Origin of the sequence: Rhizobium vallis, from assembly GCF_003985155.1 — a bacterium.
Classification (GTDB): Bacteria; Pseudomonadota; Alphaproteobacteria; order Rhizobiales; family Rhizobiaceae; genus Rhizobium; species Rhizobium vallis.
The window spans coordinates 56672-492889 of sequence record NZ_ML133689.1 but is presented as its reverse complement, the minus strand read 5'-3'; the positions used below and the strand labels follow the sequence as shown (position 1 = coordinate 492889).

The 436218-nt window shown below is 61.3% G+C and carries 406 protein-coding genes, 4 tRNA genes, 5 pseudogenes and 2 riboswitches (1 of these 417 running past the window's edge); of the genes and pseudogenes, 177 read left to right on the top strand and 238 right to left on the bottom strand.

From position 1 onward, the window contains the following. Together EFQ99_RS35350 and EFQ99_RS15505 are read left to right on the top strand one after the other, a co-directional pair. A partial coding sequence (locus EFQ99_RS35350) for a hypothetical protein (RefSeq protein ID WP_208722764.1) occupies nucleotides 1–396 on the top strand: 396 nt, incomplete at its 5' end. A 101-nt stretch (nucleotides 397–497) separates the two neighbouring features. Next, complete coding sequence (locus EFQ99_RS15505; protein ID WP_126921883.1) at nucleotides 498–2438, top strand: M23 family metallopeptidase; 1941 nt, start codon at nucleotides 498–500, stop codon at nucleotides 2436–2438. 59 nt (nucleotides 2439–2497) lie between these two features. Here the strand turns inward: EFQ99_RS15505 and clpB are convergent, their stop codons facing one another. From clpB to EFQ99_RS15475, 6 genes are all read right to left on the bottom strand, one after another. After that, nucleotides 2498–5098 carry an ATP-dependent chaperone ClpB gene (clpB, locus tag EFQ99_RS15500; RefSeq protein WP_126921882.1) on the bottom strand — a complete coding sequence of 867 codons (2601 nt, stop codon included), beginning with the start codon at nucleotides 5096–5098 and terminating at the stop codon, nucleotides 2498–2500. Nucleotides 5099–5349: 251 nt separating this feature from the next. Next, entirely contained in the window at nucleotides 5350–6084 is a 735-nt protein-coding gene (locus EFQ99_RS15495) for a DUF4167 domain-containing protein (RefSeq protein WP_126921881.1), read from the bottom strand. A gap of 343 nt (nucleotides 6085–6427) precedes the next feature. After that, nucleotides 6428–7288 (bottom strand): peptide chain release factor N(5)-glutamine methyltransferase, encoded by an 861-nt coding sequence (prmC, locus tag EFQ99_RS15490; RefSeq protein ID WP_126921880.1) that lies wholly within the window; start codon nucleotides 7286–7288, stop codon nucleotides 6428–6430. Next, a complete protein-coding gene (gene prfA, locus EFQ99_RS15485; protein ID WP_126921879.1) occupies nucleotides 7285–8364 on the bottom strand; it encodes a peptide chain release factor 1 in 1080 nt (359 codons plus the stop codon). Before prfA ends, prmC begins: the two co-directional genes overlap by 4 nt. A gap of 28 nt (nucleotides 8365–8392) precedes the next feature. After that, nucleotides 8393–10660 (bottom strand): phosphoenolpyruvate--protein phosphotransferase, encoded by a 2268-nt coding sequence (ptsP, locus tag EFQ99_RS15480; protein WP_126921878.1) that lies wholly within the window; start codon nucleotides 10658–10660, stop codon nucleotides 8393–8395. A gap of 89 nt (nucleotides 10661–10749) precedes the next feature. Next, a complete protein-coding gene (locus EFQ99_RS15475; RefSeq protein WP_126921877.1) occupies nucleotides 10750–12024 on the bottom strand; it encodes an aspartate kinase in 1275 nt (424 codons plus the stop codon). A 296-nt stretch (nucleotides 12025–12320) separates the two neighbouring features. Between EFQ99_RS15475 and ubiG the strand changes: the two genes are divergently transcribed. Beyond that, nucleotides 12321–13067, top strand: a complete 747-nt coding sequence (gene ubiG, locus EFQ99_RS15470; protein WP_126921876.1) for a bifunctional 2-polyprenyl-6-hydroxyphenol methylase/3-demethylubiquinol 3-O-methyltransferase UbiG — start codon at nucleotides 12321–12323, stop codon at nucleotides 13065–13067. 26 nt (nucleotides 13068–13093) lie between these two features. On the opposite strand, the pseudogene EFQ99_RS35495 reads toward ubiG, so the two are convergent. The 5 genes and pseudogenes from EFQ99_RS35495 to EFQ99_RS15445 all read right to left on the bottom strand — a co-directional run. Beyond that, nucleotides 13094–13270: pseudogene (locus tag EFQ99_RS35495) on the bottom strand (DUF3291 domain-containing protein); the annotation flags it as partial. Nucleotide 13271: 1 nt separating this feature from the next. Then, nucleotides 13272–13700, bottom strand: coding sequence for a DUF1178 family protein (locus EFQ99_RS15460; protein ID WP_126921875.1), 429 nt, complete (start codon nucleotides 13698–13700; stop codon nucleotides 13272–13274). Continuing rightward, the gene (locus tag EFQ99_RS15455; RefSeq protein ID WP_126921874.1) at nucleotides 13697–14554 is read right to left on the bottom strand and encodes a carbon-nitrogen hydrolase family protein; all 858 of its coding nucleotides are present in this window, start codon (nucleotides 14552–14554) and stop codon (nucleotides 13697–13699) included. The genes EFQ99_RS15460 and EFQ99_RS15455 overlap by 4 nt, the downstream gene beginning before the upstream one ends. A gap of 10 nt (nucleotides 14555–14564) precedes the next feature. Next, nucleotides 14565–14822: a glutaredoxin 3 gene (gene grxC, locus EFQ99_RS15450; protein WP_126921873.1), complete on the bottom strand. Its 258-nt coding sequence runs from the start codon at nucleotides 14820–14822 to the stop codon at nucleotides 14565–14567. Between the two features lie 32 nt (nucleotides 14823–14854). Beyond that, the gene (locus EFQ99_RS15445; RefSeq protein WP_126921872.1) at nucleotides 14855–15631 is read right to left on the bottom strand and encodes a ComF family protein; all 777 of its coding nucleotides are present in this window, start codon (nucleotides 15629–15631) and stop codon (nucleotides 14855–14857) included. A gap of 77 nt (nucleotides 15632–15708) precedes the next feature. Here EFQ99_RS15445 and EFQ99_RS15440 point away from each other — a divergent pair, with 77 nt between their 5' ends. Continuing rightward, nucleotides 15709–16593 carry a methyltransferase domain-containing protein gene (locus EFQ99_RS15440; RefSeq protein WP_126921871.1) on the top strand — a complete coding sequence of 295 codons (885 nt, stop codon included), beginning with the start codon at nucleotides 15709–15711 and terminating at the stop codon, nucleotides 16591–16593. A 6-nt stretch (nucleotides 16594–16599) separates the two neighbouring features. On the opposite strand, the gene EFQ99_RS15435 is transcribed toward EFQ99_RS15440, so the two are convergent. The 6 genes from EFQ99_RS15435 to EFQ99_RS15410 form a co-directional block, all read right to left on the bottom strand. Then, nucleotides 16600–16767, bottom strand: a complete 168-nt coding sequence (locus EFQ99_RS15435) for a Flp family type IVb pilin (RefSeq protein ID WP_126921870.1) — start codon at nucleotides 16765–16767, stop codon at nucleotides 16600–16602. 69 nt (nucleotides 16768–16836) lie between these two features. Beyond that, nucleotides 16837–17154 carry a hypothetical protein gene (locus EFQ99_RS15430; protein ID WP_126921869.1) on the bottom strand — a complete coding sequence of 106 codons (318 nt, stop codon included), beginning with the start codon at nucleotides 17152–17154 and terminating at the stop codon, nucleotides 16837–16839. 230 nt (nucleotides 17155–17384) lie between these two features. Then, nucleotides 17385–17798 (bottom strand): 8-oxo-dGTP diphosphatase MutT, encoded by a 414-nt coding sequence (gene mutT / locus EFQ99_RS15425; RefSeq protein WP_126921868.1) that lies wholly within the window; start codon nucleotides 17796–17798, stop codon nucleotides 17385–17387. Continuing rightward, nucleotides 17795–18613, bottom strand: coding sequence for a GNAT family N-acetyltransferase (locus EFQ99_RS15420; RefSeq protein WP_126921867.1), 819 nt, complete (start codon nucleotides 18611–18613; stop codon nucleotides 17795–17797). The genes mutT and EFQ99_RS15420 overlap by 4 nt, the downstream gene beginning before the upstream one ends. Then, a complete protein-coding gene (argJ, locus tag EFQ99_RS15415) occupies nucleotides 18582–19823 on the bottom strand; it encodes a bifunctional glutamate N-acetyltransferase/amino-acid acetyltransferase ArgJ (protein WP_126921866.1) in 1242 nt (413 codons plus the stop codon). Before argJ ends, EFQ99_RS15420 begins: the two co-directional genes overlap by 32 nt. A gap of 117 nt (nucleotides 19824–19940) precedes the next feature. Further along, nucleotides 19941–20822 carry a peptidylprolyl isomerase gene (locus tag EFQ99_RS15410; RefSeq protein ID WP_126921865.1) on the bottom strand — a complete coding sequence of 294 codons (882 nt, stop codon included), beginning with the start codon at nucleotides 20820–20822 and terminating at the stop codon, nucleotides 19941–19943. Nucleotides 20823–21069: 247 nt separating this feature from the next. On the opposite strand from EFQ99_RS15410, the gene secA reads away from it, so the two are divergent. From secA to EFQ99_RS15395, 3 genes are all read left to right on the top strand, one after another. Then, nucleotides 21070–23784 (top strand): preprotein translocase subunit SecA, encoded by a 2715-nt coding sequence (secA, locus tag EFQ99_RS15405; protein WP_126921864.1) that lies wholly within the window; start codon nucleotides 21070–21072, stop codon nucleotides 23782–23784. A 178-nt stretch (nucleotides 23785–23962) separates the two neighbouring features. Continuing rightward, nucleotides 23963–25378 carry a lipopolysaccharide biosynthesis protein gene (locus EFQ99_RS15400; protein ID WP_126921863.1) on the top strand — a complete coding sequence of 472 codons (1416 nt, stop codon included), beginning with the start codon at nucleotides 23963–23965 and terminating at the stop codon, nucleotides 25376–25378. After that, nucleotides 25379–26656, top strand: a complete 1278-nt coding sequence (locus EFQ99_RS15395; RefSeq protein ID WP_126921862.1) for a GNAT family N-acetyltransferase — start codon at nucleotides 25379–25381, stop codon at nucleotides 26654–26656. Here EFQ99_RS15395 and EFQ99_RS15390 read toward each other — a convergent pair. Continuing rightward, complete coding sequence (locus tag EFQ99_RS15390; RefSeq protein ID WP_126921861.1) at nucleotides 26653–28284, bottom strand: AMP-binding protein; 1632 nt, start codon at nucleotides 28282–28284, stop codon at nucleotides 26653–26655. The two genes, EFQ99_RS15395 and EFQ99_RS15390, sit on opposite strands and share 4 nt — an antisense overlap. A 209-nt stretch (nucleotides 28285–28493) precedes the next feature. On the opposite strand from EFQ99_RS15390, the gene EFQ99_RS15385 reads away from it, so the two are divergent. Continuing rightward, a complete protein-coding gene (locus tag EFQ99_RS15385) occupies nucleotides 28494–29474 on the top strand; it encodes an aldo/keto reductase (protein WP_126921860.1) in 981 nt (326 codons plus the stop codon). A gap of 50 nt (nucleotides 29475–29524) precedes the next feature. Here the strand turns inward: EFQ99_RS15385 and EFQ99_RS15380 are convergent, their stop codons facing one another. Next, the gene (locus tag EFQ99_RS15380; protein WP_126921859.1) at nucleotides 29525–30103 is read right to left on the bottom strand and encodes a TetR/AcrR family transcriptional regulator; all 579 of its coding nucleotides are present in this window, start codon (nucleotides 30101–30103) and stop codon (nucleotides 29525–29527) included. A 129-nt stretch (nucleotides 30104–30232) separates the two neighbouring features. Here EFQ99_RS15380 and EFQ99_RS15375 point away from each other — a divergent pair, with 129 nt between their 5' ends. Both EFQ99_RS15375 and EFQ99_RS15370 read left to right on the top strand, forming a co-directional pair. After that, a complete protein-coding gene (locus tag EFQ99_RS15375; RefSeq protein WP_126921858.1) occupies nucleotides 30233–31528 on the top strand; it encodes an MFS transporter in 1296 nt (431 codons plus the stop codon). A gap of 124 nt (nucleotides 31529–31652) precedes the next feature. Beyond that, nucleotides 31653–31737, top strand: a tRNA-Leu gene (locus EFQ99_RS15370). 97 nt (nucleotides 31738–31834) lie between these two features. Here EFQ99_RS15370 and EFQ99_RS15365 read toward each other — a convergent pair. Together EFQ99_RS15365 and EFQ99_RS15360 are read right to left on the bottom strand one after the other, a co-directional pair. Next, on the bottom strand, nucleotides 31835–32122 hold the full coding sequence (locus tag EFQ99_RS15365) for a hypothetical protein (protein WP_126921857.1): 288 nt from the start codon (nucleotides 32120–32122) through the stop codon (nucleotides 31835–31837). Between the two features lie 167 nt (nucleotides 32123–32289). Then, nucleotides 32290–32574, bottom strand: coding sequence for a hypothetical protein (locus EFQ99_RS15360; protein ID WP_126921856.1), 285 nt, complete (start codon nucleotides 32572–32574; stop codon nucleotides 32290–32292). A gap of 214 nt (nucleotides 32575–32788) precedes the next feature. On the opposite strand from EFQ99_RS15360, the gene EFQ99_RS15355 reads away from it, so the two are divergent. Continuing rightward, nucleotides 32789–34537, top strand: coding sequence for a cation:proton antiporter domain-containing protein (locus EFQ99_RS15355; RefSeq protein WP_126921855.1), 1749 nt, complete (start codon nucleotides 32789–32791; stop codon nucleotides 34535–34537). Nucleotides 34538–34545: 8 nt separating this feature from the next. Here EFQ99_RS15355 and EFQ99_RS15350 read toward each other — a convergent pair whose 3' ends face one another. Further along, nucleotides 34546–34854, bottom strand: coding sequence for a hypothetical protein (locus EFQ99_RS15350; RefSeq protein ID WP_126921854.1), 309 nt, complete (start codon nucleotides 34852–34854; stop codon nucleotides 34546–34548). Between the two features lie 200 nt (nucleotides 34855–35054). Between EFQ99_RS15350 and EFQ99_RS15345 the strand changes: the two genes are divergently transcribed. Continuing rightward, nucleotides 35055–35645 (top strand): YqaA family protein, encoded by a 591-nt coding sequence (locus EFQ99_RS15345; protein WP_126921853.1) that lies wholly within the window; start codon nucleotides 35055–35057, stop codon nucleotides 35643–35645. A 22-nt stretch (nucleotides 35646–35667) separates the two neighbouring features. Continuing rightward, a complete protein-coding gene (locus EFQ99_RS15340) occupies nucleotides 35668–36183 on the top strand; it encodes a disulfide bond formation protein B (protein WP_126921852.1) in 516 nt (171 codons plus the stop codon). Nucleotides 36184–36192: 9 nt separating this feature from the next. On the opposite strand, the gene EFQ99_RS15335 is transcribed toward EFQ99_RS15340, so the two are convergent. Then, the gene (locus EFQ99_RS15335) at nucleotides 36193–36750 is read right to left on the bottom strand and encodes an HNH endonuclease (protein WP_004671754.1); all 558 of its coding nucleotides are present in this window, start codon (nucleotides 36748–36750) and stop codon (nucleotides 36193–36195) included. 111 nt (nucleotides 36751–36861) lie between these two features. Next, on the bottom strand, nucleotides 36862–37554 hold the full coding sequence (locus EFQ99_RS15330; protein WP_126921851.1) for a DNA-3-methyladenine glycosylase family protein: 693 nt from the start codon (nucleotides 37552–37554) through the stop codon (nucleotides 36862–36864). On the opposite strand from EFQ99_RS15330, the gene gluQRS reads away from it, so the two are divergent. Beyond that, nucleotides 37553–38434 (top strand): tRNA glutamyl-Q(34) synthetase GluQRS, encoded by an 882-nt coding sequence (gene gluQRS, locus EFQ99_RS15325; protein ID WP_126921850.1) that lies wholly within the window; start codon nucleotides 37553–37555, stop codon nucleotides 38432–38434. The two genes, EFQ99_RS15330 and gluQRS, sit on opposite strands and share 2 nt — an antisense overlap. On the opposite strand, the gene EFQ99_RS15320 is transcribed toward gluQRS, so the two are convergent. Beyond that, on the bottom strand, nucleotides 38399–39322 hold the full coding sequence (locus EFQ99_RS15320; protein WP_126921849.1) for a YihY/virulence factor BrkB family protein: 924 nt from the start codon (nucleotides 39320–39322) through the stop codon (nucleotides 38399–38401). The genes gluQRS and EFQ99_RS15320 overlap by 36 nt on opposite strands. Before the next feature lie 76 nt (nucleotides 39323–39398). Here EFQ99_RS15320 and EFQ99_RS15315 point away from each other — a divergent pair, with 76 nt between their 5' ends. The 7 genes from EFQ99_RS15315 (at nucleotide 39399) to EFQ99_RS15285 (ending at nucleotide 44788) form a co-directional block, all read left to right on the top strand. After that, nucleotides 39399–40232 carry an SDR family oxidoreductase gene (locus EFQ99_RS15315; RefSeq protein ID WP_126921848.1) on the top strand — a complete coding sequence of 278 codons (834 nt, stop codon included), beginning with the start codon at nucleotides 39399–39401 and terminating at the stop codon, nucleotides 40230–40232. Between the two features lie 18 nt (nucleotides 40233–40250). Continuing rightward, nucleotides 40251–40454 (top strand): twin transmembrane helix small protein, encoded by a 204-nt coding sequence (locus tag EFQ99_RS15310; RefSeq protein WP_126921847.1) that lies wholly within the window; start codon nucleotides 40251–40253, stop codon nucleotides 40452–40454. 21 nt (nucleotides 40455–40475) lie between these two features. Continuing rightward, nucleotides 40476–41054, top strand: coding sequence for a cob(I)yrinic acid a,c-diamide adenosyltransferase (locus EFQ99_RS15305; RefSeq protein WP_126921846.1), 579 nt, complete (start codon nucleotides 40476–40478; stop codon nucleotides 41052–41054). Nucleotides 41055–41085: 31 nt separating this feature from the next. Next, nucleotides 41086–41883, top strand: a complete 798-nt coding sequence (locus tag EFQ99_RS15300; RefSeq protein WP_126921845.1) for a rhomboid family intramembrane serine protease — start codon at nucleotides 41086–41088, stop codon at nucleotides 41881–41883. A 171-nt stretch (nucleotides 41884–42054) separates the two neighbouring features. Further along, nucleotides 42055–42804, top strand: a complete 750-nt coding sequence (locus tag EFQ99_RS15295) for an electron transfer flavoprotein subunit beta/FixA family protein (protein ID WP_126921844.1) — start codon at nucleotides 42055–42057, stop codon at nucleotides 42802–42804. Nucleotides 42805–42830: 26 nt separating this feature from the next. Then, entirely contained in the window at nucleotides 42831–43760 is a 930-nt protein-coding gene (locus tag EFQ99_RS15290) for an electron transfer flavoprotein subunit alpha/FixB family protein (RefSeq protein ID WP_126921843.1), read from the top strand. Nucleotides 43761–43906: 146 nt separating this feature from the next. Further along, nucleotides 43907–44788, top strand: a complete 882-nt coding sequence (locus tag EFQ99_RS15285) for a 3-hydroxybutyryl-CoA dehydrogenase (RefSeq protein ID WP_126921842.1) — start codon at nucleotides 43907–43909, stop codon at nucleotides 44786–44788. A gap of 305 nt (nucleotides 44789–45093) precedes the next feature. Here the strand turns inward: EFQ99_RS15285 and tlpA are convergent, their stop codons facing one another. Continuing rightward, nucleotides 45094–45756 carry a thiol:disulfide interchange protein TlpA gene (tlpA, locus tag EFQ99_RS15280; protein ID WP_126921841.1) on the bottom strand — a complete coding sequence of 221 codons (663 nt, stop codon included), beginning with the start codon at nucleotides 45754–45756 and terminating at the stop codon, nucleotides 45094–45096. Nucleotides 45757–45782: 26 nt separating this feature from the next. On the opposite strand from tlpA, the gene argH reads away from it, so the two are divergent. The 4 genes from argH to EFQ99_RS15260 all read left to right on the top strand — a co-directional run bounded on the left by argH (nucleotide 45783) and on the right by EFQ99_RS15260 (nucleotide 51628). Continuing rightward, nucleotides 45783–47186, top strand: coding sequence for an argininosuccinate lyase (argH, locus tag EFQ99_RS15275; protein WP_126921840.1), 1404 nt, complete (start codon nucleotides 45783–45785; stop codon nucleotides 47184–47186). A gap of 155 nt (nucleotides 47187–47341) precedes the next feature. Then, entirely contained in the window at nucleotides 47342–47536 is a 195-nt protein-coding gene (gene lptM / locus EFQ99_RS15270; protein WP_003582619.1) for an LPS translocon maturation chaperone LptM, read from the top strand. Between the two features lie 12 nt (nucleotides 47537–47548). Next, nucleotides 47549–48817, top strand: coding sequence for a diaminopimelate decarboxylase (gene lysA / locus EFQ99_RS15265; RefSeq protein ID WP_126921839.1), 1269 nt, complete (start codon nucleotides 47549–47551; stop codon nucleotides 48815–48817). Nucleotides 48818–48982: 165 nt separating this feature from the next. Further along, a complete protein-coding gene (locus tag EFQ99_RS15260) occupies nucleotides 48983–51628 on the top strand; it encodes a TIGR02302 family protein (protein WP_126921838.1) in 2646 nt (881 codons plus the stop codon). Between the two features lie 38 nt (nucleotides 51629–51666). Here EFQ99_RS15260 and EFQ99_RS15255 read toward each other — a convergent pair whose 3' ends face one another. From EFQ99_RS15255 to EFQ99_RS15245, 3 genes are all read right to left on the bottom strand, one after another. Further along, complete coding sequence (locus EFQ99_RS15255) at nucleotides 51667–52026, bottom strand: response regulator (RefSeq protein WP_126921837.1); 360 nt, start codon at nucleotides 52024–52026, stop codon at nucleotides 51667–51669. Nucleotides 52027–52152: 126 nt separating this feature from the next. Then, entirely contained in the window at nucleotides 52153–52695 is a 543-nt protein-coding gene (hpt, locus tag EFQ99_RS15250) for a hypoxanthine phosphoribosyltransferase (RefSeq protein ID WP_126921836.1), read from the bottom strand. Between the two features lie 132 nt (nucleotides 52696–52827). Beyond that, on the bottom strand, nucleotides 52828–53478 hold the full coding sequence (locus tag EFQ99_RS15245) for a hypothetical protein (protein WP_126921835.1): 651 nt from the start codon (nucleotides 53476–53478) through the stop codon (nucleotides 52828–52830). Nucleotides 53479–53684: 206 nt separating this feature from the next. Between EFQ99_RS15245 and ftsE the strand changes: the two genes are divergently transcribed. The 4 genes from ftsE to EFQ99_RS15225 all read left to right on the top strand — a co-directional run bounded on the left by ftsE (nucleotide 53685) and on the right by EFQ99_RS15225 (nucleotide 57023). Beyond that, the gene (gene ftsE / locus EFQ99_RS15240) at nucleotides 53685–54344 is read left to right on the top strand and encodes a cell division ATP-binding protein FtsE (protein WP_008527718.1); all 660 of its coding nucleotides are present in this window, start codon (nucleotides 53685–53687) and stop codon (nucleotides 54342–54344) included. Beyond that, nucleotides 54337–55350, top strand: coding sequence for a cell division protein FtsX (locus EFQ99_RS15235; protein WP_126921834.1), 1014 nt, complete (start codon nucleotides 54337–54339; stop codon nucleotides 55348–55350). Before ftsE ends, EFQ99_RS15235 begins: the two co-directional genes overlap by 8 nt. A gap of 67 nt (nucleotides 55351–55417) precedes the next feature. After that, the gene (locus EFQ99_RS15230) at nucleotides 55418–56134 is read left to right on the top strand and encodes a YdcF family protein (protein WP_208722763.1); all 717 of its coding nucleotides are present in this window, start codon (nucleotides 55418–55420) and stop codon (nucleotides 56132–56134) included. 88 nt (nucleotides 56135–56222) lie between these two features. Then, entirely contained in the window at nucleotides 56223–57023 is an 801-nt protein-coding gene (locus EFQ99_RS15225) for a lysophospholipid acyltransferase family protein (RefSeq protein WP_126921832.1), read from the top strand. 2 nt (nucleotides 57024–57025) lie between these two features. On the opposite strand, the gene EFQ99_RS15220 is transcribed toward EFQ99_RS15225, so the two are convergent. After that, on the bottom strand, nucleotides 57026–57556 hold the full coding sequence (locus EFQ99_RS15220; RefSeq protein ID WP_126921831.1) for a gamma-glutamylcyclotransferase: 531 nt from the start codon (nucleotides 57554–57556) through the stop codon (nucleotides 57026–57028). Nucleotides 57557–57606: 50 nt separating this feature from the next. Here EFQ99_RS15220 and EFQ99_RS15215 point away from each other — a divergent pair, with 50 nt between their 5' ends. Next, complete coding sequence (locus EFQ99_RS15215; RefSeq protein WP_126921830.1) at nucleotides 57607–58623, top strand: DUF2125 domain-containing protein; 1017 nt, start codon at nucleotides 57607–57609, stop codon at nucleotides 58621–58623. Between the two features lie 27 nt (nucleotides 58624–58650). Here the strand turns inward: EFQ99_RS15215 and EFQ99_RS15210 are convergent, their stop codons facing one another. From EFQ99_RS15210 to EFQ99_RS15200, 3 genes are all read right to left on the bottom strand, one after another. Beyond that, on the bottom strand, nucleotides 58651–59577 hold the full coding sequence (locus EFQ99_RS15210) for a prephenate/arogenate dehydrogenase family protein (protein WP_126921829.1): 927 nt from the start codon (nucleotides 59575–59577) through the stop codon (nucleotides 58651–58653). Next, on the bottom strand, nucleotides 59574–60671 hold the full coding sequence (gene hisC, locus EFQ99_RS15205; RefSeq protein WP_208722762.1) for a histidinol-phosphate transaminase: 1098 nt from the start codon (nucleotides 60669–60671) through the stop codon (nucleotides 59574–59576). The genes EFQ99_RS15210 and hisC (EFQ99_RS15205) overlap by 4 nt, the downstream gene beginning before the upstream one ends. Before the next feature lie 93 nt (nucleotides 60672–60764). Further along, complete coding sequence (locus EFQ99_RS15200) at nucleotides 60765–61541, bottom strand: class I SAM-dependent methyltransferase (RefSeq protein ID WP_126921827.1); 777 nt, start codon at nucleotides 61539–61541, stop codon at nucleotides 60765–60767. Between the two features lie 53 nt (nucleotides 61542–61594). Between EFQ99_RS15200 and gloB the strand changes: the two genes are divergently transcribed. Together gloB and EFQ99_RS15190 are read left to right on the top strand one after the other, a co-directional pair. Next, complete coding sequence (gene gloB / locus EFQ99_RS15195) at nucleotides 61595–62365, top strand: hydroxyacylglutathione hydrolase (protein ID WP_126921826.1); 771 nt, start codon at nucleotides 61595–61597, stop codon at nucleotides 62363–62365. Continuing rightward, on the top strand, nucleotides 62365–62787 hold the full coding sequence (locus EFQ99_RS15190; RefSeq protein ID WP_126921825.1) for a cupin domain-containing protein: 423 nt from the start codon (nucleotides 62365–62367) through the stop codon (nucleotides 62785–62787). Before gloB ends, EFQ99_RS15190 begins: the two co-directional genes overlap by 1 nt. 3 nt (nucleotides 62788–62790) lie before the next feature. On the opposite strand, the gene yddG is transcribed toward EFQ99_RS15190, so the two are convergent. Then, nucleotides 62791–63681 (bottom strand): aromatic amino acid exporter YddG, encoded by an 891-nt coding sequence (gene yddG / locus EFQ99_RS15185; RefSeq protein WP_126921824.1) that lies wholly within the window; start codon nucleotides 63679–63681, stop codon nucleotides 62791–62793. Nucleotides 63682–63711: 30 nt separating this feature from the next. Next, nucleotides 63712–64491 (bottom strand): DUF3108 domain-containing protein, encoded by a 780-nt coding sequence (locus EFQ99_RS15180; protein WP_126921823.1) that lies wholly within the window; start codon nucleotides 64489–64491, stop codon nucleotides 63712–63714. Nucleotides 64492–64732: 241 nt separating this feature from the next. Between EFQ99_RS15180 and rpmB the strand changes: the two genes are divergently transcribed. Both rpmB and EFQ99_RS15170 read left to right on the top strand, forming a co-directional pair. After that, a complete protein-coding gene (gene rpmB / locus EFQ99_RS15175; protein ID WP_003567078.1) occupies nucleotides 64733–65032 on the top strand; it encodes a 50S ribosomal protein L28 in 300 nt (99 codons plus the stop codon). Nucleotides 65033–65143: 111 nt separating this feature from the next. Beyond that, complete coding sequence (locus EFQ99_RS15170; protein WP_126921822.1) at nucleotides 65144–65779, top strand: VUT family protein; 636 nt, start codon at nucleotides 65144–65146, stop codon at nucleotides 65777–65779. A gap of 14 nt (nucleotides 65780–65793) precedes the next feature. Here the strand turns inward: EFQ99_RS15170 and EFQ99_RS15165 are convergent, their stop codons facing one another. From EFQ99_RS15165 to EFQ99_RS15145, 5 genes are all read right to left on the bottom strand, one after another. Next, the gene (locus EFQ99_RS15165) at nucleotides 65794–66360 is read right to left on the bottom strand and encodes an ATP-binding protein (RefSeq protein WP_126921821.1); all 567 of its coding nucleotides are present in this window, start codon (nucleotides 66358–66360) and stop codon (nucleotides 65794–65796) included. Nucleotides 66361–66463: 103 nt separating this feature from the next. Beyond that, nucleotides 66464–67462, bottom strand: a complete 999-nt coding sequence (locus tag EFQ99_RS15160) for an esterase-like activity of phytase family protein (RefSeq protein ID WP_126921820.1) — start codon at nucleotides 67460–67462, stop codon at nucleotides 66464–66466. Nucleotides 67463–67486: 24 nt separating this feature from the next. Further along, nucleotides 67487–69388 carry a cobaltochelatase subunit CobT gene (cobT, locus tag EFQ99_RS15155; protein WP_126921819.1) on the bottom strand — a complete coding sequence of 634 codons (1902 nt, stop codon included), beginning with the start codon at nucleotides 69386–69388 and terminating at the stop codon, nucleotides 67487–67489. A 13-nt stretch (nucleotides 69389–69401) separates the two neighbouring features. Next, nucleotides 69402–70394: a cobaltochelatase subunit CobS gene (cobS, locus tag EFQ99_RS15150; protein ID WP_126921818.1), complete on the bottom strand. Its 993-nt coding sequence runs from the start codon at nucleotides 70392–70394 to the stop codon at nucleotides 69402–69404. A 310-nt stretch (nucleotides 70395–70704) separates the two neighbouring features. After that, nucleotides 70705–71322 carry a J domain-containing protein gene (locus EFQ99_RS15145; protein ID WP_088682896.1) on the bottom strand — a complete coding sequence of 206 codons (618 nt, stop codon included), beginning with the start codon at nucleotides 71320–71322 and terminating at the stop codon, nucleotides 70705–70707. A 102-nt stretch (nucleotides 71323–71424) separates the two neighbouring features. Here EFQ99_RS15145 and EFQ99_RS15140 point away from each other — a divergent pair, with 102 nt between their 5' ends. Beyond that, entirely contained in the window at nucleotides 71425–71709 is a 285-nt protein-coding gene (locus EFQ99_RS15140; RefSeq protein WP_208722761.1) for a BolA family protein, read from the top strand. A gap of 45 nt (nucleotides 71710–71754) precedes the next feature. On the opposite strand, the gene EFQ99_RS15135 is transcribed toward EFQ99_RS15140, so the two are convergent. The 3 genes from EFQ99_RS15135 to EFQ99_RS15125 are packed head-to-tail and all read right to left on the bottom strand — an operon-like array spanning nucleotide 71755 to nucleotide 74782. After that, nucleotides 71755–73068 carry an HlyC/CorC family transporter gene (locus EFQ99_RS15135; RefSeq protein WP_126921817.1) on the bottom strand — a complete coding sequence of 438 codons (1314 nt, stop codon included), beginning with the start codon at nucleotides 73066–73068 and terminating at the stop codon, nucleotides 71755–71757. Then, on the bottom strand, nucleotides 73065–74195 hold the full coding sequence (gene aroB / locus EFQ99_RS15130; RefSeq protein WP_126921816.1) for a 3-dehydroquinate synthase: 1131 nt from the start codon (nucleotides 74193–74195) through the stop codon (nucleotides 73065–73067). The genes EFQ99_RS15135 and aroB overlap by 4 nt, the downstream gene beginning before the upstream one ends. Beyond that, nucleotides 74192–74782 (bottom strand): shikimate kinase, encoded by a 591-nt coding sequence (locus tag EFQ99_RS15125; RefSeq protein ID WP_126921815.1) that lies wholly within the window; start codon nucleotides 74780–74782, stop codon nucleotides 74192–74194. The genes aroB and EFQ99_RS15125 overlap by 4 nt, the downstream gene beginning before the upstream one ends. Before the next feature lie 148 nt (nucleotides 74783–74930). Between EFQ99_RS15125 and EFQ99_RS35045 the strand changes: the two genes are divergently transcribed. The 5 genes from EFQ99_RS35045 to EFQ99_RS15105 all read left to right on the top strand — a co-directional run bounded on the left by EFQ99_RS35045 (nucleotide 74931) and on the right by EFQ99_RS15105 (nucleotide 78736). Then, nucleotides 74931–75107: a hypothetical protein gene (locus tag EFQ99_RS35045; protein WP_164736378.1), complete on the top strand. Its 177-nt coding sequence runs from the start codon at nucleotides 74931–74933 to the stop codon at nucleotides 75105–75107. 5 nt (nucleotides 75108–75112) lie between these two features. Further along, the gene (gene xerD, locus EFQ99_RS15120) at nucleotides 75113–76066 is read left to right on the top strand and encodes a site-specific tyrosine recombinase XerD (protein ID WP_126921814.1); all 954 of its coding nucleotides are present in this window, start codon (nucleotides 75113–75115) and stop codon (nucleotides 76064–76066) included. Nucleotides 76067–76128: 62 nt separating this feature from the next. After that, entirely contained in the window at nucleotides 76129–77082 is a 954-nt protein-coding gene (locus tag EFQ99_RS15115; RefSeq protein ID WP_064707917.1) for an acetyl-CoA carboxylase carboxyltransferase subunit alpha, read from the top strand. 197 nt (nucleotides 77083–77279) lie between these two features. Continuing rightward, nucleotides 77280–78506, top strand: a complete 1227-nt coding sequence (locus EFQ99_RS15110) for a L,D-transpeptidase family protein (RefSeq protein ID WP_126921813.1) — start codon at nucleotides 77280–77282, stop codon at nucleotides 78504–78506. Nucleotides 78507–78511: 5 nt separating this feature from the next. After that, nucleotides 78512–78736, top strand: a complete 225-nt coding sequence (locus EFQ99_RS15105) for a sulfurtransferase TusA family protein (RefSeq protein WP_126921812.1) — start codon at nucleotides 78512–78514, stop codon at nucleotides 78734–78736. Between the two features lie 104 nt (nucleotides 78737–78840). Here EFQ99_RS15105 and EFQ99_RS15095 read toward each other — a convergent pair whose 3' ends face one another. Together EFQ99_RS15095 and EFQ99_RS15090 are read right to left on the bottom strand one after the other, a co-directional pair. Next, a complete protein-coding gene (locus EFQ99_RS15095) occupies nucleotides 78841–80013 on the bottom strand; it encodes a CobW family GTP-binding protein (protein WP_126921811.1) in 1173 nt (390 codons plus the stop codon). A 24-nt stretch (nucleotides 80014–80037) separates the two neighbouring features. Next, on the bottom strand, nucleotides 80038–81171 hold the full coding sequence (locus EFQ99_RS15090; protein WP_126921810.1) for a D-alanyl-D-alanine carboxypeptidase family protein: 1134 nt from the start codon (nucleotides 81169–81171) through the stop codon (nucleotides 80038–80040). A gap of 156 nt (nucleotides 81172–81327) precedes the next feature. On the opposite strand from EFQ99_RS15090, the gene EFQ99_RS15085 reads away from it, so the two are divergent. The 3 genes from EFQ99_RS15085 to EFQ99_RS15075 all read left to right on the top strand — a co-directional run bounded on the left by EFQ99_RS15085 (nucleotide 81328) and on the right by EFQ99_RS15075 (nucleotide 83140). Continuing rightward, nucleotides 81328–82491, top strand: a complete 1164-nt coding sequence (locus tag EFQ99_RS15085; RefSeq protein ID WP_126921809.1) for a M20 aminoacylase family protein — start codon at nucleotides 81328–81330, stop codon at nucleotides 82489–82491. A gap of 54 nt (nucleotides 82492–82545) precedes the next feature. After that, nucleotides 82546–82622: transfer RNA gene (locus EFQ99_RS15080), tRNA-Arg, on the top strand. Nucleotides 82623–82876: 254 nt separating this feature from the next. Then, nucleotides 82877–83140, top strand: a complete 264-nt coding sequence (locus EFQ99_RS15075; RefSeq protein ID WP_126921808.1) for a DUF982 domain-containing protein — start codon at nucleotides 82877–82879, stop codon at nucleotides 83138–83140. A 172-nt stretch (nucleotides 83141–83312) separates the two neighbouring features. Here the strand turns inward: EFQ99_RS15075 and EFQ99_RS15070 are convergent, their stop codons facing one another. Beyond that, nucleotides 83313–83831, bottom strand: a complete 519-nt coding sequence (locus EFQ99_RS15070; protein WP_126921807.1) for a DUF2937 family protein — start codon at nucleotides 83829–83831, stop codon at nucleotides 83313–83315. Between the two features lie 147 nt (nucleotides 83832–83978). Between EFQ99_RS15070 and EFQ99_RS15065 the strand changes: the two genes are divergently transcribed. After that, nucleotides 83979–84239, top strand: a complete 261-nt coding sequence (locus EFQ99_RS15065; RefSeq protein ID WP_126921806.1) for a hypothetical protein — start codon at nucleotides 83979–83981, stop codon at nucleotides 84237–84239. Between the two features lie 116 nt (nucleotides 84240–84355). Further along, a complete protein-coding gene (locus EFQ99_RS35040) occupies nucleotides 84356–84508 on the top strand; it encodes a hypothetical protein (RefSeq protein ID WP_164736377.1) in 153 nt (50 codons plus the stop codon). Nucleotides 84509–84525: 17 nt separating this feature from the next. Here EFQ99_RS35040 and EFQ99_RS15060 read toward each other — a convergent pair whose 3' ends face one another. Together EFQ99_RS15060 and EFQ99_RS15055 are read right to left on the bottom strand one after the other, a co-directional pair. Then, complete coding sequence (locus tag EFQ99_RS15060) at nucleotides 84526–84816, bottom strand: BON domain-containing protein (RefSeq protein ID WP_126921805.1); 291 nt, start codon at nucleotides 84814–84816, stop codon at nucleotides 84526–84528. Nucleotides 84817–84879: 63 nt separating this feature from the next. Continuing rightward, a complete protein-coding gene (locus EFQ99_RS15055) occupies nucleotides 84880–85530 on the bottom strand; it encodes a hypothetical protein (RefSeq protein WP_126921804.1) in 651 nt (216 codons plus the stop codon). Between the two features lie 351 nt (nucleotides 85531–85881). On the opposite strand from EFQ99_RS15055, the gene dxr reads away from it, so the two are divergent. Then, nucleotides 85882–87072 carry a 1-deoxy-D-xylulose-5-phosphate reductoisomerase gene (gene dxr / locus EFQ99_RS15050; protein WP_126921803.1) on the top strand — a complete coding sequence of 397 codons (1191 nt, stop codon included), beginning with the start codon at nucleotides 85882–85884 and terminating at the stop codon, nucleotides 87070–87072. A 21-nt stretch (nucleotides 87073–87093) separates the two neighbouring features. Here the strand turns inward: dxr and EFQ99_RS15045 are convergent, their stop codons facing one another. From EFQ99_RS15045 to hemA, 7 genes are all read right to left on the bottom strand, one after another. Beyond that, the gene (locus EFQ99_RS15045) at nucleotides 87094–88179 is read right to left on the bottom strand and encodes an ABC transporter ATP-binding protein (RefSeq protein WP_126921802.1); all 1086 of its coding nucleotides are present in this window, start codon (nucleotides 88177–88179) and stop codon (nucleotides 87094–87096) included. A gap of 11 nt (nucleotides 88180–88190) precedes the next feature. After that, a complete protein-coding gene (locus tag EFQ99_RS15040) occupies nucleotides 88191–90113 on the bottom strand; it encodes a glycoside hydrolase family 127 protein (RefSeq protein WP_126921801.1) in 1923 nt (640 codons plus the stop codon). Between the two features lie 20 nt (nucleotides 90114–90133). After that, nucleotides 90134–90997 (bottom strand): carbohydrate ABC transporter permease, encoded by an 864-nt coding sequence (locus tag EFQ99_RS15035; protein WP_126921800.1) that lies wholly within the window; start codon nucleotides 90995–90997, stop codon nucleotides 90134–90136. After that, the gene (locus tag EFQ99_RS15030) at nucleotides 90994–91911 is read right to left on the bottom strand and encodes a carbohydrate ABC transporter permease (RefSeq protein ID WP_126921799.1); all 918 of its coding nucleotides are present in this window, start codon (nucleotides 91909–91911) and stop codon (nucleotides 90994–90996) included. Before EFQ99_RS15030 ends, EFQ99_RS15035 begins: the two co-directional genes overlap by 4 nt. A gap of 74 nt (nucleotides 91912–91985) precedes the next feature. After that, on the bottom strand, nucleotides 91986–93224 hold the full coding sequence (locus EFQ99_RS15025) for an ABC transporter substrate-binding protein (protein ID WP_126921798.1): 1239 nt from the start codon (nucleotides 93222–93224) through the stop codon (nucleotides 91986–91988). A 48-nt stretch (nucleotides 93225–93272) separates the two neighbouring features. Beyond that, nucleotides 93273–94313 (bottom strand): LacI family DNA-binding transcriptional regulator, encoded by a 1041-nt coding sequence (locus EFQ99_RS15020; protein WP_126921797.1) that lies wholly within the window; start codon nucleotides 94311–94313, stop codon nucleotides 93273–93275. A gap of 307 nt (nucleotides 94314–94620) precedes the next feature. Then, on the bottom strand, nucleotides 94621–95835 hold the full coding sequence (gene hemA / locus EFQ99_RS15015; RefSeq protein WP_126921897.1) for a 5-aminolevulinate synthase: 1215 nt from the start codon (nucleotides 95833–95835) through the stop codon (nucleotides 94621–94623). 324 nt (nucleotides 95836–96159) lie between these two features. Between hemA and EFQ99_RS15010 the strand changes: the two genes are divergently transcribed. The 3 genes from EFQ99_RS15010 (at nucleotide 96160) to EFQ99_RS15000 (ending at nucleotide 105005) form a co-directional block, all read left to right on the top strand. Then, nucleotides 96160–96417, top strand: a complete 258-nt coding sequence (locus EFQ99_RS15010; RefSeq protein ID WP_003582726.1) for a YMGG-like glycine zipper-containing protein — start codon at nucleotides 96160–96162, stop codon at nucleotides 96415–96417. A 170-nt stretch (nucleotides 96418–96587) separates the two neighbouring features. Beyond that, nucleotides 96588–98516 carry an autotransporter assembly complex protein TamA gene (locus EFQ99_RS15005; protein ID WP_208722760.1) on the top strand — a complete coding sequence of 643 codons (1929 nt, stop codon included), beginning with the start codon at nucleotides 96588–96590 and terminating at the stop codon, nucleotides 98514–98516. A 66-nt stretch (nucleotides 98517–98582) separates the two neighbouring features. Further along, a complete protein-coding gene (locus tag EFQ99_RS15000) occupies nucleotides 98583–105005 on the top strand; it encodes a translocation/assembly module TamB domain-containing protein (RefSeq protein WP_126921895.1) in 6423 nt (2140 codons plus the stop codon). A gap of 109 nt (nucleotides 105006–105114) precedes the next feature. On the opposite strand, the gene EFQ99_RS14995 is transcribed toward EFQ99_RS15000, so the two are convergent. Next, nucleotides 105115–105552, bottom strand: coding sequence for an Lrp/AsnC family transcriptional regulator (locus EFQ99_RS14995; protein WP_208722759.1), 438 nt, complete (start codon nucleotides 105550–105552; stop codon nucleotides 105115–105117). Between the two features lie 123 nt (nucleotides 105553–105675). Here EFQ99_RS14995 and rocF point away from each other — a divergent pair, with 123 nt between their 5' ends. The 4 genes from rocF to EFQ99_RS14975 all read left to right on the top strand — a co-directional run bounded on the left by rocF (nucleotide 105676) and on the right by EFQ99_RS14975 (nucleotide 110556). After that, nucleotides 105676–106611 (top strand): arginase, encoded by a 936-nt coding sequence (gene rocF / locus EFQ99_RS14990; protein ID WP_126921795.1) that lies wholly within the window; start codon nucleotides 105676–105678, stop codon nucleotides 106609–106611. Nucleotides 106612–106630: 19 nt separating this feature from the next. Next, a complete protein-coding gene (rocD, locus tag EFQ99_RS14985) occupies nucleotides 106631–107830 on the top strand; it encodes an ornithine--oxo-acid transaminase (RefSeq protein ID WP_126921794.1) in 1200 nt (399 codons plus the stop codon). A gap of 197 nt (nucleotides 107831–108027) precedes the next feature. Then, nucleotides 108028–108504 carry a chemotaxis protein CheW gene (locus EFQ99_RS14980; RefSeq protein WP_007632607.1) on the top strand — a complete coding sequence of 159 codons (477 nt, stop codon included), beginning with the start codon at nucleotides 108028–108030 and terminating at the stop codon, nucleotides 108502–108504. 300 nt (nucleotides 108505–108804) lie between these two features. Next, nucleotides 108805–110556 carry a methyl-accepting chemotaxis protein gene (locus EFQ99_RS14975; protein ID WP_126921793.1) on the top strand — a complete coding sequence of 584 codons (1752 nt, stop codon included), beginning with the start codon at nucleotides 108805–108807 and terminating at the stop codon, nucleotides 110554–110556. Between the two features lie 149 nt (nucleotides 110557–110705). Here the strand turns inward: EFQ99_RS14975 and EFQ99_RS14970 are convergent, their stop codons facing one another. The 9 genes from EFQ99_RS14970 to soxR all read right to left on the bottom strand — a co-directional run bounded on the left by EFQ99_RS14970 (nucleotide 110706) and on the right by soxR (nucleotide 119640). After that, a complete protein-coding gene (locus EFQ99_RS14970) occupies nucleotides 110706–110951 on the bottom strand; it encodes a formate dehydrogenase subunit delta (protein ID WP_126921792.1) in 246 nt (81 codons plus the stop codon). After that, a complete protein-coding gene (gene fdhD, locus EFQ99_RS14965; RefSeq protein WP_126921791.1) occupies nucleotides 110941–111765 on the bottom strand; it encodes a formate dehydrogenase accessory sulfurtransferase FdhD in 825 nt (274 codons plus the stop codon). Before fdhD ends, EFQ99_RS14970 begins: the two co-directional genes overlap by 11 nt. 37 nt (nucleotides 111766–111802) lie before the next feature. Next, complete coding sequence (gene fdhF / locus EFQ99_RS14960) at nucleotides 111803–114682, bottom strand: formate dehydrogenase subunit alpha (protein WP_126921790.1); 2880 nt, start codon at nucleotides 114680–114682, stop codon at nucleotides 111803–111805. Nucleotides 114683–114733: 51 nt separating this feature from the next. Then, nucleotides 114734–116290 carry a formate dehydrogenase beta subunit gene (locus EFQ99_RS14955; RefSeq protein ID WP_126921789.1) on the bottom strand — a complete coding sequence of 519 codons (1557 nt, stop codon included), beginning with the start codon at nucleotides 116288–116290 and terminating at the stop codon, nucleotides 114734–114736. Next, entirely contained in the window at nucleotides 116287–116766 is a 480-nt protein-coding gene (locus EFQ99_RS14950) for a formate dehydrogenase subunit gamma (RefSeq protein ID WP_126921788.1), read from the bottom strand. Before EFQ99_RS14950 ends, EFQ99_RS14955 begins: the two co-directional genes overlap by 4 nt. 135 nt (nucleotides 116767–116901) lie before the next feature. Continuing rightward, nucleotides 116902–117795: a LysR family transcriptional regulator gene (locus tag EFQ99_RS14945; RefSeq protein ID WP_126921787.1), complete on the bottom strand. Its 894-nt coding sequence runs from the start codon at nucleotides 117793–117795 to the stop codon at nucleotides 116902–116904. A 44-nt stretch (nucleotides 117796–117839) separates the two neighbouring features. Further along, on the bottom strand, nucleotides 117840–118181 hold the full coding sequence (locus EFQ99_RS14940) for an ArsR/SmtB family transcription factor (protein WP_126921786.1): 342 nt from the start codon (nucleotides 118179–118181) through the stop codon (nucleotides 117840–117842). A gap of 103 nt (nucleotides 118182–118284) precedes the next feature. Next, the gene (locus EFQ99_RS14935) at nucleotides 118285–119055 is read right to left on the bottom strand and encodes an SDR family NAD(P)-dependent oxidoreductase (protein ID WP_126921785.1); all 771 of its coding nucleotides are present in this window, start codon (nucleotides 119053–119055) and stop codon (nucleotides 118285–118287) included. Nucleotides 119056–119175: 120 nt separating this feature from the next. After that, nucleotides 119176–119640: a redox-sensitive transcriptional activator SoxR gene (gene soxR, locus EFQ99_RS14930; RefSeq protein WP_126921784.1), complete on the bottom strand. Its 465-nt coding sequence runs from the start codon at nucleotides 119638–119640 to the stop codon at nucleotides 119176–119178. A 334-nt stretch (nucleotides 119641–119974) separates the two neighbouring features. After that, nucleotides 119975–120088: riboswitch (TPP riboswitch) on the top strand. On the opposite strand from soxR, the gene EFQ99_RS14925 reads away from it, so the two are divergent. The 6 genes from EFQ99_RS14925 (at nucleotide 120079) to EFQ99_RS14900 (ending at nucleotide 125687) form a co-directional block, all read left to right on the top strand. Then, the gene (locus tag EFQ99_RS14925; protein ID WP_126921783.1) at nucleotides 120079–120687 is read left to right on the top strand and encodes a YkoF family thiamine/hydroxymethylpyrimidine-binding protein; all 609 of its coding nucleotides are present in this window, start codon (nucleotides 120079–120081) and stop codon (nucleotides 120685–120687) included. It overlaps the preceding riboswitch by 10 nt. A gap of 11 nt (nucleotides 120688–120698) precedes the next feature. Continuing rightward, nucleotides 120699–121505 (top strand): ABC transporter permease, encoded by an 807-nt coding sequence (locus EFQ99_RS14920; protein WP_126921782.1) that lies wholly within the window; start codon nucleotides 120699–120701, stop codon nucleotides 121503–121505. Then, nucleotides 121502–122314 (top strand): ABC transporter ATP-binding protein, encoded by an 813-nt coding sequence (locus EFQ99_RS14915; RefSeq protein ID WP_126921781.1) that lies wholly within the window; start codon nucleotides 121502–121504, stop codon nucleotides 122312–122314. The genes EFQ99_RS14920 and EFQ99_RS14915 overlap by 4 nt, the downstream gene beginning before the upstream one ends. A gap of 68 nt (nucleotides 122315–122382) precedes the next feature. Beyond that, nucleotides 122383–123393: an ABC transporter substrate-binding protein gene (locus EFQ99_RS14910; RefSeq protein WP_126921780.1), complete on the top strand. Its 1011-nt coding sequence runs from the start codon at nucleotides 122383–122385 to the stop codon at nucleotides 123391–123393. Between the two features lie 169 nt (nucleotides 123394–123562). Then, complete coding sequence (locus tag EFQ99_RS14905) at nucleotides 123563–124783, top strand: acyltransferase family protein (protein WP_126921779.1); 1221 nt, start codon at nucleotides 123563–123565, stop codon at nucleotides 124781–124783. Between the two features lie 166 nt (nucleotides 124784–124949). Next, complete coding sequence (locus tag EFQ99_RS14900; RefSeq protein WP_126921778.1) at nucleotides 124950–125687, top strand: sugar transferase; 738 nt, start codon at nucleotides 124950–124952, stop codon at nucleotides 125685–125687. Nucleotides 125688–125840: 153 nt separating this feature from the next. On the opposite strand, the gene EFQ99_RS14895 is transcribed toward EFQ99_RS14900, so the two are convergent. The 8 genes from EFQ99_RS14895 to EFQ99_RS14860 form a co-directional block, all read right to left on the bottom strand. Continuing rightward, on the bottom strand, nucleotides 125841–126248 hold the full coding sequence (locus EFQ99_RS14895; RefSeq protein WP_126921777.1) for a F0F1 ATP synthase subunit epsilon: 408 nt from the start codon (nucleotides 126246–126248) through the stop codon (nucleotides 125841–125843). Further along, nucleotides 126248–126487 carry a hypothetical protein gene (locus EFQ99_RS14890; RefSeq protein WP_126921776.1) on the bottom strand — a complete coding sequence of 80 codons (240 nt, stop codon included), beginning with the start codon at nucleotides 126485–126487 and terminating at the stop codon, nucleotides 126248–126250. Before EFQ99_RS14890 ends, EFQ99_RS14895 begins: the two co-directional genes overlap by 1 nt. Then, nucleotides 126487–127914: a F0F1 ATP synthase subunit beta gene (gene atpD, locus EFQ99_RS14885; protein ID WP_126921775.1), complete on the bottom strand. Its 1428-nt coding sequence runs from the start codon at nucleotides 127912–127914 to the stop codon at nucleotides 126487–126489. The genes EFQ99_RS14890 and atpD overlap by 1 nt, the downstream gene beginning before the upstream one ends. A 22-nt stretch (nucleotides 127915–127936) precedes the next feature. Further along, nucleotides 127937–128821: a F0F1 ATP synthase subunit gamma gene (locus EFQ99_RS14880; RefSeq protein WP_126921774.1), complete on the bottom strand. Its 885-nt coding sequence runs from the start codon at nucleotides 128819–128821 to the stop codon at nucleotides 127937–127939. A gap of 28 nt (nucleotides 128822–128849) precedes the next feature. Further along, nucleotides 128850–130379, bottom strand: a complete 1530-nt coding sequence (atpA, locus tag EFQ99_RS14875; protein ID WP_126921773.1) for a F0F1 ATP synthase subunit alpha — start codon at nucleotides 130377–130379, stop codon at nucleotides 128850–128852. Next, complete coding sequence (locus EFQ99_RS14870; protein WP_126921894.1) at nucleotides 130379–130945, bottom strand: F0F1 ATP synthase subunit delta; 567 nt, start codon at nucleotides 130943–130945, stop codon at nucleotides 130379–130381. Before EFQ99_RS14870 ends, atpA begins: the two co-directional genes overlap by 1 nt. Nucleotides 130946–131200: 255 nt before the next feature. Beyond that, the gene (locus tag EFQ99_RS14865) at nucleotides 131201–131590 is read right to left on the bottom strand and encodes an AGROH133_08824 family phage infection protein (RefSeq protein WP_126921772.1); all 390 of its coding nucleotides are present in this window, start codon (nucleotides 131588–131590) and stop codon (nucleotides 131201–131203) included. A 143-nt stretch (nucleotides 131591–131733) separates the two neighbouring features. After that, nucleotides 131734–133950: a primosomal protein N' gene (locus EFQ99_RS14860; protein WP_126921771.1), complete on the bottom strand. Its 2217-nt coding sequence runs from the start codon at nucleotides 133948–133950 to the stop codon at nucleotides 131734–131736. A gap of 188 nt (nucleotides 133951–134138) precedes the next feature. Here EFQ99_RS14860 and EFQ99_RS14855 point away from each other — a divergent pair, with 188 nt between their 5' ends. Both EFQ99_RS14855 and EFQ99_RS14850 read left to right on the top strand, forming a co-directional pair. Further along, the gene (locus EFQ99_RS14855; protein ID WP_126921770.1) at nucleotides 134139–135071 is read left to right on the top strand and encodes a dihydrodipicolinate synthase family protein; all 933 of its coding nucleotides are present in this window, start codon (nucleotides 134139–134141) and stop codon (nucleotides 135069–135071) included. After that, nucleotides 135068–136693: a GMC family oxidoreductase gene (locus tag EFQ99_RS14850; RefSeq protein ID WP_126921769.1), complete on the top strand. Its 1626-nt coding sequence runs from the start codon at nucleotides 135068–135070 to the stop codon at nucleotides 136691–136693. The genes EFQ99_RS14855 and EFQ99_RS14850 overlap by 4 nt, the downstream gene beginning before the upstream one ends. A 28-nt stretch (nucleotides 136694–136721) precedes the next feature. On the opposite strand, the pseudogene EFQ99_RS35490 reads toward EFQ99_RS14850, so the two are convergent. Continuing rightward, nucleotides 136722–136874: pseudogene (locus EFQ99_RS35490) on the bottom strand (GNAT family N-acetyltransferase); the annotation flags it as partial. Between EFQ99_RS35490 and EFQ99_RS14840 the strand changes: the two are divergent. Next, nucleotides 136819–137055 carry a hypothetical protein gene (locus EFQ99_RS14840; protein ID WP_126921768.1) on the top strand — a complete coding sequence of 79 codons (237 nt, stop codon included), beginning with the start codon at nucleotides 136819–136821 and terminating at the stop codon, nucleotides 137053–137055. The pseudogene EFQ99_RS35490 and the gene EFQ99_RS14840 overlap by 56 nt on opposite strands. 682 nt (nucleotides 137056–137737) lie before the next feature. Here EFQ99_RS14840 and EFQ99_RS14835 read toward each other — a convergent pair. Further along, nucleotides 137738–138691 carry a GNAT family N-acetyltransferase gene (locus EFQ99_RS14835; RefSeq protein ID WP_126921767.1) on the bottom strand — a complete coding sequence of 318 codons (954 nt, stop codon included), beginning with the start codon at nucleotides 138689–138691 and terminating at the stop codon, nucleotides 137738–137740. A gap of 138 nt (nucleotides 138692–138829) precedes the next feature. Here EFQ99_RS14835 and EFQ99_RS14830 point away from each other — a divergent pair, with 138 nt between their 5' ends. The 3 genes from EFQ99_RS14830 to EFQ99_RS14820 all read left to right on the top strand — a co-directional run bounded on the left by EFQ99_RS14830 (nucleotide 138830) and on the right by EFQ99_RS14820 (nucleotide 142145). Beyond that, nucleotides 138830–139765: a tyrosine recombinase XerC gene (locus tag EFQ99_RS14830; protein ID WP_126921766.1), complete on the top strand. Its 936-nt coding sequence runs from the start codon at nucleotides 138830–138832 to the stop codon at nucleotides 139763–139765. A gap of 140 nt (nucleotides 139766–139905) precedes the next feature. Then, nucleotides 139906–140982 (top strand): TraB/GumN family protein, encoded by a 1077-nt coding sequence (locus EFQ99_RS14825; RefSeq protein ID WP_126921765.1) that lies wholly within the window; start codon nucleotides 139906–139908, stop codon nucleotides 140980–140982. A gap of 107 nt (nucleotides 140983–141089) precedes the next feature. Then, nucleotides 141090–142145: a TraB/GumN family protein gene (locus EFQ99_RS14820; protein ID WP_126921764.1), complete on the top strand. Its 1056-nt coding sequence runs from the start codon at nucleotides 141090–141092 to the stop codon at nucleotides 142143–142145. Between the two features lie 12 nt (nucleotides 142146–142157). Here the strand turns inward: EFQ99_RS14820 and EFQ99_RS14815 are convergent, their stop codons facing one another. The 19 genes from EFQ99_RS14815 to sdhC all read right to left on the bottom strand — a co-directional run bounded on the left by EFQ99_RS14815 (nucleotide 142158) and on the right by sdhC (nucleotide 160999). Then, nucleotides 142158–142658 carry a cytochrome b gene (locus EFQ99_RS14815; RefSeq protein WP_126921763.1) on the bottom strand — a complete coding sequence of 167 codons (501 nt, stop codon included), beginning with the start codon at nucleotides 142656–142658 and terminating at the stop codon, nucleotides 142158–142160. Nucleotides 142659–142762: 104 nt separating this feature from the next. Next, nucleotides 142763–144169 carry a dihydrolipoyl dehydrogenase gene (gene lpdA / locus EFQ99_RS14810; protein ID WP_126921762.1) on the bottom strand — a complete coding sequence of 469 codons (1407 nt, stop codon included), beginning with the start codon at nucleotides 144167–144169 and terminating at the stop codon, nucleotides 142763–142765. A 26-nt stretch (nucleotides 144170–144195) separates the two neighbouring features. Then, entirely contained in the window at nucleotides 144196–144834 is a 639-nt protein-coding gene (locus EFQ99_RS14805) for a LysE family translocator (RefSeq protein ID WP_126921761.1), read from the bottom strand. Between the two features lie 20 nt (nucleotides 144835–144854). Then, on the bottom strand, nucleotides 144855–145607 hold the full coding sequence (locus tag EFQ99_RS14800) for an SDR family oxidoreductase (protein ID WP_126921760.1): 753 nt from the start codon (nucleotides 145605–145607) through the stop codon (nucleotides 144855–144857). After that, complete coding sequence (locus tag EFQ99_RS14795; protein WP_126921759.1) at nucleotides 145604–146134, bottom strand: hypothetical protein; 531 nt, start codon at nucleotides 146132–146134, stop codon at nucleotides 145604–145606. The genes EFQ99_RS14800 and EFQ99_RS14795 overlap by 4 nt, the downstream gene beginning before the upstream one ends. Beyond that, entirely contained in the window at nucleotides 146131–146880 is a 750-nt protein-coding gene (locus tag EFQ99_RS14790) for a DUF4241 domain-containing protein (protein ID WP_126921758.1), read from the bottom strand. The genes EFQ99_RS14795 and EFQ99_RS14790 overlap by 4 nt, the downstream gene beginning before the upstream one ends. Nucleotides 146881–146892: 12 nt before the next feature. Next, nucleotides 146893–148140 (bottom strand): 2-oxoglutarate dehydrogenase complex dihydrolipoyllysine-residue succinyltransferase, encoded by a 1248-nt coding sequence (odhB, locus tag EFQ99_RS14785; protein ID WP_126921757.1) that lies wholly within the window; start codon nucleotides 148138–148140, stop codon nucleotides 146893–146895. A 39-nt stretch (nucleotides 148141–148179) separates the two neighbouring features. Further along, on the bottom strand, nucleotides 148180–148488 hold the full coding sequence (locus EFQ99_RS14780) for a YciI family protein (protein WP_126921756.1): 309 nt from the start codon (nucleotides 148486–148488) through the stop codon (nucleotides 148180–148182). A gap of 17 nt (nucleotides 148489–148505) precedes the next feature. Beyond that, a complete protein-coding gene (locus EFQ99_RS14775) occupies nucleotides 148506–151490 on the bottom strand; it encodes a 2-oxoglutarate dehydrogenase E1 component (protein WP_126921755.1) in 2985 nt (994 codons plus the stop codon). A gap of 168 nt (nucleotides 151491–151658) precedes the next feature. Further along, nucleotides 151659–152561, bottom strand: a complete 903-nt coding sequence (sucD, locus tag EFQ99_RS14770) for a succinate--CoA ligase subunit alpha (RefSeq protein ID WP_016736377.1) — start codon at nucleotides 152559–152561, stop codon at nucleotides 151659–151661. A gap of 13 nt (nucleotides 152562–152574) precedes the next feature. Next, nucleotides 152575–153066, bottom strand: coding sequence for a DUF1579 family protein (locus tag EFQ99_RS14765; protein ID WP_126921754.1), 492 nt, complete (start codon nucleotides 153064–153066; stop codon nucleotides 152575–152577). Nucleotides 153067–153074: 8 nt separating this feature from the next. Beyond that, a complete protein-coding gene (sucC, locus tag EFQ99_RS14760) occupies nucleotides 153075–154268 on the bottom strand; it encodes an ADP-forming succinate--CoA ligase subunit beta (RefSeq protein WP_126921753.1) in 1194 nt (397 codons plus the stop codon). A gap of 33 nt (nucleotides 154269–154301) precedes the next feature. Then, nucleotides 154302–155264 (bottom strand): malate dehydrogenase, encoded by a 963-nt coding sequence (gene mdh / locus EFQ99_RS14755; RefSeq protein ID WP_126921752.1) that lies wholly within the window; start codon nucleotides 155262–155264, stop codon nucleotides 154302–154304. A 174-nt stretch (nucleotides 155265–155438) separates the two neighbouring features. Beyond that, nucleotides 155439–156602 (bottom strand): cell division protein ZapE, encoded by a 1164-nt coding sequence (gene zapE, locus EFQ99_RS14750; protein ID WP_126921751.1) that lies wholly within the window; start codon nucleotides 156600–156602, stop codon nucleotides 155439–155441. Nucleotides 156603–156667: 65 nt separating this feature from the next. Beyond that, the gene (locus EFQ99_RS14745) at nucleotides 156668–157183 is read right to left on the bottom strand and encodes a protease inhibitor Inh/omp19 family protein (RefSeq protein WP_126921750.1); all 516 of its coding nucleotides are present in this window, start codon (nucleotides 157181–157183) and stop codon (nucleotides 156668–156670) included. A 382-nt stretch (nucleotides 157184–157565) separates the two neighbouring features. Then, entirely contained in the window at nucleotides 157566–158345 is a 780-nt protein-coding gene (locus EFQ99_RS14735; RefSeq protein WP_003567268.1) for a succinate dehydrogenase iron-sulfur subunit, read from the bottom strand. 18 nt (nucleotides 158346–158363) lie between these two features. Then, on the bottom strand, nucleotides 158364–160205 hold the full coding sequence (sdhA, locus tag EFQ99_RS14730; protein ID WP_126921749.1) for a succinate dehydrogenase flavoprotein subunit: 1842 nt from the start codon (nucleotides 160203–160205) through the stop codon (nucleotides 158364–158366). Nucleotides 160206–160212: 7 nt separating this feature from the next. Further along, nucleotides 160213–160593, bottom strand: a complete 381-nt coding sequence (sdhD, locus tag EFQ99_RS14725; RefSeq protein ID WP_047615588.1) for a succinate dehydrogenase, hydrophobic membrane anchor protein — start codon at nucleotides 160591–160593, stop codon at nucleotides 160213–160215. Between the two features lie 10 nt (nucleotides 160594–160603). Beyond that, nucleotides 160604–160999, bottom strand: a complete 396-nt coding sequence (gene sdhC, locus EFQ99_RS14720; RefSeq protein WP_126921748.1) for a succinate dehydrogenase, cytochrome b556 subunit — start codon at nucleotides 160997–160999, stop codon at nucleotides 160604–160606. Between the two features lie 314 nt (nucleotides 161000–161313). On the opposite strand from sdhC, the gene EFQ99_RS14715 reads away from it, so the two are divergent. Then, nucleotides 161314–161802, top strand: coding sequence for a hypothetical protein (locus tag EFQ99_RS14715; RefSeq protein ID WP_126921747.1), 489 nt, complete (start codon nucleotides 161314–161316; stop codon nucleotides 161800–161802). Here the strand turns inward: EFQ99_RS14715 and EFQ99_RS14710 are convergent. Genes EFQ99_RS14710 through tsaD form a run of 5 tightly spaced genes read right to left on the bottom strand, consistent with a single transcriptional unit; the run spans nucleotide 161799 to nucleotide 165255 of the window. Further along, nucleotides 161799–162443, bottom strand: coding sequence for a class I SAM-dependent methyltransferase (locus EFQ99_RS14710; protein ID WP_126921746.1), 645 nt, complete (start codon nucleotides 162441–162443; stop codon nucleotides 161799–161801). The two genes, EFQ99_RS14715 and EFQ99_RS14710, sit on opposite strands and share 4 nt — an antisense overlap. After that, entirely contained in the window at nucleotides 162440–162871 is a 432-nt protein-coding gene (locus EFQ99_RS14705; RefSeq protein ID WP_126921745.1) for an EVE domain-containing protein, read from the bottom strand. Before EFQ99_RS14705 ends, EFQ99_RS14710 begins: the two co-directional genes overlap by 4 nt. A gap of 2 nt (nucleotides 162872–162873) precedes the next feature. Beyond that, nucleotides 162874–163167, bottom strand: coding sequence for a YciI-like protein (locus EFQ99_RS14700; RefSeq protein ID WP_126921744.1), 294 nt, complete (start codon nucleotides 163165–163167; stop codon nucleotides 162874–162876). A 10-nt stretch (nucleotides 163168–163177) separates the two neighbouring features. Next, complete coding sequence (locus EFQ99_RS14695) at nucleotides 163178–164161, bottom strand: NAD(P)H-dependent glycerol-3-phosphate dehydrogenase (protein WP_126921743.1); 984 nt, start codon at nucleotides 164159–164161, stop codon at nucleotides 163178–163180. Next, complete coding sequence (gene tsaD, locus EFQ99_RS14690) at nucleotides 164158–165255, bottom strand: tRNA (adenosine(37)-N6)-threonylcarbamoyltransferase complex transferase subunit TsaD (RefSeq protein WP_126921742.1); 1098 nt, start codon at nucleotides 165253–165255, stop codon at nucleotides 164158–164160. Before tsaD ends, EFQ99_RS14695 begins: the two co-directional genes overlap by 4 nt. Nucleotides 165256–165327: 72 nt before the next feature. Here tsaD and hemC point away from each other — a divergent pair, with 72 nt between their 5' ends. The 6 genes from hemC to EFQ99_RS14660 all read left to right on the top strand — a co-directional run bounded on the left by hemC (nucleotide 165328) and on the right by EFQ99_RS14660 (nucleotide 171181). After that, nucleotides 165328–166257: a hydroxymethylbilane synthase gene (gene hemC / locus EFQ99_RS14685; RefSeq protein ID WP_126921741.1), complete on the top strand. Its 930-nt coding sequence runs from the start codon at nucleotides 165328–165330 to the stop codon at nucleotides 166255–166257. 7 nt (nucleotides 166258–166264) lie between these two features. Then, on the top strand, nucleotides 166265–166972 hold the full coding sequence (locus EFQ99_RS14680) for a uroporphyrinogen-III synthase (protein WP_126921740.1): 708 nt from the start codon (nucleotides 166265–166267) through the stop codon (nucleotides 166970–166972). Nucleotides 166973–167040: 68 nt separating this feature from the next. Next, nucleotides 167041–168318 carry a COG4223 family protein gene (locus tag EFQ99_RS14675; protein ID WP_208722758.1) on the top strand — a complete coding sequence of 426 codons (1278 nt, stop codon included), beginning with the start codon at nucleotides 167041–167043 and terminating at the stop codon, nucleotides 168316–168318. 1 nt (nucleotide 168319) lies between these two features. Then, nucleotides 168320–169936, top strand: a complete 1617-nt coding sequence (locus tag EFQ99_RS14670) for a heme biosynthesis protein HemY (protein WP_208722767.1) — start codon at nucleotides 168320–168322, stop codon at nucleotides 169934–169936. A gap of 17 nt (nucleotides 169937–169953) precedes the next feature. Further along, nucleotides 169954–170439 (top strand): tellurite resistance TerB family protein, encoded by a 486-nt coding sequence (locus tag EFQ99_RS14665; protein WP_126921737.1) that lies wholly within the window; start codon nucleotides 169954–169956, stop codon nucleotides 170437–170439. Further along, complete coding sequence (locus tag EFQ99_RS14660; protein WP_126921736.1) at nucleotides 170408–171181, top strand: glutamine amidotransferase; 774 nt, start codon at nucleotides 170408–170410, stop codon at nucleotides 171179–171181. The genes EFQ99_RS14665 and EFQ99_RS14660 overlap by 32 nt, the downstream gene beginning before the upstream one ends. A gap of 27 nt (nucleotides 171182–171208) precedes the next feature. On the opposite strand, the gene EFQ99_RS14655 is transcribed toward EFQ99_RS14660, so the two are convergent. Then, a complete protein-coding gene (locus tag EFQ99_RS14655) occupies nucleotides 171209–172459 on the bottom strand; it encodes an MFS transporter (RefSeq protein ID WP_126921735.1) in 1251 nt (416 codons plus the stop codon). A 64-nt stretch (nucleotides 172460–172523) separates the two neighbouring features. Here EFQ99_RS14655 and EFQ99_RS14650 point away from each other — a divergent pair, with 64 nt between their 5' ends. Continuing rightward, the gene (locus tag EFQ99_RS14650) at nucleotides 172524–172913 is read left to right on the top strand and encodes a YggT family protein (protein WP_126921734.1); all 390 of its coding nucleotides are present in this window, start codon (nucleotides 172524–172526) and stop codon (nucleotides 172911–172913) included. After that, nucleotides 172910–173221 (top strand): DUF167 domain-containing protein, encoded by a 312-nt coding sequence (locus EFQ99_RS14645; RefSeq protein ID WP_126921733.1) that lies wholly within the window; start codon nucleotides 172910–172912, stop codon nucleotides 173219–173221. Before EFQ99_RS14650 ends, EFQ99_RS14645 begins: the two co-directional genes overlap by 4 nt. A gap of 4 nt (nucleotides 173222–173225) precedes the next feature. Here EFQ99_RS14645 and ppa read toward each other — a convergent pair whose 3' ends face one another. The 4 genes from ppa to EFQ99_RS14625 form a co-directional block, all read right to left on the bottom strand. Beyond that, nucleotides 173226–173762: an inorganic diphosphatase gene (gene ppa, locus EFQ99_RS14640; protein WP_126921732.1), complete on the bottom strand. Its 537-nt coding sequence runs from the start codon at nucleotides 173760–173762 to the stop codon at nucleotides 173226–173228. 149 nt (nucleotides 173763–173911) lie between these two features. Further along, nucleotides 173912–174418 (bottom strand): GNAT family N-acetyltransferase, encoded by a 507-nt coding sequence (locus EFQ99_RS14635; protein ID WP_126921731.1) that lies wholly within the window; start codon nucleotides 174416–174418, stop codon nucleotides 173912–173914. A gap of 207 nt (nucleotides 174419–174625) precedes the next feature. Next, a complete protein-coding gene (gene typA, locus EFQ99_RS14630; protein ID WP_126921730.1) occupies nucleotides 174626–176446 on the bottom strand; it encodes a translational GTPase TypA in 1821 nt (606 codons plus the stop codon). Nucleotides 176447–176605: 159 nt separating this feature from the next. Next, a complete protein-coding gene (locus EFQ99_RS14625; protein WP_126921729.1) occupies nucleotides 176606–178693 on the bottom strand; it encodes a M3 family metallopeptidase in 2088 nt (695 codons plus the stop codon). Between the two features lie 228 nt (nucleotides 178694–178921). On the opposite strand from EFQ99_RS14625, the gene EFQ99_RS14620 reads away from it, so the two are divergent. Further along, complete coding sequence (locus EFQ99_RS14620; protein ID WP_126921728.1) at nucleotides 178922–179353, top strand: hypothetical protein; 432 nt, start codon at nucleotides 178922–178924, stop codon at nucleotides 179351–179353. A gap of 4 nt (nucleotides 179354–179357) precedes the next feature. Here EFQ99_RS14620 and EFQ99_RS14615 read toward each other — a convergent pair whose 3' ends face one another. After that, nucleotides 179358–179999 (bottom strand): LysE family translocator, encoded by a 642-nt coding sequence (locus EFQ99_RS14615; protein WP_126921727.1) that lies wholly within the window; start codon nucleotides 179997–179999, stop codon nucleotides 179358–179360. 279 nt (nucleotides 180000–180278) lie between these two features. Here EFQ99_RS14615 and EFQ99_RS14610 point away from each other — a divergent pair, with 279 nt between their 5' ends. Next, a complete protein-coding gene (locus tag EFQ99_RS14610) occupies nucleotides 180279–181685 on the top strand; it encodes an adenylate/guanylate cyclase domain-containing protein (RefSeq protein WP_126921726.1) in 1407 nt (468 codons plus the stop codon). Between the two features lie 138 nt (nucleotides 181686–181823). Here the strand turns inward: EFQ99_RS14610 and EFQ99_RS14605 are convergent, their stop codons facing one another. From EFQ99_RS14605 to EFQ99_RS14595, 3 genes are all read right to left on the bottom strand, one after another. Next, nucleotides 181824–183047, bottom strand: a complete 1224-nt coding sequence (locus EFQ99_RS14605) for an argininosuccinate synthase (protein ID WP_126827669.1) — start codon at nucleotides 183045–183047, stop codon at nucleotides 181824–181826. Nucleotides 183048–183151: 104 nt separating this feature from the next. Continuing rightward, nucleotides 183152–183442: a type II toxin-antitoxin system RelE/ParE family toxin gene (locus EFQ99_RS14600; RefSeq protein ID WP_126921725.1), complete on the bottom strand. Its 291-nt coding sequence runs from the start codon at nucleotides 183440–183442 to the stop codon at nucleotides 183152–183154. Continuing rightward, nucleotides 183439–183684 carry a type II toxin-antitoxin system ParD family antitoxin gene (locus tag EFQ99_RS14595; protein WP_126921724.1) on the bottom strand — a complete coding sequence of 82 codons (246 nt, stop codon included), beginning with the start codon at nucleotides 183682–183684 and terminating at the stop codon, nucleotides 183439–183441. The genes EFQ99_RS14600 and EFQ99_RS14595 overlap by 4 nt, the downstream gene beginning before the upstream one ends. An 85-nt stretch (nucleotides 183685–183769) precedes the next feature. Between EFQ99_RS14595 and EFQ99_RS14590 the strand changes: the two genes are divergently transcribed. Next, a complete protein-coding gene (locus EFQ99_RS14590) occupies nucleotides 183770–184621 on the top strand; it encodes an SDR family NAD(P)-dependent oxidoreductase (protein ID WP_126921723.1) in 852 nt (283 codons plus the stop codon). 84 nt (nucleotides 184622–184705) lie between these two features. Then, entirely contained in the window at nucleotides 184706–185347 is a 642-nt protein-coding gene (locus EFQ99_RS14585) for a LysE family translocator (RefSeq protein ID WP_126921722.1), read from the top strand. Nucleotides 185348–185381: 34 nt separating this feature from the next. Here the strand turns inward: EFQ99_RS14585 and EFQ99_RS14580 are convergent, their stop codons facing one another. From EFQ99_RS14580 to EFQ99_RS14560, 5 genes are all read right to left on the bottom strand, one after another. Further along, nucleotides 185382–186176 carry an ABC transporter ATP-binding protein gene (locus EFQ99_RS14580; RefSeq protein WP_126921721.1) on the bottom strand — a complete coding sequence of 265 codons (795 nt, stop codon included), beginning with the start codon at nucleotides 186174–186176 and terminating at the stop codon, nucleotides 185382–185384. After that, nucleotides 186173–187051, bottom strand: a complete 879-nt coding sequence (locus tag EFQ99_RS14575; protein WP_126921720.1) for an ABC transporter permease — start codon at nucleotides 187049–187051, stop codon at nucleotides 186173–186175. The genes EFQ99_RS14580 and EFQ99_RS14575 overlap by 4 nt, the downstream gene beginning before the upstream one ends. Nucleotides 187052–187173: 122 nt before the next feature. Then, nucleotides 187174–188127 (bottom strand): ABC transporter substrate-binding protein, encoded by a 954-nt coding sequence (locus EFQ99_RS14570; RefSeq protein ID WP_126921719.1) that lies wholly within the window; start codon nucleotides 188125–188127, stop codon nucleotides 187174–187176. A 94-nt stretch (nucleotides 188128–188221) separates the two neighbouring features. Then, complete coding sequence (gene rlmN, locus EFQ99_RS14565; protein WP_126921718.1) at nucleotides 188222–189451, bottom strand: dual-specificity RNA methyltransferase RlmN; 1230 nt, start codon at nucleotides 189449–189451, stop codon at nucleotides 188222–188224. Between the two features lie 248 nt (nucleotides 189452–189699). Next, nucleotides 189700–190221 carry an invasion associated locus B family protein gene (locus tag EFQ99_RS14560; RefSeq protein ID WP_126921717.1) on the bottom strand — a complete coding sequence of 174 codons (522 nt, stop codon included), beginning with the start codon at nucleotides 190219–190221 and terminating at the stop codon, nucleotides 189700–189702. Between the two features lie 335 nt (nucleotides 190222–190556). Here EFQ99_RS14560 and EFQ99_RS14550 point away from each other — a divergent pair, with 335 nt between their 5' ends. After that, entirely contained in the window at nucleotides 190557–191117 is a 561-nt protein-coding gene (locus tag EFQ99_RS14550) for a sigma-70 family RNA polymerase sigma factor (RefSeq protein ID WP_126921715.1), read from the top strand. Between the two features lie 45 nt (nucleotides 191118–191162). Here the strand turns inward: EFQ99_RS14550 and EFQ99_RS14545 are convergent, their stop codons facing one another. Next, complete coding sequence (locus tag EFQ99_RS14545; protein WP_126921714.1) at nucleotides 191163–191555, bottom strand: YkvA family protein; 393 nt, start codon at nucleotides 191553–191555, stop codon at nucleotides 191163–191165. A 65-nt stretch (nucleotides 191556–191620) separates the two neighbouring features. Then, on the bottom strand, nucleotides 191621–191926 hold the full coding sequence (locus EFQ99_RS14540; protein ID WP_126921713.1) for a 4a-hydroxytetrahydrobiopterin dehydratase: 306 nt from the start codon (nucleotides 191924–191926) through the stop codon (nucleotides 191621–191623). 35 nt (nucleotides 191927–191961) lie between these two features. Here EFQ99_RS14540 and EFQ99_RS14535 point away from each other — a divergent pair, with 35 nt between their 5' ends. Further along, entirely contained in the window at nucleotides 191962–192462 is a 501-nt protein-coding gene (locus tag EFQ99_RS14535; RefSeq protein ID WP_126921712.1) for a low molecular weight protein-tyrosine-phosphatase, read from the top strand. Here EFQ99_RS14535 and thpR read toward each other — a convergent pair. Both thpR and EFQ99_RS14525 read right to left on the bottom strand, forming a co-directional pair. Continuing rightward, complete coding sequence (gene thpR, locus EFQ99_RS14530) at nucleotides 192369–192962, bottom strand: RNA 2',3'-cyclic phosphodiesterase (protein WP_126921711.1); 594 nt, start codon at nucleotides 192960–192962, stop codon at nucleotides 192369–192371. The genes EFQ99_RS14535 and thpR overlap by 94 nt on opposite strands. Before the next feature lie 68 nt (nucleotides 192963–193030). Further along, nucleotides 193031–193675: an arylesterase gene (locus EFQ99_RS14525; protein ID WP_126921710.1), complete on the bottom strand. Its 645-nt coding sequence runs from the start codon at nucleotides 193673–193675 to the stop codon at nucleotides 193031–193033. Between the two features lie 72 nt (nucleotides 193676–193747). Here EFQ99_RS14525 and EFQ99_RS14520 point away from each other — a divergent pair, with 72 nt between their 5' ends. The 4 genes from EFQ99_RS14520 (at nucleotide 193748) to EFQ99_RS14505 (ending at nucleotide 198571) form a co-directional block, all read left to right on the top strand. Next, the gene (locus EFQ99_RS14520) at nucleotides 193748–194455 is read left to right on the top strand and encodes an ABC transporter ATP-binding protein (protein WP_126921709.1); all 708 of its coding nucleotides are present in this window, start codon (nucleotides 193748–193750) and stop codon (nucleotides 194453–194455) included. Next, nucleotides 194452–196995, top strand: coding sequence for an ABC transporter permease (locus tag EFQ99_RS14515; protein ID WP_126921708.1), 2544 nt, complete (start codon nucleotides 194452–194454; stop codon nucleotides 196993–196995). Before EFQ99_RS14520 ends, EFQ99_RS14515 begins: the two co-directional genes overlap by 4 nt. A 180-nt stretch (nucleotides 196996–197175) precedes the next feature. Beyond that, nucleotides 197176–197904, top strand: a complete 729-nt coding sequence (locus EFQ99_RS14510) for a Bax inhibitor-1/YccA family protein (RefSeq protein WP_126921707.1) — start codon at nucleotides 197176–197178, stop codon at nucleotides 197902–197904. Between the two features lie 109 nt (nucleotides 197905–198013). Next, nucleotides 198014–198571 (top strand): GNAT family N-acetyltransferase, encoded by a 558-nt coding sequence (locus EFQ99_RS14505; RefSeq protein ID WP_126921706.1) that lies wholly within the window; start codon nucleotides 198014–198016, stop codon nucleotides 198569–198571. A 4-nt stretch (nucleotides 198572–198575) separates the two neighbouring features. Here EFQ99_RS14505 and EFQ99_RS14500 read toward each other — a convergent pair whose 3' ends face one another. The 3 genes from EFQ99_RS14500 to acnA all read right to left on the bottom strand — a co-directional run bounded on the left by EFQ99_RS14500 (nucleotide 198576) and on the right by acnA (nucleotide 203011). Next, nucleotides 198576–198977: a DUF2794 domain-containing protein gene (locus EFQ99_RS14500; protein ID WP_126921705.1), complete on the bottom strand. Its 402-nt coding sequence runs from the start codon at nucleotides 198975–198977 to the stop codon at nucleotides 198576–198578. A 368-nt stretch (nucleotides 198978–199345) separates the two neighbouring features. Then, complete coding sequence (locus tag EFQ99_RS14495; RefSeq protein ID WP_126921704.1) at nucleotides 199346–200086, bottom strand: DUF1223 domain-containing protein; 741 nt, start codon at nucleotides 200084–200086, stop codon at nucleotides 199346–199348. Nucleotides 200087–200320: 234 nt separating this feature from the next. Further along, nucleotides 200321–203011: an aconitate hydratase AcnA gene (acnA, locus tag EFQ99_RS14490; protein WP_126921703.1), complete on the bottom strand. Its 2691-nt coding sequence runs from the start codon at nucleotides 203009–203011 to the stop codon at nucleotides 200321–200323. A 262-nt stretch (nucleotides 203012–203273) separates the two neighbouring features. Here acnA and ccmA point away from each other — a divergent pair, with 262 nt between their 5' ends. From ccmA to EFQ99_RS14460, 5 genes are all read left to right on the top strand, one after another. Further along, a complete protein-coding gene (ccmA, locus tag EFQ99_RS14485; RefSeq protein ID WP_126921702.1) occupies nucleotides 203274–203918 on the top strand; it encodes a heme ABC exporter ATP-binding protein CcmA in 645 nt (214 codons plus the stop codon). A 238-nt stretch (nucleotides 203919–204156) separates the two neighbouring features. Next, nucleotides 204157–204816 (top strand): heme exporter protein CcmB, encoded by a 660-nt coding sequence (ccmB, locus tag EFQ99_RS14475; RefSeq protein ID WP_126921701.1) that lies wholly within the window; start codon nucleotides 204157–204159, stop codon nucleotides 204814–204816. A gap of 47 nt (nucleotides 204817–204863) precedes the next feature. After that, nucleotides 204864–205625: a heme ABC transporter permease gene (locus tag EFQ99_RS14470; RefSeq protein ID WP_126921700.1), complete on the top strand. Its 762-nt coding sequence runs from the start codon at nucleotides 204864–204866 to the stop codon at nucleotides 205623–205625. 3 nt (nucleotides 205626–205628) lie between these two features. After that, nucleotides 205629–205796, top strand: coding sequence for a heme exporter protein CcmD (ccmD, locus tag EFQ99_RS14465; protein ID WP_126921699.1), 168 nt, complete (start codon nucleotides 205629–205631; stop codon nucleotides 205794–205796). Beyond that, nucleotides 205793–206401 (top strand): DsbE family thiol:disulfide interchange protein, encoded by a 609-nt coding sequence (locus EFQ99_RS14460; RefSeq protein ID WP_126921698.1) that lies wholly within the window; start codon nucleotides 205793–205795, stop codon nucleotides 206399–206401. The genes ccmD and EFQ99_RS14460 overlap by 4 nt, the downstream gene beginning before the upstream one ends. Nucleotides 206402–206593: 192 nt before the next feature. Here EFQ99_RS14460 and EFQ99_RS14455 read toward each other — a convergent pair whose 3' ends face one another. From EFQ99_RS14455 to EFQ99_RS14430, 6 genes are all read right to left on the bottom strand, one after another. Further along, on the bottom strand, nucleotides 206594–207181 hold the full coding sequence (locus EFQ99_RS14455; RefSeq protein ID WP_126921697.1) for a DUF2585 domain-containing protein: 588 nt from the start codon (nucleotides 207179–207181) through the stop codon (nucleotides 206594–206596). Continuing rightward, nucleotides 207178–207822 (bottom strand): septation protein A, encoded by a 645-nt coding sequence (locus EFQ99_RS14450; protein ID WP_126921696.1) that lies wholly within the window; start codon nucleotides 207820–207822, stop codon nucleotides 207178–207180. Before EFQ99_RS14450 ends, EFQ99_RS14455 begins: the two co-directional genes overlap by 4 nt. Nucleotides 207823–207898: 76 nt before the next feature. Beyond that, complete coding sequence (gene ftsY, locus EFQ99_RS14445) at nucleotides 207899–209461, bottom strand: signal recognition particle-docking protein FtsY (RefSeq protein ID WP_126921695.1); 1563 nt, start codon at nucleotides 209459–209461, stop codon at nucleotides 207899–207901. A 16-nt stretch (nucleotides 209462–209477) separates the two neighbouring features. After that, complete coding sequence (gene mtaB / locus EFQ99_RS14440) at nucleotides 209478–210752, bottom strand: tRNA (N(6)-L-threonylcarbamoyladenosine(37)-C(2))-methylthiotransferase MtaB (protein WP_126921694.1); 1275 nt, start codon at nucleotides 210750–210752, stop codon at nucleotides 209478–209480. Beyond that, nucleotides 210749–211654 (bottom strand): diaminopimelate epimerase, encoded by a 906-nt coding sequence (gene dapF, locus EFQ99_RS14435; RefSeq protein WP_126921693.1) that lies wholly within the window; start codon nucleotides 211652–211654, stop codon nucleotides 210749–210751. Before dapF ends, mtaB begins: the two co-directional genes overlap by 4 nt. Nucleotides 211655–211767: 113 nt before the next feature. Next, nucleotides 211768–211992, bottom strand: coding sequence for a hypothetical protein (locus EFQ99_RS14430; protein ID WP_183608571.1), 225 nt, complete (start codon nucleotides 211990–211992; stop codon nucleotides 211768–211770). A 401-nt stretch (nucleotides 211993–212393) separates the two neighbouring features. On the opposite strand from EFQ99_RS14430, the gene ffh reads away from it, so the two are divergent. The 11 genes from ffh (at nucleotide 212394) to EFQ99_RS14370 (ending at nucleotide 221047) form a co-directional block, all read left to right on the top strand. Next, entirely contained in the window at nucleotides 212394–213968 is a 1575-nt protein-coding gene (gene ffh, locus EFQ99_RS14420; protein WP_126921692.1) for a signal recognition particle protein, read from the top strand. 16 nt (nucleotides 213969–213984) lie between these two features. Continuing rightward, complete coding sequence (locus tag EFQ99_RS14415; RefSeq protein WP_126921691.1) at nucleotides 213985–214305, top strand: chorismate mutase; 321 nt, start codon at nucleotides 213985–213987, stop codon at nucleotides 214303–214305. 48 nt (nucleotides 214306–214353) lie between these two features. Beyond that, a complete protein-coding gene (gene rpsP, locus EFQ99_RS14410) occupies nucleotides 214354–214725 on the top strand; it encodes a 30S ribosomal protein S16 (protein WP_126921690.1) in 372 nt (123 codons plus the stop codon). Between the two features lie 115 nt (nucleotides 214726–214840). Beyond that, a complete protein-coding gene (gene rimM, locus EFQ99_RS14405) occupies nucleotides 214841–215410 on the top strand; it encodes a ribosome maturation factor RimM (RefSeq protein ID WP_126921689.1) in 570 nt (189 codons plus the stop codon). A gap of 4 nt (nucleotides 215411–215414) precedes the next feature. After that, nucleotides 215415–216116: a tRNA (guanosine(37)-N1)-methyltransferase TrmD gene (trmD, locus tag EFQ99_RS14400; RefSeq protein WP_126921688.1), complete on the top strand. Its 702-nt coding sequence runs from the start codon at nucleotides 215415–215417 to the stop codon at nucleotides 216114–216116. A 212-nt stretch (nucleotides 216117–216328) separates the two neighbouring features. Beyond that, nucleotides 216329–216886 (top strand): 50S ribosomal protein L19, encoded by a 558-nt coding sequence (rplS, locus tag EFQ99_RS14395; RefSeq protein WP_126921687.1) that lies wholly within the window; start codon nucleotides 216329–216331, stop codon nucleotides 216884–216886. 164 nt (nucleotides 216887–217050) lie between these two features. Then, nucleotides 217051–217848 carry a basic amino acid ABC transporter substrate-binding protein gene (locus EFQ99_RS14390; protein WP_126921686.1) on the top strand — a complete coding sequence of 266 codons (798 nt, stop codon included), beginning with the start codon at nucleotides 217051–217053 and terminating at the stop codon, nucleotides 217846–217848. A 16-nt stretch (nucleotides 217849–217864) separates the two neighbouring features. After that, nucleotides 217865–218677: an amino acid ABC transporter permease gene (locus tag EFQ99_RS14385; protein ID WP_126921685.1), complete on the top strand. Its 813-nt coding sequence runs from the start codon at nucleotides 217865–217867 to the stop codon at nucleotides 218675–218677. After that, a complete protein-coding gene (locus EFQ99_RS35035; RefSeq protein ID WP_164736372.1) occupies nucleotides 218659–218859 on the top strand; it encodes a hypothetical protein in 201 nt (66 codons plus the stop codon). Before EFQ99_RS14385 ends, EFQ99_RS35035 begins: the two co-directional genes overlap by 19 nt. Before the next feature lie 74 nt (nucleotides 218860–218933). Further along, a complete protein-coding gene (leuC, locus tag EFQ99_RS14375; RefSeq protein WP_126921684.1) occupies nucleotides 218934–220343 on the top strand; it encodes a 3-isopropylmalate dehydratase large subunit in 1410 nt (469 codons plus the stop codon). A 356-nt stretch (nucleotides 220344–220699) separates the two neighbouring features. Then, complete coding sequence (locus tag EFQ99_RS14370; RefSeq protein ID WP_126921683.1) at nucleotides 220700–221047, top strand: cell surface protein; 348 nt, start codon at nucleotides 220700–220702, stop codon at nucleotides 221045–221047. Nucleotides 221048–221130: 83 nt separating this feature from the next. Here the strand turns inward: EFQ99_RS14370 and EFQ99_RS14365 are convergent, their stop codons facing one another. Then, on the bottom strand, nucleotides 221131–221961 hold the full coding sequence (locus EFQ99_RS14365) for an aldo/keto reductase (RefSeq protein ID WP_126921682.1): 831 nt from the start codon (nucleotides 221959–221961) through the stop codon (nucleotides 221131–221133). Between the two features lie 133 nt (nucleotides 221962–222094). Next, nucleotides 222095–222613, bottom strand: a complete 519-nt coding sequence (locus EFQ99_RS14360) for a L,D-transpeptidase family protein (RefSeq protein WP_126921681.1) — start codon at nucleotides 222611–222613, stop codon at nucleotides 222095–222097. A gap of 166 nt (nucleotides 222614–222779) precedes the next feature. Here EFQ99_RS14360 and EFQ99_RS14355 point away from each other — a divergent pair, with 166 nt between their 5' ends. Further along, nucleotides 222780–223463: a response regulator transcription factor gene (locus tag EFQ99_RS14355; protein WP_011653914.1), complete on the top strand. Its 684-nt coding sequence runs from the start codon at nucleotides 222780–222782 to the stop codon at nucleotides 223461–223463. 64 nt (nucleotides 223464–223527) lie between these two features. Beyond that, nucleotides 223528–223983 (top strand): cyclic nucleotide-binding domain-containing protein, encoded by a 456-nt coding sequence (locus EFQ99_RS14350; protein WP_126921680.1) that lies wholly within the window; start codon nucleotides 223528–223530, stop codon nucleotides 223981–223983. Between the two features lie 6 nt (nucleotides 223984–223989). Here EFQ99_RS14350 and EFQ99_RS14345 read toward each other — a convergent pair whose 3' ends face one another. From EFQ99_RS14345 to tesB, 6 genes are all read right to left on the bottom strand, one after another. Continuing rightward, on the bottom strand, nucleotides 223990–224793 hold the full coding sequence (locus EFQ99_RS14345) for an exodeoxyribonuclease III (protein ID WP_126921679.1): 804 nt from the start codon (nucleotides 224791–224793) through the stop codon (nucleotides 223990–223992). Between the two features lie 141 nt (nucleotides 224794–224934). Continuing rightward, a complete protein-coding gene (locus tag EFQ99_RS14340; RefSeq protein WP_126921678.1) occupies nucleotides 224935–225603 on the bottom strand; it encodes an outer membrane lipoprotein carrier protein LolA in 669 nt (222 codons plus the stop codon). A gap of 140 nt (nucleotides 225604–225743) precedes the next feature. Further along, the gene (locus EFQ99_RS14335; RefSeq protein ID WP_126921677.1) at nucleotides 225744–228413 is read right to left on the bottom strand and encodes an FtsK/SpoIIIE family DNA translocase; all 2670 of its coding nucleotides are present in this window, start codon (nucleotides 228411–228413) and stop codon (nucleotides 225744–225746) included. 241 nt (nucleotides 228414–228654) lie between these two features. Continuing rightward, nucleotides 228655–230079 carry an ammonium transporter gene (locus tag EFQ99_RS14330; RefSeq protein WP_126921676.1) on the bottom strand — a complete coding sequence of 475 codons (1425 nt, stop codon included), beginning with the start codon at nucleotides 230077–230079 and terminating at the stop codon, nucleotides 228655–228657. A gap of 28 nt (nucleotides 230080–230107) precedes the next feature. Next, nucleotides 230108–230458, bottom strand: coding sequence for a P-II family nitrogen regulator (locus EFQ99_RS14325; protein ID WP_003543684.1), 351 nt, complete (start codon nucleotides 230456–230458; stop codon nucleotides 230108–230110). A 211-nt stretch (nucleotides 230459–230669) separates the two neighbouring features. After that, complete coding sequence (gene tesB, locus EFQ99_RS14320) at nucleotides 230670–231554, bottom strand: acyl-CoA thioesterase II (protein WP_126921675.1); 885 nt, start codon at nucleotides 231552–231554, stop codon at nucleotides 230670–230672. 84 nt (nucleotides 231555–231638) lie between these two features. On the opposite strand from tesB, the gene EFQ99_RS14315 reads away from it, so the two are divergent. Continuing rightward, the gene (locus tag EFQ99_RS14315) at nucleotides 231639–232853 is read left to right on the top strand and encodes a ubiquinone biosynthesis hydroxylase (protein WP_126921674.1); all 1215 of its coding nucleotides are present in this window, start codon (nucleotides 231639–231641) and stop codon (nucleotides 232851–232853) included. 18 nt (nucleotides 232854–232871) lie between these two features. On the opposite strand, the gene EFQ99_RS14310 is transcribed toward EFQ99_RS14315, so the two are convergent. The 4 genes from EFQ99_RS14310 to EFQ99_RS14295 all read right to left on the bottom strand — a co-directional run bounded on the left by EFQ99_RS14310 (nucleotide 232872) and on the right by EFQ99_RS14295 (nucleotide 235668). Further along, a complete protein-coding gene (locus tag EFQ99_RS14310; protein ID WP_003567459.1) occupies nucleotides 232872–233060 on the bottom strand; it encodes a Trm112 family protein in 189 nt (62 codons plus the stop codon). 9 nt (nucleotides 233061–233069) lie between these two features. Then, complete coding sequence (locus tag EFQ99_RS14305; protein WP_208722766.1) at nucleotides 233070–233756, bottom strand: LON peptidase substrate-binding domain-containing protein; 687 nt, start codon at nucleotides 233754–233756, stop codon at nucleotides 233070–233072. A gap of 267 nt (nucleotides 233757–234023) precedes the next feature. Next, nucleotides 234024–234998, bottom strand: coding sequence for a thioredoxin (gene trxA, locus EFQ99_RS14300; protein WP_126921672.1), 975 nt, complete (start codon nucleotides 234996–234998; stop codon nucleotides 234024–234026). Between the two features lie 160 nt (nucleotides 234999–235158). Further along, a complete protein-coding gene (locus tag EFQ99_RS14295) occupies nucleotides 235159–235668 on the bottom strand; it encodes a prolyl-tRNA synthetase associated domain-containing protein (RefSeq protein ID WP_126921671.1) in 510 nt (169 codons plus the stop codon). Nucleotides 235669–235926: 258 nt separating this feature from the next. On the opposite strand from EFQ99_RS14295, the gene EFQ99_RS14290 reads away from it, so the two are divergent. The 5 genes and pseudogenes from EFQ99_RS14290 to EFQ99_RS14270 all read left to right on the top strand — a co-directional run bounded on the left by EFQ99_RS14290 (nucleotide 235927) and on the right by EFQ99_RS14270 (nucleotide 242022). Next, nucleotides 235927–236001, top strand: a tRNA-Gly gene (locus EFQ99_RS14290). 147 nt (nucleotides 236002–236148) lie between these two features. Continuing rightward, nucleotides 236149–236937, top strand: coding sequence for a hypothetical protein (locus EFQ99_RS14285; protein WP_126921670.1), 789 nt, complete (start codon nucleotides 236149–236151; stop codon nucleotides 236935–236937). A gap of 361 nt (nucleotides 236938–237298) precedes the next feature. After that, nucleotides 237299–237970: a CBS domain-containing protein gene (locus tag EFQ99_RS14280; protein ID WP_126921669.1), complete on the top strand. Its 672-nt coding sequence runs from the start codon at nucleotides 237299–237301 to the stop codon at nucleotides 237968–237970. Nucleotides 237971–238057: 87 nt separating this feature from the next. Beyond that, complete coding sequence (locus EFQ99_RS14275) at nucleotides 238058–240520, top strand: phosphoketolase family protein (protein WP_126921668.1); 2463 nt, start codon at nucleotides 238058–238060, stop codon at nucleotides 240518–240520. 184 nt (nucleotides 240521–240704) lie between these two features. Then, nucleotides 240705–242022 (top strand): annotated as a pseudogene (locus tag EFQ99_RS14270) (glucoamylase family protein). An 82-nt stretch (nucleotides 242023–242104) separates the two neighbouring features. On the opposite strand, the gene EFQ99_RS14265 reads toward EFQ99_RS14270, so the two are convergent. Then, entirely contained in the window at nucleotides 242105–243814 is a 1710-nt protein-coding gene (locus EFQ99_RS14265) for an ABC transporter ATP-binding protein/permease (protein ID WP_126921667.1), read from the bottom strand. Between the two features lie 302 nt (nucleotides 243815–244116). On the opposite strand from EFQ99_RS14265, the gene EFQ99_RS14260 reads away from it, so the two are divergent. Next, nucleotides 244117–245559, top strand: a complete 1443-nt coding sequence (locus EFQ99_RS14260) for a M81 family metallopeptidase (protein WP_126921666.1) — start codon at nucleotides 244117–244119, stop codon at nucleotides 245557–245559. A gap of 247 nt (nucleotides 245560–245806) precedes the next feature. Beyond that, entirely contained in the window at nucleotides 245807–247141 is a 1335-nt protein-coding gene (locus EFQ99_RS14255; RefSeq protein WP_126921665.1) for a glucoamylase family protein, read from the top strand. 2 nt (nucleotides 247142–247143) lie between these two features. Here the strand turns inward: EFQ99_RS14255 and EFQ99_RS14250 are convergent, their stop codons facing one another. The 6 genes from EFQ99_RS14250 to hglS form a co-directional block, all read right to left on the bottom strand. Continuing rightward, nucleotides 247144–248181 carry an ABC transporter ATP-binding protein gene (locus tag EFQ99_RS14250; RefSeq protein WP_126921664.1) on the bottom strand — a complete coding sequence of 346 codons (1038 nt, stop codon included), beginning with the start codon at nucleotides 248179–248181 and terminating at the stop codon, nucleotides 247144–247146. After that, nucleotides 248178–249845, bottom strand: coding sequence for an ABC transporter permease (locus tag EFQ99_RS14245; protein WP_126921663.1), 1668 nt, complete (start codon nucleotides 249843–249845; stop codon nucleotides 248178–248180). Before EFQ99_RS14245 ends, EFQ99_RS14250 begins: the two co-directional genes overlap by 4 nt. 62 nt (nucleotides 249846–249907) lie before the next feature. Next, complete coding sequence (locus EFQ99_RS14240; RefSeq protein ID WP_126921662.1) at nucleotides 249908–250933, bottom strand: iron ABC transporter substrate-binding protein; 1026 nt, start codon at nucleotides 250931–250933, stop codon at nucleotides 249908–249910. 202 nt (nucleotides 250934–251135) lie between these two features. Next, nucleotides 251136–252674 carry an L-piperidine-6-carboxylate dehydrogenase gene (amaB, locus tag EFQ99_RS14235; RefSeq protein ID WP_126921661.1) on the bottom strand — a complete coding sequence of 513 codons (1539 nt, stop codon included), beginning with the start codon at nucleotides 252672–252674 and terminating at the stop codon, nucleotides 251136–251138. Between the two features lie 65 nt (nucleotides 252675–252739). After that, nucleotides 252740–254023 carry an NAD(P)/FAD-dependent oxidoreductase gene (locus tag EFQ99_RS14230; protein ID WP_126921660.1) on the bottom strand — a complete coding sequence of 428 codons (1284 nt, stop codon included), beginning with the start codon at nucleotides 254021–254023 and terminating at the stop codon, nucleotides 252740–252742. 64 nt (nucleotides 254024–254087) lie between these two features. Beyond that, the gene (hglS, locus tag EFQ99_RS14225) at nucleotides 254088–255518 is read right to left on the bottom strand and encodes a 2-oxoadipate dioxygenase/decarboxylase HglS (RefSeq protein WP_126921659.1); all 1431 of its coding nucleotides are present in this window, start codon (nucleotides 255516–255518) and stop codon (nucleotides 254088–254090) included. 84 nt (nucleotides 255519–255602) lie between these two features. On the opposite strand from hglS, the gene EFQ99_RS14220 reads away from it, so the two are divergent. The 3 genes from EFQ99_RS14220 to EFQ99_RS14210 all read left to right on the top strand — a co-directional run bounded on the left by EFQ99_RS14220 (nucleotide 255603) and on the right by EFQ99_RS14210 (nucleotide 258130). Then, the gene (locus EFQ99_RS14220; protein WP_126921658.1) at nucleotides 255603–256511 is read left to right on the top strand and encodes a LysR family transcriptional regulator; all 909 of its coding nucleotides are present in this window, start codon (nucleotides 255603–255605) and stop codon (nucleotides 256509–256511) included. Between the two features lie 68 nt (nucleotides 256512–256579). Continuing rightward, the gene (locus EFQ99_RS14215) at nucleotides 256580–256816 is read left to right on the top strand and encodes an Lrp/AsnC ligand binding domain-containing protein (RefSeq protein ID WP_008528286.1); all 237 of its coding nucleotides are present in this window, start codon (nucleotides 256580–256582) and stop codon (nucleotides 256814–256816) included. Nucleotides 256817–256951: 135 nt separating this feature from the next. Then, nucleotides 256952–258130, top strand: coding sequence for a glycosyltransferase family 4 protein (locus tag EFQ99_RS14210; RefSeq protein ID WP_126921657.1), 1179 nt, complete (start codon nucleotides 256952–256954; stop codon nucleotides 258128–258130). 22 nt (nucleotides 258131–258152) lie between these two features. On the opposite strand, the gene EFQ99_RS14205 is transcribed toward EFQ99_RS14210, so the two are convergent. The 9 genes from EFQ99_RS14205 to epmA form a co-directional block, all read right to left on the bottom strand. Further along, complete coding sequence (locus tag EFQ99_RS14205) at nucleotides 258153–261464, bottom strand: alpha/beta fold hydrolase (RefSeq protein ID WP_126921656.1); 3312 nt, start codon at nucleotides 261462–261464, stop codon at nucleotides 258153–258155. Between the two features lie 88 nt (nucleotides 261465–261552). Continuing rightward, nucleotides 261553–262731 (bottom strand): glycosyltransferase family 4 protein, encoded by a 1179-nt coding sequence (locus EFQ99_RS14200; protein ID WP_126921655.1) that lies wholly within the window; start codon nucleotides 262729–262731, stop codon nucleotides 261553–261555. A 48-nt stretch (nucleotides 262732–262779) separates the two neighbouring features. Further along, nucleotides 262780–265260 carry a glycoside hydrolase family 2 protein gene (locus EFQ99_RS14195; protein WP_126921654.1) on the bottom strand — a complete coding sequence of 827 codons (2481 nt, stop codon included), beginning with the start codon at nucleotides 265258–265260 and terminating at the stop codon, nucleotides 262780–262782. Between the two features lie 16 nt (nucleotides 265261–265276). Beyond that, nucleotides 265277–266257: a DUF1839 family protein gene (locus EFQ99_RS14190; protein ID WP_208722757.1), complete on the bottom strand. Its 981-nt coding sequence runs from the start codon at nucleotides 266255–266257 to the stop codon at nucleotides 265277–265279. After that, a complete protein-coding gene (locus tag EFQ99_RS14185) occupies nucleotides 266248–267156 on the bottom strand; it encodes an amino acid--[acyl-carrier-protein] ligase (protein ID WP_126921653.1) in 909 nt (302 codons plus the stop codon). The genes EFQ99_RS14190 and EFQ99_RS14185 overlap by 10 nt, the downstream gene beginning before the upstream one ends. Nucleotides 267157–267160: 4 nt before the next feature. After that, nucleotides 267161–268342 (bottom strand): acyl-CoA dehydrogenase family protein, encoded by a 1182-nt coding sequence (locus EFQ99_RS14180; RefSeq protein ID WP_126921652.1) that lies wholly within the window; start codon nucleotides 268340–268342, stop codon nucleotides 267161–267163. Continuing rightward, nucleotides 268342–268593, bottom strand: coding sequence for an acyl carrier protein (locus tag EFQ99_RS14175; RefSeq protein ID WP_008528313.1), 252 nt, complete (start codon nucleotides 268591–268593; stop codon nucleotides 268342–268344). Before EFQ99_RS14175 ends, EFQ99_RS14180 begins: the two co-directional genes overlap by 1 nt. Before the next feature lie 263 nt (nucleotides 268594–268856). Next, complete coding sequence (locus tag EFQ99_RS14170) at nucleotides 268857–269909, bottom strand: lysine-2,3-aminomutase-like protein (protein WP_126921651.1); 1053 nt, start codon at nucleotides 269907–269909, stop codon at nucleotides 268857–268859. Beyond that, complete coding sequence (gene epmA / locus EFQ99_RS14165; RefSeq protein ID WP_126921650.1) at nucleotides 269906–270967, bottom strand: EF-P lysine aminoacylase EpmA; 1062 nt, start codon at nucleotides 270965–270967, stop codon at nucleotides 269906–269908. Before epmA ends, EFQ99_RS14170 begins: the two co-directional genes overlap by 4 nt. A 148-nt stretch (nucleotides 270968–271115) precedes the next feature. Here epmA and efp point away from each other — a divergent pair, with 148 nt between their 5' ends. Further along, nucleotides 271116–271685 carry an elongation factor P gene (gene efp / locus EFQ99_RS14160; RefSeq protein ID WP_126921649.1) on the top strand — a complete coding sequence of 190 codons (570 nt, stop codon included), beginning with the start codon at nucleotides 271116–271118 and terminating at the stop codon, nucleotides 271683–271685. A 199-nt stretch (nucleotides 271686–271884) separates the two neighbouring features. On the opposite strand, the gene EFQ99_RS14155 is transcribed toward efp, so the two are convergent. Further along, nucleotides 271885–272559, bottom strand: coding sequence for a GntR family transcriptional regulator (locus tag EFQ99_RS14155; protein ID WP_126921648.1), 675 nt, complete (start codon nucleotides 272557–272559; stop codon nucleotides 271885–271887). Nucleotides 272560–272708: 149 nt separating this feature from the next. Between EFQ99_RS14155 and EFQ99_RS14150 the strand changes: the two genes are divergently transcribed. The 4 genes from EFQ99_RS14150 (at nucleotide 272709) to EFQ99_RS14135 (ending at nucleotide 276505) form a co-directional block, all read left to right on the top strand. Next, nucleotides 272709–273635 (top strand): substrate-binding periplasmic protein, encoded by a 927-nt coding sequence (locus EFQ99_RS14150; RefSeq protein ID WP_126921647.1) that lies wholly within the window; start codon nucleotides 272709–272711, stop codon nucleotides 273633–273635. A gap of 9 nt (nucleotides 273636–273644) precedes the next feature. Continuing rightward, complete coding sequence (locus EFQ99_RS14145; RefSeq protein ID WP_126921646.1) at nucleotides 273645–274388, top strand: amino acid ABC transporter permease; 744 nt, start codon at nucleotides 273645–273647, stop codon at nucleotides 274386–274388. 3 nt (nucleotides 274389–274391) lie between these two features. Next, complete coding sequence (locus EFQ99_RS14140) at nucleotides 274392–275192, top strand: amino acid ABC transporter ATP-binding protein (protein ID WP_126921645.1); 801 nt, start codon at nucleotides 274392–274394, stop codon at nucleotides 275190–275192. 116 nt (nucleotides 275193–275308) lie between these two features. Next, nucleotides 275309–276505: an NAD(P)/FAD-dependent oxidoreductase gene (locus EFQ99_RS14135; RefSeq protein WP_126921644.1), complete on the top strand. Its 1197-nt coding sequence runs from the start codon at nucleotides 275309–275311 to the stop codon at nucleotides 276503–276505. Between the two features lie 59 nt (nucleotides 276506–276564). Here the strand turns inward: EFQ99_RS14135 and EFQ99_RS14130 are convergent, their stop codons facing one another. From EFQ99_RS14130 to metA, 6 genes are all read right to left on the bottom strand, one after another. After that, nucleotides 276565–277293, bottom strand: a complete 729-nt coding sequence (locus EFQ99_RS14130) for an SIS domain-containing protein (protein WP_126921643.1) — start codon at nucleotides 277291–277293, stop codon at nucleotides 276565–276567. A gap of 17 nt (nucleotides 277294–277310) precedes the next feature. Continuing rightward, on the bottom strand, nucleotides 277311–278462 hold the full coding sequence (gene nagA / locus EFQ99_RS14125; RefSeq protein ID WP_126921642.1) for an N-acetylglucosamine-6-phosphate deacetylase: 1152 nt from the start codon (nucleotides 278460–278462) through the stop codon (nucleotides 277311–277313). Beyond that, entirely contained in the window at nucleotides 278462–279493 is a 1032-nt protein-coding gene (locus EFQ99_RS14120; protein ID WP_126921641.1) for an SIS domain-containing protein, read from the bottom strand. Before EFQ99_RS14120 ends, nagA begins: the two co-directional genes overlap by 1 nt. Beyond that, entirely contained in the window at nucleotides 279490–280263 is a 774-nt protein-coding gene (locus EFQ99_RS14115) for a GntR family transcriptional regulator (protein WP_126921640.1), read from the bottom strand. Before EFQ99_RS14115 ends, EFQ99_RS14120 begins: the two co-directional genes overlap by 4 nt. Before the next feature lie 216 nt (nucleotides 280264–280479). Continuing rightward, nucleotides 280480–281502, bottom strand: coding sequence for an aldose epimerase family protein (locus EFQ99_RS14110; protein WP_126921639.1), 1023 nt, complete (start codon nucleotides 281500–281502; stop codon nucleotides 280480–280482). A 118-nt stretch (nucleotides 281503–281620) separates the two neighbouring features. Beyond that, nucleotides 281621–282544: a homoserine O-acetyltransferase MetA gene (gene metA, locus EFQ99_RS14105; RefSeq protein WP_126921638.1), complete on the bottom strand. Its 924-nt coding sequence runs from the start codon at nucleotides 282542–282544 to the stop codon at nucleotides 281621–281623. Between the two features lie 49 nt (nucleotides 282545–282593). Beyond that, nucleotides 282594–282671: riboswitch (SAM riboswitch) on the bottom strand. 153 nt (nucleotides 282672–282824) lie between these two features. Between metA and EFQ99_RS14100 the strand changes: the two genes are divergently transcribed. Then, nucleotides 282825–284678, top strand: a complete 1854-nt coding sequence (locus tag EFQ99_RS14100) for an ABC transporter ATP-binding protein/permease (RefSeq protein ID WP_126921637.1) — start codon at nucleotides 282825–282827, stop codon at nucleotides 284676–284678. A 9-nt stretch (nucleotides 284679–284687) separates the two neighbouring features. On the opposite strand, the gene EFQ99_RS14095 is transcribed toward EFQ99_RS14100, so the two are convergent. The 4 genes from EFQ99_RS14095 to EFQ99_RS14080 form a co-directional block, all read right to left on the bottom strand. Continuing rightward, nucleotides 284688–285317: a hypothetical protein gene (locus EFQ99_RS14095; RefSeq protein WP_126921636.1), complete on the bottom strand. Its 630-nt coding sequence runs from the start codon at nucleotides 285315–285317 to the stop codon at nucleotides 284688–284690. 114 nt (nucleotides 285318–285431) lie between these two features. Next, on the bottom strand, nucleotides 285432–287252 hold the full coding sequence (locus tag EFQ99_RS14090; protein ID WP_126921635.1) for an ABC-F family ATP-binding cassette domain-containing protein: 1821 nt from the start codon (nucleotides 287250–287252) through the stop codon (nucleotides 285432–285434). 3 nt (nucleotides 287253–287255) lie between these two features. After that, nucleotides 287256–287912: a thiamine diphosphokinase gene (locus EFQ99_RS14085; protein ID WP_208722756.1), complete on the bottom strand. Its 657-nt coding sequence runs from the start codon at nucleotides 287910–287912 to the stop codon at nucleotides 287256–287258. 57 nt (nucleotides 287913–287969) lie between these two features. Beyond that, the gene (locus EFQ99_RS14080) at nucleotides 287970–288497 is read right to left on the bottom strand and encodes a MarR family winged helix-turn-helix transcriptional regulator (RefSeq protein WP_126921633.1); all 528 of its coding nucleotides are present in this window, start codon (nucleotides 288495–288497) and stop codon (nucleotides 287970–287972) included. A gap of 115 nt (nucleotides 288498–288612) precedes the next feature. Between EFQ99_RS14080 and EFQ99_RS14075 the strand changes: the two genes are divergently transcribed. After that, entirely contained in the window at nucleotides 288613–290151 is a 1539-nt protein-coding gene (locus EFQ99_RS14075) for an MDR family MFS transporter (RefSeq protein ID WP_126921632.1), read from the top strand. Between the two features lie 382 nt (nucleotides 290152–290533). Then, the gene (locus tag EFQ99_RS14070) at nucleotides 290534–292078 is read left to right on the top strand and encodes a M48 family metalloprotease (RefSeq protein ID WP_126921631.1); all 1545 of its coding nucleotides are present in this window, start codon (nucleotides 290534–290536) and stop codon (nucleotides 292076–292078) included. A 66-nt stretch (nucleotides 292079–292144) separates the two neighbouring features. On the opposite strand, the gene EFQ99_RS14065 is transcribed toward EFQ99_RS14070, so the two are convergent. The 5 genes from EFQ99_RS14065 to EFQ99_RS14045 form a co-directional block, all read right to left on the bottom strand. Continuing rightward, on the bottom strand, nucleotides 292145–293008 hold the full coding sequence (locus tag EFQ99_RS14065) for an RNA polymerase factor sigma-32 (RefSeq protein WP_018244054.1): 864 nt from the start codon (nucleotides 293006–293008) through the stop codon (nucleotides 292145–292147). 376 nt (nucleotides 293009–293384) lie between these two features. After that, the gene (locus tag EFQ99_RS14060) at nucleotides 293385–293957 is read right to left on the bottom strand and encodes a CarD family transcriptional regulator (RefSeq protein WP_003543775.1); all 573 of its coding nucleotides are present in this window, start codon (nucleotides 293955–293957) and stop codon (nucleotides 293385–293387) included. 394 nt (nucleotides 293958–294351) lie between these two features. Next, nucleotides 294352–294690 carry a ferredoxin FdxA gene (fdxA, locus tag EFQ99_RS14055; protein WP_126921630.1) on the bottom strand — a complete coding sequence of 113 codons (339 nt, stop codon included), beginning with the start codon at nucleotides 294688–294690 and terminating at the stop codon, nucleotides 294352–294354. A 191-nt stretch (nucleotides 294691–294881) separates the two neighbouring features. Continuing rightward, complete coding sequence (locus EFQ99_RS14050) at nucleotides 294882–295286, bottom strand: RNA-binding S4 domain-containing protein (protein WP_126921629.1); 405 nt, start codon at nucleotides 295284–295286, stop codon at nucleotides 294882–294884. Between the two features lie 2 nt (nucleotides 295287–295288). After that, nucleotides 295289–298462, bottom strand: coding sequence for a helicase-related protein (locus tag EFQ99_RS14045; protein ID WP_126921628.1), 3174 nt, complete (start codon nucleotides 298460–298462; stop codon nucleotides 295289–295291). 797 nt (nucleotides 298463–299259) lie between these two features. Here EFQ99_RS14045 and EFQ99_RS14040 point away from each other — a divergent pair. From EFQ99_RS14040 to EFQ99_RS35030, 3 genes are all read left to right on the top strand, one after another. Continuing rightward, the gene (locus tag EFQ99_RS14040; protein WP_017962528.1) at nucleotides 299260–299415 is read left to right on the top strand and encodes a DUF3309 family protein; all 156 of its coding nucleotides are present in this window, start codon (nucleotides 299260–299262) and stop codon (nucleotides 299413–299415) included. A 27-nt stretch (nucleotides 299416–299442) separates the two neighbouring features. Next, complete coding sequence (locus EFQ99_RS14035; protein ID WP_126921627.1) at nucleotides 299443–299697, top strand: YMGG-like glycine zipper-containing protein; 255 nt, start codon at nucleotides 299443–299445, stop codon at nucleotides 299695–299697. Between the two features lie 210 nt (nucleotides 299698–299907). Beyond that, complete coding sequence (locus EFQ99_RS35030; protein ID WP_164736375.1) at nucleotides 299908–300066, top strand: hypothetical protein; 159 nt, start codon at nucleotides 299908–299910, stop codon at nucleotides 300064–300066. 285 nt (nucleotides 300067–300351) lie between these two features. Here the strand turns inward: EFQ99_RS35030 and phbB are convergent, their stop codons facing one another. Both phbB and EFQ99_RS14025 read right to left on the bottom strand, forming a co-directional pair. Then, nucleotides 300352–301077: a beta-ketoacyl-ACP reductase gene (phbB, locus tag EFQ99_RS14030; RefSeq protein ID WP_126921626.1), complete on the bottom strand. Its 726-nt coding sequence runs from the start codon at nucleotides 301075–301077 to the stop codon at nucleotides 300352–300354. A 71-nt stretch (nucleotides 301078–301148) separates the two neighbouring features. Then, entirely contained in the window at nucleotides 301149–302330 is a 1182-nt protein-coding gene (locus tag EFQ99_RS14025; protein WP_126921625.1) for an acetyl-CoA C-acetyltransferase, read from the bottom strand. 237 nt (nucleotides 302331–302567) lie between these two features. On the opposite strand from EFQ99_RS14025, the gene phaR reads away from it, so the two are divergent. Next, complete coding sequence (phaR, locus tag EFQ99_RS14020; protein WP_008528469.1) at nucleotides 302568–303140, top strand: polyhydroxyalkanoate synthesis repressor PhaR; 573 nt, start codon at nucleotides 302568–302570, stop codon at nucleotides 303138–303140. Here the strand turns inward: phaR and EFQ99_RS14015 are convergent. The 5 genes from EFQ99_RS14015 to mtgA form a co-directional block, all read right to left on the bottom strand. Further along, nucleotides 303135–303542: a hypothetical protein gene (locus EFQ99_RS14015; RefSeq protein WP_125845956.1), complete on the bottom strand. Its 408-nt coding sequence runs from the start codon at nucleotides 303540–303542 to the stop codon at nucleotides 303135–303137. The genes phaR and EFQ99_RS14015 overlap by 6 nt on opposite strands. Nucleotides 303543–303740: 198 nt before the next feature. Next, nucleotides 303741–303926: a 50S ribosomal protein L32 gene (gene rpmF, locus EFQ99_RS14010; RefSeq protein WP_003543812.1), complete on the bottom strand. Its 186-nt coding sequence runs from the start codon at nucleotides 303924–303926 to the stop codon at nucleotides 303741–303743. 156 nt (nucleotides 303927–304082) lie between these two features. After that, nucleotides 304083–304730, bottom strand: coding sequence for a glutathione S-transferase family protein (locus tag EFQ99_RS14005; RefSeq protein ID WP_126921624.1), 648 nt, complete (start codon nucleotides 304728–304730; stop codon nucleotides 304083–304085). A 13-nt stretch (nucleotides 304731–304743) separates the two neighbouring features. Further along, on the bottom strand, nucleotides 304744–305466 hold the full coding sequence (locus EFQ99_RS14000) for a DUF1868 domain-containing protein (RefSeq protein WP_126921623.1): 723 nt from the start codon (nucleotides 305464–305466) through the stop codon (nucleotides 304744–304746). Nucleotides 305467–305561: 95 nt separating this feature from the next. Continuing rightward, nucleotides 305562–306299, bottom strand: a complete 738-nt coding sequence (mtgA, locus tag EFQ99_RS13995; RefSeq protein WP_126921622.1) for a monofunctional biosynthetic peptidoglycan transglycosylase — start codon at nucleotides 306297–306299, stop codon at nucleotides 305562–305564. Between the two features lie 134 nt (nucleotides 306300–306433). Here mtgA and EFQ99_RS13990 point away from each other — a divergent pair, with 134 nt between their 5' ends. Then, entirely contained in the window at nucleotides 306434–307348 is a 915-nt protein-coding gene (locus EFQ99_RS13990; protein WP_126921621.1) for a polyprenyl synthetase family protein, read from the top strand. Between the two features lie 9 nt (nucleotides 307349–307357). On the opposite strand, the gene hisC (EFQ99_RS13985) is transcribed toward EFQ99_RS13990, so the two are convergent. The 4 genes from hisC (EFQ99_RS13985) to EFQ99_RS13970 all read right to left on the bottom strand — a co-directional run bounded on the left by hisC (EFQ99_RS13985) (nucleotide 307358) and on the right by EFQ99_RS13970 (nucleotide 311815). Beyond that, a complete protein-coding gene (gene hisC / locus EFQ99_RS13985; protein WP_126921620.1) occupies nucleotides 307358–308419 on the bottom strand; it encodes a histidinol-phosphate transaminase in 1062 nt (353 codons plus the stop codon). A 16-nt stretch (nucleotides 308420–308435) separates the two neighbouring features. After that, entirely contained in the window at nucleotides 308436–309686 is a 1251-nt protein-coding gene (ispG, locus tag EFQ99_RS13980; protein ID WP_126921619.1) for a flavodoxin-dependent (E)-4-hydroxy-3-methylbut-2-enyl-diphosphate synthase, read from the bottom strand. Nucleotides 309687–309782: 96 nt separating this feature from the next. Beyond that, nucleotides 309783–310973 (bottom strand): MFS transporter, encoded by a 1191-nt coding sequence (locus EFQ99_RS13975; protein WP_126921618.1) that lies wholly within the window; start codon nucleotides 310971–310973, stop codon nucleotides 309783–309785. A 65-nt stretch (nucleotides 310974–311038) separates the two neighbouring features. After that, complete coding sequence (locus tag EFQ99_RS13970) at nucleotides 311039–311815, bottom strand: DeoR/GlpR family DNA-binding transcription regulator (protein ID WP_126921617.1); 777 nt, start codon at nucleotides 311813–311815, stop codon at nucleotides 311039–311041. A gap of 130 nt (nucleotides 311816–311945) precedes the next feature. On the opposite strand from EFQ99_RS13970, the gene EFQ99_RS13965 reads away from it, so the two are divergent. From EFQ99_RS13965 to EFQ99_RS13945, 4 genes are all read left to right on the top strand, one after another. After that, on the top strand, nucleotides 311946–312896 hold the full coding sequence (locus tag EFQ99_RS13965) for a DMT family transporter (protein ID WP_208722755.1): 951 nt from the start codon (nucleotides 311946–311948) through the stop codon (nucleotides 312894–312896). A gap of 151 nt (nucleotides 312897–313047) precedes the next feature. Next, nucleotides 313048–313821 (top strand): amino acid ABC transporter substrate-binding protein, encoded by a 774-nt coding sequence (locus tag EFQ99_RS13960; RefSeq protein WP_126921615.1) that lies wholly within the window; start codon nucleotides 313048–313050, stop codon nucleotides 313819–313821. A 199-nt stretch (nucleotides 313822–314020) separates the two neighbouring features. Further along, the gene (locus EFQ99_RS13950) at nucleotides 314021–314701 is read left to right on the top strand and encodes an amino acid ABC transporter permease (protein ID WP_126921614.1); all 681 of its coding nucleotides are present in this window, start codon (nucleotides 314021–314023) and stop codon (nucleotides 314699–314701) included. Next, a complete protein-coding gene (locus tag EFQ99_RS13945) occupies nucleotides 314698–315459 on the top strand; it encodes an amino acid ABC transporter ATP-binding protein (RefSeq protein ID WP_126921613.1) in 762 nt (253 codons plus the stop codon). Before EFQ99_RS13950 ends, EFQ99_RS13945 begins: the two co-directional genes overlap by 4 nt. Before the next feature lie 72 nt (nucleotides 315460–315531). Here EFQ99_RS13945 and EFQ99_RS13940 read toward each other — a convergent pair whose 3' ends face one another. From EFQ99_RS13940 to EFQ99_RS13930, 3 genes are all read right to left on the bottom strand, one after another. Next, nucleotides 315532–316104, bottom strand: coding sequence for an NADPH-dependent FMN reductase (locus EFQ99_RS13940; RefSeq protein ID WP_126921612.1), 573 nt, complete (start codon nucleotides 316102–316104; stop codon nucleotides 315532–315534). A 237-nt stretch (nucleotides 316105–316341) separates the two neighbouring features. Beyond that, nucleotides 316342–319806, bottom strand: a complete 3465-nt coding sequence (gene pyc, locus EFQ99_RS13935) for a pyruvate carboxylase (RefSeq protein ID WP_126921611.1) — start codon at nucleotides 319804–319806, stop codon at nucleotides 316342–316344. A gap of 173 nt (nucleotides 319807–319979) precedes the next feature. Further along, entirely contained in the window at nucleotides 319980–320720 is a 741-nt protein-coding gene (locus EFQ99_RS13930) for a helix-turn-helix transcriptional regulator (RefSeq protein ID WP_126921610.1), read from the bottom strand. A gap of 325 nt (nucleotides 320721–321045) precedes the next feature. Between EFQ99_RS13930 and EFQ99_RS13925 the strand changes: the two genes are divergently transcribed. After that, nucleotides 321046–322809 carry a glucan ABC transporter ATP-binding protein/ permease gene (locus EFQ99_RS13925; RefSeq protein WP_126921609.1) on the top strand — a complete coding sequence of 588 codons (1764 nt, stop codon included), beginning with the start codon at nucleotides 321046–321048 and terminating at the stop codon, nucleotides 322807–322809. Nucleotides 322810–323266: 457 nt separating this feature from the next. Then, on the top strand, nucleotides 323267–323620 hold the full coding sequence (locus EFQ99_RS13920) for a VOC family protein (protein WP_126921608.1): 354 nt from the start codon (nucleotides 323267–323269) through the stop codon (nucleotides 323618–323620). Between the two features lie 55 nt (nucleotides 323621–323675). Here the strand turns inward: EFQ99_RS13920 and EFQ99_RS13915 are convergent, their stop codons facing one another. From EFQ99_RS13915 to EFQ99_RS13860, 13 genes are all read right to left on the bottom strand, one after another. Beyond that, nucleotides 323676–324914, bottom strand: coding sequence for an OpgC family protein (locus EFQ99_RS13915; RefSeq protein ID WP_126921607.1), 1239 nt, complete (start codon nucleotides 324912–324914; stop codon nucleotides 323676–323678). A 99-nt stretch (nucleotides 324915–325013) separates the two neighbouring features. Beyond that, on the bottom strand, nucleotides 325014–333533 hold the full coding sequence (locus tag EFQ99_RS13910; protein ID WP_126921606.1) for a glycoside hydrolase family 94 protein: 8520 nt from the start codon (nucleotides 333531–333533) through the stop codon (nucleotides 325014–325016). A gap of 796 nt (nucleotides 333534–334329) precedes the next feature. Then, nucleotides 334330–334494, bottom strand: coding sequence for a hypothetical protein (locus EFQ99_RS35025; protein WP_164736374.1), 165 nt, complete (start codon nucleotides 334492–334494; stop codon nucleotides 334330–334332). 127 nt (nucleotides 334495–334621) lie between these two features. Then, on the bottom strand, nucleotides 334622–334810 hold the full coding sequence (locus tag EFQ99_RS13905) for a hypothetical protein (protein ID WP_126921605.1): 189 nt from the start codon (nucleotides 334808–334810) through the stop codon (nucleotides 334622–334624). 162 nt (nucleotides 334811–334972) lie between these two features. Then, nucleotides 334973–335722: an ABC transporter ATP-binding protein gene (locus tag EFQ99_RS13900; protein WP_126921604.1), complete on the bottom strand. Its 750-nt coding sequence runs from the start codon at nucleotides 335720–335722 to the stop codon at nucleotides 334973–334975. Further along, nucleotides 335719–336552 (bottom strand): ABC transporter ATP-binding protein, encoded by an 834-nt coding sequence (locus tag EFQ99_RS13895; protein WP_126921603.1) that lies wholly within the window; start codon nucleotides 336550–336552, stop codon nucleotides 335719–335721. Before EFQ99_RS13895 ends, EFQ99_RS13900 begins: the two co-directional genes overlap by 4 nt. Next, the gene (locus EFQ99_RS13890; RefSeq protein ID WP_126921602.1) at nucleotides 336549–337484 is read right to left on the bottom strand and encodes an ABC transporter permease; all 936 of its coding nucleotides are present in this window, start codon (nucleotides 337482–337484) and stop codon (nucleotides 336549–336551) included. Before EFQ99_RS13890 ends, EFQ99_RS13895 begins: the two co-directional genes overlap by 4 nt. Next, entirely contained in the window at nucleotides 337481–338548 is a 1068-nt protein-coding gene (locus EFQ99_RS13885; RefSeq protein WP_126921601.1) for an ABC transporter permease, read from the bottom strand. The genes EFQ99_RS13890 and EFQ99_RS13885 overlap by 4 nt, the downstream gene beginning before the upstream one ends. A gap of 22 nt (nucleotides 338549–338570) precedes the next feature. Further along, a complete protein-coding gene (locus tag EFQ99_RS13880; RefSeq protein WP_126921600.1) occupies nucleotides 338571–340211 on the bottom strand; it encodes an ABC transporter substrate-binding protein in 1641 nt (546 codons plus the stop codon). A gap of 49 nt (nucleotides 340212–340260) precedes the next feature. Beyond that, nucleotides 340261–341319 carry a dipeptidase gene (locus tag EFQ99_RS13875; protein WP_126921599.1) on the bottom strand — a complete coding sequence of 353 codons (1059 nt, stop codon included), beginning with the start codon at nucleotides 341317–341319 and terminating at the stop codon, nucleotides 340261–340263. A gap of 269 nt (nucleotides 341320–341588) precedes the next feature. Then, nucleotides 341589–342614, bottom strand: a complete 1026-nt coding sequence (locus EFQ99_RS13870; protein WP_126921598.1) for an ABC transporter permease — start codon at nucleotides 342612–342614, stop codon at nucleotides 341589–341591. Nucleotides 342615–342648: 34 nt separating this feature from the next. Further along, complete coding sequence (locus EFQ99_RS13865; protein WP_126921597.1) at nucleotides 342649–344190, bottom strand: sugar ABC transporter ATP-binding protein; 1542 nt, start codon at nucleotides 344188–344190, stop codon at nucleotides 342649–342651. A 69-nt stretch (nucleotides 344191–344259) separates the two neighbouring features. Next, nucleotides 344260–345189: a sugar ABC transporter substrate-binding protein gene (locus EFQ99_RS13860; protein WP_126921596.1), complete on the bottom strand. Its 930-nt coding sequence runs from the start codon at nucleotides 345187–345189 to the stop codon at nucleotides 344260–344262. 377 nt (nucleotides 345190–345566) lie between these two features. Here EFQ99_RS13860 and EFQ99_RS13855 point away from each other — a divergent pair, with 377 nt between their 5' ends. Then, entirely contained in the window at nucleotides 345567–346064 is a 498-nt protein-coding gene (locus EFQ99_RS13855) for a DUF1993 domain-containing protein (RefSeq protein WP_126921595.1), read from the top strand. Between the two features lie 111 nt (nucleotides 346065–346175). Here EFQ99_RS13855 and EFQ99_RS13850 read toward each other — a convergent pair whose 3' ends face one another. Both EFQ99_RS13850 and galE read right to left on the bottom strand, forming a co-directional pair. Beyond that, nucleotides 346176–347735, bottom strand: coding sequence for an alkaline phosphatase family protein (locus EFQ99_RS13850; RefSeq protein ID WP_126921594.1), 1560 nt, complete (start codon nucleotides 347733–347735; stop codon nucleotides 346176–346178). Then, entirely contained in the window at nucleotides 347713–348696 is a 984-nt protein-coding gene (gene galE / locus EFQ99_RS13845) for a UDP-glucose 4-epimerase GalE (protein WP_126921593.1), read from the bottom strand. The genes EFQ99_RS13850 and galE overlap by 23 nt, the downstream gene beginning before the upstream one ends. A 232-nt stretch (nucleotides 348697–348928) precedes the next feature. On the opposite strand from galE, the gene EFQ99_RS13840 reads away from it, so the two are divergent. Continuing rightward, nucleotides 348929–349573 carry a ThuA domain-containing protein gene (locus EFQ99_RS13840; RefSeq protein WP_126921592.1) on the top strand — a complete coding sequence of 215 codons (645 nt, stop codon included), beginning with the start codon at nucleotides 348929–348931 and terminating at the stop codon, nucleotides 349571–349573. Nucleotides 349574–349635: 62 nt separating this feature from the next. After that, nucleotides 349636–350205, top strand: a complete 570-nt coding sequence (locus tag EFQ99_RS13835; protein ID WP_126921891.1) for a GNAT family N-acetyltransferase — start codon at nucleotides 349636–349638, stop codon at nucleotides 350203–350205. A gap of 86 nt (nucleotides 350206–350291) precedes the next feature. Here the strand turns inward: EFQ99_RS13835 and EFQ99_RS13830 are convergent, their stop codons facing one another. Then, a complete protein-coding gene (locus EFQ99_RS13830; RefSeq protein ID WP_126921591.1) occupies nucleotides 350292–350546 on the bottom strand; it encodes a DUF2934 domain-containing protein in 255 nt (84 codons plus the stop codon). A gap of 198 nt (nucleotides 350547–350744) precedes the next feature. Between EFQ99_RS13830 and EFQ99_RS13825 the strand changes: the two are divergent. Then, nucleotides 350745–352182, top strand: a pseudogene (locus tag EFQ99_RS13825) (DUF6880 family protein). A gap of 89 nt (nucleotides 352183–352271) precedes the next feature. On the opposite strand, the gene EFQ99_RS13820 reads toward EFQ99_RS13825, so the two are convergent. Further along, the gene (locus tag EFQ99_RS13820; RefSeq protein WP_126921890.1) at nucleotides 352272–353876 is read right to left on the bottom strand and encodes an ArnT family glycosyltransferase; all 1605 of its coding nucleotides are present in this window, start codon (nucleotides 353874–353876) and stop codon (nucleotides 352272–352274) included. Nucleotides 353877–354208: 332 nt separating this feature from the next. After that, nucleotides 354209–354298: transfer RNA gene (locus EFQ99_RS13810), tRNA-Ser, on the bottom strand. Nucleotides 354299–354602: 304 nt separating this feature from the next. Here EFQ99_RS13810 and rplU point away from each other — a divergent pair. The 4 genes from rplU (at nucleotide 354603) to EFQ99_RS13790 (ending at nucleotide 356588) form a co-directional block, all read left to right on the top strand. Further along, entirely contained in the window at nucleotides 354603–354920 is a 318-nt protein-coding gene (gene rplU, locus EFQ99_RS13805) for a 50S ribosomal protein L21 (RefSeq protein WP_003543907.1), read from the top strand. Between the two features lie 32 nt (nucleotides 354921–354952). Further along, on the top strand, nucleotides 354953–355222 hold the full coding sequence (gene rpmA, locus EFQ99_RS13800; RefSeq protein ID WP_126921590.1) for a 50S ribosomal protein L27: 270 nt from the start codon (nucleotides 354953–354955) through the stop codon (nucleotides 355220–355222). 125 nt (nucleotides 355223–355347) lie between these two features. Beyond that, complete coding sequence (locus EFQ99_RS13795; protein ID WP_126921589.1) at nucleotides 355348–356004, top strand: GNAT family N-acetyltransferase; 657 nt, start codon at nucleotides 355348–355350, stop codon at nucleotides 356002–356004. Then, entirely contained in the window at nucleotides 356001–356588 is a 588-nt protein-coding gene (locus EFQ99_RS13790) for a GNAT family N-acetyltransferase (protein WP_126921588.1), read from the top strand. The genes EFQ99_RS13795 and EFQ99_RS13790 overlap by 4 nt, the downstream gene beginning before the upstream one ends. Before the next feature lie 37 nt (nucleotides 356589–356625). On the opposite strand, the gene EFQ99_RS13785 is transcribed toward EFQ99_RS13790, so the two are convergent. Beyond that, on the bottom strand, nucleotides 356626–357492 hold the full coding sequence (locus EFQ99_RS13785; protein ID WP_126921587.1) for an endonuclease/exonuclease/phosphatase family protein: 867 nt from the start codon (nucleotides 357490–357492) through the stop codon (nucleotides 356626–356628). Nucleotides 357493–357576: 84 nt separating this feature from the next. Here EFQ99_RS13785 and obgE point away from each other — a divergent pair, with 84 nt between their 5' ends. The 8 genes from obgE to modC all read left to right on the top strand — a co-directional run bounded on the left by obgE (nucleotide 357577) and on the right by modC (nucleotide 364866). Further along, a complete protein-coding gene (obgE, locus tag EFQ99_RS13780) occupies nucleotides 357577–358659 on the top strand; it encodes a GTPase ObgE (RefSeq protein WP_126921586.1) in 1083 nt (360 codons plus the stop codon). Further along, nucleotides 358646–359809 (top strand): glutamate 5-kinase, encoded by a 1164-nt coding sequence (gene proB / locus EFQ99_RS13775; RefSeq protein WP_126921585.1) that lies wholly within the window; start codon nucleotides 358646–358648, stop codon nucleotides 359807–359809. Before obgE ends, proB begins: the two co-directional genes overlap by 14 nt. Beyond that, nucleotides 359802–361085, top strand: coding sequence for a glutamate-5-semialdehyde dehydrogenase (locus EFQ99_RS13770; protein ID WP_126921584.1), 1284 nt, complete (start codon nucleotides 359802–359804; stop codon nucleotides 361083–361085). Before proB ends, EFQ99_RS13770 begins: the two co-directional genes overlap by 8 nt. Nucleotides 361086–361122: 37 nt before the next feature. Beyond that, the gene (locus EFQ99_RS13765) at nucleotides 361123–361722 is read left to right on the top strand and encodes a nicotinate-nucleotide adenylyltransferase (RefSeq protein WP_245441501.1); all 600 of its coding nucleotides are present in this window, start codon (nucleotides 361123–361125) and stop codon (nucleotides 361720–361722) included. Between the two features lie 138 nt (nucleotides 361723–361860). Next, nucleotides 361861–362031, top strand: coding sequence for a hypothetical protein (locus EFQ99_RS35020; RefSeq protein ID WP_164736373.1), 171 nt, complete (start codon nucleotides 361861–361863; stop codon nucleotides 362029–362031). A 184-nt stretch (nucleotides 362032–362215) separates the two neighbouring features. Then, the gene (gene modA / locus EFQ99_RS13760) at nucleotides 362216–363007 is read left to right on the top strand and encodes a molybdate ABC transporter substrate-binding protein (RefSeq protein ID WP_126921582.1); all 792 of its coding nucleotides are present in this window, start codon (nucleotides 362216–362218) and stop codon (nucleotides 363005–363007) included. 93 nt (nucleotides 363008–363100) lie between these two features. Further along, the gene (modB, locus tag EFQ99_RS13755; RefSeq protein ID WP_126921581.1) at nucleotides 363101–363802 is read left to right on the top strand and encodes a molybdate ABC transporter permease subunit; all 702 of its coding nucleotides are present in this window, start codon (nucleotides 363101–363103) and stop codon (nucleotides 363800–363802) included. Further along, nucleotides 363799–364866, top strand: a complete 1068-nt coding sequence (gene modC / locus EFQ99_RS13750) for a molybdenum ABC transporter ATP-binding protein (protein WP_126921580.1) — start codon at nucleotides 363799–363801, stop codon at nucleotides 364864–364866. The genes modB and modC overlap by 4 nt, the downstream gene beginning before the upstream one ends. Here modC and EFQ99_RS13745 read toward each other — a convergent pair whose 3' ends face one another. Continuing rightward, nucleotides 364867–365238, bottom strand: coding sequence for a winged helix-turn-helix domain-containing protein (locus EFQ99_RS13745; RefSeq protein WP_126921579.1), 372 nt, complete (start codon nucleotides 365236–365238; stop codon nucleotides 364867–364869). A 210-nt stretch (nucleotides 365239–365448) separates the two neighbouring features. Between EFQ99_RS13745 and rsfS the strand changes: the two genes are divergently transcribed. From rsfS to EFQ99_RS13715, 6 genes are all read left to right on the top strand, one after another. Then, nucleotides 365449–365889: a ribosome silencing factor gene (gene rsfS / locus EFQ99_RS13740; RefSeq protein WP_126921889.1), complete on the top strand. Its 441-nt coding sequence runs from the start codon at nucleotides 365449–365451 to the stop codon at nucleotides 365887–365889. Nucleotides 365890–366008: 119 nt separating this feature from the next. Beyond that, nucleotides 366009–366491: a 23S rRNA (pseudouridine(1915)-N(3))-methyltransferase RlmH gene (gene rlmH / locus EFQ99_RS13735; protein WP_126921578.1), complete on the top strand. Its 483-nt coding sequence runs from the start codon at nucleotides 366009–366011 to the stop codon at nucleotides 366489–366491. A gap of 178 nt (nucleotides 366492–366669) precedes the next feature. Continuing rightward, nucleotides 366670–368085: a murein hydrolase activator EnvC family protein gene (locus EFQ99_RS13730; RefSeq protein ID WP_126921888.1), complete on the top strand. Its 1416-nt coding sequence runs from the start codon at nucleotides 366670–366672 to the stop codon at nucleotides 368083–368085. Next, nucleotides 368075–369397, top strand: a complete 1323-nt coding sequence (locus tag EFQ99_RS13725) for a S41 family peptidase (protein ID WP_126921577.1) — start codon at nucleotides 368075–368077, stop codon at nucleotides 369395–369397. The genes EFQ99_RS13730 and EFQ99_RS13725 overlap by 11 nt, the downstream gene beginning before the upstream one ends. Before the next feature lie 77 nt (nucleotides 369398–369474). Next, entirely contained in the window at nucleotides 369475–370674 is a 1200-nt protein-coding gene (locus EFQ99_RS13720) for a divergent polysaccharide deacetylase family protein (protein ID WP_126921576.1), read from the top strand. Nucleotides 370675–370700: 26 nt separating this feature from the next. Next, nucleotides 370701–371234, top strand: a complete 534-nt coding sequence (locus EFQ99_RS13715) for an RNA pyrophosphohydrolase (RefSeq protein WP_126921575.1) — start codon at nucleotides 370701–370703, stop codon at nucleotides 371232–371234. Between the two features lie 153 nt (nucleotides 371235–371387). Here the strand turns inward: EFQ99_RS13715 and bfr are convergent, their stop codons facing one another. The 5 genes and pseudogenes from bfr to EFQ99_RS35485 all read right to left on the bottom strand — a co-directional run bounded on the left by bfr (nucleotide 371388) and on the right by EFQ99_RS35485 (nucleotide 378240). Further along, nucleotides 371388–371873, bottom strand: coding sequence for a bacterioferritin (bfr, locus tag EFQ99_RS13710; protein ID WP_126921574.1), 486 nt, complete (start codon nucleotides 371871–371873; stop codon nucleotides 371388–371390). Next, nucleotides 371839–372238 (bottom strand): annotated as a pseudogene (locus EFQ99_RS13705) ((2Fe-2S)-binding protein). Before EFQ99_RS13705 ends, bfr begins: the two are co-directional and overlap by 35 nt. A 128-nt stretch (nucleotides 372239–372366) precedes the next feature. Further along, nucleotides 372367–375828, bottom strand: coding sequence for an error-prone DNA polymerase (locus tag EFQ99_RS13700; RefSeq protein ID WP_126921573.1), 3462 nt, complete (start codon nucleotides 375826–375828; stop codon nucleotides 372367–372369). Then, nucleotides 375825–377273 (bottom strand): Y-family DNA polymerase, encoded by a 1449-nt coding sequence (locus EFQ99_RS13695; RefSeq protein ID WP_281024232.1) that lies wholly within the window; start codon nucleotides 377271–377273, stop codon nucleotides 375825–375827. The genes EFQ99_RS13700 and EFQ99_RS13695 overlap by 4 nt, the downstream gene beginning before the upstream one ends. A gap of 10 nt (nucleotides 377274–377283) precedes the next feature. Continuing rightward, nucleotides 377284–378240, bottom strand: coding sequence for an ImuA family protein (locus tag EFQ99_RS35485; RefSeq protein ID WP_245441495.1), 957 nt, complete (start codon nucleotides 378238–378240; stop codon nucleotides 377284–377286). A 162-nt stretch (nucleotides 378241–378402) separates the two neighbouring features. Between EFQ99_RS35485 and EFQ99_RS13690 the strand changes: the two genes are divergently transcribed. Further along, nucleotides 378403–378840 (top strand): metallopeptidase family protein, encoded by a 438-nt coding sequence (locus EFQ99_RS13690; RefSeq protein WP_126921571.1) that lies wholly within the window; start codon nucleotides 378403–378405, stop codon nucleotides 378838–378840. 44 nt (nucleotides 378841–378884) lie between these two features. Here EFQ99_RS13690 and EFQ99_RS13685 read toward each other — a convergent pair whose 3' ends face one another. Then, complete coding sequence (locus tag EFQ99_RS13685) at nucleotides 378885–379091, bottom strand: DUF1737 domain-containing protein (protein ID WP_126921570.1); 207 nt, start codon at nucleotides 379089–379091, stop codon at nucleotides 378885–378887. Then, entirely contained in the window at nucleotides 379091–379996 is a 906-nt protein-coding gene (locus EFQ99_RS13680) for an HpcH/HpaI aldolase/citrate lyase family protein (RefSeq protein WP_126921569.1), read from the bottom strand. The genes EFQ99_RS13685 and EFQ99_RS13680 overlap by 1 nt, the downstream gene beginning before the upstream one ends. 113 nt (nucleotides 379997–380109) lie before the next feature. On the opposite strand from EFQ99_RS13680, the gene EFQ99_RS13675 reads away from it, so the two are divergent. The 3 genes from EFQ99_RS13675 (at nucleotide 380110) to leuD (ending at nucleotide 381619) form a co-directional block, all read left to right on the top strand. After that, a complete protein-coding gene (locus EFQ99_RS13675) occupies nucleotides 380110–380343 on the top strand; it encodes a hypothetical protein (protein WP_064696422.1) in 234 nt (77 codons plus the stop codon). Between the two features lie 110 nt (nucleotides 380344–380453). Further along, nucleotides 380454–380876 carry a VOC family protein gene (locus EFQ99_RS13670; RefSeq protein WP_126921568.1) on the top strand — a complete coding sequence of 141 codons (423 nt, stop codon included), beginning with the start codon at nucleotides 380454–380456 and terminating at the stop codon, nucleotides 380874–380876. Nucleotides 380877–381010: 134 nt separating this feature from the next. Then, a complete protein-coding gene (gene leuD, locus EFQ99_RS13665; protein WP_126921567.1) occupies nucleotides 381011–381619 on the top strand; it encodes a 3-isopropylmalate dehydratase small subunit in 609 nt (202 codons plus the stop codon). A gap of 62 nt (nucleotides 381620–381681) precedes the next feature. Here the strand turns inward: leuD and EFQ99_RS13660 are convergent, their stop codons facing one another. Next, nucleotides 381682–382614, bottom strand: a complete 933-nt coding sequence (locus EFQ99_RS13660; RefSeq protein ID WP_126921566.1) for a pyridoxal-phosphate dependent enzyme — start codon at nucleotides 382612–382614, stop codon at nucleotides 381682–381684. Between the two features lie 189 nt (nucleotides 382615–382803). Between EFQ99_RS13660 and leuB the strand changes: the two genes are divergently transcribed. Together leuB and lpxE are read left to right on the top strand one after the other, a co-directional pair. Continuing rightward, on the top strand, nucleotides 382804–383916 hold the full coding sequence (leuB, locus tag EFQ99_RS13655) for a 3-isopropylmalate dehydrogenase (protein WP_126921565.1): 1113 nt from the start codon (nucleotides 382804–382806) through the stop codon (nucleotides 383914–383916). A 178-nt stretch (nucleotides 383917–384094) separates the two neighbouring features. Further along, nucleotides 384095–384847 carry a phosphatase PAP2 family protein gene (gene lpxE, locus EFQ99_RS13650; protein ID WP_208722753.1) on the top strand — a complete coding sequence of 251 codons (753 nt, stop codon included), beginning with the start codon at nucleotides 384095–384097 and terminating at the stop codon, nucleotides 384845–384847. A 34-nt stretch (nucleotides 384848–384881) separates the two neighbouring features. On the opposite strand, the gene EFQ99_RS13645 is transcribed toward lpxE, so the two are convergent. From EFQ99_RS13645 to EFQ99_RS13625, 5 genes are all read right to left on the bottom strand, one after another. Beyond that, the gene (locus EFQ99_RS13645) at nucleotides 384882–386768 is read right to left on the bottom strand and encodes an MFS transporter (protein WP_126921563.1); all 1887 of its coding nucleotides are present in this window, start codon (nucleotides 386766–386768) and stop codon (nucleotides 384882–384884) included. A 210-nt stretch (nucleotides 386769–386978) separates the two neighbouring features. Then, nucleotides 386979–388238, bottom strand: coding sequence for an ABC transporter permease (locus EFQ99_RS13640; protein ID WP_126921562.1), 1260 nt, complete (start codon nucleotides 388236–388238; stop codon nucleotides 386979–386981). Next, nucleotides 388235–388927, bottom strand: coding sequence for an ABC transporter ATP-binding protein (locus EFQ99_RS13635; protein WP_126921561.1), 693 nt, complete (start codon nucleotides 388925–388927; stop codon nucleotides 388235–388237). The genes EFQ99_RS13640 and EFQ99_RS13635 overlap by 4 nt, the downstream gene beginning before the upstream one ends. 6 nt (nucleotides 388928–388933) lie before the next feature. Next, complete coding sequence (locus EFQ99_RS13630; protein WP_126921560.1) at nucleotides 388934–389395, bottom strand: hypothetical protein; 462 nt, start codon at nucleotides 389393–389395, stop codon at nucleotides 388934–388936. A 93-nt stretch (nucleotides 389396–389488) separates the two neighbouring features. Next, the gene (locus tag EFQ99_RS13625) at nucleotides 389489–391243 is read right to left on the bottom strand and encodes an alkaline phosphatase (protein ID WP_126921559.1); all 1755 of its coding nucleotides are present in this window, start codon (nucleotides 391241–391243) and stop codon (nucleotides 389489–389491) included. 97 nt (nucleotides 391244–391340) lie between these two features. On the opposite strand from EFQ99_RS13625, the gene EFQ99_RS13620 reads away from it, so the two are divergent. The 3 genes from EFQ99_RS13620 to EFQ99_RS13610 all read left to right on the top strand — a co-directional run bounded on the left by EFQ99_RS13620 (nucleotide 391341) and on the right by EFQ99_RS13610 (nucleotide 393779). Continuing rightward, nucleotides 391341–391544, top strand: a complete 204-nt coding sequence (locus EFQ99_RS13620; RefSeq protein ID WP_126921558.1) for a hypothetical protein — start codon at nucleotides 391341–391343, stop codon at nucleotides 391542–391544. Between the two features lie 112 nt (nucleotides 391545–391656). Then, complete coding sequence (locus EFQ99_RS13615; protein WP_126921557.1) at nucleotides 391657–392691, top strand: aspartate-semialdehyde dehydrogenase; 1035 nt, start codon at nucleotides 391657–391659, stop codon at nucleotides 392689–392691. A 266-nt stretch (nucleotides 392692–392957) separates the two neighbouring features. Beyond that, the gene (locus tag EFQ99_RS13610) at nucleotides 392958–393779 is read left to right on the top strand and encodes a lytic murein transglycosylase (RefSeq protein ID WP_126921556.1); all 822 of its coding nucleotides are present in this window, start codon (nucleotides 392958–392960) and stop codon (nucleotides 393777–393779) included. A 51-nt stretch (nucleotides 393780–393830) separates the two neighbouring features. Here EFQ99_RS13610 and EFQ99_RS13605 read toward each other — a convergent pair whose 3' ends face one another. From EFQ99_RS13605 to pdxY, 3 genes are all read right to left on the bottom strand, one after another. Further along, on the bottom strand, nucleotides 393831–395450 hold the full coding sequence (locus EFQ99_RS13605) for a GGDEF domain-containing protein (protein ID WP_126921555.1): 1620 nt from the start codon (nucleotides 395448–395450) through the stop codon (nucleotides 393831–393833). 96 nt (nucleotides 395451–395546) lie between these two features. Next, entirely contained in the window at nucleotides 395547–396188 is a 642-nt protein-coding gene (locus tag EFQ99_RS13600; RefSeq protein WP_126921554.1) for a carbonic anhydrase, read from the bottom strand. A gap of 72 nt (nucleotides 396189–396260) precedes the next feature. Beyond that, entirely contained in the window at nucleotides 396261–397136 is an 876-nt protein-coding gene (gene pdxY / locus EFQ99_RS13595) for a pyridoxal kinase PdxY (protein WP_126921553.1), read from the bottom strand. Between the two features lie 275 nt (nucleotides 397137–397411). Here pdxY and EFQ99_RS13585 point away from each other — a divergent pair, with 275 nt between their 5' ends. After that, nucleotides 397412–402187, top strand: coding sequence for an NAD-glutamate dehydrogenase (locus EFQ99_RS13585; protein ID WP_126921552.1), 4776 nt, complete (start codon nucleotides 397412–397414; stop codon nucleotides 402185–402187). A 23-nt stretch (nucleotides 402188–402210) separates the two neighbouring features. Then, a complete protein-coding gene (locus EFQ99_RS13580; RefSeq protein ID WP_126921551.1) occupies nucleotides 402211–403599 on the top strand; it encodes an MFS transporter in 1389 nt (462 codons plus the stop codon). A 42-nt stretch (nucleotides 403600–403641) separates the two neighbouring features. Here EFQ99_RS13580 and purH read toward each other — a convergent pair whose 3' ends face one another. The 4 genes from purH to htpX form a co-directional block, all read right to left on the bottom strand. Continuing rightward, nucleotides 403642–405258: a bifunctional phosphoribosylaminoimidazolecarboxamide formyltransferase/IMP cyclohydrolase gene (purH, locus tag EFQ99_RS13575; RefSeq protein WP_126921550.1), complete on the bottom strand. Its 1617-nt coding sequence runs from the start codon at nucleotides 405256–405258 to the stop codon at nucleotides 403642–403644. A 108-nt stretch (nucleotides 405259–405366) separates the two neighbouring features. Further along, on the bottom strand, nucleotides 405367–407040 hold the full coding sequence (locus EFQ99_RS13570) for a heparinase II/III family protein (RefSeq protein ID WP_126921549.1): 1674 nt from the start codon (nucleotides 407038–407040) through the stop codon (nucleotides 405367–405369). A gap of 213 nt (nucleotides 407041–407253) precedes the next feature. Further along, on the bottom strand, nucleotides 407254–408642 hold the full coding sequence (locus EFQ99_RS13565; protein WP_126921548.1) for an RsmB/NOP family class I SAM-dependent RNA methyltransferase: 1389 nt from the start codon (nucleotides 408640–408642) through the stop codon (nucleotides 407254–407256). Then, a complete protein-coding gene (htpX, locus tag EFQ99_RS13560) occupies nucleotides 408633–409589 on the bottom strand; it encodes a zinc metalloprotease HtpX (protein ID WP_126921547.1) in 957 nt (318 codons plus the stop codon). Before htpX ends, EFQ99_RS13565 begins: the two co-directional genes overlap by 10 nt. A gap of 111 nt (nucleotides 409590–409700) precedes the next feature. On the opposite strand from htpX, the gene EFQ99_RS13555 reads away from it, so the two are divergent. Both EFQ99_RS13555 and EFQ99_RS13550 read left to right on the top strand, forming a co-directional pair. Beyond that, entirely contained in the window at nucleotides 409701–409919 is a 219-nt protein-coding gene (locus tag EFQ99_RS13555; RefSeq protein WP_126921546.1) for a DUF1674 domain-containing protein, read from the top strand. Nucleotides 409920–410003: 84 nt separating this feature from the next. After that, on the top strand, nucleotides 410004–410378 hold the full coding sequence (locus tag EFQ99_RS13550; protein ID WP_126921545.1) for a hypothetical protein: 375 nt from the start codon (nucleotides 410004–410006) through the stop codon (nucleotides 410376–410378). A 146-nt stretch (nucleotides 410379–410524) separates the two neighbouring features. Here the strand turns inward: EFQ99_RS13550 and acs are convergent, their stop codons facing one another. Beyond that, a complete protein-coding gene (gene acs / locus EFQ99_RS13545; protein ID WP_126921544.1) occupies nucleotides 410525–412480 on the bottom strand; it encodes an acetate--CoA ligase in 1956 nt (651 codons plus the stop codon). 229 nt (nucleotides 412481–412709) lie between these two features. Here acs and EFQ99_RS13540 point away from each other — a divergent pair, with 229 nt between their 5' ends. After that, nucleotides 412710–413417 carry a DUF1013 domain-containing protein gene (locus EFQ99_RS13540; RefSeq protein WP_126921543.1) on the top strand — a complete coding sequence of 236 codons (708 nt, stop codon included), beginning with the start codon at nucleotides 412710–412712 and terminating at the stop codon, nucleotides 413415–413417. A gap of 66 nt (nucleotides 413418–413483) precedes the next feature. Here the strand turns inward: EFQ99_RS13540 and EFQ99_RS13535 are convergent, their stop codons facing one another. From EFQ99_RS13535 to EFQ99_RS13525, 3 genes are all read right to left on the bottom strand, one after another. Next, complete coding sequence (locus EFQ99_RS13535) at nucleotides 413484–414419, bottom strand: flagellin N-terminal helical domain-containing protein (protein ID WP_126829898.1); 936 nt, start codon at nucleotides 414417–414419, stop codon at nucleotides 413484–413486. A 153-nt stretch (nucleotides 414420–414572) separates the two neighbouring features. Further along, nucleotides 414573–416483 carry a propionyl-CoA synthetase gene (locus tag EFQ99_RS13530; RefSeq protein WP_126921542.1) on the bottom strand — a complete coding sequence of 637 codons (1911 nt, stop codon included), beginning with the start codon at nucleotides 416481–416483 and terminating at the stop codon, nucleotides 414573–414575. A gap of 80 nt (nucleotides 416484–416563) precedes the next feature. Next, a complete protein-coding gene (locus tag EFQ99_RS13525; RefSeq protein ID WP_126921541.1) occupies nucleotides 416564–417223 on the bottom strand; it encodes a YggS family pyridoxal phosphate-dependent enzyme in 660 nt (219 codons plus the stop codon). Nucleotides 417224–417423: 200 nt separating this feature from the next. On the opposite strand from EFQ99_RS13525, the gene leuS reads away from it, so the two are divergent. From leuS to holA, 3 genes are read left to right on the top strand one after another with little or no spacing between them, the layout of a single operon-like run. Beyond that, complete coding sequence (leuS, locus tag EFQ99_RS13520) at nucleotides 417424–420054, top strand: leucine--tRNA ligase (protein WP_126921540.1); 2631 nt, start codon at nucleotides 417424–417426, stop codon at nucleotides 420052–420054. Beyond that, nucleotides 420044–420565 (top strand): LPS assembly lipoprotein LptE, encoded by a 522-nt coding sequence (locus tag EFQ99_RS13515; protein WP_126921539.1) that lies wholly within the window; start codon nucleotides 420044–420046, stop codon nucleotides 420563–420565. The genes leuS and EFQ99_RS13515 overlap by 11 nt, the downstream gene beginning before the upstream one ends. 10 nt (nucleotides 420566–420575) lie before the next feature. After that, the gene (holA, locus tag EFQ99_RS13510; RefSeq protein ID WP_126921538.1) at nucleotides 420576–421616 is read left to right on the top strand and encodes a DNA polymerase III subunit delta; all 1041 of its coding nucleotides are present in this window, start codon (nucleotides 420576–420578) and stop codon (nucleotides 421614–421616) included. On the opposite strand, the gene EFQ99_RS13505 is transcribed toward holA, so the two are convergent. From EFQ99_RS13505 to hemE, 8 genes are all read right to left on the bottom strand, one after another. Further along, nucleotides 421617–422498, bottom strand: a complete 882-nt coding sequence (locus tag EFQ99_RS13505; protein ID WP_126921537.1) for a ParB/RepB/Spo0J family partition protein — start codon at nucleotides 422496–422498, stop codon at nucleotides 421617–421619. A gap of 29 nt (nucleotides 422499–422527) precedes the next feature. Further along, nucleotides 422528–423322, bottom strand: a complete 795-nt coding sequence (locus tag EFQ99_RS13500) for a ParA family protein (RefSeq protein ID WP_126921536.1) — start codon at nucleotides 423320–423322, stop codon at nucleotides 422528–422530. Nucleotides 423323–423341: 19 nt separating this feature from the next. Beyond that, nucleotides 423342–423959 (bottom strand): 16S rRNA (guanine(527)-N(7))-methyltransferase RsmG, encoded by a 618-nt coding sequence (rsmG, locus tag EFQ99_RS13495; RefSeq protein ID WP_126921535.1) that lies wholly within the window; start codon nucleotides 423957–423959, stop codon nucleotides 423342–423344. Between the two features lie 24 nt (nucleotides 423960–423983). Then, nucleotides 423984–425861: a tRNA uridine-5-carboxymethylaminomethyl(34) synthesis enzyme MnmG gene (gene mnmG, locus EFQ99_RS13490; RefSeq protein ID WP_126921534.1), complete on the bottom strand. Its 1878-nt coding sequence runs from the start codon at nucleotides 425859–425861 to the stop codon at nucleotides 423984–423986. Between the two features lie 72 nt (nucleotides 425862–425933). Then, nucleotides 425934–427247: a tRNA uridine-5-carboxymethylaminomethyl(34) synthesis GTPase MnmE gene (mnmE, locus tag EFQ99_RS13485; RefSeq protein WP_126921533.1), complete on the bottom strand. Its 1314-nt coding sequence runs from the start codon at nucleotides 427245–427247 to the stop codon at nucleotides 425934–425936. 109 nt (nucleotides 427248–427356) lie between these two features. Further along, nucleotides 427357–428622, bottom strand: coding sequence for a transcription termination factor Rho (gene rho / locus EFQ99_RS13480; RefSeq protein WP_003571435.1), 1266 nt, complete (start codon nucleotides 428620–428622; stop codon nucleotides 427357–427359). A gap of 201 nt (nucleotides 428623–428823) precedes the next feature. Then, complete coding sequence (gene hemJ, locus EFQ99_RS13475; protein ID WP_126921532.1) at nucleotides 428824–429360, bottom strand: protoporphyrinogen oxidase HemJ; 537 nt, start codon at nucleotides 429358–429360, stop codon at nucleotides 428824–428826. A gap of 2 nt (nucleotides 429361–429362) precedes the next feature. Next, nucleotides 429363–430394 carry a uroporphyrinogen decarboxylase gene (gene hemE, locus EFQ99_RS13470; protein WP_126921531.1) on the bottom strand — a complete coding sequence of 344 codons (1032 nt, stop codon included), beginning with the start codon at nucleotides 430392–430394 and terminating at the stop codon, nucleotides 429363–429365. 400 nt (nucleotides 430395–430794) lie between these two features. On the opposite strand from hemE, the gene EFQ99_RS13460 reads away from it, so the two are divergent. The 5 genes from EFQ99_RS13460 to dnaQ are packed head-to-tail and all read left to right on the top strand — an operon-like array spanning nucleotide 430795 to nucleotide 434426. Beyond that, on the top strand, nucleotides 430795–431616 hold the full coding sequence (locus EFQ99_RS13460; protein ID WP_126921530.1) for a pyruvate, water dikinase regulatory protein: 822 nt from the start codon (nucleotides 430795–430797) through the stop codon (nucleotides 431614–431616). A gap of 32 nt (nucleotides 431617–431648) precedes the next feature. Further along, complete coding sequence (locus EFQ99_RS13455) at nucleotides 431649–432248, top strand: Maf-like protein (RefSeq protein WP_126921529.1); 600 nt, start codon at nucleotides 431649–431651, stop codon at nucleotides 432246–432248. Then, complete coding sequence (locus EFQ99_RS13450; RefSeq protein ID WP_126921528.1) at nucleotides 432241–433098, top strand: shikimate dehydrogenase; 858 nt, start codon at nucleotides 432241–432243, stop codon at nucleotides 433096–433098. Before EFQ99_RS13455 ends, EFQ99_RS13450 begins: the two co-directional genes overlap by 8 nt. 1 nt (nucleotide 433099) lies before the next feature. Next, the gene (coaE, locus tag EFQ99_RS13445) at nucleotides 433100–433711 is read left to right on the top strand and encodes a dephospho-CoA kinase (protein ID WP_126921527.1); all 612 of its coding nucleotides are present in this window, start codon (nucleotides 433100–433102) and stop codon (nucleotides 433709–433711) included. Continuing rightward, nucleotides 433704–434426, top strand: a complete 723-nt coding sequence (gene dnaQ / locus EFQ99_RS13440; RefSeq protein ID WP_126921526.1) for a DNA polymerase III subunit epsilon — start codon at nucleotides 433704–433706, stop codon at nucleotides 434424–434426. Before coaE ends, dnaQ begins: the two co-directional genes overlap by 8 nt. A 65-nt stretch (nucleotides 434427–434491) precedes the next feature. Here the strand turns inward: dnaQ and secB are convergent, their stop codons facing one another. Beyond that, nucleotides 434492–434974, bottom strand: a complete 483-nt coding sequence (secB, locus tag EFQ99_RS13435) for a protein-export chaperone SecB (protein ID WP_126921525.1) — start codon at nucleotides 434972–434974, stop codon at nucleotides 434492–434494. Nucleotides 434975–435075: 101 nt separating this feature from the next. Then, nucleotides 435076–435582, bottom strand: a complete 507-nt coding sequence (locus tag EFQ99_RS13430) for an FxsA family protein (RefSeq protein ID WP_126921524.1) — start codon at nucleotides 435580–435582, stop codon at nucleotides 435076–435078. A 134-nt stretch (nucleotides 435583–435716) separates the two neighbouring features. On the opposite strand from EFQ99_RS13430, the gene EFQ99_RS13425 reads away from it, so the two are divergent. Then, nucleotides 435717–436218 carry the 5' portion of a Tim44/TimA family putative adaptor protein gene (locus EFQ99_RS13425; protein WP_126921523.1) on the top strand. The gene runs 203 nt beyond the window's last position, so 502 of the gene's 705 nt are visible here — the first part of the coding sequence; its start codon is at nucleotides 435717–435719; its stop codon lies off the right edge, out of view.

Below are 436218 nucleotides of genomic sequence, written 5' to 3'. Positions count from 1 at the left end.
CGCTCCAAACTTCCGCCCAGAGCAACAAACCAGCAATCGCCAATCCGCTTGATTTCTTTAGAACGAGAAACTTCGTCGCCAGCAGCGCCGCCGCCCTCGTTCAGTGAGTGGGCTTATAGAACTAACCAATCAGATCAGTCAACAGCGCTTTTCGAAAAAAATGAAATTTCTTTCAGGCTATTGTTTTTACAGGAGAAATTAAGAACGGCGCTCAAATGTGATCGTTTCCCGGATTCCGAGCGGCCTAATACGGCTGGGAAAAATGAACGTCCTTCGACTTTTCGTGGAAAGAACGCTCTTTTGTCTCCCGCGCCCCGACATCATCACAATCTGCTGGTCTTAAAGAGACACACGATTCACACAGGCAAACGTAAGCAAACTGCCTTTCTGGGGTGATTTGACTTCCATGCCCAAAATATGCACATCTTTCGCCCCAGCCAGGATGGCCAAACAATGCTCCCTCAGACGTCGAATGTAAGGACGCGGACCAGACTGCCATGATGACGGAGAAAATGATGATCCGCTCGTTGGGCAACGAGCCTCCGCTTCTGGCAGACGGCAGGCGCGCACCCGATCGGCGCGAGGTTTCTCTGCGCTGGCTCTCGGGCACGTTCCTCACCGGGATTACATCGTCCGTCCTGATGGGTGTCGCTCTTTTTGCCGCCCTTGACGGCCGTCAGCAACTGGCGATCCCCGCCGAAGCTTACGCGAGCGCCGCGGCAGATGCGCATGAGGATACGGCAGTGGTCCGTGGCGGCCGGCTGATTGCGCCTGCAATTGCCGCGAAACCTTCCGACCGCGCCATCATGGAAGTTTCGACCGTCGTCCACGACGGTGAGAAGGAAGTCGTGCGCCGCCAGCCTTTCGCACATGTGAAGATGACGCTGGCCGCCAACCATGTGGCAACCGAGGACTATCCCGACTTCGATCCCCTGGCGATCTTTTCCGCCGACGAGCCGCAGCCCGCGCCGCAAAGCCGCACCGGTGCCATTTACGGTTCCGACGTCGAATCCGAAGTCAGCCTGAAGACCATCCCCTTCCCCACAGGCAAGTCCAACCTGCAGATGGCGTCTGGCCTGTCGCTCGAAGAGATCGAAGAAAACGTGCGCTCCAACGGTTCAGTGCTGACCGATGGCAACACCCAGCTCGCGGCCCTCTATTACGTCGACCCGCGCCGTTTCTCCAACGAGGATGCCGATGTCGATCTGACTGCGGGTCTCTCCGCCCGCGTGCTCGAACAGAATATGACGGTCTCCGCGCCGGAATCGATCACGCCGCAGACCGAGGAATTCGCCGACGACATCCTGCCCGTGCGCGCCGACACGACGATCGCCAAGGCGCTGACCGATTCGGGCTATCCGCAGCAATATGCCGATGGCATCGCCGGCTATATCTCGCAGCAGCTCGGCGCCGGCAGCCTGGAGAAGGGCGACGTGCTGCGCATTGGTATTATCCAGAAGGGCGAGCAGGCAAAGATCATCCGGGCCAGCGTCTATCGCGGCACGCGCCATCTCGTCACGGTCGCTGTCGACGACAAGGGCAGATACGTGCGGGGCAACGAGCCGCCGATGCTAGATGCAATCGCCACGGCCTTCGACGACAATTCCTTCGCCCCGCCGCCCGGCCAGAACCTGCCGCGCGTCTATGACGGCATCTATCGCGCCGCCCTTTCCTACGGCATGACCAAGGATATGACGGCGCTGATCATCAAGCTGCTTGCCAGCAATGTCGATTTCCAGGCGCAGCTGCGGCCGACCGATGCTCTTGAGGCCTTCTTCTCCGTCGCTGACAGCGCCGGCCAGGCGACCGAAGATTCCGAATTGCTTTACGTCAACGCCCGTTTCGGCGATACGCAGACACGCTTCTACCGCTTCCAGGATCCCGAAGACGGCACGGTCGATTATTTCGACGAAAGCGGCAAGAGCATTCGCCAGTTCCTGCTGCGCAATCCGGTTCCGAACGGCATCTTCAAATCAGGCTTCGGCATGCGCCGTCACCCGATCCTCGGTTTCGCCCGCATGCATACCGGCGTCGATTGGGCGGCACCCCGCGGTACGGCCATCATCGCCGCCGGCAACGGCACGGTCGAAAAGGCCGGCTGGGATTCCGGCGGCTACGGCAACCAGACGATCATCCGCCATGCCAATGGCTATGAATCCTCCTATAATCACCAGAGCGCCATCGCCAAGGGCGTCGTGCCCGGCGCCAAGATCCGCCAGGGCCAGGTCATCGGCTGGGTCGGCACGACGGGTGAATCCACCGGCCCGCACCTGCACTACGAATTGATCGTCAACGGCACCAAGGTCGATCCGCTGCGCATCCGCCTGCCGGGCGGCAAATCCCTGCAGGGCGAAGCGCTGGCTAAGTTCGAGGACGAGCGCAAGCGCATCGATACGTTGCTCAACAACCAGACGCCGGATCAGGTAGCGAGCAAGTAACTTCCCACACACAAAAATGGCGGCCGAAGCCGCCATTCCTCATTGCCTGGAAAACCGGATCACGCCGCTTCGCTTACCGTCTGCCGTGTCCTGAACTGCAGCCGGTCCGAGCCGCTCGTCACCTTCACCGTCGACCCGTCGGGCACCTGGCCGGACAAGATCTGCTCGGCCAGCGGATCCTGCACGAATTTCTGGATCACCCGCTTCAGCGGCCTTGCGCCATAGATCGGATCGTAACCCTTGTTCGCCAGCCAGTGGCGCGCTTCCTCGTCGAGATCGATGACGATCTTACGCTCGGACAACAGAGCCACCAGCCGTTTCAGCTGGATATCGACGATCGCGCCCATCTCCTCGCGCTTGAGGCGATGGAAGAGGATGATCTCGTCGATGCGGTTCAGGAATTCCGGCCGGAAATGCCCGCGCACGACATCCATCACCTGTTCGCGAACCGTATCGCTATCGTCGCCGTCCCTGAGCTGTGTCAGGTATTCGGCGCCGAGGTTCGAGGTCATGATGATCATCGTATTGCGGAAATCGACCGTCCGACCCTGACCATCCGTCAGGCGTCCGTCATCCAGCACCTGCAACAGGATGTTGAAGACGTCGGGATGGGCCTTTTCGATCTCGTCGAACAGCACGACCTGATAGGGCCTGCGGCGTACGGCTTCCGTCAATGCTCCACCTTCGTCATAGCCGACATAGCCGGGAGGCGCGCCGATCAGCCGGGCAACGGAGTGTTTCTCCATATATTCCGACATGTCCATGCGCACCATCGCCGTCTCGTCGTCGAAGAGAAAACGGGCGAGCGCCTTGGTAAGCTCAGTCTTGCCGACGCCGGTCGGGCCGAGGAAGATGAACGAGCCGATAGGCCGGTTCGGATCCTGTAGCCCGGCGCGCGCACGCCGCACCGCCCGCGACACAGCCTGAACCGCGTCGCCCTGACCGATCACCGATTTCGCCAGCTCGTCTTCCATCCGCAGCAGCTTGTCGCGTTCGCCTTCCAGCATCTTGTCGACGGGAATACCGGTCCAGCGGGAAACGACATGGGCGATATTGTCGGGAGTGACGACCTCCTGCACCATCGCGCCGCGATCGCCATCCTGCTTCTCGGCTTCAACGAGCTGCTTTTCGAGATCCGGAATGACACCGTAGGTTAGCTCACCGGCGCGCTGGAATTCACCCTTGCGCTGGGCAATCGCCAGTTCGTTGCGGGCGTCGTCAAGCTGCTTCTTGAGATCGGCGGCAAGCCCGAGCTTTTGCTTCTCCGACTGCCAGCGGGCCGTCAGCGCATCGGCCTCTTCTTCGAGGTCGGTGAGTTCGGTCTCCAACCGCTTCAGCCGGTCGGCGGAAGCGACGTCGGTTTCCTTTTTCAGCGCCTCGCGCTCGATTTTCAGCTGGATGATGCGGCGGTCGAGCTCATCGAGCTCTTCCGGCTTGGAATCCACCTGCATGCGCAGGCGCGCAGCCGCCTCATCCATCAGATCGATCGCCTTATCCGGCAGGAAGCGGTCGGTGATATAGCGGTTGGAAAGGGTCGCCGCTGCCACCAGCGCTGCATCGGCGATGCGCACCTTGTGATGCTGCTCGTATTTCTCCTTCAGGCCGCGCAGGATCGAGATCGTGTCCTCGACCGTCGGTTCGTCGACAACGACGGGCTGGAAACGGCGGGCAAGGGCCGGGTCCTTCTCGACATGTTTGCGATATTCGTCGAGCGTGGTCGCGCCGACGCAATGCAGCTCGCCGCGGGCAAGGGCGGGCTTCAGGAGATTGGAGGCGTCCATCGCCCCGTCCGCCTTGCCGGCGCCGACCAGCGTGTGCATTTCGTCGATGAACAGGATGATCTCGCCGTTCTCCGCCTGCACTTCGTTGAGCACGGCCTTCAGCCGCTCCTCGAATTCGCCGCGGTACTTCGCACCTGCGATCAGCGCGCCCATGTCGAGCGCCATCAGCTTCTTGTCCTTGAGCGATTCCGGCACGTCGCCATTGACGATGCGCAGCGCCAGGCCTTCGACGATCGCCGTCTTGCCGACGCCGGGTTCGCCGATCAGCACCGGATTGTTCTTGGTGCGGCGGGACAGGACCTGGATGGTGCGGCGGATTTCGTCATCGCGGCCGATCACCGGGTCGAGCTTGCCCTCGCGAGCCTCGGCGGTGAGGTCACGGGCGAACTTTTTCAACGAATCGAAACCTTGCTCAGCATTGGAAGAATCCGCCGTCCGCCCCTTGCGGATGTCGTTGATGACCTGGTTGAGGCCCTGGGCCGTCACGCCCGCATTCTTCAGCGTCGAAAAGGTCGAGGCGGAGGATTCGATCGCCAATGCCTGCAGCAGGCGCTCGACGGTGACGAAACTGTCACCTGCCTTCTTGGCCGCCTCCTCGGCAGTCGAAAGGACCTTTGCGAGCGGCTGCGCCAGATAGATGTTGCCGCCGCCGCCTGATATTTTCGGCAACTTGGCAAGGGCCGCGTCATTGGCAAGGCGAGCAGCCTTGGCATCGCCGCCGGCACGCTCGATCAGCGAGGCGGCCATGCCCTGGTCGTCGTCGAGCAGGACCTTGAGCACATGTTCGGGCGTGAATTGCTGATGACCCTGGGCCAAAGCGTAGGTCTGGGCCGACTGGATGAAACCGCGCACCCGCTCGGAATATTTCTCGATATTCATATTCTACCTCCATGGATCGCCCTGCCCTCATAAGGCGCAGACCGATGATTGAGATCGACCCCCTGAAAAGGCGGGCCGCGCTTGGCTCGTCTGGGATTTGAGCGAAGCAGTCGAGGAGAATATGGTACCCTGTTTCGGGAGTTTAAAGAGCCCGCGAAATGAAAATCCCCGGCACAAGGCCGGGGATTTTCAAGGAATTCGATCGGATGACATGACACCCGGCTCTCTACCAACCGAGAGAGCTAAATCCTTCATTCCGATGCTGCGTCGGCCAGAACAGGCGCTTCGGCAGAAGCATCCTCGCCTTCGGCGGCTGCATCGCCTTCCGCACCGCGACGCGGGCGGCGCGGGCGGCTGCCGGCGCTGCGGCGGCGGGGCTGGCGTTCGCGCGGCTGGCCGGCGGAACCGTCCTCGTCCATGGCGACCTCGGCCGGAATGCCTTCGATCTCCGGCTGCGGGCCGGTTCCATCGATGACCTCAGGCTGCGATGCCACCGGTGCTGGAGCGGGGGCCGGCTGCGGCTGCGACTGAGGTTTAGGCTGCGGCTGGTGCTGCCTGTTCTGCGGCGGCTGGACGATAACGACATCGTCGCCGTCATTGTCGTTGTTATCGATGTCTTCGCCGTCACGGTCCGCACCGTCGCGATCATTGTATTCGCCGCGATCGTCGCGCTGGAAGCGTTCCTGCATCTGCGCCTGGGCGCTGGCAATGATACGATTGTAGTGTTCGGCGTGCTGGAGATAGTTCTCAGCAATGACGCGGTCGCCGGAGCTCTGGGCGTCGCGGGCGAGCTGCGCGTATTTTTCGGCGATATGCTGGGCAGTACCGCGAATCTTCACATCGGGGCCGGAGCTGTCATAGGTCCGGGTCAGCGGATTGCCGCCCTTGCGGTTGAAATTGTTGTTATTGTTATTTCCACCGCCGCCATTGTTATTGTTGTTGTTACCACGCCCTCGACCGCGCTTGTTCTGCTGTCCTGGCCTCATAGATCGTTCACCTGAATTCTCTGTTTGTGATGGATACATGGCACCAACCGCCATGACCGGAAAACCGGGTCAGGACCTTTGTGCCGCGAGCATACTGCGCCTTTGCGCCGACCTGCCGCTTGGTTCTCAAGTCAGTTTGACTGATTCACGCGTTGGGTCGTGTTCAACCGTTGAAACTCTCGTTTAAAAGAGCGGACCCCCGAGGCAAACCAAGTACCGAACGAATCTCGTTCATTCCTATCTGCCCAACACGTGACCGCAACCTATATTGCTTCCCCCGGAAATCCAAGCCTTTTCTTCGCAATAGCAATAATGTTCTGTTCAATGCCGGCATTATCGCCCGTCACGCGAGCGCGAACACGAGCACCCTGTCGTTCTGACCATAATCTTTAACGGATTTGAGGCACCTGAAGCCTTCCGCTTCGAAGATCGCCATCACATCGTTTCGCTGATCGTAGCCGATTTCCAGTCCGACGACCCCGTTGGGTCTGATGAACCTTGCCGCATCCTTGGCTATGGCTTTATAGGCGTCAAGCCCATCCGGGCCGCCATCCAGCGCTACAACCGGATCAAATTTCGTCACTTCGGGAGCGAGATCGTGAATGACATTGGAAGCAATATAGGGCGGATTTGAGACAATCGCGTGAAACGAGCCCCGAATGTTCTCGAACCATTTCGACTGCACGGCCTGAAAGCGATCCTGCAACCCATTTCTTTCCGCGTTTGACTTCGCCGTCCGAAGTGCATCCGACGATATGTCGCTGCCGATACCTGACGCATCGGGACATTCGCTCAAAAGCGCAAGGCATATTGCCCCGGTCCCGGTTCCGATATCAAGGATATGGAGACGGCCCTCAGCCTTTGCAAGGTCCTTGAGATAGACAAGCACCGTATCGACCAGGATTTCCGTATCCGGGCGCGGTTCCAGCGTTTCCGCCGAGAGCCCCAGCGGCAGGCCGTAGAATTCCCGCTCACCGAGAATACGGTGCACCGGCTCATGGGCAAGCCGCCGCTCCAGCGCCTTCGAAATCTCTCCGGCCTGCTCTGGAGAAAGACCCTCGGCCGATCGCGTCAAGAGTTCGGTCGATGATAGTTTCAGCAGGCCTGCGACAAGCAGCCGCGCGTCGGTCGCCGGATCGGCGATACCGCCTTCTGTGAAGCGGCGCCGCGCTTCGGCAAGCATCTCGGCGACCGTCGGGCTCACGGCTGTTCGCCGAGCTGCGCCAGCTGGCTTGCCTGGTAATCCGCCATCAGCGCGTCGACGACTTCCTCGATCTCGCCTTCCATCATCCGGTCCAGCTTGTAGAGCGTCAGATTGATGCGGTGGTCCGTCACGCGACCCTGCGGAAAATTATAGGTGCGGATGCGCTCGGAGCGGTCGCCGGAGCCGACCTGGCTCTTGCGGTCGGCCGAACGCTCGCTGTCAGCCCGCTGCCGCTCGGCGTCATAAAGCCGGGAGCGCAGCACCTGCATCGCCTTGGCGCGGTTCTGGTGTTGTGATTTTTCCGAGCTGGTGACGACGATGCCGGTCGGCAGGTGGGTGATGCGCACGGCCGAATCCGTCGTGTTGACGTGCTGGCCGCCGGCGCCCGAAGAGCGCATCGTGTCGATGCGGATATCTTCCGACCGGATCTCGATGTCGATCTCCTCGGCCTCCGGCAGCACCGCCACTGTCGCAGCCGACGTATGGATGCGCCCGCCCGCCTCGGTTTCCGGAACGCGCTGAACGCGGTGCACGCCGGATTCGAATTTCAGCTTGGCGAACACGCCCCGGCCGGTGATCGTCGCGATGATTTCCTTGTAACCGCCCGCTTCGCCCTCGCTTGCCGAGAGAACCTCCACCTTCCAGCCCTTCTCGGCCGCGAAACGCTCGTACATGCGAAAGAGATCGCCGGCGAATAGTGCGGCTTCCGAGCCGCCCGTGCCGGCGCGAATTTCGAGGATCGCGCTCTTTTCATCAGCCGCATCCTTCGGCAGAAGCAGGATCTGCATCTCCTGCTCCAGCACCTCGATCCGTTCCTTCACCTCGGGCAACTCGAGTTCGGCGAGATCGCGCATTTCACGGTCGACCGATTTGTCTTCGAGCAGCGCGTCGAGATCGGCAAGCTCCGCGACCACCTTTTCATAGGCGCGGATCTTCGTGACGACAGGCTGCAGCTCGGAATATTCGGATGCCAGCTTCACATAGACGTCGGCGGCGGGACCGGCCGACATGCGCGCCTCGATCTCGCCGAAACGGCGTTCCAGATCGCGCATCTTTTCAACGGGAAGCTTCGCCACCCTTCACTCCGATTCTTCTTATATCCGTCTAAAGGGGAATATTGTGGCTCTCGGCGAAGCGGGCAAGCACCTCGCGCATCGGCGCCGTCGCGTGGGTATCGTCCAGCACCTCGTCCATCGCCTTCGTCAGCGCGCCGACATCGAGCCCGAGCAGCATGGCCTTGACGGGTCCGATCGAGGCCGGCGACATCGAAATCGAGCGGAAGCCGATGCCGAGCAGCGCCATCGCCGAGATCGGCTTGCCGGCAAGCTCGCCGCAGAGGGTCACCGGTGTCTTGTTCCGGTCCGCCCCACGCACGATATCGCGAAGAATGCGCAAAAACGGCTTGCCGAGCGGATCGAACCGGTCCGAAACCCGTGCATTGCCGCGATCGACGGCCATCGAGAACTGGAAGAGGTCGTTCGAACCGACCGAGACGAAATCGACCGCTTCCATCAGCTCGTCGAGCTGCCACAGCAGTGCGGGCACCTCAAGCATCGCCCCAAATTGCAGCTTGCGCGGCAGCCCGTGGCCGAAACGGGAGAGGTGCTGCACTTCCTTCTGCAAGAGCTCGCGCACCATCTTCAGCTCGGAAACCTCGGTCACCATCGGCACCATCAGTTTCAGCTCGGTGTCGGCGGATGCCTTCAGCAGCGCACGCAGCTGGGTTCGCAGCAGCCCCGGCCGGTCGAGCGACAGCCGGATGGCGCGCCAGCCGAGCGCGGGGTTTTCTTCCTCGTGGCCGCGGAAATAGGGCACGACCTTGTCGCCGCCGATATCGAGCGTACGGAAGGTGACGACACGACCCGCCGCCTGTTTGATCACATTGCGGTAGAACTGCTCCTGCTCCTCCGCCTTCGGCATGGTGGAGGCGATCATGAACTGCAGCTCGGTGCGAAAGAGGCCGATGCCCTCCGCACCCGATTCCGAAAGCTGCGGCAGATCGACCAGCAGGCCTGCATTCATCATAAGCGAGATGCGCTGCCCGTCCTTGGTGACCGGCTCGAGGGCGCGCAGCGCCCGGAACTGCTCCTGCCTTCTGGCGCGGAACCGGACCTTTTCCTCGTAGGACCGCCGATGATCGGCCATCGGGCGAAGATGCACATGCCCCTCGTCGGCGTCGATGATGACAGCATCGCCGTTCTCGGCGAGCGCCACCACACCCGCCGCCTGGCCGATGACGGGAATGCCCATGGCGCGCGCGACGATCACCACGTGGCTCGTCACCGCGCCTTCTTCCAACACCAACCCGCGCACATTTGAGCGGGGATAATCGAGCAGTTCGGCCGCTCCCATGGCGCGCGCCAGGATGATCGCGTCGCTGGGGAAACCTTCACCGGTCGTGCGTCCGGTATAACCCGTCAGCTGCCTGAGCAGCCGGTTTGCCAGATCCTCGAAATCATGCATGCGCTCGCGCAGATAAGGGTCGGTCAACCGCATCATCCGCGCCTTGGTGTCGCTCTGTACCTTCTCGACCGCCGCTTCCGCCGTCAGGCCGTTGCGGATCGCCTCCTCGAGCTTGCGCACCCAACCTTGGTCATGCGCGAACATGCGATAGGTTTCGAGCACCTCGCGATGCTCGCCTTCCATCGAAACGTCGCGGCGCGACAGCATGTCGTCGATCGAGATCCTCAGCGATCCCAAGGCTTCCGCCAGCCGCCGGATTTCCTTGTCGGCATCCTCGTTGAGCAGATTGGTCACCACGATGCGCGGCTCGTGCAGCACGACGTAACCGAGGCCAATGCCGTCATTATAGGTATCGCCGTCGATCGTCACCGAGCGTGTCAGGTCGAGTTCGAGGCCCGGCTTGGTGATCTTCTTGAGCTCGCCGGTGGCGATCATCTCGGCAAGCACCATCGCCGTCGTTTCGAGTGCTTCGAGCTCCTCCTCGCGGTAGTTGCGGCTTGCCTTGTTCTGCACGACGAGAACGCCGAGCGAACGCCCGGTTCTCAGAATCGGCACACCCAGGAAGGAATGGTAGATTTCTTCGCCGGTCTCCGGCAGGTAGCGGAAGGCCGGATGCGACTGCGCGTCGGAAAGGTTCAGCGGCTGGGCCGAAGCAGCGATCGTGCCGACGAGGCCCTGGCCCATCTTCAGTTGCGCCAGATGGACGGCCTCGCGGTTGAGGCCCTCGGTCGCGTAGAGTTCGAGCACGCCGTCGGCGCGCAACACATAGACCGAGCAGACCTCGGCCACCATGTTGCCGGCGATCTGTCGGACGATCCGGTCAAGACGATCCTGCGGCTCCAGCGGCTCTGCCATCAACTCGCGCAGCCGCCTGAGCAGCACGCGCGGACCGCCGGAAAGGTCTCTCATGACGTCTCAAGCTCCCGAAACAACGCTCTCAGTCCCGGCGGGCCCGCCTCCGTCTCCTCAACCTGAAGGGGCAGGCCGCCCGCTGGGAATCAATTCTTATCCAGACCGTAGCAGGAATGCAAAGTCCTGACAGCGAGTTCTGCATAGGGACCATCGATCAGGATGGAAATCTTGATCTCGGAGGTGGTGATCGCCTTGATGTTGATGCCTTTTTCGGCAAGTGCACGAAACGCGGTCGCAGCGACGCCCGCATGGCTGCGCATGCCGATACCGATGACCGATACTTTCACCAGCCCCGATTCGTTTTGCACGACATCGTAGCCGATCTTCTCTTTATGGTCGCCGAGCACCTTGATCGCCTTCTCGACGTCGCCCGACGGCACGGTGAAGGTCATGTCGGTCTTCGATCCGTCCTCGGAAATATTCTGGACGATCATGTCGACATTGATATGGGATTCGGCAAGCGGCCCGAAGATCGCGGCGGAGACGCCCGGCCGGTCGGCAAGACGGCGAAGCGAGATCTGAGCCTCATCCTTGGCATAGGCGATGCCGGTGACTACTTCCTGTTCCACGATTTCATCCTCGTCACAAATCAGCGTTCCGGGCGGGTTCAACAGATCGCCCATGCCCGGAGCATCGGGATCTTCGAAAGACGAGCGCACAAAGGTACGCACCTTGTGCACCATGGCAAGCTCGACCGAACGCACCTGCAGCACCTTGGCGCCGAGCGAGGCCATTTCCAGCATTTCCTCGAAGGCGATCTTCTTCAGCCTGCGCGCCTGCGGCACGATCCGCGGATCGGTCGTATAGACACCGTCGACATCGGTATAGATATCGCAGCGATCCGCCTTGACAGCTGCCGCGATGGCCACAGCCGATGTATCCGATCCGCCGCGCCCGAGCGTCGCAAGGCGATTGTCGGGGCCAAGGCCCTGGAAGCCGGCGATGACGGCAACCTGGCCCTCGCCCATCCGCTTGATGATGTCGGAACCGTCGATCTCGAGGATGCGCGCGGCACCATGGGCGTTGTCGGTCCGGATCGGGATCTGCCATCCCTGCCAGGAGCGCGCATTGATATCCATCGCCTGCAATGCGATCGCAAGCAGTCCCGAGGTCACCTGCTCGCCGGAGGCAACCACGGCATCATATTCGCGCGCATCGAAAAAGGGGGAATTGGCGCCGATCACCTTCGGCATGCCCTGCACCCAGCCGACCAGCTCATTGGTCTTGCCGGACATTGCCGAGACGACCACCGCCACCTCGTGGCCGGCATCGACTTCGCGTTTCACGTGGCGGGCAACGTTCTTGATGCGGTCCAGGTCAGCGACGGACGTGCCGCCGAATTTCATTACGATGCGTGCCATATGCCTCTACCACGACTGGCGCCGGAGTGCGGAAACCCGGACCCGGCATCACGAAAGCTCTGGGGCGGACCGCTTGGCAAAAGAGCCGGATTGCCAATTTCTGGAACCGCTCTCAAAGCCCAGGCCCTGAAGGCCCCAAGTTGCGGGGTCTCTTAGCGAGTTTGGCCCGGGGAGGCAAGCGCGCGATAAAAGCAATCGTCGGGCGTCGGCGCGCACGTCAGTCCGCCGATACCGGCGCCCCTTGACTTATGCCCCCGATCGTCCGACTTCACATCTCACGAACGAAGGAGAGGACGATGACGGAAACCGCCAGAAGCACGATCGACCAGGGCGAAGTGGACCGCTTCTCGGCGATGGCGGCGGAATGGTGGAGCCCGACCGGCAAGTTCAAGCCGCTGCACAAGTTCAATCCCGTCCGTCTCGCCTATATAAGAGACAAGGCCTGCGAGAATTTCGGCCGAGATCCGAAAAGCGCCCGTCCGCTCGAGGGGCTGCGCCTGCTCGATATCGGCTGCGGCGGCGGTCTCCTGTCCGAGCCTGTCGCCCGCATGGGTGCCTCCGTCGTCGGCGCTGATCCGTCCGAGAAGAATATCGGCATCGCCTCGACCCACGCGAAGGCCTCCGGCGTTTCGGTCGACTATCGCGCCGTCACCGCCGAGGAGCTTGCCGAGGCCGGCGAGACCTTCGATATCGTCTTGAACATGGAAGTGGTCGAACACGTCGCCGACGTCGAGTTCTTCATGACGACCTGCGCGAAAATGGTCCGCCCCGGCGGCCTGATCTTTGTCGCCACCATCAACCGCACGATGAAGGCTGCGGCGCTCGCCATCTTTGCCGCCGAAAACATTTTACGCTGGCTGCCGCGCGGCACGCATCAGTACGAAAAGCTGGTACGTCCCGAAGAACTGGAAAAGCCGCTCGCGGCAAGCGGCCTCGATATCACCGACCGCACCGGCGTCTTCTTCAACCCGTTGTCGAACCAATGGAACCTGTCCAGCGATATGGACGTGAACTATATGCTGCTGGCGATGCGACCGGCGTAAATTCGCCATCGATTAGCCGACTACAATCCCCAGCTCCTTGCGCCGGGATAACCAGCATAACCAGAGCGTCCGATCAAACCGCAGGCGCGCGCGGCGGCTTCGAAATTCGCGGGCTCGCGGAGAACGAAGCCTTTGACCGCTTCACTTTCGGCGGGGGCGACGTGCAGACCGAAATTGTAAAAGGCCAGACGCGCGGACGGCATCTCAGTTCACGTCTTCCGGCAAAACAGGGATAGCAGCGATTTCGATGCCCTCTTCCACGAGCGCCTGTGCCTCGTCGACCGTTGCCTGGCCGATGATTCCGCGGGCGTCCGCCTCACCATAGTGGATCTTGCGCGCTTCCTCGGGGAACTTCGCGCCGACATCCTCGGAATTGGCCTTGACCGCCGCGACGGCCTCTTTCAGCTTTTGCACGGCCTCCCGGCGCATCGCATCCATCGCCAGTGTCTGCCTCTCGTCCTTCTTGCGCGCGGTCGATACCGAGGGCGCCATCAGGAGCTTGGAAATGGCGGCGGAATGGCAGACGGGACACGTCAGGAAACCGGTCTCGACCTGACGGTCGAAATCAGCGCTTTCCGAAAACCAGCCTTCGAATTCATGGGCATTGTCACAGGTGAGGGAATAGCGGATCAAGCGGCGACGCCTCCTGCGACTGCCCCCGCGATCTTCTCGACCGAGAATTCCCGACCGTTCCTGAGATTCGGGATCTTGTCATGGGCGGCCTTGACCGCGCCGCGATCGATTTCGGCGATGATAACAGCCTCGCCAGTGGCGCCGGCCGAGGCCAGCACCGTGCCCCAGGGATCGATGATCATCGAATGACCGAAGGTTTCGCGCCCGTCCTCGTGCCGGCCGGCCTGCGCGGCGGCGATGACGAAGACACCATTCTCGATTGCCCGTGCCCTCAGCAGGATTTCCCAATGCGCCTCGCCGGTCTGCCTGGTGAAGGCGGCGGGAACCGTCATTACCTCGGCGCCGGCGACGGCCTGGGCGCGAAAGAGCGCCGGGAACCGAACATCGTAGCAAATGGCAAAACCCATTTCCGCAAAGGGCAGCGATACGACGCGCGCTTCCGAGCCGGCCGTATAGGCGGAACTTTCGCGCCAGCTCTCACCATTGTCGAGGTCGACGTCGAACATGTGGATCTTGTCGTAGCGATTGAGAATCCGGCCGTCGGGACCAAACAGGAAACCGCGATTGGCGATCTTGCCGTCGGCGAGTGCAATCGCCGTCGAGCCGACATGCATGTAGATGCCGAGTTCCCCAGCGAGTTCGGAGCCGGTCTTGATGATGATATCATGCGTCTCGTCGGCAAGCACGGCGCGCGCCGCTGCGCGGTCGCGCTGCAGCATGCCGGTCATTTCGGGCGTCTGCACATAGGTCGCGCCCTGGGCGGCCGCCTCGCGCACCAGCCGCGCCATGGCGGCGGCGTTCCGCACCGGATCAACCCCGGAGCACATCTGAACGGCGGCGGCCTTGAAGTTCATCGGTTTTTCCTTAAGCCACTAGCATCGGATCGAGCTTGCCGGCCCGATCGAGCGCAAAAAGATCGTCACAGCCGCCGACATGATCGGCGCCGATGAAGATCTGCGGGAAGGTGGTGCGCCCATTCGCCTTGCCGATCATCTCCTGGCGAAGATCCGGCGAGAAAGTCGCGTCGTGCTCGACATATTCGACGCCCTTTTCTTCGAGAAGGGACTTGGCGCGGGAGCAATAGCCGCAGAACTGCCGTGTATAGATCGTGACGGGTACCATGATATCTCCAGACGGATGCCGGGTATTTTCTGTCATATAGGCTCGGAAAGAGCCCTTGCAAAGGTCAAAACCGTGATATCCGCCGCCCCCGCCTTGCGTAGCGTCCGGCTTGCTGCGGCGACCGTAGCCCCTGTCGTATAGACGTCGTCGATGAGCACGATGCGCTTGCCGAAGACATCGTTTTCGCAACCCTTGGCAATCGCGAAAGCGCCCCTGACATTGTCTTCGCGCGCCTTCGCACCAAGACCGACCTGCTGGCTGGTGCGCTTGACGCGGATGAGGCTGCCGGCAGACAGCGGCTTGCCCGAAAGCTTTGCCATATGGCGGGCTAGCTCGGCCGCCTGGTTGAACTTGCGTGCCAGCATGCGGGTGCGATGCAACGGCACCGGGATCAGCGCATCGCAGCTTTCGACTGTCCCATCGGAGGCGCGCAGCATCCAGGCTGCCATCATCGGCGCAAGATCGGTCCGGTCGCGATATTTGAGCCCATGGACGAGATCGCGGACCGCATGGTCGTGGGTCGCCGCCGATCGGAGCCGGTCGAAGGGCGGCGGATTGGCGATTGCCTCGGCACTCAAGATGCCGGCGCCGAGATCGTGCGAGAAAGGAATGCCGAGCACCTCGCAATAGGGCCGTTCGATGAATCGGATGCCGGACCAGCATTTCGCGCAGAGGCCGCGATGGCCGCCTGTGGAAACGCCGCAGACGGAACAGGCTGGCGGATAGAGGAAATCCGCAAGGGCCGAAAACGGCCGCAGGATATGCGCGCGCAGAAACTCTGCCGGCTGGCCAAAATCGATCGATTTCATGCCGTCGAGACTAGCCTGTTCTCCCCGAAAGGAAAATCGCCTTGCCGCTTCAGCGAGGCGGGACTATGGAAATCGCCATGGAAACGATCTTCGATAGAGCCCTGATCGCCGCACATCGCCATCGCGCGCTTGCTCATAACGATCCGAAAGCCGCCTTCCTGCTCGACATCGCCGCGGAGGAAATGGCCGAAAGGCTTGGCGTCGTCGAGCGCCACTTCGACGCAGCCGTCGAGCTGCACGGCGCGACCGGCGCTGCGGCCCGCGCTGCAATGGCGACCGGCAAGATCGGCACGATGTTCCGCGTGGAAAGCGAGAAGGCCTATGCCGGACCCGGCGAGACCCTGATCGTGGCGCCGCTCGAGGACGTGCCGCTCGAGCCGCAATCGACCAACCTCATCCTTGCGCCGCTCAGCCTGCATCTGACCAATGATACGCCGGGTGTTTTCATCCAGATCCGGCGCGCCCTGAAGCCGGATGGCCTGTTCCTGGCGGCGATACCCGGCGCCGGCACGCTGCAGGAACTGCGCGATGTATTGCTGGCCGCCGAGGCCGAGATGACCGGCGGCGCAAGCCCGCGCGTCATTCCCTTCGCCGACGTGCGTGATGTCGGCAGCCTCATGCAGCGCGCCGGCTTCACGCTGCCGGTGATCGACGCGGAGAACTACACGGTACGCTATGATTCGCTCTTTCCGCTGATGCGGGATCTGAGAGCGATGGGCATGAGCAACCCACTAGCAGCCCGTGGCCGCATGCCGCTGACGCGCGCCTTTTTCGTGCGCGCTGCGGAGATTTATGCCGAACGTTATTCCGATCCGGACGGACGCATCCGCGCGACCTTCTCGATCATCTATGTCTCGGGATGGGCTCCGCACGAGAGCCAGCAAAAGCCGCTCCAGCCGGGTTCGGCCAAAGCACGCCTTGCCGATGCGCTGAAGGTGGACGAGCACAAGCTCAGGCAGTAGCCGCCATCAATTGGCGGGCAGATTGTTGCTGATCATGCCGAAGACGTTCTGCAGGGAATTGCTGAAAAGACCCAGACCGGAGATGAGCGCGGTGCAAATGAGGGCGGCGATCAGGCCATATTCGACCGCCGTGGCACCTCTGTCATCTGCAAGAAATGCTTTCAAAAGGCGCATTACCCCATCCCCCTGCGTAAGCCGACCGCAATAACGAACTCCACGGCCATCGGGCGATGGCCGGCATTTTCAGCAACCGGCGCCGACGCCGTACCCCTGGACGACGCAGACCGAACCGGGCGTTTCCTGAAGGACGCTGCGGCGGATCGTATAGCGCTTGCCGCCCTCGTCCTTGGGGATCGATCCCGTCGTGATCGTATCAAAATCCACCGGCGCGCTGGCAAAGACGCTCTTCTTCGAGGAATCCGCAAGCATAGGCGTCAGAATAAGCGTCAGCGCGACCACCGCCGTGCCGAACAGAAGGGCGATATTGAGCGCACCCGTCCTGCGCGAGGCAGACGAAGCCCGTTCCTTTTCCCGGACAGCTTTCCAGAAATCATCGTCCATGACGTCAAGCCTTTTAATACACGCACGCCAGATGCTTGATTGAGGCCGATATTTGGCAGAAGGTGTTAAACGATCCATTAATATCCACAGGCGAAAACGGCACTGCGCGATAATAATCAGGTAACGCTAATGCAGGTCGCCTGGAAGTGTGCAGCGGTTCCAGGATAACGACATGCAATAGAATAAAAATTTAAAGCGCATTGAACGAATCAAGTTCAACGAGATGCGCTTTAAAGTAAATCCTGCAACATCGGGATGAGCGGCTCATCGGCCGGCGGCATCGGGTAGTCGCGCAACGCCTGCGGACGCACCCATTTCAGCGCCTGGCCCTCGCGCCCCTCGGCAATGCCCTCATAACGCCGGCAGATATAAAGCGGCATCAGAAGGTGGAAATTCTCGTAGGAATGGCTGGCGAAGGTGAGCGGCGCGAGGCACGCGATCTTGGTCCTGATGCCAAGCTCTTCCTCGAGCTCTCGCACCAGCGTTTCCTCCGGCGTCTCGCCAGGCTCGACCTTGCCGCCCGGAAATTCCCAGAGCCCGGCAAGCGACTTCCCCTCGGGGCGCTGTGCCAACAGGATACGCCCGTCGGCATCGATCAGCGCGCAGGCGGCGACCAGCAATATCTTCCGGCCTGCTTCGCTCATCGCGGCGCCTGCTGCCAGTAGCAATAATGATAGGCGTCGCGAAAGCCGAGGCGCTCATAAAGGGCGATAGCCGGGCGATTGGAAAGCTTCACCTGCAGCCAGGCCGAGCGAGCGCTGCGCATGCGCGCCCAGCGCAACGCCGATGTCAGGATTTCCATGCCGAGCCCCTCGCGCCGCCGCGTCTCGGAAACGGAAAGCGACATGATCCCGGCAAGGTCGTTGTCCTGGACGCAGAGCACGGTTGCCAGCGGGCCTTCCACCGCATTCTCGATCAAAAACAGGCCGGATGGCGGCTTGATCGCCGAAATGATTTCAGCAAGCGCCGGCTTCAGCGTAGGCGGCGCCCGGTCGACGGCAAGGTTGGCGTCGACGAAACGGCCAACATCGTGGGTCGGCAGGTGATCGAGCGTATCCGGCAGCTCCGCCTCGGCAAGATCGCACGTCATCACCACCGTCTCGTCGAATTGCGTCCAGTTCTGCGCGCGGAGAAGATCGATCAGCACAGGCGAGGCAAGCGGCGTCTGACGGATCACGGCAGCGCGGCCATAGGCCTCGAATTTCCGGCTTACCTTCTCCAGGCGGATTTCGACGTCGCGATGATCCGAGGGATCGAGCGGCACGATGGAATTCAGCCGGTTGGAGGGATGGCCGGCCGTCAGCCGCACCTGCCAGCTGCCGTCATACTGCACCGATGCCGCCGGCCAGGCACGGAAGCCGACGGCCTCCAGCCTGCGAACCAGTGGGAGATTCTGTTGGGAAATGGATGCCTGCGCCAATGAACGATCAGCTCCGATAGTCGCCGTTGATCGCAACATATTCCTTCGTGAGGTCACAGGTCCAGACCGTAGCCGTGCCAGCGCCGAGACCGATATCGACTTTGACGGGGATATCCTGCGCCTTCATGACATCAGAGGCGGCCACTTCGGAATAGTCAGGATCGCGCTCGCCGTTGACGGCGACCCTGACGTCACCGAACCAGATGGCAAGCCGGTCGCGGTCGGCCACCTCGCCCGATTTGCCGACAGCCATGACGATGCGGCCCCAATTGGCATCTTCGCCGGCGGCCGCCGTCTTGACCAGCGGCGAATTGGCGATCGAAAGTGCGATGCTCTTGGCGGCAGCGTCGCTCTCGGCACCGGTCACGGTGATTTCGAGCATCTTCGTGGCACCCTCACCGTCACGCACCACCTGCAGCGACAGATCTTTCAGCACGTCGTTAAGTGCTGCCCGGAAGGCGCCAAGGCGCGGATCGTCGGCGCGCTCGATGCGGGCCTGGCCGTCCTCGGCAGCCGCACCCGTAGCAAACAGCATCAGCGTATCGGAGGTGGACGTGTCGCTGTCGACGGTCATGGAATTGAAGGTCGGGCCGACGCCGTCGGACAGAAGCGCCTGCAGCGCGGCAGGGGCGATATCGGCATCGGTGACGACGAAGGAAAGCATCGTCGCCATGTCGGGCGCGATCATGCCGGCGCCCTTGGCGATGCCGTTGATCGTCACCGCAACGCCGCCGATTTCCGCGCTGCGCGTCGAAACCTTCGGGTAGGTGTCGGTCGTCATGATCGCCTTGGCGGCCTCGAACCAGAAATCGCCGGTGGCTTCGACCTGCATCCGGTCCAGAACGCCGGCAAATTTGGTGGCATCGAGCGGCTCGCCGATGACGCCGGTCGAGGCCAGATAGACCTCATTTTCGGCGCAGCCAACGGCTGACGCAGCCGACTTCGCCGTCAGCGCGGTCGCCTCGCGGCCCTTGAGGCCGGTGAAGGCATTGGCATTGCCTGAGTTGACGACGACGGCCCGCGCAGAGCCATGGGGAAGGTTCGCGCGGCAGAAATCGACCGGCGCAGACGGGCACTTCGAGCGGGTAAAGACGCCCGCCACGGCCGCCGGCTTGTCGAAGACCATCATCAATACGTCGGTACGGTTCTTGTATTTAATGCCGGCTGAAGCCGTCGCCATGCGCACGCCGCGCAGCGAGGGCATGGAGACGAACGATTTCGGAGCGAGCGGGGAGACGGAACCGGACATGATACGACACCTGCCAAAGAGCATTTCGAGGCGAAATCGGAACCGGTTCGCCGTCCCGGAAATGCGACAACAACGATAATAGTGAAGGGCCCGGAAAAACCGGGCCCTGATACGATATTACTTCTGCGGCGCCGGCGCGACGGGCTCGCTGCCCGGCTCCGGCTGCTTGTTGGCCTCGTCGTAGCCCTTGCGCAGCGTTTCGTCCATGATCTCGACCTTGGCGGACGTCTTCGCCTGGGCCAGAAGCGCAAGATACTTGTCGCGCATGACGAGCTGACGAACCTGATCCTGCACCTGCTCGAAAGCCGGCGGAGCGGCGTCGCGCTTGTCCTCGACCTTGATGACGTGATAGCCGAAATCGGTCTTCACCGGCGTCTTGGAATAGGTGCCCTTTTCAAGCGCGAAGGCCGCGTCCTCGAATTCCTTGACCATGCGGCCGCGGGTGAAATAGCCGAGATCGCCGCCTTCCGACTTGTTCGGATCGGTGGACTTTTCCTTGGCGAGTTCGGCGAAATCCTTGCCGGCGTCGAGCTGCTTGATAATGTCCTTGGCTTCGTCCTCGGTCTTGACGAGGATGTGACGGGCGTGGACTTCCTCCTGCTTCGGCAGGGCCGCGACTTCCTTGTCGTAGCGCGCCTTGACTTCGTCAGGCGTCACGGTGTCGACGACATGCTTCTTGAAATAGGCATTGTGCAGCTCGCGATCGGCGAGATACTGCATGCGCTTCTTGAATTCGTCGGTCTGATCGAGCTTCTCGGCGATGGCATCGGCTGCGAGCAGCTTCACGTCGATGGCGGCCGACAGGGCTGCGACCTTCTTCTGCTCATCGGGAAGCTGCGCCAGCTGCGGGTCGAGGTTGGCGACGGCGAGATCGAGTTCCGACTGGTGGATCTCCAGATTGCCGACCTTGGCGACGACAGCGTCGTCAGCAAAAGCGGGCGCCTGGAACGCAACAAAAGTGACAAATGCCAGCGCGGCGAATTTGTTGGTGCTCAACATGAAATACCCTTCAGAGTTACATCACCGGCTTCAGCATCCCCTGAATCCAGCTCAAAATAGCCATCAACACCGGAATGTGGCCTTTCTGTATCCGCCAAATCCGTTGACATCATTCGACCCCCCTCTTATCTGTCACGCAACCTCGCGTCCAGAACAGTTTCCGGGCGTTTTAAGCTGCGCGCCTGATTTTCGGCTGGGCCGCAAACAAGAAACGCCGGGGATGAAATATTGAGAAAGGGCCAGTCACATGGTCAGCTTTGGCGGTATAGCCCGCAAGTTATTTGGATCGTCCAATGATCGCCGCGTGCGGTCCTATCAGCCGAACGTCGCTGCAATCAACTCTATCGAAGAGAAGACGAAGGCGCTGACGGACGAGCAGCTCGCGGCAAAGACGGTGGAATTCCGTGCGCTTCTCGCCGAGGGCAAGACGCTCGACGACATCCTGGTTCCCGCCTTTGCCGTGGTACGCGAGGCCTCGCGCCGCGTTCTCGGCCTGCGACCTTTTGACGTACAGCTCGTCGGCGGCATGATCCTGCATTCGAATGCGATCTCCGAGATGAAAACCGGCGAAGGCAAGACCCTCGTCGCCACTCTGCCGGTCTATCTGAACGCGCTTTCCGGCAAGGGTGTGCACGTCGTCACCGTCAACGATTATCTCGCCCAGCGCGACGCCGCGACCATGGGCCGTGTCTACGGCTTCCTCGGCATGACCACAGGCGTCATCGTTCACGGCCTTTCCGACGAGGAGCGCCGCGCGGCCTATGCCTGCGACATCACCTACGCCACCAACAACGAGCTCGGCTTCGATTATCTGCGCGATAACATGAAGTACGAGAAGAACCAGATGGTCCAGCGCGGCCACAATTTCGCGATCGTCGACGAAGTGGACTCGATCCTCGTCGACGAGGCGCGCACGCCGCTGATCATCTCCGGTCCGCTCGACGACCGCTCCGAACTCTACAATACGATCGACGCCTTCATTCCGCTGCTGGCGCCCAGTGATTACGAAATCGACGAGAAGCAGCGCTCCGCCAACTTCTCCGAGGAAGGCACCGAAAAGCTCGAAAACCTGCTCCGCCAGGCCGGCCTGCTCAAAGGCAACGCGCTCTACGACATCGAGAACGTCGCGATCGTCCACCACATCAACAATGCCCTGAAGGCTCACAAGCTCTTCCAGCGCGACAAGGACTATATCGTCCGCAACGACGAAGTGGTCATCATCGACGAGTTCACCGGCCGCATGATGCCGGGCAGGCGCTATTCGGAAGGCCAGCACCAGGCGCTCGAAGCCAAGGAAAAGGTGCAGATCCAGCCGGAAAACCAGACGCTGGCCTCGATCACCTTCCAGAATTACTTCCGCATGTACGGCAAGCTCGCCGGCATGACCGGCACAGCGCAGACGGAAGCGGAAGAATTCGCCAACATCTACAATCTCGACGTCATCGAGGTCCCGACCAACCTGCCGATCAAGCGCCTTGACGAGGATGACGAAGTCTACCGGACCTTCGACGAGAAGTTCAAGGCGATCATCGAAGAGATCCTCGACGCCCATAAGCGCGGCCAGCCGGTGCTCGTCGGCACCACCTCAATCGAAAAGTCGGAACTGCTTGCCGAGCGCCTGCGCAAGCAGGGCTTCGACAACTTCAAGGTACTGAACGCCCGCTACCACGAGCAGGAAGCCTATATCGTCGCCCAGGCCGGCGTGCCGGGTGCCATCACGATCGCCACCAACATGGCCGGCCGCGGTACCGACATTCAGCTCGGCGGCAACCTCGACATGCGCATCGAGAGCGAACTCGGCGAATTCGAAGCGGGTCCGGAGCGCGACGCCCGAATCCAGGCGATCGTCGAGGAGATCAAGGAACTCAAGCAGAAGGCGCTCGCCGCCGGCGGTCTCTACGTCATCGCCACCGAACGCCATGAAAGCCGCCGCATCGACAACCAGCTGCGCGGCCGCTCCGGCCGCCAGGGCGACCCCGGTCGTTCGAAGTTTTATCTGTCGCTTCAGGATGACCTGATGCGCATCTTCGGCTCCGACCGAATGGACAGCATGCTGACCAAGCTCGGCCTCAAGGAGGGCGAGGCGATCGTCCATCCCTGGATCAACAAGGCGCTCGAGCGCGCCCAGAAGAAGGTCGAAGCCCGCAACTTCGATATCCGCAAGAACCTTCTGAAGTATGACGACGTTCTCAACGATCAGCGCAAGGTGATCTTCGAACAGCGCCTTGAACTGATGGAATCGACCAATATTTCCGAGACCGTCTCCGACATGCGCCGCGAAGTGATCGAGGATCTGGTCGACAAGCATATCCCGGAACGCGCCTATGCCGAACAATGGGATGCCGTCGGTCTGAAGACCGCCGCCACCAACATCCTCAACGTCGAACTGCCGATCGAGGACTGGGTGAAGGAGGAAGGCATCGGCGAAGACGATATCCGCGAGCGCCTGACGCAGGCCTCCAATGCCGCCTTCACGGAAAAGGCCGAGCGTTTCGGCGACGACATCATGCATTATGTCGAGCGCTCGATCGTCATGCAGACGCTCGACCACCTCTGGCGCGAGCACATTGTCAACCTCGACCATCTGCGCTCGGTCATCGGCTTCCGCGGCTATGCCCAGCGCGATCCGCTGCAGGAATACAAGTCGGAAGCCTTCGAACTCTTCACCGCCCTGCTCAACAATCTGCGCGAGGCGGTCACCGCCCAGCTGATGCGCGTCGAGCTGGTGCAGCAGGCGCCTGCCGAGCCCGAGCCGCCGCTGATGCAGGCCCATCACCTGGATCCGACGACCGGCGAGGACGATTTCGCCCCGATCTACCAGGCTTCTGAAGTCCTCATCTCGCCTGAGAACCGCAATCCTGATGACCCCGCCACCTGGGGCAAGGTCGGCCGCAACGAGGCCTGCCCTTGCGGCTCCGGCAAGAAATACAAGCATTGCCACGGCGCCTTCGAACAGGTCTGAGGCAAATCGCAACGATCCTGAAATGCCGCCTTCGGGCGGCATTTTCTTTTCTGCGGCAAGACAGGAAAACCAGCATTTCGGCTTTGGCGTCGAGGCTGATCCGGAACCGTTTCTTAACCCTGATCTGTCAAGACTTCGCCGACGATTTGCCTGACCTTCAGAGTTTTGCGTGTTCATCATGGCAGTCATAGAAACAGCAGAGAAGATGCTGCCCGCGGGCCTGCGCCCGATCGGCGGACGTACGCTGCGCATGGTTGCGGCGGTGCTCACCGAACGCGGCGAAAAGGCGGCCGCCCAGCGCATGGCGCTGACGGCCTTTTCGATCCGTATCCTCAGCGCCGCTCTCGCCTTCCTGTCCCAGATCGTGCTCGCCCGGCTGATGGGCGAATATGAATACGGCATCTTTGTCTTCGTCTGGGTGCTGGTCGTCGTCTTCGGCGATCTCTCCTGCCTCGGCTTTCAGACCGCGATCATCCGCTTCCTGCCGCAATACAGGGCGGCGGGCGCTTTAGAGGAAATCCGCGGCCTCACCGGCACGGCGCGCATCTTCGCGCTGCTTTCCGGCACGGTGGTGCTCGCCGCCGGCATGCTCGGGCTGCATTTTTTCGGCGATATGATCGAGACCTATTACCTCGTCCCGATCTTTCTCGGCCTGCTTGCCATGCCGATGATCGCGCTTGGCGACATTCTGGAAGGCACTTCACGGGCAAACCACTGGCCGGTGATGGCGCTGAGCCCGGTCTATATCGTCCGCCCGATCCTCATCATCGCCTTCATGCTGATCGCGATTGCGATCGGCGCTCCGCATACGGCGGTCACCGCCATGCAAGCAGCGCTCGCCGCCACCTTCGTCACCGCCGTCGGCCAATACTGCGCCACACTTTATCGTCTTCGCCGGCATTACGAAAATGGCCCGCGCAAGGTCGATTTCCTCGCCTGGTTCAGCGTGGCCTTCCCGATCTTCCTGATCGAAGGCGTGAGCTTCCTGCTCACCAATTCAGATGTCGTCGTCGTCGGCATTTTCCTTGAGCCGCATGATGTCGCGATTTATTTCGCCGCGGCCAAGACGATGGCTCTGGTGCATTTCATCAATTTCTCCGTCAAGGCGGCCGCCGGCCCGCGCTTTTCCTCGATCATCGCCGAGGGCGACCACGCCCAGCTGGCGATCGCCGCCGCCGACGCCGCCCGTTGGACCTTCTGGCCGGCGCTCGGGGTCGGCCTTGTGGTGCTTGCCGCGGGCCATCTGTTGCTATCGCTCTTCGGCGGCGCCTTCACCGCGGGTTATCTTGTCATGGCGATCCTGCTTGCCGGAATCCTCGCCAAATCGCTGGTCGGCCCAGCCGAAACATTGCTGATGATGGCAGGCAGGCAGAACCTCTGCGTTGCGCTCTATGCCGGCGCATTGACCGTCAATATCGGGCTGAACCTCGCTTTGATCCCGCATTACGGCATCGAAGGCACCGCTGTTGCCACCGCTTCGGCCATGGCGGTCGAGGCGATCCTTTTGCATGTCGCCGTGCGCCGCACGCTCGGCATCATCCTCTTCGCCTTCTCCAGCCCCTCCGCCGCAACGCCAGAAATGAGAGTTCGATAGATGGTGCGCCTGCCTCCCGTCACCGAAAGCACCGACAGCATCACCAACCGGATGGTGCATGATCTTGCCGCACTGAATTTCGAAGCGCCGCAGGCCGAGGCCCGCGCCGAAATCGGCCGGCCGGGGCGCGAGCTCTGCCTCTATCCCGGCAAGCTCGGCTACGAACTGCAGGAGGAGCTCGACTTCCTCTCCAATCGGGCGATGGAACCGAACGTCTTCTTCTCCGGCCGCTTCCTTGCGCCCGCCATGCCACGGCTCGAAGACCGGCAGGTGAACTTCGCCCTCATCCGCGATCACAGCGCCGGCCGCAGCCGCATGCGCTTCCTCATGCCGTTTTCTGTCGACAAGCCGGGCTTTGCCGTCGGTCCGTCGATCATTCGCGGCTGGTCGAACAGTTTCGGCCCGCTCGGCACGCCTCTCGTCGATGGCGAGGATGCCGCCGAAACCCTCGACAATTTATTCGAGGGACTGACCGCTCCGGATCTCAACCTGCCCGGCACGCTCGTTCTGCCGGATCTGAGGCTGAACGGCATCTTCGTGCGCATGGCCAAGGCCGTAGCGCTCAGCCGCAACCTGCCGCTCACCGTGACCAATCCTTACCTGCGCCCGATGCTGCACAGCGAGGAAGAGGCACCCGCCTACCTCGGCAAAACAGTCTCCTCCTCGCACATGCGCGAAATGCGCCGTCAATGGCGCCTGCTGGAGGAACAGGGAACGGCGGTCTATGCCGTGGCGCGCCAGCCGCGCGAAATCCACACCCGCTTCGAGGAATTCCTGGCGATGGAGGCCGGCGGCTGGAAGGGCAAGCGGCGAAGCGCGCTCGTCACCGATCGCTACCACACCGCCTTCGCCCGCGAGGCCGTATCGAACCTTGCCGCCGTCGATGCCGTGCGCATCCATACGATCGACCTGAATGGCAGGGCGATCGCCGCCATCGTCGTTCTGATGATGGGCGGCGAGGCCTATACCTGGAAGACCGCTTATGACGAGAATTATGCCCGTTTTTCGCCCGGCAAGCTTTTGATGAGCGAACTCACCGAATGGCATCTCGACGACGCCAATATCGTGCGCTCCGATTCCTGCGCCGTCTCCGATCATCCGATCATGAGCCGCTTCTGGCAGGAGCGCGAGGAAATGGGGACATTGGTGATTGGGCTCACGCAGAACGGCGACCGCGACATGCGCCAGGTCGCCGCTCAGCTCCATATGTATCGCAGCACCCGCAACATGGCGAAGATGCTGCGCGAGAAGATTATGTCGCTTGCGGGGCGAAGCTAACCCTCGGCCCCCGCTCTTTCGCGCAGCAGCCGGCGGATCACCTTGCCGGTGGTCGTCAACGGCAGAGAGTCGATGAATTCCACCTCGCGCGGATATTCATGCATCGAAAGCCGCATCTTCACCCAGTCCCTGATATCGGCGGCCAGCGCCTCGCTTGGAGTATGGCCGGGTGACAGCACGATATAGGCCTTGACGATCTCGGTGCGCACGGCATCGGGTTTGCCGACGGCGGCGGCAAGCTGCACGGCAGGGTGGCCGAGCAGACAGTCCTCGATTTCGGCCGGGCCGATACGATATCCCGACGAGGTAATGACGTCGTCGTCGCGGCCTTCGAAGGTGACGTAGCCGTCTTCGTCCTGCCGGCCGATATCCCCGGTGAGCAGCCAGCCCTTGACGAATTTCTTCTCCGTCGCCGCAGCATCGTTCCAATAGCCGAGGAACATGACGGGATCGGGAGTGGCGATGGCGATCTGGCCCGGTTCGCCCGCCGGCAATTCCTCGCCCGCTTCATCGACGATTGCGACGCGGTGTCCCGGCACCGTCCGGCCTATGGCGCCGGCCTTGGTGACGCCATAGGCGGCGCTCGACGACAGCACGAAATTGCATTCCGTCTGGCCGTAGAATTCGTTGACGGTGATGCCGAGCGCGCGACGCGCCCACTCATAGGTCTCGCGGCCAAGCGCCTCTCCGGCCGAGCCGATGGTGCGCAGCACCAGATCATATTTCGAACGAGGATCGGCAACGGACCGCATCAGCCGCAGCGCCGTCGGGGGAATGAAGGCGTTGCGCACCTTCATCTCCGCCATGATGCGATAGGCCATGCCGGCATCGAATTTCTGCGCCGGCGACGAGACGACGGGAACGCCGAGCAGAAGGCTCGGCAGCAGCGCGTTGAGCAGCCCGCCCGCCCAGGCCCAGTCGGACGGCGTCCAGACCTTGTCGCCCAGTTTCGGAAAGCCCTCATGGGCAAACTGCATACCCGGGATATGGCCGGGCAGGACACGGTGGCCATGCAGCGCGCCCTTTGGCGGCCCCGTCGTTCCCGAGGTGAAGATCATCAGCGCCGGATCGTCCGGGCCGGTCTTGGCGACATCGAAAACGGAGGGATGAGTATCCACGAGTTCGGCAAAAGCGAGCGTGTCGTCATTTTTCCCGTCGACGCTGACGACATGTTTCAGCATCGGCAGGCGATCGCGGATCTGCCGGATGCGCTCTAGACCGAAGCCGTTGGTGATGATGGCGGCCGTACCCGCGGCCTTCAGCCGATATTCCAGCGCTTCGACACCGAAAAGCAGCGCCAGCGGCAGCGCGATCGCACCCATTTTATAGATCGCCACATGCGCGATCACCGTCGCAAAGGATTGCGGCAGGAGCAGCGCGACACGATCGCCGCGTTCGATTCCGAGCGAAACGAGTGCATTTGCGAAGGCCGAGGAACGATCTGCGAGCGCACGATAGGTCATCGCGCCATGATGGCCGTCCGGGCTGAAATGTTCGAGACAGACGCGCTCCGGCGCCCGATCCGCCCAGTCGTCGCTGACCGCGCGGCCGATATTGAAATCAGTGGGAATCCGCCAGGAAAAATCGCGATAGAGATCGTCATAACGATCGTGGGATGGCAGTTGCATGGTCGGATTCCGGTGAAATGCTGCAGCAGCTAACACCTTGCGGCGCGGATGTGCAAGCCGAAGCCGGAAGCGGCCGCCTCAGAGCGATCCCGCATCGTTGCGCTCACGCCAGCGCAGATTCTTCATTCCGCTCCCTGCGACTTTGGCAGTTCCGCACTAGATCATGGAAAGCCGCGGGGTTGTCATCGAATTCATCACGGAGTCGTTTCATGGAATACGCAAAATTCGGCAAGACCGGGCTCGAGGTCTCGAAAATCTGCCTCGGCTGCATGACCTTCGGCGATCCCGGCCGCGGCAACCATGCCTGGAGCCTCAGGGAAGAGGAAAGCCGGACGATCATCAGACAGGCGATCGACCTCGGCATCAATTTCCTCGACACGGCCAACACCTATTCCAACGGTTCCTCCGAGGAGATCGTCGGCCGTGCCATAAAAGACTTCGCCAAGCGCGAGGATATCGTGCTGGCGACCAAGGTGTTCAATCGCATGCGGCCGGGCCCGAACGGCGCCGGCCTGTCGCGCAAGGCGATCTTCGACGAGATCGACAACAGCTTGCGGCGGCTCGGCACCGATTATGTCGACCTCTACCAGATCCACCGTTTCGACTACACAACGCCGATCGAGGAAACGCTGGAAGCGCTCCACGACGTCGTCAAATCGGGCAAGGCGCGCTATATCGGCGCCTCCTCCATGTATGCGTGGCAGTTCGCCAAGGCGCTCTACGTTTCCAGGCTGAATGGCTGGACCGAATTCGTCAGCATGCAGGATCATCTGAACCTGCTCTACCGCGAGGAAGAGCGCGAAATGCTGCCGCTCTGCGAAGATCAGAAAATCGCGGTCATTCCCTGGAGCCCGCTCGCCCGCGGCCGCCTGACCCGCGACTGGGACGAGACGACGGCGCGCAGCGAAACCGACGAATTCGGCAAGACGCTCTATACGCAATCCATTGACGCCGACCGCAGGATTGTCGAAGCGGTGGCGCAGATCGCCAAGGCTCTCAGCATCTCCCGCGCCCAGGTCGCGACCGCCTGGATCCTGCAGAAGAGCGCAGTCACCGCTCCGATTATCGGCGCTTCGAAACCAACTCATTTGACAGACGCCGTTGCCTCGCTCTCGGTCAAGCTCAGCGCCGAGGAAGTCGCGGCGCTGGAGGCACCCTACATCCCGCACGCTGTCGCCGGCTTCAAATAGCCGCCATCCCGCGCGGGGAGGGAAATCAAAATGTGCTTTCCTGACTTAGATTATGCCCCGCTGCCCGGATCGAGTTGCCGGCGCATCGTCACCAGAAACTGCTCGGCAAGCGCCCTGTCCTCGACCGCGCGGGCAAGAATGACGGCGCCCATCATTGACGAGAGCGTCGTGGCGGCATTGGCGCGGCGTTCCTCTTCGCTCTCGCCGGGAACGATATCGGCGAGCGTGTTGACCAGCACGGAAAGCCCGTCGCTGAAAACCTCTCGAACCGCCCCGTGGCTGCGGCTCACCTCCTGGATCAGTGTCGCGAAAACACAGCTGCCGCCGGGATCGTCGACCGTGCGCCAATGGATATAGTGATCGAGAAGCGCTTGCAGCGGCCGCTCCGGCGAACTCGCGATATGCTCCTTCCAGCGCTCTTCCACCCTGTCGATCAGCTTGCGGCTGACCTCGAGCGCCAAGTCGTCTTTCGAGCTGAAGTGGCCGTAAAAGCCGCCATGCGTCAGTCCAGCCGCCTTCATGATGTCGGCGACGCCGACACCGTCGAAACCGTTCTCGCGAAAAAGCACGCCGGCAACGCTTAGGATCTTCTCGCGGTTTTCGGCAAATTTCTCGCGGCTGACCCGCATTGTCGTCTCCAGAAAATAGTCGCTTGACAAAATATATGATGTCCATCATCAATAAGCAAGAAATATGATGACCATCATGTAAATCGCTCCTCTATCTTCCCAAACCTCAATTCGAACGGAATCTTGCCTATGGTTTCCGCAGCTCTTGCCTCCTCCCTTGCCCGGCGCAACATCCATTACGGCTGGGTCGTCGTTGCCGCCACCTTCCTCACCATGCTGGTGACGGCGGGCGCCATGGGCGCCCCTGGCGTGCTCATCAAGCCGCTGCAGGACGAGTTCGGCTGGGAAACGTCGCAGATTTCATCCGCGCTTGCGATCCGTCTGATTCTCTTCGGTTTCATGGGCCCGTTCGCCGCCGCCTTCATGAATTATTTCGGCGTACGAAAGGTCATCGTCTTCGCGCTGGCGTTGATCGGAGCAGGCTTCATCGGCTCTCTGTTCATGACCAAGCTTTGGCATCTGCTAGCGCTGTGGGGCATCGTTGTCGGCTTCGGCACGGGGCTGACGGCCATGGTGTTGGCGGCAACGGTCTCCACGCGCTGGTTCGTCAAGCATCGCGGCCTTGTTGTCGGCATGCTTTCGGCAAGCTCGGCGACCGGCCAGCTCGTCTTCCTGCCGCTCATGGCGGAACTCACCGAACGCTACGGCTGGCGCGCCACCGTATTCTTCGTCTGCGCCATGATCATGGTTGCCGCCCTGCTGGTCCTTCTCTTCATGCGTGACCGACCTTCGGACGTGAACCTGCCGTCGCTTGGGGAAACCCAGGTTGCACCTGCGCCGGCCGCCACCACGCTCAGCGCGGCCTTGATGACGCCGATCACCACCCTCAAGGAAATATCGGCGACCTCGACCTTCTGGATACTCTTCGCCACCTTCTTCATCTGCGGCCTCAGCACCAACGGTCTGATCCAGACCCATTTCGTCACCCTTTGCGGCGATTTCGGTATCGTCCCCGTGGCCGCCGCCAGCGTTCTCGCCGTCATGGGCATTTTCGATTTCTTTGGCACTATCGGCTCCGGCTGGCTGTCCGACCGGTTCGACAATCGCTGGCTACTGTTCTGGTACTACGGCCTGCGCGGCCTCTCGCTGCTCTATCTGCCCTTCAGCGATTTCAGCTTTTACGGCCTCTCCATCTTCGCGGTCTTCTACGGCCTCGACTGGATCGCCACCGTGCCGCCGACCGTCAAGATCGCGGCCGACCGCTTCGGCCGCGAAAAGGCGGGCCTCGTCTTCGGCTGGGTCTTTGCAGGGCATCAGTTGGGAGCCGCAACCGCCGCCTATGGCGCCGGCCTCTCGCGCACGGAGCTTTCGAGCTACCTGCCCGCCTTCTTCGTCGCCGGCGCCTTCTGCCTGCTGGCATCGATCCTGGCGATCACGCTGAAGAAGTCAGGCCTGACCAATCCCGTGCCGGCCGCCGCCCATTGATATCAAACACGATCCGGCCTCGAAACGAGGCCGGATCTCTCCACGGATCGCCGCGATAACTTCGCTTGCCCGTCTTGCGCGCCGGCGCGCTCGCATGTTAGACAGCCGCCCGTCCGTATCCGTTGCCCCATTGGCGGAATTGGTAGACGCGCTCGACTCAAAATCGAGTTTCGAAAGAAGTGCTGGTTCGACCCCGGCATGGGGCACCAGCCTTCGCTCTGCAGGCCGAAGAGAGCAGCTAAGCGAAGGCGGAGTGGTTCGACAACGCTCCGGCTAGCTGCGCATCATCTTCGCAACCAAGTGAAACTACTTGTTCTTCAACAGCCACATTTTGCCGGCCATGGTGATGCCGTAGACGTCTTTTGAGACATCGTCATCCAGATGCCGCCTCTCGAGGAATCCCGGCTCCTTCAACTCGCCCAACGTCTTGGCGGTGACCGATTTCACTTTCTGGGGACGTTCTTTCCACCGGTCGGATTTTGCATAGGTCACGGTCGCGTTCTGGTGCGTCCATTTGTTGGCCGGTTGAGGATAAAGATCTCCATCCCGGGCGAGTTTGAGTGCGGCGATCTGGGATGGTGTTAGTTCAATCATGCTGAAAAATCCTGTGCGGGAGGTATTCGCGCTGGGAACGCGCTTCTACCAAAGGCGTGCTCATAACACCGACAAACGATTTTCACCACCACATCGAGGTCGCCGTGCCGAAAAGGCGAAAACCCGGCTCCCACGGAACCGGGCTTCGTCATTGTCGACTGTATCCATTAATAGCAGCGACGGACCGTCTTGGTGACTTCGCCTTCGTCGGTCTGACGGGTGACGCTTCTGGTTTCGCAGCCGTCATCACGATAGCGGCGATGTTCGCGTTCGCGCACGGCGCCGAAGGTAATGCCGCGTTCGCTGATGGTGACGCCGGGCCGGACCCGCTCAGGGCGATAGCCGTCGTCATAGGAACGCTCCCTGACATAGACGCTGTCGGCCAGAGCAGGCGCGGCAAACGAGCAGGCGGCAAGAGCCGCAACGGTACAGTTCAGGATGATCTTTCGCATATCGTTTCTCCTTCTCCTGATGAAAAGGCAACGAGACAGGGCGCAAGTGGTTCCAACATCGGCAAGGGGCTAGTCGCGCCTAGGCGGAGCAAGACCGTAATCTGCTCACGACCGGCGGGGCCTCTAAGACAGCCGTCCCATTGCCCAAATCAACTGTTTAATTTTGCTTGCGCTTCGTACAAAGTGGCCGCCGTCATCGAAGGAAGAGGCAGACGTGCATCAGGAAGTCGGACTCATCGCAACGGTCGCCGTCAGTTTCGTTTTCGCGGCAATCCTCGGTTACGGCGCCGACAGGCTGCGGCTGCCGCCGCTCGTCGGCTATCTGATGGCCGGTATCCTGATGGGGCCGTTCACGCCGGGCTTTGTCGCCGATACTGCTCTTGCCGGTCAGCTGGCGGAAATGGGCGTTATCCTGCTGATGTTCGGCGTTGGCCTGCATTTTTCCGCCTCCGATCTGCTCGCCGTGCGGGGGATCGCCGTGCCTGGCGCGATCGGGCGGATTGTCATTGCCACCTTGCTGGGCATCGGCCTCTGCAAACTCTGGGGATGGAGCCTCGGCGCCGGCATCGTCTTCGGCCTCAGCCTGTCGGTGGCGAGTACCGTGGTTCTGCTGAAGGCATTGGAGGAGCGCAATCTCGTCAACGCGCCGAGCGGACGCGTCGCCGTCGGCTGGCTGATCGTCGAGGATCTGGCGATGGTGCTGGCGCTGGTCCTGCTGCCGGCGCTTGCGGAACTTTTGGGTGGCCACGCGGTAGATACGACGAACCACGGCCTCGGAGACCTGCCGTTGGCGCTGACGATCGCCCTGACGCTGCTGAAGGTCGCGGGCTTTGCCGCAATGGCGATCTTCCTCGGTCCTCGCATCGTGCCCTGGCTGCTGACGACGATCGCTCGCACAGGTTCGCGCGAGCTTTTCACGCTGACAGTGCTGGCGATCGCACTCGGCATTGCCTTCGGTTCGGCGGCGATCTTCGGCGTCTCCTTCGCGCTCGGCGCCTTTTTCGCCGGCGTCGTCATGAGCGAATCCCAGCTCAGCCACAGGGCGGCCGCCGATTCGCTGCCATTGCAGAACGCCTTCTCCGTGCTGTTTTTCGTCTCCGTCGGCATGCTCTTCGACCCCTCGATCCTGGTGCGCGAGCCGCTGGCCGTGATCGGCGCGCTGGCGCTCATCATCCTCGGCAAAGGCGTCATTACCCTCCTTATCGTCATGCTGCTCAGATATCCGATCGGCATGGGACTGACACTGGCCGGCGGCCTTGCCCAGATTGGCGAGTTTTCCTTCATCCTCGCCGGCCTCGGCGTCTCGCTCGGGCTGCTGCCGCACGAGGGTCAGGATCTAATCCTTGCCGCTGCGATCCTGTCGATCACTCTCAACCCGATCGTGATCTTTTCGACCGACAGGCTGAAAAAATATGTCCATTCGACATGGCCGGCCCTCTGGGAAACCTATGGCAGGAAGCGCCAGAAGGTCCTCGGCAGAGAACTGGAAAAGATCAGGGCGCAGGGCGAGGAGCGTGAACGCCAGCATCAGCTGAAGATGCAGCAGTTGATCGAAACCTTCCCGTTGTTTGCCCAGGTCGACGAGGATGCGCAGGAAGAGCTGCTGCTGCTCTTCAAGGCGAAATCCGCGCCGCCCGGCGAACGCGTCATCCGCCGCGGCGACCGTGGCGACGGCATGTTTTTCATCTCTTCCGGCGCCGTGGAAGTGCGGCTTGCCAGCGGCGCAATCCGCCTGGAGCCGGGCTCATTCTTCGGCGAAATGGCGCTTCTGACCGGCGGACGGCGCAGCGCCGACGTCATCGCCGTCGATTTCTGCCAGTTCGAGGTGCTCGAGCGGCGCGATTTCAACATGTTCATGTCGCGCCATCCCAATCTGCGCGCCATCGTCAGCGAAATGGCTGAGAAGCGCACGGAAATGAACGTCCTGCGCCAGCAATGGGAAAAGTCGATGGACCTGTCCTGAAACGGCGATCACACCGCCCTGATTGCCTCGGGAGGCGCCGGCCAGTAGGCGTCGGAGCGAAAATCCACCGGGATGGGATCGAGCCGCGACAGCGCCTCGGCGACGAAGTTGATCTGCAGCGACAAATATCTGAGCGCTCCCGGCATTGGCGCGCCAGTCGCAAACTCCCGGACGCGGGAAAGATGGTAGCCGCTTTCGCTGAGCCGCCGGGCGGCCTCCCGCCGCACGTCGTCGGGACTCGGCCCGCGGCCCGCCTCAGGGCGCTCATCCGCCAATACGGCCTGCCCTCGGCCGCCCTCGATCACCTTGAATATCATTTCACGCCACCCTGCATGCTGACCCGAAAAGAGCTTGCCGCAGAATGGCCGATTCGCAATCCCGTGAAATCTTGCGAGGGACACCAAGGCACCGGATCACGAAAATTTTTAAACGGTGGTGACGAGAAGGCCACGGCGAGCATTTACAGCGCCGTGCACGGCCCCTAAAGCTTTTTGCACCGCAACAGGAAGGAAACGGAATGCTCCGCAGACTTTACGACTGGACCATGTCTTTGGCCTCGCGCAAATCCGCCGAAGTCTGGCTCGCCGTCATCGCCTTCGTCGAAAGCTCCATCTTTCTCGTTCCCGCCGACGTGCTGTTCCTGCCGATGGCGCTTGCCAAGCCGGAACGCTCCTATCGCTATGCATTGATAGCGACCGTCGCCTCGGTGCTCGGCGGCATCGCCGGCTGGGCGCTCGGTTTTTACGCCTATGAGACGGTGGCGCGGCCCATTCTCGAATTCTACGGCAAGCTCGACGCCTTCGAGCAGATGAAAGCCTATGTCACCTACGAGACGATCCTGCTGCTACTCGTCACGTCAGGTCTCGCACATCTGCCGCCGATCAAAATCGTGACCATCCTGTCCGGCGTCATCCACGTCAATCTGGGTCTTTTCATTGTTTCGGCAATCGTTGCGCGCGGCGCGCGTTTCCTGTTCCTTGCCTGGCTGCTGCGCCGCTACGGCGAGCCGATCCGGGATTTCATCGAGAAGCGGCTCGGCCAGATCGTCGGCATCGGTGCCGGTGCGGTGATCGTGCTATACGTCGGCTACCGCTCTTTCGCTCACTAGACTCACCTTGCGGAGTTCCGCCATGACTGCCACTTCCTCGCCGTTCGCCCGTCCAGGCTTTACCTATTCCCTGCTGCTCGCCGTCGCCATGGCGGCGGTTGTGGGAACGGCGCTCGGCTTCCAATATATCGGCGGCTATATTCCCTGCGCGCTCTGCCTCTTGCAGCGCCAGCCCTATTACTATGCCATCCCGATCGCGATACTCGGCGCGATCTCGTCGCTCGTCGGCCTGCCGAACTGGATCACCCGGGCGCTGATCCTCGCGGCCGGCATCCTGATGCTGGTGACGGCTGGCATGGGTGTCTATCACGCGGGCGTTGAATGGCACTTCTGGCCGGGGCCGGCCACCTGCTCGACGACGGCAAGCAGCATGACGAACAATGCCGGTGATCTCCTCACCGAACTCAATACCATCAAGGGACCGTCCTGCACCGATGCGGCGCTTCGGGTGCTTGGCCTGTCTTTTGCGGGCTGGAATGTGATCGCGGGGCTCCTGCTCGCGGCCTTCGCCTTTACAGGCGTTCGCAAGGCCGCGTAAGCAATTCGATCAGGGCTGCAGCTCTGTATCCCAGTAGAGGTAGTCGAGCCAGCTGTCGTGCAGATAGTTCGGCGGAAACAGCCGGCCGTTATTGTGCAGATCCTGCACCGTCGGCTGGTAGGGCTTCTGCGCCGGGAACATTCCTGCCTGCTTGGGAAGCTTGCTGCCCTTGCGCAGATTGCAAGGCGAGCAGGCTGCCACGACATTCTCCCAGGTCGTCTCGCCGCCATGGGCGCGCGGGATGACGTGGTCGAAGGTCAGATCGTCATGGGCGCCGCAATACTGGCACTCGAACCGGTCGCGCAAGAACACGTTGAACCGGGTGAAAGCGGGATTGCGGGACGGCTGAACATACGTCTTGAGGCACACGACACTCGGAAGCCGCATCGAAAAGCTCGGCGAGGAAACCGAATGTTCATACTCTGCGATGATGTTCACACGGTCGAGAAATACCGCCTTGATCGCGTCCTGCCAGGACCATAGCGACAAGGGGTAATAACTCAGCGGCCGGTAGTCAGCGTTCAGAACGAGCGCCGGCAGGGCCTGTGGGGAGACTGCAATCGTCAAGGGACTCTCCTGATCGATTCGGCATCTGCACCTGTATATTAGGCCGGTTGTTACAGGATTGTGAAGTCCAATAAATTCAGAGGATAAAGGCAATTTGAAGAGTGTTGCCGATCAGCCGACCGGCACCATGTCGCGGCGCATTTTCGCGGCGTAATAAGCCCAGAAAAGCCGGGCCGCGACCGAACGCCACGGCGACCAGATTTCCGCCAGGACAGCAAGCGCCTTTGCCTGCGGCCGGGCCGCAAGGCCGAAGGCCGCACCAACGGCGTTCTGCAGCGCGACGTCGCCGGCCGGGAAACCATCGGCATGGCCGCCGCAGAACATCAGATAAACCTCGGCCGTCCACGGGCCGACGCCCTTCAGCGCGGTGAGTTCGCCGAGCGCCTCGCCCGGCGGCCTTAGGCAGAGGCCAGAGAGATCGAGGCGACCGGAGGCCACGGCTTCGGCGATCCGCGCGAGCGTCTCGGCCTTGGCGCGCGACAGGCCGAATTCCCGCCATGCCTCGGGGTGAAGCAACGCGTAGCCTTCCGCCGTCAGCAGACCGTCCGCCGGCAGCATGCGCCGCCAGATCGCCTCGGCGCTGGCGCGCGACACCATCTGCGAGACAATGATATGGGCAAGACCGGCGAAACCGGGCTCGCGCAGCCTCAGCGGAATGGGGCCGGCGTCCGCCGCAATCGGCGCAAGGCGCGGGTCGAGGCGAAGCAGCGCTTCCAGCCCCTGCCTGACGTCGTCTTCGTTGCGAATGATCTGCACTTTGCCTCGCAGTGGCTCGAAACCTAAATCCGTGGCAGAAGAAAGCATGACCACGAGCGAGCGTCAAAAACCTGTCTTTCGTTTTGCGCCGAGCCCCAACGGACCGTTGCACCTCGGCCATGCCCTCTCCGCCCTCTTGAACCAAGATATGGCGCAGGCCCAACATGGCCGTCTTCTGCTGCGCATCGAGGATATCGACCTGACGCGCTGCACGCCGGAATTCGAGGCCGTCATTCTGCGCGATCTCGACTGGCTCGGCATCGGCTGGGAAAGCCCGGTGCGGCGCCAGTCGGAACATTTCCCCGAATATCAGGCGGCGCTGCATGCGCTGATCGAGCGTGGCCTGGTCTATCCGGCTTTTCTCACCCGCGGCGAGGTGAAGGCGCGGGTCGCTGCCTACGAGACGACGGGTGAACTCTGGCCGCGCGATCCAGACGGCACCCCGCATTATCCGGCAATTGATCGCGAGCGCCCGGAGCACGAATGGCGAGAAATTCTCGCCTCGGGAAAAAAACATGCCTGGCGGCTCGATATGCGCAAGACGCTCGACCTGATCGGCGAACTGCTGTTTTGGACGGAAACCGGCGACACCAGATCAGGCGAGATCGCCGCCGAGCCTGAAGTCTGGGGCGACGTCATCCTGTCGCGATCGGACGCCCCGTCGAGCTATCATCTCTCCGTGGTGGTCGACGATGCGCTGCAGGGCGTCACTCATGTCGTGCGCGGGCTCGACCTCTTCCACGCGACATCGGTGCACCGGCTGCTGCAGGTGCTGCTCGGCCTGCCTCAGCCGATCTATCACCATCATCGCCTCGTTCTCGACGCGGATGGCCGCAAGCTTTCGAAAAGTGAAGGCGACAGCGGGCTTGGCGAATTGCGCGCCCAGGGCCTGTCAGGGGCCGATGTTCGCCGCCTTGTCGGCCTCTGATTTCCTTGCGACGCGCTGCCGGCCGACGATTGAAAGCGTATGGGAGAACATCCGGAAGACGCGGAACTTGATCAGCGCCGCATTGATCTCCGCCCCGATGATGAAGATGACGCTAACCATATAGAGGAAGATCAGCACGATCATGACGGAGGCGAGGCCGGCATAGGTTGCCGTATAGTTGGCGAATGTCGCGAGATAATAGGCGAAGACCAGCGCGCCGGCGAGCCAGAGCAGCAGCGTCAGCAGCACGCCGGGAATGACGTCGAAGACCCGGCGCTTGCCGGCCGGCAGCCAGAGATGCACGACGAGCAGGGCGATCGTCAGCACCACCAGCGTGCCATAGATGCGCCAGCTGAAGACGATATCGAGCGTATCGGCAAACAGCGGGAACCAGCCGCGCGCATAATCGAGTGCCAGCGGCAGGGCGACCAGCAATATGCTGATCGCCGCAAAGATGATGACGGCAATCAGGACATAGCCGAGACTGGCGAGGCGGGTGAAATACCACGGCCGCGTCTCCTGCACGCGATAGGCGCGGTTGAGCGAGATGCGCAGCGCCTCGACGCCGTTCGAGGCGAAATAGGCGGCCGCCAGAACCGAAATCGTCAGCAGTCCGCCGCGCGGAATGGTCAGCACCTGCAGCACCTGGTCAGCGAGCGGCTTGGCGATCGCCTCGGGCCAAGTATCGAAGATCAGGTGGATGGCGGTCGAGGAAAATTGGTCGGCGCCGAGGAAGCTTGCGAGCGCGGTGCCGAAGATCAGGAAAGGGAAAACCGCAAGCAGGCTCGATAGCGCCACATGGCTTGCCATGGCGAAGCCGTCATCCTCGATCAGGTGGCAGATCGCATCATAGACCACGTCGTAGATCGTGCGCAGCACTTTCGGCATTCCGTCTCCGGCTTTCCAGATTGTATCCTTTGGCCGAATATGGGAAACGAGTCCCATTTTGTACAGGAATCATTCCATGGCGGGAGAGCGCACCATCGTCGTGACCGGATGCTCGTCCGGTATCGGCGCTCATTGCGCGCGAGCGCTGAAAGCCGACGGCTGGCGTGTCTTCGCGACGGTGCGCAAAACGGCAGACTTGGCAGGACTGGAAGCCGACGGCATCGAAGCCTTCCTGATGGATTACACCAGAACCGAGACGATTTCCGAGCTGGTCAGCGCGGTTCTGGAGCGCAGCGGCGGCCGCATTGATGCGCTGTTCAACAACGGCGCCTACGGCCAGCCCGGCGCCGTAGAGGATCTTTCCACGGCGGCGCTGCGCGCGCAGTTCGAGGCGAACTTCTTCGGCTGGCACGAATTGACACGTCAGGTCATTCCTCCGATGCGCAAACGAGGCCAGGGGCGGATCGTGCAGTGCTCGTCCATCCTCGGCATGGTCCCCTACCGCTATCGCGGCGCCTACACCGCCTCGAAATTTGCCCTGGAAGGCCTCAGCATCACGCTGCGCATGGAGCTGCAAGGCAGCGGCATTCATGTGAGCCTGATCGAGCCGGGACCGATCGCGACACGTTTCACCGCCAATGCGCTCGTAAAGATCAAGGAGAATATCGACCTCGAGAATTCCCCGCACGCGGTCGATTATATGAGACAGCTGGCAAGGCTCGACGGATCGGGACCACCCAATCGCCACAAGCTTGGCCCCGAGGCGGTCTATTCGGTATTGAAGCACGCATTGAACTCGAAAAATCCGAGGCCACATTATCCTGTAACGACTCCGGCTAAACAGGGCATGCTCCTGAAGCGGCTGCTTCCGGCAGACCTCTTCTACCGCCTGATGCGCCGGACGGACTGACCAAGAAAGTCGAATACCATGTCCACGGTCACCTATATCCTTGCGATCATCGTCATGGGCGTCGTCGCCCTCGTCCTGATCCGCGGCCTCTTCAACATGATGAAGGGCGGCGATGCCAACGTTTCCAACAAGCTGATGCAGCTTCGCGTCCTGCTGCAGGCGATTGCGGTCATTCTGATCATGCTGACGCTCTGGCTGACCGGCGGCGGCCGGCCGACCTGACTGGGTTCGTAGGGGGAGATCGTGGTCAAACTCAACAAGATCTATACGAAAACAGGCGATGACGGCACGACCGGGCTGGTGTCCGGCCCGCGCCGGACAAAGGACGACCTGCGCGTCGAGGCCTACGGCACGATCGACGAGGCAAATTCCGCGATCGGCCTGGCGCGCCTGCATACATCAGGCCTGCCTGATCTCGACGCCATGCTGATGCTGATCCAGAACGACCTCTTCGATCTCGGCGCCGATCTCGCCACGCCCGATACCGGCGAGCCGCCGGCCTATGAGCCGCTGCGGATCGTCGAGACGCAGGTCGATCGCATCGAGCGGGACATCGACCAACTGAACGCCGGCCTGGAGCCGCTCAAATCCTTTATCCTGCCCGGTGGCAGCCCGGCTGCCGCCTATCTGCATCTCGCCCGCACGGTCGCGCGACGCGCCGAACGTCTGATCGTGGCGCTTGCCCGCACCGAGGGCGAAATCGTCGGGGAGGCAGCGATGAAATATGTCAATCGCCTCTCTGATTTCCTCTTCGTCGCGGCGCGTCATGCAAACGACCAGGGCCAGGCGGATGTGCTTTGGGTTCCGGGAAAAAACAGATAGCCTGCCGCGATCGCAATCGCCGGGGGGCCTTATGTTCATACCACTCCATGATGCCAATACGCTGAAACATATCAAGGTTCAGTGGGTGACGCTCGCCCTGATCGCGTTGAATGTCGCGATCTGGCTTTTGACCAGCCTGGAGAGCGAACAGGCTGCCCAGGCGACGACGGTCGCGCTCGGCTACATCCCGGCGATTGCTTTCGGCCATGCGGTGCTGGCGCAGGGCCTCGAAATCGTGCCGGAACCGCTGACCTACCTCACCTATGCCTTCGTTCATACCGGCTTCTGGCATCTGGCTTCCAACATGATCTTCCTTTGGGTCTTCGGCGACAATGTCGAGGATGCGATGGGGCATCTGCGCTTCCTGGTGTTCTACTTTGCCTGCGCCGCCGCCGGCGCGATTTGCCATGGCCTGCTGGGCATGACCTCGGAAGCGCCGCTGGTCGGCGCGTCGGGTGCGATCTCCGGCGTCATTGCCGCCTATGTCCTGCTGCATCCGCGCGTCCGGGTCTGGGTGCTTGTGTTCTTCCGTGTGCCGTTGCCGCTGCCGGCCTTCGTGCCGCTGCTTTTGTGGATCGGCCAACAATTCCTCATGCTGGCGATCGCTCCTGATGGCGACGTTTCCTGGGGCGCTCATGTCGGCGGCATCCTTGCCGGCGCTCTTCTGATCCTCGTTTTGCGCCGGTCCGATGTGCCGCTCTTCGATCGGGAAATCGTGACACCCCGCGCCGTTAAAAGCGAGGTCGGCAGCGGTCCGGCCATCGCCGCCGGGACCGACGGACAAACGGCGCGGCGCCTTCGCTGGGGCAGAGGCCGACAGCAATATTGACGTGAACGTAAACGTAATATATTGGCGACGCGAATCGCCTGTCAGCGTCATGGAAGCGTTGTGTTTGGAGGAAAAACGCGTATCCATGTCGCCATTCGACAATCGGAGCGGCGCCTAAGCGCGCATTTTCCTAAAAACGCTGAAGCCAGTTTCTCTCGAAGGAAGGACCCCATGAAGATTCTCGTGCCCGTCAAAAGGGTTGTCGACTACAACGTGAAGATCCGGGTGCGCCCGGAGGGCACGGGTGTCGAGCTTGCCAATGTGAAGATGTCGATGAACCCGTTCGACGAGATCTCGGTGGAAGAGGCGCTGCGGCTGAAAGAAGCCGGCAAGGCCGAAGAAGTGGTGGTGGTGTCGATCGGCCCTGGTAAGGCCGAGGAGACGCTGAGGACGGCACTCGCCATGGGCGCCGACCGGGCAATCCTGGTTGAGACCGACGATCAGGTCGAGCCGCTGGCCGTCGCCAAGATCCTCAAGGGTGTGGCCGAGGCCGAACAGCCGGGGCTCGTCATCGTCGGCAAGCAGGCGATCGACGACGACAGCAACCAGACCGGCCAGATGCTGGCGGCCCTGCTGGGTTCGGCCCAGGCGACCTTCGCCTCGAAGATCGAGATCGGCGATGGAAAAGCGACTGTCACCCGCGAAGTCGACGGCGGCCTGCAGACGATCGAGGTCAAGCTGCCGGCGGTGGTCACATCGGATCTGCGCCTGAACGAGCCGCGTTATGCCTCGCTGCCGAACATCATGAAGGCGAAGAAGAAGCCGCTCGACAAGAAGGCGCCTGCCGACTTCGGCGTCGATACGACGCCGCGGCTGAAGGTGCTGAAGACCGAGGAGCCGAGTGGCCGCAAGGCCGGCGTCAAGGTCAAGTCGGTCGCCGAGCTGGTCGACAAGCTCAAGAACGAAGCCGGCGTGCTCTAATCGGGTTGGAACAGGAGTAAATTACCATGACCATTCTTCTTCTGGCCGACCACGACAATGTGAGCCTCTCCGATCAGACCGCCAAGGCGCTGACGGCGGCAACCCAGATCGGCGGCGATGTCCATGTGCTGGTCGCCGGCAAGGGCGCTAAGGCCGCGGCCGATGCGGCGGCAAAGCTTGCCGGCGTCTCCAAGGTGCTGCTCGCCGAAAGCGACGAGCTTGCCAACAATCTCGCCGAGCCGCTTTCCGACCTGATCGTCTCGCTCGCCGGTTCCTATGACACGATCGTCTCGGCGGCGACCTCGGTCGGCAAGAACGTGCTGCCGCGCGTGGCTGCCCTGCTCGATGTCGCCCAGGTCTCCGAGATCATCGAGGTGATCTCCGCCGATACCTTCAAGCGTCCGATCTATGCCGGCAATGCCATCCAGACGGTACAGTCGACGGATGCCAAGAAGGTCATCACCGTGCGCACCGCCTCCTTCGCCTCCGCCCCGACAAACGGTTCCGCGGCGGTCGTGGCGATCCCGGCGATCTCGGATCCGGGCCTGTCGCGCTTCGTCTCCGATGCGCTCTCGGCTTCCGACCGTCCGGAACTTACCTCGGCGAAGATCATCATCTCGGGCGGCCGAGCGCTCGGCTCGGCGGAGAAGTTCAAGGAAGTCATCCTGCCGGTTGCCGACAAGCTCGGGGCTGCCGTCGGCGCAAGCCGTGCGGCCGTCGATGCCGGTTATGCCCCGAACGACTGGCAGGTCGGCCAGACTGGCAAGGTGGTGGCGCCGCAGCTCTATATCGCCTGCGGCATATCAGGCGCCATCCAGCATCTGGCCGGCATGAAGGATTCCAAGGTGATCGTCGCCATCAACAAGGACGAGGAGGCACCGATCTTCCAGGTCGCCGACTACGGCCTCGTCGCCGATCTCTTCGACATCCTGCCCGAACTCGAAAAGGCGCTCTGAGCGGGCCAAATGCTTTTCTTCGCACTTGCGAATGACTGGAAATTTGTCTCTTATCGGGCTACTACTGCTGCCGGGCGATCCTTCGCCCGGCAGTATTGCTAAATAATGCGGCAGCGCGGGGGCGAATGCCGAGCGGGGGTTTGGAGATGAGTGCGGTGTTGAAGAATATTGGGATTATCGGTGCGGGCCAGATGGGCTGCGGCATCGCGCATGTTTCGGCCGCCGCAGGTTACAGAGTTCACATCTACGATCTGGCGCAAGACCGCATCGAATCCGGCCTTGCCACCATCAACGGCAACCTCGCCCGGCTGGTGACGAACGGCAAGATGACCGATGAGGAACGTAAATCGACCTTGTCGCTCATTACAGGCTCCGCCGACGTCAACGATCTCGCTCCGTCCGATCTCGTCATCGAGGCCGCGACCGAGGACGAGAGCGTCAAGCGCAAGATCTATACGCAGGTCTGTCCGGTGCTGAAGCCGGAGGCGCTGCTTGCCACCAACACCTCTTCCCTTTCCATCACCCGGCTGGCCGCCGCCACCGACCGCCCCGAACGCTTCATGGGCATACATTTCATGAACCCGGTGCCGGTGATGAAGCTGGTCGAACTGGTGCGCGGCATCGCGACCGACGAGAAGACCTTCTCCGCCGCCAAGGAATTCGTCGGCACGCTGGAAAAGACCGTCACCGTCGCCGAGGATTTCCCGGCCTTTATCGTCAACCGCATCCTGCTGCCGATGATCAACGAGGCGATCTATACGCTCTACGAAGGCGTCGGCACGGTCGATGCCATCGATACGGCGATGAAGCTCGGCGCCAACCATCCGATGGGGCCGCTCCAGCTTGCCGATTTCATCGGTCTCGACACCTGCCTCTCGATCATGCAGGTGCTGCATGACGGTCTGGCCGATTCCAAGTATCGTCCTTGCCCGTTGCTGGTGAAATATGTCGAAGCCGGTTGGCTCGGACGTAAATCCGGCCGCGGCTTCTACGACTACCGCGGCGAAGTACCGATCCCGACGCGGTAAAGCATGTCGCGCAAAAGTGTGCAGCGGTTTTGCCAGGCAAAGCGTGAAACGCTTTTGCCGAGACATGCGCAAAACCAAGGACCTAAAGCGCGGCAAGCGAATCTGAAAGATCGCGACGCGCTTTAGGCAGGCCATCCCTAGAAAGGGCGAGTGGAACAAACGCTCGCGAAATGCTTTCCTTGCCGTGAAGGGGAGGAAATGCCATGTCGACCGAAACGCCCATGTTCCTGCTACAATGCTGCGTCCTTATCGGACTTGCGGGTGTCTTTCTCATCAAGGGGGACGGAGACTCCTGACCGAGGTCCTTACGACCCGATCGCACCCTTGATCAGCGCCCTGGCATCCTCGCTGTCCCACGCGGCCGGGCCGTTCATGGCGGAGATCAGGCAGCCCTTGTCGTCAAGCAGCAACGTGACTGGAAGGCCGAATGCGAGGCCCTCCTTCTTCAGGCTGTTGAAGACGCCGATCGTATTGTCGCGGTAAAGCTGCAGCGCATCAACGCCGATTTCGCTGAGGAAGGCCTTGGGCTTCTCATCGTCGCCGGTGTCGATATTGACCGGCACGACCTGGAACTTGTCGCTTCCCATATTCTTTTCCAGCGCGTTCAGGGCCGGCATCTCCTCGCGGCAGGGCACGCACCAAGTGGCCCAGAGATTGAGAAGCACGGTCTTGCCGGCGAAATGATCGAGCGTCACCGGCTTGCCGTCCGGGCCATTGAAGGAAACCGCGGTCAGCTTGCGCGGCTCGTTCGCGGCAACCATGGCGGCAACCTGCCCCTTCATGAGCGGGGTCAGATTGGTGGCACGCTCCTTCGTCAACGGGCATTCGGCCGAGGCGCTGCCGCCGATGCCATTGCCAATGCCCGTCTCCTTCACGTATACCGCTGCCGCACCGGCAACAATGCCTGCAACGGCGGCGATTGCGATCAGTTTTACGGACGGCAGGCCGAAGGGTTTTTTCGTCGTCATTTCATTCTCCAGGACGGGCATCTTCCATGGCCGAGAGCAACACGGACACCAAATCCTCCAACCAGATGTGGGGTGGGCGCTTCGCCTCCGGCCCGGACGCGATCATGGAGGAGATAAATGCCTCGATCGGTTTCGACAAGAAGCTATTCGCGCAGGATATCCGCGGTTCGGTCGCCCATGCGACGATGCTCGCCCATCAGGGGATCATTTCAGCCGAGGATAAGGACAAGATCGTTCACGGGCTAAACACGATCCTGTCAGAAATCGAAGGCGGCAATTTCGAATTCTCGCGCCGGCTGGAAGACATCCACATGAATATCGAGGCGCGGCTGGCGACGCTGATCGGGCCTGCGGCCGGCCGGCTGCACACCGCCCGCTCGCGCAACGACCAGGTGGCGCTCGATTTCCGCCTCTGGGTGAAGGAAGAGCTTGAGAAAACCGAACGGATGCTGACGAGCCTGATCGCGGCCTTCCTCGACCGCGCCGAGGAACATGCCGAAAGTGTCATGCCCGGCTTCACTCATCTGCAGACCGCCCAACCCGTCACCTTCGGCCATCATTGCATGGCCTATGTCGAAATGTTCGGCCGCGACCGCTCGCGCGTGCGCCATGCCATCGAACATCTCGACGAAAGCCCGATCGGCGCTGCCGCCCTTGCCGGCACCGGCTATCCGATCGACCGCCACATGACGGCCAAGGCGCTCGGCTTCCGCGAGCCGACCCGCAATTCGATCGATACGGTTTCCGACCGCGACTTCGCCATCGAGTTTCTGTCGATCGCGGCGATCGCGGGCATGCACCTCTCGCGCCTTGCGGAAGAGATCGTCATCTGGTCGACTCCGCAATTCGGTTTCGTGCGCCTCTCCGACGCGTTTTCGACCGGTTCGTCGATCATGCCGCAGAAGAAGAACCCCGATGCCGCCGAACTGGTGCGCGCCAAGACCGGTCGCATCAACGGCTCGCTGGTGGCGCTGCTGACGATCATGAAGGGCCTGCCGCTCGCCTATTCCAAGGATATGCAGGAAGACAAAGAACAGGTCTTCGACGCCGCCGAGAGCCTGGAACTGGCGATCGCCGCCATGACCGGCATGGTGCGCGACATGACCGTCAACACCGCACGCATGAAGGCGGCGGCCGGATCCGGTTATTCGACGGCGACCGATCTTGCCGACTGGCTGGTGCGCGAGGCGGGCCTTCCCTTCCGTGACGCCCATCACGTCACCGGCCGCGCCGTCGCACTTGCCGAAAGCAAGGGCTGCGATCTCGCCGAACTCGCGCTTTCCGACCTGCAGGCGATCCATTCTGATATCACTGACAAAGTCTACGACGTGCTGACCGTGGAGGCGTCCGTCGCCAGTCGCAAGAGCTTCGGCGGCACGGCGCCCTCCGAAGTGCGCAAGCAGATCGCCTTCTGGCGCGCCCGCAATTGACAGATATCGGGCGGGTGAAAACCCGCCTCGCCCTTCCCGCCGGCGCGGAAAGACCGCCCAACAATCAGGGTGCACAAGGCAGTTAAACTTCGCTATGAAGATGTCCATCGTTCGATATGAATGATCTCAGTCATATGCCGCATAAGAGGATCTCCATGCAGAAGAGCTTGCCGCACCTCATCCGCCTGACGGCGGTGCTCGCCGTCATCGGCCTTGCCGTTGCCGGATGCGGACGCAAGGGCGATCTCGATCCGCCGAGCGCTGCGGCAACTAAGGAAGGCGACGTTTCCAAACCGACGAAACAGCCGGGTACCGTCGATAAGCCCTTCCTCCTCGATCCCCTTCTTTAAGGCGCGCACCCTGTGAACCACTTCGAATATCGCGACGGCATCCTTCACGCCGAAAATGTTCCCGTTCCCGAGATCGCCAAGGCGGTCGGCACGCCCTTCTACGTCTACTCCACCGCGACGCTGGAGCGCCACTACCGCGTCTTTTCCGAAGCCTTCGCCGATGTCGACTCCATGGTCTGCTACGCCATGAAGGCGAATTCGAACCAGGCGGTGCTGAAGACGCTGGGCCGCCTCGGCGCCGGCATCGACGTCGTCTCGGAAGGCGAGCTGCGCCGCGCGCTTGCCGCCGGCATTCCGGCGAGCCGCATCATGTTTTCGGGCGTCGGCAAGACGCCCCTCGAAATGGATTTCGCCCTCGAGGCCGGCATCTACTGCTTCAACGTCGAATCCGAGCCGGAACTTGAAATCCTCAACCAGCGCGCCGTCAACGCCGGCAAGAAGGCCCCGGTCTCCTTCCGCATCAACCCGGATGTCGATGCGAAGACGCACGCGAAGATTTCGACCGGCAAGAAGGAAAACAAGTTCGGCATCTCCTGGGAGCGCGCCCGCGCCATCTACGCCCATGCCGCCAAGCTTCCGGGCATCGAAGTCACGGGCATCGACATGCATATCGGCAGCCAGATCACCGAGCTGCAGCCCTTCGACGACGCCTTCAAGCTGCTGCGCGACCTTGTCGCGACGCTGCGTGCCGATGGCCACACCATTCATCACGTCGATATCGGCGGCGGGCTCGGCGTCCCCTACAAGGATGACAACAATCCGCCGCCGCTGCCCGATGCCTATGCGGCGATCGTCAAGAACCAGCTGCGCGGCCTGAACTGCAGGATCGTCACCGAGCCGGGCCGCCTCATCGTCGGCAATGCCGGCATCCTGGTGACCGAGGTCCTCTATGTGAAGGACGGCGGCGAAAAGACCTTCGTCATCGTCGATGCCGCAATGAACGATCTCATCCGCCCGACGCTCTACGAGGCCTATCACGAGGTCCGCCCGGTGACGATTTCGGCGGCGAACGCGCCGCGCATCCGCGCCGACGTTGTCGGCCCCGTCTGCGAGACCGGCGATTATCTGGCGCTCGACCGCGAAATGGCGATGCCGAAGCCCGGCGACCTCATGGCCGTCAGCACCGCCGGCGCCTATGGCGCGGTTCAGGCAGGCACCTATAACAGCCGTCTGCTGGTGCCCGAGGTTCTGGTCAAGGACAGTGATTTCCATGTCATTCGCCCCCGCAGAACCTATGCCGAACTGATCAGCCTCGACTCGGTTCCGGCCTGGCTCGACTGACGAGATCATCACTTTTTGGCGAATAAACGTGAAAAGCCGGTATTGCCGGCCGCTCGCCCTCGCCTTCGCCACAAACAGTGTTATCCTTTCGTTCATGAGCGTATTGCCCCGCAATCGCCGGAAGCGCCCTCTGTACCAGAACGCCAGATCGCGGAGACCGGACCGATGACAAGCCCCTCAAGGCAGAAGAAAGGTGCATTTGCGCTCCGCCCTTCGCTCGCCCGGCTGGTGACGACGAAACGCATACTGGCGCGCATGGTGCTCTTCTTCGAGCAGTTGCTGCCGCCTCTGATGCCAGTCCTGTCGGTCATCGCGTTCTATCTCTGCGCTTCCTGGTTCGGCCTCTTCCGCAGCGTGCCTGACTGGCTGCGCATCCTGCTGCTGATCGCCTTCGCCGCCGCTTTCCTTGTCTCGCTCCTCCCCTTCCGCAAGCTGCGCTGGCCTGATGTCGCCGACGCCGACCGCATGCTGGAAGAGCGCAACGGCCTGCCGCACCAGCCGATCACCGTCCAGGAAGACGAGCCGGCCTTCGATTCGCGCTTCGCGTATGCCCTTTGGCGCGAACACCAGACGCGCATGGCCGAAAAGATCGCCGCCCTCGATGCCGGCATGCCGAGACCTGATATTGCCGCGCATGACCGCTTCGCGCTTCGCGCCGTGCCGGCGCTGCTGCTCGTCACCGCCTTCGGCTATTCGCTGTCGATCAACGGCGGCTCGGTGAGTGACGCATTTCAGGCCGCACCCGAGCAGGTGACGGTCGATCCGGCGGTGCGCATCGACGCCTGGGTGACGCCGCCCTCTTATACCGGCCGCGCGCCGGTCTATCTCACAGCTGACGGCAGCGAGCAGGCGCCGATCGGCATCCCACAGTTTTCGGGCCTCACCGTGCGCGTCAGCGGGGGAAAAACGGCCGAGAAGGTCGTGTTCCGCAAGGCGAATGGCGAAGCGCAGGATATATCAGTGGAGGCGGACACAAAGCCGCAGCAACCGGCGGCAAATGCCGGAACGCAGCCGGACGGCGCACCCGCCAACCAGGCTCTTATCGCCCAGACACATGTGATGAAGCTCGAGGAAAACGGCGCGCTGGAGGTCAACGGCCGCCGCTGGAGTTTCGACGTCCTCCCCGACAAGGCGCCTGAGATCGCCTTCGATGGCATACCGAAGCCGAGCGTCAACGGCGCGCTCGAAATCGGCTTCACCGTCAAGGATGATTATGGCGTCCAGGAAGCCCACGCCGAGATCGTTCCTCTGGAAAACGATCAGGCGGCCACACCCCTCTATCCGCTGCCGGAATACCGGCTGGATATCCCCCGCCGCAACGCCCGCGACGCCAAGGGCGTGACCAGCCGGAACCTGACGGAACATCCGCTTTCCGGCAAGCGCGTGCGCATTACCCTCGTCGCCAAGGATGGCGCCGGCCAGACCGGCCGCAGCCCGCCTTATGAGATGACGCTGCCGTCGCGGCCCTTCAACGAGCCGCTTGCGGCCGCCGTCGCCGAGGAACGACAGGTTTTCGCACTCGATACCCGCAAGATGCCGCAAGCGATCGCGCTGAACGAAGCGCTGACCATCCGGCCTGAGGAGACGATCCCCAAACTCACCAACTACCTGCTGCTGGAATCCGCCCTGGCGCGGATGAAGCTCGCAAAGGGCGAAGATGCGCTGAAGGATACCGCCCAGTATCTCTGGGAGATTGCGCTCGGCATGGAGGACGGCGATCTCTCGCTTGCCGAGCGCAAGCTGCGTGAAGCCCAGCAGAAGCTTGCCGATGCGTTGAACCGCAACGCATCCGACGAGGAGATCAAGAAGCTGATGGATGAGCTGCGCAAGGCGATGCAGGACTACCTGACCGAACTTGCACAGCGCATGCAGAACGCACCAATGCAGCCGAACCAGAATGCCCAGAACATCCTGCGCCAGCAGGATCTCGAACGGATGATGGACCAGATCGAGAATCTTGCCCGCTCCGGCAATCGTGACGCGGCCCAGCAAATGCTGTCGGATTTGCAGCGCATGATGAACAACCTGCAGGCGGGCCGCCCGCAGCGGGGCCAGCAGAGCCAGGAAAACAGCGAAGCCCGCAAGCAGATCGACAAGCTCGGCGAGATCCTGCGCGACCAGCAGAAGCTGATGGAGCAGACCTTCCGCCTCGATCAGCAGCTCAAGGACCGCATGCAGCGCGGCGAGCCCGAGATGGGCGAAAACGACCCGCTGCTCGACGAGATGAATCCGGGAGAGAGTGACGAGCCGCAGGACCAGCAGCAAGGCCAGCAGGGCCAGCAGCCCTCCGACCAGATGACTTCCGAGCAGCTCAAGGAGGCGCTGAAACAGTTGCGTGCCCAGCAGGACGCACTCGGCAAGCAGCTCGGCGAATTGCAGAAAAAACTGGGCGATATGGGCATGAAGCCCGGTCCCGGCTTCGGCCAGGCCCAACGCGAGATGGAAGGCGCAGGCCGCGAACTTGGCCAGGGCCGCGGCGATACGGCCGTCGAGAATCAGGGCCGCGCCCTGGAAGCGCTTCGCCAGGGTGCCCGCGACATGATGAATCAGATGATGCAGGCGCAGCAGGGCCAGCAGGGACAGGGACCGAATGGCCAGGTAGGCCAGGGCGAGCAGAACGGCCGCGACCCGCTCGGACGGCTGCGGCGTACCGAGGGACCGGATCTCGGCGACAACAAGGTGAAGGTCCCTGACGAAATCGACGTCCAGCGAGCACGCGAAATCCTCGACGCGATCCGCGAGAAGCTCAGCAACAATCCGCCGCAGGAGATGGAACGGCGGTATCTCGAACGGCTTCTTGACATCCAGTAAGCCTCACACCGCCGTGCAATGGTCGAGAGGCGCTCGCTTTAGGCCACGAGCGCCCGGGCGACAGCCTTGCGGATATCGGGAAGCGCGAATGGCTTGGAGACGACGTCGATGATCTTTTCGGCAAGGTCGTCGGCCCGCTCGCGCTGCTCGGCGTAGCCTGTCATCAGCAGGATCTTCAGGCTGGGAAAAGCGTCTTTTGCCTGATGGGCAAGCTCGATACCATCCATCACGGGCATGCGGATATCCGAAAGCAAGAGATCGTAGACCCCGTCCTTCAGCTTCTCCAGCCCCTCGGCGCCGTCGGCCGCCTCATCGGTCTCATGACCGTCGAGCCGCAAGGCCCGGGCTACGAAAGACCGCAGGGAGTCCTCGTCTTCCGTAATCAGAATTCTTGCCATATGTGCATTGCTCCGTCTTCAGCCCCGCGACGGAAATCACCAGACTTTCCTTTTCGATCGGTAAAGATGACGAAGCGATGGACGGGATGGTTAACAACCCGTCTTGATCGCCAAAGCATGAGATGCTCAGGCATCCCCGGTGACGACACCGACGAAGGGCAGTTCGCGGAAGGCATAAGCGACATCCATGCCGTAGCCGACGACGAAATAGTCGGGGCATTCGAAGCCGACATAGTCGGCTTCCAGCTTTTCCTTGCGCTTGACCCGCTTGTCGAGCAGCACCGCGATCGTAACGTTGCGGGCGCCGCGTTCGAAAAGCAGTTCCTTCGCAAAGAGCAGCGTTCGGCCGGATTCGAGGATATCGTCGATCAGCAGCACATCGCGGCCATGCACGTCACTGTCGATATCCTTGACGATACGCACACCCTGCGAAACCGTGCCGCTACCGTAGCTCGACAGGGTAATGAATTCGACTTCCGGGGCAAGCCCGCTGTCATGCAGGGCACGAATCAGGTCGGCGGCGAAAATGAACGACCCCTTGAGCACAGCAATGACGAGCAGGTCCTTGGTCGGGCCGTTGGCGATCTCGCGCGCCATCGAATGATTGCGCTCGGCGATCTGCTCGGCAGTGAAGAGCGGCTCGATGTTTTTTCCGCGCACGACAGGCATAGGGGCTTGCTCCATGAAAAGAAGGGTAAGCCGTTAGCACATATGCGGGCTTGAAACAGCCTCGCGGCCCATGAAAATAGCGCGATTGGCGCGACCTGTGGCGGGAAAGTCCTCCGTCACGCCTCCACTGCGCTATGGCAGGAACGAAAGCCGGACCTCCGGCATCTTGCCGCCGGCATGCTGGACGCGCGCCGAAAAGCCCCGGCTCTGGCCGCCATAGATGACGTCGACAGGTGGATCGATGACGATGCTGGCGGTCAGCCGTTCGTCGCTTACGAGATCGGCGCGGATCGGATGCACCGTCTGCGTCGTGCCGCTCTCGTTTTCGACGATGCCGTTGATGACCAGCACGCGCATGCCGTTCGCATCGCGCGGCGTCACCGTCACGTGGGTGAAGTGCAGCGGCGCTCCCGAAGAGGCTCGCTCGCCGGAAAGACCGGAAAAGCCGCCCGCGAGCCCGAAGACGAGCACGGCGAGCGCCAGCACCAGCACTGCGAAACCGCGCATCGAGGTGCGCTGCAGCCAGGATTCGGCGACCTGCAGGCTCGAAGCGGCTGCCGCCAGCATGAATGGCGGCTGTGCGACGCTTGCAGGGGCCATGCGCCTGCGATTGTCGTGATGGGTCCTGGCATTAAATTCCTGCCGGACTTTGCCGAGAGTGACGAATTCGGCGTCGGAAATGTCGGCAGGACGCGGCCTGCGGTACTGGCGGTGTGCTGGTTCCGGTGGCAGGAAATCATAGGCCTGGCCCGGCGTCCGGCGGCTGAAGGAGGATGCTTCCATGATGGCTGCCTCGCAGATGTCCACATGGTTTCGATGCCAGGGGAAATCTTGGCATTGAAACGAATCCTGCTCAGTCGTAAATTTTAATGGTTAATGCTTCGCAAAGATTGCCATCAAACGGGCGTCTTTCCGGCAAAATTTACCGGCTGTTAACGGTGTTGGTTAACAAGTCATGCGGTGAAACCAAGAACAGACTGAGCTGCCCGTTGATCCACTTCGAGAATGTCGGTTTGCGCTATGGCATGGGCCCGGAAATCCTCCGGGACCTGACCTTCGACATTCCGAAAAAATCCTTTCAATTCCTGACGGGCCCATCGGGCGCGGGCAAGACGTCGCTGCTGCGGCTGCTCTTCATGTCCCTGCAGCCGACGCGCGGCCTGATCCGCATGTTCGGGCGCGATATTTCCGAAATTCCCCGTCCCGAACTGCCGCTGCTTCGCCGCCGCGTCGGCATCGTCTTCCAGGATTTCCGCCTCCTCGACCATCTCACGACCTATGAGAATGTCGCCCTGCCGCTGCGCGTGCGCGGCAAGGAGGAGAGTTCCTACAAGACCGATGTCCTGGAGCTCCTGAAATGGGTCGGCCTCGGCGAGCGCATCAATGTCCTGCCGCCCGTGCTTTCCGGCGGTGAGAAGCAGCGCGCCGCAATCGCCCGTGCGCTGATGGACCGGCCGGAAGTTCTGCTGGCCGACGAGCCGACGGGCAATGTCGACCCGCCGATGGCCAGGCGCCTGCTCAATCTTTTCCTCGAGCTGAACCGGCTCGGCACCGCCGTCGTGATCGCGACGCATGATCTGGCGCTGATGGAACAAGTGGAAGCCCGCCGGATGATCCTTTCGGGGGGGCATCTCGATATCTATGACTGAGCCCCCATCCAGAAGCCGTGAGAAGGCGCCGGCCCAGGCCCAGCAGAAGCGGCCGGAAATGCGCGTGCGCCCGACCGCGCCGATCCTGCCGCCGTCCAACATCCAGGGCAATGCCCTGATGGTGGTCATCGCCATCATGGCCTTTCTCGCCTGCCTGACGCTCGGCGGCGTCAGCATGGTGCGTTCGACGGCGGCAAGCTGGGAGAGCCAGATCTCCCGCGAGATCACCATCCAGATCAAGCCCGACGACAATCTCGACATGGAAAAGGCGCTGACGCAGGCACGCGACCTGGCCATGACCTTCGTCGGCACCAAGAGCGGCCAGATCGTCGACGAGGCGGCGACCGCCCGCCTGCTCGAACCGTGGCTCGGCCCCGGCCTCGATCTCAAGGACCTGCCTGTTCCCCGCCTCGTGGTCATCACCATCGACGAGAGCAGTCCGCCGGATTTCGACGCGATGCGGTCGCTCCTGAAGGACAGCATCCCGCAGGCGAGCCTTGACGACCACCGCACCTGGGTCGACCGGCTGGTGTCCATGGCGCACACGACCGTGATGATCGGCACCGGCATCCTGCTCCTGGTCTTCACCGCAATGGTTCTCACCGTCGTCTTCGCCACGCGCGGGGCCCTGTCGGGCAACCGCCACGTCGTCGAGGTGCTGCATTTCGTCGGCGCCGAAAGCTCCTTCGTCGCCACCGAATTCCAGAAGCACTTCCTGAAGATCAGCCTCAAGGGCTCGGCGATCGGCAGCGCGCTCGCCGCGCTCTTCTTCGCCACCGCCGGCTTCTGGCAGAGCCGCACCCTGGCCACCCCGGAAACGGATCAGGCGACCGCACTCTTCGGCACCTTCTCCGTCGGCGTGCTCGGTTATGCCGGCATCTTCGCAACGATGATCGTGATCGCGCTGCTGACGACAATCACGGCACGGCTGACCGTCATGCGGACGATCTACGAAATCGATACATTGCGTTCGGATCCGACGCGCACCGACGGCATTGCAAGTTGATCGTGACCATGCCGTTTTGCCATGAAAGCGTCTGTTCTGCGCCGCAATCAGCGTATAATCACGATTCATGACCATGGGCCATACGACACGCAACCCGATTCGGCAGGGCCCGGAGCTTCATCGCCCGGCGGGTCTGCCGCCGCGGCGCGGGCTGATCCGTCGCCTGCTGCGCTGGGGGGGCTTTGCCTGCGTGCTGGCGATCGCCCTGTTGTTCGGCGGCTTCCTGCGTTTCGCCGATTCCGTGACGACGCTGAAGCCCCCGGCCGAACCGAAGGCGGATGCGATCGTGGTGCTGACCGGCGGTTACCAGCGCATCGACCAGGCCGTGGAACTGCTGCAGAAGGGCGCTGGCAAGCGGCTGCTGATCTCGGGCGTCCATCCGACAACGACGCCGAGGCAGATCCGCAAGATGACGCAGGGTTCGGCCGATCTCTTCTCCTGCTGCGTCGATATCGGCCACGATGCCATAGACACGATCGGCAACGCCGAGGAGGCCTCAAACTGGATCCATGCCAACGGATACAGGAGCGTCATCGTCGTCACCAACAACTACCATATGCCGCGCAGCCTCGCCGAGCTTTCCTACGTCGATCCCGACATCGAGTTCATTCCCTATCCGGTGGTCAATTCGGATTTGAAGACCCGCAACTGGTTTACCGATCCGAATGCGATGCGCGTCATGCTCGCCGAATATGTGAAGGTGCTGCTGGCCGGCGCCCGCAACGTCACCGGCTTCGGTCGCCACACCGGGCTGCGCTCGACAAGCCTTTCCGCCTCGGACTGAGGCTTTTGGGCCAAGGCGTCATCAAACGCTTTTTATGGCGGGCAATATCGTGTAGGCCGGTCGCGTGAGCATGCCTCGGGAAAGTTTCATGATCGCCCTGCGTTCTATTCTCTTCAACACGATCTTCTACGCCAACCTCATCATCCGGATGATCGTGCTCTCGCCCTATTATTTCGTGGTTCCGCGCCTGACGGCCTATGCGATCCCGAAGAACTGGGCACGCTCCAACCACTGGCTGATGCGCGTCATCGTCGGCACGACCTTCGAGGTCGAAGGTCTGGAAAACCTGCCTGGCGGCAGCTTCATCCTGGCACCGAAGCACCAGTCTTTCTGGGATACCTATGCGCTGCTGCCCAGACTGAAGGATCCGGTCTACATTCTGAAGCGCGAGCTGATGTGGATTCCGCTCTTCGGCTGGTATGCCAAGAAGCAGCGCATGATCCCGGTCGACCGCGGCGCCCGCGGCAAGGTGATGGTGGAAGTGCTGAAACGCACGAAAGAGGAGCTTTCGACCGGCCGCCAGCTCATCATCTATCCCGAGGGCACCCGCCGCCCGCCGGGCGCCGAGCCGGTCTATAAATACGGCATCGCCCGCATGTATCGCGATCTCGGCATCCCCGTCGTGCCGATTGCCATGCATCCCGGTCTCTTCTGGCCGCGGCGGAGCTTCCGGCGTTATCCCGGCCATTTCAAGGTGAAGATCCTGCCGCCGATCATGCCGGGGATGGACCCGGATGCCTTCTTCGCCCAGCTGATCGAGGTGACGGAGCGGGCAAGCGACGAGCTCCTCATCGATACCGTCGAGCGCAATCCACATCTGCCATTGCCGCCGACGGCGGTCGAAAGGCTCGCGGAACTGCGCAAGCTGAAGACGGCGGCGACGGCTTGAGATCAGGCGGCGCGCAGCCGCTCCACTTCGCCGACGACCTGCTCCAGCCAATGGTCGCGAATGCCCATCTGCTTCAGATGCGCCAGCGTATTGAAGACATAGGCATCGTTCGGGCCGGACTGGCCCGTGGCGACGTTGACCACCTGCGCCGCCTCCAGCGCATCGAGGCTGCCTGCATATTGCTCATGGTCGCGATCGACGATGTAGGAGACCGCTTCTGTCCTGCGGCCGCCGGTAAACTGCAGCCGCACCCGGCGCTCCAGATAGACGTTGGTGACGAGTTCGCGGGCGCGGAGATAATCGATCACCTCATCCCATTTTTTCGGCGAAATACGGAACGCCATGCCGCGACAGGCTCCGCCTCTATCGAGGCCGAGAACAAGGCCCGGATTGTCGCGGGTGCCGCGATGGACGAAGGAGCGAACGCAGAGCGAACGCCTGTAGCCATGCACCAGAGCCTCTGCGCGTTCCAAAAACTCGAAGCCCGGATTCCACATCAGTGAGCCGTAGCCAAATACCCAAAATTCGTCCATATCGCACGCCAGACCGGAATCACATTTGCGACTCACCATTGGAGAACATCATGGCAGCGTCAAGCCGATCCGGCAGCGGCGAATCCAGCAGCGGCAAGAAATTCTGGTTGTTGGGCGGCGGCATCCTCCTGGTAATCGCACTTTACACCGGCGGCTGGTTCTATGCGGCGTCGGCGTTGAAAACCACGGTGCTGAAAGCAATCGCGCCAGGCAATCAGGCGGGCGTCAGCGGCGAATGCTCCGATATCGAATTCCGCGGCTATCCCTTCCGCATCGGCCTATTCTGCTCCAAGATCGATGTCGACGACAACGTCAACGGCGTCTCGGCCAGCTTCGGGGCGCTGCGCTCGGCAGCCCAGGTCTATGCGCCCGGCCATATCGTCTGGGAGCTCGATTCGCCGGCAGAAATCCGCACCAGCAACGGCCTTTCGATCTCGGCCCAATGGGCAAACCTGCAATCGAGCCTTGCAACCAGGCTCAAGGGCATCGACCGCAGCTCGACCGTCATCGACGGCCTGAAAGCCACGGCGGTCTCCTCGTTCACCGGCCAGACCATCAGCTTCGATGCCGCCCACACCGAAATTCATCTCCGCCAGAATGGAGCCGACCTCGACGGCGCGATCTCCGTGCAGGATGCAAACACGGCGATCAAGGACTGGCCGCAGATCTTCCCGAAACTCTCCGCCAGCATCGACCTGACCGTCGCCGGCAAGGCCGGCCTGATCGACGGCAGTGATCCGAACGGCCTCAATGGTGCCAACGGCGAACTGCGCCGTATCGTCGCCGATATCGGCGACGGAAAGGTCATGACCCTGACCGGTCCCTTCTCCTTCGACGAACAGGGCTTCCTGTCGGGAAAATTCAAACTGGAGATCGAACAGCTCGGCCCCTGGGGCCATAGCCTGAAACAAGCCTTCCCGGATATCGCCTCCACGGTGAACACGGCGACGAAGCTCCTGAAGGCGCTAGCCAACGGCAGCGACAAGGTCTCGGTCGATCTCGTCGTCGATCACGGCAACGCCACTGTCAGCGGCTTCATCCCGCTTGGCCGGATTCCGCCGATCTAGCCGATCCGGCCTGTCAAGCGTTGGCCGCTACTTCTTATCCAGCGGATGGGGGCGGCCGAAATCCGGTGCGTCGACATCCTGGCCGGCCTGGATGATCGAGCGGCGGATGGCGCGTGTGCGGGTGAAAAGTTCGAAAATCTTGTCACCCTCGCCCCAGCGGATCGCCCGCTGCAGATAGGCGAGATCTTCCGAGAAACGCGCCAGCATTTCCAGAATCGCATCGCGGTTGTGCAGGCAGACGTCGCGCCACATCGTCGGGTCGGAAGCGGCCAGGCGGGTAAAATCGCGAAAGCCCGACGCCGAATATTTGATGACCTCGGACTCGGTCACCGTCTCCAGATCGTCGGCGGTGCCGACGATGTTATAGGCGATGATATGCGGCAGGTGGGAGACGATCGCCAGCACCTTGTCATGATGCTCTGCATCCATTTCGTCGACCTTCGAGCCAAGCGCCTCCCAGAAATTGCGCAGCCGCTTCAGCGCCGCTTCGTCAGTGCCTGCGACTGGTGTGAAGATGCACCAGCGGCCTTCGAAGAGACCGGGAAAACCGGCATCCGGGCCGGATTTCTCCGTGCCGGCCAGCGGATGGCCAGGGATGAAATGCACGTTATCAGGCATATGCGGCTGCATCTGCGCGATGACGGAAGCCTTGGTGGAGCCGACGTCGGTGACGATAGCCCCCGGCTTCAGACTTCCCGCGATCTCTTTCGCCACGCTTTCCGAAGCGCCGACCGGAACCGAAACGATGATGAGGTCGGCATCCCTGACGGCATCCGCCGAAGACGTCGTGTAGCGGTCGCCGAGGCCGAGTTCTTCGGCGCGCTTCAGCGTATCGGCGCTGCGTGTCGCAACGACGATCTCCTTCGTCAGGCCGAGCCGCCTGATGTCATAGGCTAGCGAAGAGCCGATGAGGCCGATGCCGATCAGCGCGATGCGGTCGAACTGCACGCTCATGCCTGACGTCCCATGAATTCGCCGAGCGCGGCAATGACGCCGCGATTGGCCTCTTCGGGGCCGACGCTCATGCGCAGCGCATTGGAAAAGCCGTAGCCGCGCATGGCGCGCAGGATGTAACCGCGGCTGGTGAGGAACCCGTCGGCATCCGCCGCGCGCTTACCGTCGATGTCAGGGAAATGGATGAGGACGAAATTGGCGACGGAGGGCGTCACTTTCAGCCCGATCGCTTCGAGGGCCTCCGTCAGCGTCTCCACCCACATCTGGTTGAATGAGACGGCCTGCTGGACGAAGGCCTGGTCGCGGATGGCCGCGGCACCGGCGGCAATCGCCGCCGCATTCAGGTTGAACGGAGCGCGCACGCGGTTCACCGCATCGACAATATCGGCGGGCGCATACATCCAGCCGACGCGCAGCGCCGCAAGACCGTAGGCCTTCGAGAAGGTGCGGGTCATCACCACATTGGCGTTGGAAGACACAACCTCGATACCGGCTTCGTAATCGTTGCGGCGCACATATTCTGCGTAAGCCGCATCGAGCACGAGCACGACATGTTTCGGCAGGCCTGCCTGCAGGCGGCGGATTTCGCTGACGGGAACATAGGTGCCGGTGGGATTGCCGGGATTGGCGATGAAGACGATCTTCGTCCTTTCGGTTACCGCGGCGAGAATCGCGTCGACATCGACGGTATGGTTCTTTTCCCTAACAACGACGGGGGTCGCACCCACGCCCAGGATCTGGATCTTGTAGACGAGGAAACCATGCTCGGTGATGATGCCCTCGTCGCCGGCACCGAGATAGACGTGGCAGAGCAGGCCGAGCAGTTCGTCGGAACCGTTGCCGCAGAGGATGTTTGCCGGATTGAGGCCATGCACGGCGGCGATCGCCTCGCGCAGTTCGATTGCCTGCCCGTCGGGATAACGCCCCAGATTGTCGGCGGCCGCCTTGAAGGCTTCGATCGCTTTCGGGCTCGCCCCGAGCGGCGTTTCGTTGGACGAAAGCTTGTAGACGCGGGCAACGCCCGGCGCATGTTCCTTGCCCGGCACATAGGCGGCGATATCGAGAATACCGGGACGCGGAACGGGCTTGCTCATCTCAACGCTCATGGGTCGACCTTGGATTTTTCCGGAAAATGACCAAGTGGCATTAAAGCGGAATGCCGTTCTTGTCGAGAGCCGGGAACGGCATCACCGGCTGCGCGTCGTCGGCACGCCATGGGGTGCAAGAACCGGCACGAAGACGCGGCGCGAGGCGCGCGCGGCGACCGGCAGGCCTTGATAGAGCCGCTTCTGCGCCTCGACGATGATGACGCCCGAGAAGGCCGGCCACAGCGTTCGGCCGATCCGCTCGAAGGCGCGGCGAAGGCGCAGGATGGTCCTGAGCTTGGAAGGCGGAAAGAACAGCGCCTCGGCCGTCGCCCCCGGCGTGAAATTCGTTTCGCGCAGCAGATGCGTCAGCTGGCCGCGCGAATAGGGCCGGCCCGAGCCGAAGGGCGTATGCTCCATGCGTGCCCAGACCCCTCTCCGGTTCGGTACGACGATGATGAGCCGTCCGCCCGGCGCCAGCACCCGCCAGAGCTCCTTCAGCGTCTCGCGCGGGCTCTCGGCAAATTCCAGCGAATGCACCATCAGCACCCGGTCGATCGACGAATCCGGCAGCGGCAGTTCCTCGTCGAAGACAAGCGTCGTCGACGAAAGCGAGCCCATCGGCCAGTTCACCGCGCCCTGCCCGGCGGGCATGAAGGCGAAAGTGCGTTCGGTATCGGCCTGGAAGCGGTCGAGGAAAGGCACGGCATAACCGAGGCCGACCAGACGCTCCTGCGGCAGCCGCACCCAGAGCGAGGACAGCGCCATGGCAATCGACTGCTCGGCGAGGCGTCCGAGTTCGGAATGATAGAACTGACGTAGGTCGACAATATCGGCGTGCATTGCGATAAATGTTATCAGCGGGCTGTTGGACTTCAAGGCCGGACTCTCTACATTCCCGCGAGAGTCGTGGGACAAGGGATTATTTGACGATGAAACCTTTGGAATTAGACGTTTTTCTCTGCCGCACCGACAATTTCGGCGTTCTGGTGCACGACGTGGAGACAGGGTTTACCGCGGCGATCGACGCGCCAGAGGAGGCGCCGATTCTGGAAGCCGCGACGCGGCGCGGCTGGAAGATCACCCATATCTTCACCACCCACCACCACACCGACCATGTCGCCGCCAATCTGGCGCTGAAGGAGCGGTTCGGCTGCGAAATCATCGGCCCGATCAACGAGGCCATCGCCATTCCCGGCCTCGACCGGACGATGGCCGATGGCGACAGCTTCCATTTCGGCGATCACATGGTCAACGTCATCGAAACACCGGGCCACACCGCCGGCCATATCTGCTATCACTTCGTCGACGACAAGCTGCTCTTTGCCGCCGACACGCTGTTTGCACTCGGCTGCGGCCGGCTGTTCGAACGCCCTGCCGCCGACATGTGGCACTCGCTGCAGAAGCTCGCCGTTCTGCCGGATGAAACATCAGTCTATTTCGGCCACGAATACACATTGTCCAACGCCCGTTTCGCACTGACGGTCGATCCCGGCAATGAGCGCCTGAAGAGCCGCGCCGCCGAGATCGAAGCCCTGCGCGCCGAAGGCAAATTCACCATTCCGACGACGCTGGGCCTGGAAAAGGAAACCAACCCGTTCCTGCGCGCCGCCGATCCGGTGATCCGCCGCAATCTGGTCATGGAAGGCAAGACGAACGAGGAAGTCTTTGCCGAGATCCGCAAGCGTAAGGACAATTTCTGATGTCGCCGGAGGAGATCATCCGCGAACTCGGCATGCAGCCGCATCCCGAAGGTGGCTGGTATGTGCAGACATTCCGCGATACGGCGGGCGGAGAGCGCGGCCACTCGACGGCAATCTATTATCTCCTGACCAGGGGACAGCGCTCGCACTGGCACCGCGTTCACGACGCGGCCGAGGTCTGGCATCATTACGCCGGCGCGCCGCTGGCGCTGCACCGTTCGGAAGACGGAAAAGTTAGCGAGCCCCTGACACTCGGAACCAATCTTTCCGCCGGCGAGCGGCCGCAGGTGGTCGTTCCCGCCAACTGGTGGCAATCGGCGGAAACCCTCGGGGATTTCACCTTGGTCGGCTGCACCGTCTCACCTGGCTTCGAATTTTCGAGCTTCGAGATGGCCCCGCCGGATTGGAAGCCCGGCAGTTGACGCCTACTCCGCTGCCGCAGACTGCGCCGGGATTTTGCGGCGGAACATTTCCTGGGCAGCCAGCACCGCCCCACCAGTGACGAGCAGGCAGGCGAGAGCAATGCGCCAGCTCGGCTCGGCAAATCCGAACAGCATCAGGATCAGCGTCGAAAGCAGCGGCGCGGCATAACTTGCCGCACCGAGGATCTGGATATCGCCATTCTTGACGCCGTAATCCCAGGCATAGAAGGCGGCCCCCACCGGAAAGAGGCCGAGCCCGATGACGGCGACCCATTCGAAGCTGCTTCCCGGCCAGACGGTCGTCTCCAGGCCGAGATGGCAGAAGAACGACAGGATGGAGGTCGCAAGGCAGAAGCCAGTGACCACATCCGTGGAGACGGCCTCGAAACGCCGTGTCAGCAGGGAATAGCCCGACCATGTGAAGGCGCAGAGGAATGCGGCGCCGTAACCGACCGCGTAAGCCCCATCGAAATCGATGCCGTTGCGGCCGACGATCAGGAAGGTGCCGCTAAGCCCGGCAAGCGCGCCCGCCACGTGATACCAGCGCAGCCGCTCTCCTGGCAGAAGCGCCGAACCGACAACAATCAGAAGCGGCCAGAGATAGGAGATCAGCCCCGCCTCCACCGCCGGCGCGTTCCTGAGTGCGGTGAAATAAAGGAAGTGATAGCCGAAAAGACCGGCAATACCGGTGATCCAAACCCGGACAGGCTGCTTCAGCAGTGCCAGCCGCGCGGGGTTGAGGATAAGCACAACGAGGCCGGGAATACTGCCGATCGCAAAGCAGATTGCCGAAAGCTGGAACGGCGGCATCTTGCCGGAAGAGGCCGTCAGGAGCGCCAGGAACGACCACATCAGAATGGCCGCAAAACCGATCGCCGTCGCGCGAAGCTTCACCTGTCCCCCTTTACGGAGGCGAAAGCTCCGTCAGCCAACGCTGCCGTATTTGACGGCAGTGATCGTCACCATTCCATATTCTGTGGGAATGCGCACATAGACCGGAGCATATACATTGGCCGCCTCCGACTTGGCAAACCAGATTTCCATCCGGTCGCTCTTGCTGAGATAATCGATGTCCTTGCGGCCCTTCTTGTAGCCGGACCGCGGCACGAAGCGCACGCTACAGACAACAGCCTTGCCCTTGAAGCCGTCGGTCGAGAAATCCTCGTCGCCCTTCGGCGACAGCACCAGATCCATGCGCGTCTCGCCATCGAAGATCGGCAGCGTCTGCGAGCAGACCTTGGTATCCCCGGTGAAGACAAGGCCGGAGATCGGATCGAGCACCGAGCGCATGTCACGCGGCGTGACATCGATCCAGTTCTTCGGACGCTTCGGCGGTGGTGTCGTCGTCGCCGAAATGATGTTGCCGTCGCGGTAGCTGACCTCGTAGACGCGGGCCTTCTTGCCGCTCTTGTAGTAGAGCGAATACTTCTGCGCCTGCAGCCTGTCGTCTCGCACGACGCCGGTGACGCTGGTCTTGGCCGAAATCGTCGTGACGAGATCGGCAAGACCGGCGGAATTGATGTCGCCGGCGATCTTGTAGCTGTGATCGTCCTCGATCTGCGTCAGGAATGCGGCGCGCGCGATCGGCAGGCCGGCGAGCGCCACCCGATATACCGTCCGATGCTGGATTTCGGCCGCCGATGCCGGTATGGCAAGAAGCGCGGCGATGGCCGAAATGAAAATCCGTCTGCCCGAATGAGCCATAAGTGAAGCCTTGTTTTGCCGGGCGCAGGCAGCCCTTGCTGAGCGCTCTATACTCCCGCCGTGAAGGGAAGAAAACAGCAGCTTTTTGACAGAATTGCGGGAAAGGCCAAGGTTTGGCTTGACGCGGGCAACCTGTCTGACTATAGAACCGCAACTTTCCAATCATGCCTGTTGGATTGCGAGCCCGATTTTGTCGGGAATGGCAATTCGATGGCCCGAGAAAAACAAGAATAGGTGTTCCATGTCCCGCGTGTGCGAATTGACCGGCAAGGCCGTCCTGACTGGTAACAATGTCAGCCATGCCAACAACAAGACCAAGCGCCGGTTCCTGCCGAACCTGTGCCAGGTAACGCTGATCTCAGACGCTCTCAACCAGCGTTATCGTCTTCGCGTTTCGGCTGCTGCTCTTCGTTCCGTCGAGCACCGTGGCGGCCTCGATGCCTTCCTGATCAAGGCAAGCGAAAACGAACTCTCGATGCGCGCGCGCCTGCTGCGTCGTCAGATCGTCAAGAAGACCGCCGAAGCCGCTGTAGCAGCGTAAGCTTCCGCCCTTCTTTCATACGGCTTCAAAAGGCTTGACGGATAATACCGGACAAGCCTTTTGCTTTGCCGGTTTGCTTCTCCAACTGGTGGCATCACCCAGGATAAAAAAATGCTGAAGACCCGCTATACCATTGCCTATGTCGCCCTGATGACGCTCGTGGTCGTCGCCTCCAACTTCCTCGTCCAGTTTCCGCTGAACGCCGAAGTCGCCGGCATCAATCTCGCCGACATCCTGACCTGGGGCGCCTTCTCTTATCCGGTCGCCTTCCTGATCACCGACCTGACCAACCGCCAGTTCGGCCCGCAGGCAGCCCGCAAGGTTGTCTTTGCCGGCTTCGTCGTCGGCGTTAGCCTCTCCTTCTTCACCTCTGTACCGCGTATCGCGATCGCCTCCGGCTCGGCCTATCTCGCCGGCCAACTGCTCGATATCGCCGTCTTCAACCGCCTGCGCCGCCAAGCTTGGTGGCGCGCACCGCTCGTCGGCTCGCTGATCGGCTCGGCGCTCGATACGGTGATGTTCTTCTCGCTTTCCTTTGCCGCGTTTTTCGTCTTCCTCGGCCCAAACGAGCCGTTCGCGCTCGAATCGGCTCCGATCCTCGGCGTGTTCGCCGCTGCGGCCCCGCGCTGGATTTCCTGGGCGCTCGGCGATTTCGCCGTGAAGATGATCGTCGGCCTCGTCATGCTGCTGCCTTACGGCGCGCTGATGAACGTGCTGCGGCCGATGCAGCCCGCACGCGCCAGCTGAGAACCTCCCCGAAATTATCGCCGCCGCCGGACCGCACCGGCGGCGATCGCGGGATGCAAGAGAACCTCAGCGACGAGATCATCGATGTCTCGCGATGAATCGAGCCGCAATACCGGCGCCGTCTGCGTTTCCAGCCATTGCTCATGCGCGGCGAGACTGCGGCGTTCGGGACCTGATGTATCGTAACTTGCCGCCCATTCCATAAATTCCCCGCTCTTGACTTCCATGTCGCCGCCAGGCCCGATCCTGTTTCCATATCGGGCGATCTCCCGCGCACGAATGCGCGCCATTCGAAGCTCCGGTTCGATCCTGAGGAACACGATCAGATCGTAGAACGGCTCGATCTGCCTCCCCCATTTCAGCGCCGAGCCGGAGAGTATCCAGCCGTCATGCCGCCCCGCCTCATCGAGGAGCAGCCGGATGCGCTCGACGGCATCCCTCGGCGTCGTGAACGGCGGGTCGGTCGGCAGCCAGAAGAAATCGTCAGTATCGAGATGGGCGATATCGAGCCTTTCGGCGAGCGCAAGACCGAGCGATGTCGTGCCGGAACCGGACGCGCCCATGACATGGATATGCACCATGACTTTCCCTCCGAATGCTGCTTCCCGATGCCGCGATCAGCCGATTGCGGCCCACTCCGATAGCCAAGCCATATGACATCCATCTGACGCCCCGACACAAAGCCTATTCGGAGAGGCGGAATTCCAGCATCAGATTGCGCTGCAGGATCGAATGATTGTCGTCCGACACCAGAATGATATGGGTCGTGCCGTCGGCGGCCTGGAAAGCATCGAGGCCCTCCATATTGTCGATCTGCGAGTTGAAATTGCCTTCGAGCAACAGCTCGCCGCCAACCACGGCGCCGGGCCGGATGTCGGCGCCCTCAATGCGCCGAAGGCGCATGCCGATGCCTTCGGCCATGTTGAAGCGGCGCTCCAACAGCAGCAGATCGCCATTCGGCAGGAAGGCGCCGTCGGTGACATCGAAGGCACCATCCCGCTCGACCGCAAAACGCCCTTTCAGCGGCCCGCTGAGGATGGCCGCCATCCGGTTGCCGTCACTGTCGAGACCGCGCTCGGAGACGATGACCACGCCCCCTTGCAGCGGGCTGGATGCGGGCGCCACGGCAATGGTCTCGATGCCGCGATTGTCGCTCAGCATCTTGCGCGGGATGAGCATCGGCAGGGAGGCGATCGCTCCCGACTCGGCAAAACCGGGATCGGGATAGACGTCGACGCGATGATCCTGCTCGAAGGAGACCAGCACCCGGTCGCCATCGAGCGCCAGACCCTCTGCATCCATATGCCCCTTGCCCTCGAAGCTTCGCCCCGAGCGGTTCTTCATCGGGGTGATTTCGACATCCGATAGACCCGAAAGCCTGCCCTTGACATCGCGCTCGATGCCGCCGGTCAGCCACTGTCCGGTATCGAGCACGACGACAAAATGTTTCTGGTCCGGCCGAAAACGGATGGAAGAGAGCGAGCCGAACAGCGCCTTGCTGGAAACCATTTCCAACCCGCCGAGAAATTCCAGCGTGCCGAATTTCGTCTCCGACGAGCCGATCCTGAAGTCAGAAATTTGCCGGCTAATGACCGGCACCTCAGGGCCGGCCCATGCCGGGAAGGCGCCGGCTGCGATGCAGAGGGCGATAACCGCCGCGCGGCTGAGGCGCTTGAGCGTCATCCCCGGCGTTTCCCTGGAACGGCGTCAGCCGGCACGGCGTAGCCGGCCGCCGCGCGGCTGGGCGGATTGATCTTCGAACAGCGAGGCAAGCTGCTCGGTCATCGCGCCGGCAAGCTCGTCCGCATCGACGATCGTCACGGCGCGGCGATAATAGCGCGTCACGTCATGCCCGATGCCGATCGCCAGCAATTCCACAGGCGAGCGCGTCTCGATCTGCTCGATGACGGCGCGCAGATGCCGTTCCAGATAATTGCCCGGATTGACCGACAGCGTCGAATCGTCGACCGGCGCACCGTCCGAGATCATCATCAGGATACGGCGCTGCTCGCGGCGCGCGAGCAGGCGATTGTGCGCCCAGATCAGCGCCTCGCCGTCGATGTTTTCCTTGAGCAGGCCCTCGCGCATCATCAGCCCGAGATTGGAGCGTGCCCGCCGCCACGGCGCATCGGCCGATTTGTAGATGATGTGGCGCAGATCGTTCAGCCGGCCCGGCGTCTGCGGCTTGCCGCCGGCAAGCCAGCTTTCGCGCGCCTGCCCGCCCTTCCAGGCCTTGGTGGTGAAGCCGAGGATCTCGACCTTGACACCGCAGCGCTCCAGCGTGCGGGCGAGAATATCGGCGCAGGTGGCGGCAACCGTGATCGGCCGGCCGCGCATCGAGCCGGAATTGTCGATGAGCAGGGTGACGACAGTATCGCGGAACTGCGTGTCGCGCTCCATCTTGAAGGACAGCGCCTGCATCGGATCAATGATGATACGCTGCAGCCTGGCCGGATCGAGATAGCCCTCTTCCAGGTCGAAATCCCACGAGCGGTTCTGCTGCGCCATCAGGCGGCGCTGCAGCCGGTTGGCGAGACGCCCGACCGCGCCTTGCAGATGCGCCAGCTGCTTGTCGAGGAAGGCGCGCAGGCGCTCCAGCTCGGCGGCATCGCAGAGTTCCTCGGCGGTGATGATCTCGTCAAACTCTTCGGTAAAGACGTGATAATCGACCTTCTCGTTGAAATCGGCAAAAGGCGTGTTCGGACGGCGGGTCTCGCCCGGTGTTTCCGAATCGTCCTCACCCTCTTCCATCATGTCGTCGTCGGAGATTTCGGCGCCTTCGGTCTCGCCGTCCTCCATCTGCTCGTCGGCGACCTCGCTGTCCTCGACGGGCGCGGCATCGGTGCCGGCATCCTCGTCGACTTCGTCCTGGTCCTGCTCGTCGCCGCTCGGCTGATCCTCCTGCTCCGACTGGTCGTCATCATCGGCCTGGCTGTCATCGTCGCCATATTCCTCGGCCATTTCCATGGCCGACAGCATGTTGCGGATGACCTTGGCGAAGGCCTGCTGGTCGTTGATCGCGTTCGAAAGGTTGTCGAGTTCCGAGCCCGCCTTGTCCTCGATGAAGCCCCGCCAGAGATCGAGCACCTTGCCGGCGGAGTCAGGCGGGCGCTGGCCGGTCAGCTTCTCGCGCACCATCATCGCGACGGCTTCACCGATCGGCGCGTCTTCCTGACGCTCTATGCCGGTGAAATTGGCCTTGGAATATTTCTCCTCGGTCATCGAGCGCAGATTCGCAGCCATGCCCTCCATGCGCAGCGCGCCGATCGACTCGACGCGCGCCTGCTCGACGGCATCGAAGATCGCCCGGGCGTCCGAGCCCTGCGGCGCCATGGTCGTATGCACCTTCTCGTCATGGCAGGCGAGGCGCAGTGCCATGGAATCGCCGAGCCCGCGGGTGACCGCCAGCTCATGTGCCGTCGGCCGCTTGGAAAGCTCCGGCAACCGGATGCGCTCGCCGGTCATGCCCGGCCGTTCGTTGGCGAAGGTCACCTCGACATCGCCATCGCCGGCGATCGAGCGGACGCAGCCGGTTATTGCCCGGCGCAACGGCTCGACGTCGACGGGCGCACCGGGCTTTGCTTTCGAATTGTCACCGCGAGCTGCCATGATCGGTCGGGCCTCAGGCTCCGAGAACGATGTTGGCGGCACTTTCCTTCAGCTCGACGCCAAAGGCGCGCTGATAGTGCTCGGCGACCAGCGGGCGTTCCAGCTCGTCGCACTTGTTGAGGAAGGTGACGCGGAAGGCGAAGGCGAGATCGCCGAAAATCTCGGCATTTTCAGCCCAGGTGATGACCGTGCGCGGGCTCATGACGGTGGAGAGATCGCCGTTCATGAAGGCGGCGCGCGTCAGGTCGGCGACACGCACCATCTTCGACACGGTCTCGCGGCCGTTCTTGTCCTTGCCGAAGCTCTTCACCTTGGCGGCGACGATATTCACTTCGTGGTCATGCGGCAGGTAGTTCAGCGTGGTCACGATCGACCAGCGGTCCATCTGCGCCTGGTTGATCTGCTGCGTGCCGTGATAGAGGCCGGTCGTGTCGCCGAGGCCGATCGTATTGGCGGTCGCAAACAGGCGGAAAGCCGGGTGCGGCCGAATGACGCGGCTCTGGTCGAGCAGCGTCAAGCGGCCGGAAGATTCCAGCACGCGCTGGATGACGAACATCACGTCGGGCCGGCCGGCATCATATTCGTCGAAGACGAGCGCGACATTGTGCTGATAGGCCCAGGGCAGAATGCCGTCCTTGAATTCGGTGACCTGCAGGCCATCCTTGACGACGATCGCATCCTTGCCGACGAGATCGATACGGCTGACATGGCTGTCGAGGTTGATACGCACGCAAGGCCAGTTGAGGCGCGCCGCCACCTGCTCGATATGCGAGGACTTGCCCGTGCCGTGATAGCCGGAGATCATCACGCGGCGGTTATGCGCGAAGCCTGCGAGAATGGCGAGCGTCGTGTCACGGTCGAACAGGTAATCGGGGTCGAGATCAGGCACATAGGCGTCGCCCTTGCTGTAGGCGGGAACGCGGATGTCGGAATCGATGCCGAAGGCCTCGCGGACCGAAACGGTGGTATCGGGCAGTTCTGATATATCCAGGTCGATCTTGCTCATCATGTCTCCAAGGCGGGTGATGCCACCCGGCCAAACTGTCTCAGGCCATGTCGCAACCGTGACGCCGCGATTTTCATTCCGCGCCCGTCCAGGTCGGAACGTCGGCGATACTTCTCCGGGACTGAAACGAAACCTCGGCGGGATAATGACCGCGTGCGAGCATTCTTGAAAGAGTCCCGGACAAGAAACGCCGCGTCCGGAAGGTCGGCGGAGGCGATGTCGGGAAAACGCACAAATGTGAGCCGCGTTTGCCTGCAGCCTCAGCCGATTTGGACCATACCCGATTGAAGCCCAAGAGCAAGGACGGGAATTAACAAAAACCGTTCTGCTTCAACAATTGATAGGCCTGGATGACGGCGCGGAAACGCTCCTCCGAGCCCCGGTCGCCGCCATTGGCATCCGGATGATGTTTCTTGACCAGTTCCTTGTAGCGGCTCTTGATCTCCGCTGACGTCGCATTGGCATGAAGGCCCATCGTGTCGAAGGCCTTGCTTTCGAGCGATTTCAGCTTGCGCGCCTGGGGAAAGCGCGGGCCGCTGCCCTTGCCGCCTTCCTTGACGAAGCCGAAGGGATCGCGAACGCGCGAATAGGCGCCGGAGCGGACCTCGGAATGCAGCGGGCTGTCCTTCGCCGACTTGTTGACGCCGACCGTCCATGTCGGCCGGTGGCCGGTGATCGCCTCTTTCTGGTAGCGCGCGATCTCACCGTCCGAGAGACCGGAGAAATAATTGTAGCCCTTATTGTATTCCTTGACGTGCTCGAAGCAGAACAAAAAGAACTGCCCCTCCGCATTGCGACCCACGGGAGCGCGATGAGAGCCCTTCTTGTCGCAGCCGTCCCACTGACAGGTAGGCGGCGCCTGCTCTGTCTCCTGCTCGCGTTTGCGGCGTGTTCGGATGCGGTCGAAATATTTTGAATCAAGTCTCATGACGGCGCTAATTATGGGACTGCCGCGAAGCGACAACAAGAATTGACAAATGGGAATGTTACTGGCTTGGTGGGAACCTTTTTCGCGAAGCAGCAAGACCGGATGATGACCCTGCGGACCCGCATCGAAGAAAAACTTGTCGAAGCCTTCGCGCCCGAACGCCTGAGCGTCATCGACGAGAGCCATCTGCATGCCGGCCATCAGCCCGACATGACGGGCACCGGCGAAACCCATATGCGGGTGAGGATCGTTTCGGCAAAATTTGCCGGCATGTCGCGGCTGGCGCGCCACCGGGCCATCACCGACCTGTTGAAATCGGAACTCGATGCCGGATTGCACGCGCTCGCCGTCGAACCGGCGGCACCCGATGAACCGACCCGCTGGTAGCCGCACAGCCTAAATGGATATTGGCCGCCCGCAATCCAAGCGGGATCAGCCCGGTTTCGTGTCGTCTTCCTGCGCGGGACGGATGCGCAGCTTGGTGATGCGGTTCTTCTCCCGCTTCATGACGATGAAACGCTTGCCGTAAAAGGTGAAAGCCTGGCGCTCTTCCGGGATGGTCATGGATTCGTGAATAACCAGGCCGGCGATCGTCGTCGCCTCCTCGTCCGGCAGGTTCCAATCGAGCGCACGGTTCAGGTCGCGGATCGGCACGCCGCCGTCGACGACGACGGAACCGTCCGCCTCCTGGCGCACGCCCTGCATCTCGATATCGTGTTCGTCGGAAATGTCGCCGACGATTTCCTCGAGAATATCCTCCAGCGTGACGATGCCCTGCACCTCGCCATATTCGTCGACGACGACGGCGAAATGCTGCTTGCGGCGCAAGAAAGCATTGAGCTGATCTTCGAGGTTGGTACTGTCAGGCACGAACCAGGGCTTCTGGGCGATCTTCACGATGTCGAGGTTCTGCGGCTCCATGTTCGGCTCGGCAAGCGCCCGCAAGAGATCCTTGGCGTGAACGACGCCGATGATGTTGTCGATTGTGCCGCGCCACAGCGGCATGCGCGTGTAAGGGCTTTCGAGAATGGCGCGCACCACCGCTTCCGGCGAATCGTCGGCGTTGATCGCCCGCATCGCGGTGCGATGGACCATGATGTCGGACAATTCCAGCTCGCCGAGGTCGAGCACACCGCCAAGGCGATCCCGGTCGGCCTTCACCACCGATCCCTCGCGATGCAGGAAATCGACGGCGCCGCGCAACTCCTCATGCGCCGTCAGCATCGATACCTCCCGCGAGAGATTGATGCCAAATAGCGAAAGAATCCGCCGCACGATTGCATTGACGAAGGAGGAAACCGGGCCGACGACGGCAACGAAGAGCCTGGCCGGAAATGCCACGGCAAGCGCAAAGCGGTCAGGCGTCGAAATCGCCCAGCTCTTCGGCAGCACTTCGGCGAAGATGACCAGAATGACGGTCATTGCCAGCGTCGCCAGCGCCACGCCGGAATTGCCGAACAGCCCAAGGAAAACGCTGGTGGCGATCGAAGAGGAGAGAATATTGGCGAGATTGTTGCCGATGAGCAGCGCGCCGATCAGCCGGTCGCGCCGTTCGATCAGTTGCCGCACCAGCCCGGCGCGTTCGTCCCCGTTCGCCTCCAGCGTATGGATACGGCTGCGCGAAACAGCAGTCAGCGCGGTTTCCGAGCCTGAAAAGAAGGCGGACATCAGCACGAGCGCCATGATCGAAAGGATTTCCGGCCAGTATGTCTCAAGAAATGCCAGAGCGCCTTCGATCGTTATCAAGGATGTTTTTCCCGGAGAAAGCTGATCACTTCGGAGGCGGGAACATCGTCGGCGACGAAGGACTGGCCGATGCCGCGCGTCAGGATGAAGGTGAGCTTGCCGTTCTTGACCTTCTTGTCCTGGGCAATCGCGTCCATCAGCGTTTCGGCCGGCGGCAGCTCGCCCGGAATCTCTGACATGCGAGTCGGCAGGCCGACCTCCTTCAGATGTTTTTCGACGCGCCGCGCATCGTCGGGGCTTGCAAGGTTCATCCGAGCGGAGAATTCATGCGCCAGCACCATGCCGATCGAAACGCCCTCGCCGTGCACGAGGCGGCGGCTGTCATAGGCCGTTGCCGCTTCCAGCGCATGGCCGAAAGTATGGCCGAGATTGAGCAGCGCCCGCTGGCCGTTCTCGCGCTCGTCTGCGACGACAACGTCGGCCTTCGCCTGGCAACTCGTGGCAATCGCCTCGATGCGCGCGGAGCCGCCGGCAAAAACCGCCTTCCAGTTGGCTTCCAGCCAGGCGAAAAAGTCAGGTTTGTCGATCAGTCCGTATTTCGCGACCTCGGCGTATCCGGCGCGGAACTCGCGCTCGCTCAGCGTATTCAGCACATCCGCATCGGCCAGAACCAGGTCCGGCTGATGGAAGACGCCGATCAGGTTCTTGCCGTGCCGGGAATTGATGCCGGTCTTGCCGCCGACGGAGGAATCGACCTGCGCCAGCAGCGAGGTCGGCACCTGCACGAAGCGCACGCCGCGACGCACGATGCCGGCCGCAAATCCGGTGAGGTCGCCGATGACGCCGCCGCCGAGCGCGATGACGCAGTCGTTGCGTTCGACGCGGGCCTCGAGCACCTTGTCGCAGACCGTGATAAGATGTTCGAAGCTCTTGGTCTTCTCGCCGGCCGGCAGGACCACCTTGGCCGCGGCGATGCCCGCCGCATCGAGGCTCGCCAGCAGCGCTTCGAGATAGAGCGGCGCCACATGCTCGTCGGTGACAATAGCAGCCCTCCGGCCCTTGAGGCGGGAGGCGATCTCGGCGCCTGCCCGTGCGATCAGTCCCGGCCCGATCAGGATATCGTAGGCGCGCTCGCCGAGCGGCACGTGCACCGTCTGGACGGCGGGGGCGGAAGGTATCGCATTCATGATGCTGCACTTTCTTTCTGAGCTTCGATCACGGCCTTCAGCACCTCGTCCGCCATGATTTCCTTGCGCACGTCGCGCGAGAGCACGGTGAGGTCTGCCTGCGCATAGATCGGATAACGCGCGTTCATCAGGTTTTCGAGCGTCTGCTTCGGATTTTCAGTCTTGAGCAGCGGCCGCGTGTCGCGCTTGTTGACCCGCTCCCAAAGCACATCGAGATCCGCCTTCAGCCAGACGGAAAGGCCGCCCTTCCTGATATGCCTGCGCGTCCGCTCGTTGACGAAGGCGCCACCGCCTGTGGAGACGACGCGTGGCCCGCTCTTCAGGAGCCGTTTCACGACCCGCGCTTCCAGCGCCCGGAATTCTTCCTCGCCATAGGCCGCGAAAAGTTCGGTGATGGTCATGCGCGAAACGCGCTCGATTTCGTGATCGCTGTCGATGAAGGGAATGCCGAGCTGACTGGCAACGATGCGTCCGACCGCGGATTTTCCAGCACCCATCAGGCCGACGAGGATCAGATTGCGTGAACCGAGCGCGGCACGAGCTCTGTCTTTCAGGCTGTCAGCAACGGTCAGCAGTGGGTCACTCATCGGTCCATTCACACTTTGTTTGCAAACCGTATCGACAAATGCAGGTGGAGCGTCAAGTCGCGGACAAGGGAATCATGGCTTGAATACCGCTTCTTGCACTTGCGAGTACGCTTCTTATAACAGAACCAGAGCATGAAGGAGTTGCCGGATGCCGACCCTGTTCCGTTTCCTGTTCTTCTGCGCGATCCTCGCCGGAACGGTCTACGGAGCGATGTGGGCGCTTGTGACCTTCGTCGAGCCGCGGCAGCGTGACGTCACGATCCGCATTCCGTCCGAGCGGGTCAATCCGCCTGCGACTGGCACGATCGACTCGACCAGGAAGTGAGAGACATGAGGGATCTCGGCCGCGTCCATGTGGAATCTTTCCTGGAAATGATGAGCGCCGAACGCGGCGCGGCCACCAATACGCTGCAATCCTATGAGCGCGACCTCGAAGACGTCCTCTCCTTCCTGAACGGCCGCAGCATAAGGCTTATCGAAGCCGCCTCCGCCGACCTTGCCGCGTATCTCTCCTCGCTCGCCGGCCAGGGCTTCAAACCCTCCTCGCAGGCGCGCCGGCTTGCAGCCATGCGCCAGTTCTACAAGTTCCTCTACGCCGAAGGCATTCGCACCGACGATCCTACAGGTATTCTCGACGCACCGAAGAAGGGACGTCCCCTGCCGAAGACGATGGGCGTCGAGGAGGTCGGCAGGCTGCTTTCCCAAGCTGAGGCAGAGGCGGGGGATGCAGCACCTGGCCAGTTGCAGCGCCTGCGCATGCTGGCGCTGCTGGAGCTGCTCTATGCCACCGGCATGCGCGTCAGCGAGCTCGTCTCGCTTCCGGCCCGCGTGCTCGATCAGGAAGGCCGCTTCCTGATGATCCGTGGCAAGGGCAACAAGGAGCGGCTGGTGCCGCTGTCGCAATCAGCAATATCGGCACTCAAATCCTACGGACGCCTGCTGGCGGCCGAAAACGCCGCCGCCAAGGAGCCGCAGGAAAGCCCCTGGCTGTTTCCGTCCGCCTCGAAGGAGGGCTACCTGCCGCGCCAGGTTTTCGCCCGCGACCTCAAGAATCTCGCGATCCGCGCCGGCCTGACGCCGTCGATGATCTCGCCGCACGTCATGCGCCACGCCTTTGCAAGCCACCTGCTTGCCAACGGCGCCGATCTGCGCGTCGTGCAGGAACTCCTCGGCCATTCGGACATTTCGACCACGCAGATCTACACACATGTCCTCGAAGAGAGGCTCCAACAGCTCGTCCAGACGCATCACCCCCTTGCCAAACAGGCGAAAAAGCACGAATAGGACCGGCGACATGGGGCGGAGCCAGGAAAACGCCCCAGGCACAAGGAACGGAAACGCACCTCATGCACAATTATCTCGACTTCGAAAAGCCGATCTCCGACCTCGAAGGCAAGATCATCGAGCTGAAGAAGCTCGCAACGGAAGACGAGAGCATCGACACCACCGATGAAATCGGCAGGCTGGAAGTTCGCGTCCGTGAGGCGATCGTCGAAATCTATTCCAAGCTCAATCCCTGGCAGAAGACGCAGGTCGCCCGCCATCCGCAGCGCCCGCATTTCGTCGACTATGCCAAGACGCTGTTCCAGGAATTTACCCCGCTTGCCGGCGACCGCAAGTTTTCCGAGGATGCCGCGATCCAGGCGGGCCTTGCCCGCTTCCGTGGCCAGCCCGTCGCCGTCATCGGCCAGGAAAAGGGCAACGATACCAAGACCCGCCTGAAGCACAATTTCGGCAGCCCCCGTCCGGAAGGCTACCGCAAGGCAATCCGCATCCTTGAAATGGCCGATCGTTTCGGCCTGCCGGTGATTTCGCTGGTGGATACGGCAGGCGCCTATCCCGGCGTCGGCGCCGAAGAGCGCGGCCAGGCCGAAGCGATCGCCCGTTCGACGGAAATGTGCCTCGGCGTCAAGGTTCCCCTCGTTTCCGTCGTCATCGGCGAAGGCGGCTCGGGCGGCGCGATTGCGATCGCCACCGGCAACCGGGTCTATATGCTTGAGCATTCGATCTACAGCGTCATCTCACCGGAAGGGGCAGCCTCCATCCTCTGGCGCGATTCCACCCGCGCCCGGGAGGCGGCGACCAACATGAAGATCACCGCCGAGGACCTGAAATCGCTCGGCGTCATCGATGGCATCATCTCCGAGCCGCTCGGTGGCGCCCATCGTGATCCCGACAGCGTGATAGCCGCAACCGGCGATGTGATCGCCAATGCGCTCGGCGAAATGGCGTCGCGTTCCGGCGAACAGCTGCGCAACGAGCGGCGGCAGAAATTCCTGAATATGGGCCGCAATCTCTAGGGTAAGACCTCGATCTTTGGGGATTGAGGCCAAACCTTGGCCACATTAATGTTATCTGTGACATTTGCGCTTGCGGGGGTGTTCCGGGCAAGTCATAGGCTGTTAAGAATTTGTGAAGTATAAGCCACTTATGATTCCGTTTCGTGCCCGGACTCCATAGGCGGATCGGGTCGCATCATCTTTATGGGCTAGTTTGAATGCGCATACGTCATTTTGCCTATGTTTCCCTCATGGCGCTGGCTCTGGCCGGCTGCAATGATGCGTTGGAAACCGCGCAGGTCGATCTTTCCACGGTCAAGAACAAGGTCGAGCAGCCGCTTCCCGCGCATATCCTCAACGCCATGGCCGCCAAGGGCATGGACCGCAATTCGCCGATCATGATCCGCATCTTCAAGGAAGAAGGTGCCATGGAGATCTGGAAGGCGAAGACCGACAACCGTTTCGAGAAGATCGCCGATTACAAGATCTGCGCCTGGTCGGGCCGTCTCGGTCCGAAGGTCAAGACCGGCGACCGGCAGGCGCCGGAAGGCTTCTACGAGCTGACGCGCGCCAACCTGAACCCCAATTCGAAATATTATCTGGCGATCAACACCGGCTTCCCGAACCGCTACGACGCGGTGAACGGACGCACCGGCTCCGACCTGATGATCCATGGCGCCTGCTCGTCGTCGGGCTGCTATTCGATGACCGACCAGCAGGTGCTGGAGATCTATGCCTTCGCCCGCGACGCCTTCAAGGGCGGCCAGTCGACGGTGCAACTGCAGGCCTTCCCCTTCCGCATGACGGCGGAAAACATGGTCAAGCATCGCCTCGACTCGAGCTATGACTTCTGGAAGATGCTGAAGGTCGGCTACGACAATTTCGAAGTGACGAAGCGCCCGCCCGAGGTCAACGTCTGCGAGAAGAAATACGTCTTCAACCAGCAGGCAACGGATGGCGGCGCCTTCAACGCCGCCGGAAAGTGCCCCGCCATGTCGACGCCGCCGGCGCTGACGGCTGCCCTTGCCTCCTACGGCAAGACCTATGATGCCGATTACGCCAAGGCGATGAGCAAATTTGACGGCATGGCCTGGTACGATCCGTCCGAGGCCGAGCGCAAGGCCGTGGTCGCCAAGACGCGCAAGGGCCGCGAACTCGCCTTCGCGCCGACCGGCACCTCGCTGGAAGCCGGCCGCATGGTCAAAGTCGCCGAACTCGAAGACCTGATGGCCAAGCGTACCGCCCAGAGCCTCACCGCCAAGACCGCAACGGGCGCCACGCCCGTAACGCCCGCTCAGCCGCAGGCAACCGCAGTCGCCGCAGCAGCGCCCGCGGTCGTGCCGGTGCCGCAGCAGAACCCGCTGGCCTTTGCGGCGCCCGAGCCGCAGGAAACGGCAGAAGCTGCCACGAAGAAGCCGTTCTGGAAGTTCTGGGCGAGGAACTGAACGGCTTGAACCCCGTTCTTTACGATCTTCGCGGCCTGAAATGCCCACTCCCTGTCATGAAGACACGCAGGAAGCTCGCCGCCATGCCGGCCGGCGCGCTCATTCAGGTCGACACGACAGACCCGCTTGCTGTGATCGACATGCCGCATTTCTGCAATGAGGACGGCCACGAACTGGTCGAGACGGCAAAGACCGAAAGCGGCCACCGCTTCCTGATCCGGAAACGCTGACTAGAGCATGTCGCGCAAAAGTTTGCAGCGGTTTTGCGACAACGACATGCGTCAAAACAAAGACCTAAAGCGCTAGAAGCGAATCTGAAAGATCGCGACGCGCTTTAAATTCGTAATCCCGGAATAGCGAGCGGATTGTCCGACAGCGCCGCACGGTCCGGCATGTCGATGCGCGGCTTGCCAAGGAAGGCGTCGAAGAGATCCTTGACGAAGGCTTCCGGCAAATCCCTGGTGATCAGCACCATGCGCGTGCGCCGGTCCTTCGGATCTGGCCAGGCCGGCAGCCGCACCGGCGGATGGAAGATGCTCTGGACGCCGTGCAGGACCAGCGGCCGTTCCGGCCGGTCGGAGACGGAAACGATCGCCTTCATCCTCAGCAGCTTCTCGCCATGGGCCGAACGCAGGAGATCGATGAACATGTCGAGCGCCATCGGATCGATCGGCTTCTCCTCGACGATGGAAAAGGACCTGATCGAAGCATCGTGACGGTTGACGTCGTGCGGGTCCTGATGCCCATGATCGTGATGATGGTGGTGATCATGATGGCCATGATCGTGATCGTGGTGTCCATCACGACCGTGGTCGTGATTGTGATGCGCCTCATGTGCATCTTCGTCCTGCAGCCAGCGGCCGACATCGGCGATCTTCGTGGCGGGATCGTAAAGCCCGTTCACCAGCACCGTCGCGCTGCCCGCCTCTGCGCTGTCGGCATCCATCATCACGGCGCGCGGATTGAGCGCCCTGAGGCGCCTTTCCAAGGCATCCGTCTGCTCGGCCATCGACCTTTTCGAGATGATCAGCCGGTCGGCCACCGCCGCCTGCTTGCGCGCTTCCTCGTGGTTGTCGAGCGTCTGCAGCCCGTTCACCGCATCGATAACCGTGACGACGCCGTCGAGCTCGAAATTTTGGGCGATGATCGGATTTCCCATGATCGCCTGCATGACGGGCGCGGGATCGGCAAGGCCCGTCGTCTCGATGACGACGCGCTTCACCGGCTTGACGCGGCCCGTCTGCACGGCATCCATCAGGTTTGCCAGCGTATCCACAAGTTCGCCGCGTACGGTGCAGCAGAGGCAGCCATCCGACAGCTCGATGATCGAATCACCCGAGCTTTCCACAAGCAGATGATCGATGCCAACATCGCCGAATTCATTGATGATGACGGCCGCGTCCTTCATGACTGGATCTTTGAGGATGCGGTTGAGCAGCGTCGATTTGCCGGCGCCGAGAAAGCCGGTCAGGATGGCGACCGGAATCCTGTCGTTAAGCGCGCTCATATGGTTTTACCTTAAAAGCTCATCTCAAAAAGATGTCGGGCGGGGCATCGGCACCGGCACATTGGCGATCCCACCCGCCGTATCGCCGCCCGCCACTTTTTCCGGCTGCGGAGCCGGCTGTGGATCCTGGCCCGGAATGAGGCCGGCAAAGACGAATTGCGGCTCGTGGTCCATTTCCTGGATGTAGGGCGACTGCACCTTCATGCGGCCGACCTCGTCGCGCGTTTCGCTGCGTATCTTGGCGCCCTTGGCGCTGCAGATATCGGCGGTAATGTCGGCGACCTGGTCTCGACCCTGCCCGTAAGGCTTCAGCGAAGCCAGCGTATCACTGACCGGAAACGGCGTGGTGAAGCCCTTTTGCAATAGGTTCGCGGTCGCATCGGCGCGCGCCGCAAGGCTGTCGGTGCCGAGCACGACCGAGACGAGCGTGTGGCCGTTGCGCGTCGCCGAACCGATCTGGTTGAAGCCCGAGGCGCAGATGAAACCGGTCTTCATGCCATCGGCGCCGGCGAACCGGCCGATCAGCATGTTGAGGCTCGGCACGTTCTGCTGGCCTGTCGTGAAGCCCTCAAGCGAGAAATAGCCCGCATATTGCGGAAAATCGCGGCGCAGCGCCACTGTCAGCACCGCCAGGTCGCGGGCCGTCGTATATTGCCCCTTGCCGGGCAGGCCGTTCGGATTGATGAAATGCGAATCCGTCATGCCGAGCTTCAGCGCCTCGCCGTTCATCCGCGTCACGAAAGCTTCCTGCGTGCCGCCGACGGCTTCGGCGACCGCAACCGCGATGTCGTTGGCCGACTTCACCATCAGGATCTTCAGCGCGCTATCGAGCGTCAGCTTCTGGCCCGGCTTGAAATACATCTTGGCGGCCGGCTGCGCGGCGGCGCGCTTGCTCATAACGATCGGCGTGTCGAGGCTGATCTGGCCGGCGCGGATCGCATCGAACACCGTATAGACGGTCATCAGCTTGGTGAGCGAGGCCGGATACCACTTGCGGAAGGCTTCTTCGTGTTCCAGCACGCGGCCGGTCTGCACGTCGACGAGAATATGCGGATTGGCCTGGGCGAGCGGAACGGAGGCAAGAAAACCGGCAGTCGCGGCGACTATGAAGCTAAGCTGCCGCGAAGCGGCAAATAAACCAAAGTGGCTCGTCGACACGGCTCATCCTTCAGATATCAGGAAATCTCGAAAGCTTCATCTATCTAGCCTATATGGCTATGACATGGCAAAGGTCATTGACGAAGTAATTTGCACAGTCTCACGCCCTTGTGAAGCGATGAACGATTGCCGGGATTTCATAACAGGAACGCCAATATGCCGATTTTGAACAGAGCCGCCGAACTGCAGGACGAAGTCGCCGAATGGCGCCGCCATATACACGCGCGGCCCGAACTCCTCTTCGCGGTGGAAAACACGGCCACTTTCGTCGCTGAGAAACTCAAGGAATTCGGCGTCGACGAGATCGTCACCGGAATCGGCCGCACCGGCGTCGTCGGCCTGATCAGGGGCAAGGGCGAAGGCGGCCGCACCGTCGGCCTGCGCGCCGACATGGACGCCTTGCCGCTGACGGAGATCACCGGCAAGCCCTGGGCCTCGAAAACACCAGGCAAGATGCACGCCTGCGGCCATGACGGCCATACCGCCATGCTGCTCGGCGCGGCGAAATACCTGGCCGAGACCCGCAATTTCAACGGCAATGTCGCCGTCATCTTCCAGCCCGCCGAAGAAGGCGGTGGTGGTGGCAACCTGATGGTCAAGGACGGCATGATGGAGCGCTTCGGCATCGAAGAGGTCTACGGCATGCACAACCTGCCGGGCCTGCCCGTCGGCCAGTTCGCCATCCGTAAGGGTGCGATCATGGCGGCAACCGATGAATTCACCGTCACCATCAAGGGCCGCGGCGGCCACGCCGCCCAGCCGCACCGCACGATCGACCCAATCGCCATCGGCGCGCAGATCGTCGCCAACCTGCAGATGATCGCCTCGCGTAGCGCCGATCCGCTGCGCTCGGTCGTCGTCTCGGTCACCAAGTTCAATGCCGGTTTCGCCCATAACGTCATCCCGAATGACGCGACCTTCGCCGGCACGGTCCGCACCCTCGATCCAGAGGTGCGCACGCTCGCCGAGACCCGGTTCCGGCAGATCGTCGAGGGACTGGTTGCAGCCCACGGCGCCGAGGTCGAGATCAGCTTCCACCGCAATTATCCCGTCACCGTCAATCACCCCGACGAGACCGAGCATGCTGTGGCCACCGCCAGCGCCATCGCCGGCGAGGCAAACGTCAATCCGGAGATCGATCCGATGATGGGCGGTGAGGATTTCTCCTACATGCTGAACGCCCGCCCCGGCGCCTTCATCTTCATCGGCAACGGCGATAGCGCCGGCCTCCATAACCCGGCCTACGACTTCAACGACGAAGCTATCGCCCATGGCATCTCCTACTGGGTCCGCCTCGCCGAACAGCGCCTCGGCCTCTGACAACAATTAAGGCTTGGCTTCGCGCCAAGCCTTTTGTATGCATGGCATGCAAGTGGTCCCGTAGCTCAGCAGGATAGAGCACCAGATTCCTAATCTGGGGGTCACGCGTTCGAATCGCGTCGGGATCACCATTTTTTGAAAAACTTAGTTGATATAAATTCGCGTTCCACGGCGCAAATATGCTGCATGTGCTTCCCTTGATTTCCAGACGTTTCAACGGGGTAGCGTCCGCCAGGATGCCCGCGGACTGCTTCAGGTCGCTGGCGCCTCACAGATCGAGAGATAAGCCAATCCGCCAGGCATTGCGGCGAATGTAACCCATCGCGTGCATTGGCACGCCTCTTGCATCGTTAAGAGTACGCTATCCCATCTGGAGTGTTATGTAATGGAATGGGACACCTCGATCGAGTTTGCTCCCGTGATCCTTCTGTTTAAGGATCCCGACAGACTATTTTCCGTCAGGACGGCCATCGGGGCTGCCAACACGCTCATAAAGGAATTCCCTTCCGATGACGGAGAGGCGTTTCTTGCGGCGATCGAAATCTGTCTTGATGTAGTGAAGGGCAACACCGACCCGGAGCAACTCAGAGCAGCGATTATTCGCGCTGCAGACGAGGCTGGCGTTACGGCTATCACTGTTCTGCACTGACGGCTTTTGCTCACCTGCGGCAGCACTCTCTACCTTTAGGTACGGACCTCTGCTGTCCCCCTCAAATCCGAGGGTTAGACGCTCGGCTGCCACCGGGTTCGCCTTCTCCATCGAATACCGAATGCAATCATCTATGCGCCCCTGCCGAACCAGCCTGCGTTCGCGGCTTGGCTCACGACATCAGACGGTACACCTGCCATCTCCGCACCACCCGCCGCGCCCCCAATCCCAACAGCGCCGTCACAACCCAGCCACCGACAAAACCGATCGCGCCCCAGACGAGACCGGCGAAGTTGACGGGCACACCCGGTACAAAATCGCGCCAGGTATTGGCGAAAACGACATCATCGGCATTCCCCAGCAACACGAAAGGCTTGGCGACGGGCGCGGCGGTGCCGAGTTCCACTTGCTGGGAGAGCAACGTTTCGTAGCGCGCGATGGTACTCTGCATAGAGACGCCGCGGTCGCGCAGGAAATCGTCGGCGGATTGCGCATAGGCGTTCAGCGCCTGCTGGCGATCGAGATGATGCTCGGCCGCCTGGGTATTGAAATCCTCGACGATGACACGCAGTTCGTCGATCGCCCCGCCGATCCGCTGGCGGTACTGCTGCGCAAATTCGGGCGCCTGCGAAAAAACCGTGCCGCCGGCAAGACCGGCAACGATGGCGACTATTCTTGCAATTGGTCCCATGATCGATGCCTCCGGCTGTCCACCTGCGCTAACGAGCCGGGTGGGCCAAAGGTTTCCGCCTTCGACACAATCGGTAACGCTATGTGATTGAACGACAAGGCTTCGGTCGAGTTGAGACTATGACCAACTCAGAAAGAGAGAGCCGTCATGAAACACTTTATCCTCGCCTGCACGCTCGCCGCAGCGTCCGTCTTTTCCGCCATGCCGTCCCAGGCGGCGAGCGTCACCATCACCACGGATAACGCGCGTCCCTATTACGGCGATTCGGAAAGTCCCTATTACCGCCACCGCCCCTATTACCGTCATCACATGATGTCGCGCCGCGTCTCGGAGGATTGTTTCACCAAGACGGAAAGGATCCGCCGTCACGGCCATACGTTCGTCAAGGAAACCCGGATCTGCCGATAAGGCAATGCACATATGAAACGCTCGGCCGATCCTCCCCGGCCGGGCTTTCCGTCTGATTTCGCCATGAGGAACTTCGCAATATCGACCGCGTTTAGTGCGAAACAGGAGTATTCATCATGCGTATCAAGATGACTCTTTTGGCGATCACCTATGTCGCGGTCAGCGCCCTGTTGCTTGCCATTGCCCATCAGCCGCAGGGGCCTGTCGCCAGCGGGAAGACGGATCGCCTGGCAGGCTCATCCTTCCTGGTCGAGCGCTTCGCCGGTTGATGAGCGAGCTCCAGAGGTCAAAACGCGTCGTTAACCCCGGGTCCGCCAAGCAGAATCCGGTTCTGCACCGATTGCACGCCTTCGACGGCCTTGGCGACAGCGGTTGCCCGTTCGATTTCGCCGACCGTGCCGACGATGCCGGTCAGCACGATTTGGCCCTCGTCCATCGTCACCTCGACATCTGATGCATCGATACCGCCGGCGATCGCCAGCGCATTGGCGACGGCAGCTTCGACCGATGCTCTGTTGGCGATTTCCGCATCTATTTCAGGCTCGAGCCCATGAAATGTCTGCTCTTTGAAAACCATGATCCGTTCCTCCGTGGCATCTGCTTAGCAAACGCCTTTGGATAGAGTTTGGTTTCAGTGCCGCTACCACTGCACGCGATAGCGGAGCTTGACGCTGCCGGCCTCGCCTCCCGAAAACGGATTGTTCACCGAGGCATCGAGATTGAGGTTCGGCAGGATGGCCTGACTGACCGCCACCGTAGTCGAGAAGTCGCCGCCGGCATTGCTGACGCCTGTCCCCGCCGAAAGCGACGTTCCCGTCCAGGGATGGATCAGCTTCAGCGCCTGCGACGCCGTCACCGAAGCCTGCCGCACCTCGACCGTGTCATATTGGACACTGATGGACCGGCCCGACTGCATGTCGAGCGAATCCGACAGGATCCAGCTGCGCGAGCGGCTGAGGGTCAGCGCGCCGCTGCCGCGCAGCGTATCGACGCTGACCTTTGCCCCCTGCTGCGATTGGCCAGCCGGCGTAACGCTCGTCTTGCTGATCCTGCCCCAGAGCATGGCCTGTCCGGAATCGGGCAGCGGCGCTCCGCCCTTGGTCGAGGCTAGGCCCACATCGGCGCCGGCGCTCGTTTCCCACTCCGCCGGCAGACGAAAACCCATCGTCGCCTTGTAGGATCTTTCGGAAAGCCTGGCCGGCGACCAGATCAACAGGTCGTCCGCCCTTGCGGCCGCCGTCAGCGAAGGCATGATGGTGAAAAGAATGCATGCTATTTTGAATATCGTCATGAGATCCGATCGTTCTGACCTGACACGAACTGCCCCGAACCGGAGCGACGGCCTTAGGAAAGCGCTCGTAGCGCACACGGGCGGGATTGCGGCCAAGCCGTCCATCCCGGTTTCATCCTCGATTTATTGTTTGGCCGGCGGCCTGCACACTGACGTGCCCCGATACCCTTGCAGCCGTGAATAGCCGCTTGCGGAATCTCGATTCCCTCAGGAATGGTACAAGGATCACATCCGGCCGGCGCTCTGTAAACCCCTTAGGGGTGGAAATCTGCTGCACCGCACACTTGCCGCTCCCTCCAAACCCTTGTAGAGCCTGAGCCGACGAGAGAGAAATATTTCGCGAAATTCCACATGATGACCGGCAACACCGCGCCGCGGCGCCTCAGCATCTTCGGCTCGACCGGCTCGATCGGCCGCAACACCCTCAATGTCGTCGAACATCTGGGCGGACGGGAGAGTTTCGAAATCTCCGTGTTGACTGGCAACGGCAACGTCGAGCTGCTCGCCCGTCAAGCCAAATCCTTTGGCGCGCGGCTGGCGGTGACGGCGAACGATCGGCATTACGAATCGCTGAAGAGCGAACTTTCCGGCAGCGGCATCGCCGTCGCATCGGGAAAATCCGGCCTGATGGAAGCGGCTGACCGCGAAGCCGATTGGGTGATGGCGGCAATCGTCGGCACGGCGGGCCTGGCGCCGACGCTCGTCGCCGCGCGGCGCGGCGCGGATATCGCCCTTGCCAACAAGGAATGCCTGGTCTCGGCAGGCGATCTCTTCATCAAGGCGATCCGCGAAGGCGGTGGCAGGCTGCTTCCCGTCGACAGCGAGCACAATGCGATTTTCCAGGTACTGGAGGAAAACCAGCGTCACGCCGTCGAGCGTGTCATCCTGACGGCATCAGGCGGTCCCTTCCGCACCGCGTCTCTGGAGGAAATGGCCGGCGTGACGGTGGAAACCGCGCGCGCCCATCCGAACTGGTCGATGGGATTGAAGATCTCGATCGACAGCGCCTCGATGTTCAACAAGGCGCTGGAGATGATCGAAGCGCGGCATCTTTTCGGGCTGAAGCCCGAACAGATCGAGGTCATCTTCCATCCGCAATCGATCATCCATTCCATGGTCGGCTATACCGACGGCTCGGTTCTGGCACAGCTCGGCGCGCCGGATATGCGCACCGCCATCGGTTACGCGCTGTCCTTTCCGCGCCGGCCGAACCTGCCGGTCGAGCGGCTGGATTTCGCCAAGCTCGCGCGGCTCGATTTCGAGGCCCCGGACGAGCGGCGTTTTCCAGCCCTGCGGCTGGCACGGCTTGCAATGACGCGCGGCGGCGTTCAGGGCGCGGTGCTGAACGGCGCCAAGGAAGTGGCGCTCGAGGCCTTCATCGAGAGGCGGCTATCTTTCCTCGCCATGGCCGACATCACCGAAAGGGTCATGGACGATCTGGCCCACCTGCCGCCGGCTGAGGGCATGGACGATGTCTTTTCAGCCGACAGGCAAGCCCGGCAAAGGGCTGCCGAGCTGATGAGGCTGGATGCCGCCGGCTGAAGACCTGGGAGCGAACGGCGACTATCGCAACCGCTTGCCGCCTTCATCGAACAATCTGCAATCCGAAGGATCGAACAGCAGGCTGACCTCTTCGCCCGCCGCGATGCTGATCGGCGAACGATGCTCGACGGTCAGCGACTGACCGTCGGCAAGCTGGCAATAGAGATATTGCGTTCCCCCGAGATACTCGGAAAAATCGACGGTCGCCGTCAGGCTGCCCGGCTGATCGGATGCCACTTTCAGATGTTCCGGCCGTAACCCAAGCGTCACCGCGGCTCCGGCCGGCCGGTCTGCCGGCGACAGGCCGCTTGCGATCCGGGCGCCGGCGAGCTCGACCAGGCCTTTCTCGCCCCAGCCGGCATTCAAGAGGTTCATTCGGGGCGAGCCGATGAAGCCCGCCACGAAAGTATTGGCAGGATCCTCGTAGATTTCCCGCGGCGTTCCCGCCTGCTCGACACGGCCGTCGCGCAGCACGACGATCTTGTCGGCAAGCGTCATCGCCTCCGTCTGGTCGTGCGTGACATAGATCATCGTGTTGCCGAGTTCGCGGTGAAGGCGGGCGATCTCGATGCGCATCGAAACACGCAGTTCCGCATCGAGATTGGAGAGCGGCTCGTCAAAAAGGAAGACGTCGGGTTTGCGCACGATCGCCCGGCCGATCGCTACGCGCTGGCGTTGACCGCCGGAAAGCTGTCCGGGCCGCCGCTCGAGAAGATGGTCAATCTTCAGGATCGCCGAAGCGGCCTTGACGCGTGTTTCTATGTCGGCGGCATTGTTGCGCGCCATCTTCAACCCGAAGGCCAGATTGTCGCGCACGCTCATATGCGGATAGAGCGCGTAGGACTGGAAGACCATGGCGATGCCGCGTTCCGACGGATCGAGATCGGTGACGAGCCGTCCCTTGATCTCGATCTCCCCGTCGGTCACGTCCTCCAGGCCCGCGATCATGCGAAGCAGCGTCGATTTTCCGCAGCCGGACGGGCCGACGAAAACGACGAACTCACCTTCCGCAATCGTCAGGTCGATGCCGTGGACCACCTGCAGACTGCCATAGCTTTTTCGCACGTCCTGGAGCACGACGCTCTTGTTGCCCATATCGTTCGTCATCCCCAAACGATCTACTTGTCCGACTGGACCCAGACGAGCATTTCTCCGGGCGCGCGGTTGTCCCAGAGATGATAGGGCACGAAACGCGCGGTGGCGACCTGCCTCTCGGCCGGCGCCTTGCGATAGAGGGGCGTGCCCCAATTAGATGTTTCCTCGCGCTCGACCTTGAGATCGAGGGCGACGGCATCGTTGAGGTCCTTCAGCACGACGGTTTCAGCAGCCGAGAGCTCGCGGGGCAGAACGATGGCGTTGAGGTCTGCGCCATTGTCTGTCGTTTCGACACAATAGACGAGCGGGCCCCGCATCAAGGCAACGCGGCCGGCATCCTGGCGCACTTTCGGGTTGGCATATTGCGGGCGAAGCGAAAGCGGCAGGTAAAGGGCGACGCGGTCGCCGTCCGCCCACTCGCGATCAATCCTCGCATATCCCCTGCGAACATGTGCACTGAGGTCGAGCATCTCCCCGTTGACGCTGAGGGTCGCACCCTCGGCCCAGTCCGGAATGCGCAGCGACAGCGCGAATTTCGCCGGCCTCTCCAGCCTGGTGGTAAAGGCGACCGCGCCGTCCCACGGATAGTTGGTGGCCTGCTCCAGCACGACCTCGGCGCCGTTGGCAAGCTTCAGGCGGACGGTGCTTTCGCCGTAGAGATGCACGGCAATCTCGTCGTCGGCAACGGCATACATATATGAGCCGATCGACGTCACCAGCCGGGCGATATTGGGTGGGCAGCAGGGGCAATGATGCCATTTCCAGCGGTGGTGCTTGCCGGCACTTTCGAGCGGGTTGTCATAGAAGAACGTCTTGCCGTCGGTGGAAAGGCCGGGCAGCGCGCCGTTATAGAGCGCCTGTTCCATGATATCGGCATAACGGCGATCCGGACCGCGTCCGAGCATGCGGCTCGCCCAGAAGACCAGGCCGACGGAAGCGCAGGTCTCCGCGTAAGCAGTGGCGTTGGGCAGGTCGTAATAATCGGTGAAGCCTTCATTGGAGGCCGCCGGGCCGATGCCGCCGGTGATATACATCTGCTTGGTCGTTAGATCCTCCCAGAGCGTTTCCAGCGCCGCCGTCAGGCTGTCATCCTTGTATTCGGTGGCGATGTCGGCCATCCCCGAATAGAGATACATGGCACGAACGGCGTGGCCGACGACCTTCCTCTGCTCGCGCACTGGCTGATGCGCCTGGCCATATTCATAGGTCTTCTGATGGAATTCGGCAGCGCTCCGACTGTCGCGAGCAGCCTCCGCCGTGAAGAAGTGCGGCTCGGTGCCGCGTTCGTCGATGAAGTATTTCGAAAGCTCGAGATATTTTTTCTCGCCGGTGACGCGGGCAAGCTTGACCAACGCAAGCTCGACTTCCTCGTGGCCGCAATAGCCTGATATCTGGCCTTCGCCGTGGCCGAAAATCTTGATCATGTAATCGGCATAGCGGCACATGATGTCGAGCAGCTTGCGTTTGCCGGTCGCCTGATAATAGGCGACGGCGGCTTCCATGAGATGACCGGCGCAGTACAGTTCGTGATGGTCTCGCAGGTTGGTCCAGCGGCGGCTCGGCTCCACGCGCTGGAACCAGGCGTTCAGGTAGCCGTCCTTGTCCTGCATCCTCTCATACATGTCGATGATCTCGTCGGCCCGCGCCTCCAGCTTCGGATTTGGCCGGCGATAGAGCGAATAGGCGATCGTCTCGATCGACTTGCCGAGATCGGAATCCCAGAACATCTGCGTCGTCCCGCCCCAAGGCTGAACGGGAATGACGACGCCGGGGCTCGGCTGGCTGACGTCGATCGCCTTGAGCATGCCGGCCTCGACGCAGCGGTCGAGCAGGGTTTCGGCGGTGGAATTGCAGACGGCGTCCTGCCATTTGCCCCAGAAGCCGCCGAGCTCCACATCGGGAACGGCGATGGGGCGGAATTGGCGGTCATTGCTTGGCTTGGTCATGGGCTCCACTTTCTCTCGGATCATTTCACCGCGCCGGCCATCAGCCCGCGCATGTAGTAGCGTTGCAGCAGCAGGAAGACGATCAGGCAGGGGATCGTCATGACGACGACACCGGCCTGCACCGCTCCCCAGTTGATGGCGCCGAGCCGTCCGGCGCGAACCGCCGTCATCAGCACCGGCAGGGTGTATTTCTCATTGCTGGAGAGCAGCACGAGTGCTGCGAGGAACTCGTTCCAGGCATTGAGGAAGGCAAAGATCGCGACCGTCGCCACACCGGGAAGCACCAGCGGCAGGAGGACGCGCGCCAAGAGCCTCAGATCGCGCGCGCCGTCGATGCGGGCGGCCTCCTCGATCTCCTTCGGCACGGCATCGAAGGCGTTGCGCATCATGAACACGGAGAAGGGCAATTGCAGCGTCACATAGACGAGCGTCAGCCCGAGCAGCGAATTGTTGAGGCCGAGCTTGGCTAGGATAATGAAGAGCGGCGTCAGGATCGACTGGAACGGGATCATCAGCGTCGCGATGATCAGCACGAAGAGCGCATTCTTCATCGGGAACCGGTACCGCGAGAAGCCGTAGCCGGCGAGCAGGCTGACGGTGACGGTCAGCGCCACCGTGGCGACTGAGACGAGCAGCGAATTGATCATGTGCCGCCAGATGCCGGCACCGAACGTATCGAGCAGCGCATAGGAATCGATGCTGACGCCCGAGGTCGGCCAGGGCGGCAAAGGCGGCAGGCTGGCCTCCGTGCCGTGGCGGAAGGAAGACAGCAGCGTGATCACGAAGGGGGCGAGAAAGAAGATCGAGATGGCGATGCCGGTCAGGTGATAAACCGATTTCGTCCGAATGGCCTTGCGCGCGCGGCGTTCCCTTGAGGTGGTCATGAACGCTCCTCCCCGACGCGAAGCAGCCAGAGCTGCACGATGCTGATGGCCACAAGGATGGCGAGGAGCGCAATCGACAGCGCTGCGCCATAACCGAGATTGAAGGACACGAAGGACTGGTTGAAGATGTAGTAGACCACCGAGATCATTTTGTTCTGCGGGCCGCCCGACGTCATGATGTAGAACTGGTCGAAGGCGAGGATCGAGCCGGTGACGGAGACGATCAGCGCCAGCGCGATCGTCTTGCGCATCAGCGGCAGCGTCAGGTGCCGGAAACGCTGCCAGCGGCCGGCGCCGTCAATGCGGGCAGCCTCTGTCAATTCGGACGGAATGGCCTGCAGCCCGGTCAGAAGAATGATCATCGTGAAGCCGGCGATCTTCCAGACCACCATCACCACAACAGTCAGAAAGGCGGTGTCGAAGGTCGCAAGCAGATTGGGGCTCTTTTCGACAAGGCCAAGCGCTTTCAAGGCCGGGCCGATGAAGCCGCTGTCGACATTGGCAAGCCAGACCCAGAGCAGCGAGGCTGTGGCAAGGCCGACCACGACGGGCAGGAAGATGATCGTCCGGTAGGCGCTGACGAACTGCCGTTCCTTTTCGACGAAGATTGCCAGCGGAAAGGCGACCGCGAAGATCGCGATGGTGACGATCAGGGTATAATAGGCCGTGAAATTCAGTGCCGCCATGAAGCGGGTGTCGTTGAACATACGAAAATAATTGTTGAAGCCGATCCAGCGCGATGCCCCCATCAGCGGCCAGTTATGAAGGCTCATCCATCCTGTGAAGAGAACCGGCATGACGAAGAAGACGATCACCAACGCCATGGCAGGCGCGATGTAGAGAGGGCCGCGCCAGTTCGATCTGCGCCGTCGCTTGCGTCGAGGCAATAGGGTCGTCGAACCGGAACCGGTCATCGAAACGCTCCGCATCTGTCAATTGAAATTGGCCGGGAAGCTGCCACCGCTCCCCGGCCGCGGCCTTGGGAGAGTTATTGGCCGCTATCGATGATCGATTGCATTTCCGACTGGGCGCTCGAAAACGCACCGTCGACATCGTCGCCGAAGATCGAGGCGTTGGTGAAGCTTGCCCAGGGGCCGTTGGCGCTGTTGATCAGATCGTTGAACTGCAGCGTGTAGGGTGTCTTGGCGACACTGATCGCCTTGAGGCCGACCTGCATGCGCGGGTCGAGACCGTCCAGCACCTTGTCGGCGATATCGCCGCGCGTCGGCAGGCTACCGTATTTTGCCATGATCTTCTGGCCGTCCATCGAATAGATATATTCGAGGAACTCCTTCACCGCGTCGATCTTCTTCGTGCCCTTGGTGATGACGAAATTGTCGCCGCCGGCAAAGGACGAAGGCTTGCCGTCGACACCGGGGATCAGGGTTACGCCGAAATTGATGTCGGGATGCTGGGTCACCAGCGTTCCGATGGCAAAGGCGCCGAGGCTTTGCTGGCCGATCTTGCCATTGGTGAAGCTCAGGAAGTTCGCACCGGTGTCGCTGGCCGCACCCGCCGGCACGAGGTCCTTCTTGACCATGTTGCGGTAGATGTCGACGGCCTTGCGCATCTGTGGCGTATCGAGCGTCGCCGTCTTGCTGTCGGCCGACAGGATGTCGGCGCCCCCACCCCAGACGAGCGGCGTGAAGGTGAAGATCATGCAGCCGCCGCAGCCACCGCCGGAGAAATAGAAGCCGTAAGTGTCATCACCCAATGCGCGGATCTTCTCCGCATTGGCGGTAATTTCGTCCCAGCTTGCCGGCGCCTTCTCCGGATCGAGACCGGCTTTCTTGTAGAGATCCTTGTTCCAGGCAAAGACTGAGGTTTCGACAGAGAGCGGCAGACCGTAGACCCGGTCCTGATAGGTGCCGAGGCGGACATGCGACGGCGAAAGCGAGTTGAAATAGGGCAGCGACTTCGCCCAGTCCGTCAGGTCTTCCAGCTGGCCTGCCGCGGCAAAGGCCGGGTTGTAGATCAGGTCCATCGACAGGGCGTCAGGCGCCTGCCCGCCGGCAATTGCCGTCGCATATTTCTGCACGAGCTCGGAGAACGGCACCTCGGTCACCACGACCTTGTTGTCATGGCCGGAATTATAGGCCTCGACCACCTTCTTGAAGGAGTCGCCAATCCCCGTGCGAACCCACATTTCGACATTCTCGGCGGCTGACGCAGCCGAAAACAGGCATAAGGTAGCGATGCTGGTCGCCGCCAATAGACGCTTGATCATGACACTCCTCCCGATATGGCGCATCTCCCTGCGCCTTTGCTCATTCCCTTATTCGCATTCCGTGGAGGGCTTACCCCCGCATGACTGCCGGACGATCAGCCGGCAGGGCAATTTCCTCACGCCCGGCTCGACCGGCCGGCCTTCCGCGAGCGCCAGCACCGTCAATCCGGCCTGCCGCCCGAGCTCCTTCAGCTCCATATCCACCGTCGTCAGCGGCGGCCGCGTCTGCGCCGCGACAATCTCCCAATTGTCGAAGCCGATGACCGAGACGTCCTGCGGCACCTTGACGCCGCGCTCGCGCAGCGCATCCGCCGCACCGCGGGCAATCTGGTCGTTGCCGCAGAAGATCGCGTCCGGTTTTTCTCCGGGCCGCTTCCAAAGCTCTTCGATTGCCTCATGGCCCCAGCTTTCCGACCAGACGCCGTAAAGCACCGGCTCACGGTGACCGGCCACCTGATGATAGGCGCCGGCACGCTCCCGCACCGAAAAGAAGTCCTCCGGCCCGGTGATGTGCGCAATCCGTCGCCGCCCGATCTTCATCAGCCATTCGACGGCCAGTCTCGCACCCTGTTCGTCGTCAGACCGGAAAGTGACGCTGTTCTGGGTTCCTTCCGTGAAGGCGTAAACGACAGGCACATGCAAATTCGACAGATCGACGGGTAAACGCCTGTCCAGGCGCTTGCCTGTTGCGATGATGCCGTCGACCTGCTTGTCCAGCATCGCATCGACATGGATCTGGGCGAGCGCCGGATCGTCTTCGATGGCGCACAGGAAAACCGAAACCCCGTGGTCGACGAGGGCATCTGAAATACCCGCCATCACAGGCAGCGTGAAACGTCCGTAGGTGTCATTCGTCAGCAGCCCGATCGTGAAGCTGCGCTTGCTGAGAAGACCCCTCGCCAGCGCATTCGGCCGATACCCGATTTCGCCGGCGATCCGCTTCACCCGCTCGCGCGTTTCCGCACCCATCCGGCCGGTGTCGTTGAGCGCCTTCGACGCCGTCGAAATGCTCACCCCGGCAGCCGACGCCACCTCATGGATGGTGATCCTGCCTCTCTTTCCTCCCGATATGTTCAGATCTTCCTCCATCCGAAGTGGCTTGAGAAAAGCTTTTACCAACCTTCGTGTCAAGTGAGAAAAGGTTTTCTCATGCAATTCGGGAATCGATGGAGGAGGTGCGGACGACAGCGAAGAAGGCGTGGGAAAAGACCGATGCGACTCGGTCGGAGCCGATGCCATCGTCATCGATCCCTCGAACCGGCGCGGATGATCATACGTCAGCGCGGGACGATCTTGTCAGGGCAAGGGAGATTTGCGCGAGCAAAACAGAACCGCCGTCAGAGCGTGTGACGGCGGTTCTGATTCACGGGTTCGAACCCAATCGAATATCGAAAGATCAGGCGACGTGCCTTGCGAGCGCGCAGCGCGACCAGAGCGAATGCAGGGCCTCGACCAGATGGGCGATATCGGCATCGGAATGCAGCGGCGTCGGCGTGATGCGCAGCCGCTCGGTCTTCTTTGGCACGGTGGGATAGTTGATCGGCTGAACGTAGACGCCGCAATTGTCGAGCAGCAGGTCGGAGATCCATTTGCACTTGGCGGCATCGCCGACCAGCACCGGCACGATATGGCTCGGATTGGGCATATGCGGAATGCCGTTCTGGTCGAGCAGCGCCCTGAGCTTGCGGACCCGGTCCTGGTGGCGGGCGCGCTCGAACTGGCTGACCTTCAGATGCTGGATCGAGGCGACCGCACCTGCGGCCAGCGCCGGCGGCAGTGCGGTGGTGAAGATGAAGCCGGAGGCGAACGAACGGATGAAATCGCAAAGCGCTGACGAAGCAGCGATATAGCCGCCCATCACCCCGAAAGCCTTGCCGAGCGTGCCTTCGATGATCGTCAGCCGGTCCATCAGCCCTTCGCGCTCGGCAATGCCGCCGCCGCGCGGGCCGTACATGCCGACGCCATGCACCTCGTCGAGATAGGTCATCGCGCCGTATTTGTCGGCGAGATCGCAGATCTCCTTGATCGGGGCGATATCGCCATCCATCGAATAGACGCTCTCGAAAGCAATCAGCTTCGGCGCCTTCGGATCGGCGGCCTTGAGCTTGGCTTCGAGATCGGCGACGTCATTGTGCTTCCAGATCACCTTGTCGCACTTGGCATAACGGATGCCCTCGATCATCGAGGCATGGTTCAGCGCATCGGAGAAGATGATGAGGCCGGGAATTCTGGCGCCGAGCGTGCCGAGTGCGGCCCAGTTGGACACATAGCCCGACGTGAAGATCAGCGCTGATTCCTTGCCATGCAGATCGGCGAGTTCACGCTCGAGCATGACGTGATGGTGGTTGGTGCCAGAAATATTCCGGGTGCCTCCCGCACCCGCGCCACAGTGATCGATGGCGTTCTTCATCGCCTCGATCACCTTCGGGTTCTGACCCATGCCGAGATAGTCGTTGGAGCACCAGACCGTGACTTCCTTTTCGCCATCGGCCGTATGGCGCGTCGCGCGCGGGAAGTTGCCGCGGTGACGTTCGAGATCGGCAAAAACGCGGTAACGGCCCTCGACACGAAGCCCGTCCAGCTCGTTTTTGAAAAATGCTTCGAAATCCATCATATGCTCCAGTATCACGCGGTCGTTCTTGCTGATCGAACATCCGCGCGTCAATGCTTACCCTTTGCTTTAACATCAACTGCGGCAAAAGGCCCAGATTTTTGAATGATTCCAGATAAAAAATATGCGCGCCGCGATCAATGAAACTGATCCGGCAGAATGCGGCGGAATTTGCCCAGCATGCGAAAGGCGACGACAGCCGTATCGCAAAAAATCAGCATAACGGATGGACAACCCTTTCTTCCGACATAGTTTTCGAGCTAGCCTGACAAAAAAACAAAGGGACGGCCTATGCCCATTGGGCGACAACCCAGGAGAAATGAAATGAAGAAAGCTGTCATACTCGCGTTGATCGGCCTGTCGATCGCAAGCTGTACGCCGACCCAGCAGGGTGCCGGCATCGGCGCAGCATCCGGCGCCGTGATCGGCGGAGCGGTCACCGGCAACGTTCGTGGCGCGGCGGTTGGCGCCGCTATCGGCGGCGTGTCCGGCGCCCTCATCGGCAGCGTCGCCGAACAGCCCGGCCAGTGCTACTATCGCGACCGCTACGGCCGCCGCTACATCGACACCTGCCCGCGCTGAGGGTGGTTGTAAACAGGCAAAATCATGAAATCCCGGACACAGGTCCGGGATTTTTTGTGCTAAATTAGCGCGTTGGCAATTTAAAATGGTACACCCCGCGCGTTTTTGCCGCTAAGCTGTTCACGGCTGGGCAACGAAGCTTCAATGTAGGCGTAAACCAAAAGCGGCGGATGCGGATCAGAGGGACAAGCCCGAAAACAGGTACTGCGTATCGGCGAACAGGCACCATGATGGTGGTCGCAGCGGCGGCTGCGTTCTCACCGGTCCTGATCGGCGATGCTTACGCCTTCAAGCTTTTCGGCATCACCATCTTCGGCAAAGACAAAGATGAAGGCGAACAGGTCCCCGATCCTGTGCGCTATCAGGTCGATCTTAAGACCGATACGGCCGATCCCGACCTCAAGGAAGCGCTGGAAAACAGTTCCCGTCTCGTCAGCGACCAGAAGCAGCCGGTCTCCGGTGATCTCGGCATTGTCGTCAAGGCGCGCGACGACCGTGAGCGGTTGATCGCCGCCTTGTATGAAAAGGCCCGCTATGGCGGCGTGGTCACGATCACCATCGACGGCAAGAACATCGACGACCTGCCGCCCAATCCGACGTTCGACCGGTCCGGACCGATTCCCGTCACCGTGACCGTCGCGCCCGGTCCGGTCTTCAAGGTCAACGAAGTGCAGTTCGGCGGCGACGCTGCAAACCACAATCCCGCCGATTACGATCTTGCCCCAGGCGCCGACGCCGGTTCGCTCGCCATCATCAAGGCCGGCGATAAAATAGTCGAGCAATTGAAGAGCGAAGGCCGTCCCTTCGCCAGACTGACCGAGCGCAAGGTCGTCGCCGATCACAAGAGCGATACCGTCGATATCGTGCTTGCTGCCGAGGGCGGACCCATCGCCCCGATCGGAGAAGTCGGCGTCACCGGCGAAAAGACCGTCAAACCTGGTTTCGTCAAGCGCTATTCCCGGCTGAACAAGGGCGAGGCCTACTCTCCGGAAGCGCTGAAGAAAGCCGGCGAGCGGCTTCGCGCCCTCGGCGTCTTTTCGAGCGTTACCATTCATCAGGGCGATGCGCTGGCGCCTGACGGCACCTTGCCGATGACGATCGAGGTTTCCGAAGGCAAGAGACGCTACTTCGGCGTCGGCGCGCAATATTCCACCACCGACGGCCTCGGCATCCAGGGCTATTGGGGCCACCGCAACCTGTTCGGCGAAGCCGAGACGCTGAGGATCGAGGGATCGGTCTCGCGGCTTGGCGAAACGACCGACGTCGGCAGCCTCGATTATTCGGCCGGCATTCTCTTCACCAAGCCCGGCGCCTTCTTCCCCGCCGCCACGCTGAAGGCCGGCATCGTCGCCAAGACCGAAAACCCGGATGCCTATAATGCGACGCTCATCACCGCCTCGCTCGGCCTTTCCTACGAACTGACCGACCAAGACACGGTCTCTGCGAGTGGCGAGGTCAGCTGGGAACGCGACGACGACGCCTTCGGCGAAAACGACTACCTCACAGTCACCCTGCCGATCCTATATGACCGCGACGCGCGCGACGACAAGTTCAACCCGACGGAAGGTTATCACGCGACCCTCTCGGCAAAGCCCGGCTACGAGATTTTCAACGCCACGCCCTATGCCGCTTTCCAGGGCTCGATCTCCGGCTATCTGCCGTTCGGCCAGGAAGACGGCGTGGTGCTGGCCGGCAAGGTTGCCGCCGGCGTCCTGATCGGCGGCGATGGCATCGACAGCATTCCCGCCACGCAGCGCTTCTTTGCCGGTGGCGGCGGCTCGGTGCGCGGTTACAGCTATCAGGAAATCTCTCCCTATAACGACAATGGCGATGCCACCGGCGGCCGCTCCTATATGACCGCTTCGCTGGAGGCGCGCATCAAGATCACCGATACGATCGGCATCGTGCCCTTCATCGATGTCGGCACGGTCTCGGACAGCACCTTTCCGGAATTTTCCGATATTCGTGCGGGCGCAGGTGCGGGAATACGGTATGCGACGCCTTTCGGCCCGCTGCGGCTTGATTTTGCCGTGCCGCTGAACAAGTACGAGAATGGCACAGATTATGGAATCTACGCCGGCATCGGCCAATCCTTCTAGGGTTGCCGATTCCGCTTTGTTTTCCGATCTGTGGGCCGTCATGAAAACGGGGTAATGTCCGCGCCGATGCAAACGCTGGCAAAAATCGTCAACTGGATCATACGGCTCACCGGCTATGCCGTGGGCGTCACTTTGATTCTCGCTGTCGCGGCACTTGCGATCTTCGGCTTCACCAGTTTTGGCGCCCGTATCGTCACGGAGAAGATCGCCTCCACGCTTTCCAATCGCGACATGACGATCACTGTGCACGAACCGGAAGGCCTGCTGACCGGCGGGCTTCGCGCCGCCGAAATCTCGCTTTCCGATACGAGGGGCGTCTTCGCCGAAATTCACGGCATTGCGATCGACTGGAACCCGCTTGCGCTGCTGACGGGGACCTTCCACGCTAAACGCTTCGAGATCGCTGCGATTGACGTTCTGCGCAAGCCGGTGCGCACTCTGCCCTCGCGGCCCGGAGCCGAAAATTCCGGCGGTTTCAGCCTTCCTATCAAGGTCGATGTAGACCGCATCGAGCTGCCCGACATCGAACTTGCCGCACCCTTTGCCGGGCGCGCCTTTACGCTGGCCGCCCAAGGAAACCTGTCGGCAAACAGCGACGGCGGCGAAGCTGTCGTCAATGTCAGCCGTCACGCGGTTCCCGATGCCCGGCTTGCCGCCGACATCGCCTATAGGCCCGCTGAAAACCGGCTGCGGCTGAAGGCTGACCTGTCTGAGCCGAAGGGCGGGCTGCTTGCCGGCTTTCTCGGCCTGCCCGACAGTCCCGCCGTCAATATCGATCTCGATGGAGAAGGGCCGATCTCCGACTGGAAAGGTAAGTTGCAGGCCGCCCTCGACGGGCAGCAGCGCGCCGCAATCGAAGGCCGGCATGCAATCACTGCGGACGGGCTCCACCATCTCGACCTCAAGGGCGGCGGCGACCTGAGTTCACTCCTTCCATCGGCATTCCGGCCGCTTTTTGCCGGCCAGACCAATATCGATCTCGCCGCCACCTTCGACAACCGTGGCAAGATTGATATCCAGACCGGCAATCTTGCCACCGGCAGCGTCGTGATCGCGGCTTCCGGCACGCTCGATCCGGCTGGTAACAATAGCCTGAACGCCAATCTGCTCGGCACGTCGGGCCCCGTCGATTTCCGCTGGCCTCTCGCCGAAGGCGAAGCGCGCTTCCTGATATCGGGGCTCAACCTGGCGCTAACAGGCGATGCGCACGCGGCCCGGCTGAACGTCAGCGGCTCACTCGACACCGCAACCCTTCCGCAGGCCGAGATCGGCAATGTCAAGCTGACGGCAAAGAGCGACGCCTTCAATCTCGCCGCCCGTTCCGGCAGCGTCCAACTGCGCCTCGTGGCCGGCGATATGACCTTTGCCGACCCGAATCTCAATCGCGCGGTCCAGGGTCCGGTCACGATCGCCGCACCACTGCAGATCTCGGCTGATGGCATCGGCTTCAACGGCACCACCATCGAAAGCGCCAATATCAGCGGCGGCCTCAATGGCTCCTATCGTTTGACGGACGCGGCGCTGACCGGCAACGTCAAGCTTGCCGTCCAGCCGGCAGCCCTGCCGGCCGCGGTGACGGACAAGTTCGATGGGCCGATCTCGCTCGAAAGCCAGGTCGTCGGCACCATCCCGTCGAAATTCGCACTTTCCAATATCGTCGTGAAATCAGCCACGCTCGAAGCCGCCGGCAATGTCGCGCTCGACGGCTCGGCGTTGAATGCCGATCTCTCCGGCCGGCTGCCCGATATCGGCAAACTCGTCGCGGGCACCAGTGGCGGCGCAGGCTACGCATTGAGGATCGGCGGAGAACTCCCGGCAATCTCGGTGACGGCCAATCTCAAGGCCGCCAGCCTCGAGATGGCCGACCGCGTGCTTACCAATCTCAATATCGACCTGTCGGGCCTCGCCGATCCCAAGGCGCCGCAGGGCAAGATCGCCGCCACCGGCACGATCGATGGCCAACCGATCGGCATCAACGGCGATATCCGATCCGAGAACGGCAAAACGAGCATTCCGGCGCTGAGCGCCGATATCGGCGGCAACCGGATGAGCGGCAATCTGGAACTCTCGCCGTCGCTGGAGCCGACAGGCGCGTTGACCTTCGATTTCCCCAATATCGGCCTGCTCGCCGCACTTGGCGGCCAGAAAGCTGAAGGCGATCTGAAAGGATCGCTCGGCGTCAGCAGCGACAGCGGTAAAATCGCGTTGAAGCTGCTTGCATCAGGCGGCGCGATCCGCCGCGACACGATTGCGATCGTCAAGCCGGATATCGATGTTACCGTCAGCGATCTTGGTGCGCTCGCGGCAAACGGCACGATCAAGGCGGAGGAGCTGAATGCCGGAACGAACAGACTGGCCGGCCTTTCGATCGGTTTTGCCAAGCAGCAGAACAATACCCGCTTCGATCTCGATGCCGCCTATGACGGCAATCCTGTGCTGGCAGCCGGCAATGTCGAAGCTGCAGGCGGCACAATCGACCTGAACCTCGATCGTTTCTCGGCAAGTCCCCGCGACATCCCGATCGAACTTGCCGCACCAACACGGGTCACGATCGGCGGAGGGAGCGCCAATCTGGACGGACTGACGCTGAAAACCGGTTCCGGTTCGGCAAGTGTCACCGGCTCGGCCGGCGAGACGCTGAAGCTCAATGCCGAGATCAAGGAGCTGCCGGCGGCACTCGCCAACGGTTTCGTCCCGAACCTGTCGGCAGGCGGCGCGATTTCGGGAACGGTTGTAGTCACGGGTACGCCCGCCGCCCCGGTGGCCGACTTCAAACTCGATTGGAAGGATGCGACGACGGGCCAGACCAAGGGCGCAGGCCTCGCGCCGCTCGGCATCACCGCAGGCGGCAAATTCGCCGACAACAGGCTCGATTTCGACACTGCGGTCAGCAGCGGTGATGGCCTCTCGCTCAAAGCAGCCGGCAATGTCGGGCTTGCCGATCCGAAGGCACCGATTGTTGATGTCAGGGCCGAGATCCTCAACCTGCCCGCCCGTATCGCCAATGGCTTTGTCCCCGACCTCGCCGCTGAAGGCACGGTAACGGGAAGAGTGGCGGCCGCCGGCTCCCTCGACGCGCTAACCGCTGATTTTGATCTCGATTGGAAGGGCGCCGCGACAAGCCACACCCGGCGCGCCGGCCTTGCCGATCTCGCCGTAAAGACCTCGGGAAGGTTCGCCGACAGCAAGCTTAATTTCGACGCGGGAATCGCCGGCGCCGATAATCTCTCATTAAAGGCAAACGGCAACGTCGCCGTGACGGGAACGACGATCGGCAACGTCAAGGTCGATGCAGCGCTGGTAAACATCCCGGCAAGCATCGCAAACAGCTTCGTTCCCGATCTCGCCGCCGAGGGTGTTATCTCGGGAAAGGTGTCGGCCAGCGGTTCTCTTTCCGCCCCAACCGCTGATTTCGATCTCGATTGGAAGAATGCTGGAACAAGCCATACAAGGCGCGTCGGTCTCGCCGATATCGCCGTGAAGGCCTCGGGAAAATTCGCCGATAACAAGCTCGATTTCGACACGGCCATATCAGGCGCACGCGACCTTTCGCTGAAAGCAACCGGCGACGTCGCCGTAACAGGCACGACGATCGGCAATGTCAAGGTCGACGCGGCGCTGACCAATGTTCCGGCAAGCATCGCAAACAGTTTCGTTCCGGATCTCGCCGCCGAAGGCGTGATCTCAGGGAAGCTCTCGGCCATGGGCACGCTTTCCGAGCCTGCTGCCAATTTCGACCTTAATTGGGAAAACGCTGCGGTAAGCCACACGAAGCGCGCCGGCCTTGCCGGCCTCGGCGTGAGCGCGTCAGGAAAATTCGCCGACTTCAAGCTGGATTTCAACGTCGCAGCCGGCGGCGACAAGGGGCTCTCGCTAAAGACCACGGGCAATGTCGCGCTTGCCGGCACGGCTATCGACGACATGAAGGTCGATGCCGAGATCGCCAATTTTCCGGCCAGCCTCGCAAACGCCTTCGTTCCGGATCTTGCCGCCGGCGGCACGATATCGGGCACCCTGTCCGCGGCTGGAAAACCCGCCGCACCGACAGCCGACTTCAAGCTCGACTGGAAGGATGCCGCAACCAGCCACACCAGAAGCGCTCACCTCTCGGGCCTCGCGCTTGCCGCATCGGGACGTTTCGCCGATAACCGGCTCGATTTCGATACCAATCTCGGGGGCGAGGGTGGCCTCGCGCTGAAAGCCGCCGGCAATGTCGTGATCGAGGGCACGTCGGTCCGCAATCTCGACGTCAAGGCCGATCTTGCCAATCTCCCCGCTGGTCTCGCCAACGGCTTCGTGCCGGGCCTCGCCGCGGAAGGCACGGTGTCGGGAACGGCATCCGCCTCCGGAGCGCTTCCGAAACCGGCCGTCAATTTCAAGCTCGACTGGAAGAACGCCGCAACCGCCCAGACGAGAAGCAGCGGCCTATCGGGCCTCAGCGCCGCAGCATCCGGCAAGTTTGCCAATGACAGGGTCGATTTCGACGCAAACCTTGCCGGCAAAGATGGTGTGCTGGCTAAGGCGACGGGCGGCGTAACGATTGCGGGAACCGCCATCCGTGATCTTTCGATCAATGCGGATATCCCGGCGCTGCCGGCAAATATTGCCAATGCCTTCGTTCCCGGCCTCGGTGCGGAAGGCATGCTTTCGGCAAACGCCGTCACCTCTGGCACGCCAACCAATCCGATCGTCGATTTCAAGCTCGACTGGAAGGACGCCGCGACCAGCCATACCAAGGCCGCCGGCATCCCCCGCCTCGCACTGGCGGCGACAGGAAAATATGCCGGCGACAGGCTGGATTTCGATGCCAACCTCACTGGCGGCGGCGGTATCGACCTGAAAGCCGCCGGCAATCTTGCCATCGCGGGCACGTCGATCCGCTCGGTCGACGTCACGGCGAACGCCACCAATGTTCCGGCTGGCATCGCCAATGGCTTTGTTCCCGGCCTTGGCGCCGAGGGCGCAGTTTCAGCGACCGTAAAGGCCACCGGCGCGCTGTCGGCGCCCTCCGTCGATTTCAAGGTCGACTGGAAGAACGCGGCGACGAGCCAAACGAAAGGCGCCGGTCTCGCGCCGTTCAGCATCGGCGCATCCGGCAAGCTTGCCGAAAACAGACTGACGGTCGATACCAACCTTGCCGGGGACGCCGGCATGTCGCTGAAAGGCGGGGGCAGCGTCGTGATCTCAGGCAATCGCGCCATCGACATGCACTTCAACGGCAATCTTCCCTTCGCCGTTCTCGGCGCACCGCTGGCGGAACAAGGCCTTGTCGCCGATGGTGTCGCCACCGTCGATCTGCGGATCGGAGGGACCGCTGCCGCCCCCGTCATCAATGGCACGGTTGCAACAAATGGCGCAAAGCTTGTCGATGTCCGGCGCAATCTTGCCGTCAACAATCTGGCGGCGATGGTGACCTTCAACGGCAGCCAGGCCGTGATCTCCCGCCTTAGCGGCAATATTGGCGGCGGCGGCACGATTTCGGCAAGCGGCACGGTCGGCATTCAGCCGGCCGGCGGTTTCCCCGCCGATATTTCGATCAAGCTCGACAAGGCGGTCTATGTCGACGGAACCCTCGTCGTCTCGACGGTGAGCGGAATGCTCGGCCTGCGCGGACCGATCATGAGTGCAACGCTGAACGGCAAGCTTCAGCTGGAAAAGACCTCGATCACGGTCCCGGAAAAACTGCCAACCTCGCTACGGGAAATCGACATCAGACATAAGAATGCGCCGCGGGCGGTGCTTGCGCAGTTGCGCGATGAGGGCGAGCGGAAGCCGGGCGAGAAATCCTCGGTGATGACTCTCGATCTCGAAATCGATGCACCCTCCCATATCTTCGTGCGCGGCCGCGGCATCGATGCCGAACTCGGAGGCCGCGTGACGATCCGTGGAACGGCGGCAGTCCCTGTTGTGACCGGCGGTTTCACCATGCGCCGCGGCCGGCTGACGATTCTCAACCGTCGCCTGGATTTCTCCGACAAGAGCAGGATCACCTTTGCCGGCGACCTGACGCCGGCACTCGACATGGAAGCGACGTCGGCTTCCGGCACGACGACGCTGACCGTCGATGTCGCGGGCCTTGCCACCGACCCATCGATCACCTTTTCTTCCTCGCCCCAGCTGCCGCAGGACGAGGTGCTGGCGCAATTGATCTTCGGCCAGTCGATGTCAAAACTCTCGCCGGTGCAGATCGCCCAGCTCGCCGACGCCGTCAGCCAGCTGGCCGGAAACCGCTCTACCTCGCTTTTCGAAGGCCTGCGCAACCAGCTCGGCGTTGACGACTTCGACGTCAGCACCGATTCCAAGGGCCAGACGAGCGTCAGCGTCGGTCGCTATCTCAACGACCGCACCTATTTCGAACTGCAGCAGGGTGGATCGGCGGGCGCTAAGGCCATCATCAATCTCGATGTCGGCCGCGGCGTCAAATTGCGGGGAGCAGCCGGCGGCAACGGAGCCGGCGAAGCGGGCATCATCTACGAGCGCGAGTATTGAACCGGGTTAACACATGTCGCCCGGAAGTATGCAGCGGTTCCGAGACAACGGCTTGTGTAAAACAAAGAGCTAAAGCGCGTCGCATAAATCAGGTTTGACGCGACGCGCTTTAGAACCCGGTCTTGCTCGTCTTCAGAAGAATGTTGGTTTCGGTCGAATTGATGCCGTTGATCAGCCGGATGCGGCGCAGCGTCTCGTCGAAGGAAGCGAGGTCGCGGTCCTCGAGTTCAGCGACGAAGTCCCATTTGCCGTTGGTGCTGTGGAGCGCGCGCACCTGCGGCAACCCCCGCAACTGATCGGCCACTCTGTCGGCGAGCTTGCCGAGCACTTCGATCATGACGATGGCGCGCACGCCGGCGGAGCGCGTCTCGTGACTGGTGCGGATGGTGAAGCCGACAATCGTGCCGCTGGCGACGAGCCGGTCGATACGGGCGGCAACCGTCGCCCGCGATGCGCCCGTCATCACCGCAAGCGAGGAGATGGAAATCCGGGCATTGTGGCGAAGCGCGCTCAGAAGTTCGGTGTCGAGATCGTCCACGCTGATCACTTTGTCAAAATAGCCTTATCAATCTGCGCAATCATAATCCATTTCTGGCACTTTTCCATCTTTTTGCCGCCAGAGCTTTATCCCACTATCGGCCGAAACAGGCCTCAACACGGAGCCCTCGACATGAATGCCCACTCGCGATCCGTCACCCTTATCGGCGCACCGTTGGAAGAAGGCTCCGGCCGCAGAGGCGCGGCCATGGGTCCTGCAGCGCTCCGTATTGCCGGCGTCGACCAGACTCTGATCGAGCTCGGCCATGACGTTGCCGATAACGGCGATCTCAGCATCGTGCCGGCCATGGACCTGCCCGTTCATTCGAAAGCCCACAATCTGAGGATCGTAGGCGCCTTCACGCGCGCGCTCGAAAGCAGTGTCTACGATGTCGCCGCTTCCGGCCGCTTCCCGCTGATTCTCGGCGGCGACCACAGCCTTTCCATGGGCAGCGTCTCCGGCATGGCCCGCTATGCCGCCAGCACAGGCCGCCCGCTCTTCGTGCTCTGGCTCGATGCCCATGCCGATTTCAACTCTCCTGCCACGTCGCCCTCCGGCAATATACACGGTATGCCCGTCGCCTTTTTCTGCGGCGAGGCCGAATTCGCCGAGATCCTGCCGAAGGACCGTCCGTTCGTCGACCCGAAGAATGTCTTCCAGGTTGGCATCCGTTCGGTCGATATACGCGAGCGCGAGGAAATCCACGAACACGGCGTCAATGTCTTCGATATGCGCGCGATCGACGAGCAGGGCATCGGCGCGATCATGCGCCATATCCTCGATGTCGTCGCCAAGGCGAACGGCCTGCTCCATGTCAGCCTCGACCTCGACTTCCTCGACCCCGAGATCGCCCCCGGCGTCGGCACGACGGTGCCCGGCGGGGCGACCTTCCGCGAGGCGCATCTGGTCATGGAAATGCTTTCCGACAGCGGCCTCGTTTCGTCGCTCGACCTGGTCGAGCTCAATCCGTTTCTCGACGATCGCGGCAAGAGCGCCCGCATCCTGGTGGAGCTGACGGCGAGCCTCTTCGGCCGCCGCATCTTCGATCGCCCGACACGCGCCGCATAGAGATAGAGGGGAGAAGGTCATGAACACTTCGGAAAAACTGATCGCCACCGAACAGCGGCTCGGCGCCCACAACTACAAGCCGCTCGACGTGGTGCTGACGCGTGGCGAAGGTGTTTATGTCTGGGATACGGACGGCAATCGTTATCTCGATTGCCTCTCGGCCTATTCCGCGGTCAATCAGGGCCATTGCCATCCAAAGATCCTCGCCGCCATGGTCGAGCAGGCGGGGAGATTGACGCTTACCTCCCGCGCCTTCCGCAACGATCAGCTCGCCTATCTCTACGAGGAGCTCGCGGCGCTTACCGGCTCGCACAAGATCCTGCCGATGAACTCCGGCGCCGAGGCCGTCGAGACCGCCATCAAGGCGGTCCGCAAATGGGGCTACGAGGTCAAGGGGGTGCCGGAAGGCAAGGCGGAGATCATCGTCTGCGCCGATAATTTCCACGGCCGCACGCTGAGCATCGTCAGCTTCTCCACAGATCCCGATGCCCGCACCGGCTTCGGCCCCTATACGCCGGGCTTCCGCACCGTTCCTTTCGGCGATGCCGAGGCATTCGAGGCTGCGATCAACGGCAATACGGTGGCCGCCCTGATCGAGCCGATCCAGGGGGAAGCCGGCGTTATCATCCCGCCGCCCGGTTATTTCACCCGAATCCGCGAACTCTGCACTGATAACAACGTCACGCTCATCCTCGACGAGATCCAGACAGGCCTCGGCCGCACCGGCAAGCTTCTGGCGGAAGAACATGAAGGCATCGAGGCCGATGTGACGCTAATCGGCAAGGCACTGTCCGGCGGCTTCTATCCCGTATCGGCGGTGCTTTCGAATTCCGAGGTTCTGGGCGTGCTGAAGCCCGGCCAGCACGGCTCCACCTTCGGCGGCAATCCGCTCGCCTGCGCGGTGGCGCGCACGGCGCTCAAGGTGCTCGTGGAAGAAGGGATGATCGAGAACGCCGCTGTCATGGGCGATTACTTTCTCGAAGGCCTGAGGTCGATCCGCTCGAATATCGTCCGGGATGTACGCGGCCGCGGCCTGATGATGGCGATCGAACTGGAGCCCGAAGCCGGTGGCGCGCGGCAATATTGCCATGCGCTGAAGGAGCGCGGCCTTCTCGCCAAGGATACCCACGACCACACGATTCGCCTCGCTCCGCCATTGGTCATAACAAGACAGCAGGTCGATTGGGCGGTCTCCGAGATCGAGAAGACAATCAGCTGAATAAATCGGGGCCGAAAACCTTCGCAATCCCGTTCCCGATTTAGATTTGGGCAACACTCTTCCGCTAATGTCGTCGCTAACCGTAACGATGCTTCGCCAAGCGCAAAGCCATCGCGTGGTATGAAGGCAAAGCTTGTCGGCGCCAATGGTGGCGCACCCGCTTCTGCCCTGGCTTACGACAGTTGGGAAGAATTCTAATGGCCACGATCAATTCCACTAGCTTCAGCGGCGATACGCTCGAGATCATTGCCTTCCGCCTGCATGACCAGGAATTCTGCGTCAAGACCACGACCATCCGCGAAATCCGCGGCTGGGCGCCGTCGACGCCAATCCCGCATGCCCCGGCCGATGTCATCGGTGTCATGAACCTGCGCGGCTCGGTCATCCCGATCATCGATCTCGCCTACAAGCTCGGCATGAAGAGCACCGTCGCCAACGAGCGCAGCGCCATCGTCGTTGCCGAAGTTCACAGCATGGTCATCGGCATGCTCGTCGATCGCGTCTCGGACATTCTGACCATCTCCTCCAGCCAGGTCCAGCCCGTGCCTGAGGTGACCGCCTCCTTCGACCGCGCTTATTGCGAAGGCATCATCGCTTCGGAAAATGGCATGATCTGCTTCCTGAATCTTGCCAAGATGTTCAAGGAAAACGAGACGGACGAACTGGCGGCCTGATCCGATACTGGTTTGAATTTCGAAAAACCGCCTTCGGGCGGTTTTTTATTGTCGCGTTACACGCCTCTTACTTGCCAATCTTCACTTTTTTCAACAATCGCGAATATAAGCGATGTCTTTTATATAAAAAATTAACCACCAGCCTATCAACATGATTGCGAAGCATGAGGGTGACACGCCTTCTGGTAGGCAGGATATGACAAACGATTGACGGTTTGTATCCGAGCGCCGACGTTCCTCGCCCGAATTGCTTCGAGAAGACCGAAGCAGCGAACGCTCAACATTTCAGAGGGACAGGAAATGTTTAGTCTATCTTCCAATTCGAAATACATTCTTGACGCCATCTCCAGATCGCAGGCGATCATCGAATTCGATCTCAAGGGAAACATCCTGACGGCGAACGAGAATTTCTGCAAAGCGCTTGGTTACAACCTGAGCGAGATCATCGGCAAGCATCACAGTATGTTTTGCGAGCCGGCCTATACGGCGACCGGGGAATATCGTGAATTCTGGGCGCGCCTCGGACGCGGCGAATATGACGCCGGCTCCTATAAGCGCTTTGCCAAGGGCAGCAGGGAAATATGGATCCAGGCGTCCTACAATCCGGTATTCAAGGGCGGAAAAGCGTTCAAGGTCGTCAAATTTGCGGCCGACATTACCGCCGCGAAAAAGAAGGCGGTCGAGGATTCCGGCAAGCTGGAGGCGATCTCGCGCTCGCAGGCGGTCATCGAATTTTCCCCAACAGGCGAGATCCTGACTGCAAACGAGAATTTCTGCGGTGCCATGGGATATTCACTCGCCGAGATCACCGGCAGGCACCACAGCATGTTCTGCGATCCTGCCTACGCCAAGACCGAGGACTACGCCAACTTCTGGAAGCGGCTGGCGCGAGGAGAATTCATCGCCAACGAATTTGTCCGGTTCGGCAAGGGCGGCCGGCAAATCTGGATCCAGGCGGCCTATAACCCGATCCTCGATGCCGACGGCAAGGTTTACAAGGTCGTGAAATTTGCAACGGATGTGACGGAGCGCATGAGCGCCATTTCGATGCTCGGCACGGCGCTCCGCCTTCTCTCCGAAGGCGATCTGACAAGGACGGTGGATACGCCCTTTGTCCCGTCGATGGAACAGCTGCGTCACGATTTCAATACCGCCGTCAACGGCCTTGCCGAGACGATGAGGACGATCGGCGAGAACGCCGGCGCGATCGCCACCGGCTCGAACGAGATCGGCGCGTCGGCAGATTCCTTCTCCAAGCGGACGGAACAGCAGGCCGCGTCGATTGAAGAGACGGCAGCCGCACTGGAAGAGATCACCACGACGGTCAACGATTCCAGCCGCCGGGCCGGCGAAGCGGGCCGCCTTGTCGCCAAAACCAAGCAGGGCGCAGAGCATTCCGGCACCGTGGTCCGCAATGCGGTCGCCGCCATGGATCAGATCGAACAGTCCTCGCGTGAAATCAACAACATCATCGGCGTCATCGACGACATCGCCTTCCAGACCAACCTCCTGGCGCTGAATGCCGGCGTCGAGGCGGCGCGCGCCGGCGAGGCCGGCAAGGGCTTTGCGGTCGTCGCCCAGGAGGTTCGCGAACTCGCGCAACGCTCCGCCAAGGCCGCCAAGGAGATCAAGGCGCTGATCAACACGTCGAGCGATCTCGTCAAGAACGGCGTCGGCCTCGTCGGCGAAACCGGCAGGGCGCTCGAGGAGATCGTTGCGCAGGTCGGCGATATCAACGTCAATGTCGAGGCGATTGTCGAAGCGTCGAAAGAACAGGCAACCGGGCTCAAGGAAATCAATCAGGCGGTCAACACGCTTGATCAGGCAACCCAGCAGAATGCTGCGATGGTCGAGGAGAGTACGGCCGCCAGCCACAGCCTTGCCAGAGAAGCCGAAACGCTGCGTGTGCTGCTGGCGAGGTTCCGCCTGCCGGGCGCAGCTGCCGCCCCGGTGAGGCAGCAGGCAAGCTCGCCGGCGCTGCATCTCGTTTCGCGGGTCGCAGGCGCGCGGGGTGCTGCTGCGGCCAATACCGAGAGCTGGCAAGAATTCTGATTTACCTCTCCCCAGCTATACCTACCGTTCAAAGCGCGCCGCGTGAAACCACACGGCGCGCTTTGATCGCTTCTTCGAGCAGCGCCAAGGTTGTCGTATGTGCACGCAGCGCGGCGCTGCCCGCCCTCCCGCATGACGCCTATGGTTGGTTAGCGGAGCTGGCTTGCCTCCGCTTCCGGTTTGCGGATCAGGGGAGCCGCCTGAAGCACGAGCGCATCCAGGCCGTTTTCGTCTTTTTCCAGAATTTCGAACAATTGCCGCCGCATGCGCGGCTCCCAGAATTTGTTGATGTGGGTGGCAACGCCTTCTACAGCCTCGCTGGCCGGCTGGCTCTTGAAGAAGGTGGCGATCTGGTTCGCCATATAGACGAGCTTGGTCTTGGTATCATGCGACATCGGCGATGCTTCCGGGCGAGATGCGATGTGGGTGGGTGAAAATCTCGAAATCCTCGCCGCGCACCAGCGCGACGAGCGTCATGCCGGCCTGTTCGGCCGTACGGATGGCGAGTGCGGTCGGCGCTGAAATGGCGATGAGCACGGGGGTGCCGAGAATTGCCGCCTTCTGCACCATTTCGACGGAAAGCCTGCTCGTCACGACGACGGCGCCATCCCCGCCTTTCCAGCCGGAGCGAATGACCGCGCCGCAGAGCTTATCCAATGCATTATGCCGGCCGACATCTTCGCGCACGGCGACAAGCCCCGTGGCTGGAAGATAGAACCCGGCGCCATGAACCGCTCGGGTCTCCCGATGCAACGGCTGCGCCTCGTTCAGAAGCGAAACAGCCCGCACAATATCCGCATGCGACAGCATCAGCGGCGATAGCGAGACATCAGGTACCGGCCGCACCGCCTGCTCGATCGATTCGATGCCGCAGAGCCCGCAGCCGACGGGCCCCGCCATGCTGCGGCGCCGTGCCCGCAGCCGATCGGCGACATCATCGACGAGGCTCACCTGCACATCGATACCCTGTTCACCCTCGACAATCCCGATATCGGCGATCTCCGCCGGCGCGCTGATGATCCCCTCGGTCAGGCTGAAGCCAATGGCGAAATCTTCAAGATCCGCAGGCGTCGCCATCATCACCGCATGCGAACTCCCGCCATAGGAAAAGGCGATTGGCACTTCCTCGGGCACGATGCGCGAACCGGCCTGCAGGATGCCATTGCGGCGGGCGGTTTCGGCAGCGCGGGCGGTGATCGTGAAGGTCATGATCCATGCTCTCCCCTGCCAGGCCGCCCCAGCATTGTCACTCCGCCGCCTCCAGCTTGCCGGCGATGCGACGCGATTGCCGCGCCTGCTCGTCATATTCGCGCTGCCAGCCGGTCGGCCCGTTAGAGGGCGAGACCTGCACCGCCGTCACCTTATACTCAGGGCAGTTCGTCGCCCAGTCGGAGTAGTCGGTGGTGATGACGTTCGCCTGCGTGCTTGGATGATGGAAAGTCGTATAGACGACGCCAGGCGCGACGCGATCGGTGATCAGAGCCCGGAGCGTGGTGTCGCCGGAGCGGCTGACGAGCTTCACCCAGTCGCCGTCGCGAATGCCGCGCTGCTCGGCATCGTGCGCATGGATTTCCAGCCGGTCTTCCGGATGCCAGGCGACATTCTCGGTCCGTCGCGTCTGTGCCCCGACATTGTAGTGGCTGAGGATGCGCCCGGTGGTGAGAAGCAGCGGGAAGCGCGGACCGGTGCGCTCGTCGGTCGCCACATATTCGGTGCGGATGAACTTGCCCTTGCCGCGCACGAAGCCGTTCACATGCATGATCGGCGAGCCGAGCGGATTCTTTTCGTTACAGGGCCACTGCACCGATCCCATCTTTTCGAGATAGTCGTAGGAAACAAGCGCGAAACTCGGTGTCGTCGCGGCGATCTCGTCCATGATCTCGGAGGGGTGCGCATAATTCCAGTCGAGCCCCATCGCCTGGGCGAGCTTCTGAGTCACCTCCCAGTCGCCATAGCCGTTGCGCGGCGACATCACCTTGCGCACGCGGTTGATACGCCGCTCGGCATTGGTGAAGGTGCCGTCCTTCTCGAGGAAGGTCGAGCCCGGCAGGAAGACATGGGCGTAATTGGCGGTCTCGTTGAGGAAGAGGTCCTGCACGACGACGCATTCCATGGCCGCAAGACCGGCTGCGACGTGTTTGGTATCAGGATCTGACTGGAGGATATCTTCCCCCTGGATGTAGAGGCCTTTGAACGAGCCGTCGACGGCCGCATCCAGCATGTTCGGAATGCGCAGGCCCGGCTCGTTGTTGAGCTTCACGCCCCAGAGCTTTTCGAAGATATCACGTGTCGCATCGTCGGAAATGTGCCGGTAACCCGGCAGTTCGTGCGGGAACGAGCCCATGTCGCAGGAGCCCTGCACGTTGTTCTGGCCGCGCAGCGGGTTCACGCCCACACCCGGGCGGCCGATATTGCCGGTCGCCATCGCGAGGTTGGCAATCGCCATGACGGTGGTCGAGCCCTGACTGTGTTCGGTGACCCCGAGGCCGTAATAGATCGCGCCATTGCCGCCCTTGGCGTAGAGCCTCGCCGCACCGCGCAGATCCGCCGCCGGTACGCCGGTGAACATCTCGGTCTGCTCGGGGCTGTGCTGAGGCTCGGCGACGAAGGCCGCCCAGTCCTCGAACTCCGACCAGTCGCAGCGCTCGCGGATGAACTTCTCGTCGAAAAGTCCTTCGGTGACGATGACATGCGCCAGCGCCGTCATGACGGCGACATTGGTGCCCGGCTTCAGCGGCAGGTGGTAGGAGGCCTCGACATGTGGCGAGCGGACGATGTCGGTGCGGCGCGGATCGATGACGATGAGCTTGGCGCCCTGGCGCAGCCGCTTCTTCAGCCGCGAGCCGAACACCGGATGCCCGTCCGTCGGATTGGCGCCGATGATGACGACGACATCTGAATGCTCGACGCTGTCGAAATCCTGCGTGCCCGCCGACGTGCCGAACGCCTGGCCGAGGCCGTAACCGGTCGGTGAATGGCAGACGCGGGCGCAGGTATCGACATTGTTGTTGCCGAAACCGGCACGGACCAGCTTTTGTACCAGATAGGTTTCCTCATTGGTGCAGCGTGAGGAGGTGATGCCGCCGACGGCCTCACGGCCGTATTGATACTGGATGCGGCGGAATTCCGATGCCACATGCGCAAAGGCTTCGTCCCAGCTCACCTCCCGCCAGGGATCGCTGACCTTTTCGCGGATCATCGGATTGAGAATGCGGTCCTTATGGGTGGAATAGCCATAGGCGAAACGGCCCTTGACGCAGGAATGCCCGCGATTGGCCTGGCCGTCCTTCCACGGCACCATGCGCACCAGTTCCTCGCCGCGCATCTCTGCCTTGAAGGAGCAGCCGACGCCGCAATAGGCGCAGGTGGTGACGGCAGAATGCTCCGGCTGGCCGATCTGGATGACCGACTTCTCCGTCAGTGTCGCCGTCGGGCAGGCCTGCACGCAGGCGCCGCAGGAAACGCATTCGGAATCGATGAACTGCTCGTGCATGCCTGATGAAACGCGCGAGCCGAAGCCTCGTCCCTCGATCGTCAGCGCGAATGTGCCCTGCACTTCCTCGCAGGCGCGCACGCAGAGCGAACAGACGATGCACTTGGAGGGATCATAGGTGAAATAGGGATTGGACTCGTCCTTTGGCATCCATTTCAGATTGATGTCGCCGCTATTGCGGGCCTTGACGTGATTGTCGCCCTCATAGCCGTAGCGCACGTCGCGCAGGCCGACGGCGCCCGCCATGTCCTGCAATTGGCAATCGCCGTTGGCAGCACAGGTGAGACAGTCGAGCGGATGGTCGGAGATATAAAGCTCCATCACGCCGCGGCGGATATCCTTGAGCCGCCCCGTCTGCGTGTGCACCACCATGTTTGCCGCCACCGGCGTCGTGCAGGAGGCAGGCGTGCCGGCGCGGCCCTCGATCTCGACGAGACAGAGCCGGCAGGAGCCGAAGGCATCGACCATGTCGGTAGCGCAGAGCTTCGGCACCTCAATGCCGGCCTCCATCGAGGCGCGCATGATGGAGGTTCCCTCCGGCACACTGATCTGCTGCCCGTCGATGGTGAGCGTCACCATGGTCTCGGATTTCGAAGCGGGAGTACCGTAGTCGATTTCATGGATGAGAGACATGGTCGGCCTCCTGTATGGAAATGGAATTGAGCAAGTCAGACCAGAAGGATGTCATTCGGCGGCCTCCACGATCGGCGCCGGAGAAAAATCCTCCGGGAAATGCGTCATGGCGCTCACAACGGGATAGGGCGTGAAACCGCCCAGCGCGCAGAGCGAGCCGAACTTCATCGTGTTGCAGAGATCGGCAAGCAGCACTCGGTTCTTCTCCGGCTCGATGCCTTGGGCAATCTTGTCCACCGTCTCCACCCCGCGCGTCGATCCGATACGGCAGGGAGTACACTTGCCACAGCTTTCGACGGCGCAGAATTCCATGGCGAAGCGCGCCTGCTTCAGCATGTCGGCGGTGTCATCGAAGACGACGAGGCCGGCATGACCGATGAGCCCGTCTTTGGCGGCGAAAGCCTCGTAGTCGAATGGCGTGTCAAACAGCGCCCGCGGGAAATAGGCGCCGAGCGGCCCGCCGACCTGCACGGCCTTGACCGGCCGGCCTGTCGCCGTGCCGCCGCCGATCCTGTCGACGATATCGCCGAGCGAAAGACCGAAAGCGGTTTCATAAAGCCCGCCGTAGCGGACATTGCCGGCAATCTGCAGCGGGATCGTGCCGCGCGAGCGGCCCATGCCGAAATCACGGTAGAAGGCGGCGCCCTTTTCCATGATGACGGGGACGGAGGCGAGCGAGATCACGTTATTGATGACGGTCGGACAGTCAAACAGTCCCTTATGCGCCGGCAAGGGAGGCTTGGCGCGCACGATGCCGCGCTTGCCTTCGAGGCTATTCAGCAGCGCCGTCTCTTCGCCGCACACATAGGCCCCGGCGCCGGTGCGGACCTCCATATCGAAGGCGCGGCCCGAGCCGAGTACCGATAGGCCGAGAATACCGGCCTGCCGGGCGATGCCGATCGCCGCCGTCATCGCCGCGATCGCATGCGGATATTCCGAACGTGTATAGACGAAGCCCTTGGTCGCTCCGGTCGCGAGCCCTGCGATCGCCATGCCCTCGATCAGTACGAAGGGATCGCCTTCCATGATCATTCTGTCGGCAAAGGTGCCGCTGTCGCCCTCATCGGCATTGCAGACGATATATTTGCGGTCACCGGCAGCATCGAGAACGGTTTTCCATTTGATGCCCGTCGGGAAGCCTGCGCCACCGCGTCCGCGCAGGCCGGAATCGGTGACTTCCTTGACGACTTCGGCTGGCGTCATCGAAACCGCCCGGCGAAGGCCGGCAAGGCCGCCATGCGCCTCATAGTCCACGAGCGATAGCGGATCGGTGACGCCGCAGCGGGCGAAGGTCAGGCGGGTCTGCTCCTTCAGGAACGGGAGGTCTTCAACCTCCCCGAGACAGAGTGGATGGCCGCCGCCGCTCATCATCCCGGCATCGAACAAGGCGGGCACGTCCCCGGCCTTCACCGGACCGTAGCCGATGCGCTTGCCGGCAACCTCGACTTCAACAAGCGGCTCCAGCCAGAACATTCCGCGCGAGCCGTTGCGCACGATCTGAGCATCGAAGCCGCGGGCGGCGATCTCCTGGGCAATCGCCTTTGCCACCTTTTCGGCTCCGAGCGCCAGCGCAGCGGCGTCGCGCGGAACATAAATCTTGATCGTCATCGGCGTGCCTCCGCGACGAGTTCTGCTGCAAGCTGATCATCGACCCGGCCATAAACCTCGCCGTCTAGCATCGCCGACGGGGCGCAGGCGCAAAGCCCGAGACAGTAGACCGGCTCCAGCGTCACGCTGCCGTCGAGCGACGTTTGATGAAAATCGATGCCGAGCAGCTTCTTGACGCGCTCGGCAACCGCATCGCCACCCATCGACTGGCAGGCCTCGGCGCGACAGAGCTTCAGCACATGGCGCCCGGCGGGATGGTCGCGATAATCGTGATAGAAAGTCATCACGCCATGCACTTCGGCACGCGAAAGGTTCAATTCCTCTGCGATCACCGGCAGGGCTTCCTGCGGCACATAGCCGAATTCTTCCTGAACCCCGTGCAAAATGGGAAGCAGCGGCCCTTCAAGGAAGCGCAGATCGGCCACAATGGCACGAGTGCGCGTTGCAATATCGCCTTCGGCGATATGAATGGTCATAAGGCAGCCCTCCCGACGGCTTGCACGTTGCGGAATGGCGGACCTCCCCAGCCGAGTGCTATTCCTCGAGGAAGCATCGCAAGGAAGCCGCCGACGATCAATAAAGCTGTTCTGTTGGTCGATAGTTTTTTTCTATCAAAGCTCCTCGTCCTTTACGAGCACCCTCGCTTCATGCAGCAGCGCCGAAACAAGCGGCGTGAAAGGTTCGCGATAGGACGCGACAAGGCCGACCAGATGATGCGCCTCCGGCTCAACGATCGGGATCATCCGGATTTCCACGGGAAATCCAAAGGACTTGGCGACGTTGCGCGGCATGATGCTCGCCCAGCGCCCTGTCCTGACATGCGAGAATAGCACGATCATCGAGTTGGATTCCAGCGTCGGATGCACGGTGGCGCCGGCTTCCGTCAGGTGCCGGTTGATGATGCGCCGGTTCTGCATATCGGCAGTCAATAGACAAAGCCGAAGATCGCCGACCTCCCGCCAGGTCACGTTCTCGCGATCGGAAAGCGGGCTGCCTGCGGCCGTGATCAGATGGTAGCGCTCCGCATAGAGGGGAACGGTTGTGACGCGGCCGAGCGGCTCGTTTTCGAGATAGGTGATACCGGCATCGATTTCGAGGTTCTCGAGCATGCTCAGCACCTGCAGCGAATTTCGCGACACGATCGAGAAGGTGACGCCGGGATGCCGTTCCTGGAAGGGCGTGGTGATGCGCGACAGCATCGCTAACGCCGTCGGAATGGCGGCGAGGCGGATGTGGCCGGAAAGGCCGCGCCGCGCCGCGCGCATCTCCTCGCGCATGGTGCGGGCGTCGCCGACGATGCGCCGGGCCCATTCGAGCACGCGCTGCCCTTCCGGCGTCAACCCCTGGAACCTGGAACCACGCTGCACCAGCATGACGCCCAGTTGATCCTCGAGCTGGCGGATGGCAGCCGAAAGCGTCGGCTGCGAGATCCCACACTCCTCCGCGGCGCGGCCGAAATGCTTTTCATTGGCAAGGGCGATAAAGAATTCCAGCTTGTCGATCATCCCCTTATCTTCGACATAGCAGCCGCGCTCCGCAAGGGCGGGTACTAACTGTTTTCCGCAGCCGGAAAAAGATCGAACAGCGATTCGAGGAAAGCAAGCACACTGACATTGCCGACCCTGTAATAGACCAGCCTGCCCTCGCGGCGCGTATTGACCAGCCCTTCGAGCCTCAGACGCGCGAGCTGCTGGGAGACCATCGCCTGCTGGATGCCGAGAATATTCTCGATTTCGCTCACCGTCCGCTCCCCACCCGCCAATATGCAGAGGATCAGAAGTCGGGTCTGGTGCGCCAGCGCTTTCAGAAGATCGCTCGCTTCGTGGGCTTTTCCAGCGAGCTTATGCAATTCCTGGCCGGTCATCCCCGGCTCCGGTTTAGGCAACGGCATTCGATATCTCGGAAGGGAGGCGATGAGGTAGATCAGCACAGTAGCATATTCGCAGAAGCGAATTGGTCAAAAGTGATGAAATGCCAAAAAAGGTCCAAACAAATCAGCAGATAAGCTGGCCGCCATTGATCTCGATCACCTGGCCGGTAATGTATCCCGAAAGCGACGGAGCGGCCAGGAACAGATAAGCCGGCGCACAATCTTCCGCCGTGCCGAGCCGCTGCAGGGGGATGGATTTTCTGGTCTGCTCCAGCTTTTCGCGGGAAGAATAACGCTCATGGAAATCGGTTTCGATCGTTCCCGGCGAAACGCAATTGACGCGGATTGCGTCCGGCGCAAGCTCGCGGGCAAGCGCCTTGGAATAGGTCGCGACGAAGGCTTTCGAGGCTGAATAGACCGAAGAACCCGGACTACCGCCGGTCAACGCCGAAATCGAAACCGTATTGACGATGGCAGCCCCTTGAGCCGCCTTCAATGCCGGCAGCAGTGCCCGCGTCAGCGCCACCACCGATGTCTGATTGAGCCGCACGATCGCCTCGTAATCCGCATCGGTCAGTACGTCGGCGGGAAAACGGCCGAGCATGGTGCCGGCATTGTTGACGAGCACATGCACCTTGTCGAAGAAGGCCAGTGCGTCTTCCGCAAATCCGGCCGCCCCGCCGGAAGCGGAAAAATCGGCATGCAGCAGCAGCGCACGCCTTTCGGATTCCGCCGTCAGCAGGAAATCCGGCAGGTCGCGTCCAGGCTTGCGCCCGGTATGGACGATCACCTTCGCGCCGCAGTCCAGAAACTGCCGGGCCACTTCGAGGCCGATGCCGCGGCCAGCGCCGGTCACCACGACATTGCGATTCTCAAACAGTCTGGGATGAAACACGAAGCCGTCCTCCTCGCGGACTAGGCCGCCGGTTGCGTCATGCCCCTAACATATGAGCATGCCGACCGAAAGAAAGGCGCGCATCGATCTTTCCCAGGAGATTTAGTTCCCTCGGGCGAACTAGTTTTCGGCCTGGAGGAGCCGCGCCCCCGGCCCTTCCTTGCCAAGCCGGTCGCCGGGATTGCGCAGCGGACAGCTTTCCACCGATAGGCAACCGCAGCCGATGCAGCCGGTCAGGCGATCGCGCAGCAGGCTAAGCTGCCTGATTCGCTCGTCGAGATCGTCCTTCCAAAGTGCTGACAGCGTCTGCCAGTCGCCAGCCGTCGGCGTGCGTCCCTGCGGCAGGGATTCGAACGCCGCCTGGATTTCCGAAAGCGGAATGCCGACCCGCTGCGCCACCTTGATGATGCCGAGCCGGCGAAGCACGTCGCGCCCGTAGCGACGCTGGTTGCCGCGGGTGCGAATGCTGGAGATCAGCCCCTTGGTTTCGTAAAAGTGCAGGGCCGAGACGGCAAGGCCGCTGCGCTCCGCCACCTCGCCGACCGTCAGGAGCTTGCCAAGCGCAGTTGCGGGAATGCTATCCATCGCCTCTTGACCTCAATATTAGTTGAGGTTTTATAAGGCTTGCTCCCGCAATCGTAAAGCCCGGCTGCAAGAAGGAGCGACGGATGAAAACGCCTCTGAATGACGACGAGGCCGGGCCGCCGGCGCGCACCATCCCTCGCGTCAATCGCCTCTATCCCGATATCCCCGCCTGAGGCGGAAGGCTCCGGTTCCGTTCCCGGCAGGTACGGAACCCTGGGAACACCTGGGCAGGACCTCCGCCCAGGTGTTTTCCCACTTATCAGCTTCAGCCCGACAACGCGGAAGGGTTTCAATTTTGCGGTTGCAGGACGAAAACCGCGGTGATAATTTCCGCGCCGATTAACAGGGGAGCTCCGTATCGCCGGGGCTGAGATGCGAGGCGCAAGCTTCCGGACCCTCCAAAGCTGATCTGGGTAATGCCAGCGGAGCGAGATAAAAATGTTTTCCGGCGCACAAGTGTCACTCTACCCGATGTCCGGCAATTTCGCCGGCATCATCCTCGATGCCGTCAAGGCGCTCGATCCCTATCGCGATCGGCTGCGCATCGAGACCGACGACATCTCCACCCTGCTGGTCGGCCCGCCCGATCTGCTCTTTGCCGCCATGCGCGATCTTTTCGTCACCGCTGCCCGGACCGGCGAGCATTGCGTGCTATCCGCCGCCGTCTCGCGCGGCTGCCCGGGCGAGCCCGACGACGCCATCTGCGGCATCAATCCTTCGGCCGGCCAGGCCGAGCCGCTTGCCGATCGTATATCGGCCGCGCTTGCCGCCGTCGACGCCACCTCCGAAACCGGACAGCTGACCGCTGCGCAATTCTCGCTCTACGTCATGGGAACCGGCGCCCATATGGAGGAGATCTACGGCTGCATCAACTTCCTGAAGCGTTCCGGCACCTTCGACCGCTCCAAGAATTTCTGCACCAGGCTTTCCGGCGATGCCGGTGCCGTCTTCGCGACCATCCGCGAAGCCTTCTATCGCTTTGGCGACCCCGAGGGGCATGTGACCCTCGATATCACGGTGTCCGCCAATAGCCCGACGAAAGCGTGAATCGAACGCTGATGACGCTGCCACCATCATCGGACTCGCGCCTTGCCGCGCTCCGCACCGCTCTCTACCGGGGGATACCCGCCTTCGTCGCCGGCTGCGCCTTTTTGGCGGCATGGGAGCTCTATGTCGATCTTTCCGGCATCAAATCCTCCGTGCTGCCGGCGCCGTCGCGCATCGCCATCCAGGGCTGGCTGAACCGCGAGGCGCTGATGTCAAACACCTGGCCGACGCTCGGCGCCACGCTCGGCGGCTTCGCCCTGTCGCTCGCCTTCGCCTTCGCCTCGTCGATCCTCATGGATTTCGTGCCCTTCATGCGCCGGGCATTGCTGCCGATCTTCATCGCCAGCCAGACCCTGCCGCTGGTGGCGATCGCGCCCCTCGTCGTCCTCTGGTTCGGGTTCGGCCTGTTGCCGAAGGTTCTGCTGGTGGCCCTCGTCACCTTCTTCCCGCTGCTCGTCGCCCTTCTGCAGGGCTATGAATCGACCGATCGAGATATTGCGGAACTGCTGAACTCGATGAAGGCGAGCCGCTGGCGCATTTTCCGCCTGGCCCGGCTTCCCTCTTCGCTGCCTTACTTCTTCGCCGGCCTCAGGATTTCGATCACCTATGCAGTCGTCGGCGCGATCTTTGCCGAATATGCCGGCGCGGCAAGTGGCCTCGGCATCTATATTCTCAACGCGAAGAACAATTTCCGCCCCGATCTCGTGCTCGCCGCCGTCGTCGTCAGCGCCGTGCTTACGCTCTGCCTCTTCGGCCTGACGCTATTGATCCAGCGCCTCGTCATGCCCTGGCAATCAACCCCGGAGAGGCGCCGATGAGCAGTGGAATGGTTGAACTGCGCGATATCGCGAAGTCCTTCGACGGCATGAGGGTGCTGGGCGATATTTCGCTCACCATCGCAGACGGCGAGTTCGTTTCGATCGTCGGCCCGTCCGGCTCCGGAAAATCCACGGTGCTGCGGCTGCTGACACAGGCACTGCGCCCCGATTCCGGCACCATGCTTTTCAAGGGCGAGCCGCTGGAGCAGGCGCCGCATTCCTTCGCCTTCATGCCGCAGCGCGATGCGCTGATGCCCTGGCGCCGGATCATCGACAATGCGGCGCTCGGTCTCGAGGTGAAAGGCATGAGCCGCCGCGCGGCCCGCGCCGCCGTTGCGCCGCTGTTCGAGAGCTTCGGCCTTGCCGGCTTCGAACACCACTATCCCTCCGAACTCTCAGGCGGCATGCGCCAGCGCGCGGCGCTGCTGCGCACCGTCGTGCAGATGCAGGACATGCTGCTGCTCGACGAGCCCTTCGGCGCGCTCGACGCGCTGACGCGCACGCAGATCCAGGAATGGCTGCAGGGCATGTGGACCGAGCACCGCTGGACGGCGCTGCTGATCACCCACGACGTTCGCGAGGCCGTGTTCCTCTCCGACCGGATCTATGTGCTTTCAGCCCGTCCGGCGCGTATCATCCGCGAGTTCCGCGTTCCCCTGCCCCGTCCAAGGAGTATCGCCGACCTCGGCTCGCCGACGGCCCAGGCGATCGAAACCGAAATCCTGCAAACCCTGCTTCATCCGCTAGAACAGGATGATTTTAGGCCGGTCGGCCTAAAATCTGAATCCTGTTCTAATTTAAAGAGTTAGAGCATGATGTCGTCCGAAAACCGCTCACACTTTTCGGCATCATGCTCAAGAGACCTGAGGAGGTCACCATGCTGCTTCTCACCCGCCGCCAGACGATCGTCGCCGCAATCGCGGCAAGCCTAGTCGGTCGCACCGCCCTCGCCCAATCGGCGCCCGCAAAGGTTCGCTTCGCGCTCGACTGGACGCCCAACACCAACCATATCGGCGTCTACGTCGCCAAGGCGAAGGGCTTCTATGCCGATGCCGGGCTCGATGTCGAGATTCTTCCCTTCACCGACACCAGCGCCGGAACGCTGGTATCCAACGGCGTTGCCGATTTCGGCATCAGCAGCGAGATCGAGACCCTCACGCAGCGTGCTGGCGGGGGTGATGTGAAGATGGTCTACGGCGTCGTCCAGACGGAAACTGCACGGTTGATCTTCAAGGGCGGGCGCGACGACATCAAGAGCCCTAGGGATCTCGACGGCAAGGCCTATGGCGGCTTTGGCGGCACTTGGGAGAGCGCGCTGATCTCCGCGATGATCCGCAATGACGGCGGCAAAGGCGACGTCAAGACCGTCACCCTCGGCACCTCGGCCTACGAGGCACTGGACAATGGCTCGATCGATTTCACCCTGGAGATCTACACCTGGGAAGGCATTGCCGCCGAACTGGAAAAACGGAAGATCGGCCGCTTCCACTATTCCGATTATGGCATTCCCGACGAGCAGACGACGGTCATCGTCTCCAGCGACGCCTATCTCTCGGCAAACCGGGAACACGCCCGCGCCTTCATCCAGGCCACGCGCCAGGGTTACGACTACTCCGTCGAGCACCCCGACGAAGCCTGCGACCTGCTGATCTCTGGAAGCAACGGCGCACTGATGAATACCGAACTGGTAAAGGCCTCCCAGAAGGCATTGATCGAGGGGCACTTCCTGAAATCCGAGGCCGGCGTAATCGGTAAGCTCGACCCGGCAAAGGCCGAGGCCCTCGGCGGCTTCCTGATCGAGAATGGCATTCTGGCCGATGCGAATGGCGCCGCACTCAAGGAAAAGCCGGACTTTTCCACCTATTATACCAACGAACTTCTCGACTGAGTCCGCCCTGACGCAGGTCGCGCAGAACTGTGCAGCGGTTTTGCGATCACGGCATGTGCAAGAACAAGACCTGAGGCGCGGTAAGTGATTCTGAGGGATCGCGCCGCGCTTTAGCCTTGCCCGCTGCGGCTTTCCGCTACAAGATCGCTCGGGCAAGGCGGGAGGCAAGATGCGACAAGACGAGAGACTGGCGGGAGCCGACTTCCTGCGCGCGATGGCCTGTCTTTTGGTGCTTGCCCACCATCTCGTGCTCCGGCTGGATATGCGCAGGATCCCCGACGATCTGGCGCCGGCCGCGCATATTATCCGCTTCGGCAATTTCGGCGTTGCCATCTTCTTCGTGCTGAGCGGCTTCCTCCTCGCCCATCCCTTCTGGCGCGCGCTCGACACGGGCGTCGGCATGCCGAGCCTGCGGCATTATGCGATCCGCCGGGCCGCGCGCATCGCTCCGGGTTTCTGGTGCGCCGCCACCGTCAGCTTCCTCCTCAGCCTGACGCTGCTTGGCTTGCCGCTGACGCCGGAGCTTATGCTCCGTTACCTCTCCGGACTGTTGTTCATGAGCCAGTGGCACTGGCGCACGTTCTTTCCTGTCGAAGCCGGCGGGCCGCTCTGGTCCATTCCCTTTGAAGTCACCAGCTATGTGCTCCTGCCAGCCTGCTTTCTCCTGCTGTTTCGCTTACCCGCACTCAACCGGCATCCGGTGCTTGCCCGCTTCGCCTGGCTTTGCATCATCGGCGGCGTGCTCGTCGCCCACGTGCTGATCCTGACCTTCTTTGCGCTCGACGATATCGGGCGCGGCTGGGAGTACGGACTGCAGGGCGGAGCGAAGGAATGGATGCCCAGATTTAATCCGATCGGTTTCTTCGCGGTCTTCGCGATTGGCGCGCTTGCCGCCGGCATCGAGGTCATGCTGCGCGCAAGGCGCTCCTCCTGGTTCGACGCCGCGGCACTTCTGGCCCTCGTCATCGCCGGCTACCGCCTCGTCATTTCGCCTGGCGGCTCCCCCGAATCTTACGGCTGGCTCGATGTACCCTATGGCTTTCCCATCTTTCCGCTGGCGGTCGCGACTGCGCTCGTTTCGCTTAGCCATTCGCAGCACCTCGGCCGGCTGCTGGACAACGCTCCGGTCCGCTACACCGCAAAGATCTCCTTCGGTATCTATATCTGGCAGGAGATCATCCTGATATCGATGCAGAAACTCGATCCCGGCTCGTTCGGCGTTTCCTCGGAGAATGTCGTCACCGGCTGGCTTCAGTCTTGCGGACTGGCGGCCACCCTCATCGTTCTCGTCGCAAGCCTCAGCTATTACCTGCTGGAAAAACCGGCGATCGGCTTCGGAAACCAGCTGACGAGCGACCTATCCAATCGGGCTACTCCTTTCAAAGTATAAACTTCTCGACAACTCAACTACAGGCATTAAGGTTAACAGGAAATACTCCCATTTTTGGCGTCTTAATGATTACCAATTTATTATGTATACGGATGACAAATCATATTCGAGCATGTATTTGTCTCGGCGTGGTTCAGTCTCAGGCATAACTTGTGGACCTTGCGTAATGAATGCTTTTACTTCGAAGAGGAATTCGCGCTTCGATGCGTCTCAACGTCAGAACAAAAACAAGGCACTGATTGTAGCGAACTCCAACATCCGCCAGCCGGATGGTTTTTCAGGCGTGGAAAGAAAAATGGCCCTGCGATTGGTCGTGAAGCGGATGATCGACATCGTCGGCTCGGCCAGCGCCCTTGTCGTGCTGGCTCCGCTTTTTCTAGCGATCGCCCTTTTCATCAAACTGGATGATGGCGGCCCTGTGTTCTTCCGCCAGATCCGCTGGGGGCTGAATGGCCGGAAGATTACGGTCTTCAAGTTCCGGTCGATGCGCGCGGAAGCGTGCGATCCCTCGGGCATCCAACAGACGGTCAAGGGCGACAGCCGGGTGACGGGCATCGGCGCGGTGCTCCGCAAGACCAATATCGACGAGTTGCCGCAGTTGCTGAACGTCCTCAGAGGCGACATGTCACTGGTCGGCCCGCGCTGTCACGCCATCAACATGCGGGCTGCAGGCAGGCTCTACGAGGAGCTCGTTCCGGGATACCACCACCGCCACATCATGCGCCCCGGCATCACCGGTCTTGCCCAGACACGCGGCTGGCGCGGTCCGACGGCACGGCCATTGCAGGCCCGCGCCCGCATTGCCAGCGATATCTATTACGTCAGAAATTTCAGCCTGCTGCTCGACATGAAGATTCTGCTCAATACGCTGGTCATCGAGCTGCGCGGCGGCACGGGCTTCTGAGGCGATCCGCGATCGCGGCGCCACGGCAAACGGCCTTGACGGGCCGTTTTTTCATTTCAACCCATATGTGCTGGAATCATTTCCGGAATGCATGCAGCCGGAAATAAAAAAAGCGGCCGTCGAGGCCGCTTTTTATTGAGGCTGTCGCCGCAATCAGTCCTGACCGACCATGCCCTGCAGATGGGTCATTTCCATGATGAAGTGCTCAAGCTTGGACTTGTGCTCGTGATGCACGACATCCTCAAGTTCCCTCTTCGCAGCTTCGATGCGGCGAGTGAGTTCGTCCTTGTTGAGCTCTTCGACTGGCACGGCGGATTCGGCAAGCAGCGTGCAGCCGGTCGGCAGGATATCGGCAAAGCCGCCGAACACGACGTAGTCCTGCTTCGAGCCGGAAGAGGAGCGAACGCTTACGATGCCCGGCTTGACGGTCGTCATCGTCGGGGCATGGTGCGCCATAACAGTCATCTCGCCTTCGGTGGCGGGAATGACGACCTCGGTCACCATTTCCGACAGCAGCAGGCGCTCCGGCGAAACGAGCTCAAAGTTGAAATTGTCAGCCATCAGTGACTTACCTTCTCGGCTAAGGCTTTTGCATCTTGCAGTTTGGTCCCGCAGAACGGGCAGTGCATTACCGCCTGGTCGAGATATCCGAGGCCTTCCTCGGTCTGAACCAGCCCGACAACCATCATCAGCAGGCCGTTATCGGCCCGGTAGATAGTCGGCACTGCCGGTTCGGGAAGCTCTGCCACGGCTCCCTTAAGGGAGTCGCAGCAGAATATCTCGTCTTGAGCGTCGCTCATCAAGCAGCTGCGAGCTTCTTGGCCTTCTCGATTGCTTCTTCCATCGAGCCGACCATGTAGAAGGCAGCTTCCGGCAGGTGATCGAATTCGCCGTTGACGAGGCCCTTGAAGCCCTTGATCGTGTCTTCGAGCGCAACCAGCTTGCCCGGCGAACCGGTGAAGACTTCGGCGACGAAGAACGGCTGCGACAGGAAGCGCTCGATCTTGCGAGCGCGAGCAACAGCGATCTTGTCCTCTTCTGACAGTTCGTCCATGCCGAGGATGGCGATGATGTCCTGCAGGGCCTTGTAACGCTGCAACGTCGACTGGACCTTACGGGCCACTTCGTAATGCTCTTCGCCGACAACCATCGGGTCGAGCATGCGCGAGGTGGAGTCGAGCGGATCGACGGCCGGGTAGATGCCCTTTTCGGCGATCGAACGCGACAGAACCGTCGTTGCGTCAAGGTGGGCGAACGAGGTTGCCGGCGCCGGGTCGGTCAAGTCGTCGGCCGGAACGTAAATGGCCTGGACCGAGGTGATCGAGCCGGTTGTCGTCGTGGTGATGCGCTCCTGCATCTGGCCCATGTCGGTTGCGAGCGTCGGCTGATAGCCGACCGCCGACGGGATACGGCCGAGCAGAGCCGACACTTCGGAACCGGCCTGCGTGAAGCGGAAGATGTTGTCGACGAAGAACAAAACGTCCTGGCCTTGGTCGCGGAAGTGTTCGGCGACCGTCAGGCCGGTCAGGGCGACGCGGGCGCGCGCACCCGGCGGCTCGTTCATCTGACCGTAAACGAGCGCGGCCTTCGAGCCTTCGCCACCGCCATGCTTGTTGACGTTCGATTCGATCATTTCATGGTAAAGGTCGTTGCCTTCGCGGGTGCGTTCACCGACGCCTGCGAAAACCGAGTAACCACCATGCGCCTTGGCGACGTTGTTGATCAGTTCCATGATCAGAACGGTCTTGCCGACGCCGGCGCCGCCGAAGAGGCCGATCTTGCCGCCGCGTGCATACGGGGCGAGAAGGTCGACGACCTTGATGCCGGTAACGAGGATCTGCGCTTCCGTCGACTGGTCGACATAGGCAGGCGCATCCTGGTGGATGGCGCGCTTGTGAGTGGTGACCAGCGGACCTGCTTCGTCGACCGGCTCGCCGATGACGTTCATGATACGGCCGAGCGTCTCGTTGCCGACGGGAACCATGATCGGAGCGCCGGTATCGGTAACCAGCTGGCCGCGAACAAGACCTTCGCTCGAGTCCATGGCGATCGTACGAACTTCGTTTTCACCCAGATGCTGGGCGACTTCGAGAACCAGACGGTTGCCGTTGTTGTCGGTTTCGAGCGCGTTCAAGATCGCCGGCAGTTCGCCTTCGAAAGCAACGTCGACGACGGCGCCGATAACCTGGGTGACTTTGCCGACAGAGCGGGTAGCTGCCTCAGCCATTTTCTTACCCTCTTTTCCTAACTCAGAGCGCTTCCGCGCCCGAAATGATTTCAATCAGTTCCTTGGTGATCTGAGCCTGACGCTGACGGTTGTAGCTCAGCGTCAGCTTGTTGATCATCTCACCAGCATTACGCGTCGCATTGTCCATCGCGCTCATCTTGGCGCCCATTTCACCCGCGACATTCTCAAGGAGAGCGCGGAAGATCTGGACCGAGATATTGCGCGGGATCAGTTCGTCGAGGATCGACGCCGGATCCGGCTCGTATTCGTAGACGGCGCCAGCATGGTCTGCATCCTCGGCGGAGGCTTCCGGAGCCTTGGCCGGAATCAGCTGCTGCGCGGTCGGCACCTGGCTGATCACCGACTTGAACTCCGAATAGAACAGCGTGCAGACGTCGAACTCGTCGGCTTCGAACATCTCGATGATGCGCTTGCCGATCTGGTCGGCATTTTCGAAACCGATCTTCTTGACTTCGCGCAGTTCTTTGCGCTCGACGATCAGGGACGCATATTCGCGGCGCAGGATGTCGTAGCCCTTCTTGCCGACGGTGAAGATCTTCACCGTCTTGCCTTCGGCGACCAGCTTGCGGACATGGTCGCGGGCAAAACGGGCGATCTGCGAGTTGAAGCCGCCGCACAGGCCGCGTTCGGCCGTGCAGACAACGAGCAGATGCACCTGATCCTTGCCGGTACCGGTCATGAGAACCGGCGCACCGTCCGCATCGGTGACGGCCTTGGCGATGTTCGCCAGAACCGCACCCATGCGCTGCGAATAGGGCCGGGCGGCCTCGGCCGCCTCCTGCGCACGCCGAAGCTTCGCCGCGGCGACCATCTTCATCGCCTTGGTGATCTTCTGCGTCGCCTTGACGGAGGCGATCCGGTTTTTCAGATCCTTAAGTGAAGGCATCCGTGATCCGTCCTAACTTAGGGCCTGATTACGAGAAAGACTTTGCGAAGCTATCGAGAGCAGCGGTGAGCTGGCCCCTGGTCGCGTCGCTGATTGCCTTTTCCGTGCGGATCGCGTCGAGGATGGCGGAGCCTTCCGAACGCAGATACGAGAGGAAGCCCTGCTCGAACTTGCCGACCGAAGCAACCGGCAGCTTGTCGAGATAGCCGTTGACGCCTGCAAAAATCACAGCGACCTGCTCTTCCGTCTTCAGCGGCGAGAACTGCGGCTGCTTCAGGAGTTCGGTCAGGCGCGCGCCACGGTTCAGCAGGCGCTGCGTCGCAGCGTCAAGGTCCGAACCGAACTGGGCGAAGGCGGCCATTTCGCGATACTGGGCGAGTTCGCCCTTGATCGAGCCGGCAACCTGCTTCATGGCCTTGATCTGAGCCGAGGAACCGACGCGGGAGACCGAGAGACCGACGTTCACGGCCGGGCGGATGCCCTGATAGAACAGGTCGGTTTCAAGGAAGATCTGGCCGTCGGTGATCGAGATGACGTTGGTCGGAATGAAGGCCGACACGTCGTTGCCCTGCGTTTCGATGACCGGAAGAGCGGTCAGCGAGCCGGCGCCCTGGTCGTCGTTCATCTTCGCAGCGCGCTCGAGGAGACGCGAGTGCAGGTAGAAAACGTCGCCCGGATAGGCTTCGCGGCCCGGCGGGCGGCGCAGCAGCAGCGACATCTGGCGGTAGGAAACGGCCTGCTTGGAAAGGTCGTCGTAACCGATCAGCGCGTGCATGCCGTTGTCGCGGAAATATTCGCCCATGGCGCAGCCGGCAAACGGTGCCAGATACTGCATCGGAGCCGGATCGGAAGCGGTGGCGGCAACGATGATCGAATACTTCAGCGCGCCGCGCTCTTCGAGCACCTTGACGAACTGTGCGACGGTCGAGCGCTTTTGGCCGATGGCGACGTAGACGCAGTAAAGCTTTTCGCCTTCCGGACCGTTCTCGTGAATGGCCTTCTGGTTGAGGAAGGCGTCGAGCAGGATCGCGGTCTTGCCGGTCTGGCGGTCGCCGATGACGAGTTCGCGCTGGCCGCGGCCGACCGGGATCAGAGCGTCGATGGCCTTGAGGCCCGTCGACATCGGCTCATGAACCGACTTGCGCGGAATGATGCCGGGAGCCTTGATGTCGACGCGCGAACGGCGCGTCGCATTGATCGGGCCCTTGCCGTCGATCGGATTGCCGAGCGCGTCGACGACGCGGCCGAGCAATTCCGGACCGACCGGAACGTCAACGATGGCGCCGGTCCGCTTGACGGTGTCGCCTTCCTTGATGTCGCGGTCGGAGCCGAAAATAACGACACCGACGTTGTCGGCTTCAAGGTTCAGAGCCATGCCGCGGATGCCGCCGGGGAACTCGACCATTTCACCGGCCTGGACATTGTCCAGACCGTAAACGCGAGCGATACCGTCACCGACGGAGAGAACCTGGCCGACTTCCGAGACTTCTGCCTCTTTGCCGAAATTTTTGATCTGGTCTTTGAGAATTGCGGAAATTTCCGCGGCGCGGATATCCATCAGCCAACCTCTTTCAATGCGAGCTTAAGGGTAGAGAGTTTGGTACGAAGAGACGTATCAATCTGACGGGACCCGACCTTTACGATCAGACCACCAAGAATTGACGGATCAACCGTGACGGCAATCGTCACGTCTTTGCCGGTAACGCTCTTGAGTGCCACCTTCAATTCGGTTTCCTGCTCTGCGGTGAGAGCATGCGCCGAGGTGACCTCGGCGGAGATTTCACCGCGATGGTTCGCGGCGATGATGCGGAAGGCCTTGATCATGCCCGGCAGGGCAAACAGGCGACGGTTGCGCGCCACGACCTTCAGGAAATTGGCGAAGAAACCGCTGATGCCGGCCTTCTCGCTGATGGCGACGATCGCCTTCAACTGGTCTTCAGCGGAGAAAACCGGGCTTGCGACGAAGCGCTTCAGATCAGCGCTCTCATCCAGCATCGCCTGGAAACGGTCAAGATCTGCAGTTACGCTGTCAACGGCGCCCTGTTCGAGCGCCAGCTCGAAAAGCGACGAGGCATAGCGCTCTGCAACACCAGAAGTAAGCTGGGACGTGTCTGCCACTGGCACAAATTTCCCTGATTTCAACCCAAAATCCGGCTCTCGGCGGGCGCCGAACCTATGATCTTGAATTCGTTTTGATTTCCCCCAGAAATCACAAGAGAAGCCTCTTGCTTCTTCCGAAATTCGGGGTCCGTCTAACATAGGATGTTCGGACTCGCAACACGCGTAATGCCCGAATAAGCCTTTCACATGAATTTCTGTCCGCAAAATTGCGGAATGACCTGCAGCCATGCATGAGAAGCCGCCCGCCGGCAGCAAAACTCACGTCTGGATGAAGCCGAAAACATAAAGCAGCGGCAGTGCCGCCAAAGCAATCTGCACAACCAAAAGTAAATAGTTGACGAGATTGCTCCCCTTATCGGACAGGATCGAGATCACGCGGGCAAAGGCGGCCATCACAAAAGAAGCGCCAAGCGCCATGTAGATCCAGTCCTGGGCGAGCATGATTGCCGACAGCCCGAAGCCGAGATAAAAACCGCCCATCGAGCGCGCTTCGCCGAAGCCCTCCGGCCGTCCCTCCCGCGCCTCGAGACCGAGAAGACGCAGGGCATAGCCCGGCGCGAACATCATGACGAAACCCGCCAGCGCGGTGAAGGCTGCGGAGCAGAATGCAAGCCGCTCGCCAAGCTCGGTCGGAAAATAGAATTCCATGCATCGGCCCCAAATCACTTGTGAATCGCTGTTTTATGACATGGGCCGGAAAGGGAGGAAATGGCAGCAAGGCCGAAAAACGGCCCGCGTTTTCGGCAGGTACGGAGAAATCGGAAATGCTCGTCGAATAATTGAAGCGGTAGCTACAGAAAACTCTGCGGGTCGATATCGAGCTGCACCTGCACCGATCCGCGCTCCTTGGGCGATTGCGACAGCATCGCGCGCAGGAAACTCTGCATGTCCGAATTCCGCCGCCCATGCACCAGAAGGCGGAAACGGTGGCGGCCGCGCACCAGCGCGAGCGGCGCCTCCGCCGGGCCGAGCACCGAGATGCCGGAGACCTGCGGCGCTGCGTTGCGCATCCCGCGCGCATGGTTTTCGGCATCATGGCGGGTTTCGGCCGAAACGATGATCGAGGCGAGCCTGCCGAAGGGCGGCAGGGCGGCGCGTTCGCGCTCGGTGATCTCACGCTCGTAAAATGCACCGGAATCCCCGGAAACGATCGCCTGCATGACGGGATGCTGCGGCTGGTAGGTCTGCAGCAGCCCATGGCTCTTGAGGCCGGTGCGACCGGCCCGGCCGGTCACCTGCGACAGAAGCTGGAAAGTGCGCTCCGCCGCGCGCGGATCGCCGTTGGCAAGGCCGAGATCGGCATCGACGATGCCGACCAGGGTCATCAGCGGAAAATTATGCCCCTTGGCGACGAGCTGAGTGCCGATGACGATATCCGCCTCGCCCTTGGCGATCGCTTCCAGCTCCAGCCGCAGCCGCTTCACCCCGCCCATGATATCCGAGGAGAGAACGATCGTCCGCGCCTCGGGGAAGTGCCGCTCCACCTCTTCGGCAATTCGTTCCACGCCTGGCCCGCAGGCGACGAGATGGTCGAGCGTGCCGCATTCCGGGCAGGCCTCGGGCGTGCGCTCGGCATGGCCGCATTGGTGGCATTGTAGCTGCTTGCGGAAACGATGCTCCACCAGCCAGCTCGAACATTGCGGACATTGGAAGCGGTGGCCGCACACCCGGCAGAGCGTCAGCGGCGCATAACCGCGCCGGTTGAGGAAAAGCAGCGCCTGTTCACGCCTTTCCACTGTCTTGCCGATCGCCCGGATCAAGACCGGCGAGAGGAAGCCGCCCCGCTCCGGCGCGTGCCTGCGCATATCGACGAGATGCAGATCCGGCAGCGCCGCATCGCCGAAACGCGTCGGCAGGTGGACGGTGCTGTAGCGTCCGCTTTGCCCGTTGACCTGGCTTTCGACCGATGGCGTCGCCGACACGAGGATGACGGGAAAATCACCGATACGGCCGCGCACCACGGCCATATCGCGGGCATTGTAGAAAACACGGTCCTCCTGCTTGTAGGCGGGATCGTGCTCCTCGTCGACGATGATGAGGCCAAGATCCTCGAAGGGCAAGAAAAGTGCCGAGCGTGCGCCGGCCACAACCCTGACTTCGCCGGTCACCGCCTGGCGCCACACCTTTTCACGCATGCGCGAGGCGAGATCGGAATGCCATTCGGCAGGCTTTGCCCCGAAGCGATCCTGGAAACGCTCCAGGAAACTTGCCGTCAGCGCGATCTCCGGCAGCAGGATCAGCACTTGTTTGCCGCGTTTCAGCGTTTCGGCGATTGCCTCGAAATAGACCTCCGTCTTGCCCGATCCCGTCACCCCGTCGATCAGCGAGACCGAGAATTCTTGCCTGCGGATCTCGGAGACGATCTCGTCGGCCGCCTCTTTCTGAGGCCCTTCCAGGCGCGCGGCGGCAAAATCCGGATCCGGTATCGCGACAACCGGTGGCGGCGGCAGGAACACTGTCTCGAAAATGCCGAGCGTGATCAGCCCATTGACGACGCTCGTTGAGACCCCGGCCGCATGCGCCAGACCGCTGCGCGTCCACGAAAAACCGTCCGATGCCGTATCGAGCACCCGGGCGCGCGCCGGCGTCATCCGCTCCGGCTCGCCGCCGACGAGCTTCAGCCCTTCGACCATCGGTTCCGGCTCGAAGGCGTTCGGCGCCCGCAGCGCCATGCGGGCGACGAGGCCGGGCGGGGAGAGCGTATAGGTCGCCACCCAGTCGATGAAATCCCGCATCTCCTTGGAGAGCGGCGGGCAGTCGAAGACATGGCTGATCGGCCGGAGCTTCTTTGGATCGACGCCATCCTCGCCGCCGTCCCAGACGACGCCGATCACCTGCCGCGGCCCGAGCGGCACCTGCACGACCGAGCCGGGCTCGATCGCCATGCCCTCCGGCACCGAATAGGAATAGGGTTTCGGCGCCGGCATCGGCACCAGCACCGGAACCGTTCGGTTCGCGGGCGGTGCCTCGAAAAGCGCGCCAAAGAGATCGGACGAATCTGTGCTCATCGCGCGAGACCATGCCCGCAAATGACTGGAATTGGAACCGCAAAGACGAAGCGGCGCATCTGGCGAAAATGCGGACTGCAAAGGCCTGCCAAGATTACCCGCGCCTTTACGAAAAGGTTGCTGGCCACGTGAACAGCCGCATAGATTGCCGGAAGATCTTGTTCAACGACGGAATTGGAGAGGACCGAATGGCCAGACTGACCGAGGACGCCAAAGGCGTCTATGTAATCGCCGTAACCCCTTTCACCGATGACGGCGCACTCGATCTTGCCAGCATCGACAGCATGGTCGATTTCTACGAGGGCGCCGGTGTCACCGGCCTGACGGTGCTCGGCCAGCTTGGCGAAGCCCCGAAGCTGACAGCGCAGGAATCGCGGACCGTGGTCGAGCGGGTGTTGAAGCGCCTCGACGGCCGCCTTCCCGTCGTTGTCGGCGTGTCGGCGCCGGGACTGGCGCCTATGCGCGAACTTGCCGAAGCCGTCATGGGCGAGGGGGCTGCCGGCGTCATGGTCGCGCCGCCCTGGACCGTCAAGACTGACGACCAGGCCTTCGCCTTCTACCAGTCGGTCGGCGAAGCGCTTGATGATACGCCCTTCGTGCTGCAGGACTATCCCCTCACTACAAATGTGACGATCGCGCCTAAAGTCATCGAGCGTATCGTCAGGGACGTGCCCAATTGCGTCATGCTCAAGCATGAGGATTGGCCGGGTCTTGCGAAAATATCAGCACTTCGCGCCGCCAGCGACAGCGGCGCCATGCGGCGCATTTCGATCCTTTGCGGCAATGGCGGCCTTTTCCTACCCGAGGAGATGGGGCGCGGCGCCGATGGCGCCATGACCGGCTTCTGCTATCCGGAGATGATGGTCGGGGTCGTCAAAGCCTACGCCGCCGGAAATTCCGATCGCGCCCATGAGATCTTCGACGCCTATCTGCCGCTCGCTCGATACGAACAGCAGCAGGGCATCGGGCTTGCCTGCCGCAAATACGTGCTTGCCAAACGCGGCGTCATCAAGTCCGCCGCTCTGCGCAAGCCGGGCGCCAGGCTCTCTGCGCCCGATATTGCCGACGTCGAACGGCTGCTGGCGCGCCAGACCATCCGCCTCAAGGAGATCGGTGCATGACGGTCGGCAAAAGCTACGATTTCATCATCGCCGGCGGCGGATCCGCCGCATGCGTTGCGGCCATGCGCCTGGTGCGCGACTTTGGCTTTTCGGTGCTCATCATCGAGCGCGGACCCCGCGATACGGCACGGCTCATGTCCTTTCCAGCCGGCTATATGAAATATCTTGCCCGCGACGATTTTCTCGAAATGCATCATACGGTGCCGCAGCCCCAGCTCGGCGGACGGGGACCGATCGTGCCGGTCGCAAAAGCCCTCGGCGGCGGCAGCGCCGTCAATGCCATGGTCTATATGCGCGGCCAGAAAGAGGACTACGACGGCTGGGCCGCCCATCTCGGCAACGGAAGCGAATGGTCCTACGAGGACATGCTCCCGCACTTCAAAGGCATCGAAGCCAATGGTCGCTTCAACGACCGGTATCACGGCATTTCGGGCAACCTAAAGGTTTCCGAGCCGCGCCACATCTCCGATACGACGGAGGATTTCATCCTCTCGGCGCAAGGGCTCGGCCATCCCTATAATCCGGATTTCAACGGCGTCCGGCAGAACGGCGTTGGCATCATGCAGCATACCTTCGCGCAATGGGGTCGCCGGATCGAGCGATCGGACGCCAAAAAGGCATTTCTCGATCCCCTTGCCGGCGATACCAGGCTGGAGATCGTCACCCAGGCGAGGGTCGATCGTGTTCTCGTGGAAGACGGCCGCGCCGTCGGCGTCGTCTATACCAGCAACGGCGAGACCCACAGGGCGTTGGCCAACCGCGAGGTGCTCGTCGCCGCCGGCACCTATAACAGCGCCAAGCTGATGATGCTCTCCGGCATCGGCCCGGCCGACCATCTTCGCGAACATGGCATCGGCGTTGCCGTAGATCTTCCCGGCGTCGGCGCCAATCTCCAGGATCATCACGAGGTGCCGGTCATCGCGTCGACGAAATCGAAATCCGGGTATTTCGGTCAGGACCGCGGCTGGCCGATGATCCGCAACGGCCTGCAATATCTCTTGTTCAATTCCGGCCCGGTCACCACGACGGGCATCGAAGCCTGCCTGTTCTACGATCCAGATGGCGGCGAGCGCCCGACGATCCAGCTCTACTGCGCGCCGATCGTCTATCTCGACCGCGACGTCTCCTCGGCAAAGCCGACCTATGGGGTTACCTTCACCTCCTGCCTGCTGAGACCAAAGGCGCGCGGCAGCGTCAAGCTGCGCTCGGCAAACCCCGATGACCAACCCTTGGTCGACTGCAATTTCTTCGGCGATCCGGACGATCTGCGCCTGACGCTAGCCTCGCTGAAGACGGCGCGCCGGCTTCTGGAAACCGAACCCTTCAAAGCCAAGATCGCAGAGGAGATCCTTCCGGGGCGATCGCTGCAGGACGAGCAGTCACTGGCGAAATTCGCCTGGCAGACGGTCAAGACGAATTATCATCCTTCCGGCAGCCTCAGAATGGGACCGGAAAGCCATCCGATGTCAGTCGTCGACGGCAGGCTGCGTGTCCGTGGCATCGATGGGCTGAGAGTGATCGATTGCTCCATCATCCCCTTCATCCCGTCGGGCAACACCAACGCTCCGGCGATGGCAATAGGCTCCAAAGCCGCAAGCATGATTGCGGAGGACCATCGATGATGCCGTCTACGCGTCGAGGCCCTGCCTCCTACAGCTCAAGAGCATGGGTATGGCCGTCCCACCCGCCGGGCTGAAACCCGAGCGATTCCCAGAATTTTGCCGCGCCGTCGTTTCCCGCATGAACGGTGACGAGGCTGCAGAACGATCGCGCATGGTCGAGCAGTACCAGCGCGAGCATCCGGCGACCCGGTGCGGGTCTGGATCAGATCACGCTTGAGGAGCTCGAGGCCATCACCTACGACGAAAATGCCCGCGCCTGCTGTTCCCACTGCGATGAACCACGGGATGACGACACGCCGGCCACCCGCTTCAATCTGCTCCTGGCCGAGGTGATCGAATTGCAAGGAAAGATCGCCCCATGAACCGATGCCGACCAACGGAGTGAAAGCCTTGCCTCGAAGGCGGGTCGAATCATGCCCTTTTCAGCAGCGATGTCACGTCGTGAAATGTGCTGATACCCCTTTGACTTTCTTTTCGGGTAAATTCAGCGTGGATCAGCTCGAATGTCCCTTGCATGCACATTTTCGTGCATTGCCAGCAAGCGGACACCAAGGGTTAAATCCAAGCGCCACCAGACTAGAAAGGAGCCGCTCTTGGCTATTATCTGGAAATATTGTGTGGCGGCAGCGTTCGCGACGATTGCCATTCACTATGTGTCCGAAAGCGTCGCGACTGTAAGAGAGGCCGTCTTGGGTAAACACCAAGACGGCCCTCACGATACGAAGAAGTAGCTGTCGTTGCCTTGGGGAAGGATGTGCCTGGTAAGCGCCTTCCCCACTTCTTCGTTTAGAACGTTCTCGCACATCACCGCATTAGTCAAATGAAAGCTCCGGTGCGATGTTGTGAGCAGACATCATTTCGGCGGCTCGCGGTATCCCGATATTTTACGATTGCGCTGGATCAGCCGCGGCTAGCCCTGCGCCGGGCCGCAGCGAGCCGATACTCACGCAGTTCCTTGTTCGCATGCGAGCCGATCGGGCTTCATCCCTCGCCATGCGATCGCGGATCACGCGGATGTCGATCATCATGGCGATGCCGACGTGTCTAGACGGCAGGAACCGGAATTTCGCGGCCGCGCACAGCTGCAACCGGCGGGCCGACCGACGCGAATATCGCGTCGCCGTCCCCCGCCAGATCATGCACCGTATGTTTCTCCAGAGCCTTCGTCACCTCGTTGAGATCGCCGTCCAGCTGTTCGGCAGGAATGAGATTGCCGATCACGAAATCGAAGCGGTCGCCGCGTTTATTCAGCAGCTCATGAAAAACCGTCATGTCGCGAAGTTCCGTCGACCATTTCGCCAGCCAGTAGAATAGGCCGGAATTGCGCGCCGTCATGTGGACGGGCAGGATCGGCAGATTGTATTTGCGCGCCAACCCGACGGCCGAGGTCTTCCATGGGCGTTCGTTCAGCCGGCCGTTCGCCCAGTAGGCAATGCGGCCCGAGGGAAAGAGCACCGTCGCCTTGCCTTCCCTCACCGCACGGTTGGTCAATTGCAGCGTCTCGCGCGCCTTGAGCTTGCTCTTGTGCTCCTCCCGCCATTCGACAGGAATGATCATTTCGGCAAAGCGCGGATTGACGCGGATCGCATCGCGATTGGCGAAGAACATCATATCGGGCCGGCGTGCCTTCAGGAGATCGAACACCGCGACGCCATCGGCAATGCCTGTGGGATGGTTGCTGACGAGGATGAAGCCGCCGGACGCAGGAATGCGTTCGCCATTGGCGATACCGATTTCGAGTTTCAGCACGTCGCTCAAATATTCGAACGACTGGAAGCCCGGCATCTTGGCGACGGCATTGGCGAATTCGATCGCCTTGTTATAGCGCAGCAACGTGTAGAGGAACGGCCGCATGACGGGCCAGAGCGGATTTTTCACGATCCTCTGGCCGCGTTCGGCAATCAGCGTATCGACGATATGACCGGGCTTTCCCTGTGAGACGAGAGCAATCGCTTCCGCGAGTTGTCCGAAAGCCGTCATGGAATCGCGCCGGGCCATGAAAGATCCTGTCTATGGGGAATAAACTATCGCAGTACAATATGATCTAGGGATGACAAGGCTTGGCCGGCATTAGCAATTCGATAACCGTTCCTGCTTCAAATTGGCGAACTTGAAGGCAAATTCAAGGCCAGTGACGTGAATGAACTATTGATCATCGCCGACCCGCGCCTGATGGCGGAACGGGCAGCATGGCTCGAAAACCTCGCCCGCGAGCGCCGTCTTTCCGAGCACACGCTCGACGCCTACGAGCGTGACACCCGCCAGTTCCTGACCTTCCTGACCGGCCATCTCGCCGGCCCGGCGACACTCGGCGATATCAGGGAATTGCGCCCGGCCGATTTCCGCGCCTTCCTCGCGGCGAGGCGCAAACTGGGCTCCGGCGCCCGTTCGCTCGGCCGCAATCTCGCGGGTATTCGCTCACTGCTGCGCCATCTTGAGAAGAAGGGTCTGGTCAACGCCGCCGGTGCGGGCGCGATACGCTCGCCGAAGCAACCGAAATCGCTGCCCAAGCCGCTTTCGGATACGCAGGCGATCACCGTCGTCAGCGACGAAGCCCAGCTCCATGACGAACCCTGGATCGCCGCGCGCGATGCGGCCGTCATGACGCTGCTCTACGGCTGCGGACTGCGCATCTCCGAGGCGTTGGATCTTACGCCCGCCGACCTGCCGAATGGCGCAACAACGCTGCGCATCACCGGCAAGGGCAACAAGACGCGGCTGGTGCCGCTGCTCTCAGTGGTTTTCGAGGCCGTCGGGAAATATCGCGCGCTTTGCCCATACCATCTTGAAAGCGGCGAGCCGTTGTTTCGCGGCGCCCGCGGCGGCAAGCTTCAGCCGGCGATCATCCAGCGGGCGATGCAGAAGCTGCGCAGCGCCTTCGGCCTGCCGGAGACAGCAACACCCCATGCGCTGCGCCACTCCTTCGCCACGCACCTGCTTGCAGGCGGCGGCGATCTGCGCACCATTCAGGAACTGCTCGGCCATGCCAGCCTTTCCACAACGCAGGTCTATACCGGCGTCGATGCGTCGCGGCTGCTCGAGGTGTATGATCGGGCCCATCCGCGCGCCTAGTGCATGTCGCCAAAACGTGCGCAGCGGTTTTGGGATAACGACATGCACAAACTTTAAGTTTCGTTAAGGCATTCTCTTAAAGGAATATGCGCAAGCCGGGCGTAGAGCATGACATGCTAAGGCATGTGGGGAACACCATCATGACGACATCAATCGGCCGCCGGACATTTCAGCTCGCAGCGCCGGGCAATCTGCTGCTTTGGCTGATGGCAGCCTTTCACATGCTGCTTCTCGCGGCCCTGCTTGCCGCGCTCCTGACTGCGCGACCGGCAACGGCCGCCGACGAGACCTGCACCGGTCGCAATCTGATGGTCGAACTGCAGCAGAACGATCCCGCCCGCTACGCCGAAGCGCAGAAGGAAGCCGACGCGACACCGAACGGGAAGGGCATCTTCTGGAAGATCGAGAAGCCGGGGCTTCAGCCTTCCTGGCTGCTCGGCAGCATGCATGTCACCGATCCGCGCGTGCTTGCCCTGCCGCCGCGCGCCCAGGCCGCCCACGACGCCGCCGCCACGATCATCATCGAATCCGACGAAATTCTCGATGAGCGCAAAGCGACCGCCGCCCTGCTCGCAAAGCCGGAGCTGACGATGTTCACCGACGGCACGACGATCGACAAGCTGCTCTCGCCGGAAGATTACAAGCGCCTCGAAGCCGGCCTCAAGCAGCGCGGAATCCCGCTCAGCGCCGTCTCTCGCATGCGGCCCTGGATGATATCAAGCGCCGTCGCCCTGCCGGCATGCGAACTTGCCCGCAAGGCCAAGGGCGTGCAGTTCCTCGACCAGAAGATCGCCACCGACGCCGTTGCCGAAGGCAAAGAGGTCAAGGGGCTGGAGACCCTTGCCGAGCAGATTCAGGCTATGGCCGACCTGCCGGTCGAATTCCATGTGAAGTCGTTGATCGAGACGCTGGAGCTCGGCGACAAGATGAACGATGTCGTCGAAACGATGACGGATCTCTATCTCTCCGGCGATATCGGCATGACCATGCCGATGCTGAAGACCGTGACGCCGCAGGACAAAGAGGAAAGCAGCGACTACGCCGCCTTCGAACAGCGTGTCATCCTCGACCGCAACAAGGTGATGGCTGAGCGCGCCGCGCCCATTCTCGACAGCGGCAATGTCTTCATGGCCGTGGGTGCCCTGCACCTGCCCGGCAAGGACGGCGTCATCGAACTGCTGCGCCAGCGGGGCTTCACCGTAACAGCTGTAAATTAGGTCCAAGCTCGATAATTTGCTGTGGCGGCAGCGCGCAGAGATTGACAACTCCAGTTTGCACACGCCACATGACGGCATTTCCAGCCCTTGCTCCCAAAGAGTTTTCAATGCTCAGCCTCAATATGGTTTTCACGTCGAGAGCAGTCTCGAAAGGCTTTTTCACGCTCAGCAACAATGCAGCGCTTATGTTGGCGGCGGCACTGACGATCTTTTCCTTTTCGCCTGCTTTGGCAGATGACGAACTGGCTTGCCCGGGCCAGAACCTTTTGGCCCAACTGGAAAAGGAAGATCCCGTCCGTTTCAGGGGGGCTGTCGAGAAAGCCGAGGCGATGCCGAACGGCAATGCGATCTTCTGGAAAATCGAAAAGCCAGGTCTTGAGCCTTCCTGGGTGCTCGGCACGATGCATGTGAGCGATCCCCGGGTATTGGATAAGCCGGAAGGATTTTACGGGGCATACGACACCATCGACACTCTGGCCGTCGAATTAGCAGAGGTCGCAGAGCCGGAAAAACTCATGCTGGAATTCTTCAAGCATCCCGAACTGACCACGCTTCAGGGCGACAAAACGCTCGATCATATCTTGCCCCCTGATGCAACCAGCGAAGTCGCTGCCAGCTTGAAGAAGAAGGGCATCAACATGAACCTGATGGCAAAGATGCGGCCATGGTTCATCTACATGGGTCTCCAGACACGTGGTTGCGACATCAAGCGCAGAGCAAGAGGTCTCAAGGTACTGGACGAGTCTCTCGCACTCAAGGCGCTTCATGATGGCGTGGATCTGGTTGGCCTGGAAACACCGGTCGAGCAAATTAAATCCCTGTCGGATGTCCCGGATGACCTCATGCTGCAAAATCTGCGGGAGTTGCTGGCGCTTCCCAACGGCATGGACGACATAACCGAGACGATGATCGATCTGTACGATCAGGGCAAGATCGGGATGATCTTCTCGCTGATGGAGGCCGCTTCGACGGATCAGGTTGCAGCAAAAGCCTTCGAGAATCGAATGATCACTGATCGAAACAAGGTCATGGCGGAACGGGCGAAGCCCTACCTCGACAAGGGGCGCACCATGATCGCCGTCGGAGCGGCGCACTTACCCGGCGACGACGGTTTGGTTGAACTGCTGCGCAAGCAGGGCTTCACCGTCACCGCAGTGAACTGAACCTGCCGGCGGTCAGCCGAGCGTCATGCGGCGCAGAACATTGTTTTTCCAATAGAAGTGTTGGACGAGCGCGCCCGCGACATGCGCCGCGATCAGCGCCCAGAAAATGATCTTCAGGACATCCGCGTGGAACGAACCGGCAGGATCGATGCCGAAGTAGTAAGCGGCGATGCCCGTGAGCGGCATGGCGAAGATCAGGATATAGAGGCCGGCATGGGCAAGCCTCGCCGCAAGGCGGAAGATCGCCGGTTCCTCTGTGGCCTCGGCCGGCACGCCCTTGAAAAAACGCAGCCCGAGCCTGGCGGCGGCAAGCAGAAGGATGGCGATGCCGACATAGGCATGGATATTCGCCGACGAAATCTGCTCAGGCGTCGGCACCTGACCCCTGCGAATGAGCCGATGCCAGATATTCATGCCATCGGGAAACAGCAGGTTGAAGAAGATCAGCAGCGCTATCGCCCAGTGAAGAAAACGCTGGCTCAGGCTGTAACCCGGAACGGATGGCTGCTGCATTTTCTCAATCTTTGGCAAATGGTCGAACTCTGCAATACCAAACAATTAAAACAGCCGCCTGCCTCACGGCAAGCGGCTGCACGCTTCCTTACGAAGATGTAAGCTTACATATGGATCGGCTTGAAGAAGGTCGCGAGCGCTGCCTCCTTGACCGCTTCGGACATCGTCGGATGCGCGTGGCAGGTGCGGCCAAGATCTTCCGACGAACCGCCGAACTCCATCAGCACGGCGATCTCGTGGATCATTTCGCCGGCGCCGAAGCCGACGATATGGCCGCCGAGCACGCGGTCGGTTTCCTTGTCGGCGAGGATCTTGACGAAACCGTCGGTCGCCAGCATCGCGCGGGCGCGGCCGTTCGCCGTGAACGGGAATTTGCCGACCTTGTAGGCGACGCCTGCCGCCTTCAGCTCTTCCTCGGTCTTGCCGACCGAGGCGATTTCCGGCTGCGTATAGACGACGCTTGGAATGACCTCGTAATTGACATGACCATGCTGGCCGGCGAGGATTTCGGCAAGCGCCACGCCCTCGTCTTCCGCCTTGTGCGCCAGCATCGGGCCTTTCACCACGTCGCCGATCGCATAAATGCCGGCGACATTGGTCTTGAAGTGGCCGTCGATCTCGACGCGGCCGCGATTGTCGAGCGCCACACCGGCCTCTTCCAGGCCGAGACCCGATGTGTAGGGCTTGCGGCCGGTGGCGATCAGCACGACTTCGGCATCGAGCGTCACCTTGTCGCCACCCTTGACCGGCTCGAACGTGACCTTGGCGCCCTTGTCACCCTTTTCGACGCCGGTGACCTTGGCGCTGAGATTGAAATCGATGCCCTGCTTGGCGAGCATGCGCTGGAACTGCTTGGAGACTTCGCCGTCCATGCCGCCGAGGATGGTGTCGAGATATTCGACCACCGTGACCTTGGCACCGAGGCGCGACCAGACCGAGCCGAGTTCGAGGCCGATGACGCCGCCGCCGACGACGATCAGCGTTTCCGGCACCTTCTCCAGGGCAATGCCGCCGGTGGAGGAAATGATCGTCTTTTCATCGATCTCGACCTGCACGCCGGGAATGCCGGCGACATCGGAGCCGGTCGCGATAACGATGTTCTTGGCCTCGATCTCCTGCACCTTGCCGTCTTCGGCGGTGACGGAAACCTTGCCGGCCGAAACGATCTTGCCGATGCCTTGAAAGGCGTCGATCTTGTTCTTCTTGAAGAGGAAGGCGACGCCGTCGACATTCGACTTCACCGTCGCATCCTTGTGCGCCATCATATTGGTAAGATTGAGCGTCGGCGCCGACACGTCGATGCCGAGCGCGCTCATGCCGTGGCCGGCCTGATGGAACATTTCGGAAGCATGCAGCAGCGCCTTCGACGGAATGCAGCCGACGTTCAGGCAGGTGCCGCCATAGGTCGCCCGCTTTTCGACGACGGCAACCTTGAGGCCGAGCTGCGCCGCCTTGACGGCGCAGACATAGCCGCCCGGGCCGGTTCCGATAATGATCACATCGTAAGACATTGTTTCTTTCCCTTTGGATTTTTCGTTCAGTCGGCCGCACGCGCCAGCGCGAGGCGGAAGCCGAAGCCGACGAGCGCCGCTCCGGTGATGCGGTTGAACCATTTGCCGCTGGCAATGAAGCGGTCACGGATCGCTTTGACCGTGAAGAAATAGGAGACGCCGGCAAACCAGGCGACCAGCGCCGTCGCCATGCCGATGCCATAGGAGAACTGGATCAATACAGGCGTGTCGTGATGCACCAGCGTCGAAAACAGGGACAGGAAGAACAGCACCGGCTTCGGGTTCAGCGCATTGGTGATGAAGCCCATGCCGAGGCACTGCAGTATCGAGACCGGCTTGCGGTCCTCTCGCGTCACCTCGATATCTTGCACCTTGAAGCCCGGCTCACGGAACGACTTGATGCCGAGATAAATGAGATAGGCGACACCTGCCCATTTGATCATCGCAAACAGCATCAGCGATTTCGACACGATGAGCCCGAGACCGAGAACCGTGTAGCTGATATGGAAGAGCAGCGAAAAGCCCATGCCAAGCCCGGTCATGATGGCGGCGCGGCGCCCATGCACGATGCTCTGGCGCAGGATGACGGCGAAATCGGCGCCCGGCACGACGATGAAGATCGAGAAGACGGCCATCAGCCCGAGAAATTCGAAGATATATGGCATGCTATTTTCGCCCTGTCCTTCTAGCGGCCGCCGCTCACATTGAGAATCGCGCCCGTTACATAAGAAGCCGAAGGAGACAGGAGATAGAGGATCGCTTCCGCCACCTCTTCGGCCGTCCCCGCGCGCTGCATCGGGATCGACGACGCCATTTCGCGCACCCGGTCCGGAAGCCCGCCGGAGGCATGCAGATCGGTTTCGATGATACCGGGCCTGATGGCATTCACGCGGACACCCTCGGCGGCGACTTCACGCGCGAGCCCGATTGTGAACGTATCGATGGCCGCCTTCGAGGCGGCATAATCGACGTACTGCGTCGCTGAACCGAGAACCGCTGCCATCGAAGAGACATTGACGATCGCCCCGCCTTGACCGCCATGCCGGCTCGACATGCGTCGCACGGCTTCTCCCGCACAAAGGATGGAGCCGGTCACATTGATGCGCAGCATTCGTTCGACCCGCTCCGCCGACATTTCGTCGACCCGCTGCGGATAGTCGACGACGCCGGCATTGTTGACCAGCCCGTCCAGCCGGCCGAAATGACGATCGACAGCGGCAAACATCGAGACGATATCGGCAGCCTTGCCGACGTCTCCCTCGATCGCAACCGCCTCGCCGCCAGCCTCGGTGATCGCCGCAACGACGGCCTCCGCCGCCTCGCGGCTGGAGGCATAATTCACCGCGACGCGCCAGCCCCGGTGCGCGCCGAGCCGAGAAACGGCGGCGCCGATGCCTCGGCTTCCGCCGGTCACGAAAAGAACAGGTGCATCACTCATGTCGCGCACTCCTTGAAAGTCAGGACGTCCCAGGGCGCCACGGAAGCCTTGCCCTCGCCCCAGGCGCTCGATTCCCGGATGGCGGGACCGAGGCCGGGAAGCACGAGCTTTTCGGCGGCCTCGGCGCCTTCCGGCTGCAGATTGTCCATCTCGCCCTTGGCATCCACGCCGTAGACGGCGCCCTGCCAGACCGTGCAGGCATCGAGATCGGCGCCGGTCGCGTCGCCCTCGGGGCAGTTGAACATCAGGATGCCGATCGCGCGCACCGGATCTGCCGATGGCATGACGTAGCCTTCCATCACGACTGGCGTCTTGAGCGCGCTGATCTTGAACTGGTTGCTGGCGGCAGCCGACACAGAATTCAGCGGCGCAAAGCGCAGTTCATAGGCGCCGTCACGATCGACGTAGACGGCACGTTCCTGCTTGCACTCGGCGCCGGATGTGGCGGCAGGCACGGAGAAAAACGCGGCGACCGCGATGGCAGCCACGCCTTTCCGTCCCGTCATGATGCCGATCCCCGCGCTCATTGTCCCGTCGGCTCTCTCCGCCCGTCGGCATTCTCGATCACGCCGAAATCCGTCAGCAGCACCAGCGGCCGGCCATCTTTGTCGAGCCCCCAGAAGACCGGATAGAAACCGTCACCCCAGCCGCTCCAGAATATCGCGACATTGCCTTTGTTGCCGGCAATCGGTCGGTGCAGCCCGTATTTACCCTTGTTGGCATCGAGATCCGACGCCAGCACGTCGTCATAATAATTGACGTCGGCATCCGGCTTCTGCGCCTGGACCTGCGCTTCACGCTCGCCGATCAGCGCCAGCGTATCCGCATCCATGTAGCAGCCGAGGCCGGCATCGACGGGGTAGCCGAAGATCTCGCCCTCTTTCAACGTTGCCGGATCCTGCCCGGGCACGACGGCAAGCTCCCAGTGATCCGGCTTGCCCTCGGCAAAGCGCATGCCGGCGGCGGCGATGCGCCCGGAGGCCTGATAGAGCGTGACCGGATATTCCCCCGGTGCGACCGTCTTTGCTAGCGCTGGACGATCCGGCTGGGCGAGCGGATCGGCCGCAACGATGCGACCCGAAGTCAGTTCGACATTGCCCATATGGATCACGCTGATCGACCGCCCGGTGAGTTCGGCGTCACTGAGCGCCACCAGCTCGAAATTGCTGCTGGCCTTGCTGACATCCCAGCCGGCGGCCGATGCGGAGACCGGGGCATGCGCGGCGGCAGCGCAAAGAAAAAGGCGCGCCGCTCGCAAGATCCCGTTCCGCATCGAAGCGCTCCCTTAGAGATCGAGAACCAGGCGTTCCGGATCTTCGAGGCTCTCCTTGACGCGCACGAGGAACGTGACCGCTTCCTTGCCGTCGACGATGCGGTGATCGTAGGAAAGCGCCAGATACATCATCGGACGGATGACCACCTGGCCGCCGATCGCGACCGGCCGCTCCTGGATCTTGTGCATGCCGAGAATGCCGGACTGCGGCGCGTTGAGGATCGGCGAGGACATCAGCGAACCGTAGACGCCACCATTCGAGATCGTAAAGGTGCCGCCCTGCATGTCGGCCATCGACAGCTGGCCGTCGCGGGCTGCCTTGCCGAGACGGCCGATTTCCTTTTCGATCTCGGCAATCGACATCTGGTCGGCGTCACGCACGATCGGAACCACGAGACCCTTATCGGTGCCGACGGCAACGCCGACATGGCAGTAGTTCTTGTAGATGAGGTCGGTGCCGTCGATCTCGGCATTAACAGCCGGCAGTTCCTTCAACGCATGCGTCACCGCCTTGGTGAAGAAGCCCATGAAGCCGAGCTTGACGCCGTGCTTCTTCTCGAAAATGTCCTTGTACTTGTTGCGCAGATCCATGACCGCCTTCATGTCCACCTCATTATAGGTGGTCAGCATGGCGGCAGTGTTCTGTGCATCCTTGAGGCGCTTGGCGATCGTCTGACGCAGGCGCGTCATCTTCACGCGCTCTTCACGCGAGGCATCCTCGACCGTCGACGGGCCGCGCGCAGCCGCAGGCGCTGCTGCCGGTGCTGCCGCCGGAGCGGAAATGCCCCTGGCGACGGCGGCGATGACGTCGCCCTTCAGCACCTGGCCGCGCTTGCCGCTGCCGTCGATCTGATCGGCGGAAAGGCTGTTTTCGGCCAACATTTTCGAAGCCGCCGGGGCCGGCGGCATGGTGGAGACGGAGGCGCTCGACGACGCTGCGGCGGCGGCAACCGGGGCAGCCGCCGGGGCCGGCTGAACAGGCGCGGCGGCCGGGGCAGCGGCAGCCGGTGCGGCAGCAGCTGCGCCTTCGGCGATCTGGCCGAGCAGCGCGCCGAGGCCGACGGTCTCGCCGGCTGCGGCGACGATTTCCGAAAGCGTACCGGAGGCGGGTGCGGGAACTTCGATGGTCACCTTATCGGTTTCAAGCTCCAGAATCGGCTCGTCGGCCTTGATGGCGTCGCCGACCTTCTTGAACCAGGTGCCGACGGTTGCCTCGCTGACGGATTCACCGAGAGTTGGAACGCGGATTTCTGTGGCCATTGTTCAAATCCTGATTTCGTGTGTTTTCGTTTAAACGTTTCAGACGGCGGGCGGCCGCAAAATGATCGAGGGCATCGGCAGGATATCGAAGCGGAAACCGAAGCCGGAAGCGATGATCGGATCGGCGTCGGTAAGAGCCTGTGCCGCCGCGAGATCCTCGACTTCGACGACCGCCATGCCCCAGGCGCCTTCACCCTCGAACACGGGACCGACTGTTATTGCCGATCCCGCAAGGGCGTTCCGATGCCAGTATTCGACATGGCGTTTCATCGCCGCCATTTCCTCCCCGGTCCCGTCATGCGGGAAAGTGGGGCGCGGCGGCAGCAGTCTCAGAAAGAAATAAGCCATTGCGCCCTCCCCTTGTTTTAGCCGCCCAATGCATCCTCGAGGAATGCCGAAAGCTGCGACAGATGCTTGGACATCAGGCCCGTCGCCGGCGAGGCGGCGGCCGGACGGCCGGTATAGCGGACGCGCTGGTACTTGGCGTCGATATGGGCAAGCACCCATTCGAGGAAGGGGTCGATGAACGACCATGCGCCCATGTTCTTCGGCTCTTCCTGGCACCAGACCATCTCGGCATTGCGGAAGCGCGACAGCTCGTTGATGAGCGCCTTTGCCGGGAACGGATAGAGCTGCTCGACACGCAGGAGATAGATGTCATCGATGCCGCGCTTTTCGCGCTCTTCCAGCAGATCGTAATAGACCTTGCCGGAACACATCACGACGCGGCGGATCTTGTTGTCCTTCTGCAGCTTGATCGGGCCGTCCTTGATCACCTCGGCATCGTCCCAGAGCAGGCGATGGAAGGCGGATTCGCCGGCCAGTTCGGCAAGCGTGGAGACTGCCCGCTTGTGGCGCAGCAGCGACTTCGGCGTCATCAGGATCAGCGGCTTGCGGAAGTCGCGCTTCAGCTGCCGGCGCAGGATGTGGAAGTAGTTCGCCGGCGTCGTGATGTTGGCGACCTGCATGTTGTCTTCGGCGCACAGCTGCAGGAAACGTTCCAGGCGAGCCGAGGAGTGTTCCGGACCCTGGCCCTCATAACCGTGCGGCAGCAGGCAGACGAGGCCCGACATGCGCAGCCACTTGCGTTCGCCCGACGAGATGAACTGGTCGAAGACCACCTGCGCGCCGTTGGCGAAATCGCCGAACTGTGCTTCCCAGAGCGTCAGCGCATTCGGGCGGGCGAGCGAATAGCCATATTCGAAACCAAGCACGGCCTCTTCCGAGAGCATCGAGTTGATGACTTCGTAACGGGCCTGCGTCGGCGACAGGTTGGCGAGCGGAATATAGCGTTCCTCGCTCTCCTGATCGTAGAGAACCGAGTGGCGCTGCGAGAAGGTGCCGCGTTCGCAATCCTGGCCCGAAAGACGGATCTTATGACCTTCGAGGCAGAGCGAGCCAAAAGACAGCGCCTCTGCCATCGCCCAGTCGAGGCCTTCGCCGGTGGCGATCATGTTGGCGCGGTTTTCCATGAAGCGCTGGATCGTGCGATGCGCGTTGAATCCAGCCGGAATCTCCGACAGCTTGCGGCCGATCTCCTTCAACGTCTTCATCGGCACGGCGGTCTTGCCGCGGCGCTGTTCGTCGGCATTGTCAGCCGTGCGCAGACCGGACCATTCGCCGTCCAGCCAGTCGGCCTTATTGGGCTTGTACTGCTGGCCGGCTTCGAACTCCTGCTCGAGGTGGAGGCGCCAATCGGCCTTCATCTTCTCGACTTCACCTTCTGTGAGCAGGCCCTCTGCGACGAGACGGGCCGCATAAAGCTGCAGCACGGTCTTGTGGGCGCGGATCACCTTGTACATCTTCGGCTGCGTGAAGGACGGTTCGTCGCCCTCATTGTGGCCGTAGCGGCGATAGCAGAACATGTCGAGCACCACAGGCTTGTGGAACTTCATGCGGAATTCGGTGGCGATCTTGGCGCCATAAACGACCGCTTCCGGATCGTCGCCGTTGACGTGCAGGATCGGCGCTTCGATCATCTTGGCGACGTCGGACGGATAGGGCGACGAGCGCGAGAAGGCCGGATTGGTGGTGAAGCCGATCTGGTTGTTGATGATGACGTGCATCGTGCCGGCGACGCGGTGACCACGCAGCCCGGACAGGCCGAGAATTTCGGCAATCACGCCCTGGCCGGCAAAAGCCGCGTCGCCGTGGATCAGCAGCGGCAGAACCTTGGCGCGTTCGGAAAGCGGGATGATGTCGCCGTCCCAGACCGTCGCATTCATGTCCTGCTTGGCGCGGGCCTTGCCCATAACGACCGGATCGACGATTTCGAGATGCGAGGGGTTCGCCGTCAACGAGACGTGGATCTTGTTGCCGTCGAATTCACGGTCGGAAGAGGCGCCAAGATGGTACTTGACGTCGCCCGAGCCTTCGACCTCGTCGGGAGCGGCCGAGCCGCCCTTGAACTCGTGGAAGATCGCGCGATGCGGCTTGCCCATGACCTGGGAGAGCACGTTCAGGCGGCCGCGATGGGCCATGCCGAACACGGCTTCCTTGAGGCCGAGATGACCGCCGCGCTTCAGGATCTGCTCGAGCGCCGGGATCAGCGATTCGCCGCCGTCGAGACCGAAACGCTTCGTACCCTTGAACTTGACGTCGAGGAACTGTTCGTAACCTTCGGCTTCGATGAGCTTGGCAAGGATTGCCTTCTTGCCCTCGGACGTGAAAGCCACGCCCTTGTCGGGACCCTCGATGCGCTCCTGGATCCAGGCCTTCTCCTCAGGATTGGAGATATGCATGAATTCGACGCCGAGCGTCGAGCAGTAGGTGCGCTCGAGAATCTCGATCATCTCGCGAATGGTCGCGTATTCCAGGCCGAGCACGTTGTCGATGAAGATCTTGCGGTCGTAGTCGGCGGCCGTGAAGCCGTAATTTTCCGGCGAAAGCTCACGATAGTCGTCAACGGGAGCGGCAATGCCGAGCGGATCGAGCTTGGCATGCAGGTGGCCGCGCATGCGGTAGGCGCGGATCATCATGATGGCGCGCACGGAATCGCGCGTTGCCTGTAGCACGTCGATGCCGTCAGCGGGCTTGCCCTCGGCTGCGGCCTTGGCCTTCACCTTGGTCTCGATGACCTTCTCGACGATACCCCAGTCGCCGTCGAGGGCCGACACCAGATCGCCGCTTGCCTGCAGCGGCCAGTTCTTCTTGCGCCAGGAAGCTCCCTTGGCTGCCTTCTTCACATCGGCAGGGTCCTCTTCCAGCGCCTTGAAGAAAGTGCGCCACTGATCGTCGACAGACGCCGGATCCTCTTCGTAGCGCGCATAGAGCTGCTCGATATAGGCTGCGTTGGCGCCATCCAGAAACGAGGTAACCTGAAACTGCTCGTTGGCTTCTTGCCGTGCCATGGTGATATGCGGACGCTTCCGTCCGCCTCCTGACTTTGATGAATTTGCCGGCTTGACCGCCGGCTGCCGCATTTCGATCGCCGCCTGTCCGCGACGCATCTGCTGGTCCAGTTGTGAGGCCGGGCGGAAGGCGCAGATGCCGTTCCTCCGCCCGGTCTATAGGTGGCTTCAGCCCTTCAGGACTTCAACCAGCGTCTTGCCGAGGCGGGCCGGAGACGGCGACACCTTGATGCCTGCCGATTCCATTGCAGCGATCTTCGATTCCGCATCGCCCTTGCCGCCGGAAACCACCGCGCCGGCATGGCCCATGGTGCGGCCCTTCGGCGCCGTACGGCCGGCGATGAAGCCCGCCATCGGCTTCTTGCGGCCCTTCTTGGCTTCATCCTTCAGGAACTGGGCTGCGTCTTCTTCAGCCGAGCCGCCGATTTCGCCGATCATGATGATCGAGGTCGTGGCGTCGTCCGCCAGGAACATTTCGAGCACGTCGATGAACTCGGTGCCCTTGACCGGATCGCCGCCGATACCGACGGCCGTCGTCTGGCCGAGGCCTTCATTGGAGGTCTGGAAGACGGCTTCGTAGGTGAGCGTGCCCGAGCGGGAAACGATACCGACCGAACCCTTGCGGAAGATCGAGCCCGGCATGATGCCGATCTTGCATTCTTCCGGCGTCAGGATGCCCGGGCAGTTGGGGCCGAGCAGGCGCGACTTGGAGCGGTCGAGGCGAGCCTTGACGCGCACCATGTCCATGACCGGGATGCCTTCGGTGATGCAGGTGATGAACGGGATCTCGGCGTCGATCGCCTCGATGATCGCATCGGCTGCACCCGCCGGCGGGACATAGATCACGGTCGCATCGGCGCCGGTCTTTTCCTTGCCTTCGGCAACGGTTGCAAAGATCGGCAGGCTTTCACCCTTCGCGCCGGTCCAGGTTTCGCCGCCCTTCTTCGGGTGGATACCGCCGACCATCTGGGTGCCGTAGTAAGCGAGCGCCTGTTCGGTGTGGAAGGTCCCGGTCTTGCCGGTCAGGCCCTGAACGAGAACCTTGGTGTCTTTGTTGACGAGAATGGACATGCGAGGCCTTTGTTTAGGAGAGGTTGGAAGACGTGAGGGACGAGCGACGATAGGTGCCGCTGACGACCTCCTGCCAGGTATCGCTGCCTGCAGGCGAAAAGCTGACGCCCATCCGGTAGCAGTCTTCATTTTCGAATGCGAATACGGTGCGCTGTCTGCCGCGCGGTGAAGCCTTCATCAGCACAAGCTCATTGCCGTTCCAGTGGCCGGAAGCCGGCGAGGGCGGCGCAAAACCGGCACTGTCGAACTGGTAGAGCTTGTAAGCCTGGTCCGAACCATCGAAGCCGAAAACATTGCGGGCTTCGAACGAAACTTCCCCGTCGCGGATCTGGCGGTAGCGCTGCTCAAGGAAAAATCCGTCGAACAGCGTCTCGCCCGAAAGCTCGGCGCTGGCCTTGCCTTCCCTCGTCCACGCCGAAGCCGCAATATGCTCCTCCCCTTCCCAGACGCCGGCAAAGACGTTGAGGCGGAAATGAGCAGCCGATGGCGTGGACTGGAAAGCCATGACCGTCCTCAGCCGTCGATCGCCGCGACGATCTTCTTGGCCGCATCGTCGAGATCGTCAGCCGCCGTGATCGCCAGACCCGATTCGTTCAAGATCTTCTTGCCGAGCTCGACATTGGTGCCTTCGAGGCGCACGACGAGCGGAACCTTCAGACCGACTTCCTGCACGGCCGCGACAACGCCTTCGGCGATGACATCGCACTTCATGATGCCGCCGAAGATGTTGACGAGAATGCCTTCGACCTTGGGATCAGCGGTGATGATCTTGAAGGCCGCAGCGACCTTGTCCTTGCCGGCGCCACCGCCGACGTCGCAGAAGTTCGCCGGCTCCTTGCCGTAGAGCTTGATGATATCCATCGTCGCCATGGCAAGGCCTGCGCCGTTGACCATGCAGCCGATATTTCCGTCGAGCGCGACGTAGGCGAGGTCCCACTTGGAGGCCTCGATTTCCTTGGCGTCTTCTTCGGTCTCGTCACGCAGCGTCTTGACGTCGTCGTGACGGAAGAGCGCATTGCCATCGAAGGACATCTTGGCGTCGAGAACGCGCAGGTGGCCATCCTTCATGACGATCAGCGGATTGACCTCGAGCAGCGCCATGTCCTTCTCGTTGAAGGCCTTGTAGAGCGCCGGGAAGAGCGACTTCGCATCTTCGGCAGCAGCACCGTCAAGCTGAAGGGCCTTGGAGATGGCGGCAACGTCGGCAGCCGTGACACCGGCTTCCGGATCGATGGCGATCGTCTGGATCTTCTCGGGTGTATCATGAGCAACAGCCTCGATGTCCATGCCGCCTTCGGTCGATACGACGAAGGCAACACGTCCGACCGAGCGGTCGACCAGCAGCGAGCAATAGAGTTCGCGGGCGATGTCGGCGCCGTCTTCGATATAGAGGCGGTTGACCTGCTTGCCGGCTTCGCCGGTCTGCGCGGTCACCAGCGTATGCCCAAGCATTTCCTTGGCGTGGGAAACGACTTCGTCGATCGACTTGGCAAGACGAACGCCGCCCTTGGCATCAGGGCCGAGTTCCTTGAACTTGCCCTTGCCGCGGCCACCGGCGTGGATCTGGCTCTTGACCACGTAAAGCGGGCCAGGAAGTGACTTGGCGGCAGCCTCGGCTTCCTCGACCTTGAGAATAGCCACGCCCTCGGCAACCGGCGCGCCATAGCCCTTCAGCAGAGCCTTGGCCTGATATTCATGAATGTTCATGGGTCTATCCCTGTTTGATTACTTCAGCGCCAATTACTTGAGGGCAGGCGCGATGTTGATGCAGGCTTCGCAAAGGCCGGCGACAGCGGCCACCGACTTGTCGAAGGCCTCCTTCTCGGTCTTGTTGAGATCGATCTCGATCACGCGCTCGACGCCGCCGGCGCCGATGACTGTGGGGACGCCGACATACATGTCCTTGACGCCGTACTGGCCGGTGAGCTGGGCAGCGCAAGGCAGGACGCGCTTCTTGTCCTTGAGGTAGGATTCGGCCATTTCGATCGCCGAAGCAGCCGGCGCGTAATAGGCCGAGCCTGTCTTCAAGAGACCAACGATTTCGGCGCCGCCGTCACGGGTGCGCTGAATGATCTCTTCGAGGCGCTCCTTGGTGACCCAGCCCATGGTGATGAGATCGGTCAGCGGAATGCCGCCGACTGTGGAATAACGGGCGAGCGGCACCATCGTGTCGCCGTGACCGCCAAGAACGAAGGCCGTCACGTCCTGGACGGAAACGTTGAATTCCTTGGCGAGGAAGAGGCGGAAACGCGAGGAGTCGAGAACGCCAGCCATGCCGACGACCTTGTTGGCCGGAAGGCCGGAGAACTTCTGCAGCGCCCAGACCATGGCGTCGAGCGGATTGGTGATGCAGATCACGAAAGCATTCGGGGCATATTTCTTGATGCCGGCGCCGACCTGCTCCATGACCTTGAGGTTGATGCCGAGAAGGTCGTCGCGGCTCATGCCCGGCTTGCGCGGAACACCGGCGGTGACGATGCAGACGTCGGCACCTTCGATCGCGGAATAGTCGCTGGCGCCGGTCAGATTGGCGTCGAAGCCTTCGACCGGGGAGGACTGCGCGATGTCGAGGCCCTTGCCCTGGGGAATGCCATCCGCAATGTCGAAGAGGACGATGTCGCCCAGCTCCTTCAGGCCGGCGAGATGCGCCAGCGTGCCACCAATCATGCCAGAACCAATGAGTGCGATCTTGTTACGCGCCATTTCGCCGTTTCCTTTGCGATCAAATTCGTCGAACGACGCCAAGGCACCGCCCAATGACGCAATCGCATAGACCCAAAGCCTAAAAATGGCAATCCATTAATTTTGATGCAGCGTTTTCAATCGTTTAGATACTAAAATTCTTACGTAAACGTAAGATGTTCTGTCATCAGATTGTTACTCTGCAGCGCGCTTGTCATGGTGCAGCGCAAGATATTCGGCGCTGCGCATCTCGAACAGGCGCGATGCCGTACGGTCGAATTCGAAGCCCTCGGTGCCTCGGCGATGGAGAAGTAATTCCTCCGGCATCGCCGCCGCGGAGATATAGAGCCGCACGGCGTGATCGTAGAGCGTATCGACCAGAATGATGAACCGCTTGATCTGGTTCCGTTTTTCCGGGCCAAGCAAGGGGACGTGGTCGAGGAAGACCGTATCGAAGCGTTCGGCGATGGCGAGGAAATCGGTCGCGCCGAGCGGCTTGTCGCAAAGATCGGCGAAGGAGAACCGTGCCATGCGGTCGGCGGCGAGCGGCACGTGGATATGGCGCCCCTTCATCGGAATATCCAGCGGCTGCGCCTTGCGCCCGTGCAGCGCCTGCGTCCAGGACGCCTCCATCGCCATATCGTTATGTTCGCTGATGGGCACGAGATAGACCGGCTGGCTGGTCAACTTCTCCATCCGGTAGTCAGTCGGCGAATCCAGGGTGACGACATCGACATGCTGCTTGAGCAGCGCGACAAAAGGCAGGAAGAGGCCGCGATTGAGGCCGTCCCTGTAGAGATTGTCCGGTTCGACGTTCGAGGTCGCCACCAGCACGCATCCCCGCGCGAAGAGTTCGGAGAACAGCCGCGACAGGATCATCGCATCGGCAATGTCGGTGACCGTGAACTCGTCGAAACAGAGCAGCTCCGCTTCCTCGTAAAGCGCTGCGGCGACCGGCGGCATTGGATCGGCCTGCTTGGTTTCACCGTTCTTAAGTTTCAACCGGTGTGCCGCGATGCGGTTGTGCACATCAGCCATGAATTCGTGGAAATGCGCCCGCCGTTTCTTCCTGGAGGGCGCCATCGCGAAGAACATGTCCATCAGCATGGTCTTGCCGCGCCCGACGCTGCCGTGGATGTAGAGCCCCTTGATGCCGCCCTCGGCCTTCTTCTTCGAGGCAAACAGCCAACCGAGCGCGCTCGATTTGGCCGCCGGGCGTTGCTGCTTCAGCCCGGCAAGCACCCGGTCCAGGCTTTTCGCCACGTCCATCTGGGCGGAATCTACCTGCAGCGCACCGGAAACCGTCAGCGATTTGAGCTGTTCGCAAACGCTGAGCGCATAATCTGGCATTGGCTGCATGAGGGCCTATCCGCCTGTCAGTCATCGGCGGGGGAGCCGCCGGATCGTTTACCGCGCCGGTTCGTTTACCGGCTGAGGCTGATCGACTGGCCCGTGCTCGTCTGTCCGTCGAAGCGGTTGTCGGCCGTCTTGTAGACGCTGCCGATCTGGTTGCCCGAGCGGTCCTTGAGCAGCACCTGCTTGCCGGCAACTTCCCAGGAGCCCATCGCCGTCAGTTCGCCGACGCAGCCGCGCGTGCCGCCGCGGGAACCGCTGCCGAGGTTGGTGAGCGTCAGGAACATGTCGCAAGAGCCGTTAACACGCCAGCTTCCGACCATCGATTCCTTGGTGACATCAAGCGCATTCGCGGCAACCGCGCCCGGCTGCGCACCCGGCATTGGCGACGTCGACGCCGGCGCCGCCGGAAACTGCGAGCTGCCGGTCGGCGGCGGAAGCTGCCCGCCCTGCACCGAGGGAACCGGCTGCGCCGTCAACGGCGCCGGCCCGGCGTTCGAGTTGGAGCTGTAGTCATATGCCGTACGCTGACAACCGGCTAGCGCGAGGGTCACCACCAGACCTGTCATCGCATATCGCAACTGCATCATCATACTCCTGGATTCGGCATCGGCCGTAGAGAAAAGGGCGTGAGACAAGGTCGATTATCGTAATTCGCTTTGGTTAATCAAGTCAGGCGACATAAATTGCCCACGACAACCACTAACCGAAAAACGATACAGTTCAACTGTCCCGTTGCAGAACTTCCTGCACATAGAATTTGTCAGCAAGGTGTTGGGCGCGTTCGTCTCTGCCTGGATCCCAGTCAAAGTCTCGTATCGTCTTGGAATAGTATGTGAACGACATTGCAGGAAGGATTACAGCGGCTCGACGCGAACGCCCTGCTCGCGCACCGAGGCGAGCCACGACCTGATCTCTTTGACGGCTTCGGAATCGAAGCCGTCTATTCCGCCATCGTCTTGCTGCGGATCAGACCCGGCGCTCGACCATCATCTTCTTGATTTCGGCGATCGCCTTGGCCGGGTTCAGGCCCTTCGGGCATGTCTGCGCACAGTTCATGATCGTGTGGCAGCGATAGAGACGGAACGGATCCTCGAGATTGTCCAGGCGTTCGCCGGTCGCTTCGTCTCTGGAGTCGATCAGCCAGCGATAGGCCTGCAGCAGAACGGCAGGACCGAGATAGCGGTCGCCATTCCACCAATAACTCGGACAGGAGGTCGAGCAGCAGGCGCACAGGATGCATTCATAGAGGCCGTCGAGCTTCTGCCGATCCTCGTGGCTCTGCTTCCATTCCTTGGCCGGCGCCGGCGATACCGTCTTCAGCCACGGTTCGATCGAACGATGCTGGGCATAGAAGTTGGTAAGGTCGGGAACCAGATCCTTGACGACGGGCAGATGCGGCAGCGGATAGATCTTCACCGCGCCCTTGATATCGTCGAGGCCCTTGGTGCAGGCGAGCGTGTTCGTGCCGTCGATATTCATCGCGCAGGACCCGCAGATACCCTCGCGACAGGAACGGCGTAAGGTCAGGGTCGGGTCGATCTTGTTCTTGATATAGAGCAGGCCGTCGAGCACCATCGGCCCGCAATCGTCGACATCGATGTAGAAAGTGTCGATCGACGGGTTCTGCCCGTCGTCCGGGCTCCAGCGATAGACGCGGAATTCGCGGGTGTTCTTGGCTCCCGCCGGCTTCGGCCAGACCTTGCCTTCGCGCATCTGAGAATTCTTGGGGAGAGCGAGTTCAACCATATCAGGTTCCTCTTGAGATCAGTAGACGCGGGCCTTGGGCTCGATCTTGTGCGGATCGATGCCTTCCGCGATCAGCTCGGTATGAACCGGCCGGTAATCGAGCTTGACGTCGCCTGCCTCGTTCACCCAGGAAAGCGTGTGCTTGCGCCAGTTGACATCGTCGCGGCCGGCGAACGCGCCCTCTGTATAGTCCTCGCGTGCATGCGAGCCGCGGCTTTCCTTGCGGGCCTCGGCGCCGTAGATCGTCGTGATGGCATTGGCCATCAGGTTCTGCAGCTCCAGCGTTTCCACGAGGTCGGAGTTCCAGATCATCGAACGGTCGGTAACCTTGATGTCCTTCATTTCGCCCCAGATGGCCGAGATGCGCTGGCAGCCGGATTCTAGCGATTCCTGCGTGCGGAAGACGGCCGCGTCTTCCTGCATGGCGCGCTGCATCTTCTCGCGCAGATCAGCCGTCGGCGTGCCGCCGCTGGCGTGACGCAGGCCGTCGAAGCGGTCCATAATCCTGTCGCAGGCTGCGACGTTGAGATGCGGGATCGGCGCTGCGCGGTCGATAACCTCGCCGGCGCGGATCGCAGCAGCGCGGCCGAAGACCACGAGATCGATCAGCGAGTTGGAGCCGAGGCGGTTGGCGCCGTGCACCGAGGCGCAGCCGGCTTCGCCGACAGCCATCAGGCCGGGGATGATCCGTTCCGGATTGGCGCTGTCGGCATTCAGCACTTCGCCCCAATAGTTCGTGGGAATGCCGCCCATGTTGTAGTGAACGGTCGGCAGGACCGGGATCGGCTCGCGCGTGACGTCGACGCCTGCGAAAATTTTTGCGCTCTCGGAAATCCCCGGCAGGCGTTCATGCAGAACGGCCGGGTCGAGGTGGTCGAGATGCAGGAAGATGTGGTCCTTGTTCTTGCCGACGCCGCGGCCTTCGCGGATCTCAAGCGTCATGCAGCGCGAAACGACGTCGCGCGAGGCAAGGTCCTTGGCCGAAGGCGCATAACGCTCCATGAAGCGCTCGCCTTCGGAGTTGACGAGATAGCCGCCTTCGCCGCGGGCACCCTCGGTGATCAGACAGCCCGAGCCGTAGATGCCGGTCGGGTGGAACTGAACGAATTCCATGTCCTGCAGCGGCAGTCCGGCACGCGCCACCATGCCGCCGCCGTCGCCGGTGCAGGTATGGGCAGAGGTTGCCGAGAAATAGGCGCGGCCGTAGCCGCCGGTCGCCAGCACCACCATCTTGGCGGCGAAGCGATGGATCGTGCCGTCATCGAGGCACCAGGCGACGACGCCGGTGCAGCGACTGCCGTCCTCCGACATGATCAGGTCGAGCGCGAAATACTCGATGAAGAATTCCGCGTTGTTGCGTAGCGACTGGCCGTAGAGCGTATGCAAGATGGCGTGGCCGGTCCGGTCGGCAACGGCGCAGGTGCGCTGTACCGGCGGGCCTTCGCCGTAATTCTGCATGTGGCCGCCGAACGGGCGCTGATAGATCTTGCCTTCCTCGTTGCGCGAGAACGGCACGCCGTAATGCTCGAGCTCATAGACTGCCTTCGGCGCTTCCATGGTGAGATACTGCATGGCGTCGACGTCGCCGAGCCAGTCGGAACCCTTCACGGTGTCGTAAAGGTGCCACTGCCAGCTGTCGGGCGTCATGTTGCGCAGCGAGGCGGCGATGCCGCCCTGGGCTGCGACCGTATGGGAGCGGGTCGGAAAAACCTTGGTGATGCAGGCGGTGCGGAAACCCTGCTCGGCCATCCCAAGCGTGGCGCGCAGGCCGGCGCCGCCGGCGCCGACGACGATCACGTCATAGGAGTGATCGACATATTTGTAGGCCTTGCCGTTCTGGGCGGGGGGGGTCGGTGCCATGTCGAACTTATCCTACGAATGCGATTTTCAGAATGGCGAAGAGACAGAGGCCGGCGATCAGGATCGCAAAGAACGTGTTCAGCATCAGCAAAGCGATCTTGCCGAATTCGCCGTGCACGTAATCCTCGATGATGACCTGCATGCCTAGCTTCATGTGGATGACGCCGGAGATCACCATCAGTCCCATGACGACGGCGACGAAGGGGTTCGACAGGGCGCGAACCACATCCGCGTAAGGCGCGCCGGCGTAGACGAGCATGAAGATCAGGAAGAAGAGGATGAGCGGAACATTGGCGACGGCCGTCAGCCGCTGGCGCCAGAAATGGTCCGTGCCGTCCTTGGCGGAGCCGAGCCCGCGAACCTTGCCGAGGGGGGTGCGCATATCCATGAGAGGACCTTCAGAAGCGAATGAGGAAGCCGATCACCCAGACCAGCACGGTCAGACAGAGCGACCCGATGATGTTGGCAATGGCGAGCTTGGTCGAAAATTCCTTCTCGAAGCCGTAACCAAGGTCCCACATGAAGTGGCGGAAGCCGCCGAGCATGTGGTGCAGCAGTGCCCAGGTATAGCCGAGGAGCACGAGTTTGCCGATAAGGCTGCCGAGGACCCAGTTGGCCCAATCATAGGAGCCCTGGCCGCTTGCCGCCGCGATCAGCCACCAGGCGACCAGCAGCGTGCCGACATAGAGCGCGCCCCCGGTGATGCGGTGGACGATGGACATAATCATGGTGGGAATAGGTTTGTAAATTTGCAAATGCGGCGACAGGGGCCGGTTATTTGTCACGTTCGCCATCAGAACCTCGCGGCGGCTTCTCTGCGCTTCCGGATTTCGGAGCATGCTCAGTCAACCACACCAATGACAAAATTCTCTGTGTGCGTTGCATCAATTGCGACGTTTAATCACCGAAAGGCCAGACGACAAGCACAATTGCTATCTGCTTTTAATTTAATCGATTCGGATTACCGGGAAGTTTGCGCCCCAATCAAACTGGCCTTTTGCGCTCAATATTTAAGCCGTTCTTCCCGCGCGAATGGACAAGCTGCCGCTTTTGGCGCAATCTGCCGTTAACGATTTGTTAACGATCGGAATTCCGGAGGCCGGCATCCATGTTTCGCAGTCTGTCCGCAGTCACCCTGCTTGCGCTCGCAGCCCTTGCCGCACTCCCCGCGACGGCGGGCGAGCGCCGTCATAATGATCGCTTCCCCGGTCATCGCCACGCGTTCCACGGCGGATTGCTCCTCGGCGAACGCTTGAGTTGGCGCCACCGCGGCATAGGTTTCGACAATTTCTATGGCCACCGAGGCCGGAACAGGATGCCGATGCTGACGCAATTTTCGTCGGCGGCAACAAACCGCGCAGCGCACAGCAATCTCGTCATCATCGCGCCCCAGGCGCCGGGTTGGGACGGCGGTGGAAGCTATTCCGGCTCTTCCTACGTCTATCAAGTCGATGGCGGAACCTATGTCGGCGGCAATGGCTACGGCTTCTATCCTCCGCGGGTTGAGCCGCTGGCGCCGAAGGCGAAGGTCATCGACGTCGCCGTCCAGGACGACCCTTGCTCCTACGAGGCCAATGTCTGCGTCATCCGGCCTTAGGTGAAGCGCCAAACCGTCGTCTTCTTGATTTCGCTGTCCTCCAGCGCCCGCGTCACCGGCACTTGATAGACCGCGCGGAATTCCAGCCGGTCCCGAGGCAGATAGCTCCGCCCGGGATCGCCGACCAGAACCGTTTTGCCCTCCGTCGCCAGCCGCGCGAACCACGGAATGAGCGCATCGGCGAAAGCGCGGTCGTAAAACACGTCGCCCGCAAGCACGATATCCGCATCGACGGCCTGTCCGATCAGATTGGCGCCGGTAAATCCGAGCGAAACGCCATTGGCCCCGGCATTCAGCCGGAGCGCCGATTCCGCCCAGGGGTCGATATCGCTTGTCGTGACCTCGCAGGCGCCGGCCATGACAGCCGCAATGCCGACAAGGCCCGAGCCGCTGGCGAAATCGAGCACCCGCTGACCTCGCACCGTTTCCGGATGATCTAGGATGTAGCGCGCCAATCCCTGTCCGCCCGCCCAGGCGAAAGCCCAGAAGGGCGGCGGCAGGCCGATCGCTTCCAGCTCTTCCTCCGTCTTCAGCCACAGCTCATGCGCCTCGCTCGCCAGATGGAGCGAAATCTCCGGCACGTGTGGCGGCGCCATCAGGCCGGTATTGGCGCGGATGAAGGCTTCAGGATCAGTTTTCAACGCGGCGGATTGTCCAGCCCGCCCATGCGGCAGACTTCGAGATATTCTTCCTCCGTCACCGGCTGTACGGAAAGCCGCATCGAGGTGACGAGAGCCATCTTGGCAAGCTTCTCGCTCGCCTTCACGTCCTTCAGCGTCACCCGTTTCGGCACGTCCATGACGGCGCGGATATCGACGCAATCCCACTTCGGATCGCCCTTGGCGGTGGAATCGGGATGCGACAGCGCGCAAACCTCGACGAGGCCGACGATCTCTAGCCCATCATTGGAATGATAGAAGAAGCCTTTGTCGCCGATCTGCATCGCCCGCATGTTGTTGCGCGCCAGATAGTTGCGCACGCCCGTCCATTCCGTGCCCTTTTCGCCGGCAGCCTTCTGCTGCTCCCATGACCAGGAGGCAGGTTCGGATTTATAGAGCCAATGCGCCATGCTTACGCCTCCGGTTTGTTGAAGACCCAGTTGAAGGTCTGAACCTCGACGCTTTCGAACAATCCAGCCTTGGCATAGGGATCGGCATCGGCAAGCGCACGTGCCGCTTCCTTCGATTCCGCTTCGACGACGATCAGGCTGCCGCAGGCCTTGCCGTCATCATCGAGAAACGGGCCGGCGATCTTCAGCGTGCCCTCGGCATTCAGCCCATTGAGATAATCGAGATGCGTCGGCCGCGTCTCCATGCGCACGTTCAGATGCCCCGGCTTGTCCTTGCAGAGAAGGGCGAAAAGCATGTCTGTTCTCCTATTCGGTGGTGATTGGGCGCGTCATCAATTGCTCGATCGCATCCGATATATCGAGACGGCCGTCGATGATGGCGGAAACGGCATCGGTGATCGGCATGCTGATCGCCAGTTCCGCGGCGAGCCGGGAGGCGACGGAGGCGGCGAGCGCGCCTTCCACCAGTGCTCCCTGCAGAGGATCGACCTTTTCGCCGCGCCCGAGCGCAATGCCGAAGCGCAGGTTGCGCGATTGATGGCTCGTTGCCGTCAGTACCAGATCGCCGAGACCGGAAAGCCCGCGCACAGTATCCGCCTGCCCGCCCTTAGCGACGACGAAACGCGACATTTCCGCAAGCCCACGCGCAATCAGCGCCGCACGGGCGGAATCACCGATGCCGCGGCCTTCGACAATGCCGCAGGCAATTGCCAGCACGTTCTTGAGCGCGCCGCCGAGCTGCACGCCGATACGGTCGTCGGAGGCGTAGAGCCGGAAGGTCCGGCCGGATATTGCCTGGGCGAGCCGCTCGGCTGTTTCCATGTCCGCCGCCGCGATTGCCATCGCCGTCGGCAGGCCTTTGGCAATATCGGCTGCAAATCCGGGACCGGAGAGCACGGCGACCGGATGGTCCGGCAGTTCTCGTTCCAGCATGTCGGTCAAGAGATTGCCCGTCGCCCGCTCGATGCCCTTGGCGCAGGTAACGACGACGGCATCCTTGGCAAGATAGGGGCCGTATTGCCGCGCCGCATCCGCCTGCGCCTGCGACGGCATCGCAAACAGCACGATGGAGGCGCCGGCGATCGCATCCGCCTCGGCGGAAAATTCAAGCGTATCGGGCAAGGCAATACCCGGCAGCACCGCATCATGCAGCCGTTCGGCTTTCAGATCCGCAATCAGCGACGGATCACGCCCGACGAGGGTTACCGCACTTCGCCCGGCAAGGGCGATGACGGCGGCAAGCGCCGTTCCGAAGGCCCCCGAACCGACGACGGCAATGGTTTCGCTCATGCCTTCGCCCCTCTTTTTCCGAACCCGATCAGCGTCTCCGCGTTGGAATCGAGCGGCCAGCGCGAGCGCGGCTGTACGTCGAGTGTGTCAGGCGCGGCACCGGTCGCCATCCGCTCGAGCCCTGCCCAAGCGATCATCACCGCATTGTCGGTGCAGAGGTTCAGCGGCGGTGCGATGAAGCGGAAACCGTTCTTGTCGCAGAGCGCCTGCAGCGTGCCGCGCAGCTCGAGATTGGCGGCGACGCCGCCGGCAACGACGAGCGCCGGCTCCTCGCCGGTTACAGGGAATTCCGCCTTGAACCGCTGCAGGCCGCGGCCGATGCGGTCCTTCAGCGTCCGCGAAATCGCCTTCTGGAACGAGGCGCAAATATCGGCGACATCCTGATCGCTAAGCGGCGCGATCTCCTGTGCGGCCTGCCGCACTGCCGTCTTCAGGCCGGAAAAGGAGAAATCGAGCCGCGCCTCGCCGACCAGCGGGCGCGGAAAATTGAAACGATCGGGATTGCCATCCCGCGCCATCCGCTCCACCGCCGGGCCGCCGGGATAGGGCAGCCCGAGCAGCTTTGCCGTCTTGTCGAAGGCTTCGCCGAGCGCATCGTCGATCGTCGTGCCCCAGCGCTCATATTGTCCGACGCCGCGCACCAGGATCAGTTGGGTATGGCCGCCCGAGACGAGCAGCATCAGATAGGGGAAGGAAAGCCCATCCGTCAGCCGCGCCGTCAGCGCATGACCTTCGAGATGGTTGACGGCATAGAGCGGCTTGCCGGCGGCTCTTGCGATCGCCTTGCCGGTCATCAATCCGACAAGCAGCCCGCCGATCAGCCCCGGCCCCGAAGTGGCGGCAATGGCATCGACGTCAGCCAGCGACACATTGGCGCGCGCTAAGGCCTCCTCGATCAGCTCGTCCAGCGCCTCGACATGGGCGCGCGCCGCAATCTCCGGCACCACGCCGCCATAGGCGCTGTGCTCGTCGAGCTGGGAAAGCACCACGTCGGACAGCACCTTGGAATGGCCTTCCGCATCGCGCTCGACAACTGCCGCGGCGGTCTCGTCGCAGCTTGTTTCGATGCCGAGAATGCGCAGAAAGGGAACCATGAGGCCTGTTCGTTGATTGCGATGGTACGGAAACCCGTTTACGAGAACTCCGGTAACAACGGAACAGAGCTGATGCAAACAAAACCTTTCCGGATCGGCACGCGAGGCAGCCCGCTGGCGCTTGCCCAGGCGCATGAGGCCCGCGACAGGCTGATGGCGGCGCATAACCTGCCCGAGGAGATGTTCGAAATCGTCGTGCTGACGACCAAGGGTGACCGCATCACCGACCGGTCGCTCGCCGAGATCGGCGGCAAGGGCCTCTTCACCGAAGAGCTCGAACAGCAGCTTACATCGGGCGAGCTGGATTTCGCCGTCCACTCCACCAAGGACATGCCGACGCACCTGCCCGATGGCCTTTACCTCTCCGCCTATCTGCCGCGCGAGGATATCCGCGACGCCGTTATCGGCCGCACCGCACCCAAGCTGATCGACCTGCCGCATGGCGCCACCGTCGGCTCCTCATCGCTGCGTCGCCAGGCGCTGATCCGCCGCATGCGGCCTGACATCAACGTCGTCACCTTCCGTGGCGCGGTAGAAACGCGCCTGCGCAAGCTCGAAGAGGGCCAGGTGGACGCGACCCTGCTGGCGCTTGCCGGCCTGAAACGTCTCGGCAAAGTCGAGGTACTGACCGATATCCTCGACCCCGACACTTTCCCGCCGGCGCCGGCGCAGGGGGCGATCTGCATCGAAAGCCGTATCGGCGACACGGGGATTGACGATCTCTTGGCCCCGATCAACGATATCACGACCTTTGACACCGTCTCCTGCGAACGCGCCTTCCTCGCCGCTCTCGACGGCTCCTGCCGCACGCCGATCGGCGGTTACGCCGTCTGCGAAGGCGACCTGATCCGCTTCTCCGGCCTCATCATTACGCCGGATGGCCGCAGCCAGCATACCGTGACGACCGACGGCCACCGCCGCGATGCGGCCGCCCTTGGCACCCGCGCCGGCCAGGATGTGCGCGCAAGGGCCGGCAGCGCCTTCTTCGACGACTGGCGCTGAAGCGGCGATGCTCGTGCTCGTCACCCGCCCCGCGCATTCGGCCGAGCAAACTGCCCGACGTTTGCGCGATCTGGGCCATGAGCCCCTGCTATTGCCGCTGCGTCGACCGCTGCACGTCAACGCCGCAGCAGCAGACGCGCTCGTGGCCACCAGCGGCGCGATCGCGGTGACCAGCGCGGAAGCCATCCGGGTCATTTCCACGCTCGGCGAGGCAATTCGCCCGCATCTTACCCGCCCGCTTTTCGCGGTCGGGGAGGCGACAGCGAAAAAGGCGGAGAGCCTCGGCTTCCGATCGGTTTCCTCATCCTCCGGCAACGGCCGCGATCTTGCCGATCTCGTCGCGGCGCGGGGAGCCGACGGGTTGCTCTATCTTGCCGGCCTGCCGCGCGCCGAAACGTTCGAAGAAAGATTGCGCGAACTCGGCATGCGCTTTTCCATCGCCGAATGTTATCGCATGCAGCCGCTCGCCCCCGATCCGGCCGAGATCGAAGCGATTTTCTCCGGTCGTGGCCCTGACGCCATCCTCTTTTATTCGCGCCAGACGGCCGACGATTTCTTTCACGTCGCCGAACTTCGATCCGCCCTGCCGCAAGGCAGCGGAATCCGCCTTCTCTGCCTCAGCGAGACGGTGGCGGAGGCCATCCCGGCGGCTCTGAAAAAAAATGTGGCGATAGCGCCGATGCCGGATGAGGGAAGCCTTTTGTCGCTGCTTTGAAGGCTCTAGCCGCCCAAATTTGATCTAACCTCTTCCCTTAAATGGCATCACTGTCTAGTTTCGTTGCAATGCAGGATAAAGAGGACCTCATGGTATCGGGAAACCCGCCACGCCATTCGAAAAGCGCCGACGAGCCGGTCACGATCGACCTCGATGCACAGGAATTCGCTTCCGCAGCCGATACCGAAAAGCCGGTGGAGAACGATGCCGGCCATACTGACAGCACTTCCGCCGATGCCGACACATTGCCCGAAACCGAAACCGCCTCGCACGCCCAAGCTGAAGACGAGCCCATGAAGGCGGCGGATACGCGGGAGGAAGAAGCCGCAGCCCCTGAACCTTCCTTCACGCCGCCTGCCGAACAGCCCGCCCCGAGAGGCGCCGCCACCTCCGGTCTCGTCGCCGCTGGCATCGTCGGCGGCCTCATCGCCCTGCTTGGTGCCGGCGCCATTCAATATGCCGGCTACCTCCCGACTTCCCCATCGCCGCAAACGGCCTCGCCTGTGATCGCGGATCTCTCAGGCGAAATCGACGGCTTGAAACAGGCCGTCGCCAATCTCGCCGCCAACCCGGCAAGCACCGGCGACGGTGCGCTCGAAAAACGTCTCGCCGCGCTGGAAATTGCAGCAGCCAATGCCCCTGCAACCGGCGCGCCGGCAGATTCAACGAATGTCGATGCGCTCAACCAGAAGATTGCGGAGCTGAGCGCTCAGGTCGACCAGCTGCGCGCCACGCTTACACAATCCTCCGAGCAACAGACGAGCAGCGGCGCCGATATCGCCAAGCGCCTCGAAGAGGCCGAGAAGAAGCTCAACGAGCCGCGGGAGGATGTCGCCGTCGCCCGGGCAATCGCGGCAGCCGCCCTTAAGGCGGCGATCGATCGCGGCGGCCCGTTTCTTGCCGAACTCGATACTTTCGCCGGCGTCGCGCCTGACGATCCCGCCGTCGCCGACCTGCGCACCTTTGCCGAGACCGGCATTCCCTCGCGCGCCGAGTTGGTGCGTCAGGTTCCCGATGTTGCCACAGCAATCGTCGAAGCCGTCAACCAGCCGGATCCGAACCAGAGCTGGTCGGATCGCCTGATGGCGAGCGCAAAATCGCTGGTAACGGTCCGTCCCGTCGGCAATATCGAGGGCGAGAGCGTTGAAGCGATCGCCGCCCGCATGGAGGACAAGGTGAAGAACGGCGATCTGCCCGGTGCTTCGGCCGAATGGAATAGCCTGCCTGCTCAGGGCAAGCAGGCTTCCGCCGCCTTCAAGCAGTCGCTGGAAGCGCGCATCCGTGTCGAGGAACTGGTCGGCGGGGCGCTGTCGAAAGCGGTCAGCGGCACCGGCAAGCAAGGGTAAGATCATGATCAGACTTGTCGTCTTCGCCCTCTTCGTGCTGCTTCTCGCCTATGGCTTTTCCTGGTTCGCCGACCGTCCCGGCGACCTCTCGTTGATCTGGGAAGGCCAGATCTACCAGACGAAGCTGATCGTCGCCGTGAGCGCGATCATCGCCCTCGTCGCCGCTGTGATGATCGCCTGGTGGTTCGTCCGCCTGATCTGGACTTCGCCGCATTCGGTGACCCGTTATTTCCGCGCCCGCAAGCGTGACCGCGGCTACCAGGCGCTGTCGACAGGCCTGATCGCCGCCGGCGCCGGCAATGCGTTGCTTGCCCGCAAGATGGCCGCCCGTTCGCGCGGACTCATCCGCGCCGATCAGGAGCCGCTGATCAACCTGCTCGAGGCCCAGGCCGCGCTGATCGAAGGGCGCCATGACGAGGCGCGCGCCAAATTCGAAGCCATGGCCAACGATCCCGAAACGCGCGAGCTCGGTCTGCGCGGCCTCTATTTGGAGGCCCGCCGCCTCGGGGCCAACGAAGCCGCACGTCAATATGCCGAGAAGGCGGCCGACAACGCACCTTACCTGCCCTGGGCAGCGCAGGCGACGCTCGAATATCGCAGCCAGGCCGGCCGTTGGGACGATGCGATCCGTCTGCTGGAACAGCAGAAGGCCGCTCGCGTCGTCGAAAAGGCCGAGGCCAACCGCCTGCACGCCGTTCTCCTGACGGCGCGGGCCGGCGAGAAGCTCGAAAGCGACCCGGCCGGTGCCCGCGACGACGCGCTGCAGGCACTGAAGCTTTCCTCCGATTTCATTCCGGCCGCCCTCATCGCTGCAAAGGCGCTCTTCCGCGAAGGCGGCTTGCGCAAGGCCGCCTCGATCCTCGAGCAGGCATGGAAATCGGGCCCTCATCCCGAAATCGGCCGCACCTATGTCAGAGCCCGCAGCGGCGATTCCACGCTCGACCGGCTGAAGCGAGCCGAACGGCTGGAAGGGATGCGCCCGAATAACGTCGAATCTCTCCTCGTCGTCGCCCAGGCGGCGCTCGACGCCCAGGAGTTTGCCAAGGCCCGCGCCAAGGCGGAAGCGGCCGCCCGCATGCAGCCGCGCGAGGCAGCCTTTCTGCTGCTCGCCGACATCGAGGAAGCCGAAACCGGCGACCAGGGCCGCGTGCGCCACTGGCTCGCCCAGGCGCTCAAGGCGCCGCGCGACCCGGCCTGGGTGGCGGATGGCTTCGTATCGGACAAATGGCTGCCGGTATCGCCCATAACCGGCCGCCTCGACGCCTTCGAATGGAAGGCGCCCTTCGGCCAGATCGAAGGTCCGATCGAGGATGGGTCGCAGCCCGCCTCGATCGAAACCGCCCTGAAGACGCTGCCGCCGCTGCGGGACGTCAAGCCGGAAAGTCCGGTCAACGATCATCGCATCATCGAACTGGAACGCGCTGCGACGATTGCCGAGGCCGTGCGCCCCACGCCGGCCCCGGCGCGGGCAAAACCGAAGCCGGTCGAGCCGGCCGCGAGCGATAAAGCGCCGACGCCGCACGAGGCAAAGCCCTTCTTTGGCGGATTGCCGGATGATCCCGGCGTTCGCGACACCAGGGCGGAACCGGAACCCAAGACACGGCTTCGCCTCTTCTGAAATGGAACCAAAACCGCATGTTCGAACGCTTTCAGGCATTCTTCCAGAAGCTCACCGCCGATCACTCCCGGAAAGCTTTCGCCCCGGATGATCCGCGCATCGCGGTGGCGGCGCTCTGCATGCAGGTCATGGAGGCCGACGGCCGGATCAAGGCCAGTGAGAAGAAACGGCTGCGCAAGCTCCTGAAGGAGCAATATGCGCTCGATGGCAAGCAGCTCGAAGCGCTGATGGCCGCCGGCCTCGAGGCCGAAAGCTCTGCCGTCGACTATTATCGCTTTACCGCCGACCTGAAGCGCCATCTCAACGCAGAGCAACGGCTGGAGCTGATCGGCATCCTCTGGGATATCGTCTATGCCGATGGCGAGCGCAGCGAGATGGAGGACCATGTGATCTGGCGCATCGCTGATCTGCTCGGCGTCTCCTCGCGCGAGCGCATCCAGAAACGGCAGGAGGCCGCCGCCAGGGTGACCGATGTCCAGGTTGTCCAAGATGACAGCGATTGAGCGATACCCGAACCGCGACCGGCGTCCGATCCTCATCGTCCTGCACCAGGAACGGTCGAGCCCGGGCCGCGTCGGCCAGTTGCTCGTCGAAAAAGGCTATCGTCTCGATATCCGTCGGCCGGTTCTCGGCGAGTCGCTTCCGACGACGCTCGAAGATCATGCCGGCGCCGTCGTTTTCGGCGGGCCGATGAGCGCCAATGATCCCGATGACTTCATCAAGAAAGAGATCGACTGGATCAATATTCCCTTGCGGGAAAAACGCCCCTATCTCGGCATTTGCCTCGGCGCGCAGATGCTGGTTCATCATCTCGGCGGCAAGGTGCAGTCGAATGCCGACGGCTCGACGGAGATCGGCTGGTACCCGCTGCGGCCGACCGAGAGAGGCCGGCTGCTAATGCACTGGCCGAAGATGGTCTATCACTTCCATCGCGAGGGCTTCGAGCTGCCGCACGGCGCCGATCTCCTGGCCGAAGGTGACGCTTACCCGAACCAGGCCTTCCGTTATGACGGCAACGCCTGGGGCCTGCAGTTCCATGCCGAGCTCACCCGGGTGATGATGCATCGCTGGGTGGTGCACGGCGCGCACCGCTTCATTCTGCCGAACGCCCAGCAGGGTCGCGAACATCTCGAAGGCCGCATGCTGTTCGACGCGCCTCTCAAAGCCTGGCTGACCGAATTTCTCGATATCGTCTTCGAAGGCAAGACGGTGAAGGCACCCTCCCCGATCACCCTACCCGCGTAGAGGCCGCATCCGGCAAGACGCCCTGTCTTATGTGCTGGCTTGCACGCTGCTGGGCGCGTCGAGCGTATCGATTGCGCGCAATTTCGGGAAACTCGAAGCCCAGATCGCTGCCACCGCCAGCGTTCCGACCCCGCCGATGATGACCGCCGGCACCGCGCCGAAGATCGATGCCATCGTGCCCGCCCTGAATTCCCCGAGCTCGTTCGAAGCGCCGACGAAGACCATGTTGACCGCATTGACGCGGCCACGCAGCTCGTCCGGCGTCCAGAGCGCGATCAGGCTCTCGCGCACATAGACCGACACCATGTCGGCCGCGCCCATCAACGCCAGCGCCGCAATCGAGATCTCCGTATTGGTCGAGGCGCCGAAGATGATCGTACCGACGCCGAACAGGGCGACGCCGATGAACATGTAGATGCCGGCGCGATGCTTCAGCGGATAGACGGCCAGGAAAACCGCCATGACGATAGCCCCGAGCCCCGGTGCGGCGCGCAGCAGTCCAAGCCCCCAGGGGCCAAGCGTCAGGATATCGCGAGCGAAGATCGGCATCAGTGCCGTAGCACCCCCGAGCAGCACGGCGAAGAGATCGAGCGAGATCGCACCGAGCACCACCCTTTCCGCGCGGATGAAACTGAAGCCGCCGAGGATCATTGCCCAGCTCTTGGCCTCACCCGTCGTCTTCTGTTCCGGCTTCGGGATCATGAAGAGAAGAGCGGCACCGAGAACGGAAAAGACAACCGCCACCGTATAGGCCGTCGTCGCGCTGACGCCATAGAGCAAACCGCCGAGCACCGGCCCGGTGATCGCCGCGAGCTGCCAGGACGACGAGTTCCAGGCAATCGCATTGGAAAGAGCGTGTTCCGGCACGAGATTGGGTGCGAGAGACTGCACCGCCGGCGACATGAAGGCCCGTTCGATTCCGAAGATCAGAAGCACCGCAAAAACAGGCCATGGCGCGAAGGTCCCCGTCGCCGTCATGACGAGCAGCGCCAGCGTGCAGAGCGCGCTCACCAGCGAGCAAAGCGCTGCGATCGCCCGGCGATTGCGCCGGTCGGCCACCGAGCCAGTAACGAGGATGAGCACCAGCGACGGCAGGAACTGCACCAGGCCGATCAGGCCGAGATAGATCGCCTTGCCCGTCTGGTCGTACATCTGCCAGCCGACGGCGACGCTGACGATCTGCTGCGAGAAGGAAAGCAGGAAGCGGGCGAAGAAGAAGCGGGTGTAGGACGAATGCCGGAACGCGGCAAAACGGTCTCCGGTGGGCGAAAACGACATAGCTGTTTTCCGAGAAGACGGGTGCGGAATTGCCTGCGAAGCCACCCGTTAAACATGATTTGCCATGCGTTTCCACACGGCCCTTGCTCGTTTAATCGCCAATGTCTACATATCTGTCAACAACGAACTGGAGACGGTAATGGCAGGAATTATTCAAGCCATATTTCTAATCATCGATATGGCTTTGAACATTTATTGGTACGTGATCATTGCCAGCGCGATTTTCTCGTGGCTGTACGCATTCAACGTCATCAACTCGCACAACCAGTTTGTGAACCAGCTGGGCATGTTCTTCTACAACGCGACCGAGCCTGCGCTGCGGCCGATACGCCGTTTTCTGCCCAACCTGGGCGGTATCGACATCTCGCCGATTATCCTGCTGCTGATCATCGTCTTCATCCAGGCCATCCTCAACAATCCGATCAAGCCCTTCATCTATTCGCTGGTCGCTTGAACCGTCCCTGGAGGCTTTTCGGCGATCACCTGCGCCTTGCCGTTCGGCTGACGCCGAATGGCGGGCGCGATGCGATCGACGGCATTGAGGCGGATGGCGAGGCTGAGACGCATCTGAAGGCACGCGTCACAGCAGTGCCCGAGAAGGGCAAGGCCAATAAGGCCCTGATCCTCCTAATATCGAAATCTCTCGGCATTCCCAAATCTTCCGTCAGCCTCATTTCCGGCGAGACGGCGCGTAAAAAAATCCTCCGGATCGAGGGCGACCCGGAGGATTTGGCAAGAAAGCTCGAAGCGTTTCTCAGCTGAACGGTCAGGCCTTCGCCTTCTTGGCGCGCTCGACGGCTTCGAGGATGAGCTGGCCGGCTTCCTTGAAATCGCCCCAGCCGAAGATCTTCACCCACTTGCCGGGTTCCAGATCCTTGTAGTGCTCGAAGAAGTGCTCGATCTGCTTCAGCGTGATCTCGGGAAGATCGGTGTAATCCTTCACCTTGTCATAGCGCTGCGTCAGTTTCGGCGACGGAACGGCGATGATCTTCTCGTCCTTGCCGGAATTGTCTTCCATCTTCAGGACGCCGATCGGGCGCACATTGATGACGCAGCCCGGAACCAGCGGGCGGGTGCTGGCGATCAGGACGTCGATCGGGTCGCCGTCTTCCGACAGTGTATGCGGCACGAAACCATAGTTGCCCGGATAGGTCATCGGCGTATAGAGGAAACGGTCGACGACGAGCGTGCCGGCTTCCTTGTCCATTTCATACTTGATCGGATGACCGCCGACCGGAACCTCGACGATAACGTTGACGTCTTCAGGTGGATTCTTACCGATTGAAACGGCGTCGATGCGCATACGAAACTCCTGCGAGGTTGAATTGCTCGCAGCCAGATAATCAGTTTCATGCGGCAACGCAACATTGGAGATCACCAATGCGTGATAGCGCCTGCGCGCAATTACACCAAAATTCTAGCAGAAGATGAGTGAACCGCCGGAAAAGCGGTTCAGTTCCAGATGAAGCCGATCTTCTTCAACTGCTTGTGGTCGAAATTTTCCATGCCTTCGCAGAAATCGACGCCGCCGTGATTGCGGTAAAACCTGCTGGCCGAGTCGTTTTCCTCGAGACACCAGACAACGAGCCCGTTGCAGCCGAGCGACTTCAACAGTCGCCGCGCCTCGCCGAACAGCATCTTGCCAAGCCCGATGCCCTGATATTCAGGCCTGAGATAAAGCTCGTAGATCTCGCCTTCCTGCGGCAGGGCGCGGGCACGATTGAGGCCGAGCGTCGCATAACCTGCGACCGTCCCCGCAACATCGAGAACCAGCAGCGTCGCAGGTCCGCGCGTTGCCTTGCGCCACCAGTTCTCACCGCGCCGCTCGATCATCTGCGTCAGCGCGCGGTGCGGAATGATGCCGGCATAGGTATGCTGCCAGGCGAGCCTGTGCGTTTCCGAAATGGCTCGGGCATCATGCGGTTCGGCCCGCCGGACATCGATCGACAACGTCTTCATAACGTTTACTCTGGTCCTGCCAGGGACAATTAACCATATGCGATGGCACATTCTGGTCGATTGCCCACAGACTTAACATGTGGACGACAGTTAAAATTTAACGCTTTTTTAACGATTGTCACAAGATCGAATCGACGCAGCGCACAACAAAAAACCCCGGCGCGAAGGCCGGGGTTTCCAAACGGATATCTTGAGGCTTTTAGGCTCTTAGAGAGCAGCCTTCGACTTTTCGAAACGCTTGCGGTCGTTGGCGTCGAGATACATCTTGCGCAGGCGAATGTTCTTCGGCGTCACTTCCATCAGCTCGTCGTCCTGGATCCAGGAGAGCGCGCGATCGAGCGTCATGCGGATCGGCGGCGTCAGCTTCACCGCTTCGTCCTTGCCGGCGGCGCGGATGTTGGTGAGCTGCTTGCCCTTCAGGACGTTCACTTCAAGGTCGTTGTCGCGCGAATGGATGCCGATGATCATGCCGGCATAGACCTTTTCGCCCGGCTCGATGATCATCGGGCCGCGATCTTCCAGGTTGAACATCGCATAGGCGACGGCTTCGCCGGAAGCATTGGCGAGCAGCACGCCGTTGACGCGGCCACCAATCACACCCTTGTAAGGCTGGTAGTCGTGGAACAGGCGGTTCATGATCGCCGTGCCGCGCGTATCCGTCAGCAGCTCCGACTGGTAGCCGATCAGGCCGCGGGTCGGGGCGTAGAAACGCAGGCGAAGACGATTGCCGCCCGACGGACGCAGCTCGACCATTTCGGCCTTGCGCTCGGACATCTTCTGCACGACGACACCGGAATGTTCTTCGTCGACGTCGACGACGACTTCCTCGATCGGCTCCAGAAGCTGGCCGCTTTCATCCTTGTGCATCACGACGCGTGGACGCGATACGGCAAGCTCGAAGCCTTCACGACGCATGGTTTCGATGAGAACGGCGAGCTGAAGTTCGCCGCGGCCGGACACGTAGAACGAATCCTTGCCTTCGGCTTCTTCGATCTTCAGGGCGACGTTGCCTTCGGCTTCCTTGAAGAGACGGTCGCGGATGACGCGGCTCGTCACCTTGTCGCCTTCGGTGCCCGCCAGCGGGCTGTCATTGACAATGAAGGACATGGTGACGGTCGGCGGATCGATCGGCTGCGCCTTCATGGCTTCCGAGACGGCCGGATCGCAGAAAGTATCGGCAACAGTACCCTTGGAGAGGCCGGCGATCGCGACGATGTCGCCCGCATGCGCTTCGTCGATCGCCGTGCGCTCGATGCCACGGAAGGCGAGGATCTTGGAAATTCGGCCGGTTTCGATCAGCTTGCCGTCCTGGCCGAGAACCTTGACGGCCTGGTTCGGCTTGATCGAGCCCGACGCGATACGACCGGTGATGATACGGCCGAGGAAGGGGTTGGCTTCGAGGATCGTGCCGATCATGCGGAACGGACCTTCTTCGACGGTCGGCTCAGGCACATGCTTGAGCACCAGGTCGAGAAGCGGCGCAAGACCCTGATCCTTCGGACCTTCCGGATTGACGTTCATCCAGCCGTCGCGGCCGGAACCGTAGAGGATCGGGAAGTCGAGCTGCTCATCGGTCGCGTCGAGATTGGCGAAGAGGTCGAAGACTTCGTTGATGACTTCTTCGTGGCGGCCATCCGGACGGTCGATCTTGTTGATCGCGACGATCGGACGAAGGCCGACCTTCAGCGCCTTGCCGACCACGAACTTGGTCTGCGGCATCGGGCCTTCGGAAGCATCGACGAGAACGATCGCGCCATCCACCATCGAGAGAATACGCTCGACTTCACCGCCGAAGTCGGCGTGGCCGGGGGTGTCGACGATGTTGATGCGGACACCCTTCCATTCCACCGAGGTCGCCTTGGCGAGAATGGTGATGCCACGTTCCTTTTCGAGGTCGTTCGAGTCCATCACGCGTTCTGCAACGCGCTGGTTCTCGCGGAACGAACCGGACTGCTTCAGGAGCTCGTCAACGAGGGTGGTCTTGCCATGGTCAACGTGCGCGATGATCGCGATGTTGCGAAGTGCCATTTGTTATAATCTCTGAGGCTGGGGCGCTACGCCAAGTGGACGCGCCATTTATGTTTGGCGCGCTCATACCGGTTTTTTCGCGATTGCGAAAGGGGGTCGCGCGTGAAAGCTGCGGCATGGTTGCCACCATGCCGCCCGAGCGTCCGTCATCAAACTGTCTTAAGCGTCGCTGCCTGTCAATTCCTCGAAGGTCGCAAGCCCCTTCTTGACGAGCATCGCATCCGGGCTCGGCAGCTTGCCGCGGAAGCCCTTATAGGCATCCTCGGGATCGACCGAACCGCCTGTGGAATAGATGTTTTCCTTAAGCTTGCGCGCCATCTCGCCGTTGAAGGCGTCTCCCGTCTCCTCGAAGGCGGCGAAGGCGTCGGCGTCGAGCACCTCCGACCACATATAGGAGTAGTAACCCGCCGAATAACCGCCGGAGAAAATATGCTGGAAGTGCGGTGTCGCATGGCGCATGACGATCGATTTCGGCATGCCGATCTCTTCAAGCACCTCGGCCTGCACCGCCATCGGGTCTTCGACGGCCTTCCGCGTGTGAAACGCCATATCTACAAGCGCCGAGGAGGTGAACTCCACCGTATTGAAACCGGAATTGAAGGTCCGGGCCGCCAGCACCTTGTCGAGCAAGACTTGCGGCATCGGCTCGCCCGTCTCGAAATGCACGGCATATTCCTTGAGGATGGCGGGAACCGTCAGCCAGTGCTCGTAGAGCTGCGAGGGCAGCTCTACGAAATCGCGCGAGACGCCGGTGCCGGAAACGGAAGGGTAGGTGACATCAGAAAGCATGCCGTGCAGCGCATGGCCGAATTCGTGGAACAGCGTCCGGGCATCGTCGAGCGACAGCAGCGCCGGCTTGCCTTCGGCGGGTTTGGCGAAATTGCAGACATTGTAGATGATCGGCAATTCGCCGTGGCGCCCGTTCTTCAGCTCCAGCCGGTGCTGCGATTGCAGCGAGCTCATCCAGGCGCCTGAGCGTTTCGAGCTGCGGGCGAAATAATCGCCGAGGAAGAGCGCGACCAGCCTGTCCTCCCGGTCCCTAATTTCGAAGACCCTAACATCGGGGTGATAGGCCGGCACGCCTTTCTTCTCGACCGCCCGGATGCCGAACAGCCGGCCCGCCACCTCGAAGCAGGCGTCGATGATCTTCTCGAGCTGCAGATAGGGCTTAAGCTCGGCCTCGGAGAAATCGAATTTGCGCGCCCGGATCTTCTCGGCGTAGTGGCGCCAGTCCCAGGGCATCACCTCATGATTCCGGCCTTCCTCGGCAATCAGTGCCGCGATGTCGACCTCTTCCTCGCCGGCGCGTTTCACCGCCCGCGCCCAGACGGCCTTCAGCAGGCCGTTCACCGCATCGGCCGTCTTGGCCATCGTATTGTCGAGCTTCAATTCGGCGAAATTGCCGTAACCGAGCAGCGAAGCCACCTGCTGGCGCAGCGCCAGCGTTTCCTTGATGATGGCACGGTTGTCCGTCTCCCCGTCATTTGCGCCGCGCGCGACCCACGCCTTGAAAGCCTGCTCGCGCAGATCCCGGCGCTCCGAAAAGGTCAGGAACGGCTCGATGATCGAGCGTGACAGCGTCACCGCATATTTGCCCTCGTCGCCGCGTTCACGCGCCGCCGCCGCCATCGCATCGCGCAGGAATTCCGGCAGCCCGTCGAGCTCGGCGCCATCGGAGAGCGTGAGCGACCAGCCCTTCTCGTCGGCAAGCACGTTCTGGCCGAATTGCGTGCCAAGGCCAGCGAGCTTTTCATTGATTGCGGCAAGTTGCTCCTGCTCGGCCTTTTCGAGCTTGGCGCCCGATTTGACGAAGCCTTTCCAATGCCGTTCCAGCACGCGCGCCTGTTCGAGCGTCAGTCCAAGGTTCTCGCGCTTCTCCCACAGCATATCGATGCGGGCGAAAAGCGCGGCATTCATCCCGATCTTCGAATAGTGGCGCGACATCTTCGGAGAGATCTCCCGCTCCAGCGCCTGGATGACATCGTTGGTATGCGCGCCCGCCCTATTCCAGAACAGCGCCGAGACGCGCGACAGCGCATCGCCGGCAATTTCCAGCGCCACGACCGTATTCTCGAATGTCGGCGCATCGCCTTTTCCGGCGATCTCGTCGATCTCCCTTTCATGCTCGGCGAGCGCTGCTTCGAAGGCGGCGGCGAAATCGCCATCGTTCAATGCATCGAAACGCGGCAGACCGTGAAGACCGTCCCAGTCGACGAGAGCCGGATTGAAATCATGGGGAGAAGGCATCGGAGAATCCTTTTTGGCATGCGGATGGATGGTCAATATAGGAGAGCGGCTGCAGGATTGGTATGTCGCCGGGAAAGGCCTTTTACCTCGCCTGCCAAATCCGGTGGACATCCCGAAAATCTCGTGGACAAAATTTGACGCGCGAAAATTAACTATTTGTTAACGATTGACGCGAATCAGGCGCAAGCGCTAGTTTCCCGGTGTTCTTCTTGTAAGGGGACAGGCGCCATGGAAATTTTTTCTGTGCGGTCTTCTCAGAGTTTGCTATTTAAAAACAATCCTAATAACGCAAAAAGTTCGAAGACCACTGATATTGCAATCGAGACCAAAGCTCCGGCCGCGGCCTCGTTTCAGATCGAAGACAATCTTGACGAGGGCCTCGATTTCACCGCCGTCAGCCCTGGAGAGTTGCGCAATTACGCACGCCAGAGCTTCGACAGCGGCCTGATCGACCAGAACACCTACGCGGCAATTTCCGAGCCCCTGCCGATGCATGCGATCGACCCGCTCGGCAACGTCCTCGATCTCTCCAGCGTCACCGACGGCACCAGCTTCAATTTCCTCGATTATTACAAGAACCAGCTGCAAGTCGCCATGTCGATCGGCGATCCCAACGAGGTTCAGACGCTGAAATCGATCGTCAATTTTCTCGATGGCTGAGTGGTCAGGCTCTACGCCAACCAAGCAGGCCGGGGGTCGCGTGCCATAGCGCCTGGGCGGCAAATCCCATGAAGAGTACGCCGGAGCAACGCACGATCAGCCGCTCATGCGCGCGATAGAAGCGGCGGACCGCGCCGGCGCCGATGACGCCGATCAGGATGATGTCTGCGGTCACGAACCCCAGGAACGACACGCCGAGAAGTACCGGCAATGCCTCGAAATCGAGCGCGCCGGCCGAGCCCGCGACCAGCGCAGTGAAGGTGGCGAGCGCCACCGGATAACCCTTCGGATTGGTGACGCCGAAAATCAGCCCGCGGCGAAACGGTCGCTCGACCATGACAAGCGCCTGCCCCTCCGCTTTCGGCTTAGCATTGACGGCGCTCCAGCCGATCCAGGCAAGATAGAAACCGCAGGCAAGGCCGAGCAGATCAAAGACGAAAGTTCCGATCGTCTTCGCGCCGACGATCGCAATCAACGCCAGCGACGACCAGATAATGTCCCCGACGAGATGTCCCATCATGAAGAAGGCGCCGGCCTTGCGGCCCTGCCCGGCGCCGATGCCGAGCAGCTGCAGGAAGGCAGGTCCCGGGATGAGCACGTAGAAGAGCGCCGCCAGGAAGGCGCCAAACAGCAAAGACTGCGTCATGGAGATGCTCCGGAGGATGATCTCGGCAGACTAGGCGATCCCGTGCCTCCGTCAAGAGTGGTTGCGCTGACAAAGCGGGATCAGGTCGCAAACGCCGCTGCGGCGCCTCCCGGTCCGAAGCGGCAGAGGATATTGTCGGTTCCCGGCGCGCATATGGATAATTCAGGTGGATCGGAATGCGAACAACATCCGGGCCTGTAGATTTCTATTGGAAAATTCCCATGTTATGATGGGTGCCGGCGTCGTCCGCCGTAGGTTCTGCGCGTAGAGACTTGTCTGATGAGCGAAGTGGACGTGCTTTTTTCGACACTGCGACAGGCGGCCGACCCGCAGACGGTCGAGTGCATCGAGAACGTGGTCCTACATGGCGTGGATCGCGATCTTAATCGGATCAATGTGCTCGCCTTTGCCGACAAGCATCATCTCGATGAAGAGAAGACGATCGCAGCATTTCTTCATGCAGCGCGCATAGGCGCGTTCGAGATGACCTGGAATGTCCTTTGCCCAGGATGCGGCGGCGTCCTCGACAGCGGCGCAACCCTCAAAGGGGTCGTCCACGACACATACCATTGCGCGCTCTGCGCCGCCGGATACGAGCCGACCCTCGACGAGATGGTCGAGGTGACCTTCACGGTCAGTCCGCGCGTGCGCAGGATCGCCGCCCATGACCCCGATCGGTTGTCTCCGCCTGAGTATTATCGTCAAATCTTTTTCAGCTCCGGTGTCGACTTGCCGGAGGATCTGGAAGCGAAATTCGAACGCATTATGCTGGAAATGATCGAACTGGCTCCGGGCGAGAAGGCTTTTGTCTCGCTGCAACTGCCGGCGCAATTCGTCATCATCTTCGATGCGGTGACACACTCGGCGCAGTTCATCGACGTGAAAGGCGAGCCGACCAGCGAGCGTCAGAACCTCTCGATGGTCATCAGCCGCACGCATGCGCTGAACGAAACGCTGACGCTGCGCCCCGGTTTGCTGCGGCTCACCCTCGAAAATCACACAGATCGTAGAGTTGTGCCGAATGTTTGCATCGCAGGAGATGAGCTGCATGACCTGCTGGGCCGCAGACGGGCTTTTCTGACGGCCAAGCGGCTGCTGACGAACCAGAGTTTCCGGGACATCTATCGGACTGACACTCTCGACGTCGACCAGCGCCTCAAGATCACAAGCCTGACGTTCCTCTTCACTGACTTGAGGGGCTCGACGGCTCTTTACGAGCGCGTCGGAGATCTTGCCGCTTTCGATCTGGTGAGAGCACATTTCAGGGTTCTTCACGAGATTGTTGCGACCGAGGCCGGTGCGGTCGTCAAGACCATAGGCGATGCGGTCATGGCGACCTTTCCGAGCCCGGACCGCGCCGTGGCGGCCGCGCTGCGGATGCGCCAAGCGATGCTCCGACTGAATGCCGAACACGGTAGCGACGATCTTCTCCTGAAGATCGGCATCCATGAGGGGCCATGCCTCGCGGTCAACCTGAACGACCGGCAGGACTACTTTGGCCAGACCGTCAACATCGCCTCCCGCGTCCAGGGCCTTGCCGATCCCAATGTGATCATGACGACGGAGGCGATTGTCGGGGATGCCCGAGTTTCAGATATCCTACGCGACAGCGGCATTTCATCGGACTCCCGGATGGAGGAGCTTCAAGGCATCGGGAGAGAGGTAAGAATCTTCGCCCTGTCGTAAGCTGCGTCCGTTCTTCGGCGTCAGCCGACCTGGTCAGCCAGCGCTGGCGACGCATTTATGCTGACATTCTCAGCCCACGAAAAAGCCCGCACGGCACAAATGCCGGCGGGCTCATATCCGTTCAAAGGCGAAGCAAGATTACTTCGCGAGGTTACGCTTGCCGAGCGTGCGCAGGCGCAGCGCGTTGAGCTTGATGAAGCCGGCCGCGTCCTTCTGGTCGTAGGCGCCCTGATCGTCCTCGAACGTGACGAGCTTGTCGGAATAGAGCGACTTTTCGCTCTCGCGGCCGATGACCATGACATTGCCCTTGTAGAGCTTCAGCGTCACTTCGCCTTCCACATGCTCCTGGCTCTTGTCGATCAGTGCCTGCAGCATCTCGCGCTCCGGAGAGAACCAGAAGCCGTAATAGATCAGCTCGGCGTAACGCGGCATGATCTCGTCCTTGAGATGGGCAGCACCACGGTCGAGGGTGATCGATTCGATGGCGCGGTGCGCCGAGAGCAGGATCGTGCCGCCGGGCGTTTCGTAGACGCCGCGCGACTTCATACCGACGAAACGGTTCTCGACGAGATCGAGGCGGCCGATGCCGTTGTCGCGGCCGTAATTGTTGAGCGTTGCGAGCAGCGTCGCCGGAGACATCTCGACACCGTTGATCGACACGGCATCGCCCTTGCGGAAGCCGACCTTGATTGTTGTCGCCTTGTCAGGGGCTGCTTCCGGCGAGATCGTGCGCATATGCACATATTCCGGAGCTTCCTGCGCCGGATCTTCCAGAACCTTGCCCTCAGAAGAGGAGTGCAGCAGGTTGGCGTCGACGGAGAAGGGAGCCTCGCCCTTTTTGTCCTTGGCAACCGGGATCTGATGCTGCTCGGCGAAGGCGAGCAGATCGGTGCGGCTCTTGAAGGACCAATCACGCCACGGCGCAATGATCTTGATATCCGGGTTCAGGGCATAGGCGGAGAGTTCGAAACGGACCTGGTCGTTGCCCTTGCCGGTCGCGCCGTGGGCGATCGCATCGGCACCAGTCTTCCGGGCAATATCGATGAGGTGTTTCGAAATCAGCGGACGGGCGATCGACGTGCCAAGCAGGTAGACACCTTCGTAGACGGCATTGGCGCGGAACATCGGGAAGACGAAATCGCGCACGAATTCCTCGCGCACGTCCTCGATATAGATCTCCTTGATGCCGAGCATCTCGGCCTTCTTGCGCGCCGGCTCCAGCTCTTCGCCCTGGCCGAGATCGGCGGTGAAGGTGACGACTTCGGCGCCGAGTTCCGTCTGCAGCCACTTCAGGATGATCGAGGTGTCGAGGCCACCGGAATAGGCGAGCACGACTTTCTTCACGTCTTTGTATGATGCCATGGTGATGAGTCCGTTACATAAAGGCCGGCGAAAACCCGGTGTCGCGGCACTTTTAGCGAGATTGACGCGTGACGCAAGGGCAAGCCAGACACCACAAGCCCGGTTTAGAGATGGGCCGCGATATTCATACGCCGATGCAGGATGCGAACAATCGTCAACACATCTTCGGTCTCAGTGTAAATGACGAAATGCGAGCGAAACGCCAGGGCGGTGTAGCCGCTCCTCAATCCCATGATTTTGCGGCCTCGCTTTGTCTGTGCTGCAAGCGCCCCGCAGTCATCCCGAAGCGCAAAGATATAGTCCTCGGCTTGACCTTGGCCCCATTTCTCTTCGGTATAGTCATAAATCCTGTCGATATCGTCGACAGCAGCTGGCGAGAGAAGAAGCGCTTTCATCGGCGGGCGTGTCGCGCTCGCTTTCCCTCGATAAAAGCATCAAAATCAAAAGGCCGTGGCTTGCCGGATTTCTCACCGTCGATAATGGCTGCCTCGATTGCCGCAAGCTCTGCCTCGCGCTGAAGAAGCCTCAAGCCGGCGTCAATCACCTCGTCTGCGGAGCCATAGGCTCCCTGATCGAGCTGATTGCCGATAAATTCCTCCATGTGGTCATCGATTCTGACGGATACGACCTTGGCCACGTGCGGGTACCTCGCAGGTTTGACTTGCATTTCGAAACTACCATATTCGGCATTGTCCGAACAATGCTCCGAGGAGAGGCAGCCCGTGACGAATATTCAAGACATTTTCAAGAAGTCCAATGTTGCCGTCATCACCGGCGGCGCTTCCGGTATCGGCTTTGCCGCGGCAAAACACTTTGCCAAGGCCGGCATGAGCGTCGTCATCGCCGATCTCGGCGGCGATCGGCTGGCCAATGCCGCCGAAGAACTCAAGGCAATTGCCGGCGAGGAAGATGTGATGGCGGTGGAAACCGATGTCGCCAGCCGGGACTCCCTGGAGGCGCTCGAACGTGCCGTGCTCCAGCGTTTCGGCCGCGTGCATGTGCTGATGAACAATGCCGGCATCGGCCCGGAAACCTCGATCTTCAGCCCGCAGACGAACTGGGATCATATCTTCGCCGTCAACCTAATGGGTGTCATCAACGGCACGCGCACCTTCGGCCCGAAGATGCTGTCGCATGGCGAGCCCGGCCTCATCATCAACACCGGCTCAAAGCAGGGCATCACCACCCCGCCCGGCAACCCCGCCTACAACATCTCAAAATCAGGCGTGAAGGTTTTCACCGAGGCGTTGGAGCACGAGCTGCGCAATACTGCTGGCGCAAAGATCTCGGCGCATCTCCTCATCCCAGGCTTCGTTTTCACCGGCCTCACCAAGGGCGAGCGCGTGGAAAAGCCGGCAGCAGCCTGGACGCCGGAGCAGACCGTCGATTTCATGGTCGAAAGCCTCGAACGCGGCGATTTCTACATCCTCTGCCCCGACAACGACGTTGCCCGCCCGGTCGACGAACGCCGCATGGCCTGGGCAGCCGGCGACATCATCGAGAACCGTCCCCCGCTGTCGCGCTGGCACAAGGACTATGCCGACAAGTTCAAGGCTTTCCTGGAACAGAAGTGATCGGCGCCATCAGCAGGTTTGATTGGTAATTTTCTGAAAGCCGGGTAAGAGATCGTCAGGTCTTTCCGGCTTTCCGAGTGTGCCATGGATTTCCTGCCCAGTCTGCCGACCCTTCTCGCCTTTGCCGCCGCGACGCTCCTGCTTGCGGCGACCCCAGGCCCCGACATGACGCTGTCGATCAGCCGCGCGCTGGCCCAGGGCAAGAAGGCGGCTCTCTTCGTTGTCGTCGGCACCAGCCTCGGCATCGTCGTCCACACCATGCTGGTCGCCTTCGGCATTTCGGCGCTGATCACTGCTTCGCCGACAGCCTTTCTCATGCTGAAGACCGGCGGCGCGGCCTATCTGTTCTGGCTGGCGATGCAGGCGATCCGCTTCGGCTCGAAGCTCACCGTCGCCAAGACCGAGACGCAGAAGGGCTCAGCACTTGCCAACATCTCGTCGGGCTTCTGGGTCAATCTTCTGAACCCGAAGGTCATCATCTTCTTCATGACCTTCCTGCCGCAATTCGTCAGCGCCGGCGATCCCGCCGTCACGCAGAAGCTGCTTTTCCTTGGGCTTTGCTTCATCCTGATCGGCATGCCCGTCAATGCCAGCGTAATCTTTGCCGCCGATTGGCTCACCGCCTGGCTGCAGAACAACAAGAAGGTGCTGCGCGGCATGGACTATACCTTTGCCGGCGTCTTCTCGATCTTCGCAGCCAAGATCCTGCTCACCCAGGCAAAATAATCCGCTTCGGCCAGCCGATAAGCACGCTTTTGGCTCAGCCAATCAGCAAAGCATCGTCATCGAGCGTCTGGCCGCGCATCTTGCGGAACATGGCGATCAGGTCTTCGACCTGCAGGTTCTTCCTGTTGTCGCCTGCCACGTCGAGAACGATCTCGCCGCCGTGCAGCATGATCGTGCGATGGCCGTAATCCAGCGCCTGGCGCATGGAGTGCGTCACCATCATCGTCGTCAGCTTGCGCTCAGCGACAATCTTCTGCGTGAGGTTCATCACGAACTCGGCCATACCGGGGTCGAGTGCCGCCGTATGTTCGTCGAGCAGCAGCACTTCCGAGCCGGCGAGTGTTGCCATGACGAGCGAGACGGCCTGCCGCTGCCCACCGGAGAGCAGATCCATCCGGTCCTTCAGCCGGTTTTCCAGCCCGAGATTGAGTTCGGCAATCCGCTCCCTGAAATAGTCGCGCCTCTTACCAGCGAGCGCCGGCGCAAGCCCGCGCTTTTCGCCGCGCCGCGCAGCGAGAGCGAGGTTTTCCTCGATCGACAATGAGCCACAGCTTCCCGTCAGCGGATCCTGGAAGACGCGCGCAACCAGACCGGCGCGCGCCGCCGTCGACTTGCGCGTCACCTCGTTCTTGCCGATCAGCACCTGCCCTTCGCTCGGAATGACGTCGCCGGCAAGCACGCCGAGCAGCGTCGATTTGCCGGCGCCGTTGGAGCCGATGACGGTGACGAAGGAACCCTGCTCGATGGTCAGGTTGACGCCGTTGAGCGCCTGCTTCTGCAGCGGCGTGCCACGACCGAAAACGACCTTGATGTCCTTGACGCTGATCATGATGCGGCACCTCGGCGAAGACGGGGAAGGATGAGTGCCACGGTCACCAACACCGCCGTAACGAAATTGAGGTCGGAGGCCTGCAAGCCGATGACGTCACTCGAAAGCGCCAGTTGGATGGCGATGCGATAGAGGATCGAGCCGAGCACACAGCCGATCAACGCCATCAGCAGTCCCCGGCGCCCCAGCAGCGTCTCGCCGATGATGACGGCGGCAAGCCCCACGACGATCGTACCGACGCCCGAGGTGACGTCGGCAAAGCCATTCGTCTGGGCAAACAATGCGCCGCCGAGCGCCACCAGCGCATTGGAGATCGCCATGCCGAGGTAGATCTGCCGGCTGGTATCGACGCCTTGCGCCCGGGCCATTCTGGCATTGGCGCCGGTCGCCCGCATGGCAAGCCCGGCATCGCTTTCGAGAAAGCGCCAGACCAGGATGAGGGCAACGACCACAAGCACGCCGACGAAGAGTGGTCGCACATAGAAATCACGAAGGCCATGGCCGAAGAACGGGCTGATCATCGTATCGGCGTTGATGAGCGCGACGTTGGGTTTGCCCATCACCCTTAGATTGACGGAAAAGAGCGCAATCATCGTCAGGATCGAGGCGAGCAGGTTGAGGATCTTGAAGCGCACGTTGAGCAGCGCCGTCACCATGCCCGCGCCGGCACCCGCCGCCATGGCGATCAGCGCCGCGAGCCATGCATTGACGCCGGCAATAATCAGCACCGCGGTTACCGCCGCACCGAGCGGAAAGGAGCCGTCCACCGTCAGATCAGGAAAATCGAGGACGCGGAAAGCGAGATAGACGCCGAGAGCGACGAAGGAATAGACCAGGCCGAGCTCGACGGCTCCCCAGAATGCGATTTGGCTCAAGGCTTTCAGCCCCTTTTTGTTTCCGTTCCGCCCGTCGCGAAACCGCAGCCTTGTAATACTTCAGCCGCCCCCGTGCAAACCGGAGCGGCTGAATGTGAACAGGCCGATGGAACTATGGCAGTTTATTCGATGACCTTGTTGGCGCGCTTAAGCACGCTCTCAGGCAGGGTGACGCCCATCTTGGCCGCAGCAGCCTTGTTGACGACGAGGTCGCTGCCGGCGGCGGTCTTGACCGCGATATCGCCCGGGTTTTCACCCTTCAGCACGCGTACGACGATCTCACCGGTCTGCTTGCCGACATCGTAATAGTTGAAGCCGAGGGCAGCGACCGAACCGCGCGAAACCGAATCGGTATCGGCGGTGAAGAGCGGCAGCTTGCTCTCTTCGGCTACAGCAACGGCGCCTTCGAGCGCGGAGATGATCGTGTTGTCGGTCGGGATGTAAATCGCATCGGCGCGGCCGACGAGGGCGCGCGCCGCACCCTGGACCTCGGCGGATTTGGTGGCGGCCGATTCCACAACCGTCAGGCCGGCCTTCTGGGCCTCGGCCTTCAGCACGGCGAGCAGCGAAACCGAGTTCGCCTCACCTGAGTTGTAGAGATAGCCGATGGTTTTCACATCAGGCAGGATTTCCTTGATCAGGGCCAGGTGCTCGGCGACCGGCGACATGTCGGAAAGGCCGGTGACATTGCCGCCGGGCTTGTCCATGTTCTTGACGAGCTGGGCACCGAGCGGGTCGGACACTGCGGTGAAGACGACAGGAATGTCGCGCGCCGCGGAGACGACGGCCTGGGCCGATGGCGTCGAGATCGGCACGATGACATTGGGCTCGTCGCCGGCGAACTGGCGGGCGATCTGGGCAGCGGTGGCCGGATTGCCCTGGGCCGACTCGAACACGAATTTCAGGTTCTCGCCCTCTTTGTAGCCGGCCGCCGTCAGCACATCGAGAACGCCCTTGCGGGCCGCATCCAGCGCCGGATGCTCGACGATCGCCGTCACGGCAACCGTCACATTGTCAGCCTTTGCAGGCAGGGAAAGGGCCAAAGTGGCGGCAAGAGCGAGCAAAATCGGGCGCATGGGCATCCTCCTCAAATGATTTTGGCCGCACTATTAGAAAAAGCGCATGCTTAAATCAATGCAGGAGAATTGTAGCGAGGATCAAACTTGCTGATCAGTCGTCGGCGCCGTGATTGGCGATCATCATCGCTTCGAAGGCCAGGCGCTCGGTTTTGCGCATGCGCTCGGATTCCGATTTCAGCTGGCCGCAGGCAGCAAGAATGTCGCGGCCGCGCGGCGTTCGGATCGGCGAAGCATAACCTGCCGAATTGATGAAATCGGCAAACTTCTCGATCTGCTCCCAGTCCGAACACTGGTAATTGGTGCCGGGCCAGGGATTGAACGGGATCAGGTTGATTTTCGCCGGGACGCCCTTCAAGAGCTTGATCAGCCCCTTGGCGTCCTCGAGGCTGTCGTTGACATCCTTCAGCATCACATATTCGAAGGTGATGCGCCGCGCGTTCGAAAGTCCTGGATAGGCCTTGCAGGCGTCGATCAGTTCCTTCAGCGGATACTTCTTGTTGATCGGCACCAGGATGTCGCGCAGGTCGTCGCGCACCGCATGCAGCGAAATTGCCAGCATGACGCCGATCTCTTCGCCGGTGCGGAAAATCTCCGGCACCACGCCTGACGTGGAAAGCGTCACGCGCCGCTTGGAGAGCGACAGGCCATCACCATCCGTGGCGATCAGCAATGCCTGCTTGACGGCGTCGAAATTATAGAGCGGCTCACCCATGCCCATCATCACGATGTTGCTGACCTTGCGGCCTTCGGCAGGCATGATCGTGCCCTGCGGCGCTTCGCGGTCCGGGAAGTCACCAAGCCGGTCGCGGGCGAGCAGCAGCTGCGAGAGAATTTCTTCCGCCGTCAGGTTGCGCACCAGGCGCTGTGTGCCGGTATGACAGAAGGAACAGGTCAGCGTGCAGCCGACCTGGCTGGAAATGCAGAGCGTTCCGCGGCCCTCTTCCGGAATATAGACCGCCTCGATCTCGACAGGACGTCCTGCGCCCCGCGGGGGAAAGCGCAGCAGCCATTTGCGCGTGCCGTCGTTGGAGACCTGTTCCTCGACGATCTCGGGACGCTCAATGGTGAAATGCCGCTTCAGCATCTCGCGCATGTCCTTGGCAACATTCGTCATGTGATCGAAGTCGGAAACCCCGCGCACATAGATCCAGTTCCAGAGCTGGGAGACGCGCATCTTGATCTGCTTTTCGGCGACGCCCTTTTCACGAAGCGCTGCTCCCATTTCTTCGCGGGACAGGCCGATCAGCGACGGCTTCTCGACGCCGGCAGAGCCGCGCGCGGCCTGAGGCTTGGTGACATCAAACGCATCCATGACGGACATAGTCTTTCATCCCGAAGTCGGACATGTAACCGCTCCGCAAGCCCAAAAACTTGCCGGGATAAGCCGGAAGACTTGCGGGCGCATGACGGCACATTGGCAGAAAATGAATGGCGGAAGGCGACTGATATCGCGATCTGTCCGCTGTTGGCCGCGGGCTTTAGCATCATTTTGCCCGCGCGTCACTAGAGATGGAAACGACAAAGGCCGGCGCAAGGCCGGCCCATGAGATTTTGCGAACAAAAAGCCGTTTACTTGCAGCTTTCGATCTGCTTCAGCGCGGCCGAGATGCCGGAGAGCGAATAGCTGTAGGAAGTGCCGGTGCCCTTGCGCGAAACGGCATTCACCGTCATCGAATGACCCGTTTTCATTGCTGCGACGAGCGCCGGCTCCTGGGCGGCATTTTCAACCCAGCCGGCCTTGTCCTTGGTGAACATCACGAAGGTCTTGTTGTCGATGACGACGTTGATCTTCGAATTTTCCTTCACCGTATAGCCCATCATCGCCTGCGGCTCGTAGGAGATATTCTGGCCCGGGCGCTGCGAGACGATGAAGAAATTATCGCCGTGATCGACGCTTGCCGGCTGCTTCGCGGTCGGAACCGACAGCACGTAGCAGACGGTGCTGTTGCCCGACTTGTAGGAGTAGGCGCCCCATGCCTGGAACTGCTGGATGCGTGTCGGCGCGGCAGCGGCCGCGGCCTGCTGCGCCGTCGCAACTCCGGCCATGACAAAGGTGAGTGCGAGGGCGGATACGATACTTTTTACAAACATGGATTCCTGCCGGTTCTTGCGATTCAAGGCCCGAAGCGATCATAGCGGGCAGCGCATAATCACGATCTGCTTTATTTTGACTTAATTCAGGTTACCAAATGGTCAACAATGGCTGCAATTTGTATCGCCTGTGTCATTTCAGCTCGAGTGTTCAACTTCGCCCCTTCGACGGCATCTGTCGCGACACCTTGTCCCGATGCCATCGACCGTCCGTTCGGCTGAATTTAAGACACAAAGATTCAGGCAAGAGTTTGACCTTTCCCAATTCCGTTGTACCTCATTAAGACTTGGAAATCCGGGACGAAATTTTCGCCGCAGGGGGCTCGTGAGAGGACATGGATGCCGAGGAAAGACAGCGTTTCGCTGCCCTCGCGAAGGCCGTCGCTAGAGATCGCGACCAGCAGGCCTTTTCCATCCTGTTCGATTATTTCGCGCCTCGCCTGAAGGCCTGGCTGATGCGCCAGAAAATGACATCAGGCGAGGCCGAGGAACTGGTCCAGGAAATCATGATCGTGCTTTGGCACAAGGCCGATCTCTACGACGCCACGCGATCCTCGCTTTCGACCTGGCTTTTCCGCATCGCCCGCAATCGCCGGATCGACCTCCAGCGCCGCACCAGCACCCACACCTTCGACGAGACCGACCCGGCCCTACAGCCCCCGGCCGAAATCGGCGCGGACGAAATGATCGCCAACGACGATCGTGACGCCAAGATACGCGCGGCCGTCGGCCAACTGCCGGAAGAACAGCGCGAAATGCTCCGCGCCGCCTTCTTCCTCGGCCAATCGCATTCGGAGATCGCCGAGGCGACCGGGCTGCCGCTCGGCACGGTGAAATCTCGCATCCGGCTTGCCTTCGGCAAGCTCCGCAAAGTACTGGAGCAGGAGATCGCCTAGAGCACGGTGCAGCGGTTTTGGGAAAACTCTAAAGTGCGACGCGCTTTAGATCGTCTTCATCACCTCTTCCGGACCGTCGGCGAGAACGCGGTCGGCCGCCTCGTAGTGGCCCGGCCGGATATGGCCACGCACCATTGCGAAGGCTGCCGAGAGCACGGCAATGTCGTCCGAAAAGCCGATGACAGCGAAAACGTCAGGGATCATATCGATCGGCATGACGAAATAGGCGAGTGCCGCGAGCAGGACGCCGCGCACTTTGGTCGGCGTCTGCGGATCGAGCGCGCAGTAGAAACCGGCGACGACGTCGCGCGAGAACGGAATCTGCCGCACCGCCCGCCGGAAGGTCGGCCAGAATTTCTGCCGAACCGTCCTCTCGCGCCGGCTCTGCGTGTCCTCGTCACCTGGCAACAGGATTTCCCCGAATTTGACGTCGTCCATCCCTCTATCCTTTCGTCCATGCGAACATATGGTGATGGCGCTTCGGCTTTCAATCGGCCCCGTTTTCAAACGACGCGCCGCGCCGCCGCCTTCTCCATCGCCCTGGCGAGCTTGAAATCCAGTTCCGTCAACCCGCCGGCGTCATGCGTGTTCAGTGTCACTTCCACCTTGGAATAGACATTGAACCATTCGGGATGGTGGTTGAGTTTTTCGGCGGCAAGGGCGGCTTCCGTCATGAAGCCGAAAGCCTCGATGAAATTTGAAAACTTGAATGTCTTCGAAATCGCGGAGGCCGTATCGTTGAGCGCCCAGCCCGCAAGCTTGGTCAGCTCAGCCTCGACCGCCGCCCGTTCCAGTCTTTCCCATTTCATGCCATGCTCCTCTTATCTCACTGACGGATCTACCGATGAAACGCATCAGCATCCTCTTCGTTTGCATGGGCAATATATGCCGTTCTCCGCTCGCCGAAGGAATTTTTCGCCATCTCGTCGCGCAAGCGGGTCTGGTCGGCCATTTTACGATTGATTCCGCCGGCACCGGCGGCTGGCATGAAGGCGATCCGCCCGACCAGCGATCGATCGCCACCGCGAAAAGCCACGGCGTCGACATATCCGGGCAGCGTGCCCGCCGCATCCGGCCCGCGGATTTCAGGGATTTTGATCTGATATTGGCCATGGACCGCAACAATGTGGCAGCCCTCGGCAGTGTCGCACCGCCCGAAGCAACCATCCGTCTTTTCGGCGATGCCGCCCTTGGAACCGGAGAGGATATCCCCGATCCCTATTATGGCGGCCCGGACGGTTTCGAGCTGGTCTATACCAGGCTCTTGGCCGGCTGCGGCAGCCTGCTCGAAGCGCTGGGCGTCGAGCGCGCCTCATGCAGCGGGAACACTTCCTCGGTCAGGTAAGGCCCGCCGCCGACCGATTCGCGAGACGAAAGCAGCACGAAGCGCGGCGCCGTGAAGGTTGTGGTGTGGAAGTTGCCGCGCCCGGCCAGATATTGCACCACGTCGTCGAGACGTGAGGATTTGAGCCGTGCCAGCGTCACATGCGGCATGAATTTGCGCGGATCGGGCGGCAGGCCGATGCGCTGGCAGATGCGCTCGATTTCGGCCTGCAGGGCGTACATCTCCGGCGATTGCGAGACGCCGGCCCAGACCGAATGCGGTTTCTTCGAACCGAAGGAACCGATACCTTCGAGCCGGAACTGGAATTCCGGCCGGTCGATCCGGTCGAGGCGTTCAACGATTTCATCGGCCGTGCGGCCATCAACGTCACCGATGAAGCGCAGGGTGATGTGGTAATTCTCCACATCGATCCATCGTGCTCCGGGGAGACCACCGCGCAGCAATGAAAGGCTCATCGCCGCATTGCGCGGAATTTCGAGGGCGGTAAACAGTCTCGGCATAACGAGCACTCCCCGAATCTTTTGCAGGTGCTCACACGGAATCACGCAATCAACGACCGCGCAAGCCCCTATTTCTTCACAGAAGAAATCGTCCCGACGAAATTTGTGACATCGGCTTCCATCTTCCCGACCATGACGTCGACGCCTTTCGTGTTCGGATGCATTCCGTCCTCGAGTTTCAGCCCCGCATCCAATGCGACGCCGTCAAGGAAGAAGGCGTAGAGCGGGACCCCGTGTTTTTGCGAAAGTTCCCGATAGATCGGGTTGAAGCGCGCCGCATACTCCGCCCCCATATTCGGCGGCGCCACAATGCCGACGAGCAGCACTGCGATCCCTCGTTCCTTTAGCCGGGCAATCATTTGGTCGAGATTCTTCTCGCTCTCTTCAGGAGGGATGCCGCGCAGCGCATCGTTGGCGCCGAGTTCCAGAATGACGCCGTCCGTGCCGTCGGGAACCGACCAGTCGATGCGGGCGAGGCCTCCCGCCGTCGTGTCGCCCGAAACACCGGCATTGGCGATAGCGATGTCGAGCCCCTTCGCCTTCAGGGCCGCCTGCAGCTTCTCCGGAAAGCCGTCGCCCGGCGGCAGTTGATAGCCCGCCATCAGGCTGTCCCCGAATCCGACCAGATTGATCGTCCGCGCGTTCGCTCCAGCGGCAAAGATCAGCGAGACGGCAATGACGGTGAATTGAAGGGCGGCAACTTTAAATCTCATCCTGCTTTCCCTAAATTGGCGAAGTGCCGTTATGCGGTCATTCGATTACGGACTTATATAGGGCGATTTCTGTTGGCAAAAACCATCATCGAGTTGAAGAGCGCCGATCTGACCCTTGGCAGCGCCGCCGCCTCCGTACATGTGTTGAAGGGCATCGACCTCGATGTCGCCGCCGGTGAATCCGTCGGCATCGTCGGCCCTTCCGGCTCCGGCAAGTCAACCCTGCTGATGGTGCTTGCCGGGCTGGAGAAGCTCGACAGCGGCGAAATCAACATCAACGATACGCCGCTCCACAGCCTGAGCGAGGATCAGGTCGCCGATTTCCGCGGCCGCAACATCGGCATCGTCTTCCAGTCTTTCCACCTGATCGCCAATATGACGGCGCTTGAGAACGTCGCCGTGCCGCTGGAACTCGCCAATGTCCGCGACGCATTCGACATCGCCCATCGCGAGCTGAATTCGGTCGGCCTCGGGGAGCGGCTGAACCACTATCCCGGCCAGCTTTCCGGCGGCGAACAGCAGCGCGTGGCAATCGCCAGAGCGCTCGCCCCTTCGCCAGCCCTGCTGATCGCCGATGAGCCCACAGGCAATCTCGATACCGAGACCGGCCGCCAGATCGCCGATCTCCTGTTTGCCAAGCAGGCCGAACGCGGTATGACCCTGCTTCTCGTCACCCACGACGTCTCGCTTGCAAACCGCTGCTCGCGCCAGATCCGTGTCCGCTCCGGCAGGATAGAGGGCGACAGCGCTGCCCGCCACAGCGAGGCCGCATTCGCATGAGGATCGTGGCGCCGCGCGTCTCGCTTGCTTTTCGCCTGGCGCTCCGCGAGCTGCGCGGCGGCATCCGCGGCTTCTACATCTTCCTCGCCTGCATCGCGCTCGGCACTGGCGCCATCGCCGCCGTCAATTCCGTTTCGCAGTCGATCACCGACACGATCGCCTCGCAAGGGCAGGAGCTGCTTGCCGGCGATGTCCGCTTCGAGCTCAATAACCGTGAGGCCACCCCTCAGGAAATGGGTTTCCTCGAAGGTCTCGGCACCGTCTCGGTATCGACAGGCCTGCGCTCGATGGCTCGCAAGCCCGACGGTTCGGACCAGGCGCTGGTCGAGGTCAAAGCGGTCGACGACGCCTATCCGCTCTATGGCCGGTTCAAGGCCGAACCGGACTATCCGCTTGCAGCGTTGCTGGCGGGCGAAGGCGGAACCTACGGCGCGGTGGCAGCACCCCTGCTTCTCGATCGGCTCGGCCTTGCGGTCGGCGACGAATTGCTGCTCGGCAACGTCAAGCTCAGCATTACCGGAACGGTGAAGACCGAGCCGGATGCGCTCTCGGAAGGCTTCGGTTTTGCGCCGCGCCTGCTCGTCAGCCGCCGGGCGCTTGAAGCCTCAGGGCTGATCCAGACGGGAAGCCTGGTCGAACATGCCTACAAGATCCGGCTGGAAGACAAGGGCGCGATGTCGGGCATCCAGGCGCGCGCTTCCAAGGAATTCCCCTCCGCCGGCTGGGCGATCCGCACCAGCGACCGCGCCGCGCCCGCGCTCACCGAAAATATCACCCGCTTCTCGCAGTTCCTGACGCTGGTCGGCCTGACCGCGCTGATCGTCGGCGGCGTCGGTGTCGCCAATGCCGTGCGCGCCTTCCTCGATGCCAAACGCACCACCATCGCCACCTTCAAATGTCTCGGCGCGCCGGCGCAGGTCGTCGTTCTGATCTACCTTTTCCAGATCGCCATCATAGCCCTCGGCGGCATCCTCATCGGCCTCGTCATCGGCGCCCTGTCGCCGATCTTCGCCGCGCAGTTCCTGGCGCAGTTCCTCCCGGTGTCGACCACGCCAACGCTTTATCCCGGCGCCCTGCTGCTCGCGACGTTCTTCGGCATCCTGACGACGCTCGCCTTTGCCATCCTGCCGCTTGGCCATGCCCGCGAAGTGCCGGCAACGGCACTCTTCCGCGAACAGGGCTTCGAAGCCCGCCACCTGCCGTCCTGGCCCTATATCCTGCTGGCCACCCTCTTCATGGCGGCTCTTGCCGGCCTTGCCATCCTCACCGCCTATGACCGCTTCATCGCCGTCGTCTTCGTCGGCGCGATCGTCTTTGCCTTCGTCGTCCTGCGCCTCGTCGCAGCAGCGATCGCCTGGCTTGCGCGCCGCAGCCCGCGCGTCAACTCGCCGGCACTCAGGCTTGCGATCGGCAACATCCACCGCCCCGGCGCGCTGACGCCATCAGTGGTCCTCTCGCTCGGCCTCGGCCTGGCATTGCTGGTGACTTTGACTTTGATCGACGGCAACCTGCGCCGGCAGCTGACCGGCCGCATGAACGAGGGCGCGCCGAATTTCTTCTTCGTCGATATCCAGAGCGCCGAGGTCGATGCTTTCCGAAATCTCGTCCAGGCGCAGGCGCCGCAAGGCAAACTCGTCGAAGTGCCGATGCTGCGCGGCCGGATCGTCGCCTTCAACGGCGAGGATGTCACCAAAATGAACGTACCGGCCGCCGGCCGCTGGGTGCTGAACGGCGACCGGGGCATCACCTATGCCGATACCTTGCCGGAAAATGCTGCCCTGACTGAAGGTAGCTGGTGGAACAAGGATTACAGCGGCGAGCCGCTCGTCTCCTTCTCCTCGGAAGAGGCGCATGAACTCGGCTTGAAGATCGGCGATAAGGTCACGGTCAACGTGCTCGGCCGCAACATAACCGCAAAGATCGCCAACCTGCGCAGGGTCCAGTGGGAATCGCTGTCGATCAATTTCGTCATGGTCTTCTCGCCGAACACCTTCCGCGGCGCCCCGCATGCGTGGCTGGCGACGCTGACCGATCCCTCCTCGACGCCGGCTGAGGACGCAGCGATCCTGAAATCCGTCACCAACACCTATCCGACCATCACCAGCGTCCGCGTCAAGGACGCGATCGATATCGTCAACCAGCTGGTCGCCCAACTTGCAACCGCGATCCGCGCCGCCGCCTCCGTTGCCCTCATCGCCTCGATCCTCGTCCTAGCCGGCGCGCTCGCCGCCGGAAACCGGGCCCGTACCCACGACGCGGTCGTGTTGAAGACGCTCGGCGCAACCCGCGCCATGCTGATCCGCGCCTTCAGCTACGAATATCTGATCCTCGGGCTGGCGACCGCGATCTTCGCGCTGATCGCCGGCGCTACCGCCGCCTGGTTCATCGTCGCCCGGATCATGCACCTGCCTTCCACCTTCCTGCCCGATGTGGCGGGATTGACGCTTCTCACCGCGCTCGTGCTGACCGTCGGCATCGGCCTCATCGGCACCTGGCGCATCCTCGGGCAAAAGGCCGCCCCCGTGCTGCGGGAGCTTTGAGGGAATAGCGGCACCCAAAACCCTTCACCTTACGGCGATTTAACCGGCAGCACCCTTGCAAGCCTCTTGTTTGCAATGGGCGAAAGCCTCATATTGTCAGCAGGCATGCTGGAGCTCCGCAGCGGCGCCCGGGTCGAAAACCCGACACCGTATCTCCATCGGGGCTTGTAAGAGGAAACTATGGCTGATCTTCGTAACTATCAAAGCCGCGCTCAGACCGGCGAGATGATTGATCAAGGCCTGCGCGCATATATGCTCAAGGTCTACAACCTGATGGCGCTGGGTCTGGCGATCACCGGTGTGGCCGCATATCTCGGATTCAACTTCGCTGTTCAGGACGGCCAGCTCACCCAGTTTGGCGCGCTTCTGTTCCAGTCTCCCTTGCGCTGGGTCGTGATCCTTGCTCCCCTTGCGGTCGTCTTCTTCCTGAGCTTCCGCATTCAGCAGATGAGCGTCTCCGCCGCCCAGACAACTTTCTGGGTCTACGCCGCGCTGGTTGGTCTCTCCCTGTCGTCGATCTTTCTGGTCTATACGCAGTCGAGCATCACCCAGACGTTCTTCGTGACCGCCGCCTCCTTCGGCGCGCTGTCGCTCTACGGCTACAGCACGAAGCGTGACCTGTCGGCGATGGGCTCGTTCCTGATCATGGGTCTGTTCGGCGTGATCATCGCTTCGATCGTCAACATCTTCCTGGGCTCGTCCGCTCTGCAGTTCGCAATCTCGGTGGCAGGCGTTCTGATCTTCGCAGGCCTCACCGCCTACGACACGCAGCGCATCAAGGAACTGTATTTCGATGGTGACGGTTCTGAAGTCGCCGGCCGCAAGGCGATCATGGGCGCATTGACGCTCTATCTCGACTTCCTCAACCTCTTCATGTTCCTGCTGCAGTTCATGGGCAACCGCAGATAAGCAGGCATAACGAGATCGAAAAGGCGGCTTCGGCCGCCTTTTTTATTGCGCCGGTCCCGGAGGAATGGTTTTAGAGAGACCTTGCCTTCCCGATGGACCAGCCGCCCAAATGTCCTTCCTCCTGCGTGACGCCTCGCAAGTCGATATCCCCGCCGTTACCGAGATCTATCGCGACTCCGTACTGAACGGCGTCGCGAGTTACGAGATCGTCGCGCCCTCCGAGGCCGAGATGATGCAGCGTTTTGCGGCGATCGTCGGCCAGCAATATCCCTATATCGCCGCAACCGATGCGGACGGAAAGCTCCTCGGCTATGCCTATGCTTCGGCCTTCCGTACCCGCCCCGCCTATCGCTGGATGGTGGAGGATTCGATCTATCTGGCCCCGGAAGCGCGCGGCCGAGGCATCGGCAAAGCATTGATGACCGAGTTGATCGACCGTTGCACTGCTCTCGGTTTTCGTCAGATGGTGGCCGTCATCGGCGGCGCAAGCCCCGCCTCGATCGCGCTTCATCTGAAGGCTGGCTTTGTGGAGGTTGGCCTGATGAAAGGCACCGGCTACAAGCACGACCGCTGGCTGGACACGATGCTCATGCAGCGCGCCCTCGGCGAGGGCATGAGCACCGACCCGGACCCGTCGATCTATCCCGGCACGCTGTTTGCCGGTTGATTCGCTATTTGTCGACGAGCTTGAGAACCTTGTCGAACACCTTCAGCACCTGGTTCAACTCGTGTCCGCGCTTGAGGATCATGCCGTTGGTATTGATGACGGAATAGGCGCCCTGCTTGGCGGCGAGCTTTGGGTTCTTCTCGATTCGAAAGAGCGGCATTTCGCCGGAGCGCTTGAAGACGGAAAAGACTGCCCTGTCCTTCAGGTGATCGATGGCATAGTCGCGCCACTCGCCCTCGCCGACCATGCGGCCGTAGATCCAGAGGATCGCGTCCAATTCGCGCCGATGGAAGGTCACCGGAAGCGGGTCCTTGCTTTGTTTGTATTCGCTGAGATCGACGACGACTGAGGAACTATTGTCGACGGAGCGGCTTTCGCCGTGTCGCAAATCCGGCTGATCTGTCATCAGTCTCCCAAGGCCTCCGCTTGTGACAGGAGAGTGACAGTTTGCCCGAGCCGCCGCAAATTGCAAGAGCGCCGCCCGGCACATTCAGCCGCACCACAGCGCCGCGCGTCTCTTCTGACGGGTAAGGACGCCGTAAAATTTTCCGAAAGTCGGTTCCGATTTTCGCAAGCACAAAGCGCTGGATAGAGTCCATGCTTTCTCCGCCGTGCCGCATTTCAGTCAAAACAGCGCCTCATTTGCAGGAGAATTATGCATCCCGGTTTGGCGCCAGCGCGCCAAAGGGCCCGGCGGAGCGTATCGACCTTAACCCCAGCCCCGAATACGCTCGGCCGGGCCGCCCGGCATTTCATCCGTAGCCGGATGAAATCTCAAATATTTTTTCCAGCCATGACAACGGTTGCGCCGAGAATCGCCGCCGGATCGCCGTCTGCGGTCGCCGACTGAAGCAGGATCGCGCAGCCCTCGAGCTGCGGCCGCTGCAGGACGCTCGCCGGTAACGTCAGATTGGTCGCCTTGCCGTCCCACATGCCGACGGTTTCGACATTGGTGACGCTGTGCAGATAAGAGATCTTCTTGCCGCTGTTTTCGCCTTTTTCGACGTCGATGGTCTTTTCCTTATCGAAATAGACCATCACCACATTGGCCTTGCCCTGCCCCGCGCCGATCTTGATCTCCAGTTCATCGCCGCGCATTGATGCACTGATGGGAATGTTCAGCCCATTGCCTTCGCTGCTGTAGGTGTCGATCTTCGTATTGATCCCGTTGAGATCGGAGCCCGCCAGATGGCCGCGTCCGTTGACGATCGCCTGCGGCGTGTAAACATTGCTGCGGCCCATCATTCTGGCATAGCCATACTGCCGCTCGGTGTTTTCCTTGGAGCTCAGCGTATCGGCCCAGCCGAGATAGTTCCAGTAATCGACATGATAGGCGAGCGCGATGACGTCGCCCTGGCTCACCAGCTTCCGGAAAGCGGCATCAGCCGGAGGACAGGAGGAGCAGCCCTGCGCCGTGAACAGTTCGACGACACCTTTCGGCGTGCCGTCTTCGGCCTGTAGCGGGCCTGCGAGAACAACGCCAGCGATCAGCGGAATCAAGAAACGGGGGGACATTCACCTGCACCTCTTTTTCAGCGCCGACAGCGTGTTTGAACCGGAGGCTCTGAGATATGAACGTACGAATAATCCTTCCGGGTCCAAACGAAAAGTCACGAACGGGTGAGACTTAGCTCGGCCGGAACCCACGTAAAACAAATCATCGTGAACCCTCTCGAACAATCGTCGCCGCAAAGAAAAGCCGCCGGAAACTGCTCTCCGGCGGCCATTATCAGTCAGGTCTCTTAAGAATCAGGCAGCGAGATCGCGCAGAACCGTCTGCAGGATGCCGCCATTGTTGAGGTAGACCACCTCGTCGAGCGTATCGACGCGCGACAGCAGCGGCACTTCCTTTACGGAGCCGTCGCCATAGGTGATCTTGGCGATCTTCCTTTCGCGCGGCTTGATCTTTTCCAAGCCCTCGATGGTGACGAGTTCGTCGCCCTTGAGGCCGAGGCTCTGCCAGGTCGTACCCTCTTCGAAGACGAATGGAATGATGCCCATGCCGACCAGGTTCGAGCGATGGATACGCTCGAAGGACTGGGCGATCACTGCCTTGACACCGAGCAGGTTGGTGCCTTTGGCAGCCCAGTCACGCGAGGAGCCGTTGCCGTATTCGACACCGGCGAAGATGACGAGCGGCACGCCTTCCTGCTTGTACTGCATGGCGGCGTCGTAGATCGAGGTCTCTTCCTTCGACGGGTAGTGGATGGTGTAGCCGCCTTCCTTGCCGTTCGGACCGAGCATGTGGTTGCGAATGCGGATATTGGCGAAGGTGCCGCGCATCATGACTTCATGGTTGCCACGGCGCGTGCCGTACTGGTTGAAGTCGGCGACGGCGACGGCGTGGTCGATCAGATAAGCGCCGGCCGGCGAAGCAGCCTTGATCGAACCGGCCGGGGAAATGTGGTCGGTGGTGATCTTGTCGCCGAAGAGGCCGAGAACGCGGGCGCCCTTGATGTCGGAGACGCCGGTGCCCTTCTTGCCCATGCCGACGAAGTACGGCGGGTTCTGGACATAGGTCGAATTATCGTCCCAGGCATAAGTCTGGCCCGGCGGAACCTGAACGGCCTGCCAGTTGACGTCGCCCTTGAAGACGTCGGCATACTTGCTTTCGTAAAGTTCGCGGGTCACGTATTTCTGGATGAACTCCTGCACCTCGTGCGAGGTCGGCCAGATGTCCTTGAGGTAGACGGGGTTGCCGTTCTGGTCTTCGCCGATCGGCTCCTTCGTCAGGTCCTTCTGGACCGTGCCGGCAAGAGCGTAAGCAACGACGAGCGGCGGCGAAGCGAGGTAGTTCGCCTGGACGTCGGGCGAAATACGGCCTTCGAAGTTACGGTTGCCCGAGAGCACGCCCGATACGATCAGGCCCTTGTCGTTGATCGTCTTGGAGATCGGCGCCGGCAGCGGGCCGGAATTGCCGATGCAGGTGGTGCAGCCGAAGCCGACGAGATTGAAGCCGAGCTTGTCGAGGTCGGCCTGCAGACCGGACTTGGCAAGATATTCGCCGACCACCTGCGATCCAGGAGCGAGCGAGGTCTTGACCCACGGCTTGGTCTTCAGGCCCTTGGCGACGGCGTTGCGGGCGAGAAGGCCGGCGGCGATCAGCACTGACGGGTTTGATGTGTTGGTGCAGGACGTGATGGCGGCAATCGCCACGTCACCATGGCCGAGATCGAAATCCGTGCCTTCGACCGCATAGCGGTTCAAAAGCTGACCGGGCTTCTTGTAGTCGGCATCCATCGAGCCGGCAAAGCCGGTAGCGATGTTTTCGAGCGCGATGCGGCCTTCCGGACGCTTCGGACCGGCCATCGACGGAACGACGTCGCCGAGGTCGAGTTCCAGCGTGTCGGTGAAGACGAGGTCGGAACCATCGCCGTCGCGCCACATGCCCTGGGCCTTCGAATAGGCTTCGACGAGGGCGATCCGGTCATGCGTGCGGCCGGACATGGTGAGGTAGTTGATGGTTTCGCCGTCAACCGGGAAGAAGCCGCAGGTCGCGCCGTATTCCGGACCCATGTTGCCGATCGTCGCGCGGTCGGCGAGCGGCATATTATCCATGCCGGGGCCGAAGAATTCGACGAACTTGGAGACGACGCCCTTCTTGCGCAGCATCTGCACGACGGTCAGAACGAGATCGGTCGCGGTGACACCTTCCTTCAGCTTGCCGGTCAGCTTGAAGCCGATGACTTCAGGCAGAAGCATCGAAACCGGCTGGCCGAGCATGGCGGCTTCCGCTTCGATACCGCCCACACCCCAGCCGAGAACGCCGAGGCCGTTGATCATCGTCGTGTGGCTGTCAGTGCCGACGCAGGTGTCGGGATAAGCGATCGTCTCGCCGTCCTCTTCCTTGGTCCAGACGGTCTGGCCGAGATATTCGAGGTTGACCTGGTGACAGATGCCGGTGCCGGGGGGCACGACGCGGAAATTCTTGAAGGCCTGCTGGCCCCACTTCAGGAAGCGGTAGCGCTCGCCGTTGCGCTGGTATTCCAGCTCGACGTTTTTGGCGAAAGCCTGCGGCGTGCCGAATTCGTCGACGATGACGGAGTGGTCGATGACGAGATCGACGGGAACGAGCGGGTTGATCTTCTCGGGATCGCCGCCGAGCGACACCATCGCGTCGCGCATCGCGGCCAGATCGACGACGGCGGGAACGCCGGTGAAGTCCTGCATCAGCACGCGCGCCGGGCGATAGGCGATCTCGTTTTCGACCGCACCCTTGTTGTTCAGCCACTCGGCAACGGCCAGGATGTGCTCCTTGGTGACCGACTGGCCGTCTTCGAAGCGCAGCAGGTTTTCGAGCAGCACCTTCATCGAATAGGGAAGCTTCGACACGCCGGCCAGACCGTTTGCCTCAGCCTTGGGCAGGCTGTAATAGACATAGTCCTTCCCGTTCACGGAAAGCGTGGAACGACAATTGAAACTGTCAAGAGATTTAGACACGAGAGACCCCGTTTCTGATAGCCAACACAGTCGTGCGAACGCCTATGCACTTAATGCACATCAGGATGCGGGTACGGCCATTTCCGCTGTCCGCACGTGGAGCAGATACTCCAAGTTCGGCGCAAGGATGAAATTCACGCCGACCGCTGGCGTGGTTGCAGGTCTTATAGATAATTTCCTAAAAACTTGCCATACCCGAGCACGGTCAAAATCGGACATTTTTTGACCCCTCCGCAAGCCTAAACCAAGAAAGAGCCGACGCATGCATCTCACCGCCGAAAATCTGGCTGCAAGGCGCGGTGAGGATTTGATTTTCGTTAACATTTCCTTTCACTTGGCAGCCGGCGAGGCCCTTGTCCTCACCGGGAGAAATGGATCGGGAAAGTCCACTTTATTGCGTGTCGTCGCCGGCCTCCTGAGGCCGGAAAAAGGCACTGTCATCTTCCGCGACGAAGGGAGCCCGCAAGACCGGCATCCCGGTGAGGCCAGCCACTACCTCGGCCATCGAAACGCGATGAAGAATGAACTTACGGTTGTAGAGAATTTGGATTTCTGGCGCTCCTTCCTCGGCAACCCCAATGCCGCGGGTCTTCCCATCGAGGACGCAGCCGAAGCCGTCGGCCTCTCGGGAATCACCCACCTTCCCTTCGGCTATCTCTCCGCCGGCCAGCAGCGCCGCTTCGCCTTCGCCAAACTGCTGGTCGCCCACCGCCCCATCTGGATCCTCGATGAACCCACAGCGGCACTCGACGCCAGCGCCGACCGGCTGCTTGCGGGATTGATCGAAACACACCTGGCAGAGGGTGGCATCGTGCTCGCGGCGACACACCAGCCGCTGGGGTTGAAGAATGTGCAGGAATTGAAGATGACGGGCTTTGCCGGCGCGGATCATGGGGTGTGGGGATGATGTTACTCGGTGCAGCTACCCCCCTCTGCCCTGCCGGGCATCTCCCCCGCAAGGGGGGAGATCAGCTGGGCGCGCGCGCTTACCCCAATCAAAAACTGCAGATGGCTGCAACCGCTTGGCGCGCGATCAAGATTTCGCGAACCTGGTGCATCTTGCCGATCTCCCCCCTTGTGGGGGAGATGCCCGGCAGGGCAGAGGGGGGTGCCCCGTCCACCGCACATGCCGAGAACCACCCCGCATGACCGCCCTCTTCCTCCGCGACCTGAAACTTTCGATCCGCGCCGGCGGTGGCGCGCTGATCGGAGTACTGTTCTTCCTCACGATCGTTGCCGTCATCCCCTTCGGCGTCGGGCCTGATCTCAAGCTTCTTTCGCGCATCGGCCCTGCCATCGTTTGGATCGGCGCGCTGCTCGCCGCTCTTCTCGGCCTCGACCGGCTGTTCCAGGCCGAGCGCGACGACGGATCGCTCGACCTGATGCTGATGCAGGAAACGCCGCTCGTCCTTACCGTGCTCGTCAAATGCCTCGCCCACTGGACAGCGACCAGCCTGCCGCTGGTGATCGCCTCGCCGCTGCTCGGCCTGTTCATGAATATGGACGAGACGGCGATTGCTGCCACCATGCTGACGCTGCTGATGGGCTCGCCCGCCATCACCTTCATCGGCGCCGTCGGCGCCGCGGTCGCCGTGGCGCTGCCCCGCGGCGGCCTTCTGGTCTCGATCCTCGTACTGCCGTTGACGATCCCGGTGCTGATCTTCGGCGTCAGCGCCACCTATGCCGCGGTCGAGGAGCCCGCTCCATTCCTGCCGCCCTTCCTCATCCTGATCGCGCTGACGCTGTTCTTCGCGGTCATCGGCCCGGCGGCGGCTGCCCTGGCGCTGCGAAACACATCGGATTGATTGCCATTCGATTGCGGGAAAAGCCGGATCAAGGTAAGGAAGCGGACATGAGTGAAACGAGCCTTGCCATCAGCAAATTCAGCGACCTCGCCAACCCGACGCGGTTTCTGGCGCTGGCGGCGCGCGTCATTCCCTGGATGGCCGGCATCACTGCCCTCTGTTTTGCGATCGGCCTCTATCTGAGCTTCTCCACCGAAGGCGATTATCAGCAGGGCGAGACCGTGCGCATCATGTATATCCACGTGCCGTCGGCCTGGCTTTCGATGATGTGCTATACCATCATGAGCTGCTCTGCGATCGGCACGCTGGTCTGGCGCCATCCGCTCGCCGATGTCTCCGCCAAGGCCGCAGCCCCGCTCGGCGCCGCTTTCACCCTGCTTGCGCTCGTCACCGGCTCGCTGTGGGGAAAGCCAATGTGGGGCACCTGGTGGGTCTGGGATGCCAGGCTGACCTCCGTCTTCGTTCTCTTCCTGATGTATCTCGGCCTGATAGCACTCGGCCGCGCCATCGACGATCCGTCGAAGGCGGCGCGCGTTTCGGCCGTGCTCATCCTTGTCGGCTTCGTCAACATCCCGATCATCAAGTTTTCTGTGGAATGGTGGAACACGCTGCATCAATCGGCAAGCGTGCTGCGCCTCGACGGCCCGGCAATCGATCCGGAATTCCTGCGTCCGCTCTTCGTAATGGCGGTCGCCTTCACGCTGCTGTTCTTCACGCTGCACATCATGGCGATGAGGAACGAGATCTGGCGCCGCCGCATCGCCGCGCAGCGCCGCCTTGCCGCCCGCATGGCGAGCCGGGAGGAATAGGCCGTGACGCATGCTTTTTATGTCTACGCATCATATGGCTTCGCCGCCTTCGTGACCGTTGCCGTCATCCTGTGGACCTGGGCGGACGGCCGTGCGCGCCGCCGGGAACTCGCGAGCCTCGAAGCCGCAGGCATCCGCCGCCGCTCGGCACGCACTGGGGACGGGCAATGAGCGAAACGCCGGAAATCTCGACTACCAAGCCGCGCGGGCGCGGCAGCTATGCGCTGGCGCTTCTGCCGCTGATCGTCTTCGGCGGCATTGCGGCAACCGCCGCAAAGATGCTCTACGACCAGGATTTCCACGGCAAGAACATCACCGAAATCCCCTCCGCCCTGATCGGCACCAAGGCGCCGTCGCTCGACCTTCCGCCGCTCGACGGTGCGAACCTGCCGGCGCTGACCGATGCCGCGGTCAAGGGCAAGCTCACCCTCGTCAACGTCTTCGCCTCCTGGTGCATCCCCTGCCGCGACGAGCATCCTGTTCTGAAGGAACTGGCAAAAGACGGACGGCTGAACATCGTCGCCATCAACTACAAGGACAAGAACGAGAACGCGCTGCGTTTCCTCGGCGAGCTCGGCAATCCCTACCATGCCATCGGCGTCGATCCGAACGGCAAGGCGGCGATCGACTGGGGCGTCTACGGCATTCCGGAAAGCTACCTCGTCGCCCCCGACGGCACCATCCTCTACAAGCGCGTCGGCCCCTTCGACGATGTCAGCCTGAAGGAAGGGCTGTTTCCGGCGATGGAAAAGGCGCTGGGGAAGCCCGCTTCGTAGTGCGATTGCTTTAGGAAAGACCCCTCCCCAACCCCTCCCCACAAGGGGGAGGGACTAAGCTGTGGCACCGCCTCGCAAACAAATAGACCTACGGCACAGTCGACGTTCAATAGGGCGAACGACGAGAGCCGCGTGTTAAGCCCCTCCCCCTTGTGGGGAGGGGTTGGGGAGGGGTCTTAATCTGGCGTGGGCCTATAGCCCGCCCTGCCAAACCTTGATCGCCTCCACCGGCCAGATCAGCATCACCACATTGAGCGTCAGGTTGTCCCGGATCATATAGCCGGTGAAAATTTCGAAGAAGATGGCGATTGCCACCGTCAGCGCCACCGGCGCGCGGGACGCGAAGAAGAAGCCGAGGCACATGAACACGGTATCCATCGCCGAATTCAGGATACTGTCGCCGTAGTAGTCGAGCGCGATTGTCGCCGTGCGGTAGCGGTCGATGATGAGAGGCGAATTCTCCAGCAGCTCCCAGCTGGATTCGATGAGCAGCGCCAGCAGCAGCCTGGCCGCCAAGGGCTTGCGGCGCAGGACGAGATGCCCGAGGCCGTAGAACAGGAAGCCGTGGATGATGTGCGACGGCGTGTACCAGTCCGACAGATGCTGCGAATTGCCGCTGGTATTGACCCCGCCTTCCCACAGCTTGACATAACCGCAGGCGCAGATCGGCACGCGGCCCATCATATATTCCGCGACGATCTGGGCGACCAGCACCGCAAGACAGGCGGCGAACCAGAAAGTCTGGTGTCTCACACGATATTCGGCCTCTGCAGCGCTCACTTTTCGCCGTCCGTTTCCGGGTTGAGGCTATGCTTCAGCACCAGCGGCATCTGCGCCAGGGTGAAAATGATGGTGATCGGCATCGTACCCCAGACCTTGAAGGCGACCCAGGTATCATCCGAGAAATTTCGCCAGACGACCTCGTTGAGCACGGCGAGGAAGAGGAAGAAGATGCCCCAGCGGATGGTGAGCTTGCGCCAGCCCTCGGCATCGAGCTGAAAGGCGGCGTTGAAGACATAGCCGAGCAGCGACCGACCGAAGGCGAGCCCGCCGAGCAGCGCCACCCCGAAGAGCGCATTGACGATGGTCGGCTTCATCTTGATGAAGGTATCGTTCTGCAGCCAGATCGACAGCGAGCCGAAGATGACGACGACGATGCCTGACACGAAAGGCATGATCGGCAGGTGGCCGAGCACGATCTTGGAAACGATGAGCGAAGTGACCGTCGCCGCCATGAAGAGCCCGGTTGCGACGAACAGCGGCCCGCCCAGCTCGGAAAGCGCGGGAAACCGCTCTACCAGCCACTGGCCGCGTAGGTTGGCGAAGAAGAAAATCAGCAGCGGCCCGAGTTCCAGCGCCAGTTTCAGCAGCGGGTGATGCCGGTCGGCGGCAGTCGGGGTGATATCGCTTTCGGTGGTCATGCGTTCGTCAAACCTGCTATTCCTGGAAACCTGCTTTTGCCGTGCCCTGCACGCCTTCGGCGGCATATCTGTGGCATCATTGCCCAAGTCCGGCAATGGCATGGGCGAAATCCTCGGCCTCGAACGGCTCGAGATCGTCGACGCCCTCGCCGATGCCGATGAAATAGACCGGCAGTTTGTGCTTGGCCGAGATCGCAACGAGGATGCCGCCGCGCGCCGTGCCGTCGAGTTTGGTCATGATCAGCCCGTTGACGCCGGCGACGTTGCGGAAGATCTCGACCTGGCTGAGCGCATTCTGCCCCGTCGTGGCGTCGAGCGTCTGCAGCACGGTATGCGGTGCATCGGGATCAAGCTTGCCGAGTACGCGCACGATCTTCTCGAGTTCGGCCATCAGCTCCGCCTTGTTCTGCAGACGGCCGGCGGTATCGACGATCAGCACGTCGCATTTTTTCGCCTTCGCCTGTTCGAACGCATCATAGGCAAGGCCGGCGGCATCGGCGCCGAGCTTGGTGCCGATGAATTCGGAATTCGTCCGGTCGGCCCAGATCTTCAGCTGTTCGATCGCCGCCGCACGGAACGTATCGCCGGCGGCCAGCATCACCTTCAGTCCGGCGCCGGAAAGTTTCGCTGCAAGTTTGCCGATCGTCGTCGTTTTGCCGGTGCCGTTGACGCCGACGACGAGGATGACATGCGGCTTGTGTGAGAGGTCGAGCTGCAGCGGCTTGGCGACCGGCTTCAAAACTTTGGCGATTTCGGACGCCATGATCCGGCTGACATCCTCGCCGGTGACATCCTTGCCGTAGCGCTCGGAAGCGAGTGTGTCGGTGACGCGCATGGCGGTCTCGACGCCGAGATCGGCCTGGATCAGCAGATCTTCGAGATCCTGCAGCGTCTCGTCGTCGAGCTTGCGTTTGGTGAAGAGCGCGGTGATCTGGCTGGTCAGCTGCGTGGACGTGCGCGCGAGGCCATTGCGCAGGCGCTGGAACCAGCTGAGCTTCGGCTGGAGGACGACGGGCTCCGGTTCGACGGTCTTCGGGCCGGTGGCGAAGCCTTTGGGGAGAATGGGGTCAGACTGTGCCAACTCTGCCGCGTTCGGCGATGAAGGCGGCGGCGCTTCGACCGAAAGCTCACGATCTGCGGCCTCCCCCCCTACCCTGCCGGGCATCCCCCCCACAGGTGGGGGGAAACTCGCGGCAATGTCCTCCGCCACATTGACTGAAGCATCGGAAGCAGCGGGCTCGCTCTCAACATCCAATGTCTGGCGAGCGGCATCCAATTGCTCAGTCCCCCCACCTGTGGGGGGGACGCCCGGCAGGGTAGGGGGGGTATCTTGCACGGCTTCTGCCTCAGCTTCCAACAATGAAAGCGGCACGACACCCATATCGCTCAATTGATCGGCGGCGGGCAGGATTGCGGCTTCGCCATCCTCTGCCGCGACCTGCTCTTCGACCCTACCCTCATCAATATCGCCAGCCGGCCCGCCGGCCGTGTCCATTTCCTCGGGAAGAACAGGATCATCGGCGATCGGCAGATCTTCGTCGCGCGAGCGAGGCTCGAGCTCCTTTTCCACGGCATCAGGCACGGGCTCTTCAGCCGGTTTGCCGAAGGTGAAGACCTTTTTGATAAAACTGAGCGCCATAGGAATTCCGTGAAAGTCAGGCTGCTGCTGCGGCCGTCAATTGCATGTCGAGATGCTTGCCATTGTGGCCGGTGATTTCGGCCGGCACAAGTTCACCAGGACGAAGGCCCGGTGTAGAGACCAGCGTGAAGTTCTCCGTATGCGCCACGCCGTTGTTTTCAACAAGCAGCCATTGCCGGGTTCCGACCATGCCATCGAGATGGGATTGATGCAGCCTATGTCCAGTGACGCGCAGCCTTGCGGCGCGGTCCTTGACGAGCGACCGGTCGAGCTGCGGCATGCGGGCTGCCGGCGTGCCGGGACGCGGGCTGTAAGGGAAAACATGCAAATGCGCGATGCCGGCCTCTTCGGCGAGCCGCACGGCATTGCCGAACATCTCTTCCGTTTCCGTTGGAAAACCGGCGATCATATCGGCGCCGAAGCTCATCTCGGGGCGAAGCCGGCGCGCCTCCTCGATGAAGCGCAGCGCATCGGCGCGCAAATGCCGGCGTTTCATCCGCTTCAGGATCATGTCGTCGCCATGCTGCAGCGACAGATGCAGGTGCGGCATGAAGCGGGGTTCGTCGGCGATGAGATCCATCAGATGCGCATCGGCCTCGATGCTGTCGATCGAAGAAAGCCTGAGGCGGCTGATATCGGGGAGCTGCTTCAAGAGCGTCTTCGCCAGAAGGCCGAGCGTCGGCGCGCCCGGCAGATCGCCGCCATAGCTTGTCGCATCGACGCCGGTCAGCACGATTTCGCGATAACCGCTGTCGGCGAGCTTGCGGGCCTGGTCGACGACGGCGCCCATCGGCACGGAGCGGGAATTGCCGCGGCCATAGGGGATGATGCAGAAGGTGCAGCGGTGGTCGCAGCCGTTCTGCACCTGGATGAAGGCGCGCACATGGCCGTCGATGTGTTTGATCATCTGCGGCGCCGTCGCCTTGACGCTCATGATGTCATTGACGCGGAGCTTCTCTTCGGCCGAAACGCCGAAATCCGGTAGGCTGCGATAGGAGGCGCTTGTCAGCTTCTCCTCGTTGCCGAGCACGGCATCGACCTCCGCCATTTCAGCGAAGGTCTGCTTTTCGGTCTGCGCGGCGCAGCCGGTGACGATGATGCGGGCGTGCGGATTGTCACGCCGCGCCCGGCGGATCGCCTGGCGGGCCTGGCGCACGGCCTCGCCGGTCACGGCACAGGTATTGACCAGGATGGCGTTATTCAGTCCCGCCTTCTCGGCCTGCGCCTTCATCACTTCGGATTCATATGTGTTGAGGCGGCAGCCGAAGGTAATGACCTCGATGCCGCTCACTGCGCCTCCGCCTCTCGGGTACCTTCGCGCGACCAGTGGCCGGTCGAAGGATCGAGCCTGCCCGACCATTCCCATTCGGCCGGGCCGGTCATGATGACGTGATCGTCGCGCTCGCGCCACTCGATGGAAAGTGTGCCAGGCGGCTTGGCGCTCGCCACATTGATCGTCACTTTGCGGCCGGTGCGGCCGGTGCGAGCGGCGCTGACGGCGGCGGAACAAGCAGCCGAACCGCAAGCGAGCGTCAGGCCTGCGCCGCGCTCCCAGGTGCGCGTCGTCAGGGATGTCGGCGAGGTCAATTGCGCCAGCGTGATATTGGCGCGCTCGGGAAACATCGGATGGTTTTCCAGCAGCGGCCCGAAGCGGGCGAGATCATAGGACATCACGTCCTTGTCCACCCAGAAGATCGCATGTGGGTTGCCCATCGACATCGCCGACGGCGAATGCAGCACCGGATTGTCGATCGGGCCGATTTGCAACTCGATACGGCTGGTGTCGTGGAATTCTTCCGCCAGCGGGATCTTGTCCCAATCGAAGACCGGCCGGCCCATATCGACGGAGATCGTCCCGTTTTCATGCTCGACGGCGTTGAGGATGCCGGCGACCGTCTGGAAAGTAAAAACCTTCCTGCCGGTCTCGGCGGCAAGCGCCTGAACGACGCAGCGCGTGCCGTTGCCGCAGGCCTGCGCCTTCGAACCGTCTGAATTCAGGATGTCGATAAAGGCATCGGTGCCTTCGGCCTTAGGATCATGGATCGCCATGATCTGGTCGAACTCGGTATGCGGATCAGCATTGAGCGCGACCGCCGCCGCGGGCGTTACCTTATCCGGCCGCCCGCGCATGTCGACGACCAGGATCTTGTTGCCAAGCCCGTTCATCCTCGCGAATTCGACCGTTGTGCTCATGGTATCATTCCGTCCGTCTTTCCGCTGTATATGGCGGAAATGCGAAGGAATTACCAGTGGGTGGGTACCGGGCAGGTTTGCCGCCGGCTGCTCCCTTCGAGGCAGTTCGGCTTTTAGCGTCGCGCACCGTCGGAATCGAAAGACGCCGCATGTGCTTCGACGATAGCGGCGGTGATGACTTTTCTCAGCTCATAGACCAGCGAGCGGGACCGTTTGCGGTCCAGGTCCTGTGCCGCCTTGGCAAGGTTCAGGCCTTCGTTCAGGACAATATGATGAGCCCGTGCCAGTGCCCAGCTCTCAATATCAGGATTTATCATTCGATATCTCCGCCGAATCATTCGGCATCAAGGATATTTACGAATCATTTTACAGGATGCACTTAAGTAGAAAATAGAATCATAAGTGGAATATTTTGCAACTGGCCTATATCGCGAATTTGGACTGTCGGCCGGAATTTTAATCGCTCGCGCCAGGTCGCAGCGCCTCCGAAAAGCCTGCCACGCGGCCATTCCGCGCATTCGCCTTGACTTTCCCGCCACTTTCCTGTTTATCGCGCCTAATCCGCGACGAGCCGCATGACTCCGAGCCGCCGACCGGGACCTTGAGATCCCGGAGGTCAACACCCGACAGCGCGATGCGCCCTCGGGTGCTTTTTGGCTTTGCGTCTTGTTTTCGTCAAGGAAAAGCACGACGTTTCCGGGCATATCGAACCTGCCCGAAACGTATCAAGGAAGAGCCGATGTTTGAAAACCTCCAGGACCGTCTTGGATCCATTCTGAATGGACTGACAGGCCGTGGCGCGCTTTCGGAAGCCGATGTTTCCGCAGCGCTGCGCGAGGTTCGCCGCGCGTTGCTGGAAGCCGACGTCGCGCTCGACGTCGTGCGCTCCTTCACCGACCGCGTGCGTGAAAAAGCCGTCGGCGCCGAGATCCTGAAGTCGATCAAGCCCGGCCAGATGGTCGTCAAGATCGTCCATGACGAACTGATCGAGATGCTGGGTGGCGAAGGTGTGGGCATCGACCTGCATGCGGCGGCTCCCGTCGTCGTCATGATGGTCGGCCTGCAGGGCTCCGGCAAGACGACGACGACGGCCAAGATCGCCAATCGCCTGTCGACGCGCGAGAAGAAGAAGGTGCTGATGGCGTCGCTCGACACGCGCCGTCCGGCAGCCCAGGAGCAGCTTCGCCAGTTGGGCGCCCAGGCGAATATCGACACCCTGCCTGTTATCGCAGGCCAGTCGCCGACCGATATCGCCGCCCGCGCCGTGCAGGCGGCCAAACTTGGCGGCCATGACGTCGTCATTCTCGATACCGCCGGCCGCACCCACATCGACGAGCCCTTGATGGTCGAGATGGCCGACATCAAGAAGCGCTCGAACCCGCATGAAATCCTGCTGGTCGCCGATAGCCTGACCGGTCAGGACGCCGTCAATCTCGCCCGCAATTTCGACGAACGCGTCGGCATTACCGGTTTGGTGCTGACCCGCATGGACGGCGACGGCCGTGGCGGTGCTGCCCTTTCGATGCGCGCCGTCACCGGCAAGCCGATCAAGCTGATCGGCGTCGGCGAGAAAATGAGCGAGCTCGAGGAATTCCATCCCCGCCGCATCGCCGATCGCATCCTCGGCATGGGCGACATCGTCTCGCTCGTCGAGCGCGCAGCGGAGAATATCGACGCCGAGAAGGCGGCCGCCATGGCCGCCAAGATGGCCAAGGGCAAGTTCGACCTGAACGACCTTGCCGACCAGCTGCGCCAAATGCAGAAGATGGGCGGCATGGGCGGCATCATGGGCATGATGCCCGGCATGGCTGGCATGAAGGACAAGATGGCCGCTGCCGGCCTCGACGACAAGCTGTTCGGCCGCCAGATTGCCATCATCCAGTCGATGACCAAGGCCGAGCGCGCCAATCCCGACCTGCTCAAGCATTCACGCAAGAAGCGCATCGCCGCCGGCTCCGGCAGCGATGCCGCCGCCATCAACAAGCTTCTGAAGATGCACCGCCAGATGGCGGACATGATGAAGATGATGGGCGGCAAGGGCAAAGGCGGCATGATGAAGCAGATGATGGGCGGCCTTGCCAGCAAGATGGGGCTTGGCGGCGGCATGGGCGGCATGCCCGATCTCTCGAATATCGACCCGAAGCAGCTCGAAGCCCTGCAGAAACAGGCGGAGGCTGCGGGTTTGGGAAAACCGGGTGGGGGTATGCCCGGTCTCGGCGGTCTGCCGGGTGGTTTGCCGGGTCTCGGCGGCGCGAAGCTGCCGGGCCTTGGCGGTGGTTTCCCGGGATTGCCCGGATTGCCGAAGAAGAAGTGAAAGGATCGCTTGCCCCATGATTGATCCAAACGTCAAAGCCCAGCTCGGGAGCTATCGTCAGTCGATCGACAATATCGATGCCGCTCTCGTGCACATGCTGGCCGAACGCTTCCGCTGCACCAAAGAGGTCGGCGTGCTGAAGGCCAAATACAATCTGCCGCCGGCCGACCCGGCGCGCGAGGAATACCAGATCGAACGCCTTCGCCAGCTGGCGAAAGCCGCCAATCTGGACCCGGATTTCGCCGAGAAGTTCCTGAACTTCGTCATCAAGGAAGTCATCCGGCATCATGAGCAGATCGCTGCGGATCACGCTGAACAAAGCGCCGCAGCCCGATAACCCTACCGCCCGATCAGGCGGCCAAGAAAAGCCTAAGGAGTAAAGAACATGGCACTGAAAATTCGTCTCGCCCGCGGTGGCTCCAAGAAGCGCCCGTACTACCACGTCGTTCTCGCCGATGCGCGCAGCCCGCGTGACGGCCGCTTCCTCGAAAACCTCGGTTCCTGGAACCCGATGCTTGCCAAGGACGACGAGAAGCGCGTTCAGCTGAACGCCGAGCGCATCAAGCACTGGATCGAAAACGGCGCCCAGCCGACCGACCGCGTTCTGCGCTTCCTCGATGAGGCCGGCGTTGCCAAGCGCGAAGCCAAGAACAACCCGGTCAAGGCAAAGCCGGGCAAGCGCGCCCAGGAGCGCGCCGCCGAAAAGGCTCAGAAGATCGCCGACGCCGCCGCTGCTGCTGCAGACGCCGCGGAATAATCGGGACATCCCTTATCGAACGGGCGGCATGGCGACATGCCGCCCGTTTTCGTTTCCAATCGTCCGCACTTCGTTTATGAGAAACCTGTCTTTCCGGCTTCACATGAAGGAACCCATGACAAAGCTTGAAAACCCCGTTCTGATGGCGACGATCGGCGGCGCGCAGGGCTTGCGCGGCGAAGTCCGCGCCAAGGCCTACACGGCCGATCCGGCTGCGCTCGGCGACTACGGCCATCTGCACAGCATGGACGGACGCAACTTCGAAGTTCTCGAAATCCGCGAGATGAAGAATATGGTCGTTGTCCGTTTCCGCGGCATCAACGACCGCAATGCCGCCGAAGCGCTGAACGGGCTGGAACTCTATATCGAGCGCGACAACCTGCCCGACGAGGAGCTGGAGGACGACGAGTTCTACTATGCCGATCTCGAAGGGCTGGAAGCGCGCGACGACAAGGGCGTCAGCTACGGCACGGTCACCGGCGTCTTCGATTTTGGCGCCGGTGATCTCCTGGAGCTCAAGGGTCCGGGCAAGCGCCCGGTGCTGATCCCCTTCTCGGAAGCCTCGGTGCTGGAGATCGACCTCGAAGCCGGCACGCTGCTGATCGATCCGCTGGCGGCGGGACTGGTCGACGATCCCGAAGAGGCGCCGAAATTCACGCCGGATGCGCCGAAAAAGAAGAAGTGACGCCATGGCTTTCCGGGCGAGCGTACTGACACTCTATCCGGAGATGTTTCCGGGACATCTGGGCTTCTCGCTCGCCGGAAAGGCGATGGAGCGCGGGCAATGGTCGCTGGATGCGGTCCAGATCCGCGATTTCGCAACGGACAAGCACCGCACCGTCGACGACACCCCGGCAGGCGGCGGCGCCGGCATGGTGCTGAAGGCTGACGTTCTCGCCCGCGCAATCGACAGCACCCCGGACAACGATACCCGCCCACGCCTGTTGATGAGCCCGCGCGGCCGGCCGCTGACGCAGGAGCGCGTGCGCGCGCTTGCGGCAGGTGACGGCGTCATCATTGTCTGCGGCCGTTTCGAGGGCGTCGACCAGCGAGTGATCGAGGCGCGTGCGCTGGAAGAGGTGTCAATCGGCGACTACGTGCTGTCGGGCGGCGAGCCGGCCGCATTGATCGTGCTCGATGCGATCATCCGCATCCTGCCTGGTGTCATGGGCAATGATCTTTCCGGCCTGCACGAAAGCTTCGAAGGCGGGCTGCTCGAGCATCCCCATTATACCCGCCCGCAGGAGTGGGAAGGCCGTGAAATCCCTTCCGTCCTCACTTCGGGAAACCACGGCGCCATCGAGAAATGGCGACGCCAGGAAGCGGTGCGGCTGACGGAGGAGCGCCGGCCGGATCTGCTCGAAAGGGCGAGAAACGAGAAAAACGGCTGATTCCGCCGGCCTTTTCACAAAAATGTCGTGCGAGGGATGACAAGCCGCAGCCTTTGGTGTATTGGCGCACGCGGAAATGGGGTTAGCCCCGTCTGCCAGCAAACAAAGAATGGCGAACCCGCTCCCGCCCGCAAGGGCAAAATCCTGAGGCGAACCCCAAAGGATCAGTGTCGAGCGCTCTGGCTGTTTCAGAAGAACCAAAGGTTAAGACGATGAACATCATTCAGCAGCTTGAGGCCGAACAGGCCGCCAAGATCGAAGCCAAGCGCACGCTTCCCGAATTTTCCCCGGGCGATACCGTCCGCGTCAACGTGAAGGTCACGGAAGGCAACCGTACCCGCGTTCAGGCCTATGAAGGCGTCTGCATCGCCCGCTCCGGCGGTGGTCTGCAGGAAAACTTCACTGTCCGCAAGATCTCCTACGGCGAAGGCGTCGAGCGCGTATTCCCGGTCTACTCGCCGATGATCGAAAGCGTCGACGTCGTTCGCCGCGGTAAGGTCCGTCGCGCCAAGCTCTATTACCTCCGTGATCGTCGCGGCAAGTCCGCTCGTATCGTTGAAGACACCGGCGTCCGCGCCCGCAAGCTCAACGACGCCGAGCGCGCCGCCATTGCCGAGGAAAAGGCACGCATTGAAGCCGAGAAGGTAGCAGCCGCTCAGGCGCTCGCCGCCGAGAAGGCAGCAGCAGAAGCTGCGGAAGCCAAGGCAGCTGCTGAAAAGGCCGCCGCAGAAGCAGCAGCCGCAGCAGCAGCGGAACCGGCAGCAGAATAAGATCTGCGCCACGCAAAATTCTTCGCTTGAAGCAAAATTCTTCGCTTGGAAAGGCGGCCTTCGGGTCGCCTTTTCTATTTTTTGCTTCGGCACGCAGCCGGCGGCCTTGCCTTCGGCACGTCTTCCGTGACAATTTTCGCCGTTCAACCCCGGAGAGCCGTTCAATGTTGTTCCGTCGTACCGTCCTTGCGAGCTTCGCCGCGCTTGCTCTCGCACCCCTAGCCGCATCGGCTGCCGAACTGCCGGATCTCGGCGGCAAGAGCGTCGTCGTCGTCACCGAGAACGCCTACCCGCCGCTGCAGTTCGTCGACCCGAAATCCGGCAAGCCGATCGGCTGGGAATATGATGCGATGAACGAGATCGCCAAGCGGCTGAACTTCAAGGTCGAATACCAGAACACCAGCTGGGACGCGATGATCCAGGCGGTTTCCGACGGCCAGTACAACATCGGCATGACCGGCATCACCATCAAGGAAGACCGCAAGCAGAAGGTGGACTTCTCCGATCCCTACATGCGCTCGCAGCAGTTCATGCTGGTGCGCGGCGACGAGAAGCGCTTCACCGACGCCAAGTCCCTTGCCGGACTCAAGGACGGCCTGGTCGGCGCGCAGCCCGGCACCACGCCCTTCTATACCGCCGTCTATGAAGTGCTCGACGGCAACGAGCAAAACCCGCGCATCAAACTCTTCGAAACCTTCGGCGCCACCGTTCAGGCGCTCAAAGCCGGCGACGTCGACGTCGTGCTGACCGACGGCACCGCCGGCAAGGGTTATGTCGATGCTTCGAACGGCGCGCTGAAGCTGATCGGCGAACCGCTCGGCACCGAGGATTTCGGCTTCATCTTCCCGAAGGGGGCCGATCTCGTCGCCCCGGTCAATGCCGCCATCGCTGCACTTAAAGCCGACGGCACGATGGATGCGCTGAACAAGAAGTGGTTCCTCGACTACAAGATGGGCGAATGACGCCGAAAAGTAGCTGATGGCGCTGCGACCATCTCCCGACAGACACGTCAAGGATGACTATCCCTGGTGGCTGGTCGCGCTCGTCGCGATCGGCATCGTCCTTGCCGTGGTCATCGTCGCCAACGATATCTATGCCCAGGTCTTCCGCACCGTCGCCAACGGTGTCGGCATCACCGTCTTCGTCACGCTGATCGCCTTCGTGCTCGCGACCGTGCTGGGGCTCGGCATCTGCCTGCTCGGCATGGCCGACAGCCAGGTGCTGCGGCAGATCGCACGTTTCTACATCGAGATGATCCGCGGCATCCCGATGCTCGTGCTGTTGTTCTATGTCGCCTTCGTTGGCGCCCCAGCTCTGGTCGCAGCCTATAATTTCCTGATTTCGCCGCTGGTCACGGCAGGCATGGCCGAACCCATTCTGGTGCGCGATCTCTCGCTGATGTGGCGGGCGATCATCGCGCTGACGATCGGTTATTCCTCCTTCATCGCCGAAATCTTCCGCGCCGGCTTCCAATCGGTCGATCTCGGCCAGATCGAGGCGGCCAAGGCGCTCGGCCTGTCGCGCTACCGGCGCTTCCGCTCCGTCGTCTTCCCGCAGGCGATCCGGGTGATCTTCCCGCCGCTCTCCAACGATTTCGTCTCCATGGTCAAGGACAGTTCGCTCGTCTCCGTGCTCGGCGTCGCCGATATCACCCAGATGGGAAAGGTCTATGCCGCCGGCTCGTTCCGCTTCTTCGAAACCTATTCGATCGTCACCTATATCTACCTGATCCTGACGGTCGGTTTGTCGCTGGCGCTGCGGCGAACCGAGAAATGGATGAAGTCGCGGTGAATGCGTCGCGAACGCCTCTGATGATTCAAATTGAAGCCGCCGCGAAAAATCGTTATATGCAGGCGATGGAATCCAAGTTCAGATGCATCGGAGCGCATATTTTCGTGCTGCAGGATCACTATCGCCTGCCGGCGCGTTTTTTTGCGTGCGTATCCGGTGCGCTCAACAGCCGACTTCGTTGATCGAATGACGGCCGGCGGAGCCTGATCCGCCATTTTCCGATTTTCCAAAGCTTTCAAAAAACGGACTTAACGCCATGAGCGCACCGCGTACCCTCTACGACAAGATCTGGGACGACCACCTGGTCGACGAACAGGCAGACGGCACCTGTCTTCTCTACATCGACCGTCACCTGGTCCACGAAGTCACCTCGCCGCAGGCCTTCGAAGGCCTGCGCATGACGGGCCGTAAGGTTCGCGCGCCGGAAAAGACGCTAGCGGTCGTCGACCACAACGTTCCGACCTCCGCTGACCGCCACCTCGGCATCAAGAACGAGGAAAGCCGCATCCAGGTCGAGCAGCTCGCCAAGAATGCCGCCGAGTTCAACGTCGAATATTACTCCGAGAACGACAAACGTCAGGGCATCGTCCACATCATCGGGCCGGAACAGGGCTTCACCCTGCCGGGCATGACGATCGTCTGCGGCGACAGCCACACCTCGACGCACGGCGCCTTCGGCTCGCTCGCCCATGGTATCGGCACGTCGGAGGTCGAGCACGTTCTCGCCACCCAGACGCTGATCCAGAAGAAGGCGAAGAACATGCTGGTGCAGGTCGACGGCCAGCTGCCGGCAGGCGTCACCGCCAAGGATATCGTCCTTGCCATCATCGGTGAGATCGGCACGGCCGGCGGCACCGGCTATGTCATCGAATATGCCGGCGAAGCGATCCGCGCGCTGTCGATGGAAGGCCGCATGACGATCTGCAACATGTCGATCGAGGGCGGCGCCCGTGCCGGTCTGATCGCCCCTGACGAAATCACCTTCGAATATATCAAGGGTAAGCCGCGCGCGCCGAAGGGCGAAGCGCTGGAACAGGCGATCGCTTACTGGAAGACGCTGAAGTCAGACGAAGGCGCCCATTTCGACCGTATCGTCAAGCTCAATGCCGCCGAGCTGCCGCCGATCGTTTCCTGGGGTTCTTCGCCTGAGGACGTCGTCTCCGTACAGGGCATCGTGCCGAACCCGGATGACATCAAGGACGAAACGAAGCGCGCCTCCAAGTGGCGTGCGCTTGATTATATGGGCCTGAAGCCGGGTACGCCGATGACCGACATCAGCGTCGACCGCGTCTTCATTGGTTCCTGCACCAACGGCCGCATCGAAGACCTGCGCGCTGTCGCCAAGGTCGTCGAGGGCAAGACCGTTGCCTCCACCGTCAACGCCATGATTGTTCCGGGCTCCGGCCTCGTCAAGGAACAGGCTGAAGCCGAGGGCCTCGACAAGATCTTCAAGGCCGCAGGCTTCGACTGGCGCGAGCCGGGCTGCTCCATGTGCCTTGCCATGAACGACGACCGCCTGAAGCCGGGCGAACGCTGCGCCTCGACCTCGAACCGCAATTTCGAAGGCCGCCAGGGTTTCAAGGGCCGCACGCACCTCGTCTCCCCGGCCATGGCTGCAGCCGCGGCGATCGCCGGGCACTTCGTCGATATCCGCGAGTGGAACTGATCTGATCCGGCCGACGGATGAGAATGAAAGCCGCCCGATGCGCCCCGAGCGCATCGGGCGGCTTCGCATTTATGGTGTCTGTCGCTTCGACGCCCCAGCTGCTGCGACCCGCCCTGCGCCTTCTCCGACGCGCAAAGGGTTCTGAAGCCCTTGAGAGAGCTGCACTAATTCCTTAAATCGCTTCCGATTTAATTATGTCGTGGCGGGCGAGCCCGTTTGTGCATGGCCGGCGCTCCCGATTTCATCCTTTCGGGCAATCGACATCGATAAATTCCTGTGGCCTCATCGATAGCCAGGCGCGACACGCACAGATACCGTTCAGGCTTCGGCGAACACAGCGCTATCGGGGAAGCGCCATGAGGCAGAAATTAGTATGGAGTTTACTGCAAGCCGGCCTGATCATCTTTGCACCACTGGCATCGATCGACGCCGTCAGCGCCGGGCAGATGCATCCGAACATACTGCCAATCACTGTTGCCCACGACCAACTGCAGCAGATTGTGCAGAAGAAGATACCGTTACTCAACGGCTATCGCGGCTCTAGCAGTGGCAGGCCCGGCTATATCAGGAGCTCGAACGGCTATTGGTATCCCTCGCGCGCCTTCGATGATTATACCGGCTCAATTGGACGGCCGCAGAACCTGAGCAACACCTGCAATTACGGCTTCGCCCCGACCAACGGATCGTCCAATTGCAACTATTGACGGAAGGCTGCATGCCTCCGTCAAGCGGTGGCCGCCACGGTTGGTCTCTCCTCCGCGGCGGCCGCTGATGCATTCGGCAACAGTCAGAAAGATGCCGTCATCGGATCCGGTCCCATGCGGGCTCCGGCGCTGTCGAGCTTCGCGATCGCCGCCATATCGTCGGCATCGAGCTTGAAGTCGAACACCTGGAAATTCTCCTCGATGCGCGACGGCGTAACCGACTTCGGGATGACGACGAGACCGGTGTCGATATGCCAGCGAATGATGACCTGGGCCGGCGTCTTTTGATGCTTCCTGGCGATTTCGCCGATGACGGGATTCGAGATGAACTTGCCCTGGCCGAGCGGGCTCCAGGATTCGGTGGCGATACCAAGCTTCTTGTGAACCTCCTGCGCCGCCTTCTGCTGGAAATCGGGGTGCAGTTCGATCTGGTTGATGACGGGAACGACGCCCGTTTCACCGATGATGCGCTCCAGATGTTCAGGGTAGAAATTCGATACGCCGATCGAACGGGCGCGACCCTCCTCCCGGATGCGCACGAAAGCCTTCCAGGTCTCGGTATAAAGCCCGCGATGCGGCGACGGCCAGTGAATGAGATAAAGGTCGACATATTCCGAGCCGAGCTTCTTCAGGCTGCCGTCGAAGGCGCGCAGCGCGTTGTCGTAGCCCTGATCGGTGTTCCTCAGCTTGGTGGTGACGAAGATGTCCTTGCGGTCGAGGCCGGACGAGCGGATGCCTTCGCCGACGCCCTCTTCATTGTCGTAACCGGAAGCCGTATCGATATGGCGATAGCCGGCGGCAATGGCGGTCCGCACCGTCGGAGCGGCGATCTCCTGCGGCGTCTGCCAGACGCCGAGGCCGATCTGGGGAATGGAATGTCCGTCATGGAAAGTGATGATGGGTTGAGCGGTCACAATATATCTCCGGAAGTTTGAAGAATTGGACGAGGCATGGATTGCGCCCACAATTCCGCGGGCGTCCCGGAACGCATTTCAGCCGGAGCGTTCGGTCACCGGAAGGATATAGGCGGCCGCATCCACAAAACAATCAGAGCACGCGGACAATCGTTCCCTTTCGAAGATGGGGCAGAAGACGGCGCATGTCGCGCAGGCTCACCGCCACGCAGCCGGCCGTCGGCTCGTAGCCCGGCCTGATGAGATGGAAGAAGATCGCCGAGCCGCGATGGCGCGCCCGGCAGGAAATGTTCCAGTCCATCACCAGACAGATATCGTAGAGCCCGTCGCTACGTCGCATCTCCTCATGGCTTGCGTTAAACGGCCCCCTGACGAGACGGTTGTAGCTGGCATTATCAGGCTGATCGCACCAGAGCATGTCAGGACGAATGCGGCGAAGGGCAAGCGGCGTGACAAGCCGGCCGTTCCGCTCGCCGCGGCGGAAGCCCGATATCAGCCTCATCGATGCGATCGGCGTGGCGCCGTCGCCTTCACGTTTCAGTATGGTGCGGCCGGAGCGGCCGATCGCGGCCGGCACGGTGATGCCGCCGAGCCGGACGATCGCGTGGCTCTTCCCCGGCGCGGGGCGCACCACGACCGTCGACGGCCTCATCCCCGGCTCTCGCCTTGCTTTTTCCATTTTTCTCGCATGTCTTGCATTGCTTGAAGCTTTGATTGAAATCATATGAAAACCTGCCCGGCAACAGCCCCGCCGGCCGATCCTTGCCAAACACGGAATTTGGCGTAGGACTAGAAGACTAACTTGAGGACACAACGGCATGACCGCACGCACCATTCTTCTGGTGGATGACGACGATGACCTTCGGCAGACGCTGACGGAGCAATTGTCGCTTTATGAGGAATTCACGGTTCTGCAGGAAGCCAACGCCGGCAAGGGCGTGGCGACCGCCCGCTCAACGCCGATCGACCTGCTGATCATGGATGTCGGCCTGCCCGATATGGACGGCCGCGAAGCGGTGAAGCTCTTGCGCAAGGGCGGCTTCAAGGCGCCGATCATCATGTTGACCGGCCACGACACCGATTCGGACACGATCCTCGGCCTCGAAGCCGGCGCCAACGACTATGTCACCAAACCCTTCCGCTTCGCCGTCCTGCTGGCGCGCATCCGTGTGCAGTTGCGCCAGCACGAGCAGAGCGAGGACGCGACCTTCACCGTCGGCCCCTATCTCTTCAAGCCGAGCCAGAAGCTGCTCACCACCGACAACGGCCAGAAGATCCGCCTGACGGAAAAGGAAGCGGCGATCATCCGCTATCTCTACCGCGCCGAACAGAAGGTCGTCACCCGCGACGTGCTTCTCGAAGAGGTCTGGGGCTATAACTCCGGCGTGACCACCCATACGCTGGAAACCCACGTCTACCGGCTGCGCCAGAAGATCGAGCGCGACCCCTCCAATGCCGAAATCCTCGTGACGGAAAACGGCGGCTACAAGATCATACCCTAGAGCATTTCCGTTTCTCCGAATCACGGAAATGCTCCATCTCTTTGTTTCAAGGCGAAAAGCCCGCATGGCGCTGACCGACGACATCCACCTGCTCGCGCAGCTTCCTCTGTTCAAGGACATGAACGAGGATCAGCTGCGGCTGATCGCCTTCGGCGCCGACCGGCGCGTGATTGCCGCCGGCCAGATGCTGTTTCGCCAGGGCTCGCCGGCCGAAAGTGCCTATGTCGTCATCAGCGGCAGCCTTGATCTCATGACGACGAACAGCGACGGCATTCAGAGGGCCGAGGCCGTCGCCGGCCCGGGAACGCTGATTTCCGAGCTTGCGCTGGTCACATTGGTGGAGCGTAAGTTCACCGCGATCGCACGCGAGGATACCAGCATCATCCGCATTACCCGCGCCCTCTTCCATCGGCTGATCGAGGAATATCCGGAGGCGGCCCGGCTGATCGAAAACCGCATCCGCGACAACCTCGCCGAACTCGCGGCAAAGGCTGCAAGCCAGTTCCACCGCTTCAGCTGATCCCTGTCACAGATCAAAATGCGCCGTCACCGGCACATGGTCCGAGGGGCGCTCCCAGCCGCGCGCTTCCTTCAGGATTTCGATGCGCTTGAGATGCGGCCCGAGATCGGAAGACGACCAGATATGGTCGAGACGGCGGCCCTTATCGGCGGCCTCCCAGTCTTTGGCGCGGTAGCTCCACCAGGTGTAAAGCTTCTCGCTGGCCGGCACGTGCTGGCGCATGAGATCGAGCCAGGCGCCGCGCTTCATCACGTCGAGCAGCCCTTCGGTTTCGACAGGCGTGTGGCTGACGATCTTCAGAAGCTGCTTGTGCGACCACACGTCGTGCTCCAGCGGCGCGATGTTCAGGTCGCCGACGAGGATGGCGGAGGTGTTGGCCTCGCCATTGGCTTTCAAGTGCTTCATCTCCTCGATGAAGTCGAGCTTGTGGCCGAATTTCGGGTTGATGGTACGATCCGGCTCGTCGCCGCCCGCCGGGACGTAGAAATTGTGCAGCCGGACACGGCGATTGCCGCGCTCGAAGATCGCCGATATGTGGCGGGCATCGCCGACGCCGCAATAATCCTGCCGATGATCCTCCGTCAGCGGAATGCGCGAGGCGATCGCCACGCCGTGATAGCCCTTCTGGCCGTGGATGATGATGTGATCATAGCCCATGGCCCTGAGCGGTGCTGCCGGAAATAGCTCGTTCGGCACCTTGGTTTCCTGCAGGCAGAGAATATCGGGCCTGTGTTTGAGAACGAGCTGCTCGACGATCGGCATGCGCAGCCGCACCGAGTTGATATTCCAGGTGGTGATCGAAAAGCCCATTCCCCATGCCCTTTCACGGCCAATGCCTAGCCCGAACCGCGCAGCGATATTCGATGCGACGCTTTCATGAAAGGGCTTTAGAACAAAGGCAAGCGGGAGGGAACCCACTTGAGGGAGCGGCCGGCGATCGACCGAAAAGGCTCAGTCGCGCGAGGCGGCCGTACCGGGGATGTTCTCGTATGGCACGCGGAACACCCGGTCGTCGAACTGCACGCCTGTTTTGACGTTGAAGATCATCACCGACGTGTCCTTGCCCTGATTGTCGGTGATCGTCCACTGGCGCAGGTCGTAGGTCTTCGGGTCGAACATCATGGTGATGGTCGAATTTCCGAATACCGTATTGTTGCCGAGGGCGATCGTCGTCAGATCCGACTCTTCCTTCACGCCCTTCACCATGCCGGCGGAAAGATCGATATGCTGCGCCAGCAGCAGGCTGAGCGGCGTCTTGGAGAGCGGATAGAGATCCCATGTCTTGAGCTTGGTATTGCCGATCGCAACATTCTTGCCGTCGGCGATCACGCGCATCGGCGACGGGTCGTCATAGTTGAAGCGCAGCTTGCCGGGACGCTGGATGAAGAACTTGCCGCCGGTCTGTTCGCCGCGCGGACCGAACTGCACGAATTCCCCCTGCATCGTCGTCACGCCGGAGAAATGGTCGGCGATCGCCTGCGCGGTGCCCGAAGCTGGCGCCGCCGCCTGCGCGAAGGCGCCGAGCGGAACGGCGGTCGCCGTCGCCGCAACGGCGAAGGCGCCCAGAAGTCCGCGGCGCGTCGTCGTCAGGCCGGAGAGGAAGGAATCGGAGTTACTCATCTAAATCTCCTTTATGAGATCTGCATGCCGTCGAAAGGCGGCGTCTTCAAGGCGCTGCGATCAGCCTCGCGAGAGGTAACGGCTTGCCATGCAGTCAGGTTTCCGCAAAACGGCTGTATTGCAAATATATGCCTGTTTCCTCAGCGGTCGAGGATATCGGCCTCGGTCGGAACGAGAATTTCACGCTTTCCGGCGTGATTGGCAGGGCCGATGATGCCTTCCTTCTCCATGCGCTCGATGAGCGACGCGGCGCGGTTGTAACCGATCCCGAGCCGGCGCTGGACATAGGAGGTCGAGGCCTTGCCGTCGCGCAGCACGATGGCAACGGCCTGGTCGTAGGGGTCTTCCGAATCCGAAAGGTTCGAGGTGCCGGCCGGGCCGCCGCCACCATAATCGCCGTCCTCGTCCTCATCGGCGGTAATCGCGTCGAGATACTGCGGCGAGCCCTGTGTCTTCAGATAGGAGACGATCTCTTCCACCTCGACATCGGACACGAACGGGCCGTGTACGCGCTGGATACGCCCGCCGCCCGCCATGTAGAGCATGTCGCCCATGCCGAGCAGCTGTTCGGCGCCTTGTTCGCCCAGGATCGTGCGGCTGTCGATCTTCGATGTCACCTGGAAGGAGATGCGGGTCGGGAAGTTCGCCTTGATCGTGCCGGTGATGACGTCGACGGAGGGGCGCTGTGTGGCCATGATCACGTGGATGCCGGCCGCACGCGCCATCTGCGCCAGACGCTGGACGGCGCCTTCGATGTCCTTGCCGGCGACCATCATCAAGTCGGCCATTTCGTCGATGATGACGACGATATAGGGCATCGGCCTGAGATCGAATTCTTCGGTCTCGTACATCGCCTCGCCGGTATGCCGATCGAAGCCGGTCTGCACCGTGCGCGAGATCGCCTCGCCCTTCGACAAAGCCTGCTCGACGCGGGTGTTGAAGCCGTCGATATTGCGCACGCCGATCTTCGACATCTTCTTGTAGCGCTCTTCCATCTCGCGGACGGTCCATTTGAGCGCGACGACGGCCTTCTTCGGATCGGTGACGACAGGCGAAAGCAGATGCGGAATGCCGTCGTAGACGGAGAGTTCGAGCATTTTCGGGTCGATCATGATCAGGCGGCACTGTTCCGGCGTCATGCGGTAGAGCAGCGACAGGATCATCGTATTGATGGCAACCGATTTACCGGAGCCGGTGGTGCCCGCGACGAGCAGATGCGGCATCTTGGCGAGGTCGGCGATGACGGCTTCGCCGCCGATGGTCTTGCCGAGCGCCATGGCGAGTTTCGCCTTGCTGCCCTCGAAATCCCGGGAGGCGATGAGTTCGCGGAGATAGACGGTCTCGCGCGTCTGGTTCGGCAGTTCGATGCCGATCGCATTGCGGCCGGGCACGACGGCGACACGGGCGGCAATCGCGCTCATCGAGCGGGCGATATCGTCGGCAAGACCGATGACGCGCGACGATTTGATGCCGGGCGCCGGCTCCAGTTCGTAGAGGGTGACGACAGGGCCGGGACGGACATGGATGATCTCGCCCTTGACGCCGAAATCCTCGAGCACGCCTTCAAGCATGCGCGCATTCTGCTCCAGCGCGTCAGCCGAAAGCGTGGAATCGCGCACAACGTTCTTCGGCTCGGCGAGCAGATGCATCGAAGGAAGTTGGAAACCTTCCGGACGGATGAACGAACCCTGCGCCTCCCGCTCGACACGGGCGCTGGGCTTCGGACGCGCGACCGCGGGGACGACGCGCGGTTCCGGTTTGCCGGCGGCCTTTGCCGGCGCGCGGATCATCCAGTCGTCGTCATCGTCATCGGGCAGGATATCGGCCGGGCGCGGCGGCATATCGGCATCGAAGGGCAGATCGTCATCATCATCGTCGTCGTCAATGGAAAGCGACGGCGCGGCAACGACGCGCCGCGACGAAACCGCCCGCGATTCCATCGACGGCTCCATGCGCTCGCTGCGGAGCGTCGGCGCCTTGGCGCGCACGGGTTCGTTCAGCGTGCCGAACTCGTCATCGTTGAAATCATAGGGCGATTCGAAATCGCCCTGACGGCGCTTGCGCGGCCCCATCCCGAAGAGCCGGCGGAGCCGCCCGTGGCTCATGTACCAGGCATGGGTGACGGCACCGCTCAGAGCAACCCAGCGGGATTCGTCCTCTTCGTCCTCGTCTCCGACGATACGGGCCTTGCTTGTTGTAGCGACGTAATCTTCCTCGATCTCGTCATCGGCATCGCTATGGCCGACTAGGCCCGAAGCAAACAGCATCAGCCAGGCTGTCGGCAGGGAGAAGATGCAGCCGACGACCATGGCGAAAGTGCCAGTCGGATAGGCGCCGACGAAGAGTGCGGGAAAACGCAGGATCATGTCGCCGACGACGCCGCCGATGCCGTTCGGGATCGGCCAGGTAAGCGGCGGCGGAAAGCAGCCGATGACGGCCGAGGAAAGCACCGAGCCGGCGAGCCAGGCGCCCATGCGGGCAGGAATACGGCTGAATCGGCGGCCCGAGATCAGCGCCAGCGCCCAGGCGACGATCGGCAGCATCGAAACGACGCTTGCCAACCCCAGGAACTGCATGACGATGTCCGCAAAGGCGGCCCCGCTGTAACCGAGGACATTCGTCGGCAGGTTGGCGGTGGCATAGGAATAGCTGGGATCGGCGACATTCCATGTCGCCAGCGCGGCGACGCAGAGCGCCAACAGCAGAAAGATCGCAAAGCCGATGAGCGCCTGGATCTGCCGCAGCATGAATGCCGAGAAGGAGAACCGATCCGGGCGGCCATCCATTGCCGGCGACGTGCTTCTTGCCATGTGTCTAACCCGTCCAATGCCTGGGCAGGCGAATCACCAAAGCCTCGCCATGCCGAAATGCGTCCGCTCCACCTAACCAGAGCGGGGTTAAAGCGATGTTAACCATGCGTGCCGGGATACGTATTCCAAATGAAAAAGGCCCGAACCTTTGAAAGGTCCGGGCCAAATGCGGCTTACGGTTAAATAGGCCGCGACGGGCCGTGGAGCGGCGCCCTTCTGCCGGGCGCCGCAAACCCTGTGATCAGGAAGAGTGGTAAGCGGCTTCGCCGTGGGTCGAGAGGTCGAGACCTTCGCGCTCGGCTTCGACGCTCACGCGCAGGCCGATGACGACGTCGACGATCTTGTAGAGGATCGCCGAACCGATACCCGACCACAGGAGCGTCGTCAGCACGCCCTTGGCCTGGGCTAGGACCTGGGTTGCCGTACCGGCATAGGAGGCAGCGAAATCGGCCGTCGAGTAATCGACGATGCCGGCGCCGCCGAGGGCCGGGTTGACGAGGATACCGGTGCCGAGAGCACCGAGGATGCCGCCGACGCAATGCACGCCGAAGACGTCGAGGCTGTCGTCGTAGTTGAACTTGTTCTTCACGACGTCGACGAAGAAGTAGCAGACCGGCGAGACGATGAGGCCGAGAACGATCGAGCCCATCGGTCCTGCGAAACCTGCTGCCGGGGTGATGGCAACGAGACCGGCAACAGCGCCGGAAGCGCCGCCGAGCATGGAAGCCTTGCCGCGGGCGAGGCTTTCAACGATGCACCAGGATACGGCGGCAGCGGCCGTCGCAACGAAGGTGTTGATAAAGGCAAGCGAGGCGTAAGAATTGGCTTCGAGATTGGAGCCGGCATTGAAGCCGAACCAGCCGACCCAGAGCAGCGATGCGCCAACCATGGTGAGCGTCATCGAGTGCGGAGCCATGATTTCCTTCTTATAGCCCGTGCGCTTGCCGAGCATGATGGCGCCAACGAGGCCTGCGATACCGGCATTGATGTGAACGACCGTGCCGCCGGCGAAGTCGATTGCGCCGTAGGAGAAGATCAGGCCGGCCGGCGAGGTGTAGGAGCTCGGGCCACCCCAGAACCAGACCATGTGTGCCATCGGGAAGTAGATGAACGTGACCCAGAGCACGACGAAGAGCATAACGGCCGAGAACTTAACACGCTCAGCGAATGCGCCGACGATGAGGCCAGGCGTGATGCAGGCGAACGTCATCTGGAACACGATGAAGGTGTATTCGGGAATGGCGACGCCCTTCGAGAAGGTTTCGGCGAGCGACGAGGTATTGACGCCGGCAAGGAACGCCTTGGAGAAGCCGCCGACGAAGCTATTCAGCGAGCCGCCGTCGGTGAAGGCCAGCGAATAGCCGTAGGTCACCCAGATCAGCGCCACGACGGCGGTGATCATGAAGACCTGCATCAGCACGGAGAGCATGTTCTTGGCGCGAACGAGACCGCCGTAGAAAAGCGCGAGGCCCGGAATCGTCATCAGCAGGACGAGCGCCGAGGAGATGAGCATCCAGGTATTGTCACCCTTGTCCATGGTGAAGGCGGGAGCAGCGGCGGCAGCAGCTGGCGCGGTCTCCTGCGCGAAAGCGACGGCGGGCGCCAGAAGCGCAGCCGTTGCTGCGCAAGCCAGCGCAAAGGTAGAGGAAAACTTCGAAATTGACATGGAATAAAGCTCCTTGATCTGCCGCTCTTTACAGCGCTTCTGAATCGGTTTCGCCCGTACGGATGCGCACGGCATGGTCGATCGAATAGACGAAAATCTTGCCGTCGCCGATCTGGCCGGTCTTGGCCGAGGCCGCGATGGCTTCGACGGCTCTGTCGACGAGTTCCGATGCAACCGCGATTTCGATCTTGAGCTTCGGCAGGAAGCTGACCGCATATTCGGTGCCGCGATAAATTTCGGTATGCCCCTTCTGGCGGCCGTAGCCCTTCACTTCGGTCACAGTCAGGCCCTGAATGCCGATCGCCGTAAGGGCTTCGCGGACCTCATCGAGCTTGAACGGCTTGATAATAGCCATCACAATTTTCATCTGGTTTCCCATCCTTCGTTATCCTCGGCGCGGAGCCGACTCTCCTTGCCGCTGACGTTCCTGAACAGCGACCGCGGATGTACATTCAAAGGGCGTGCCAGATTCGAAGCCAGTGCGTAAGTTATTGAAAAATAAATACTATAATTGAGAGCGCCAATAATGAGGCAAATGACCGGCCAATAAGCGCACAAATAATGCGCAAATTTACCAAGATGCACATTATTTATTCATTTGCCTTTTTCCGAATCAGACCCTCCTGCGCGACGGAGGCGACCAGCTCGCCCGAGCGCGTAAACAGGCTGCCCCGGGTCAACCCACGGGCGCCCGAAGCCGATGGGCTGTCCTGCGTATAGAGCAGCCAGTCATCGAGCTTGCAGGGCCTGTGAAACCACATGGAGTGATCGAGGCTCGCCACCTGCAGGCTCTGGTCGAAGATGGAGGTGCCATGGGCATAAAGCGCGGTGTCGAGCAGCGTCATGTCGGAGAGATAGGCAAGCACGGCCGCCTGGTAGAGCCGGTCGTCGGGAACCGGGCCGGTGGCGCGCACCCAGACGTCCTGCCTGGGATCGAGCTTCTTGTCGGAAAAATAATGCGTCAGCGAAACCGGCCGGATCTCGATCGGCCGCTCGCGCTGCCAGTATTTCCGGACCGCTTCGGGCGCATGCGCGAGATATTGCTCCTTGATCTGCTGCTCGCCGAGCAGCGTCTCCGGCGCCGCCACCTCGGGCATGGCGATCTGGTGGTCGAAACCGGGCTCCTCCCCCTGGAAGGAAGCCGACAGCGCGAAAATCGCCTTGCCGTGCTGGATCGCAACCACCCGCCGGGTGTTGAAGCTTGATCCGTCGCGGATACGCTCCGCCTGGTAGATGATCGGCACGGAAGGATCGCCGGGGCGCATGAAATAGGCATGCAGCGAATGCACGAAACGCTCGCCCTCGATGGTGCGCTGCGCCGCCATCAGCGCCTGGCCGATCACCTGACCGCCGAAGACCCGCTGCCAGCCGGCCTGCGGGCTGCGGCCACGGAAGATGTCGACCTCGATCGGCTCCAGGTCGAGCGTCGAAAGCAGCGTCTCCATCGCCGAAGATCCTGATGTCTCGCGCGTCATTTTGTACGTCTCCCAGTGGTAGGAAGTGAGATTGCGATGATCTATATAGATCACATCTGAGGTACAAGGTACGGGAGCGGCGCGATGCTGGACATGCTGGTTGTGGGCGGAGGTTATGTCGGCCTTTCCGCTGCTGTCGCGGTCAAGCAGGCGGCACCGCACCTTGATGTCGCGGTCGTCGAGGCAGCCCCCGAGCATGTCTGGAAAGGCGATACGCGCGCCTCCGCCATCATCGCGGCGGCTGCGAAGATGCTCGAGGTCTTCGGCATCTGGGACGAGATCGAACCCGAAGCCCAGCCGATCGCCAAGATGATCGTAACGGACTCCCGAACCTCCGATCCGGTGCGCCCGGTCTTTCTCACCTTCGACGGCGAAGTGGCGGAAGGCCGGCCCTTCGCCCACATGATCCCGAACGTCGCCATGGTCGCGGCACTGCGCGGCCTCTGCGAGCGGCTCGGCATCGACATCCGCCACGGCTTGAGTGCCACGGAACTGAAGACTGAGGACAGCCATGTCACGGTCACGCTTTCGGACGGCAGCGCGCTGGAGGCCCGGTTGCTGGTCGCCTGCGACGGCGTGCGCTCCAAGCTGCGCGATCTCGCCGGCATCAAAACCGTCACCTGGGATTACGGCCAATCCGGCATCGTCGCGACCGTCGAACACGAGCGGCCGCACGAGGGCTGCGCCGAGGAACATTTCCTACCGGCCGGCCCCTTCGCCATCCTGCCGCTCAAGAACAACCGCTCCTCGCTCGTCTGGACGGAGCTGACGCATGACGCCGACCGGCTGGTCGCGGCCGACGATCTGATTTTCGAAGAGGAGCTCGAACGCCGCTTCGGCCACAAGCTGGGGGCGCTGAAGGTCATCGGCGACAAGCGGGCCTTCCCGCTCGGCCTGACGCTCGCCCGCTCCTTCGTCGCGCCGCGTTTCGCGCTGGCCGGCGACGCCGCCCACGGTATTCACCCGATTTCGGGGCAGGGTCTCAATCTCGGCTTCAAGGATGTGGCGGCCCTTGCCGAAACCGTCGTGGAGGCCGATCGCCTCGGCCTCGATATCGGCTCGATCAACATCCTCGAGCGCTATCAGACCTGGCGGCGGTTCGACACTTTCCGCATGGGTGTGACAACAGACGTGCTGAACCGGCTCTTCTCCAACGACGCGACGCCGATCCGCATCGCCCGCGACGTCGGCCTCGGCCTTGTCGACCGTCTGCCGCGCCTCAAATCCTTCTTCATCGGCCAGGCCTCTGGAACGACGGCAAAGGACAATCCCCGCCTGCTGGCCGGGGAGACGATTTAGCAGCGATTTCTAGAGGCGCTATTCGTCGAGGCGCCGGGCCTCGGACACCAGCATGATCGGAATGCCGTCGCGGATCGGATAGGCAAGCTGCGCCTTTTCCGAAACGAGTTCGTTGTGCTCGCGATCATAGGAAAGCCGCCCCTTGGAGAGCGGGCAGACCAGCAGTTCGAGCAGTTTCGGATCGACGCGGCTGAGTTTTTCGTCCATGGCCGAAGTCTACTGCAGAACCGTGTCCGAGTCACCGAAGACGCGCGCCAGCACGATCTCGGTAATGGCGATCAGCGTCTCGGCCCGCGTCTTCAGGTCTGGCGCCTCGAGCAGCGCCTGCTTTTCGGCCGGCCCGAACGGCGACATCATGGCGAGCGAATTGACGAGCGTCAGATTGCTTGCCCGCTCGACGCTCTCCCAGTCGGCCTCCAGCTTGTTGGCATCGAGATAGGCCTTGAAGGCAGTCAGAAGTGCCGCGCGATCGACGGCCTCCTCCTCATTTTCGGCCGAGAGGTCGGCGATGAAGGGGGCGATGCGGAAAGTGCGGAAGGGATAGCCGGTCGCCTTCTCCTCGAGCAGCCGGAAGCGGCAGACACCGGTCAGCGACACGATATAGCGCCCGTCGCCTGTCTCGGCGAAGGATGTGATGCGGCCGAGGCAGCCGACAGCGGCGAGATGGTGCTCGCCGCTCTTGTCCTCATGTTCGCCGAGCGCCGGCTGCACCATGCCGATCAGCCGGTTTCCGGCGAGCGCCGCATCAAGCATCGCGAGATAACGCGGCTCGAAGATGTTGAGAGGAAGCTGCCCGGCCGGTAGGAGAAGAGCACCGGTCAAGGGGAAGACGGCGATCGCATCAGGCAGATCGCCCGGCTTCAGGTATCTGGCATTCCCGACTTGCATGAAACCGTCCCGCATTCTTGTAACGGGCATGCCCGTTCTGACGAGAATGTGGTGCCCCCGTCCGAAAACGCAAGGGCAGACACTCGAAACTTAGCGCAGAATGAAAATCGGAATCGATTTTCGAAAAGATTATGCGTGGCTTCAAGGCGATAGATCACGTTGGCTCAGACGCGTAACCGCTAAAGCGCGTCGCGACCCCTCAGATTCGGTTCTCGCGCTTTAGGCCTCTGTTTTACGCGTGTCGTAGACGCAAACCCGCTGCACCCTTTTGCGCGCCATGCCTTATGAGAACAGCATTGCCGAAAGTTTGCGGCGGGCGGCAACGGTTGCCGGATCCTTGAAGCCCCAGACCTCGAAGAACTGCAGCAGCTGGCGGCGGGCGCCGTCATCGTCAAAGGTACGGTCCTTGCGCATGATCTGCAGCAGATGTTCGGCCGCTTCGTCGCGCCGGCCTTCGACATTGAGGATTTTGGCGAGCTTCAGTCGCGCCTCGTGATTGTCGGGATTTGCCGCCAGCTCACCTTCGAGCGCAACGGGATCACCGAGCTTGCGGGCCTCTTCGATCTGGTCGAGCTTCTTCAGCACCGCCTGAATGCCGGCGTCCTTGGCCACCTCTTCAGGCAGATCGGTCAGGGTTTCGCGCGCCCGCTGATGCTGGTTTGCGGCGATCATGCATTCGGCCATTCCGGCAAGCGCCTTGGCGTTGTCAGGAGCGGCCTGCATCACGGCGGCGTAAAGCTGGGCAGCCTCGTTGATGTTGCCGGCGGCAAGCAGCTCCGCCGCTTCCGTGAGCACAGCTTCGATCTCGGCGGCCTCATCGGCGCCGGCCGGACCGGCAATGCGGTCGATGAACTGGCGGACCTGGCTTTCCGGCACCGCGCCCATGAAGCCGTCGGCCGGGCGGCCGTTGACGAAGGCAATGACGGCGGGGATCGACTGGATGCCGAGCTGGCCGGCGATCGAGGGATGATCGTCGATGTTCATCTTGACCAGCCTGACCCGGCCATTGGCTTCGTTGACCACCTTTTCCAGGACCGGCGTCAGCTGCTTGCACGGACCGCACCAGGGCGCCCAGAAATCGACCAGCACCGGCTGGTTGCGCGAATCCTCGATGACGTCCTTGCCGAAATTCGCGGTCGTCGTGTCCTTGATGTAGCTGCCGGCCGCAACCGCGGGTTCCGGTGCTGCGCCAAAGCTTGTCGTCGCCGTCATTTGATTTCCGAACGAACCGTTATAGGGGTTGTCGCTGCCACTCATAGGTATCTCCCGCCGCGCCGATCCTGCCGGCGTCTTTGCTAAAGCATGTCCCGCAAAACTGCGTAGCGGTTTTGCGAAAAGACATGCGCAAAACCAAAGGCTAAAGCGCGGCAAGCGAATCTAAAAGTTCGCAACGCGCTTTTAGCGCTAAAATCGTATGTCAGGACGTCACTTTCAAGACAAGCGGCTTATGTCCCGTCGCTTCCATGAAACGGACGAGGTCGCCGCTCGCAATCGACGTCGTCGCATCGTTGGAGAGCGGATGGCAGTTGACGATCTCCTCGCGCATCAGATCGGCGTCGAGCACGAAGGTGACATTCCCGGCGGTATCGTTGATCGCGCCGAATGCGGTAACGGCGCCGGGAACGACGCCGAGATATTCCATCAGCTTCTCCGCCCTGCCGAAAGAGACCCGGCCGGACCCGCCGATCAAATTATGCACCTGCTTGAGGTCGACCTCGGCATTCTCCTCCACAGTCAGCAGGAAATACCGGTCCTTCTTGTCCTTGATGAAGAGGTTCTTGGTGTGGCCGCCGGGGATCTCGTCACGCAGCGCAACCGATTCCGCCACGGTGAAAACAGGCGCATGATCGACCGTCTTGTGAGCGATGCCGAGCCCATCGAGGAAGGCGAACAATTCTTCTCTTGTCTTGGGGGCGTTTTCTGGCATCGGGCAATCCATGGAATGGGATAAGGAAAAGTCGAGGCGTCCTGATTAAGTCCGTCCACATCGTTTGGCAATCTTCGCGACCGACGCTTTACCCCTGCATTTGCGGCCTTTCCGACCCGCTTGCGCAGACGCCGGATTTTTTTCTTCGCCTCTTCGTCATTTCCCTGTTGCATTTGAAAATCCGTTAGGCCATATAGCGCCCGTCGCCACGAGGCGGCGCCCACGGTCCAACGACTACCCCGGACCGATGCGGATTGAGCGGGTGTAGCTCAGGGGTAGAGCACAACCTTGCCAAGGTTGGGGTCGAGGGTTCGAATCCCTTCGCCCGCTCCAGTTTTCCATAGGAAAATTACTTACTTGTGCGGCGCTTGCGCCAGCGCTCTTGCGCGCTCGCAAAGCGAGGTACCATATAGGTACCGTGCCAAAGCAACGGCGCTATTGATTCCCGATCTGCATCTATCAGCCAGGGTGCCGCCGCGAATGACCGATGTTCAAACATTTTTTGCGCGCCACTTTGTTGCGATAAGCGTCAATTCTCGCTTTAGGGATGATGAAGGGCCGGACCGCTTCTTTGCGGCTTCAGGGCTGTTGATACGCATTGGAGACATACTCGGCATCCTTACAGCCGGTCACGTAGTTGAATATTTGGATGAGGCTCTGAACCATCGGGACATCATAAGCCTGGGCTGCCAGTTACTGGACACTTTCGGAGAGACGAAGCTGAGTGATCTCGGTGTTCCCTATGATCTTAAGAATTCGCCGCGCCTACATTTTCACAACGATGAACAAGGTCTCGACTTCGGTGTCTTGTTTCTACATGAGCACCAAGCTCGGTTGATCGAGAAACATAACATCGTCCCGCTTACATACGAAGCTTCACGGAATGAGCCCGCGGACCTGGATGTTTTCTTCCTGCTCGGCCTTCCCTCTGAGTTGACTTCCGAGCGGGTATCCCCTTCGGGAAACGCTACAGTTGCTTTGACGATGCTGAGGCTCAAAAAAGCGGAGGCGGAGGAGCAAAGTACATTGTTCCCCCGGTTCATCGCCACGATTGACAGCCAGACCAGCCTAGAGAGCCTTAAGGGCATGAGCGGCGGGCCGATTTTCGGGCTCAACACCGAGCGATCGAACAAATATTGGATAGTCGCGATTCAGTCATCGTGGAGGAAATCGGAGCGCAAGATCTTCGGGTGCCCGGTGACGCATATCTATGACATATTGAATGAACTGTACGAGAGAGCCGCTAGCGAGCTTGTGGAGGAGCGCTAGCGCGAAGCTTTTTTGGCAGGTATCCGTTGGCTGATAGCCATGGCCGAAGAATGCGACATTCAGAAAATCAATACGCTAGACGCGTTAAGGGTATTAGATCCTCACGGCGCGTGTTTGGCATCGCCACCAGCCGCGCGGCGAATCGCGCATCACGGATATCTTCAATATAAAACAAGCCGCCGCCTGAAGCTGCGCGTTTTAGAGTCTTTATCACAGCGCCCGATTGATCCTGCTCAATGCAAAACGGGCTGGTAACCGACTAGGCTCTTGGAGTTTTGTCGGAAGGCACTAGGTCCGACAATAACGTCTCGAACCTTGGGGCGATGGAACCTTGAGGAGATGTGACCGGAGCTGGATCGACATGCTTGTCAAAGATGTCATGACGACGACGGTCGTCACATTATCACCTGACAATGGCGTTCGGCATGCAGCCAGGCTGATGTCCGATCAACACGTCAGCGGCATTCCTGTCGTCGACGATAGTGGGCATTTGCTGGGCGTCATCAGCGAGGGCGATCTGATCCGTCGAACGGAACTATCGAGCGGCGCCTTCGTCCTGAAGGCGGACATGGGGCTTGGGCCAGATGAAAGGGCGAACGCTTTTGTAAAGCGGTGCGCGTGGAGGGTGGGCGACGTCATGACACCCGATCCTGTTACCATCGACGAGGATGCACCTCTTTCCCGTGTCGCCGGGCTGATGCAGGATCGTGGCATCAAGCGCATTCCTGTCCTGCGGGACGGCAAACTCATTGGTATCGTCAGCCGTGCAGATCTTCTGCAGGTCATTTACTCGGCAAAACCCGACGACACGGCAGTGGGCGACGAAGCCATTCGGCGCAGCATCCTGATCCGGCTCGATGAAAACACCGGCCTGGAAGGGCTGGATGTGACCGTCACGGTCACCGAAGGGATCGTGCATTTTTGGGGCAAGGTCGATACGCCTGCTTGCCGCCGGGCGGCGCGGGTCCTGGCGGAGGGAGTCAACGGTGTTCGCGGGGTGGTGGAGCATTTCCCGGAATCGCCTCCTCAATAGTGCCGTAGTGTCGAGATGAACGGCGCCGGCCCTGGCGAAGCCGAACCGGCGAGCTTCCACAATTGTCATTTTGATGGAGAGACTGAGATGGCTTCAGCTGAAACGGCAGTGATGAAAAAAACAGCCTCGGCAACATCGCATGCCAAGACGACACTTTCCGCCGAGGAGCTGCGCCTGATGGACGCCTACTGGCGGGCATCGAACTATCTGTCGGTCGGGCAGATCTATCTGCTCGACAATCCGCTTTTAAAAAAGCCTCTGGCCCGCGAGCACATCAAGCCTCGGCTGCTCGGCCATTGGGGAACCTCGCCCGGCCTGAACATGCTCTATGTGCACCTCAACCGGGTGATCAAGCGGGACGATCTCAACATGATCTATGTGATCGGCCCCGGCCACGGCGGCCCGTCGCTTGTCGCGCATGCCTATCTCGAGGGAACATACAGCGAAGTTTATCCGAATATCGGCCAGGACGAGGAGGGCATGAAGCGGCTCTTCAAGCAGTTCAGCTTTCCCGGCGGCATCCCGAGCCACGTCGCTCCCGAAACACCCGGAAGCATTCATGAAGGCGGCGAACTCGGCTATGCCCTCAGCCACGCCTATGGTGCAGCCTTCGACAATCCCGATCTGATCGTCACCTGCATCGTCGGCGACGGCGAAGCCGAAACCGGACCGCTCGCGACGGGATGGCACGGAAACAAATTTCTCAATCCCGCCCGTGACGGCTGCGTTCTGCCGATCCTGCACCTCAACGGCTATAAGATCGCCAATCCCTGTTTCCTCGCCCGCATTCCCAAGGAGGAATTGGTGAAGTTCTTCGAGGGAATGGGATATGCCCCCCTTTTTGTCGAAGGCCACGAGCCTGATCAGGTGCAGCAGCAGCTCGCCGCCGCGATGGACACCGCCGTCGCAACGATCAAGAGGATCTGGACGGAAGCTCGAAGCAAGGGGAATGTCAGCCGCCCGGCATGGCCCATGATCGTCTTCCGCACGCCGAAGGGCTGGACCTGCCCTGCCGAGATCGACGGCAAGAAATGCGAGGACTATTGGCGCTCGCACCAGGTGCCGATGGGCGACATGGACAAGCCGGAGCATATCAAGATCCTTCAGCATTGGATGAACACCTACAGGCCTCAGGAGCTTTTCGACGGTGACGGGAAGCTACGCGCCGAGTTCGCGTCGCTGGCGCCGACGGGGCATCGCCGGATGAGCGACAATCCGCATGCAAACGGCGGCCTGTTGCTGCGCGATCTGAAGATGCCGGATTTCCGCGATTATGCCGTCTCGGTGCCCAAGCCCGGATCGGTGACCACCGAATCCGCTCGCGCCATGGGCAAGTTCCTTCGCGACGTAATGAAGCTCAACCTCAACAGCAAGAACTTCCGGCTGTTCAGTCCCGACGAGAACAATTCCAATCGCTGGCAGGACGTGCTTGAGGTGACGGATCGCTGCTATATGGCCGAGATCTATCCCGAGGACGATCACCTGTCGCCCGACGGTCGCATCATGGAGGTCTTAAGCGAGCATCAATGCCAGGGCTGGCTTGAAGGCTATCTATTGACCGGGCGCCACGGCTTCTTCTCCTGCTACGAGGCCTTCATTCACATCATCGACTCGATGTTCAACCAGCATGCCAAATGGCTGAAGGTGTGCAATCACATTCCCTGGCGGCGGCCAATCGCGTCGCTCAACTACTTCCTCAGCTCGCATGTCTGGCGGCAGGATCACAACGGCTTTTCGCATCAGGATCCAGGTTTCATCGACCATGTGATCAACAAGAAGGCCGAGGTCATCAGGGTCTATCTTCCGCCGGATGCCAACACGCTGTTGTCCGTTACCGATCACTGCCTGCGCAGCCGCAACTATGTGAACGTGGTGGTGGCAGGCAAGCAGCCCGCTCCGCAATGGCTCACGATGGATGAAGCCATCAAGCACTGCGCCGAAGGCCTCGGAATTTGGCAATGGGCCAGCAATGACCGGGATGCGGAACCGGATGTGGTCATGGCCTGCTGCGGCGATGTACCGACCCTGGAGACGCTCGCCGCCGTCCAGCTGATCCGCGAGCACCTTCCTCAGGTGAAGGTGCGGGTCATCAATGTCGTCAATCTGATGAAGCTGCAGCCCTCGAGCGAACATCCCCATGGGCTTTCGGATCCGGATTTCGATGCGCTCTTCACAAAGGACAAGCCGATCATCTTCGCCTTCCACGGATATCCTTGGCTGATCCACCGGCTGACTTACCGGCGGACCAACCACAAGAACCTGCATGTTCGAGGATATAAGGAGGAGGGAACGACGACGACGCCGTTCGACATGGTCGTTCTGAACCAGCTCGATCGCTTTCATCTTGTCGAAGACGTCATCGATCGGCTGCCGCAGCTTGGCGCGCGCGCGGCCTACTTCAAGCAGGCGGTTCGTGGCAAGCTGATCGAGCACCGGCAATATATCGAGGCGCATGGTGATGACATGCCTGAGATCAGCGGCTGGACTTGGGGCGTCAAGAGCACCGCGAAGGGGAAGGCGGCGACCTCCACAGAGGGAGACAATGCCTAGACGGCGACGGGCTGATGCCCATTTCGATGGTGGGGTCTGCCCGATGGTCGGGTCGACCGGCAATATCGGAGGCGCCGCTGCTGCTCATGCGTCGGGCGCATCTCGCGAGAACGCGCTGCGCCCGACCAGAGCCGGCTCCGGATACTCCACGAAATCATCTCATCTTCTCGGTGGTTAGCCAGTTATGCCGGAGTTGCCGTCAACCGATCCCGAACTGAACCGGATACCGACGGAGGAGGACCTCGGTCGCCTTCAGTTCACGACCTTGCTCTATTATCTGCAATGCACCAATCCGGATAACGGATTGGTCCGCGACAAGACCCAGGCAGGCGCCCCGGCGAGTATCGCCGCCATTGGCATGGCGCTGGCCACCATTCCGGTCGTGGTGGAACGCGGCATCGTCATTCGTGAGTTTGCCGCCAAGATCGCCCGGCGCCGGCTGGAATTCCTGATGTCTTGCCACCAGGGACCGGAGCCGGACGCCTCCGGCTACAAGGGCTTCTTCTACCATTTCCTGGATATCGAGACGGGACGAAGGGTCTGGCAGTGCGAACTGTCGACGATCGACTCGGCTTTCCTGTTCGCCGGCGCGCTGACTGTCGCAACCTATTTCGATGCAGACACCGAGGACGAGGCAAAGGTTCGGACCCTTGCCACATCGTTGTACGAGCGGGCGGACTGGAACTGGGCTTGCGACCATGGGGCGACGCTCACCCACGGCTGGCGACCGGAAAACGGCTTCATCCCTTATCGCTGGCGCGGCTATGACGAAGGTCTGCTGCTTTACATTCTCGGTCTCGGCTCACCGAGCCACCCCCTGCCGCCGGAAAGCTACGCGGCCTATACGGAGAGCTACGAATGGCGGAATATCTTCGGCCGCGAATTGCTCTATTCCGGTCCGCTCTTCACACATCAGCTCTCCCATATGTGGATCGATTTTCGCGACATTCGCGACAAATTCATGCGCGAGCACGGCAGCGATTATTTCCAGAACAGCCGGCACGCCACCTTCGTTCAGCAGGAATACGCCATCCGCAATCCGCTGGGCTTTGCAGGCTACGGAGAACATTGCTGGGGTTTCACGGCAAGCGATGGCCCCGGTTGGACGAAGAGAAACATAGACGGCATCGACAGGGAATTCTTCGACTATATCGCGCGCGGCGCACCCTATGGGCCATGACGGAACGGTATCTCCCTGGGCAGCGGTAGCCTCGCTGCCGTTTGCGCCGGAAATTGTCATCCCGACCGTCAGGAATTTTGCCCGCATGAAACTTGGCATGACCCGGCTTTATGGGTTCAGGCCATCGTTCAACCGGACATATACGATGAACGACAAGAACGACGAATGGTGGGTCAGCCCTTATCATTTCGGCATCGACCAGGGTCCCGTCGTCCTGATGATCGAAAATTATCGAACCGGCCTGCTGTGGAACATTATGCGTCGGTGCGAGCCGGTGGTGGTCGGTTTGAGGCGGGCGGGTTTTTCAGACGGCTGGTTGTGAGGGTGGCGTCGATGCGCGGGGGTCGCTACAGGCCGGATTCGGGCTCTAATCTACGTGGCGCGGGTCGCATTCGAAGAAGCCGTCAAAGAGGCCGGGCTTCATCTTCACCTCTAGCCCTTTGATCGATCCACGTCCAGGAACCGCCAGGACCATATTCGAGAACGGCATCATAGGCTGAACGCGGCGCACCCGGTTCGGCGAAATTGATGCAGGCGATCCTTCGCTCCGCAAACAGCCTGAGGATCTCGGCAAGAAGCTCATGTCCGAAGATGGCGTCGGCCTTTTCCAGGACAATGTATGACGGAGTGGCCGCGAGCGCGCTCGCAAGCGCGACGAGCTGTTGTTCGCGCGGCGACAGCAAGCTGGCCCAGTCCTGTTCGCTGTCGAGGTCGCCAGGCATGAGATCGCGGGCGAGCCCGACATTCTTCAGCAAAGCGAGGATTTCAGCATCCGTTGCCTCGGCCGAAGGCTTTGATGGCGCCACGATCTGGCGCAGGGTTCCCGGCCCCGAATAGGTTCGCTGACCGAGAAACCGCACGTCTTGATGAGATGGGGTGACGATGCGTCCTATCCCCGACATATCTAGTCCCGCTGTGGCCCGGAACAAGGCTGCGCCTGCGGCGTCGCCCTCTCCGGTTACGACCACCCGTCTGTCGGCCGGGATAAGGACCGACAAGTCCTTCAGCAATACCTCACCGCTCGGCGATGTCAGCGTCAGGCGTTCGTAAGCGAAAATTCCTTCGGCCTCGATGCGTTCGAAGCGCGTATCCGGCGCGCCATGCGCGCTTTCGATCGCCTCAATGAGGGAACTGATGCGCGCTACGACGGCCGCGAAGCTCGAGATCGAGTTGAATTGTGCGACAATGAAGGAAAACGCGCCGACGAGCATCGCAAAGGCTGCCGCCGACTGCGTGATCACGCCGAATTCCATGTCGCCCCGCATGAAAGCAGGCGCGATGATGACAACAGGCAGGATCTGGATCATCCAGTTGTAACCGGTGGTGAAGAACCCGACATTGCGATTGACGGAAATTATCCGCCTGAAGTTCGCGGCGAGATCGTCGAACTGCCTCGACAATCGGTTGGCATGGCGCTGCTCCGTGCCCTCGATCATAATCGATTCCGCGTTTTCCCGGACACTGATCAGCCCGGAGCGGAAGGCCGCTTCATTGTCGAGTTGGTTATAATTCAGTTTGATCAAAGGCCGTCCCAAGACGATCGTCATAAACGATCCGAAGGCCGCGTAGATGACAGCGGTAAAGAAAAGAAGCGGGCTGATCAGCCATAACACGCTCGAAAAAGTGAAAACCGTCAAAAGGCTGCTGAGCAGCATGAGCAGGAACGAAAGCGTCGTCGTCGCGAATGCCTTTATATCCTCCGCGATCCGCTGATCGGGGAAAGAGAGTGTGCCCTGAACGCCGAGCCGGTAGAAAGCACCGTCGCTCATATAAAGGCCGATGGCGCGACGGGTGAGGAATTCCCGCCAAAGCAAAGCCAGTCGCTCTTCGGCGAAGCGCGCGATCACCGAGACAATCGTCGAGGCAGCGAAAGCGCCGGCGTAGAGGATCGCCTGGCGGATGAATTCGGCAGTCTGCCTTTCAGCGATGGCAGTCATGAAGTGTCGACCGACGAAGCTGTTGACCACATTCAGAGCACTGACGCCGCCAAAAAGAGCGATCAGGGAGGCGAGAAGGAAGGCGGCTCGTCCGCCGACATCGGAAGTCATAAAGAGTCTGACCGCGCGGACGAGCCGTGTCGCCGTTACCTTGAGCGGAATTTGCTGCGTGCTCATATTCGCCCCCGCCGTGTCTTGGGGAATGAACTATAGCGTGAAAAATCCACGAGGGAGAGCGACACACGAGACGGACGTGGCTTTTCAGGCACAAGACGGACTACAGCTTCGTGGACGACCGTTCTCGGCTGCCGCGAGGCGGCGAGCTTATCGAGGACGATGCGCATACGCCGCTTGCAGCCGACGCGCGCTTGGTGTCAGATGGCCCCTAAATTCCTGTCGGCTGCATTGGCTCCGAAAGGCAGAGCCGACGGCACCACCCCTAACGTCCTGACTGCTCCCAACATCATCTGAGGTTCCTCATGCGCATCGCCGTCGGTGGCATTCATATCGAGTGCAGTACATACAATCCGGTCCTGAACGAGGAGAAGGATTTTCGCGTACTGCGCGACGTGGCGCTGCTGGATTCCCCCTACTTCGCCTTCCTCAAGGATTACGACGCCGAATTCCTGCCGACGGTCCATGCCCGCGCCATTGCCGGCGGCCCGGTTTCGCGCGCTGCCTACGAGGCTTTCAAGGGCGAATTCCTCGAGCGGCTGAAGCCGATGCTGCCGCTTGATGGTCTCTATCTCGCCATGCACGGCGCCATGTATGTCGAGGGCATGGAGGATGCCGAGGGCGACTGGATCGGCGCGGCCCGCGCGCTGGTCGGCGAGGATTGCACGGTTTCGGCAAGCTATGACCTGCACGGAAACGTCACCCAGCGCATCATCGATGCGCTCGATATCTACTCCACCTATCGCACTGCGCCGCACATTGATGTCGAGGAGACGATGCGCCGTTCCGTCTCCATGCTGGTGAAGAGCCTGGGAACCGGCGTGAAGCCGGTGGTCCTCTGGGCGCAGATCCCGGTCGTCCTGCCCGGCGAGCGCACCAGCACTGTCGATGAGCCGGCAAAGAGCCTCTATGACATGCTGCCCGAGATCGATGCGATCGACGGCATCTGGGATGCGTCGCTGATGGTTGGCTATGTCTGGGCCGATGAACCCCGCGCCACGGCCGCCGCCATCATGACCGGCACCGACCGCGCCGTGCTGGAGCGCGAAGCCATACGTCTCGCCCAGGCCTATTGGGACGTGCGGAAAGATTTCGTCTTCGGCTGCGAGACCGGCTCGATCGAGGAATGTGTCGCCAGAGCAATCGCAAGCCCGACCGCCCCTGTCGTGCTAGCCGAATCCGGCGACAACCCCACAGGCGGCGGGGTCGGGGACCGGGCCGATGTGCTGGCCGAGCTGATCGCCAAGGGTGCGACCGGCGTCGTCTTCGCCGGCATCACTGACAAGCCGGCGACCGAGGCTTGCTATGCCGCGGGTGTGGGTGCGGATCTCACCCTCAGCGTCGGCGCCTCGCTCGATACCAAGGGGAGCAAGCCGGTCACGGCCCGCTTCACCGTGAAATTCCTGCATGAAACATCAGATCAAGCCGATCGCCAGGCGGTGATTTCGATTGATGGCATCGATCTCGTGCTTTCCTCCAAGCGCCGCCCCTATCACAGCATCGCCGATTTCACCCGGCTCGGCCTCGATCCGCACGCAGCGAAAATCATCGTCGTCAAATCGGGCTATCTCTCGCCGGAGCTGGCGCCGATCGCCAATCCGAACCTCATGGCGCTGTCGCCCGGCGTGGTCGACCAGTTCGTCGAGCGGCTGCCGCGGCTGCGCAAGCAGCACCCGACCTATCCCTTCGACAAGGATTTCGCCTTCGAGCCGCAGGTTTTCCTCTCCGCACGCTCGATGGGGGTGTAAGGACCGCTCCGAGCAACGCCTGATGAAACAAGTATTGCGGGAAATAAGCTGTTCCAAAGAGGCGCGGCTTATCCGTTTTGCTGCACCGCTTATATGACTTTTCCTCGATACTATTTCACCGATAATTGTTAACGACCACTTCCGCCCATTTGTGTTCTCTTATCTCTGCGAATCAAAAAGGTTTGATTTGCTGAGGAACGTCCACCATGTTCAAGCATGGGGCGATGCAACAGTTGGGTAGGAGCCTATGCTGCAACGGATTGAAGACATTGATGCCGCGCTTGTCGACAGGCTGCAGCATTCAGCGTTCAAGTACTTCCTGAAATATTCCAATCCCGAGAATGGCCTCGTAGCCGATACCTCGATCGGCGGCGTGCCGGCGAGCATCGCGGCTGTCGGCTTTGCGCTTTCATCCTATCCCGTCGGTGTCGAGCGTTCCTGGATCAGCCGAGAGGAAGCGGCCGAGCGCACGGTCAATACGCTGCGCTTCTTCGCCGAGGCGCGTCAGGGCGAGGAACGCCACGCGACGGGCCATCGCGGCTTCTTCTACCATTTCCTGCACATGGATACCGGCCATCGCGCCTGGAACAGCGAGCTTTCGACCATCGACACGGCGCTGCTTGTCGCCGGCATCCTGACCGCTGCGCAGTATTTCAGCCGCGAAGACGACGAGACGGAAACCGAGATCCGAGAGCTCGCGACCTTCATCTACGAGCGCGTCGACTGGCGCTGGGCGCTGAACAAGGGCGACACCATCTCGATGGGTTGGAAGCCCTCTTCCGGCTTCCTGCGCTGGCGCTATCACGGCTTCGACGAGGCGATCATCCTCTATGCGCTGGCGCTCGCCTCGCCGACGCACCCGATCCCGCAGTCGTGCTACGACGCCTTCACATCGAGCTATTCCTGGATGATGCATGGCGAACAGCCCTATCTCTATGCTGGGCCGCTCTTCATCCATCTCTTCTCGCATGCCTGGATCGATTTCCGCGGCATTCAGGACAAGCCTATGGCGGAGCGGAATTGGGATTATTTCCGCAACACGCAGGTCGTCATCAACGTCCAGCGTGACTACGCCGAGCGCAATCCCGCCCAGTTTGTCGGCTATAACAGGAACATCTGGGGCTTTTCCGCCTGCGACGGCCCACCGCCGACACGGCGCATGCGCGGCGGCCGCCAACCGAAGGTTCTGGGCTATGCCGCACGTGGCGCCCCGCTCGGACCGGATGACGGCACGATCGCGCCCTGGGCCGCACTTGCCTGCCTGCCTTATGACAAGCAGGCGGCTCTCGACGGCACCAAGGCGCTTCTGACCACTTATCCGAACCTGCTCTTGGAAGGCGGCTTTCCCGGCGGTTTCAATCCGACCGTCCAGACCAAGCGGCCGGAAGGCTGGGTCGACGACCGCACCGTCGGCATCGACCAGGGCCTCGTGGTCATGACGATCGAGAACGAACGCTCAGACTTCATCTGGAAACTGATGCGGCAATCGCCGACCATCCGTCTCGGGCTGGAGCGCGCCGGCTTTACCGGCGGCTGGATCGAAGGGATCGAGCCGGACGAAGTGGTGCGCAAGTTCGGTTAAATCTAGCGCTCGAAGACGTGCGCCTTGCCTGATATATCGAGACGGACGAGGTCGCCTCGCGCTGGCAGCGCGACGCTTGAGGTTTTGATCCGGATCGGCGGCAGGGCGACACCGTCGAGCGAAACGGCGACGGTGCAGACCGCGCCGCCGAACTCCACCTCGACCACCCGTCCGCCATAGCTGCGATCGCTTTCATCGGCAACGACCCGGATTTGCTCGGGCCGCAGCATGATCTCCGCCTTGCCCTGACGGCTGCCTTCGACGGCGACATGGCCGAGCGCGCAGTCAGCAAGGCCGTTGCGGATGATGGCGGGCAGCAGCACGGCATCGCCGAGGAAGAGCGCCGTCTCGCGATCCTTGGGATGAAGATACAATGATTGCGGCGATCCGGCCTGGATCAGCCGCCCTTCCCTCAAGACCGCGACCTGATCGGCAAAGCTCAGCGCCTCTTCCTGATCATGCGTGACGAGGATGGCGGTAATGCCGGCCGCCTGCAACACGCGCGCAACCGCTTTGCGCATGTTTTCACGCAGGCCCGTATCGAGCGCCGAGAACGGTTCGTCGAGCAGCATCAGCCGCGGCTTGCGCCCGAGCGCACGGGCGAGTGCCACGCGCTGCTGCTGGCCGCCGGAAAGCTGATGCGGGCGCCGCGTCAGCATGCCACGGTCGAGCTCGACCATATCGAGCAGTTCGACGATGCGTTTCTCGCGATCGGCCGCCCCACGCTCGAAGCCGAAGCCGATATTCTCGGCGACGCTCAAGTGCGGAAACAGCGCGCCGTCCTGCGAGACGATGCCGATGCCGCGCTTGTGGGCCGGCACCGCGGCCGGACCGTCGGCAAGCAAGCCGCCATCCAGCGTCACCCGGCCGGCATCGGGCTGCTCGAACCCCGCAATGATGCGCAGCAGCGTCGTCTTGCCCGAGCCAGACGGTCCGACGACGGCGGTGCGGCTGCCCGCCTGCACTTCGAGCACGATATCCTTCAGCGCCTGAACCGGGCCATAACGCTTGCTGATGTTTTCGATCGTAAGCAGCGTCATTGGCCGGCGGTCCGTTTCGATTGGGTATAGAGCATCAGGGTAAGCGGCAGCGACAACACGATCATCATGAAGGCGTAAGGGGCGGCCGAGACATAGTCGATCTCGCTGGTCAGCGACCAGAATTTCGTCGCCAGCGTATCGACGCCGTTGGGCGACAGCATCAGCGTCGCCGTGAGTTCGTTGGTGATGCCAAGTGCAGCAAGCGCAACGCTGGCGGCGGCTCCGGGTGCGGCAAGCCGCATGGTGATCTGGCGCACCGCCTGGCCCGGCGTGCGGCCGAGACCCATTGCGGCGCGCTCCAGTTCCACCGGCGCCTGGGCGATGCTGGCGCGCAGCCCCACCATGGCGCGCGGCAGGAAAAGCATCACATAGGCGACGAGCAGCGTTGCGAAGGTCTGGTAGAGCGGCAGCACGAGACGCACGGTGATCGTCACCAGCGCCAGCGCCACGACAACACCGGGCAGCGAACCGACATAATAATGGCAGGCCTCGAGCACGCGCTGGAAGCGGCCCGGCGCCCTCACCGAAAGCCAGGCCATCGGTGCTGCGGCAATCGTCGCCAGCGCGCCGCCGACGACGGCAAGCACGATCGTCTGCAGGAAAGCGTTGCCGACTTCGATGCGCCAGATACCGGCGCCGCCGAGATAGAGCCAGCGGCCGAGCGTCACCAGCGGCACACCAAGCGTCAGCACCGCCAGGATGACGGGCAGCAGAACCGCCGGCACGACGAACCAGCCGAGCCGCCGGCGGTCCACCGGACGCGGCGAGCCGGAGCCGACGCGGGCATAACGTTCGTTGCCGCGCAGCAGCACTTCGAGGCCAAGCAGAAAAAGGCAGCAGCCAACGAGCACGCCGCCGAGCATGTTGGAGGCCGGGCTGTTATAGGAGGACTGGAACTGGTCGACGATCGCCGTTGCGAACGTGTCGAACCGGATCATCACGAACAGACCGTATTCCGACAGCAGATGCAGCGCGATCAGCAGCGAGCCGCCGCAAATGGCAAATCTCAGCTGCGGCAGAACGGCACGGAAGAAGACGCGCCAGGGATCGAGGCCGAGCGAGGCTGCGGCATCCTCGATGGCCGGATCGAGACGGCGCAGCGCAGCGGCGACCGGCAGATAGAGGAACGGATAATAGGCGATCACCGAGACGAAGACGCCACTCTGCAGGCCACGCATGCCGGGAATGAGGCTGACCCAGGCATAGCTGTGCACGAAGGCCGGCACGGCGAGTGGTGCGATCGCAAGCCAGGCCCAGAGCCTTGCGAAAGGAATGTCGGTCCGTTCAGTGAGCCAGGCGAGCGTCACCGCAAGCGCGATCGACAGCGGAATGGTGATCGATTCCAGCAGAACCGTATTGACGAGGAGTTCGCCGACGCGCGACCGAAAGACGAGCGCCTTCACCGTTTCCCAGCCGACATCGTAGGTTATCCAGCCGATGAAGCCGAGCGGCACGAGACTGAAGATCGCAACGACGGTCGCGAGAAGCATCACGGATGCATGCGGCATGCGCCCGCGCGGCAAACCCATTCGCGCGCCCTTCGGCGCGACCGGTGCCGCGTTGCCGGATGCGAGCAATCTGTTGTCCTGCAGCAAGGCCGATGCCTTCACACGCTGAAAAAGGAAGGCAACCGCCTTTAAAGGGCGGTTGCCGGATTTCGTCATGCCCTAAGGTTTTCTTGAGCCAAAAGCAATAGTTTTGGCCAGAGAACGGCTGCGGCAGAAGGTCAGATCAGGCCGGCGGCCGTCATCAGCTCCACGACCTTCTTACTATCAAGCGTCGAAGCTTCGACCTTCGGGGCATTGAGATCGGAAAGCGGAGTGAGCTTTTCGTTGGAGGGCGCATCCTTGCCGATGGCATATTCATAGGACGTGCCGTCCTTGAGCACCGCCTGGCCCGCCTTGCTGGTGACGAACTTCAGGAAAGCCTGGGCCTCCTTCATGTGCTGCGTGGACTTCAGGATACCGCCGCCCGAAACGCTGACGAAAGCGCCAGGGTCCTGGTTCTTGAAGTAGTGCAGGCCGACATTCTTGCTGTTCTCGCCTGTCTTGGCCTGATCGCCGAACCAATAATAGTGATAGATAACCGCGCCTTCGACTTCGCCGGCGTTAACAGCTTTCATTGCGACGCTGTTGCCCTTGTAGGGCGTGGCGTTGTCCTTGAGGCCCTTCAGCCATGCCTTGGTGGCGTCCTCGCCCTTGAGCTGCAGCAGGGCCGCGACGATGGCCTGAAAGTCGGCGCCGGCGGGTGAAGCACCCCAGCGGCCCTTCCAGGCCGGATCCTGGAGGTCGAGCAGCGACTTCGGCAGCTTGTCTTCGCTGAGCTTCGTCTTGTCATAGGCGAAAACCGTGGTGCGGGCAGCAATGCCGGTCCACATGCCGTCGGCCGGACGATACTGATCCGGAACCTGAGCCAGCGTTTCCTTCTCGATGGGGGCGAAGAGGCCCGCGCCATCGACCAGCGTCATAGCCGGCGAATTCTCGGTCAGGAATACATCAGCCGGAGAGGCGTCGCCTTCCTGGATGATCTGATTGGCGAACTGCATGTCGCCGCCCTGGCGCATGGTGACCTTGATGCCGGTCTCCTTGGTGAAGGCGTCGATCCACTCGCGACCCAGGCTTTCGTGCTGGGCATTGTAAACGACCAGGCCTTCGGTCTCCTGCGCATTGGCGCTGCCTGCGAGCGCAGTGGCGGAGAGAAGTGAAGCGGCAAGCGCGAACGCGTGGGAAAAGCGGTTAAGAGCAATATTCATGATGGCCTCCGTGGCAATGTCACCCAGGCTTCCCAGGGGTGCTAGAAGGCGTATATTTTTCTTGACTGACGATTTCAAGTTTTGCCTTCACAAAAAACGCATCACAAAAACTTGACGATAAATTTCATATTATGAGGGAATAAATCTCAATTCGGCCAAAAAGGCGACGCTTCGCAAGCGCCGCCTTCCCTGTCACAGTCGCTTATTCGACGTCGAACTTGACGCCCTGCGCGAGCGGCAGGGTCCTGCCGTAATTGATCGTGTTGGTGGAACGACGCATATAGGCCTTCCAGGCGTCCGAGCCGGACTCGCGCCCGCCGCCGGTCTCCTTCTCGCCGCCGAAAGCGCCGCCGATTTCAGCGCCCGAGGGACCGAGGTTGACGTTGGCGATACCGCAATCCGAGCCGCGGGCCGACACGAAGGTCTCGGCCTCGCGCATGTCGTTGGTGAAGATCGACGACGACAATCCCTGCGGCACGGCATTGTGCAGGGCCAGCACCGCGTCGAAATCGCTATATTTCATCACATAGAGGATCGGCGCGAAGGTTTCGTGTTCGACCGGGCCGGTCTGATCCGGCATTTCGACGAGTGCGGGGCGAACGTAGAAAGCCTCAGCCGAACCATTGTCGACGCGGCCGCCGCCGGTCACCGTGCCGCCGGCCGATTTCGCCTCGCCGAGCGCGGCCTGCATCTTCTCGAAGGCCTGGCCGTCGATCAGCGGGCCTACAAGCGTTCCCGTTTCCAGGGGATTGCCGATGGTAACGGAGCCGTAGGCCTTCTGCAGGCGCGGCACCAGCTGGTCGTAGACGCTTTCATGCACGAAGAGACGGCGCAGTGTCGTGCAGCGCTGGCCGGCCGTGCCCATGGCCGAGAAGGCGACGCCGCGCAGCGTCAGGTCGAGATCGGCGCTCGGGCAGACGATCGCCGCATTGTTGCCGCCGAGTTCGAGAATGGCGCGGGCAAAACGCTGCGATAGGCGCGGACCGACGGCACGGCCCATGGCCGTCGAGCCCGTGGCGGAAACGAGCGGGATCTTCGGATGGTCGACCAGCACTTCGCCGACATCGCGGCCGCCGATAATCAGCGTCGACAGATTGGCAGGCGCCGTACCGCCCTCGGCGATGAAACGCTTCAGCGCCTTTTCGAACAGCGCCTGCACGGCGAGCGCCGTCAGAGGCGTCTTTTCCGAAGGCTTCCAGACGGTGGAATTGCCACAGACCATCGCAAGTGCAGCATTCCACGACCAGACGGCGACCGGGAAATTGAAGGCGGAAATGATGCCGACCACGCCGAGCGGATGCCAGCTTTCCATCATCCGGTGCTCGGATCGCTCGGTAGCGATCGTCAGGCCATAGAGCTGGCGGGAAAGGCCGACGGCGAAATCGCAGATGTCGATCATCTCCTGCACTTCGCCAAGGCCTTCAGAAGTGATCTTGCCGACTTCGATCGACACGAGACGGCCGAGTGCAGCCTTTGCGGCGCGCAGTTCCTCGCCAAGCAGGCGGACCAGCTCGCCGCGCTTCGGCGCCGGAACGTCACGCCATGCGAGGAAAGCCTTGTGCGCTTCTTCGATCGCCGCCTTTGTCTCGGAAACGGAATGCTCCCTGAGCCTGCCGATTTCCTTGCCGGTAACAGGCGACGTGACGGAAAGCGTGCCGCCGTGATAGCGGCCGGCATCGACGCCGAGCTCGGCAAGCAGCTTGGCGGTTTCGGTGGCGAGATCGAGGACGGCGATGGTCATTGTGGTGTTTCCAATCTTATTATTCCCGGAAGCGTCTATCGCTTCCCAGCAGCGTTTATCGGTTCTCAGAAGCGGGCGTCGGCGAAATGGGCAACCTGGGCGCCGGCTTCGTACCATATTTCCTTCAGCGCACGGAAGCTCGGCTCCGTGGGTGTCGTCAGCGGCAGCGGCAGATCGGCTTCCGAAAGCCGGCCAAGGATATGTTCGGCCAGCGTCCGGCCGAAGACTGTGCCCGGCGCAATGCCACGGCCATTATAACCGGAAAAACCGATCACATTCGGCGCGAATTTGTGGAAGCGCGGCAGCGCATTGTCGGTCATGCCGATCTGGCCATACCATTCGCATTCGAATTCGACATCGCCGATGATGGGGAAGAGCCGCTTCAACGCGCGCTTGGCCCAGCCCTTGTGCACAGCAAGCCCGGTATTGCGCAGCGCCCCAACGCTGCCGAAAACGAGGCGGCCCGCCTGGTCCATGCGGAACGAGGAGAGGATGTCCTTGGTATCCCAAACCCCCTCTCGCCCCGGCAGGATCGACTGGCGCAGATTGTGGCCGAGCGGCACGGTGGCGAAATTGAAATAGGGCAGGTAGATCTGCTCGTTGCGCACCTGCTCGAAGGGACCGGTGCTGTAGGCATCCGTCGCAATAATGATCCAGTCCGCGCTGACTTCGCCCCTTTCGGTCTTCACGCTCCAGCGGCTGCCGTTGCGCTCCGTCGCGGTCACAGGGCTCGAAGTATGAATGGTAACGCCGGCCTTGGCGGCGGCATGGGCAAGGCCGCGCACATAGGCAAGCGGCTGCAGCGTTCCGGCGCGCATGTCGAGCAACGAGCCGGCATAGGCATCGCTGCCGATGCGCTTGGCGGTTTCTGCTGCATCGAGCAGCTTCACGGGCGCGCCGCGCGCGGTCCATTGCGCCACGCGCTGCTCGATCTCCTTGAGCCCGTCGGCACCGACGGCGCAATGAAGCGTGCCGTTCCGCTCGAGTTCGCAGGCAATCCCGTGCCGGTCGATCAGCTCCATAACCAGCTTCGGCGCATTGCCGAGCAGATCAAGCAGGCGCTCGCCATGCACCGAGCCGAGCACCCCTGGCAGGTCATTCGGCATCACCCACATGCCGGCATTGATCAGGCCGACATTGCGCCCCGAGCCGCCGAAACCGATCTCCCTGGCCTCCAAGAGCACCACTTTCGACCCGGCTTCGGCAAGATGCAGGGCGGAAGACAGGCCGGTGTAACCACCGCCGACGATCACAACGTCGGCCGATACCGCGCCTTGGAGAGACGAGGTCACAGGCGGTTCAGCTGCGGTCTTTTCCCAGAGGCCGTGGGAGCGCGGATCATTCAGCATGGCTCAGTCCGATTGGGTCGAAATCGCGGGTACTCTAATGCACCTCGCTTGCGAAAGCATCATTTCAAGCAACGGTCTTCAACTGCAGATGCGCGAGGCCGAGCGCTTCCATCGCCGCATCCAGCGAGGCGGCCTGGCGTTCGGCATAGAGCGCCAATTCATCCTCAACAATCGTGCCGAGCGCTGCCTCGAAGGCGTCACGGTTCGAGCGGGTTGCATAGTTCTGCTGCTGGTCGGCGCCGAGGTTCGACTGGAAGATGCCCGCCGCACTGACCGGCAGGAAATCTTCGTAGACAAGAGGCGCGCAGGCGAGATAGCCCCTGGCAATCAGCGCTTCCGGATCGCGCGGCAGCCCGCCGCTGACCGCGGCGGCGATACCCGCAGGCGTCGCGCTGTAGCGGAAGAAGGCGAGGTCCTGGCTGCGCAGTTCCTCCCAGCTATCCGGCAGCGCCTTGAAGCGCTCGGCAAGTTCCTGGTCGTAGGCGCCGGCCCTGGCGCCACGGGCGCCAACCTGCACCTCGCCGCGCACCGAGGCGAGCAGCCGATCGTAGAGCGCCCGGCCCTTCGCCGTCAGCGCCACGCCGCGCTGCTCGATCTCGCCGAAGCGGGCGGTGTGCGTTCCCCTGGCTGCCCCCTCTTCACCGGAAAAGGCTATCGCCTCCTCCAAGGCCTTGAAGCTCGTCTGCCGCAAGAGGATATCGCAATGACGGCGCGGCGGCCCCTCGATGACGGCCTTCGGCGTGATGCCGCGTTCCGGCATGCGGGCCTGGACCGCGTCGATATCGAGCGTACGTGGGGTCAGGTGATTGATATGCGGCCCTTTGAAGCTGACGACGTCGGCGATCAGCCGATGCGCGTCGTGCAGGCGCTTGTAGGTTTCGGCGCTGACCGTCGCCTCGCCGTGCCAGCGGAAGGTTTCGATCGCTTCAGCGACGAATTCCGCAGCTTCCGCCTCCGTCAAGCCGCCGTTCTGCTCGTGACGCTCGATCAACGCGATAGCGCGCGGCGTATAGATGCGCCGCGCCGCCAGAATGGCTTGCGCCTCACCACGCAGCTCTTCGTCTTCGATCAGTTCCAACCGCAGCAGCGAGGTGAAGACACGGAACGGATTGACGTTGAGCGCCGCTTCGTCGATCGGCCGGAAGCAGGTGGAATGAACGGGCACGCCGGCGACCGAGAGATCGTAATAGCCGACCGCCTGCATCCCCATGACGGCGAAAAGCCGACGGATGGTGAAAAGTTCCTCTGCCGTTCCAAGCCGGATCGCGCCGTGGCGCTCGACGTCAATACGCTCCAGCTCGCCGGCGCTGGCCAGCCGTTCGCGCAGCTCGGGATCCTTTTCGAGGCAGGCGGCATTCACCTCAGCCACCAGTTCGATCAGCGTGCCGTATTGCGGCACCTCCGCCCGGTACATCTGCGACATCGCTTCGGTGAAGAGCGAGCGGATGCGGTCTGTGGAAACGAAGGCTTGCGGCATCTGGAAACTCCGGCTCATTCCGTTTTTGCAGGATGAAACTCTTTACAAGCACCACAAAGCTGGAAATATCGACATTTCGGAAATAGCTCATTCTGAAATGGAATGATCATGAACACTTCCCGGCGCTTTCTGCCGTCGATATCGCATCTCGCCGCCTTCGAGGCGGTGGCCCGCACCGGCAGCGTCACGGCTGCGGCGCGTGAGCTTGATCTGACACAAAGCGCCGTGAGCCGGCAGGTAAGCGCGCTGGAAGAGCAGCTTGGCGTCGAGCTCTTCCTGCGCGAACGTCAGACCATGCGGCTGACGCTTGCCGGCGACAGCTACGCCCGCGAGATCCGCGAGGCGCTGCGGCGCATATCGAGCGCCTCCCTGAACCTGCGCGCCAATCCGCATGGCGGCACGCTCAATCTCGCCATCCTGCCGACTTTCGGCACGCGCTGGCTGGCGCCGCGCCTCGGCCGCTTTCTCGCTGCCAATCCGGGTGTCACCATCAACCTCGTGACCCGGCTTTCGCCCTTCGATTTCCGCCTCGATTCGATCGACGCCGCCATCCATTTCGGCCATCCGCATTGGCCGGGCGCCGACCTCGCCTTTCTCATGTCGGAGCGAACGGTGCCGGCCTGCAGCCCCGATTTTCTCAGGCGATACGCGATCTCGCGGCCGGAAGACCTGCTCACCGTCCCGCTTCTGCATTTGACGACACGGCCTGATGCCTGGGAACAATGGTTCGCCGGCAACGGCGTTGCCTTCGAAAGCGTGCACGGCATGCTCTTCGACCAGTTCGCCACCGCAGCGCAAGCCGCGATCGCCGGCCTCGGCATCGCGCTATTGCCGACATTCCTGATGCAGGAGGAACTCAGGCGTGGCGATCTCGTCGCCGCCGTGGACCGCGAAATGGAAAGCCGCGAACGCTACTATCTCGCTTTTCCGCCCGAGCGCGCCGACTATGCGCCGCTTGCCGCCTTTCGCGACTGGATCGTCGCTGAAGCGGCCGCCAATCCGACCGCATGACGAACGGCTTGCATCGGCATGGCGGTTTCGACCATTATGTCAGCCAAACAACATCTGCAGGAAATCCCATGAAGCCGATCTTCGTCCAGCTCCAATGCGCCCCCGGCAAGACCTATGAGGTCGCCGACGCCATCTACCAGACCGAACTGGTCTCGGAGCTTTATTCCACAAGCGGCGACTACGACCTGTTGATGAAGGTCTACATCGAGGAAGGCCAGGATATCGGCAAGTTCATCAATGACAACATCGCCAATATTCCGGGTATCGTCCGCTCCTTGACGACGCTGACCTTCAAGGCCTTCTGAGCCCCCTCAGACGCGGTTAACCCTTTTCGAGAAGAATCGCCTTTCGGCTTGCCGCTTAAACCGCGGCTTAAGCGTGGACGTTGCTATAAGAGTCTCGCGTTAGCTTGAGGCGAGGCGCGTAGCGATAGGTGGAAAATGGCGATCGTCGAGGCAGACAGAGTGCACGAGCAGCCGCAATCGGAAGCGCCCCCGCTGATCGTCCATGTCGTGCGCCAGTTCCTACCCAATCGTGGCGGCCTGGAAGACGTTGTCGCCAATCTCGGCCGCCAGACCGTCCGGCGCGGTTATCGCGTGCGCGTCGTCACGCTCGATTCGCTCTTCACCGCGCCTGACGACAAGCTGCCGCCTCGCGAAAATATCAATGGTATCGAGGTGGTGCGCATTCCCTGGTCCGGCAGCAGCCGCTATCCCCTGGCGCCGCAGGTTTTCCGCCATATCGGCGACGCCGATCTCGTGCATGTTCACGCCATCGACTTCTTCTTCGACGCACTCGCCTGGGGCCGGCTACTGCACGGCAAACCGATGATCGTCACCACTCATGGCGGCTTCTTCCACACCAGAAAATATGCAGCGGTCAAGAAGGTCTGGTTCCGCACACTGACCCGCGCTTCGGCGACTGCCTACCGGCGCGTCGTCTGCTGCAGTGCCTCCGACCTCAAGCAGTTTTCCGAGATCGTGCCCGACAGCCTCCTGATCGAAAACGGCGCCGATATCGGCAAGTTCGCCGATACCGCTTCGCGCCGGGCAAAACGCCGCATCGTCACGATCGGGCGCTTCTCGGTGAACAAGCGGCTGGACCATCTGCTCGATGCGATGGCCGTGTTGAAGACACGCCACCCGGAATGGCATCTCGATATTATCGGCGCCGAATCCGACCTGAGCCGGGTGAATGTCGAAGACGAGATCGAAAGCCGCAACTTGACCGGTCGCGTCACACTGCATGTGTCGCCCGACAACGATGGCATCCGCCGCGTCATCGCCGAGGCCTCGCTCTTCGCCTCCGCCTCGGAATATGAAGGTTTCGGCCTGGTGGCGCTGGAAGCCATGAGCGCCGGCCTGCTGCCGGTGCTGAACGCCAACTATGCCTTTCAGACGCTTGCCGCCCGCCATCCCGTCATCAGGCTCGCCGATTTCCAGAATTCCGGGGCCGCCGCCACGGCGATCGAGGCCGCCTATGATGGCCTTACACACCAACCGGACGCCGTTCGTTCAGAACTTCTCGATGCCGCTCGCGGCTATTCCTGGGATATCGTCGCCGGCCATTATATCGATCTCTACAGATCGCTTGATATCGCCGTCGCGGAAAGCCTATGATCCTTTCTTCCTGAAATCCCGATCAAGCTCTCGCGAGACGGATGATCTCGTCGAGCACGAATTTGCGCGATTGCGGCGGTGTCAGATTGTGGTCTGCATCCGGCAGCATCAGCAGCCGCACGTTCGGATAGCGGGAAAGCTTGGCGCCGCGCGGGCCGAAATGGAAATAGACGTGGTCGAGGCCGACGTCGCCCTCGCTGTAGATCAGCGTCAGCGGCACCTTGCGCTTGCCGAAGGACGCGAAGGAATGCCGGACCTCACGGGCGATTTGGCGCCGGTCCGGAAGCAGCTCGAGCAGCGGCGCGATGAAGGGTGACAGCCGCCGGCCGCCGGCGATGACGATATTCTGCAGTGCCGACACCACGTCCACCTGGCCACTGATGAGCCGCTTCAGCGTATCGAGCCGCGCCAGACGCTGGCCGTAATCATCAAGGCTGCGGGGAACGGAGACGACATGCTCCTTGCGCACAGGCACCTTCGGATCCCAGTAGTAGACGAAGGGATTGATCGAGACGACCGCCTTCAACCGTTCGTCGGCGACGCCGGCGCGGAAGGCGACATAACCGCCGCTGCATCGGCCGGCCACCATGACGGGACCCGCAACGACGCTTTCGAGAAGATCGAGCGCGGCGACCGCGTCCGCGGTCTGCGTGCTGGAATAAAGCACCTGTTCCGGCGCATCCGGCCGCGGCGGACTGTCTCCGACATTGGCGGAATCGAAGCGCAGTGAAACGACGCCCTCGCGCGCGAGCTCGCGCGCCATATCCACTGTCGTCCGTCCCCAGCCCGCGTGGCGATCATAGGCCGTCGACAGGAAGAGCACGGCATTGCCCTTGATTTCCCCAAGCGGCCGGCTGACGACGCCGACCAGATGGTCGTGGCTTCCGAAACGCACCGGTGTTTCCGCAAAACCATCGCCGGCAAGCGGCGGATTTTCGATGGCTACCGGCGAATGGACAGCGGATGTCTCGGTCGTCGCCGTCTCCAGCCACTTCGTCAGCAGTTCGACGACAGCCATCGGTGTCTTGGCAAAGAGCGGATTGGTGACGAGCTCGTCATAACCTTCGAAGGCCTTCTGATCGACTTCGGCTCCGAACGCCTTCAGCGCATCCGCAAAGCCGGTATCCTCGGCCCGGATAGGACGTTCGAGGATCAGATAACGGGGCGCTGCAAGCCCCTGCGGCGAGGCAATGTTGAGCTTGCCGAGCTCGGCGGCGATCTCTTCGGGCATCACGAGGCCAGCGATCTGCACCTTTGCGGCCTGCACGTGCTCCTTGCCGAGGCCGAGATCAGCATCGATGATCTTGGACCACATGTTGAGTTCACGCAGATAGGCCCGGCCGCTCAGCACGGGCGCCAGCATGACGAGGCTGTCGATGCCATCGATCGAGGAGCCGATGCGCTGGGAAAGGGTCGCGCCGAGGCCCTGTGCGATAAGAATGATACGGTCGCAGCCGGAGAGAGACTTGAGCTCGGCGGCAGCCGCGCGGATCGAATTTTCCCAGGTTTCCAGCCTTGCCGGCAGCGTGCCGAAATCGAGCGCATCGCCGGTGCCGCGATAGTCGAAGCGCAGGCTCGGTACGCCGATATCCGAGAAATGCTCGGCAGCGATGCGGAAGAACTTGCGGCTGCACATTTCCTCGAACCCCCAGGGGCTGACGAAGAGCACCGAGGCCGAACGCTTCTTCGCTTGCGGATTCTCAGGCATGAACAGCCCGATCGTGCCGTCGAAGACGACAGGCAGGGCAGCGCTGCGCCCCGCACCCTCGGCTGGTTCGAGCGAGAATTCGCCGGGCGCGACCTTGGCACGGTCGGGATCGTCGGGAAGCCTGGGCGCGATGAAATTGATCACGTGGCCGACCGGCCCCCGCAGCGCGGACGGTATCTTTTCGAGAAGGGAGTGCATGACCTCCACATCCTCGCGCGGCACGGCGCGCAGCACGCGCAACGCCGCGAAATAGGCGAAGGTGCCGGCGATGATCGCGGCGACGAGGCCAATCGGGCCATGGATGAATTCCAGCGCGGAGATCGCCGCGCAGGCACACAATACCGAGGCGAGCGTCACCTTCGTGAGGCTTGCATAGAGACCTGAAAGCTGGGATCCGAATCCTGTCTGCCTGATCATCATCATCGACATCGCAACGAACACCAGGATGCGCACGAGTGCAGCCCCCTCGGCGGCAAGCCTAGGTACGATCAGTAAACAACCCACTACCATGAGGAGGCCACCTATCACACTGATATTCAGGCGCGAGCGGGCTCTGTCCATCGAAAGCAGGTAGAGGCTGAGGATCTGCATGAAGGTGTAGGCGGGTGCGACGAGCGCGAGCAGCGCAACCACCGTGCCGCTGCGGCCGAATGCTTCGCCGAACACCACCAGCACCAGCTCGCTGGAAATCGCGGCCAGTCCGAGGCTCATCGGCAGCACGATATAGGCCATGCTGCGGGTGACGGCGGCGAAGACCTCGACCGGCAATGTCGAATCGTCGCTGCTGTGCCGCCGCTCGGAATAATAGGGCAACAGGCTTCCGGTCATCTGGATCGGCAGTTGAAGGGCGATATTGGCGATCGACAGGCCGACGGCGTAATAGCCGACCATTTCCACCGACCAGAACTGCTGCAGAAAGAGCAATTCAAGCCGATTGAGGAAGATGGAATCGATAATGAACTGGATCGACAGGATGACGGAGGAGGAAGCGAGATATTTCAGCGAGACCCCGCACCAGTCGCGACGCGCAAGCAGGATCGGCATGGTGGCGAAAAACAGCACGAACTGGCCAAGCGCATAGCCGACGACAACGCCCTCGACGCCATAGAGCACGGCGCCGACCGCGACGCCGGCAAGCTGCAAGATTGAGACTGCAACCGTCAGCTTGAAGAAGGCGCCGAGCTTCTTTTCGCCGATCAGGTAGAATTTGACGAAGGATCCAATCGCCTGGATGAAGAACAGCACGCCCGTGACCAAAGCCACGGAGGGCGCGGTTTCCGCCCAGTGCATCTCTTCCGAGGTCAGGAAGAACAGTGCGTAGAGTGCCAGCAGCACGACGGTCGAAAACATCATGAAGCTGACGAGAATGGCGGCAAAGCCCCGCCGGCGGCGCGCATCGTAGCCTTCCGCCGAAAGCTGCGGCAGGGTCTTCAAGAGTGTGATGCTGGAGCCGAGCTCGGCAATCGATGCGCCCGTGACCACCAGCCAGAGCGAAAAGGCGACGATGCCGTTGGCTTCCGGCCCGAGGAGGCGCGCAGTTATGATCGAGGAGACGAAGCCCGTCAGCAGCAGCAGCATGCCCGCCGCCGCATTCATCACCGAATTTGCGATAATACCCTTCGACATCCATCCATCCGCCAGGATCGGCCTAAAGCCGGATACCCGTCATCTCTAGTACGAAAATGTTAAAATAAAGCGGAGTGGCGACCTCACCTTAGCTGGTCTGCATCGCTGCCAGCTTCTGGAGCGCCTTGCCGTAGCTGTTCTCGGCGAGATAGCGCAGCAGGAACTCCCGCGCCTTCTCGGCCTTGTCTCGTGCGCGCTCCGGCGCGCGGAAGATTTCCTTGAGGTGCGCGGCTGCGATCTCGGGAGAAGGATCTGCCCAGACCGCGCCCGGCAGCCCTGCAAATTCGGGATGCGTATCGATGACGGGAATGAGGGGAGAGGCGACCAGCCAGCTATTTTCGGGGTCGCAGAAATCCGCCGTGCCCGACCAGGCCGTGGAAATAACCGGCGTGCGCTGCATGATCGCCTCGGCAACCGTGAGCCCGAAACCTTCCGAGCGATGCAGAGAAAGATAAGCATCGGAAGAGCGGATGAGGCCGTTGACCTCGGCGCTCGACAGATAATCGGTGACGATCCTGATCCGGCTATCGCCCGCGACCGAAGCGACCAGCTCGCGCAGGCCTTCGTCCTTGCTCACGTTGCCGTTGGCCTTCATCAACAGGAAGGCACTCGGACATTCGGCTCTGAATATTCTGAAGGCCTCGATGGCGGCCTGCGGATTCTTCCGGTTGATCGACGAACCGGCGCTGAAAATGAAGCTGACGAGAAAGGCGTCCCCAGCAATACCGAACTTCTCGCGCATGCCTTCGCTCGCCGGCTTTTCGGTGACGGGATGCGGAACCACGATGACGGGCGCTTTGGTCAGCGGCGCAATCGCCCGCCGGGTGAATTCCGATGGAACGAGGACGGCATTCATGTAACGCAACCCGTTGCGCCATTCCGCCGGGACGTGTTCCAGTTCCCAGGCGAAATAGCCGATGTTGAAGGCGCGGGTGAAATTCGCGACACCCTTTTTCGAAATGGCGCGCGGCAGCATCGGCGGATTGAGATGCCAGATCCGGCTCCCCGGCGGCTTGGTGGAAAGACGCGACGGCGCCCAGCCGGCAAAGGATTTCCCATCCGGGTGCGTGCTGACGTCGGAGAGCGAAATCGCCTTACCCGCCTCGGAGAGCGCATCGGCGCAAAGCCTTGCCGATTCGCCGACGCCGACGGCCATCGAGAGATAACCGACGATCTCCACCGGTTTGCGCGGATTGAAGGCAATGCGCGACCGCGGAATGAGCCGCTGCAGGACATGGGCACGCAGGAAGCGATATGTCTTTCTCAAATCACGATCTTTCTCAATGGATCGGTAGTATTCCTGGCGCGCCGGACGTCAGCCCTGGAGCGCAACGCGACGCAAACTGCCTAGACTTCTGATTTCGCCCGCCGGCGGAACATCGCCCTGCGTGCCGGACAGCGCCGAGAGCTTCACGCGCCGCAATGCGCCGGGGGCAAGGTGGAACCAGTCGTCATCGGCCCGGTAGCCTTCGACGTCGATATGTACCGATTGCGCCAGCCGGTCGGTCCTGAGGTCGACGACCCAGTCCTCGCCGTCCTTGCCGAGCGACGCCTCGATGCCTGCGTCATGAAGCGCTTTGCCTCGTCCGCAGGGGAAGTGGAAGCTTTCGGCAAGAACAGCGCCGTCCGCGAGCGAGCGCAGGCGCGCGACACTTGCATCATGCGACGGCGGGCCGAAACGGAAGGCATAGGTCGTGTCGAAGAAGGCGCCGAACAGCGCGGTGGAGGCAAAACGCTCCGCGCTCCGCGCTGCCAGCTTGAAGGCCATGTTGCCACTGACAACCTGCTGCTTTCCATCTCGCAGGCAGGCAACCTCAAGCTCAACGTCGAGCGCCGCGTCCGTCTCGTTGACGACATGCACGTCGAGGCCGTTGGTTCCCTCGTCGGTAAAGACCGCCTGCACCGGCCGGAAGGCGCGGCGCATCGCATACCACACGGGCTTGGGCTCACAGGTGGAATCGATCACACCCCATCCGGGGCCGGGCATGAGGTCCTGCAGCGTCCAGACGAGCGCGCCGCTGCAAAGGGAGCCCTTGCGCCGCCACTCGGCAAAAGTCTCCTCGATCACCTCGCCGGTGACGGCGCGGGAAAGATCGAGGTAACGTTCCGGATCTTCGCGGCGCAGCTGGGCCGGGTCGAAATCGTAGAGAAGCTTCAGATAGAAATCGCGAACGTCCTCGAAATCCCAAGATGCGCTGCGGTCGCGCGGCACGCGGGCCTTCCAGAGCGGGCTGTGGACGGCGGGCACGTCGAGATGGCGCTGCAGCGTCCGTTGCTGCGGTACATGTGCGAAGGCAAGACTTTCGGAGGCGAAACGCACATCGGCGCGGCGCGCATCGGCAATCGGTCGCATATAGGCGCCAACGCCGTAATAATGCGCAACGCCTGAATTGGGCGAAAAGGGCATCGCCCCGCCGTAAGGCGAGTTCGGAACATAGGGCACGTCGGGACGCATGCGCGCGACAATCGCCGGGATGATTTCATCGGTCACCGGACCGCTCCAGAATTCCGTGGGCAGGCCGAGCATCGCCGCCTGCTGATGGATCTCGCTGCCGCCGCAGAGCACTGCGAGGGAAGGCGACGCCTGGACGCCGTGCAGGAATTCCTCGACCTCGGCATGCACATGGCCAAGAAAGGCCTTGTCGCTGCGCGGATAGTCGAAATTCGCGAACATGAAATCCTGCCACACGAGCAGGCCGAGCTCGTCGCAGAGCGCGAAGAAATCGGGCGTCTCGTAAGCCATGGTGCCGCCGATGCGGATCATGTTCATGCCGGCTCCCGCGGCAAGCCGCAGGAACCGCTCGTAATCCGCCCGCCCACCCGGCAGCCGCGCGATGTCGGCCGTCGTCCACACGGCGCCGCGGCAGAAGATACGCTCACCGTTGACGAGGAGCGCAAAATCGTCGCCTTCGGCTCCGCGGTCGACGTCGATGCGCCGAAAGCCGGTCCTGCCGAGCGGATATTCCTCCCCATCGGAGACCAGCGTCAGATCATAAAGACGCGGAGTGCCGTGGGTGTGCGGCCACCAGGGCTCGATGTCGGAAAGCTTGAGGATAGCCGAGTAATGGCTGTCGCCGATCTTCTCGAAGGGCTGCTCCATGCCGCCGCAGCGCAGCAGCATTTCCGGATCAGCGGCGTTGTTGTGCAGGGAGACGCTGAGGCGGGCGACGCCGCTCTCCTCCAGCACAGCGCGGATGGAGACATTGTCGATCGAGACGGGATTGCGCCGCACCAGCGAAATCGGTCGCCACGGTCCGACGGCATGGATCTCGGGGCACCAGCCCGGCATATGACCGAGCAGCGTCGTGCGGAAATTCTTCAGGCCCGCCGGCGTGATCATTTGCGGCCGCCAGCGGGCGCGCGGACCAGGCTCGGAGAGGCGGGGGCCGAGCGCCCGGAAACAGAGCGCCAGCTCGTCGCCGCCCGAAAGCGTTACCGGGATTTCATGCGCGGTAAACATGCTTTCGGAAAACAGGATTTCCTGGCCGTTGAGGAAGACATGGCAAAGTGTGGCAAGCCCTCCGAAACGTAAGATCGCGTCGCCGGGTTCGGCATCGAAGAGCCGGCAGAGATACCAGGCATCCCTCGTGTTCAGCGGCTCGGGATTTTCGCGGTCGAAGAGCCCGGCTTTTTCGAGTGCCGCAGCAACGGTGCCGGGAACAGGCGCGGGTATGGGCTGCGCGGAAAGATGAATGTCGTGCGGCACCGCGCAGGCGCCCGGCTCCGTGAGAATCAGGTTCCAGCCTTCGGAAAGCACACTTTCCTCGGTGCCGATGCTTGCCAAACGCCCCCGCATGGTCAGATCTCCGGCCTCAGATTCGCTCCGCAAGCGATGCCATCATGGAATCCCATGCATCGGCAGCCGGATCAAGTGCTGCCTGCAGCGGCTCGAATTTCCTACGGGCGACGGCGCGGGCAAGCTGGAACTGCACCGATTTCGCCGCATCCGAAATGCGCCTGGCATGCCCGGAGGCGGCCGCGAATTCACCGGGAGAGAGCCAGGCCAAGTGATCGGCCGCCAGCTCGAAATTGGCGCCCACCTGGCGAAGCGTGTTGAAGGCGTATTTGTGGAAGAAGCCGAACGGCCGATCGGCCACCGCTTCGACCTGCTGCGGAAAAACGCCGGCAAAGGCGCGGATCGGGTTTTCGCTTGGGCGCCTGATGAAATGAAACCCGGCGAGCTGTCGCGCGGTCGCGCGCAGATGCATTTCGTCGGCGGGCTTTTCCGGGAACCGCGCAAATTCCGCATAGGGCAGGAACGGCGTGTCGTTCTCCGTCAGATGCTGCTGGAACAGCCCGTCGAAATCCTCGCCCTCGAGGAGGAAATAGCCGGCATTGTGAAAATATTCGACACGCTTTGCCGCAATGTCCAGGCGGTTGATTGCAATCGTTGTCTTGCCGTGCTCCTGCCGGTAGGCGGTGCCCCGCGTATCCGGCATGTAGAAGGAATCCATCTCGATCAGGCAGAGGCGTCCGCGCGCGATCTGCACTTCGACATGCCGTTCGACACGGTCGTAGATCGCAAGCTCGGTCGCACGGATGCCATAGAGCGCTTCGAGATCTTCGAGCGGCACCTTGAAGAAGGTGAACTGGTCGCCCTCGAAATCCTGCGCCAGGGTGAAGCCAAGCATTGCCTCGGGTGCGACGCCCAATGTGTTCAACACCTCGATCCACAGATCGACGTAGCAGTTGGTTTCCGGCCATGCGCGCTCGCCGGAATGCAGCGCGTGCTGCCGGTAGTTTCCCGGGCTGATCGCCGGGAAGACCGATGTCATCGAGCTCATCAGCCCCATAGCGTTTTCCGGACGCTGGCCGGCCATTCCTTCACGTCGAGGCCGTGATGATAGAAGAGGGCGAGCGCGATGCGCTCCAAGCCGAAGCCGACGCAGGCGGTATGCGCGACGCTGCCGTCTTCGAGATTGAGGCCCCACTTCAAGCCGAAAGAATCCTGATGGTAGTTGAAGCTCATGCAGGCGGTCGGATTGACGGTCGACGTGATCGGGATCAGCAGTTCAAACTTCAGGTTCTGGTCACGCTGGTTGTTGACCATCATCTTACCAGCGCGGCCGAAGAACGGATCGTTGGCAACGTCGATAGTCACATCGAGGCCGACCTGCTTCATCATCTCGACACCGCGATCCATCCAGCGCTGGCGGAAGTCGGTGACATGTTGCTCCGTTCCCATGCAGACATATTCGCGCATGCGGAACAGCTGCTGGCGGGCCGGGTCCTTCGACGGTTCATGGCGGAAGCAATAGGATTGCAGATCGAACAGGCCGCCCGTCTTCGGCAGGTTGCCGCGCTTGGCGACCGTCGGATAGAGCGGATAGCAAGCAGCCGGCGTCAGCACGATGTCGGTGGCCTTCTGGTCCTTGGTCCAGTCGTCGCCGACTTCCATGCACTGCAGCAGGCTCATATGGTCGAGGTCGCTGCCGCAGAAACTGTGCACCGTGCCGGCGAGCTGCGGGAAGCTCTTCATATAACCGCTCTTTTCGAAAAGCGCGCGGTTCATGCCGGGCGGGAAACGCATCGCCTCGGCGCCGTCGGCGCCGCCGAATGTGTCGATCAGCCGTTCGAAGGCGGTGATGACATCTTCGAACTGGCCGCTGCGGCCGTAGAGACCGTCGACGCCGGTATCGATCAGCAGACCGGATTCGAAAAGCCGGTCCAGAAACGAGGTCTGCATATCCATGACTTTACCCCAGTAGGCTAGTGTCCTGCTTGTGGACGAGAAGCATGCTCGACGTGTTGCCGAGGATGCGGTCGTTCGAGATCATGAGCTGTGCGGAATGAGCGTCCCGCAGATGGCGTCCGAGGCTGAAGGGCGTACCGTTCTTGTAGCCCATGATGCCGCAAATCAGCATGGCGTGATTGACGATTTCCAGGATCGTCTCGGAAGAGGCGATCTTGACGTTGTTCATTGCAACCGCAAAGCCCATCGACGACAACCTGTCGACATCGACCTTGGCATCTTCATAGGCCTTGAGGCCGGCCACGACATTGGATTTCACCATTTGCAGCAGGTTCGAAACCTCGGCGAGGCGTAACGCTCCCGGCGGCTGGGCATCCGGTGCCTTGCGGGCAGCGGCGCGCACGAAGGCCTGGGCGCGGGTAACCGCATCGACCGCGATGCCATACCAGACGCCGCTCCACAGCAAGTGCGAGGAAGCGAGCATGGATTGCGCCGCGATTTCGGCAAAAGGCTTCGGCAGGATCTGACGTGCCGGCGCTTCTCCCTTGAAGAGGAAGCCGTCGGAGCAGGTGCCGCGCATGCCGAGCGTATTCCAGGCATGCGTTTTCTCAAGCGTGTACTGGTCCTTGAGGAAGGCGGTCAGCACCTGGTCGGAGGAAGCGGCCTGCGCGTGGGCACGCGACGTGATGAGGATGGCATCGGCATGCGAGCCGTAGGAAATGACGGTCGCATCCTTTTCGAGGCGGCAGGTATCGCCCTCGACTTCGACCGCACAAATGCTGTTGCGCAGGTTGCCGCCGATACCGCCCTCGGTGGTGGCGGAGGCGATCAGCAGCTGGTCGGCCGCGATGGCGTGCATGAAACTGCAATGCCACTCGCTGTCGGCGCCGTGTTCGACGAGGCTCGACAGCTTGATGTGATGCATGGCGAAAACCATGGCGCTTGCGGCGCAAGCCTGGCCAAGCATGGAGCACAGTTCGGCGATTTCGGTGATCGAGGCCGATTCACCGCCGAGATGGCGCGGCACCTGGATGCCGAGCAGCCTTTCGGCCTTCATCGCATCCACGGCTTCCCGGGGAAAGCGGCCTTCGATATCGACAGCATCGGCGTGTTTGGCCGCGACTTCGGCAACGCGGGCGACCCGTGCGACAAGACCGTCCTGCGTGATCTTGACGGGAAAGTTCATCAGGCGACCTTCCGGCTGTCCTGGATGATATCGACCGTCTTGGCGATAGCCGAGATGCTCGCGAAGGATTTGCGGTTCAGCAGATTGTCGGGAAATTCGATGTCGAACGCCTCTTCAATGCCGAGCATCAGCTGCACCGAGGCAAAGGACGTCAGACCTGCCGCATAAAGATCGGCGTCGTCGGCGACCTGGTCGATCGCTACAGGAAGCTTGCCGAATTTAGCTACGAGGTCGCGGATTGTCGTATTCATCCCATCACTCCAAGATGCTCATGATCCCGAACCGGCGTTCATCGCCTTGTCATGAGCGTTCTTTTAGTGCGGAAAACAGAACATTCCGCTAATTTATTGGGTTAAAGATGATTGTTCCTCATAGTTAGGATTTTAGCGATCCTTCCGGCGAAGGAACGAATATTCATTTTACATCAATGAGCTAAGATCATTTCAGTAGAAATGCCCGACGCGGTTTCCGACATGGCGAGTACAGAAATGATACGCAGAAGCGCCACTTCGGGTCACTCAGCCGGCGGATAGGAATGCTCGCCGCCGCGGTAATCCGAGACGGAATAACACCCGTCGCCCGTCGTCCGAACAGTGCTTCCGCTAACGACGGCTTTGCCGTGACCGCCCGGGATGTCGAGAATGTAAGTCGGCTGGCAGAGGCCGGAAATCCGCCCGCGCAGTGCCGCCACGATCCTCTGCCCCTCCTCGATCGGCAATCTGAAATGACCGGTACCGGGCGCCAGATCCGGATGATGGAGGTAATAGGGTTTGACGCGGGTCTCAACGAAAGCCTTCATCAGCTCGGCAAGCACATCGGGATCGTCGTTGACGCCCTTGAGCAGCACCGACTGGCTGACCATGGCGATCCCCGCATCGACGAGGCGGGCGCAGGCCGCGCGCGCTTCCGCGGTCAGTTCCCTGGGATGGTTGGCATGTAGCGCGATATAGACCGTCTTGCCGCTCGCCTTCAGCGCTGACATCAGTCCCGCATCGATCTTCTCGGGATCGACGACGGGAACGCGCGTGTGGAAACGTACGATCTTCACATGCGCGATTTTCCCAAGCGCCTCCATGATCTCGTGAAGCCGGCGCGGCGAAAGCACCAGCGGATCGCCGCCGGTGAGGATGACCTCCCAGATTTCCTGGTGGTTTCTGATATAATCGAAAGCTGCCTCCATCGCCGTCGCATCGAGCGTGCCGAGGCCCTGCGGCCCCACCATTTCGCGCCGGAAGCAGAAGCGGCAATAGACCGGGCAGACATGCACGGCCTTGAGCAGGACACGGTCGGGATAACGGTGAACAATGCCTTCGACGGGGCTGTGGGCATGATCGCCGATCGGATCGGCGCGTTCTTCGGGCGCGACCGTGAGTTCGGCTGCATCGGGCACGAATTGCCGTGCAATCGGATCATCAGGATTTGCCCGATCGATCAGCCGGGTGATCGCGGGTGTCAGCGCGATCGCGTAACGCGCGGCAATCTCGTCGAGCGCTGCGCGGTCTGCAGGCGCGGCAAGCCCCGCCTTCACGAGATCGTCGACGCTTTTGACCGACTTGACGGCATTCATCTTCCGTACTCCGCAACCGGCGCCCATAGCACCTGGTCGATGCGTGACGCCCCTGTCGCCAGCATCACCAGCCGGTCGAAGCCGAGCGCGATGCCGCTTGCCTCGGGCATCAGCGAAAGTGCTGCAAGGAAATCCTCGTCGATCGGATAGGTCTCGCCATAGATCCGCGCCTTCTCGGCCATCTCGATCTCGAAGCGCCGGCGCTGTTCGGCAGCGTTGGTGAGTTCGCCGAAGCCATTGGCAAGCTCGACTCCGCACGCATAAAGCTCGAAACGCTCGGCAACCCGCGGGTCGCGCGCCGAGGGACGTGCCAGCGCTGCCTCTGAAACGGGATACTCGTCGAGAATGGTGATGCGGCCGAAGCCGAGATGCGGCTCGATCTTTTCCACGAGCACCCGGCTGAAGAGGTCGGCCCAGCCATCGTCATCGGCGACACGCATGCTGACGCGCCTGAGTTCGGCCGCCAGATGATCGCGATCGGTCGAACCGTCGGAGGCAACAGAAGCGAGAAGATCGATGCCGGCATGCCGCTCGAACGCTTCAGCGACGCTGATCCGCTCCGGCCCGGCGAAAGGATCGCTCTCGCCGCCGCGATAGGCAAGCTTTCCGGTCTTCACCGTTTCGGCCGCAAGCGCCAGGATACGCACGCAATCCATCATCAGGCTCTCGTAACTTTCGCCGACCCGATACCACTCAAGCATGGTGAATTCGGGATGATGCAGCGGCCCGCGCTCACGGTTGCGATAGACATGGGCAAAACACGAGATGCGTTCTTCGCCCGCCGCAAGCAGCTTCTTGCAGGCGAATTCCGGCGAGGTGTGCAGGTAGAATGGCGCGTTCTGTCCGTCCGTCGTCACCGCTTCCGTCGCGAAGGCGTGCAGATGCGCCTCGTTGCCCGGGGAGACCTGGAGCGCCGCTGTGTCCACCTCGATGAAATCCTCGCGCGCGAAAAACCCGCGCAACGCCGCCTGGATCGCATTGCGCCCGATCAGGAACGGGCGGCGGTCGGCATGCACGGACGGGGTCCACCAGGGGGACGCTTTGGCCGAAGAGTTCATTCCAAGCTTTCTTCGCCGGAGAAGCCGGCATGGGGGTGGCTATTTCCCGGATTTTAGGTTAGTTGCGCCCCCAAAGAAAAATATTTGCGTCTTCGGGGCGTCTCGACAGTCATCTACGACGCCAAAAGCCGAGTTACAAGGAAGTCTTATGGTCAAGGTCATCGCCTCTTCGGTCCGCAAGGGCAACGTTCTCGACGTGGACGGCAAGCTCTACGTCGTCCTCACCGCCCAGAACTTTCATCCGGGCAAGGGCACGCCGGTCACCCAGGTCGACATGCGTCGCATCGTCGATGGCGTGAAGGTCTCCGAGCGCTGGCGCACCACCGAACAGGTTGAGCGCGCCTTCGTCGAAGACGTCAACTTCCAGTACCTCTATGAAGACGGCGAAGGCTTCCACTTCATGAATCCTGCGAACTACGACCAGGTTGTCGTCAGCCAGGAAACCATGGGCGACCAGAAGGCCTATCTCCAGGAAGGCATGACCTGCATCCTGTCGATCCATGAAGGCATTCCGCTGGCGCTCGAACTGCCGCGCCACGTCACGCTTGAGATCACCGAGACCGAACCGGTCGTCAAGGGCCAGACGGCATCCTCTTCCTACAAACCGGCCATGCTCTCCAACGGCATCCGCACCTCGGTTCCGCCGCATATCGATGCCGGCACCCGCGTCGTCATCGCGACCGAAGACAATTCCTACGTCGAACGCGCCAAGGACTGATCCTGGTTTCGATCCATTCAGGCGGCCGGCTCACGCCGGCCTCCAACTGAAATGTGGAATCGGCTCATTTTGGCGGACATACCTTCGTTCAGCCAAAGCAGAATAGCCGCTTTTGTAGCGCTGCAAATTCAGTCGCAAACTGTCGCTTTTATCGCAATTTTTCACGACCGTTGCCCGCACCCAATTTCAAGATCCGAAATCAGATGATCTTTCGGACCTCGCTCTCGAAGCTCATGACATGGGCCATTGCGATCTTTTCAGCCTCATCTACGTCACCTCTACATACCGCCTCAAGCATGAGGACCTGATCGTGCAAGACGTCCTCGAGACGGGGCACCAAGGTCGGAAACCGTTTCATGGCGACGTACAGAATTCTCAGCGATAGATTGTGGTAGTGATCCAGCGTAGCGAACAGGAAAGGGTTTTTTGCCGCTTTGTAAATGAAGCGGTGAACCCGGCGATCTAGAGCAAGTATGTCATCCAGCGCCATCGGACCGGTGGTTTGCTTGAGTTCATCGATCAGTTGCCGCGCTTCTTGCCGCTCGAACTCGCGCAGCCTTTCCGCAGCTAGCCGGGTCGCCCAGGACTCGATCCGTGCCCGTGCCTCATAAACCGCAGTAAGATCATTGATATCGATCTTGCTGACAAATGTGCCGCGCCGAGCGCTGACGACAACGAAACCATCATACTGCAGACGCTGTATCGCCTCGCGCACCGGCGTGCGCCCGACTTCCATGCGTTTCATGATCTCGGCTTCCCGCAAAAGTGTGCCCGGTGGAAGCAGCGTCGTAATGATGTCGTCGCGCAGCCGAATATACGTCCTCTCCGCCAATGTTGATTCAGCCGCTTCGTAATCCAGTTCGAATGCCGACATATTCAGCGCGTTCCTCTCTCTGTCCATTTCCGCATGGCTAAACGCTAATCCGCCTAGAAAAAAGGCGCTTAACGATTCCGCTTGACTTCATATCATGTCTGCATATTCTCAATATATCAGCAATATATAACCACAAAGAGGGGTTTCAAATGAAACATGCTGAATTGATGAAAAAAACGCAGGCAAATGGGTTGGTTGCCTTGGCGATCCTGAGTTTGGGGCTGTTTGCGACGGTCGTGCCATCCACTGCGAAGGCCGACGATCTGGAGCTGATGAAGCCGGGCACGCTCGTCGTTACGGTGGAGCCTTACATGCCCTATACGGCGGTCAAGGATGGAAAGCTCGTCGGCCTCGACAGCGATATCCTGACAGCCGTCGCCGATAAGCTCGGCCTCAAGATGGAAGTCAACGTCACCGACTTTCCAGGCATGCTGGCTTCCGTCCAGACGCAGCGGGCTGATATAACCATTGGCGGAATTGCATGGTCCGACGCTCGCCAGAAGGTCGGCCTGTTCACCGACCCTCCGTATTATTCTCCGCCGGCCATGGCCGTGAGCGGCACGACGAGTTTTCCGGATGTTGCGAGCCTGGAAGGCAAAAATCTCGGCACTGTGACGGGGTATGTCTGGGCGAAATCCATCGCGCAGGTCCCTAACGCATCACCCCATACGTTCCCGAGCGCCGAAGGTGTGTTCCAGGATATTTCTTCGGGGCGTCTGGATGTCGGCTTTCTCGATCCGCTGCTGATTACCTATCAACAGCAGCAGCGCCCCGACATGAAGGTACGCATCGAATACCTGAAGCCGCCGACAAACGAACAGGTGACTGCGCACCCCGATTATAAATATTTCCAGGCCTACATGACCGGATTCTACCTTCCCAAGCAGTCGCCGAAGCTGGCCAAGGCTGTTTCCGATCAGATCGACGCCATGTACAAGGACGGATCCCTTGCGGCTTTGATCACAAAATGGGGCGGCGATCCCAAGCAGTTCCTGGTTCCATCGCCCGAAATGGCGTCACAGCGGCGCGGCGTTGATCGTCCCGCCGACTGGAATCCGCCTTCCATTGCGAAGTGAGATCGAAGCATGACGGCGTTGTCATCCTTCACCGATATTTTCCAGGTTCCCTGGAATGACTACGTCGGAAACATTGCCGTGGGTCTGCTCAGGACCCTCGGCTACACCGTGGCCAGCTTCATCGGCGCGACGATCCTTGGTCTTGCCCTTGCGCTGATGAGGCTCAACCGGCTGCGCCTGGTCCGCGTCCCTGCAGCCTTCTACACCGAGCTCTTTAAAAACGTACCGCTTCTGGCGATCATTTTCCTGACCTACTTCGGCCTGCCTTCCGTGGGCGTCAGGCTGGAGGTTTTCGAGGCTGGCGTGTTGAGCTTGGTGCTCTTTTACGCCGCTTACCTGTCCGAGATCTTTCGGGCCGCCATCGCCGGCGTACACCGAGGACAGCAAGAGGCCTCTCAAGCTCTCGGGCTAGGGCGCGGCAAGACGTTCAGCCATGTCGTCCTGCCGCAGGCGGTGCGGCTGGCGCTTCCCGGTACGAACACAATGTTCGTCGACCTGATCAAGTCGACCTCGCTGCTTGTGACGATCTCCGCTGCCGAGCTGATGACGCAGGCGCAATTGATAGCCTCGGAAACATTCCGAGCGCTCGAAGTGTATCTCGTGATCTCTGCGGCCTATTTCGCCATCTGCTACCCGGTGTCGCAATGTCTGCTTCTGCTGGAGCGCAAGATCCATGCCGGTGTGCCATTGTCATTGGCCAGAAGGCGTCGGCTGAAATTAGCGAGGACCTATCTCGCCGAGGGGAGAGTCTGACCCATGACGACCACTCCTGCCAAAACTGCCTTCGTGTCAAACCAGCCGGCCGGTCGCCCGGCCGTCAAAATTAGCGGATTGCGCAAGTCTTTCGATGGGCGCCTGGTGCTTGACCGCGTCGATCTCGAGGTGCCCGCCGGCAAAATCGTGAGCATCATTGGCCAGAGCGGTGGAGGAAAGACCACCCTCATGCGCTGCGTTAATTTGCTTGAGCGTCCCGACGAGGGGACGATCACTGTCGGCGATGAGACGATCTTCGCCGATGGCCAGGTGACCTGCCGCAACCTTGCAAAGCTTCGGCAGCGTGTCGGTATGGTGTTTCAGCGTTTCAATCTGTTCCCGCATCTGACGGCTGTAGAGAACGTCGTTCTCGCGCAGATGCACGCAGCCGGGATCGGCGAGCGAGAGGCCGTGGAACGGGCCGTGAAACTTCTGACGAGAGTAGGCCTTGCCAAACGGGCGATGGCTTATCCGGAACAGATGTCGGGCGGCGAGCAGCAGCGTGTGGCGATCGCACGCGCCCTGGCGCTGGAACCAACGGTGTTGCTGTTCGACGAGCCGACGTCGGCGCTCGATCCTGAATCGACCGGCGAAGTTCTCCGCGTCATGCGGGAACTTGCCGCCGACGGCATGACGATGATCCTGGTCACGCATGAACTGCCCTTTGCGAAGGAAGTATCGGACTGGGTCGTATTCATCGACGGTGGAGTTATCATCGAACAGGGAACCGCAGGAGATGTGCTTGACCGTCCGACGGAAGCACGCACGGCTGCCTATGTCGCCCGCTACGCTTCGCCAGGCTAACCCCTGATTGAACCGGACCGGCCCGGCGGGCGTATGCCGCCGCCGCGTTGGCCAAAGCGCGAGGCAAGTCCGATCGGGCATCCAGGCCTCGTTTCTCTAAGGCAAATAGAAATTTGATGGACAAGCTCACAACAGATATCGCCGTCATCGGCGGCGGCGTGATCGGCGTGGCAACCGCTCTGCGGCTGCGTGCCGATGGTCGCGATGTCGTGCTGATCGAACCGAACAAACCCGGTTCGGGCGCATCTTACGGCAATGCCGGAACGATCGCCGATTATGCAATCATTCCCGTCGGCACGCCCGCTGTCCTCAAAAACCTGGCCTCGCTGCTTCTCAATTCCGACAGCCCGCTATCCATCCGCAAGGCAGCATTGCCCACCTTGTTTCCATGGCTGATGCGTTTTGCCTACGAATCCCTGCCTCACAGATACAGGGACAATACGAGCCGTATCGCCGACCTGCTATCCGACGCGTCATCGGAATGGCTGGAACTCGCAGCGGAGATCGGAGCATCCGATCTTTTGAGCGCGAAGGGATGCCTCTACCTCTACCAGACGCCCGAGGCCTTCAAGGCGGCCGCATCGGATGTCGAGCTTCGCCGAAACTACGGGATAGCACAGCAGCTTCTCACCCCCGATGAGGTGCAAAGCCTGGAGCCCCAGCTGCCGCGGGTCCATGGCGGCGGGCTTTTCTTTCCGAAAGCGATCAACTTCACCGATCCCGGCCAGGTCATGAGCGTGATGGAAGCCGCCGCCAAACAAGCGGGCGTCGAGTTCGTCCGAGACTCCGTGACGACTATTTCGCGCGAGCGGAATGGCGTGAGGATGATGGCTTCAGCCCACAGTATTCATGCTCGGGCGGCTGTCATCGCGGCCGGCGCACATTCCCGAGCTCTGGCTCGGCAGCTCGGAGAGCGGATCCCGCTCGATACTGAGCGGGGGTATCATCTCGAATTCGATATGGAGACACCGCCGGTGGAACGACCGGTATGCCCAACGCATCATGGATTTTACTTTTGCCCGATGCGCGGCCGCTTGCGGGTGGCCGGAACTGTGGAGCTCGGAGGAATCACTGCGCCTTCGAACCCAAGACGCCTCGAAGTGTTGCTGGCAAACGCTCGCAGGATTTTCCCGACGCTTGGTGAACCAAGTCGGAGCTGGATGGGCCTCCGCCCTTCCATGCCCGATTCCGTTCCTGTCATCCGGCCTTCAAAAGGAGGAAGGGACGTCGTGTTTGCTTTTGGACACGGGCATATCGGTTTGACGTTGGCACCGCGGACGGCTCGCATGGTCAGCGCTATTCTTGCCGCTTGATCGCGTCAGGAGCGTGTCGTGACATACGGAACGGTGCTTGCGACCTCGCTTCGCTCCCATCAGAGATGCGGGTTGCGCGGCCGGTATTTCCTGACGAGCTTCTGGTTGATCTCGGCCGCACCCGGCATGTTGGCGCTGAGATAAACAGGTGCGTCGCCGGATTTCGAAAGCTCCGAGGCGACTTCAGCGAAGATCGCGTTGATGACGGTCACCCCGACCGCCGTCGAGACTGGCCCGACCCGAAGCCCCGTGCCTTCGAGATCGAGAACGGCGTCACCCGGTGGCAGCCCGTTATCGAGCACCACATCGGCTACGTCGGCAAGCCGCCGGCGGCCATTGGCGATCGCCGAGGAATAGGCGATCGACGTGATGGCGATCACCTTTGCGCCGATTTCGCGGGCATAGTCGGCGGCCTCGATCGGCGCGGCGTTCACGCCCGAATTGGAGGCGATGATGATGACATCGCCCGGCTGCATGCCGTAACGCTCCAGCATCGGTCGCACCAGGCCTTGCGTGCGCTCATAGACCGAACTGATGACCGCACCCTCATGCAGCATGGCGGAGCCGACGAGCACCGGCACGGTGAAGGCAAGCCCGCCAGCCCGATAGTGCACCTCCTCCGCCAGCATATGCGAATGGCCGGTACCGAAGACATAGACGCGCTTGTCGCCGCGGGCAGCATCGAGAATGACCGCCGCTGCCTCAGCCATCGGTTCGGCAAGCGTCTGCTTCAGGTCTTCCAGCCGGCCGATCAGGTTGGAGAAATAGGCATCAGTAATGTCAGTCATCCCACGTCTCCTCGGTTTCAGGCCGCCTCACCGCCGAGCCAGGTGGCGGTGACGGTAAGCCCATCGGTCAGATGGACGAGATCGGCGCGCGACCCCGGCGCGAGCTGGCCACGGTCGGCAAGCCCGAGGAAACGCGCGGGATAGAGCGTCGCCATGCGCAAGGCCTCGGCGAGCGTCAGGTCGAGATAGGTGACGCCGTAACGGATCGTCGAGACCATGTCGACGTCGGAACCGGCCAGCGTGCCGTCCGACAATACCAGCTTCGAGCAGAAGCCGCCCCTTTCGCGCCGGACGGTGCGCCCGTTCAGCGTGAACGAATCCTTTTCCGACCCGACGAGCGACATGGCATCGGTGACGAAGAACAGCTTGCCTTCGCCGCGCTTGGCGCGCAGCGCCGTGCGCAGGGCTTTCGGATCGACATGATGGCCATCGGCGATGATGCCGCACCAGGTCGAGGGATGATCGATCGCCGCACCGACGAGGCCGGGCGCGCGGTGTCCCAGCTGGCTCATCGCGTTGAAGAGATGCGTGACACCCCGTGCCCCGGCATCGAAACGTTCTTCGGCCGCTTCGCTCGAACAATCGGAATGGCCGATGCTGATGGTGACGCCTGCTTCCGCAAGCTCGCGCACCTGCGCGACAGTCACCTGCTCGGCCGCCATGGTGACGAGCAGCGTTCCGATCGCCTCGCGCGCCCGGATGAAGGCTTTGACGTCGCGGTCCTCCACTGGCCGCATCAGCTCGGCCAGATGCGCGCCCTTGCGGGCAGGCGCCAGATGCGGGCCTTCGAGATGCAGGCCGGCGACGCCGCGGTTCGCTTTGACCGCTTCCTTCGCCGCCTCGATGGCAGCGGCGGATGCTTCTGCGGTATCGGTAATCAGCGTCGGCAGCAGCGAGGTCGTGCCATAGGGCCGGTGACCGCCGGCGATGATGTCCATCGAGGCCACAGAAGGCTCGTCGTTCAGCATCCGGCCGCCGCCGCCATTGACCTGCGCATCGATGAAGCCCGCTGACAGGACGCCGCCCTCAAGCGTCACCGTCTCGCCGTCCGGCAGACCGTTCCGCGCGATGATTGCTTCGACACGGCCGTCGGCAACGACGAGTGCCTTGTCGTCATGGAAGCGCTCGCCGTCGAAGATGCGGGCGCCGACGAAGATCTTGCGCTTCATCAGACCGTCTCCGTCACCTTGAGCAGGTTCGCCGGCCTGTCGGGATCGAAGCCCTTGCGGCGCGTCACCGACTCGATCAGCCGGTAATAGACGAGCAGCGATACCAGCGGGTCGACGAGGCCGTTACCCGTCGTCGGCACGCGCAGATTGATGCCGGAGAGCGGCTGCGTGGAAAAGCCGACGGTGGTGGCGCCGAGCTTCTGCAGACGCTCCAGCGCCTGGCCGTTATTGGCGAAAGCGGCATCATCGGGTGCAAAGGCGACAATCGGGAAGCCCGGCTGCACCAGCCGCATCGGACCATGCATCAATTCCGCCAGCGAAAAGGCCTCGGCATGCAGGCCGGAGGTTTCCTTGGCCTTCAGCGCTGCTTCGAGCGCGATCGCAAAGGCCGGGCCGCGACCCGCCGTATAGAGCGAGGTCGCATGGAAGAGCACCTCCTCGGCAGCCGCCGTGTCGATGCCGGCGGTCGCCGAAAGCGCCTCCGGCAGCTTGTCGAGTGCCGCCTGCAGGTCGGACGCACCGCCGACCGCAGCGGTCACTCCGGAAAGGGCGGCAACGGAGGCGATGAAGGATTTTGTCGCCGCGACACTCTTTTCCGCGCCGGCATTGAGGCCGAGGACGATGTCTGCCTGTTTCGCAAGCGGGCTGTCGGTGACGTTGACGACGGCGATCGTCGTTGCTCCACCCTTCTTCGCCGCCTCCTGCAGCGCCACGATGTCAGGGCTGGCACCCGACTGAGAAACGGTGAAATGAACGCCGCCCTTCAGATGCAGGGCAGCACCGTAGACGGAAGCGATCGACGGACCGACCGATGCGACCGGAACGCCGCAGGTGATCTCGAAGAGATACTTGAAGAAGGTAGCGGCGTGGTCCGAGGAGCCGCGCGCCGCCGTCGTTACCGCGCTCGGGCGAGCGGACGAAAACAGCCGGGCGATCTCGGCAAAGACTGGTTTTTCCCTCTCGAGAAGTGTGGCCACCACCTCCGGCGATTGGCCGGCTTCCTGCAGCATCAGCGACTGGTTCTCACTCATAGGTCATCTCCAATTCTCAATTCGGCAACGAAATCATAGGCATCGCCGCGATAATGCGAGCGGGTGTATTCGACGACGCGCTGGTCTTCCAGGCGCGAGACACGCTCGATCAGAAGCGCCGGCGCGCCCGATTTGACGTTCAGCATCGCAGCGTAGGATGCATCGAGCGTCACGGCCGTCAGCCGCTGCAATGCGCGCACGGGCCTGTGGCCGCTGGCCGTCAGGGCATCGTAGAGCGATCCCTCGCCGCCGGCATCGTCGCCCAAGAACTTGACCGGCACCACAGCGCGCTCGATCGCCAGCGGCAAACCGTCGGCGAGACGCAGCCGGTCGAGCCTCAGCACGGGCTCGTCGCTGCCGAGACCGAGCAGAAAGGACTCCTCCGGCGACGGGGTGTTGACCTCCCGCGACAATATCCGCGCGGCCGGCAGACGCCCGCGCGAACGCATGTCTGCAGAGAAGGAGGAAAGCCGCCAGAGCGACTGTTCCATGCGCTCCACCTTGGTCGATACGAAAGTACCGCTTCCGTGGCGCGATTCCAGTGCGCCCGATGCCATCAGATCCCGATAGGCGGTGCGAACTGTGACGCGGCCGAGCTGCAGAGCTTCGGCAAGGTCGCGCTCACCCGGCAGCGCCGCGCCGGGCTTCAGCAGGCCTTCCTGAATGAGGCTGGTCAGCGCCTGCGCCAGCCGCTTGTAGAGCGGTCCGGCCAGCGCCTCGCCGCGCAGGCCGCGCCTGTTCAGTTCCACTGTCAGACTGGTTCTATCCATGGATACACAATAGAACCTATCTAGAACCAATCGGCAAGTCAGAATCGAATGCAGACAAGAAAAAACCCTCCCCGGCGGACCAGGGAGGGTTCATAGCGGCGAAATTTGACAGCCGTGCGTCTCAGAACATGTCGCACAAAAGTGTGCGGCGGTTTTGCGATAACGACCCTAAAGCGCGAGCAGCGAACCTGAAAGACCGCGGCGCGCTTTAGAGGCTCAGCTCTTGGTGAAGATGTAATCCGTTTCCTGGCGCAACACCTCGCCGGGACGCAGAACGGCATTCGGAAAGCCTTGGTGATTGATGGCATCGGGCCAGACCTGAGTCTCCAGGCAGAAGCCGGCGAAGGGGCCATATTTGCGCCCGCCGAGACCGGGAGCCCCTGTATTGAGCTTGAAGCCGGCATAGAACTGCACGCCCGGCTCGGTGCTGCGCACTTCCAGCGACACGCCGGAATAGAGGCTGCGGGCGAGCGCAACGCTCCGCTTGGCGGTACGTTCGGGGGACAGGCAGAAATTATGATCGTAGAGCGCCTGCTCGCTGCCGACGAAACGCTTCATCGGCGCCATCTCGCGGAAATCGAATTCCGTGCCGCCGACAGGACGGATTTCGCCGGTCGGCACCTGCCTCTCGTCGGTCGGCAGATAGTGATCCGCAGCGATCATGATGTCGTGACCAAGAGCGTCTTCGCGACCGTCGAGATTGAAATAGGCGTGCTGGCAGACATTGGCGAGCGTCGGCTGGTCGCTGGTCGATTCATAGGTAATCGACAGTTCGCCGTTGCCATGCACCCAGAACGTCGCCTGGATGGTGCAATTGCCGGGATAGCCGGCGCGGCCGTCGGGATCGACGATCTTCATCACCAGGCGGTCGACGTCATGTTCGACGATCGTCCAGTTGCGCTTGGCGATATTGTCGCTGCCGCCATGCAGGTGCGTGACGCCGTTTTCATTCGGCTCGAGCTGATAATCCTTACCGTCGAGCGTAAACCTGCCGCCGCCGACGCGGTTGGCGCAGCGGCCGGGCGTCGCGCCGAAATAAGCTGAGTGGAGGGGGTAGCTGTCGAAATCCTCGAAGCCGAGCTGCAGCGGCGCATCATGTCCTGCAAGGCGCAGATCCTGGATGACCGCGCCCCAGCTGATGATCTTGGCCGTCAGCCCGCCACCCTTGATCTCGACGCGATAGACGGTCTCGCCTTCCTTCGTCTGCCCGAAAACTTCCCGCTTCAACTTATCCGACATGATCGATCGTCCGTTCTTGGCACATCCTCTTCAGGACGCGCGGCGCTGTAGGGTTCCGAGCGGAACCTGCCCGCATTTGCTTCAAACCGCAACCGGTCGGATCACAAAGAAACGCCGCTCAGAGGTCCGTGCCGATCTCTTCGACGTCATAGGGCGTCGTCTGGTAGATTTCGTTGATCCAGTTGCCGAACAGCAGATGCGCATGGCTGCGCCAGCGGTTCTGCGGCGCAAGCGCCGGATCGTTATGCGGGAAGTAATTATGCGGCATCTTGATCGGCACGCCGGCATTGACGTCCCGGAAGTACTCGTCGGAGAGCGAGGTGGAATCATATTCGACATGGTTGAACATGTAGAGCCGCCGGCCTCTCTTCTCATGCACGAGGCAGACGCCCATCTCGCTGGACTCCATCAGAATTTCCAGGTTTTCGGACTTCTCGATATCGGCGCGTCGCACCTCGGTCCAGCGCGACACCGGCACCTCGAAATTGTCGGAAAAGCCGTTCAAATAGATCGACGAAGGCTTGAGGTTCCGGTGGCGGTAGACGCCGAAAGCCTTCTCCTTCAGCTCGTATTTCGGAACGCCGTGGAAGTGATAGATCGCCGCCATCGCGCCCCAGCAGACATTCATCGTCGAATGGACGTTCGTTTCCGTCCAGTCGAGAATCTCCCGCATTTCCGCCCAATAGGTGACATCCTCATAGGGCAGAAGCTCGATCGGCGCCCCGGTGATGATGAATCCGTCGAATTTGCGGTGCTTCACCTCCTCCCAGGTCTGGTAGAAGGAAAGCAGATGATCCTCGGATGTGTTCTTCGCCTTGTGGCCGCCGATGCGGATGAGCGACAGCTCCACCTGCAACGGCGAGGCGCCGACGAGGCGAGCCATCTGCAATTCGGTCTTGATCTTGTTCGGCATGAGATTGAGCAGCCCGATCTGCAACGGTCTTATATCCTGACGGATCGCCATCGTTTCGGTCAGCACCCGCACGCCCTCCTGAACGAGGGTTTCGAAGGCGGGCAGCGTATCGGGGATCTTGATGGGCATTGCGGTCACTCGATCAAAAACAAAAAACCGGCGGCGACAAAAAATCGCTACCGGTCCGCACGCGGCCCTTTAGCGAATTTTTTAACGTGGCTGCAAGCCGGCCGGCCAAATCACCACGGAGCTCTAATTAGCCCCTGTCGGGCCGCGAATCAACTGCCGAATGCATGCGGGCGCGGCCCCTGCAAGCATCATCACAGTTTAATGACTGATAGAATCTGTTGATAGACGGGTAACGCCACCATGTTAATAATGGCAGTATGGGCTGTGTTGGAAAAGCATGATGGCAGATAAGATCGAGGGGAGGCCGGGAATCCGGAGGCAGGATAGGGTAGGGTATGATTTCAGCCTGACATATCGCCTCGGGGTGATGTTCTCAGCATTCTGGAATTCGGCTGTGCGTGGCAAGGTGCTGTTCCTGGCGACCGTGCTGATCCTCGTCATCCTGGTGACGGCTTATGGCCAGGTCATCCTCAACGAATGGAACGCCCCCTTCTACGATTCACTCGAGCGTCGCGATCTCGGCGAATTCTTCCACCAACTCGAAATTTTCGCGATGATCGCCGGCACGCTGCTATTGCTCAACGTGTTGCAGGCCTGGCTGAACCAGATGACCGCGCTCTACATGCGCGAAGGCCTGTCGCGCGATCTCGTCGACCAGTGGCTGAAGCGCAAGCGGGCGCTGCGGCTTGCCTCCAGCGGGTTGATCGGCGTCAATCCGGACCAGCGCCTGCACGAAGATTCCCGCAACCTCGCCGAAAGCACGACAGGGCTCGTTCTCGGCCTGCTGCAGTCGACCATCCTTCTGGTGAGCTTCATCGGCGTGCTCTGGGAACTGTCGAGCGGCTTCATCTTCCACATCAGCGGCCACAGCTTCTCCATTCCGGGCTATATGGTCTGGGCGGCGATTTTCTACGCCGCGTCCGCCTCGGTGCTGAGCCAGGTCGTCGGCCGCAAGCTGGTCAAGCTCAATGCCGATCGATTCTCCAAGGAAGCCGAGCTTCGCTTCACGCTGATGCATGCCAACGAGAATATGCCGGCGATCACCGTCGCCCGCGGCGAAGAGAACGAGCGCAGGCGCATCAATACCGACATCAGCTCGGTGCTGAGGGTCGTCAAGCGCCTCGCCATGGCCAATACCAACCTCACCTGGGTCTCGGCCGGCTACGGCTGGCTGGTGATCGTCATTCCGATCATCGTCGCCGCGCCTGCCTATTTCTCCGGCGGCCTCACCCTCGGCCAGCTGATGATGTCCGTCGGCGCCTTCAACCAGGTCAATACGGCGTTGCGCTGGTATGTCGCCAATTTCGGTCCGATTGCCGAATGGCGCGCCACGCTGATGCGCGTCACCGATTTCCGCCAGGCGCTGCTCGATATGGACGAGGATTTCGACCTCAAGGACAGCATCACTTACGAAAATACCGCGCCCGACATGCTGACGCTGAAGGATTTGGTGATCAACGCCAAGATCGGCGAAGAAATCGAGGAATGCGGCGGTTTCCGTCTGCACGAAACCAATGTGGTGATCAAGGCCGGCGAAAAGGTCATGATCAACGGCGATCACAGCGTCAACCGCAAGCTTCTCTTCCAGGCGATGGCCGGTCTCTGGCCGTGCGGCAGCGGCACGATTGGCCTGCCTCCGGTCGACGACATGCTGTTCGTTCCACAAATCGCCTATGTTCCCGGCGGCACGCTGCGTGATGCGCTGGCCTTTCCCGAAAGCCCCGATGCCTACGAGAAGGCCGCCGTTGAGGCGGCCCTTGAAAAGGCCGGCCTTCATTCGCTGATCTCAAGGCTCGATACCCGCGCCCGCTGGGACAAGCTGCTCGACAGCGACCAACAGAAGGCGATCGGCTTCGCCCGCCTGCTTCTGGCACGCCCGCGCTGGATCATTTTCGACGAAGTGCTGGAAGGTATGGAGCGGGAATGGCAGGAAACCATGGCCAAACTGCTGACCTCTATCCCCGAAGCCGGCATGATCTATATCGGTCGCTCCGAGGCCTATCTCGAGGTGCTGCAGCCGCGCGTCCTCCATCTGGAGGCGCTTCCGTCAATGCCACAGGAACAACCGGCTGTCGTCCAGACCGGCGCCAGCGCCAGTGCGGGCGCCGCCGCTGTCCCAGCGCCAGCGCTCTAGGCCAGCCGATCACATCGGCGGAGTGATTCCCCCGAGGCCGACGGCGACTTGGCTGGCCGATATGCTGCCGTCCGCCGCCTTCTCGCCGGTGACGATGACGCCGGCGCCGGCCTTCAGATCGTCCTTGGTCGCGGGCGCCAAGGTGACGATCGGCGTAGCGTCGGCAATCGTGATGGTCTTTTCCTTGCCCTGGTAGGTCAGCGTGATCGTGTGACCCTCGACGGATTTGACCGCGTTGCTGACGGTCGCATTGGTCATCTGGCTGTTCGGCTGTGCGTCCCAGGGGCGGTTGCCTTCGCCCGTCCCTTTCATCGACGCCGGGAAGATCAGCACCTCGATCGCCCCATCCGGGCCGGTGCCCTTCGGAAGCGAAGCGACACCAACGAAATCACCGGGCTTGATATCCTCCACAGAGGCTTGTTTGATGCCGCCGACCTTCCAGCCGACTTTCAGCGTGATCGTCGCATCGCCGCCTTCGCGCGTCTTGACGACGAGCGTGTCGCCACTCAGGCTTTCGATCGCGCCGCGAATGCGAATGCGCTCGCCATCCTGCGGGTGGGCGGCCTGCGATAGGCTGAGCGCGACCAGGCTGCCGGCGGCAAGTGCTGTGAAAAAACGAGAGTGAGGCTTGCGAGACATCTGACTTTTCCTTGTCGCCATTGCGATCGGCAATATCCCCGGCTGCCGGACGGCACCTTATGCCCCGCGGCGACAGGCTGACGAATCAAGGAAAAGTGAGCCGCCAGGAAAAGCTCAGCCTTCCAGCTCTTCCCTCAGCATTTCGAGCTCCAGCCACTCCTCTTCCATCTTCGTCAGACCGGCGCGAAATTTCTCCATTTCGGCGGCAAGCCGGTTGAAGGCCGCGGGATCGCGCGTAAAGAGATTGGGATCGGCCATAACCTGTTCGCGTTTGGCGATCTCGGCTTCGGCCTTCGCCATCTCCTTCGGCAGGTTCTCCAGCGCGAATTTCTGCTTGAAGGACAGCTTGCTCTTCGAACTTCCAGCGGAAGGCGCTGCTTCCCCGGTCTTCGGCTTCTCCGCCGCCTTCTCGGCCTTTCTGCGCTCTTCGAGCGCGCCCTTGCGCTGCGCCAGCATGTCCGAATAGCCGCCGGCATATTCGATCCAGCGGCCGTCGGGCGCATCCGGCATGGCGGGCGCGATCGTCGAGGTCACGGTGCGGTCGAGGAAATCACGATCGTGGCTGACGAGGACGACGGTGCCGGGAAAACCGGCGACGATTTCCTGCAGCAAGTCGAGCGTCTCGATATCGAGATCGTTTGTGGGTTCATCGAGGATCAGAAGGTTCGCGGGGCGTGAGAGAATGCGCGCCAGCATCAGCCGGGCTCGCTCGCCGCCCGAGAGGCTCCTGATCGGCGTGCGTGCCTGTTCCGGCTGGAACAGGAACTCCTTCATGTAGCCGGTGACATGGCGCTGCTCGCCGTTGACGAGCAGGTTTTCGCCGCGCCCGTCCGTCAGATAGTTGGCAAGCGTATCCTCGGGATCGAGATCCTCGCGCTTCTGGTCGAGGGTGGCGATCTCCAGATTGGTGCCGAGCTTCACAGTACCGCTGTCGGGAGAAAGTTGCCCCGTCAGCATCTTCAGCAGCGTCGTCTTGCCGGCGCCGTTCGGCCCGACCAGACCAATGCAGTCGCCGCGATGTACACGGATCGAGAACGGCGTGACGATCGCACGATCACCGAAGCTCTTGGTGATCTTCTCGGCCTCGATCACCAGCTTGCCGGATTCCTGGGCGTCCGAAGCCGTCGCCTGCACCGTGCCTTGCGGCCCCTTATGGCCACGATAGTTCGAACGCATCGTCTGCAGCTCGCCGAGGCGGCGCATGTTGCGCTTGCGCCGCGCGGTCACGCCGTAGCGCAGCCAGTGCTCCTCGCGCTCGATCGCCTTGCCGAGCTTATGCTGCTCCAGCTCCTCGGCCTCCAGCACCTGGTCGCGCCAGGCCTCGAAATGCGCAAAGCCACGGTCGAGCCGTCGCGAAGTACCGCGGTCGAGCCAGACGGTTGCCGTCGAGACCTTTTCGAGGAAACGCCGGTCGTGCGAGATGAGCACCAGGGCGCTTCGCGTCTTCTGCAGCTCGCCTTCCAGCCATTCGATCGTCGGCAGGTCGAGATGGTTTGTCGGCTCGTCGAGCAGCAGAATGTCGGGCTCCGGCGCCAGAACGCGGGCAAGGGCAGCCCGGCGCGATTCGCCGCCGGATAGATTTTTGGGATCCTCCTCGCCGGTCAGCCCGAGATGCGACAGCAGATAGGTGACGCGATAAGGATCGTCGCCCGGCCCGAGCCCGGCCTCGGCATAGGCCTGCACGGTGTCGAAGCCGGCAAAATCCGGCGCCTGCTCCAGATAACGCACCGTCGAGGAGGGATGGCGGAAGACCTCGCCGGACTGCGCCTCGACCAGGCCGGCAGCGATCTTCAGCAGCGTCGATTTTCCCGAGCCGTTGCGACCGACGAGACAGATCTTGTCACCCGGCTCGATCTGCAGCGCAGCGCCCGCCAATAGCGGCGCGCCGCCGAAGCTCAGGAAGATATCGTCGAGTTTAAGAATGGGAGGGGCCAAAAATCAGACTCCGGAAAGATCATAGGGCCGGGCGAGCACGATCGCCCGGCCGCTGATGAGCGAAAAGCGAACCTTGCCTTCCGCAACGTTGGAAATGGTGCGCGAAGAGCCGAAAGGCAGATGGAAATCCTTCAGCGGATAACGCGCATTCTCGATGGAAAGCCCCGTCAATTCGCTAAATCCGGGCACGGAAAACAAGCTACCCTTGGGAAGGTCCAGTTCGATCGTGCCGGCAAGCAGCGGCACAGCCTCTTCCTTGCCCGAGGTCAGCAGCACGTCGAAACCCTCTTCAGCCAGGTTGACGGCCGACAGAAGATGCTGAAGGGCGTGGTCGGAGCGTTCTCCGCCGAGCGCGCCGGCGAGGATCAGACGCCGCGCGCCCCGCGCGATCGCCTCCGACACCGCGATTTCGCCGTCTGTTGCCGCCTTTGCTGCGGGATAGGGCCGTTTCGGCACGTGCGGGAATGCGCTGTCAAGATCGGCCGGTGTCGAATCGAAATCGCCGACCCAGAGCTCCGGCGTGACGCCGAGTGCCAATGCATGCCGCATCCCACCATCGGCCGCGATGAAGCGGCTGCTGCCGATAGCATGGCGCAGGCGCTCCGTGAGGCTGAGTTCGCCGCCGAGCAGAATGGTGAAGGTGGATTGGCTCATGGGCATTGCCCTTAGCGCAAACGGGGGGCCGAGGGGAAGGGCCGGCGAACGAGAGGGCTTGCCTCAGCCCGGCGTATCCTTGTCGCGCGATAGGAAGGCGGCCTCGTAGCCGCCGATGAAACGCTCGAAAAGCGCTGCGAAGCGATCGACATCCTCCTCAGGCCAGTCGGAAACGATCTCGGAGATGATCGCAAGCTTCTGGGCGACGATCTCGGCCAGCAGATCCTGGCCGGCCGGCGTGATGACGACGACGATTCGCCGCGCATCGGCCTGCGAAGCCTCGCGGCGCAGCACATTGCGCCCGACCATCTCTGCCACCACCCGGCTTGCCCGTGACGGATCGATGCGCAGCATCTCCGCGATCATGCCGACCGTGACCTCGCCGGCGGGCTGCGCCCTGCGCACGGCGTCGAGCACGTCGAGGTGTGAAAGCTCGAGACCCGGCGCAGCACTCTGGATCGCCAGCCGTCCGATCAGCCGTCGACCGGTCATCAGCCGCATGCGCGTCATGCTCCGGCCAATGCGAGGCACGTTTTCGCCATCCGGATCGGCCGGGCTTTTGGACGAGGTTTTGATCATGGTTTCATTCATGACGAGACCATAACAGAGCGGGATCGGAAATTGAATATGCTGGTGTCATTCATGTGCCATTGACAATTATATGCCAATAGCACATAAAAACTTATCCAACCGGAATGACGCCCCCATGGACATGCAACTCGCGCCTGCGCCGCTCGTGACGGATCCTCGTCGCCGGCTTATCCTCTTCTTCTTCCTGATGACGGCCATGTTCATGGCGACGCTGGACAATCAGATCGTTTCCACGGCGCTGCCGACGATCGTCGGGGAATTCGGCCATCTCGAGCGCTTCGGCTGGATCGGTTCGGCCTATCTCCTGTCGCTCAGCGCCGTCATGCCGCTTTACGGCAAGCTTGGCGATCTCTTCGGCCGCAAATATGTGATGATGACGGCGATCACGATCTTCACTGTGGGATCCACGGTCTGCGGCCTTGCAGTTTCGATGAACACGTTGATTGCCGCCCGCGTCCTGCAGGGCCTCGGCGGCGGAGGCATCATGGTATCGATCTTCGCCGTCAACGCCGATCTGTTCGAACCGCGCGAGCGGGCGCGCTATCAAAGCTATTCCAGCCTCGTGCTGATGGCCTCAGGCGCGATCGGGCCCGTGCTCGGCGGCACGATGAGTGATCTCTTCGGCTGGCGGTCGATCTTCCTGGTCAACGTGCCGATCGGCTTCATCGTGCTCACCGGCCTTGCCTTCATGCTGCCCTATCGCAAACCGCATCGCCGCCCCAAGATCGATTATGCCGGCGCCCTCCTGCTCGCACTCACGACGACCAGCATCGTGCTTGCCACCGACAGCAGCGAACTGTTCGGCTCGTTGATCTCCCCTCAGAGTATCGGCATCGTTGCCTTCGGCGTCGTCTGCGCTATCGCCTGGGTATTCACAGAGCGCCGCGCACCGGAGCCGATCGTTCCCCTGCAGCTCTTCCGCAATTCGACCTTCAGCCTGCTGCTGGTGATATCGGTCATGGGTGGCGGCATCGCCATCGGCATGGTCAACTACCTCGCCCTCTTCCTGCAGACCACGACCGGCCTTTCGCCGTCCGCCGCCGGCCTTCTCTTCATTCTGCTGACCGGCGGCCTCGTCTGCGGGTCGCTTTCGGCAGGCCGCATCATCTCGAAGACGGGGCGTTACAAGCCCTTCGCCATCGCCAGCCTCAGCTGCAGCGCCGTTGCCTTCGCGCTGATGTCGCAGATCCATGCGGGAACCCCGATTGCCTTCATCGGCGCGATCATGATGCTGCATGGCATCGGCATCGGACTGGCCCAGCAGGTTCCCGTCATCGGCGTGCAGAACGCAGCACCCGCCCGCGACGTCGGCGCAGCCACCGGTTCGGTGACGCTGTCGCGCATGGGAGGCGCCTCGATCGCCATATCAATCTATGGTGCGATCATCGCCTCCGGGCTCGGCAAGGTCGGAGTCTCCATTCCCGGCGTCGCCGATATCGAGCAACTGACGCCGAAGATGATGGCGTCGCTCCCCGAAGCGAGCCGCCAGGCCGTCGCCGATATCTATGCCGCCGCCTTCTCGCCGCTTTTCATGACCTCATGCGCCATTGCACTGATCGGCCTGACGGCTGCCTTCATGCTGAAGCCCGTGCAGTTGCCCCGCGCCGGCGAGACGAAAATGGCGCAAAAGCCGGCGGCGGAAGCCGCGGAATAGTCCGGACTGAGAACGCTTCATCAGGAAGCGTTCGTTTTATCAGATATCCATCATCAGTTGCAATTTTCCCGCGGATCCCTCGCGGTCGGGCCGGTTGTTTCAATCGAGCCGTTCTTTTTCCCCGCCGCCGAAGAATCTGGGCTTTGTGACGGAACTTTCGCCATAATTTCATCCGAGCGAAGGGAAGCTTCAATCGCAGAGGCTTGCCAAAATGCAACTGCGCCACATTTAAACAGAGTCTCGCTATGCAACCGATGCGGAAATCAGCTACAGCAAGGACTTGTATCGGCCGATTGTGCAATGCGAGATCAGGGGTGCGCGCCTGTTGAATCCCCCTTGCGACGGTCGGTTCGAACCTGCAGCAAACCGGCAAAATAGCGACATGATGCGGAGAACCAGACTGGACAGCATGACGACGTGGAAATCGCCCGCGCTTTCCAGTGATGCCATCTCTACACCGCGCCGCTGGGCTTGTCGGCTGATGCTGCTTTCGGCTGCCGCAATCGCGCTGAATGGTTGCCAGACCCTGATCGATCAGTCCTATCAGCCGAGCGTGGCGCCCTCTTCCAATCCGCAGATCGTCGACGAGGTACAGAAGAACGACCCGCGCGCGGCAATGGGCGCCCGCGAGCATCCGCGCATCGTGGCAAGCTATGGCGGCGAATACAAGGACGCCAAGACTGAGCGACTCGTCGCCCGCATCGCCGGCGCGCTGACGGCGGTGTCGGAAAATCCGAGCCAGTCCTATCGCATTACTATCCTGAACTCGCCGGCGATCAACGCCTTTGCGCTGCCGGGCGGTTATCTCTACGTCACCCGCGGCCTGCTCGCCCTTGCCAACGACGCTTCGGAAGTCGCCGCCGTGCTGTCTCACGAAATGGGCCATGTGACGGCAAATCACGGCATCGAGCGGCAGAAGCGCGAAGAGGCTGAGGTCATCGCCAGCCGCGTCGTTGCCGAGGTCCTCTCCAGCGATATCGCCGGCAAACAGGCGCTTGCCCGCGGCAAACTCCGGCTTGCCGCCTTCTCCCGCCAGCAGGAGCTGCAGGCCGATGTCATCGGCGTGCGCATGCTCGGCGAAGCCGGCTACGACCCTTATTCGGCAGCCCGTTTCCTCGATTCCATGGCGGCCTACAGCCGCTTCATGTCGGTTGATCCGGAAGCCGACCAGAGCCTCGACTTCCTGTCGAGCCATCCGAACTCGGCCCAGCGCATCGAGCTTGCCCGCACCCACGCCCGCGCCTTCGGCCAGGAAGGCTCGGTCGGCGACAAGGGCCGCGACTATTATCTCGACGGGATAGACGGCCTGCTCTACGGCGACAGCCCGGAGGAAGGCTATGTGCGCGGCCAGACCTTCCTGCACGGCGGCCTTGGCATCCGTTTCGACGTGCCGCCGGACTTCAAGATCGACAACAAGGTCGAAGCCGTGATGGCGACCGGTCCGAACGACATCGCAGTGCGCTTCGATGGCGTCGCCGACAATCAGAACCAGAGCCTGACCAACTATATCTCCAGCGGCTGGGTGACCGGCCTCGACCCCTCGACCATCCAGCCGATCACCATCAACGGCATGGAGGCCGTCACCGCCCGCGCCAGCGCCGACCGGTGGGATTTCGACGTCACCGTGATCCGCAACAATTCGCAGATCTTCCGATTCCTGACCGCCGTGCCGAAGGGCAGCGACGCCCTCGAGCCGACGGCCAATGTCCTGCGCACGAGCTTCCGGCGCATGACGCCTGCGGAAGCGGCCTCGCTGAAGCCGCTGCGCATCCGCGTCGTCACTGTCCGGCCGGGCGAGAACATCTCGACGCTCGCCGCCCGCATGATGGGCACCGACCGCAAGCTCGATCTCTTCAAGCTCATCAACGCCCTGCCGACGGGTGCAGCCGTTTCAACAGGCGACCGCGTCAAGATCATCGCCGAATAAAAATGCCCGGCTTGCGCCGGGCCCAGTTTGTGCTGCTGGAGGGGAATGCGGTCAGGCCAATGTGGTTCAGGCGTAGGCCGCCATATGCGGATCGGCGCTGACGAGCGCGCTGCGAAGCTTCTCCATCGCCCGGCTTTCGATCTGACGCACGCGCTCCTTGGAAATGCCGAGATCAGCACCGAGTTCCTCGAGCGTGGCACCGTCTTCCGCCAGCCGCCGCGCGCTGATGATCTTCATCTCACGTTCGTTGAGATGCTTCAGCGCCGAGGCGAGCCAGACGCGGCGCCGTTCTCCGTCGATCATGTTGGAAACCTGCTCATCGGGCAGGGGATCGTCGCTGACGAGGAAATCCATCTTCTCCGCACTCTCGGCATCGCCCGAAACGGAGGGCGCCTGCAGCGAGGCATCGTTGCCGGAGAGTCGCGCATCCATGGTCTGGACGTCGGCGAGGCTGACGCCCAACGCGGCGGCGATTTCCTGGTGGATGGATTGCAGCGTCAACTGCGTGTCGCCCTTGGCGAGCTTGGCGCGCAGACGGCGCAGATTGAAGAACAGCGCCTTCTGTGCCGAGCTCGTGCCGCCGCGCACGATCGACCAGTTGCGCAAGATATAATCCTGGATCGAAGCCCTGATCCACCAGCTTGCATAGGTCGAGAAGCGCACGTCACGCTCCGGTTCGAAGCGAGCCGCGGCCTCCAGCAGGCCGACATAGCCCTCCTGCACGAGATCGCTCATCGGCAGGCCGAAATTGCGGAACTTGCCGGCCATGGAGATGACGAGGCGCATATGGGCCATGGCAATCTGGTTGCGCGCGCCGCGATCATCGTGATCCTTCCAGCGGGTGGCAAGATCGTGCTCTTCCTGACGGGCGAGATAGGGGGCGGCCATCGCGATTTTGATCATGCGCCGATCTGCAGACATGTTCTTCATTTCGATCTCCTGAAACAGGCCTCTCGCCCTAAATGAACAATAAAACACACACTCCGGAACATCGCTGTCCGGACCGAATGGGGTTCTGAATGCAAAAGGCCTCGCCCCTGGACTTTTCAGGGGGAGGCCCTAATTCTCATCATGTGCCGGTAAGACGGCTGAGCTGGACCTGTTTCTTCATGCTGCCGGATGGGCAAGACTGAAAAGGCATGATCCGCTCCTCATCGAACATTGAAGGAATAACGGTTCGCCCGACGAGGCCATGGCCCCGCGAGCAGCCCGCAATTACGTGTGTTAACGCGGCAGTCGGGAAAAAGTTCCAATAAAAAAACCCGGCGCAAAGGCCGGGTTTTTTGACAGGGAAAACAGGGTCGCCTTATGCGGCTTCGTCCTGCGAATCGTCTTCCTCGATTGCCTTGCCGCGCTTCGGACCCTTGTTGAGATTGGTCTCGACGAGGCGGACAGCTTCGGTTTCCGACATCTTGTTGACGGCGGCAATTTCGCGCGCCATGCGATCGAGCGCAGCTTCATAGAGCTGGCGCTCGGAATAAGACTGCTCGGGCTGGTTTTCGGCACGATAGAGATCGCGCACCACTTCAGCGATGGAAATCAGGTCGCCGGAATTGATCTTGGCATCATATTCCTGGGCGCGGCGGGACCACATGGTGCGCTTGACGCGCGCCTTGCCCTGCACAACCTTCAAAGCACGCTCGACGAAATCCGTTTCCGAAAGCTTGCGCATGCCGATGCTCATGGCCTTCGCGACCGGAACCTTCAGGCGCATCTTGTCTTTCTCGAAATCGATAACGAAAAGTTCGAGCTTCATGCCGGCAACTTCTTGCTCTTCGATAGCGGTGATGGTACCGACGCCGTGAGCGGGGTAGACGATCGATTCACCGGTCTTGAAGCCGTGGCGTGCTGTAGAAGGCTTTTTCTGCTGAGTCGTCATTCTATTCAAAAACTCCCTGTTACGCTTCCGGCGGCGGCCGGAGCCGGGTCAGTCAGGCCCGGGTGAGACGGGTACATCCGTCGGGTGACTTCACTCTGATCCCATCAGGCAAAAGCAAATATTTCCTGAGCGCGATCTTGGGACCCGACGCTCAAGGCGTTGATATGTCACGGAAACCGCGGAACGGATTGGTTTTGCTTTCGTGATGGTTTTGGGCATGCGTCATGCCACAAATGGAACAGTGCACAAAACCTACCATAAAAATATGAGGAAATCAATAATTTGCTTCGCATGAGTCATGCGGGCAACACAAGTCACCCATATGCGGCACGCAGGATTTAAAACGTTTCATCCTGTTTCCGCCCGAATCCGGAGACCGGATTCGGCGGCTGCCTCAATCGCCGGAGCCGGGCTTTTCCGAGAAATACTTCTCGAACTTTCCGGTCTCGCCGTCCTTCTCCTTGGCCTCCGGCAACGGATCTTTCTTCACCGTGATGTTCGGCCAGATGGCGGCATATTCGGTGTTGATCTTCAGCCATTTGTCGAGGCCCGGCTCGGTATCGGGCTTGATGGCCTCGGCAGGACATTCAGGCTCGCAGACGCCGCAATCAATGCATTCGTCGGGATGGATGACGAGGAAATTCTCGCCTTCATAGAAGCAGTCGACGGGGCAGACTTCCACGCAATCGGTGTATTTGCATTTGATGCAATTGTCGGTCACGACATAGGTCATGAAGAACTCCAGGATTCCATGCGGATGGGGCCGGGCAACCTGGAACGTCGCGCCTATCCCCGTGCCGGAGGGAAAGCGTGGGCAGGCTTGGGGCAAGCACGCTTCCGGCAGGTTGTCAGTGACGTATCGGCTTTGGGGGCGGATTTCAAGGATAAACGATCTGCAAAAGCGGCGAGCGCAGACAGAGTTTTCTAATCTTCGTCCGACATCAGCTTGTCGATTGCGCGTCTTTCCTTTTTGGTCGGACGGCCCGCGCCGGCCGCCCGTATCGCCTGCTCGTAGGGCGTGAGGCGTTTTGCCTCATCCGACGGCGGGGACAGGTCTTCGTAAAGCAGGCGCGCCTCTTCGTAAGGACCGCGGCGCTCGCCGGCGAGCCGCACGACCAGAACGACGTCGCGCCGCTCCAGCGTCAGTTCGACGCGGTCGCCCGGCTTGACCATCTGGCTCGGCTGGCTGCAGCGCTCGCCGTTGATGCGCACATGACCGGATTGGACATGGCTCTGCGCCAGCGAACGCGATTTTATCATGCGCGTGAAGAACAGCCATTTGTCGATGCGCTGGCGCGAACCGCTTGTTGGCTGTGTCTCCCCGCTCATGATTACTTCTTCATCTGCTCCTTGAGAGCCGCGAGCTTGGCGAAAGGCGAATCCGGATCGATCGGCTTCTCCTTGCGCGGCGGCTTGGCCTCGAAGCGCAGCGGCTGCGCGCCGCGATTGTTGTTGCGGTCATTGCGATCGTTACGCTCGCCGCGATCCTTGCGGTCGCCACGGTCCTGCCGGTCGCCACGCGGCTGATCCTTGCGGTCGCCCCTTGCCTGCTGCGGCCTGCCGCCGTCGCCGTCCTTGCGGTTGTTGCGATTGCTGTCACGGCCGTCACCGCCGCGATTGCCATCACCGCCGCCCGGCCGGCGATTGCGGTCGCCGCGCTCCTGGTTGTTCTGACCGCGCTCCTGGCCGTTACGGCGCTCGCCATGACCGCCGCGCGCCTGACGCTGGTTGTCGTTGCGGCCGCCGAGACGCCAGAGAAGAACCGGCTTCGGCTCCGCCGGCTCGCCGGTTTCCCCGGTAGCCGATACCGCTTCGTCAGGAGCGGCTACCGCTTCTCCGGGAGCAGATGCTTCTGTCGAAACGGATGCCTCCGCCGCTTCGGCCGGGGCCGCTTCAGGCGCCTCGGTAACAGGCGCGTCGGCAACAGTCTCTTCGGCTGCTGCGTCGGCATCGTCGTGATCGGCCTTTTCGGCCGTCTCTTCCGCAGCTGCTTCCGTGGAGGCGACAGGCGCCGAGGCCACATCCTGCGTTGCAAGATAGGCCGATGCTTCTTCCGCCTTCACGGCATCGGCGCGATAGCCGAGGCCCTTGAGAATTTCTTCCATATCCTCGAGCGTCGCGCCGAGGATCGACAGCATCGCCGTCGTCGTCGTGAAGCGGCGGCCGTCATAGGCGCCCTCAGGGCGGTTGTTCTGGCCGGGCTTCCACTGCAGCAGCGGACGGATGATATCGGCAAGCCGCTCCAGAATGTCGATTCGCACGGCACGCTTGCCGAGGAAGCGGAAGCCGGCGAGCTTGTAGAACATCCGCTCGAAGCTCGGATCGGTGACGACGGAGGTGCGGCCGGCGGCAAGCACGGGAATGAGATCGCCGTAGCCGGGCTTGTCGAGACCATCGTTCTTCAGTGCCCAGAGCAGTGTGATGAGCTCGGCCGGCGCCGGCTTCAGAAGTGCGGGAACGAAGATATGGTAAGCACCGAAACGCACGCCGTAGCGGCGCATGGAGGCGCGAGCCTCCTGATCCAGCGACTTCACTTCCTCGGTCACGTCACGGCGGAAGAGCACGCCGAGGCTCTCGACGAGCTGGAAAGCCAGTCCCTTGGCAAGACCCTGCAGGTCCTCGGCGCGCGACAGGTCGTCGAGCGGCTTCAGCACCGTGCTGATATGGTGATTGACGAAGCGCTCGATACGGGCGGCGACGTGATCGCGGGCATTGCCCGTCAGCTGTTCGTCAGCGAGCAGAAGCACGCGCGGACGCATGATGTGATCGCTGCCCGAAAGCCTCGCCACCGGATCGCCGAGCCAGCGAATCAGACCATCGGAACCGATCGCCAGGTCGCTGTTGCCCGCGGCATGCATTCTCGCCGCTCGGGCTTCGAATTCGAGCGCGAGCGCCTTCTGCGACGCAGCCTGAACCGCCTTGGCATCCGGTCCATCCGTTCCCGCCACCGGCGTGAAACGGAATCCGCTCAACTGCCCTACATGATGTCCTTCAACGAAGACATCGCCATTCACACTGATTTCAGCTTCCAGCATCGCATTCTCTCTCAGGCGCTTCATGAGCACAGATGTCCTGCGATCAACAAAGCGTTTCGTCAACCTCTCATGTAACGCATCGGACAATCGATCTTCGATTTCCCGCGTCTTTTCCTGCCAATGTGTCGGATCGGCCAGCCAGCCGGGACGATTCGAAACGTAGGTCCAGGTCCTTATCTGCGCGATTCGCGCCGAAAGCGTGTCAATTTCCCCATCTGTCCGATCGGAGCGATGAACCTGCTCCGCGAGGAACTGCTCGTTCACCGTGCCATAGCGCACGAGATCCGAAAAGAGGGCCGAAATAAGATCGGCATGTTGTGCCGGGGTAATACGCCGGTAGTCGGGAAGCGCACAAGCCTCCCAGAGTTTTTCGACGCGCTCGGGCCTGTCTGCAAGATCAACAATCTCAGGATAGCGGGAAAGCTGCTCCAGCGCCTGCTGGTCGACGGCCGGCAGCGCCCGCGTCAGCCCCGGTACGCGCGGCCCAACCTCGAGGCTGGCGCGCAGCGACTGGATCGACGAGAAATCCATCTCGGTCGTACGCCACTGGAGAACCTTGACGTTGTCGAATTCATGCCCCTCGATGCGCTGCACCAGCTCCTCGTCGAAGGGCGAGACCTGGCCGGTAACCCCAAAGGTCCCATCGCGCACGTGTCGGCCGGCGCGCCCGGCGATCTGGCCGAGTTCGGCCGGATTGAGATTGCGAAACTGGTAGCCGTCGAATTTCCGGTCCTGGGCGAAGGCGACGTGATCGACATCGAGGTTGAGACCCATGCCGATCGCATCGGTTGCCACCAGATATTCGACGTCACCCGCCTGATAGAGCGCGACCTGCGAGTTGCGAGTGCGCGGGCTCAGCGCCCCCAGCACGACCGCCGCGCCGCCACGCTGCCGGCGGATCAGTTCGGCGATGGCGTAGACCTCATCGGCAGAGAAGGCGACGATGGCCGAGCGCTGCGGCAGCCGGGTGATCTTCTTCTGCCCGGCATAGAAAAGATGCGACAGCCGTGGCCGCTCGACGATCGTGACGCCGGGCAGGAGTTGCTGCAGAATCGGCCGCATCGTCGCCGCACCGAGCAGCAGCGTTTCCTCACGACCGCGAAGATGCAGGATGCGATCGGTGAAGATATGACCACGCTCGAGATCGCCGGCGAGCTGCACCTCGTCGATCGCGACGAAGGCGGCCTTGGTCTCACGCGGCATCGCTTCGACGGTGCAGACGGAAAACCGTGCATTGGGCGGCGAAATTTTTTCCTCGCCGGTAACAAGCGCCACATTCTGCGCACCGACCTTCTCCACCACCCGCGTATAGACCTCACGCGCCAGAAGCCGGAGCGGCAGGCCGATCACGCCGGTGCCGTGGGCGACCATGCGCTCGATGGCATAATGGGTCTTGCCGGTATTGGTCGGTCCGAGCACCGCGGTCACACCGCGCCCGCTCAGAATCATCGGCTGCGAAGTCAGAGTCATGGATCCATGCAAACGAGGCCAGCGGCCCCAGGAAAATCTCGCTCCCCCAGATTGAAGCACAGAACACATGGACAGCCGCCGCCGCAAACGCAAGGGAAGATTTCAAAAATGCCACCGGCATTGCGACCTTTGCGAGTCCTGCCGAACGTCCGCCTTCACGATTCGGAACAGCGTGAGAACGAATCAGCGACGAATCGCTGACTCCAGCTGATTCAGCTTTTGTTCACGGCTAAGTATTGATTTTGAATCACTTTTTCCCACTAGATGCTGAATCGCGAGACTCCAGCTCCTTCGCATTTTCGCCGTCTCGATTCTCGATTTCCAGCCGACCGCCGGCAATCGAAAATTGCGCCCGAATTAACCTTCCGACCAAAGCCGGAACGAATCAGAGACGAATCGCTGACCGAGCCGTTTTCGCCTTTCGTTCACGACCACATCTGGTGGCGGAATTGGTGCGAGGCGCAAGATGCGTATTGCCGGCGAATCTCCTCGTTTCGCATCCCCGCATCGGCGTTAATCTTTGGAGAGCCGGATTCACAGGGCGTTAAGTTGAAGTGGCGGTAGCGGGCGCGTCGATCAAAAACGGAACGAATCGCTGACGAATCGGCGACATTGCGACTTTCTCGCTTTGTTCACCGCAACATATTGTATTTAAAAGCCTTTTTAACCATACGGCCAATATTCCGGAATGGCGGGGGCCAAGTCGCGCCACATTTCGAGCCCTGAACCGGGAACAAAAATCGCCAATGCGTGTTTCTTGTCCATCGAAAATGCGGATGAAATGAAGGGAACACACCATGCTTGGCACGATACTTCTTATTATCCTAATTCTGCTCTTGATCGGAGCTTTGCCGAATTGGGGTTACAGCCGTGGTTGGGGCTATGGACCTTCTGGAGGTTTGGGGCTAGTTCTCGTCATTATCATTATTCTTGTACTTATGGGCCGCATCTAAAGGCCACCAAACCTGGGGAGTTACGACATGATGAAGAAGATTGTACTTATTGGCGCGCTCGTCGGCGCTCTGGCATCCTGCACGGCGACCGAGCAAGGCACGGCGATCGGCGCCGGCACCGGTGCGGTCATCGGCGGCGTTGTCACCAACAGCTGGGGTGGTGCCGCCGTCGGCGCCGTTGCCGGCGGTCTGACCGGCGCCCTCATCGGCCATTCGGTCGAGCGCCGCGGCTACTGCATCTATCGTGACCGCTACGGCCGCCGCTACGAGGCGCGCTGCTGATCAGTGAATGCATATCGGACTCCCAACGGGCGCTTCGGCGCCCGTTTTCTTTTTGCACCCGTCAACACGGCGTTGACGATCGGTCGCGAAAGTCAAACCTACCGGCGCCCACCAGGCAGGCGCATATTTCCTTCGTGAGCACAAAGGGCAGGCTGAGCCGCCGCCCGAGGCAGGCACGAGCCGCCCCGCGCACCTGAAAGGAACGTTTCCATGGCCCAGATTTTCCTGAATTCCGCCGTCGCCGTTCTCATCGCCTCGGCATTCCTGACGACCGCAATCTCAGCCCTTCGCAGCGAAGACCGCTCGCTGGGGAAAGTGCCGGTCAAGGTCCGCGCGCAACGGCGGCGGAATATCGACCGCGGCTCCTGAGTTTTCGGAAAACAACCATTCAAGTGCCGAAATCGCCCTCGCTGCTTGTCGCTTCCGCAAAGGCGCTCAGGCAGCAATTTCCCCGTAACGATGCGCAGGCGCGCACTCGGCGCGTTGTCCTCCGCCTTGTGCCGAGGATCGCGCACAAATGCTCGGGTCAAGCCCGAGCATCACGAAAGAGAGGCGTTGGCGGATCGTCAGTCCGAGCGCGTCCTGCCGGACGCGCCATCCCGTCGATCCACACATGATATTTTCGAAAATCGACCCCGATTTTCGAGCTGCGTGCTAGGCGAAGAACTGCCCGCCATTAGCGCTGAGTGTCGAGCCGGTGATGAAACCGGCATCGTCGGAGACGAGGAAGGTGACGCAGCGCGCGATCTCTTCAGGCTCGCCGAGACGACCGACCGGGATCTGCGGGATGATGCGTTCGTTCAGCACCTTCTCCGGCACGGCAAGCACCATCTCTGTTCCGATGTAACCAGGGCAGATGGCATTGACGGTGATGTTTTTCGCCGCACCTTCCTGGGCCAGCGCCTTGGTGAAGCCGAGATCGCCAGCCTTGGCCGCGGAATAATTCACCTGGCCCATCTGGCCCTTCTGGCCGTTGATGGACGAGATATTGACGATGCGGCCGAAGCTGCGCTCGCGCATGCCGGTCCAGACCTGATGCGTCATGTTGAACAGGCCGGTGAGGTTGGTATTGATCACCTCGTGCCATTGCTGCGGCGACATTTTGTGGAACATCGCGTCACGGGTGATGCCGGCATTGTTGACGAGAATTTCGACCGGCCCGATCTCGCTTTCGATCTTGGCTATTCCCTCGCCGCAGGCGGCGTAGTCGGAAACATCCCATTTGAACACGGCAATGCCGCTGGCCTCGCGGAAGGCGCTGGCCTTCTCGTCGTTGCCGGCATAGCTGGCCGCAACCCTGTATCCGGCATTTTTCAGCGCTATGGATATGGCTGCGCCGATGCCGCGTGTACCCCCGGTGACCAAAGCCACTCTGCTCATGTTCCGCTCCCCTTTTGTTTTTCGCCCCGCTGGCTGGCAGGAGTTTTAGTCAAACTTGGATCGTATGCTATTTAAAGTGCTTCGAAGCACATGGCGACACCCATGCCGCCGCCGATGCAAAGCGTCGCAAGGCCCTTCTTCACGCCGCGGCGCTTCATTTCGAACAGCAGCGTGTTGAGAATGCGTGCGCCGGACGCGCCGATGGGATGGCCGATTGCGATCGCCCCGCCGTTGACGTTGACGATCGATGGATCCCAGCCGAGATCCTTGGTGACGGCACAAGCCTGCGCCGCAAAGGCCTCATTGGCCTCGACGAGATCGAGATCGCCGACCGACCAGCCCGCCTTTTCGAGCGCCTTGCGCGAAGCCGGGATCGGGCCGGTGCCCATGATTGACGGATCGACGCCGGCCGTTGCCCAGGACACGATGCGGGCGAGCGGCTGGATGCCGCGCCGAACGGCCTCTGCCTCGCTCATCAGCACCGCGGCGGCGGCGCCGTCATTGAGGCCGGAAGCATTCGCGGCCGTGACCGTGCCTTCCTTGTCGAAGGCCGGGCGCAACTTGCCCATCGCCTCCAGCGTGGCGCCATGGCGGATATATTCGTCGGCATCGACGGTCACGTCGCCCTTACGCGTCTGGATGACGTAGGGGATGATTTCGTCGGCAAAGCGGCCGGCCTTCTGCGCGGCTTCAGCCTTGTTCTGCGAGGCGACGGCGAACTGATCCTGATCGTCGCGCGAAAGCTGCCACTGGCGCGCGATATTCTCGGCGGTAACGCCCATATGATAGCCGTGGAAGGCATCGGTCAGGCCGTCCTTGATCATCGTGTCGACCATCTTCATGTCGCCCATCTTCGTGCCGCTGCGTAAGTGCGCGGCATGCGGCGCCATCGACATGGATTCCTGGCCGCCGGCAACGATGATCTTGGCGTCGCCGGTGGCGATCTGCTGCATGCCGAGCGCGACTGCGCGCAGGCCCGAGCCGCAGAGCTGGTTGACACCCCAGGCCGTGGCTTCCTTCGGAACGCCGGCCTTGATCGCTGCCTGGCGGGCCGGGTTCTGACCCTCGCCGGCTGCAAGCACCTGGCCGAGGATCACCTCATCCACCTCGCCGGCATCGACGCCGGCGCGCTCGAGCACGCCCTTGATGACGGCCGCGCCGAGCTCGTGCGCGGGAACGGTTCCGAATGCGCCGTTGAACGAACCGACTGCTGTTCGCCCTGCGCTAGCGATGACGATGGATGAATTGCTCATGGGGACGCTCCTCGTTTTTCGTCTCACTTACATAAGGGGAAACTGGCAAAGCTTTGAACACAAGTCAAACGCGAAGACCGGTCGCCATCATTTTTCGCCGCAGCCGCCAAAGCCGATTCATCTGCTCTGTTAAAGGTTTGCCGCATCGCACAAAGAGATTGTCACCAGCCTTCTTTTGCGTTTACAGTCTGAAGTGGAGGAACATCCATAAATCAGACGGGGGTTCAGGAGACTGATATGGCGAAGAATGAGGGTCAGATAGTCATCAAGAAATACGCCAATCGCCGCTTATACAATACAGGCACCAGCACCTATGTGACGCTGGAAGACCTGGCGGAGATGGTGAAGAAGGGCGAAGATTTTATCGTCCAGGATGCAAAAAGCGGAGATGATATCACCCACTCGGTGCTGACCCAGATCATCTTCGAACAGGAATCGAAGACCGGCAACACGCTGCTTCCGATCTCCTTCCTGCGCCAGCTCATCACCTATTATGGCGACCAGATGCAGATGGTCGTGCCGAGCTTCCTCGAGCATTCGATGCGCGCCTTCACCGAACAGCAGTCGCAAATGCGCGAACAGGTGAACCGCGCTTTCGGCGAGACGCCGCTCGGCAAGAACCTGCAATTGCCGATGCAGATGGTGGAAGACCAGGTTCGCCGCAACACCGAGCTGTTTCAGCAGGCGATGCAGATGTTCTCGCCCTTCATGACGCCGCCGGCCAAGGAAAGCCGCAAGGCCGAGGCCAAGGATATCGACGAGCTGAAGGAACAGCTGCGCGCCCTTCAGAACAAGCTCGACAACCTATAATCCGATCGAGACATCCCGCCCGGCGCTCCGGATCGACACGGCGAAACCGCCGATCACATCGATCAGGGCGATCGTCATCAAAATGAAGAAGACCTGTGTTGCCGCATCCTGGACGAGCAGAAACTCGACCAGGAAAGCGATGAACACCAGCATCGACAAGATGTGGTTGATCAGATTGCCGGGACCGGTCCTGGTCGCTTTCAGGATTTCGAAGAACAGCACGACAAGCGCTATGACGATGAAGAGATCGCCGAGCGCCATGCTCCAGATCGCACCCGAGAGCATCGACAGCACGATAATGTCATGATGCAGCGCAGCAATGCCGCCGTCGCCCATCAGGCCGAGCATCGCCAGGTTGTAAAGAATAAACGGGATAATCATCAGCGGCATGGCGGCTATCATCGGCAAATCTCCTGGCGCGATGAGAATACTGCCGTAAACCGTCGTCCTACTTCAAGCCATTGCAAACATTATATTTGCCGGCAGATCGATTGGGAGCGACGATACCTTGAGATTTCATCGACACAGAATGCCGAAAATGCAAAAGGCCGGCGTGAAGCCGGCCTTGAAACTTTCGATCGGACAAGCCGGATCGGAAAATTATGCGCTTTCCTTCGGCGTCAGAACCTGGCGGCCGCGATACATGCCGGTCTTCAGATCGATATGATGCGGGCGACGCAGTTCGCCGGAGTTCTTGTCTTCGACATAGGTCGGAGCCTTCAGCGCATCAGCCGAACGGCGCATGCCGCGCTTGGACGGGCTCGTTTTTCTCTTCGGTACAGCCATTTCTCTTACTCCACTTGCGGGCAAAACATTCCCACGGCCAGACTGGCGGCCGAAACGGACATGTCGCGATTTCGGAAATTTTGCGCGCTTATACATGCAAGGCGGGGGCTTGACCAGTCCCCATGCGTATTTTTTGCGAGACCGATGATCCGAGCCTTACACCTCGTCCTCCTCGACGATCCATGGCTCGGCGCGGGCCGCCTCTTCCCATTTCCGCCAGGCCGGATGCGCCTTCATCGTCTCCATGTAAGCAAGCGTATCGTTGCGGCTGACGAGATCATAGATGTCAAAGCGATTGACAACAGGCGCAAACATCGCGTCCGCTCCCCCGAAGCCACCAAAAAGAAACGGTCCGCCGGATTTCTGCAGCAGGTCGCGCCAGATCGTCTCGATGCGGTTGATATCGGCTTCCATACCATCCGGCAAGGCGATCTTAGCCTTCGCCCGGCGGATGTTCATCGGGCAGGCGCTGCGCAGCGTCTGGAAGCTCGAGAGCATTTCCATCGAAACCGAACGGGCGAGCGCCCGATCGGCTCGATCCCCAGGCAGAAGGCCCGCCTGCGGATAGAGCTCGGCCGCATATTCGATGATCGCCAGCGATTCCGAGATTTTCAATGCGCCGTGCCTGAGAAACGGCACGCGGCCGGTCGGCGATAGGGCCTTGATGTCAGGATTGCCGCCCGGAAAGTCGAAGGGGATCAAGACTTCCTCGAAATCGACGCCGGCGCCGGTCAGCGCCATCCACGGCCGGAACGACCAGGAGGAGTAGTTCTTATTGCCGATGTAGAGCGTCGGTTTGTCCATGGGCCTCTTCCGTTCAGGTCTCGAAATCGAAGATCAGCAGTTCGTGAAAATGGTTCATATCCTCGAACACGCAGAATGCCGGCGGCACAAGCTCGAAAACTGGAGCCTGGCGGCGAATATCCGCCGTCACCTCGTCGAGCATAGCCTGCCAGCGCGGCAAGGCTTCGTCCTCCAGCCGCTCGATCGGGTAAGCGAAGGTGACATGAAACTTGTAGTCCGCATGATCCGGCTGGCGATAACCGAGAAGATCGGCAAACGCGTCGCGCCAGGCGCGCATGACCTTGCGGTCTTTCTCCGTCGCCCCGTCGACGAGCAGGCCCGACGGGCGGGCTTCGACCACGGCGACCTTGAAGGGCTCGGCCATCTGGAAACCTTCGAGCCGCGCCGCCAGGATTTCGGTCATGTCGTCGATCGGCGCATCCAGAGGAATATCCCCCGGCCAGTAATGCTGCCAGCGCCGGGACGCGATGATGCCTTCGAAAAGCGTCATGTGAAGGCTCGAGATCGGCGTGAAGAGGAATTGCGAGGCCTCGGGCATCGCCAGGTATTTCTCCCGCGCCTCGATCAGCGCCGCCTGCGTGCGCGAACCCTTCACCGGATGACAGACGATGGTGTTGCCGGCCTCCGGCAGAAAGCCGCCGACCTTGCGATAGCGGCTGCCGAGATGGGTGGGCGGGTTCGGATTGTGGGTCTTTGAGTAGCGGAGAAGTTCGGGCGAAAGCATCGTGATGGTCATGGCGACTCAGGGGTTCTGGTGGGACTGCGCTCGCCCATATGGCAGAACTAAGAATGTCAGATGACGCTCGGCCCTTCCAGCGACAAGTTCTGATCTCACTTATAGATGCATTTGATGTAATCGCCCGAACCCTGCGCCCGGCGCTCGATGACGGAGGCGAGTGTCCTGAGCCTGCGGCCGGGCTTGCCGGCATTGCGATCGAAGGGGTTCGGCAGCGACACGGCAAGCAGTGACGCCTGCCGCCGCGTCAGCTTCGAGGCCGGCACCTTGAAATGATACTGGGCCGCCGCCTCGACGCCGTAGATGCCGGGCCCCCATTCGGCGATATTGAGATAGATTTCCATCAGCCGCCGTTTCGACAGCACGAAGTCCGTACTGACCGCGAGCGGCAGCTCCAGCGCCTTGCGCACGAAGGAGCGGCTGTTCCAGAGGAAGAGGTTCTTCGCCGTCTGCATGGGGATGGTGCTGCCGCCGCGCGTCGCCTGGCCCCTCAGCGTGTCCTCGACCAGCATGCGCATCTCGGCCCAATCGACGCCGCCGTGGAAACAATATTGCCCGTCCTCGGACATCATCACCGACTGCACCAGAACCGGGGCTATCTCGTCCAGCGACACCCATCTGCGGTCATAGCCGCGCAGCAGCACCAGATCGCGCAGCATCAGCGTCGAGACAGGGTGAATGAAGGGCAGCACATAGAAAAAGATTAGCGCGTAAGGAAGGATCAGTAGCCCCAGCACGGCAAGAACGATGCGTTTCAATACACGGCGGTCTCCGAACCATTGCCGATGGGCCGTCGTCTCGACGATCTCGTCACTCTCCGGCGCTATATCCAATGTCCCCAGCCCGATTTCGCTCCTGTCGTTCTCATAACGCCTGCGCGGCGCTTATGCCAGAGCACATGGGAAATCTTGCGGCAGTCATCGACAATTCCGTTGCAAGGCCCCGTGCCCCATGCCAAACAGCGCCCATGGACGCGAACCGGGATACTTTCGAAACGAGGCTGAAGAACAACGCCCGCGAGATCGAGGCGCTGCTTGAAGCATTGCTTTCACCGGGCGCCCTTTCCGATGAAATCGCCCGGCCCGAGACCCTGCGCAGCGCCATGCACTATGCCGTGTTGAACGGCGGCAAGCGGCTGCGCCCGTTCCTGGTCGCCGAAAGTGCGGCCCTTCTCGGCGGCCCCGAGCAGGCGGCACTTCGCGTCGGCGCCGCTCTTGAATGCGTCCACTGCTATTCCCTCGTGCATGACGACCTGCCGGCCATGGACGATGACGACCTGCGCCGCGGCAAACCGACGGTCCACATCAGGTTCGACGAAGCCACCGCGATCCTCGCAGGCGACAGCCTGCTGACCTATGCCTTCGACATCATCGCCGCACCGGAGACGGCCCTTCCCGACACGGACAAGGCCTCGCTGGTGCTGGCCCTTGCCCGCGCCGCCGGCCTCGGCGGCATGGCCGGCGGCCAGGCGCTCGATCTCGCCGCCGAAAGACAGGCCCCCGACGAGGCTGGCATCATCCGCCTGCAGGCGATGAAAACCGGCGCGCTGATCCGCTTTGCCTGCGAGGCCGGCGCCATCATCGCGGGTAGCCCGCCCGAGGATCGCCGCCGTCTGCGCGCCTTCGGCGAAAAGATCGGCCTCGCCTTCCAGCTCGCCGACGACATTCTCGACCTGACCTCGGACGCCGAGACCATGGGCAAGGCGACCGGTAAGGATGCGGGCCGCGGCAAGGGAACTCTCGTTGCGCTCCACGGCATGGAATGGGCCGAAACCGAGCTTCGCCAGCATGTCCGTGACGCCGAAGCGTTGCTTGCCCCCTACGGCGCCCGCGCCTCGATCCTGACCGCGGCGGCGCATTTCATCGCCGACCGGAAGAGCTGAGCCGACGAGTCAGGCTGGCAGTATTTCCTTGAGAGCGGATATCAGTCGGGTGCATTCCTCGTCCGTGCCGATGCTGATGCGCAGGAAGTCCGAGATACGCGGCTTGGCGAATTGCCGGACGAGCACGTGACGCTCCCGCAGAGCGGCTTGAAGTGCAGCGCCGGGCTGGCTTTGGTGCCTTGCGAAAACGAAATTCGCTTGCGACGGCAGCACCTCGAAATCCAGCGCTTGGAGCTCTCGAACGAGACTTTCCCGGGTGGCGATGATTTTCCCCCGGCACGCGTCGAACCATGCATCGTCCTTGATCGCCGCCGTTGCCGCAAGCTGCGCCAGACAATCCAGCGGATAGGAATTGAAGCTGTCCTTGACGCGCACCAGCGCCTCGATCAGATCCCGGTGTCCCAGCGCAAAGCCGACACGCAGACCTGCGAAGGAACGAGACTTGGACAAGGTCTGGATAACAAGCAGATTGGGATGGGCGGAAATCAGCGGCACGGCGCTTTCACCGCCGAAATCGACATAGGCCTCGTCTACCACGACGACGGCATCCGGATGGGCGGCAAGGAGCGCCTCGATCCCGGCCAGCGGCAGACCGATGCCGGTCGGCGCATTCGGATTGGGAATGATGATCGCGCCGCATGGCCTGTCATAATCCGCGAGCCGGATCTGGAACTTGTCGTCGACCGGTATCTCGACCGCCTCGATACCATATAGCAGGCTATAGGTCGGATAGAAGCTATAGGTCACGTCGGGATAGAGCAGCGGCAGATCGTGTTTCAGCAGCGCCTGGAACGTATGGGCGAGAACCTCGTCGGAGCCATTGCCGACGAACACTTCTTCCGCCGTCAGGCCGAAGCGGGCTGCGATCGCTTCGCGCAACTCGGTGGCGGCGGGGTCGGGATAAAGCCGCAGACGATCGTCGGCAGCTTGGCCGATAGCCTCGAGCGCCTTCGGCGATGGCCCATAGGGATTCTCGTTGGTATTGAGCTTGACCAGGCCAGGGATGCGCGGCTGCTCTCCCGCGACATAAGGCCGAAGCGTGCTGACGATATCAGACCAGTATCGGCTCATTCGGATTCGCGGTCCTTCATTCCGCCGCCGTCTTCTGGCCGAAACGCTTCTCGATATAATCGACGACAAGCGCCTCGAAATCGGAAGCGATATTCGGGCCACGCAGCGTCAGCGCTTTCTTGCCATCGATGAAAACGGGTGCGGCCGGCGTCTCACCGGTGCCGGGAAGCGAAATACCGATATCGGCATGTTTGCTTTCGCCCGGCCCATTGACGATGCAGCCCATGACGGCGACGTTCAGAGCCTCGACGCCGGGATATTTCTCGCGCCAGACCGGCATGTTCTTGCGGATGTCGTTCTGGATGTTCTGCGCAAGCTCCTGGAACACTGTTGAGGTCGTGCGCCCGCAGCCCGGACAGGCGGCAACGACAGGCACGAACTGGCGGAAGCCCATGACCTGCAGGATTTCCTGCGCCACCTGGACTTCACGCGTGCGGTCGCCATTCGGCTCCGGCGTCAGCGACACGCGGATCGTATCGCCGATGCCGTGCTGCAGCACGAAGCCCATCGCCGCCGACGAGGCGACGATGCCCTTGGTGCCCATACCGGCCTCGGTGAGGCCAAGATGCAGCGCATGGTTGGAACGATCGGCCAGCATGGAATTGACGGCGATCAGGTCCTGCACCTGGCTGACCTTGGCCGACAGAATGATGCGATTGCGCGGCAGGCCGATCTCCTCGGCAAGGGCTGCCGACAGCAGCGCGGACTGCACGATCGCCTCGCGCGTCACCTGCCTGGCCGAAAGCGGCGAGCCGGCTTCGGCATTCTGGTCCATCAGCGCCGTCAGCAGATCCTGATCGAGCGAGCCCCAGTTGACGCCGATGCGCACCGGTTTGTCATAGCGGATCGCCATCTCGATGATCTCGGCGAACTGCTTGTCCTTCTTGTCCTTGAAGCCGACATTGCCGGGATTGATGCGGTATTTCGCCAGAGCCTCGGCGCAAGCCGGATGGTCGGCCAGCAGCTTGTGGCCGATGTAGTGAAAGTCGCCGATCAGCGGCACGTCCATGCCGAGCCGCAGCAGCCGCTCGCGGATCTTCGGCACGGCGGCGGCACTTTCGTCGCGGTCGACGGTAATGCGCACCAGCTCGGAACCCGCCCGATGGAGGGCCGCGACCTGCGCAACGGTCGAATCGATATCGGCCGTATCCGTATTCGTCATGGACTGCACGACGATCGGCGCGCCACCGCCGACAATGACGCCGCCGACATCGACGGCAACGGAAGCGCGGCGCGGTTTCGGATCAAAATCGGCGGCTGACAACATGAAGTGCTTTTTCACCCCTAAAAACAGTGCCTTTCAGGTGGATCATGGCCGCTTTCTTGTCAACCGCCCCTGATATCACTTTTGTTGGGAGGCGGCTTAGTGGCCGCCTCCGGAGACCCCGTCGGCATAGTGGGCCAGCTTGGAAAACGCCAGAACCACGATGAGCAGCGCCGGCAGCGCCATGAAGACCGCGGCAAAGCCGACATGCTCGGCGACGAAGCCGATCAGGGACGGAGCAACCAGCATGCCGGAATAGCCCATGGTCGTGACGACCGAAATGCCGATGCCGGGCTTGAGGCCGGGAATATTGCCCGCCGCCGAGAAAGCGATCGGCACCATGTTGGAAATGCCGATACCGCAAAAGGCAAAGCCCAGAATGGCGATCTCGGCATCGGGCGCCAAGCCTGCAAGCAGCATGCCGACGATGGCGAACAAAGTGCAGATCCGCAGCGTTTTGACGCCGCCGAGACGATCTCGCACCAGGTCGCCGGCAAAGCGCATGATTGCCATCGTCGCCGAAAAGGCTGCGAAACCAAGGCCGGAAAGCGCCACGGACGCATCCATTTCCTGGCGGAGATAGAGCGCACCCCAGTCCAGAACCGCCCCCTCAGGCACCATGGAGAACAGGGCCATCAAACCGAGCAGCCATGGCAGCGGCACCATCGGCAGTCTTGTCTTTTCCTTCTTGGTGTCGGGATGCGGCGGATCGGCAAGGATCATCGGCCAGGCGACGGCCAGGAAGATCGCCGCCAGCACCGTCGCCAGTTGCGCATGGCCGAGAATGCCGAGCTTCGAAATCACGATGCCGCCGAGGCCCGAGCCGATCAGGCCGCCAAGGCTCCAGAAAGCATGGCAGGACGACATGATGGCGCGGCGCATCGATTTCTCGACCGAAACGGCATTGGCATTCATCGCCACATCCATTGCGCCGATGAAGCCGCCGAACAGGAAGAGCGAGATTGCCCCAGTGATCACATTTGGCGCGAGCGTCAATGTCAGCAGCAGCGGCAGCACGCAGACAGCCAGGACCTGAACGACGATACGCGAGCCATGCTTGGCGATCTGCGCGCCGGCGATCGGCATCATGACCAGCGAGCCGACGCCGAAGACGAGGATCATCAGCCCCAACTCGAACTTGCTCAGCGCCAGACGCTCGGCAAAGTCCGGGATCTTCGGGGCCCAGCAGCCGACGACAAAGCCATTCATCAGAAAGAGCAGGGAAACCGCCGCCCTGCTTTTGGTAACGAAGCCGCTCCGGACCCCCGGCGCACTCACATGACTATCCATTTTCCGGTCTTTCCTCATTGCCGGGCTTGCTCGCGCCCGGTTTCCCTAAACTCTATGGTGACGCCTCAGTTCATTTTCTCGGCGATAACAGTCCTGCATCCGCGCTCGCGGTAGCGGTCGAGAATGGCCGGATCGGCATCGTGCTCGACGACCAGGCATTCGCAATGGGAAACCGGCAGGATGCTATGAGGGGCAGCCGTGCCGAATTTCTCCGAGGTTGCAGCCACCAACACCCTCTTGCTTCGTGATGTGGCAAATCGCTTGAGTTCCGCATCCTCGAAGCCGAACACGGTGATGCCGGCCTCGAGATCGACGCCGCAGGCGCCGAGAATGCAGAGATCGGGCGAAATCTGCTCCATATCCCGCAAGGCCTTGGCGCCGAGCGAACCGCCCGTCTGCCGGTCCACCATTCCGCCGATCACGATGACGTTGACGGCAGGCTTGTCGATGAGCGCGGCGGCAATCGCCGGCGCATTGGTCGCGGCCGTCAGTTCAAGCTCGGCCGGCAAAGCATTGGCAATCGCCAGATTGGTGCTGCCGGCATCAAAGAACACGCACGAACCTGCGGCGATCTGCTTTGCCGCAGCACGCGCCAGCGCCTGTTTGCGGTCGGCGGCAAAGCCCACGCGCTGCGTCAGGCTTCCATGCGCCGGCGAAACCGGCAGCGCGCCGCCATAGACCCGCTCACAGAGCCCCGCAGCCGCCATTTCACGCAGGTCGCGCCGCACCGTATCCTCGGAGACGCCGAATTCGAGCGCAAGTTCCGCCGCCAGCACACGGCCGTTCAGCCGCAGCCTCTCGGAAATCACCCCTTGGCGCTCTCGCAACAGAAAATCCTGCATGTTCCTACCGGGTTAATATCTGAAATACCGAGAACGTGCATAAACGCTTACGACCGTGCAGGCAACATGCACGATCACACGTTTTCTGACATCCTGAAACAAAGCTCACGGTTGGAGCGAATATGCCCTATTGACCGGTCCAGGAGGCGGGAATATCGATTGGTTATTCCCGATTCCCACCGGCATATCCGCCACCTGGTGCGTTCTCCCCGTGAAAAACTCCACAAGCCTGGGCATCCTGCTCACGACAGTCGCCTATATGGCGTTCACCTTCCATGACGCGATCATCAAGATCCTGACTTCAAGCATTCCCGTCTGGCAGATCCTATTTTTCCGCAGTCTCACGATCTTCGTCGGTTGCCTCGCCTATGGCCGCGGCAAGGTCGTTCATCAGGCAATGACATCGCCGATCATCAAGCCGATGATCGCCCGCAGCATCCTTCTTCTCTGCGCCTGGCTTTCCTATTATTCCGCCGCAAGCCGCCTGCAGCTCGCCGAAGTTACGACGCTCTATTACGCCGCACCTGTCGTCGGCACCGCGCTCGCCTGGTTCGTCCTGAAGGAGGAGGTTACGCCGGCACGCTGGCTGGCCGTCGGCGTTGGTTTCGTCGGCGTCCTGATCGCCTGCAATCCGGTCGGCCTCAAGATTTCCTGGCCGGTTTATCTGGCGCTGCAGGCCGCCGTCCTCTGGGCCTCAGCCATGGTGCTGCTGCGCAAGACCTCGCTGCATGGGAAGACCATTATTCAGCTCACCGTTTCCAATGTCTTTTTTCTCGGTATGACCGGCATTGCCGTCCTCTACACTTGGCAGACCCCCGATATGACGCAGCTTGCCCTTCTGATCGCCACCGGCGTCGTTGCCGGCTGCGCCCAGTTCGCCCTTTTCGAGGGCATGCGTCAGGCGCCCGTCTCCGTGCTTGCGCCATTCGAATATAGCTCTCTCGTCTGGGCCTTCCTGCTCGGTTATCTCATCTGGGCCGATATCCCCACCCCCAACGTGGTTGTCGGCGCTGCTTTGATCCTCGGCGCCGGATTGATCATCGTCGTCAGCGAAAGGCTGCGCCGTCGCATCACAGCGTGATGCCTTTTTTATCGGATTCGTCGTTCAAGCAGCCATTTGAGAAAAATATTCGCAGTTGCTGGTTTTATTCGCAGTTTTCTACGCTTCCGGCGCCCTAGTTTTCTGCAAAGTATCGCTCATCCGATGACAACCTCCCAAGGATGGATAGAAAATGAATTGGTTGAAAACCGTTGCCGCCGCCGCTCTCATTCAGGCTGCCGCCCTCTTGCCCGCCCATGCCGGCGAAAACCTCGCCGCCATCAAATCGGTCGGCGTCTTCAAGATCGGCACCGAAGGCACCTATGCGCCTTTCACCTATCATGACGAAAGCGGCAAGCTCGTCGGCTTTGACGTCGAGATCGGCCAAGCTATCGCCGCCAAGCTCGGCGTCAAGGCCGAGTTCGTCGAAGGCAAGTGGGATGGCCTGATCGCCGGCCTCGACGCCAAGCGCTACGACACCGTCATCAACCAGGTCGGTATCACCGAGGCGCGCAAGCAGAAATATGATTTCTCTGAACCCTATATCGCTTCCAAGGCCGTGCTGATCGCCCGCGACGGCGACGACAGCATCAAGACCTTCGCCGATCTGAAGGGCAAGAAGGCCGCCCAGTCGTTGACCAGCAACTTCGGCAAGCTCGCAACCGAAGCCGGCGCCGAACTCGTCGGCACCGATGGCTTCGACCAGTCGATCCAGCTCGTGCTGACCAAGCGCGCCGACGCCACGATCAACGACAGCCTTTCCTTCCTCGATTTCAAGAAGCACAAGCCGGACGCGCCGGTGAAGATCGTCGCCGAGCAGGAAAATGCTGATTACTCCGGCGTCATCATCCGCAAGAGCGAGCCGGAGCTGCTTGAAGCGATCAACAAGGCGCTCGCCGACATCAAGGCCGACGGCACTTACAAGAAGATCGCCGACAAGTATTTTGGTCAGGACGTTTCGAAGTAAGTTAAACCCCTCCCCAACCCCTCCCCACAAGGGGGAGGGGCTTCGATGCCGCGCTGTTCTTATTTCAAAACAGCCTTTCAGCTAACAGTACGGTCGCTATTTGGTACGCCCGGGCCTCCGATAAGTCCCTCCCCCTTGTGGGGAGGGGTTGGGGAGGGGTATTCCACTTCAACGTACCAACCCACGAGAGGGAACTCCCTTGGCGCACTGGCTCCAACTGATGGTGGAATCGCTTCCCTCGCTCCTCTGGGCGGGATTGATCTTCACGATCCCCCTCACCCTGCTGTCCTTTATCTTCGGCTTGGCTCTCGGGCTCGCCACCGCGATCGCTCGGCTCTTCGGGCCGGCGCCTGTCGCTGCCATCGCGCGCTCCTATGTCTGGGTCATCCGCGGCACACCGCTGCTCGTCCAGCTCTTTGTCATCTTCTACGGCCTGCCGAGCCTCGGCATCCTGCTCGACGCCTTTCCCGCCGCCTTGATCGGCTTTACCTTGAATATTGGCGCCTACAGCTCCGAGATCATCCGCGCCGTCATTTCCTCCGTGCCCAAGGGTCAGTGGGAGGCCGCCTATTCGATCGGCATGAGCTGGCGTCAGGCGATGAGCCGCACCATCCTGCCGCAGGCCGCCCGCGTCGCCGTGCCGCCACTGTCGAACACCTTCATCTCGCTTGTGAAGGATACATCGCTTGCAGCCGCCATCACCGTGCCGGAGCTTTTCCAGGCGGCGCAGCGCATCGTCGCCACCACTTATGAGCCACTGATCCTTTATATCGAGGCGGCGCTGATCTATCTCGTCCTCAGCTCCGTCCTCTCGCAGCTGCAGGTGCGGCTGGAACGGCGCTTCGCGCGTTATGGCGGCATGCTGGAGGCAAATGCATGATCGAGCTTTCCAACATCGAAAAGCGCTTCGGCGAAGCCGTCATCCTGAAGGACATCAGCATCCGCATTCCCGAGGGCAGCGTCACCGCGCTGGTCGGGCCGTCCGGCGGCGGCAAGAGCACGCTCTTGCGCTGCATCAACCTGCTCGAGATCCCGACATCAGGCGCCATTCGCCTCGGGGAGGAGACGCTCTCCTTCGCGCCCGACAAACGAACGAGCTGGCAGGCGATCCAGAAGATCCGCCGCCAGACCGGCATGGTCTTCCAGAATTTTCAGCTCTTCCCGCATCAGACGGCGATCGAGAACGTCATGGAAGGGCTGGTGACGGTCTTGAAGTGGCCGAGGGAAAAGGCGCGTGAGCGCGCCAGCGAGCTGCTGACCAAGGTTGGCATGTCGCACAAGACCGATGCCTGGCCTTCGACACTCTCGGGCGGCCAGCAGCAGCGTGTGGCGATCGCCCGGGCGCTTGCTCCTTCACCGCGCGTCCTGCTTTGCGACGAACCGACTTCGGCGCTCGATCCGGAGCTTTCTGCCGAGGTGGTCGACGTGCTGGGCCGGCTTGCCCGCGAGGGCACGACGATGGTCATGGCGACCCACGATCTCCGGCTCGCCTCCAAGATCGCCAACGACGTCGTCTTTCTGGAAGCCGGAAGCGTGGTGGAAACAGGCAGCGCAAGGGCGATCTTCAATGCGCCGGAGCGCGAACGCACCAAGCGCTTCATCTCGACGATCAACGCCGCCCATACCTACGATATCTGAAGCGTCTCACGTGAATCATGATTCACGTGAGACGCCTTGGGTGTTTTTCTGGACGCTTCGGCGCGAGCTGCCTCAGGCCGCGGTAATGACCGAGCGCGCAGCCTTCAGCGCATTGCCCCACCAGATGAGTTGGTCGAGCTGGTTCTTGGCCGCCTCGTTGAGATGCGGGTAATCGCCGAGGCTCTTGCCTTCCTTCAGCACGCTCAGATATTCGCTGAAGGCGATGTGCACGCCCGTTTTCACCGAGGCGGCACCCATTTCCACGAAGATCAGCCTCAGGTGCTCGACGGCACGCGCGCCGCCGACGCCGCCGTAACCGACGAAGGCAACCGGTTTGTGGATGAATTCACCGAGATCGATGGCATTCTTCAGAACGGCGGTCGGCGCGTGATTATATTCCGCCGCGGTGAAGATATAGCCGTCGAATTCACGCAGCTTTTTCTTCCAGCGCTCAGCGGTCTCGTTTTCCGCCTCGGTTGCACGGGCCTCGCCGAAGAACGGCAGCGGATAATCACGAAGATCCAGCACCTCGACAGCAAGCTCGGAGCGCGCTCCGGCAGTTTCGGCAATCCATTGAGCGGGGTGATCGGCAAAGCGGCCGATACGCGTGCTTCCGACGATGACGGCGATTTTCAGCTGGCTCATGGGGTTCTTTCCTGTTGAATGGCGGGTTCCCTGGAGCGCAACGCTCCTTGAAATGGCGCATAGCGCTTTCAGGCTATAGGCCGAATTGTTTCTAGGAAACAAGCGCCATGCAAGGCAAGTCGGAGACGCGGGGAAACGTCTAAAAATCACGCGTTCTGATTGACCAGCCGCGCACAATCGAGTGATGGGAGGGAATGCTGCCGGAGCGACCTTTGATCGCCCCGGCAGCCGAATTGCTCACCCGCCGTAAACGACGAGCAGGTCCTTGGCGTCGATCTGATCGCCGGCGCGCACCAACACCTCGGAGATCGTGCCATCCTTTTCGGCATGGATCGCGGTTTCCATCTTCATGGCCTCGATGGAGACCAGCACGTCGCCGGCATTGACGGCCTGGCCGGACGAGACGAAGACGCGGCTGATGACGCCAGGCATCGGCGCGCCGACATGGGCGGCATTGCCGACCTCGGCCTTGCGGCGAACGGCAGCACCCGTCGCCCCATGGGCCCGGTCCGGCACCTTGATGCGGCGCGGCTGCCCGTTGAGCTCGAAGAAGATGGTCACCATGCCCTGGCTGTCGGTCGCGCTCATCGCCTGGTTGACGATGACGAGCGTCTTGCCCTTTTCGATATCGGCAAACAGTTCCTCGCCGTCCTTCAGGCCGTAGAAATAAGCGGGCGTCGGCAGCACCGAGACTGGGCCGTATGTATCAGAGGCGAGCGCAAAGTCGGTGAAGACCTTCGGATACATCAGGTAGGAGGCGAATTCGAAGTCGCTGACCTCGCGCTCCAGCTTGGTCTCGATAGCTTTGCGCTCGGCATCGAGGTCAGCCTCCTTGAGAAGCGAGCCGGGACGCACCGTATAGGGCTTGTCACCCTTCAGCGCCTTCTTCTGCAGCGCCTCCGGCCATCCCGACGGCGGTTGGCCGAGATCGCCCTTCAGCATCGAAACCACCGATTCCGGGAAGGAGACCTCCCTATCCGGGCTGACGACGTCAGCAACCGTCAGATCCTGGCTGACCATCATCAGCGCCATGTCGCCGACGACCTTGGAGGACGGCGTCACCTTGACGATATCGCCGAACATCTGGTTGGCGTCGGCATAGGCCTGCGCCACCCGGTGCCAGCGGGTCTCCAGACCGAGCGAACGGGCCTGCTCCTTGAGATTGGTGAACTGGCCGCCCGGCATTTCATGGAGGTAGACTTCCGACGCCGGACCCTTGAGGTCGCTTTCGAAGGCGGCATACTGGTTGCGCACCGCTTCCCAGTAGAAGGAGATGCGGCGAATCCATTCCGGATCGAGACCCGGATCGCGCTCGGAGCCGGCGAGCGCCTCGACGATCGAGCCGAGACAGGGCTGCGAGGTATTGCCCGACAGCGCATCCATCGCCGCATCGACGGCATCGACACCGGCCTCGACCGCGGCAAGAATGGTTGCCGCCGCAATGCCCGATGTATCATGCGTGTGGAAATGGATCGGCAGGCCGGTCGCCTCGCGCAGCGCCTTGAACAGAACCTTCGCCGCCGCAGGCTTCAAGAGACCGGCCATGTCTTTCAGCGCGATGATATGCGCGCCGGCCTTTTCGAGTTCGACGGCGAGGTCGGTATAGTATTTCAGATCGTATTTCGGGCGAGCCGAGTTCAGGATATCGCCGGTATAGCAGATCGCCGCCTCGCAGAGCTTGTTCTCCTCGGCAATCGCGTCCATCGACACCCGCATGTTCTCGACCCAGTTCAGGCAGTCGAAGACACGGAAGAGATCGATGCCGCCCCTCGCCGCCTGGCGGACGAAGTATTTGACGACATTGTCGGGATAATTGGTGTAGCCGACGCCATTGGCGCCACGCAGCAGCATCTGCAGCAGAAGGTTCGGGGCGCCCTCGCGGATCAGCGCCAGCCGCTCCCACGGATCTTCGGTCAGGAAGCGCATGGAGACGTCGAAGGTCGCACCTCCCCAGCATTCGAGCGACAGCAGGTTCGGCAGCGCATGCGCGTAAGTGCCGGCGATGCGGGCGATGTCGTAGGTGCGCATGCGGGTGGCAAGCAGCGACTGGTGGCCGTCGCGCATCGTCGTATCGGTCAGCAGCACACGCTTCTCGTTGCGCATCCATTCACCGAATTTCTTCGGGCCGAGCGTATCGAGAAGCTGCTTCGTACCGTCCTTCACACTATTGCCGTTGGAATAGGGAACAATCGGCTGGGCAGCGTTTTCAAGCGGCCGCGGCCTGTCCTTGGCTTCGGGATGGCCGTTGACGGTGACGTCGGCGAGATAGGTGAGCAGCTTCGTCGCGCGGTCCTGGCGCTTGACCTGCTGGAAGAGCTCCGGCGTCGTGTCGATGAAGCGGGTCGTATAGCTGTTGTCCCGGAACTTCGCGTGACCGATAATCGCTTCGAGGAAGGTCAGGTTGGTGGCGACACCGCGAATACGGAATTCGCGCAGCGCCCGGTCCATGCGGGAAATCGCTTCGGACGGGTTCGGCGCCCAGGCCGTCACCTTGACGAGCAGCGGATCGTAGTAGCGGGTGATGATGGCGCCGGAATAGGAGGTGCCGCCGTCAAGACGGATGCCGAAGCCGGATGCCGAGCGATAGGCGGTGATGCGGCCGTAGTCCGGGATGAAGTTGTGCTCGGGATCTTCGGTGGTGATGCGGCATTGTAACGCATGGCCGTTGAGACGAATGTCGGCTTGAGCGGGAACGCCCGATTCCGGCGTGCCGATCGCAAAACCGTCGAGAATGTGGATCTGCGCCTTGACGATGTCGATGCCGGTGACGACTTCGGTCACGGTATGCTCGACCTGGATGCGCGGATTGACCTCGATGAAGTAGAATTTGCCGGTATCGGCATCCATCAGATATTCGACGGTGCCGGCGCCGATATAATTGGTCGCCGCCGCGATCTTCAGCGAATAGGCGGCAAGCTCCTGGCGCTGCGCTTCCGAGAGATAAGGTGCCGGCGCGCGCTCGACGACCTTCTGGTTGCGGCGCTGGATGGAGCAGTCGCGCTCAAAGAGATGCACGACATTGCCGTGGGTGTCGCCGAGGATCTGGCTTTCGACATGGCGTGCGCGCTCGACGAGCTTTTCGAGATAGACCTCGTCCTTGCCGAAGGCGGCCATCGCCTCGCGCTTGGCCTCGGTCACCTCGCGGGCGAGATCCTTCGGATCGCGGATCGCGCGCATGCCGCGCCCGCCACCGCCCCAGGAGGCCTTGAGCATGACGGGATAACCGATCTCTTCCGCCATTTTCGCCACTTCGGCCATATCGTCAGGCAGCGGCTCCGTTGCCGGCACGACAGGCACGCCGACCGAAATCGCCAGGTTGCGCGCCGCAACCTTGTTGCCGAGCTGGCGCATCGTATCGCCCTTCGGACCGATGAAGATGATGCCGGCCTCATTGCAGGCGTCGACGAATTCAGGGCTTTCCGACAGCAGGCCGTAGCCCGGATGGATGGCATCGGCGCCGGAGAGCTTGGCGACGCGGATGACCTCGTCGATCGACAGATAGCTTTCGATCGGCCCGAGATCGCGCGAAAGATGCGGGCCGCGGCCGACCTGATAGCTCTCGTCCGCCTTGAAGCGGTGCAGCGCCAGTTTGTCTTCCTCCGCCCAGATTGCCACCGTTTTTATTCCAAGCTCGTTGGCCGCGCGGAACACGCGGATGGCTATTTCGGAGCGATTGGCAACGAGTATCTTGGATATGGGCAAAACGGTCTCCTCCGTCGTTCAGACACGGGCATGCTGCACCCGCGAAGAAAATTCTTAACTTCTTGTCACGAGAAGTTCAATTTCTCTTGCGACTGCGAAATGCACTTTCTCGCCATGCCAATGCATGCCGGCCAGCGGTCTCCGGCGGCTTTGGCGACAAGGATGAAAGAAACCTAGCTTATCAGGCCATGGCGGAAGGCGAGAGCCACCGCCTGCTGCCGGTTTTTAGCCTTCAGTTTATCCTGCAGGCCGTTCATATACCAGTCGACGGTGTGGTTTGAGATCTTCAGCATCTTGCTGATCTCCATCGAGGTCATGCCTTCTGCGAGATAACGCAGGATTTCCATCTCGCGCCGCGTCAGCGGCGTTTCAGCCGGCAGCACGGTTTCCAGCGCCTGTGCCTCGCCCTTCAAATCGAGCAACCGCCAAAAGGCCTTGCGCGCCACCGCCTCGAACAGGGAGATCGCCACCGGCGACAGCTCGACTGGCTTGCCGCTGATGCTGAGGCCACCGAGAATACCGCTGCGTCCATGGACCGGAAAGATGTAGCCGTCCTCCAGCCCGTGGCCGAAGGCATCGACCATCATCTGCTCCATGCGCCGCTCGTGCCCATCCTTGCGGAAGGCCGCCATGCTCTCCCGCCAGCGGAACGGCCGCTGCGCATGGCCGAGATAACGGACGATCGGATCGACCAGGAGATATTTTTTAGCGGCATATATCTGCTGCCATTGTTCCGGCCAGCGGCCGGCAAGCATACCGGCCCAGGGTTCCGGATTCTGCTGCGAATGGCGCGACAGGCTGTAATATTCGAAGCCGCATGCCCGAATGACCTGCTCCAGCTCGCCGACGAGGGCCTCGGGCTTCGAGCATTCCTCGAGAATTACAAGTAATTGAATTAAGGAATTAATATTCACAAAAATTGCCCTTGCCCGGACCCGATGTCCGCATCGAGGCCGTCGGCGGCTTTTCAGATTGGTCGCGAAACGGTCTTCTACAATAAAATGCAGTCTCTAATTTAATGCTGTGCTAAACATTGATTAAAATGCAAGCGCAAATTGCCGCGACATATACCTAAGCGGCAATTTCCACGCCATAGTCATCTCGTCGCACCCTCTGATAGTACGTTCGCGTTAATCATCCTGCTCGTTTGAACCCTGAATGCTCCGTTAATCGCCGGTTCAGGTAGCCTTTAGTAGCATCGCATCATCCCGTTTTTCGCAGATGCACAAGAGGTTCCACGTGACGCTATTCAAGGTCTATGCAAGAGCTCTGCGCTATCTTGGCGCCTACAAGCTGCGCGTATCCCTGGTCGTGGTCGCAAACATCGTTCTGGCGACGATTACCATCGCGGAGCCGATCCTGTTCGGGCGCATCATCGATGCGATTTCGGGCAAGGGTGAGGTCAAGCCTATCCTCTTCATGTGGGCGACTTTCGCCGTCTTCAACACCATTGCCTTCGTCCTGGTGGCCCGCGAGGCCGACAGGCTGGCCCATGGCCGGCGGGCGACGCTGTTGACGGAAGCCTTCGGCCGCATCATTTCGATGCCGCTTGGCTGGCACCATCAGCGCGGCACCTCCAACGCGCTGCACACATTGCTGCGCGCCTGCGAAACGCTGTTCGGCCTCTGGCTGGAATTCATGCGCAACCACCTGTCGACGGTGATCGCGCTTGCGCTGCTGATCCCGACTGCAATGTCGATGGACCTGCGCCTTTCCGCAGTCCTCATGGTGCTCGGCATCGCCTACTGGCTGATCGGCCGCGTCGTCATGAGCCGCACCAAAGACGGCCAGGCTTCGGTCGAGAACCACTATCACACCGTCTTCTCGCATGTCAGCGACTCGATCAGCAACGTTTCGGTGCTGCACAGCTACAACCGCATCGAGGCTGAAACCCGGGCGTTGAAGTCCTTCGCCGACCGTCTGCTCGAAGCCCAGTATCCGGTGCTCGACTGGTGGGCGATCGCCAGCGCGCTGAACCGCATGGCTTCGACCATCGCGATGATGGTGGTCCTGATCATCGGCACCATGCTCGTTCAGTCCGGCCAGTTGCGCGTCGGCGACGTCATCGCCTTCATCGGCTTCGCCAACCTGCTGATCGGCCGCCTCGACCTGATGCGCCAGTTCGCCACGCAGATTTTCGAGGCCCGTTCCAAGCTCGAGGAATTCTACGCCCTCGAAGACTCGGTGCGTGACCGCGAAGAGCCGGCCGGCAACGGCGAGATCAAGGACGTCAAGGGTGCGATCGAATTCCGCGACGTCTCCTTCGGCTTCGGCAACAGCTCGCAGGGCCTGCACAATGTCTCCTTCTCGGTGAAGGCAGGCCAGACGGTCGCGATCGTCGGCCCGACCGGCGCCGGCAAGACGACGCTCGTCAACCTGCTGCAGCGTGTTTACGACGCCCAGGGCGGCCAGATCCTCGTCGACGGCACCGATATCACCAAGGTGACCCGCAAGTCGCTGCGTCGCCACATCGCCACCGTCTTCCAGGATGCAGGCTTGCTGAACCGTTCGATCAGCGACAACATCCGCCTCGGCCGCGAAGGCGCCAGCGAAGAGGAAATGCGCCGTGCGGCCGAAGCCGCCGCCGCCGCCGACTTCATCGAGACCCGTGAGGATCGTTACGACACGCATGTCGGTGAACGCGGCAACAAGCTCTCCGGCGGCGAGCGCCAGCGCATCGCGATTGCCCGCGCCATCCTCAAGGACGCGCCGATCCTGGTGCTCGACGAGGCGACCTCGGCGCTCGACGTCGAGACCGAAGCCCGCGTCAAGGCCGCGATCGACAATCTGCGTCAGAACCGCACCACCTTCATCATCGCCCACCGCCTGTCGACGGTCCGCGAAGCCGATATGGTGCTCTTCCTCGATGACGGCCGCGTCGTCGAACAGGGCAGCTTCGATGAGCTCAGCCACAGCAACGGCCGCTTCGCCGCGCTGCTGCGCGCCAGCGGCATCCTGACCGACGAAGAGGTCCGCAAGGCTCACACGACCGAAGCCGCCTGATCGGTTCAGGTTTCAAGATAGAGGCCGGAAGGTAACTCCTTCCGGCCTTTTTGTTTGCTTTGAGCCCTGGGAGTGGTCCTCCACCGGTTCACCCGCCCTCAGGTGCTACGGCCAGACATAGCCGGTCAGCCGACTCATGCCAAAGCGCAGTGAAAGTTCGTCCCCTCAAGCCCGGCCAGCCGGCAGAATTCAAAACACTCATCCACGATCGCTCAACCGCAAAACCATACCGACCTCCCGAGAAACCACTCCGGAAGTGTCAAGCATGTCTCCGAACATCTGTCAGGTATGTCCCCGAAATCTGTGAGGTATGTATCCGGGCTTTGCGCTTGTGCGGAGATGTCCGGCAGGCAGCCGGGGGCATCACACGCGGCAACGCCTCCGCCTCCAGGGCGGATTGATCATCGCACCGATCTTCCCTAACCTCCGGCTGTCACCCATCATCTGGGAGAAACCCATGAAGGTCCTGCGCATCGTCGCCAATATCCAGGCAGCGGATATCACTCCAGCCAAGCGCTTCTATCAGGATATCCTCGGTCTCGACGTCACCATGGATCACGGCTGGATCACCACGTTCGGCGCGGCCAGGCCGATGAATGGCCAGCTCAGCATTGCCAGCGAAGGCGGTTCGGGAACGCCGGTGCCTGACCTATCGATCGAGGTGGACGACCTCGATGCCGCCTTCGAGGCGATGTCGGCGGCAGGCTTTCCGATCGAGTACGGCCCGGCCGACGAGCCCTGGGGTGTCCGGCGTTTTTACGTGCGCGATCCGTTCGGCAAGCTGGTGAATATTCTCGTCCATAAAAATTGAGCCGGCGGCGATCGGCCACCGGCTCATTGCTGTCGATCGGCTGGCGGGCTGATCCTTATTTCCGGTCGTTCCGGCGATAGGCATTTGCGGTTCCGCTGATGCGGACGGGAACGGGAACTGTTGCGGTTTCGGTGACGGGTTTTGCCTTGACCTTGCCCTGCCGGCGCTTGCGCTCGAGATAATAGGCATAGGCGAACTGGGTCGCGATCCCGATGATGACGAAGAGCGGGCCGACCAGCGGATCCTTGTTGGTGATATAGAGCACCACCTGGCCGATCATGGCGAGGATCGTGCCGGCGACGAAGATGTTCAGCGAATGCCGGCCGAGGATGGTCAGCGGATTGTCCGCCGGACGGCGCAGTATCCGCGAGAACGCCGGAATGCTGATCACGAGATAGGTCAGCGCCAGCACATGCAGCAGCCGCGGCAGCGACAGGAAGGTCTTGTCGAAGCCGGTGATAACGGTGGGCAGGCCAAGGGCTGCCAGCGAGTTGCCGAAAATCCAGAGCTGGCCCGTCACCCAGACGAAGGATAGAGCGACATAACCGGCAGCCGCAGCAAGCAGTAGCGGATGCCGCGGGATCGTGCCGCCGCGCTTGATATGCAAGATCGAGACGATGCCGATCGAAAACAGGAACTGCCAGGAGAGCGGGTTGAGGAACCAGTAGCCCTCGATCAGCATGTTGTGCGGCGCCACCTGGTAGATGCCGGCAAGCAGCCACACCGTGGCCGAGACGGCGAGCGCCAGAAGCGGACTTCGCTCGTTGAGGAGCAGGATGACCGGCGCCATCAGCATCAACGCGCCATACATCGGCAGGATATTGTTGTAACCGATCTGGTGGCCCAGCAGCAGCAGCGCCGGGATGCCTTCCTTCAGGTTCATCAGAACCGCCAGGATATTGATTTCAACCAGCAAGCCCGGCCGGTGGAACAGCCAGGAGCCTGAGATGAAGAGCGCCAGCGTCATGAAGGTGGTGATCATATGGGCGAGGTAGAGCGTGAAGGCGCGCTTCGTCGCCTTGATCGCCATCCTGAGTCGATTGCCCGGCTCGAAGCGGGAACCATAGGCAAGACCGACAGCAATGCCCGAGATCAGCACGAAGGCCTCGGCGGCATCGGAAAAGCCGAAATTCTTCGTCGTTGCATATTCGAAGATCTGCCCGGGAACATGATTGATGAAGATCATGATCAGAGCCAGGCCACGCAAGACGTCGAGCCTCGTGTCACGCGCTGGCGCAGCTGCGGATATGGAACTGCGCCCAGTGACGACGGCTTCGGTCGGCGTGCTTGCCATGGGTCTCTCCTTATTATCCGATTTGCAAACGCGACGACGGCCAAAAGGGTTCCCTTTTGGCCGTCGCGAATCGCCGAATTTTTCAGCGTGGAGAACGCTTTATCCGAGCGGATATCCCTCTTCGGGATCGGTGACTTCGCTGCCGTTGATCGACAGAGTGTAGCCGCTGGCATTGGACGCTTTTGAGACCGAAATGCGGTATTTGCCGCCGCCCTGCTCCACCTCTGCCGCAAATCCGTCCCATTCCGAAGGAAGCGCCGGCTTGACATAAAGCCGGCCCGCCTTCAGGCGGATGCCGAGAATCCCTTCGACCGCGGCGCGGTAGAGCCAGCCGGCGGAACCTGTGTACCAGGTCCAGCCGCCGCGCGACGTATAGGGATCATGCCCGTAGACATCGGCCGCCACGACATAGGGTTCGACGCGGTATTGCTCCGCCGAAGCCTTGTCGAGCGCATGGGTGATCGGGTTGAGGATCTGGAAGCAGCGGAAGGCGTCGTCGCCCCGCTTCAGCTCCGCCAGCGCCATCACCACCCAGGTCGAGGCATGGGTATATTGCCCGCCGTTTTCGCGCACGCCGGGCGGATAGGCCTTGATATAGCCGGGATCCCTGGCGGAATTGACGAAAGGCGGAGTGAACAGCCGGATGATGCGGGCATCTTCGTCGACCAGTTGATCGAGCACGGCATCCATCGCCTTGACGGCCCGGTCTGGATCGCCCTCGCCTGATAGCACGCTCCAGGACTGCGCGATCGAATCGATCCGGCATTCTGGGCTTTCCTTGGAGCCGAGCAACGTACCGTCGTCGAACGTGCCGCGGCGGTAGTAGCCGCCATCCCAGGCCGCGGTTTCAAGCGCCTTCTTCAATTCGGTGAGATGCGCCGACCAGCGCTCCGCACGCGCTGTATCGCCACGCTCTTCGGCATAGGGGATGAAGGAGCGCAATGCACCCGCCAGGAACCAGCCGAGCCAGACGCTGGTGCCGCGCCCGCCGATGCCGACGCGGTTCATGCCGTCGTTCCAGTCGCCTCCGAGGAACAGCGGCAGGCCGTTCTTCCCCTTGCGGGCGATGGCGAGATCGAGCGCCAGCGCCGCGTGTTCGTAGACGCTCGCCTTATCCTCGGAAATCTCCGGCTTATAGAAGGAGTCGTGCTGGCCTTCGAGAAGGGCCGGGCCTTCCAGGAAGGCAAGCTCCTCGTCGAGCACGCTCTTATCGCCGGTGACGCTGCAATAATGGTGGATTGCATAACTCAGCCAGACGACATCGTCGGAGATCATCGTGCGAACGCCCGCACCCGTTCCCGGCAGCCACCAATGCTGCACGTCGCCCTCGCGGAATTGGCGCGAGGCGGCGTTCAGGATCTGCCGGCGGGCGATCGCGGGCTCGTGCAGCACGAAGGCCAGCGTGTCCTGCAACTGATCGCGGAAGCCGAAGGCGCCGCTTGCCTGGTAGAAGGCGGTGCGGGCCATGATGCGGCAGCCGAGGCTCTGATAGGGCAGCCAGGTATTGATGAGATTGTTCATCCCACGGTCCGGCGTCGAAATCTGCAGCCTGCCGGTGAAATCCTGCCAGAAGGCGCGGTTCGCCTCGACGGCATCATCGAACGAAGCCTTGCGGATATCGGCGATGACGGCGCGCGCTTCCTCTTCCGTCCCGGTATCGCCGAGGAAGAAGGTGAAGTCGCGCTCCTCGCCGGCTGCGAGCTCGATGTCGATCGCAAGAGCCGCGGCCGGATCGCCGTCCAGTTCCGTCGTGCCGGAAAGGACGGCGGCAGAGGTGACGGCCTGCGGCGCGTGGATCGTTCCCGCCTTGCCGATGAATTCGCGCCGGCTTGCCGAGAAGCTCGAAAGCGTCTCGCTCGCCGCGAAGAAGGCGGTGCGGTTGGAAAAATCGATGCTGTAGGGATTGGTGGCAAACAGCGCGCCCGTCTCCTCGTCATGCCTGGACACGATGAATGACGCCGTGCGGCCCGGATTGTTGCCGAGGATCCATTCGACATAACCATAGAGGCGCAGCCTGCGGCCGGTCGAACCGGTATTGCGCAGCCGAAGACGCTGCAGTTTCACCGGCTTTTCGCGGGCGATCGTCTGCGTCAGTTCCAGCGCAATATCGTTCTGGATGCTGGAGAAGACGGAATAGCCGAGCCCGTGGCGGGCTTCGAAACGGATGTCCGGCCGACGGGAAAGTGCTGCGAACGGCGTCATGACGGCGCCGCTGTCGAGATCGGCGAGATAGAGCGCTTCACCCGAACGGTTGACCACCGCATCGTTCGACCAGGAGGTCAGCTGGTAGTCGCGCGAGTTGACGCTCCAAGTAAAGCCCGCCCCTTCCGCCGACACGTGGAACCCGAACTTGTCGTTGGCGATGACGTTGATCCAGGGCTGCGGCGTCGCATCGCCGCCGGCGAGACGAACGACATATTCGCGCCCGTCGCGGGCAAAGCCGCCGATGCCGTTCCAGAAGTCGAGATCGCCTTCCTCCTCGATGACGACGGCAGGCACGACAGGTGGCGGCACCGGCGCAATACGCTTGACCGGAGGCTTGGCGCGCTCTGCCCGTTCCATCTCCTGCAGCTCCTCCTTGGAGGGTGCAAACAGCGCCACGGCGCGGTTGATCTGGTCGACCACCTTGCCATTTTTCGCATGCAGGGTGACGCGGGAAGCCGCGATCAGCGCGTGATAGGTGGCCTCCTCCATCAGGTCCTTGCGGACAGCGAAGATATGCTGGCGCAGGCCGTCGGCCTGGCCCATGCGGCGCACGTTTTCGCACATGGCGTCGAGCGCGTGCTGCATGTCCTGCGCATAAGAAGAGGCGCGTTCGTTCATAATGACGAGATCGGCGGTGACGCCGCGCGAGCGCAGATATTCCTGGGCCAGCAGCGCCTCGCGGGCGATGTCGAGATCCATGTCGTCGTTGATGCGCAGCGTGAAGATCGGGAAGTCGCCTGATATCGCCAGCGGCCAAAGTGCCGATTGCGATTGCAGGCCGGCCTCGACGGTCGCCTGATCGCTGCGCAGCTGCATGTCGGGATAGACGAGGTAGCGGCCGAGATGCTGGAAGGCTGCCGCCTGCTGCGAGGTGACGCCGACATGGCGCATCTGCACCTGCGTGCGCGTCCAGGCCTGGACGAGCTCGTGATTGAAGGCGTCGGGATGACGGTAGCGGTTGACCGCCTTGTCGACCTCGTCGCGGGTCGGCGCCGCAATTGTCCAGAAGAACACGCTGACCTTCTTGCCGGCCGGCACACGCACGGTGCGGCGCAACGACATGACGGGATCGAGCACGAAGCCGTCGCTGCCGGAAAGTGTTGCGCCTGGATCGAAAGCGGCGGCATCGGCAAGGCTGCGGCCACGGCCGATGAACTTGCGACGGTCGGTTTCGAATTCTGTGTGGCGGGTGTCGCCGGCATTGTCGACGATCAGATGCGCGATGCTGATATTCGGCTCGTTCGGATCGCGCTTATTGCGTTCCGCTCGGATGACGTCGCCGCGCTTGCCGATCTCGGTCTTGACGAACATCCGGGCGAATGCCGGATGCGCATTGTCGGTGTCGTCGGAGGTGATGACAGGCTCGAGGTAGGACGTGACTTCGATGAAACGGTCCTCCCCACCCATGTTGAGCAGGGTGACGCGGCGGGCCTCGGCATCATGCTCGGTCGCAATGATGCACTCCACCTCGCTCGTCAGATCGCCGACCGTCTTGGTGAACTGCGCCTTCTCGTCAGCGAATTCGACCTTGATCTTTTCGCCTTCGACACCCTTCGGCTCTGATGTCGTCGACCACCATTCATTGGTGGCGGTATCGCGCAGGAAGATGAAGCTGCCCCAGCGATCTTCGGTCGGATCGGCTTTCCAGCGGGAAACGAAAAGACCGTTCCAGCGGGAATAACCGGCGCCTGTCGCCGTCAGCATCAGCGAATAATGGCCGTTCGACAGGAACACGAGTTCGCGCTCGCGCGAAGCCGGATCGCTGATCTTGCGAAGCTCCGGCCGCAACAGGTCATCCTGGATGCTGGCCGGCGTATCGGATTCATGCTTGCCGCTCATGACCGGAATGTCGCGCGGCGCCTTTTCCTGCAGCAGCAGTTCGGCCGCCTCGATGACGGGATCCGAGTGGAAGAGTTCGCGCAGATGGCCGTTGAAGGCGACGTTGGCGACGGCCGCGATCGACATGCCGTGATGGTGGGCATAATAGTTGTAGACCACCGCGCATTTCTTGCCTTCCGGCACGCGCGTCGGCGTGAAGTCGACGGCATCATGGAAGCCGAATTTGCCGAGTGCGCCGACCTTGCGCAGCCTCTGCAGGTTTTCGAGCGCGCCTGGCGGGTCGTACTGGCTCGCGAGCAGCGATGCGTAAGGCGCGATGACGGCATTGTGGCCGAGGCCACGCTTCAGGCCGAGCGTCGGCACGCCGAAATTCGTGTACTGATAATTGAGGTTATGGTCGCGGGCATTGAAGGCCGCTTCCGAAATGCCCCACGGAATGCCGAGCTTGCGGGCGTAATTCATCTGCTCGACAACAACAAGATTGTTGGTCTGGTTGAGGATACCCCCGCCGCGCTCCTGCATGACGAGCGGCGGCATCAGATATTCGAACATCGAGCCTGACCAGGAAACCAGCGCGCCACGTGAACCCACAGGCACGACCTGACGGCCGAGGCGATACCAGTGCTCCGTCGGCAGGTCACCCTTGGCGATGCCGAAGAGGCTGGTCAGGCGGCATTCCGAAGCCAGAAGGTCGTAGCAGGCCTGGTCGAGTTCGCCGCTTTCGACTCGGTAGCCGATCGACAGCAGGCGTCGTTCCGGCCGGAACAGGAAGCCGAAATCCATCGAGAAGGCGAGGTCGCGAGCCTTGTCGCGCAGCGCCACCAGGCGTGGCCGCAGCGCATCGACTTTGGAAAGGTCGAAGGTGCTGTCTGATATATGCGCCTCGCAGACCTTCACCAGCGACGCCGCCCATTGGGTGACCTCTTCGCTCTGCTTCGACTTGACCTCATGGTCGAGATTGGCGGCGAGCTTCTCGATGTCACGCGCGAGAACGGCGAGGTTGATGATGCGAATCGAAGCGAATTCGTGCTCGCGCTTGACGGCAGCAAGCGCGTTCTGGAAGCCGACGATGCGCTCTTCCAGCCGCCGGCGCAGCGGGCGCACGGTCTTGCGGTCATCCGGCAGGTCCGCGAGCACCTCGCCGAGAATGCCGGCCGTATCGCCGACACCGTCGAGATTGCCCTGCATATGGGCCGACGGAGCCTCGGCCCAGTTACGGCAGGCCGACGATATGGCAATCAGATGACCGGCGAGATTGCCGCTGTCGACGGCCGAGACATAACGCGGCCCAAGCGTCTGCAGCGTATCGGTGTGATACCAGTTGAAGAGGTGGCCGCGGAACTTCTCCATTCTGTCGATCGTCGCGATCGTCTGCTCCAGCCGCTCGAGCGTCTCCTCGAAGGAGAACCAACCGAAATGCCGGCCGGAGACGACGGAGAGCAGATAGACGCCGATATTGGTCGGCGAGGTGCGCGCCGCGACGATGACATGCGGTGTTTCCTGGATATTGTCCGGCGGCAGATAGTTCTGTTCGGCCGTCGTGAAGGTCTCGAAATAACGCCAGGTTCGCCGGGCGATCTTGCGCAGTTCGCTCGACACGGAATCGGCGACCTCGAGCCGGTCTTCGGTCTCCGCCGACTGACTGACATACCAGGCAACGACAGGCGACAGGATCCACAGCAACGCAAAGGGAATACCGACGAAGAAGGCGCTGCCGCCGGGAAGGGCTGCAAAACCGAGCGCCAGCAGCGCCAGCACCGGAGCATGCCACATCGCCTTGTAGTAGGAGATCAGCGTCCCCTGGCCGCCGGCCTGGACACTGGCGGCGGTCCGCCACTGCAGCATTAGCTTACGGCTGACGAACAGGCGATAGAGCGAACGGCCGATCGCATCCGCCATCATGCAGGCCGAGTCGGCGATGAAGATGATGCGCAGCGCAACCTGCGCGTTGGCGGCGGTGATATCGGACCAGACCGTGTAGAGATGGGCGCGGGCGACGATATCGCTGGTGCGCGGGATGATGCCGTTGATGAGTGATAGGGTCGGTGCGACGAAGAGGCAGAAGATCAGGAGAATTTGCCAGACGAGCGCGCCGAGCGGACCCATGAGATACCAGCCGAGAACGGAGGCGAAGAACCACGCGATCGGCGTCAGCGAACGGCGCAGGTTGTCGAACATTTTCCAGCGGCCGAGCGCCGTGACGGCGTATTTCGGATTGAACATATAGGGCAGGAGCTGCCAGTCGCCACGCGCCCAGCGATGCTGGCGCGAGGTTTCCACCTCGTAGCGGATTGGGAAATCCTCCACCAGCTCGAGGTCGGTGACGAGCGCGCAGCGCGCCATCGAGCCTTCGAGCAGATCGTGGCTGAGCACCGAATTCTCTTCGATCCGGCCCTTCAGCGAAGCTTCGAAGGCATCGACATGATAGAGGCCCTTGCCGGTGAAGGTGCCTTCGCCGGCGAGATCCTGATAGACGTCGGAAACGGTGAAGACATAAGGATCGAGGCCGCGGTTGATCGAAAAGACGCGCTGGAAGACCGACGCATCCTTGCCCGTCGTCAGCGACGGGGTGACACGCGGCTGCAAGACGCCATAACCGCTTTCGACGCGGCCGGTTTTCGGATTGATGACCGGGCGGTTGATCGGATGATAGAGCTTGCCGACGAGCTTGGTGACGGCGTCACGCATCAGGCGCGTGTCGGCATCGAGCGTCATGACATATTGCACGTTGGCCGGTACGGCATTGGCGCCCGGCAGATAGCTCGTGTCGCGGTCGCCGCGGAGCAGCATGTTCAGTTCGTGCAGCTTGCCACGCTTGCGCTCCCAGCCCATCCACACGCCTTCGGAGGGATTGTAGAGGCGGCGGCGATGCAGCAGGTAGAAACGCGTCTTGCCGTCATAGGCATAGCGGGCGGAAAGATTGGCGATCTCGCGCCTGGCATAGTCGAGAACCTCGAGATCGGCGGGCGTTTCCTCGGCATCGCTGTCCGGCCAGTCGCTGAGCAACGCGAAATAGATTTCGCCGCGCGGATTGGCGAGATAATGAACCTCGAGGTTGCGCACATGGTCGTCGACGCTGTCGCGGTTCGAGATCAGGCAGGGCACGACAAGCAGCGTGCGCGCATCCTCCGGAATACCTTCCTTGAACTCGTAGCCTACGAGGCGCGCCGGCGTCACGAAGAAGGAAAGCACGGTGTTGAAGAGACCGGTCGCCCCTTCCGACGCCGGCAGCGAGAACATGATCAGCAGGACGGCGATTTCGGCCGCCCCCATGCCGGCATTCGCCATGAACTTGCCGACGATCGCCATGGCGATGATCGTCAGTAGCATGACGGGCACGGCGATCGACAGCCAGTTGAACCGGCGAACGGCGCGCACGAAATACTGGGTAATTGTCGGGCGGTAGCTCGCCCGCGCCTCGAGCTTCGGCCGCTGCGCGCCGGACAGGAAGCCGCCGACATTCGGTTCATGCGGCTGCGGCTCGCCCGAAGCCTTGGCGGCATCGGTCATGTCGAGCGCCAGCTGGGCGATTTCCATTTCCGTCAGCGGCGAACGCTTGGCCAGCTTCTCGATCTGCTTGCGATATTTATTGCGCGAGCCGGAATCGAGGATGCCGTAGTCCGAATGCTCCCAGAGCAGCTTGTCGACATGGCTCACCTGCTCGACCCAGACCGACCATTCGGTATCGTCGATCTCGCGAAGGCTGCGGATGATGTTGCCCATCGTCACATTGCCGGAGGAGAGGCGGCTGTGTTCGGCCGTCGTCGCCTCTTCGGTATTGCGGCCAAGCTCTTCCAGCCGCTCGTCGAGCCAGGTGATCGCAAGGCTCGAGGTCTGCGAGCCGTCGCGCAGGCGGTAAAGGAACTGCGTCGAGAAGGTATTGTCCTCGGCGAGCGGCTCCAGCGTCTTCAGATAGGCATTGGCTTTTGTGGGATCGCTCAGGCGCACCAGCTCATCGGCCGCTTCGTTGGCGCGGCGGCGCAGGCGGCGGCTCGCTTCGACGCGGCTCGAAATGCGGCGAAGGTTTTCCACGAGCACATAGCGCACCAGTGAGGGCAACGCCCAGAGCTCGCCGATCCTGAGCGTTTCGTTGGCCTGAAAGCCGTCGACCAGCGCCGTCAGGCTTTCTTGCGAGATCGTGCTGTGGGTATGAGCGACGTAGAGCCAGGCAAGCACGAGAGTGCGCGGCACCTCGACGCCGCCGACGGACATGGTCGGCAATTCGCGGTAGAAGCGGCGGGGGAAGTCGCGCCGCACCTCCTGGATAGCCTCTTCGACGATATAGTGATTGTCCAGCAGCCATTCTGCCGCCGGTGTGATGGTCTCGCCGGCTTCGACATCCGTTGCCGTGGTGCGGTAGACGCGCAGGATCTCCTTCTCGTTTTCCTTATGGCGCGCGAAGAAATCGAATGGGGCGAAAGCCGGCAGCTGGTCGACGCCGTTGCGGGCGACTGCATCGCCCATCGCCTTGATATCTTCGATGGAAAGGTAGGTCGAGCGGATCGAATCGTTGTGATCGATCTGCTTCGTATCGGATTCGCGCGAAAGGCTCGGAGAAGGATTGGAAATGGACATGGTTCGGTTCTGGATCCAAACAAAGTTATGGCTGTTTTGCTCAGCCTTTTGCACTGCTTATCATGACTGCTACATGAACGGAGCCCGATTCTTCGAAGATCGACGAAGGCGGGATAAATGACGCTGAAACGTGTCGCGATCTTTCAGATTTGCCGCGCTTGAGGTCCTTTGGTTTTGCGCATGTCGTGATCGCAAACCGCTGCACACGTTACGCGACATGCTTGATGACCAGGCGTTTGCGAATGGCTAGGTTTCCTCTCTGCGAAAGCCATGGCGAAAATTTGGACACCATCGGAATAATTCAAGTCAAGAGATATGCGCCGCGGCCTCGGGTGGGTTTCTCCGGTCGGCGGGGATGACGGAATTACCGGCCATCTGGTTCCGACAACACAAGAGCTCTTCGATTTCAGACAAAGGAAAGGCGCATGATCGCTGGATCATGCGCCCGATGCGGTTTGGCCGTCTGCGGAACAGAGCTTACTCCGCCTGCCTGACGGTCAATTGCCGATGTAACAAGAAGAGCGCAGCAATCCTGCGCAGCCAAAATACAACAAGAATTCTGGCACGTCGCGCGAATAAATTCGATGCGACGCCCTCTATACAGCGTGAAAAAGGTAGAGAAGAATGATGATTGGGATAGGAATACCAATCAACCACAATAAAATGCCTCTCATGACCATTCTCCTTTTGACATTCGATTGTCAGGAGAATGACGAAGCAGATTAAATGTTCCGAAATTCGGTAGAGCGAAAACCGCTACAGCCCCGGCACTCGCCGAAGCTTATCATCCGTCGGATCAACCGACGACGCCGCAAACCATGGCCACGACGAACAGGAACGCTGCGGTGAAGATCGCTCCATGCAGCGCCGCCTGAAACTTGTGGCGCGTCGTGAGTGGCTTCTTGCTCGCTGCGGAACCATAGTGGTTCACGTGAGTATGCGAAATACCCAGATCTGCCATATGTCGCCTCCGTTGTTCTCGTTGCGGCCGGTTGTGCGGCTCGCGCTTATATTCTTATTTTCTCTATCAAGTAGGTAGAGATAAATTTCCGTCTAGAGCGAACGGAAGAGAAAATTCAACCAGCCCTTTAGCAGAGCGTGCGCCATGCCCAGATCAACGAGCGTTCGACGACATTCTCGTTCTGGGGTGGATTGGCAGGCGTGTCGATCAACCGGCGATCCTTTTCCGCAGGAAGGGATACTGAAATCTGTTCCCTGCACTCGGCTTTGACGGGAGGATCGAGGTAACCCATGGTCATCCCACCGAGAAAGAACATGCCTCAACCTCCATCGATCACGAAAGCTAACAGTCGTTAACGGGATCATGACAGAACTGGGGCAACTGTCAATAGTCTAGTCGATTGGTCGTCTTTTAGGAAAACGTTATCCTTAACGCCGACGCTGGTCTTTTCTTTTCAAGAGTTTGAAAAGATTGCCTTTCAGGCTTTGACGAAACCCTTGCTCGCGATCATCAAATTTCTCGTATAGTCCACCTGGACCACGCCTTTCGCCAGCTCCTCCGAGCTCAAACGCTCGACCACGGCGCCGTTGCGCATCACGGCGAGCCTGTCGCACATATGGGTGATGACGCCGAGATCGTGGCTCACCATCACGAAGGTGAGCTTGCGGTCGCGCCGGATCTGCTCGAGCAGGTTCAACACCTCTGCCTGCACCGAGGCGTCGAGCGCCGATGTCGGCTCATCGAGCAAGAGAATTGACGGTTCGACGATCAGCGCCCTTGCGATCGCCACGCGCTGCCGCTGGCCGCCAGAAAGCTGGTGCGGGTAGCGGAAACGGAAACCGTTGCCGAGGCCCACCTCGTCAAGGGCGCGCGCGATGCGCCTGTCGCTGTCGCCGATGCCATGAATGGCAAGCGGTTCAAGCAGGAGCCGGTCGATCGTCTGACGCGGATGCAGCGAACCGTAGGGGTCCTGGAAGACCATCTGCACGCGCCGGTAGAAGGCTTTGCTGCGTTTCGAACCTTTCAGCGCTTCGCCATCGATATCGATCGTTCCGCCGCTTACCGGTGCAAGCCCGGCAACGGCGCGCAGCAAGGTCGATTTGCCCGAGCCTGACTCGCCGACGAGGCCGAAGGATTCGCCTCGCTCAACGGTAATGCCGACATCCTTCAGCGCATAAAACTGATCGTAGACGACGCTGAGATTATCGATCGCGAGAGCTGCGTTCATGCCGCCCACTCCGGCCTGCGGTCGAGCACCGGCAGTGGATGGCGGTTTACGCCGATCTCGGGCATGCAGTTGAGCAGCCCCTGCGTATAGGGATGCTTCGCATGTTTGAGATCGGCGGCCGCGAGCTCTTCGACGATCTTTCCGGCATACATGACGATGACGCGGTCGCAGAAGGAGGAGACCAGCCTCAGATCGTGAGAGACGAAGATCAGCCCCATGCCGCGCTCGGACACCAGCCTGTCCATGATCCTCAGCACATCGAGCTGTACCGTCACGTCGAGCGCCGAGGTCGGCTCGTCGGCGATCAGCAGTTCAGGCCCGGCAATCAACATCATGGCGATCATCGCGCGCTGCCCCATGCCGCCTGAGACCTCATGCGGATGCAGGTCGAACACCCGTTTCGGGTCGCGGATCTGCACCGCTTCCAGCATAGCGAGCGCTCGATCGCGCGCCTCCGCCTTGCCGACCTTCTCATGCGTGCGCAGCGTTTCGCAGATCTGCCGCCCGATCGTCATGACCGGGTCGAGCGAATATTTCGGATCCTGCAGGATCATGGCGATACGCTTGCCGCGCAGGCTGCGCCTTTGCCCGGCAGAAGCCTTGATGAGGTCGATGCCGCTGAAATCGAGCCTGTCGGCCGTGACGATGCCGTGTTTCGGCGTCAGCCCCATGATGGCCCGGCCGGTTTGCGACTTGCCGGAACCGGATTCGCCGACGATGCCGAGCCTTTCCCTGCCGAGCGTGAAGGAAACGCCGCGCACGGCTTCGATCACGCCGGTGCGCGTGGGATAACTGACCTTGAGATTATCGACCGTCAGAAGTGTCGTCATTGGCCGCTCTCCTTCGGGTCGAGCGCGTCGCGCAGGCCGTCGCCGAGCAGATTGAAGCCGAGGCTGACGATGAGAATGGCAATACCAGGCATCGCCGCGACCCACCATTGATCGAGAATGAAGCGCCGGCCCGAAGCGATCATTGCGCCCCATTCCGGCAGCGGCGGCTGCGCGCCGAGGCCGAGGAAACCGAGACCGGCCGCCGTCAGGATGATGCCCGCCATGTCGAGCGTCACCCGCACGATCAGCGAGGAAATGCAGAGCGGCATGACGTGGCGCACGATGATGCGCAGCGGCGAGGCGCCCATCAGCTTCACCGCCGAGATATAGTCGGAACGCCTGACCGTCAGCGTTTCAGCACGCGCGATGCGGGCATAGGGCGGCCAGGATGTGATGGCGATGGCGATGATCGCATTCTGGATACCGGGGCCGAGGGCAGCGACGAAGGCAAGCGCCAGCACCAGCTTCGGAAAGGCAAGGAAGATATCGGTGATGCGCATCAGCGTCGCATCCACCCAGCCGCCGGCATAACCCGATACCGTGCCGACGATCAGCCCGATTGGCGCGGAGATGATGGCAACAAGCCCGACGACGAGCAGAGTCAGTCGCGACCCGTATATCAGCCGCGAATAGATGTCGCGGCCCTGATCGTCCGTGCCGAGCAGGAAGCCGTCCGTTCCCGGCGGCAGCAGGCGGGCATTGCGGAGATCGCCGACGACGGGATTGTGCGTGGCGAGCAGGTCGGCGAAAGCGGCGATGAAAAGCAGCGCGAGGATGACCAGCAGACCGACAACGGCGAGCCTGTTTGCCGTGAACTGTCGCCAGGTGACATAGGCGCGGCCGAGGCGAGCCTGCATGCGCGATTGCGGCCGGTCGGAAAGCAGCCATTCGCGGCGGCTCATCGCAGGAGATGGGCTGGCAGGGGCCGTCATCCGTTTCGCGTCCTCGGGTCGAGTGTCCGGTAAAGAAGATCGGACAGAAGGTTGATGCCGATGAATACAGTGCCGATAACGATCGTGCCGCCGAGCACGGCGTTCATGTCGGCATTCTGCAGCGAATTGGTGATGTAGAGCCCGATGCCCGGCCAGGAAAACACGGTCTCGGTCAGCACCGATCCTTCAAGCAGGCCGGCATAGGAAAGCGCGATGACGGTGACGAGCGGCACGGCGGCATTGCGCAGCGCATGGCCCCAGATCACCCGCGTTTCCGAAAGCCCCTTGGCGCGTGCGGCAACGATATATTCCTGGGAAAGCTCGTTCAGCATGAAGCTGCGCGTCATCCGGCTGATATAGGCAAGCGAGAAATAGCCGAGCAAGGATGCCGGCAGGATGATGTGGCGGAAGACGTCGTAGAAGACATCCCATTGCCCCTGCCAGGCGCTATCAAGCAGATAGAAGCCGGTGATCGGCGTGAACGTATATTCGAAGACGATGTCGATGCGGCCGGGAAAGGCCACCCAGCGCAGCTGCGCATAGAAGATGACGAGCGAGATCAGCGCCAGCCAGAAGATCGGCACCGAATAACCGATGAGGCCGATGACGCGCACGACCTGGTCGGCGATGCTGCCGCGGCGCACCGCGGCAAGAACGCCGAGCGGCACGCCGACGCAGGCGCCGATGAGCGTTCCGAGCGTCGCAAGCTCGACCGTTGCCGGGAATGCACGGCGGATATCGACCATTACAGGATTGGTCGTCAGCACCGAATTGCCGAAATCGCCGGACAGGATACCTTTGATATAGATATAGAACTGCTCATAGAGCGGCAGGTCGAAGCCCATCTCGCGCCGCACGCGCTCGACGACATGAGCTGGCGCGCGATCGCCGAGAATGGCGAGCACGGGATCGATCGGCACGACGCGGCCGATGAAGAAGGTAACGGCCAACAGACCGAAATAGGTGGTGATGGCGGCAAACACGAACCGCCCCAGCGCCTTTGCGAAGGCGCCGGCACGGCCCTTTCGGGGCCGCGCCTCCTGTGTTGTTTCCAGGGAGCTCAAGCCGTTCAATCCTGCCGGATTATTACTTGGCTATCGGACCGACGAAATTGGTATCAAAGCTCGGGCCCAGCTTGAAGTCAGTTACGTTCTTGCGGTAGCCGGCTACCTCGGTCTGCTGGAAAATGAAGACGAAGGGGCTGTTTGCCAGATACTTCTTCTGGATATCCTGGTACATGGCGGCGCGCTTGCCGGCGTCGCGTTCGAGAAGCGCGGCCTTGGCCTGCTTGTCGAGATCAGGCGCTTCCCAGGTGTTGCGCCATGCGAGCGTCTTCACCGTGCCGGCATCGGAATTGTCGGGATTGCCGGTAAAAGTATCGGCGTTGGAATTCGGGTCGAAATAGTCCGAGCCCCACTGGCCGATATACATGTCGTGGGTGCGGGCGCGGTACTTGGTCAGCGTCTGCTTGCCGTCGCCCGGAATGATTTCCATCTTCACGCCGGCCTGCGCCAGCGTCTGTTGCATGGATTCGGCGATACCTGTCACCGGCTGCGTGTTGCGCACATCCATCGTGATCGAGAAACCATCGGGCACGCCCGCCTTGGCGAGCAGTTCCTTGGCCTTGGCGACATCGAGCTTGTAGGGATTTTCGTCGAGCGCGCCGAGCTGGCCCTTCGGCAGGAAGGTCTGGTGGATTTCGCCGATTCCCTTGATCAGGGTCGCGCCGATCGCATCGTAATCGACCAGGTACTTGAAGGCTTCCTGGACCTCAGGCTTCTTCAAGTTCTCGTTCTTGTTGTTCAGGCTGACGTAGTAGATCGTGCCCTTCGGCGCGCTTGTCGTCGCCAGATCGGCATTCTTGGAAACGGCGTCGATGTCGCCCGGCTCCAGGTTGCGGGCGATGTCGATATCACCGGCTTCGAGCGCCAGCCGCTGCGCCGAGCTTTCCTTCATGTAGCGGTAGATCACGCGGTTGAGCTTCGGCTTGTCGCCGTAATAATTGTCGTTGCGTTCCAGGACGACGACTTCGTTGGCCCGCCATTCGCGCAGCTTGAAGGCGCCGGAACCGGCATAGCCGGTCTTCAGCCATTCATTGCCGAAATCATTGTCGTATTTGTGCTCGGCATCCGGCGTCACCGCCTTCACATGCTCCAGCACCAGCTTCTTGTCGACGACGGAAGCGACGGTTGCCGTGAGGCAGTTCAGCACGAAGCTCGGCGCATAGGCCTTGTCGACCGTGAAGACGAAGGTGTTGGCATCGGCCGCCTTGGCCTTTTCGGCAATGTTGTCACCGGTCAGGCCGAACTGGGTGAGGATGAAGGCCGGGCTCTTGTCGAGCTTGACGGCGCGCTCGAACGACCAGGCGACATCTTCGGCCGTGACCGGGTTTCCGGAGGCGAATTTCAGGCCTGATTTCAACTTGAACGTATAGGTCAGACCGTCATCGGAAACGGTCCAGCTCTCGGCGAGATCGCCCTTCACCTTTGATGTATCGTTGATGTCGAGACGAACGAGCAGGCTGTAGCTGTTGCTGGTGATTTCGGCGGTCGAAAGCTCGAAAGCCTCGCCCGGATCCATCGTGATGATATCGTCGATGGCAAAACCCTCGACCAGCGTATCCTTGGGCGTCTCGGCAAAGGCGGCTGGCGCCGCCATCATCAGGAGCGAAAGAGCAGCTCCGGCGGAAAGCACCCGGAAATTGCGGCTGAGTTTGGTGATCATCATAGTCTGTTCCCCTGTTTTTGATTGGCCTGTTTTGATCGGATAGAAAGGCTTAGGCGCGGTCCTCCCGCCAAGCTTGGGCCAGAATGCGAAGCCAGTTTTCACGGGCAAGTTTTGCGAGGTCGGCGTCAGCATAGCCAACCTCCCTGAGAGCGGCAATCAGCTTCTGATTGCCGGAAGCGTCGCCGATTTCCTCGGGAATGGTGGCGCCGTCGAAATCCGATCCGAGCGCCACGCAGTCGATGCCGATGCGGTTCACGAGATAGTCGATGTGGCGGATCATGTCGGCAAGCGGCGTATCGCTGTCCGAGCGTCCGTCGGGGCGCAGCATGGCGGTGGCATAGTTGATGCCGACGAGCCCGCGGCTTTCGCGGATCGCATCGAGCTGCTTGTCCGTCAGGTTGCGCGCGACCGGGGTCAGCGCATGGGCGTTGGAGTGGCTTGCGACCAGCGGCTGGTCCGTTGTCTTCGCCACATCCCAGAACCCCTTCTCGGTGATATGGGCAAGATCGATCAGGATGCCGAGGCGGTTGCATTCCCTTACCAGCGCGAAACCGGCCTCGGTGAGACCGGGTGCGGTATCCGGCGACATGGGGAAGGCGAAAGGCACGCCGTAACCGAAGACATTGTGCCGGCTCCAGACCGGCCCGAGCGACCGCAGCCCGGCCGCATAGAACACCTCGAGCGCCGACAGATCGGCGCCGATCGCCTCGCAGCCTTCCATATGCATGACGGCGGCGAAAATGTCGTCCGCCATGGCGCTGCGGATGTCCTTCACCGTCCGGCAGAGCCGCCAGGCGCCCGCCTGGTCGAGTCGCAGCGCGATCGCCGCCATCTCATTGGCGATGGCAAGGGAAGGCAGCGGATCGAGAGGGGCAGCCATCGGCGTGATATAGCGACCATCGGCATCAGGATCGGCAAAGACGAGATCGCCGGAGGGAATATAGATGGCGCAGAGGCCGCCCGAAAGGCCGCCCTCCCTGGCCCGACGGGCATCGATATGGCCGACCGTCGTACCGCCTGCGAATTCGGCGATCGGATCGCTGCCGTCCTTTGCATGTGTCCAGAGTCGAAGGAGAACGTCGTTGTGACCGTCAAATACGAATTGCATCTGTCTTCCTGCGCTGCCCACTGCATAATTCCTTAAATCGGAATCGATTTAAGAATAAAATTATGCAGCATTCAAAGTGCTACAGCGTCCTTTGCGCATCCTTTCAGACGCGCGGCGCTGTAGAGGGCGAATGAAGCGGCCAGAATAGAAAAGCTGACGGAATTCGCCACCCCTTTTTTCAGAAATTCTTTATCGACGTCCGGAGCTTCGCCAGAATCGAAACGGGGGCCGAAGCCCCCGCAAAAACCATCGGATCTTGCCGCCTGATATCAGTGCTTGCGGCGCTTCTTCTGCCTGTAGACGTCGATGACGACAGCCGCGACGATGATGACGCCCTTGACGATCTCCTGGTAGTAGGCGTCGATCCTGAGAAATGTGAAGCCCGAGGTCATGACGCCGAGGATGATGGTGCCGATGACGGTGCCGGTGATGCGGCCGACGCCGCCGGTAAGCGAGGTGCCGCCGATGACGGTCGCGGCGATCGCGTCGAGTTCATATCCGACACCCATGCTTGCCTGCGCGGTTTCCGCGCGCGCCGCCGTAACGATACCGGCAAGGCCTGCCAACAATCCCGCAATCACATAGACCTTGACGAGATGCGCCTCGATATTGATGCCGGACACACGCGCTGCCTGCGGGTTCGCACCGATGGCGTAGGTGAACTTTCCATATCGGGTGTAACGCAGCGCAATGTGAAAGATCAGCGCGACGACCAGGAAAACCACGACCGGCCACGCCTTCGTTCCGATGAAATGAAACTGTTCGGTGATGCCGGAAACCGGCTGTCCCTTGGTGTACCACTTGGCGACACCTCTGGCCGAAACGAACATGCCGAGCGTCGCAATGAACGGCGGGATCTTCGTATAGGCGATGAGCGTGCCGTTTATGAGACCGGCGGCCGCCCCGATCAGCAGGCCGACCATGATCGGCACGAGAGCCGGCAAGTCGGTCAGCGAGGGAAAGACGGCCCGGCCCCAGGTGGAGGACTGGGCGAAGCTCGTTGCGATCATCGCCGTCATGCCGACGACCGAGCCAGAGGAAAGATCGATGCCCCCGGTGATGATGACTTGCGTCACGCCGACGGCGATGATGCCGATGACGGAGACCTGCAGGATCATGATCGTCAGGCGCTGTGAGTTCAGAAGGAAGCTCTGGCCGATGAACATCCAGCCGAGCACTTCATAGATGAGCGCGATGCCGACGAGCACGAGGAAGATGCTGAGTTCCGGCGGCATGCGCCGCCGTCTCGGCCGAGTTGCGAGCGGAGCCGTGCTCTCTGCTGCCTTGGTATTCATGTCAAACCTCCCTTGGGCGATCGCAGGCGGCGCATCACTGCGCAGCCAGTTCCATCACCTTGATCTGCGTTGCTTCATCGCGATTGAGGAAACCGGTCACGCGTCCCTCGTGCATGACCATGATACGGTCGCTCATCCCGAGCACCTCGGGCATTTCGGACGAGATCATGATGACCGCCACGCCGTTCCGCGCCATTTCGGTGACCAGCCGGTGAATTTCCGCCTTGGCGCCGACGTCGATGCCGCGCGTCGGCTCGTCGAGGATCAGGATTTTCGGATTGGTGAGCAGCCAGCGCCCGATCAGCACTTTCTGTTGATTGCCGCCGGAAAGATTCTCGACGCGCTCGTAAAGATTGGGCGTCTTCACGCGCAGCCTTTTCGCCATGTCTTCGCAGGTCGCCTCGATCGCACCCTGCTGCACGAAGCCACCCTTGACATACCTGTCCTGCAGGACAGCAATCTGCATGTTCTCCAGAATATCGAGGATCAGCAGACAACCGGTGTCTTTCCGGTCCTCGGTCAGGAACGCCATCTGGTGACGGATGGCTTCGGTCGGCGAGGAAATCGTCACTGGCTTGCCGAAGAGTTCGACCGAGCCGGAACTCGCCGGCGTTACCCCGAAAAGCGTTTCGGCGACGTTCGAACGGCCGGAGCCGACGAGGCCGGCCACACCGAGAATTTCGCCGGCTCTCACCTCGAAGGAGACGTCGCGGAAGACCCCATTGAGACAGAGGTCCTTGACTGAGAGCACGACCTCGCCGATCGGCACCTCTTCCTTGGGGAACATCTGGGTGATCTCGCGCCCGACCATCATGCGGATGATGTCATCGCGGGTGACCTCGGTCGAGGCATGCGTGCCGATATAGCGGCCGTCGCGGAAGACGGAGAATTCGTCGGCGATCTCGAAGAGCTCGTTCATCTTGTGGGTGATGTAGACGATGCCGATGCCCTGGGCTCTGAGATCCCGGATGATGCGGAAAAGATGCTCGACTTCGCGCTCAGTCAGCGCGGAAGTCGGCTCATCCATGATGAGGACGTCGGAATTGTAGGAAACCGCCTTGGCGATCTCGACCATCTGCCGGTTGGCGACGGAGAGATAGCGGACCTCGATATCGGGATCGAGCGCGATATTGAGCCGGGCAAACAGCTCCTCGGTCATCCGATGCATGACGCCGTGATCGACGAAACCGAAGCGGTTCTTGGGCTCGCGGCGAATCCAGATGTTTTCCGCAACCGTCATGAACGGCATCAGGTTCAGTTCCTGATGGATCATGGCGATGCCGTTTTCCAAGGCATCGAGCGGAGATTTCAACCGGATGTCGACGCCCTTCAGGCGGATATCGCCCTTATCAGGCGTGTAGATACCGGCGAGGATCTTCATCAGCGTCGATTTCCCGGCGCCGTTTTCGCCCATCAGCGCATGCACGGAGGCGCGCTTCAGCCGGAACTGTACGTCATCGAGCGCGACGACACCTGGAAATTCCTTGCGAACGCCCTCGGCGCTCAGCAGATATTCCGCGTTCGGAACTGCGCCGCTCGCGCGCACCGCGGCCATGGTTGTCGGGCTGACGGCCATATCATCTCCTCCGGATACGGACAGGCGGAAAGGATGCGGGCAAAGCCCGCATCCCGCTTGGCGTTCGCCTCAGTTCTTCGTGACGAAGTCCTTGACGTTGGCAGGCGTGACCAGCTGGAAGGGAATGTAGACCTTCTTGTCGATCTTTTCGCCCTTGGCAATCTTGAGCGCCGCATCGAGTGCGCCCTTGCCCTGGCCGGCGGCATCCTGGAAAACGGTGACGTCGAGATCACCAGCCTGCATGGCGGCAAGCGCGTCTTGCGTGGCGTCGACGCCGCCGATGACGACCTTGGTCATGTCCTTGCCAGCCGCCTTCAGCGCCTGGATGGCGCCGATCGCCATTTCGTCATTGTTGGAGATCACGGCGTCGAATTCGATGCCGCTGGAGAGCCAGTTGGTCATCAGGTCGGCGCCCTGGGTACGATCCCAGTTGGCGGTCTGCTCTTCGACGATTTCCAGGCCCTTGCATTCATCCGTCTTGATGACGTCATGAACGTCCTGGGTGCGCATGCGCGCAGCTTGGTTGGAAAGCTCGCCCATGATGACGACGGCCTTGCCCTTGCCGCCGAGAATGCGGCAGATTTCCTTGGTTTCCAGCGTGCCGGATTCCTGCTCGTTGGAAGCAACGAAGGCCTGCTTTTCCGGCAGCGTGTCGACGTTGACAGGCTGGCGGTTGACGTAAACCAGCGGGATCCCGGCGTCAGCGGCGAGCTTCGACATCGCCGTGGTCGCATCGGTATCGACAGGATTGACGATGATCGCATCGACCTTGGAGGCGATGAAGTTCTGGATCTGGCTCTGCTGCTTGGAAACGTCGTTCTGCGCGTCTTCGACCTGCAGCGTGACTCCATTAAGCGTCTTTGCATAATCGGTCATGCCGTTGCGAAGAACGGTCAGGAAGTTGTCGTCGAACTTCGCCATCGAGACGCCAACCGTTTCCGCGTGGGCCGCTGCCGACATGACGAGCGCCATCGCAGTGCCCAGGATAAACTTTTTCATTTCACTTCCTCCACAAAGCGGTGCCCGGCTGCACCCTCCTCACGCCGGAGCCCCAGGCAATTTGCCCTGAAGCCGCAATCCCCTGCATGCGCCACCTCTCCCGCGGCACTCCGTAAAACGGAACAAACAAACCGTAGAATTTGCTTTGCGGAATATTCATTCCATTTTCTGGGAACGGCGTCAAGCCTCTTTAGCGGCATAGAGACAGAGATACGGGCGCAAATGGCGAGGCTTTGCGACCGGCGTCTCGCATTTCCGCATTGTGAAAAGTAAAGGGAGCTTCCATCTATGGGAGGGCCGAAGGCAGGCTCATGGCCGCGGTCGCCTTCGCCCTCTCACCGCGGCCGGATCATTTGAAGATTTTGGAGACAGGACAGATGTCCATTTCGATGTATCGCCTTACCGTTCCCATGTTCCAGCGCGGCCTTGCCAGCCTGAAAACCTATCTCGACAAGGCCGAAGCCTATGCGAAGGAAAAGAACTTCGATCCCGTCATTTTGCTCTCCTCCCGTCTTGCGCCCGACATGCTGCCGCTTTCCGGCCAGTATCAGCGCGCCAGCGACAGCGCCAAATTCGCGCTCGCCCGGCTGACCGCGACCGAAGCCCCGAAGTTCGAGGACAACGAGAAGACCTTCGACGAACTGCGCGAACGCCTGGCAAAGACCGACGCCTATCTCGCCGGCTTCTCGGCCGAAACGCTGGAAGGCACGGAAAGCCGTGAGATCACCCTGCCGGGCAAGAGCGGCATTGTGCTGCCTGGCGCCGAATATGTCGCCACCTTCGCGCTGCCGAACTTCTATTTCCACGTCGCGACGGCCCATGCCATCCTGCGCAGCCAGGGTGCGCCGATCGGCAAGCGCGATTATCTCGGCTAAAGCATGTCGCGCAAAAGTGTGTCGCGGTTTTGCGACCACGACATGCGAGATATCAAGGATCTAAAGCGCGGCCCAAGCGAATCTGAAAGATCGCGACGCGCTTTAGAGAGATCAGGGCCGGCGCGTGACCGGCCCTTTTTCCGTCAGTTCGGTATAGGCGAGCGTCTGGTCCAGATGCCGCGCTCTCAGCGAAAGCAGCCTTTCGGCATATTCGAGCCGTACCGCCGCATAGGCGGGATCAGCCGCGACATTGTCGAGTTCCATCGGATCGTCGCGGAGATTGAAGAGCAGTGGCAGCAGCCCGGTAAAATGCACATATTTGAACCGCGCATCGCGGATCACCGCGAGATTGCACTCGTTGGACCGCAGTCCGAAATGCCGCTCCGCCTCGCCGCCGGCGATATCACGGAAATCGAATTCCCAGAATGCCGCATCCCGCCAGCCCTGCCCGCTCCCGCCGTCGATAAACGGCATGAGCGACCGGCCGTCGAGCCCGTTCTTCGCTTCGATGCCGAGCCTTTGGCAAAGGGTGGGAAAAATGTCCGCAGCGCTGGTGAAATCGTCGACGACCCCACCCTGTGCACCGCTTGCGGGATCGCGAATGACAAGCGGAATATGGTAACTGCCGTCGAAGAAGCCGCCCTTGCCGAGCGTCCAGTGGTCGCCCATCATCTCGGCATGGTCTGAGGTGAAGATAACAAGCGTATTTTCCCAGGCGCCCGCGTCTTTCAGGGCCTGCCAGATGCGGCCGAGCTGCGCATCGACCTCGGATATCATGCCATAATAGATCGCCCGGATCGCGGCGAAATCCGCGCCGTTCCAGCCGCTGAGCGGCCCGTCCGCGCCGTGGATGAAGCTGCCCTTGTCAGTGCGTGGCATGGCAAAAGCGAGATAGGGGTGACTGTCCTCTTCCGCTTTGCGGTTTTCCGCACGCGCAAAAGCCGGTCCGTCACCGGGGCTGAACATCCGGTTGAACGGCCCCGGCACTGAGAACGGCGGATGCGGGCGCAGAAAAGAGACATGCGCAAACCACGGCCTGTCCTGCTCGCCCACCCAGCGGATGAACTCGCCGGCCAGGAAGGCCGTCTGCGTCTCGTCGCGGGAATAGGCCGGCGCCGCATTGGAAATTTCTCCCGGCTCCGCGCCGACGGGAATGTGTATGTCCCGGCTGACGGCATTTGCATGGCCGCGGGACCTCAGCCAGGAGAGCCACTGTCTCTCATGCTCCGGCAGAAGCTGGCGGGCCGTGAAGCCCGGCAGCACACCTTCATAGGTCGTCAGGTGAGGATCGCCAGCGTCCATGCTCCGCGGATCGGGCGCCGTGTCGGTATAGCCGAACAGCGTCGGATCATATCCGGCCCGCCGAGCCGCCAGCGCCAGATTGTCGAAACGGGCATCGAGCGGCGAACCGTTGCGGCAGACGCGGTGGTTCATCTGGTAGAGGCCGGTATAAAGCGTCGCCCGCGCCGGCGAGCAGGGGGCGGCCCCGGCATAATGGCGCCGGAAGAGCGTGCCTTCGCGCGCCAGTGCATCGACACCAGGCGTTTTCACGCAAGCATGACCGACGGCCGACAGGCAATCGCCGCGCCACTGGTCGGCCGTTATCAGCAGGACATTCGGCCGACGGGCTTTCTTAATACTGGTTGGCTCAATGCTGGTTGGATTTTGCATGCCAGTTCCAGGCCGACTGTATGATCTGCGAGAGATCATATTGCGGCACCCAGCCGAGCACGTCGCGCGCCTTGTCGTTATTGGCGACCAGCGTGTGCGAATCGCCTTCACGGCGGCCGATATATTCGACCGGGAAAGGCCTGTTCGACACGTCCTCGATCGCGCCGAGCAACTCCTTGACGGTCGTGCCGGTGCCGGTGCCAAGGTTGAGCGCGACGGACTCGCCGCCCTTCAAGAGATATTCGACCGCGCGCACATGCGCATCGGCGAGATCGAGCACATGGATATAGTCGCGCACGCAGGTGCCGTCGCGAGTCTCATAATCGCTGCCGAACACCTTGAAACCCTGGCGGCGGCCGAGCGCAGCATCGATCGCCAGCGGGATCGCATGGGTTTCGGGCTGGTGCCACTCGCCGATGCGGCCCTCGAAATCGGCGCCGGCCGCATTGAAATAACGCAGCACCACCGAGCGCAGGCTCCTGTACTGGTCGTAATCGGCAAGCGCCTGCTCGACGATATATTTCGTCCGCCCGTAGGGATTGATCGGCACCTGCCGATGCGTCTCGTCGAGCGGCACGCTCTGCGGCAGGCCGTAGGTCGCACAGGTCGAGGAGAAGACGAAGGCGTTGACGCCGGCTGCCTGCGCCGCCGAAAGCAGCGTCAAGGTGCCGATCACATTGTTCTCGTAGAAGGAGATCGGGTCCTTGACCGATTCACCGACCTCGATCAGCGCCGCGAAATGCAGGATCGCCGACGGCTTGTGCTTGGCCAGCACCTCATCCAGCCGGGCGCGGTCACGGATATCGCCCTCTTCGGCCGGTCCCCATTTGACGAACTCGCGATGGCCGTTCGAAAAATTGTCGAAGACGACAGGCGTATAGCCCTTGTTCGCCAGGTCGAGACACGTATGCGAGCCGATATAGCCGGCGCCGCCGACGACAAGAACCGTTTCACCTGCCATGCACCACCCTTATTATTCAATGAGAGATAGGCGGAACCTAGACGAGATACACGTCAATAAAAAGAAGGAACTGCAATCCGCCTGAACGGACAATACGTCAAATGCCGATATCGCTTTCAGCCGACATAGGGTCTGCCCATGAGCATTGATGCGAACATTGACGCATTATTCGCGTGATTTGCATAATCGTCTGATCTAGTGGGCAAAGAATAGTTTCGGCGGAGGACACAAGATGAAAAAGGCGATCATCGTCTGGGGCGGCTGGCAGGGTCATGAACCTGAACAATGCGCCGGCATCGTCGCCGATCTCCTGCGCGAGGACGGATTTGCCGTCGAAGTGACAGGTGATCTCGGCATCTTCGCCTCGCCTCAGCTCGCAAAGGCCGATCTTCTCGTGCCTGTCATAACAGGTGAAACGCTCGAAAAGCCGCATGCGAGCGCCTTGGTCGAGGCGGTTCGTGGCGGGTTGGGGCTCGGCGGCCATCACGGCGCACTCGCCACCTCCTTCAAGGAAAGTGCCGCCTTCCGCTACGTCTCCGGCGTCACCTGGGTCGCCCATCCCGGCAATATCATCGATTTCCGCGTCGGCGTCACCCGTCAGGACGACCCTGTGATGGAGGGTATTCCCGACTTCGACTATCACTCCGAGCAATATTACCTGCACTACGATCCGAGCGTCGAAATCCTCGCGGCGACGACCTTTACCGGCGCATACGATCCGGCGGCGCGCAATGTCGTGATGCCCGTCGTCTTCAAGCGCCATTTCGGCGCCGGTCGCATCTTCTATTCCGCCCTTGGCCATGTCGCCGCAGAATTCGACCATCCCTATATGCCGCTGATCCTGCGCCGTGGCCTCGGCTGGGCCGCCCGCCAGTAGAGTTGGCGGCACGGGAAGAACACTCGCTTGCCGATCATCCGGCCGCGCCATATCTTCCCCGCATGCAGGACCGCTTCTCTTTCTTCCCCGCCACAGCCGACCGTCTGGCCGATATAGAAACAGTCTTCGACGATTGCTCCGGCGGTCGCAATTGCCGCTGCGCCTACTGGTATCTTCCGAATGCCGATTACAAGGCGGGATGGGGGGAGGGAAACCGCAGCTGGTTCCGAAGCCTCATTACCCAGCAGCGCCCGCCCGGCATTCTTGGCTGCCACGAGAACGAGCCGGCAGGATGGTGCGGCGTGGCGCCGCGCGCAGTCTTCGACCGGCTGCGCCGCTCGAAACCCTTTGCGCCGGTCGATGACAGGCCGGTCTGGTCGATCAACTGCTTCATCGTCCGCAAGCCGTTCCGGCGCCAGGGCCTGTCGCGCCTGCTGCTGAAAAACGCGATTGAGTTTGCAAAGGCGAATGGGGCCGAATGTGTCGAGGCCTATCCCGTCGATCAGGCAGCCCGTGCTTCGAACGGAGCCGAGCTCTATCGGGGAACGCTTGCGATGTTTCTCGATGCCGGTTTCGTCGAGGTGGAGAGACGCCTGCCGGCAAGACCGATCGTCCGCCTGGCATGTCGCTGACTATTCTCGCTCCAGCAAACGGTCCGTGGTTTTTCTCTTGTGCCATTCCGGACACGAAAGCGCCAAGCACCTTTGCTGAAATTACTTTAAAGGGCCGCCTTCCGCTGCGGCTCGTTCTCGACTTCGAGGACCGGCTCGTCATAGATCCGCATCAGCCGCCCTGCTGCCTTCAGCTTCTCGATCAGATCATTTCCATCGGGCGAGGCCTTGGTCAGCTGGAGCTGCTCGAATTCCCGCAGCGCCTGCAGCCAGTGGCTTTCCCCACGCCCCTCCGGCCTGCCTTCCGATTCCCACAACGAATAAGCGCGCTGGCTGACCCAGGCGTCTTTATTATGACTCATCATCAACCCCAGCGAGAAATTTGGAAACAGTATTCGACAGCCACCAAGGTGCCAAAACCGGCTTTAGGAGTCGTTACGAGGCAGCGTTAGTTTTTAGCTAATAGACAGGCGGCGAGGGACTATCCCTGGTGCACATTCCCGTATCTTGGCCTCGCACCGCCTTCGGGCTAGGGTCGTCGCGGAAACGAGCGACAACCGATGGCAGCCAAGACAACACTCAATGCGAAGAATCTCGAATCCCTTGGCGCCCAGCGCCTTGCGGAATTGCTGATCGAGATCAGCACGGGCAGCGCCGCCCACAAGCGGCGGCTCCGAATGGAGCTTGCCGGCAATCACGGCAGCGTCGAGGTGGCGCGAGAGGTTCGAAAGCGGCTTGCCAGCATTGCCCGCTCTCGCACCCTCATCAACTGGCGCAAAGTAAAAGCGCTGAAGAACGATCTCGAAACGCAGCGCAATACGATCGCAGAGGCGGTTACCGCCGAGGATCCCGAGGAGGCTTTCGAACTGATATGGCAGTTCCTTGCGCTGGCGAATTCGATCTTTGAGAGATCCAACGACAGCAGCAGTTCTCTCATCCAAATTTTTCATCAGGCTTGCGAGGATGCTGCCGCAATCGCCGCGTCCGCCAAGATCGCCTCCAATGTCCTGGCCGAGAAGGTGTTCAAAGCCGTGCAAGACAATGGTTACGGCCAGTATGACAACCTGATTGTGGCGATGGCGCCGGCTCTCGGCAAGGATGGTCTCGATTGCTTGAAAACCCTCTTCGTCCAATGGTCCAAGGAGCCGAAAGACACGCCGGCGGAGGATAAACGCGAGATCATCGCCTGGGGCAGCGGAGGCCCTCTTTACGAGGACGAGATCGCCGGCACTCAACGAGATCTGACGGTGCGCATAGCCTTACAGGAAATTGCCGACGCCCAGGGTGACGTCGATTTCTACATCGCCCAGCAACCTGAAAAGACGCTCAGGGCGCCGACGATTGCGGCCGATATTGCCAATCGTCTGGTCTTGGCCGGCCGGGCGAAGGAAGCGCTTGAAACGTTGGATGCGGCTGACATGAGAGGCTGGGCCGACATGCCATTCGAATGGCAATTCGCACGCGTCGCTGCGATCGAGGCCCTGGGGCGCGCGGAGGAGGCGCAGGCCTATAGATGGACGTGCTTCGAGCAGTCGCTGCATGTCGAACACCTAAAGGCTTTCCTCAAGCGACTGCCGGATTTCGACGATCTCGAGGCCGAAGAAAAAGGCATTCGCCCATGCCCAGGATTTCCCGGAGGTCCACCAGGCACTTGCATTTTTCCTGAATTGGCCGGCACCAGTCGAGGCGGCAAAGCTGGTCATGAAGCGGAGGACGGAACTGGACGGCGATCGCTATGGGATAATGACGACGGCGGCCGAAGCTCTGGCGGAGAAATACCCGCTCGCAGCAACCATTGTCTTACGCTCGATGATCGATTTCACGCTCGATAGCGGCCGGTCGAGCCGCTACAAGCATGCGGCGAGGCATTTGGCCGACTGCGCATCCCTTGCCCCTCATATCGTCGATTTCGGCGACGTAAAATCCCACGACGCCTATGTTGCAGAACTGAAGCGCCGGCACGGCAAGAAGCATGGCTTCTGGAACGTGCTGACCTAGGGCTGCCGAAAACCTCTGGTGGATTGGATAAATGAAATTATCGGGTGAGTTCGACCTTATGCCAGCGCCCGCAGCGACTGTCACAATGCTCATGGACGGGTGATCCTATAGACCAGCAGATCGTCCGTATCCACGAGCTTGGTTGCGGTCTTGTCCAGATAGTCGATGACCCCGGCATGATGTTCGACGAATAGCAGGTCCTGCTTGTCGGTGGCGTTTTTGACCGCGCCAAACAGATCCGCGCCCTGCGCGCGCAGTTCCTCGAGCTGCGCGATCGCGGTGGCGTCATCCGCGACGAATTTCGACCACTCGACATCGCCGCCGCCAGGCGGGAACACCCAGCCGCGCGCCCTGCTGTAGTAGACCGCGACGGGATCGCCGACCTCGGGCGCAATGGCGACGACGAGATCACCCGGCTGCGCCAACCGCGCCAGTTCCTCGCCAAGCAGCTTACCCTTCACAGCGATTGGCTTCTTCATCGTCCTGACGAGGGGAAGGGTCGACCAGGAAAGCGTGACGGCCACGATGCAGATCGCGCGAAGCACGACCGCGGGCGTTAGGATGGTTCTGGATGCAAGCGTTGCCAGCAGAAGCGCGCCACGGCCTGAGAATATCGCAACCGGCACATGGAAGATGTGGAAGTTCCACACATTGCTGGTGATTTCGCCCGCCCCCGCCATATAGACGATCATGGCCGCAGCCATCCACACATAGGGAATGCGCGAAAGGGTACGCTGCTTCCGGTCCTCGGCAGGTCTGGGCGGTATCCACAAGCCGACCGCGAACAGCGCCATGAACGGATAGCCGTAGAACCACAGGACCGAGGTGTTCCATGCGGATTGGAAGTAGAACCTGTCCCTGAAATATGTCCGGAAGCCGTCATCCCAGATATAGCCGCCGCTGCCGGCGACATGAAACGGCGGATAGCTGCGGCCGAGATAAATCGCCCAGCTGAAATAAGCACCGATGATGGCCAGGCTTAAGAGCCCCGACAGGAAGACCCTGGTCGCCTGCTTTCGCTTCTTCTCCAGAATCCAGCAGACCATCAGATAGAAAATGACGGCGCCGGCGGCGAGGCCTGGTGGCTTTGACAGCGCGCCGAGCGAGAAACTGACCGTGGCGAGCGGCAAGAGCCAGCCGCTGGCACCGGCCCAGTATTTAACGAACAGCCAGACGCCAAGAGTCACCAAGGCCAGCATCGCAGGATCGGGAAGAAACGAGCTGTCGATCATGATCGCCGCCGGCATCAGCGCATAGGCAAGTGCCGCCGCGTGGGCGTGCATCTCATCCCAGCAGAGCGCCGTCAGCCTGTGCAGCGAAAACACCGTCACCAGACCGAAGAAGGCCGCAACCACGCGTCCGAACCAGTCGTGCCAGCCGAAGAGCTGGTAGAGCAGGGCTGTGAGATAGCTGACAATCTGGAACTCGCGGCCCTGATAGCTTGGCCCGGGCCCGGTCCAGCTGACCTCCGGAAAGAAGATGTTCCAGCTACGCTGCTGGAAATTGTCGGCCATCATCGCGGTGCTGACCTCGCGCCAGCTGAAACCGTCGACCAGCGGTAAAGTAATCTTGTGAAACCGGAAGACGATCGCAATAAGCAGGATCCCCAGCAGGATCGCTGTGTCGAGGGTCAGGTAGTTGCGCCGCTTATATTGCTGACCTTCGCCCTGATTCAATTCAGGGTCGTCCGCCAACTGAAACCGTGTCCCTCCTGATGCCCAACGCGGCGCGATACGCGCCGGCATCGGATCGAGAGGAAGATTAGGTTGAGCGGGATTTCGCCGCCAGCGCGATCGGCTGCGGAGCCGCGCGTCAATATCACCGAGCAGCGGCTTGGAAGGCTTGCGGGGTGGCTTTTTCATGCCGACAGTTCATCAGCAATGCTTTGAAAAGCAATTCGCCCAGATTGATTACTTACTGGCGGTGGTTGATTGACGGGGTGTTGGCGCCGGAAGCAAAGGAGACGGTGCGCGACTGACTCAGGCGCTCGTAGCGCAACAAATGCAAACGTTTGAGTGCTAAAAAATGGCGGAGAGGGTGGGATTTGAACCCACGATACCCTTGCAGGTATGCCGCATTTCGAGTGCGGTGCATTCGACCACTCTGCCACCTCTCCGCGGTCTGGTCGGCGCTTGTTCGGCGCGGGCGTTCTCATAACGAGCAAATGACAGGCTGGCAAGCCGAAAAGTCGAGATATTCCATCCTTTTGCCTTGACACCTTTTTGTCACTCGCGTATCTCGGCTGCGCAATAGGTTTGGAGAAATCCGTGCCTAGCTCGTCTCGCGCTCGCGCGGGGCTTCACCGGCAGGAAGAGTTCGAGGTCAGGCCTCTGAAATCCCTGCTTAACTTCGACTGATAAAAAGACGGCCACCCTGCTCAATCAGCGGGGAGAGCTGGAACGAACATGAAAGGATAAAAAATGTTCGCAGTCATCAAGACCGGCGGTAAACAGTACCGTGTGGCAGCCAACGACGTGCTGACCATCGAAAAGCTGGAAGCCACCGCTGGCGATTCCATTGAATTCACCGAAGTGCTCGTGATCGGCGAAGGCGCCGACGCTGCGATCGGTGCGCCCTTCGTTACCGGCGCCTCTGTCAAGGCAGAAGTCGTCGAACAGAACCGCGGCAAGAAGGTCATCGCCTTCAAGAAGCGCCGCCGTCAGAATTCGAAGCGTTCGCGCGGCCATCGTCAGCATCACACGGTCGTCCGTATCACGGACATCGTGGCTGCCAAGTAAGATCAACGGGACAGGTTTAAAGGAGAACTCCAATGGCACACAAAAAAGCTGGCGGTTCCTCGCGCAACGGTCGCGATTCTCAATCCAAGCGCCTTGGCGTGAAGAAGTTCGGCGGCGAAGCCGTCATCGCAGGCAACATTCTCGTGCGTCAGCGCGGTACTGAGTGGCATCCGGGTTCCAACGTCGGCCTCGGCAAGGATCACACGATTTTTGCGCTTACCGCCGGCAACGTGAACTACCGAACGAAGGCCAACGGTCGCGTCTACGTGTCTGTCATGCCGAAAGCCGAAGCAGCGGAATAAGCCGGTAGCGCTCAAAAACAGCCGGCGTCTCATCGACCCGGCTGGCCGTACCAGGTTCAGTCTAGAAAACAGGGGAGATGGGGCGCCATCTCCCCTTTTTCTTTGTCCAAACAGGAGGACTGAACATGCAAGGCGAATTGATAAGGGCAGACCAATCACGGTCGCCCAGGGAAGACCAGCGGTCTCCCAAGGAACGGCTGAGGCCGGAGCGGTTAAGGACCGATTGCCCTGTCTTGTTATCGGAAAGGCTCGTCATGCGCGCGCCCCACGAAGAAGACATTGACGCCCTTGCCCATCTCGCCAACAACGCCAAAGTCGCCACCATGGTATCGCGTATGCCGCACCCCTATACCGCCGATGATGCCGCCGACTTTGTTTGGCGTACGCGAAATGGCCAGATCGGTAAGTGCGTCTATGCCATCACCAAAGCCGAAAACGGCGCCTTCATGGGTTGCTGCGGCGTGGAACCGCATGACGATGGCAAGACCGTCGAGATCGGCTACTGGCTGGGCGAACCCTATTGGAACCAGGGCTATACGACCGAGGCCTGCCATGCCCTGGTCGATATGGTGTTCAGAACCCGCCAGGACGTCGATCAGATCGACGCTCGCTGCCGGGTCATGAACGTCGCCTCGCGGCGCGTCATCCAGAAGTGCGGCTTCCAGTTCCAGGGATCGGGGCTCGCTGCCTCGCTGGCGCTCGGCAGCAACGTGCCGGTCGAGTGGTACAGGCTCGACCGCAAGACCTGGATGTCGCTGAGAAGCTGGGGGAACATCGCATGAGCACGACGGCACTGCAAAGGCCGGACACCAAGCCGATGATGCCAGGCCCCGCGCCTGTCATCTCGACGGCCCGGCTGACGCTCCGCCCCCACCGGCTGAGCGATGCGCCTGCCATCGCGGAATCGCTTTCCGATTTCGCGGTAACGCGCATGCTGTCCCGCGTCCCCGCGCCGTTCGACCGGCAGGATGCGCTGGACTGGCTGGTCCCGGTCACATCTGGCACGCTGCCGGACTGGCCGCTCGCGATCACCGGCAAGGACGATGTCCATATCGGCAACGTCTCGATCGAGTTGCGCCACGGCCGCTGGCATCTCGGCTACTGGCTGAACCGCTACTACTGGCGGCGCGGCTACATGAGCGAGGCGGTGGCGGCGATCATCGAGCGCTTCTCGCGCCGCATGCCGGAGACGCCTGTTTATTCCGGCGTCTTCGCCGACAACCCGGCTTCGCTGCGACTGCAGGAAAAGCTCGGTTTCCGCATGACGGGTTGCGGCGAAATCTATTGTTTCGCCCGCAACACCATGGTCTCGCACATCGAGACCGTGCTGCAGCCTGGCATGCTGCAGCCGCGAAAGGTCGCGTAATCGAAAAGGAGGCGCCGCCCAGCTGGCGGCGCCTCCGTCAATCGCCGATCTCGACCCATAGCGGAAAATGATCGGAGCCGACGGATTGCGTATCGATCCGGGCGGATTTCAACCGGCCCTCCAGGCCGCAACTGACGAAGCAATAATCGAGATGCATGCGTTTGCCCCGATCCGCCGGATCCATCCAGCTGTAGCTCTCCGGGCGATAGGCCTCGAGCGCCGCAAAAGCGTCGATCGGCGTGCCAACCCTGGCGGCACGGCCGTAATATCCGCCGGCGGCACCGGCAAGCGCGCAATATTCTGGCGATTCCGGCTCCATGTTGAAATCGCCCATGATGACGTAATCCTCCGGCAGCGGCGGCTCCGGCTGGTCGAATTCGGCCGCCCCCGTCAGCGACCCGCCCTCCTGAACGAAGGCGTTGATATGCGCGTTCAGAAATTGCAGTTGGCGAATGCGCTCCTCCGGCGAGACATGGTCGAGATGGACGGAATAGAGGCGGATCGCACCGCCGGGCGCATCGATCAGCGCCTCGGTCGCGCCGCGCTGCAGATTGATCTTGCCGATCGTGCGGCTGCGCGGCAGAAGCAGAGTGCGGGTCGAGATAACAGGCCAGCGCGACAGCACCATGTTGCCGAACTGGAATCGGGTGCCACGCACCGGCTGCAACCCGCCTTCAACTGCCTCGACATGCATGTCGCAGGCCGGTCCATACACCCAGAAATAGTCGGGAAAGAAGGACGCAATATCGGCCGCCATATCGGCAAAACCGTTGCGGGAGAAGCCGCGCGTCACCTCCTGCAGCGCGATGACATCAGCACCCCAGAGGCTCCGGGCAATCCGCTCCAGATCGTATCTGCCGTCGAGACCGAAGCCGTACTGTATGTTATAGCTCGCAAAAATCACGATAATCTTTGACCTCCGTCGGAACCGCCTATATCGAATGGGCCAAGACGGGCCGTCCAACTGCCACCGGATACTGGAAGTAAAATGAAATTTCTCGACGAAGCAAAGGTCTATATCAAGTCCGGAGACGGCGGCGGGGGCAGCGTTTCCTTCCGACGCGAGAAATTCATCGAGTTCGGCGGCCCCGACGGCGGGGACGGCGGACGCGGCGGCGACGTCTGGGTCGAAACCGTCAACGGCCTCAACACGCTGATCGATTTCCGTTACCAGCAGCATTTCAAGGCGACGATCGGCACCCATGGCATGGGCCGGAACCGCACCGGCGCCAACGGCAGCGACGTGACGCTGAAGGTTCCCGTGGGCACCCAGATCTTCGAGGAAGATCGGGAAACACTGATCTGCGATCTCACCGTCGAAGGCCAGCGCTACTGCCTCGCCCATGGCGGCAATGGCGGCTTCGGCAACGCCCATTTCAAGACCTCGACCAATCAGGCGCCGGATTGGGCCAATCCCGGCCTGCCCGGCGAGGAAAAAACCCTCTGGCTGCGGCTGAAACTGATTGCCGATGCCGGCCTCGTCGGCCTGCCCAACGCCGGCAAGTCGACCTTCCTTGCGTCGGTCACCCGCGCCCGGCCGAAGATCGCCAATTATCCCTTCACCACGCTGCATCCCAATCTCGGCGTCGCCACCATTGACGAGCGCGAATTCATCCTTGCCGATATTCCGGGCCTGATCGAAGGCGCCCATGAGGGTGTCGGCATCGGCGATCGTTTCCTCGGTCATGTCGAGCGCACCCGCGTACTGCTGCATCTCGTCTCCGCCCAGGAGGAGAAGGTCGGCAAGGCCTATAAGACGGTCAAGCACGAGCTCGAAGCCTATGGCAACGAGCTGACCGACAAGCCTGAGATCGTCGCCTTGTCGCAGATCGACGTGCTCGACGAGGCCGAACTGAAGAAGAAGACCAAGGAACTGGCGAAAGCCTGCGGCAAGACGCCGTTCCAGATTTCGGCTGTGACAGGTAGGGGCATGACCGAAGTCCTGCGCGCGCTGCGCGACGTCATCGTCGAGGAGAATGCCGAGGAGAAGCCGGCCAAGGTGCCGAAGCTCAGGCATCGCGACATGGTCGTCACCGAAGAAGACGAAGGCGAGGACGATGACCAGCCGTAAGCCACTTGGCCGCTACCGCCGCATCGTCATCAAGATCGGCTCCGCCCTTCTGGTCGACCGCAAAGCCGGGTTGAAGAAGGCTTGGCTCGACGCCATGTGCGCCGATATTGCAGGCCTGAAGGCCAAGGGCATCGACGTGCTTGTCGTCTCCTCAGGGGCGATTGCGCTCGGCCGCTCGGTGCTCGACCTGCCCTCGGGCGCACTGAAGCTCGAGGAAAGCCAGGCCGCCGCCGCCGTCGGTCAAATCGCGCTCGCGCGCGCCTGGTCGGAAAGCCTGTCGCGCGATGAGATCGTTGCCGGACAGATCCTGCTGACGCTTGGCGATACGGAAGAGCGCCGGCGTTATCTCAATGCGCGCGCCACCATCAACCAGCTGCTTAAAATCGGCGCCGTGCCGATCATCAACGAGAACGATACGGTTGCGACCAGCGAAATCCGCTATGGCGACAACGACCGCCTCGCCGCCCGCGTCGCGACGATGACCGGCGCCGATCTGCTCATCCTTCTCTCCGATATCGACGGCCTCTATACCGCGCCGCCGCATCTCGATCCGGATGCGGCCTTCCTGGAGACAATTGCCCAAATCACCCCCGAGATCGAGGCGATGGCCGGAGGTGCTGCCTCCGAGCTTTCACGCGGCGGCATGCGCACCAAGATCGATGCCGGCAAGATCGCCACCACATCGGGCTGCGCCATGATCATCGCCTCGGGCAAGACCGACAGCCCGCTGTCGGCCATCGAAAACGGCGCGCGCTCCTCCTGGTTCGCGCCATCGGGCACACCCGTCACAGCCCGCAAGACCTGGATTGCCGGACAGTTGCAGCCTGCCGGTGAACTGCATGTCGATGACGGCGCCGTCGTCGCACTCGGCGCCGGCAAAAGCCTGCTTCCCGCCGGCGTGCGCAGCGTTTCCGGTCTCTTCAGCCGCGGCGATACGGTGGCAATCATCGGTCCGGCCGGCCGCGAAATCGCCCGGGGCCTCGCAAGTTACGATGCCGAGGATGCTCGCCGCATTGCCGGCCGCAAATCGGCGGAGATCGAGGCGATCCTCGGTTATGCCGGGCGAGCGGCCATGGTCCATCGTGATGACATGGTGATGACCGCGCCGATCAAATCGGAAAGGCAGAAGAAGGACGCGAGCTATGCTTGATACCGTTGCGCCAAGCCCTGAGATTGACGTGCTGATGAACGACATCGGCCGCAAGGCTAAGGCTGCGGCGCGACCGCTGGGCTTTGCGTCCACCGAGGCGAAGAACAAAGCCTTGAATGCCATGGCCGATGCGATCCTGGCGAACAAGTCGCACATTCTTGCCGAGAACGCTGGGGATTTGAAGGACATCGAAGGCAGCGAAATGCTTGCCTCCTTCGTCGATCGGCTGACGCTGAACGACAAACGCATCGCCGAAATGGCCGGGGGAATTCGCGCGATCGCGGCTCTGGCCGATCCGGTCGGCGAAGTCATCGCTGCCTGGGACAGGCCGAACGGCCTGAAGATCGAGCGCGTTCGCACGCCGCTCGGCGTCATCGGCGTGATCTTCGAAAGCCGGCCGAACGTCACAGCGGATGCCGGCGCGCTTTGCCTCAAGGCAGGCAATGCGGTCATCCTGCGCTGCGGCTCGGATTCACGCCGCTCATCCAAGGCCATCCATGCCTGCATGGTCGAAGGCCTGAAGGCGGCGGGACTTCCAGAGCATGCTATCCAGCTCGTTCCGGTCACCGACCGCGCTGCCGTCGGCGCCATGTTGCGCGGTCTCGACGGGGCGATCGACGTCATCGTGCCGCGCGGTGGCAAGAGCCTGGTCGCCCGGGTGCAGAATGAGGCCCGGGTACCGGTCTTCGCTCATCTCGAAGGCCTTTGCCATATCTATGTCGATGCTTCCGCCGATATCGAAATGGCGCGGAAGATCGTCGTCAACGCCAAGATGCGCCGCACCGGTATCTGCGGCGCGGCCGAAACGCTGCTGGTCGATGGTGCTGCGATCGGCACGCATCTGACGCCTCTGCTTGAGGCTCTCACGGAAGCCGGCTGCGAGATCCGCGCTTCGGCAACGGTGCTGAAAGTCGCGCCCGGCATGAAGCCCGCGGTCGAGGAAGACTGGTCGACCGAATATCTCGATGCGATCATCTCTGTCGCCGTCGTCGACGGCATATCGGGCGCGATCGCCCATATCCAGAAATACTCCTCGAACCACACCGAAGCCGTCATCGCTGAAGACCCTGGCGTCGTCGAGCGTTTCTTCACCGAGGTCGATTCGGCGATCCTGCTGCACAATGCCTCGACGCAGTTTGCCGATGGCGGCGAATTCGGCATGGGCGCGGAAATCGGTATCGCCACCGGCAAGATGCATGCCCGCGGCCCCGTCGGCGTCGAGCAGCTCACCTCCTTCAAATACCGGGTGCGCGGTGCCGGACAGACACGACCTTGACGTGACGACGGAGGATTTGGACCAACGCTATCTCCGCATGCCGCACAGCGAGCGCGGCATGATCATCGGTCTGTTCGGCGGTTCGTTCAACCCGCCGCATCAGGGCCACGCGCTCGTCGCCGAGATCGCCATTAAGCGGCTTGGCCTCGACCAGCTCTGGTGGATGGTAACCCCGGGCAATCCGCTGAAAAGCCGCAACCATCTGGCTCCGCTTGCCGAGCGCATCACGGAGAGTGAACGCGTCGCCGCCAATCCGCGCATCAAGGTCACCGCTTTCGAACAGACGTTCGGCGTCAGCTACACCGCCAACACGCTTGCCCGCGTCCGGGCCCGCAATCCGCATGTGCATTTCATCTGGATCATGGGCGCCGACAGCCTGCAGACCTTCCATAAATGGCAGAAATGGCAGGAGATCGCCCGCACCTTCCCGATCGCGGTGATCGACCGCCCGGGTGCGACGCTCTCCTATCTCTCGTCGAAGATGGCAAGGACCTTCGATTTCGCGCGAGTCGATGAGGATGACGCCCGTGTTCTCTGGAAGAAGCAGGCCCCTGCCTGGACTTTCATCCATGGGCCGCGCTCCCGCCTGAGTTCGACGGCAATCCGCAACGGATCGCTTCCGGGCGCAACCGAATAGCCTGATTTTCAAGAAAGTCCCGAAAACGAGAAAGCCCGACGGGGGAGGATCCGTCGGGCTTATAAACTCGATCGACAACTGGGAGGAGGAGTGTTGTCGATCCTGCCGAACGGCTATGGGAGGAGGAGAAGCCGTTCGATGATTATGTTTTACCATACTCCGCAAAAAGCGGAATATCATTTTGTGCATTGCAGCAATGCGTCCAGCGCAAGACTTAGGGTGAATTTCACTACAGCACTGCCGTTTTTATTAGCAAAAATTAATGAAACCTCCCTCGGGCCATGGAAGGCCCATCGGTTTATCGGTTGACGCCAGGTATTTTAGCGCCGCTGAGCGTACTTTCGGAGGAAGCCATGCACCTCACGAATGCGTGAACATTGCACTGACCGGAACGCGACAGCTGATTTGGTTATATTTTCTCGGATACATCCCTAGCCAAGGCAGGTCGGCCGTTATATTCGTCGCAATATTTCGAACCCTGGGGAGTAAATTCATGCAGTGCCGCCGCCAATGGATGAAACTGGCAACCGCCGCGATCGCGACCCTCTGGCTTGGAGCGGCAGCCCTTCCGACACCAGCCGCCGCAGCCGAGAAGCTCACCGTCTTTGCAGCAGCGAGCCTCAAGGATGCGCTTGACGCCGCCAATGCAGCCTGGACCAAGGAAAGCGGCAAGGAAGCCGTCGCCTCTTATGCAGCAAGTGGTGCGCTTGCCAAGCAGATCGAAAACGCCGCCCCTGCCGACATCTTCATCTCGGCCGACCTCAGCTGGATGGACTACGTCGCCGACAAGAAGCTCATCAAGGCAGACACCCGCTCCAACCTGCTCGGCAACACGATCGTGCTCGTTGCGGAAAAGGCAAAGGCAAAGCCGGTCGAGATCAAGCAGGGCTTCGATCTTGCAGGGCTCTTGGGTGACAGCAAGCTTGCCATGGGTGAACCGAAGTCGGTTCCGGCAGGCAAATACGGCATGGCCGCGCTCGAAAAGCTCGGCGTCTGGAAGTCTGTCGAAACCAAGGTCGCCGGCGCCGAAAGCGTGCGTGCCGCCCTTGCCCTCGTCTCCCGCGGTGAAGCGCCTTATGGCATCGTCTACCAGACGGATGCCGCAGCCGATAAGGGTGTTGCCGTCGTCGGCACCTTCCCGGCCGATTCTCACCCTCCGATCATCTATCCGATTGCAATCCTTGCCGAAAGCAAGAACCCGGATGCATCGGCCTATCTCGACTTCCTGAAATCCGACAAGGCCGCCGCCTTCTTCACGGCGCAGGGTTTCACGATCCTGAAATAGTCGGAGCCTGAAATGATTGCGGAATCGGCCTCCGCAGCTTAGCGTGAAGGCTCGCCTCGACGAGCCTTCAATTCTTTAAGGAGACGGGTGCATTTGGATATGCTGGGCTTGAGCAATGAAGAATGGACGGCGATCCTGCTCAGCCTGCGTGTCTCGACCGTCGCCATGCTGGCGAGCCTGCCCTTCGGCATTCTCGTCGCCCTGCTACTGGCCCGCGGCCGTTTCTGGGGCAAGTCGGTGCTGAACGGCATCGTTCACCTGCCGCTGATCCTGCCCCCCGTCGTCACCGGTTTCCTTCTTCTCATCCTCTTCGGCCGCCGCGGCCCGGTCGGCAGCCTGCTCGACCAGTATTTCGGCATCGTCTTCTCCTTCCGCTGGACCGGCGCAGCGCTCGCCTGCGCCGTCATGGCCTTTCCGCTGATGGTGCGCAGCATTCGCCTGTCGATCGAAGCGGTCGACCGCAGACTGGAAGAGGCGGCCGGAACACTTGGGGCCGGTCCGGCGTGGGTCTTCCTGACGATCACCCTGCCGCTGACACTGCCCGGCATCATCGCCGGCATGATCCTTTCCTTCGCTAAGGCGATGGGCGAATTCGGCGCCACGATCACCTTCGTCTCCAATATTCCGGGCGAGACCCAGACGCTGCCGGCGGCGATCTATACCTTCACCCAGGTGCCCGGCGGCGATGCCGGCGCACTGCGCCTGGCGCTAGTCGCCGTCGTCATTTCAATGGCCGCCCTACTCGCCTCGGAATTTCTCGCCCGTCTCGCCGGCCGGAGGATCGATCCGGAATGACGCTGATCGTCGAGGCAAAACAGCGGCTCGGCGCATTTTCGCTCGACGCCGCCTTCACCTCCGAGCGCGGCGTCACCGCGCTCTTCGGCCGCTCCGGCTCTGGCAAGACCTCGATGATCCGCATCATCGCCGGCCTGGCTCGGCCCGACGAAGGCCGCGTCGTTCTTGATGGCGAAGCCTTGACCGAGACTGCCAAGGGCATCTTCGTTCCCAAACATCAGCGTCGTTTTGGCTACGTCTTCCAGGAGGCGCGGCTGTTCCCGCATCTGAGCGTGCGCGCCAATCTCTCCTACGGCCGCTGGTTCGCGGCGGGAGCCGCAGGCGGCGAAAGTTTCGATCGCGTCGTCGATCTGCTCGGCATCGAGACGCTGCTTGCGCGCAGCCCCTCCAAACTTTCCGGCGGCGAGAAGCAGCGCGTTGCGATCGGCCGCGCCCTTCTCTCCTCTCCCCGGCTGCTGCTGATGGACGAGCCGCTCGCCGCCCTCGATGAGGCGCGCAAGGCCGAGATCCTTCCCTACCTGGAGCGATTGCGGGATCAGACCGACATCCCGATCGTCTATGTCAGCCATGCGATCGCCGAGGTGGCGCGGCTGGCAAACCAGGTCGTTGTGATGAGTGACGGCAAGGTAGAGGCAACAGGTCCGGCGCTCGACATCTTGAGCCGCCCTTCCGCGGCTTCCGACCGACGGGACGCGGGCGCGCTGCTGGAAGGCACCGTCGAGAGCTTCGATGCGCGTCACCGCTTGTCGATTGTTGCCCTGAAATCCAACCGGCTGCATATTCCCAGTGTCGCCCTTGCATCGGGCAAACCGGTCCGCATCCGCATCCCCTCCCGCGATGTCATGCTGGCGACCGCAAGGCCGGAAGGCCTCAGTGCGTTGAACATTCTCGAAGGCTGGATCGAGCAGATCTCGCCGGACGAGGATGGAACGGTGGAAATCCGGTTAGACTGCGGGGGCGACGTCATTCTCGCGCGCATCACCGCGCTATCTTGCGAGCGCCTCGATCTTCAACCCGGCAAAACCGTCTTCGCCATCATCAAGACGGTTGCTCTGGAGGCGTGATCAGCCGCCGCGGCTTGAATTGCGCTTGCCTTCGAGCCAGGCGAGATCCTCGGCAAGACTGGTGCGAACCGTCCTTTCCATCCGGCGGAAACACTCGAGCAATTCCTCGCCGAACGGTGTCAGCGCCGCGCCTCCGCCCTTCTGCCCGCCACGCTGCGATTCCACCACCTGTTCAGAGAACATCCGGTTCATCTCGCTGACGAGCAGCCACGCCCGGCGATAGGACATGTCCATTGCCCGCCCCGCCGCCGAGATCGAACCGGTCTGGCGGATGTGCTCCAGAAGTTCCATCTTTCCGCGACCGAGACGATCCTCGTCCGGGAAGCTGATTCGCAGGACGGGAACGAGTGTTTTTGCGGCTGGATCGGTCATCGAATTCGCGGATTGTGGAATTTGCGGCACTTTACGCTGCGACATGGAAACTGTACACCGCCCGCAACCAGCCGCCCGCGTGGCAATATTCTTCAATTCGGATGCAAGATCGGATTTTCGGCCGTTCCGTACCTTAGCATGTCTTGAAACATTAATGGATTGATGCCTATCTTAACCATGATCCGGTCTCGATCGGATCTCGTGTTGTGCATAGTTTGTCATTCCAGGAAAGGGAAAGCACTGACAACAGTACACGCCAAGGGAAAAACGCTCGCCGTTGTCCCGAAGAGTGCGGAACGTGGCGCCGATGCCGCTGCCCGCGCCTTAGAAGCCGTCCTCGCCAGCCTCGAGGACTCCAAAGCGGAAGATATCGTCACTATCGACATTGCCGGAAAATCGGCGCTTGGAGACTACATGGTGGTCGTCTCCGGCCGCTCGAACAGGCACGTCATGGCGATCTCGGATCACCTGCTCACCGATCTCAAGGACGACGGCTTCGGTACGGCCCGCGTCGAAGGTCAGGAAGGCGGCGATTGGATCCTGATCGACACCGGTGACATTATCGTGCATGTGTTCCGTCCCGAAACCCGCGAGTTCTACAACATCGAAAAGATGTGGGCGGCTCCGGATATGGATGAAACACGGCACTGACAGGCGAGCCGGCATTCTGCCCGGCGCCTGAGACGTGGCATTGACCGGCCGGGAAACATCGCAGGCCGGCCCGGGGTGCGACGTGCGCCTCACAATGCCGGCTAACCGGGAGCGGGTGAATGCGAATTGGTCTTTTTGCTGTGGGACGGCTGAAGTCCGGCCCCGAAAAGGATCTTGTGGCCCGCTATCTCGACCGTTTCGCCAAGGCCGGCGCCGCTGTCGGCCTCGAATTCAGCCGGGTTGCTGAAGTGGCCGAAAGCCGCGCCTCCAATGCGGAAACCCGCAAGCGCGAAGAAGCGGCAATGCTTTTGAAATCGCTTGCCGAGGGCAGCATCCTCATTCTTCTCGACGAACGCGGCAAGGCGCTCGACAGCGAAGCCTTCGCAAACCTGCTGGGCAACTATCGCGACCAGGGCAAACGCGAGCTGACGATCGCGATCGGCGGCGCCGACGGCCTCGATCCCTCGCTCTACGACCGTGCCGACGCCACGCTCTGCCTGGGCAAGATGACCTGGCCACACCAACTCGTCCGCACGCTGATCGCCGAGCAGCTCTATCGCGCCGTCACCATCCTCTCCGGCCACCCCTATCACCGCGTTTAGTTCGCATCGGCCACATGCGTCGGCCCTGTGCGTCGGATTGTCACGCAGCCGTGTTTTGCCTGGCGGCCGGTTCTTCTCCAAACTTTCTGGCAAAGCGCGTCAAATCAGCTTAGTCTCCGCGCGATTTGAGAGAGTGCCCAGATAGACAATGACGAGAACAGCAACCAGGCGACGCCGCATGATCCTGCCGGCTATTGCGGCAGGTCTTGGTGCGGCGGTGATCGTCGTTTCGGCAGACCCCTTCTCTGTCCGGGCACAGGATGCAGCGCCCGAAGCTGCACAATCCTCAGCCTTGCCGACGTCGAGCCCGCCGGCAGCCGAAACGCCGCCGCCCGATCCGGCGGCCGAACTCGCCGCCAAACGCGACCAGACCCGCGCCGAGCTCGAAACCCTGTCGAAGACGATCAGCCTCTCCTCGGACAAGGTGAGCGGACTTCAGCAAAGCATTGCCAATCTGGAAAAGAGCACCCAGAGCATCCGCCAGGCGCTGATTGATTCCGCCGCCCGCCGCAAGGGGCTCGAAAAGCAGATCCTCGAAAGCGAGAAGAAGCTTGCCGATCTCGGCGTCAAGGAGGACGGCATCCGCCGTTCCCTTCATGAGCGCCGCGGCCTTCTGGCCGAAGTGCTGGCCGCACTTCAGCGCATGGGCCGTAACCCGCCGCCCGCCCTGCTCGTCACTCCTGATGATGCGCTGGCTTCGGTGCGCAGCGCGATCCTGCTCGGCGCCGTTGTTCCGGGCATCCGCAAGGAAACCGACAAACTTGCGGCAGATCTTGCGAGCCTTGCCGCACTGCAGAGCGCAAGCGCTGCCGAAAAGGCCAGCCTGACGTCGACAATGACCGACGGCATCGAGGAAGAACGGCGCATGGACCTACTGCTTGCCGAAAATGACAAGCTCAGCCGCAGCAACGCCGCCGAACTCGGGGCCGAAAGGAAACGCTCGGAGGAACTGGCAAGCAAGGCGACCAGCCTCGAAGGCCTTGTCACTTCGATGGAATCCGAGATCGCTTCGGTGCGCGAAGCCGCAGCCGCCGCCCGCCAGGCGGAGGAGAACCGCAGGCTCTTGACGGACGAGCAACGTGCTCAGGCCAAGGCGCTTGCCGACAGCGGTGTGCCCGATAAAAACCGCATTGCGCCCGCATATCCCTTCGGAGAATTGAAGGCGAAATTGGAGTTGCCCGTGGCAGGCGATATCCTGCGCCAGTTCGGCGATGCCGACGGCACCGGGCATGAGGCTATGGGAATGACCGTTGCCACCAATGCGGAGACGGTGGTGACGGCGCCCGCAGATGGTCTGGTGGTTTTCGCCGGCGCTTTCCGCAGTTACGGCCAGATGATCATCCTCGACACAGGCGACGGATACCACCTGGTTCTCTCGGGAATGGATACGATCAATACCCGTCAGGGAAAATTCGTTTTCTCCGGCGAGCCGCTCGCCGTGATGGGAGCGAAAAGAGTAGCAAGCGCAACTGCATTGGCGCTGGAAACAGACCGGCCAACGCTTTACATTGAATTTCGAAAGGACGGTAAACCGGTCGATTCCCGACCGTGGTGGACCGCCAAAGACACTGGAAAGGCACGCAATGATTCGTAGGGCTTCTCTTGTTCTGGTCGGCGCATTGATGGGTGCGACCGCCATGAGCGTCATCTACTCGGCGGGTGTGCCGGCAGAAGCGGCCGGATCCTCCACATACAAGGAACTCTCGATTTTCGGCGACGTCTTCGAGCGAGTGCGCGCGCAGTACGTGACGCCGCCAGCCGAAGACAAGCTGATCGAGAATGCCATCAACGGCATGCTGTCCTCGCTCGATCCGCATTCGAGCTACATGAATGCGAAGGACGCCGAGGATATGCGCACCCAGACCAAGGGTGAGTTCGGCGGCCTCGGCATCGAAGTCACGATGGAAGACGAACTCGTCAAGGTCATCACCCCGATCGATGACACGCCTGCCGCCAAGGCCGGTGTTCTCGCCGGTGATTACATTTCCGAGATCGACGGTCAGTCCGTGCGCGGCCTGAAGCTGGAAGACGCTGTCGAGAAGATGCGCGGCGCCGTCAACACGCCGATCAAGCTGACGTTGATCCGCAAGGGCGCCGACAAGCCGATCGAGCTGACCATCGTGCGTGATGTCGTCGCCGTCCAGGCCGTCAAGTCGCGTGTCGAGGACGATGTCGGTTATCTCCGCATCATCTCCTTCACCGAAAAGACCTATCCGGACATGGAAAAGGCGATCAAGAAGATCAAGGAAACCGTTCCAGCCGATAAGCTGAAGGGTTATGTCCTCGACCTGCGCCTCAATCCGGGCGGCCTGCTCGACCAGGCGATCAATGTCTCCGACGCCCTGCTGGAGCGCGGCGAGGTGGTTTCGACCCGTGGCCGCAATCCCGACGAAACCCGCCGCTTCAATGCCGGACCGGGCGACCTGACGGACGGCAAGCCGGTGATCGTGCTGATCAACGGCGGTTCGGCTTCCGCATCGGAAATCGTTGCCGGCGCCCTTCAAGACCTGCGCCGGGCCACCGTCCTCGGCACGCGCTCTTTCGGCAAGGGCTCGGTCCAGACGATCATCCCGCTCGGCGAAAACGGCGCGCTGCGCCTGACCACGGCGCTCTACTACACGCCGTCGGGCCGCTCGATCCAGGGTACCGGCATCACGCCTGACATCAAGGTCGACGAGCCGCTGCCGCAGGAACTGCAGGGCAAGATGGTGACCGAAGGCGAATCCAGCCTGCGCGGCCATATCAAGGGCCAGAGCGAGACAGACGAAGGTTCGGGCTCCGTGGCCTACGTGCCGCCCGATCCGAAGGACGACGTTCAGCTGAACTACGCGCTCGATCTTCTGCGCGGCAAGAAAACCGATCCGGCCTTCCCGCCGAATCCTGACAAGGCCGTCGTCGCCAAGTAATCGATCATGCCAAGGCCGGGCACATCGCCCGGCCTTGATCCTTTTGCAGTTTCCCGGTTTTGGAGCGGGCGAGAAAATTGGGAACGGACCTGCATGCGCCTCTGGGCCGCAACCGCAAAACCGGCAATCGGCGCCCGGGTGTCCTGCGGCTCGGCCGCATCGCCGCCAGCCTTTGCCTTTTCGCGATAGGCGGTTTTTCCCTCTATACGGCGTTTCGCGGCGATGGGCTCGAACGCGACCGGCCACCGGCAGCCGAACAGGCGGCAACGCCGCCCGCCGGCACATCTCAACCGCCACCGCAGACCCCGGCCGGCCAGGCCACGAACGGCATGCCCCGCGCCGAACCGCGATCGGGCGCCAATGTCGAGCAGATGGTCACCGGCGATGGCTCCGTCGTCACCAAATACAGTCCCCGTCCGCGCGACGGCAGCGGGCCGGTCTTGGTCGACGCCATGCAGATCGGCCAGGATCCGCGCATGGCGGCAATGCCCAACGAAGCGCTGCTGGAAGAGACGTCCTATGGCAGGCTGCCGATCATCGGCCCTGACGGCCGGCGACCGATGGATCAATATGCCCGCCCCTCATCCAGCGCGCGCGGCGTCCGCATCGCCATCGTCGTCAGCGGCCTCGGGCTGAGCCAGACCGGAACGCAGCGCGCCATAGCCGAATTGCCGGAGGAAATCACTCTCGCCTTTGCCGCAAGCGGCAACAGCCTGCAGCGCTGGATGCAGGAGGCCCGCCGCGGCGGCCATGAGATTCTTCTGCAAGTGCCACTCGAACCTTTTGATTACCCGGCGAACGATCCGGGTCCGGAGACGCTGCTGACCTCCAAGCCGGTCGCCCGCAATATCGAGAACCTGCACAAGGCAATGGGCGAGATCACCAACTATACCGGCGTCATAAACTATCTCGGCGGCCGTTTCCTGTCCGATCCCGCCGCTATGGAACCTGTCATGCGCGATATCGGCAAACGCGGCCTGTTCTTCCTCGACGACGGCACCTCGGCGCAGTCGAAGACCGCGACAGTCGCCAAGGGAACCGAGCTGCCCTATGCCTTCGCCGACCTGCAGCTGGACGGCCAGCTCGATGTCAACGCCGTCCTGCAGAAGCTCGACGAACTCGAACGCATCGCCCGCAAGAACGGCCAGGCGATCGGCGTCGCCTCGGCTTTCGACGAAAGCGTCGATGCCATCGCCAAATGGAGCCAGGAGGCGGCAATGCGCGGCATCGAGATCGTCGGCGTCGCGACCCTGACCAACGACCCCCGGAATCCTTGAACCACGAATCCGAGAACGGAGAAGAAATGAGCCAGGCGACCGTGAAAGCAGAGGATCTGCCTTACCGCCCCTGCGTCGGCGTGATGATCCTGAACCGTCATGGCCTGGTCTGGGCCGGGCGGCGCATCCCCGACGGTAATTCCGAATATGACGGCTCGCCGCAGCTCTGGCAAATGCCACAGGGCGGCATCGACAAGGGCGAGGACCCGCTGGATGCCGCCTATCGCGAGCTTTACGAGGAGACCGGCATCAGGACGGTGACACTGCTTGCCGAAGCAAGGGACTGGATCAACTATGATCTGCCGCCGCAGCTGATCGGCATCGGGTTGAAGGGAAAATTCCGCGGCCAGACGCAACGCTGGTTCGCCTTCCGCTTTGAGGGTGATGAGAGCGAGATCGCCATCAACCCGCCCCCCGGCGGCCATGAGCCGGAATTCGATGCCTGGGATTGGAAGCCGATGCAAGAGCTGCCGGGACTGATCGTCCCGTTCAAGCGTGCCGTCTATGACCAGGTGGTCGCCGAATTCCAGCATCTGGCGGCACTTCAATCGGAAGACTGATCGCGGGCAGAATGGCCGCGTGCGTTTTTTCTCGGCAAGCAGACGAAAAGGTCGCAGCGTCGATGCATCCGGCAAACACTGGTTTGCGGTCCGGCAGTGTCTGACCAGGGAATACCGGCCGCCCAGAGGGGCAGCCGGTGTCTCGTAAGGAGCTTATTCCGCTTCGTCGGCGGAATCGGCGTTGAGCTGGCCGTATTTGCTTTCGCCGATTTTCTCGAGCAGATCGAGTTGTGTTTCGAGGAAGTCGATATGACCCTCCTCATCCACCAGCAGCTCTTCGAAAAGCTTCATCGAAACGTAATCGCCGGCCTCGTGACAGATATCGCGCGACTTCTTGTAGGCCGTGCGGGCGTCATACTCGCCGGCAAGATCGGCCTCCAGAACTTCCCTGACGTTCTGGCCGATGCGCAAGGGGGCCAGCGTCTGCAGATTGGGATGGCCTTCAAGGAAGATGATCCGCGCAACCAGCCGGTCGGCATGGTGCATCTCTTCGATGGATTCGGCGCGCTCCTTCTTGGCGAGCTTGGTGTAGCCCCAGTCTTCAAGAAGGCGATAGTGAACCCAATATTGGTTGACCGCTCCGAGTTCGAGGAACAATGCCTCGTTAAGCCGCTCGATGACTTTTTTGTCGCCTTTCAATGTCCGCTCTCCTGTTTTCCTCGTGGAATTGTTTCAAGCGCGACAGGAAATCAAATGTTTCGGCTTCCGTCGAGTGGCGACGGGCGTGATATTCCTCGGTCGTCTGGATAATGATGTCGACCACATTGGGGAAACAGCCGCAGCAGCGACCGCGCTTTTCCATCGCGTGATAGACCTTCGCAGGCACGATAAGCTGCCAACAGTCTTGATCGAGAAGGTCGGTGATGACCTGCCGGATTTCCTTGTCGGTTATATAATTGCAGCTGCAGACGAGCACGTCTTTGTTCCAAACATGACACTGACTATCGTGTTTTTCTGCTAAAGAAGATGGTGGTTGTCAAGAAAAAATTCGAGTCCCTCGCCATCGCGCGGCGGCGGTGGGCAAACCCTGTTGCGGATTGTCCGAAATTCGGCGGCGGTTGAGGACGGCGACATCATACAGGCATGGATCTCCATGAAAGTGCGCCTGCATGATCCGCTCGGCGAAACGCGTTCAATGAAAATTCCGCCCGCGCGGCATAACCTCGGCGGTTTCCGCCACGCCCGCATGGCGGCCTGTAGAAATCATAGTTTTTTCCAACTCCGCCCCTTTCCGAGCATCCGCGACCTGCCGCTGGTCGCCTCCCGGCCTCAGCACCTCGTCCGACCGCTCGCAAGCGCCGAAACGGCGGGCCTCGCGTTGCAGGATGCCAAGGGCAGGCGTCATGTCTTCGATATGCTCGACGACGGTATGGATCACGCCGCTATGGCTTTGCAGCCTGCCGCGGATTTTCACAAGGCGGGCGCCCATGACGACCGCCCGATATTTGTCGAATATCTTGTTCCAGACGATCGCATTGGCGACCCCGGTTTCGTCCTCCAGCGTCATGAAGATCACGCCCTTGGCCGAACCCGGCCGCTGGCGCACCAGCACCAGCCCGGCGATCGTCACCCTCTTTCCGTTCGGCACTCTGAGAAGATCGACATTGCGGGTAATGCCCATCTTCTGGAATTCCTCTCTCAGGAAGGAGACCGGATGCGCTTTCAGTGACAGGGAGAGATAACGATAATCTTCGATTACCTGTTCGCCCGGCGGCATGTCCGGCAGTTTCGTCGCAGGTTCAGCCTGGAGGTCGACATGACGGACCTGCTCGAAAAGCGGCAACTCTTCGGCTGCACTCTTCACGTCAAGCGCCCGCACCGCCCAGAGCGCGTCGCGTCTTGATAATCTAAGGGATTGGAACGCATCCGCATCCGCCAGTCGCTCGATGACTGATTTCTGCAGGCCGGACCGCAGCCAGAGATCCCGAACGGAGCTGTATCCTTTGCCTCGATTTTTGATAAGCAGCTCGATTTCTTTATCCGAGACGCCCTTGACCTGCCGGAAGCCGAGCCGCACCGCGTGCCGGGCCTTGATGATCTCGCGCATCTCACGATGCCGGAAATCGACAGCATTCTGATCGAAAGCGGCCTCTTCCAGACCGCAATCCCAGTCCGATTCATTGACGTCGACCGGCAGGATCCTTACCCCGTGCTCTCGTGCATCCCGCACCAACTGCGCCGGCGCGTAAAACCCCATCGGCTGGGAGTTCAGCATCGCCGCGCAGAAGACATCGGGATAATAGGCCTTGAGCCATGAAGAGGCGTAGACGAGCAGCGCGAAGGACGCCGCATGGCTTTCGGGGAAGCCGTATTCGCCGAAACCCTTGATCTGGTTGAAGCATTGCTTCGCGAACTCGGGATCGTAGTTCCTGGAAACCATTCCCTCGATGAACCGCTTCTCGAAATTGCCGATCGTGCCGGTTCGCTTGAATGTTGCCATCGCTCGACGAAGCTTGTCGGCCTCCGCCGGTTTGAAACCGGCGGCGGTGATCGCGATCTGCATCGCCTGCTCCTGGAACAAGGGTACGCCGAGGGTCCTTTCAAGGACCGCTTTCAGCTCCTCGCTCGGATATTCGATCGGGATGTCCTTGGCCTTCAGCTCCCGGCGTTTCAGGTAGGGATGCACCATGTTGCCCTGGATCGGCCCCGGCCGGACGATCGCCACCTCGATGACGAGATCATAAAAAATTCTGGGTTTCAGGCGAGGCAGCATGCTCATCTGCGCCCGGCTTTCGATCTGGAAAACGCCGAGCGTATCGGCCCGGCCCATCATGTCGTAAACCGGCTCTCCCTCCTCTCCGTGCTCCCTGTTGCCGAGGTCGGCAAGCGTCTTCTTCACCTCATAATGCAGTTCGAGCATTGAGAAGGCCTTCCTGAGGCAGGTCAGCATGCCGAGCGCCAGCACATCCACTTTGAGGATCTTGACGTTGTCGAGATCATCCTTGTCCCATTCGATCATGTAGCGATCCGGCATCGCCGTCTTCATGATCGGCACCACCTCGTCGAGCCTGTCCCGGGTGATGACGAAGCCGCCGACATGCTGGGTAAGGTGTCTGGGAAAGCCGAGAAGCTCGGAGGCATACCTCAGCACGTTCCGTGTTACCGGATCTTTGACGTCGAGGCCGGCCGCCCTTGCATCTCGCTCCGAAAGATTATCCTCCGACCAGCCCCAGACGAGGCTGCTGATCGCCGACTGGACATCCTCGGAGAGCCCGAAGGCCTTGGCGACCTCGCGGCCCGCCGAACGGGTGCGGTAGGTGGTCACCCCCGCCGTCAGTCCGGCATGGTCGATGCCGTATCTTCGATAGATGAACTGGATGACCTCTTCGCGCCGGTCATGTTCGAAATCGACGTCGATGTCAGGCGGCTCGTCCCGGTCCATCGAAATGAAGCGGTCGAAGAGCAATGTGCTCTTCTCCGGATTGACTTCCGTTATCTCGAGGCAATAGCAGATGACCGAATTCGCCGCCGACCCGCGCCCCTGGCACAGGATCTTGCGATCATAGCGGGCGTACTGGATGATCCTGTAAACCGTCAGGAAATAGGAAGCATATTTCTTCTGGCGAATGAGATCGAGTTCATACTCGATCTGCGGCGCAACCTTGGGCGGAATGCCCTCGGGATAGCGTTTCGCCGCTCCCGCTCTCGTCAGTCTTTCCAAGGTTTCCTGCGGCGTTTCACCGGGATCGTTTTCCGGCGGGTAATTGTGCTCCAGTTCCTTCAGCGAAAAGGTCAATTTGGTGAAGAAGGCCTTCGTGTTCTCGACCGCATCAGGATAGTCCCGGAAGATCCTGATCATTTCACGTGAATCCTTGAGATAGCGTTCGGCATTCGGCGCCAGCAGGAATCCGGCTTGCGGTATCTCGACATGTTCCCGGATCGCGATCACGACATCCGAAAGCGGCCGGCGTCCGGAATGGTGGTAAAGCGGCTGGTTGGTCGCAATCAGCGGCACACGGTTTCGGGCGGCAAACATGGCAAATACCGCAAAAACCTGCTTGTCGCGGCCGTCATAGGCGGGGGCCAGTGCCACATGGAATGCTTTGCCGAACCGTTTGCGAAAGCGCTTCAAGTGATCTTCCAGCCCCGACTGGCCAGCCTGGCTATCGACAAGAATACGATCGGGAACGAGGGCAAGCATCATCTCGTCGCCCCATTCCATAAGCTCGGCTTCCGTCAGGATGCAGCTTCCCTTGACCGCCTCCTCCTTCAGATTACCGGCACTGAGAAGGCGACAGATGTTTGCCCAGCCCCGCCGGTTGCACGGATAGGCGAGGATATCAGGCGTTCCATCGCAAAAGACGAGACGAGCGCCCGGCTGAACCCGGATAGGATCGAGGATTACCTCCTCCTTTTTTCCTTCCCTCTTCGCCTGGGCCAGAATCTCTTCTCTATTCCTGTATTTCTCCTCAAGCTGTTCTGCCTGTGCATGCGCCCGCACCACACCGGCAACCGAATTCCGATCCGCAATGCCGAGGCCTCCAAGCTTCAGATAAGCGGCCTGCACGACCATCTCCTCCGGGCTGGAGGCGCCTTCGAGGAACGAGAAATTCGTCCGCGTACCGATCTCGAAGAATGCGCGCACGGGTTTCATGCAAAAACCCCGTGCATGAACCAGCGAGGATCGAATTCCTGACCATAAAAGCCCCGGCGATAGATCCAGAAGCGATGTCCGGCCTCATCCTCGACACGGAAATAGTCACGCGCCTCGGCGTCGCTTCCGTCGATCCACCACTCCATGGCAATCCGCTCCGGACCTTCACTTTTTGCCACCTGATGCTGCATGCGCCGCCAGCGGAAGACCTGCGGGGGACCATCGGGCACTTCGGCGAGCACCGTCTCGACAAGCTCCGGCGTTGCAAAAAGCCGCAACGGCCGCTCTTCACGGAAGGGAAGAGGACTGTCCTGCTCCACCTTCCGCCGTCTCGAAAGATTGTCCATCACCGGAACCGTGATGACGGCACGTTCCGGCACGTGGCTCTCGCGGAGCTGGAAGCTTTGCAGGCAATCCACACCAAGCCGGGCCGAAACCCGGTCGACGAAAGCCGAAAGCGAGATCTCTCCCTGGCGGTCGCCTTCGAAATCACCCTGCGCCTCGTTGAACGGGTCATGCCGCAGCACATTCAGCCGCAGGATCTCGAAACCATAGCCGGCATCGATATCGTCATAGACCGCCTGCAATCGCTCGGAAAAAAGCCCGGCGATGAATTTCGGTTCGCGAAGCGGCTGCGAAGCGCCGACGGAAATGCGGAAGACCCTGCCATCGACGCGGAACAGGACCAGTTCGAACACCCGCCCGCCGGCCCGCCGCGCCTCCAGCGACGGCTGCAGCGACACGGCGACCTGTCTGGTGACGGCGAGGATCTGCTCTTCCGTCCCGATCGGCTCGATCAACCGGCTTTCGGCCGAGAGACTGGCGACGGGACGACGGGGCGACACCGGCTCCTCTTCGCGTCCCAGCGCCTGGTCGAGACGCAGGAGCAGCTCCGGGCCGAACCGGCGAGTCAGCGGCGCTCGCGGCGCATGGATGACGTCACCGACATATTTGAGGCCGAGCTTCTTCAGGGCATCGACGGTTTGCCCTTCCAGCCGCAAGGCAGCGACCGGCAGGGGCGCCAGCACAGTATCGGTTTCTTCATCCTCAATCACACCGCCTTGCCCGAAGCGGGACATTGCCCAGGAAAGGCCCGGCGATGATGAGATCGCGCCCCGTGCATCGAACCCCATGTGAAAGAGCCGCGACAGCACATCCTTGAGAAGCGCCTTTTCACCACCGAAGAGATGGGCGCAACCGGTAATGTCGAGAAATAGGCCATCCTTGCCGTCGAACGCCACCAATGGCGTATAACGGTCGCACCAGTCGGCGATTGCCTCCAGCAACCGACGGTCGGCAGCCGGATCCTCTTCGGCGACCTCGAGCGTCGGATACATGGCACGCGCTTCGGCAACACCCTGCTCCTTCCTCAATCCTAGTCTTTCGGCGAACTCATCCAGTGCCGTCAGCCGCATGGCATTGTTGAGCTTGCCGGAACAGACGATCGGCGGCTCCTCAGGACGCCCTCTCGAACGCCAGGAGAGCCCCCATCGCCTGCGAGCGATGCGATCCGTTGGCAGGTGCGGAAAGCTGAGCGCCAGAATGCGCTGACTGTTCGCCTGGAGGACGAGCGAAGCCTGGTTCGGCAACAGGGAGAAATTCGCGTTCATGGGGATTCCACTCCAGAAGAAAGGAGAGCGGGGCCGGATTGCGGCTCTTCTCCAGCGTGAGACGGAAAATCGGATTGCCGATGCTGCCGGAAAGCTTCGATCTGTCCGGCAGCGGCCGCAGACCGGATGGAGCGGATTCGACATGCAGGCGAAAGGCCGCACTGCTCGCCTCTTCCTCACCGGCCTGCCGGACGACAAAGAGCGGACGGCGGGCGGCCCGCGTCCTGAGAATGAGCCTGCGGCTTTCCGTCAAACCGAAATGCGCCGGATTGCCCCGCACTTCGAAGACGACGGCCAAGAAGGCAGCGCTTTCCACCGCCGTCTCGGCCAGCCAGAGGGCTTCGTCCAGCTTGCGCGGCGCCGCATGAAGAAATCGCTCCGGGTTCAACCCGAAATCCAGAAGCCCTGGAGCATAGGGGCGGCCGGCCTCCAGCGTGCCGACGGCATCGCCGATCCAGAGCAGCGGCAGAAGCCTGCCGGCATCCGCCTCCCGTTTTTGAAGCCGCGCGGCAACAGCCATCGCTAGCCCGCTTGCCGCACCTGCATCGCGTGACAGAGCTGCGCGGAATTCGATGATCGCATCGAGCGGCAGGCCGCCTTCCATCGCCTCGTCGAGCGGTGCGACGCCGAACGGCAGATGAAGCCCGCGGCCGTTCCGTTCGACAGCCTGCCGCGCAGCCTTCCCCGATGCCAGGGCCTCCCGCTCCGCTGCCGCAAGCGCTGGCGCCGGCTTTCCTTCTAGCTTAGCGATGGTTTCGCGGAGCGCAAAAAGCCGCTCGCGCGCCAGGGCGTTCTGCGCCATGGCGTTCACTCCGTTCGTCTTGTTCCTGTTATGTTCTTATGGATTCCAGAGAGCCGAAGAAGAGTCAACAACCATTTTCTATGAATTTATTCCTGCCTTTGATTCCGCACTCGAAAATCGGCGATAAAGGTTCTATATGGGCCCGCAAAGGAAGGAATATTCATGGCCCGCATAGACCTGAGCGATGATTGGCGGGACCGCCATGCGCCGACGATCAGCACCTTCGAGTCGCTGGCCATGGAGGCCTACAGCCATCTGCCGGATGAATTCCGCCAGCTGACGACCAACCTGACGATCGAGATCGAGGATTTCCCCGATGACGACGTTTTCGAGGATATGGCGCTGGAAACCCCTTTCGACCTGCTCGGCCTTTTCGAGGGCAGGGGCATTTCCGAACGCTTTACGGTGGAAACCGGCGAGATGCCGAACCGCATCCGCCTCTACCGGCGTCCCATCCTCGATTACTGGGCCGAAAACGACGAGACGCTCGGCGATATCATCACCCATGTCCTGATCCATGAGATCGGCCACCATTTCGGCCTGAGCGACGATGACATGGAGCGGATCGAGGCCAGCGCCGAGGAGGCCGCCGAGCGCTAGAGCACGTCGCGCAAGGCAGTACGCTCTATCACCTTCAATGAGTCTTACTGCTCAGAGAGCTTCATCTCGGGATCGTAATCCTTGCCTTCGACATCCTTGACGACGGCCTGGCCGCATTGCATCGCGCCGGTCGCGGCATTGAAGGCATAGGTCGGCGAGCCCTCCAGCGACCAGCCCTTGTTGAGGGCGGCGGTGACCTTGTGGCAGAAAGAGGCGTCGTCGGGACCGGTCAGGAAGCGGTAGAGTTTCATCAGGCTGGCTTTCTTGCGGAAATCAGACGAGCTTTATGAACCAGAGCTTCGGCCTGGACAAGATGCAGGCGCTCGATCATCCGCCCGTTCGCATTGATGACATTGCGGCCCTCGGCAGCCGGGTCGGCAAAGGCAGCGATGACCGCTTCTGCTTCCGTTATTTCCTCCGCGCTCGGCCCGAAATACCGGTTGGCGGCTTCGATCTGCAAGGGGTGGATCAGCATCTTGCCCGCAAAACCCATGGCGCGGCCCTGCCCGCATTCGGCATCGAAGCCTTCGCCATCGCGGAAATCGTTGAAGACGCTGTCGAGCGCATCGAGCCCGTAGGCCTTGACCGCCAGAATGACCTGCATCAGCCACGGCACGAGATAGGTCCGCCCCAGCTGCGGCAGGACACCCGTTTCCTTGCGCAGGTCGTTGAGGCCGACGACGAGGCAATCGAGCCGCGATCCCGGCGTGCGACCGGATTCGGCGATCGCCCCGACATTCAGCACGCCGCGCGGCGTCTCGATCATCGCCCAGATTCGTAATTCCTCCGGCGCATCCGCCTCCGCCAGCAGATCGCCGATATCCGTGACATCCTGAGGCTCGTCCACCTTCGGCAGCAGAATGGCATCGGGCGTAAGCGCCTTGACCAGATCGAGATCCGCCGGCCCGAATTCGGATGACAAAGAATTGATGCGGATGATCCTTTCCTTGCCCTCCAGAGGCGGCCCGGCAAAAAAACGTCTCAAGTTTTCCCGCGCTTGCGCCTTCTTTTCAGGCGCCACCGAATCCTCCAGATCGAAAATAACGGCATCGCAATCAAGGGAATGGCTCTTTTCGAGCGCCCGCGCATTGATGGCGGGTACGCTCAACACCGAGCGGCGCAGGCGCAGGGAACGAAGGGGTATGGTTCGGCTCATGGACCATTAGTGCCAAGCTTCGCAAATCCCGGCAAGACAACAAAAAGCCATGCTTGCCTTGCAGAGAGAAAAAAGAAGGACCACATTCCTTTCCGTAGAAAGGTCTCAAACCAATGCAGAACATTCGTTCCATCTTCATCATGCTTGCCGGCGCCACCTTTTTCGTGGCTATGCTGCTTCTCACCTTCTCGGTGACGCTCGCCGTCGGCGGCATTCTGACCGTGCTCATGGTCGGCCGCGCGCTTTCGATGAAGATGAAGCCCGCTCCGGTCCGCGCCAAGGCCAACAACGGTAAGCCGGAGATGCGTATCTGGAACGACGGTCGCGGCACGATCATCGATCTCTGATCGACTGCTCGCCCAAAAATTTCGGCCGACACTGTCGCATCACGCTTCCATGCTACGTCTTTGAAGTAGCCAGGCATTAAGCCGGCGCTTGAAACGAATGGAGGATGAGCATGGATACGACAACGGAAAACAATCCGACCAAGATGCCGCCAGTCAAGAATGGCCTGCTGCCTTATCTGACGGTCGGCGGCGCAGTAAAGGCCGCGGAATTCTACAAGAATGCTTTCGGCGCCGAAGAGGCCTATCTCGTGCCGGTCGACGAGAGCGGCCGGACGATGCATGTGCATCTCTATATCAACGGCAGCTCCCTCATGCTGTCGGATGCCTATCCCGAATACGGCCATCCCTTCAAAGGCCATGAAGGCTTCGCCATCCAGCTTGTTATCGACGATATCGATTTCTGGTGGGACCGAGCTGTGGCTGCCGGCGCCGAAGTCGTCATGCCGGTCGAACTGATGTTCTGGGGTGATCGCTACGGCCAGCTTCGCGATCCCTTCGGCGTCCTCTGGGGCCTCAATGCACCGACCAAGTAAACGGATACAAACGATGGCGGGCCGCGCGAAACGTCGCGTGGCCGCCATTTTAGAAAGATTCTCCTTCATTTCGGCGAAAAACTGGACTAGATGCAAATTCAGAAAGTACGTTTTGCTGAAATGGAGCATGGGTCATGGATAAATTCGTGAAGCTCACGGGCGTTGCAGCGCCCCTGCCGGTCGTCAATATCGACACCGACATGATCATTCCGAAGGACTATCTGAAGACCATCAAGCGCACCGGTCTTGGCAAGGGCCTTTTCGCCGAAGCCCGTTATAACGAAGACGGTTCCGAAAACCCCGATTTCGTGCTGAACAAGCCGGCCTATCGCGATGCCAAGATTCTGGTCGCCGGCGACAATTTCGGCTGCGGTTCCTCGCGCGAACACGCGCCCTGGGCGCTGCTCGATTTCGGTATCCGCTGCGTGATCTCCACCAGCTTTGCCGACATTTTCTACAACAACTGCTTTAAGAACGGCATCCTGCCGATCAAGGTCAGCCAGGAAGATCTCGACAAGCTGATGGACGACGCGGAGCGCGGCTCCAACGCCATCCTGACCGTCGATCTTGAGAACCTCGAGATCACCGGCCCCGATGGCGGCTTGATCAAGTTCGATCTCGACGAGTTCAAGCGCCACTGCCTGCTGAACGGCCTCGACGATATCGGCCTGACGATGGAAAAGGGCAAGGCGATCGACGAATTCGAAAAGAAGAACGCCGCTTCGCACCCTTGGGCCGCTTAAGCCCTAACGAACTGCCGATCGATCAAGCCGGGTTTTCGCCCGGCTTTTTCTTTTCCCGCAGCTCAGAGAAACTTCTCTTTCCAGAGCCTCAGCTTTTCCAGCGACACGCCGATGCCGCCGCAGACTTCGATGAGCGGATGATCGAAGCGGGCAAGCAGCCCGGCATGCGCATCAGCAACGGCAAGGGCCGCACCGCAGGCCGGCTCGACCAGGATGCGATACGCATCGGCAAATTTCAGGCAGGCCGCAACGGCATCGGCGTCGCTGACGACGACGCTTTCGATCGGATGCTGTTTCGGCAGGTCGAAGACATGCTGCGCCACCTGCCGCGCGCCGAGCGAATTGGCAATCGAGGTAATGGCGGGAAGGGTGATCCGTTCGTTCGCTTTGAGGCTGGCATGCAGCGACGCCGCCCCTTCGGTTTCGACGGCAATAACGGGCACATCAGAAAGCCCGTTGCGCTTCAGCCCCTCGACGATGCCGGCCAGCAGCCCGCCGCCACCGACGCTGGTGATGACGCAATCGAACACCGCGCCTTTCGCCACCACCTCGTCGATAAGTGTGGCATGGCCATCCCACAAAAGCGGATGGTCGAAGGGATGGACATAAGTCGCCTTGCGGCTCCGGGCGAGCTCAACCGCATGGGCATTGGCTTCATCAAAAACCGATCCGTGGACCAGGACATGGGCGCCGGTTGCTGCAATTATCTGCCGCACGTCGGGCGCCGTCGTCTCCGGCACGACGATCGTGACCGGCACACCGAGCGCCGGGCCGGCATAAGCCGCGGCGATGCCGGCATTGCCGCCGGACGCGCAGAAGATCTCGCGCGCGCCATTTTCCACCTCGTGTTGGCAAAGCCGGCCGACGCCGCGCAGCTTAAAGCTGCCGGAAGGCTGCAGCGCATCGAGCTTCAGCCAGAGCGGCTTACCGCTGGCGCTGTAGCCAGGCGCTGTCCGAGCCAGGGGCGTGTCGAGGTGGAGCGGTGCGAAAGGCATGGGAACATCCAGGGGAGTGAAAGGTGCGCCCGCTGTTCTAATCCTTCTGCAGGGGCAGGGGCAACCATCGCGGCCCAAGATCAACCATTGCGGCCAAGGGCGAAGCGTACCGATTCAGCCCTTCTCTCGCTTGAAATGCCCATTTCCGGGGGCTAAGAAGCCGCAACTTGTTTTTCCCAGGAGGGTTTCATGACAGCGCGCAATCTTTTCCTGCTGCCGGGTGACGGCATCGGTCCGGAGGCCATGGGCGAGGTCCGCAAGATCATCGCCTATATGAACGAGGCGATGAATGCCGGTTTCGTCACCGACGAAGGCCTTGTCGGCGGCAGCGCTTACGATGCCCATGGTGCGGCGATCTCCGAAGGCGACATGCAGAAGGCGCTTGCCGCCGATGCCGTTCTCTTCGGCGCCGTCGGCGGACCGAAATGGGATAGCGTGCCTTACGAAGTGCGTCCGGAAGCCGGCCTGCTGCGCCTGCGCAAGGATCTGCAGCTCTTCGCGAACCTGCGCCCGGCGATCTGCTATCCGGCCCTTGCCTCGGCCTCCTCGCTGAAGCCGGAACTGGTCGAAGGCCTTGATATCCTGATCATCCGGGAACTGACGGGCGGCGTCTATTTCGGCGAGCCGAAGGAGATCATCGACCTCGGCAACGGCCAGAAGCGCGGCATCGACACGCAGGTCTACGATACCTACGAGATCGAGCGCATCGCCGGCGTCGCCTTTGAAATGGCCCGCACGCGGCAGAACCGCGTCTGCTCGATGGAAAAGCGCAACGTCATGAAGTCGGGAGTGCTCTGGAACCAGGTAGTGACCGAGACGCACAAGGCGAAATATTCCGACGTTCAGCTCGAGCATATGCTGGCCGATGCCGGCGGCATGCAGCTGGTGCGCCAGCCCAAGCAGTTCGACGTCATCGTCACCGACAATCTCTTCGGCGACATGCTCTCCGACGTCGCCGCCATGTTGACCGGCTCTCTGGGCATGCTGCCCTCGGCCTCGCTCGGCGCGCCGGATGGCAAGACCGGCAAGCGCAAGGCGCTCTACGAGCCCGTGCATGGATCTGCCCCCGATATCGCCGGCAAGGGCGTCGCCAACCCGATCGCCATGATCGCCTCCTTCGCCATGTGCCTGCGTTACTCCTTCAACCTGGTGAAGGAAGCCGACGACCTGGAAAAGGCGATCGCCAACGTGCTCGACAAGGGCATCCGCACCGGCGACATCATGGCTGATGGCGCAAGGCAGGTCGGCACCGTCGAGATGGGCGATGCGATCCTCGCCGAGTTCAAGGCGCTTTCGGCCTGATATATTTCACGTGAAACAGCATCCGGCCCTTCGCATCACGCATGCGGAGGGCTTTTTCGTGAAAGGTCGATAAGCCGCGACCGAGCCGGTCGAATTCTCCGAAACGGACTATTCCTAGCCACAATCTCGTGTATTTTTGCGCCGAATTTTAACCCGGTAAATTCGAACGGACGACAGGATGCGGGCATTTTGGGCTTCCCTGGACAGGCGCTGGCGCCGAAGCGGAACAGTCATGCCGCCTTTGCGCTGGCAGGCCTGCCTTTTCATCGCGCTCAATGCCGTGGTCCTTTCCATGCTGCTCTTCGATGCGCCGGTCGGCGCCAGCGAAGCGCCCGCACCTGTAAAGCATCTGGGCGAGATGCTGACTGGCTTCGGCGATTCCGCCTGGCTGATCTACACTAGCATCCTGCTCTTCTTTCAGGGCAGGGCGGGCTACAAGCTCCTGAAGACGGCGCGCTCTAAGGCGCAGGCCCTCTATGTCAGCTGGATCGGCGCCTATCTCTTCGTCACGGTCGTCTTCTCCGGTCTTCTCGCCAATCTGTTGAAGCGGGCGATTGGAAGGGCGCGCCCCGAGCATTTCCACGACTACGGCATCTTTTCCTTCACGCCCTTTTCGGGCCATGCCTCTTTCGAAAGCTTCCCGTCCGGTCATTCCACCACGGTTGGCGCATTCTTCGCCGCCTTTGCTCTTCTGTTTCCGCGCTACCGCGTCGCCTTCATCGCCTGCGCCATCTGGCTCGCCATGACCCGCGTCATGGTCGGCGCCCATTATCCGAGCGACGTCATGGCCGGCCTTGCCTTGGGCGCCTGGTTCTCGCTGCTGACGGCGATCGTCTTTGCTCGCTGCGGCCTGCTCTTCAAACTGGCGCCGGATGGATGGCCGCTGTCGAAGCAACTGTTCCCGGATATAAAAAAGCCCGGCGCCTTGTGAGCGCCGGGCCTTTTTCGTCAAGCTTGAACGCAGATCAATCCAGTGCGTGGATATCCCTGTTCTTCGTTTCCGGCAGGAAGATCAGGCCGATCACCAGCGTGATCGACGCAAAGACGATCGGGTACCAGAGACCGTAATAGATATCACCCGCGGCAGCGCTCATCGCGAAGGCCGTCGCCGGCAGCAGGCCGCCGAACCAGCCGTTGCCGATGTGATAGGGCAGCGACATGCCGGTATAGCGGATGCGGGTCGGGAAGAGCTCGACCAGAAGCGCGGCGATCGGGCCATAGACCATCGTCACGTAGATGACGAGGACGAACAGGATCGCGATCGTCCCGATCCAGTTGACCCGGGCGGGATCGGCGGTCATGGCGAAGCTGCCGCCATTGGCGATGTTGTAGACCGCCATGTCGGTAACGCCATTCGCCTCATCCGCCGTCAGCAGCTTGGTTTCCACCAGCTTGGCCGCCGGCACGGTTTCCTTTTCGCCGCCACGCACGGCATCGGCGTTGAGTGCCAGTTCCGGGTTGGCGGCGATGAAGGCATCGAGCTTGGCGTCCGGCACCTTGACGGCGCCGCGCTTCAGCGGGTAGCCGGCATCGTGGAGCGCGATGTTGACACCCTTTTCGAAGGCGGCGGTCATGCCCTTCGCCTTATCGCCGGCGGCGATGGCGTCGAAGCTCGCGATCGTCTCGTTGCCGACCTTCACCGTTGCCGGCTGTCCGGCGGGACCGGGTACGACGTCATAAGGCACCGAGTTCTTCGTCAGGAACGCCGTCGCCACGTCGCAGGAGCTGGTGAATTTCACCGTGCCTGTCGGGTTGAACTGGAACCGGCAGTCCGCGGGATCGGCTGTGACCGTTGCGCGGATCGTTGCCTGTGCTTCGGCAAGTGCGGGGTTCGCCGTCCAGGTCATCGCCTTGAACAGCGGATTATAGGTCACCGCCGCGATGAGAAGGCCCGCCATGATGATCGGCTTGCGGCCGATCTTGTCGGAGAGGCCGCCGAAGATGACGAAGAACGGCGTTGCCAGGAACAGCGCGATGGCGACCATGATGTTGGCCGATTGCAGATCCACCTTCAGCACGTTCTGCAGGAAGAACAGCGCATAGAACTGGCCGCCGTACCAGACGACCGCCTGACCCATGGTGGCGCCGAGAAGCGCGATGAGCGCGATCTTGGCGTTCTTCCACTGGCCGAAGGCTTCGGTCAACGGCGCCTTGGAACCTTTGCCCTCCGCCTTCATGCGCTGGAACGCCGGCGATTCGTTCATCTTCAGACGGATCCAAACGGAGATACCGAGCAGGACGACCGAGACCAGGAACGGAATACGCCAGCCCCAGGCGGCGAATTGAACCGGGCCCATCAGATATTGAACGAGGACGATGACGATCAGCGACAGAAACAGGCCGAGCGTCGCCGTCGTCTGAATCCATGAGGTGAAATAGCCGCGCCGCCCGTTCGGCGCATGTTCGGCGACATAGGTTGCCGCGCCGCCATATTCACCGCCGAGCGCCAAGCCCTGCAGCAGGCGCAAGCCGATCAGGATGATCGGCGCTGCGATGCCGATGGTGGCCGCACCCGGCAGAATGCCGACAAGGAAAGTCGACATGCCCATGATCAGGATCGTTATCAGAAAGGTGTATTTGCGGCCGACGAGATCACCGAGACGGCCGAAGACCAGCGCGCCGAACGGGCGCACCAGAAAGCCGGCGGCAAAGGCGAGCAGCGTGAAGATGTTGCGCGTTGCCTCGGGGTATTGGGTGAAGTAAGTCGCGCCGATATAGGTGGCGAGCGAACCGTAAAGATAGAAATCGTACCATTCGAAAACGGTGCCGAGCGAAGATGCGAAGATGACCTTCTTCTCCTCGCCCGTCATCGGACCGGCCTTCGCGCCGTCGATGCTTGCGACATTTGCCATTGTCTGTCCTCCACAGAGTGATGAGCAACGGGCGCGACCTACTCTCCTCAAAGCATATCCCTGGCCGCGACACGCCTGACGAGAGTGTGCCAGAAAAGACAGGCCGCAAAGAGAGAGGCTTTGGGATTATGACTTTAGTCTAATAGCGACGTCGGTGATTATCGCTGCCGGACAGCGCATGGCCGTTTCAGTACGGGGTTTTTCAGAGGATCAGACTCTCAGCGCCTGTGCCGGCGATTGCCGATAGGCCAACACCGCCGGCAGCGCGGCGAGAATTGCGCCAAAAGCAAGCAGGATCCCTGCCAGCCCGCCATCTCCGCGGGCGAAACCCACCGGCATGGCGATGCCGCTCGTTTGCGAGAACATGCCTGACAAGGTCAGGGCCGCGGCAAATCCGAGTGCGAATCCAAGCCCGATCCCCACCGCCACGAGGGCGAAGAATTCCAGCCACACGATGCCGAAGATCGCGCCACGCGGGGCGCCGAAGGCCCTCAGCGCGCCTATCTGGCGGCGGCGCTGGCCAATATGGATGACCGTCACCAGCACCAGCGAGGCGGCGACCAGAGCCTGGGCACCGGAAGCGACCGCAACGAGGATCTGCTTGGCGTCGCCGAGCGTGGCGTAGAGATTGGTCAGCACTTCGCCTGGAAAGACGGCAATGGTATCGCCACCGCGATAGTCCTGCCGCAGCTTGTAGGCGTCGGCGATCGTCTTCGGCTTGACGAGGATGGCGGGAAGGCCGGGCGCATCCGCGCCCCAGGTCTCGTCGAGCGCGGCATCCGGGTCGATTTCGCCGTGATGCTCATGCCCATCGTGTTCGGCGCCCACCTGTTCGTGATCGTGCCCGGCCGCCTCGGCGCCTTCGGCCCCCAGGCCGTGAATATGCCAGACAGCTTGAATCGGAACGAGAATGGCCCGATCCCAGGCGGTGCCGGTCGGCCGCAGGCGGCCGGCGATATGATAGACGAGTTCGGTATGGGTCTCGCCCCCTTCTTCCGCCAAACCGTGCATCGGCTTGATCTCGCCGCCGAGCGAAAGCTTCACGGAGGAACCGATCACCGCCTCTCCCTCGCGCGCGAAAACCTTGCCCTCGACAAAGCCGCCGGACAGCTTATCCGCCAGCGTCGCCGTTGTGCCGACGATCGGATAGCCGGAGAAGGAATCGCCGAAGCCGATCGGAGCGGCCCATTTGACGCGAGGATCCCCGGCAAGCCTGGCCAGAGCCTCGCCCGGCATCAGCGGCAAGGGCGAGGGCTGCAGGAAGACGGAGGACAACACGAGCTGCGTTTCGCTGCCGCCGGCGCCGATGACCAGATCGAACTTGTCGGCGGCCCGCGCGCTGCCGAGGCGAAGCGCTCGTTCCTGCAGAACGACGGCAACGCCGAGCGCGCTCGCCAGCGCCACCAGCAGCACGATGACCAAGGACCCCGCCCAGAGGCGGCGAAGATCGGCGAGGATGAAGCGGATCATGCAGCCTCCCCCGCCGTGGCAGCGGAATCTTCTTTGATCCGGCCGGCGCCAAAGGTAATGCGTCGGTCGAGGCGGCTGGCGAGGCGCTGATCGTGCGAAACGACGATCAGCGTGCTGCCTTCCGCAATCGCGAGGTCGAGGATGAGATCGCCGACAGCCTCACCGCTTTCGGCATCGAGGCTTGCGGTCGGCTCGTCGGCGATGATGACGCCGGGCTTGCGCAGCAGCGCGCGGGCGATTGCCACGCGCTGCATCTCGCCGCGCGACATGGTTTCGATCTTCTGGCCGGAGCGGGAAAGGCCGACCGTGCTCAAAAGCGCATGCGCCCGCTCGATGAGATCGGCCGTGGCGGCACCGGCAAGGCGCGCAGGCAGAAGCACGTTTTCCAACGCCGACAGACCGGGGAAGAGATGGAACTCCTGCATGACAAGGCCGATATTGGCGGCGCGGAACCGGTCGCGTCGGCTCTCGGAAAAATCCGCGATATCCTCGCCATTCCAGCGGATGCGACCCTGTCGCGCCCGTTCCAGCCCGGTAACGATATTGACGAAGGTGCTCTTGCCGGAGCCGGACGCGCCGGTGATGGCGACCCTGCTACCGGCATTGATCGACAGGCGGCCGATCGCCAACGCCGGTGAGGACAGACCTGGGAAGGTGACATCAAGATTTTCGATATCGAGAGCGAGCATATCGGTTCAGACGGCCGAATATTCGGCCTGGCGAATGCGCAACAGGCTGACGAAGCCGGTTTCCGGATCCGTCCAGGAACCATATTCCAACGCGCCGCGCACTTCGATCGTCTGGCGCGGCTGTACGAAGGTCTGCTTTTCCGAGAGATAAACGACGACGATATTGTCCGGCCAGTCGGCATCCGAGGAGCAGAAGGGGCAGAGCGACATCGGCACTTCGGTGAGCACGAAGAACTGCGCCTCGGCCTTCAGCGGCGGCGCCATGAAGCCCTTCATGCTGATTTCCTGGCCGGCGAGCGCCTTCACCTTGTCGGAGAATTCGAGCCCGAGCACACCGAACTTGCCGTAGAGCTCGTTGAAACTCAGCGACGGATCGGCGGCACGAACGAAGGAAGCGGTGAAGGGAAGCGCGACGGCAGCGCCGATCAGCCGACGGCGGCTGAGATGCAGCGAAGAGAATATGTCCATGGCGACCTCCAGGAAGCAAATCCCGGCCGCTGAACGGCCGGGATCAGGATCGATGAAAGATACAAGGCCGGCAAGCAGCCTCGTCAAATCAACTTAGTTCGTCTGTTTGGAGCCGAGGGCAAAAGTGTCGGCGAGCACGCGATAAACGTCGCTCTGTTCCATGTAGCCATGGAATTCTTCCGAACCCGGACCAGCCGACTGCAGGACGACGTCGTCGACCGCATGGACGCCGCTTTCGCTGCCCTTCGGGAGATTGCCCTGGACGAAGACCGCGCCGGGAACATCCTTGTACTGCTCGTTGGCGACATATTCCTTCTTTTCGTTCTGGACAGCCGGAACGAACGGACCGTCGAGCTTCGGACGGAAGGTCTCGTAGTGGTCAGGGCCGTTGTTGGCGCTCAGGAACAGGCGGCGGCTGACGTCGACCTTGTCGGGGTAACCGTCGCCGTTTTCATCGTTGTAGTTTGGGAAGCCGGCTTCGGCGTAGGTCCCGACCTTTTCGCGCATCTCCGTGCCTGGCTTCTCGTCATCGACAGTGCCGATGATGGATACGCCATGGGTGTGGTCGCCGGTGACGACGATCAGCGTATCGGGATGGGCCTTCTGGAAATCGCGGGCAACGCCGATCGCCTGGTCGAATTCGATGGTTTCGAAGACGGCGCGATCCCAATCGAGCGGATGGGACATCTTGTCGATCGAGGAGCCTTCGACCATCAGGAAGAAACCGTCGGGGTTCTTCGAGAGACGGTCGAGCGCAACCTTGGTCATCTCGACGAGACCCGGCTGGTTCGGGAACTTGTCGACGGTGCCCTTCTTGAGGAATTCGCGATCGAGGGTGACGTCCATGTTGCCGGTGTGGAAGAGACCCAAGAGTTTGCCTTCAGCCGATGCATTGGCTGCAAGCTCGTTCTTGTCGGTTGCAAGCTTGTAGCCGGCGTCCTGGAACAGCTTGATGTAATCCTGATTGTCCTTGCGCTTGGAACCGGCGACCTCTTTGCCGAGGAAATAGGCCGAGCCGCCGCCGAGGAGAACGTCCGGCTTGACGTCGAGCAGCATGCCGACGACCTCGGCCTTGTCGCTACGGTTGCGGGTATGGGAAACGACCGCAGCCGGCGTCGCGTCTTCGACTTCAGCCGTCGCAACGATGCCGATCGACTTCTTGGTCGTGCGGCGAAGAGCTTCCGCGAAGGTTTCGACTCGCGGGTCGTCGAGCGAGGCCGGCGTGCGGTCCGCGTAGACGCCGAGTGCGTTGACGGCGGTCTTGTGACCCGTCATGTAGGCCGACATGGTGTTGGCAGAGTCCGTGGAAACCGCGTTCGTCGACGACGTGCCGATGAAGGCCATGCGGTCGAGATCGTCCATGTTCAGGCGGCCGTTCGCCTTACCCTCGGTCATGCCCTTGGACATGATGCGGGCGGCGGTGCGGTGCGCAACGGAAAGCCCGTCGCCCAGCAGGAAAATGATGTTCTTGGCCTTCGGCTGGCCAGCGGTTTCGTAGACGTTCCAGGTGACGGACTTCGTTTCGTCGCCGGCGGCGACCTCGACCTTGTAAGCGCCGGGCGCTGAAATCTTCAGGCCGCGCAGCAGAAGAGCGGAGCCGAGAGCCTTGTCTTCCTTGCCCTTTTCCAGCTCGACGAACTGCGCCTCGCCACCGAGAACGGTCTTGTAGTCCTGGCCGTTGACCGTGATCTTCACGTCTTCAGGCTTGACCTGCTTGTTGAGCTCGACCTTGAAATCGAACGGCGAGCCGACGAGAATCGTCACGCGGTCAAGCGGATAGACCGTCGTCGCCTGAGCGGCGCCCGCGAGGATGGTGGTGGCCGCAAAGGCGGCGAGAAGCGTACGCATGGAAAACCCCCGTTTTCGTTGCAGACAATTGCCAACCGGGCCGGGATACCTGCCGGGGATGACAGCGGCATGACAAAAGGTCGCAGGACCCCGACCGATCCTAACGGCGACGGGCACTCTAAGCAAAAACCTTGACTCCTGTGGAAAACCTTTTAAGAGCAACAGCGGAAAAGGGATCTCCATGGTTCGCGACGAACACGCCATTGCCGCATGCAATGACCGGGCACGGGTTGCCGGGGTGGATATTGCCGTTCCGGTTTCTTCCAAAACCAAGGCCAAAACGACGACGAAAACCGTCTGACGTCTCTGGCCTGCCGCTCTCTCCCCGGCTCGGCTGGGGACAGGAAGACGCGATCCGTCGCGCCTTTCCCCCTCACCGGACAAGAGGAGAGAAGAGAAAGAGAGCTTGAGAAATGGGTTTCAAAGTAGCAGTTGCGGGAGCCACCGGAAATGTCGGCCGGGAGATGCTCAACATCCTCTCCGAACGAGGCTTCCCCGCCGATGAGGTCGTGGCGCTCGCCTCCGCGCGTTCGCAGGGCACCGAGGTTTCCTATGGTGACCGGACGCTGAAGGTCTCCAATCTGGAGAATTACGATTTCTCCGATACCGATATCTGCCTGATGTCGGCCGGCGGCGAGGTCTCCAAGAAGTTCTCGCCCAAGATCGGTCAGCAGGGCTGCGTCGTCATCGACAATTCCTCGGCCTGGCGCTACGACGCCGACGTGCCGCTGATCGTGCCGGAAGTGAACCCCGACGCCATCACGCAGTTTACCAAGCGAAACATCATCGCCAACCCGAATTGCTCGACCGCTCAGCTGGTCGTGGCGCTGAAGCCGCTGCACGACTTCGCCAAGATCAAGCGCGTCGTCGTATCGACCTACCAGTCGGTCTCCGGCGCCGGCAAGGACGGCATGGATGAGTTGTTCAACCAGACGCGCGCCGTCTTCGTTGCCGATCCGATCGAGAACAAGAAGTTCACCAAGCGTATCGCCTTCAACGTCATTCCCCACATCGACAGCTTCATGGAGGATGGCTACACCAAGGAAGAGTGGAAGGTGCTGGCCGAGACGAAGAAGATGCTCGACCCGAAGATCAAGGTGACCTGCACGGCCGTGCGCGTGCCTGTCTTCATCGGCCATTCGGAATCGGTCAATATCGAGTTCGAAAACGAGATCACCGCCGATCAGGCCCGCGACATCCTGCGCGATGCACCCGGCTGCCTCGTGATCGACAAGCGCGAGAACGGCGGCTACATCACGCCGTATGAATCCGCGGGCGAGGATGCGACCTACATCTCGCGCATCCGCGAGGATGCGACGGTCGAGAACGGCCTGAACATGTGGGTGGTCTCCGACAACCTGCGCAAGGGCGCGGCGCTGAACGCCATCCAGATCGCCGAGCTGCTCATCAATCGCGGCCTCGTCAAGCCGCGCAAGCAGGCAGCCTGATACCATTTGTAAACCATAACATGCTAAAGCCCTGCTAATGATGGCAGGGCTTTTTGCCGAGTTGAGGATGCCTCCGTCTATAAGCATCCGCTGAAAGCTGATCGTGACAAAATCGCCTTCGGCTGGCATTCTTGCCCGGCGTCAAGCAATGCATGTCGCCCAACCCGTGCGCGGGTAACGGCATGTGTGAAATGAAGACTTGATGCGCGTCGTTCAAATCCTATTCGAGGCGACGCGCTTTAGCAGATCGGAAGCGGGGTTTCTCGATGCGCATGACAAAGTTGTTTCTGGCGGCCGCCGCGGCGATCGGCGTCCTCCATGCGGTGCCAGCGTTCGCGCAGGGTGCGCAATGCGGCAATACCAGCGCAGGCTTCGACGCCTGGGTTGCCGATTTCAAGCAGACGGCAGCGGCCAATGGCGTCAGCCAATCGGTGTTGAGCCGCGCCTTCGCCAATGTCAGCTACAACAAGCCGACAATCGCCGCCGACCGCGGCCAGAAAAGCTTCAAGCTGTCCTTTGATGCATTCATGCAGAAGCGCGGCGGTGCCGCCGTCATTTCCCGCGGCCGTTCGATGAAAGCCGCCAACCAAGCGCTCTTCGCTTCGATCGAGCGCCGTTTCGGCGTTCCCGCGGGCCCGCTGATCGCGATCTGGGGCATGGAAACTGGTTTCGGCAGCTATATGGGCAACCAGCATACGATGTCTGCTGTTTCCACCCTTGCCTATGACTGCCGCCGTTCGGATTATTTCACTGACCAGCTCTACGCCGCGCTCCAGCTCGTCTCCGAGGGTTACCTGAGCCCGCAGGCCAGGGGTGCTGCCCATGGCGAAATCGGCCAGACGCAGTTTCTCCCGCGCAATGTCGTGCGCTTCGGCGCCGATGGCGATGGCGACGGCCGCGTCGATATGGTCGGTTCCCGCGCCGATGCACTCGCCTCGACCGCGAATTTCCTCAAGGGCCATGGCTGGCGCGCCGGCGCCGGCTATCAGCCGGGAGAGCCGAATTTCGTTGCTATTCAGGGCTGGAACGCCGCAAGCGTCTACCAGCAGGCGATCGCCTATATCGGCCAGCAGATCGACGGCAGATAGGCCTTCATCGATAGGAATACCCGGAAACGCCGCTGCAATATGCGGCGTTTTTCATATGCGGGAATCGAAACCGCCCCCGGATGCCGTCTTGCGTCGCTCTTCCTGCGTCGCCAAGGGCACGGTCGGCCCCGACACGACGCAATTGCGGCCAGAGGCTTTGGCGGCGTAGAGCGCCAGGTCGGCGCGCTTGACCAGGTCCTCGAAATTCCGGTTGAAGCCGTCATTTGCCCGACCGGCGCATCCGAAACTCGCCGTGACCTTGAGAAGATCGCCGCTCGGCAAGGTGATTTCCGCAGCCTCGATCGCCAGCCGCACGCACTCGGCCACGATTGCGGCATCGTCAGGCGTCGAATCCGGCAGAAGCGCCAGGAACTCCTCGCCGCCATGGCGCACCAAGAGATCGAAGGAGCGGAAATTCTCGCGCGCGACGCCCGCGACATGCCGCAGCACGGCATCGCCGGCATCATGACCGTAGGCGTCGTTGACCTTCTTGAAATGATCAAGGTCGAAAAGCACCACGGAAATCCAGCGCGAGCCATGCTCGGCCTGTGTGAGAAGCGCAGATGCCGCGACCTCGAAGCCACGCCTGTTGTAAAGGCCGGTCAGAAGATCGATTTGAGCGGCATTACGCAATTCGCCTACCAGCATCTCACGGTCCCGCGTCAACCGGTCGATCAGCCGCAGGCCCCTTGCCGCCAGCAGCATCACCAATGTGGCGAGAATGAGCAGGCCGGCGCACAGCGATAGAATTAGCGTCAGGTGAATGTGCGAGCGCGTCGAAAGGCTTTCGCCGGTCTCGTGAATATCTTTTGCCGCCTCGATCATCTTCTGCTGCAGGAAGGCCATGCGTTCGCTTTGCGCAGTGGCCCAGACGTTGCGCGCTTCACGCGTCGGCCGCGATCCGGCAAGGATGGCATCGGTGATCGCATTCGCCTTCACCTGGCCGCTGCGGCCGAGATAGGCAACGATATCGCGCACGATCGGGGCCGTGGAATGGAAGACCATGTGGTCCATGCCCTCACCGAGCATGACCTTACCCTGTATGAACAACTCTACCGGAAATCTGGCGGAAACGCCGTGATCGAGGTAGCGGGTGCCGACGCCGGTAATCAGCCTTTCGCCGTAATAGGTCAGCAGGATGCCCATCAGCTGGTTGGATTTCTCAAGCAGCACCGGATCGCTGATCCGTGGTGAAAGCGCATCGACGACGGCAAGCTGTTTGAGGGCCGCATACCAGTAGATAGAACCGGGATCGCTGCCGGCGTAAAGGCCCCGGTCGGCGGCGCTGCGTGCGGCGACGATGCGGCTATAGGCAAGGCTGAGAATCGATAATTCGCCCGCGAGCCCCTCCTCGAGCGTATCGCGGGAGGGCAGGCTGGCATAGAAGGCACTGCGCTCGCGATCGAGCGCTACCCGGCTTCTCTGCATGTCGGCGGCAGTGCTGCTATTCGGACGTGCGAGGTAGAGGCGAGTGGCGCCAATTTCACTGAGGATCTCCGTGGCGGCGATGGACCCGCCGCGGGCGAGCACGTCGGCGAACTGCCGATCCTTTTCGAGATCCCTGTATTGTTTCAGCGAAGAGCGGATGACAACGACGCCTTCAAACAGCATGAAGACGAAGGGCAGCATGATGGCGGCCAGGATGACCCTTTTGATGGTTTCGAACTTCATCGCCAATCGCCACGGTGATTAAAACATAGGTCGTGCGCGACCAATTGACGGCGAGCTTATCAACAAATCTTAAAAAAGTGATAAAGCCGCGCTTCCCTAGATTTCGGGACGAATGAAGTCGCGCGTCTCGGCATCCATGACCCAGAGCTCACCGGTCGAGATATCGAACCAGGCGCCGTGAAGATGCATTTTTCCTGCTTCCTCGAGCGCCTTGATATCGGGGAAGGTTCTGAGATTGTTGATCGAATTGCGGATGGAGACACGCTCCAGCGCCGTCTGTCGTTCGGCGGCCGTCATCACGTCATTGCTCTGGATCTGCTCGGCGGCAGGCTTGACCAGCGACATCCAGCGGCCGATGAAATCGCCGGGCGACAGCGGCTCGGCATTCGGGTCAAGCGCTGCGCGGATGCCGCCGCAGCGGCCATGGCCCATCACGACGATATCGGAAACCTTCAGCGCCTGCACCGCAAACTCGAGCGCGGCCGACGTCGAATGGAAATGACCGTCAGGCTCGTAGGGCGGCACCATATTGGCGACGTTGCGGATGACGAAAAGTTCGCCCGGGCCGGCATCGAAGATCAGCTCCGGCGCCGCACGCGAGTCCGAACAGGCGATGACCAGCGTACTCGGATTCTGACCGTTTTCGGCAAGTTGCCGATACCTGTCGCGGGCGTCGGCATAACGCCCGTTCATAAAGTTGCGATAGCCGTCCAGAAGAGGTGTTGGAAAACGCTGCATGCTCTCTGGATTAGCGCGCACGAACGATAAGATCAACTGCTGCACTGCAAAATGCATGCATCGGCAAATCAGTCATTTTTTCTGCCGCTGCGCCGGATGCACGAGCCGGCGCATCTGCACCATCGCCATCGGCGTCGAAAGGCTGGACGCGTCGCTTGCCAGCATCAGCTCATTGCTGCCGCGCTTGACGGCGCGGGCAAGCACTTCGAAGACGCTTGCCGTGGCAAGCTGCAGCGCTTTTTCGTCTTCCAGACCGGAAAGCAGGCGCGACAGGAAGACGGCAGCGAGCAGGTCGCCGAGCCCATTCGGCGGGTTTTCGACGACCCGGTGTTCGGCAAGCAGCGCATGACGGCCGGAGAGATAGAGATTGCCGGTACCCCCCGCCATCATCGGCACGGCCGAGGTGACGAGCATGCGCGACGGCCCGAGCGCCAGCGCCGCCTCCATGATCGCACTGTTGTCTTCCAGCGCTGCCCCCGAAAGCCATGCCAGTTCGTAGCGGTTCGGCGTCGCAAGCGAGGCGAGCGGGATGAGATGATCGCGAATGGCCTCTGCCGTTGCTTCCGGCACATAGAGGCCGCCGAGATCGCCCATGACGGGGTCGCAGACATAGAGCAATTCGGGATTGTCTTGTCTCAGCGCACCGACCAGCCGGGCGACAGAGCGCGCCTGGGCGGCATTGCCGAAATAACCGGAAAGGACCGCCTTGACTTCGCCGATCCAGGGCGCGCGGATCAGATCGTCGATCGCCGCGTCGAAATCCGCTTCCGCGAATGTCAGCCGCGTCGAGCGGCCGTGACCGGGATGCCAGGGCAGCACGACTGTTGGAAGCGCCCAGACCGGGTGACCGAGCGTCTCCAGCGCAAAGACAGCCGCCCGGTTGCCCACCGAGCCGCGCACCACGTGGCTGGAGATGACGATGACTGCGCCCGCTGCATTTTCCGACATGATATCAAGGTCCGATGATGATGGCGTTTGATGATCTTTTTGACGCCACGCTGTCAACCATTCTTCACGTGAGCATGGAAATGTGAGGTGAAACGAAAAGTCGCAAGTGGGGCGTTTCCGTTCGTTTTGGCCAGGAAATCGGAAAAATCTCCGACAATTTCCCATTTTCAACGTCAAAAAGCATCAAAACGATCCCCTAGGTCATTATTTTAGAGATTTTTTCGAGGAATCTTCTGCTAGCTTGCAGAAAATCAGACCATCGTGGGAGGCGATTTATGGCTGCCAGAAATAATCCGAAACGGGAAAAGCAGATCGAAAGTGCGCGCAAGATCGCCAAGGCGACAGGCGAAGCCCATCTCGATCCGGAAATTCTCTTCGGTCGGGCCAGCAATGACGATCTCGAACTCTATACGCCCGAGATGCTGGCGCTTTCCGCTGTGCATTCGGCCAGGGAACTCGCCGCCTGGAACGGCAAGGCGCCGCGCGTCAGCATCGACACCATTGCCGATGTCACGCCTGACGGTACTGCCGTCTCGGTGCTTTCGGTCACCGACCGGAACATGCCTTTTCTCTATGAATCGGTCATGGGCGAGGTGACGAGCACCCACCGCGACCTGTTCATGGCCGTGCATCCCATCCTGGTGATCGAAAAGGGCAAGCCGGCAGAGCTTTATTCCGCCGATCACCCGAGCGATCCGGCCGCGCGAGTCAGCCACATCCAGCTCCATATCGCGCCGCTCAATACCGCCCAGGCTGCCGACCTCGTCAAGCGCATCGAAACCGTGCTGGAACAGGTCCGCCTGTCGGTCTCCGATTGGAAGCCGATGTTGTCCAAGCTTGATGGCGTAATCGCCGAGCTTGCGGCCAATGGCGCCGGTCGCAGGAAGGCCGAACACGCCGAGGCGGTCGCCTTCCTCGCCTGGCTGCGCGACGAGAATTTCACCTTCCTCGGCATGCGCGAATATGTCTATTCCGGCAAGGGTGCCGATGCGAAGGTCGAGCGCGACAAGGGCGCCGGCCTCGGCATCCTCTCCAATCCCGACGTTCTCGTGCTGCGCACCGGCAAGGACGCCGTGACGACGACGCCCGAGATCCTCGCCTTCCTCGACGGCCCCGATTTTCTCATCGTCACCAAGGCGAATGTGAAATCGATCGTCCATCGCCGCGCCTATATGGATTATGTCGGCGTCAAGCGCTTCGATGCCGAGGGCAACGTCACCGGCGAGCTGCGCATCGTCGGCCTCTTCACCTCGACGGCTTATACGTCGCTCGCCTCCGAAATCCCGCTGCTGCGTTCCAAGATCGAGAAGGTGAAGGAGCATTTCGGCTTCGATCCGATGAGCCATTCCGGTCGCATGCTCGACAACACGCTGGAATCCTATCCGCGCGACGACCTCTTCCAGATCGACACGACGCTGCTTGCAAGCTTTGCCGAACAGATCAACGATCTGGCCGACCGGCCGCGCGTGCGCGCCCTGCCGCGCATCGATCACTTCGACCGTTTCGTCTCGGTGATCGTCTACGTGCCGCGCGAGGAGTATGACTCAATCGTGCGTGAGCGGATCGGCACCTATCTGAAGACAGTCTATGACGGCCGTGTCTCCGCCTATTATCCGGCTTTCCCGGAAGGCGGCGTGGCGCGCGTGCATTTCATCATCGGCCGCTCCGGCGGCAAGACACCGCGCATTCCGCAGGCAAAGCTGGAGCAAACGATCCGTGAAATCACCGCACGCTGGGACGACCGTTTCGAAGCATTGGCCGGACCCAAGGCGCCCAAACTGGCGGTCGATCAGGCCTTCCAGGACTCCTTCACCCCCGAAGAAACCGTGGCCGACCTCGCCGACATCGGCGCTTGCGCGGCCGGCGAGCCCCTTCGCATCCAGTTTTACCATCGCGAAGAGGCGCAAGGGCGGGTCCTCTCACTGAAGATCTTCCATTCCGGCGGCCAGCTGGCGCTGTCTCGCCGCGTTCCGCTTCTGGAAAACCTCGGTTTCAACGTCGTCAGCGAACGCACCTTCGACATCGGAGTGCCCGTTACCGCTGGTGAAACGAAGTTCGTCGTGCTGCACGACATGGAACTCGAGACCCGCAACGGCGGCGAAATCGATCTGCAGCGTTATGGCGCCGCCCTCGAGGAGGCTTTCGTCGCCGCCTTTGCCGGCACGATCGACAATGATAGTTTCAACCGGCTCATCCTGTCGGCCGGGCTCTCGGCCCGCGAAGCCAACGTGCTGCGCGCCTACGCGCGTTATCTCCGCCAGGCCGGCATCGCCTATTCGCAGGATTATATCGCAACGACACTGGACAAATATCCCGCGATCGCTGCCGCCATCTTCCGTCTCTTCCATGACACGCTTGACACCAGGCTTTCGGAAAAGGCCCGCATGAAGAAGCTCGCCGAGCTGCATGAGGCGATTGAAACCGAACTCGCCAACGTGCCGAGCCTCGACGACGACCGTATCCTGCGCCGCTATGTCAATATCGTCGATGCGACGCTGCGCACCAATTATTTCCAGAGGAACGCCGACGGCTCGCCGAAAGCGATGCTCGCCTTCAAGCTCGATCCGCACCTGGTCGACGGGCTGCCGGAGCCGAGACCCTTCCGCGAGATGTTCGTCTACGGCGTCGAAGTCGAAGGCGTGCACCTGCGCTTCGGCAAGGTGGCGCGCGGCGGCCTGCGCTGGTCTGATCGTGCCGAGGATTACCGCACCGAGGTACTCGGTCTCGTCAAGGCCCAGCAGGTGAAGAACGCCGTCATCGTGCCGGTCGGCGCCAAGGGCGGCTTCTATCCGAAGAAGCTTCCCGTCGGCGGCAGCCGCGACGAAATCTTCAATGCCGGCCGCGAGGCCTACAAGACCTATATCCGCACGCTGCTTTCGATCACCGACAACATTTCGGGCTCCGATATCGTGCCGCCGAAGGATACGGTGAGGCTGGACGGCGACGACCCCTATTTCGTCGTCGCCGCCGACAAGGGCACGGCAACCTTCTCCGACACCGCTAATGCGCTCGCCCAGGAAGCCGGCTTCTGGCTGGACGATGCCTTCGCCTCCGGCGGCTCGGCCGGTTACGACCATAAGAAAATGGGCATCACCGCCCGCGGTGCCTGGGAAACGGTGAAACGCCATTTCCGCGAAATGGACATCGACATTCAGACGACGCCCTTCACCGTCGCCGGCGTCGGCGACATGTCGGGCGACGTCTTCGGCAACGGCATGCTGCTTTCTCCGAAGATCCGGCTCATTGCCGCCTTCGATCACCGCGATATCGTCATCGATCCCGATCCGGACATGGAAAAGACGCTTGCCGAGCGGCAGCGCCTCTTCAACCTGCCGCGCTCGAGCTGGCAGGATTTCGACAAGACCGTGCTTTCGAAAGGCGCCATGATTATTTCCCGCGCCGCGAAATCGGTGACGCTGACACCCGAAGCGGTTGCCGCGATCGGCATCGATAAATCGGTCGCTACGCCCTTCGAAATCATGACGGCGATCCTGAAGAGCCCGGTCGACCTGCTCTGGTTCGGCGGCATCGGCACCTATGTGAAGGCTCCGTCCGAAACCGACACCGAAGTCGGCGACCGCGCCAACGACCCGATCCGCGTCAGCGCGACTGAAGTCCGCGCCAAGGTGATCGGTGAGGGCGCAAACCTCGGCGTCACCCAGAAGGGCCGCATCGCCTACGGCCTTAACGGCGGACGCTGCAACTCCGACGCCATCGACAATTCCGCCGGCGTCAACACCTCGGACGTCGAGGTCAACATCAAGATCGCGCTGGCGGCCGCCATGCATGACGGGCGCCTGACGCGTGCCAAACGCGATCAGCTTCTTTCGTCGATGACCGACGAAGTGGCGGTCCTCGTGTTGCGCAACAACTACCTGCAGTCGCTGGCGATCTCGCTGACATCACGCAAGGGCACGGCAAACGGCCTGGAACTTGCGCGTTTTATGACCGTTCTCGAAGGCGCCAAGCAGCTGAACCGCAAGGTCGAGACGCTGCCTGATGATGCAACACTTGCCGAGCGCTATGCCGCCGGCAAACCGCTGACGCGGCCGGAAATCGGCGTGCTGGTGTCCTATGCCAAGATCGTGCTCTTCGATGCGCTGGCCGCAAGCGATCTGCCTGACGATCCTTATTTCACCACGACGCTGTCGAATTATTTCCCCGTGAAAATGCAGAAGTCGAACGCCGGCGATATCGCCGGCCACCGGCTGAAGCGCGAAATCGTCGCTACCGTTCTCGCCAACGAAGCGATCAACCGCGGCGGACCAAGCTTCACCGTCTCCATGATGGACGCGACTGCGGCTTCGGCATCGGAGGTCGTGCGTGCCGCAATCGTCGCCCGCGACGGTTTCGACCTGACCCGGCTCTGGGCCGAAACGGACGCCCTCGACGGCAAGGTTTCCGGCGACATGCAGAACCGCATCTACGAGGAGATCAGCCACAGCTTCATCGTGCTGACGCGCCTGCTCCTGAAGACCGGCATGACCAAGGCCGACATGGCGGAGGTAATTAGCCGGCTGCAAGCGGCCTTGAAGAAGCTGCGGCCTGCTTTCGCCGAACAGTCGGCTGCCGATGTCGCCGCGCGCCGGGCGGAGTACGGCCAGGCAGGCGTGCCTGAGAAACTCGCGGCCGAGATCGCCAATCTCCAGAGTTTCGCTCTGGTGCCCGAGATCATGCAGATTGCCGAACGCACAGGCGAGCCGCTGGTGCGCGCCGCCGAGAATTACTTCGCGGTATCGCAGACATTCCGCATCGCTCGGCTGCTGGCGGCGGGCGGACGTATCCTCACCTCCGACCACTATGAGAACCTGGCGCTTGCCCGCAGCATCGACCAGATCGCCAGCGCAAGACGCGATATCGTGATCTCGGCCCTTTCCGATCACGGCAAAGAGAAGCTTCCTGTCCAAGCCTGGCACGCGCAGGATCGCATCCGCATCAACCGCATCCTCGAGGAGCTTTCGAGCCTCAGCGACGGCGGCGATCCTAATCTTGCGCGCATCACCGTTGCCGCAGGCATCCTGACTGACCTTGCGCGCGACCGGGTGAGGTGAGACAGTCCGCAAAAAAGGAGCGGATGTTGAATCGTATTGACTGGACAGGAACACAACCCCCGAAGGCCACGGAGAAGGGCATCTGGGGGTGGATGTTCTTCGACTGGGCGGCCCAGCCTTTTTTCACCGTGGTCACTACCTTCATCTTCGGACCTTACTTCGTCGCGCGCCTGACCGCTGACCCGGTTTCCGCCCAGACGACGTGGAGCAACATGGCGACGATCTCCTCGGTGATTATCGCCTTGCTGTCGCCCGTTCTCGGCTCGATCGCGGACCAGTCCGGCTCCCGAAAACCCTGGATCGGCTTTTTCGCCGTCATCAAGATCGCGAGCCTTTTCTGCCTGTGGTTCGCAGCCCCCGGTTCTCCGGTCATTTATCCCGTGATCTTCATGATCCTCGCCTCGATCTCGGCGGAGTTTTCGATCGTCTTCAATGATTCGATGATGCCACGCCTTGTCGCCAAGGAGGAGATTGGCAAGCTTTCCAATACGGCGTGGGGGCTCGGCTACCTCGGCGGCATGATCGTACTCATCGCGGTCGTCACGCTCTTGGCGGCAAGCCCCGAGAGCGGCAAGACCATCCTGGGCCTCGATCCGCTTTTCGGCCTCGATCCTAAGACCGGTGAGGATGCGCGCATCACCGGGCCGATCTCGGCCGTTTGGTACCTGATCTTCATCCTGCCGATGTTCTTATTCACCCCGGATGTCGGTAGAGGTCTTCCCTTCCGCACTGCTGTCCGCTCCGGCTTGCGGGAACTCAGAAACACGCTCGATGAACTCAAGGAGCGCCGCGGTATCCTGAAATTCCTCATCGCCCGCATGATCTACCAGGATGGAGTCAACGGCCTGCTGATCCTCGGCGGCGTTTTTGCCGCCGGCATGTTCGGCTGGGCGACAATCGAGATCGGTATCTACGGTATCATCCTGAACGTCGTCGCGATCCTCGGCTGCCTGATCGCCGGCCGGATCGACAAGGGCATCGGCTCGAAGGCGACCGTCGTCATCAGCCTGACCATGCTGCTTCTCGCCACCGTCGGAATCATTTCGACAGGACCAGGCTATACGTTGTTCGGCCTGATGCCGTTGCCGACTGCGGATTCCGGCGGGCTCTTTGGCACCGCGGCGGAAAAAGCCTATATCGTCTACGGCCTGCTGATCGGGCTCGCATTCGGGCCGGTGCAGGCCTCCTCGCGTTCCTATCTCGCCCGCAGCGTCAGCCCGGAGGAAGCGGGCCGCTACTTCGGCATCTACGCGCTTTCGGGCCGCGCCACGAGTTTCATGGCGACGCTGCTCTTCTCGCTGATGACTTATATGAGCGGATCGCCACGGCTCGGAATGGCAACGCTGATCCTCTTTCTCGCCAGCGGGCTGGTGCTCCTGATCCGAACGTCCTATCCGGCCGATCGGGCATAGGAATAAGCCCCGCCCGAGCCGGATAGCACAACGGCCTGAAAATCAGTGCCGGAAATGGCGCATCCCGGTGAAGACCATTGCCACGCCGTGTTCGTTTGCGGCATCGATGACCTCCTGATCGCGCATCGAACCGCCCGGCTGGATAACTGCCGTCGCCCCGGCGGCGATCATCGACAGAAGACCGTCGGCGAATGGCAAGAAGGCTTCGGAGGCAACTGCCGACCCTTTAGTCATCGGAACGGCGAGGCCGAGCGCCTTGGCGGCCTCTTCGGCTTTCAGCGCGGCGATGCGGGCGGAATCGACGCGGCTCATCTGACCAGCGCCGATGCCGGCGGTCTGGCCCTCCTTGGCATAGACCACGGCATTCGATTTCACATGCTTGCCGACCTTGAAGGCGAACTTCATATCATCAAGCTCCTGCGCCGTCGGCGCGCGCTTGGTTACGACCTTCAACTCCAGATCCTCGACCATGCCGTTGTCACGGCTCTGGACAAGCAAGCCGCCGGAAACGGTCTTGGCCGTCAGGCCTGCAGCGCGCGGATCGGGCAGGCCGCCGGCAGACAGCAGCCGCAGGTTCGGCTTGCGGGCGACGATCGCCTTCGCCTCCTCGGTCACATCGGGTGCGATGATCACCTCGGTGAAGAGCTTGACGATCTCCTCGGCCGTCTCGGCATCCAGCGTCTGATTGAGCGCGATGATGCCACCGAAAGCGGAAACGGAATCGCAGGCGAGTGCCCGCCGATAGGCCTCGACCAGGCTCGATCCGGTAGCGACGCCACAAGGGTTTGCGTGTTTGATGATGGCGCAGGCCGGCGCCTTCTCGGGCAGGAACTCGGCGACGAGCTCATAAGCGGCGTCAGTATCGTTGATATTGTTGTAGGAGAGCTGCTTGCCCTGCAGGAGGACGGCCGTGGAAACACCCGGGCGCTTCTCGCCGGTGGCATAGAAGGCCGCCTTCTGGTGCGGGTTCTCGCCGTAGCGCATCTCTTCCTTCAGCGCGCCGCCGATAACGCGGTGACGCGGCGTGTCGATCGACAACGCCTCGGCAAACCAATTGGAAATCATCGCATCATAGGCAGCGGTGCGGGCATAGGCCTTGGCGGCCATGCGCTGACGGAAGGCATAGACGGTCTTGCCGGCATCGGCGGAAAGCTGCTCCAGGAACTCGGCATAGTCGGCCGGATCGGTCAGGATCGTCACATAGGCATGGTTCTTGGCCGATGCGCGGATCATCGCCGGACCGCCGATGTCGATATTCTCGACGGTTGTCGGATAATCACCGCCGGCCGCGCGCACTTCTTCGAAGGGATAAAGGTTGATGACGGCGAGGTCGATGCCCTCGATGCCATGCTTTTTCATCGCCTCCTGGTGTTCGCTGTCGTCGCGGATTGCCAGCAGGCCGCCATGCACGGTCGGATGCAGCGTCTTGACGCGCCCGTCCATGATTTCGGGAAAGCCGGTAATTTCGGAGACATCGGTAACAGCAAGGCCGGCAGCTGCGATCGCCTTGTAGGTGCCGCCGGTCGACAGCAGCCGCACGCCTCTCGCCGATAGTGCCTTGGCGAGTTCGACGATCCCGGTCTTGTCGAAGACGGAAAGGAGCGCGGTCTTGATTTCGACCTTGTCGGGGGCGGGGATCTTCTTGGAAATGACGGCCATGAAACCTTCTCCGTTCGGGCTTCGGAAGACATCCCTATAAGGACGTCCGCATGCTGGCGCCGCGTTAGCACAGCTTTGCCGCCGCGCAAACAGGCGTCAGTGCATGATCTAGCCTTTGCGGGATAGAAACCAGCGGATTTCGGTCTTCTCCGCGAGATCGAAGTCGATCTCGATCTGGTCCGAACCGCAGATGCCGGAGCTGTCGGCAAAGAAGATGTCCTCGGTGATCAGCACCTCGTTGCCGGGCGCGGAAAACAGCCAGCTTTCGCCGTCCGGCGCCGTCAGCATCACCGATTCCCCATCGCTCTGCTGCAGGACGATCGCGGGATGGATATGAAAGCGGGCGACAGCCTTCAGTGGTTCGTCATCCTGATATCCGTCCTGGACGACGAGCCGGTCGTGGCCCGTTACGATCGAGCCGGCGGCATTGAGCGTCAGCTCACGCTCATGCAGCACCCCGAAGGCTCTCAGATAACCGTCATGGCTGAGCTTGATACCGTCACGTCCGTCCTCGGTTTCGGCCCGCTCGACGGTGACTGATTTGACCGGCTCGATGATCGCGTGACCAAGGAAGGGCGAGGGCGAAAAACGGCTGGAGGACGTGTCGTTGAGAATGACGGTCGAATGCGCTGCCGTTGTGCGCGCCATCTGGACATAGCGATACCCGGCAAACTTCGGCGAACCCGAATTGACGATGAAGCGATGGCGGCCGGACGACATTTCGAAGGAGAGGCTGCCGGCATGCGCCGTGCGCCGTGCGCCTCCTGAAGGCGGCGCGCCGGTATCGGCAATGATCACCGTCTTTCCCCCGGCAAGCCGCTGATAGCGCGAATGCGGCAGAGCCTTGAACGGCTGGCCGGCGGTCTCATCATATCGCAGCACGGACATCAGCTCGTTTGCGAGCGTAGACGTCGCCCCGTTGAAGAGCGCCAGGTCGCCGTCCTGGTGGCGGAAGAACCGCAATGCCGGATACATGCGGTCGATGCCGGAGATCAGCTTCTGCGGCAGGTCGTGGCCGAGATTGACGTAGGTCTGCCTCAGCGGCAACAGATCGAGCAGCAATTCCAGGCCGATGCGCGGATTGCGCGAGATATGGCCGCCATCCGGCAGAATCTGGCTATCGAATTCACGGTCGAGCGCCTGTGCCGCCCGTTTGAGAGTGGATGCGCGGGTCGGCATGGCGACGGAGGCCATGGCGAGCGCGATGCGCAGCCGAAACAGCTCCAGGCCGCCGAGGGTGAATGGCGCCATGCGATGCAGGAACCGGACCTGGAAAGCCAGCGATTTCATGAAGCGGCGATAAAAGCCGCGATCGGCGTTCTGTAGCACGACAGGCGAATGCGACAGCCAGGCGATGACTCGCTGGGCAGTCACATCGATTTCCCAGGCAATCCCCTCCATCCGCCCGGCATGGATGGAAAGCCAGCTGTCAACGATCGCCCGGGCGGCGGCCGAGTTGCGCTCCGTCTTGTTTGCCCGCATATGCCGCAACCAGCCGAAGCCGTGAAGACGGGTCGCGAAGGGCCGCGAGGGCAGGGTGAAGGTGAAGGGCGATTTCCCATTGGTTTCGAGCATACGCCCGGCCAACAGAAAACGACCATTGAGGATCTCGTCGGCCACATGCGGATCGATGCCGCGAAGATCGGTCGGCGCGACGATCAGGCGCTCCGGCGCCTTGATCGAATGCCGGAAGAGCTTCACGCGCAGCAACGCGACGCGGCGCAAGGCGCGCCGCCAAGCTTCCCGAACATACATGCTCGCAAAACGTCGACCGGACTGCATATTCTATTGTCTATTGACCCTTGTAGTTAAGAATAGGTGAAAAGTGGCCGATTTCATCGCCCGCAATGAATTAATTCGTGACAACGTTCGAATATATGCAAATTAAAGTGTGTTATTCGAAATTATGCGGGCGGCCCTAAGAGGGCCGCTTGCATGATATGAGGATGGGAAGCGCCTCAACGCAGGTTAGCCGCAACGCGCGCGTACCCGCCGTCAGACTGTCCGCCGCAGCACCGCCGCATAGAAGCCATCAAGACCGGAGGCGATGCCGTCGCGCATCTTCAGCATCGTCGGAAGCGTACGGAATTCGCCGAGCGGTGTGATTGCCGCTTCAAGGCCGGGCCAGTCTCCTGCGGCGATCGGAGCGCGCTCAAGCCCATACGTATCGGAGAGAACACGGGCGACGACCTCTTCGCCCTCGGCGGGATCGAGCGAGCAATTTGAAAAAACCAGCGTGCCGCCCGGCTTGAGCAATGTCAGGGCATGACGCAACAACCGTTCCTGCAGCGCCGCCAGCCTGGCAATATCCTCGGCCCCCTTGGTCCACAGCACGTCGGGATGCCGGCGTGTGGTGCCGGTGGAGGAGCAGGGGGCATCGAGCAGGATTGCGTCGAAGCGCTCCGCCGGCTCATATTTTGTCAGGTCCGTCACGATCGTCTCCGCCTTGAGGCCGAGCCGGTCGAGATTCGATCGCAGCCGCTTTAGCCGGCTTTCCGATTGATCGAGCGCGGTCACCGTGGCGCCGGCAAGGATCAGCTGCGCCGTCTTGCCGCCAGGCGCAGCGCAAAGGTCGGCGGCACGTTTGCCCGAGAGATCACCGAAAAGCTTTGCCGGAATGCTTGCCGCGGCGTCCTGCACCCACCACGCCCCGTTGTCGAAGCCTTCAAGCGATGGAATGCCGCCCTCGAAGGCCGCGAGCCGCACCCCGCCCGTGGGCAGGGCAACGCCGTTCAGCCGTTTCGCCCAGTCTGAAGGGTCGGACTTGACGGTCAGATCGATCGCGGCCGGTTCGAGCTGCGATTCCGAAATCGCCAGCGCCGTTTCCCGGCCATAGGCCTTTTCAAGCCTTGCGATGAACCAGGCCGGCATCGGCGCAACCTTGCCGATCTCCTCAAGCACCTGCTCCTTCTCGCGGCCGAGACGGCGCAGGATGGCATTGACGAGCTTGGCGAAGCGGCGATTGCGCGGATCCTGATTGGCCTGCTCGACGGCAAGATCGACGGCCGAATGATCGGGCACGTCGAGATAGAGGATCTGTGCTGCACCGATTGCGAGAACGTGGTGGAGCGCCCGCGCGCCCTCCGGCAGCGGCGAATCCAGCAGCGCGGCGATGGCTGCATCGATGCGCGGCAGATGGCGCAGCGTCGTGTTCAGAATGGCCCGGACAAGTGCCCGGTCGCCTTCGCCGAGCGCTTTGTAGGCTGGATTGCCATGCTCGTGGTCGAGAGCGCCGTCGAGCGGCAGCTTGCGGTCGACGACTGCGGCCAGAATTTTTGCCGCCGCGGCCCGCGCCTGCAGGCCGGGCTTATCGGACGCCGATCGGGGAGCGGAGGGTTTCTGCTTGCGGAATGGCTTCTTCGTGCCGTCTGAATTCAAGACCACGGACCTTTTGGCGGTTGCGAACCACCGCGACCCGTATTCGGAACAGAGCGCGATTTGCGCGACGGATTAGCAGCACGAACCGGTCCCGTCGAGACATTCATGCCGCCTTGCGCCATGTCCTGCAGCGCGGCAATGCGGTTTTCCGTGTTCGGATGGGTGGAAAACAGATTGTCCATACGCTCGCCGGAGAGCGGATTGATGATGAACATATGCGCCGTCGCCGGATTGCGCTCGGCATCCTCGTTCGGCACCTGGGCGGCCCCGCGCGCGATCTTGCCGAGTGCGGAAGCCAGCCAGAGCGGATTGCCGCATATCTCAGCGCCGCGGCGGTCGGCCGAATATTCGCGTGTACGGCTGATCGCCATCTGCACCAGCATGGCGGCGAGCGGCGCCACGATCATCGCCATGAGAACGCCGACGAAACCGAGCGGGTTGTTGTTGTTCTCGCGGTTGCCGCCGAAGAAAAAGGCAAAGTTGCCGAGCATGGAGATCGCGCCGGCAAGCGTTGCCGTGATCGTCATGGTCAGCGTGTCACGATTCTGGATGTGAGCAAGCTCGTGCGCCATCACGCCCGCGACTTCCTCCGGAGACAATGCCCTGAGCAGGCCCGTCGAAGCGGCGACGGCGGCGTTTTCGGGATTGCGACCGGTGGCGAAGGCATTGGGCTGCGGGCTGTCGTAGAGGTAGACCTTCGGCATCGGCAGGCCGGCATTGCGGGCGAGATCGCGAACGATCCGGAAGAATTCCGGGGCGTTGCGTTCGTCGACCTCCTGGGCACGATAGGCCGAAAGCACCATGCGGTCGGAGTTCCAATAGGAGAAGAAATTCATGCCGGCGGCGATGAGGAATGCGATCATCATGCCGGCCCGACCGCCGATCAGGAAGCCGACAAACATGAAAAGCGCCGTCATGAAGGCAAGCAACATGGCAGTGCGGACGAGGTTCATTGCGGATCTCCATCTCCAATTTCGGCGTCGCAAGCTTTTAATCGCAGCGCCGGCGCATTATGATTTGGTTATTCACCGGCCATTTTCAATGTTTTCCGGCAGGAGCAGCCAATGCAGGACAACGACAATAGCGAAACCCCGGCAGCCGAGGGATCGGAGCCGCCACGCAAGATGCTGTCTCCGGCTGCCAAACGTGCCCTTGCCGAAGCCGAAGAACGGCGGAAGAACCAGAAGCCATTGGATCTGCCCACGGAGATCGGCGGACGCGGCGGCGCGGAACCGGCACGCTTCGGTGATTATGAGATCAATGGCCGGGCGATCGATTTCTGAGCAAAAATCGGGGATGTTATGTTTGACACGCCTGGTTGAGAATCAGGTATATTAGAATCTCCGGTTGATCCAGGAGATGCAAACATGATGCTTGGTCTCAGTCTATCGCTTACAAATACCGCCTTATTGAATCACGGCGTTCATCGCCCTGCTCCACCCGTATTGATTACGCAAGCTATTCAGAATCGTTGCAGGATAACGTGCAAAATCAATGGAAAAGCTTCCGTTCTGGAGCCGTATGCTCTTTACAAAGCCTTAGATGAAACGTTCCTAAACGCGGTTGTAGTTTACAGCGAAAAGAAAAGCCTCAGAAAGTTCCAGATAACGAAATTTGCAGTCGCTGCGCTGTCTGAGATGGTTGTTACCAACGACAACTTTTTCGCCAACTGGGCATTCGACGTCAGTTCGATCAATCCGGAAAAAATTATCGCGGCCATCGAGCTGGTCGCATATTCTTAAGACCCGAGCGCACGGTAGGCTGAACTCATCTCTTATAGGCGCTGGCTTCGGTTCAGCGTGGTAGTTAAAGCGCTTGCGCCCACGGCACTTCGCCCCATCCGATGCGTGGAAATGAGCCGCCCCTGGAACCGGAGCGGCTCGATATGTCAGGCAGTCAGCTTGTTCTGCCGGTTGGCGATCAGATCGTCCACCACCGCAGGATCGGCAAGCGTCGAGGTGTCGCCCAGCGCGCCAAAATCATCCTCGGCGATCTTGCGCAGGATGCGGCGCATGATCTTGCCGGAGCGGGTCTTCGGCAGGCCGGGTGCGAACTGGATCTTGTCGGGTGCCGCAATCGGGCCGATTTCAGCGCGGACATGTTTCACGAGGTCCTGCCGCAATGTGTCGGAACCGTCGTGGCCGGCCATCAGCGTCACGTAGCAATAGATGCCCTGGCCCTTGATCGGATGCGGATAACCGACGACGGCCGCTTCCGAAACCAGATTGTGCGAGACGAGCGCCGATTCCACTTCAGCAGTACCGAGCCGGTGACCGGAGACATTGAGCACGTCGTCAACGCGGCCGGTGATCCAGTAATAGCCGTCCGCATCGCGCCGGCAGCCGTCGCCGGTGAAATATTTCCCCTTGTAGGTGGAGAAATAGGTCTGGATGAAGCGTTCATGATCGCCATAGACCGTGCGCATCTGCCCAGGCCAGCTGTCCGTAATGCAGAGATTGCCATCGGCCGGGCCTTCCAGCACCTTGCCGTCATTGTCGACCAGTTGCGGTTTAACGCCGAAGAACGGTGTCGTCGCCGAACCGGGCTTCAGATCGGTCGCACCCGGCAGCGGCGTGATCATATGGCCGCCGGTTTCCGTCTGCCACCAGGTATCGATAACAGGGGAGCGCTTGTCGCCGACGACATTGTAATACCATTCCCACGCCTCGGGATTGATCGGCTCGCCGACCGTGCCGAGCAGGCGCAGCGAGGAGCGCGAGGAGCGCGTGACAAATTCGTCGCCGGCGCCCATCAGCGAGCGGATCGCCGTCGGCGCCGTGTAGAAGATATTGACCTTGTGCTTGTCGATGACTTCCCAGAACCGGCCCTGGTCGGGGAAATTCGGCACGCCCTCGAACATCAATGTCGTCGCGCAGTTGGCGAGCGGTCCGTAGACGATATAGGAATGGCCGGTGACCCAGCCGACATCGGCCGTGCACCAGTAGATGTCTCCATGATGGTAGTCGAAGACGTATTCATGCGTCATCGAGGCATAGACGAGGTAGCCGCCCGTCGTGTGCAGCACGCCCTTCGGCTTGCCGGTCGAACCTGACGTATAAAGAATGAAGAGCGGATCTTCCGCTTTCATCTTCACCGGCGGGCATTCGGCCTTTACGGTGGCGACCTCCTGATGATGCCAGAGATCGCGGCCCGGCGCCCAGCCGGTCTTGCCGCCGGTGCGGCGCACGACCAGCACCTTGTCCACGATCACGTGCTGGCGTGCCGCAATGTGAATTGCAGTATCGGTATTGTCCTTCAGCGGTACAGGCTTGCCGCCCCGCACGCCTTCGTCGCAGGTGATGACGAAGGTGGATTCGCAGTCGACGATGCGTCCTGCCAGCGCCTCCGGCGAGAAACCGCCGAACACGACCGAATGCACCGCGCCGATGCGGGCGCAGGCGAGCATCGCATAGGCCGCCTCCGGGATCATCGGCATGTAGATGGTGACGCGATCGCCCTTCTTGACGCCGTGCTTCTTCAAGACGTTCGCCATCCGGCAGACGTGCTCGTAGAGCTCGTTATAGGTGATCTTCTTGTCGACGTAAGGGTTGTCGCCTTCCCAGATGATCGCCACCTGGTCGCCATTGGTTTTCAGATGGCGGTCGATGCAATTATAGGAGACGTTCGTCTGGCCGTCCTCGAACCACTTGATCGAGACCTTGCCGGTAAAGGACGTGTTCTTGACCTTGGTATAGGGCTTGAACCAGTCGATCCGCTTGCCGTGCTTGCCCCAGAATTTGTCCGGGTCCTCGACGCTTTCCTCGTACCATTTCAGGTACTTATCCTTATCGATCAGGGCACGCGCCTTCACCGGCTTCTGCACCGGATAGATCTTCTCCGACATGGAACTCCTCCTCATGGGACATGCGACGGGCCAAGCGATCTATGAGGCCCGAATTCAAATCACGGCAATTCATAGCAGGTCGGATCGACACGGCAATTAGACAAAGGTCATTTCATTTCGGAAGAATTGCAATTCTGCGACAGTACGGTTATATAGCGGCATATTTCCCGGACATTGTGGTGACAATCCACGGACCGCGACCGGCGCGGACGATAGAAGGACTATATCCATGGCTCAAACACTGCTCATGCCGAAGGCGACTGCCATCTGGCTCGTCGACAACACGGCACTGTCTTTCGATCAGATCGCGCAGTTCTGCAAACTGCATCCGCTCGAAGTCAAGGCGATCGCAGACGGCGAAGCGGCGCAGGGCATCAAGGGCCTCGACCCGATCTCGACTGGACAGCTTTCGCGCGACGAGATTGCGCGCGCCGAAGCCAACCCGAACCACAAGCTGAAGCTTTCAGAGCCGAAGGTGCGCGTGCCGGAATCCAAGCGCCGCGGCCCACGTTATACGCCGGTTTCCAAGCGCCAGGATCGCCCGAATGCCATTCTCTGGCTCGTCCGCAATCATCCGGAGCTGAAGGACGCGCAAATTTCCCGCCTCGTCGGCACGACGAAATCGACGATCGAGCAGATTCGCGAGCGCACCCACTGGAACTCCGCAAACCTGGCGCCGATGGATCCGGTTACGCTTGGCCTCTGCAGCCAGATCGATCTCGATATGGAAGTGGAAAAGGCTGCCAAGGGCCGTCCTCTGCCGACCGCTGCCGAGCTCGGCGCAACGCTGCAATCGGCTCAGGAGACCGAACGCCTGACCCCGAGCTACGAGCGCGAAGAGGAAAAGGAAAAGGAAATCGACGCCGATGCCGTCTTCCGCAAACTGAGCTCGCTTCGTTCGGCCCCGAAGGACGAAGACGACGACGATCAGTACTGAGATATCAGCCGTCTCATCAAAACCCCGCCGAACCGGCGGGGTTTTTTGTTGGGGTTGCCTGCTTGGTTAGCTGCGGAACAGGGTGAGGATGTTCTGTGCGGAGCTGTTGGCGATCGAGAGCGACTGGATGGCGAGCTGTTGCTGTGTCTGCAGCGCCGAAAGCTTGCTCGATTCCTCCTCCATATCGGCATCAACCAGGCGACCGACACCTGAATCGATCGAATCGTGAAGGCCGCTGACGAAGGTTTCCTGCAGCTGGATCCGGGTCGAGATCGAACCGAGAGCGGAGCCGGCCGCGGTCATTGCGCCGAAAACCAGTTCGACACCGGTCAAGGCTCCGTCAAGCTGACCTTGCGTGAAGGTGCTGATGTCGAGAGCATAGATCGAGGGCATGACGATAGCGACGCCGCCGTAGGTTCCGTTGAAGGCCGTACCAATGATACCGCTTGTCGTTTCGATCGCGCCAGTGGACGTCATGCCGAAGAGCACATTTCCGAGCGTTCCTGAATCCAATACGTAATCAGTCATCTTGACCGACACGGCATTGCTGCCGTCGCGAACGAAAGACGAGACGACGCTCTTGGTGCCGGAAGCACCGGCGACCCAGTTCTCGCCGGAGAAGGAAGCCGATTGGGCGATGCTGAGCAGCTGCTGCTGCAACTGGCTGACTTCCTGCTGGATCTTCGTCTTGTCGACGCCCTTTTCCGTGGCGGCGACGATCTTCGCCTTGATTTCGCTGACGACATCGATCGCGCTGCTCATCGCTGAATAGGCGGTATCGACCTTGGCCGCGCCGAGGCCGAGAGCGTCGGAGACTGCCGAAAGCGCCTTGTTGTCGGAGCGCATGGTCGTTGCGATCGACCAATAGGCGGCATTGTCGGCTGCTTTTTCGACACGGTAACCGGAGGAAACGCGACCCTGGGTGTCCTTGAGGCTATCGTTTACACCGCGCAAAGTCTGCAGCGCTGCCATGGCAGCGTTGTTCGTGAGGATGCTTGTCATGATCCGTTCCACAATCTGAAAAAGGGGCATTCCGGACTAGGCCGGTAACGGCGATCGCGTCATGCAAAGCCTGCTATGCAAGCTGCCGTCGTTAACGAATCCTTGCGCAACATGGTTAACAATTTCTCAATTAGGCTTATCGAAAGCTTAATTTCACATTGGCAGCGAGCCGAAACCACGCCTGCGCAGCGCCTCGGCGATCTCCTCCAGAATCGCCGGATCGTCAATGGTTGCAGGCATTTTCCAGGGTATGCCGTCAGCCATTTTCTGCATCGTGCCGCGCAGGATTTTACCGGAGCGCGTTTTCGGCAATCTGTTAACGGTGATGGCCGTCTTGAAGGCGGCGACGGGCCCGATTGATTCGCGAATCATTGCCACGACCTCTGATTCGATCGCCGCCGTTTCACGGGAAACATGTCGTTTCAGCACCAGGAAACCGCAGGGCGTCTGCCCTTTCAGCGCATCGCTCACGCCGATGACCGCACATTCCGCGACATCGGGGTGGCGCGCGCAGACCTCCTCCATCGCTCCGGTCGAAAGCCGATGACCGGCGCAATTGATGATGTCGTCCGTGCGCGACATGATGAAGAGGTAACCGTCCTCATCGACATAGCCGGCATCGGCCGTCTTGTAGTAGCCGGGAAACTCGTCGAGATAGGCCGATCGGAAGCGGTCGTCCGCCTTCCAGAGGGTCGGCAGGCAGCCGGGCGGCAGCGGCAGTTTCACGACGATATTGCCGAGCGTTCCCGCCTCGATCGGATGGCCGGCATCGTCGAGCACTGCAATATCGTAACCCGGCATCGGCAGCGCCGGCGAACCGTACCTGACGGGAAGGGCGCCGAGGCCGAGCGGATTTGCGGCGATCGGCCAGCCGGTCTCCGTCTGCCACCAATGATCGATGACGGGTACGCCGAGCATGCGCTCCGCCCATTTCAGCGTCTCCGGATCCGCCCTTTCGCCGGCGAGAAACAGCGCGCGGAAATCCGGCATGGGATATTTACGGATCAATTCGCCGTCACCGTCCTCCCGCCGGATCGCGCGGAAAGCGGTCGGCGCCGTGAAGAGCACGCGCACGCGATGTTCCGAAACGACCCGCCAGAATGCGCCGGCATCCGGTGTGCCCACAGGTTTGCCCTCGAAGATCAGCGTGGTCACGCCTGCAATCAGCGGGGCATAGACGATATAGGAATGCCCGACGACCCAGCCGATATCCGAAGCCGTCCAGAAAACCTCGCCCGGCTTCAAGCCGTAGATATTCCGCATCGACCAGTTGAGCGCGACCATATGGCCGCCATTGTCGCGGACGACGCCCTTCGGCTGGCCCGTCGTACCGGAGGTGTAGAGGATGTAGAGTGGATCGGTCGCCTTGAGCGAAACGCAGGCAATTTCGGCGCCGCGATGGCGCGCCACCGCCACCTCGAAATCCTGATCGCGACCGCCGACGAGATCGGCCCGAAGCTCCAACCGCTGCAGCACCAGACAGTGCTCAGGCTTCGCCCGCGCGATCTCGATCGCCTGGTCGACCAGCGGCTTGTAGGCGACGGTGCGGCCGGGCTCGAGTCCGCAGCTCGCCGTAATCACCAGCTTCGCCTCGCTATCGTCGATGCGCGCCGCAAGCTCGCTGGCGGCAAACCCGCCGAAAACGACGGAATGAACCGCACCGATGCGGGCGCAGGCGAGCATGGAAAACACCGCCTGCGGCACCATCGGCATATAGAGGATCACGCGGTCACCCTTGCCGATACCGAGCTCGAGGAGCGTTGCGGCGACGGCCTTCACCTCGCCAAGCACCTCGTCATAGGTGAAACGGCGCTTTTCGCCGGTCATGGCGCTGTCGAAAATGATCGCCGTTTCACTGCCGCATCCTGAAATCACATGCCGATCCAGGCAATTGTGGCAGGTATTGGTCTCGGCCCCTGGAAACCATCGGCCATAGACGCCGTCGTCGGGCGAGAATATCCGCTCCGGCGGCTTGAACCAATCGATATCGGCAGCGGCCTCCCGCCAAAAGGCTTCGGGATCACGTTTCCAGGCCGCATAGACCTGATAATAGCCGTTCTGCATCTGCTCCTCCCCAGGATATGCAAGCCTTGCAGTCAATTTAGGCGGGGAGGAGGGGGACGGAAAGCCCGACCAAAGCAGGATCAGCGCGCGCCGAAAATCGCCGATCCGACACGCACGCTGGTGGCGCCGAAGGCGATCGCCGTCTCGTAGTCGCCCGACATGCCCATGGAGAGTTTTTCGACGCCGCATTTGCGGGCGAGCTTTGCCAGCAGGGCAAAATGCGGACCGGGATTTTCCTCCGCCGGCGGAATGCACATCAGCCCGTCGATGGAAAGGCCGAGTTCTTCGCGGCAGAGGGTGACAAAAGCCGGTGTATCGTCAGGAGCAATGCCCGCCTTCTGCGGCTCGAGCCCGGTATTGATCTGGACGTAAAGCCGCGGTGTCCTGCCTTGCCGCTTCATCTCCTCGGCAAGCGCGCGGGCGATCTTTTCCCGATCTACCGTCTCGATCACATCGAAAAGTGCAACCGCATCCGCCGCCTTGTTTGATTGCAACGGCCCGATCAGGTGTAGCTCGATATCAGGCTGCTCGGCCTTCAGATCAGGCCATTTTCCCTGACTTTCCTGCACGCGGTTCTCGCCGAAGACGCGCTGCCCGGCCTCGATGGCCGGACGGATCGCATCCGCCTCGAACGTCTTCGACACGGCGACGAGCTGAACGGAACCTGTCGGGCGGCCCGCCTCGTGTTCGCCTGCCGCAATCCGCGACCGCACCTCGTTCAAGCGTTCTTGAAGTTCCATCGTTCCGCCTCGACATACCAGCATGAAAGGATTGGCAATGAACTAACCAGCCATTCTGTGCTTGCCAAGACCCGCCTTGCGCGAAATCGCTTGGCCGGCATGCAGATCGGACGCCTGCGGTGCCCGCAAAACTTGACGCTACGGTGGTTTCATGGTGAAGGTCTCGGCCAACTCCCCTGATTTCCGGAAATTCGAATACCATGGCCACCGAACGTTATAATCCGCGCGATGCCGAGCCCCGCTGGCAGCAGAAATGGAACGAAGACAAGGTTTTCGAGACCGACAACGCCGATCCGCGCGAAAAATACTACGTCCTCGAAATGTTCCCCTATCCGTCGGGGCGCATTCACATGGGCCATGTTCGCAACTACGCCATGGGTGACGTCGTCGCCCGCTACAAGCGCGCCCGCGGCTACAATGTTCTGCATCCGATGGGCTGGGACGCCTTCGGCATGCCGGCGGAAAACGCGGCCATGGAGCGTGGCGTGCATCCCGCCTCGTGGACCTACCAGAACATCGGTTCGATGAAGGCGCAGCTGAAGGCCATGGGGCTTTCGCTGGATTGGAGCCGCGAGTTCGCCACCTGCGATGTCGAATATTACCAGCACCAGCAGCATCTGTTCCTGGATTTCCTGGAAAAGGGACTGGTCTACCGCAAGCAGTCGAAGGTGAACTGGGATCCCGTCGACAACACCGTGCTTGCCAATGAACAGGTGATCGACGGCCGCGGCTGGCGCTCCGGCGCGCTGGTCGAACAGCGTGAACTGACGCAATGGTTCTTCAAGATCACCGATTTCAGCCAGGACCTGCTGGACGCGCTCGATACGCTCGATCAGTGGCCGGAAAAAGTGCGCCTGATGCAGAAGAACTGGATCGGCCGCTCGGAAGGCCTGACGATCCGCTGGGAGATCGTGCCGGAAACGGCGCCGGCCGGCGAGACCGAAATCACGGTCTATACGACCCGGCCAGATACGCTGTTCGGCGCCTCCTTCCTGGCGATTTCAGCCGATCATCCGCTGGCAAAGGATGCCGCGGCGAAGAACTCTGATATCGAAGCCTTCTGCGACGAGTGCCGTCGCGCCGGCACCTCGCTCGCAGCACTCGAGACCGCCGAAAAAAAGGGCCTGGATACCGGCATCCGCGTCCGGCATCCGCTCGATCCCTCCTGGGAGCTGCCCGTCTACATCGCCAATTTCGTGCTGATGGATTACGGCACGGGCGCGATCTTCGGCTGCCCCTCTGGCGACCAGCGCGACCTCGACTTTGCCCGGAAGTACGGCTTGCCCGTCGTGCCCGTCGTCATGCCAGGCGATGGCGATGCCGCAAGCTTTACGGTGGGCGACACCGCCTATGACGGTGATGGCGTGATGATCAATTCGCGCTTCCTCGACGGCAAGACGACCGAGGAGGCCTTCAATATCGTCGCCGACCAGCTATCGGCCGCCTCGCTCGGCAACGCGCCGCAGGGCGAGCGGAAGATCAATTTCCGTCTGCGCGACTGGGGTATCTCCCGCCAGCGTTATTGGGGCTGCCCGATCCCGGTCATTCACTGCGATGCTTGCGGCGTCGTGCCGGTGCCGAAGAAGGATCTGCCGGTCAAGCTGCCGGAAGACGTGACCTTCGACCAGCCCGGCAATCCGCTCGACCGCCATCCGACCTGGCGTCACGTCTCCTGCCCGAACTGCGGCAAGGATGCCCGCCGCGAGACGGACACGATGGATACTTTCGTCGATTCGAGCTGGTATTTCACCCGCTTCACCGCGCCCTGGGAAGGAAAGCCGACAGATCCTGAGGCGGCTAACCGTTGGTTGCCGGTCGATCAATACATTGGCGGCATCGAGCATGCTATCCTGCATCTGCTCTATTCCCGCTTCTTTACCCGCGCCATGCGCGAGACCGGCCATGTCTCCGCGAGCGAGCCTTTCAAGGGTCTTTTCACCCAGGGCATGGTTGTCCATGAGACTTACAGCCGCGGCGCTGGCTCCAGCCGTGACTGGGTAGCGCCTGCCGATATCCGCATCGAGGAACTCGACGGCAAACGCCGCGCTTTCCTGCTGGCGACCGATGAGGAAGTCTCGATCGGCTCGATCGAGAAGATGTCGAAATCGAAGAAGAACGTCGTTGATCCCGACGATATCATCGCCTCCTACGGCGCTGATACCGCCCGCTTCTTCGTTCTTTCAGACTCCCCGCCGGAGCGCGACGTCATCTGGTCCGAGGCAGGCGTCGAAGGCGCCCATCGTTTCACCCAGCGCCTGTGGCGTCTGATTTCCGAAGCCGCTGACGCGCTCTCTGCCGTAACGCCTACGCCGGCAGCCGACGGGGAAGGGCTGGTAATCTCGCAGGTCGCGCACAAGACCCTGAAGGCTGTCCAGAACGACTATGACAAGCTCTGGTTCAACAAGGCCGTTGCCCGCATCTACGAACTGGTCAACGCGCTGGCCGCGCCGCTGACCAAGGTCGCCACCGGCGAGGGTGATGCCGCCTATCGCGCGGCGGTGCGGGACGCCGCGGAGATCCTGATCCAGCTCGTCGCGCCGATGACCCCGCATCTCGCCGAAGAGTGCTGGGCCGCGCTCGGCAATGACGGACTGCTGGCTCGCACAGACTGGCCGCGCTACGACGAGACGCTCGTGATGGAAAACGACGTCGTCCTGCCCGTGCAGATCAACGGCAAGAAGCGCGCTGAATTGACAATTTCTCGCGACGCAGATCAGAATGCCGTCACCAACGCCGTGCTGGATCTGGAGGCGGTGAAGAACGCGCTGAACGGGCAGGCACCGAAGAAAATCATCGTGGTTCCCCAAAGGATTGTGAACATTGTCGTCTGATATCGCTTGCAAGCTGGTCCGCAATGCCGGCATCGCCATGATCCTTGCCTCCGCGGCTTTTCTCTCCGCCTGCCAGGTTCGTCCGCTTTACTCCGAAAGCTCCGGCGTCGTTGAGAAGCTTTCCTCGGTCGGTTTTTCCCAGGCAACCACCCGCGTCGAACAGCAGGTTCGTAACCGGCTAATCTTCCTCGCCTCGCGTGGCGCCGGCGAAGCGGTCAATCCGCAATATCAGGTCGAACTGCGCGCCGCTTCCGCTGTGGCCGATACGCTGCTCGCGAAATCAGGTGATACCTCGAAGGCCGGTCGTGTGACCGTCAACGTCATCTACACGCTGCATGCCACGGCCGACGGCCACGTTATCAAGGCCGGCAGCCGCCAGGCCACGGCCCTGGTGGATTTCTCCGAACAGGAATTCGCCAAGCAAAGGGCGATCCGCGATGCCGAAAACCGCGCAGCGGATCAGGCAGCGGAATTCGTAGGAGCCGATATCGCCGCCGCCCTCAGCCGCTGAGGGCGGGGATGTGGCAGAGATAAAATCCCACGAATTCGAAAGCTTTCTGCAGAAATCCGCGCGAAACTACCGGATCTTCGTCATTTACGGCCCGGATCGCGGCCTTGTATCCGAGCGAGCGGGACTGCTCGCCGGCAAGACCGGCGTCGCTCTCGATGATCCTTTCTCGCTGACGAAACTCGATATCGGCGACCTGCAGAAAGATCCCGGGAGGCTGGTCGATGAAGCCCAGTCGATCGGTCTGTTCGGCGGCGAGAAGCTGATCTGGATCCGTGGTGCCGCAAACGAGAAATATCTCGTCGATTCGCTGGCGCTGCTGGCCGAAAAGCCGCTCGAAGCCGCTCATTTGATCGTGGAGGCAGGCGACCTCAAGAAGGGTTCCCTGCTTCGCAAGACCGCTGAAGCGGCACGCGCCATCATGACGATCCCTTCTTATGCCGATGACAGCCGCGCTTTAAACGGCTTGATCGACGCCGAGCTTGGCGCGGAGAAGCTCGGCATTACGCCCGCCGCGCGCCAGGCGCTGGTGGCGTTGATCGGCGGCGACCGCATCGCTTCCCGCAATGAGGTACGAAAGCTTGCGCTTTATTGTCGCGGTCTCGATACGATCGAAGAACATCACGTTACCGAAATAATCGGAGATGCCAGCGCGATCTCCGTTGATGATGCCGTCGACGCCATCCTCGGCGGCGATCTGAATGCATTTCTGCATGCCATGCAGAAGATCAGCAGCTCAAAAACCGCGATCTTTCTCGTGCTGCAGGCATGTCTGAAGCAGTTCCAGCTTCTGGATATGATGCGCGCCGAGATGGAAGAAAAACGCCTGCAAGCGCCGCAGATCATGCAGACGATGGGTCGGCACCTGCACTTCCGCCGTAAACCGATCATCGAGCAGGCGCTGCGTCATTGGACCGCGGAGAGCATTGCCCGTGAATCCAACCGTTTGCAAGCAGCGATTCTGCAAAGCCGGCGGCGACAGGTGCTGGAAGACAGCGTCGCGATGCAAACGCTTCTTTCCACCACACTTCAATCCGGTCGCAAATCAGCCTGATTACCGTCTTTCGAGCAACCGGCAGATCTCTTCGAGCTGTTCCAGGGACTTGTAGGAAATTTTGATCTGGCCGCCGCCTGCCTTGTGATTGATTGCAACATCAAGACCAAGCGCGTCGGAAAGCGTGCGCTCCAGCGCCAGCGTATCGGAATCCTTCTGATCGCGCCGCGAAGCTGACTGCTGCGGTTCCGATTGCGCCTTGATGTTATTTTGCGCGAGCCTTTCCGCATCACGCACCGACATGCCCTTGGCAACAATCGTACGGGCAAGACTTGCCGGATCGGGCGTCGAAACAAGGGCGCGGGCGTGACCAGCCGACAGGCTTCCGGCCGCGAGCAGATCGCGCACCGGATCAGGAAGCTTCAACAGGCGCAGCGAGTTGGCGACATGGCTGCGGCTTTTGCCGATGATTTCGCCAAGATCGTTCTGGGTATAGCCATATTCCGCGATCAGCTGCTCGTAGCCCAAAGCCTCTTCGAGCGCATTGAGGTCGGCTCGCTGGACGTTTTCAACAATCGCAATTTCCAGCGCAGTCTTGTCATCGACGTCACGAATAATAACAGGAATCTCGATAAGGCCGGCAAGCTGAGCTGCGCGCCAGCGCCGCTCGCCGGCTATGATTTCATACTGATCCCGCGACATCGTCCGAACCACAATCGGCTGAACGATACCGTGCTGGCGAATAGAACTCGCAAGGTCATGTAGTTCCGCGTCATCGAAGAAACGACGAGGGTTGCGAGGGTTGCGGCTGACGAATTCGATCGGAATCATCCTGTCGGCGCTGACAGCCCGATCCGCTTCCACTGGGACCGGTTGATCCATTTCGCCAATCAGCGCGGCAAGGCCGCGGCCCAGGCGTCTTTTCGATACATCGTCATTCATGACCTAAACCCTATACCTCATGCAATGAATCAGGCAGCCAGTCTTTGGCGTTCCCGCTGGATAACCTCGGAGGCCAGCTGCAGATAGGCCTGACTGCCCGCGCATTTCAGATCATAAAGAATAGCAGGCTTGCCGTACGACGGCGCCTCCGAAACCCGGACGTTGCGGGGAATTAACGTATGATAAACCTTTTCCCCAAGGTGGGTGCGCACGTCATTGACCACCTGCTGGGCAAGGTTGTTGCGCGCATCGAACATCGTCAAGACGATACCCTGAATATCTAGCCTTGGATTAACGGTTCGGCGAACCTGGCTGACAGTCTCAAGCAGCTGGCTCAATCCTTCCAGCGCAAAAAATTCACATTGCAGCGGCACCAGCACCGAGTGGGCGGCCGCCATTGCGTTCATCGTCAGCAGATTGAACGATGGCGGGCAATCCAAAAGAATATAGGAAAACGCCATCGCTTCCGGCGAAGACAGCGCTTTCCGCAACTTAAAGACACGATCGCTTTCCTGCGCGATTTCCATCTCGACGCCGAGCAGATCCATCGTCGACGGAACGATGAAGAGATTGGGCACTGCGGTTTCCAGCGTCACCGCGCTAACGCCGTGATCACCAACCATCAGGTCGTAGGAGGAGAGTTTGCGATTGCGACGGTCGATACCGAGGCCGGTACTGGCATTGCCTTGCGGATCGAGATCGATGATCAAGACACGTTCGCCGATGGCCGCAAGTGCCGTTGCCAGGTTAATTGCGGTGGTCGTCTTGCCAACGCCACCCTTCTGATTTGCGATGGTGATAATCCGATGTCGTTCGCCAGCCATTGCCGCAATATCCGATCTGTTAAACCAAGCGCCGGAGATTTGATATTTCCAAAATAACAGATTCCTGCTCGACGGCGCTCTTATGTTCTAGCAGATCGAATTCCCACCGACCACGCGCTTTGTCGATTTCCCTCAGGTAATCCCGGCCTTTATGAAAGAAGCCGCGACAATTTTCCTTGCCAAGCATCCAGGGCGCCGAATATCCGATAAGCCCATCAAGATCGGCCAGGGCTCGCGCCGAGATCGCCGCGCATTCACCAATTTCCGCATAGGCGTCTTCGATTCGAACAGCATGCACACTTCCGCGCGCATCCGTCTCTCGCAGCGCGGTTCGCAGAAACGCAGCCTTCTTATTGTTGCTTTCGACCAGGTGCACCCATCCGTCCTGCAATTCGGCCAAGAAAATCGCCGTGATGACGCCGGGGAAACCGCCGCCGCTTCCCAGATCGACCCAGCTAACGGGCTTTGGATGGATCTGAAAGATCTGGCTGCTGTCCGCGATATGCCGGTGCCACAAATCGTCAAGTGTCGAGGGAGCCACCAGATTGATGGTTTTGGCCCACTTCTGAAAGAGCGCGGCGAAGTGTCGAAGTCGCTCCTGTGTTTCACGTGAAACACGTAAACCGTTTAATTCCATTATGAGGGACTCTCAAATCTTGTATCAGGCGCTATGCCGGGCAGAGGAGTTCAAACGACGCAGATGTACCAGCAAGAGCGCGATCGCCGCGGGTGTCATTCCTTCGACGACGGCGGCCTGGGCAATGTTAAAAGGTTGAGCTGCAATAAGCTTCGCCTTGAGTTCATTAGAGAGGCCCGAGAGGGCAGCGTAGTTGAAGTCCGGCGGGATCTGTCGCTGCTCGTCACGCTGCTGGTCGACGATGGCCATGGCCTGGCGATCCAGATAAACCGAATAACCCGCTTCGATTTCCAGGGCCTCTGCTACCTTCGGCGCAATCGCCGAAAGGGGCTCAGGCCAAACCTTCCGCAGTTGGGCCAAGTCATAGTTCGGATAGGACAATAGGTCATATGCGGTTCGGCGTTGCCCATCCAGGTTGATATTCAAACCCGCACGTCGTGCCTCGTTCGGCGTCGCTGTCAGCGAATTCAATAGCGCCCGGCCGGCCTCGATTTCCGCCTGATAGGATGTGAATCGCTGGGCGCGCTCACCAGACACGCAACCAAGTTGCATCCCCAATGGCGTCAACCGCATATCGGCATTGTCGGCGCGAAGGGTCAGTCTGTATTCCGCGCGCGATGTAAACATTCGATACGGTTCCGTAACACCGCGCGACGTTAAGTCATCGATCATGACACCAATATAGGAGTTTGTTCGGCTAAAATGAAACGGATCCGAATCGCTGCTTCGCAACGCAGCATTCAACCCCGCGGTCAGCCCTTGCGCCGCAGCCTCCTCGTAACCGGTGGTGCCGTTAATCTGACCCGCCAGAAACAACCCTTTCAGCCGCTTGACTTCCAGCGAGGGCGTCAGCTCTCTCGGATCGACATGGTCATATTCAATGGCATAACCCGGCTGAAGGATTCTTGCGCTCTCAAGGCCGGGAATTGTCCTGATGAAATCGGCCTGGACCTCTGCCGGCAGCGACGTTGAAATTCCGTTCGGATAAACCGTGTCGTCGTCCAGTCCTTCAGGCTCGAGAAAGACCTGGTGCCCATCCCGTTCGCCGAACTTGACCAACTTGTCCTCGATCGATGGACAATATCTCGGCCCGACGCCTTCGATCTGCCCGGAATACATCGCCGACCGCATGATGTTATCGACGATGATGCGATGGGTCGCCTCGGTTGTCCGGGTCACACCGCACTCGATCTGCGGCGTGGTAATCTTATCAGTCATGAACGAGAAGGGAACGAGCTCCTCGTCGGCGCCCTGCCGCCCGACGGATTGCCAGTCGATTGTTTTGCCATCCAGCCGGGCCGGCGTGCCCGTCTTCAAGCGTCCAAGCCGCAATCCCAGCCGTGCCAGTGTGGCGGACAATCCGATCGACGGCGCTTCGCCGACGCGGCCGGCCGGAGTCTTGTCCGAGCCGATATGAATGAGACCGCGGAGAAACGTACCCGTCGTCAAAACCACTGCCGGCGTCTTGAAGGTGCGACCACCCTTCATGATCACTCCGGCCACGCGGCCCTCGACAACATCCAGGTCGAACGCATCGCCTTCGATGATATCCAGGCCCGGTGTTGCCTCGATTGCCGCAAGCATCGCCAGACGATAGAGCTTTCGGTCAGCCTGCGTCCGCGGTCCTCGGACGGCTGCGCCCTTCTTTTTGTTCAGCATCCTGAACTGGATGCCGGCAGCATCAGCGATACGGCCCATCAGGCCGTCCATGGCGTCGATCTCTCGGACCAGATGGCCTTTACCAAGCCCACCAATGGCGGGGTTGCAGGACATGACGCCGATCGTGTCACGTCTATGCGTAACCAGGGCGGTTCTCGCACCGAGGCGCGCGGCGGCGCTGGCAGCCTCCGATCCGGCATGGCCGCCACCGATCACGATGACATCATAGACTCTATCGGTCATTCCAAGACTCCAATTCCAGCAGACGTTTCACGTGAAACCTGAGGTTACTGGCCTCGAAAGGTTTCACGTGAATCATTTGCCGATACAAAACTCCGAGAAGATCACCCCGAGCAAATGCTCCACATCCACTCTTCCGGTGATCCTGCCCAAATAGTCAGCGGCAATCCGAAGCTGCTCGGTCCGCAATTCAAGATTCACATCCGTTTGCGAAATCGCCAGGTCAAGCGCGGCCAAACATTTCGCCAGCGAACCCTTATGCCGCTGCCGGCTGGGGATTGCCATGGACAGTCCGCCAAAACGCTTTGCCACAACGTCACCGATCAGCTGCCGCAATTCCGGCAACCCATCCCCTGTTGCGGTCGAAATCCGCAGATCATACTCGCCCGAGGCAGTATCGATGAGATCCCTCTTCGTCCCAACAGTAACATGGGGAGAACGCGGCTCCAAGTCTTCGGGTATCACGGGATTCGTCATGTCGATCAGCAGAAGAACAAGATCGGCATCGCGAAGCGCAACCCGCGCGCGCCGTACGCCTTCCATCTCCACCATGTCCTGCGCCTCGCGAAGGCCTGCAGTATCATAGAGCTTGACCAGATAACCGTCGATGTCGAGATCCGCCTGCAGGACATCGCGTGTGGTTCCGGCGATATCCGTGACGATCGCCACGTCGCGGCGGGCCAGGGCGTTAAGGAGGCTCGACTTGCCGGCATTCGGCGCGCCGGCGATGACGACCTTGAAACCATCCCTGATGATCTCGCCCGCCGAGGCGGCTTGCAGATGTTGCTCGATATCGCGGTGAAGCTTCGCCATGTCGGACCAGACCATATCGGACACGGAACCGGGAACATCGTCTTCATCGGGGAAATCAAGTTCCGCTTCGACCAAGGCCCTTGCACGCGTCAATCGTTCCGCCCACGAATCATAAATTGCCGAAAGTCCACCAGCACTCTGTTCAACGGCAAGGCGGCGCTGCATTTCGGTCTCGGCACCAATGAGATCGGCCAGTCCTTCGACCTCAACGAGGTCAAGTTTGCCGTTTTCGAAGGCCCGGCGGGAGAATTCGCCCTCCACCGCCATCCGAACGCCTTTGATATCACCAAGTGCGTGAAACAGCGCCGCCAGCACGGCTTTGCTACCATGGATCTGCAACTCGGCAACGTCCTCACCGGTAAACGAGTTGGGCGCACGAAAGAACAGCACCAGTCCGCTATCGATCGGCTGGTTGTTACGAGTCCGAATCGTTCGATAGGTAGCAATTCGATCGACGGGAACAGATCCTATGAGGCTCACCAACACATCTCTGGTCAGTGGTCCACTGATGCGAACGACAGAAACACCCGAAGGCGGCGCGCCGCTCGAAAGGGCATATATGGTGTCATTCAACATGGCCGTGCCGTCCGGTTATCGGTTCGAGCCCGAATCGATCTCTCTTAAATAGAAAAGCTGGCGGCATCACGACGATACCACCAGCTTGAAAGACGAATCCGGCTAAGGATTATGTATTCATCGAATCGAAGAAGTCGGAATTGTTCTTCGTCTGCTTCAGCTTGTCGATGAGGAATTCGATTGCATCGGTCGTGCCCATCGGCGCGAGGATACGGCGCAGCACGAAAATCTTCTGCAGATCCTGGCGTGGAACGAGAAGGTCTTCCTTGCGCGTGCCGGACTTGAGGATATCCATTGCCGGGAAGATGCGCTTGTCGGCGACCTTGCGGTCGAGGACGATTTCCGAGTTGCCGGTACCCTTGAACTCTTCGAAGATGACTTCGTCCATGCGGCTGCCGGTATCGATCAGCGCCGTCGCAATGATCGTCAGCGAGCCACCTTCCTCGATATTACGCGCAGCGCCGAAGAAGCGCTTCGGGCGCTGAAGCGCGTTGGCGTCGACGCCGCCAGTCAGAACCTTGCCGGAGGAGGGGACGACCGTGTTATAGGCGCGGCCGAGGCGCGTGATCGAATCGAGCAGAATGACGACGTCGCGCCCATGCTCGACCAGGCGCTTTGCCTTCTCGATGACCATCTCGGCCACCTGAACGTGACGTACGGCCGGCTCATCGAACGTCGAGGAGATGACCTCGCCGCGGACCGAGCGCTGCATGTCGGTCACTTCCTCAGGACGCTCGTCGATCAGGAGAACGATGAGGTAGCATTCCGGATGGTTCGCCGTGATCGAATGCGCGATGTTCTGCAGCAGCACGGTCTTACCGGTGCGCGGCGGCGCGACGATCAAACCGCGCTGGCCCTTGCCGAGCGGCGCCACCAGATCGATCACGCGCGGCGACAGATCCTTGGATGTGGGAATGTCGAGTTCCATCTTGAAACGCTCGTTCGGATAGAGCGGCGTCAGATTGTCGAAATGAACCTTGTGACGGATCTTCTCCGGATCGTCGAAATTGATGGTGTTGACCTTGAGCAGCGCGAAATAGCGCTCGCCTTCCTTCGGTCCCCGGATGGGGCCTTCGACCGTATCGCCCGTCTTGAGCGAGAAACGGCGGATCTGCGACGGGGAGATATAGATATCGTCAGGACCCGGCAGATAGTTCGCATTGGCGGAACGCAGGAAACCGAACCCGTCCTGCAGCACTTCGACGACGCCTTCGCCGATGATCTCGACATCCTGGCTGGCAAGCATCTTGAGGATCGCAAACATCAGCTCCTGCTTGCGCATCGTGCTTGCATTCTCGACCTCGAGCGACTCGGCAAAAGCCAGAAGATCCGTCGGGGATTTGCTCTTAAGTTCCTGAAGCTTCATTTCAGCCATGAAGTGACCAATACTCTTTTTTCAATTTCGAAGGGGAAAGGCGATGTTGGGTCGTTTTCGGTACTGCGAAAGGGGCTCGCAGACGACTGAACTCTACACACATGCCACGAAGATGAGATGCGCGGAAAATAGCGACTCGTTATCGCTGCCGCAAGGGGGCTGCTTAAAATGAAGCAAATTTAACCTGAGGGATGATTTGCCTCAAAACGGCTTCACCACGACGAGGATTACGATCAGGATCATCAGCAGTGTCGGCGCCTCGTTCATGAACCGCCAATAGCGCGCAGAGCGGCGGTTTTCATCGCGCTCGAACGCCCTGACCGCGCGGCTGAAAAAGATATGCACTCCGGTCAAAAGCACGACGAGACCGATTTTCGCATGCAGCCAGCCGCCATGGAATCCATAGACCGACCAGGCGAGATAGAGACCGAAAATCCAGGTCAGCATCATCGCCGGCGTCATGATGATCCGAAGCAGCCTGCGCTCCATCACCTTGAAGGTTTCAGACTGCACTGACCCCGGCTCGGCATCGGTGTGGTAGATGAACAGTCGCGGCATATAGAACAATCCGGCCATCCAGGAGATGACCGCAATGATGTGGAGCGCCTTGATCCAGAGATAGAGATTATCGGGGTTCCAGGCAAAAAGTCCGACCGCGATCAGCGCGAAGAAGGCCAGCGCAAAATGAGCGCGGCGTCGGGCGTAAGCGCCGGGATTCCGATCTGTCTGCTTTTCCATCGTCACTTCAGACCCCGCACGCGATCGACCAGCATGCGCACATGCTCCGGGTCGGCCTGCGGCGTGATGCCGTGACCGAGATTGAAGATCAGCGGCCCATTGCCGAGATGCTGGAGAATATCGTCGATGCCCTCTTCCAGCGCCTGCCCGCCGGCAACGACGCGCATCGGATCGAGGTTGCCCTGAACCGGCCCATCCTTCTGCAGCACCGCGGCAAAAGCCAATGGCACCGACCAATCGAGACCGATCGCATCCGCCCCGGTCTTCTGCCGATAGGTCTTCAGCTGGTAGCCCGCGCCCTTGGCGAAAGCGATGATACGGGCATGAGGTCGTTGCGATCTGATCGAAGCAATCATTCGCGCAACCGGCCTGATCGCGAAAGCCTCGAACTCCTTCTCGCCGAGAACGCCGGCCCATGAATCGAAGATCTGCACCGCGTCGGCGCCGGCGTCGATCTGGGCAACGAGATAATCGGCCGATACGTCGGCCAGCAACATCAGGAGATGTTCGAAAGCTCGGGGATGCTTATAAGCGAAGAGACGGGCAGGGGCCTGATCCGGCGTGCCGTGACCGGCGATCATATAGGTAGCAACCGTCCAGGGCGCCCCACAGAAGCCGAGCAGCGTCGTCTCACCAGGCAGCGTATCGCGCAACCGCCGCACCGTTTCCAGAACCGGCTGGAGGTAATCGACGATCCCTTCCCCATCCAATCTTCCAATACCCGCTTCGTCGATCGGATCCATTTCAGGGCCATGACCCTCGGTGAAGCGGACATTGCGCTTCATCGCATCGGGAATGACGAGAATATCGGAAAACAGGATCGCCGCATCAAAGCCATAGCGGCGGATCGGCTGCAATGTCACTTCGACAGCGTAATCGGGGGTGTAGCAGAGATCGAGAAAGCTTCCTGCCTTTGCCCGTGTCTCACGGTATTCCGGGAGATAGCGTCCTGCCTGTCTCATCAGCCAGAGAGGAGGAGGGGAGAGGCTTTCACCGTCGAGAACCCTCATGATCTTTCGGCGCGTGTCGCTCAAGCGCTTCTTCCCTATAAAAAATCAAAGATATTTTAAAAGGTTTCTATTTCTTAGAGTCGGTGTCTATCAAGGATTAAAATCCATCCACCGCCGATGCCATTTGTCGCGCGTGGACAAAGATCGGCGAAAAGATTCGCTCCTTCCACGCCGAGTTTGAGGAGAAGCCGAATCCGAAAATGATTCCAGTCTCTTCCGGGCGGGTCATTTTCTTCCTGCTTGTGGATAAGCTGTGGACCTGCTCTAAAGAAGTCAAACTGTTCCCCGTCTTCCACAGGGCCCGATGAAACCGATCTGCAAAATTCGAAATGTGGATAAGGCGGCATGTTTTCCCTTGCCCGGGACCCCCCCGGCGCCCTAGCTCCCTTTCATCCAGTCTTTTCAACAGGCAGCGGAAAATAGCGTGGAGAACAGAACGAACTTCTTTCATCTGCATCTGATTTCTGACTCGACGGGAGAGACTCTCATCTCTGCCGGCCGCGCCGCATCGGCCCAGTTCAGATCCGCTCAGCCGATCGAACACGTCTATCCCCTGATCCGCAATCGCAAGCAGCTGCTGTCGGTTTTGCAGGCGATCGATGAAGCACCCGGCATCGTGCTCTATACGATCGTCGACCGTGAGCTTGCGGGCCTCATCGATGAGCGTTGCGCCGAAATGGGCGTTGCCTCGGTCAATGTGCTGGAGCCTGTCATGGGCGCGTTCCAGATCTATCTCGGCGCTCCATCCCGCCGTCGGGTTGGCGCCCAGCATGTGATGAATGCCGGTTATTTCGCACGCATCGAAGCGCTGAATTTCACCATGGATCACGACGACGGCCAGATGCCGGATGATTATAATGACGCCGATGTCGTTATCATCGGGATCAGCCGCACCTCGAAAACACCCACCAGCATCTACCTCGCCAACCGTGGCATCAAGACGGCCAACATTCCGATCGTCTATGGCGTACCCTTGCCGGAGAACCTGTTTGCTGCAACGAAGCCGCTGATCGTCTGCCTAATCGCTACCACCGACCGCATTTCCCAGGTGCGGGAAAACCGTATCCTCGGGACGACGCAGGGCTTCGACCGCGAACACTATACCGATCGCGCCGCGATCTCCGAGGAACTGAAATATGCCCGTTCGCTCTGCGCCCGGCATAGCTGGCCGCTGATCGACGTCACTCGTCGCTCGATCGAGGAAACCGCCGCGGCAATCGTTGCCCTGCGCCCGAAGCTGCGCTAAGCGCTGACAAAAGTCGCCACGTCGAGGAACCCATGACAGCGAAACTCATCCTTGCATCGTCGAGTCCCTTTCGGCGGATGCTGATGGAAAATGCCGGGCTATCCTTCGAAGCGCAGGCCGCAAGGATAGATGAAAGGGCGGTGGAAACTCCGCTGGAAAAATCAGGCGTGGGAGCCGATGCCGTCGCCCTCGTTCTGGCCAAGGCCAAGGCGGAAGAGGTCAGCAGCCGTTTTCCCGGTGGTCTGGTCATCGGTTCCGATCAGACGATGTCGCTCGGTGATCGTGTCTTCCATAAGCCGAAGGACATGACGGACGCCGCAAATCACCTTCGAACACTATCCGGGGTAACCCACCGATTGAACAGCGCCGTGGCGATCGTCAGCGATGGCGTGGTCCTCTGGGAACATCTCGCGCATGCGGAACTGACGATGCGGCCGCTAACGGCGGATTTCATCGCCAGGCATTTGGCGCGGGTTGGCGAGCGGGCGCTTTCCAGTGTCGGCGCCTATCAATTGGAGGGGGAGGGCATCCAGCTGTTCGAGAAGATCGAAGGTGACTATTTCACCATTCTCGGCCTGCCGATGTTGCCGCTTCTGAAAAAACTACGGGAATTTGGAGCGATCGATGGATGATTCACGTGAAACACTCGGGCCGAAGGCCTTTGTCACGGGCTTTCCCATCAAGCATTCGCGATCGCCCCTGATCCATGGATTTTGGCTGAAGACACTCGGCCTGCCGGGCAGCTACCGCGCCCATGAGGTGGCGCCCGACGCCTTTGCGAATTTTATTGCTTCGCTCAAGGATGGCAGCTCCGGTTTTGTCGGAGGCAATGTAACCATTCCTCACAAGGAAATGGCGTTTCGGCTTGCCGACAGGCCGGATCAGCTGTCGCACGAACTCGGCGCTTCGAACACGCTCTGGCTTGAGGACGGCGTCCTGCATGCGACCAATACCGACGGTCGCGGCTTCACAGCCAATCTCGACGAGCGCCATCCCGGCTGGGATCGGCATGATACCGCCGTCGTCTTCGGCGCCGGCGGCGCCAGCCGGGCGATCATTCAGGCGGTTCGCGATCGTGGTTTCAAGGAGATCCACGTCGTCAACCGCACCGTCGAACGGGCACGCGAACTGGCCGATCGCTTTGGACCCAGAGTTCGTGCCCACCCCGTCGGTGCGCTTGGCGAAGTCATGAACGGGGCCGGCCTCTTCATCAACACCACCTCGCTCGGCATGGACGGCGAGGCGGCGCCGCAACTCGATTTCACGACCCTTGCAGCGGATGCCGTCGTCACCGATATCGTCTATATCCCCCTGAAGACGCCGATCCTGACGCAGGCGGAAGAGCAGGGATTTTCCATCGTCGATGGTCTCGGCATGCTGCTGCATCAGGCCGTGCCCGGCTTCGAGAAATGGTTCGGAAAGCGCCCGGTGGTTGATGCGGCGCTGCGCTCGCTGATCGTCGCGGATATGGAAGCACATTGAGATGTTGAGAATCGGCCTTACCGGCTCCATCGGAATGGGAAAATCAACGGCGGGAAAGCTCTTCGCAGATGCCGGAATTGCGTTGAACGATTCCGATGCCGTGGTTCACGACCTCTATGCCGGCGAGGCAGCGCCATTGGTGGATGCGGCCTTCCCAGGCACTGTGAAGGACGGGGTGGTGGATCGCCATGAACTCGGCCGCCAGCTCGCCCTCGATCCCGACGGTTTTAAACGCCTCGAAATGATCGTCCATCCGCTGGTTCGCAAACGCGAAGAGGAATTTCTGGCTCGGCAGCGCGCCGCCGGCGCCGAGATGGTGTTGCTCGATATACCCCTGCTCTTCGAAACCGGTGCCTGGGAAAGAGTGGATGTCATCGTCGTTGTCACCACCGATCCACAGATTCAGCGCCAGAGGGTGCTTGCGCGCGAAGACATGACTGAGGAAAAATTCGACATGATTCTCTCTCGCCAAACGCCGGACGCGGAAAAACGGCGTCGCGCCGATTATCTGGTCGACACCAGCGACACCATTGCGGAGACGAGGGAACGAGTGCTTGAGATTATCGCCGATCTGAAATTGCGGATTGCCAAGGGAGATTTCCGGAATGCGTGAGATCATCTTCGATACGGAAACGACCGGCCTCGACAACCGCGCCGACCGCATCATCGAAATCGGCGGCATCGAACTTTTCAACCATTTCCCCACCGGCAACGTGATCCATATCTTCATCAATCCGGGAGATCAGAAGGTTCATCCGGATGCGCTCGCCGTGCACGGCATCACCGATGAATTCCTGAAGGACAAGAAGCCGTTTGCGGACGTGGCCGAAGAGATCCTCGCTTTCTTCGGCGATGCGAAGTGGATTGCCCATAACGCCACCTTCGATATGGGCTTCATCAACGCCGAATTCGCGCGGATCGGATTGCCGCCGATCCTGCCGGAACGGGTGGTCGATACCCTCTCGATGGCACGGCGCAAACACCCGATGGGGCCGAATTCACTCGACGCGCTCTGCCGGCGTTACGGCATCGACAATTCGCATCGCACCAAACACGGCGCATTGCTCGACTCCGAACTGCTTGCCGAAGTCTATATCGAGATGATCGGCGGCAGGCAGGCTGCTCTTGGCCTCGGCATGTCGGGTCAATCCGGTCAGACGGCTCGCGGCGAAATGGCGATGGAGGACGATGTGGTGATTGCCGCCGTGCTTCAGCGACCGCGACCGCTCCCTTCGCGCCTCAACGAGGCCGAGGCGCAGGCGCATCAGGCGCTTGTCGCCAAGCTCGGTGAAAAAGGCATCTGGGCAAAATACGCCAACCCCAATTGAACCAACCTCAATTGAAAATGCCCGGGACTTGCCCGGGCATCCGTATTTCAACCGAAAAGCTTCGATCAGTTCGGAACGGCGTCAACCTTGGCGCGGGCCTGTTCTTCGGCAACGCGCTGGGCGAACATCTGCGTGAAGTCGATCGGGTCGATCATCAGCGGCGGGAAACCGCCGTTGCGGGTAACGTCGGCGATGATCTGACGGGCGAAGGGGAAGAGCATGCGCGGGCACTCGATGAAGAGAACCGGCAGCATGTGCTCCTGCGGGAAACCGGCCACGCGGAAGACGCCGCCATAAACGAGCTCGGTGTGGAAGACCGTCTTGTCGCCGTCCTTGGCTTCGGCATTCAGCGACAGAACGACGTCGAAATCCGTATCGGAAAGCGGGTTGGCGTTGACGTTCACATTGATGTTGATCGTCGGCGCCTTGTCGCGGGCCTGCAGCGAACGCGGAGCACCCGGATTTTCGAAGGAAAGGTCCTTGGTATATTGCGCAAGGATCGAAAGAGTGGGGCTGGTTGCACCGTTGCTGTTGTTATCGTCTGCCATTGGCTTTTCCTCGAGGGGCATGGGAATGGTGCCGCCATCTAACATTTCAGGGAAGGGCTTACAACCCTGGGCACCGGCCGCGTTCAAACGGCCGTAACGCCTCAATCGCCGAGATGTTTACCGGACCAGGGCGAGTTGGGCTTCGGCTCCCTATGATAGTCCTCCTCGTCGAGATCGACCACCTTCGAATTCGGTTTCCGGTCGCGGACGTCGGGTTGCGGATCAGCGGAATAGCCGCTCTTGGCATTGACGACGACGAAGCGTCTGGCGATCGCCCGCCAGACGAAATCGCGCACCGGCGGGATGAGGATGAAGATCGCGATGATATCCGTGAGGAAGCCGGGAATGATGAGGAGCAATGAGGCGATGACGTTCATTGCAGGCTGCAACAGCTCGCGGCCCGGCATCACCCCGTTTCGGCCCTCGCTCGACATGCGACGGAGGATGCCGATGCCCTGCTTACGCAGCAGGATCACGCCGATAACGAAGCTCGCCATGACGAGCGCAAGCGTCAGCGCCAGTCCGATCGTCCGGCCGACCACGACGAAACCGGCAATTTCGGCGAGCGGCAGCAGCAGGATGAAAGCTGGCAGGATCGAAAAACGCATGGTCGTGATTTCCCCGGGCTTTGCCGGTCTCCTCTTGAGCGCCGGCGAAGATGCCAGCCATCATTTGAATCATCTGTATAGGCGGACTATATGGGAGTACAAATCAGAGATGTTAACGGCGGTTGCGATACGATATGAGTTCGAACGACTTCATCACATTATTCTTCCTGGTGGCGGCGGTGCTGATTTTCTTTCAGCTCCGGTCCGTTCTCGGACGTCGCACCGGAAATGAGAAGCCGCCACGCGATCTTTATACACCGCGGGATGCGGCTCCGGCCGAAGCCGCCGATGCCGGCAAGGTCGTGACGCTGCCGCGACGCGACGCGACGGCCGAGGATGAGGACCGCTACTCCGCCATCGATGCCTTCGCTGCTCCCGGAACGCCGCTCAACGAATCACTGCGCGCGCTGAACAAGGCCGATCCCTCGTTCAATCCGAAGGAATTTGTGAACGGCGCCCGCATGGCCTACGAGATGATCGTCATGGCCTATGCCGATGGCGACCGGAAATCGCTGAAGAACCTTTTGTCCCGCGAAGTCTATGACGGGTTCGAGGCGGCGATTGCCGATCGCGAAGCCCGGGGTGAAAAGGTAAAATCGACCTTCGTCGGCATCGACAAGGCCGAAATTACCCATG

What these genes read in the sequence shown, in the direction of transcription:
- EFQ99_RS15505 (WP_126921883.1), top strand. Translation starts at nt 498, where the DNA reads ATGATGACGGAGAAAATGATGATCCGCTCGTTGGGCAACGAGCCTCCG.
- clpB (WP_126921882.1), bottom strand. Translation starts at nt 5,098, where the DNA reads ATGAATATCGAGAAATATTCCGAGCGGGTGCGCGGTTTCATCCAGTCG.
- EFQ99_RS15495 (WP_126921881.1), bottom strand. Translation starts at nt 6,084, where the DNA reads ATGAGGCCAGGACAGCAGAACAAGCGCGGTCGAGGGCGTGGTAACAAC.
- ptsP (WP_126921878.1), bottom strand. Translation starts at nt 10,660, where the DNA reads ATGAGAGACCTTTCCGGCGGTCCGCGCGTGCTGCTCAGGCGGCTGCGC.
- EFQ99_RS15475 (WP_126921877.1), bottom strand. Translation starts at nt 12,024, where the DNA reads ATGGCACGCATCGTAATGAAATTCGGCGGCACGTCCGTCGCTGACCTG.
- ubiG (WP_126921876.1), top strand. Translation starts at nt 12,321, where the DNA reads ATGACGGAAACCGCCAGAAGCACGATCGACCAGGGCGAAGTGGACCGC.
- EFQ99_RS15455 (WP_126921874.1), bottom strand. Translation starts at nt 14,554, where the DNA reads ATGAACTTCAAGGCCGCCGCCGTTCAGATGTGCTCCGGGGTTGATCCG.
- grxC (WP_126921873.1), bottom strand. Translation starts at nt 14,822, where the DNA reads ATGGTACCCGTCACGATCTATACACGGCAGTTCTGCGGCTATTGCTCC.
- EFQ99_RS15445 (WP_126921872.1), bottom strand. Translation starts at nt 15,631, where the DNA reads ATGAAATCGATCGATTTTGGCCAGCCGGCAGAGTTTCTGCGCGCGCAT.
- EFQ99_RS15440 (WP_126921871.1), top strand. Translation starts at nt 15,709, where the DNA reads ATGGAAACGATCTTCGATAGAGCCCTGATCGCCGCACATCGCCATCGC.
- EFQ99_RS15435 (WP_126921870.1), bottom strand. Translation starts at nt 16,767, where the DNA reads ATGCGCCTTTTGAAAGCATTTCTTGCAGATGACAGAGGTGCCACGGCG.
- EFQ99_RS15430 (WP_126921869.1), bottom strand. Translation starts at nt 17,154, where the DNA reads ATGGACGATGATTTCTGGAAAGCTGTCCGGGAAAAGGAACGGGCTTCG.
- mutT (WP_126921868.1), bottom strand. Translation starts at nt 17,798, where the DNA reads ATGAGCGAAGCAGGCCGGAAGATATTGCTGGTCGCCGCCTGCGCGCTG.
- EFQ99_RS15420 (WP_126921867.1), bottom strand. Translation starts at nt 18,613, where the DNA reads ATGTTGCGATCAACGGCGACTATCGGAGCTGATCGTTCATTGGCGCAG.
- argJ (WP_126921866.1), bottom strand. Translation starts at nt 19,823, where the DNA reads ATGTCCGGTTCCGTCTCCCCGCTCGCTCCGAAATCGTTCGTCTCCATG.
- EFQ99_RS15410 (WP_126921865.1), bottom strand. Translation starts at nt 20,822, where the DNA reads ATGTTGAGCACCAACAAATTCGCCGCGCTGGCATTTGTCACTTTTGTT.
- secA (WP_126921864.1), top strand. Translation starts at nt 21,070, where the DNA reads ATGGTCAGCTTTGGCGGTATAGCCCGCAAGTTATTTGGATCGTCCAAT.
- EFQ99_RS15400 (WP_126921863.1), top strand. Translation starts at nt 23,963, where the DNA reads ATGGCAGTCATAGAAACAGCAGAGAAGATGCTGCCCGCGGGCCTGCGC.
- EFQ99_RS15395 (WP_126921862.1), top strand. Translation starts at nt 25,379, where the DNA reads ATGGTGCGCCTGCCTCCCGTCACCGAAAGCACCGACAGCATCACCAAC.
- EFQ99_RS15390 (WP_126921861.1), bottom strand. Translation starts at nt 28,284, where the DNA reads ATGCAACTGCCATCCCACGATCGTTATGACGATCTCTATCGCGATTTT.
- EFQ99_RS15385 (WP_126921860.1), top strand. Translation starts at nt 28,494, where the DNA reads ATGGAATACGCAAAATTCGGCAAGACCGGGCTCGAGGTCTCGAAAATC.
- EFQ99_RS15380 (WP_126921859.1), bottom strand. Translation starts at nt 30,103, where the DNA reads ATGCGGGTCAGCCGCGAGAAATTTGCCGAAAACCGCGAGAAGATCCTA.
- EFQ99_RS15375 (WP_126921858.1), top strand. Translation starts at nt 30,233, where the DNA reads ATGGTTTCCGCAGCTCTTGCCTCCTCCCTTGCCCGGCGCAACATCCAT.
- EFQ99_RS15365 (WP_126921857.1), bottom strand. Translation starts at nt 32,122, where the DNA reads ATGATTGAACTAACACCATCCCAGATCGCCGCACTCAAACTCGCCCGG.
- EFQ99_RS15360 (WP_126921856.1), bottom strand. Translation starts at nt 32,574, where the DNA reads ATGCGAAAGATCATCCTGAACTGTACCGTTGCGGCTCTTGCCGCCTGC.
- EFQ99_RS15350 (WP_126921854.1), bottom strand. Translation starts at nt 34,854, where the DNA reads ATGATATTCAAGGTGATCGAGGGCGGCCGAGGGCAGGCCGTATTGGCG.
- EFQ99_RS15345 (WP_126921853.1), top strand. Translation starts at nt 35,055, where the DNA reads ATGCTCCGCAGACTTTACGACTGGACCATGTCTTTGGCCTCGCGCAAA.
- EFQ99_RS15340 (WP_126921852.1), top strand. Translation starts at nt 35,668, where the DNA reads ATGACTGCCACTTCCTCGCCGTTCGCCCGTCCAGGCTTTACCTATTCC.
- gluQRS (WP_126921850.1), top strand. Translation starts at nt 37,553, where the DNA reads ATGACCACGAGCGAGCGTCAAAAACCTGTCTTTCGTTTTGCGCCGAGC.
- EFQ99_RS15330 (WP_126921851.1), bottom strand. Translation starts at nt 37,554, where the DNA reads ATGCTTTCTTCTGCCACGGATTTAGGTTTCGAGCCACTGCGAGGCAAA.
- EFQ99_RS15320 (WP_126921849.1), bottom strand. Translation starts at nt 39,322, where the DNA reads ATGCCGAAAGTGCTGCGCACGATCTACGACGTGGTCTATGATGCGATC.
- EFQ99_RS15315 (WP_126921848.1), top strand. Translation starts at nt 39,399, where the DNA reads ATGGCGGGAGAGCGCACCATCGTCGTGACCGGATGCTCGTCCGGTATC.
- EFQ99_RS15310 (WP_126921847.1), top strand. Translation starts at nt 40,251, where the DNA reads ATGTCCACGGTCACCTATATCCTTGCGATCATCGTCATGGGCGTCGTC.
- EFQ99_RS15300 (WP_126921845.1), top strand. Translation starts at nt 41,086, where the DNA reads ATGTTCATACCACTCCATGATGCCAATACGCTGAAACATATCAAGGTT.
- EFQ99_RS15295 (WP_126921844.1), top strand. Translation starts at nt 42,055, where the DNA reads ATGAAGATTCTCGTGCCCGTCAAAAGGGTTGTCGACTACAACGTGAAG.
- EFQ99_RS15290 (WP_126921843.1), top strand. Translation starts at nt 42,831, where the DNA reads ATGACCATTCTTCTTCTGGCCGACCACGACAATGTGAGCCTCTCCGAT.
- EFQ99_RS15285 (WP_126921842.1), top strand. Translation starts at nt 43,907, where the DNA reads ATGAGTGCGGTGTTGAAGAATATTGGGATTATCGGTGCGGGCCAGATG.
- tlpA (WP_126921841.1), bottom strand. Translation starts at nt 45,756, where the DNA reads ATGACGACGAAAAAACCCTTCGGCCTGCCGTCCGTAAAACTGATCGCA.
- argH (WP_126921840.1), top strand. Translation starts at nt 45,783, where the DNA reads ATGGCCGAGAGCAACACGGACACCAAATCCTCCAACCAGATGTGGGGT.
- lptM (WP_003582619.1), top strand. Translation starts at nt 47,342, where the DNA reads ATGCAGAAGAGCTTGCCGCACCTCATCCGCCTGACGGCGGTGCTCGCC.
- EFQ99_RS15260 (WP_126921838.1), top strand. Translation starts at nt 48,983, where the DNA reads ATGACAAGCCCCTCAAGGCAGAAGAAAGGTGCATTTGCGCTCCGCCCT.
- EFQ99_RS15255 (WP_126921837.1), bottom strand. Translation starts at nt 52,026, where the DNA reads ATGGCAAGAATTCTGATTACGGAAGACGAGGACTCCCTGCGGTCTTTC.
- hpt (WP_126921836.1), bottom strand. Translation starts at nt 52,695, where the DNA reads ATGCCTGTCGTGCGCGGAAAAAACATCGAGCCGCTCTTCACTGCCGAG.
- EFQ99_RS15245 (WP_126921835.1), bottom strand. Translation starts at nt 53,478, where the DNA reads ATGGAAGCATCCTCCTTCAGCCGCCGGACGCCGGGCCAGGCCTATGAT.
- EFQ99_RS15235 (WP_126921834.1), top strand. Translation starts at nt 54,337, where the DNA reads ATGACTGAGCCCCCATCCAGAAGCCGTGAGAAGGCGCCGGCCCAGGCC.
- EFQ99_RS15230 (WP_208722763.1), top strand. Translation starts at nt 55,418, where the DNA reads ATGACCATGGGCCATACGACACGCAACCCGATTCGGCAGGGCCCGGAG.
- EFQ99_RS15225 (WP_126921832.1), top strand. Translation starts at nt 56,223, where the DNA reads ATGATCGCCCTGCGTTCTATTCTCTTCAACACGATCTTCTACGCCAAC.
- EFQ99_RS15220 (WP_126921831.1), bottom strand. Translation starts at nt 57,556, where the DNA reads ATGGACGAATTTTGGGTATTTGGCTACGGCTCACTGATGTGGAATCCG.
- EFQ99_RS15215 (WP_126921830.1), top strand. Translation starts at nt 57,607, where the DNA reads ATGGCAGCGTCAAGCCGATCCGGCAGCGGCGAATCCAGCAGCGGCAAG.
- EFQ99_RS15210 (WP_126921829.1), bottom strand. Translation starts at nt 59,577, where the DNA reads ATGAGCGTGCAGTTCGACCGCATCGCGCTGATCGGCATCGGCCTCATC.
- hisC (WP_208722762.1), bottom strand. Translation starts at nt 60,671, where the DNA reads ATGAGCAAGCCCGTTCCGCGTCCCGGTATTCTCGATATCGCCGCCTAT.
- gloB (WP_126921826.1), top strand. Translation starts at nt 61,595, where the DNA reads ATGAAACCTTTGGAATTAGACGTTTTTCTCTGCCGCACCGACAATTTC.
- EFQ99_RS15190 (WP_126921825.1), top strand. Translation starts at nt 62,365, where the DNA reads ATGTCGCCGGAGGAGATCATCCGCGAACTCGGCATGCAGCCGCATCCC.
- EFQ99_RS15180 (WP_126921823.1), bottom strand. Translation starts at nt 64,491, where the DNA reads ATGGCTCATTCGGGCAGACGGATTTTCATTTCGGCCATCGCCGCGCTT.
- rpmB (WP_003567078.1), top strand. Translation starts at nt 64,733, where the DNA reads ATGTCCCGCGTGTGCGAATTGACCGGCAAGGCCGTCCTGACTGGTAAC.
- EFQ99_RS15170 (WP_126921822.1), top strand. Translation starts at nt 65,144, where the DNA reads ATGCTGAAGACCCGCTATACCATTGCCTATGTCGCCCTGATGACGCTC.
- EFQ99_RS15165 (WP_126921821.1), bottom strand. Translation starts at nt 66,360, where the DNA reads ATGGTGCATATCCATGTCATGGGCGCGTCCGGTTCCGGCACGACATCG.
- EFQ99_RS15160 (WP_126921820.1), bottom strand. Translation starts at nt 67,462, where the DNA reads ATGACGCTCAAGCGCCTCAGCCGCGCGGCGGTTATCGCCCTCTGCATC.
- cobT (WP_126921819.1), bottom strand. Translation starts at nt 69,388, where the DNA reads ATGGCAGCTCGCGGTGACAATTCGAAAGCAAAGCCCGGTGCGCCCGTC.
- cobS (WP_126921818.1), bottom strand. Translation starts at nt 70,394, where the DNA reads ATGAGCAAGATCGACCTGGATATATCAGAACTGCCCGATACCACCGTT.
- EFQ99_RS15145 (WP_088682896.1), bottom strand. Translation starts at nt 71,322, where the DNA reads ATGAGACTTGATTCAAAATATTTCGACCGCATCCGAACACGCCGCAAA.
- EFQ99_RS15140 (WP_208722761.1), top strand. Translation starts at nt 71,425, where the DNA reads ATGATGACCCTGCGGACCCGCATCGAAGAAAAACTTGTCGAAGCCTTC.
- aroB (WP_126921816.1), bottom strand. Translation starts at nt 74,195, where the DNA reads ATGAATGCGATACCTTCCGCCCCCGCCGTCCAGACGGTGCACGTGCCG.
- EFQ99_RS15125 (WP_126921815.1), bottom strand. Translation starts at nt 74,782, where the DNA reads ATGAGTGACCCACTGCTGACCGTTGCTGACAGCCTGAAAGACAGAGCT.
- EFQ99_RS35045 (WP_164736378.1), top strand. Translation starts at nt 74,931, where the DNA reads ATGCCGACCCTGTTCCGTTTCCTGTTCTTCTGCGCGATCCTCGCCGGA.
- xerD (WP_126921814.1), top strand. Translation starts at nt 75,113, where the DNA reads ATGAGGGATCTCGGCCGCGTCCATGTGGAATCTTTCCTGGAAATGATG.
- EFQ99_RS15115 (WP_064707917.1), top strand. Translation starts at nt 76,129, where the DNA reads ATGCACAATTATCTCGACTTCGAAAAGCCGATCTCCGACCTCGAAGGC.
- EFQ99_RS15110 (WP_126921813.1), top strand. Translation starts at nt 77,280, where the DNA reads ATGCGCATACGTCATTTTGCCTATGTTTCCCTCATGGCGCTGGCTCTG.
- EFQ99_RS15095 (WP_126921811.1), bottom strand. Translation starts at nt 80,013, where the DNA reads ATGAGCGCGCTTAACGACAGGATTCCGGTCGCCATCCTGACCGGCTTT.
- EFQ99_RS15085 (WP_126921809.1), top strand. Translation starts at nt 81,328, where the DNA reads ATGCCGATTTTGAACAGAGCCGCCGAACTGCAGGACGAAGTCGCCGAA.
- EFQ99_RS15075 (WP_126921808.1), top strand. Translation starts at nt 82,877, where the DNA reads ATGGAATGGGACACCTCGATCGAGTTTGCTCCCGTGATCCTTCTGTTT.
- EFQ99_RS15070 (WP_126921807.1), bottom strand. Translation starts at nt 83,831, where the DNA reads ATGGGACCAATTGCAAGAATAGTCGCCATCGTTGCCGGTCTTGCCGGC.
- EFQ99_RS15065 (WP_126921806.1), top strand. Translation starts at nt 83,979, where the DNA reads ATGAAACACTTTATCCTCGCCTGCACGCTCGCCGCAGCGTCCGTCTTT.
- EFQ99_RS35040 (WP_164736377.1), top strand. Translation starts at nt 84,356, where the DNA reads ATGCGTATCAAGATGACTCTTTTGGCGATCACCTATGTCGCGGTCAGC.
- EFQ99_RS15060 (WP_126921805.1), bottom strand. Translation starts at nt 84,816, where the DNA reads ATGGTTTTCAAAGAGCAGACATTTCATGGGCTCGAGCCTGAAATAGAT.
- EFQ99_RS15055 (WP_126921804.1), bottom strand. Translation starts at nt 85,530, where the DNA reads ATGACGATATTCAAAATAGCATGCATTCTTTTCACCATCATGCCTTCG.
- dxr (WP_126921803.1), top strand. Translation starts at nt 85,882, where the DNA reads ATGATGACCGGCAACACCGCGCCGCGGCGCCTCAGCATCTTCGGCTCG.
- EFQ99_RS15045 (WP_126921802.1), bottom strand. Translation starts at nt 88,179, where the DNA reads ATGACGAACGATATGGGCAACAAGAGCGTCGTGCTCCAGGACGTGCGA.
- EFQ99_RS15040 (WP_126921801.1), bottom strand. Translation starts at nt 90,113, where the DNA reads ATGACCAAGCCAAGCAATGACCGCCAATTCCGCCCCATCGCCGTTCCC.
- EFQ99_RS15035 (WP_126921800.1), bottom strand. Translation starts at nt 90,997, where the DNA reads ATGACCACCTCAAGGGAACGCCGCGCGCGCAAGGCCATTCGGACGAAA.
- EFQ99_RS15030 (WP_126921799.1), bottom strand. Translation starts at nt 91,911, where the DNA reads ATGACCGGTTCCGGTTCGACGACCCTATTGCCTCGACGCAAGCGACGG.
- EFQ99_RS15025 (WP_126921798.1), bottom strand. Translation starts at nt 93,224, where the DNA reads ATGATCAAGCGTCTATTGGCGGCGACCAGCATCGCTACCTTATGCCTG.
- EFQ99_RS15020 (WP_126921797.1), bottom strand. Translation starts at nt 94,313, where the DNA reads ATGGAGGAAGATCTGAACATATCGGGAGGAAAGAGAGGCAGGATCACC.
- hemA (WP_126921897.1), bottom strand. Translation starts at nt 95,835, where the DNA reads ATGGATTTCGAAGCATTTTTCAAAAACGAGCTGGACGGGCTTCGTGTC.
- EFQ99_RS15010 (WP_003582726.1), top strand. Translation starts at nt 96,160, where the DNA reads ATGAAGAAAGCTGTCATACTCGCGTTGATCGGCCTGTCGATCGCAAGC.
- EFQ99_RS15005 (WP_208722760.1), top strand. Translation starts at nt 96,588, where the DNA reads ATGCGGATCAGAGGGACAAGCCCGAAAACAGGTACTGCGTATCGGCGA.
- EFQ99_RS15000 (WP_126921895.1), top strand. Translation starts at nt 98,583, where the DNA reads ATGCAAACGCTGGCAAAAATCGTCAACTGGATCATACGGCTCACCGGC.
- rocF (WP_126921795.1), top strand. Translation starts at nt 105,676, where the DNA reads ATGAATGCCCACTCGCGATCCGTCACCCTTATCGGCGCACCGTTGGAA.
- rocD (WP_126921794.1), top strand. Translation starts at nt 106,631, where the DNA reads ATGAACACTTCGGAAAAACTGATCGCCACCGAACAGCGGCTCGGCGCC.
- EFQ99_RS14980 (WP_007632607.1), top strand. Translation starts at nt 108,028, where the DNA reads ATGGCCACGATCAATTCCACTAGCTTCAGCGGCGATACGCTCGAGATC.
- EFQ99_RS14975 (WP_126921793.1), top strand. Translation starts at nt 108,805, where the DNA reads ATGTTTAGTCTATCTTCCAATTCGAAATACATTCTTGACGCCATCTCC.
- EFQ99_RS14970 (WP_126921792.1), bottom strand. Translation starts at nt 110,951, where the DNA reads ATGTCGCATGATACCAAGACCAAGCTCGTCTATATGGCGAACCAGATC.
- fdhD (WP_126921791.1), bottom strand. Translation starts at nt 111,765, where the DNA reads ATGACCTTCACGATCACCGCCCGCGCTGCCGAAACCGCCCGCCGCAAT.
- fdhF (WP_126921790.1), bottom strand. Translation starts at nt 114,682, where the DNA reads ATGTCTCTCATCCATGAAATCGACTACGGTACTCCCGCTTCGAAATCC.
- EFQ99_RS14955 (WP_126921789.1), bottom strand. Translation starts at nt 116,290, where the DNA reads ATGACGATCAAGATTTATGTTCCGCGCGACGCCGCTGCGCTGGCGCTC.
- EFQ99_RS14950 (WP_126921788.1), bottom strand. Translation starts at nt 116,766, where the DNA reads ATGACCATTCATATCGCCGAAGGCGATATTGCAACGCGCACTCGTGCC.
- EFQ99_RS14945 (WP_126921787.1), bottom strand. Translation starts at nt 117,795, where the DNA reads ATGATCGACAAGCTGGAATTCTTTATCGCCCTTGCCAATGAAAAGCAT.
- EFQ99_RS14940 (WP_126921786.1), bottom strand. Translation starts at nt 118,181, where the DNA reads ATGCCGTTGCCTAAACCGGAGCCGGGGATGACCGGCCAGGAATTGCAT.
- soxR (WP_126921784.1), bottom strand. Translation starts at nt 119,640, where the DNA reads ATGGATAGCATTCCCGCAACTGCGCTTGGCAAGCTCCTGACGGTCGGC.
- EFQ99_RS14925 (WP_126921783.1), top strand. Translation starts at nt 120,079, where the DNA reads ATGTTTTCCGGCGCACAAGTGTCACTCTACCCGATGTCCGGCAATTTC.
- EFQ99_RS14920 (WP_126921782.1), top strand. Translation starts at nt 120,699, where the DNA reads ATGACGCTGCCACCATCATCGGACTCGCGCCTTGCCGCGCTCCGCACC.
- EFQ99_RS14915 (WP_126921781.1), top strand. Translation starts at nt 121,502, where the DNA reads ATGAGCAGTGGAATGGTTGAACTGCGCGATATCGCGAAGTCCTTCGAC.
- EFQ99_RS14910 (WP_126921780.1), top strand. Translation starts at nt 122,383, where the DNA reads ATGCTGCTTCTCACCCGCCGCCAGACGATCGTCGCCGCAATCGCGGCA.
- EFQ99_RS14905 (WP_126921779.1), top strand. Translation starts at nt 123,563, where the DNA reads ATGCGACAAGACGAGAGACTGGCGGGAGCCGACTTCCTGCGCGCGATG.
- EFQ99_RS14900 (WP_126921778.1), top strand. Translation starts at nt 124,950, where the DNA reads ATGAATGCTTTTACTTCGAAGAGGAATTCGCGCTTCGATGCGTCTCAA.
- EFQ99_RS14895 (WP_126921777.1), bottom strand. Translation starts at nt 126,248, where the DNA reads ATGGCTGACAATTTCAACTTTGAGCTCGTTTCGCCGGAGCGCCTGCTG.
- EFQ99_RS14890 (WP_126921776.1), bottom strand. Translation starts at nt 126,487, where the DNA reads ATGAGCGACGCTCAAGACGAGATATTCTGCTGCGACTCCCTTAAGGGA.
- atpD (WP_126921775.1), bottom strand. Translation starts at nt 127,914, where the DNA reads ATGGCTGAGGCAGCTACCCGCTCTGTCGGCAAAGTCACCCAGGTTATC.
- EFQ99_RS14880 (WP_126921774.1), bottom strand. Translation starts at nt 128,821, where the DNA reads ATGCCTTCACTTAAGGATCTGAAAAACCGGATCGCCTCCGTCAAGGCG.
- atpA (WP_126921773.1), bottom strand. Translation starts at nt 130,379, where the DNA reads ATGGATATCCGCGCCGCGGAAATTTCCGCAATTCTCAAAGACCAGATC.
- EFQ99_RS14865 (WP_126921772.1), bottom strand. Translation starts at nt 131,590, where the DNA reads ATGGAATTCTATTTTCCGACCGAGCTTGGCGAGCGGCTTGCATTCTGC.
- EFQ99_RS14860 (WP_126921771.1), bottom strand. Translation starts at nt 133,950, where the DNA reads ATGAGCACAGATTCGTCCGATCTCTTTGGCGCGCTTTTCGAGGCACCG.
- EFQ99_RS14855 (WP_126921770.1), top strand. Translation starts at nt 134,139, where the DNA reads ATGGCCAGACTGACCGAGGACGCCAAAGGCGTCTATGTAATCGCCGTA.
- EFQ99_RS14850 (WP_126921769.1), top strand. Translation starts at nt 135,068, where the DNA reads ATGACGGTCGGCAAAAGCTACGATTTCATCATCGCCGGCGGCGGATCC.
- EFQ99_RS14835 (WP_126921767.1), bottom strand. Translation starts at nt 138,691, where the DNA reads ATGGCCCGGCGCGATTCCATGACGGCTTTCGGACAACTCGCGGAAGCG.
- EFQ99_RS14825 (WP_126921765.1), top strand. Translation starts at nt 139,906, where the DNA reads ATGACGACATCAATCGGCCGCCGGACATTTCAGCTCGCAGCGCCGGGC.
- EFQ99_RS14820 (WP_126921764.1), top strand. Translation starts at nt 141,090, where the DNA reads ATGCTCAGCCTCAATATGGTTTTCACGTCGAGAGCAGTCTCGAAAGGC.
- EFQ99_RS14815 (WP_126921763.1), bottom strand. Translation starts at nt 142,658, where the DNA reads ATGCAGCAGCCATCCGTTCCGGGTTACAGCCTGAGCCAGCGTTTTCTT.
- lpdA (WP_126921762.1), bottom strand. Translation starts at nt 144,169, where the DNA reads ATGTCTTACGATGTGATCATTATCGGAACCGGCCCGGGCGGCTATGTC.
- EFQ99_RS14805 (WP_126921761.1), bottom strand. Translation starts at nt 144,834, where the DNA reads ATGCCATATATCTTCGAATTTCTCGGGCTGATGGCCGTCTTCTCGATC.
- EFQ99_RS14800 (WP_126921760.1), bottom strand. Translation starts at nt 145,607, where the DNA reads ATGAGTGATGCACCTGTTCTTTTCGTGACCGGCGGAAGCCGAGGCATC.
- EFQ99_RS14795 (WP_126921759.1), bottom strand. Translation starts at nt 146,134, where the DNA reads ATGAGCGCGGGGATCGGCATCATGACGGGACGGAAAGGCGTGGCTGCC.
- EFQ99_RS14790 (WP_126921758.1), bottom strand. Translation starts at nt 146,880, where the DNA reads ATGCGGAACGGGATCTTGCGAGCGGCGCGCCTTTTTCTTTGCGCTGCC.
- odhB (WP_126921757.1), bottom strand. Translation starts at nt 148,140, where the DNA reads ATGGCCACAGAAATCCGCGTTCCAACTCTCGGTGAATCCGTCAGCGAG.
- EFQ99_RS14780 (WP_126921756.1), bottom strand. Translation starts at nt 148,488, where the DNA reads ATGGCTTATTTCTTTCTGAGACTGCTGCCGCCGCGCCCCACTTTCCCG.
- EFQ99_RS14775 (WP_126921755.1), bottom strand. Translation starts at nt 151,490, where the DNA reads ATGGCACGGCAAGAAGCCAACGAGCAGTTTCAGGTTACCTCGTTTCTG.
- sucD (WP_016736377.1), bottom strand. Translation starts at nt 152,561, where the DNA reads ATGTCCATTCTCGTCAACAAAGACACCAAGGTTCTCGTTCAGGGCCTG.
- EFQ99_RS14765 (WP_126921754.1), bottom strand. Translation starts at nt 153,066, where the DNA reads ATGGCTTTCCAGTCCACGCCATCGGCTGCTCATTTCCGCCTCAACGTC.
- sucC (WP_126921753.1), bottom strand. Translation starts at nt 154,268, where the DNA reads ATGAACATTCATGAATATCAGGCCAAGGCTCTGCTGAAGGGCTATGGC.
- mdh (WP_126921752.1), bottom strand. Translation starts at nt 155,264, where the DNA reads ATGGCGCGTAACAAGATCGCACTCATTGGTTCTGGCATGATTGGTGGC.
- zapE (WP_126921751.1), bottom strand. Translation starts at nt 156,602, where the DNA reads ATGCAGCCAATGCCAGATTATGCGCTCAGCGTTTGCGAACAGCTCAAA.
- EFQ99_RS14745 (WP_126921750.1), bottom strand. Translation starts at nt 157,183, where the DNA reads ATGCAGTTGCGATATGCGATGACAGGTCTGGTGGTGACCCTCGCGCTA.
- EFQ99_RS14735 (WP_003567268.1), bottom strand. Translation starts at nt 158,345, where the DNA reads ATGGTTGAACTCGCTCTCCCCAAGAATTCTCAGATGCGCGAAGGCAAG.
- sdhA (WP_126921749.1), bottom strand. Translation starts at nt 160,205, where the DNA reads ATGGCACCGACCCCCCCCGCCCAGAACGGCAAGGCCTACAAATATGTC.
- sdhD (WP_047615588.1), bottom strand. Translation starts at nt 160,593, where the DNA reads ATGGATATGCGCACCCCCCTCGGCAAGGTTCGCGGGCTCGGCTCCGCC.
- sdhC (WP_126921748.1), bottom strand. Translation starts at nt 160,999, where the DNA reads ATGGCGAACGTGACAAATAACCGGCCCCTGTCGCCGCATTTGCAAATT.
- EFQ99_RS14715 (WP_126921747.1), top strand. Translation starts at nt 161,314, where the DNA reads ATGTTTCGCAGTCTGTCCGCAGTCACCCTGCTTGCGCTCGCAGCCCTT.
- EFQ99_RS14705 (WP_126921745.1), bottom strand. Translation starts at nt 162,871, where the DNA reads ATGGCGCATTGGCTCTATAAATCCGAACCTGCCTCCTGGTCATGGGAG.
- EFQ99_RS14700 (WP_126921744.1), bottom strand. Translation starts at nt 163,167, where the DNA reads ATGCTTTTCGCCCTTCTCTGCAAGGACAAGCCGGGGCATCTGAACGTG.
- EFQ99_RS14695 (WP_126921743.1), bottom strand. Translation starts at nt 164,161, where the DNA reads ATGAGCGAAACCATTGCCGTCGTCGGTTCGGGGGCCTTCGGAACGGCG.
- tsaD (WP_126921742.1), bottom strand. Translation starts at nt 165,255, where the DNA reads ATGGTTCCCTTTCTGCGCATTCTCGGCATCGAAACAAGCTGCGACGAG.
- hemC (WP_126921741.1), top strand. Translation starts at nt 165,328, where the DNA reads ATGCAAACAAAACCTTTCCGGATCGGCACGCGAGGCAGCCCGCTGGCG.
- EFQ99_RS14680 (WP_126921740.1), top strand. Translation starts at nt 166,265, where the DNA reads ATGCTCGTGCTCGTCACCCGCCCCGCGCATTCGGCCGAGCAAACTGCC.
- EFQ99_RS14675 (WP_208722758.1), top strand. Translation starts at nt 167,041, where the DNA reads ATGCAGGATAAAGAGGACCTCATGGTATCGGGAAACCCGCCACGCCAT.
- EFQ99_RS14665 (WP_126921737.1), top strand. Translation starts at nt 169,954, where the DNA reads ATGTTCGAACGCTTTCAGGCATTCTTCCAGAAGCTCACCGCCGATCAC.
- EFQ99_RS14660 (WP_126921736.1), top strand. Translation starts at nt 170,408, where the DNA reads ATGTCCAGGTTGTCCAAGATGACAGCGATTGAGCGATACCCGAACCGC.
- EFQ99_RS14655 (WP_126921735.1), bottom strand. Translation starts at nt 172,459, where the DNA reads ATGTCGTTTTCGCCCACCGGAGACCGTTTTGCCGCGTTCCGGCATTCG.
- EFQ99_RS14650 (WP_126921734.1), top strand. Translation starts at nt 172,524, where the DNA reads ATGCGTTTCCACACGGCCCTTGCTCGTTTAATCGCCAATGTCTACATA.
- ppa (WP_126921732.1), bottom strand. Translation starts at nt 173,762, where the DNA reads ATGCGCATCGACGCCGTTTCAATCGGTAAGAATCCACCTGAAGACGTC.
- EFQ99_RS14635 (WP_126921731.1), bottom strand. Translation starts at nt 174,418, where the DNA reads ATGAAGACGTTGTCGATCGATGTCCGGCGGGCCGAACCGCATGATGCC.
- typA (WP_126921730.1), bottom strand. Translation starts at nt 176,446, where the DNA reads ATGGCACTTCGCAACATCGCGATCATCGCGCACGTTGACCATGGCAAG.
- EFQ99_RS14625 (WP_126921729.1), bottom strand. Translation starts at nt 178,693, where the DNA reads ATGCCTTCTCCCCATGATTTCAATCCGGCTCTCGTCGACTGGGACGGT.
- EFQ99_RS14620 (WP_126921728.1), top strand. Translation starts at nt 178,922, where the DNA reads ATGGAAATTTTTTCTGTGCGGTCTTCTCAGAGTTTGCTATTTAAAAAC.
- EFQ99_RS14615 (WP_126921727.1), bottom strand. Translation starts at nt 179,999, where the DNA reads ATGACGCAGTCTTTGCTGTTTGGCGCCTTCCTGGCGGCGCTCTTCTAC.
- EFQ99_RS14610 (WP_126921726.1), top strand. Translation starts at nt 180,279, where the DNA reads ATGAGCGAAGTGGACGTGCTTTTTTCGACACTGCGACAGGCGGCCGAC.
- EFQ99_RS14605 (WP_126827669.1), bottom strand. Translation starts at nt 183,047, where the DNA reads ATGGCATCATACAAAGACGTGAAGAAAGTCGTGCTCGCCTATTCCGGT.
- EFQ99_RS14600 (WP_126921725.1), bottom strand. Translation starts at nt 183,442, where the DNA reads ATGAAAGCGCTTCTTCTCTCGCCAGCTGCTGTCGACGATATCGACAGG.
- EFQ99_RS14585 (WP_126921722.1), top strand. Translation starts at nt 184,706, where the DNA reads ATGGATTTCCTGCCCAGTCTGCCGACCCTTCTCGCCTTTGCCGCCGCG.
- EFQ99_RS14580 (WP_126921721.1), bottom strand. Translation starts at nt 186,176, where the DNA reads ATGATCAGCGTCAAGGACATCAAGGTCGTTTTCGGTCGTGGCACGCCG.
- EFQ99_RS14570 (WP_126921719.1), bottom strand. Translation starts at nt 188,127, where the DNA reads ATGCGCCCGATTTTGCTCGCTCTTGCCGCCACTTTGGCCCTTTCCCTG.
- rlmN (WP_126921718.1), bottom strand. Translation starts at nt 189,451, where the DNA reads ATGTCCGTCATGGATGCGTTTGATGTCACCAAGCCTCAGGCCGCGCGC.
- EFQ99_RS14560 (WP_126921717.1), bottom strand. Translation starts at nt 190,221, where the DNA reads ATGTTTGTAAAAAGTATCGTATCCGCCCTCGCACTCACCTTTGTCATG.
- EFQ99_RS14550 (WP_126921715.1), top strand. Translation starts at nt 190,557, where the DNA reads ATGGATGCCGAGGAAAGACAGCGTTTCGCTGCCCTCGCGAAGGCCGTC.
- EFQ99_RS14545 (WP_126921714.1), bottom strand. Translation starts at nt 191,555, where the DNA reads ATGGACGACGTCAAATTCGGGGAAATCCTGTTGCCAGGTGACGAGGAC.
- EFQ99_RS14540 (WP_126921713.1), bottom strand. Translation starts at nt 191,926, where the DNA reads ATGAAATGGGAAAGACTGGAACGGGCGGCGGTCGAGGCTGAGCTGACC.
- EFQ99_RS14535 (WP_126921712.1), top strand. Translation starts at nt 191,962, where the DNA reads ATGAAACGCATCAGCATCCTCTTCGTTTGCATGGGCAATATATGCCGT.
- thpR (WP_126921711.1), bottom strand. Translation starts at nt 192,962, where the DNA reads ATGCCGAGACTGTTTACCGCCCTCGAAATTCCGCGCAATGCGGCGATG.
- EFQ99_RS14525 (WP_126921710.1), bottom strand. Translation starts at nt 193,675, where the DNA reads ATGAGATTTAAAGTTGCCGCCCTTCAATTCACCGTCATTGCCGTCTCG.
- EFQ99_RS14515 (WP_126921708.1), top strand. Translation starts at nt 194,452, where the DNA reads ATGAGGATCGTGGCGCCGCGCGTCTCGCTTGCTTTTCGCCTGGCGCTC.
- EFQ99_RS14510 (WP_126921707.1), top strand. Translation starts at nt 197,176, where the DNA reads ATGGCTGATCTTCGTAACTATCAAAGCCGCGCTCAGACCGGCGAGATG.
- EFQ99_RS14505 (WP_126921706.1), top strand. Translation starts at nt 198,014, where the DNA reads ATGTCCTTCCTCCTGCGTGACGCCTCGCAAGTCGATATCCCCGCCGTT.
- EFQ99_RS14500 (WP_126921705.1), bottom strand. Translation starts at nt 198,977, where the DNA reads ATGACAGATCAGCCGGATTTGCGACACGGCGAAAGCCGCTCCGTCGAC.
- EFQ99_RS14495 (WP_126921704.1), bottom strand. Translation starts at nt 200,086, where the DNA reads ATGTCCCCCCGTTTCTTGATTCCGCTGATCGCTGGCGTTGTTCTCGCA.
- ccmA (WP_126921702.1), top strand. Translation starts at nt 203,274, where the DNA reads ATGCATCTCACCGCCGAAAATCTGGCTGCAAGGCGCGGTGAGGATTTG.
- ccmB (WP_126921701.1), top strand. Translation starts at nt 204,157, where the DNA reads ATGACCGCCCTCTTCCTCCGCGACCTGAAACTTTCGATCCGCGCCGGC.
- EFQ99_RS14470 (WP_126921700.1), top strand. Translation starts at nt 204,864, where the DNA reads ATGAGTGAAACGAGCCTTGCCATCAGCAAATTCAGCGACCTCGCCAAC.
- EFQ99_RS14460 (WP_126921698.1), top strand. Translation starts at nt 205,793, where the DNA reads ATGAGCGAAACGCCGGAAATCTCGACTACCAAGCCGCGCGGGCGCGGC.
- EFQ99_RS14450 (WP_126921696.1), bottom strand. Translation starts at nt 207,822, where the DNA reads ATGACCACCGAAAGCGATATCACCCCGACTGCCGCCGACCGGCATCAC.
- ftsY (WP_126921695.1), bottom strand. Translation starts at nt 209,461, where the DNA reads ATGGCGCTCAGTTTTATCAAAAAGGTCTTCACCTTCGGCAAACCGGCT.
- dapF (WP_126921693.1), bottom strand. Translation starts at nt 211,654, where the DNA reads ATGAGCACAACGGTCGAATTCGCGAGGATGAACGGGCTTGGCAACAAG.
- EFQ99_RS14430 (WP_183608571.1), bottom strand. Translation starts at nt 211,992, where the DNA reads ATGATTCGGCGGAGATATCGAATGATAAATCCTGATATTGAGAGCTGG.
- ffh (WP_126921692.1), top strand. Translation starts at nt 212,394, where the DNA reads ATGTTTGAAAACCTCCAGGACCGTCTTGGATCCATTCTGAATGGACTG.
- EFQ99_RS14415 (WP_126921691.1), top strand. Translation starts at nt 213,985, where the DNA reads ATGATTGATCCAAACGTCAAAGCCCAGCTCGGGAGCTATCGTCAGTCG.
- rpsP (WP_126921690.1), top strand. Translation starts at nt 214,354, where the DNA reads ATGGCACTGAAAATTCGTCTCGCCCGCGGTGGCTCCAAGAAGCGCCCG.
- rimM (WP_126921689.1), top strand. Translation starts at nt 214,841, where the DNA reads ATGACAAAGCTTGAAAACCCCGTTCTGATGGCGACGATCGGCGGCGCG.
- trmD (WP_126921688.1), top strand. Translation starts at nt 215,415, where the DNA reads ATGGCTTTCCGGGCGAGCGTACTGACACTCTATCCGGAGATGTTTCCG.
- rplS (WP_126921687.1), top strand. Translation starts at nt 216,329, where the DNA reads ATGAACATCATTCAGCAGCTTGAGGCCGAACAGGCCGCCAAGATCGAA.
- EFQ99_RS14390 (WP_126921686.1), top strand. Translation starts at nt 217,051, where the DNA reads ATGTTGTTCCGTCGTACCGTCCTTGCGAGCTTCGCCGCGCTTGCTCTC.
- EFQ99_RS14385 (WP_126921685.1), top strand. Translation starts at nt 217,865, where the DNA reads ATGGCGCTGCGACCATCTCCCGACAGACACGTCAAGGATGACTATCCC.
- EFQ99_RS35035 (WP_164736372.1), top strand. Translation starts at nt 218,659, where the DNA reads ATGGATGAAGTCGCGGTGAATGCGTCGCGAACGCCTCTGATGATTCAA.
- leuC (WP_126921684.1), top strand. Translation starts at nt 218,934, where the DNA reads ATGAGCGCACCGCGTACCCTCTACGACAAGATCTGGGACGACCACCTG.
- EFQ99_RS14370 (WP_126921683.1), top strand. Translation starts at nt 220,700, where the DNA reads ATGAGGCAGAAATTAGTATGGAGTTTACTGCAAGCCGGCCTGATCATC.
- EFQ99_RS14360 (WP_126921681.1), bottom strand. Translation starts at nt 222,613, where the DNA reads ATGAGGCCGTCGACGGTCGTGGTGCGCCCCGCGCCGGGGAAGAGCCAC.
- EFQ99_RS14355 (WP_011653914.1), top strand. Translation starts at nt 222,780, where the DNA reads ATGACCGCACGCACCATTCTTCTGGTGGATGACGACGATGACCTTCGG.
- EFQ99_RS14350 (WP_126921680.1), top strand. Translation starts at nt 223,528, where the DNA reads ATGGCGCTGACCGACGACATCCACCTGCTCGCGCAGCTTCCTCTGTTC.
- EFQ99_RS14345 (WP_126921679.1), bottom strand. Translation starts at nt 224,793, where the DNA reads ATGGGCTTTTCGATCACCACCTGGAATATCAACTCGGTGCGGCTGCGC.
- EFQ99_RS14340 (WP_126921678.1), bottom strand. Translation starts at nt 225,603, where the DNA reads ATGAGTAACTCCGATTCCTTCCTCTCCGGCCTGACGACGACGCGCCGC.
- EFQ99_RS14335 (WP_126921677.1), bottom strand. Translation starts at nt 228,413, where the DNA reads ATGGCAAGAAGCACGTCGCCGGCAATGGATGGCCGCCCGGATCGGTTC.
- EFQ99_RS14330 (WP_126921676.1), bottom strand. Translation starts at nt 230,079, where the DNA reads ATGTCAATTTCGAAGTTTTCCTCTACCTTTGCGCTGGCTTGCGCAGCA.
- EFQ99_RS14325 (WP_003543684.1), bottom strand. Translation starts at nt 230,458, where the DNA reads ATGGGAAACCAGATGAAAATTGTGATGGCTATTATCAAGCCGTTCAAG.
- tesB (WP_126921675.1), bottom strand. Translation starts at nt 231,554, where the DNA reads ATGACGCGCGAGACATCAGGATCTTCGGCGATGGAGACGCTGCTTTCG.
- EFQ99_RS14315 (WP_126921674.1), top strand. Translation starts at nt 231,639, where the DNA reads ATGCTGGACATGCTGGTTGTGGGCGGAGGTTATGTCGGCCTTTCCGCT.
- EFQ99_RS14310 (WP_003567459.1), bottom strand. Translation starts at nt 233,060, where the DNA reads ATGGACGAAAAACTCAGCCGCGTCGATCCGAAACTGCTCGAACTGCTG.
- EFQ99_RS14305 (WP_208722766.1), bottom strand. Translation starts at nt 233,756, where the DNA reads ATGCGGGACGGTTTCATGCAAGTCGGGAATGCCAGATACCTGAAGCCG.
- trxA (WP_126921672.1), bottom strand. Translation starts at nt 234,998, where the DNA reads ATGAGTGGCAGCGACAACCCCTATAACGGTTCGTTCGGAAATCAAATG.
- EFQ99_RS14295 (WP_126921671.1), bottom strand. Translation starts at nt 235,668, where the DNA reads ATGCCAGAAAACGCCCCCAAGACAAGAGAAGAATTGTTCGCCTTCCTC.
- EFQ99_RS14285 (WP_126921670.1), top strand. Translation starts at nt 236,149, where the DNA reads ATGACCGATGTTCAAACATTTTTTGCGCGCCACTTTGTTGCGATAAGC.
- EFQ99_RS14280 (WP_126921669.1), top strand. Translation starts at nt 237,299, where the DNA reads ATGCTTGTCAAAGATGTCATGACGACGACGGTCGTCACATTATCACCT.
- EFQ99_RS14275 (WP_126921668.1), top strand. Translation starts at nt 238,058, where the DNA reads ATGGCTTCAGCTGAAACGGCAGTGATGAAAAAAACAGCCTCGGCAACA.
- EFQ99_RS14265 (WP_126921667.1), bottom strand. Translation starts at nt 243,814, where the DNA reads ATGAGCACGCAGCAAATTCCGCTCAAGGTAACGGCGACACGGCTCGTC.
- EFQ99_RS14260 (WP_126921666.1), top strand. Translation starts at nt 244,117, where the DNA reads ATGCGCATCGCCGTCGGTGGCATTCATATCGAGTGCAGTACATACAAT.
- EFQ99_RS14255 (WP_126921665.1), top strand. Translation starts at nt 245,807, where the DNA reads ATGCTGCAACGGATTGAAGACATTGATGCCGCGCTTGTCGACAGGCTG.
- EFQ99_RS14250 (WP_126921664.1), bottom strand. Translation starts at nt 248,181, where the DNA reads ATGACGCTGCTTACGATCGAAAACATCAGCAAGCGTTATGGCCCGGTT.
- EFQ99_RS14245 (WP_126921663.1), bottom strand. Translation starts at nt 249,845, where the DNA reads ATGACGAAATCCGGCAACCGCCCTTTAAAGGCGGTTGCCTTCCTTTTT.
- EFQ99_RS14240 (WP_126921662.1), bottom strand. Translation starts at nt 250,933, where the DNA reads ATGAATATTGCTCTTAACCGCTTTTCCCACGCGTTCGCGCTTGCCGCT.
- amaB (WP_126921661.1), bottom strand. Translation starts at nt 252,674, where the DNA reads ATGACCATCGCCGTCCTCGATCTCGCCACCGAAACCGCCAAGCTGCTT.
- EFQ99_RS14230 (WP_126921660.1), bottom strand. Translation starts at nt 254,023, where the DNA reads ATGCTGAATGATCCGCGCTCCCACGGCCTCTGGGAAAAGACCGCAGCT.
- hglS (WP_126921659.1), bottom strand. Translation starts at nt 255,518, where the DNA reads ATGAGCCGGAGTTTCCAGATGCCGCAAGCCTTCGTTTCCACAGACCGC.
- EFQ99_RS14220 (WP_126921658.1), top strand. Translation starts at nt 255,603, where the DNA reads ATGATCATGAACACTTCCCGGCGCTTTCTGCCGTCGATATCGCATCTC.
- EFQ99_RS14215 (WP_008528286.1), top strand. Translation starts at nt 256,580, where the DNA reads ATGAAGCCGATCTTCGTCCAGCTCCAATGCGCCCCCGGCAAGACCTAT.
- EFQ99_RS14210 (WP_126921657.1), top strand. Translation starts at nt 256,952, where the DNA reads ATGGCGATCGTCGAGGCAGACAGAGTGCACGAGCAGCCGCAATCGGAA.
- EFQ99_RS14205 (WP_126921656.1), bottom strand. Translation starts at nt 261,464, where the DNA reads ATGTCGAAGGGTATTATCGCAAATTCGGTGATGAATGCGGCGGCGGGC.
- EFQ99_RS14195 (WP_126921654.1), bottom strand. Translation starts at nt 265,260, where the DNA reads ATGCGGGGGCGTTTGGCAAGCATCGGCACCGAGGAAAGTGTGCTTTCC.
- EFQ99_RS14190 (WP_208722757.1), bottom strand. Translation starts at nt 266,257, where the DNA reads ATGGGGCTGATGAGCTCGATGACATCGGTCTTCCCGGCGATCAGCCCG.
- EFQ99_RS14185 (WP_126921653.1), bottom strand. Translation starts at nt 267,156, where the DNA reads ATGGATATGCAGACCTCGTTTCTGGACCGGCTTTTCGAATCCGGTCTG.
- EFQ99_RS14180 (WP_126921652.1), bottom strand. Translation starts at nt 268,342, where the DNA reads ATGAACTTTCCCGTCAAGATCACGCAGGACGGTCTTGTCGCACGGGTC.
- EFQ99_RS14175 (WP_008528313.1), bottom strand. Translation starts at nt 268,593, where the DNA reads ATGAATACGACAATCCGCGACCTCGTAGCTAAATTCGGCAAGCTTCCT.
- EFQ99_RS14170 (WP_126921651.1), bottom strand. Translation starts at nt 269,909, where the DNA reads ATGAATGCCGTCAAGTCGGTCAAAAGCGTCGACGATCTCGTGAAGGCG.
- epmA (WP_126921650.1), bottom strand. Translation starts at nt 270,967, where the DNA reads ATGAACTCTTCGGCCAAAGCGTCCCCCTGGTGGACCCCGTCCGTGCAT.
- efp (WP_126921649.1), top strand. Translation starts at nt 271,116, where the DNA reads ATGGTCAAGGTCATCGCCTCTTCGGTCCGCAAGGGCAACGTTCTCGAC.
- EFQ99_RS14155 (WP_126921648.1), bottom strand. Translation starts at nt 272,559, where the DNA reads ATGTCGGCATTCGAACTGGATTACGAAGCGGCTGAATCAACATTGGCG.
- EFQ99_RS14150 (WP_126921647.1), top strand. Translation starts at nt 272,709, where the DNA reads ATGAAACATGCTGAATTGATGAAAAAAACGCAGGCAAATGGGTTGGTT.
- EFQ99_RS14145 (WP_126921646.1), top strand. Translation starts at nt 273,645, where the DNA reads ATGACGGCGTTGTCATCCTTCACCGATATTTTCCAGGTTCCCTGGAAT.
- EFQ99_RS14140 (WP_126921645.1), top strand. Translation starts at nt 274,392, where the DNA reads ATGACGACCACTCCTGCCAAAACTGCCTTCGTGTCAAACCAGCCGGCC.
- EFQ99_RS14135 (WP_126921644.1), top strand. Translation starts at nt 275,309, where the DNA reads ATGGACAAGCTCACAACAGATATCGCCGTCATCGGCGGCGGCGTGATC.
- EFQ99_RS14130 (WP_126921643.1), bottom strand. Translation starts at nt 277,293, where the DNA reads ATGACTGACATTACTGATGCCTATTTCTCCAACCTGATCGGCCGGCTG.
- nagA (WP_126921642.1), bottom strand. Translation starts at nt 278,462, where the DNA reads ATGAAGCGCAAGATCTTCGTCGGCGCCCGCATCTTCGACGGCGAGCGC.
- EFQ99_RS14120 (WP_126921641.1), bottom strand. Translation starts at nt 279,493, where the DNA reads ATGAGTGAGAACCAGTCGCTGATGCTGCAGGAAGCCGGCCAATCGCCG.
- EFQ99_RS14115 (WP_126921640.1), bottom strand. Translation starts at nt 280,263, where the DNA reads ATGGATAGAACCAGTCTGACAGTGGAACTGAACAGGCGCGGCCTGCGC.
- EFQ99_RS14110 (WP_126921639.1), bottom strand. Translation starts at nt 281,502, where the DNA reads ATGTCGGATAAGTTGAAGCGGGAAGTTTTCGGGCAGACGAAGGAAGGC.
- metA (WP_126921638.1), bottom strand. Translation starts at nt 282,544, where the DNA reads ATGCCCATCAAGATCCCCGATACGCTGCCCGCCTTCGAAACCCTCGTT.
- EFQ99_RS14100 (WP_126921637.1), top strand. Translation starts at nt 282,825, where the DNA reads ATGGCAGATAAGATCGAGGGGAGGCCGGGAATCCGGAGGCAGGATAGG.
- EFQ99_RS14095 (WP_126921636.1), bottom strand. Translation starts at nt 285,317, where the DNA reads ATGTCTCGCAAGCCTCACTCTCGTTTTTTCACAGCACTTGCCGCCGGC.
- EFQ99_RS14085 (WP_208722756.1), bottom strand. Translation starts at nt 287,912, where the DNA reads ATGCCCATGAGCCAATCCACCTTCACCATTCTGCTCGGCGGCGAACTC.
- EFQ99_RS14080 (WP_126921633.1), bottom strand. Translation starts at nt 288,497, where the DNA reads ATGAATGAAACCATGATCAAAACCTCGTCCAAAAGCCCGGCCGATCCG.
- EFQ99_RS14075 (WP_126921632.1), top strand. Translation starts at nt 288,613, where the DNA reads ATGGACATGCAACTCGCGCCTGCGCCGCTCGTGACGGATCCTCGTCGC.
- EFQ99_RS14070 (WP_126921631.1), top strand. Translation starts at nt 290,534, where the DNA reads ATGATGCGGAGAACCAGACTGGACAGCATGACGACGTGGAAATCGCCC.
- EFQ99_RS14065 (WP_018244054.1), bottom strand. Translation starts at nt 293,008, where the DNA reads ATGAAGAACATGTCTGCAGATCGGCGCATGATCAAAATCGCGATGGCC.
- EFQ99_RS14060 (WP_003543775.1), bottom strand. Translation starts at nt 293,957, where the DNA reads ATGACGACTCAGCAGAAAAAGCCTTCTACAGCACGCCACGGCTTCAAG.
- fdxA (WP_126921630.1), bottom strand. Translation starts at nt 294,690, where the DNA reads ATGACCTATGTCGTGACCGACAATTGCATCAAATGCAAATACACCGAT.
- EFQ99_RS14050 (WP_126921629.1), bottom strand. Translation starts at nt 295,286, where the DNA reads ATGAGCGGGGAGACACAGCCAACAAGCGGTTCGCGCCAGCGCATCGAC.
- EFQ99_RS14045 (WP_126921628.1), bottom strand. Translation starts at nt 298,462, where the DNA reads ATGACTCTGACTTCGCAGCCGATGATTCTGAGCGGGCGCGGTGTGACC.
- EFQ99_RS14040 (WP_017962528.1), top strand. Translation starts at nt 299,260, where the DNA reads ATGCTTGGCACGATACTTCTTATTATCCTAATTCTGCTCTTGATCGGA.
- EFQ99_RS14035 (WP_126921627.1), top strand. Translation starts at nt 299,443, where the DNA reads ATGATGAAGAAGATTGTACTTATTGGCGCGCTCGTCGGCGCTCTGGCA.
- EFQ99_RS35030 (WP_164736375.1), top strand. Translation starts at nt 299,908, where the DNA reads ATGGCCCAGATTTTCCTGAATTCCGCCGTCGCCGTTCTCATCGCCTCG.
- phbB (WP_126921626.1), bottom strand. Translation starts at nt 301,077, where the DNA reads ATGAGCAGAGTGGCTTTGGTCACCGGGGGTACACGCGGCATCGGCGCA.
- EFQ99_RS14025 (WP_126921625.1), bottom strand. Translation starts at nt 302,330, where the DNA reads ATGAGCAATTCATCCATCGTCATCGCTAGCGCAGGGCGAACAGCAGTC.
- phaR (WP_008528469.1), top strand. Translation starts at nt 302,568, where the DNA reads ATGGCGAAGAATGAGGGTCAGATAGTCATCAAGAAATACGCCAATCGC.
- EFQ99_RS14015 (WP_125845956.1), bottom strand. Translation starts at nt 303,542, where the DNA reads ATGATAGCCGCCATGCCGCTGATGATTATCCCGTTTATTCTTTACAAC.
- rpmF (WP_003543812.1), bottom strand. Translation starts at nt 303,926, where the DNA reads ATGGCTGTACCGAAGAGAAAAACGAGCCCGTCCAAGCGCGGCATGCGC.
- EFQ99_RS14005 (WP_126921624.1), bottom strand. Translation starts at nt 304,730, where the DNA reads ATGGACAAACCGACGCTCTACATCGGCAATAAGAACTACTCCTCCTGG.
- EFQ99_RS14000 (WP_126921623.1), bottom strand. Translation starts at nt 305,466, where the DNA reads ATGACCATCACGATGCTTTCGCCCGAACTTCTCCGCTACTCAAAGACC.
- EFQ99_RS13990 (WP_126921621.1), top strand. Translation starts at nt 306,434, where the DNA reads ATGGACGCGAACCGGGATACTTTCGAAACGAGGCTGAAGAACAACGCC.
- hisC (WP_126921620.1), bottom strand. Translation starts at nt 308,419, where the DNA reads ATGAGCCGATACTGGTCTGATATCGTCAGCACGCTTCGGCCTTATGTC.
- ispG (WP_126921619.1), bottom strand. Translation starts at nt 309,686, where the DNA reads ATGTTGTCAGCCGCCGATTTTGATCCGAAACCGCGCCGCGCTTCCGTT.
- EFQ99_RS13975 (WP_126921618.1), bottom strand. Translation starts at nt 310,973, where the DNA reads ATGGATAGTCATGTGAGTGCGCCGGGGGTCCGGAGCGGCTTCGTTACC.
- EFQ99_RS13970 (WP_126921617.1), bottom strand. Translation starts at nt 311,815, where the DNA reads ATGCAGGATTTTCTGTTGCGAGAGCGCCAAGGGGTGATTTCCGAGAGG.
- EFQ99_RS13960 (WP_126921615.1), top strand. Translation starts at nt 313,048, where the DNA reads ATGAATTGGTTGAAAACCGTTGCCGCCGCCGCTCTCATTCAGGCTGCC.
- EFQ99_RS13945 (WP_126921613.1), top strand. Translation starts at nt 314,698, where the DNA reads ATGATCGAGCTTTCCAACATCGAAAAGCGCTTCGGCGAAGCCGTCATC.
- EFQ99_RS13940 (WP_126921612.1), bottom strand. Translation starts at nt 316,104, where the DNA reads ATGAGCCAGCTGAAAATCGCCGTCATCGTCGGAAGCACGCGTATCGGC.
- EFQ99_RS13920 (WP_126921608.1), top strand. Translation starts at nt 323,267, where the DNA reads ATGAAGGTCCTGCGCATCGTCGCCAATATCCAGGCAGCGGATATCACT.
- EFQ99_RS13915 (WP_126921607.1), bottom strand. Translation starts at nt 324,914, where the DNA reads ATGGCAAGCACGCCGACCGAAGCCGTCGTCACTGGGCGCAGTTCCATA.
- EFQ99_RS13910 (WP_126921606.1), bottom strand. Translation starts at nt 333,533, where the DNA reads ATGTCCATTTCCAATCCTTCTCCGAGCCTTTCGCGCGAATCCGATACG.
- EFQ99_RS35025 (WP_164736374.1), bottom strand. Translation starts at nt 334,494, where the DNA reads ATGGCAGATCTGGGTATTTCGCATACTCACGTGAACCACTATGGTTCC.
- EFQ99_RS13905 (WP_126921605.1), bottom strand. Translation starts at nt 334,810, where the DNA reads ATGTTCTTTCTCGGTGGGATGACCATGGGTTACCTCGATCCTCCCGTC.
- EFQ99_RS13900 (WP_126921604.1), bottom strand. Translation starts at nt 335,722, where the DNA reads ATGAACGCAGCTCTCGCGATCGATAATCTCAGCGTCGTCTACGATCAG.
- EFQ99_RS13895 (WP_126921603.1), bottom strand. Translation starts at nt 336,552, where the DNA reads ATGACGACACTTCTGACGGTCGATAATCTCAAGGTCAGTTATCCCACG.
- EFQ99_RS13890 (WP_126921602.1), bottom strand. Translation starts at nt 337,484, where the DNA reads ATGACGGCCCCTGCCAGCCCATCTCCTGCGATGAGCCGCCGCGAATGG.
- EFQ99_RS13880 (WP_126921600.1), bottom strand. Translation starts at nt 340,211, where the DNA reads ATGATGATCACCAAACTCAGCCGCAATTTCCGGGTGCTTTCCGCCGGA.
- EFQ99_RS13875 (WP_126921599.1), bottom strand. Translation starts at nt 341,319, where the DNA reads ATGCAATTCGTATTTGACGGTCACAACGACGTTCTCCTTCGACTCTGG.
- EFQ99_RS13870 (WP_126921598.1), bottom strand. Translation starts at nt 342,614, where the DNA reads ATGAATACCAAGGCAGCAGAGAGCACGGCTCCGCTCGCAACTCGGCCG.
- EFQ99_RS13865 (WP_126921597.1), bottom strand. Translation starts at nt 344,190, where the DNA reads ATGGCCGTCAGCCCGACAACCATGGCCGCGGTGCGCGCGAGCGGCGCA.
- EFQ99_RS13860 (WP_126921596.1), bottom strand. Translation starts at nt 345,189, where the DNA reads ATGAAAAAGTTTATCCTGGGCACTGCGATGGCGCTCGTCATGTCGGCA.
- EFQ99_RS13855 (WP_126921595.1), top strand. Translation starts at nt 345,567, where the DNA reads ATGTCCATTTCGATGTATCGCCTTACCGTTCCCATGTTCCAGCGCGGC.
- EFQ99_RS13850 (WP_126921594.1), bottom strand. Translation starts at nt 347,735, where the DNA reads ATGCAAAATCCAACCAGCATTGAGCCAACCAGTATTAAGAAAGCCCGT.
- galE (WP_126921593.1), bottom strand. Translation starts at nt 348,696, where the DNA reads ATGGCAGGTGAAACGGTTCTTGTCGTCGGCGGCGCCGGCTATATCGGC.
- EFQ99_RS13840 (WP_126921592.1), top strand. Translation starts at nt 348,929, where the DNA reads ATGAAAAAGGCGATCATCGTCTGGGGCGGCTGGCAGGGTCATGAACCT.
- EFQ99_RS13835 (WP_126921891.1), top strand. Translation starts at nt 349,636, where the DNA reads ATGCAGGACCGCTTCTCTTTCTTCCCCGCCACAGCCGACCGTCTGGCC.
- EFQ99_RS13830 (WP_126921591.1), bottom strand. Translation starts at nt 350,546, where the DNA reads ATGAGTCATAATAAAGACGCCTGGGTCAGCCAGCGCGCTTATTCGTTG.
- rplU (WP_003543907.1), top strand. Translation starts at nt 354,603, where the DNA reads ATGTTCGCAGTCATCAAGACCGGCGGTAAACAGTACCGTGTGGCAGCC.
- rpmA (WP_126921590.1), top strand. Translation starts at nt 354,953, where the DNA reads ATGGCACACAAAAAAGCTGGCGGTTCCTCGCGCAACGGTCGCGATTCT.
- EFQ99_RS13795 (WP_126921589.1), top strand. Translation starts at nt 355,348, where the DNA reads ATGCAAGGCGAATTGATAAGGGCAGACCAATCACGGTCGCCCAGGGAA.
- EFQ99_RS13790 (WP_126921588.1), top strand. Translation starts at nt 356,001, where the DNA reads ATGAGCACGACGGCACTGCAAAGGCCGGACACCAAGCCGATGATGCCA.
- obgE (WP_126921586.1), top strand. Translation starts at nt 357,577, where the DNA reads ATGAAATTTCTCGACGAAGCAAAGGTCTATATCAAGTCCGGAGACGGC.
- proB (WP_126921585.1), top strand. Translation starts at nt 358,646, where the DNA reads ATGACCAGCCGTAAGCCACTTGGCCGCTACCGCCGCATCGTCATCAAG.
- EFQ99_RS13770 (WP_126921584.1), top strand. Translation starts at nt 359,802, where the DNA reads ATGCTTGATACCGTTGCGCCAAGCCCTGAGATTGACGTGCTGATGAAC.
- EFQ99_RS13765 (WP_245441501.1), top strand. Translation starts at nt 361,123, where the DNA reads ATGCCGCACAGCGAGCGCGGCATGATCATCGGTCTGTTCGGCGGTTCG.
- EFQ99_RS35020 (WP_164736373.1), top strand. Translation starts at nt 361,861, where the DNA reads ATGATTATGTTTTACCATACTCCGCAAAAAGCGGAATATCATTTTGTG.
- modA (WP_126921582.1), top strand. Translation starts at nt 362,216, where the DNA reads ATGCAGTGCCGCCGCCAATGGATGAAACTGGCAACCGCCGCGATCGCG.
- modC (WP_126921580.1), top strand. Translation starts at nt 363,799, where the DNA reads ATGACGCTGATCGTCGAGGCAAAACAGCGGCTCGGCGCATTTTCGCTC.
- EFQ99_RS13745 (WP_126921579.1), bottom strand. Translation starts at nt 365,238, where the DNA reads ATGACCGATCCAGCCGCAAAAACACTCGTTCCCGTCCTGCGAATCAGC.
- rlmH (WP_126921578.1), top strand. Translation starts at nt 366,009, where the DNA reads ATGCGAATTGGTCTTTTTGCTGTGGGACGGCTGAAGTCCGGCCCCGAA.
- EFQ99_RS13730 (WP_126921888.1), top strand. Translation starts at nt 366,670, where the DNA reads ATGATCCTGCCGGCTATTGCGGCAGGTCTTGGTGCGGCGGTGATCGTC.
- EFQ99_RS13725 (WP_126921577.1), top strand. Translation starts at nt 368,075, where the DNA reads ATGATTCGTAGGGCTTCTCTTGTTCTGGTCGGCGCATTGATGGGTGCG.
- EFQ99_RS13715 (WP_126921575.1), top strand. Translation starts at nt 370,701, where the DNA reads ATGAGCCAGGCGACCGTGAAAGCAGAGGATCTGCCTTACCGCCCCTGC.
- EFQ99_RS13700 (WP_126921573.1), bottom strand. Translation starts at nt 375,828, where the DNA reads ATGAAACCCGTGCGCGCATTCTTCGAGATCGGTACGCGGACGAATTTC.
- EFQ99_RS35485 (WP_245441495.1), bottom strand. Translation starts at nt 378,240, where the DNA reads ATGGCGCAGAACGCCCTGGCGCGCGAGCGGCTTTTTGCGCTCCGCGAA.
- EFQ99_RS13690 (WP_126921571.1), top strand. Translation starts at nt 378,403, where the DNA reads ATGGCCCGCATAGACCTGAGCGATGATTGGCGGGACCGCCATGCGCCG.
- EFQ99_RS13685 (WP_126921570.1), bottom strand. Translation starts at nt 379,091, where the DNA reads ATGAAACTCTACCGCTTCCTGACCGGTCCCGACGACGCCTCTTTCTGC.
- EFQ99_RS13680 (WP_126921569.1), bottom strand. Translation starts at nt 379,996, where the DNA reads ATGAGCCGAACCATACCCCTTCGTTCCCTGCGCCTGCGCCGCTCGGTG.
- EFQ99_RS13675 (WP_064696422.1), top strand. Translation starts at nt 380,110, where the DNA reads ATGCAGAACATTCGTTCCATCTTCATCATGCTTGCCGGCGCCACCTTT.
- EFQ99_RS13670 (WP_126921568.1), top strand. Translation starts at nt 380,454, where the DNA reads ATGGATACGACAACGGAAAACAATCCGACCAAGATGCCGCCAGTCAAG.
- leuD (WP_126921567.1), top strand. Translation starts at nt 381,011, where the DNA reads ATGGATAAATTCGTGAAGCTCACGGGCGTTGCAGCGCCCCTGCCGGTC.
- EFQ99_RS13660 (WP_126921566.1), bottom strand. Translation starts at nt 382,614, where the DNA reads ATGCCTTTCGCACCGCTCCACCTCGACACGCCCCTGGCTCGGACAGCG.
- leuB (WP_126921565.1), top strand. Translation starts at nt 382,804, where the DNA reads ATGACAGCGCGCAATCTTTTCCTGCTGCCGGGTGACGGCATCGGTCCG.
- lpxE (WP_208722753.1), top strand. Translation starts at nt 384,095, where the DNA reads ATGCGGGCATTTTGGGCTTCCCTGGACAGGCGCTGGCGCCGAAGCGGA.
- EFQ99_RS13645 (WP_126921563.1), bottom strand. Translation starts at nt 386,768, where the DNA reads ATGGCAAATGTCGCAAGCATCGACGGCGCGAAGGCCGGTCCGATGACG.
- EFQ99_RS13640 (WP_126921562.1), bottom strand. Translation starts at nt 388,238, where the DNA reads ATGATCCGCTTCATCCTCGCCGATCTTCGCCGCCTCTGGGCGGGGTCC.
- EFQ99_RS13635 (WP_126921561.1), bottom strand. Translation starts at nt 388,927, where the DNA reads ATGCTCGCTCTCGATATCGAAAATCTTGATGTCACCTTCCCAGGTCTG.
- EFQ99_RS13630 (WP_126921560.1), bottom strand. Translation starts at nt 389,395, where the DNA reads ATGGACATATTCTCTTCGCTGCATCTCAGCCGCCGTCGGCTGATCGGC.
- EFQ99_RS13625 (WP_126921559.1), bottom strand. Translation starts at nt 391,243, where the DNA reads ATGCGTACGCTTCTCGCCGCCTTTGCGGCCACCACCATCCTCGCGGGC.
- EFQ99_RS13615 (WP_126921557.1), top strand. Translation starts at nt 391,657, where the DNA reads ATGGGTTTCAAAGTAGCAGTTGCGGGAGCCACCGGAAATGTCGGCCGG.
- EFQ99_RS13610 (WP_126921556.1), top strand. Translation starts at nt 392,958, where the DNA reads ATGCGCATGACAAAGTTGTTTCTGGCGGCCGCCGCGGCGATCGGCGTC.
- EFQ99_RS13605 (WP_126921555.1), bottom strand. Translation starts at nt 395,450, where the DNA reads ATGAAGTTCGAAACCATCAAAAGGGTCATCCTGGCCGCCATCATGCTG.
- EFQ99_RS13600 (WP_126921554.1), bottom strand. Translation starts at nt 396,188, where the DNA reads ATGCAGCGTTTTCCAACACCTCTTCTGGACGGCTATCGCAACTTTATG.
- pdxY (WP_126921553.1), bottom strand. Translation starts at nt 397,136, where the DNA reads ATGTCGGAAAATGCAGCGGGCGCAGTCATCGTCATCTCCAGCCACGTG.
- EFQ99_RS13585 (WP_126921552.1), top strand. Translation starts at nt 397,412, where the DNA reads ATGGCTGCCAGAAATAATCCGAAACGGGAAAAGCAGATCGAAAGTGCG.
- EFQ99_RS13580 (WP_126921551.1), top strand. Translation starts at nt 402,211, where the DNA reads ATGTTGAATCGTATTGACTGGACAGGAACACAACCCCCGAAGGCCACG.
- purH (WP_126921550.1), bottom strand. Translation starts at nt 405,258, where the DNA reads ATGGCCGTCATTTCCAAGAAGATCCCCGCCCCCGACAAGGTCGAAATC.
- EFQ99_RS13570 (WP_126921549.1), bottom strand. Translation starts at nt 407,040, where the DNA reads ATGCAGTCCGGTCGACGTTTTGCGAGCATGTATGTTCGGGAAGCTTGG.
- htpX (WP_126921547.1), bottom strand. Translation starts at nt 409,589, where the DNA reads ATGAACCTCGTCCGCACTGCCATGTTGCTTGCCTTCATGACGGCGCTT.
- EFQ99_RS13555 (WP_126921546.1), top strand. Translation starts at nt 409,701, where the DNA reads ATGCAGGACAACGACAATAGCGAAACCCCGGCAGCCGAGGGATCGGAG.
- EFQ99_RS13550 (WP_126921545.1), top strand. Translation starts at nt 410,004, where the DNA reads ATGATGCTTGGTCTCAGTCTATCGCTTACAAATACCGCCTTATTGAAT.
- acs (WP_126921544.1), bottom strand. Translation starts at nt 412,480, where the DNA reads ATGTCGGAGAAGATCTATCCGGTGCAGAAGCCGGTGAAGGCGCGTGCC.
- EFQ99_RS13540 (WP_126921543.1), top strand. Translation starts at nt 412,710, where the DNA reads ATGGCTCAAACACTGCTCATGCCGAAGGCGACTGCCATCTGGCTCGTC.
- EFQ99_RS13535 (WP_126829898.1), bottom strand. Translation starts at nt 414,419, where the DNA reads ATGACAAGCATCCTCACGAACAACGCTGCCATGGCAGCGCTGCAGACT.
- EFQ99_RS13530 (WP_126921542.1), bottom strand. Translation starts at nt 416,483, where the DNA reads ATGCAGAACGGCTATTATCAGGTCTATGCGGCCTGGAAACGTGATCCC.
- EFQ99_RS13525 (WP_126921541.1), bottom strand. Translation starts at nt 417,223, where the DNA reads ATGGAACTTCAAGAACGCTTGAACGAGGTGCGGTCGCGGATTGCGGCA.
- leuS (WP_126921540.1), top strand. Translation starts at nt 417,424, where the DNA reads ATGGCCACCGAACGTTATAATCCGCGCGATGCCGAGCCCCGCTGGCAG.
- EFQ99_RS13505 (WP_126921537.1), bottom strand. Translation starts at nt 422,498, where the DNA reads ATGAATGACGATGTATCGAAAAGACGCCTGGGCCGCGGCCTTGCCGCG.
- EFQ99_RS13500 (WP_126921536.1), bottom strand. Translation starts at nt 423,322, where the DNA reads ATGGCTGGCGAACGACATCGGATTATCACCATCGCAAATCAGAAGGGT.
- rsmG (WP_126921535.1), bottom strand. Translation starts at nt 423,959, where the DNA reads ATGGAATTAAACGGTTTACGTGTTTCACGTGAAACACAGGAGCGACTT.
- mnmG (WP_126921534.1), bottom strand. Translation starts at nt 425,861, where the DNA reads ATGACCGATAGAGTCTATGATGTCATCGTGATCGGTGGCGGCCATGCC.
- mnmE (WP_126921533.1), bottom strand. Translation starts at nt 427,247, where the DNA reads ATGTTGAATGACACCATATATGCCCTTTCGAGCGGCGCGCCGCCTTCG.
- rho (WP_003571435.1), bottom strand. Translation starts at nt 428,622, where the DNA reads ATGGCTGAAATGAAGCTTCAGGAACTTAAGAGCAAATCCCCGACGGAT.
- hemJ (WP_126921532.1), bottom strand. Translation starts at nt 429,360, where the DNA reads ATGGAAAAGCAGACAGATCGGAATCCCGGCGCTTACGCCCGACGCCGC.
- EFQ99_RS13455 (WP_126921529.1), top strand. Translation starts at nt 431,649, where the DNA reads ATGACAGCGAAACTCATCCTTGCATCGTCGAGTCCCTTTCGGCGGATG.
- EFQ99_RS13450 (WP_126921528.1), top strand. Translation starts at nt 432,241, where the DNA reads ATGGATGATTCACGTGAAACACTCGGGCCGAAGGCCTTTGTCACGGGC.
- coaE (WP_126921527.1), top strand. Translation starts at nt 433,100, where the DNA reads ATGTTGAGAATCGGCCTTACCGGCTCCATCGGAATGGGAAAATCAACG.
- dnaQ (WP_126921526.1), top strand. Translation starts at nt 433,704, where the DNA reads ATGCGTGAGATCATCTTCGATACGGAAACGACCGGCCTCGACAACCGC.
- secB (WP_126921525.1), bottom strand. Translation starts at nt 434,974, where the DNA reads ATGGCAGACGATAACAACAGCAACGGTGCAACCAGCCCCACTCTTTCG.
- EFQ99_RS13430 (WP_126921524.1), bottom strand. Translation starts at nt 435,582, where the DNA reads ATGCGTTTTTCGATCCTGCCAGCTTTCATCCTGCTGCTGCCGCTCGCC.